This is a genomic window from Streptomyces sp. NBC_00986 (assembly GCF_045162565.1).
Lineage (GTDB): Bacteria > Actinomycetota > Actinomycetes > Streptomycetales > Streptomycetaceae > Streptomyces.
The window spans coordinates 974253-1434279 of the sequence record NZ_CP108733.1 but is presented as its reverse complement, the minus strand read 5'-3'; the positions used below and the strand labels follow the sequence as shown (position 1 = coordinate 1434279).

Sequence of the window (460027 nt, the reverse complement as noted above, 5' to 3'; positions counted from 1 at the left end):
GACGTGATCAGCAACACGGTCCGATATGTCCGGTTCACTCGTGATTACTCACATCGCCTTCACCTTGGGCGACGTATGCTTCACACCATGTCCACCAGTGTTGAATCAGCCACCGAGCGATCGGCAGCCGAGGTCAACGAGGAGATCAGGGCCTTGTGGCACCGATCGGGCGGGACACTGAGCGTCGAGCAGCGCGAGGAGTACCGACGGCTTGTGATGGAGTGGGCCGCCGCGGCTCCGCAGCCGGCTGAGGCGGCCTGAGCGCCGCCGCTGTCGACCGACGCAGGTGTCGTTGTCGGTATTCGGTATCCCGCCGCCCGACCTTCCTCGTGACCCCGGTCCAGCCGGCCGAGCCCCTGTCGACCCGACCGACCCCGTTGCTCCTGTCGAACTTCCTTGAGTGATCAGCCCCACATCGCCGAGTAGTGCCGCTGGAACGCCTTGCGGTCCTGCTCGGCGCGGATCCAGCGCGTCGCGACCAGCGCGATCAGACTGCCCGCGATGACCAGCAGGCCCGGGCCCACGTTCTTCGGGTCCGTGAGCCGGGACGCCAGGGTCGTCGACCCCGCCGCCGTGGTGTTCGTCGCCGGCGCGGAGGTTCCCGGCGTGACCGAGCCTGCTGCGGCGCTTCCGGCTGCCGAGGCGGACGGCGCGGGCGAGGCGGCCGTCTTCGGCGCCACGAGCAACTTCACGTTCAGCGCGGCCAGCGCCTTGGTCAGCGGCTGGAAGAACGTCGTACCGCCCGCGGTGCAGTCACCGCTGCCGCCCGAGGTGACGCCCAGCGCGATGCCGTTGGCGAACAACGGGCCGCCGCTGTCGCCCGGTTCGGCACACACCGTGGTCTGGATGAGACCGGTGACCGTGCCCTCCGGGTAGTTCACCGTCGCGTTGAGCGCGGTCACCTCGCCGTCGTGCAGCCCGCTGGTGCTGCCGCTGCGGAACACCTTCTCGCCCACGGCCGCGTCGGCCAGACCCGTGATGGTCACCCCGCTGCCGTTACCGATCGCGACGACGTCCGCGCCGTCGCCCGCCGAACCGCTCGCGTACTGCACCAACGAGAAGTCGCTGCCGGGGAAGTTGTCGGAGACCGTCTTGCCCAACTGCTGGTCGCCCTGGTTGTTGGCGAACCAGATGGACCCGACCGGCCCGCAGTGCCCGGCCGTGAGGATGAAGTCGTTCGTCCCGTCGGTCACGTTGAAGCCCGCCGAACAGCGCCCGCCGGTCGACAGGATGGGCTGCGCACCATTGATCCGGGTCGTGAACTTGCCCTGCGTGCGCTGCATCTGGACCGAGGCGCCGATGCCTTTGGCGACCTTCGTCATCGCCGTCCAGGCGGTGGCGGAGACGCTGCTGTCGGCCTCCACCAGCACCCTGTTGTTCCGGTAGTCCATCGCCCACGCGGTGCCCGGCACCTTGGGGGCCGAACTCAGCGTCGTGGCGGCCGAGTTCAACACGTTCATGCTGTACGGCACGACCTTCGCCTCGGCGCCCGCCTTCGTCACCTCGGCCGCCGTCTTCGCATCGGTCACCGCGACGACCGTACGGCCGCCGGAATCGACCCAACTGCCCGCCGTACGGGACGAACCGAGCTTCGCCACCAAGGCGGAACCCTTGTCCGCGGGTGTCTGCGGCGCGCTGAGCGTGGCGGCGGACGTGCCGGAAGAGTCGCTGGCCATGGCCGCCTGAGTGACCATGGCGCCTCCCAGCAGGAGTCCGCCGACGGCTGCCAACCGTGTAACTCGCCGGATGACCCGTCGTCGTGCGTGCCTCATGCTTGGCTCCCGAACCCCGAACGTGCGGTGCGACACCGCGGGACTCTCCGGTCGTTGAGTGCCCTTCCTCCATACGTGGCCCGGCGCTCGTGTGTTCACCGGACGGAAGATCGGCTTCAGCGCGTACCTCCAACGAGCGGTCCATACGGCCGAGTTGGCTCGGCGGTACCCAGGTGGAGCCCGGTGCCCTCGCTCGGACCTCGTCGTGCTGTCATGGACACCCGCCCCGGCTGCCATGATGACCCCATGCGCGTGCTGATGCCCGTCCCCGACCGGGACTTCGATGTCACCGAGGTCGCCGTGCCGTGGCGGTTGCTCACCGATGCCGGGCACGAGGTCGTCTTCGCCACCGAGCGGGCCGGGACGTTGCCCGCCGCGGATCCTCGGTTGCTGACCGGCGTTCTCTTCGGGCAGCTCGGTGCCGAGGACGAACCCAAGCGCTTCTATCAACAGCTCACCGCCGCAGCGGAGTTCAGCGACACGCTCGCGTGGGCGGACCTGGACGTGACCGGCTTCGACGGACTGTTGCTGCCCGGCGGACACGCGCCCGGTATGCGTCAGTACCTGGGGTCCCCTGAACTGAGCGCCAAGGTAGGGGAGTTCTGGAAGCTCGGCCGTCCGGCCGGTGCGATCTGTCACGGGGTTCTCGTGCTGGCCCGTACCCAGGACCCGGACACCGGTCGCAGTGTCATCGCCGGACGCCGTACGACCTGTCTGCCCAAGTACATGGAACGTACTGCCTACTTGAGCACCGCCTGGCGTCTCGGGCGTTACTACCGGACCTACCCCGCCTACGTGGAGGACGAGGTGCGGGGCGCGCTCGACGACCCGCGTACGCAGTTCGAGCGCGGTCCCAAGGAGCTCACCCGGCGTGGCACCGCGAGCGACGACACGCACGCGTTCGTCGTGCGGGACGGGACCTATCTGTCGGCTCGCTGGCCCGGCGACGCCTACCTTTTCGCCCGCCGGTATCTCGATCTCCTGCGGGCACCGGCGGGTGCTTAGACTGCCGACCATGGACGAGACCCCGCTGGACCGGCTCGGCGCAGGCCAGTACCTGCTGATCACCAGTTACCGCAAGAACGGCTCCCCGGTCGCCACCCCGGTGTGGGTGGTGCGTGACGGCGAGACACTCGGGGTGTGGACGGTCGCCGACTCCTGGAAGGTGAAGCGCATCCGGGCCCGCGCCGATGTCCTCGTCGGCCCCTGTGACCTGCGCGGCAACCCGACCGGCAACCAGGTCCCCGGCACCGCCGAGATCTGCGACGCCGAGACCACCGCCCGCTACCGCAAGCTCATCACCCGCAAGTACGGACTCACCGGGCGCATCACGCTCCTCGGCAGCCGGCTGCGCCGCGGGCTCGACGGCACCATCGGCATCCGAGTGACGCTCACCCCCTGAGGACGAACCCCTTGCACACCGAATCCAGGGAGCGCCCGTGGACCCCGCGCTGAACCCGGACGACCTGCCGCTGCGGCAGGAGCGCGTCGTCTTCGCCCGGATGCGCGGTACCCAGGACCGGGTCGCCGACGCGATCACCGCCTTCGCCGGCACCATGCTCTTCGTCTACATCCACGCGCTGTGGTTCGCCGTCTGGATCGCCCTCAACGAAGGACTCCTCGGGCAGGGCGGGATCTTCGACCCGTACCCGTACGGGCTGCTCACGATGATCGTCAGCCTGGAGGCCATCTTCCTGTCGACCTTCGTCATGGTGAGCCAGAACCGCCAGGCGGCCCGCGAGGACGTCCGAGCCGACCTCGACTTCGAGACCAACCTCCGCTCCGAGGTGTGGTCAGCCCACATCGGCGCCGCGCTCGGCCTCGACCCCCGCGAGGTCGAACAACGCGTCCAGGAACTCCTCACCGAGAACCGCGCCAAGATGAACAGCGGGACGCAGAAGCAGAGTTGAGCATCCTGACGTCGCATCCTGCACGAGGAAGGGGCCGCAGCCTTCGCGCTGCGGCCCCTTCCCTTCGTACGGCGTTCCGTTACGACGCGTCGAGCACCGTGCCGGTCAACTCCGGTCCGCCGCTCTGCGGGTCGCCGTTCTCGTCCACGGCCACGAACCGTACGGACTCGGGCTGTTCCGTCACCTGGTCCGTGATCGTCGGCACGCTGATCTCTCCGCTGAGCCGGCCCGCCGGGACGGTGGTCCAGAGGAACAGGCCCAGCACCTTGGACAGCGGGCGCTCCGGCGTGGCCTCCTCACCGGAGTTCTCACTGAGCCACTGCGGGTCGACGTCCAGGGTGGACAACTCCGCGCCGGAGGCGATCGGTTGGACGAGGAACGCGGGGTTCAGCTCCACGTCGGCCGGTGCGGAGAGCGTCACCTTCCACTTGAGGGGCTGCCCCTCAGTGACCCGGTCCGCGATCGGCGTGACCTTGAACGTGGGCATCGGGTCGTCGTTCTCGGTGGTCACTCCACCCCGGTGGGCGCCGACGACCGCGCCGTGCACCGCCTTCACGAAGATGTCGTGCTGGACGCCGTAGTCGAAGCGGGTGTTGCCCTCCACCTTCACCGGTACGTCGATGGTGTTGCCGCCGGGCCGTACCGTCACCAGACGTGAAGTGTCCTGGTTCGTGGCCGGGTTGTTGATGTAGACGCGGACCTGGCCGCTGCCGTGGCCGGACACCTGGACGGGCACGCGGTACGTCTTGACGCCCGAGTCCCCCTCCTTGACGGTGAGTCGGCCGATGTCGACGCGGGGGAGCGGAGCCGTGGTGACCGCCGGAGTTCCGGGGCGCCAGGCCCAGGCGTCCATCAGCCACGCCTGGCCGGAGCGCGAACGCGGGGTCAGGTCGAGGGACTTGATGTGGCGCAGGTCGAGCCCGGCGTGCGAGGCCGCGGCCAGCGGTACGCGGATCTCGCGGGCCCAGTAGGAGGCGGTGCGCTGGGTGCCGGGCAGGCCGTCGACGCGGACCCGGCCGAGCGTCGCCCGGTGGCCCGAGGTGTCGGTCACGGACACGTCGAGCTGGGTGCCGGTGGTGTTGGGCGGCACGATCACGCGCAGCGCGAGGCCCTTGGCACCGCCGAGGGAGACGGGCTTGCTCGGGCGTACCGTCACCGGCGAACCGGCGGCGGACCAGCGCAGGGCGACGGCGCGGCGGCCGACCTCCTTCGTGGCCTCCCACTGCGCGAAGTGCGGCGAGATGCCCTTGGAGTCGTCGCTCAGGCAGGCGACGGCCGGGTCGGGGTCCACGGCGGAGCACAACTTGCCGCCGGAGACGGTGACTTGACCGTCGGGGAGGAACCCGGCGCCGCGGTTCGCGCCCACCGCGTGGGTGAGGACCCGGGCGGGGTCGGCCGAGGGGGCGCGGCGGCCCGAGCCGTCGAGCAGCTCACGCGCGCGGTCGTCCCCGGCGATGAACAGCCGTGCGGCCGTGGCGATGTAGGTGGAGCCGGCCTTGTGCTGCTGGTCGGCGGTCAGCCGGGTCGCGGCACCCGGCGAGCACACCGCGTCCCGCTGGTCGGGGTCGTCGTAGAAGTCGTCCTCGGCGGGCGCCTGGGCCTGGCCCGGCGTCCACTCGGTGTTGAAGAAGTTGTGGTCGGCGCCCTCGACGTAGACCGCGCTGTGCAGGGCGGCACCCCGGCTGACTCCGCGGGTGCCGTCGACGTAGACCTCGCCCTGGAGGTCGAAGACGTCGCCGTCGCAGCCGGGCAGGATCGTCACCGACGGGACGTCGGCCACCGGGTTCTGGCCGAAGATGGTCGGGCCGATGAGGACGGTGCCGCGGATCTTCCAGCGGACCGGGCCGCGGTAGCCGTCCTGGGCGGCCGGCGGCGGGTAGAGGCTGTCCATCGCCGCGCGGTTGACGCCCTCGCCACCGCGCGAGTGGCCGATCAGCAGGACGCGGGAGAGGTCGGCCTGGGGGGCGTTGCGGACGACCGCCGGCGCCGTCTCCGGGTGGGCGGACCAGTCGGCCCAGTGGGCCAGGTGCTGCCGGATCAGCGAGGAGCGGGCCTGCGCGCCGGCGTCCTCGGCATCGGCGTCCTGGGCGTTGATGCCGTTCGCGGAGATCGACACCGTGACATAGCCCTGGGAGGCGAGGAGTTGCTGGTCGCGCAGGTAACCCCGGTAGCTCGGGACCGACTTCAGGCCGGTGGGGCAGGGCCAGTCGCCGGTGATGTCCTCGGTGCCGGGCTTGTAGCAGGTGTAGTGACGGCCGTGCAGGAACAGCGCGAGGGGCCGCTTGCCGGTGGCGCCCTTCGGCGCGACCACGACGGCCTGCATCTCGATCGGCTGCGGATACCCGGGCAGACGCACCGAGTTGAGCGTGTACTCGCCGGTCGTCGTACGGTACGTGCCCGGCTTGCCGGGATCGATCGCGCCGGCCGGGAGCGGTGCCGCGGGCCGCGCGGCGGCCTCCGAACGGCTCCTGCCGGAGCCGCTGTTGTCACCGGCGGCATCCAACCGCCGTCCTGCGGCCAGTACTTGAAGGTCCGTCAGCTGCTCGGGAGCGACGGCACCGAGGCCGAGCCGGAAGGTCCGTCCGTCCTTCGCCGGGCTCGGCACACCGAGGAGCCGGCCCCCGGCATGGAACTCGACGCGGGCGTCCGCCATGGGCACCCGCTTGCCGGAGCGCCAGACCAGCTGCTGCGCGGAACCCTTCCCCGTGATCCGCCAACCCGGCGGAAGCTTGCCGTCGTTGGCCGCAGCCCTCGCCGTCAACGGTCCGGCGTCCGACGGTGGCGCCGCCTGCGCCGACCCGGACATCCCTCCCGCCACCGCGAGCACCGTCGCGGCCGTGACCCATATTCGCCGGGCACGGAACAATGTGTTCTCCTCCTCGAACCCCAGGCTCAGGCACCCCGTGCGTCACGGGAGCCTCTCGCGCCCCGGAGGACGAGAAGCAGAGCCTGTGGGTTGCCTGTGGAGGAGGATTCGGCCGATCTTCGTCGGCCGGGCCTGAACTCGGCTTCGCGCTACGGCCGTTCGGACGCGGTCCGTGGACCGACGCCGATCGGGGTGAGGGTCAGTGCCAGGCGCGGTACGGCTCGTCGAGGAGCTGGAAGACGGGCTCGCCGCGCACCGGGTCCTTGGCCGTGGACAGCCGGACGCGATCGCCGCTGTGGATGCCGATCGGCGGGCCTATGACCCGGCCGCGCACCACGAAGCCCTCGGCCATCTCGATCAGCGACACATTCCGGGCGGCGGGGGTGTTGCGGTGCACCGTCGTGGAGTGGCGGACCGTGCCGGTGCCCTCGCTGCGCTCCGTGCGCAGGTCGCCGCCCTGGCAGACCGGGCACAACAGCCGGTGGTACATGGCGGTGCCGCACCAGGTGCAGCGCTGGAAGAGGATGGTGTCGCCGTCCGCGGTGGGCGGATCGAGGAGGCCCGCCGGGGAGCCGACTGCCGGACGGGTCGCGAATCCTGAGTGGTGGTACACGCTGTCAACTCCCTGCGCTCGGCCGGAATCCCGCGTGCGCGGCCGAGCCGGGCACGCATGTGCGCGGCTTGCCGTGCCACCGTGCACGGCCACAGCGTATGGCACTCAGTGCCAAGCGTAAAGACACTGCGTACCCTTGGCTTTTCCGGTTCAGTCGCGACCGAACGCGGACTCTATCTCCTGGACGACGCGCCACATCGGTGCCCCGCGCCGGGAGACGACCACCACGACGTCCTCGGGTTGCTGCTCCTGGAGTGCGCCGGCGGCCCGTACCGGAGGGTGTCCGAAGGCGGACTGGACATACCCCAGGGCGTGGTCCACCTCGGCACCCGCGTCGCGCTGCCCGTCCGAACGCAGCCAGGAGCGAAGGGCGTTGTTGTGTGCCGCGACCACGGCGGCCGCGATCACGTCCGCCCGCAGGGTGCCGTCGCGCCGACCGGCGAAGCGCCCGCGCAGATAGTCGGCGAGGGCACGCTCGTAGCGCCACACCACCGACAGTTCGTACGCGCGCAGCCCGGGCACCTTCTTGGTGAGGCGGTAACGCTGGACGGAGAAGGTCGGGTTCTCGTTGTACATGCGCAGCACGAGCCGGGCCGCGTCGCAGACCCGCCGTACGGGTTCGTGCTCGTCGCCGCCGGCGGAGAGGAAGGCCGTCATGTCGGCCAGACAGCGCTCGTGGTCGGGGAAGACCACGTCCTCCTTGGACGGGAAGTAGCGGAAGAACGACCGCCGCCCGACCCCGGCCAGCGCCACGATGTCGTCGATGGTGGTCTGTTCGTAGCCCCGCTCCAGGAACAGCTGGAACGCGGCCGCCACCAGGGCGTCCCGCATGGGCGGCTTGGAGCTCATGGACGGGAACGTAGCACCAGGCCGACGCGGATGGCACTCAGTGCGCCTCGGATGGGGACTGAGTGCCCTCGAAGATCCGGAGCCACCGATGCGATCAAAACGATCGAAACGATCCGCGGCATAGAGTGACCGCGACCAGTTTCACCTTCAGGGGGACCCATGCGACCGCACGTCGACCAACGCCATGAGCGGGTGCTCGAACTCGTCCGCGAGCGCGGCAGCCTGCGGGTCGCCGAGCTCGCGGCCGAACTCGGCGTATCCGCCGTCACCTTGAGGCGTGACGTGGAGGCGCTGGCAGGACAGGGCCGGGTGCACCGGCTGCACGGCGCGGTGGTGTGGCCGGGCGGCGCGAGCACCGTCGGGGTACGGGCGGCGCGACAGGAGCCCGCCGCGTCCACCCGGTCCACCGCGTCCGCCGAGGGCGTCGTGATCGGAATGATCGTGCCGACCACCGCCTCGATCTTCGCCGACATAGTGCGCGGCGCCCGCGAGGCCGTGGGAGCACAGGGCGGCCGACTCGTCCTCGGAGTCTCCGGACACGTCGACACGGAGGACGCCGTCCAGGCCGGGCACCTCCTCGCGGGCGGCGCGCAAGGGTTGCTCGTCGCGCCCAGTTGGTCGGGCGGTGTCCCCGTCGGCGGCCAGGAACAATGGCTCCTGGACCGGGGCGTGCCCACCGTCCTGGTCGAACGCTCCGCCCCGCCCGGCAACCCCGCCGCCGCCCTGGACCGGGTGCGCACCGACCGCGCCCACGGAGCCGCCGTCGCCGTCGGCCACTTCGCCGCCCTCGGCCACCGCAGGATCACCGCCGTACTCCAGGAAGGCCCGCACGCCGAGCGGATCCTCGCAGGCTACGAGTCGGCCGTACGCTCCCTCGGCCTCGACGACGCCCGGGGCGCCCCCTCCGTCCGCGAACACGGCGACTACGACTCGAGCGTGGACCACCTGGCCGACGCCGTCCGCGAGCGCGGAGTCACCGCCGCCCTCGTGCACAGCGACGAGGACGCGATCGTGCTCGTGCCCCGGCTCCAGGCCCGCGGCATCCGCGTCCCGGACGACCTGGCGCTCATCGCCTACGACGACGAGGTCGCCCCGCTCGCCGACGTACCGCTCACCGCCGTGGCCCCGCCGAGACGAGGGGTGGGGGAGTCGGCTGCGAAGCTCCTCCTGGAGCGGCTCGCCGAGCGGGGGAGCGGACGCCGGCCGGCCCCGCGTCAACACGTCGAGCTCCTGCCCGAATTGAAGATCCGCTCGTCCTGCGGAGCCGAAACGCTCGCCCACTGACCGTGGGCCGACCGTTTCGATCATTCCGCGCGAACGCTCTCGGTGAACGCGCTCGACCAAGGAGAACCTGCATGCCCTCCCTACCTCCCGCCCGCCCTCGCATCCTGTACGTCACGGACCTGGCCTACCCCGCGCGCGGACGTCGCTACTGCGACGAGGACATCGACCTGACCTCCCGGCTGCGCGAGGACTTCGACCTGGCGCTGTGCCATCCGCTGGACGCCGCCGCGCTGATGGCCGGCTTCGACGCGGTCGTGGTCCGCAACAGCGGGCCCGTCCTCGGATACCAGGCCGAGTACGACGCGTTCCGCGAGCACGCGCTCCGCACCGGTGCCCGTGTCTACAACCAGCTCTCCGGCCGGGCGGACATGGCGGGCAAGCAGTATCTCCTCGACCTGAGCGCCGCCGGGTTCCCCGTCATCCCGACCGTCGACCGCGTCGAGGACCTGGACCTGCTGCCTCGCACCGACCGCTATGTGGTCAAGCCCAAACTCGGCGCCGACTCCATAGGCCTGGAGATCGTCCCGGCCGACCGGCTGCCCGCGCTGGCCGACGGGAGCGTCCTGGTCCAGCCGTGCGTCGACTTCTCGTACGAGGTGTCCTTCTACTTCGTCGACCACGACTTCCAGTACGCCCTCTACGCCCCGGACACCGAGAAGCGCTGGCAGCTGGAACCGTACGAACCCGCCCCCGGGGACCTGGAGTTCGCGCAGCGGTTCATCGACTGGAACGGCGTCGACCACGGCATCCAGCGCGTCGACGCCTGCCGCGCCCCGGACGGCGAGCTGCTCCTGGTCGAACTGGAGGACCTCAACCCCTACCTCTCCCTGGAGGCGCTCGACGACACGCGGCGCGACGCCTTCGTCGTCGCGCTGAAGGCCTCCCTGCACCGGTTCGTGCGAGCGTGAGGCCGAGCTGAACTCCGGCGGCCGTGCGCGCGTATCTCTCCAGGGGGATGGCGGACATCCGTGCGCGCGGAACGGAAGGAGAGCAGTGTGTCTACACCGTCCGAACCGGGATCGTCGCCCGGCGGCCCGGTCCTGGAACCCGCCCGAGTCCTGCGCCGCCGCCGCTCCGACAACCTCGCGGCGCTGATGCGGGAGCCCCGCCGGGACTCCTCCGTCTTCGAGTCCGTGCCGGTGCCCAGGCCGATCTTCGGCTCCGAGGCCGAGACACAGGAACTGCCGCCCGTACCCGGCGAGTTGCACCCGCTGCCGACCACCACGGGTCCCTTCGGACCCGGACTGCGCCGGGCCGCGATCGTGGTCGGCGTGAGCGCCGCGGCCCTGGTCGGCTTCGCCTGCGCCCTCCTGCTGCCGGGCAGGGGAGAGGCCAGTACGGCCCAGCCGATCAGCACCCCCACTCCGGTGGCGTCCGCCACGGCGACCACCGCCGCGACTGCCGACCCTGACGGCGCCGGCACCCTCCGCGAGGGCGACAGCGGCCCCGAGGTCAAGGAGCTGGAGCAGCGTCTCCTGCGCATCCCCAACGTCTACGAGAACGGCTCGACCAGCGGTCAGTACGACGCGACCCTCACGGCCGCGGTCGCCCGCTTCCAGCTCTGGTACGGCATCCGGGGCGACGAGAACGGTGTGTACGGCGACGACACCCGCAAGGACCTGGAGTCCCGCACGACACTCGACGACGGCCAGTAGGCGAACGGGGTTCCGAACGCGGGGCAGGACCTGCGGAAAGTTCGGCGCTGATGGGGCCGTGGAGCCTCATCATGGACAGCGCGGCGCCGCAGGTCGGCGGTGTCGTGCCCGTTCCGAACCGAAGGCCACGCCGATGAGCGGCTCCCGCGTTCCCGGTCTCATCCTGCCCGGAGTCCTGCTGCTGGCCCTCGTCGTGGGCGCGTTCTGGTACTGGCGGCACCGCGACGACGACTGACCCCGACCGGCGGCGCGGTCAGCGTCCCGTGCTGTGCCCGACCAGTGCCTCGGTCACGGCCCGCACGCTGCGCGCGATGTGCTGGAGCTGGAGGACCTCGGCGGCGTACAGCTTGATGGTGTGCTCGATGACCGACTCGGGCAGGCCGATGCCGGGCAGGTCGGCCCGCGCGGTCTGCAGGGCGGTCCGGGCAACCCGGATCTCGTGCTGGACCTGGATCTGCGCGTGGCGGGCGAGCAGGACGGGGTGGCGGATGAACGCGGGGTAGCTGGCGTAGCGGGCCGGCACCAGCTCGCGCAGCCACTTGGCCGCCGAGCGCTCCCAGTCGTAGCTGCCGGGTGTCTTGACCTGACAGGGCCAGTCCTGGCTGATGCGCGTGGTGGTCAGTTGCATGTCATCGCTTCCCGGTGTGCGGCGTCGCGGGGGTGGGTCGACGGTGTGAGGCGGCCCCGGCCCAGGGGATGACCGAGGCCGCCTTGGGCGCTCGCGGAGGCGACGCCCGACCGAACACGCCCGGCGCCGACGCGGGTAGGAGACGGCGGCTGGGCGTGCTCGTACGAGGGCCCCGGGAAGCGGGTGTCGCCGGCGCGGCGGGTCGAGCGGAGGTGCGCATGGGCGGACCGGGCTTTCTCGGGGCGGGTGCGATCCGTGAGCAGTATTTATATATGCCGTCTGCTTTGCAAGGCGTATGAAAACATTCATGCGCGAAATAGGCGCAATCGCCCCAGTGTGAATGCCTATGAGGGGGGAGCTGCGGGTCAGTCCCGCATGAAGAACTGGTGCTGCTCGGCGATCTGCTCGTAGTCCTCCAGGCGGGCCTGGGTCCGCTCCGGATCGGCGTCCGTCATGGCCTGGAGCAGGGCGGAGGCCATCACGCCGGGGGCCGCGTAGGAGTCGAAGACCAGGCGGGAGCCGGTGCCGGTGGCGAAGGTGACGTCGGCCTCGTCGGCCAGCGCGCCGAGCGCCAGATCGGTCACGAGGGCCACCTTGAGCCCGGCGCTGCGGGCCACCCGGAGCGTGGTGAGCGTCTCGTGCGCGTGCCGGGGCATGTCGAACGCGAGCAGCCAGGTGCCGCCCGCCTCGCGCGACTGGAGGATCGCGTCGTAGGCGACGCTGCCGCCCCGGGTCACCAGCCGTACGTCCGGGTGGATACGGCGCGCCGCGTACGCGAAGTACTCGGCGAGCGAGACGGAGATGCGCAGGCCGAGGACGGTCAGCGGGGTGGACGCCGACAGTTCGCGGCCGACCTCGATCAGCCGGTCGGGGTCGGCGAAGTCCCGGCGCAGGTTCTCCAGGTTGGCGATCTCGGCGTCGACCGCGGCCTGCAGTTCGTTGCTCCGGTTCTCCTCGGCCGCCGGGCCGCCCGCGAGGGTGCGCAGGGCGATCGCCTGCAGCCGCTCCCGTAGCGCCGGGTAACCGCTGAAGCCGACCGCCGCCGCGAACCGGGTCACCGAGGGCTGGCTGACGCCGACGCGCTCCGCGAGATCGGTGATGGAGAGGAACGCCGCCTCGGTGATGTGCTCGATCAGGTACTGGGCGATGCGCCGTTGGCCCGGTGACAGCCGTGGCCCGTCGAAGAGTTCCCTGAGTTGGGAGGTCGGTGCCGCGCCGACTTCCGGGTCGGTTTTTCCCGAGGTGATCACGGATGCCTGGGCGCGTGCCTGCTGCGGCGATGGCACCGGTGCGCCTCCTTTGTCTCCCACAGCCACTCAACATAGCTCACAGAGCGTTGTGACCAGAGAGTGATCAGCGCCGGTAGATCGTGATCGAATGACCGACTTGATCGATCGGGCGACTGCTGTCGATCAACTCGGCCAGTTCTCCCCGGGCTTTGTCGATCGCGGTGTCCGAGACGACCAGCAGCCCATGTACATCGCGCACCCCTACCTTGCGCGGATCGGACGACTCGATGCCGTAGTACGACGGCACACCACTGCCCTTGTAGACGAGCCAGACCCGCTCGCCCGCATACCGCTCGTGGAGCCGGTCGGCGAGGCGCCCGAGGTCCTGGCCCCAGTCCACGTTGGAGTCGTGCAGCCGCAGATAGGTCTTGGACGGACCGCCGAACGCCTCGTTGGAGTACGGCAGATAGTAGGGAAACGTCCGCAGCGAACTCACCGCGACGAACGCCACCAGGACCCCCGTGGCCAGCGGAGCCCACCGCCACCACGACCGCAGCGCCGGCACACAGGCCGCCGCGACCGCCAGGAACATCGGCACGAAGATCGCGTACCGAGTGCCGAAGTCCCGCGAACCGTCCATCGCCGTGGCAAGCAACACTGCGGTGGGTACGAGGAGATACGGCGCCGCGGGCCGCAGCCGCCGTACCGCCACGAGCGCGACGGCACCCGCCACCCACAGCGCGATCATGCCGAGCGGTGTCTTCACCATCAATGCCACCGGCAGGTAGTACCAGTGCGAGCCGGTGTAGAGGTGCCCGAACAGGAAGCCCTGCCACGGGTAGTCCTCCATGCCGAACTGGATGAGCATCCCGTCCCGGAACGCCCGCGGGAACGGCAGCAGCGGCACCAACTGCCCGCGCAGTCCGGCAATGACGGGCACCGGTTCCGTGGACGTGAACCGCAGCTGCGGATCGACGACGAGATACGACGCCCATACGACGGCGAGGGCCACCACCGCCAGCACGGCCGCGCCCGCCGCACCGAGCGCCAACACCCGCAGCCGGGCGGGGCGTTCGGCCGGGCGCCGGGCAGACCACACCGACGCGACGGCGAGGAGCATGAGGACGGGGACGGCGGGCAGGGCGCTCATCTTCGTCGCCACGGCGGCGCCGAGCGCGGCCCCAGCGAGAGGCAGATACAGCTTCGGTCGCCGCCTGGCCCGCCACAGCAGCCACACCGACGTCAGCAGGAAGCCGGCCTCGGGCACGTCGAGCGTGGCCAGCGAGCCGTGCGCGATGACATCGGGCGAGAACGCGTACAGCGCGAGCGCCACCAACCCCCGTGCCGGGCCCACGAGTTCACGCGCGAACGCGAACACGACCAGCCCGAACAGCAGGGTCAGCACGATCACCGGGAGCCGGGCCCAGAACATCAGCCGCCAGGGGTCGTTGCCCGACTCGTACAGCAGATGGCGGCCCAACGCCCCCTGGTTTCCCTGGTAGTTGGTGTCGAAGTGCGGGTCGGCGATCGCGATTCCGGCGGCGATCACCAGCTTCCCGAGGGGCGGATGCTCGGGGTTGTAGTCGAGGCTGTGCTCGCGCAGATAGACGGTGGCCGTGGCCACGTACACCGGCTCGTCGATGGTCGGTGTCTGCTGGACGGCGGTAGTGATCATCACGGCGGCCATCTGCGCGAGGAGCACCACCACGAGGAGGGGCAGGAGCCAGCGCTTACGGCGCCGTAGTCCGGCGTAGAGGCGTGTCGACCGCGAGCCGTCGGCGCGCGGTGGTGAGTCCCCGCCATCGCCGTCGTCGAGCGTGTCGGGGTCGAGGACCGAGTGCTGTTCGCGCGCCATCATCTTCCCTGCGGTGAGGCCGGCCGCGCGGTGGCGGGAGCGGGCCGGGGCCGGTTCATGGCCCTACTGTCGCATCGCTCCCGCCACCAGGGGCGTCACCGCTTCAGGAGTCGTACCGACAGACCTTCCGCCGTATACACGGGTACGGCCCGCAGCTTGTCCGAGTTCACCGTGATGCTGTCGAACTGGCCGCGCAGCGAGGACGCGCCCAGGACCCGCACCGTGGAGCCCGCGACCGGCGGGTGCTCCGCGTCGAACTGCAGCGACAGCGCGCTGCCCCTGCCGAGCGTCGCGCGCCGGGTGACCTCGACGGCGGGCTGGTGACCCGAGCGCAGCGTGACCTCCAGCGTGGCGGACTGCTGGGTGAAGTTGCCGTGGATCTGCACGGACTCGGAGACCCGCAGCGCACCGCCGAGCACGCTCACGTCGCCGTGGCCCAGCGCGTGCGCCGAACCGGCCACCAGCGCACCGGACTTGAGCACGGTCCCGCCGGTGTACGTGTTGTGCCCGGTCAGGGTGAGCGTGCCGGTGCCCTGCTTGGTCAGACCGCCGCAGCCGTCGATGTCGTTGCGCCAGGCGTCGGCCGCGCCGAAGCCACCGGCCGCCGTGTCGAGGAAGACGACGACGTCGGACTCGAAGGAGCCGTAACCGTCCGCCGCCGCGAAGAGGTTGAGGCGGCCCCACTGCTCGAACCCGTCGAGCAGGACGTACCCGGACGGCAGCGCGGTGGTGCGCAACACCTCGCGCCGCTGCGCCGCGTCGAGGTACGGCAGCCGGGTCTCCAGCAGGACCTCCGCGCCCTTGGGCACGGTCAGCGCCTTGTCACGGCCGCTGCGGGTGAGTACGTAGGTGAACTTGGGCTCTACGACACGGGCGTTGGCGGTCCGGTCCGCGTACGGGTCGGTCGCGGTGGTCGCCGAGTGGGCGTACGTGTAGAGGGTGTCCGCCGTCGTACCGGTCTTCGCCTCGAAGTAGGCGAGGGCCTGCGCGCGTGCGGCCGCCTTGAGTTCGGCGTTGGCCGGGTCGCCGAGCGTGGCGGCGGCCAGCGCGGTGGCCATGATGCGGCCGCCCATCACGTCGACCGTGGAGTGCATGCCGGCCATGATCCGGGTGTGGCTCAACTGGAAGGTCCGGGTGACCAGTTCCTGGAAGCGCTCCGGTACGGCGTACGCGTAGGCGAGGCCCGCCAGGTGGAAGGCGTTGGTGTGGCCGCTGGGGAAACCGCCGTCGTCCACCGGTGACGTGCTGCGCTGGCGCAGGAGTTGAGGCGCGACGATGACCTTCGAGTCATAGACCGGGAAGCCGAGCGCGTCGACCTTGCCGGTGTCGACGACCTCGCTCTTCTCGTTCATGCGCCACGGACGCGGGTACTGGTAGGCGTACTTGCCCGGGTTGCCCGACGCGTAGTTGCCGCGCAGGGTGTCGACCAGTTCGGCCACCTTGCCGAGCGCGGAGTCGTGCGAGCCGGCGCCGAGCGCGGCACCGGCGGGCGCATCGGCGGGGACGGCGTCGTTGATCGTGGTGGCGGGCGTGCCGTCAGGAGCGCTGGTGATCGAAGTGACCGCCAGGGCACCGGACTTGTACAGGTCGGCCAGCGGACCGAGGCCCGCGATCATCGCGTAGCTCTGGTGCTGGCGGTCGTAGAGGAACGCCTCCTTCGCCTGGGCCTCGGTGCGGTGCGTGGTGAGGTCGACGCAGTACCGCATGTTGGCGCGCAGGATCTCGGGGCGCAGCGGCGTGCCGGTGTTCCAGGCGGCGCCGGTCTTCCATATCTGGGCCATGCCGCCGAGGACGCGGACCACGGCGTTGGTCTCGGGCGTCAGGTTCGCGATGACGTTCGTCTTGTAGTCGTCGACGAACGCGAGCGGAGCCGTGGCGGCCTTGGCGTCCGCGGTGGCCAGCCAGCTGACCAGCGTGGGCGCGGCGACCACGGCGGCCGAGGCGCCGAGCGAGGTCTTGAGGAAACCACGTCTGTTCACGGCGGGTCGAACGGCGTTCGTGCGCTGCCCGGCGGGTGACGGCATGGGTGTGCCTCTCTTGAGTTCTACGGCCGCTGGGGCCGGCGAGGTCGTGCGACCAGGGAGGAGATCGTGCGATCGGCTGTGGTTCGGGGTGCACCGTACGACGTGGGAAAGCGCATACGTCAACTGGTGCGTACGTGCGAAGATTTGCGGCGGGCCGTGTCCCGTCGGAGAGGGTTCGGCGTCCACGACATGACCCCCGGGTGAACGGGGGCCGTGCGGTTCACAGGATCGATCGGGCCAGTGCCACGGCGCCCTCGACGGGCGGCACCTGGATCGGCCACGGCCGCGCCCCCGGCACCCGCTCGGCGAGCGCGGCGGTGAGGGCGTCGTACAGGCGGGGCTGGGCGAGGACGGTGCCGCCCGAGACCACCACGTCGTCGACGGGGACGCCGCGTTCGGCGAGCCGTACGACGAGTGCGGCGAGGGACCGGCCGGCCTCGACTATCACCTCGCGCGCGAGGAGCGAGCCCGCGTCGGCCGCGGTGAAGACGACGCGGGCGTGGCGGCCCCAGTCGGCGGAGACGTCGGAAGCGCTTTCCAACGCGGCGCCGAGACCGGGCACTTCGGCCACGCCGAACGCCTCGACGAGTCCCAGGGCGAGTTCGTCCGGGGCCTCGCCGCGGTCGTGCGCGGCCCAGGCGGCGCGGGCCGCCTCGCGGACGAGTCCGGCGGCGCCGCCCTCGTCGCCCAACACCGCGCCCCAGCCGCCCACTTGGAGCCGGCCGCCGTCGGCGAGCAGACCCACCGCGACGGAACCGGTGCCGGCGACCAGGCCGACGCCTTTGTCCAACCCGGCGGCGGGGACGAGCAGTTCGGCGTCTCCCACGACCAGTGCGGGCACCTTGAGACGTTCCTCCAGCGCGGCCCGGATCTCGGCGCACTGTCGGGGTGTCTCGCAGGCGTGCCCGCCCACGGCGACCGCGGACGGTCGCGCGGGTGCGGGCAGGGCGTCATGGACGAGCGCGGTCAGCCAGTCGGCGGCGGCCACGGTGTCGTGCGGCCGCCAGCCGCTGCTCGCGCGGATGTGGTCGGCGACGACATCCGGGCCCGCGCACGCGCGCAGATGTGTCTTGGTGCCACCCACGTCGATGCCGACCACGAGGGGCGTGAAGTCCTGCACGGAACCTCTTTCGTCGTTGCGCAGTGCTGCGACGGCTGGGCGAACCGTGTCCGGGGGAACGGCAGTTCAAGCACTAGGGAAGCCCCGGGACGGGCTTCTGACGGACCACGGCAGGCGAGTACCGTGACGTTCGTTAGGAAGTTAACTAACGAAGTACAGTGCGTCAAGAGTCATTGCGAACTCGGTCACAGGGACCGTTGTCCGGGCCCGCGTGACATCAGGACATCCCATCGCCGCACCCCACGGACACCCACCGGGAACGCGGCCTGTGAACTGGGGGAAGTGTGGAACACGTCGTGGCGCGGGCGGCCCGGCTGACCGAGAGCGCGAGCGCGGTGTTCGAGGTGCTGGCGAGAGCCGGCAGCGCGACCCGGCCGCAGCTCGCCGGCCTGGCCCGCCTCTCCAAGCCGACGGTGTCCTCCGCCGTCGTGGAACTGGAGAACGTCGGGCTCGCCGCCCACTCCGGCACCGCCTCCGGCGGCACGGGACGCAACGCCGCCGTCTACCGCCTCGGCCCGGCCGCCGGCGCCGTACTCGCCGTCGACCTCGGCCCGGCCCTCACCCGGGTGCGCGGCTGCGCCCTCGACGGCAGCCTGCTGGCCGAGGCGACCGGCTCCCGGGAGAATGCCGCCGACGCCGTGCGCGAGGCCCTCGGCGCGCTGCCCGCCGGCACCCCGCTGCGCACGGTCGTCGTCGCCGTCGGTGACGTGGCCGCGCGGGACCGGGCGGGCGTCGGGATGCGCCCCGCGACCGCCAAGGCGGGCCCGGTGTTCGACGCCATGACGGTCGCCCTGCCGCCGGGCATCCCGGTCCACCTGGAGAACAACGTCAACTGCGCCGCCCTCGCCGAACTGCACGAGGGCGCCGCCCGGGGCCGCATGACCTTCGGCTATCTGCGGATCGGCGTCGGTATCGGCCTCGGCATCGTCGTCGGCGGCCAGGTGCTGCGCGGTGCGAACGGCGCGGCCGGTGAGCTCGCCCGGCTGCCCTACCCCTGGGACGACGCCGTGGAGCCGCGCCGTGAGGCCCTGGAGGAGTACGTGGGCGCCCGCTCGCTGCTGCGCCGGGCGGCGGCCGCCTGGCCGGACACCGGTGAGCCGTGCCCCGGCAGCGCGGACCGGCTCTTCGCCCTCGCCCGGCAGGGACACGACACGGCGAGGGCCCTGGTCGGCCGGCACGCCGCCGACGTGGGCCGGCTGGCCGCCGCCGTGGCCGCCGTACTGGACCCGGGACTGATCGTCCTCGGGGGCAGCACGGGCACGGACCCGCAGCTCCTGCCCGGTGTGCGGACCGAGCTGGGGCGGCTGAGCTGGCCCACCGAGGTGGTCAGCAGCACGGTCGGTGATCTCGGCACCGTGGTGGGCGCGGCCCGGCTCGCGGTCGCCAGAGGAGTCCAAACCGTGACCGATGGTGCGGGGGCGAAGGATTGACGGCCTCCGACTTGGTCTGCCAATGTCCGGACAAGCGCTTTCTAAGTCGGTCGGGACGCCGACTTGGGGTGAGCCTCCCAGCCCGTACACGACGTACGGCAACCGCACGAGGGCGTGCCAGTGCGGTGACGGCCAGGACGGCCGGGGATCTCGCCCCGCGTGGACGACGCGGCCGGGCGAGGCCGTGCCCCCGGAAAGTGACCTTTCCTGCAAAATGCACCCGTGCCGCATCGGTCGGCGCCGTGCTCCGTCTCCTACGACGAAAAAAGGGATCGAAGATGACCACTGTGGGTGTGCGGCGCTCCAGCCGACTCGGCCGCGGCGGCATGCGCCGCCTGGTTCCCCTCGCTGCCGTCGCTGTGTCAGGTGCCCTGCTGCTCTCCGCCTGCGGGTCGGGGTCCGGCTCGGGCGGTAACGCGAAGTCGCTGACGTTCTGGATCTCCACGGTTCCGGGGCAGGACGCGGGCTGGAAGAAGCTGGTCGCGCAGTACAAGAAGGAAACCGGCGTCAACGTCAAGCTCGTCAACATCCCCTACGACGGGTACCCGACGAAGCTGCACAACGCCGCGCAGGCGAACTCGCTGCCCGACGTGGCGGACGTGCCCGCCCTGGACCCGATCTGGTCGAGCAAGCTGGTCGACCTCAAGTCCATCGCCAACAACAAGAGCTACAACATCAACTCCAACTTCCTGGCGAAGGACTCGTCCGGGAAGGTGCTGGCGATCCCCTCGGACGTCACCGCGTCCGGCCTGTTCATCAACAAGTCGCTGTTCGAGAAGGCCGGCGTCGCCGTTCCGGCCTCGCCCGCGAAGACCTGGACCTGGGACGAGTTCATCGCGGCGGCCAACAAGGTCCGCGAGAAGACCGGCGCCAAGTACTCCCTGACGTTCGACCAGTCGCCGTCCCGGCTCCGCGCCATGGTGTACGAGATGGGCGGGAAGTACGTCCACGCGGACTCCTCCGGCAAGTTCTCGGCGGACGCCGCGACCAAGAAGGCCGTGGAGTACTTCGTCGGACTGAACGACGACAAGGTCATGCCGAAGTCGGTGTGGACCAGCGGCGCCGACCCGTCGGCCATGTTCCAGAGCGGTGACGTCGTCGCCTACTGGTCCGGCGTGTGGCAGGTGCCCGCCTTCGCGGACAGCATCAAGAAGTTCGAGTGGGCGAGCGTCCCGACCCCCGCCCAGCCGGTGCAGGCCAGTGACGTCAACAGCGGCGGCATGATGGTCGGCTTCAACAACAACGGCGCCGCGGCCACCGCCGCGACGAAGTTCATGTCCTGGGTGTACGAGCCGAAGAACTACACCGAGCTGGTCGAGAGCTCCGGGTTCCTCCCGGTCGAGAGCGGTCTGAGCCCGAAGTACCCCTTCAAGTCCGCGGCGGCGCAGGCGGCGTTCAAGCTCTACAACGAGGAGATCCCGCTCTACGCGCCGATCTCGGGCTACTTCAACAGCGCGCAGACGAACTGGGTGCTGAAGGGCAAGAGCCTCACCACCGACCCGACCAAGACGGAGCTCGGCAAGGCGATCAACGGCCAGCAGTCGGCCGACAAGGCCCTGCAGAACATCGTGGACGGCTACAACACGGCGGTCGGCGGCTGATCGTGGGCCACAGGGCCGGGCGGCGGGGTCCAGACACCGCCGCCCGCCCTGGCCGCCCCCGTGATGCCGGGCTCACGGCGTGAGCCCACAGCGATCCATTCCACCAGCACGGAAGTCAGGAAGATGACAAAAAGCGCCGCGGACGTGTCCGTGAGGCCGCCCAGGAAACGACGAAGCACCTACACCCTCGCGCCGCTCGTCCTCATCGCGGCCAATGTCGTGCTCTTCGCGTTGTTCTTCGTGTGGCCGGCGGTGATCGGGCTCGTCTACTCGTTCACGAACTACACCGGTGTGGGGGCGTTCCAGTTCATCGGACTGGACAACTACCAGAACCTGTTCGGGGACTCGACCTTCTACGACGCGCTGTTCCGGACGCTGCTGTACGCCGTGCTCGTCGTGCCGCTGAACTTCGTGCTCTCGCTGTTCATCGCCAACCTCGTGGTGAGCAAGCAGGCCAAGGGCGCGTCGGTCGCGCGTGTCGTCTTCTTCATCCCGTGGCTCATCTCGCCCATCGTCGTGGGTGTCCTGTGGCGGTGGCTGTTCGGCGAGAACTTCGGACTGATCAACTACGTCATCGAGAAGCTCGGCGGGCACGCGATCGCGTGGCAGTCGAACGCGGACCTGTCGCTGGGCGTCGTGGTGATGGCGGGTGCCTGGTGGGGCACGGCCTTCTCGATGCTGCTGTTCATCGCGGCGATCAAGAACGTGCCGGTGTCGTACTACGAGGCGGCCTCGCTCGACGGAGCCGGCCCCTGGCGCCAGTTCAGGAGCATCACGCTCCCGAGCATCGCGCCCACCTCGTTCATCGTGATCCTGCTCAACACGATCAACGCGATGAAGGAATATCCGCTGTTCGTCTCCCTCAACAACGGCGGACCCGGAACGTCGAACAACCTGCTCGTCCAGTACATCTACGAAACCGGCTTCAACCGGGGCCAGATCGGCTACGCGAGCGCCGCGTCCTTCGTGCTCATGCTCATCCTGATGGCCGTCGCGATCATCCAACTGATCGTCAACCGGCGGGTGGAGAACCGATGACAACCACAGACACGCCGCGTCCCGCCGGCGCCGACTCCGGCCGGACCCTTTCCAAGAGGCAGCGACGCAACGGGCGCGACGGCGGGCTTCGGAGCGCGGTACCCGCGACGACACTGCTGTGGATCCTGGCCGCCCTCTACGGGCTGCCGGTCGCGTGGTTCGTCCTCAGCTCCTTCAAGCCGGCGGGAGACCTGTTCTCCCTCCCGCTGACGGTGCTTCCGCACAACCCCACCGTCTCGGGTTACAAGGCCGCGTGGGAGAGCGCCAACTTCTCCCAGTACTTCATCAACACGGCCCTCGTGTGCGTGATCACGACGATCCTCACGGTGGGGGTCAGCTGCTGCACCGGGTACGCGCTGGCCAAGTACAACAACAGGTGGCTGAAGTTCTTCTTCCTCTGCATCCTGGCCACCACGATGCTGCCGTCCGAGGTCATGCTCGCTCCCGAGTTCCTGGTCGTCCGCGACCTCGGCCTCTACAACTCCTTCGCCGGCATCATCCTCCCGGCCGTGCTCACCGCGACCGGCTGCTTCATGTTCCGCCAGTTCTTCCTGACGGTCCCCGACGAACTCGTCGAGGCCGCGCGCATCGACGGCGCCCGTGAACTGTCGATCTTCCTGCGGATCATGGTGCCGATCTCCCGGCCCATCATGCTGACCCTGGCGATCCTGTCCTTCCAGTGGCGCTGGAACGACTACATCTGGCCGCTGCTGATGCTGAACGACCCCAACAAGTTCACCGTGCAGATCGGCATCCAGAGCCTCGTCGGCGCGCAGAACATCAACTGGTCGGTGCTGCTGGGCGGTTCGGTCATCTCCATGATCCCGCTGATCCTCATCTTCCTGGTGTTCCAGCGGTACGTCATGAGCGCCGACATCAACGCCGGACTGAAGGACTGATCTTGCACACCCCGCTCGACCACGAGTTCGTCCGCGCGGCGGCCCGCGCCGCCGACCGGTCGGCCGCCCCGCTGGCGGCCGGCCCCGACGAGGAACCCGCCGGTGTGGCGCACCGTGGTCTGGCGCGCCGGGTCAAGACCCTGATCGCGGCCTACCGTTCCCCGGACTCGGCACTGCACGGCAACGGGCAGGCCGTCGCCGCCGCCATGACCCACCTCCGCGCCCTCCGGGCCACGCAGACCGCCACCGGCCTCTTCGCCGGCGGCGACAACGTGCAGTCACCGCCGGACTCCGCGTTCACCCTCAACGACGTGTGCGACGCGCACGTCCTCGCCGCGGGCGCGGGACCGGAACTGCGCGAGGTCACGGCCGCGCTCGCCGACATCGCCGGCGCCGCCACCGCCAGTCTCCTGACCGGAGGGGTGCACACCCCGAACCACCGCTGGGAACTGAGCGCGGCGCTGGCCCGGCTGCACCGCTCGTTCCCCGACGACCGGCTGCTCGCCCGCGTCGAGGAGTGGCTCGCCGAGGGCGTCGACATCGACGCGGAGGGCCTGTACTCGGAGCGCAGCGCCGTCTACGCGTCCATCGTGACCAACCCGTCGTTGCTGTTGCTGGCCGAGGTGCTCGGGCGTACCGACCTGCTGGACGCCGTCGAACGCAACCTCGCCACGACCCTGGACCTGATCAGACCGGACGGCACGGTGGAGACCGTCCACTCGCGCCGCCAGGACCAGAGGCTTTCGTTCGCGCTGTGGCCCTACCTGCCGCACTACCGGCTGCTCGCGATCCGCACCGGCCGGGGCGACTTCGCCCGCGCGGCCCGCCTGGCGGCCGCCGACGGCATCGTCGACCCCGACCTGCTCGCCCAGATCCTCCTCACCCCGGATCTGTGCCGCGCCCTGCCGGCCCCGGACGCGGAGAAGCTCCCGCGCGACCGGTACCTCCCCACCGCACGCCTCGCCGCACACGTCTCGGCCACCGCGCACACCGTGGTGTACGGCGGTTCCGACGTGCCCGAGCACCGGCGCATCCGCTCGGGCCTCGCCTGCAACCCCACCTTCCTGCGCCTGTTCGCCGGTGCCGCCGTCCTCGACGCGGTCCGCCTCTCGCGGGTGTTCTTCGACCTGGGCCCGTTCCGTGCCGCCGACATGGAACAGCTCGCCGACAACCGGTACCGGCTCACCCAAACCCTCACAACCGCCTACTACCAGCCGCTGCCGAAGGACCGGAGGCGCGACGACGGCGCCTACCGCCTGGTGGACGAGGGCCGCTTCTCCGCGGCGATGGCGTTCCCCGACCGCCCGCAGGACGAGGTCTCCCACACGACCCGGGTCGAGGTCGACCTGCGGGAGGACGGGGCCGACCTGCGGATCGACATCAGCGGCCCATCGGTGCCCTGGGCCCTCGAACTGACCTTCCGCCCAGGGGGAGTTGCCGAGGGCGCCGAACCGCTCGACGACGGCCGCTGGTGCCTGACGACCGGCCCGCTGACCTACCGCGTCGGCGACGACGAGATCCGCGTCGAGGCCACCGTCGAGGCGGGCGAACCCCTCGCCGGACCCGACCGGAGCGACGTACTACGGTACGACCCGGGACAGGACTACACCGTGGCCGGCGGCACCGACGCGACGGCCGGGAACCGCGTCTACCTCGGTGGAAACGGCCCCCAGACACTGCGCGTCGCACTGCGCGCCGTCCGCCCCGCACCCGCTCTCTGACTCCGACGACCCACGCCATGGCCACCTCAGGCATGAAGGGCTGATCCACCGCGATGCAACTCCCTCACCAGCGCGGCCCGTTGCACGACCTCCCCGACACCCCGGAGGCCTACGACGCGGTCCTCGCCGCCGTCGTCGAGCAGGCCCTGCGCCGCATCACACCGGAGGGCAACCTCGAACACCCCGACTGCTACGACGACATCGGGGACACCTCGCTCGGGATCACCTCCCTGCTGGCCTTCGCCTGGCAGCGCGGCAAGGACCCGCGACTGCCGGAGGCGGTACGCCGCAGCCTCGCCTTCCATCTCCGTGAGCGCGTCTACACGGCGGACAACCCCGGCTACCCGAACCTTCAGGTGCGCAACTCCGGCCTCCCGTACGCGCGTTACGTCCTGGAGGCGGGCGCCCACCCCATCGGCGACTGGCCGAGCACGGCGTGGGCGCTGCTCCAGGCGGTCAACATCCTCGACGCGACGGACGGCCTCGTCGACGACGAACAGCGCACCGCCCTGGTCGAGTTGGCGCACGGCTACTGGCGCTGGCTCACCGAGGCGACCTTCTTCAACCCGCAGGAGGCCGGCAACCAGGCCATCGGCTGTGTCGTCGGCGGCCTGATGCTGGCCCGCCATCTCCCGCCGGAAGAGGGGGAGTCGGTCCGCACTCGCGCACTCCGTGTGTACGGCGAGGAGATCTGCGCCCACCGCGTGAGTGACCGCGGTGCCCTCCTCCCGCCCGAACACGGCGGCGCGTACGACAACAACTACGGCCCGATCTCCCTCTCCTTCCTCGCGCAGGCCCACATCGTCAGCGGCGAGGACGTCTTCGCCGAGGACGGGGAGGCGCTGGCCCGCTACATCGACGCCCGCCTCACCAGCGGCGGATTCGACAACGGCGGCCCGCGCTACAGCGAACAGCACTCCGGCTTCGAATCGGTCCTCGGCCTGCGCTACTTCGGCAGCCGTATCGGCTCCGACATCGGCCGCTACCGGGGAGACACCCGCTGGGGCCGGCACGCGGTCAAGCCGGACGGGGGAGTGGACGGTCACTTCGCGTGGATGCTGGTCTGGCAGATCCAGGACACCACGCGCTGGCACCGCACACCCTCCACGACCGCCGCCCGGCATCAACTCCGGGCGGGAACCGTGTCGGTGGCCTTCGACAGCAAGCTGACCCCGTCACTCGTCGAGGCGGACGGCACCTACTACCTGCCCGCGGCCGTGAACCGGCAGCACGGCTTCGGCCCGGTGCTCGACGGCTTCCTGCTGTGCCGCCCGATGGGCGAGGTACGAGTCCGCGACCTTCAAGCCGACGGCCTGACGGCCAAGTTGGTCACAAAGCCGGTCGTCGGCCGCGACCACGTCCTGCGGCACATCCGCTCCCTGTACGTCACCGACGGCACGCGGCTCTGGATGACGGTGGCCCTCGAACGCCTCGACGGAGCACCGTACTTGCTGGCCGGGCTGCCGTACGCGGCGGACGACGGCGACCGGGTACGCAGGACGGCGGAGGGCGATGTCACCTCCGCGGGCACCCTGCGCCTCACCCACCCGACCGACCAGGGCGCCGACCACTTCGACGCCCGCTCCGAACTCACCCAGCAGGAGGCGGCGTTCGCCCTCGCCGCCGACCCGCGCGGCTACGGCAACCCCGACGAGGGCTGGCTTCACCTGGTCAGCTCGACAGCACTGGAGGCCGACCCGGCACCGGGCGCGCCGGAGAACCTGCACGTGTTCGCCGTGCGGTACGGGCCCGGGACAGGGGAGTTCACGCCCGCCTTCGAGACCGGCGAGGACGACCTGACCCTGACCGTCCGCACGGAGGCCTTCACTGTGGTGATCGGCGACCCGGCAGGCGATGCCGACGCCGAGCCGGAGCTCACCCTGCGAGCCTGAGGGTCCTCAACTGCCTGCCCGCGCCGCCGAGTTCTGCTCCGGCGCGGGCAGTGCGCCGACCGGCACGACCAGGTCCGCCCGGTCCCGGGTCGCCGCCACCAGGTCGGCGTTGCGCTGATCGGTGCCCGCCACCCAGGCCACCGCCGTCTCGTGGTCCTTGCCGAACTCCTCGTGCCGGGCGACGAGTCGGCGGACACGCTCGTCCTCGTCGGCCTCGCAGAACCACACCTCGTCCAGGCACGGCCGTACCCGCGCCCATGAACCCGCCTCCAGCAGAAGGTAGTTGCCCTCCGTCACCACCAGCCGGGCGGTGGGCAGCACCGGGATCGCGCCGGCGATCGGCTGCTCCAGCACCCGCTCGAAGCCGGGCGCGTACACCACCTCGTCGGTCTCCTCGTGGAGCCTCCGCAGCAGAGCCGCGTAACCGTCGGCGTCGAAGGTGTCGGGTGCGCCCTTGCGGGCGCGGCGGCCGAGGCGGTCCAGTTCGACGTCGGCGAGGTGGAAGCCGTCCATGGGGACGTGCGCGACCCACGGTTCCGCGCTGCTCCCGTTCAGCGTCCGCACCAGGTGCTCGGCGAGGGTCGTCTTGCCCGCGCCAGGGCTGCCGGTGATACCGAGGACGGCACGTCGGCCGGGGACGGCGAGTGCGGTGGCACGGGTGAGGAGGTCGTCGAAAGTCAGCGGCACACGGAGAGTGTGCCATCCGTCTCGGTTGACCGTCCGGGGCGATGATGTGCGGAAGATCGGGGAGTCGACCGAACAGAGAGACCATGGAGTGGGGGACAGGAACAGGAGCCGTCCATGACCGACGACGCGACACAGATCCGTGCCCTCATCACCGGCTGGGCCGAGGCCGTCCACCGCGGCGACCTCGAGCGCGTCATGGCGGACCACACCGAGGACCTCGTCATGTACGACGTCCCGCCGCCCCACGCCGGCATCCACGGCCTCGCCGCCTACCGCGCCACCTGGCCGCCGTTCTTCGACTGGCAGGCCCAGGGCGCCTGCTTCGACATCGACTCCCTCGACATCACGGCCGGCACGGACGTCGCCTACGCCCATGCCCTGCTCCGGTGCGGCACTCCCGAGGAGTTCGCCGAATTCCCCGCCCTGCGCCTGCGGCTCACCTTCGGCCTGCGCAAGGAGCGGGGCCGGTGGCTGGTCGCGCACGAGCACCACTCGTTCCCGCACGACTGACGTGGCAAGGGCGTTCAGGTCGCCTTGCTGATCACCTCGTCGGCGATCCAGCGCGCGACGTCGGCGGGGTAGGGCGCGGGGAGCCCGAGGACGATGTGGGGGAAGCCCGCGTCGAGCGCCTCGCGGATCGCGGCGCGGGTGGCTTCGGGACGGTCGTAGGAGAGGGAGAGATGGATGGAGCGGGTGATCGTGGCGGGGTCGCGGCCGATCTCGGCGCAGTAGCGGTCGAGGAGTGCGCTGCGGCTGACGGCGTCCTCGATGTCGCCGCCGGGGATGTTCCACAGGTCGGCGTGCTCGGCGACCACGCGCAGGGTCGCGGCCGCGCGTCCGCCGATGAGGATCGGCGGGTGGGGGCGCTGGACGGGCTTGGGGTTGCCGAACGCTCCGGTCAGGTGGTGGTGGGTGCCGTGGAAGTCGAAGGGTCTCTCCTCGGTCCACAACCGGCGGATCACCGTGCAGGCCTCGGCGAGGCTCGCCACGGCGTGCGCCGAGTCGTGGAAGGGGAGGCCGTGCGCCTCGTACTCCCGCCTGGCGAGGGGATGGTCGGGGCGTGAGCCGACGCCGATGCCGAAGTCCAGCCGTCCGCCGGAGACGATGTCGACGGTCGTGGCGATCTTGGCCAGCATCGCGGGAGGCCGGATGCGGTTGCTGGTGACCAGCACGCCGAGCCGCAGCCGCCGGGTCTGCGCGGCGAGGGCGGAGAGCAGCGTCCAGCCCTCGAAGGCCGGGCCGTCCGGGTCGCCGCCGATCGGCATGAGGTGGTCGAACAGCCAGGCGTGCTCGATCTCCGGGACGGTGTCGGCCTCCTGCCAGACGCGGAGCAGGTCGGCGTACTCGACCTGCATGGGGGCGGTCATGATTCCGAAGCTGGGGCGGGGGGTGTGGGGCATGGCGCCGTCCGTTCTTCTGAACCGCTCTTCTGCACCGCGTGGTGGCAGGCGTGGCTTGGTCGTCCGGCCTCTGCTCTGGCATCATGGGCAAGCGGAACCTTGTTCCGGAAACGATACGGAACAAGGTTCCGGTTTGGCAAGTCATGAAGGTGGAGGAGTTGCGCGGTGAGTGAGAACGGTGCGGACGAGGGGCGCGCGACCCGGCCCGCGAAGGCGGACGGCCAGTCCAAGCGGGCCGACGCCCGGCGCAACAAGGAGACCCTCCTCGACGCCGCCGCCAAGGTCTTCGTGGCGTCGGGTGTGGACGCTCCCGTGCGTGACATCGCGCGCGAGGCCGGCGTCGGACTCGGCACCATCTACCGGCACTTCCCGACGCGCGCGGATCTCGTCATCGCCGTCTACCGGCACCAGGTCGAGGCCTGCGCCGAAGCCGGTCCGGCGCTGCTGGCGAGCAGCGCCACGCCGTACGCCGCGCTGCGGGAGTGGATCAATCTCTTCGTCGACTTTCTGGTCACCAAGCACGGACTCGCCGCGGTGCTGCGGTCCGACACCGCCGGCTTCGAGGCATTGCACGGCTACTTCCTGGACCGCCTGCTGCCCGTGTGTGCCGAGCTGTTCGACGCGGCGGTCGCCGCCGGCGAGGTCCGGTCGGACCTGACGTCCTACGAGATCATGCGCGGCGTCGGCAACCTCTGCGTCGGCGCGGAGGGTGACGAGCGCTACGACGCGCTCCGGCTTGTCGATGTCTTCGTCGCGGGCATGCGTCTGTCCCGCTGACCGGGTTGCCGCCGCCTCGTTCATGCGCGGGTAGCCGGTGCGTCACTTGCTGCTCATCCGGTGCTGAGACGTTCCCTCTGTCGGAAAAGTTGGCTATACAACTTCGAGAGAGAGTGATGGCGATGTCACCGTCCGTAGAAGATCTGCCGCTCACCTGGCTGCGGGACAACTGTCCCTGCCCCCGGTGCCGCGACCCCCGCAACGGGCAGAAGCTGTTCCAGATCACCGAACTGCCCATCGGCCTCGCGCTCGACGCCGTACGGCGGACGGCCGACGGCGTCGAGGTCGACTGGGCGCCGGACGGGCACCGTTCCGCGTACTCCGCGCAGTGGCTGACCGCCAACCGGCCCGACGGAGGGGACGGTTCAGGGGACCGGCGTGGTGAGAACGGCAAGACCCTGTGGGCCGCCGCCGACCTGAACAGCCGTCTCCCCGAGGCGAATTGGGCGGAGTATCTGGGCGACCCGGCGGCCAGGGCGCGGGTGCTGGAGTCGGTTCTCGGGCTCGGCTTCGCGCTGTTGCGTGACGTGCCGTGCCGCGAGGGGCAGGTGCTGGAGGTCGCGGAGACCTTCGGGTACGTCCGTGAGACCAACTACGGGCGGCTCTTCGACGTACGGGTCGAACCGGACCCCAACAACCTCGCCTTCACCGGCGCCCGGATCACCCCGCACACCGACAACCCGTACCGCGACCCGGTGCCCACCCTCCAACTCCTGCACTGCCTGACCAACGCGGCGGTCGGCGGTGACTCCGGACTGGTCGACGGGTTCAAGGCCGCCGCGCTGCTCCGTGCCGAGGACCCGGAGGCGTTCGCCGTACTGACGCGCACTCCTGTGCCGTTCCGATTCGGCGATGCGCAGACCGTGTTGGCCGCCGACCGGCCGTTGATCGACGTGGACGGGCGGGGCCGGATCCGCGAGGTGCGCTTCAACAACCGTTCCATCGGCACCCTGTTGCTGCCCGCCGCCGAACTGGCGGCCTTCTACCGGGCCTACCGCACCTTCGCCGAGATCACCCTGCGCCCCGAACTCCAGCTGGAATTCCGGCTGTTGCCCGGCGACTGCCTGATCTTCGACAACGTCCGCCTGCTGCACGCGCGTACGGCCTTCGAGGAGAGCGGCGCCCGTCACCTCCAGGGCGCCTACGCCGACATCGACGCACTCGCCGGCACGTTGGCCGTCCTGCGTCGCGAACGGGCCGTAGCGGGTGCGGAGTTCGTGGACGAGCTGGCCGAACTCTTCGCGGGTGAGGGTGCGAGCGCCTACCTGGGGGAGGAGGTCACGATGGCGCAGCACATGCTCCAGGCGGCGGCGCGTGCCGAAGAGGCGGGCGCGCCCGACGCGTTGATCGCCGCCGCGCTGCTGCACGACCTCGGGCACTTCCACGGGCCGGTCAGCGGTGAGGAGTTGATGGAGGGCACCGACAACCGGCACAACCACACCGGGGCGGACCGGCTGGCCGAGTGGTTCGGTCCCGAGGTCACCGAGCCGATCCGGCTGCATGTGGCGGCGAAGCGGTATCTGTGCGCGGTCGAGCCGGGTTACTTCGGCCGGCTCTCCGAGGCTTCGGTGTACACGCTGGAGGTGCAGGGTGGTCCGATGTATCCGGCCGAGGTCGCCGTGTACGAGGCGAATCCCTACGCGGCCGACGGGGTCGCGGTGCGCCGCTGGGACGACGAGGGCAAGGACCCCGAGGCGCCGACCCCGGACTTCGCGCACTTCCGGCCGCTGCTCACGGCCTTGCTGCGGAAGGACTGAACAGGGCCTGCCTATAAGGACCGTAAGGACTACAAGGACTGGCTCAGGCGTCGTCGGCCGGGCGGCGGGCCAGCGAACCGGAGGCGGCCGAGCTGTGCACGGTGAAGGCCACGGTCTCCGGGAGGTACCGGTCCTCGGACCATTCGACCGGGGTTCCCGCCGGATCCGTACTGCACCGGCGTTCGCGCAGCAGCGGGTCGCCGGGCCGGCAGCCGAGCAGCCGGGCGTCCTCCTCGTCGGCCCGGCACAGGTCGATCGTGTGCTGGGCGTCCGCGATCAGCACGCCCGACTCCTCCAGGGCGACGGTGTGCGACACGGTGTCCGGCGGCAGCTCGGCGATCAACTCGCCCACGGCGGACGGGTATACGGTCCGCTCGATCATCACAGGCCGCCCCGAGAGGGTGCGCAGCCGCCGCACTTCGTAGATCTCCGCCCCTGCGGGCAGGCGCAGTCGGTCCCGCTCGGTCGCGTCGGCGGGGCGGGTCTCCACGGTGACGATCCGGGCGCCGGGCTCCTCGCCCGTGGAGCGGGCCCAGCGGGTGAAGCTGAGGAGTTCGCCGAAGCTCTGCGGGCGGGGCGTGCCGATCACGACGCGTCGGGTGCCGCGCCGGGAGGCGATCAGGCCCTCGGTGCGCAGGAGGGCCATCGCCTGGCGGACCGTGCCCCGGGAGACGCCGTACCGTTCGGCGAGTTCGCCCTCGGCAGGGAGCCGGCCGCCGGAGCCGTAGCGGCCCTCGCCGATCTCGCGGCCGAGGTCGGCCGCGACCTTGCGGTACATCGCCGGGGGTCTTCCCGTGCCGGCCGGGCCGTCCGTCACCGTGCGCGTCTCCCTGGGTACCGAGGCCGTCAGTCGTTGTCCGCGTTCTCGGCGTTCTTCTTGTTCTTGATCCGCTCGGCTTCCTTGCGGACCTCGGCCTGAGTGGCGCGCTCCTTCTCCAGCCACTCGGGGCCGTCCTTCTTGAGCGCCTCGATCTGCTCGGTGGTGAGGGGCTCGGTGACCCCGCCGCGGGCGAGACCGGCGATGGACACGCCGAGCCTGGCCGCGACGACCGGACGCGGGTGCGGGCCGTTGGCGCGCAGGTCGCGCAGCCACTCGGGCGGGTTGGCCTGCAGCTCGTTCAGCTCGGCGCGGGAGACCTCGGCCTTCTGGAACTCGGCGGGGGTGGCCTCTAGGTACACACCCAGCTTCTTCGCCGCCGTGGCGGGCTTCATGGTCTGGGTGGTCTGGTGCGACTTCATACCGTCAAGAGTATCGACCGCGTTCGAGACCTCCGACCACGGCGGGTAACCTTGCGGGGTGACAGGCTCGGAAGCATCCCCCACGTTCCGGCTCGCGTACGTCCCCGGGGTGACGCCCGCCAAGTGGGTGCGGATCTGGAACGAGCGCCTGCCCGACGTCCCCCTCGTCCTCGTACCGGTCCCGGCCGCCGAGGCAGCCGATGTGCTGCGACGCGGCGACGCCGACGCCGGACTCGTACGGCTGCCGGTCGACCGTGAGGTCTTCAGCGCGATCGCCCTCTACACCGAGGCGACCGTGGTCGTAGCCCCGAAGGACCACGTCGTGACGGCGGCCGAAGAGGTGTCCCTCGACGAACTCGCCGACGAGGTGGTCCTCCACCCCCTCGACGACGTCCTCGACTGGCAACAGCCGCCCGGGGAGCCCGCGTTCGAGCGTCCCGCGACCACCGAGGACGCCGTCGAACACGTGGCGTCGGGCATCGGCATCCTCTACGTCCCCCAGTCGCTGGCCCGGCTGCACCACCGCAAGGACCTCACCTACCGGACCGTCGTCGACGCCCCCCAGTCGGACGTCGCCCTGTCCTGGCCCGAGGACGCGACCACCGAGCTGGTCGAGGACTTCATCGGCATCGTGCGCGGCCGCACGGTCAACAGCACGCGGGGGCGCACTCCGACGCCCGCCCAGCCGAAGACCAAGGCGAAGGCGAAGCGTACGGAGGCGCCCGCGAGGCGTAAGCCGGCGACCGGCAAGTCCACCGGAAAGAACCCCCGAGGCTCCTCCGGCGGCACCAAGGGAACCAAGCGCGGCAAGCCCCGCGGTCGCTGACGGCCGGCGTGTTCTGCCGAGTCCCGCTCGAACACCCCGCCGCCTGCGCCTAGTTGAGCACCCCGGTCGGCAACGGGGTGCAGACGTCGAACCTCATCCCGCGCCCCCGGCCAGCAGCTCGCGCAGCGCCCTCTCCTCCTCGGGACTGAGACCGCTCACGAACTGCTGCAGCGCGCCGATCGGATCCGGCCCCCGGTCCAGCGCCTCGTGCATCGCCTCCGCGGTCAACTCTGCCGCGTTCTTCGCCGGCCGATAACAACCGCGCCGCCCCTCCGCGTCCCGTAGAACGAGCCCCTTGTCGTAGAGCCGCTTGAGGATCGTGTGCACGGTGTTGTAGGCGAGCGGGCCGTCGATCTGGGCCTGGATCTCGGCCGGGGTCAGCGGCCGGTCGGTCGCCCACAACGAGGCGAGGACCTCGCTCTCCAGCTCACCGGCGCTGCGCCGCTCCGCCCGGACCTGGGGGTCTCTGCCAGCCATGGCGCTCACCTTACAGCGTGTAGGGCGCGATGCGCCTACCCCTGGGCGCTCTGACCAGGCTCTTCTGCCTGGTCGGGGTCGATCGATGCGCCGGGGGGCTTCCTGCTTCTGCCTGAGGGAAGACGGTCCGGCGACCGCCGCAACCGAAATCGGGCGCCGGCCGCGCGGTGAGCGAGTGCGGGACGAAGTGACCGTCGTGGTCACCCCGCCCCGCACACTCGCCACCGGAGGGGCTCGGCGGTCAGCTGCCGACGAGCATCTGCCAGGTCTGCGGGCCGACTTGGCCGTCGACGCCGAGGCTGTGCGCGGACTGGAAGGCCCGGGCGGCGCTGTTGGTGCCGGAGCCGAAGTTGCCGTCGACGGTGAGGCCGTAGCCGAACTTGTTCAGTTCCACCTGGGCGGAGCGGACGGCGTCGCCGGTGGAACCCTGCTGGACCTGGACGATCAGCGCGGACCAGGTCTGTGGGCCTATCTCGCCGTCGACGCCGAGGCCGTGTGCGGACTGGAAGCTCTTGGTCGCGGCGAGGGTGTCCGCCCCGAACTGGCCGTCCGCGGTGATCGACGCACCGTGGTAGCGCAGCAGGTACTGCGCGGCCAGCACATTGTTCCCGCTGTCCCCGTCGATGACGTTCGGCCAGGGCGGCGCGACGGTGCCTCCGCCCGTGGCGCCGGTCCCGGTACCCACGAGCACCTGCCAGGTCTGTAGGCCGACCTGGCCGTCGACGCCGAGGCCGTGTGCGGACTGGAAGGCCCGGGCGGCGGTGTCGCTGCCGGAGCCGAAGTCGCCGTCGACGGTGAGGCCGTAGCCGAACCGGTTGAGCTCCACCTGGGCGGCCCGGACGGCGTCGCCGGTGGAGCCTTCCTGCACCTGGACGATCAGTGCCGACCAGGTCTGTGGGCCTATCTGGCCGTCGACGCCGAGGCCGTGTGCGGACTGGAAGCTCTTGGTCGCGGCGAGGGTGTCCGCCCCGAACTGGCCGTCCGCGGTGATCGACGCACCGTGGTAGCGCAGCAGGTACTGCGCCGCCTGCACGCTGGGCCCCGTCATGCCGTCGGTGATGTTCGGCCAGGACGGCAGGATGACACCGGTACCGCCGCCGCCCGTGCCGCCCCACTGTCCGACGTCGGCGGCCATCGCCTGGTCGAGGTCCGCGTCGTGCCCGGCGACCGAGATGCCGTTCTGGACCTGCCGCAACTGCGCGCGGCTGTCCCAGCTCCCGCCGGACCACGCGTACGTCTGCCAGCCCCAGGTTATTTTCCCGTTGTCGAAGAGCTCCTTGATCACGTGGTAGCCGCCGTACGCACCGGTCCGGGACCGGCCGATCACCGAGGCGACGCCGTCGAAGTAGGAGTTGAGCGCGGAATACATCGAGGACTGAAGGTCGAAGTCGACGCTGAAGTAGATCGGCCGCGTCGACGGCATCCCGCTGGCCAGCGCTTGCCGCTGTGCCTCGGTGGCATGCCCGGCCCCCTGGGAGTACGGGTCTGCGGGGACGCCGCTCTGCCAGTCCTGCAGCCCGTCGGACTCCCAGTTGGAGACGATGCCCAGATCCGCGGCGGTCAGGGCCTGGGCCTCGGACAGGGTGAGGACCTTCGGGTTCGGCAGCCAGCTGAGGTAACGGCACACGAAGCCGTAGCCCGCCGCGGCGACCGAACCGGCGGTGAGCGACGCGTCGGAGTAGTCGATCCCGTAGCCGGTCGCCGCGGTCGCCGAGGAAGCCGCGGACGCCGACTGAGCGAATCCGATGCCGGTCGCGGTGGCCACCGCGGCGCCGCCGGCGAGGGTCAGCAGTCTGCGTCGCGACACATGACGGCCGTGGTCAAACAGGTCCATGACACGTTCCAATCCTTGACGACTGATTGCGGTGAGCAACATGGGGGCCGCTGGGCGACGCGGCATTCGAGTCCTGCCGGAGCCAACTGCCGAGTGCTTGGGATGCCAGTCGGAAGCAGCGCTGCAGGTGATCTTTGGGCCCCGGTCCAGCCCGTGTCCACAGCGAATCGGGATCTGGTGGGATCGCGGGACGGTACCGGCACTGACCTGCTGGGATCCGCAGCGGTGTGACGGTTGAGCGGGACAGTTCCGGCGCGGCCGCCGAACAGGGCGGGCGCGTGGGTGCCGGCCCAGGTCTCGGCCGCGGGGGTGCTGATGCTGTGGAAGCAGCGGGAAGCCGCCCGGAGCTTTCCGGGGTCTTCGAAGGTGAGCGATGCGCTGATTCGGCCTGCTGGCGCGACGTCACACTCGGTGTCGCGTCGAGTGGCTTGGCCCTGGACGCAAGGTGCCAGTGGTCCTCCGAGGTGAGCGGCTGGCGGACGGGACACGCCGGGTCCACGTGCCCCGCAGGCCACCGCCGTGGTCGACCATTTCCATGTCGTCCAGCTCGCCGACACGGGCGTGCCAGCGACCCGGGGGGAAGGCGAGGCGGCGCCTGCTGCGCGGCCCGCCGGGTCGCCAGTGCGCGGTCAGGCGGTAACAGGTGGCAGCGGTGTGCGACGACTCCGACAGACATGCGGTCAGGGGCGTGCCGCCACGGTGGAGTCCGAGCAGCGGGGTGTCGACGAACGCGTCCAGCTCGCGGGTGCTGTGCACCGCGATGGTCTGCGTGGGCTGCGTGGGCTGCGCGGGCTCGGACTCGGACGGCGAGGCCGGCTCCGAGGGCCCGGACCTCCGAGCGTTCACAGCCGCGTCCAGCCGCGTGAGGAGCTGCACCGGATCGGCGCCCACCAACTTCGCCAGGGACCGCACCGCCGCGGGAGGTGGCAGCGCACGGCCGCTCAGACAGCGCTCCCAGGAGGAGGTGCTGTACCCGGTGGCCGAGGCCAGTTCCTTGACCGACAACCCGCTGAAGTCCTTGGCCTTGCACGGGTGCGCCACCAGTGCGGCCACCGCCGGGTCGATCCCCGCAGGCAAGGCACGCCACCGCGCCATCCCACCCCCTTCGAAGACTGCGCCCTCTTCCGGCGCGGAGCATAGCGGCCCGGATCGTCCCAACCCGACCCCCTCCGATCCCAACTGGCCGGTGTTTCCCAGGTGTTGGCCCAGCCGGACGCGGGCCGGGTTCCGGCCGACGACGCCACGACCTGCGGCACCGCTTCCTGAGCCAGTGCGTCCCGTGACCGTCCCGCCCTCGTCCCGTCTCGGCGGCCTGCTCGGGTACGTCGGTGAACGCCACCCGTTGGTCCTGGGCGCCGGACCAGCCGAAGCGGATCAACGCGAGACCTGCTTTGACGGGAGTTCCGCCGGCCCGGTAGATGGCGTCGAAGCGGTCCCGGATCTCGGGATTGAATTCCCAGGAGACATGAGAAAGCACGAGGTGGCTGCCCGGAGCCATGGGTTCCAGCAGTTCGCTTCCGGTTCTTCCAGTGAGGGAGGAAAGAGCGGACTACGACCGCCGCAATGAGCCCCGGCTGCTACACCTCGACCGACCTGCCCACCTGTATATCCACGCGATGCGCATCGTCACCGGTCACGTGGAGCCGTCAGTCGCTTGGCTGAATTACAGGCCGCAGTCCCGCCTGCCGCGCGGTAGTTTGTCCATGTTTTCCCTGGCTCCTGCCTTCAGAATCACAGGCTGTAGGGTGCTGGAAACCCTACAAACTGTAGGGGGAGGGGTGGGTAATGTCCGGCAGCGCGTACGCCACACTCGCCGGGACCCGACGGCTCGGACCGCCGACCGCGTCCCGGCGCTCGGAGTACCCGCACGCCGCGGTGGCAGGGGCCTTCACCCTGGCCCAACTCGTCTTCGTACGCCCCGGGTTGGGCCTCGGCTGGGACGAGACCGTCTACGTCAGCCAGATCAGCGCGCACGCCCCCGCCGCCTTCTTCAGCGCACCCCGCGCCCGCGGCATCTCTCTCCTGGTCGCCCCCATCACCTCCTGGTCCTCGTCCACCACCCTCCTCCGCGTCTACCTCGCCGCCCTCTCCGGCCTGGCCCTGTTCCTCGCCCTCCGCGCCTGGCGCGGCCTGTTCCCGATCCGCGTCCTCGCCCTGGCAGGCGCCCTGTTCGCCTCCCTCTGGGTGACCCTCTTCTACGGCCTCCAGGCCATGCCCAACTACTGGGTCGCCGTGGGCGCCCTCGCCGCCGCGGGCTGCTGCCTGCGCGCCCGGGCCGACCGCTCCGACCGGACCGCGCTGTGGGGCCTGGCGGCGAGCGCCTCCCTGATGGCGTGGATTCGCCCGACGGACGCGGTCTGGGCGACACTGCCGCTGCTGGCACTCCTCGTGGCCGTCCGTCACTGGCGCCCGCTCATCGTCCTCCTCGCCGGGCTCGCGTCCGGCGCCGCGGAGTGGGTGATCGAGGCGTACGTCAGTTACGGCGGCCTGACGGAGCGGCTGCACGAGGCGTCGGCCATCGAGGGCGGACTGGGCTGGAATGTGGCGGTCCTCGACCAGTTGCGCAGTCTGGGCGGACGCGCCCTGTGCCGCCCGTGCACGGGGGAGACGCCCAACCCGGCGGTCGACGTGTGGTGGCTCGTGCTGCCCGTGTTCGCCGTCGTCGGCCTCGTCGTGGCGATCCGCGCCCGGCGTACGTCGGCCACCCTCGTCCCTCTCGCCTGCGCCGCCACGGCCGCCTTCCCGTACCTGTTCATGATCGGGTACGCGGCTCCGCGCTTCCTCCTGCCCGCCTACGCGCTGGTGGCGATCCCGGTCGCCGACGCGCTGATCCACCTGGTCACCAGACCGACCGGAGCGTGGCGCCGGGTCGCGGTGACCCTGCTCGCGATCGGCCTCGCCGGTCACCTGGCAATCCAACTCGCCGTCCTGGAACGGACGGTGAACCGTACGAACACCCAGCACCGCGACTGGTCCCGCACCGCCGCCGAACTCCACCGCCTCGGAGTGCGCAAGCCCTGTCTGCTCACCGGCCAGGACGCCATCCCGATCGCCTTCTACACGGGCTGCGCCTCGGCCGCGACCGGGGGCCACAACGCCAACACGTCCCGGACGACCCTCGACCGTACGGCCCGCCGTATGCCCGTCGCCGACATCACGCCGACCGGCAGCCGCCCACCCGCGTACGCCCGCGACTGGCCCGCCCACCGTTACGGCGCGGTGGAGCTACGTGTCGCTCCGAGCGCGGAGAAGGGCGGAGACGGATGACGGCACCGCCCGCCCCCACCCGGACGACGACCACCACTACCCGCCGCCGACACGCTTACTGGCAGACCGCGTTGACCCTCGTTGTCCTGGTCGCCGTCGTCTGTATGGTGCGGCGGCACTGGCCCGTGCTCATGAGCGGGGCCGGGCGGCTTGCCGTCGCCGATCAGGGGTGGCTGCTGGTGGCCGCGACGGCCGCCCTCGGGACATGGGTGTCCTCGGCGCTCGCACAGCAGGGTGCCGTGCCCCAACGGCTGCCCGGCAGAAGGCTGGTGGCCTCGCAGCTCGCCGCGTCCGCCGCCAACCATGTGCTGCCCGCCGGGCTCGGCGCCGGTGCCGTCAATCTGCGGTTCCTGATGCGCTGTGGGCTTCCGGTCGGGCGTTCGGCGAGTGCTCTCGCCGTCAAGGCGACCGCCGGTGTGGTCGTCCGGATCGTGCTCATCGGGGTTCTCGCCGCGGTGTGTCCGGGGGTGCTGCGCGTCCCGGACATCTCCCTGGGCGTGGTGGGCGTCGTCCTCACGGTCGTCATGCTCGTTGCCGTGCTGCTCAACTGCCCACTGTGGCCCCGGTGTCGGCGCGCGCTCGGCACGGTGCTGACCGACATCCGGGCCGTGCACGTCCGGCCGCACCGGGCGGCCGCCCTGTGGGGCGGCTCGCTGGCCTTCGCCGCCCTGAACTGCCTGGTGCTGATCTGTGTCACCCAGGCCGTCGAACTGCCGCTGTCCCCGGCCCGGGTGGCGCTGCTGTACCTCGCCGCCAGCAGTGCCGCCGCGCTGCTGCCCACGCCGGGCGGCATCGGTTCCCTCGACGCCGCCCTGGTCTTCGCACTCACCGCTTCGGGGACCACGGCGTCGGCAGCCGCTTCCGTCGTTCTCGGCTACCGGCTGCTCACCGTGTGGCTGCCGCTGATCCCGGGCCTGTTGGTGCTCGGGGTGCTGGTCCGGCGCAAGGCGCTCTGACCTCAACGGCGTTTCCCGCGCGGCCGGTTCAGGTAGGAGTCCGATATCTGTCCGCGGGCGAGGGGGAGTTGGATGGCGGAGTACGAGACGAGCGGTCGACTGGCGGACGAGTTCTTCACTCCCGGGACCTCGTCCTTCACCGAGTTCCTGGCGACACACCGGCCCGCACTGCTGCCGACCCGCCGCCCGTTCCCGGAGGGTGTCCGCGCCGGCGCCGACCAATTCCCGCACGGCACCACGGTGTTGGCCCTCTCCTACCGCGACGGCGTGCTCATCGCCGGCGACCGCAGGGCCACCATGGGCAACGTCATCGCGCAGCGCGACCTGGAGAAGGTGCACCCCGCGGACGACTACACCGCGGTCGCCTTCGCCGGTACGGTCGGGCTCGCCGTCGACATGGTGAAGCTGTACCAGGTCGAGCTGACGCACTTCGAGAAGATCGAGGGCATCCCGATGACCCTCAACGCGAAGGCCACCCGCCTTGCCGGCCTGATCCGCCAGAACCTCGGCCAGGCCATGCAGGGCCTCGCCGTCGTACCGCTCCTCGTCGGCTACGACCCCTCAGCGCCCGAAGGAGCCAAGGGCCGCATCTTCACCTTCGACGTCGTCGGCGGCACCTACGAGAAGCCGGACTTCCACGCCGAGGGCTCCGGCTCCCCGTACGCCCGCGGTGCCATGAAGAAGCTGTTCCATCGGGGCATGACCCGGCGCGACGCGGCCCTGACCGCCCTGCAGGCCCTGTACGACGCGGCCGACGACGACTCGGCGACCGGCGGCCCCGACATCAACCGCCGTATTTTTCCCATCGTCTCGGTCATCACCGAGGACGGTTTCGAGCGGCTCCCGGAGTCGGAGACCGAGGCCCTGACCCGGGAGGTGGTCGAACACCGCCACAGCCACCCGGACGGTCCGACCGTCGCGCCCTGAGCGACACGGGTGGCTGTGGCATCGGTCAGAGGACGGGTGCGGGAGCCGGGTTGCCGTAGTACGCGTCGGGGCCGTGCTTGCGGGTGTAGTGGCGGGCCAGCAGGTACGGGGGCGGCGGGGCCGGGGGAGACAGGGCCAGGGTGTTGATGGCCATGTCCGCCACGGCCTCGCAGATGATCGCGTGCTCCAGGGACTTGCGGGCGGTCGCGCCCCAGGTGAAGGGGCCGTGGTTGGCGACGAGGGCGGCCGGGACCTCGGCCGCCCGCTGGTCGTCGGTCTCCAGCAGGTCCACGATCACGCGGCCGGTGTTGTACTCGTAGTCCTTCGCGCACTGGTCGGCCGTGAGGTCCGGGGTGCACGGGACGGGCCCGTTGAAGGTGTCGGCGTGGGTGGTGCCCAGCACCGGTATGTCACGGCGGGCCTGCGCGAAGGCCACCGCGTGGGTCGAGTGGGTGTGGGTGACGCCGCCGATGGACGGGAACGCCAGGTAGAGGCAGCGGTGGGTCTCGGTGTCGGTCGAGGGGCGGAGGCCGCCGTCGACCACCTTGCCGTCGGACAGACGGACGGTCACCAGGTCGTCGAGGACGAGATCCTCGTACGGAACCCCCGAGGGCTTGATGACGAACACCCCCGCCTCACGGTCGACACCGCTCACATTGCCCCAGGTCAGCGTCGCCAGACCGACCTGGGGGATGGTCAGATTGGCGTCCAGTACCTCTTGCCGCAGGCCGTCACGGACTCGCGCGGTCATCGGTGTTCTCCTTGCGCGTGGATCAGGATCATGGGGGTCAGAGGGCCTGGGCGAGCCGGTGATAGGCGGCGTTCCACCGGATCTCCTTGGTGAACTGCCCGGTGCTGGTGGTCTCGTCGATGGTCAGCAGCTCTACGCCGGCCATGGCGGCGTAGTCCGTCAGCGTCTCGGTGTCGACGGCCGAGCTGAGCACGGTGTGGTGCGGGGCACCGGCCAGCAGCCAGCTCTCGGCGGACTCCGCGAGCGAGGGGCGCGGCTTCCACACGGCCCGGGCCACCGGCAGCCGGCGCAGCGGCTCGCTCGGGGTGACCACGTCGACCGTGTTCGCGGTCAGTCGGAAACGGTCGCCGAGGTCGGACAGGCCGACGACCACGGCGGAGCCCGGGGCCGCGTTGAAGACGAGGCGGACCGGGTCCTCGCGGTCGCCGATGGACAGGGGGTGGATCTCGCAGCGCGGGCGCTCGGCCGCCACCGAGGGGCAGACCTCCAGCATGTGGGCGCCGAGGATGCGCGGGGTGCCCGGGCCCAGGTGGTAGGTGTAGTCCTCCATGAAGCTGGTACCGCCGGGCCGTCCCGCGCCCATGACCTTCATCGTGCGCAGCAGCGCCGAGGTCTTCCAGTCGCCCTCGCCACCGAAGCCGTAGCCGTCGGCCATCAGCCGCTGGACGGCGAGACCGGGCAACTGCCGTAGTCCGCCCAGGTCTTCGAAGTTGGTGGTGAACGCGGTGAAGCCGCCCTCGGTGAGGAAGGTACGCAGGCCGATCTCCTGGCGGGCCGCGTACAGGAGGGAATCGTGGCGGATGCCGCCGGGGCGCAGCGCGGGCACGACGTCGTACAACTCGACGTACTCGGCGGCGAGTTCGGCGGCCTCCTTGTCCTCGACCTCGTCCACGACGGCCACCAGGTCGTTGACCGCGTAGGTGTTCACCGAGTAGCCGAACCGCAGTTGGGCCTCGACCTTGTCGCCCTCGGTCACGGCGACATCGCGCATGTTGTCGCCGAAGCGGGCCAGGCGCAGGGTGCGTGAGGCGTGGCGGCCGACGGCGGCCCGCGCCCAGGCCGCCACGCGCCGCACGACCCTCGGGTCGGTCGCGTGACCGGCGACGATCTTGCGGTCGATGCCGAGCCGGGACTCGATGTGCCCGAACTCCCGGTCGCCGTGGGCGGCTTGGTTCAGGTTCATGAAGTCCATGTCGATGCTGGGCCAGGGCAGCGACAGGTTGTACTGGGTGTGCAGATGCAGCAACGGCCGGTCCAGGGCGCTGAGTCCCGCGATCCACATCTTGGCCGGGGAGAAGGTGTGCATCCACACGATCACGCCCACGCAGCTGTCGGAGGCGCTCGCCTCCTGGCACAGCCGGCGGATCGCGTCGGCGTCGGTGAGGACCGGCTTCCACACGATCCTGACCGGGATCTTCCCCGGGCCCCCGAGGATCTCGGAGATGCTCCGGGACTGCTCGGCGACCTGGTGCAGGATGTCGTCGCCGTACAGGCCCTGGCTGCCGGTGAGAAACCAGATCTCCTGGTCGGGGTAGGGCGTGGCGTTGGTGTCCATGAGGGTTCCTTTCAAAGGGAGCTGACCACCGGGCGGGGGATCGCCGCTCAGGCGGAGGCTTCGGCGCGGAGGCGGCGCAGACGGTGCATGACCTCGTTGGCGCCGCGGCCGAAGTAGTCGTGCAGGAGCCGGTATTCGGCGTACAGCCGGTCGTAGGCGGCGGCCCGCTCGGGGTCCGGCTGGTACACGGCCGGGCGGGCCTTGGCCATCGCGTGGGCGGCGGTCCGGATGTCCGGGTACGCGCCGGCCGCGACCGCCGCGTGCATCGCCGCGCCGAGCGCCGGTCCCTGAGCCGAGTCGATGACGCCGAGGGGGAGCCGGGTGACGTCGGCGTAGATCTGCATCAGCAGCGGGTTCTTCATCAGGCCGCCCGCGATGATGAGTTCGCGCACCGGTACGCCGGACGTCTCGAACGCCTCGATGATGGTGCGGGTGCCGAAGGCGGTGGCCTCCAGCAGGGCGCGGTAGATCTCCTCGGGGCGGGTGGAGAGGGTCAGCCCGACCAGGACCCCGCTCAGATCGTGGTCGACGAGCACGGAGCGGTTGCCGCTCTGCCAGTCCAGGGCGATCAACCCGTGCTCACCCACCCGCTGTTGGGCGGCGAGGGCGGTGAGGTGTTCGTGCGGGTCACGGCCGAGCGCGGCGGCCTCCTCGGCGTACGACGCCGGGAACCCGGTGCGCACGAACCAGCCGAAGATGTCGCCGACGCCGCTCTGTCCGGCCTCGTAGCCCCAGAGCCCCGGGAGGATGCCGCCTTCAACTACGCCGCACATGCCCGGCACTTCGGCCCACCGGTCGCTGCTCATCACATGGCAGGTGGAGGTGCCCATGATGGCGACCATCCGGCCCGGTTCGACGGCGGTGGCCGCAGGCGCGGTGACGTGCGCGTCGATGTTCCCGACGCACACGGCGATGCCTTCGGGCAGGCCCGTCCACGCGGCCGCCTCCGCCGTCAACCCACCGGCACGGTCGCCGAGTTGGCCGATCGGCTGGTCCAGCTTGTCGACGACGAAGTCGACGAAGCCGGGGTTGAGCGCGGCCAGATAGTCGGAGGAGGGGTAACTGCCGTCCTGGAGCTGGCCCTTGTACCCGGCGGTGCACGCGTTGCGGACGTAAGTGCCGCTGAGCCGCCACACGATCCAGTCGGCGGCCTCGATCCAGCGTTCCGTCAACTCGTAGAGTTCCGGGTCCTCTTCGAGCAGTTGCAGGGCCTTGGCGAACTCCCACTCCGAGGAGATCTTCCCGCCGTACCGCTGGAGCCAGGGCTCCTTGCGGGCGTCGGCGAGTGCGGTGATGCGGTCGGCCTGGGCCTGCGCGGCGTGATGGCGCCAGAGCTTGACGTAGGCGTGCGGGCGGCCGGTGAGGTAGGGGAGGTCGCACAGGGGCGTGCCGTCGGCGAGGACCGGGAGGACCGTGCACGCGGTGAAGTCCGTGCCGACGCCCACGACTTGCTCGGGTCGTACGCCGGAGCGGGCCAGTGCCTCGGGGACGGCGACGCGCAGGACGTCGATGTAGTCGGAGGGCACCTGGAGCGCCCAGTCGGGCGGCAGCGGGGTGCCGTCGGGGAGGGTCCGGTCGAGGACGGCGTGGGTGTACGGGTGCTCGGCGGCGGCGAGTTCGGCGCCGTCGGAGACACGGACCACCCCGGCCCGCCCGGACAGCGTCCCGTAGTCGACTCCGATGACGTAGGTGTCGGGATGGGTGTGTTCGCTGTTCTCGGCGTTCACCACCGGGCCGCCCTTCTGTTCGATATTCGGGTCATTGTTCGAGATGTCGGATGCGGTGCAGGATAAATCTCTGGGATGGAACCCCCGGCCGGGGCCCGGCACAAGTGCCCGGGCCCCGACCGGAGTTGTGGCTCAGCCGGAGACCGGCGCGACCGTGACGCGGTCGATGTTGGGTGCGTAGGCGCTCGCGTTGGCGAAGCTGATCGTGTTGGTGCCGGCCGTGAGGGTCAGCGGGACGGGCAGGTCCCAGTAGCTGGACCAGCTGTAGTTGTTGCGGAACATGACGGTCTGCGCGGTGCCGCCGTTGACGGAGATCTGGGCCGCCCGGGAGACGACGTTGGTGTTGTAGTTCCCGGAGCCGGAGACCTGGTCGTTGGCGTAGCGGACGTTCATGACGTACCGCCCGGCGCTGGCCGCGGTCACCTGGAAGGTGAGCGTGTTGGCCGAGCCGTTGCCGACATAGCCGACGTACTTGCCGCCCGAGGCCCAGCTGTCCGAGGTGGCGACGGCGGTTCCCGCGAGGGTCGCGCTCTCCGCCTCGTACGCGGAGACGCCCGTGGTGTCACCGCTCGCGGCCACCCGCAGATCGCGCAGGGTCAGCGTGGTGGAGCCCGAAGTGGCCGCCGTGATGCGGTTGTTGCCCGCCGACAGGTACAGCCGCGAACTCTTGTCGGTCAGCGTGCCGCTCGTGGAGGCCAGCGTGACGGCGGTCGCGCCGTCCAGGGTGAGCGTGCCGGACCCGTTGGAGGAGTAGTCGGTGTGGACGGTGTAGTAGCCGTCGGTCGGCGCGTAGACGTCGAAGGCGGCCGAGGTGCCCGAGGTCAGGGCCAGCGCACCGGCCCCCGTCGTACCGGACGCGGTGTAGTTGTACGTCGGCGAGCCGGTGATGTCGGCGTACGTGGCCGGGTAGGAGGTGTCCGCCGTGGAGGCCGCGGTGAGGTCGATCTTGTCGAGGGTGACCTCGTTGGTGCCCTTGGCCAGGGTGATCGTGTGCGTGCCCGCAGTCAGGGACACGGACGCGCTCGCCGTGGAGCGGTAGGTCCAGTTCAGGGTCGGCGTGTAGGTGACCGTCTGCGAGGAACCGCCGTCGACCGTGAGGGTCTGGGTCGCCGGGCCACCGGACTGGTTGCCGTAGAAGACGTTCAGGTTGTACGTGCCCGTCGTCGGGGCCGTGACGGTGAAGGCGACCTTGCTGTCCGACTGGTTGAGGCTGCCGACGTCCTTGGTGCCCGAAGTGGCGTACCCGTAGGCGTTGGTGATGCTGCCCTGGGTGTAGACGGTGCCGTCGGTGACGGTCGCGTTCTCGGCCTCGTACGACGTCGTCGACGGGGCGCTCGCGGCGGTGGGCGTGCCGGTGCCTGCCGGGTTGACGACGATGCGGTAGGCCGACATCGGGTCGAGGTTGGTCAGCGGCACGGTGATGCTGCCGTCGGAGGCGACCGTGTAGGTGCTACGGGCGAGCACTGTGGGCGCCGGGCCCGCACCCTCGTAGCCGCTCCAAGCGGTGCGCTCCACCGAGACGTTGACGGTGCTGCCGAACGACGACGGTATGTTCTTGACGACCGTGTTCGCCGAGCCGGACGTGCCGCCGCCGAGGAGCACCTGGGCCTGCTTGCGGCCGGTGTCCAGGGACGCGATGGCCTGGAGCGTGTCGATGACGTTGGACTGCGGCGGGGTCACCTTGGCGGTCTGGCCGGTCAGGCCCGCGTACCACCGCAGCAGCCACCAGTCGCCGTTGGGGATGTTGGTCTGGCTGACGTTGCCGTCCAGGTTCCCCGCGATGTCCCAGTACGCCTGGTCTGCGTAGACCTTGTTCCGCTCGAACATCGACATCCACTGGATCATCTGACCCGGCACGGAGAGGTCGCGGCGGTCGCCGTACTCGTTGATGTTGACCGGGCGTGGGCTGATGCCCGCGTTGGTCTCGATGGTGCGGTACGCGGCGAGGTTGCCCTCGAAGTTGGAGAGGGAGCTGGGGTCCAGCTCGTGCCAAGTGGTCATGTCCGGAAGGACGTTGTTGGTCTTGGCCCACGGGTAGAAGTCGCCCATGAAACGGGCGTCGTAGTGCGTCTCGTTCGGGCCGGCGATCCGGGCGTTCGGGATGATCGAGCGGATCTTGTTGTAGACCGTCGTCCAGTCGCTCTCGAAGCTGGCGAGCGCGCTGTTGTACGTCGACGTGGTCGAACTGCCAAGCCCGGTGTACCAGTTGCCGTCCGGTTCGTTGAACGGTACCCACACGAACGTGCTCGCGTCGGAGCGCGCCGCGACCTTGGTGACCATCGTGGTGACCTTGGTGAGGTAGTCGCTCAGCCCGAGGTTCTCGTACGGCCACGAGGCGTAGATGTCCTGCATGTAGATGAGGTTGTCGCCGCCGCCACCGCGGGCGAACTCCGGCTGCACGACCAGCGCGTCACCGTTCGGGTGCTGGGCGCCGTCTGGTGCCTTCTGCGCAATGGACGTCATGTGCAGGGGAGTTACCAGGTTGTCGCCGGGGACTCCGTCGTCGCTGAGGCCGTACAGGGCGCCGTTTGCTCCGTGCATGACCGCGCCGGTGGTGGTGCCGAGGTCGACGCTCAGCGTCGGGGTGGCCGCCTGCGCGGCGGGGACGGTCAGCGCCGTGCCCAGGAGGGCGGCGGTCACCACGGTCACGCCCATGAGGGCGCGAACCGAACGGGATCTACGGGGTGTTCGAGGCATGGCTGTCCTCCTCCTCCCGCGGCGTTGCGGGAGGCTGTCGGTACTTCAGGGGGTGACCGGGGCGGCTCAACTGGCCTGGCCCCGGGGCTGCTTGGCCTACTTGACGGCGCCGCTCGTGATGCCGGAGACGATGCGGCGCTGCGCTATGACGAAGACGAGGACCATGGGGAGGCTCATCATCACGACGTAGGCGAAGATCAGGTGCCAGTTGTTGAGGTACAGCTGGGCGTTGGCGACCTGGTAGAGGTTGAGCGGCAGGGTGGCCTTGTCGCCGCCGCCGAGGACGAAGAAGGCGTAGAAGATGTCGCTCCAGGCGTAGAGCATCACCATGATCGTCGCGGTGGCGATGACCGGGCGCAGGAGCGGCAGGATGATGCGGAAGAAGACGCGGACGGGGCCCGCGCCGTCCATGCGGGCGGCCTCCTCCAGCTCCTCGGGGAGGGCGCGGATGAATCCGGTCATGAAGAAGATCGAGGTGGACAGGTACATCCCGGCGTAGACACCGATCATGCCGGGACGGGTGCCGGCCAGGCCGAGTTGGCGCAGTTCCATGACGATGGTGATCACCGCGGGAGGGAGCAGGAGTCCGCTGATGCTCAGCGCGTACAGGGTGTTGACCAGGCGGCCCTTGCGGCGGGCGAACACCCAGGCGGCGCCCGCTCCGAGGAGCAGCACGAGGACGACGGACGGGGCGACGACCAGGAGGCTGTTGACGAAGCCCTGGACGATCTTGCCCTCGTCGAAGCTCTGCTTGTAGTTCGCGGCGGCCTGGACGTGGTGGGGCAGCGAGAGGTTGGGCTTGATCGCCTCGGCCTGCGGTTTGAACGAGGTGACCGCGACGAGCCAGAGCGGGATGCCGATGGTGACGCCGGCGACGATCAGGACGACGAGCGGCTGGACCCAGCGCAGCGGGCGCCGGTGCGCGGGGGCGAACGCGGTAACGGTGGTCACTGGTTGTTCTCCCTGCGGCGCAGGCCGACGATGACGGGCACGGCGAGGACGACGACGATGAGGAAGAGCACCAGGCTCATCGCGGACGCCTGCGCGTACAGGCCCTGGCCGAAGATGCGGAACATGTAGATGTTGAAGACCTCGGTCTCGCCGCCGGGACCGCCTCCGGTGGTCGCCTGCACGATGTCGAAGGTGTTCATGGAGCCGATCAGCGCGGTCGTCACATTGAACGTGACCGCGGGCGCGAGCAGCGGGAACCTGACCGACCAGAAGGTGCGCCACCAGCCGGCCCCGTCGATCCGGGCCGCCTCCAGCACATCACCGGGCATGCTCTTCAGGCCGGCCAGGTAGATCAGCATGGCCAGGCCCATCCATTTCCAGCCGTGGATGAGGGTCACCACGACCAGCGTCCAGGTGGTCGAGCCGAGCCAGGGGGTGTCGACATGGTGTCCGGCGAGCGAGGACAGCACGCTGTTGAGCGCGCCGTCCTGGGCGAGCAGGGCGCGGAAGATGTAGCCGACGGCGAGCGCGGAGATCAGGACCGGGAGGAAGAAGACCGCGCGGAAGAAGCGGTTGAAGCGGGTGTCGCGCTCCAGCAGCAGGGCGAGGGCGAGACCGAAGCCGTTCTGGAAGACGGCCACGAGGACCGCGTATTCGAGCGTGATGCGGATGTCACGGGCCATCGACCCGTCGTGCAGGATGGTGCTGAAGTTCGACAGTCCCACGAAGCCGATCTGCGAGTGGAACGCCGACCAGTCGGTGAACGGGTAGACGAAGTTCAGCAGGTTCGGCAGCAGGAAGAACACGCCGAACACGGCGAGCGCGGGCAGGGCGAACCACCACGGCTGGTTGGCCTTGCCGCGGAGCCGGTTGCGCCGGGACGGCAGGACCTGGGCTTCGTCCTGTTCCCGGCTCTTCGCGCGCGTGGCGTCGAGAGCGTCCATCGTGGCGGTGTCCACCACTTTCTTACCTCCGGTACGGGCCCCGGGCGCACCGCCGACGGGCGGCCCGGGGACGGGCTGGCGAAGAGGCGCCGGTCAGTGGGTCAGAAACCGGTGACGCCGCGCGCCTTGAGGACCTGCTTGAACTGGTCCTCGGCAGCCTGGGCGACCTGGAGCGGGGTCTTCTTGCCGTAGATCATGTCGGCGAGCGCGAGGTGCATGTCCGGGGCGGTGAGCGCCTTGACCTGGAAGACGCCCGATGCGCTGGACAGGGCCTTGGCCTGGGCGATCGCGGTCTGCGGCAGGCCGTCGGGGTTGGCCACCGAAGGCTCCACGGAGACCAGCTTGTTGGCCTTGATGTAGGCCGGGTAGTCCGGGCCGAGCCAGAAGGACATGAACTGCCGGGCCGCGTTCTGCCGCTTGGTGTCACCGGTGTTGAAGGCGACGACGCCGTTCGTCTGGTCCGGCGAGTACTCGGCCTTCGCGGAGCTGTTGGCGATGGGGAACCAGCCGAGCTTCTTGTCGATGTCCGCCGTGCTGGCGGTGGCCTGGATCTCGGACTGGAGCGCGGTGACGTTGACGGCCATCGCGGCGCTGCCGTCCATGATCGCCTTGCCCTGGTCGACGAACGTGGCCGTCTTGTAGTTCTTCTGCGCCAGACCGCCGTCGAGGACCTTCGTCTTGTACTTGGTGATCGCGTCGACGATGGTCTTGTTGGTCCAACTGTCCTTGTTCTTGTTGAGGTTGTCCCAGAAGGACTGCGGCAGATCCGTCATCTGGGCCTGTACCTGCCACTGGAGCGGCCACTTGTCGCCGCCGACCTCGAAGAACGGGGCGACACCCGAGACCTTCGACTTGATCTTCGCGGCGTCGGCGAGCAGCTCGTCGTAGCTGGTCGGCATGGTGGTGATGCCGGCCTTCGCGAAGACGTCCTTGTTGTAGTAGACGCCGAGCACGGCCGGGCTGGTGACGATGGCCGCGTAGCGGTGGCCGTCGACCTGGCCGAGGGTCTTCTCCGTGGTGCCGAGCTTGGAGACCCAGTCCTCGTTGTCGAGGGTCAGCAGGTTCTTCGCCGGCTGCACGAACGGCAGGGTGCTGCCCGTGGGCTGCCAGAACATCAGGTCCGGCTTGACGCCCGAGGCGAGCTTGGTCGGGACGTTCGACTCGTACGGGTCCGGTATGACCTCGGTGTTGATCTTGGCGCCGGTGGCCTTCTCGAACGCCTCGATGGCCTGCTTGGGCTCCGAGACGCTGTTCTGGGCCACCCACATGGTGAGGGTTACGCCCTTGAGGGAGGCGGTCGGGTTGACCGAACCCTCGGGCGCGGCGGTGGTGGCGCCACCGGTGCTGTCACTGCACGCGGTCGCGGTCAGCCCGAGGACACAGGCGGTGGCAAGGACGGAGACGGCTCTTCTCATGGCGGATCCTTGTTCGTACGCGGAAGGGAGGCGGGGGCGGTGCGGAGGTGTGGCGAGGCCTGTGGGGAGGGCGGCTGACGGGTACGGCGAGCGTGGGCAGGGGCGGATGTGTCGGTTAAGGCGAGCACGGCGGACGTGACGAGCAGGGCGATGACAGACGTCCGACTCAGGTGTCCCGTGGCCCCGAGCTCTCCCGGAGGATGAGGGTGGGTTCGGCCGGTACCGGCGCCGATTCCTGCTGATCTGTGTCGAGTTGGGCGCGCAGCAGCCCGAACGCGGCGCGGCCGAGACCGTGGAAGTCCATGCGGACTGTGGTGAGGGACGGGGTGACGAAAGCGGAGTGCGGTGCGTCGTCGAAGCCGATGACGCTGATGTCCTGCGGGACCCGTCGGCCCGCGTGGTGCAGGGCGCGCAGTACACCCAGGGCCAGGTCGTCGTTGCCGCACAGGATCGCGGTGACGTCCTTGTTCCGGGCGAGCTTCTTCCCGGCCTCGTAACCGGCCTGGGCGTCCCAGCCCTTGCCGGACGGCGGGGGCGGGGTGACGCCGGCCGCTTCCAGTGCCTGGCGCCAGCCCTCGGCGCGGGGGCCCGCCAGGCGCCGGGTTCCGGTCGAGGCGGGAATCGCTACGTAGTGGACGTTCGCGTGCCCGAGCGACAGCAGGTGCTCGGTGGCGGCACGGGCTGCCTCGCGGTCGTCGGCCCACACCGCCGGTCGGCCGGGTGTCCGGCCCGGCGGCGGCGCCTCCACCAGCGCCGCGCACGGCACATGTGCCGGTACGCGGTCCAGGGCGGCGGCACCGATCCGGTCGTAGCCGATGACCACCAGGCCGCCACCGGTGTCGGCGGCCGCGGCGATCGTACGGTCCAGGTCGTCCTCCGGGGTCACCACCCGCACACCGAGCGCGTATCCGGCGGCGCGGGACGCCTCCTCCAGGCCCTGCAGGGTGGCCGCATAGCCGTAGAGGACGGTGTTCGACGTGATGACCGTGACCGATCGGGTGACGCCGCTGGCGAGGGCGAACGCGGTGGCGTTGCGCCGGAAGCCGAGGGTCTGGATGGCGGCGTCGACGCGCTTGCGGGTCTCCTCCTTGACGTTCGGGTGGCCGTTGATGACCCGCGAAACGGTCTGGTAGGAGACGCCTGCGGCAGCCGCGACGTCGCGGATACTGGCGGCTTTCTGCGGCCCCTGAGGGGGGTCGCCGTGGCCGCCGGAGCTTGTGTGACCGGTCACATCCATGCGAGGATTGTGAGCGGTCACAACGTGGGCGTCAAGAGACCGTAACTGGGGATTTACCTTTCGAACACACCGGCCAGGGCGGGGAGATCGCGCCCACCGGCTGAGAAGCCCCAGTTCAGCGCCTGTACGAGAGCCGCAGGACCGAACTGTCCCAGAAGGGGAATTTGTGTTGACCAGTGTCGTCGAAACAGTCGAGAGGTCCCGTATCTGGTCGCACCCGGAGCTCGGGTTGCACGCCGTCGTGGACGCCAACGGGTCGGTGAGACTGGGAAGTTCCGGCCAGGACTGGGACCGCCTGGTCCCCCTCGTCGAGGTCACCGCGACCGGTCACGGGCGTCTGTGGTCGGGGGAGCGTTTCATCGAGACGGCCATCGGCGAGCGCCTGGCCTACCGCGACCACGAGACGCGGACACTGCGGGACGGCGGCCTGGAGCGTACGACGATCCGGCTCGCGGACCCGGTGACCGGGCTGGCCGCGGAGGTCGTCCTGGAGGCGAGCCCCGGCGCGACCTTCCTGCGCTCGCGGGTGAGGCTGGTCAACGAGGGCGTCGATCCCCTCCGGTTGGAGAGCGTGACGACCCTGACCCTCGGCGGGATCACCTCCTCCGTCGCGGAATCCTCTGTTGTCGAATCCTCCGTCGCCGAAGACGGCCTCGCCGGACTGACGTTGCACTGGGCGGACAACGACTGGCTCGCCGAATGCCGTTGGCACCGGGCCGAACTCCGCGACGAGGTCGTGCCGTTGAGCCGGTTCGCCCACGGGCGCGAAGGGCGCGGCTGCTTCGAGCGCTACTCACAAGGGAGTTGGTCCACCGGCCGACACCTCCCGGTCGCCGCCCTCACCAACCCGGAGGGCAACGCCTGGCTGTGGCAGATCGAGTCCAGCGCGGGCTGGCGCTTCGAGACCGGCGAACGCGAAGGCGCGGCCTACATTGCCCTGTTCGGCCCCGACGACGCCCACCACCAGTGGCACCAACTCCTCGCCCCCGGCGAGGACTTCCACACCGTCCCCGCCGTCCTCGTCCGCGCGGAGACCGGCGGCCTGGACGCCGCCTTCGGCACCCTCACGGACTACCGCCGGAGCATCCGCCGCGACCACCCCGACCACCACACCCTCCCGGTGATCTTCAACGACTACATGAACACCCTGAACGGCGACCCCACCACCGAACGGCTCCTGCCGCTCGTGGAGGCGGCGGCGGCCGCGGGCGCCGAGGTGTTCGTCATCGACGCGGGCTGGTACGACGACGACGCCCAGGGCTGGTGGGACTCCGTCGGCGCGTGGGAGCCCGCGCCCAACCGTTTCCCGGGCGGCATACAGGAAGTCCTCGACGCCATCACGAAGCGCGGGATGACCCCGGGCCTCTGGCTCGAGCCCGAAGTCGTGGGCGTACGCAGCCCGTTGGCCCGGACCCTGCCCCCCGAGGCGTTCTTCCGGCGCGGCGGCCTGCGCGTCACGGAACACGGCCGGCACCACCTCGACCTGCGCCACCCGGCCGCCCGCGCCCACCTCGACGAGGTCGTGGACCGGCTGGTGGGGGAGTGGGGCGTCGGCTATCTGAAGCTCGACTACAACATCAACATCGGCCCGGGCACGGAGAACGGCACCGAGAGCGCGGGCGCCGGACTGCTCGGGCACCACCGCGCCCACCTCGACTGGATGGCCGGGCTCCTCGACCGTCATCCCCGACTCGTCCTGGAGAACTGCGGATCGGGCGGTCTGCGCATGGACTACGCCCAACTGGCCGTCGCCCAGCTCCAGTCCACCAGCGACCAGCAGGACCCGCTGCGCTACCCGCCCATCACCGCGGCGGCGGCCACCGCCGCGACCCCCGAACAGGCCGCGGTGTGGGCGTACCCCCAGCCGGACCAGACCCTCGACGAGATCGCCTTCACCCTCACCGGTCCGCTGCTTAGCCGTATCCACCTCTCCGGCTTCCTCAACCTCATGAACGACGAGCAGTTCGACCTCGTCCGCTCCGCGGTTTCCACCTACAAGGAGGTCCGGGGGGAGATCGGCACGGCGCATCCGTTCTGGCCGCTGGGGCTTCCCGGGTGGGAGGACGGGTGGATCGCGCACGGGCTGCGGGGGGTTGACTCGACGTATGTGATGGTCTGGCGGCGGCAGTCGGACGACACCGGCCGCACGCTCACGGTTCCGCACCTGCGCGGTGCCTCGGCGCACGCGACCGTGCTGTACCCGGGGACCTCGGACGCGGGTGCCGAATGGGACGCGGCCGAGGGGCGGTTGACGGTGTCGCTGCCTCGGATCAACACCGCTGTGCTCGTTCGGCTGAGCGCCGGCTGAGTCCTGCGGCCGGTGGAGTCCTTCCGTCCGGTGGACCGGAGGGCTCCAGCGCCGCCGTTGCACGGCTGATCCACCGGTGATCGTCATGTTGCGGATTTCGTGCAGGTTCTGTCAGAAAAGTTGCTTCAAGTGGCAATGTCGGACTGCGGGCGCTTCGTCCGCGTCCCGCCCATACAGTTCTTGAAGTCCACTTTCGGAGGCGGGACCGATTGTGCAGGTATCCGTGACAAGGCAGAACATCGGCCGACCCGTCAGGGCGTCGAGTTTCGTCGGCCGGCGTCAGGAGACCGCCGAGGTCAAACGTCTGGTGGCCGCCCACCGGCTGGTGAGTCTGACCGGGACGGGCGGGGTCGGCAAGACCCGGCTGGTGCTGCACGCCGTGCCCCGGCTGGCGCGGGCGTTCGCCGACGGCGCGCACATCGTGCAGCTGGCCGGTGTGCGGGACGCCTCGCTGGTGCCGCTCGCCCTGATCGAGGCGCTCAACATCCGTGACGTGTCGGGCCGTTCGCCGGTGCGGGTCCTCGTCGACCATCTCCAGGACCGGGAGTCGCTGCTCGTCCTGGACAACTGCGAACACCTCGCGGACGCGTGCGCGCGGCTCGTCGAGACGCTGCTCGCCGAGACCGCGGCGGTGCGGGTGCTGGCCACCAGCAGACATCCGCTGGACGTGACCTCCCAACACGTCCTGGAAGTACAGCCGTTGGCGACTCCCACGCCGGGCGAGCCGCTGCCGCCGAAACCCGCGCTGGAGTACCCGGCACTGGCACTCTTCGCCGACCGGGCCGCCGCCGTCCTGCCCGGGTTCTCCCTCACCACGGCCAATCAGGACGCGGTGGCCGCCTTGTGCCGCCGGCTCGACGGGCTGCCGCTCGCGATCGAACTCGCGGCGGTACGGATGCGCGCCCTCGGCGTGCAGCAGTTGCTCGAACGCCTCGACCGCCGTTACCGGTTGCTGGGCGACGGCGTGGGCGGCGCGGACAGCGAGGACACCCTGCCCCGGCACCGCACCCTGCGCGCGGCCGTCGACTGGAGCCACGACCTGTGCACCCGCGAGGAACAGACGGTGTGGGCGCGCGCCTCCGTCTTCGCCGGGAGCTTCGACCTGGGCGCGGCCGAGGAGGTCTGCGCCGGGCCCGGTCTCGACCGCGACGAGCTGGTGGACGCCGTGGCCGGTCTGGTCGACAAGTCGCTGCTGGTCCGGGACGGCGACGCCGTCCACGCCCGGTACCGGATGCTGGAGTCGATCCGGCAGTACGGCCTCGACCGGCTCCGCGAGGACGGCGCCGGCGCGGAGTCGGCGGCCCGGCGCCGGGTGCGGGACTGGTGCCTGGACTTCGTCGAGGAGTGCGAGGAGCGCTGGTTCGGCCCCGACCAGCCGGAGTTGGTACGACGGCTGCACGCGGAGTCGGACCTCATCCGCTCGGCGTTCGAGTTCTGCCTGAACACCCCGGGGGAGCTGCGGGCCGGGCTGAAGCTGGCCGGACACCTGTGGTTCTTCTGGTTCGCGACCGGCGCCCTGGTCGAGGGCCGGTACTGGCTGGAGCGCCTGCTCGCGGCCGCCCCCGAGCCGACCGTCGCCCGGGCCCGCGCCCTCTGGGCCCTCGCCCTGATGCTGCTCAGCCAGGGCAACGCCGGCCGGGCCGCACCCCTCGTCGAGGAGGCCCGCGACCTCGCCCTGCGGCTGGACGACGAGGCCGAGGTGGCGCACACCTTCTTCGGCCGGGGCGGCGCCTGCCTGATCAGTGGCGACTACGAACGGGCGCGGGCCGTGTACGAGGAGGCGCTCGCCCTCCCGCCGCGCCAGGGCGAGTCGATGAGCCTCGTCGGCTTCAAGTACGTGGAACTGGCCCATGTCCTCGCGATCCAGGGCGAGTACGACCGCGCCATGGCCCTGTGCGAGGAGTTCCGGCAGATCTGCCTGACCCACGGCGAGCAGTGGATCCACTCCTACCTCCTGCGCATCCTCGCCTTCGCCGAGTGGGCCAAGGGCGACCAGGTCGCGGCCGGAGTCCACGCCCGGGAATGTCTACGGCTCAAGCGGGCGGTCGGCGACGTGTTCGGCACCGGCATGACGCTGGAACTGCTCGCCGCCGTCCACGCCCGCGACGGCGAGGGCCGCCCCGCCGCCGTCCTGCTGGGTGCCGCCAAACGGATCTGGCAGGACGCCCACGTCGCACTGGACCGCACCCCGTCCCACGGCCCGGTGCGCACCGAGGCCGAGGACGCGGCCCGCGCACTGCTCGGCGACGGATTCAAGAACGCCTACCGCGAAGGCCTCGACCTCACCTCGGACCACGCGGTCGCCTACGCGCTGGGCGAGCGGGAGTCCGCGCCCCGACCGCTGCTCGACAGCCCGCTCACCCGCCGCGAGACGGAGGTCGCCGAACTGATCGCCGAAGGGCTGACCAACCAGCAGATCGCCGACCGGCTGGTCGTCGCACTGCGCACGGCGGAGGGCCATGTGGAGCGCATCCTCAGCAAGTTGGGCTTCACCTCGCGCAGCCAGGTCGCCGTGTGGGCCGAGTCGCGCCGGGCCGGCCGCCCCTGATGCCGTACGCCCCTGATGCCGTACGGCCGTGACGACGCGCGGCCGTGACGACGTACTGCCGGGGACCACGTACTGCAGAGATCACGTACGGCCGCGAACCGAACGAGAAGGAAGGCAGACCGATGGAACACCGAGCACCCACGACAGCCACCACGCCCAACACACCCGTCCCACCCGTGAAGCACCACGCCGGCATCCACTCGTCCGACGAGGAGTTCCTGGCGGTGGTGGTGCCGTTCCTCAGGGACGGCATCGTCGCCGAGGACGAACCGGACCCGGTGGTCATCACCACCCCGCGCAAACTGGACCTGCTGCGGGACGCGCTCGGCCCGGACGCCCGCCAGGTCGACTTCCGCGACTCCGCCCGCTGGTACCGCGGCAGCCCCGCCAACAGCATGGCCACCGCCCTCGACTACTACGTCACGCACGCGAGCCCCGAGGGCCTGCTCCACATGACGGGCGAGCCGGTCTGGGACGGCCGGTCGCCGCGCCAGATCCCCGAGTGGAAGCGGTACGAGGCCCTCGCCACCGAGCTCTTCACCGGCGCCCCGCCCGACCTGATGTGCCTGTACGACACCCGTACCGCACCGCCGGACATCGTCGACGCGGCCCGGCACACCCACCCGACGGAACTCAACAGGCAAGGCGTTCAGCCCAGTTCGCTCTTCACGGAGCCCGCCGTCTACGCGATCCAGGGCCTCGGCCCGCTGCCCGCACCGCCGCGGGACGCGGTCGGCGTCGGCCTCGACGGGGACCTGGCCGCCGGTCACCGGTTCGCGGCGGACCAGGCGCGGGCGCGCGGCATGGCACCCGACGAGGCGGCCCGCTTCGGGCAGGCCGTGTCCGGCGCCACGCGCTACGCGGCCTCCCAGGGCTGCGACCGCGCACACCTGCGGCTGTGGTCGACCCGGCAGCGCATCATCTGCGAACTGCGCACTCCGCGCGGACGTATCACCGACCCGTTCCTCGGCTTCCGACCGCCGGGTGCCGAAGCGCGGCCGGAGGACGGGCTCTGGCAGACCCGTCAGGTCTGCGAGTTCGTGGACATGAGGTCCGGCGACGGGGCGAAGGAGGGGTGGACCATCCGCATGGAGACGGCCCTCGTATCGGCAGGTTGACGAACCGGCCCGCGGATTCGGGTAGTTCCCCCCGCGCCTCGAAGGGCACGGCGGACGCATGGTGGACAGGAGGCAGGGTCTGTTGGCGGACCCGGCCTCGCGCCGCACGAGCCGAACGCCCCAGGGGCCGAAGGGAAACGACCATGCCGAACGACCGTCCACGCGGCCTGCCGACCGTGGGCGACGGCTGCACCACGATCCTGGGCCCGGGAAAGTCCTCGGTCCGCCAGGCCAGGGAACTCGTCCGCAAGCGGCTCGCCGAGTACGGCCTCCAGAACCTGGTGGACATCGCCGAACTGCTGGTCAGCGAACTCGCGACCAACGCCGTCGTGCACGCGGGCGGCCGCTACCGGCTCACCCTGTCCCTGGGCGTCGGCATACTGCGCTGCGAGGTCGCGGACGAGCGGCGACACCTTCCCCGACCGCCGCACCGGCAGGTCGAGCGCGACGACGGCCTCGACGTCGACACCGACAGCGAGAACGGCCGCGGGCTGTTCCTGGTAGACGCGCTCGCCCACCGGTGGGGCAGCCGCCTCGTCGAGGAGGGCAAGGAGGTCTGGTTCGAGTTGCAGCTCGACGCATCGGACAGCACGGGTGACGACGCGGCGGAGACGGACGTGTATCTTCCGGCACCGACCGGGCCACGGGCTCAAGTGGCGCACGGCTGCGCCGAGTTGGATCACGAGCGGGCGGATCACCAGTACAGCCCCGACGGCGACCGTGCCGAGGATCTCGGACTGCTCGGACGGTACCGCCCACGGCGACCGGTGCCGGGCACGGTGTCTCGGGCGCCTCATGGTTCGGCACCGGCCGCCGTTTCCGCTTGAACAGGCCTACCGTTCTGAGCACGCCTACCGTTGGGCACGCCTACCGGTGAGCACGTCTAAGGGCGGGTCCGCTCACGCGATGGTCCCGTGCCGGGCCCGGCCGTATCCACCCCGTCGGCCACCAGCCGCGTCGGCAGCCACCAAGCCGCCGCGCACACGCACACCCCCAACCAGCCGACGGCGAACAGCCAGCCGCCGACGACATCCGTGAACCAGTGCACGCCCAGATACACCCGGGTCAGCCCGACCAGCGCGCCCCAGCAGCCGACGGCCAGGCAGAGCGGGGTTCTCCCGTGCGGGGCACGCACGAATATCGCGAGGATCACCAGGCCGGCGGTGAGCGCCGCCGTGGTCGTGTGGCCGGAGGGGAAGGACCAACCCGAGGCATGTGTGGCCCAGTTGCTCAGCGCCGGGCGGGGCCTCGAGACCAGTTCCATCACGCCGTAGCGCAGGCCCTGGCCGGTGGCGAGGCAGGCCGGCGCGAGGGTCGCGGCGAGGAGGCGCTGGCGGGTGGTGCGGCCGGTGAGGAGTCCGGCGAGGACGACGAGCGCGTACGGGATGACGCCGGTGCCGGTCGCGGTCAGACCGCGGGCGAACGCCAGCGCCACGTCCGGGCGGTGCGCGACGGACCAGGACACCGCGTCCTCGTCCCCGAACAGCGGGGCGCCCTCATGCCCGAGCACCACCATGCTCAGCACCCCGAACGCGGTCCAGGCGCCGAGGCCCGCGCTGCCCGCCAGTTCGGAGACGTCCTTGCGGTTCATGACATCAGCAGCGGTCGCAGCCGGGTGGCCGTGATCCGCCGGGTCAGGGACTCCGGCCGCCGCTTCAGCAGGACCATCGCGCCGAGCGCCAGGAGCGCGCCGACCGCCACGCCCGCCACGACGTCGTGCGGATAGTGGACCCCGACCCAGACCCGGGAACCCGCCATCGCGAGCGCGGCCACGGCGGCGACCGCACCGAGGCGGCGGGAGACGAAGAACAGGGCGACCGCTGCCGCCGCGGCGATCGTCGCGTGGTTGCTGGGGAAGGACCAGTCGCCCGGCGCCGGGCACACCTCCAGCGTGGCAACCCGCAGGGTCTGGCAGGGCCGGCTCTCCCGCACCGCCGACTTGAGCAGCGAGTCGATGCCGTACGCGGCGACCACGACCACCGGCACGGCCAGCGCCGTCACCGCCGCCTCGGCACCGACCCGGCGCGCCCGCCACCAGCCGACGACCATCAGCACGGCGAACACCACGAGCCCGTACGTCGACCACGCCGAGACCGCACCGTCCAGCCAACCGGGCGCGTGCTGGGCGGAGTCGACCACATCCGTGTAGGCCTCGCCGTCGATCGACGACCCCTGGAAGGCGACCAGGATCATCCGCGTACCTCCCCTGCCTTGGCGGCGCGGGTGGCCTTGCGGGAGCGGTGCACCTCGGCGGCGAGGGGCAGCAGCGACACGATGACGATCAGGGCGACCATGGGCAGCAGGTACCTGTCGACGTTCGGGATCGAGGAACCCAGCGCGTATCCGGCGAGCGTCAGCCCCAGGCTCCACACCAGGCCGCCGACCGTCTGCCACACGGTGAACGTCCGGACGGGCACCCCGAGCGCACCCGCCATGGGGTTCAGGACCGTCCGTACGACGGGCACGAAACGGGCCAGCACGACCGCCTTCGCGTAGCCGTACCGCTCCAGCAGCTCCTCGGCCCGCCGGGCGCCTTCGTGCAGGCGGGGCGAGCGGCTGCGGGCGAGCAGCGCGCCGCCCGCCTTCCGGCCGAGCAGATAGCCGCACTGCGCCCCGGCGAGCGCGCCGACCGCCGCCGCGACCAGCAGGGGCGGCAGCGACAACTTCACGGCTCTGTCAGCGCCGCCGGTGCACAGCAGACCTGCGGTGAACAGCAGGGAATCGCCGGGCAGGAAGAACCCGATCAGCAGCCCCGTCTCGGCGAACATCACCACGCCGACACCCAGCACACCGAAGGCGGCCAGCAGTGACCTGGCGTCCAGCACGTTCACCGCGAGCTGGGAGGCCAGGTCGAGGGGTGTGGTCATCGGCGCGCCCTTCCGCAGGTATGACTACAAACGTTCTGACTACAAATCTGTAGACGGTCTACTCAACTGTAGACGATCGCAGCGTCCGAGAAGTTCCGCACTTTTGCCCGGTCGTTGCCGATTCATGACTGACCGACTACACGCATGTAGTCATGATGGTCCGCGAAGTAAGGCATGCCTGCACTAACCCAGGAGGGGTCGCACCCAATGTGGGACGACGCGTTTCCGAGCTTTCTGATCGGGCTGCGGGAGGGGCTGGAGGCGGGACTCATCGTCTCGATCCTGGTCGCCACCCTTGTCCGCGCCGACGCCAAGTCCCGGCTGCCGCAGGTGTGGACGGGCGTCCTGGCCGCGATCGCCCTCGCGCTGAGCTTCGGCGCCGTCCTCACCTTCACTGCGGCGAACCTCTCCGCCACGGCCCAGGAAGCCTTCGGCGGTGTCCTCAGCGTGGTCGCCGTCGCGTTCGTCACCGCGATGGTGTTCTGGATGCGCCGCTCGGCCCGCACCTTCTCCGGCGAGATCAGGGAGAAGGCGACGGGCGCGCTCGGCATGGGCGCGGGCGTGCTGATGCTCACCTCCTTCCTCGCGGTGGGCCGCGAAGGCCTGGAGACGGCCCTGTTCCTGTGGACCACGGCCCGCGCGGCCGGCGAGTCCGCAGGACCCCTGACCGGCGCCGGCATCGGTCTCGTCCTCGCGGCAGCCCTGTGCTGGGGCCTGTACCGCCGCGTCCTCAGGATCAACCTCACGAAGTTCTTCACCGCCACCGGCGCCGTCCTCATCGTCATCGCGGCCGGCGTCCTCGGCTACGGACTGCGCGACCTCCAGGAGGGCGGCGTCCTCCCCGGCCTGACCACCTACGCCTTCGACCTCAGCGGCAGCGTCGACGCCGGCTCCTGGTACAGCACCCTCATCCAGGGCGTGTTCAACCTGATGCCGACGATGACCTGGCTCCAAGTGGTGGGCTACGTCGGCTACTTGGCGGTGGTGATGCCGCTGTTCGTGCGCGGCGTGAAGGAGAAATCGCCCGAACCCGCGCCTACGACCGCCGAGTTGAGCGAGCCCACCCCGTCGCCACGGCGCCGCCCCGTCTGGGTCGTCCCGGTCGCCGTGGTGGCCGTACCCGCGGTCGTCGCCGGTCTCGTCGTCACCTTCTCCCGTCCCAAGCCCGCGAGTTCGGAGACGGTGGCCGTCTCCGAGACGGAGTGCGGCAAGGGCTTCACCGCGCCGGACACCGGACGGCAGACCTTCCAGATGCACAACACCGGCGACAAGACCGCCGAGGTGTACCTGATCGACCCCGCCACCAACGCGGTCTACGGCGAGGTCGAAGGCCTCGCTCCCGGCACCACCCGGGACCTCGTCGCCACCGTCGCGGGCGGCTCGTACGCCTGGCGCTGCGTGCCCACCGGGGCGAAGGCCGTCACCTCCGCCACGGTCCATGTCAGCGGCGGGGGAGGTGCGGTGAAGGCGGTCGTCCCCGTCTCCGAGAACGACCTCGCCGCACCCCTCAAGGCCTACAAGGCGTACGTCGACCAGGGCCTGGCCACGCTCGTCACCCAGACCCGGCAGCTCAGCGCCGACATCGCGGGCAACCACCTCGCCAAGGCACGCACCGACTGGCTGACCGCGCACCGGACTTACTCCTCCCTCGGCGCGGCCTACGGCACCTTCGAGGACTTCGACCAGAAGATCAACGGCCGGGCCGACGGGCTGGCCGGGGGAGTCCAGGACAAGGACTTCGCAGGCTTCCACCGCATCGAGTACGGGCTCTGGCACGGGCAGTCCGCGGGCGAGTTGAAGGCGGCCGCGCAGCAACTCACCACCGCGGTCGTGGGGTTGAAGAAGGCGTTCCCCACTCAGGACTTCGACCCCGGTGACCTGCCGCTGCGGGCCCACGAAATCCTGGAGAACGCCCTGCAGTTCGAGCTGACCGGCGACACCGACGAGGGCAGCGGCACCAACCTCGCGACCGTCGACAGCAACCTCGCCGGCACGCGTGAGCTGCTCACCGTACTCAAGCCGCTGCTGACCAGGGAGTCGCCGAAGTTGCTCCCCGGCGTCGACGCCGACATCGCCCGGCTGCAGAAACTCCTCGACTCGGCGCACCGGGGCGGGAGGTGGACGCCGGTCGAGCAGTTGGACGGTACGGCGAAGGCTCAACTCGACGCCACCACCGGGCAGTTGCTGGAGGACCTGGCACCGGTGCCGGACCTGCTGGAGATCAGGAAGTCGGCCTGATGAGCACGGAGAACACACAGGGCGTCGATGGCATGCCCGGCGCGGAGGGCGCACACGGCAGCGACGACGCGCGCGGCGACGAGAGTCCGTCCGGCACGGACGGCATCGACGGCACGCACGGCACGCACGGCACGGAGAGTCCACCCGGCGCCGACGACGCGCTGGGCGCCGACAATCCGCACGGCACCGATGGCACCCGCGGCACCGAGAAGACGCAGGCCATCGGGAACACCCGCGGAGCAGGCAGCGCCCCCGGCGCCGACAGCACCTGCGGCTCCCGGAACACCCGAACCGCCCAAAGCACCCGCCCCACCCAGAGCACCCGCAGTGAAGGGACCCGCCCGATGCCGTCCGCCGAAACCCCTGGCTGCCCGGCCGGAGCCGGTCGTCGTTCCTTCGTCCGGACGGCGCTCGGTGCCGGGGCCGCCGGAGCGGTGCTGGCGGGCGGAGCCTTCGCGCTCGCCGAGACCGGCGGCACCGCGCAGGCACAGGCCGCGGACACGACCGACGCCGCCGAGATCCCCTTCCACGGCACTCACCAGGCCGGCATCCTCACCCCCGCCCCGGCCGCCGCGACCTTCGTCTCCCTCGACGTCATCGCCGACAACCGGGCCGAACTGACGGACCTGCTGCGGACGATCACCGAACGGGCCCGTTTCCTCACCTCCGGCGGCACCCCTGCCGACCTCGGCGTCGGCGCGCCGCCCGCCGACAACGGCATCCTCGGGCCGGACGTCCCCGCCGACGCCCTCACGGTCACCGTCGGCGTGGGCGCGTCCCTCTTCGACGACCGCTACGGACTCGCCAAGGCCAGGCCGCGCCGGCTGACCCCGATGAAGACGTTCCCGAACGACAACCTGCGCGCCGCCGAGTGCCACGGCGACCTGTCGCTCCAGGTGTGCGGCGCCCGCCAGGACACGGTGCTGCACGCGTTGCGCGACATCGCCCGGCACACCCGCGGCGGCATGCAGATCAAGTGGCGCATCGACGGCTTCCAGAACACCCCGCGCCCCACCGGCACCCAGCGCAACCTGCTCGGCTTCAAGGACGGCATAGCCAACCCGGACGTGAAGTCCACCCGTGAGACCGACCGGCTGATCTGGGTCGGCGACGGACAGGACGAACCGGCCTGGGCGAGCGGGGGCAGCTACCAGGTGATCCGGATCATCCGCATGCTCGTCGAGTTCTGGGACCGGGTCTCGTTGAGCGAACAGGAGCTGATGTTCGGCCGCCGCAAGGACACCGGAGCCCCGCTGGACGGTGCCAAGGAGACGGACATTCCGCACTACGCCAAGGACCCCAAGGGCACGGCGATCCCGCTCGACGCGCACATCCGCCTCGCCAACCCGCGCACCGCCGCCACCGACACCTCGCGCATCCTGCGCCGCGGCTACAACTACGACCGGGGCATCGACGCCGTGGGCAACCTCGACATGGGCCTCGTCTTCTGCTGCTACCAGCAGGACGTGCGGCGGCAGTTCGAGGCGACCCAGACGAGGCTGATCGACGAACCCCTCGTCGACTACATCTCTCCGACAGGCGGCGGATACTTCTACGCTCTGCCGGGTGTGAAGGACGCCAAGGACTGGCTCGGCAGGGGTTTGATGGCGACCTGACCTGGGATTTTCCCTCCCTTTGGGCAAGACCTGCCGTGGTCTTTGCCGACCGTTACTGCGAATAGGTTGCAGGTACGGGAGGATGGCACGAGGTTGCTCGCGGCAACCGCGCAGCCATGCTCGCACCCGTACCTGTACCCGGCAGAAAGGCCCTCCTCGATGACGGCCGCCCCCGAATCCACTTCGACCCTCCCTGCCACGGCCGCGGCTGCGCGGCCGTCGCTCTGGTACCGCGTCCGTACGTCGATGACGCGGCAGGAGTGGACCCGGGTCGGCGGGATGGCCGCGTTCGTGCTGGGGCTGCACGTGATCGGCTGGTTCACGCTCGTGTGGATCGTGGCGCCGGGGCACTACAGCGTCGGCGAGAAGTCCTTCGGCATCGGCATGGGCGTGACCGCGTACACGCTCGGCATGCGGCACGCGTTCGACGCGGACCACATCGCGGCGATCGACAACACGACCCGCAAGCTGATGAGCGAGGGCCAGCGCCCGCTGTCGGTGGGCTTCTGGTTCTCGCTCGGCCACTCCAGCATCGTCTTCGGCCTGACCCTCCTGCTCTCCCTCGGCGTGAAGGCCCTGGCCAACCCGGTCCGCGACGACAACTCCCAGCTCCACGACGTCACCGGCCTGATCGGTACGACCGTCTCGGGCACGTTCCTCTACGTCATCGCGGGCATCAACCTCGTCATCATGGCCGGCATCTGGAAGGTGTTCCGCCAGATGCGCTCCGGGCACTACGACGAGGCCGTGCTGGAGGAGCAGTTGAACAACCGCGGTTTCATGAACCGCATCCTCGGCCGCTTCATGAAGTCGATCACCAAGTCCTGGCAGATGTACCCGCTGGGCCTGCTGTTCGGCCTCGGCTTCGACACGGCGACGGAGATCGCGCTGCTGGTGCTCGCCGGTTCGGGCGCCGCGTCCGGCCTGCCCTGGTACGCGATCCTGTGCCTGCCGGTCCTGTTCGCCGCCGGAATGTCGCTGCTCGACACGATCGACGGCACGTTCATGAACTTCGCCTACGGCTGGGCCTTCTCCAAGCCGGTCCGCAAGGTCTACTACAACCTCACGATCACCGGCCTGTCCGTCGCCGTAGCCCTGATCATCGGTACGGTCGAACTCCTGGGCCTGTTCGCCGAGAAGCTAGACCTCCACGGTTTTTTCTGGGACTGGGTCGCGGGCCTCGACCTCAACGTCATCGGCTTCCTCATCGTCGGCCTGTTCTTCGCGACCTGGGTGGTGGCCCTGCTGGTGTGGAAGTTCGGCCGCATCGAGGAAAAGTGGACAGCGAGCCTTGCTCAACCGGCGCAACAGCCCGCGGAATAGCCGCTATTGGGCAGAGTGACGAACCAGACCACTCACGTCCGCACCCCCAACTCCTTCCGCCACTTCACGATCTGCTTCTCCGCGTCCCCGGTGTACGACCACGGAGTCGTCGTACACCGGCGCCCCATCATCCCCAGGACCGTCGTCGAGATGTCCTTCGTGCCCGCGTAACAGGCCGCGTGGGCAAGGTAGTTGAGGTCGCGGAGTTCGCCGGGCGGGAAGGGACCGTCCTCGCGGGCGGTGATCCAGCGCTGCCAGGTGCGGCGGACATCGCTGACGGCGCCGTCGTGGGTCCAGTGCTGGCCGAGGCCCACCGCGGCCTGGTGGCCCTTCGCGGCGTCGAGGGCGTAGCGGTACTCCTCGACGCGGGCGTACTGCACCAGGACCGGCAGGGTGCAGCCGGGCGGCGCCACGCCCGCCGCGTCGCGGGCGAAGTCGTACATGAGGCCGTGGCTGCCGTGCCAGCGGGAGGAGTAGTAGTGGAGGACCTGGAGATGGCCCTCGACGCTGTAGGGGTCGCGCCGGTGCAACTCGTCCCACCAGCGGGCGAGTTCCTGGCGTCTTACGCCTGATGGGTAGAGCCGGGCCACGGAGATCAGGGAGATCCACGGGGTGGGGTCGTCCGGGTATGCCTCGGAGGCCTGGAGGCAGGCCATGACGGCGGCGTCGATACGGTTCCGGTCGATCGGCACGCCCCGGCCCGCGGCGATGGCGATGTTGAACGCGCGGGCCGTCTCCGTCGCCGCGCGCAGCGTGAGCGCGTCGCCGCTGTGGGGCTCGGCGGCCAGCCACGACTCGACCGTCGAACTGCTCGCGCAGGCCTGCGCTAGCGTCCGGATCCGGTGGCCCCGGCCGAGCCAGTGCGCGCCGGTGTTCCGCAGCAGGTCCCGCAGGCCCTGCCAGCGGCCGATGACGATGTCCTGGCGGGCCGAACTGAGTGGAGCGTCCCCGCAGTCGGGGTCGAAGTCGGGGGTGTAGCGGTCTCGCGCCATCGGATGCACCCTCAGAAGTCGGTCGGGAGACCCTGATGGACCCGGGACTGTTCGGGCACGAAGTCGTCGGGGACGTAGTCCGTCTCGACGGTGTGCGCGGCGTCGAGACGCGCAGGCCGGTAGTAGTCGCTGCCCTGCTTCCAGTACCAGAGCATCGGGATCAGCCCTGCGGCCAGCCCGCCGATGCCGATGGCGATCGCCGCGTTGCTCAGGTCACCCAGCGACTCGACGAAGATCCAGAACATGAACAGGGCGCCGAACAGCGGCCACAGCCCGCCGAAGAGGAAGTTCGCCGCCGACTTGAAGAGCATCTTGCGGTAGGCGACGACCACCGCGAGGCCCGCCAGGCCGTAGTACACGGCGATCTGCAGACCGATCGCGGAGATCGCGTCGGAGAGGATCTCGCCCACCGAGCCGAGCGCGTTGGAGGCGATGAACATGACCAGCGCCACCCCGCCGACCACGGTGATGGCGACCCACGGGGTGTTCCAGGTGCGGTGCACCTTGCCCAGCGCGGCCGGCATCGTACGGTCGCGGCCCATCGCGAACAGCGACCGCGTGACCTGGATGAGAGTGGTCTCCAGGGTGGCTATGGTCGACAGCATCACCGACACGATGAGCAACTTGCCGCCCCAGCCCGGCCACAGCTCGTCGCCGAGCACGGCCAGCACGTTGGCGTCGTTGTTCTCGATCTGCCGCGAGGTCAGGATGATGTTCACCGCGATGGTGAACACCTCGAAGAGCAGGAAGACGATGCCGACGCCGATCAGGCCCGCGAGTCCGGTCGTACGACGGCTGTTGCGGGTCTCCTCGCTGAGGTTGCTGGTGACGTCCCAGCCCCAGTAGTAGAACGCGGCGATGAGCGCGCCCGACGCGAAGCCGGACACCCCGTCGAAGTGGCTGAAGCCCAGCCAGGACCAGTCGAAGGCGCGGGCGTTGTCGGAGTGGACCAGGGCGAACACCGCGAACAGCGCCAGGATGCTCAACTCGACACCGGACATGAGGAGTTGCGCCCGGACCGTGAGCCGGGCCCCGCCGAGCACCACGAGCAGCATGATCACGAACCACGCGGCGCCCACCACCGTCGACAACGCCGTGTTGTCCGCGAGGCCTTGGTCGAAGAGGGACAGTGTCATCGACCCGGCGGGCAGCGACCCGGCGACCATGAAGATGGTCGCGGAGACCACCAGGGCCCAGCCGCTGATGAAGCCGAGAAAGGGGTGCAGGGTGCGGCCCACCCAGGAGTAACTGGCCCCCGCGTTCACGTCGATCCGGCCGAGATAGCTGAACGCCAGCGCGATGCCCAGCATCGGTATCGCGCAGTAGAGGAGCGCCGCCGGACTGGCCAGCCCCACCGCGCCGACCAGGACCGCGGTGGTCGCGGCCAGCGAGTACGCCGGTGCGCTGCCCGCCACGGCCATCACCACGGTGTCGAACGTACCGAGGGCGTTGGCCTGCAGCCCTCTGCCCCTGTTGTTGCTCATGGATGCGCTGCTTTCCGTCTTGCACGACGTGGGGGGTTGCGCGAACCGGCCCCGGACCCGGAGATGGGGTGGCCTCGGGTCAGTGGCCGGTCGGAACAACAAATAGGGGGTGGTGGATACCCGTTGAACCGCTGCGTCGGCGGACGGTCACACCGTGTGTGGGTGTGATGATAGCCGTACCTCTTGACCTTTCAAGATTGACCAGCGAGTAATCTCCTGTGAACGGTCAGTCGCCGAGTCGGTCGATCTGCCGCAGTTTGTTCGTCGCGTCGAGGGCGGCGACCTTGTAAGACTCCGCGAGCGTCGGGTAGTTGAAGACCGCGTCGACGAGATAGTCGACCGTGCCGCCGCAGCCCATCACCGACTGGCCGATGTGAATGAGCTCCGTCGCGCCGGTGCCGAAGCAGTGCACGCCGAGCAGGGTGCGGTCCGTGGGGGAGACCAGCAGCTTGAGCATGCCGTGCGAGTCGCCGATGATCTGGCCGCGCGCGAGTTCGCGGTAGCGGGAGATCCCGACCTCGAACGGCACGCACTCCTCGGTGAGTTGGTCCTCGGTCTTTCCGATGAAACTGATCTCCGGGATGGTGTAGATGCCGATCGGCTGCCGGTCGTCGATCCGGTGCACCGGCTCACCGCAGGCGTGGTACGCCGCTGTACGGCCCTGTTCCATCGAGGTCGCCGCGAGGGCCGGGAAGCCGATGACGTCGCCGACGGCGTAGATGTGCGGCACCGCGGTGCGGAAGTTCTCGTCGACGTCGATCCGGCCGCGCCGGTCGGCGGACAACCCGGCCTTGTCCAGGTCGAGTTCGTCGGTGAGGCCCTGCCGTCCCGCGGAGTACATCACGGCGTCGGCCGGGATCTTCTTGCCGCTCTCCAGGACGGTCAGCGTGCCGTTGGTGTGCCGCTCGACGGCTGCGACGGTCTCGCCGAAGCGGAAGGTGACGGCGAGGTCCCGCAGGTGGTACTTGAGCGACTCGATGACCTCCAGGTCACAGAAGTCGAGCATCCCGGCGCGCTTCTCCACCACGGTGATCTTGCTGCCGAGCGCGGCGAACATCGAGGCGTATTCCATCCCGATGACGCCCGCGCCCACGATGACCATGGACCGCGGGACCTTGGGCAGGTCCAGCACGTTGTCCGAGTCCATGATGGTCCGGCCGTCGAACTCGACGGTGTCCGGCCGCGCGGGGCGGGTGCCGGTGGCGATGATGATGTTCTCGGCCGTCAACAGCCGTTCGTGGCCGGTGATTTCGGTCAGCGCGACGGTGTGCGGGTCGACGAAACGGCCCGTGCCGGCGAACAGGGAGACCTGGTTGCGGGACAACTGGTTGCGGATGACGTCCACTTCACGGCTGACCACGTGCTGCGTGCGCGCGGTGAGGTCGCCGACGGTGATGTCGTCCTTCAGGCGGTAGCTCTGCCCGTACAGATCGCGCTGGGTGAGGCCGGTGAGATACAGCACCGCCTCGCGCAGCGTCTTGGAGGGGATGGTCCCGGTGTGGATGGAGACCCCACCGACCATGTCGGGGCGGTCGACGACGGCGACCCGGCGGCCGAGCTTGGCCGCGGCGATGGCGGCCTTCTGGCCACCCGGTCCTGAACCGATGACAAGCATGTCGAAGTCGGGCACCTCCGGAGTCTGTCAGCCGGGGTGCCTTCTCCGAAAGGGTGAACGGGTAACCAGACACCCACGAAATGGCTGGAGGTGCGCCTAGGGAAGCAGTTTCTCCAGCGCTGCAGCCCCCTCCGCCTCGATCTTCCGCCGGGCCCACTCCAGATTCTCCGGCGTCACGTCCCGGCCGGCCGCCAGCACCACGTCCTCCGGCGCCACCTCGGTCCCGGTACGGGTGTGCAGCAGGTCGTCCGGGGTGGCCCGGTCCTCGGGCGGGACGGACGCGTCGGACTCTGACATCGACATGAGGCCTCCTCCTCGGGACCGGACCCTTCAGGACCGGACAGCTCACCGGCATCGTACGAGTGCCGTGGGTCCCACTCCCACGATTCCCCGCCCGGCCGCTCCCTGCATCCGGAAGAGTGGCCGATCGAGAACCTGAACCTAAGCTGGGAACCGGCCCGCGCGGGCCCGAACCAGGGAGGCTGCCGCGATGGTCGAGACCCCGCCCCACCAGGACACCCCCACCGGACCCGGATATCTGCCCATCGCCGAGCACGGACTGATCGGTGATCTGCGGAGCGTCGCGCTGGTGGGGACCAACGGCACGATCGACTGGTACTGCTGCCCGTCCTTCGACGCACCCAGCGTCTTCGCCGCGATCCTGGACGCGGAACGCGGCGGCTCCTTCGAGCTGGCCGCCTCCGTGCCCGCGCGCACCAAGCAGTTCTACTTCCCCGACACCAACGTCCTGATCACCCGGTTCTACACCGAGGAGGGCGTCGGCGAGGTCCAGGACTTCATGCCGGTGACCGGGGAGTCGGACGCGTCCGCCCGGCACCGGCTGATCCGGCGCGTGCTGTGCGTGCGCGGCTCGGTCCCGTTCCGGACCCGCGTCGCCCCGAGGTTTGACTACGGCGCCTCTCCGCACACGGCGCGGATGGTCGGCGACGTGGCGCTCTTCGAGTCCGCCGAGAGGTCCCTCGCCCTGACCGCGACCGTCCCCCTGGAGTGCGACGCCGTCGACGTGTGGGCCGACTTCAAGCTCGACGAGGGCGAGTCCGAGGTGTTCGCCCTCGACCAGGTCGACGGCGAGGTGACCTCCCGTCCCTGCGCCCGGCAGGAGGCCGAGGACGAGTTCGCCTCGACCGTCGCCTACTGGCGGCACTGGATCTCCCAGTCCCGCTACCGCGGCCGCTGGCGCGAGATGGTCCACCGCTCCGCCCTCACCCTCAAGCTGCTGACCTACGCCCCGACCGGCGCGATCGTCGCCGCCCCGACCACCAGCCTCCCCGAACAGCTCGGCGGCGAGCGCAACTGGGACTACCGCTACGTCTGGATCCGCGACGCCGCCTTCTGCGTCTACGCGCTCCTGCGCCTCGGCTTCACCGGCGAGGCGAAGGCGTTCATGCAGTTCGTGACCCGCTACATCAGCCCCGGCGACGGCAACCCCTCCGGCCCGCTGCAGATCATGTACGGCATCGACGGCCGCACCGAACTCACCGAACGCGAACTCCCGCACCTCGAAGGCCACCAGAAATCCGCCCCGGTCCGCGTCGGCAACGCGGCGTCCGACCAGCTCCAACTCGACATCTACGGCGCTCTGATCGACTCCATCTACCTCTACGACAAGTGGGCCGAGCCCATCTCCAGCTCCCAGTGGGACGACGTGTGCGCCCTCGTCGACTGGGTCTGCGACAACTGGGACCAGCCCGACGAGGGCGTCTGGGAGACCCGCGGCGGCCGCAAGAACTTCCTGTACTCGCGCCTGATGTGCTGGGTCGCGATCGAACGCGCGATCCGCCTCGCCAACCGCCGCGGCCTGCCCGCCGACCTCCCGCACTGGCTGAAGTGCCGCGACACCATCTACCGCCGCATCATGGACCGCGGCTGGTCGGTCAAACGCCAGGCCTTCGTCCAGTACGAGGGCAGCGACGTCCTCGACGCCGCACTCCTGATGATGCCGCTGGCGAAGTTCATCGCGCCCACCGACCCCAAGTGGCTCTCCACACTGGACGCGTTGACCGAGGAGCTGGTCTCCGACTCCCTCGTCTACCGCTACAACCCGCAGGCCAGCCCCGACGGCCTGCGCGGCGACGAGGGCACGTTCTCGATCTGCTCCTTCTGGTACGTCGAGGCCATGGTCCGCGCCGGCCGCGTCGACGAGGCCCGCCTCGCCTTCGAGAAGATGCTCACCTACGCCAACCATCTCGGTCTGTACGCCGAGGAGATCGGCCGCACCGGCGAGCAACAGGGCAACTTCCCCCAGGCGTTCACCCATCTCGCCCTGATCAGCGCCGCGTTCAACCTGGACAAGGCGCTCGGCTGAGCCGGCCGGGTACGTCCGGTCCGCGCAACAAGTGTCACCGAGGTGTCACAGCACACCGGGGCACCACAACTCCCGCCCTACGTCTCGTGTCGAACCCCCTGACCGCACCACATATGAATCACGGGGGAACACACCATGAAGAACGTGTCACGCAAGAAGGTCTCCGCCGCCGTGGCGTCCGCGACCTTCCTGCTCCTGGCCGGCGCCGGCATCGTCGCCGCACCGGCCAGCTACGCGGGCGTCCCCGGCGGCACCAGCGCCGTCGACCGCAACAGCGACTTCAACGGGGACGGCTACGACGACGTCCTGATCGGCGCCCCGGACGGTACCGTCGACGGCAAGCAGGGCGCCGGTTACGTCACCGTCCAGTACGGCGCCCCGAACGGCATCGCCACCAACACCACGGTCCCCAAGGGCCACACCGCCGTCATCAGCCAGTCCACACCCGGCGTCCCCGGCACCTCGGAGACCTACGACTCCTTCGGCCAGGCCATCGCCACCGGTGACGTCAACGGCGACGGCTACGACGACGCGCTGATCGGCGCCCCCGGCGAGGACGAGGGCAGCCTCGAGAACGCCGGCCGCGTCACCGTCCTCTACGGCTCCAAGGCCGGCCTGGGTGCCGAGGCGAACACCTCCTTCACCTCCACCAAGCCCGCCGCGGACGCCCGCTTCGGCCAGTCCGTGACGGCGGCCCGCTTCACCGGCGCCACCGACGCCGACGAGATGGCCGTCCTCGACGACAACGGCGCCCAGATCTTCGCCTACCACACCGACATCCTGCACCTGATGGGCACGCTCAACACGACCACCAAGCCGGGCGGCCACCGCATCCAGCCCGCCTACCTCACCACCGGCGACTACGACCGCAACGGCTTTGCCGACCTGGTCGTCTCGGGCTACAGCCCCGACGACGACTACCAGCAGGGCTGGTCGGCCCTCTACGCGGGCGGCGACACCGAGTTGACGTACCGTCAGGACCTGAACGGCGGCCTCGGCACCGCGTCCGGCGACATCAACCACGACGGCTACGACGACCTGGTGGTCGGCCAGCTCAGCAGCGCCGACGACAAGGCCGAGGGTGACGACGGCGGCAAGATCGCTGTCTACTACGGCAGTTCGGAGGGCACCGCCGGTCCCGCGGACTGGTGGTCGCAGAACTCCCCGGGCGTACCGGGCACTTCGGAGCACGGCGACGCCTGGGGCAACGACCTCTCCGTGGGCGACGTCAACGGCGACGGTTACGCGGACATCGCCGTCGGCGCGCCCGGCGAGGACATCGGCACGGTCCAGGACGCGGGCGCCGTATGGCTGTTGCGCGGTTCGGGCAACGGCGTGACCGCGACCGGCGCCCAGTCCTTCGACCAGAACACCGCCGGCATCCCCGGCACCGCCGAGGCCGACGACGCCTGGGGCACCCAGGTCCGGCTGGCGGACACGGACGCGGACGGCCGCTCCGAGCTGGTCGCCTCCGCGCCGGGCGAGAACTCCGGTGACGGCTATGTGTGGTTGCTCCCGGCCGGCCCCAACGGTCTGCTCGCCGAGGGTTCTTCGCTCTACAGCGCGGCGGACCTCGGCGGCGCGGCGAAGGGCGCGCACTTCGGGTCGGCGATCGACGAGTAAGTGGTATGACGGCGCCCGTACCGGCTCGGCAGCCGGTGCGGGCGCCGTCCGTCAACTGGGATGATCACAGCGCCTGTTCGGCCCAGATGACCTTGCCCGCCGGGGTGTACCGGGTGCCCCAGCGCTCCGAGAGCTGGGCCACCAGGAACAGGCCCCGGCCGCCCTCGTCCGTCATCGCCGCGTACCGCAGATGCGGTGATGTGGTGCTGCCGTCGTAGACCTCGCAGATGAGGGTGCGGTCGCGCAACAGGCGTACGCGGACGGGGTCGTTGCCGTAGCGGATCGCGTTGGTGACCAGTTCGCTGAGGATCAGTTCGGTGGTGAACGTCAGCTCGTCCAGGCCCCAGTGCGTGAGTTGGCGGGTGACCGAGGCGCGCATGTCGGACACGGCCGCCGGGTCGGACGGGACGCGCCACTCGGCGATGTGGTCGGCGCCCAGCGCGCGGGTGCGGGCGACGATCAGGGCGATGTCGTCGCTCGGGCGTACCGACAACTCCGAGTCGAGGACGGCCCGGCAGGTGTCCTCGGGGGAGTCGCCGGAGTCGGTGAGCGCGGTGCGCAGCATCTCCAGGCCTACGTCGATGTCCCGCTCCCGGTCCTCGACCAGGCCGTCCGTGTACAGGACCAGCCGGCTGCCCTCGGCCAGCTCCAACTCGGCCGTCTCGAAAGGGAGTCCACCCAGGCCGAGCGGAGGTCCTGCGGGGACGTCGGGGAACTCGACGGTGCCGTCCGGGCGGATGAGGGCGGGCGGCGGATGGCCGGCGCGGGCGACGGTGCAGCGCAGGGTCACCGGGTCGTAGATCGCGTACAGACAGGTCGCGCCGGTGACCGGGGCGACGCTGTCCTCGGTCGTCTCGTCCTGGTCGATCCGGCCCACCAACTCATCCAGCAGGCCCAGGAGTTCGTCCGGCGGGAGGTCCAGCGCGGAGAAGTTGTGGACCGCCGTGCGCAGCCGCCCCATGGTGGCCGCCGCGTGCAGACCGTGTCCCACGACATCGCCGACGACCAGGGCGACCCGGGCGCCGGACAACGGCAGGACGTCGAACCAGTCACCGCCGACCCCGGACTTCGCGGGGAGATAACGGTAGGCGACGTCGAGCGCGGTCTGTGCGGGCAGCCGGCGGGGCAGCAGACTGCGCTGGAGGGTCACCGCCATGCCGTGTTCGCGGGTGTAGCGCCGGGAGTTGTCGATGGACACGGCCGCGCGGGCGACCAGCTCCTCGGCGAGGGCCAGCTCCTCCGTGTCGAAGGGCTCCGGCTTGTCGGAGCGCCAGAAGTTGACCACACCGAGGATCAGGGCACCGGCCCGCAGCGGCACGGTGATCAGCGAGTGGATGCCGTACTCGACGACCTGCGCGGTGCGTTCGGGATCCTGGGTGAGCCAGCCGGGGGCGTCGCTCAGCCGGGGTTCGACGACGGCCTCGCCGGTGTCGAGGCTGCGTGCCTGCGGGGAGGACGCGATGAACTGGATCTGCTTGCCGACCGGGTAGAGCGGGGCGTCGTCCCGGACGCCGGTGTTGGCCGTGCGGCGCAGCTCGGTTCCGGGCTGCGGTTCCTCGCCGCTGAGTACGGCGTCGTAGAGGTCGACCGTGACGAAGTCCGCGAAGCGCGGGACGGCCAGTTCGGCGAGTTCCTCGGCGGTGCGGGTGACGTCCAGGCTGGTGCCGATGCCCACTCCGGCGTCGTAGAGCATGTTGAGGCGTTCGCGGGTGACCTCGGCGCGGCCGGAGAGAGCGCGGAGTTCCGTGGAGTCGCGGAGCGTGGTGACGCTGCCGGCCGGGCCGCCCTTGAGATCGGTGGGGCGCTGGTTGACGGCGAGCAGCCGGTCGCCGACCCGGTGCACCTCGTCCGTCGCGACCCGCGCGGAGGCCAGCAGCGCGGTCATGTCGGCGTCGAGTCCGAGGTCGAGGACCAGGCGCCCCTCGGCGTTCTCCGGCAGGTCGAGCAGCTGGCGCGCCTCGTCGTTCGCGAGCAGCAGGCGACCCTCGCCGCCGACGATGATCACGCCCTCCCGTACGGCGTGCAGCACCGCGTCGTGGTGCTCGTACATCCGGGTCATCTCGTGCGGGCCCAGGCCATGGGTCTGGTGCTGGAGGCGTCTGGTGACCAGGGCCGTACCGCCGAGGGCGAGGATGAGCGCCGCGCCCGCGGCGGTCAGCAGGAGCGGCAGCTGCTGGTCGGCGGCGCCGCCGACGTTCGCCTTCGTCACTCCGGCCGACACCAGACCGACGACCTTGCCGCCGGGGCCCCTGACCGGGACCACGGCCTGCACCAGCGGTCCGATGGTGCCGGTGAGCTCCTCGGTGACGACGTGCCCGGCGAGCGCGGGGGCGATGTCCCCGACGAACTTCTTGCCGATGCGGTCCGGCTTGGGGTGGGTGTACCGGATCCCCTCCGTGTTCATCACGACGATGAAGTCGACCTTGGACGTCTTCCGCGCGGCCTCGGCGCTCGGCTGCAGGATCGCCGTGGGGTCGGCGCTGCGCAGGGCCGCGACCGTGCCCGGCGCGTTGGCGAAGGTCTCGGCGACGGCCACCGACCGGTTGCGGGCCTCCTGCGTGCTGTCGTGCCGCACCTGGAGGACCTGCGCCACCACGGCCGCCACGACCAGCAGCAGCACGATCACCACCTGCAGCATGAACACCTGCCCGGCGACACTGCGGCCGCCCAGCCTCCCGCCCAGCGGGGCTCGCCGGTGTTCGGGCGCCCGACGGGCACGGTCGTACGGGCGCTGCGCGCGCAGACCGTCGGGGCGGTGGGTCGACCGGGCCCCGGGCCGACCCGTCAGGCGGACCATGTGCCCATGTCTACACTGCCCGACCTCAGGAGGCGAGGGGCGTCACCGGCGGTGACAGGCCGTGGCCGGCGGGGGGTCACGGGTGCCGTCCGGGTTTGGCGCGGCGGGCGGCGAGCAGCAGCGCGATGTCGTCGGGGCGGTCGGCCGCGTGCCGGGCCGCTGTGGTGAGCCGGTCGGCGACACCGGCCAGGGACCGACCGCCCGGCCGCGCGGCGGGCCCGGCCGCCTTCGCGAGGGCGACGCGCAGGGCGGCGATGCCGTCGTCGATGTCGACGCCGGGCCGCTCGACGAGGCCGTCCGTGTAGAGCGCCAGGATGGAGTCGGGCTCCAGGTGCAGCTCCGCCACCGGGTACTGGGCGTGCGGATCCACCCCGAGGACCACGCCGCCGGGTATGTCCCAGACGCGGGTGCGGCCGTCCGGGGTACGGATCAGCGGCGGCGGATGCCCGGCCCGCGCGACGCGGACCAGCCCGCTCGCCGGGTCGAGCCGGAGGTAGCAGCAGCTCGCGAACTGCCCGGGGTCGAGGTCGATGAGGAGGTGGTTGGTGCCGCTCATCACCTCGTCGGGCGGCCGGTCCCCGAGCGCGAACGCCCGTACCGCACTGCGGAGTTGACCCATGGTGGCGGCCGCCTGGACGCCGTGCCCCTGGACGTCGCCGATGACCAGGGCCAGACCGTCACCGGCCTCGACGACGTCGTACCAGTCGCCGCCCACCTCCATGCCCTGGGTGCCCGGCAGATAGCGTCCCGCGGTCTCCACCTGCGGATGGGCGGAGAGTCGGCGGGGGAGGAGGGCCTGCTGGAGGCCGCGGGCGAGGGCCGCCTCCGAGTCGTAGCGCTGGGCCTTCTCCATCGCGTGGGCGATCAGCCCGGCGAGGGCGGTGAGCACCGCGCGCTCCTCGCCGCTGAAGCTGCGGGACCGGTCGAAGCCCAGGATGGCCGAGCCCACCGGGCGGCCGGACGCGATCAGCGGCAGGAACGCGCGGGCGCCCTCCTCGGCGTCGAGGGGGATGCCCGGGTAGGCGTCCGCCAGCTGCTGCATGGAGTCGAAGAAGAGCGGGCGTCCGGTGGTGAGGGTCTCGACGCCGGGCAGCCGGGTGTCGAGACCGACGCCGTCGAACGGGGCGAGGAAGCCCTGCGGGAAGCCGGTCTCCCAGGCCAGGTACAGATGCCGTTCCTGCAGCAGATAGATCGCGAGGCGCCGGCCGCCGAACGCGGGCAGCAGTTCCTTCATGACCACCGCGGACACCTGGCGGGCGGTGACCGCCTCGGTCAGCGCTATGGCGAGCACGATCGGCCGGTACAGCGGAGCGAGCGAGGTGACGCCGTTCCCCGGCCCGCCGTCCCCGTCGGCGTGCACGGGCACCAGCGGCAGCGGCGGCCCCGCCACCCGGGTCGACGGAGCGACCGTGCAGGTCAGCTGGTCCTGGCCCGGATGGACGGCCATCGCCAGCCAGTCGCTCGCGTACGGCTCCTGCCCCTGCTCCCGCTCGTCCGGGCGCCGGACGTGGAAGTGCACCGGCCCCAGCGACAACAGGGCGCCGCGCAGCTGGTCCTCGCAGCCGATCTGGTTCAGCCAGGGCACGCCCTCCCACAGCGGGCGCCCCAGCAGCTCCTCGCGCGGGCGGCCCAGCAGCTGGGCGGCGCGCGGATTGGCGTAGGTGACCAGCCCCAGCCGGTCCAGGCAGAACACGCCGTCCGGCAGCAGATCGGCCACGCTGTCGGCGAGCGGTCCGGATCCCGGGTCGACGACGACACCGCTGACCGGATACCCGCCGTCCGGCGGGAGAGGCCCGGTGGCGGGCGTCCACAGGTCCAGCAGCCGGGCCGAACCGTCCGCCGCCCGCACGCGCAGGGGCAGCGGCGGGGGTTTCCCGGCGGCCGTGGCCCGCAACGCGGCCATGACCTGGTACGTGTCGCCGGGCGCCACGACGTCCGCGAGCGCCTGCGCGGTGCCGGGGAACTCCGCGGGCTCCAGCCCCAGCAGGGCGTGCAGGGAGCCGTCCCCGGTCACGGCCGCGGTCTTCGGATCCCACACGAACCGTGCCATGCGCCCTTCGGGGCGATGCGTGGCCGCCGTCCGCACGCACACGGGCTCGCCGTCCCAGGCGACGTACGGACCGTCCTCGTCCTTGTGCTCGTCCTCCAGCTCGCTGAGTGCCCGGCCCAGTTCCTCGGCCAGCCGGGTCATCCGGTCCAGGGCGGACAGCACCTCGGTGGTGTCCGGGGCGGAGGGCCGCAGCACGGTGAGTACGCCGTACGTCGTCGACCCGCCGATGACGGGGACGTACAGGGACCCGAACTGGAACGGCAGGCTCGCGGCGAACTGCGGATACCGGCGCATGGTCTCGGTGGCGTTCGGCAGGACCACGTGGACGCCGAGCCGGTACGCGTCGGCGACGGGGAACTTGCTGTCGACGTGCAGCCGTCCCCAGGGCCGGAACAGCGGCCCGGGCAGCCCCGCCAGCACGCCGAGACGCAGCAGTCCGGGCGTGCTCGACCGCAGGTAGACGCCCCCGGAGTGGCCGCCGGCCGCGTCGATCGCCTCCGTCGAGGCGTCGATGAGCAGCTCGGCGAGCCGTCCGGGCGTCCCCTTCTCGCGCTCGGCACTCCCAGTCATTGGGGCTCTACCTCGTCCCTGTGGCGCCGGGTGGGTGACACAGCAAGAATGCGCCAGGACGCGGCCGGGGTCACCTGGGCGGACGGGATGGGCTGGAGAGACACGGGTATCGCCGGTCCGTCGGGGTCTGATGAAGTGATCAAGAGTGGCTCAAGTGTGGGTGGGGTCGGGTGCGGGGTGCCGCCGGCGGTGACGTCGGCGGTTCGGCCGGTGTCGTCGGCTCATGACGAAGGCCCCTCGGCGTGGGTGCGGAGGGGCGTTTCGCGGGTCAGGCGACGGGGGTGGGCCGACCGGGGCGGCTGAGGCGGTCGCCGGGGATGCCGTTGCGGTGCGGGAGCGTGTTCTTCGTGTGCGGCGCGTTCCACTTTCTTGCGCGTGGTGCGTGCGATACGGCGAGGTCGACGGCCCCCGCGCGGTCGGGGCGCCCGTGGCCGGTCATCCGGAACCCGGCGGACCTCTCGGCCGTCGCCGGGACGCGGTCGTACGTCGTCCGGCCGGTGCGCTCGGGTTCGGCGAGCGTCCTTCCGGCGGACCGGGGTGTGGCCATGGGGCTGAGCCCTTTCGGATCGACGCGATAAATAGGCAGGCAGGAAAAGGGAGTTGAGATCCGACCCGCGTCAGCGATCGGTCCTCGACCCATGGCGTTCAGGATGGCGCAAACTACGCCTCGCGCGGGGCGAATTCGATCTGTTGCCCTCGCCGGAAATGACCGGCCTGCCTCCGATTCGCCGGCCGTACACCGCGGACCAGCGCCCACAGCTGCAACCCGGCCACCGCGGGACCACCGAACAACATGGTCGGCCCGGCCCCGACATTGACCCCGAGCACCTCTGTCGTCAGCACCCTCCACCCCACGCCATCCCACCCCCACCTCGATTGTTAGCCTCGGTCATGCCCAGTTACCCCCTGCCCCGTCATGGCTCGCGATGACTACGACCGCCGCCGACCGCTTCCCCCTCGGCGCCGAGACCACGCTCGCCGAACTCGCCCAGGACCCGCACCCCCGGCTGGCGCGGCTTCGGGAGAGTGAACCCGTGTCCTGGCTGCCGGAGTTGGGCGGCTGGCTGGTCACGCGGCGGGAGCTCGCGCTCAGCGTGATGAAGGACGCGGTCACCTTCACCGTGGACGACCCGCGCTTCTCCACCGCCCAGGTCGTCGGTCCGAGCATGCTGTCGCTCGACGGGGAGCGGCACGCCCGTCACCGTGAACCCTTCACCGCGCCCTTCCGTCCGCGCGCGGTACGGGACGGCTTCGCCTCGTTCATCGAGAGCGAGACCGACCGGTTCGTCACCGCGCTGCAACCGGCCGGCGCCGGTGAACTGCGGCGCGCCTTCGCGGGCCCGCTCGCGGTCGCCGTCGTGACCGAGGCGCTCGGGCTGACCGGCACCACCCCGGACACGGTTCTCGCCTGGTACGACGCGATCGTGCGGGCGGTTTCGGACATCACCGCCGGGCACGAAGCGGGAGCCGCCGGCACCAAGGCGTACGCGGAGCTGCGCGCCTCCGTCGAAGCCACCGTCGCCGACCGGGGTGGAGCCTCACTGCTCGGCTCCGCCGCCGGAGAGCTGACACTGCCCGAAGTGGCCTCCAACGCCGCCGTGTTGATGTTCGGCGGCATCGAGACCACCGAGGCGATGATCACCAACGCGCTGCTGCATCTGCTCCGACACCCCGACCAACTCGCCCTCGTCCAGGCCGACATGAGTCTGCTGGACGGCGCGATCGAAGAGTCGTTGCGCCTCGAACCCGGTGCCGCCGTCGTGGACCGTTACGCCACCCGCGACACCGTCCTCGGCCCGGCCACGATCCGCGAGGGTGACCTCGTCACCGTCTCCCTCACCGGTGCCAACCGCGACCCGGCCGTCTTCCCCGACCCCGACCGTTTCGACGTCCGCCGCGAGAACGCCCGCCTCCAACTCGCCTTCGCCCACGGCCCGCACTACTGTCTCGCCGCCCACCTCGCACGCCTGGAGACCCGCATCGCCCTCCGGTACCTCCTCGAACGCCTCCCCGCCCTGCGTCTCGACCCGGCCCACCCCACCGCCCCGTACGGCCTGGTCTTCCGCAAGCCACCGACGCTGCACGTGCTGTGGGACGCCACGACGTGATGCCGAGCTGGGGCCCCCGAGAGTGACGTTCCGTCAGGTTCCTTCACTCACGGCCCACTTGGCGCTCCATGACCTCCACCAACCGCCCCAGCGCACCCAGCACCTGCTCCCGGTCCTCGCCCAGCCCCGCCAACAGCTGGACCTCGGCGGAGAGTTGGCGCGGGAACAGGTCGTCCACCGCCTTCGCCCCGGCCGGCGTGATGGTCACCAGGGCGGCACGCCGGTCGGCCGGGTTCGGCGTGCGGGCGATGAAGCCGCGCTTCTCCAGCTTGCCCAGGGCCTTGCTGACGCCCGCGCGGGACAGCCCGAGCCACTCGGCGAGGCGGCGGGCGATCACCGGGTCGGTGGCGTGCCGTAGGGGGATCAGCATGTCGACCTCGGGGGCGGTGAGCTCGGCGCCCGCGTAGAGGGGCTCGACGGCCCGGTTCAGGAGCCCGGTGGCGTGCTTGAGCAGGCCGATCAGCTCCATGGGGGAGGTGTCGAGGCCGGGGTTGTGCTCGGTCCACTGGGCGCGGACATCGGCGGCGGAGGGTGACATGCGGCTCGTCTTCTCACTTCCTGGACCGGGACTCCGTAGGCCTTCGCAGACCCGGTCCGCAGGCTTTCACGGGTCTTCACGGGCTGACGAGGGCCTTCACCGATCCGTCATTGTTAACCGGTGAACCATCGGTTACCGTTACGGTCATGGTATCGCCGTCCCCCTCCAGTTCCGCCGCCGCGAGCGTTACCGCGCCGGCCGACTCCACCGACCCCTCGCGGCGCACAGCCGTCGCCCTGGTCGCCGTCCTCGCCGCGCTGACCGCGGTCGCCCCGCTCGCGACCGACATGTACGTCCCCGGATTCCCAGCGATGGGGGACACGCTCGGGGCGAGCAGTTCGGCCGTGCAGCTGACGATGACCGCGTTCCTGGCCGGACTCGTGGTCGGCCAGCTGCTGATCGGCCCGCTCAGCGACAGCCTCGGCCGCCGGGGACTGCTGCTGTCCGGAACGGCCGCGTTCACGGTCTTCTCCGTCGCCTGCGCCCTCGCGCCCGACATCGAGGTCCTCACCGGCGCCCGATTCCTCCAGGGCGTGTCGGGCGCGGCCGGCATGGTGCTGGCCCGCGCCGTCCTGACCGACCGCTTCCAAGGGGCCGAACTCCCGCGCTACTTCGCGGTCCTCTCCCAGATCATGGGCGTCGCGCCGGTCGCCGCACCGGTGCTCGGCGGCGCGATCCTCGCCGTGTCGACCTGGCGCGCGGTGTTCGTCGTACTGACCGTGATGGGCGGCCTGTTGCTGCTCGGCGTGGTCCGCAAGGTCCCGGAGACCCTGCCGCCCGAGCGGCGGCACGCCGGCGGGATCACCAACACCTTCCGCGCGATGGGGGAGTTGCTCGGCCGCCGTACGTTCATGGGCTACGTCCTTGTCCTCGCGTTCATCTCGGCGGCACTGTTCGCCTACATCAGCGGCTCCAGCTTCGTCTTCGAGAACCTGCACGGGGTATCGGCCACGACGTACTCCCTGATCTTCGCGAGCAACGCCGTGGCGATGCTCATCGCGGGTGCGACCTTCTCCCAACTCGCCGGACGGGTACGGCTGAACAACCTCCTGGTGGGCGCGGTCGCCGTCGCCGCGGTGGGCGCGCTGGGCCAGGTGCTGCTGGTGCTGACCGTGGGGGAGACCCTCGCCGGCACCTGGATCACCCTGTTCATCACGGCCGGTGGCATCGGCATGGTCTTCCCGTCCACCCTGAGCATCGGCCAGGCTCTCGGCCGTAACGCCCCGGGCGCGGCCTCCGCCCTTCTCGGCGGCCTGCAGTTCCTGTTCGGCGCGCTCGCGGCGCCGCTGGTGGGGGTGTTCGGTGAGGACAGTTCCCTGCCGATGGCGGTGATCATGCTGATCGCCGTGGCAGCGGCGGGAGTTGCACTGGTGGGACTGGCCAGGCCTTGGGAGGGACAGGGCGAACCGATGTCGGAGGCGTAGTAACTGACGACCCGTCTGGAGCCCGCGTGGTCTTCGGAGTTCCGTCATGCGCTCGGCGGGATGCGAAGGGCGGGCGATCGGTTGTGACCCGTGGGTTACGGATCTGTCCCAACGGGCCGTGGCCGCGCACGAGTTGGCGACGGCGTCGGGAACGGCCGTCCGGGCTTGCGGTTGAGGCGCTGTGGCGCGTTGTGCCTGGTGATGGCGGGCGTCGTAGGTGGAGGTGCGTGTAACAGGAATGTCCTATGCGGTGGTTGGCGGAACGGTCGACCTGGCCGAACCGCTCTTGATGATCAGAAACGCCCGCTGGTACCGACGACCCGTACCGAGCGGCCGGCACTGACACCACCGATCCTGAGGATGAAACGATGCGCGTTCACAAGCTCACCTTCGCCGCCCTTGCCGTCGCCGCCGGTCTCTCGCTCACGGCCTGCCAGAGCGACGACACCAGTACGGGAAAGAGTGACCCGTCGTCCGCGCCCACGGCATCGCCAGCATCCAACTCCTCGTCCTCGGGCGGCAGTTCGGACACCGGCGGCTCGGACCAGAGCGGCGCGAAGGCCACCACGGGGACCAGCTCCGGTGGGTCGACCTCCGGCGGCACGGGTACGGGTACGGCGGCCGGTACCGGCGCCGACGTGAACGCCAAGGCCGGCATGTGCCGTACCGACGAACTGGAGATCACGGCGACGGACAACACCATCGACGGCGACACCGACCGGACCGTCGTGGTCGAGTTCAAGAACGGCGGCGGCCGGGACTGCACGATCTCCGGGTATGCGGGCGTCGACCTGAAGACCAACGCGGGGACGGTGTCCGCGAAGCGCACCGGTCAGGAGACCACGTCGGCCGTCCTCAAGAACGGGAAGTCGACCTACTTCCCCGTCAACTACCCGTTCAACAAGTCGGGCGGCTCCGGCGTGCGCATCACCGGCCTGGTGGTGACCCCGCCGAACGAGACCAAGTCGGTCACCCTCGACTGGCCGGGCGCCGCCTCCCTGCCCGTCACGAACGGCTCCGGCTCCTCCGTGACGGTCGGCCCGGTCGGCAGCGCGGGCCAGGGCGGCTGACCTGCACACCCCACCCCACCCAACTCCAAGTCCGCATGCCGTCCGGCCCCTTCGGCAGCGCGTCCGTGATCCGTACGGTCCGGGGGTACTTGTACGGCGCGACCCGGGCCCGCACGAACTCGCGCAGTCGGGCCGCAGCGGAGCTTCTGACCGGCCCACTCCGCTATGAGTTCTTCGCAGCCCGGGCCCGATACGCCGCGACCGTCGTCCGGCTCGCGCACGCGTTGGAGCAGAACCGGCGGGTGCGGTTCCGTGACTGGTCCACGAAGTGGTTTCCGCACCCGGCCGCGGCGCACCGGCCCAGCGTCACCGCCGGGTCCCCGGCCGCGACCAGGGCGAGTTTGGCGGCGATCAGCTGGCCGAGCCAGCGCTTGGCCGGGGTGCCGTTGCGGCTGAAGTGGATGTGCCAGCCGTCGAGGCCGTCGTGGTCGGACAGGTGCATCTCCGGCGGATAGTCACGCAGCAGGTGGTGCACCGCGTCCGCTCGTACACCGTCATCACGGGCCCGGCCGCCAACGCCCTTCCCCTGGACGGCGATCTGGAGTGGGACACCCTCCGGCACGGCGTCACACTGGAGTTCACCGCCTCCTCCCACCCGGACGCCTGGACCGGCCCGAACACCCCGGCCACGGGCGGCTCGGCCGAAGCCTTCAGGACACTGAAGGAGTTGACGAACCGTCAAGTGACGGGCTCCGTCGGCCCGGTGGACCTGGCCGACTCCCGCGCCATCATCACCTACGACTCGGCCTGGACCGCGATCGAGGGCATCCGCGACGAAGCCGTCCACGGCCACGCGGTCCCCTCCACCGACGAGGTCCGCAACGCGTGGCTACGCCTGCACGGCGCCCACCGCGTCGAGGGCGCCAGCGGCTGGATCTGCCTCGACAACCAGGGCAACCCCTACGACAAGGCGGTCGCCGTGGTGCGCCTCGACCCCCTCACCCGCACCGACCGCTTCGTCACCCTCCCCTGGCCGACAGGCCATGCCCCGAACGGGAGTTGCACGGCGCCGCGCGCTCCGACGACCTGAGAGCCCGCAGGGGTGAGCGCACCCGACTCCCGACGATCTCGATCTCGTTGCGGATACCGTCCGCTAGGCCAACTCCGCCGAGTCCAGGGCAAGATCGGGCTCACGCCGGTCGATGCCGCACCACAGGAGTCACCCATGCCGAAGCTCGAAGTCAACGGCGCAGTACTCGTGTACGACGACGAGGGCCCCCGCGACGGAGACGGCGGCGTGCCGCTCGTGTTCATCCACGGGTGGACGGCCGACCGGCACCGCTGGGACGACCAGTTCGCGCACTTCGCGGTCGGGCGGCGAGTGATACGGCTCGACTTGCGCGGGCATGGGGAGAGCACCGGTGCCGGAGCACGGACGGTCGGCGAACTCGCCGCCGATGTCGTCGCGTTGCTCGATCATCTGGAGGTCGACCGGTTCGTGCCGGTCGGGCACTCCATGGGCGGGATGATCGCCCAGACCCTCGTCCTGGATCACCCCGAGCGGGTCGAGCGGATGGTGCTGGTCGACTCGATCAGCCGCATGACCTACAGCTGGGCGCGCGGACTGCTGCTGGCGGTGTCCACACTGCTGCCGTTCAAGCTGTTCGTCGCCGTCAACATCCAGCGCGCCTTCGCCCCCGGCTACCCCAAGGAGAAGATCCGCGAGTACATCGACGCCTCCGCCGCCACACCCCGCGAGGTCGTCATGACCTGCTACGGCGCCATGCGGGCCTTCGACGTGCTGGACCGCGTCGGCGAGATCAGCGCGCCCACGCTCATCGTCCACGGGTACCACGACATCCAGTTGCCGCTCTCCCAGATGCTGCGGATGGCCAACGCCTACCCGGACGCGGTCGTGCGGATCGTCGACGCCGGCCACGAACTGCCCGTGGAGAAGCCGACCCGACTCACCGCGCTGATCGGGCAGTTCGTGACCGTGCCGACAGCCTGACGGAAGACCTCAGGCCGGCCGCACCAGCCCCGCGTCGTACGCGAAGATCACCGCCTGGACGCGGTCCCGGGCGCCGACCTTGGCGAGGATGCGGCTGACGTGGGACTTGACGGTGGACTCGGCCAGGCACAGGCGCTCGGCGATCTCGGTGTTGCTCCAGCCGGCCGCCATCACGGTGAGGACCTCGCGCTCCCGGTCGGTGAGGGCGTCCAGGCGGCGGTCCTGTTCGGCGGTGCGGCCGGGCATGCGGTCGGCGAAGGCGTCGATGAGTTTGCGGGTCAGGCCGGGGGAGATGACGGCGTCCCCGGCGGCCACCGCGCGGATGCCGGCGACGAGTTCCTCGGGCAGCGCGTCCTTGAGGAGGAAGCCGCTGGCCCCGGCGCGGAGTGCTGCGTACGCGTACTCGTCGAGGTCGAAGGTGGTCAGCACCAGGACGCGGGAGCGGCCGCCCGACTGCACGATCCGGCGGGTGGCCTCGATGCCGTCCATGCCGGGCATGCGGACGTCCATCAGGACGACGTCGGGGCGGAGTTCGGCCGTCAGCCGGACCGCCTCGACGCCGTGGGTGGCCTCGCCGACGGTGCTCAGGTCGGGGTACTGCTCGATGAGCATGCTGAAGCCGAGGCGTTGCAGGGCCTGGTCGTCGACGATGAGGACGGTGGTCATGCCGAGTGCTTCTCCGTGAGGTCGGGGGCGGTGGGGATGGGGACCAGGAGGGCGCGGACGGTCCAGCCACCACGGGAGTTGGGGCCCGCGACGACCTGTCCGCCGTAGAGCGCGGCCCGTTCGCGCATGCCGACCAGGCCCTTGCCCTGTTCGTCGGTGGCGGACGCTTTGTGCGGGCCGGTGTCCTCGACGGTGACGATCACCGCGTCCGGGGCGGCCGTCACCGTGACCTCGACCGTCGTGTTCGGTGCCGTGTGCTTGAGCGTGTTGGTGAGAGCTTCCTGCACGATGCGGTAGACGGCGAGCTGAAGTCCCTGGGCGAGACCGGTGAGTTCGCCCTTGAGGTGGAGGGTGGCGGCGGGGCCCGCGGCCCTCACCCGTTCCATGAGGGCGCCCAGATCGGCCAGTCCGGGCTGGGGCGCGAGCGGGGTGTCGGCGGGCTCGTCGTCATGGATGACGGCGAGCAGCCTGCGCAGTTCGGCCAGGGCACCGCGCCCGCTCTCGGCGATGATCCGCAGGGTGTCCGCGCCCCGCTTCGGCTTGGTCTCGGCGAGCCCGGCGGCGCCGCCCGCGAGACCGACGATCACGGCGAGGGTGTGGCCGAGGATGTCGTGCATCTCCCGTGCCACGCGGGCGCGTTCGGTCGCCGCGGCCAACTGGGCGCGCTGGTCGCGCTCCTTCTCCAGCCGTACGGCGTGCTCCTGGAGGGCCTCGATGTAGGCGTTCACCAGTTTTCCGGCCAGCCCCAGCGCGGCCATCGACAGCACGGCGACCACGGCGAGGAATGCCAGTACCGAGGTGCTGGCATCGTCGTTCGCCAGCCTGGAGCCGCCGTTGAAGAAGATGAACGACACGGCGGTCTGCCCGAGGGTGTAGGCGACGCCGACGGCCAGCTGGCCGGGGGCCCCGAAGCGTCCCAGGTTGAGCAGTGCGACCAGCTGGGTGGCGCTCGAACCCGAGTCCACCCCCAGGGACAAGGACACCTCGGAGATGACCACCAGGAAGGCGAAGACCAGCACAGGCCGCTGCCGCCGCCACAGCAACGGCACGGTGTACCCCGCCGTGATCGCCAGCATCAGCACGAAGGCGGCGACGGAATCGTGGCCCGCGCGGACCAGGGCCGGAATACCGGCGAGGGCATAGCAGGCGGGCACCCCCCACCGCCTGACCCGCGGATGCGCCAGGTCGACCGCTCGCACCCGCCCCAGCCACGTGAGCAGCCGGACGACCGACCGGTACTCGGAGTCGCCCAGCCGGGTCCGTCCGATCAGGCTCTCAGGATGGACGGACCGGTCCTTGGGCGGTGCGGTCACGGAAGACACCCTCCATGGTGCAGGCGGGCCGCCCGCGGGTCCCGGGGGGAAGGGGACCGACGGGCGGGGACGGTGTGATCGACAGGGGCGGGGCCGTACGACCGGTCGGCGTCCTGGTGTGGATCGTACGGCCGCTCCCTCAGCTCTTGCCGGTGGCGCCGGACGACACGGCCGTCTGGTCCGCGCCGGCGGAGTGCTCCTCCGGGGTGTCGGCCAGCAGGTGGCGCAGCCGTTCGCCCTCGACGTCCACGTTGGGCAGCTTCCGGTCGAGCCAGCCGGGCAGCGCCCACGCGCGGCGGCCGAGCAGGGTCATGATCGCGGGCACGAGCGTCATCCGGACCACGAAGGCGTCGAAGAGGACGGCGGCGGCGAGGCCCAGGCCGATCGACTTGATCAGCGCCACGTCGTCCAGCAGGAACCCGGCGAACACGGAGATCATGATGACCGCGGCGGCCGTGACCACCCGGGCGCTGTGCCGGAAGCCCGCGATCACGGCCTCCGTGGGCTCGGCCCCGTGGACGTACTCCTCACGCATCCGGGTCACCAGGAACACCTCGTAGTCCATGGCGAGCCCGAACACCACGCCGATCATGAAGATCGGCAGGACGCTCACGATCGGCGAGGTCTGGTTGACGCCGAACAGGTCCGCCAGCCAGCCCCACTGGAACACCGCGACCACCACACCGAGCGTGGCGAGCACGCTGAGCAGGAAGCCGAGGGCCGCCTTGAGCGGGACCAGGATCGAGCGGAAGACGAGGAGCAGCAGGATCAGGGCCAGGCCGACGACCACACCCAGGTACGGGATCAGGGCGCCGCTGAGCTTGTTGGACGCGTCGATGTTCAGCGCGGTGGTGCCGGTGACCATCAGTTCGGCGCCGGTGTCGTCCTTCAGGGCGGTGCCCCGGTCGCGGATCTGGGAGACCAGGTCGACGGTGTCCGCACTGGTGGGCGAGCTCTTAGGCACGACGGAGATCAGCGCCACCTTGCCGCTCTGGTTGAACACCGCGGGGCGTACGGCGGCGACGTCGGACAGCTTGCCGAGCTGGGCCGCCGCGTCCTGCGCGGCGGTCTTGGCGGCGCTGCCGCTCTGGCCGTCGATGACCACGGTCAGCGGGCCGTTGTAGCCGTCGCCGAAGCCCTTGGTGATCGTGTCGTAGGCGATGCGCTCGCTGGTGCCCGGCGCGGATGTGCTGTCGTCGGGCAGGGCAAGGCGCATCGACAGGGCGGGAATGGCGAGGACGCCGAGTCCGACGACGGAGACGACCAGCATCTTCAGCGGGTTGCGGGTCACGAACCGGGCCCAGCGCACGCCCGCCGCCTCACCCTTGCCGCCCTCCTGGAGAGCGCGCATCCGGCGGCTGGTGAACCGGTTGCCCATGATCCGCATCCCGGCGAAGCCCAGCACCGCGGGCAGCAGGGTCAGCGCGATCAGTACGGCGACGACGACCGCGAATGCGGCGCCCAGGCCCATGGTGGTCAGCATGCTGATGCCGATGATGCTGAGGCCGGCCAGGGCGATGACGACCGTGAGACCGGCGAACACCACCGCGGAACCGGCGGTGCCCAGGGCGCGGCCCGCGGCCTCCTCCGGTTCGTGGCCGTCGCGGATCTCGCTGCGGTACCGGGAGACGATGAACAGGGCGTAGTCGATGGCCACCGCCAGGCCCAGCATCAGCGCCAGCGTCGTGGCGGCCGAGCTGAGGTTGAAGATCGAGCTGGCGACCGTGATGGCGGCGACCGCCGTCCCGACCCCGAAGATCGCCGTCAGCAGCGGCAGCCCGGCCGCGAGCAGCGACCCGAAGGTGATGACGAGCGCCACCGCCGCGATCAGCAGACCGATCAGCTCGGTGCTGCTGCTGCCCGCCTTCTCCTGTACGGCGTTGCCGCCCATGCTGACCGCGAGGCCGGCCTTCTCACCCCGGTCGGCCACGGAGTGCAGCGCGTCGCGCGCGGCGTCGGTGACGTCGGGCTGGCCGACCTTGTAGGTGACCTGGGCGTAGGTGATGGTGCCGGACTTGCTGATCAGGCCGCTCTGGTACGGGTCGGAGACGTTCGCGACCTGGGGCGCCTTCTTGAGGTCGGCGATCAGCGACTGGACCTCGGTCCTGTCGGCGCCGGATGCCAGTGTGTGCCCCTTGGGCGCTTCGAACACCACGCGGGCGGTGGCGCCGGAGGCCGATGCCTGCGGGAACTCCTTCTCCAGCAGGTCGATCGCCTTCTGCGACTGTGTGCCGGGGAGGCTGAAACTGTCGGATGTGCTCGTCGAGACGTTCATGGCACCGATGCCGACGACCGCCAGGACGGCGATCCACAGCATCAGGACGAGCCGTCGCCGCCTGAACGAGAACCGGCCCAGCCGGTAGAGGAAGGTGGCCATGGGGTACTCCCACCAGGTTCGATAGAAAGAGGAGGGCCTGCGCGACCCACGCCTTCACGCTAAGAGCGGCTTTCCTCGTATCCGCAGCACCGGGGAAGTGAAAGCGGCCGGGGTGACTAGTACCGGGGTACTAGACCCTCTCCACCCTCCAGTCGAGGTGGGCGACCCTCACGGTGACGGTGGGCACCGTGATCCGCCCCACATGATCCGGGACAAGAGCCGGTTATGGTGACCAGGCGAATCGAACGTGGACAGAACCGGCGGAGGACACCGTGTCGGACGAAGGGCGTCGCATCGCCGGGCGCTACCGGCTGACCGAGCAGATCGGCCGCGGCGGCATGGGCACCGTCTGGCGGGCCGACGACGAGGTGCTCGGCCGCCAGGTCGCGATCAAGCGGCTCCACGTAAGGCCGGAACTCTCCGCGGACGAACTCGCCACCCTCTTCGAGCGCACCCGCCGCGAGGCCCGCAGCGCCGCCCGCATCGCCCACCCGAACGTGATCGTCGTCCATGACGTCGTGGACGACGAGGGCCGCCCCTGCATCGTCATGGAGTACGTCCCGGGCCCCACGCTCGCCGAACTCCTCAAGGACGGCCGGACCCTCCCGTACCAGGAGGCGGCCCGCATCGGCATCGACATGGTCGCCGCCCTGCGCGCCGCCCACGCCGCCGGTGTGCTGCACCGCGACGTCAAGCCCGGCAACGTCCTCCTCGGCACCGGCGACCGGCTCGTCCTCACCGACTTCGGCATCGCCATGACGGACGGGACGTCGACGCTGACCAAGACCGGCGAGATGGTCGGCTCCATCCACTACATGGCACCGGAACGGATCCGCGGGCTCACCCCCGGAACCGCCTCCGACCTGTGGGCCCTGGGCGCCACGCTCTACCAGGCCGTCGAGGGACGCCCGCCGTTCCGCCGGGTCACCGCGATGGAGACCGCGTACGCCATCGCCACGGACCCGATGGAACCCATGAAGCAGGCCGGACCGCTGGAGCCGCTCATCGAGGCTCTGCTCATCAAGGAGCCCGACGAGCGGCCGACGGCGGAGCAGGCGGAACGGGCGCTGCAGACCGCGTGGTGGGGCGATTCGACGGCCCAACTGGCCCCGGCCACCGCCGACTTGCCCGTCGTGGCACCTGAGCCGAAACCTGCGGGAGATTCCGGCCGTGGGCGGCGCCGGAGCCGCAAGGGGCTCGTGATCGGGGCGACCTGCATTGCCGTGGCCACCGCTGTCGCGGCCACGGCGTTCGTGCTGCACACGACCTCCAAGTCCGCTCCCGGGCAAGCGACTTCGCGGCCCACGACGACGGACTCAGCCTCCGCCTCGCCCGTGCCGGAGGGCTATCACCTCGTCCGGGACCGTCAACTCGGCGTCTCCTTCCCGGTTCCGGACGGCTGGAAGGCCGGCAAGCGGACGGCGGAGGGCGTCACCTACACCGACGAGACGGGCCTGACCGGGCTCACCATCGGGATCGTGGACCCGGCGGGCCCCAACCCGAGCACGCACTTCGCGGACATCGAGGCCAACACCAAGGTCAACTACCCCTCGTACCGCAGGCTCCGTATGCAGCAGACCACCTTCCAGCAACAGCCCGCCGCCATCTGGGAGTTCACCTTCCAGGGCCGGGTCCGGGTGTTCCGCGCCATCGACCTCGGCTTCGGCCGGGAGGGCGGCCGCGAGTACGACATCTACCTCTCGGCCCCGGACGCGAAGTGGGACACCTACCGTCCCGTGTTCGACACGGCCAGGGACGGCTTCGTGACCAGCGCGTCGTAACTCGCCTGCTCACGCCGGGTGTTCGGCGCACAGGCAGCCGACCCCCTTCTCGATCCAGTCCCGCTCGGCCCACTCCGGATGCCGCTCGATCATGAGCGCCCGGACCTCCTCGACGATCGTCTCCTCGCTCATCGCCGAGTCACGCCGCACCCACGTCTCGTCCCGCAGCAGCCGCAGATAGTCACGGACGTCCGCGAGCAACTCCGGCCCGCCGACGGCCCCATGGCCCGGTACGACGACCCGCGCCCCCTCACCCGCCAGCCGCTCCATCACCGCGAGCCAGCGCGTGCCGGACACGTCGGTGTCGTACGGCGGGAACCACGGGAAGATGGCGAACTGCCCCGCCTCCACCAGGTCCCCGGTGAACAGCACGCCCGCGTCCGGCACCCGCACCACCTGGTCGCCCTTGCTGTGCGCCCGGCCGGTGGCCCGCAACTGCACGACCCGGCCGCCCAGTTCGAGGTCGTACGCCTCGTCGTAGACGAGGTCGGGCTCCGGCAGGACGACACCCTCGAGCTGCCGGGCGACCGGCTCGCCGAGACCCCGGAACATGTCGAGATAGCCCGCGCCCTTCACCTTCAGGTCCTCGGCCTGCGCGCGGTTCACCAGGAACGTCGCCTCGCCCGTGAACGCCTGCGCCCCGAAGGCGTGTTCAGGGTGGAAGTGGGTCGTCGTGAGGTACAACCTGCGGCCCCTGGCGTACTCGGTCGCGAACTCCAGCACCTTCTCGGCGTTCCGTGGCCCCAGACCCGTCTCCACGACGAGCACCGCGTCCCGGCCGCCGATGACACCGATGTTGGGCACCAACTGCACCCGCCCGTCGGGTACGACCACCAAGTCGCGGTCCAGTTCCCGGACTTCGGCGATGTGCACGACGGGGTCGTGCGACACACGGTCGGCCATGGTGACTCCTCAGCAGTACGACGGTCTCGTTCGCCCACCACTCCACCGCCGGACCCCCAAGGGTGTCCAAGACCGATCCTGAACGGCCGATACCGCGTCGGTATCATCGCCGGTCATGGAGCTACGCACGCTGCGCTACTTCGTGGCGGTCGCCGAGGAACTCCACTTCGGCCGGGCCGCCACGCGCCTTCGGATGACCCAGCCGCCGCTGAGCCGGGCGATCAAACAGCTGGAGGCCGACCTCGGCTGTGTCCTGCTGCTCCGCTCGCCGACGGGGGTGGCGCTGACCCCGGCCGGTGTCCTGCTCCACGAGGAGGCCTGCGCGCTGCTGGCGCGGGCCGACCGGATGCGGGAGCGCGTCACCGAGCTGGCCGGACCGGTCACCCTGACCGTGGGCACCCTCGCCGACAGCGCAGAGCAGTTCGGTACCAGACTCGCCGCGGCCTATCGCGAGCACCACCCCGCCGCCCGCATCCTCATCCGTGAGTCGGACCTGACCGATCCGACCGCGGGACTACGGGCCGGGCTCGTCGACGTGGCGCTGACCAGGACACCCTTCGACGACACCGGCATCACCACCCGGACCCTGCGCTCGGAGCGGGTCGGCGTGGTCCTCCGCACGGACGACCCCCTGGCCCACCGCGACGGCCTGCGCCTGGCAGACCTCGCCGAGCGCCGCTGGTTCCGCTTCCCGGACGGCACGGACCCGGTGTGGCACGCCTACTGGACGGGCGCGGCGGGCGACGGCCGGCGCCGTGACGGGCCCGTCGTACGGACGGCTCGGGAGTGCCTGCAGTCCGTGCTGTGGAACGGCACCGTGGGGCTCATGCCGCTCGGGCACGGCCTGCCGCAGGGGCTGACGGTGGTGCCGTTGACCGACATGCCGCCGACCAGTCTCGTCATCGCCTGGCGCGCCGACGACACCACTCCACTGACCCGGTCCTTCGTGCGGATCGCCGAGACCGTGCATCGCACCGCTGATCCGGCTCGCGTGGAATGAGGGCCGCATGTTCCCCGCAGGTCGAACCGTGTGAGAGGGGCGTGCACCGGTCTTGCCTCCGCGCCCCGCGTCCCGTTACGTTGCGGCAAAGTTACTGGCCAGGTACGCGATGCGGTCCGGCGCATCGGTGTTCGGCGAGCGGAACGGACATCGGGTGACAGGTCGCGGCAAGGGCCAACTGGAGGCGCAGTACGGCCTCTTGACGAGCATCGCCACGGAGGCGGGTGTCTCGCTCAGCACGGTGTCCAAGGTGGTGCACCGGCGCCGGGACGTCGGCGCGCGGACACGTGAGCGGGTCGAGGAACTCCTCGCCCGGCACGGCTTCGTACGCCCGTGGGAGCGCGATCCCGCGACACCCCGGCAGATCATCGCGGTGTTCCGTGACCTGTCCGGGCCGTACACGCTGGAGGTGGTCCGCGGCATCGTGGACGCGGCCGGGGCGCTCGGCATCGACGTGGTCACCGGGACGACGAGCAGGCGGTCGATCTCCGGGTGGCTGGAGCAGTGCGTGGCGCTCGGCGGGGCCGGGATCGTCATCGTGATCTCGATGCTGTCCGAGGAGGACCAGCGCCGCATCGTCGAACAGCGCCTCCCGGTGGTCCTGATCGACCCGCTCAGCGCGCCCTCCGAGGACATCCCCAGCATCGGCGTGACGAACTGGAGCGGCGCCCGCGACGCCGTACAGCACCTGCTGGGGCTCGGGCACACCCGGATCGGCATGGTCGCCGGCCGATCCCACTCCCTGGCCGGGGCCGCGCGTGTGCACGGCTACCGGGCCGCGCTGGAGGAGGCCGGGATCGCCTACGATCCGGCGATCGTCCGCTCGACCGACTTCGACTACGCCGAGGCCCTGGCCACCGCCGGTCAGATCCTGCGCGCCGACGACCCGCCCACGGCCGTCTTCGCGGCCAGCGACGCACAGGCGCTCGGCGTGCTGGAGGCGGCCCGTCAGCAGGGCCTCGCCGTACCGGACGACCTGGCGGTCATGTCCTTCGACGACACCCTCGTCGCGGCCATGGCCTGCCCACCGCTGAGCGCGGTACGCCAGCCCTTCGAGGAGCTGGGGCGCGAGGCGACCCGAGTGCTCCTCGAACTCGCCCAGGGGCGGCCGCCGGTGTCCCCGCGCATCGAGCTGGCCACGGAACTCGTCCTGCGGACTTCGACGTCCGGGCGCCGTTCCGTGAAGCACGTCAATACCGCGTAACTCGCAATCCTGCGAAACACTTTCGACACGTGCCGGTGACATCGCGGTGTCGCATCCGAATACTGGCTTCCTGCTCCGCACCCCCATTCCATCCCCCTGGGACCTCCGGAAATTCCGGTGCCCCTGGAACGTGGTGCGCGCCTTCCCCCGGTGAAAGGAACGCCGTTGACCAGATCTTGGGCGCGAAAAGCTTTCGCTGCGGCGACCGCCTTCGGCATGGGCGTGGCATTCGCCATCGCCTCTACGACGAGTGCGTCGGCCTATCAGCCGAGTCCCGCGAATCTGTATACGGCGACCAACACCGCCGCGTGCAGCAAGAGTCCGTGTGTTCTCTATCCGAAGTCGGCCCAACTGGCGGACGGCCGGATCGTGGCCACCTTCGAGAACGACCAGACCGCTCCGGTGGGCCAGACACTGCCCGTGTACAAGAGCGACGACGACGGCACGACGTGGGCGAAACTGTCCGACGTCAAAGCCCCCGCGTATCTCTCCAGCGACTCCAAGTACGCGAAATACACGAGCAATTGGACCAACCCGTATCTCTACGTCCTCCCGCAGAACGTCGGCAGCCTGAGCGCCGGCACGCTGCTTCTGGCGAGCATCGTCTCGGGCGACGACTACTACTACCAGGAGCAGAAGGCCGCCAACTCCAGCTGGACGCCCACCAGTGACGGCGACCGCAAGGACGTGGCACTCGCCCTGTACTCCAGCACGGACGACGGCGCGACCTGGACCATCCAGAACATCATCGCCGCCGGCGGCTGGCAGGGCGGCAGCGCCGGCAGCGTCGGCCGGGTCTCCACGGCCAACACCTACGCGCAGGTCGACCCCGTGTGGGAACCCCATCTCCTCGCCCACAACGGCACGTTGATCGCCTACTACTCCGACGAGGACGACTACACCGGCTACAACACCACCTCCGGTGCGCCGACCCTCGACCCGGACAACGCCACGGCGACGGACTCCGGCGGCCAGGTCCTCCTGCACCGCACCTGGGACGGATCCAGCTCAACTGCCTGGAGCTCCCCGGTCGTTGACGTCCCCGGCTCCACGGTGAGCATGGGCAACGGCAAGACGGAGATCGGCGGCGGCCGCCCCGGCATGACGACCATCGCCCCGACGACCGACGGCAAGTGGCTTCTCACGTACGAGTACTGGGGCGGCGGCACCAACGTCCGCTACCGGATATCCGACGACCCGACGAAGTTCTTCTCGGCCACCGACGCCGCGATCACCTCACTGCCCGTACCCTCCGGCGGAGCCACCCTGGCCACCGGCGGCAGCCCCGTCCTGCTCCCGATGCCCGACGGCCGGATCGTCTACAACGCTGCCGGCAGCGGTGACGTCTGGGTGAACGAGTCCGGGCTGTCCACCGGCACCTGGAAGGAGTACAAGACGTCGATCGCCGCCGGGTACAGCCGGATGCTCCAGTACGTCGACGGCACCGGACGCGTGCTCGTGCTCCAGGCATCGTGGAGCGGGACCAGCGTCGGCCCCGTGAAGTACGCCGAGGTCGACCTCGGCCGCTCCGACGGCGCCTACTACAGCCTCGTCAACCGGCTCACCGGCCAGGTGCTCAGCACCGCGTCCGGCAAGACCCAGGACGCGAACCTCACCGGGAACACCCCCGACCTCGTGCTGAGCGCGGCCAACTCCACTGACGGCACCCAGCGTTGGCACCTCACCGCCAAGGGCAGCAACGTCACGCTGCTCAACAAGGCCGGTGGCCGCTCGGTCGCCATCTGGACCGGCACCGCGACGGCCGGGCAGAAGCTGGCGCAGTGGGTCGACGACGGGGCCACCGACAAACAGTGGACCCAGGTCGCGTCGTCGACCAGCGGCTACTACAAGCTCCGCTCGGTCCTCAACACCGATCTCTACATGACCGGTTCGACGGCGGGCGGCTCCGTCACCGTCGCGGCGGCGACCACCGACGGCTCCCAGGACTGGCAACTGGTCCAGGACCCGCTCCCCACCGCCTCCACCTTCACCCTGAAGGGTACGTACTCCAGCCGCTGCCTCGACGTCCCGAACGGCGCGACGGGCGTCCAGGTCCAGATCTACGACTGCTCGGGCAACGCCAACCAGACCATCACGCAGACCGCCGCGGGCGAACTCCGTGTCAACGGCAACTGCCTGGCCGCGAACGGTGACGGAACCACCGCGGGCACCACGCTCATCCTCTGGGCCTGCAACGGAAAGTCCAGCCAGAAGTGGGCCTTCCGCGTGGACGGCACGATCGTCAACCGGGCCAACGGCCTGGTCATCGACGTGACCAACTGGGGCACGGCCAACGGCTCGAAGGTCGAGCTGTGGACCGGGCTGGGCAACGCGACCCAGCAATGGAGCCGCGCCTAGGCACACGACAGAAGCGGCGCCACCGTCGGACACGGTGGCGCCGCTTCGCGTACGTGCCACTGCTGCTTACTCCCGCTCGACGCTCACCGGCACCGTGTGCTGCCGCAGTACGGTCGCATCCCGCTCCTCACCGACGAGTTGGATGGTCTCCCGCACCGGTGTGTCCGGACTGGAGGAGCCCGCCTCCAAAAGGATCTCGCCGGGCACGACGATGCGCGTGCCGGCCGGGCCGGTGAACGCCAGCCGGTCGGTGTGGACGTGGAAGCGGACCGTCGCCTGCTCACCGGGTTCGAGGGCCACCTTGGCGAAGGCGAGCAGAGACCGCACCGGCCGGGTCACCTGGGCGACCGGGTCGATCGCGTACAGCTGCACCGTCTGGGTCCCCGCGACCGCGCCCGTGTTCCGCACCCGCGCGCCGACCGCTAACTCGCCGTCCACCGGCACGAGTTCGCGGTCCACGCCGAGCCCGTCGATCTCGAAGGTCGTGTACGACAGGCCGTGCCCGAAGAGGAACGCCGGTGTCGGATCGAGGTTGGACAGCCAGCTCTGCCGGTCGCCGAGCGGCGCGTCACGAAACCGGCGCCGTCGTGCTTGACGTTCCAGTCCCTCGCGATCCGGATCGCGTAGTCCTCGTTGAGGACCGGGTAGAAGATCGGCTGCTCGGGCAGCCGGGGCGGCCAGGCGCGCCAGCCGAGCGCCCGGACCAGGTCCAGCTCCTTGGGGCCGGTGGGGCGCCAGAGGGTGGTCGTCGGCTGCTGGGTCGTCATCGGAGTCGCTCTCTGCGCAGGGGATCAAGGGACCGGATCGGACGGTATCGGCGCTACGGGCGCTGTGGCCAGGGAGTTTCGTACCCTGCGACCAGCCCCCACCCCGACCCGATCGCACCGGACCACGGGTCGCTACCGTCCGATCGGTCGCGCGGGTGTTGGGATGGGGGGCGGCAGAAAGGGACGGTCTTGGACGGCGACGGGGTTGGCGGGGCAGAGGTGGGCTCGACGGATCGGTTCGTGCTCGCGGAGCGGGCCGTGTCCGCGATCGGGTCGACGCTCGACGAGCGCAGGACGGCGGCGGAGTGCGCGAGGTTCCTCGTCGACGGGCTGTGCGACGCCGCCGCCGTGGACCTGTTCGCGCAGGACGAGGAGCGCCCGGCACCGCACGCCATGCTGCACCCGATGGCGAAAGCGGGCCGCAGCGAACTGCTCGACAGCCTGCGGACCGCGCCGCGCGAGGACGTCATGGTCCGCGCCCTGGACGAGGGCCACCCGATCACCACGTCCTTCACCACGAACGACCACGGCGTACTGTCCGCCCTCTCCGTCCCGCTGACCGCCTGGGGCAAGGCCTACGGCGCCCTCCTCGCGGTCCGCGCCGGCCGGACCTTCGGCGACGACGAGGCCGCCGCCGTGCACTACGCCGCCCGGCTCACCGCGGCCCATCTGCACCACGCCGTCGAACACCACCGCCTGCGCACCACCGCCCTGAACCTGCAACAGGTCCTGCTCACCGAACCCAGCCGCCCCCACCCCAACGTCGAGATGGCCACCCGCTACCTGCCCGCGGGCAGCGGCACCCTCGTCGGCGGCGACTGGTTCGAGGCCGTACGACTGCACTACGGCCGCACCCTCCTCGTCATCGGCGACGTCATGGGGCACGGTCTGGACGCGGCGGTCGACATGAACGCGTACCGCTCGATGCTGCGCTACGTCGCCTCCACCGATCTGCCGCCCCACCGCATCCTGCGCCAGATGGACACCGCCATGTCCGAGGAGCACAACCGCCGCCCCGCGACCTGCCTGCTCGCCCTCCTCGACCCGGACCGCGGCACGGCCGCCTTCTCCAGCGCCGGCCATCTGTCACCCGCCGTCTTCCACCGCGACGGCGCCGGCGAACTGATCCCCGTCCCCGTCGGCCCACCCCTCGGCACGGGCCTCGCCGACTACGAGATGACCACGCTCGCCCTCACCCCCGAGGACACCCTGGTGATGTTCACCGACGGCCTGGTCGAGCGCCGCGGCGAGGACATCGACGTCTCCCTGGACCGGCTGGCCCGCCTGCGCCTCCACCCCGGCCAGGGCGTCTCCCGTCTCCTCGACGACATCGTGCTGCGCCTCCACGTCCAGGAGGCGGAGGACGACGTGGCCGCGATCGCCGCCCGACTCCGCCCGAGAAATCCGGCTTGACCGGTCGGCCCCGCTGCGGGCTACTGAGGCCCACTTCTGGGTGCTTCTCGCCGATCCACCCGATCTTTCCGTACGCGTGTCCGTCTTTCCGTACGGCTGTCCGGGCGCGAGCCGGGCGCGACGCTCGGTGAACTTCGCAATCGGGAAACGAATCGGCCACCGGAGCCCTCGCTCCCGCCGACTCATGTGATGGCCAGCCGTCCCCCAAGGTTTGGCAACACCCGAGCAACGCCCCGATGTTGCCGGTCACGGCTTGGCCAACCCCTTTCCGCACGTTGGCCGCAAATTCATCGCACGCCCCTGACACCCCATACCGAAATGGGCGGAGAGTGATCCGATGTCTGGTCCACGAGATCCCTCGAAGCTCTTCAAGAAGGGGCAATCATGGCCGAGTTGACACGTCGCAGACTCCTGGGTTCCGCCGCGGGCGCGGTGGGCGGCGCCGCGGCTCTCTCCCTCCTCCCGCCGAGCGTCCAGAAAGCCGTCGCCGCCGAGCCGCCGAAGAACGGCTCGCTGCGCGACATCGAACACGTCGTCATGCTGATGCAGGAGAACCGGTCGTTCGACCACTACTTCGGCACGCTGTCCGGCGTTCGCGGATTCGCCGATCCGCACGCACGCAAACTCGACACCGGGCGCAGCGTCTTCTACCAGCCGGACGCGGTGAACCCGAAGGGCTACCTCCTCCCGTTCCACCTCGACACCCACACCTCCAGCGCGCAGGCCATCCCGTCCACCAGCCACGCCTGGTCGGTCCAGCACCAGGCCTGGAACAACGGCAAGATGGACCAGTGGCTGCCGGCCCACCGCGCGGCCGACGGCGTCAACGGCCCCTACGTGATGGGCTATTACACGCGCGAGGACATCCCGTTCCAGTTCGCGCTCGCCGAGACCTTCACCATCTGCGACAACTACTTCTGCTCGGTGTTCGGGCCCACCTGGCCCAACCGGCTGATGTGGATGACCGGTTCGATCGACCCCGGCGGCACGCAGGGCGGCCCGATCATCAGCAACGTCGCGCCGACGCCCTACCGTTGGACGACGTACGCGGAGCGCCTCCAGAACGCCGGCGTCAGCTGGAAGGTGTACCAGGAGGAGGACGACTACGGCACCAACATGCTGGAGCAGTTCGCGTCCTTCAAGAACGCCCAGCCCGGCTCCGACCTGTACGAGCGGGGCGTACGCCCGCAGCCGCACGGCACGTTCGAGGACGACGCGCGCAACGACCGGCTGCCTACGGTGTCGTGGATCTGCCCCACGAGCTACCAGTCGGAGCATCCGGACTACCTTCCGGCCGCCGGTGCCGACTATGTCGCGTCGAAGATCGAGGCGATCGCGTCGAACCCGAAGGTGTGGCGCAAGACCGCGTTCATTCTCAACTACGACGAGAACGACGGCCTGTTCGACCACGTCGTGCCGCCGACCCCGCCCGCGGGCACGAAGGACGAGTTCATCCAGGGGCTGCCGATCGGTGGTGGCTTCCGCGTCCCCGCGATCATCATCTCGCCCTGGACCGTGGGTGGTTGGGTCGCCTCGGAGGCCTTCGACCACACCTCGGCGCTGCAGTTCCTGGAGCGCTTCACCGGCGTCGAGGAGCCGAACGTCACCGACTGGCGCCGTGACACCTTCGGCGACTTCACCTCCGCGTTCCGCTTCCGCGACGCCCGCCCGCGCACGCCCCGGCTGCCCGACGACACGGCGGAGCAGCTGGAGAAGGCGAAGGAGGAAGTGGCGACACTCCCGAAGCCCACGCTGCCGGGCGTGGACCAGAAGTTCCCGCACCAGGAGCGGGGCCGCCGCCCGCACGTCTGACCAGCCTTTCGTGGTGAGCGACCCTGACCGGTGTCATCCCCCCCCCGCCCGGCATCATCCGGCCAGGGCCGCCCGCGCCACCGACATCGCCTGCTCGGCATAGCCGCGCCCGAACAGCACCACATGCACCAGCAGCGGAAACAGCTGATGCAGCCCGATGCGATCGGCCCAGCCGAAAGCGAGCGGTATCAACTCCCCGTAGCCGTCGAGCACTTCGGGCAGGTGCGGACAGCCGAAGAGGCGCAGCATCGCCAGGTCGGTCTCCCGGTGTCCGCCGTGCGCGGCCGGATCGATGAGCCAGACGTGTCCGTCGGCGCCCCAGAGCACGTTCCCGTTCCACAGGTCACCGTGCAGCCGCGCGGGCGGCTCGGCGGGACCGGCGAGTCGGGGCAGCCGCTCGCATACCTGCTCGATCACGGTCGCCTCGGTGGGCCGGATGGTGCCCGTGTCCACCGCGCGCCGCAGATACGGCAACACCCGTTGCTCGGCATACCAGTTGGGCCAGTCGGCGCCGGGCACGTTGCGCATCGGGGCGAGCCCGATGTACGCGTCCGTGGGACCGCCGGGCGGCGGTGAACCGAAGGCCGGTGCGCCGGAGGCGTGCAGGGCGGCCAGGTCGCGGCCGAACCGGACGGCGGCTCGCGCACTCGGCGGGCCGGTGCGGACGAGATCGGTGACCAGCCAGTGCTCGTCCCGCCCGCGCACCGTCGGGACACGGACCGCCCCGGCGTCCGCCAGCCACCGCAGCCCCGCCGCCTCGGCCCGCACCGCCCCCGGCGCCTCGTCACCCTTGACCACCACCAACTGCCCGCCGTCGAGGGCGACTTCGGTGACAGCCCCGGACAACGGACGCTCACCGGTCACAGCGCACCCGGTCAGCCGGCCCGCGGCGGCACCCGCACTCTCGCCGTCGATCACGATGCCGGTGTGCGGGCGGGAGCCGGGCCGACGTGCGCGCACGGCGAGGCGCAGAGCCCGGACTCGTGCAGCACCCGGTCGACCGTCCCCTCCAGCGGGCTCGTCGCCGGGACCACCGTCTCGACACCACCGGGCAGCAGGTCCAACGGCTGGTACCACTCCCGGAGTTGCTCCTCGGTGACCTCGTCGGCGATGGGCTTCGTGGCGTGCCGGGCCAGGGTCTCCTCGAACGGCACGTCGAGGTAGTAGCAGTGCGTGCGGCCCGGATGGTCGGCGAGCAGACCGGTCAGCATCTCGCCGTAGTGGGGGACGTGGAGGATGCCTTCCAGCACGGTGTGGAAGCCGTTCGCCAGTGCGTGCCGGACGGTCAGGTCGATCAGGCCGATGTTCGCGCCGCCGGGGATGTCGCGCTCGCGCAGCACCTCGCGCCGGAGGACGTCCTGACGGACCAGGGCGATCCCGCGGCCGTACCGCTCACGCAGACCGGTGGCCACCGAACTCTTGCCGGAGGCGCTGTTGCCGCGCAGCGTGATCAGTCGGGTGGGGGAGGAGGGCGTTGTCACCGGGGCACCCTACCCACCCAGTGGCACTGAGTGACCGGGTGAACGCAAAGTGCCCCCTGAGTCACACCCGGTCTGCTTATATCGGTCTGCTTATATCGTGGGAAAATGGTGTGATAGCGGCGATTGGTGGCAGGGCCATGACGGACGCGAAGATCGACTACGCGGCGGTGTTCCAGGGACTGCCCGGCATGGTGGCCCTGCTGACACTCGACCTGGTGTACGCGGACGCCAACGAGGAGTTCCTCCGCATGTCCGGCCGCACCCGCGAGCAGGTCGTCGGACGCTTCCTCTTCGACGTCTTCCCCGACAACCCGAACGACCCGGCCGCCACCGGCATGCGCAACCTGGAGACCTCGCTGCGCCGCGTCATAGCCACCGGCGAACGCGACACCATGGCCCTCCAGCGCTACGACGTCGAGTCGACGCAGTGCCCCGGCCAGTGGGACCAGCGCTACTGGAGCCCGGTCAACGCCCCCGTGCTCGGCCCGGACGGCAAGGTCGTCCTCCTCGTCCACCGGGTTGAGGAGGTCACCGAACTGATCCGTGCCCGCGGCGGCTCAGGCAGCGGCCGCACCCGTGTCCTGGAGGCCGAGCTGTACACCCGCGCCCGCGAACTCCAGGAGGTCAACGAACGCCTGCGCGGCGCCCACGCCCGCGAACGCGAGGTCGCCCTGGCCCTGCAGGAGGCGATGCTGCCCACCCGCCGCCAGGGCGCCGGCCATCAGATCGCCGTGCGCTACCGCCCCGCCGTCGGCACCCTGAACGTCTGCGGCGACTGGTACGACGTCGTCGACCTGGTCGGCGGTAACCGCATCGGCGTCTCCGTCGGGGACATCGTCGGCCACGGCCTGGCCGCCGCCGGCGTCATGGGCCAGCTGCGCAGCGCCCTGAGCGCCACCTCCCGGGTCGCGGACGGCCCGGCCGAGGCGCTCGACGTCCTGGGCCGCTACGCCAACGTGGTCGACGGCGCCGAGTCCGCCACGGTGGTCACGACCTTCGTCGACTTCGACCGGCACACCATCACTTACAGCAGCGCCGGACACCCACCGCCCGCCCTGGTCCACCCCGACGGCAGCGTGGAACTCCTCGACCGGGCCACCGACCCGCCGCTCGACGCCCGCCCCGACCCGATACCCCGACCGCAGGCCACCACCACGTTCTCCCGCGGCTCCACCCTGGTCCTCTACACCGACGGCCTGATCGAACGCCGCCGCGAGGACATCGACAAGGGCCTGGCCCGCCTCGCCGACTCCATGGTCCACCACCGGAACGCCGACCCCGAATCTCTCGCGGACGCCGTACTCCTCGAACTCCTCCCGCACGGGGGCGCCACCGACGACACGGCCCTGATCGTCGTGCGGCTCTGACCCGTCACACCACGACGCAGGTCATGGCCGCCCACAACAGGGGCGAGTGCTCGATACGGCCGTCCGCGCGCCAGCGGTCGAGCTGCTCGCGCTGCCAGCCGCCGAGGCTCCGCACGGGGTCCTCGTCCTCGTGCGCCGTGTCCACGGCGACGATCGCCTCCGACAACGGCCGTACGGACTCCGGCAGTCGAGCCAGCCGGTGGAACGCGAAACTGGTCGGCAGGACCCAGCGGGTCGCGGTGACGAGCTCGGCGCCGTTGTACAGCATCGCCGTCGCCAGGCCGAACGACTCGGCGAACCGCAGATCGCCCCCGCTCTCGCAGCCGATGAGGGCGACACGGGGCGGCGCGGGCCAGATCAGCGCGCCCGGTTCCCCGTCCGCGCGCAGGGGGAGCGAGCCCAGCAGCAAGTCCTTGGCGGAGAGCGGCCGGTGGGTACGGAGCGGCTCGGCGAGGCCGGAGGCGCCCGCGTCGCAGCACAGGTGCAGGGCGCCGTCCTCGCTCTGCCCGCCCTCGACCGGCGCACCGCTCACATGCCCGACGTACATCAGCCTGCGGGCGCCCCTGCGGAGCACACCGCTCAGCCAGTCCCGGTCCAGGTCCGTGCGGCGGAAGGCTTCCACGGGGGTCGCGACGGACGGTACGACGGCGCCCGCGTCGAGGCGGGCCCGGACCAGGGACAACAACTCCGGGTCGGAGCCGGGCGGTCCCAGCACCGAGCCGAGCGGGGAGTCGGCGCGGAAGCCGGGGACACGGGGGTCCAGGACGAGAACGACCGGGCCGGTGCCGGTGTTCTGTGCTGGTGCGGGCGCCGGCTTCCGTGGCCGCAACGACGCCGGTGCGGTGGTCACGACATCCGCGAGGTCGATGAGCCGTACGTCGGTCCCGTCGTCGACGGCGAGCAGTTCCCAGGGGACCTGGGCGACCCGGGGCGAGGGCTGGATCCGTACGAGGGGACGGCCCGCCCGTTCCGCCACCTGGCGTATCTGCGCGGTCAGTTGCTCCGGCCACAGGGCCTCGGCCAGCGTTCGCGCGAGTCGGCGCTCGCTTCCCTGCTGGGCCAGCGCGCCCTCGTCGAACGCCCGCCGCATGCCCTCCGCTCCGTCACCCGCTCCCGGCAGTGCGTCGGTCAACTCCCTTACGGCCTGGTCAACTTCGTCACGTGGCCCCTGACCGGTACCGAACCCCCGTGCTCCGCCCGCCCACGTCCAGGTCATGAACAGGTCGCCTGCGTCGGCCAGTCGGATCTGGACCACCGGCCGGCTCGTCAGGTCGTCGGTGATCCAGAACGGCACCGCTTCCTCGTGCGCGATCCGCCGGTGATAGCGGAATTCGGCCGCCGCGATGTACTCCTGGAGCGCGACACGGCCCGGGCCCGACTGCGCCGCCATCCGCACCTTCGGCGGCGGCGCCACCCGCAGGCCGACCGAGGCGGCGGCCTCCGCCGCGACACCGCCGAGCGTCATCGCGCCCTCGGCGTGCTCGTGGTGCGCGTACGACTTCATGGCCGCACTCGGGAAGACCGACGCGGGGTCTTCGACCGGCTCGGCGGCGGGCGGTGTGCGGTCCAGGGCCAACGAGGCGCCCGCGCAACGGTGTTCGGCCAGTTCGAAGAGCAGACCCTGGTCCTGTCGGCGCATCACGAGACGGAACACCAACTGCATGGCCTCGTCCGCGAGTTCGAGCCACTGGCTGCGGGCATGGGCGGTCGCGAAGTCGTAGCGCGCCGCCTCCAGGGCCAGCGCGGCGGGCAGGGCGAAGGAGAGCGCGGTGTCGATGGACTCCCGCTCGTGACCGCCGTGATCGGTCCGGTGCAGGTTGTCCTCAAGCGTGCGGGCGAGCATGAGGTCGACCTGCGCGCACCGCTCGTACACCTCCCGCTCCTGGTACACGTCCCGGGCTTCCTGCGCCAGCCGCTTCATCTCCTCGATGTCGCCCCGGTCGTACGCGTGTTGGGCGCCGAGCAGCATGGTGTCCGCGGCGGCGATCGAGGCGCCGAGCCGCTCGAACCGGGACAGGCTCGCCGCCAGCAGCTCCTCCGCGCCGAGGGCGTCGCCACGCCGACCGGCGAGAAAGGCACGGGCCTGCTCGCAGACAGCCAGATCGCCGTACCACCGCTGCCCCTCGAAGAACGCGGACGCCTCCGCGAACAGCCGCTCCGCGAGGTGGAGTTCACCCTGGTGCATCGCCGCGTACGCCCGGTGCGCGAGCAGCGTCCGCTCCCCACCGATGTCGCCGATCACCCGGAAGCGGTCCTCCGCGCGGGCGAAGTAGTCCTCGGCAGGATCGAACCGCCCGGTCGAGGAGCAGATCAGTCCGAGGGCGACCAGGAGCCGCGGGACGGTCTCCACCGCGGTCGTCGGTGTGGTCGACAGCAGCGCCGACGCCTGGTCCTCGGCCGCGCCCCACTCACCCCTGTCCATGAGCAAGTGCACGCGGTTCAGGCCGAGTTCGGAGGTGCGCAGTCCGTCGGGGTCGTCGAACTCGGGCAGCCTGACCGCCGCTTCGTCGAGACAGGCCAGCGCCTCGTCCAGGCGCCCGGTCCTGCGCAGGAGATCGGCTCCGGCGATCAGCGTGCGCAGCAGCACCTCCAGCCACAGTTGACGGCCGCGCGGCCCCATCGGTGCCGAGGCGATGTCGTCGAGCAGGGCACGGGACCGCTTGTTGGTGTCCTCAGCCCCGGCCAGATCCGTCGCGGCGAGGTGGACACTCGTGAGGTCGGCCAGCAGATGCGCCCGCAGGAACCGCACGTCGGGGGAGTCCTCGATGGACTCGGCCAGGGTGAGCAACTCCTCGTAGACAGCGACCGCGGCGGCGAGATCGGCGGCCAGGTGAAGGCGCTCGGCCTGAGCGAAGCCGCTGTCGAACGGCTCACCGTAGAGTCGCGTCACCACGTGGTCCGTGGTGGTGTCCACCCCGTTGTTCACCGCGTTGTCTTCCTCGTCCGGCATCCGTCAGTAGTCCTCATCGGTGGTGGCGGCGGCGATCTCGGCGAGGAACGGCCCGGAAGTCCCGTCGTGCGCCGGTGAGTTGGGCGCGTCGGGCTGCGCCGCCGCCGCGAGGCGTCGCCGGATCAGCGCGCGGATCGAGTCGCGGTCGGCGGCGCCTTCGGGACCGGGCCCCGGGTCGAACCCGGGTAGCAGCACACCGAGTTGGATACGCGGCTGCGTCTCTCCGGCGGGGAGGTCCAGGTCCGCCCGGCCGGTCCACGCGTCGACCCGTCTGGAGAGGGGCACCCGGTTCCGGGGACCGTCGTTCACCCGGACCTCCGCCGCGAGGGGTACGGCGGTGACAGGGGCCGCGATGTGCGCGACGACCTCGACCTCGATCTGCCGTCGGGCGCCGAGTGCGCGGGCGGTCCAGGACACCGCGGTCTCGGAGGCGTCGACGAAGCCGGGCGGGTAGCGGCGCCAGTCGTTGGTCCCCGAGCCCCGCGCGATCAACCGGCCGCCCGTGACGAGCGGTTCGCCCGCGGCCAGGGCGTAGTCGTTGGGCTGCCCGAACAGCGTGACAGGATCGACCGGAGTGCCGTCCGGCCGACGGGGCTGAGTCAGGGACGACCGAAGGCGGCGCAGCGCCGCCCCGTCCAACCCGGCGCCGTCCGCCGCGTCGTCGACCGACCGCAGAACGCTCCCCAGGTGGCGTGCCGTGTCCGTCGACGGCGGTGTGGCGAGCCACCACTGGATCAACGGGTCGAGTGCGGCTCGGTGGTCACCGATCAACTCGGCGGCGCTGTCGTCGGGTTGATCGTCATCGTCGTCGAACAACTGCTGGCACTCGTGCGTCAGCGCGGCCAACTCCAGCCCGAGCATGTCCGGCTGGAGCGCGGGAATCCCGTCGAGGTGTGAGGCAGGCCACCACCGCGCCGCCCAGTGCCCGAAGCCGAGCCGGGCGGCACGGCCCGCGAGCGGAGTCAGGTCCGCGGGTACCCGCACATCGGCCAACTCGCCTGTCACGCAGGCGTGCACGGCACCGGCGCCGCGCTCGCCGTAGACCGCCCACAGCCATTGCTGCGCACGCGCCGCGTCATGTATTTCCGTCATGGGCAGTCCCGGGCTCCCGAGGACAGGCCAGGTCAGCACCGCTCCGGCGACATCGAGAACCGCACGGGTGAAGTCGGGAGCGCCGACAGGACCGGCGGTGCCTACTCGGATCGTGCCGTCGTCACCGCGCACGACATGGACGTCGACAGAGCCCCGCGCCATCACGCACTCCTCGACTCGGCCGCCTCGGCCACGACAGCGGGAGGCGCCGCCGCTGCCGTCAACGCCCGCAGCGCGGCCCGGACCCGGGCGCGGTGGTCCATCATCACCGAGCGGGCGACCCCGTCGAGCACCGCCCAGGCCGACGCGGCATCCGCGAGCGGCGCGTCGCGGACGTCCCGCCCGTGCAACCGCACCCAGAGCCGCCGCATATAGGCGGTCCAGGGCGTACGGAGATCCTGGGCGAGGGCTTCCAATACCCCGCTGTCCGGATCAGGGTGCGGCGAGACAGTCATCCGGCGGGCGCGAAGGACCGAAGCCTCCCTGCGCCAACGGCTGTTGACGGCCCGGTGCGCGGACGTTCGGCCCGGCCCGGGCTCCCGTATGCCCAACGGGTCGAGCCCGACCGCGAGTTGACCGCCGAGCAGGACGGCGACGCGCAGGGTCTCGTCGTACAGACCGAGCGGAGCGCAACTGCGGCCGACCTCCCGCCCGACGAGTTCCGGCACTGTGGGCAGTTCCTCGCGTCGAGCCGACGACTGGAGCACGACGAAGAGCCGCTCGAGGAGCGTGCGGTCCAGCGGTGCGGGCAGGGTGGCCGTCGAGGCGGCCCGGCCGACCCGCGGCCGTGGCGGCAACTCCCGTTCCGTCAGGCCGAGATGGGCCGGAAGTTCGTCGCGACCCCAGACCCCGCTCGCGTGCACCCACAGGGCCCGGCCGAGCAGCTCACCGAGTCCCGCCTCGACCATGGACATGTACGATGCTGAATCCCTCGGTCCCTCCGCCCCACCGCAGGCCTCCAGAACCTCACCCGCGAGCGCGACCGCGGCGGCCGTATCGGCGGTCGGAGTGAGCTGACGCCCCTCCCACGCGACGCCCAACTCCGTCTCCAGCCGGGCGTATTGAGCGGTATCCGTGAGATAGCGCTTCAGCGTGTCCACCGTACGACCGCCGTCCGCGTCCGCGACGTCCTCGACGACAGCCCTGGCCAACGGCCCCGCGTCGGCGCCCGGTTCGCCATGTTCGGCGGCCAGTTCGTAGCACCGCTGGAAGTACAGATCCTGGGGGTTGCCCGCCACGACGCCCAGCGCGCGCCGGGTCCGTTTGAGCAGGGTGAACCACTGGGCCGTAGCGACAAGGCGCCCACCGGACTCCCGTATCAGCGCGTCGAGGCGCGCGGCCGGTTCCGGTGCGAGGAAGTCCGCCGCGAGTTCGGGATGCAGGGCCGGCCTGACGATCAACGGCAGGACGATCAGCTTGACCGTGCGGGTCAGCGGGGCGCCGCCGGGGCCGCTCAGCGATTCCAGCCCCGGCCCGAGGGCGCGCCACGCGCCGTCGATGACCATGGCGCGCGGTCGGCGCGCGCCGGTCGGCTGGCTGGGAAGCGGCATGTCAGGAGGGTACGTCGTCCGAGATCGGGTGGACGAACCTGGGATCGGTAGGCGCCCCGAGCCACCTAGCGTCCACAGGGACAGCGGGAAACACGGGAATCCACCCGACCAGAAGGAGCAGCCGTCATGGGAATCTTCGGGCGCCGCAAGAGCCGCGAGGAGCGGGCCGCCGAGATCGCGGGCCAGGTGGCAAGCGGCAAGGGCTTCTACGGCCGAACCACCCGCGCGTTCCTCGGCAACGAGGACTACGCCAGGGTCCAGCAGTCGATCGGCGCGTACAACTCGGGCCTCGGAGTGCAGCAGTTGCTCGCCGCGGGAGCGCCGACCACGACCGCCGTCGTCGTGTCGATCGCCGACACCGGCCAACTGGTCAACCGCGACCCGGTGGTCGACCTGGTCGTGCAGCCGACCGGCAGTACCGACCGGATCACCCTCCGGACCATCGTCTCCAAGCTGCGGATACCCCGCGCCGAAGACCGGGTCCTGCTGGTGGCCGACCCCGCCCAGCCCGGGAGCTACCTCTACGCCGGGGACGGCGTGGCTCCGTGACGAGGACCCCGTGCCCCGTGCTCCAGGGGGTTCCGGCGACCGCGGAGATCACCGACCTGACCGACTTCGACGAGGAGGAGGGCCACATGCGCAGTCATACGCGTGTGTTCGTGGGCAATCTGCTGTTCATCGCGGTCTGTTGTTCGGCGGCCCCGTTCTTCCTCCTCGTCGGGTACTCCGCCTGGAGCGAATATCCCGGCTGGGGCTGGCCGGCGATGGTGTTCGCCTTCGGGCTGGCCGGCACGGTGATGATCCCCGTGCCGGCGTTCGTCAGCACGCGCCAGGAATTTCCCCGGATCACGCGCAGGGACCGGGTGAAGGGCGCGAGCGACCGGTACCGGTGGCCGGACGACACCTTCGTGATGTGGGCGCCTCGGTCCGAACAGTGTTCCGCGCAGGGGCAGTTGGTACGGGCGGACGTAATGGAGGCGTCACTGGCCCGGTACCACCCCGACGGCGAGTCGACCTTCACGACCCACTACGGCGACTACACGCCCGACGAGTTCACGCCGCTGATCAGGCTGAGGCTGCGGGTGCACGACGCCGAGGAGTTCGAGGTGACGGGGGAGTGGCGGGTGCCGTCCCTGTGCCTCTCGGCGATCACGGCGGGACGTCTGGTCGTCCTCGTCGACGGGCCGGCCGATCCGGGGGCTCGACGAACCGTCACCCCCAACTGGCCGCGCAGCGCCCTGCTCGCGGGCACGAGAACCTGCCGGGTGATCGACCTCGAAGGCCGAACGGCCGAGGTGACACGGCGAGTTGGCCGCCAGCTCCAGCAGATGCGGATCTCCCGGGAGGCCGGAGGCGTCGTCATGAGCGGCGACACGATCGACCTCCGGCGCCTGCACCCGGACACGGCCGCACGCTACGCCGCCCTGGCCGTCCGGGACCGCGCCGCCCCCGAGGAACAGGCGCCGGTGAGCGAACCGGGTGAGGAAGCCCGCCGCCTCGCCGACCAACTCCCCGGTGAGAAGGCCGCGTTCGGCTCGGTCGGCCGACGCTGGTCGCGCCGGGGCGGTGTTCTGGTGCGCGGCCGATTCCTGGAGATGCGCGCACGGACCACCTTCCAGGACCACGGCCCTGTCCTCGACACGGTCCTGCGCATCCAACCGGCCGACGGCACACCCCCGTTCGACGCCGCCCGGCGGCTGACGGTACCGATGGACTACCTGACGGTCCTGCACCGCACCAAGGACGTCGTCCTCACCGTCAGCCCGAACGGCGTCTCGTACGACGTCGACTGGGCCCGCACCAGCCTCCTCGCGGGCGTCACCGCGGCCAAGGTCATCACCCCGGACGGCCGTGAACTCCCGCTGGCGGAACGCCCCGACACGGTCTGGGTCCTGATGAACCTGCTGGCCTCCCACGGCCTCTCGAACCCCAGCCCCGTCCTCGATCTGCGCAGTCGGCGGATGAGAGCGGCGGCGGGCATCCTGATGGACGCGTGTGCATGATGTGCGCTGTGGACGGTGAGAACGGACAGCGACAGACCAGGACGGGCCGACCGCCCGCGACCTCGCGGGCCGCACTCGAGCGGGTGGGATTCGAGCTGTTCGCTCGGCAGGGATTCGACCGGACGACCGTCGACGACATCGCCACTGCGGCAGGCATCGGCCGCCGGACCTTCTTCCGCTACTTCGCCTCCAAGAACGACCTGGTGTGGGGCGACTTCGAGGCCGAACTGGTCAAACTGGACGGCTTGTTGGCGGCGGCCGACGCGGCCGTCCCGATGATGGACGCGCTGCGTGGCGCGGTCGTCGAGTTCAATCGCTTCGACCCGGCGGCGGTGCCCTGGCACCGGCAGCGCATGGCGCTCATCCTGCGGGTCCCGACGCTGCAGGCCGACTCGACCGTGCGCTACGCCTCATGGCGCACCCTGGTCACGGAGTTCGCCGCACGGCGCACGGGGGCGCTGTCCTCGGACCTGCTGCCCCGGTTGATCGGCCACACCGTCCTCGCCGCGTGCGTCGCCGCGTACGAACACTGGCTGGCGGACGAACAGGTGGTCCTGGGCGACCTGTTGGACCAGAGCCTGCGGCAACTCGCGGCCGGCTTCGACGGCCCGGCCATTCCCTGAACCGGGTCACGGCAGGTCACGTCGCATGGCGTCGGCGACGAGCTCACCGACGAGCACGGCGGTGGCCGCCGGGCCGCGCGACGGCGGAGTCGGCAGGATCGACGTGTCCGCGACGCGCAGCCCGACGACACCGTGCACGCGCCCGTAGTGGTCGACGGCCGCGCCCGGATCGCCGACGGGGCCCATGGGCACCGTGCCGCAGGTGTGGTGCGAGGTGCCGAGGTGCGCCTCGACCCAGCGGTCGAGCAGCCGGTCGTCCGCCAGCACCTCCGGCCCCGGCTCCACGAGCCCGCGGGACACCTCCTCGAACGCGTCGGTGGCGATCAACGCGGCCGTGGCACGGGCGACTTCACGCAGGCGCCGTCGGTCCTCGGCGGTCTCCAGATAGCCGTAGTCGATACGAGGGGGAATCGTCGCGTCGGCGGAACGCGTCCGCAGCCGTCCGCCGAGCCGGGGCGTCAGGACAGACGCCAGAAACGCGAACGGTGCGCCGGGCACGGTCACCGTTCCGCCGATCAGGCCCGCCATGGGGACGAGCGACTGGAGGATCTCCAGATCGCCGGGGTGCCCGCCGTCCGACGAGGACAGGTGGAGGCAGCCACCGAGCCAGGAGTCCGCGGGCGCGGGCATCGGCCGTCGGGGCTGCCACTCCAGCACCAGCTGCGGATGGTCGCCGAACCGGGCTCCTACGGCGGGGGAGTGCACGGCCACCGCGATGCCCAGGCGCTCCAACACGTCGCCCGGTCCGATGCCCGACAGGTGCAACAGCTGGGGGGAGCGGAACGCCCCGGCGCACAGCACGACTTCACCGCACTCCAGAGTCGTACGACGCCCGTCGCGCTCGACGACCACGCCGGTCGCCCGGCCGTGCTCGACGAGGACTCCGAGGACCGAACTCCCGCCCTCCACTGCGAGATTGGGCCGATCGAGGGCGTCCAGGAGGTAGCAGACGCCGGTGTTGGCGCGTGTCCCGTCCACTGAGTTGGACGGCACCGGCCCGAACCCGGGCGCGCCCTGGGCGTTCTTGTCAGGCTCCTCGGGATACCCCAACTCCCGCGCGGCCGACCGGAATGCCGCGGCGGCAGGGTGCCGCAGACCCGCCCGCCGGATCCGCACCGGACCATCGCCCCCGTGCACCGCGTCGGCGCCGTGGTCGAGATCGGACTCCAGCGAGCGCAGCAACGGAAGCACCCGCTCGTACGACCACGCTGCGCCTCCTACGGCCGACCAGCGCTCGAAGTCCTCGCGCCGAGCCCGCACGAAGTAGCCGCCGTTGACCGTGGTCGACCCGCCCAGAAAGCGCCCCCGCACGACCGTGTACGGACGACGCGGCGTGAGACGGACCGCGTACGACTGGACGGCGGGATGCCCGGGCCGCGCGCCCGGCACGATGCGCGCGTCCAGCAACTCACTTGTATAGGCAGCCTGTTGACGCGGCACGGGTCCCGCCTCCAGCACCAGCACGCTGCGGTCGGAGTCCTCGCTGAGCCGTGCGGCCAGCGGGGCGCCGCTGCCTCCCGCCCCGACGACGATGACGTCCGGGCGCCTCAACCGGACCCCGGAACGGGCGTAGACCGACCGGTCGAAAGAATCATGACGACCCCTCTTCACTTTCGGCACCGGGTGCCATTACTGTCGACCGCGCAGTCGCCCGGATGCCCAGCCGGATGCCCAGGGAGAGTCGCATGAACGAACTCAGGTCCGTACCGACCGTCCCGGCCAACGAGAACGCGGCCGAAGAGCCCGTCACGGAACAGCAGTTGATCGAGGCCGACGACCTCATCGAGGAGATCTCCATCGACGGCATGTGCGGCGTCTACTAGGCCGCCCGCATGACCGCGCAGACCCTCGACCTCGCTCTCGGCCTGCACCCTCAGGTCTCGGTGCGGCCCGAACCGTTCGGGGCGCTCCTCTACCACTTCGGGACCCGCAGACTGACGTTCCTCAAGGACCGCAGACTGCTCGCCGTCGTCGAGTCCCTCGCGGACGCTCCCACCGCCCGCGACGCCTGCCTGGCGGCCGGTGTCGAGGAGGTCGAACTACCGCGCTACGGAAAGGCGTTGGCCGCACTCGCCGAGTCGTCGATGCTCGTCGGAAGGACCCCATGACCGCCACCGCCGGCACTACACGGCTCGTCGACCTCTTCGAGTCCGGACTCGACGCGCCGATCTGCCTCACCTGGGAACTGACCTACGCCTGCAACCTCGCCTGCACCCACTGCCTCTCCAGCTCCGGCCGCCGCGACCCGCGCGAGCTGAGCACCGCCGAAGCCAAGGCGGTCATCGACGAGTTGGAGGCCATGCAGGTCTTCTATGTCAACATCGGCGGCGGCGAGCCCACCGTCCGCGCCGACTTCTGGGAACTCCTCGACTACGCCACCGCCCACCACGTCGGCGTGAAGTTCTCCACCAACGGCGTCCGCATCACCCCCGAAGCCGCCCGCCGACTCGCCGCCAACGACTACGTGGACGTCCAGATCTCCCTCGACGGCGCGACCGCCGACGTCAACGACGCGGTACGCGGCGCCGGTTCGTACGCGACGGCGCTACGGGCGATGGAGAACCTCGCCGCCGCCGGTATGCGCACCTTCAAGCTCTCCGTGGTCTGCACCCGCCACAACATCCCCCAACTCGACGCGTTCCAGGCACTCGCCGACCACTACGGCGCCCAACTCCGCCTGACCCGGCTGCGTCCCTCCGGCCGCGGAGCCGACGTCTGGGACGACCTCCACCCGACCGCGGCACAGCAACGCGAGCTGTACGACTGGCTGTTGGCCCACGGCGACAACGTACTGACCGGAGACTCCTTCTTCCACCTCTCCGCCTACGGTGAACCGCTCCCCGGCCTCAATCTGTGCGGTGCCGGACGCGTCGTCTGCCTGATCGACCCGGTAGGCGACGTCTACGCCTGCCCGTTCGCCATCCACGACGAGTTCCTCGCCGGCACCGTCCGCGCACCCGGTGGCTTCACCGAGGTGTGGCGCGGCTCGGAACTGTTCGCGCGACTGCGCACCCCGCAGCACGGCGGAGCCTGTGCCTCCTGCGCGTTCTACGACACCTGCAAGGGCGGCTGCATGGCCGCCAAGTTCTTCACCGGACTGCCCTTGGACGGCCCCGACCCCGAGTGCGTGCAGGGGTACGGCGAACAGCAACTCGCCCAGCGCGCCAAGGGCGGTGGGGACCTCCCCAAGCCGTCCGCCGACCACTCCCGGCGACGCCCCGTGGACCTCGTCCTGACCCGACGCAGCGACCTGGAACGGCCCCCGGTCGGTGAGTGCGCCGAGGACCCGCTGGCCGGACTGCGCCTCGACCGGCCGTAGCCGAACAGTACAAACGAAGGGACGCGGCACATGGGCAGGAACCCCTGGTTCGAGACGGTCGCCGAAGCTCAGCGCCGGGCGAGGAAACGCCTGCCGAGCACGGTGTACGGAGCGCTCGTCGCGGGCTCGGAACGTGGCCGTACGATCGACGACAACACGGCGGCATTCGCCCAACTGGGCTTTGCTCCCAGGGTCGTTGGCCATCAGGCGGAACGCGATCTGTCCACGACCGTGCTCGGAGTGCCCACCACCCTCCCCGTGCTCATCTCGCCGACCGGTGTGCAGGCCGTGGACCCCGAGGGCGAGGTCGCCGTGGCCCGGGCGGCGGCGAGCCGGGGCGTCGTCATGGGGTTGAGTTCCTTTGCCGGCAAGCCGGTTGAGGAAGTCGCCGCCGCTCAGCCGGACTTCTTCTACCAGCTGTACTGGAGCGGCACGCGCGCGACGATGACGCAGCGCATGGACCGGGCCAGGGCGGCCGGTGCCAAAGCCCTCATCGTCACCCTCGACTGGTCCTTCTCCCACGGGCGGGACTGGGGGAGCCCGGCCATCCCCGACAAGCTCGACCTGAAGACGATGCTGCGGTTCGCGCCCGATGTGCTGCCCCACCCCGGTTGGCTGCTCCGGTTCGCCAAGTCCCGTCGCCTGCCCGACCTTTCGGTCCCCAACCTGCGGCCCCCGGGTGGCGAGGCCCCCACCTTCTTCGGCGCCTACGGCGAGTGGATGCAGACCACACCCCCGACCTGGGAGGACGTGGCGTGGCTCCGCAAGGAGTGGGGCGGACCCTTCCTGCTCAAGGGAGTCACCCGCGTCGACGACGCCAAGCGCGCCGTCGACGCCGGAGTGACCGCCCTGTCCGTCTCCAACCACGGCGGCAACAACCTCGACACCACCCCCGCCACCATCCGGGTACTCCCCGCGATCGCGGACGCGGTCGGCGCGCAGATCGAAGTGCTCCTCGACGGCGGTGTGCGGCGGGGCGGCGACGTGGCCAAGGCCCTCGCGCTCGGTGCCCGCGCCGTCCTGATCGGGCGCGCGTATCTCTGGGGCCTGGCGGCGAACGGGCAGGCCGGCGTCGAGAATGTCCTGGACATCCTCCGCGGCGGCCTCGACTCGGCGGTGCTGGGCCTCGGGCACTCCTCCGTCCGCGAGTTGACGCCCGACGACCTGGTCGTACCCCCGGGCTTCTCCCTCGTCCTGGGCCGCGACGCCCCGGCCGCGTGAGCACGGTGCGAAACGACCCGGCGACCGAACTCGCCCACACCGCCTGGCCGTTCGTGCCGTCCGGCGCACTGGTCCTGCTGCCCATCGGGTCCACCGAACAGCACGGCCCGCATCTGCCGCTCGACACGGACAGTGTCATCGCCGACGCCGTCGCACGGCGAGCGGCAACTGCCTTCCCCGGGACGCTCGTTGCGCCGACGCTTCGCTACGGCGCCAGCGGCGAGCACGCGGGCTTCCCCGGAACCGTCTCGATCGGTCACGAAGCGCTGCGGATGGTACTGGTGGAGGCCGTGCGCTCGCTGACGCTGTGGGCCGGACGGATCGTCCTGGTCAACGGCCACGGCGGCAACACCGCCACCCTCGACACCGCCGTACGCCTGCTGCGCACCGAAGGCCACGACGTGGCCTGGACCGGCTGCGCCGTCCCCGGAGGCGACGCCCACGCCGGGCGTACCGAGACCTCGGTGATGCTCCATCTCGCCCCGGATCAGGTGTGGTTGGACGCGGCGGTCGCCGGTGACACCCGGCCGCTGGCCGCCCTGCTCCCGGACCTGATGGCCCATGGCGTCCGCGCCGTTTCCCCCTCCGGTGTCCTCGGCGACCCGACCGGCGCCTCGGCGGCGGAGGGGCACCGGGCGACGGACGCGATGGTGTCGGCTGTCGTCCGCCGGATCACCGCCTGGACCGCGGACGGCCGGGGCCGGCTCACTGAGCCCGAACACCCGCCCGCCGTACGGGAGTTGGACCCTCAGGTGGCCCGGCCATGACGCTGCCCGTCGGCTTCCTGGTCCGACTCGACCGGCACACACGGGTCGTGGACGGCGGCCGGGCTCTCGTCGGCGGCTTCCCGACCCGGCTGATCCGGCTGACCCCGCGGGCCCAACGGCTGCTCACGGGGCGGACGTTGCGGGTGCGCGACGCGGCGAGCTCGCTGCTCGCGGACCGACTGCTCGACCTCGGCATGGCCAACCCCGTCGTCGGCTCGCTGCCCCCGCCCGCCGATCCTCGATACACGGTGGTCGTGCCGGTCCGCGACCGCCCGCGTCAACTCGCCCGTCTGCTCAGCAGTGTCGGCCAGGACCGTCCCGTGATCGTGGTCGACGACGCGTCCCGGCACCCGAAGGCCGTCGCCGCCGTAGCCGCCGAACACGGAGCCGTGCTCGTCTCCCTGACCACGAACCTCGGACCGGCCGGCGCCCGCAACGCGGGACTCCGGCTCGTCACGACCCCCTTCGTGGTGTTCGCCGACTCCGACATCGTGCTCGCCCCCGACACCGTGCCCACCCTCCTCCGGCACTTCGCCGACCCGGCCGTCGCTCTGGCCGTACCTCGCATCACCGGGCTGTCCTCACCCGATCCGACCTGGATCGAACGGTACGAGAACGCCCGCTCCTCGCTCGACCTGGGCGCCCACCCGGCCGGAGTGCGGCCGGGGAGTCCTGTCTCGTGGGCCTCCACGGCATGTGTCGTAGCGCGCGTGGATGCCTTGGCCGACGGCTTCGACGAACGGATGCGGGTCGGCGAGGACGTCGACCTGTGCTGGCGGCTGATCGAACAGGGCCGACGGCTGCGCTACGAGCCGGCCGCCGAGGCGGCACACGAACACCGGGCACGGCTCGACGACTGGCTCCTGCGCAAGGCCGTCTACGGCACCGGTGCGCAGCCCCTCGCCGAACGCCACCCGCGGTTCATCGCCCCGGCCGTGTTCGCCCCCTGGAGCGCGGCACTCCTCACCGCGCTGCTCGCCCAGCGCAGGTGGTCGGTGCCCGTCGCGGGGGCTGTCCTGGCGGGCGTCACCCTGAGAATCGGCCGCCGGATCGAGGGTATCCAGCACCCCCACCGCCTGGCCGCGCGGCTCACGGTCAACGGAGCCCTGGCCGCTCTGGCCCAGACCTCGGCCCTGCTCAACCGGCACTGGTGGCCGCTCACGGCCGTGGGCTGCGTGGCGTCCCGCCGCGTGCGCAGGGCCGCGGCGGTGGCCGCGCTGGCCGACATCGCCCTCGAATACCGGCGCGACCGGGCCCCTCTCGACCCGGTCCGCTACGGCGTCGCGCGCCGCCTCGACGACCTCGCCTATGGGGCCGGCGTGTGGCTGTCCGCCCTCAAGGGCCGCTCCACCGCGGCGCTGCTGCCTCGGATCACCCGCTGATTCCTTGGTCCTGGCGTGGTTTTCGTGGCGCTCGGCCGGCACCTCCGGCGGGCGGGTCACGGAAGGGGTGCCCGAAAGTGGTCCTCTCGGGTGTCACCGGCCGCCCGGCCGCTCGCCTGCGGCGTCGGCGGGTGCCGCTACGGACACGACTCCCCGAACTTCACCGCGGAGAACTCCACCGGCTGCCCGCTCAGCTTCGTCCCGGCAGGCGGCTTCTGCGAGCACACCTGCCAGTTGGACTCCAGGAGGACGTAACGCCCTTTGCCGGAGGCGTCCTTGACCGTGATCGACGTGCTGGAGCGGAGCGCGTCGCGGGCCGTGTTCACCGACTTCCCCTTGAAGTCCGGCATCGTCGCGCCGGCCGCAGTGGGCGCGGACCGGTCCTTCGCCGGGCAGGTCTCGTCCGACTTCACGGCGCCGAAGTCGAGTTGGGTGTCCGTGGACGCGGTTGTGCCGGCCTTCACGTTCTGGGAGCAGACCTTCCAGTCCCGGTCGAGGATCTGGTGGCGGTCACGGCCGAGCGAGTCATGGGACTTGAGGCTGTAGAAGCCCTGCTTCTGGGCGGCGTCCTGCGCGGACTGAAGACCCATGCCGACGAAGTGGGGGACGGTCCTGGTCGTGCCTCCGGTCTTGGCGTTGCTGCCCGTGTCGGTGGCCGTGGCGGTCGAACTACCCCCTGCGCCGGTGGTGTTGTGACATGCGGTACCGAGGCCGCCGATGACGAGAATGCCCGCGGTGACTCCACCGACGAGCTTCCAGTCGCGCTTCTTCCTCGGAGGTGATCCGGCTGCCCATGACGGCCGACCTGGTGGCGTAAATACGGAGTTGGACACGGTACGCCCCTGATGTGTGGATGAAGGGACACTGTGTCAGACGCGGAGGCCAGGCCGCACGCTGCGTGACGAACCGTGACAGGTTTCCGGACGGCGTCCGGCAACGGCAGAGCGGGCGGATGGACGCCGTACTCGACGCATGCGTCCCGACGAGCCCGAACTGCCCGATGTCGATGAGGAGATACATCGCTTCGTCGCCCTTGCCCGCGAGGTCCACCGCGCCGCCGACGTCGTGATCCTCGAAGGACCGGCCTCCCTCGTGAAAGCCACCGAGCGAGTTGCCGATGTCTCAGTCTTCGGCAACTCCGGCTGATTCTCGGCTACTTGAGGTGCTGCCCCAGGAAGTCGACGATGTGGCCCATCGTCTCCTGGGTGGACCAGGGCAGGGAGGCCGTGGTGTCGCCGGTGAAGGACAGGTCGCCGTGGCCGGCGCCGGTGAGGACGTAGCGGATGCTGTCGATGCCCTTGGCGCGCAGTGCCGTGTGGAGGTTCAGGGTCTCGCTGGGTGAGACCAGGTTGTCGGCGCTGCCGTGGAAGATGACGAAGGGCGCGGTCCTGGGGCTGATGTGCGTGGCCGGGTCGGCGGCCGCGACCTCGCTGGTGCGGTCCGCGATCGACTTCTTGGTGCCGGGGCCGTAGACCCATTGGGCGGCGCTGTTGCCCGCCGCGTAGTTGGCCTTCTGGGCTGCCGTGTCGTAGTCGGCCGCGAGCTCGGAGAGGTCGGCCGGGCCGAACTCGTCGACCACGCCCTGCACTTCACTGCTCTGGTCGAGGTTGTCGCCGACGTCGAAGGACTTCTCCCCGTTGGTGGCGCCGGTCATCGCCGCCAGGTAGCCGCCCGCGGACTGCCCCCATACGGCGACCTGGTCGGCGTCGATGGAGTACGTGTCCGCGTTGGCGCGGAGGTACCGGATCGCGGACTTCACATCGGCGACGGCGTCCTTGTACGTGGCGCCGTCCTTGGTGGTGCGGTACTGGACGCTGGCCACGACGTAACCCTGGTCGGCCACGTAGGTGCGCTGATCCAGGTTGGCGGTGCGGTCCGCCATGACGAACCCGCCGCCGGTCAGGTAGATGACCAGGGGCTTCTTACCCGATGTGGATGTGGGCACCTGGATGTCCAGCTTCAGGTCGCTCTTCCTGCCGTCGGTGGTCGGTGAGGAGTACGTGATGTCGTGCGTGGTGGTGATCCCGGAGGTGGCGCACCGGATCTGCGCACCCTTGGGGTCGATCACCGTGCTGGTGCTGGTGTCCGACTTCCTGATGGTCTTGGCCACGGTGAAGCCTCCCGCGTTGCCCGACGGCATTCCGGTGGGCGTTCCGGCGCCGGCCCCGGCGGTGGCGTCGGCCGTCCCCGTGGGGCAGGTGGCCGTCTGCGCACTGGGGCTGGACGTACTGCCGGCCGAGTCGGCGCCGCCCGAGGAGCAGGCGACCAGGGCCAGTCCCGCGGTGATGGCGACCGTGACGGCGGCGCCGCCCCTCCGCCGGCCTGCCCGCGTCTTCCCTTGAGGTGCCGCCTTCTCTCCGTGCATGTCCATGTCCTCGTCTCCCGCTGACGCTAGGTGGTAAACGGAGATCTAATCTCCGGTTTGGTGCTGCCACCGTAACACCAAACGGAGATGTCTTCTCCGTTTAACTCTCCGGAGTGATCGCGGCGGGTCGAACCTGATCAAGGGGTGCCCAGCTCGCGCCGTTACGATGAACCGGACGATCCGACATCATCCGGAAGGCGTGACGACTGGCATGGCGGAGCTCGCTGAACCCGGCAGACCGCCGCTGCGGCGCGACGCCGAGCTGAACCGCCGCCGTCTGATGACCGCCGCCCGCGAGGTGTTCCGCGACCGGGGTCTGGCCGCGACCCTCGACGACGTCGCCCGCCACGCGGGGCTGGGTGTGGGGACGGCCTACCGGCACTTCTCCAACAAGGAGGAGCTGGTCGACGCGGTCTTCGAGGACATGATCGACCAGGTCGAGGTGTCCGCCCGGGAAGCCGCCGCCGATCCCGACCCGTGGCACGGGCTGGCGTCCAGCCTGGAGAAGGTGTGCGAACTCCAGGCGCACGACCGGGGGCTGCGCGAGGTCATGCTCGGCACCGGCAAGGCCGCCCAGCGGCACGCTCTCGTCGACCGGCGGATCAAGCCCCTGGTCGATCCGCTGATCGAGCGCGCAAAGGAGCAGGGGGCACTGCGCCCCGACGTGGAACACCTGGATCTCCCGATGATCCAGCTGATGGTGGCCGCGATCACCGACCAGACCGGAGAGCCCGGCCTGTGGCGCCGCTACCTGCGCCTGCTGCTGGACGGCATGCGCACCCAGCCGGCCGGGACCGAACTGCTGCCCCCCGCCCCCGAGTTCCGCGGCATCGGAGTGGCCGCGGATCCCGCGGGGGAGAAGCCGCCCCGTCCCTGAAGCCGGCCGACGAGAACGCGGCCCGGGACGCTAGACCGAGAGCGCGAACCCGCCCGTCACCCGCAAGGTCTCACCCGTGATGAACGAAGCCTTCGACGAGACCAGATACAGCAGCGCCTCGACGATGTCCTGTTCCTCGCCCTCCCGTTGGAGGATCTGCTCGCCCAGCACCCGCTTCGCCTCGGCCTCGGACAGTTCGGCCCGGACCGTGTCGGTGAAGATCAGGCCCGGGGCGATCGCGTTGACGCGGATGCCGTCGGCGGCGAACTCGCGCGCGAAGGACACGGTCAGCCCCCGTACGGCGAGTTTGGAGACGCCGTAGATGCTGCGGTTCGCGTAGGCCGCCGACGAGGAGATGTTGACGATGGCGGCACCGGCGCGGCCCTGCATGGCCTTCCGTGCCGCGAGGGAGCAGATGACGACGCCCATGACGTTCACGTCGAGGACGCGCCGCACGTTGGCGAGGCCGAGTTCGGTGAACGGCCGGTTGTAAGCGGCGTGCAGGCCCGCGTTGTTGACCAGGATGTCCAGTCCGCCGTGCCGTTCGGCGACCTCGCCGACGACCGCCTCGACCGCGGTCTCGTCGGCCACGTCACAGGTCACCCCCGTCACGCTGCGGCCCGCGGCGGTGAGTTCGGCCGCGGCGGCCTCCGCCGCGGCCCCGTCGATGTCCGCGAGCACGACGTGCGCACCCCGCGCCGACAGAGCCGCGCCGAACGCCTTGCCGAACCCGCGCCCGCCCCCGGTGATTAACGCGACCTTGCCGTGGTGCTCGTCCTGTTCCGGCATTACGGATGCTCCCGTCGTCGTCCTGGTTCCAACCGGCGCCCCGCACCGGTCACTTGGGGCCGAACCGCTGTCCCGCGTCGAGCCGCAGACACTGGCCGTTCAGCATCGGGTTGTCGACGATGGCGAGCGCGAGCTTGGCGTACTCCTCGGGGCGGCCCAGGCGTTTGGGGAACGCCGCGTCCCTGACCAGGGCAGCCCGTACCTCGTCCGGGATCTTCTCGACGGCGCCCGTGTCGAACAGGCTGGGCGCGATGGCCAGGACGCGGATGCCGAGCGAGCCGAGGTCGCGCGCCATGGTGAGACACATCCCGGCGACGGCGGCCTTCGCGGCTCCATAGGCGACCTGGCCGACCTGCCCCTCGAAGGCGGCGATCGACGACGTGTTGATGATGACACCGCGCTCGCCGTCCGGTTCCTCGGGCTCGTTGCGGCTCATGTGCGCGGCGGCGAGCCGGCTGATGTTGAAGGTCGCGACGGTGTTGAGGTCGAGGATCCGGCGGAAGGTGTCGAGGTCGTGCGGCCCGTTCCTGCCGAGCGTCCGCTTCGCCGTACCGCCGCCCGCGGTCGTGATCGAGACGTGCAGGCCGCCGAGCGATTCGACGGCGCCGGCCAGCGCGCTCTCCGTCGCCTCGAAGTCGGTGACGTCGACCGGCTGGAAACGCCCGCCCAGTGCCGCCGCGACCTCCGCACCGGCCGACGCCGGACGATCGAGTACGACGATCTCGGCGCCGCGCGCCGCGAACAACTCCGCGCAGGCCCGGCCCATTCCGGAGGCCCCGCCGAACACCACGGCCTTCTTGCCCTTGATCTCCATCGGTCGATTGCCTCTCGCTCGGTTCAGGCGGACACGGACGACCCCTGAAGGAGGGTGCAGAGCCGGTCGCGATGGACGGCCGTGTCCCCGTACAGCACCCGGTCGGCCCTGGCCCGGCGCAGGTGGAGATGCAGGTCGTGCTCCCAGGTGAAGCCGATGCCGCCGTGCAACTGCAGTGCCCGCGCGGCGACTTCACCGGTACCGGCCGTGGCGTAGGAGGCGGCGGCACAGGCCGCGCGGGCGGCGTCGTCGGTGCCGGCATCGGCGGCCATCGCCGCGTAGTACGTCGCGGCCCGCGTGCCGTGCACGAGCAGTGCCATGTCGGCGCAGGCGTGCTTGACGGCCTGGAAAGTTCCGATCGGCCGCCCGAACTGCACCCTGCTGCAGGTGTGTTCGACGGTCAGTTCCAGCATCCGCTCCATCACGCCGAGCGCGTCGGCGCACCGCAGGACGGACGCCTCGTCGAGCAGGGCCTGGATGTCGGCCGGCCCGCCTTCGAGACGGGCGTCGAGCGGCACGCGTACGGCGTCCAGGCGGACCTCGTGGAACGCGCGGGTCGAATCCAGGACGCGCTGACGCCGGACGGTGACACCGGGGGCCGCGCGGTCGACGAGGAAGGACGCCGGTTCGCCCTCGTGGCGCGCGGTGACCAGCAGCCAGCGGGCGCCACCGGCATCCTGCACCACGGTCTTCACGCCGTCCAGGACGGCCCCGTTCCCGTCCGTACGGGCGGTCGCGCGGATCCCGTCGAGGGTCCAGGCAGCGTGCGGTTCGGCGAAGGCCCAGGTGGCCCAGCCCTCTCCGGCGGCGAGCGCGGGCAGCACCTCGTCGCGCAGCCGCTCGGAACCGCCGTAGGCGATCGCCCGGCCGACGACCGCCGTCGGCAGGAACGGGCCCCGGCCGAGCGCGCGTCCGATCTCCTCGGCGACCAGGGCGAGTTCGACCAGTCCCTGGCCGGACCCGCCGTACTCCTCGGGCAGGGCGAGACCGGGCCAGCCGAGGCCGGAGGTCAGCCGCCAGAGCTCGGGGTCGACGTCCTCGGAGCTGTCCATCGACGCTCGGACGACGGCGATCGGGGCCCGGTCGGACAGCAGGTCGCGCGAGGCCCCGCGCAGCATGGCCTGCTCCTCGCTGAGCTCGAAGTTCACCAGCCACCACCCGTTCCGCGGCAGACAGACGGTAGATCGACGACAGATCCACGGCATGAAGAAGGTATCCTCTTTTAGGTGATCGGTCGAGATCCTAGGGAGCCTTTCGGTGGTTCTCCCGTGCTGACTGCCTAGTTGAGTATCATCAATTGCATGACTGATGCCGTTCTGCTCGCCGCCTGCCGCACCGCGATCGGTACCGCCCGGAGGGGAACGCTGCGTGACACCAGCGCCTTCGACCTCGCCACCGTCGTCGTGCGCGAGGCGGTGCGACGCTCGGGACTGCCCCTCGACCTGATCGACGATGTCGTCCTCGGTGAGACCCTGGCCGGTGGCGGGGACATCGCCCGCTACGCGGCACTCGAAGCCGGGCTGACCCATGTGCCGGGCCTCGCGCACAACCGGCACTGCGCCTCGGGACTGTCGAGCGTGGCGACCGCCGCCGCGGGCGTACGCGCCGGAATGGACCGCGCGGTCGTCGCGGGCGGAACACAGTCCTCGTCCACCGCACCGGTGGTCCGGCGCCGGATTCCGGGCACCGACGACTGGCAGGACCCCTGGATGTCGCCCTCGCACGTGCCGACCCGTGAGGCGCCCAACGACGACATGGCCACCCTCGTCGGGTGGAACACGGCCCGGCTGACCGGCATCTCCCGTCAGGAGATGGACAGTTGGGCGCTGCGCTCGCACCAGCGGGCCGTGCGGGCGATCGACGGGGGACGGTTCGCCGAGGAGATCGTCCCGGTCGAGATCACCGGCCGGGACGGGACGAAATCCGTGTTCGACACCGACGAGCACCCTCGGCGCGACACCAGCATCGAGAAGCTCGCGGCGCTGAAGGTGCTGCACCCCGAGATCGATGGCTACTCCATCACCGCGGGCAACTCCAGTGGGGTGAACGACGGTTCGGCCGCGGTCGTCGTCGCCTCCGCCGAGGTCGCCGCCGAGCACGGGCTCGTGCCGCTCGCCACCGTACGGTCGTGGGCGAGCGTCGGCGTCGACCCCGTCGAGACGGGACTGGCCCCGATCGCCGCCATCCGCAAGGCACTTGACCGCGCCGGGCTGCGGATCGAGGACGTCGACCTGTTCGAGGTCAACGAGGCGTTCGCCGCTGTGGCCGTCGCCACCACCCGGGAACTGGGCCTCGACCCGGAGCGGGTCAATCCCTTCGGCAGCGGATGCAGCCTCGGACATCCGATCGCCACCACCGGCGCGCGCATGGTCGTCACCCTCGCGCACGAGCTGCGGCGCCGCGGGGGAGGGACGGCGGTCGCGGCCATGTGCGCGGGTGGCGGGATGGGATCGGCGATGGTGCTCACCGCGTGACACGCGGGACGGGACTCAGCGCGCGGCCCAACTGACCGTCTTCGTCTGCAGATACTCGTCGAGCCCGAACTCGCCCCACTCGCGGCCGAGTCCACTCTGTTTGTAACCCCCGAAGGCGGCCCGGGGGTTCACCCCCGCGCTGCCGCCGTTGATCGTGACACCGCCGGTCCGCAGCCGGGTCGCCATGTCGTACGCGGCCACCGTGTCCGCGCTCCAGACGGCACCGCCCAGCCCGTACGGACTGTCGTTGGCGATGTGCACCGCCTCCTCGTCCGTGCGGAACGGGATGACGACGCCGACCGGCCCGAAGAACTCCGTCCGGGCGACAGTCATCGCGTTGTCCACGGCGGCGAGGAGCGTGGGTTCCAGGAAGTAGCCCTTGTCGAGACCGGCCGGGCGCCCGCCGCCGCGGACGATACGGGCGCCCTCCTCCTCGCCGACCTGGATCAGCTTCTCGACCTTGTCCCGCTGGGCCGCGCTGATCAACGGCCCCATCGTGGTGGCCGGGTCGGCGGGGTCGCCGACCCTGACATCGGCCAGGGCCGCGCTCAGCCGGTCGACCAGCTCGTCGTGGACCGACTCGTGCACCAGCGTGCGCGTCAGCAGCGAACAGCCCTGTCCCGCATGGGTGGTCATGCCCGCGAGCGCGGAGCGGACGGCACCGTCGAGATCGCCGTCGGCGCGGACGATGTTGGCGGACTTGCCGCCCAGTTCCAGGACGACCTTCTTCATGGAGGCGGCGGCCTGGGCGTACACCATGCGGCCCACCGTGTCCGACCCGGTGAAGCTGACGAGGTCCACCATCGGGTGGGTGGTCAGCTCCCGGCCGGCCTCGACATCGCCGGTCACGATGTTCAGCACGCCCGGCGGCAGCCCGGCCGCGTCGGCGAAGTCGCCGAGCAGCAGCGAGCCGAGCGGCGTCTGGGGCGCCGGTTTCAGTACGACGGTGCAGCCCGCGGCGAGCGCGGGGATCACCTTCATCATGCTGAGGAAGAACGGGAAGTTGTATGCCGGGATCAGCGCGCACACCCCGAACGCCTCGCGCCGCAGCACTCCTTGGGAGATGCCGATGCCCGGCGCGACCGTAGGATCCATCGGGCGTTCCCACGCGAAGGCCGGGATCACCCGCTCGGCCATGTCCCGCAGATGTGCCACCGGAACCCGGGTCTGCAGCGTCTCCGCCAGCGCCCGCACCGAACCCGCCTCGGCCATGTTGACGGCGACGAGTTCGGGCAGCCGCCGCTCCAGCTCCTCCGCCATGCGCAGCAGGACCGCGCCCCGCTCGGCGGGCCTCATCCGCGGCCACGGCCCCTCGTCGAAGGCCCGCCGCGCCGCTTCCACCGCCCGTCGCACATCCGCGAGCGAGGAGTCGGGAACCTCGGTGAGGGTCTCCTCCGTCGCCGGATTGCGTACGACGATCCGCGCGTCCGCGGTGCCGTCGGTGTGCCGCCCGTCGATGTAGAGCCGCGAAGAGAACGCGTACGTCGTCGTCATGTGCCGTCTCCTCATCAGTGTGTCCCGTGTTGAGTGTACTGAATTAAGGGGGTCGGGTCAGGAGTGCGCGTCTTTTATTGACTCGACCGGTCGGTACAGCTAACTTCGCAGATATCTGGGGGTCGGCCTTCTGGCTACGGACGACGGAGTTCGAAGAGAGGTACCGCCTGTGTTCAAGGAATTTGTCGTGTCCGGCGATTCGCACATCATCGAGCCGGTCGATCTGTTCAAGACCCGCTTGCCCAGGCAGTTGCGTGAGCGCGCGCTGTGGGAAGAGGAGTTCACCCTCGACGAGCCGATCGTGCCGGGCGGGCACACGGAGTTCAAGAAGCTCCACACCATCGGGTTCGACGGCTGGACCATCTCCAAGTACCGCCAGACCGGTGGGGAGACGCCGGACGGCGATCCCGACCACATCATCCGGGACATGGACTTCGACGGCGTCGACGCCTCGGTCATGTTCCCCAACCTCTCGCTGTTCGTCCTGTTCACGGACGACCACGAGCTGTCGATGGCGCACGCGCGCGTGTGGAACGACTACCTGGTCGAGCGCTACCTCCCCTACAAGGACCGGCTGCGTCCCACGGCCGCGATCCCGATCACGGACGTCCCCGCTGCCGTGGCGGAGATCGAGCGGGTCGCGGGGCTGGGCCTCGGTGCGATCCTGCTGCCGGAGATCCCGCCGCTGCCGTACTACGCGCGGGAGTACGACCCGATCTGGGCGGCCGCCCAGGCGCACGGCCTGCCGGTCTTCATCCATGTGGCGACCGGCGGGGTGAAGGTCAAGCAGGAGGTCTCCGGGACGGCGCAGACCGTCCGGGGTCTGATGACGTCCATGAACATGGGCAAGGGGAATCTGACGGACGACATGGTGGCGGGCCGGACCATGGGCTTCGCGGCGGGCGCCGGCGTGGCGGGTCCGCAGGGCATCATCGCCAGCCTGGTGGGCGGCGGGGTGTGCGAGCGTTTCCCCGACCTGCACTTCAATCTGATCGAGTACACGGCCGGCTGGCTGGTCTCCTTCATGGGTTACATGGACAAGGCCTGGAAGACGGGGACCGGCCAGGACCCCGACTGGTGGCTCGGTTTCTGGGACGACAACCGTCCGGCGACCGAACAGCCCTCCATGGGGCGGCTGTTCGCGATCAACGACAAGTGGCCCTACCCGCTCAAGCCCACGGAGTACGTCCGGCGGCAGATCCATGTGCAGTTCGCGGACGACCCCACGGCCGTCAAGGCCCGCCACATCACCGGTCTGTCGACGGTGATGTGGGGCAATGACTACCCGCACGCGGAGGGCACCTTCCGCAGCAGCGCGGAGTGCATCGCGGAGAACTTCGAGGGTGTGAACGACGAGGACCGTGCGGCCATCCTGGGCGGCACCCTCGCCGACGTCGTGCACTTCGACAAGAGCCGGAAACTCGCCCCGGTCACCGAGAACGCCTGACCGGCGAAACGGCGTTTCAGGGTACTGAAACGCGATGACAGCGGCGGGCGGCCCGAGGGTGTCGCCCGCCGCTTCTCTCACGGCGTGGGCAGTTCGCCGATCAGGGCGAGGGAGGCCCGGGCGTACGCGGCCCGGCGCCGCCGGCTCACCAGGAAACTCGGGGGCGCGAAATAGCCGACGTCACGGGGCAGCGAACCGGCGCGACGGGCGAGCATGTCCTTCGCGTCGGCCGTCGTCCCGCACACGGCGATCCCGGTCAGCATCTCGTCGGTGACGGCGGCGGCCATCGCGTCGGTGTCGCCGGCCCGGAACGCCTTGCGCAGCTGCGCCACCGGGCCCTCCCAACCGTGGTGGGCGACGAACGGGTCGTACGTCTTCACCGTCAGATAGAAGGCGATCATCCGCCGGGCGTCGGCCGCGGCGCGTTCGGGGGCGGTGTCGTCGACCGCCGTGATGACCCAGCCGTGCTCCAGTGGTGGCTCGGTCCGGCCCGCCGCCGGCGCGCCGTGCTCCACCGACGGGCGTACCACGTCGTTCCACCAGGAGTCGGTGAACAGCCCGTGCCCGATGACGCCGTCGGCGACCCGGCCCGCCGTGGCGGCCATGCGGGTGTTGAACGCGGCGAGCAGGACGGGGATGTCGAGCCGGCCGAGCACGGGGGCGCGGACGTCGGCGTCGATCGAGTGGAACTCGCCCGAGTAGTGGACCGTTTCGCCGTTCTCCGCGTGCAGCCAGGCGCGCACGGCGCCGACGGTCTCCGCGATCCGGGCCACGGGTCGGTCGGCGGGCACGTCGAGCCAGTCGCGGTTGATGCGGAACGCGGCGCTGCCCAGACCGAGGAAGAGCCGCCCCGGCGCCTGGGCGTGCAACTGGCGCAGCGCGGTGGCGTGCGCGTACGGGGTGCGGGCGAAGGCGTAGGCGATGGCGGGCCCCGCCAGGGCGTGCTCGGAGTTCGCGACGATCTCGGCGAGGGTGAGGTAGGCGTCGTGGTCGACGAACTCGCCGGCGCAGAAGGCGCCCGCACCGGCCTCCTCCGCCTCACGTGCCACTTCACGGCCCGGCCAGGGCATGCCAAAGCGCATCGGGCCCAGCCCTTCATGGAACATCGAAATAAAGGATACTGTTTTATGGAGCGTAGGGGAGCGTCAGCGCAGTGTCCACCGTCCGCGGGGTACCGAGGTGCGGTCCACCTCGGCCTTCCCGACGGGGTTGCCGATCTGGGTGTACGACAGCCCGGTGCGCAGCGCCTGGGTGCGGGTCGCGTCCAGGGACTCCCAGATCGCGCGGACCGTGCCCTGGATCGCGGCCGGCGGTTTGGCGGCGATCACGCGCGCGATCTCGTCCGCCCGGTCCCAGAGTTCCCCGCCCGGCAACACCTCGCTGACCAGGCCGATCTGGAGAGCCCGCGCGGCCGACAGGCGTTCGTCCAGGCCGAGCAGCGCGATGCGCAGAGCCTCACCGAGCGGGATGCGGCGGGCCAGCCCGATCGGTTCGAGGGCCGCGGTGAGTCCATAGCTGACGTGCGGATCGAAGAAGGTCGCATCCTCCGAACAGATCAGGATGTCGGCCTCGTTGAGCCAGTAGAACGCGCCGCCGGCGGCCATCCCGTGCACCGCGCAGACCAGGGGTTTCCACACCTGGTTCAGCTTCGGCGACAGGAACTCCCCGGGGTCGGTCTGCGACCACACGTTCGGATGCCGGTCGATGCCCTCCTTCACGTCCATGCCCGTGCTGAACGCGCGCTCGCCCGACCCGCGCAACACGACGACATGCACGTCGTCGTCGGCCTTCACCCTGTCCCAGATCGCGGAGAAGTCCTCCAGCATCGGCTGGTTGAAGCTGTTCATGGCCTGCGGCCGGTTCAGGGTGATGGTGGCGACGTGGTCGGCCACCTCGAACAGGACGGTCTTGAGTTCCATCCGCCGACTCCGTTCCTCATCTCGACGTGATCGAGGTAAGTAGTATACTTTTTTCTGGTCTTTGGGCGCCCGGAACGGAAACAAGATCCGCGGAGGAACCTGCGATGAGGCCACGAGTGGGACAGATGCTCGCCAGCACGGTGGACACCACGGCGGTGATCGTCGTCCGGTGTCCTGATGGCGAGTTGGACATCACCTGCGGCGGCGCCGCGATGATCGAGGGGACCGCACCAGGGGCCGTCACCGGCACCGCCGACCCCGACCTCATGGGCGGTTCCCTGCTCGGCAAGCGCTACGCCGACGAGGACCTGGGCCTCGAACTGCTCTGCACGAAACAGGGACAGGGCACGCTCGTGGTGAACGGCGTTCCCCTGCCGGTGAAGAGCGCCAAGCCGCTCCCGGCCTCGGACTGAGAAACGGGAAGCGGGAAGTACGCCGATGAACGTCTCGATGATCCTGGACATGGCCGCCGAGGGCTTCAGTGACCGGGTGGTGATCGGCCGCGCACAGGACGGGCTCACTCCCGTACGGCTGCGCGAACTGGCCGTCGGCGGCGCCTTGTTGGTCCGTGCGGCCGACGCCGACGCGATCGTGTACCTGGCCACGAACGGCCCCGCCTTCGCCGTCGCCCAGTTCGCCGCGGCCCGCGCCGGCGTTCCACTGGTCCCGGTCAACTATCGCCTGGGCGAAGAGCAGTTGGACGTCCTGCTCGCCAACCACCCGCACGCGCTGGCCATCGCCACCCCCGACCAGGACGCGGCCCTGCGTCGAGCCGGACTACCGGTCCGCAGCCCGGCCGAATGGCTCACCGAGGCCGCCGCGCACGCCGACGCCGACGGCGATGTCGAACCGGCACCGTCGCCCGACGCCCCCGCCGTACTGATCTACACCAGCGGAACCACCTCGGCCCCGAAGGGCGTGGTCCTGCGTCACCACAACCTCGTGTCGTACGTGCTCGGCACGGTGGAGTTCGCCGCGGCGGACCCGGCCGAGGCGGCGCTGATGAGTGTGCCGCCGTACCACATAGCCGGCGTCTCCCATGTGCTGACGAACCTCTACGCCGGCCGACGCACGCTCACCCTCGACCAGTTCACCCCGGAGGGCTGGCTCGCCCTCGTGCGGGAGCAGCGGATCACCCACGCGATGGTGGTGCCGACCATGCTCGCCCGGATCATGGACACGGCGGGGCTGGACCGTTCGGTGCCCTCGCTGCGCTCGCTCGCCTACGGTGGCGCCAGGATGCCGGTGCGGGTGATCGAGACGGCGCTGCGCACCTGGCCGGGGGTGGACTTCGTCAACGCCTATGGCCTGACCGAGACTTCGTCCACCGTCTCGGTGCTGGGCCCCGCCGAACACCGGGCGGCGGTCGCGAGCGACGACCCGCTGGTACGCGCCAGGCTCGGCTCGGCCGGATTGCCGGTGCCGGGCATCGAGATCGAAGTCCGCGACGTGACCGGGGAGTTGCTCGGCGCGGGGGAAACCGGGGAGATCTGGGTGCGCGGCGAGCAGGTCTCGGGGGAGTACGCCGGGCAGGGCTCCGCGGTCGACGAGCGGGGCTTCTTCCACACCCGTGACCGGGGCCGCCTCGACGCGGACGGCTACGTCCACATCGAGGGCAGAGCCGACGACACGATCATCCGCGGCGCGGAGAACATCGCGCCCGCCGAGATCGAGGACGTCCTGCTACGGCACCCGGACGTGCTCGACGCCGTCGTCGTCGGCGTCCCCGATGAGGAGTGGGGTCAGCGCATCGAGGCCGTCGTGGTCCCACGTGACGGCGCGAAGGCCGACGCCGGGGCGCTGCGCGCGGCCGTACGCGGCACCCTGCGCGGTTCGAGGACCCCGGACCGCATCACGTACTGGACCGAACTCCCGCGCACGGTGACCGGCAAGCTCATACGTCGCGACATCGTGGCGGCACTGACCGCACCCGAGAACGGGACGAAGGGGCAGCCATGAGCGTCGCCGCCACCAACAGCCCTGCATTGCTACGGGAGTTGACGGACCGTACGGCTGCCGTGGTCGGCGGCTGGATACCCGGAGCCACGGTGGACGGTGTCGAACCGCTCACCGGCGGCACGTCGAGCCTGACGTACGTCGCGGCCCTGGCGGGTGTCCCGGCGGGCTACGAGCGCGTCGTCCTCAAGGTGGCCCCGCCCGGCCTGGCCCCCGTCCGCAACCGGGACGTGCTGCGCCAGGCACGGCTCATGGCGGCGCTGGCCGGACAGCCGGGCGTACGGGTACCGAAGGTGCTGTTCTGCGACGCGGGGGCGCCCCCGGCGGTCCAGCCCTTCGTGGCGATGGAGCTCGTACCCGGCGAATGCGTGGAACCCGTGCTCGTGCCCCGCGGCACCCTCACCCCAGGCCAGGTACGCTCCCGCGCCCTGGACGCGGCCAGGATGCTCGCCGACCTGCACCGCGTGGACCCGCTCCGCACGGCCCTCGCGGCGGAACCGGTCATGACCCTCGACGCCGAGATCGACCGCTGGACCCGCGCCTTCAGCACCGTCCCCGACGACCTGAGCGCCGGTCATGAGGCAGTCGCGGACCGACTGCACGCCACCCTGCCCGCCGCGATGACACCGGTGTTCACCCACGGCGACTACCGGCTCGGCAACACCCTGTGCGCGGCGGGCTCCGTGACGTCGATCATCGACTGGGAGATCTGGTCGCTCGGCGATCCCCGGGTCGACATGACCTGGCTGACCTTCTTCACCGACGAGGCCCGCCACCCCGCCGCCCTGTCGGACGAGCCGACCGGCATGCCCGCCAAAGCCGAACTCGTCGCAGCCTACGAGGAGTTGCGCGGCGAACCGCTGCGGGATCTCTCGTGGTTCGAGGCGCTCACCAAGTACAAGGAGTCAGCAGCGACCGCCCTGTTGATCAAGCGGGGCAGGAAGTCGGGGCAGTTGAACGCCATGCACCGGCGGATGCTGCCCGCACTGCCCGAACTGCTGGACGAGGCACTGGAGTTGCTCGGCTAGTACAGCCCGCCGTCCACCCGGATCAGTGCCCCCGTCGTATAGCTGGACGCGTCGCTCGCCAGATACAGCGCGGTACTGACGATCTCCTCCGGCTGCCCGGGGCGCCCGATCGCGCTGCGCGTCGTCAGCCGCTTCTCCTCCGCCCAGGCCTTGGAGACGTCCGTCAGGAACGGTCCGGCCGAGATCGTGTTGACCCGTACGGCCGGGCCGTACTCCAGGGCGAAGACCGTGGTCAGGGCGTTGAGCGCGGCCTTGGCGCCGGCGTACGGGCCGAAGCGGGGCTGGGGCATCAGGGCGCCGGAGGAGGAGACGTTGATGATCGAGCCGCCGCCCGCCTCGGCCATCCGGCGGCCGATCAACGACGCGAGCCGGAACGGTCCCTTGAAGTTGACGCCGATCACCTTGTCGAAGAGTTCCTCGCTGGTGTCGGCGGAGGACGGGGCGAGGGGCGACATGCCGGCGTTGTTGACCAGGACGTCGACCTTGCCGAACTCCGCGTAGGCCGCGTCGGTGAGACGTGCCAGGTCGTCCCAGTGGCCGACGTGGGCGGCGACCGGCAGCGCGCGGCGGCCCAGGCCGCGGATCTCGGCCGCCACTGTCTCGCACGCGTCGAGCTTGCGGCTGGCGATCACGACGTCGGCGCCCGCGGTGGCGAAGGCGCGGACCATCGCGAGACCCAGGCCGCGGCTGCCGCCGGTGACGAGCGCGACCTTGCCGCAGAGGTCGAACAGGTCGGCCGGAGCAAGGGACTTGGTGTCGCGCCCGGCGCTCATGCGTCCGCCCGGCCGGAGAGACTCTCGTCGTCGAGGATGTGCGCGTACCGCTTGCGGGCGGCCTCCAGCCGGGGCGGGATGTGCTCGCTGGGGAACAGCCCCTCGGCCGGCCGGCGGTTCTTCAGCAACTGCTTCGCGATCGTGGTGCGGTGGACCTCGGTCGGGCCGTCGGCGAGGGCCAGGTTCGGTGCGGCCATCCACCATTTCGCGAGCGGGAGTTCGTTGGTGGTGCCGAGCGAGCCGTGCAGGTGCAGGGCGCGCTGGACGACGTCGTGCAGTACCTTCGCCGTCTGGACCTTGCACATCGCGATCTGGGTGCGGGCCGCGCCGTGCGGCTGGGTGTCGATGATCCAGGCCGTGTGCAGCACCAGCAGCCGGAACTGCTGCAACTCCACCCAGGAGTCCGCGATGAACTGCTGTACGGCCTGCTTCTCGGCGAGAAGAGTGCCCTGAGTCCGCCGCGACAGTGCGCGCTCGCACATCATGTCGAAGGCGCGGGTGCACTTGCCGACGGTCCGCATCGCGTGGTGCACCCGGCCCCCGCCCAGCCGGGCCTGGGCGACCTTGAAACCCTCGCCGGGGCCGCCGAGCATGGCGTCGAGCGGGACCCGCACCCGGTCGTAGCGGATGTAGGCGTGGATGCCCTCGTCGAGGGAGTCGCGCTCGTCCATCGTGCCGACGTTGCGCTTGATCTCGATGCCGGGTGTCTCGGCCGGGACGATGAACATCGACATGCGGGCGTGCGGCGCGGCCTCGGGGTCGGTGACGGCCATGACGATGAGGAAGGCCGCGTACCGGGCGTTGGAGGAGAACCACTTCTCGCCGTCGATCACCCACTCGTCGCCCTCGCGCCGGGCCCGGCACACGAACTCCTTCGGATCGGCTCCGGCCTGCGGTTCCGTCATCGAGAAGGTGGAGACGATGTCCCCGTCGAGCAGCGGCCGCAGGTAGCGCGCCTTCTGTTCCTCGGTGCCGAACATCGCCAGGATCTCGGCGTTGCCGGTGTCCGGGGCGGCGGTGCCGAAGACCGTCGGGGCCCAGTAGGAGCGGCCGAGGATCTCGTTGAGGTACGCGAGCTTCACCTGGCCGTAGCCCGCGCCGCCGAGTTCGGCGCCGAGGTGGCAGGCCCACAGGCCCTGCGCGCGTACCTGGTCCTGGAGCGGGCGCAGGATCGCGCGCGCCTTCTCGTTGCGCGTGTCGTACGGGTCGCCGCCGTGCGGGAAGAGCAGGTCGAGCGGTTCGACCTCCTCCCGGACGAAGGCCGCCGCCCAGTCCAGCTTGGCCTGGAATCCGGGTTCGATCGAGAAGTCCAGCATCGGCCCTCCGGAAGGTGCGGGTCGGTCGGTGACGGCAAAACAGTATACTTTTTAGCGAGGTTCGGTCCATACTCGGAGCGCGTGACGGCGGAATGAGTATGAGGAGTTGGTCGATGCGCAGGCCGATGGAGGGCGTACGCGTTCTCGAAGTAGCCCAGTTCACCTTCGTCCCGGCGGCGGGCGCCGTGCTCGCGGACTGGGGCGCCGATGTGATCAAGATCGAGCATGCCGAACGCGGCGACGCCCAACGCGGGTTGGTCCGGGTCCTCGGCTACGAGGCCGCCAGCAAGGGGTCGTCGTTCTTCCCCATAGTCGAGGGCCCCAACCGGGGCAAACGCAGCGTCGGCCTGGCCCTGGAGAAACCGTCAGCCCGCACGGTGTTCGAGGACCTGGTCCGCGCCAGCGACGTGTTCCTCACGAACTTCCTGCCCGAGGCACGCACGAGACTGCGCATCGACGTCGAGGACATCCGGGCCATCAACCCGGACATCATCTACGTCCGCGGCAGCGGCTTCGGCCCGCACGGCGACGAGGCCACCAAGGGCGGCTACGACAGCACCGCCTTCTGGGCACGCGGCGGCAGCGCCGCCGGTGTCACCCCGCCGGGTGCGGACCGGATGACCCGGATGCCCGCGGGAGCCTACGGCGACTCGATGGGCGGCATGACGATCGCCGGTGGCATCGCCGCCGCCCTCTACTCCCGCGCGACGACAGGTGAACCCTCGGTGGTGGACGTGTCGTTGCTCGGCGTCGGCGCCTGGGCGACCCAGTTCACGGTCAACCTGGCGCTCATGAACGGCGGTCCGCTGCCGGCGAACGTCCAGCCCCGGCACGGATCGCGCACCAACCCGCTCATCGGCGCCTACCTCACCTCGGACGGACGCTGGATCGAACTGTCGATGCTCCAACCCGGCCGCTACTGGGCCGAGTTCTGCAAGCTCGCCGGCCGCGAGGACCTGGGCACCGACGAACGCTTCGACAGCACCGAGAAGTTGATGGCGAACGCGGCGGAGGCCGCCGACATCGTCGCCGGTCTCATCGCGTCCCGCCCCTTCGCGGAGTGGGTCGAGATCCTCTCGCGCGGGGAGGGCCAGTGGGCGGCGGTGCAGAACGCCTGGGAGGTCGGCCAGGACCCCTCGCTGCGCGCCAACGGACTCATCGCCCCGGTCGTCGACGCCGACGGCGTGGACCGCGAACTCGTCGCCAGCCCCGTCCAGTTCGACGAGACCCCGGCCGACCTGACCAGGGCACCGCAGTTCGCGGAACACACCGACGAGGTACTGCGCTCGCTCGGCCTCTCCGACGAGGAGCTGATCGCGCTGAAGATCGACGGCGCGGCGACATGAGCACCGTACGAGACCCGAACACCGCCCGGGAGCCGGACGCCGTACGAGACCCGAACTCCGTACGAGAGGAGCCGTGATGAGCGCGACGCTCGAACCCGACGGGACCCACCAGGGCGTCCCCGCGTACCACTTCGACAACCGTCTCGGCGGCCCGGTCCTCAGCCATCAGGAACGCTGGGACGAGATCGCCCGCACCCATTCCGGATTCCGCAGCACCATCGCGCGTGGGTACTGGGTCGTCACCGAGGGCGAGTCCGTACAGAAGGCCCTGCAGGACTGGCGGACCTTCTCGAACACGTCCGTGACGGCGCTCGACCCCGACCCCAGGTTCCTGTGGATCCCGGAGATGCTGGACCCGCCCCAACACACCGCGTGGCGGCGGCTGTTGGGCAGCGCCTTCTCGCCCAAGACCGTGGCCGCCCGCGAACCGGAGATCCGGGAGGTCGCGTCCGGACTCGTCGACGGGCTCAAGGACAGTGGCTCCGCCGACGTCCTCGACATGTTCGCCCGCCGCTTCCCGACCCTGATCTTCATGCGCCTGATGGGTCTGCCCGAGGAGGATCTCCCGCAGTTTCTCGACTGGATCCACGACCTGCTGCACCTGTCCCACGGTGAAGACCCCGATGGCGAACGGCAGTTGAGGGCGATGAACGCCGTCTCGGAGTACTTCGAGGAACAGATCGCCGTCCGGCGCGAGGCCCCGCGTGACGACCTGCTGTCCCGCGCCATGACCTGGACGATCGACGACGAGCCGATCAGCGACCGGGACATGCACGCGTTCTGCATCCTGCTGTTCCAGGCCGGCTTCGACACCGTCCCGATCTCCATCGGCTGGGCCCTCTACCACTTCGCCACGCACCCGGAACAGCGCAGGTCGATCGTGGACGACCCCTCCCTGATCCCGACGGCGGTCGAGGAGATCCTCCGCGTCTACTCGTTCGTCGTGCCCGCCCGCAAGGCGACCCAGGACGTCGAGATCGGCGGCTGCCCGGTCAGGGCGGGGGAGATGGTGATGCTCCCGCTCGCGGTCAGCAACCGCGACCCCGAGCGCTTCGAGCACCCCCTCGAAGTGGACCTGCGGCGCAAGTCCACCAACCACATCGCGTTCGGCTCCGGCCCGCACCGCTGCCTGGGCTCGCACCTCGCCCGCCTCGAACTCAACGTGGCCGTCGAGGAATGGCACCGGCGCATCCCCGACTACCGGATCACACCCGGCCAGGACCTCGAACAGCACGGCAACATGTACGGCATCAAACAGCTCCGGCTGGAGTGGTGAGCGACGCCATGACCTCACCTCTCAACGCAACAGACCTGTACCACACGGGAATTGTCGTCCCGGACATCGAGGAGTGGAAGACCTGGTTCACCGGGATCGCGGGTCACCGCTGGACCGAGACCCAGTCCTTCGACCTCCTCGTACGCCTGGCCGACGGCGAGCGCGTGCTCCCGCTGCGCTTCGCGTACTCGCTGGACGCCCCGCACCTCGAACTCGTGCAGGAGATCCCGGGGACGCCGTGGATCCGCTCGGGGCATCTGACCACCCATCACCTCGGCTACTTCTGCGACGACCTGCCGACGACCTCCAAACGACTGGAGGAGGAAGGCTTTCCATTGGAGGCCTGTGCGATCGTCGACGGCTCCCCGTCGATCTTCGCCTACCACCTCGACCCGCGCGGCGTACGCATCGAGATCGTCGACCGCACCCGCATGCCCGACTTCGACGCCTACCTCCGCTCCAAGGCACCGACGTGGCACTGACGTTCACCGAGGAACAGGAAGAACTCCGAACGACACTGAGGCGCTTCCTCGCCGACAAGGCGCCCAGCGCGGCCGTGCGCCGTGCGATGGACTCCGACGAGGGGCACGACCCCCTGCTGTGGCGGCAGATGGCCGACCAACTCGGGCTGCACGGACTGGCGTTGCCGGAGGAGTACGGCGGATTCGGCGGCGGCCCGGTCGAGTTGGGGATCGTACTGGAGGAGACGGGACGGGTGCTGCTGCCGTCGCCGTACTTCGCGACCGTGGCACTCGCCGGACAGGCCCTCGCGGCCTCCAACGACGAGGCGGTGAAGGCGCGTTGGCTGCCCGCGATCGCCGACGGTTCGACGACCGCCACGCTGGCGCTCGCGGAGGCGAGCGGCTCGTGGCGGCTGGAGGACATCGAGACGTCCGTCGGGAACGGGACGGTGTCGGGCACGAAGATGTTCGTCGTCGACGGTCACACCGCCGATCTGATCCTCGTCGTGGCGCGTACCGACACCGGCACCGGACTGTTCGCCGTCGACGGTGACGCGCCCGGCGTGACCCGGACGCGGCTGGAGACCCTTGATCCGACCCGGCGGCTGGCCCGCGTCGACCTCGACGGCGCGCCCGCGCGGCGGGTCGGCCCGGACGGCGACGCCTCGCCGTATCTGCGCACCGTGCTCGACCTCGTGGCCGTAGCGCTCGCCGCGGAGCAGGTCGGCGGCGCACAGGCCTGTCTGGACGCGGCCGTGGCGTACGCGAAGGTCCGGGTGCAGTTCGGGCGGCCGATCGGATCGTTCCAGGCGATCAAGCACAAGTGCGCCGACCTGCTCGTCCAGATCGAGGGCGCCCGGTCGGCGGCCTACCACGCCACGGCCGTGGCCGCCGAGGGCTCGTCCGAACTGCCGGTGTCCGCCGCGCTCGCCGCGGCCTGCTGCGCGGACGCCTTCACCCACGCGGCCAAGGAGAACATCCAGATCCACGGCGGCATCGGCTACACGTGGGAGCACGACGCGCACCTGTATCTGAAGCGCGCCAAGTCGTCGGAGCAGTTGTTCGGAGGGCCGGCCACGCACCGGGCCCGGTTGGCCGACCTGGTCGGAATCTGAGACCGACGTCCTGTCGAAAGGCTGATCACGTGGGAATTCGCGACCGCCTGTCCCGCCTGCTGGCGGAAGCGCCCGCGGCTGCCGAGGCGATCGAGTACGACCGGAACTGGTGGACCTGGGGGCAGATCCAGCGGACCGCGCAGGGACTCCGCGAGGCGCTCGACGCGATGGGCCTGCACACCGGCGCCCGCGTCGGGGTCGTCCTGGAGAACCGGCCCGAACACGTCGCCGCGGTCGCCGCGGTCATCGCCTCCGGACGTTGCCTGGTCATGCTCAGCCCGCTCCAGCCCGCCGCGCGGCTCGCCGCCGACATCACCCGCTGCGGGCCACCGGTCGTGGTGTCCGGCGCCGAGGTACTCGCCCGCGAAGGCGTCCTCGACGCCGTGACCACGTACGGCGCCGCCCTCGAACTGGCCACCGACGGGACCCTACGGCCCGCGGGCGGCACGGCACCGGCCGAGGCACCGGCCCGCCCGGGCGTCGCCGTGGAGATGCTCACCTCCGGCACCACCGGCCCCCCGAAACGCGTCCACCTCCGCATCGGACAGCTCGACCAGGCCCTCGTCTCCGGCGGCCAGACCCCGAAGCCGAGCAGGCTCCTGTCGGAGTCGGCGTCACTCGTGGCCACACCGCTCGTGCACATCGGCGGCCTGTGGCGGGCGCTGGCCTGCCTCGCCACCGGACGCCGCATGCTCCTGATGCCGAGGTTCGCCGTCGAACCCTGGGTGAGCGCGGTCGAACGCCACGGACTGCGCGCGGCGAGCCTGGTACCGGCCGCGCTGCGCGCCGTACTCGACGCCCACGTACCGAAGGAACGCCTCGCCACCCTCCAGGTGGTCACCTCGGGCACGGCACCCTGCCCGCCCGAACTCGCCGACGCCTTCTACCGGTTGTACGGCATCCCGGTCCTGATGACCTACGGCGCGACGGAGTTCGCCGGAGCCGTCGCCGGCTGGACCCTGCCGTTGCACGACCGCTGGTGGCAGCGCAAGGCCGGCAGTGCCGGACGCGCCTTCGCCGGCGTCGAGTTGAGGGTCACCGGCGAGGACGGCGCCGAGCTGCCGACCGGCCGCACCGGACGGCTTGAGGTCCGCACCGAGCAGAGCACGCACGGCGGCCGGACCTGGGTGCGGACCAGCGACCTGGCCCGGATCGACGCCGACCGGTTCGTGTGGATCGAGGGCCGTGCCGACGACGCCATCATCCGCGGCGGTTTCAAAGTCCAGCCGGAGACGGTCAAACGCGTCCTGGAGACCCATCCGGCCGTACGCGAGGCGGCAGTTGCCGGACTGCCCGATCCACGGCTCGGTGAAGTACCGGTCGCGGCCGTCGAGTTGGAGCCGGGGCGGCCCGCACCCGACGCGGCCGAACTCGACGCCCTGTGCCGCACCCACCTCGCCCCGTACGAGGTGCCCGCCCACATCGTCGTTCTCGACGCACTGCCCCGCACCCCGTCGAGCAAGGTGAGCCGCGTCGAACTGCTCGACCTCGTACGGGCGCGGCTCGCCGAGCACACCACGGCCCGAGTACCTGAAGGAGGAACTGCGGTGTCCAGTAAGGAGGTTGATCGGTGAGTGATACCGAGGAGAAGACGGTCGAGCGGTTCGGCGTGCTGACGGACGAGGCGGTCGAACGCTCCCGGCAGCGCCTGGGCGTACCCCAGCCGCAGCACAACCCACCCCACAACTACGAAGTCACCTGGGACGGTTCACGCCACTTCGCCTACGGCTACGGCGACGCCAACCCGCTCTACTGCGACCCCGAGTACGCGGCGAAGACCCGCTGGGGCTCCCTCGTCGCACCGCCGACCTTCCTCTACACGATGGGGGAGGACGCGGCACCGACACCGGACCCGGAGACCAAGGCACTGCTCAGGGGGGACCCCTTCGCCGGTCTCGGTTCCTACCAGGCGGTGATGGAGTTCGAGTGGTGGCGACCCCTTCAACTGGGCGACCGCTGCCGGGTGTTGCAGACCCAGGTCGATGTACGGCTCAAGCGCAGCAGCTTCGGCGGACGCACCGCACACGTCGTCCGCGACTACCTCTACGCCAACGGGCGCGGCGAGATGCACGCCCTGCGGCGTGGCACCTGGATCAACGCCGAACGGCACACGTCGAAGAAGCGGGCCAAGGAGGCGCTCGAACAACCGCCGTACACACCCGGCCAACTCGCCGGGATCGACGCGGCGTACGCGGCCGAGACCAGGCGGGGTGCCGAAGCCCGTCACTGGGAGGACGTCGAGATCGGTGAGGTGCTGCAACCTCGCGTGAAGGGCCCGCTGACCACCACGGACGTCGTCGTCTGGCACCTGGGCTGGGGCATGCAGCTCACCCCGCCCGGGGCGTTCGGTATCGCGGCGGCCGTGCGACGCAAGGCTCCCGGGCTCTACCCGCCCAACCGGCTGGGCGTCCCGGACACCGTCCAGCGCCTGCACTGGGAACCCGAACGGGCCCGGGAACTGGGCCTGCCCAACCCCTACGACTACGGCGGCATGCGCGAGACCTGGCTCTGTCATCTGCTCACCGACTGGATCGGCGACGACGGCTGGCTGTGGAAACTCCGCTGCGAACACCGCAAGTTCAACTACCTCGGCGACACCACCTGGGTGCGCGGCACGGTGGTCGACAAACGACAGGTGGACGGGCGGTGCGAAGTGCACATCGAGGTGCGCTGCGAGAACCAGCGCGGTGAAGTCACCACGCCGGGTACGGCAGTTGTGCTCCTGCCGAGTCGGGAGCGCGCCGTCGAACTCCCCGTGCCGCCCGCCCAGGACCTGGACGGCATGGTCGCCCACGAACTGGGGCGGTTCGCGGTCGGCGGCAAGTGAACCTGAATCAACGGCAGTTGAAGAGAAAGACCCAGGAGGCAAGGTGTCGGACGAGGTGCTGGTGGAGCGCCGTGGCGCGGTCCAGGTCATCACGATCAACCGTCCCGCGGTGAGGAACGCGCTCGATGCGGGGGTGGCCGCCGGTGTCGCCGCCGCGGTGGACGAACTGGACGACACGGACGAGCTGCGGGCCGGCGTGCTCACGGGGGCGGGCGGCACGTTCTCGGCGGGGATGGACCTCAAGGCGTGGCTGCGCGGCGAGAGCCCCGCGATCGAGGGCCGCGGGCTGTGCGGGATCACCGTCACCCCGCCGCGCAAACCGCTGGTCGCCGCCGTCGAGGGCTGGGCGCTGGCCGGCGGCTTCGAGCTGCTGCTCGCCTGCGATCTCGTCGTCGCGGCCCGTACGGCGCGGGTCGGGGTACCGGAGGTGAAGCGGTCCCTGGTCGCCCGGGCGGGTGCGGCACTGCACCTGCCGCGCCGCATCCCCTACGCGATCGCGCTGGAGCTGCTGCTGACCGGCGAGCCCATCACCGCCGAACGGGCGGCCGAGGTCGGACTGGTCAACCGGCTCACCGACGAGGGCGGCGCGCTCGACGGCGCACTGGAACTCGCCGGGACCATCGCCGCGAACGCTCCCCTCGCCGTCGCCGCGACCAAGCGGATCGCACAGTCCGCCGCCGACTGGACGCTGGCGCAGGGGTGGACCCGGCAGGCCGAGATCGCGTCGCCGGTGTTCTCGTCCGAGGATGCGCGGGAAGGAGCCGCCGCCTTCGCCGAGAAGCGCCCGCCGGTCTGGAAGGGGCGCTGAGAGCGTCGTAGCAGGATGAGTGACCTCAATGTGGGCTGGCAGGGAGGGCGTTGATGACCACAGGACCACTGTCCGGCTGCCGCGTGGTCGAACTCGGTGGCATCGGACCGGGACCGTTCGCCGGGATGCTGCTCGCCGATCTCGGCGCGGAGGTCGTCCGGGTGGACCGGCCAGAGCGGGCCGACGAACCCGACGCGGGCGGCCCCGCGGACGTACTCAACCGCGGGAAGCGTTCGGTCGTACTCGACCTCAAGCACCCGGCCGGACCCGCCGCGCTCCTCGAACTCGCCGAGCGCGCCGACGTGTTGATCGAGGGCTTCCGGCCCGGCGTGACCGAACGGCTCGGCGTCGGACCGCACACGTGCCTGGCCCGCAACCCCCGCCTGGTCTACGGCCGGATGACCGGCTGGGGCCAGACCGGACCCCTCGCCGCAGCCGCCGGACACGACCTCACCTACATCGCTCTCACCGGCGCACTCGGCGCGATCGGAGACACCGGCGGACCCCCGCAGATACCGCTCAACCTCGTCGGCGACTTCGGGGGCGGCGGCTGCTACCTCGTCATCGGCGTGCTGGCCGCCCTGCACGCCGTAGGACGCACGGGAGTCGGCCAGGTCGTCGACGCGGCGATCGTCGACGGGACCACCCACCTCCTCGCGAGCACCTTCGGCAAACTCGGGCGCGGCGCGTGGACCGACGAGCGCGGCGTCAACCAACTCGACGGCGGCTGGCCGTTCTACGCCGTCTACGGCACGAAGGACGGCCGGCACATGGCGGTTGGCGCACTGGAGGCCAAGTTCTACCGGCGCCTGATCGACCTGCTGAAACTCGACATCGACCCAGCCCTCCAGCACGACCGCTCGACCTGGCCGGAGCTGCGCCGCCGCCTGGCCGAACGCTTCGCGGAACGCACCCGCGACGAATGGGCGGCCCTGTTCGAGGGCACCGACGCCTGCGTCGCACCCGTCCTCGGCCTCACCGAAGCCGCGGAACACCCCCAACTGGCCGCGCGCGGTGGCCTGTTCACCCGCGACGGCGTCGTCCAGCCCGCCGCGGCACCCCGCTTCTCGGCGACACCGTCGAGCCCCGGCCCGGCGGCACCACCTGTGGGCGCCGACACCCGAGCCGTGTTCCGGGACTGGGAGATCGCCGGCGTCGACGCACTCGTCGACAGCGGCGCCGCCGTGCAGTACCCCCACTGAGGCAGTCCAGTTCCCCACTGACCGAGAGGACCCTTCCATGCCAGAGGCCGTCATCGTCGACGCGGTCCGCACGCCCATCGGCAAGCGCAACGGCTCCCTCGCCGCCGTGCACGCGGCGGACCTGTCGGCGCACGTGCTCACCGCACTGGTGGAACGCACCGGCGTCGACCCCGGCACCGTGGACGACGTGATGTGGGGCTGCGTGACCCAGATCGGCGACCAGTCGAGCAACATCGCCCGGTTCGCCGCGCTGGCCGCGGGGTGGCCCGAGCAGGTGCCCGGCGTGACGATCAACCGGGCCTGCGGCTCCAGCCAACAGGCCGTCGACTCCGCCGCCCACGCCGTCATGGCCGGGCAGTACGACCTCGTGGTCGCCGGCGGCGTGGAGACCATGACCAGGGTCCCGCTCGGCTCGCACCGCACCACCGGCCAGCCGTACGGCCCCGCCGTCCTGGCCCGTTATGGCGGGTTCCAGTTCAGCCAGGGTGTCGGCGCCGAACTGATCTCCGAGCGGTGGGGTCTCAGCCGCACCCGGCTCGACGAGTTCGCGTCCGCGTCGCACGCCAAGGCCGCCGCGGCGATCGACTCGGGCGTCTTCGACGACCACATCGTGCCCGTCGAGGTCGACGGCACCAAGTTCACCGTCGACGAGGGCCTGCGGCGCGGCACCTCGGTCGAGACGCTCGCCAAACTCAAGCCGTCGTTCAAGGAGGACGGCGTGATCCACGCCGGGAACGCCTCCCAGATATCCGACGGTGCCGCCGCCCTGCTCATCACAACTCCCGAACGGGCAAGGGAGTTGGGCCTCAGGCCGATCGCCCGCTACCACTCGGGCGCGGTGAGCGGCGCGGACCCGATCATGATGCTGACCGGCCCGATCCCGGCGACCGAGAAAGTGCTGCGCAGGTCTGGCCTGACCATCGGCGACATCGGAGCGTACGAGGTCAACGAGGCTTTCGCACCAGTGCCGTTGGCGTGGCTCGCCGACACCGGAGCCGACCCCGAGCGGCTCAACCCGCTGGGCGGGGCGATCGCGGTCGGCCATCCGCTCGGCGGCTCCGGGGCGATCCTGATGACCCGGCTGCTCGCCCGGATGCGGCAACGGAACCTGCGCTACGGCCTCCAGACGATGTGCGAGGGCGGCGGCACGGCCAACGCCACGATCATCGAACTGCTTCCGTGACGAGTGCCGGCCGGAGGGATCACCAGGCCACCGGCAACTCGTAGATGCCGTAGGCCTGGGAGTCCTCCTTGAACTTCAACTCCGAGACGTCCACGGCGAGTCGGAGCGTCGGGATCCGGCGGAACAACGTGCTGAAGACGACGTGGAGTTCGATGCGGGCCAGCTGCTGTCCCACGCACTGGTGCGGGCCCCAGCCGAACGCGTGGTGGTGGGACGCGGCGCGGGTGAGGTCGAGCGTCTCCGGGTCGGGGAACGCCTGCGGGTCCCAGTTGGCGGCCGGCAGCGACGCGATGACGCCCTCGCCCGCGCGGATGGTCTCCCCGTCGATCTCGATGTCGTCCAGCACGGCCCGGCGGGCCAGCAGGTGCGGGATGGTGAGGTAGCGCAGCAGCTCCTCGACCGTGTTCGTCACGTACTTCGGATCGTTCGAGTGCTCGCGCAGGCCCGCGAGTTGGCCGGGGTTCTCCAGGAGCAGCGCGGTGCCCAGCGTGATCATGTTGGCGCTGGTGTCGTGCCCGGCGACGAGCAGGATGTGCCCCAGGGGCGCGGCCTCCTCCATGGACAGCTCGCCCGCCTTGATCCGCGCCCCGAGGTCGGAGAGGACGTCCTCGCCGGGGTCGTCCATCTTGGCCTCGATGAGTCCGGCGATGTAGCGGCGCACGGTCGCCGTGCTCTCCGCCGCCTTCTCCGGCGTCTTGAAGCGCGCGTTCGTCACGCCCGCGTGCTCCTGGAAGAAGTCGTGGTCCTCGTACGGCACTCCGAGGAGCGCGCAGATCATCAGCGACGGCAGCGGGAGGGACAGCGCCTCGTTCAGCTCGGCCGGGTTGGGACCCGCGAGCATCCTGTCGATGAGGTCGTCGGTGATGCGCTGGATCTCCGGGCGGATCTTCTCCATCCGGTGCCGGGTGAACGAACTCGTCAACATCCGCCGCCAGCGCGTGTGTTCGGCACCGTCGGTGTTGTTGATCGACGGCTGGATATGGGCCGCGTGCGCCTTCATCGCCTCGGTCGTGTGCGGATATCCGGGCGCCCCGATGTTCGCGCTCAGCCGAGGATCGGTCAGCAGCTGCCGCTGGGCCGCGTGGGTCGTGACGACCCACGGGGTCGTGCCGTCCCACGTCCTCGCCCGGACGAGGGCCTTGCCCGTGTCGTGCAGCTCGAGCAGACCCGGCGGCGGCGCGAACGGGCACTGGCCCGATCGGGGCGACGGGTACTCCGGCAGATCCTCGGCGACGTCGGTTCCGGCCACGCTCTCGGTCATGGTTCTGTCGTCCTCTCGTCGTCCCCGCACCTGACGGAACCATACGTCGACCGATCGGTACAATCAATCTCCGGTGACCGTGCGGAAATGAGTGATGCGCATATTGACCGGACGGTCTATTAGTGGGTCGGGTGGCCGGTCAGCGTGGTTCCCGCGGCATCCCGAGCCCTCGCTCGGCGACCTGTGTGCGCAGCACCTCGTTCGCCCCGCCCGCGATCGTGTACGCCCGTGAGTACAGGTGGGCGTCCTGCCACCAGCCGTCCGCCACGGCGTCCTCGTCGCCCTCGACGAGCAGCCCGTCCGTGCCCTGCAGACCCAGGCCGAAGTCGACCAGGTCGTGGTTCAGTTCGCTGAAGAAGATCTTGCCGAGGAGGGCGTCGGCGGGCTGTTCCGTCCCGTGCAGCATCCGTGACTGGGCGAGGCCGGTCAGCGCGGCGTTCACCTGCACCCGCGTGGCCAGTTCGCCGATCGCCTGCCGGGTCGCCGAGTCGTCGAGCGCGGGCCCGCCGTTGACCGTCGTGCGAGCGGCGAGACGCAGCAAGTCGTCCAGTACGGCGACCAGTTCGACCCCGCGGGCGCCCACGCCGGAACGCTCGTGGCCGAGGCTGCTCATCGCCACCCGCCAGCCGTCGTTCACCCGGCCGATCACGTTCGCGGCCGGGATGCGGACGCCGTCCAGGAACACCTCGTTGAAGTCGGTCGTCCCGGTGATCTCCCGCAACGGCCTGATGTCGACGCCCGGGCTGCGCAGGTCGAGGGCGAACGCCGTGATGCCCTTGTGCTTCGGGGCCTCGCGGTCGGTGCGCGCGAGCAGATAGCCCATGTCCGCGTGCTGGCCGTTGGTCGTCCACACCTTCTGGCCGTCCGCGACGAACACCGCGTCGTCACCCTCTCCCTCGAGGACCGCCCGCGTCCGGAGCGCCGCCAGGTCGCTGCCCGCCTCGGGCTCGCTGAACAGCTGGCACCACACGTCCTCGCAGGAGCGGATACGAGGCAGGAAACGCGCCCGCTGGTCGGCGGTGCCGAACTCCAGCAGTGCGGCAGAAGCAAGCGAGGCGGCGCCGATCGGCTGCCAGGTCCGGGCGCGGGCGATCTCCTCGGCGACGACGGACGGTTCCAGGGGATGCGCGTCGGGTCGGCCGCCGTACCCGGCCGGCCAGTCGATCCCGAGGAAGCCTGCCCCGTACAGCTTGGCGGTCCACTCCCGGATCGCCGGCATCAGTTCCGGCTCCGGTGCGCGCACCCCCGCATGGGTTTTGGTGCCCGGAGCGTGCTCCGCGACGAACGCGCGCACCTTCCTCCGGAACGCTTCGAGCTCGGGCGTGGACTCCAGGCGCATCGCTGTCGGCTCCCTGTTCTCGTGCCGTGCCGCGAAATGAGGTTACTCTAACCATGCTGTTCACCCGGTTGCTAGGCTCGTACAGCTGGAAAAGTGGCCTCATCTTGGTTCCAGGTACCCGAACCGCGCGTCTCCGGCGCAGGTGACGAATAGACTGGGGACCCGCAATATCCGCCCCAGAGGAGTTGGCCATGGCGACTGCCGTCGACCGCGAGCCCGCCGACGGCGAGACCGGTGTCCCGGTCGGCAAGCTGGCCGCGCAGACCGCCCGCCGTATCGAGGCGACCGTGATCCGCCAGGGCTGGCCGGTGGGCGAGTCGTTGGGCTCCGAGGTGGACCTGCGGGAGCGGCTCGGGGTGAGCCGGGCGGTGCTGCGCGAGGCGGTACGGCTCGTCGAGCACCACCAGGTGGCCCGGATGCGACGCGGCCCGAACGGTGGCCTGATCGTCTGCGCACCCGACGCCGGACCGGCCACCCGCGCCATGGTGATCTACCTCGAATACGTCGGCACGAGCGTCACGGACCTGCTGCAGGCCCGCCTCCTGCTGGAGCCGATCGCCGCAGGACTCGCCGCCGACCGCATCACCGAGGAGGGCATCGAGACGCTCCGGACCGCACTCGCCGCCGAACTCGACCACTGGGACGACCCCGGCGTCAACTCGCAGGACCCCCTCCACCCCGTGCTCGGCCGGCTGTCCGGGAACCCGGTGCTGCACCTGTTCGTCGATGTGCTCACCCGGCTCACCGCGCGCTACGCGCACACCTCCCGCCGTATCTCCAAGGCCGAGATGCACGCGGCGAAGGACACCTCGCACCGCGCGCACAAAGCCGTCGTCGACGCGGTGATCGCCGACGACGGGGCCCGCGCCCAGACCGAGTTGACTGCGCACCTGGAGTCGGTGGCCGGCTGGATCGAGAAGCACCGGGTGCGACGCGGGCAGCGGATCGCGGGCAACGTGGTCGAGCCCGAACTGGTCGAGGGCCCGCGGGCCAAGCTCGCCGAAGTGGTCGCCGCCCGGATCCACGACGACATCGCCGCGCGCGGCTGGCAGACCGGCATGGTGCTCGGCTCGGAGGCCGATCTGCTCGCCCGCTACTCGATCAGCCGGGCCGTACTGCGGGAAGCCGTACGGCTGTTGGAGTACCACTCGGTCGCCAGGATGCGCCGCGGTCCCGGCGGCGGGCTGATCGTCACCGAGCCCGAGCCGCAGGCCAGCATCGACACCATGGCGCTGTTCCTGGAGTACCAGGGCGTCACCGCCGACGACCTGCGGATCGTCCGCAACGCCATCGAGCTCGGCATCGTCGCCCGGGTCACCGCCCGGGTCGCCGAGGGCGACAAAGAGGTGACCGAACGGCTCGGCAAGGCCGTTCGCTGGAGCACGGAGGGCCCCGCCGACGACCCGCGCAAGGCCGACCTCTTCCACACCGAACTGGCCGCGCTCTCCGGCAACCCGGTGCTCGCGCTGTTCCTGTCGATCATCACCGAGCTGTTCCGCCGCCATGCCTCCGGCCACGACCGGCCGCTGCCCGGCGACAGGGCTGCGGACGAAGTCCAGCACGTCCACCAGCGGATCCTCGACGCCATCGTCGAGGGCGACGCCGGGGTGGCCCGGCACCGGATGCGCCGTCACTTGGACGCGCTGATCCCCTGGTGGCACTGAGTCCGGCACTGATTCCCTGACATTCGACCGGCAACGCCCCATGCGGCCCTCGGGCTCATGGGGCGTTCCGCTGCACCGGTCTGTCGTATCGGTCTGTGTCCGGCGAGGCTAATTAGGTATACTGAATTGGTCGAGCCGAAGGAGATCCGATGCGCCGGACCCTGTTCGAAGAGACCCACGAGGACTTTCGTCTGCTGGTCCGTGACTTCCTCGCCCGCGAGGTCGTCCCGTCGTACGAGGACTGGCGGCGCGCCGGGCTCGTCCCCCGCGACCTGTTCACCGCACTGGGCAAGCTCGGCATCATCGGCACGGCCGTCCCGGAGGAGTACGGCGGGGGCGGCCAGGACGACTACCGCTACAACGCGGTGATCCAGGAGGAGTGCGCCCGCGCCTGCGTCACGCTCGGCGGCCTCCGTACCCATCTGGACATCGTCGTCCCGTACTTCACGGGCCTGGCCAATGCGGAGCAACGGGCGCGCTGGCTCCCGGGGTTGGCCTCCGGCGAGCTGTACACCGCGATCGCGATGAGCGAGCCCGCCACCGGCTCCGACCTCGCCGGCATCGCCACCCGGGCGATCCGCGACGGCGACCACTTCGTACTCAACGGCGCCAAGACCTTCATCACCGGCGGCCACCACGCCGACCTCGTCATCGTGGTCGCCCGCACCGCCGTCGACCCCGACAATCGGCGGGCCGGACTGTCCCTGCTCGTGGTCGAGAAGGGCATGCCCGGCTTCACGGTCGGGCGCAGGCTGGAGAAGATCGGCCTGCCCGTCCAGGACACCGTGGAACTCTCCTTCGCCGACGTCCGCGTGCCCGCCGCCAACCTCCTCGGCGAGGAAGGCGCGGCCTTCACCCTCCTCGGCCGCAACCTCGCCCAGGAACGCCTCGCCATCGCGGTCGGCGCGGTCGCCCAGGCCCGTACCGCGATCGACCTGACCGTGGCCTACGTCCGCGACCGGACCGTGTTCGGGAGACCGCTGGCCCAGTTCCAGAACACGAAGTTCGAACTCGCCGCCCTGGATGCCGGGTTGACGGCTGCCCAAGCTCTCCTCGACGCTGCGGTCACCGCGCTCGTCGCGGGCGAACTGGACCCGGTGGACGCGGCCCGGACCAAGCTGGTGTGCACCGAGACACAGGGTCGCGTGGTCGACCGTTGTCTCCAACTGCACGGCGGCTACGGCTACATCCTCGAGTCCCCGATCGCCCGCCTGTACGCGGACGCCCGCGTGACCCGCATCTACGGCGGCACCAGCGAGGTCATGAAGCTCATCATCAGCAAGTCCCTCGGCCTCTAGACCGTGCAGACCATGAGGAGTTGGGTGTGAACATCGATGGTTCAGCGGCACTCGTCACCGGCGGTGCCTCCGGGCTCGGCCTGGCCACCGCGCGGCGCGTCATCGAACGTGGCGGACGCGTCGTCCTCGCCGACATCTCCGAGGAACAGGGCGTCAAGGCGGTCGCCGACCTCGGCGAGGCCGCACGCTTCGTCCGCACCGACGTCACCGACGCGACCGAGGTCACCGCCGCTCTCGATGCCGCACAGCAACTCGGCACCCTGCGCTGCGTCGTGCACTGCGCCGGACGCGGCGGCGACCGTACCCGGATCATCGACCGGGACCGCAATCCCGGCGAACTCGACACCTTCGCCGAGGTCGTACGCGTCAACCTGATCGGCAGCTACAACGTGCTGCGCCTCGCGGCCGCCCGTCTCGCCGGCAACGACGTCGTCGACGGCGACCGGGGTGCCGTAGTGCTCACCGCCTCGGTAGCCGCGTTCGACGGCCAGATCGGGCAGACCTCCTACACCGCCGCCAAGGCCGGGGTCCACGGCATCACCCTCGTCGCCGCCCGCGACCTGGCCAGCTGGCAGATCCGGGTGAACACCATCGCCCCCGGCATCATGGACACCCCGATGCTCGGCCGCCTCCGCGCCGACATCCGCGACGGCCTCGCCGCCTCCGTACCGCACCCCAAAAGACTCGGCGACCCGGACGACTTCGCGCGCCTCGCCGTCGAGCTGCTGGAGAACCCGTACCTCAACGGCCAGACCGTCCGCCTCGACGGCGCCATCCGAATGGCCCCGCGATGACGGTGGAGGACACCGACGAGACCGACGAGCAGTTCCGCGCCCGCCTCCGGGCCTTCCTGACGGAGCAGCACCCCGGGCGCCGCCCCAAGGACCCCGTCGAGCGGATCGCCTGGCAGAAGAAGTGGCTGGCCACGCTGTACGACTCCGGTTACGCGGGCCCGAGTTGGCCGCGTGCGTACGGCGGCATGGACCTGTCCTTCGCCCGCCAGGTCAGCTACCAGGAGGAGTACGCGCGTGCCCGCGTCCCCGGACCCCTGGGCACCGGACTGGGCATCGCCGCCCCCACCCTCATCAAGTACGGCACGCCCGAGCAGAAGGAGCACCATCTGCGCCCCATGCTGCGCGGCGACATGGTGTGGGCCCAGGGCTACTCCGAGCCGGAGGCGGGATCGGACCTCCCCGCGCTGCGCACGACGGCACGACGCGAAGGCGCGGAGTATGTCGTCAACGGGCAGAAGGTGTGGAACAGTTCGGCCGACATCGCCGACATCGTCTTCACCCTCGTCCGCACCGGACCGCCCGACTCCCGCCAGGACGGCATCAGTTACCTCCTGATCGACGCCCACGCCCCGGGCGTGACCGTACGGCCGTTGCGGGACCTGACCGGCGACGCCCACTTCTGCGAGATCTTCCTCGACGACGTCCGCGTGCCGGTCGCCAACCGGATCGGCGAGGAGAACGGCGGCTGGCCGCTGGTGCGGACGAGCCTCGGGCATGAGCGCGCGGCCGGGGCGATGAACCAAGCGGCCCTGTACCGGCGGGTGTTGGACGAGCTGATCGAACTCGCCCGTGAACGCGGGGCCACGGCCGACCCGATCGTCCGCGACCGGCTCGCGGACTTCGAGATCCGGGTGCGCGTCATGCGGCTCACCGGCATGCGCACCATCGCCGACATCATGGCCAAGGGCGAACCAGGGCCTGCCTCTTCGACGGCACGCCTGTTCATCGTGACGTTCGAGCAGGAGCTGCACGAGTTCGCGCTCGACCTGCTCGGACCGTACGGCATCCTCGACCGACGCGACCCGCATGCGGTCCAACGTGGGCGCTGGGTATGGGGGTTCCTGCGCACCCGCGCTTCGTCGATCGGCGCGGGCACCGCCGAGATCCAGCGCAACACGATCGCCGAGCAGGTGCTGGGACTGCCTCGGGACCCGGCGATGCCGACGACCATGGAAAGGGCGCGATGAGAGCCGCACGCTGCACGGAGTACGGGCCGCCCGGCGGTCTCTCGGTCGTCGAACTCGACGAACTCCGGCCCGGCCCGGGCGAGGTACTGGTCCGGGTGCACGCGGCCGCGGTCAACTTCCCGGACGTGCTGATCGTGGCGAACAACTACCAGGTGCCCGCGCCGCTGCCGTTCACCCCGGGTAGCGAATTCGCCGGTGTGGTGGCCGAGTTGGGGCCAGGTGTCGCCGGCCCGCCCGTCGGCTCACCGGTGGCCGGTGCGGTGCTCACCGGTGCGTTCGCCGAGCAGGTCGTGGTGCCCGTCGCGAGTCTGCGCCAGGTTCCCGAGGGGCTCGACATGGTGCACGCCGCCGCGTTCCACGTCACGTACGCCACGGCCTACCACTCCCTCGTCACGGTCGGACAGGGCAGCGCGGGGGAGTGGGTGGCGGTGCTCGGCGCGGCGGGCGGGGTCGGCTCGGCCGCGGTCGACATCGCGACCCGGCTCGGTCTGCGGGTGGTCGCCGCCGCGTCCAGTGAGGAGCGGCTGGCCGTCGCCCGCAAGCTCGGGGCCGAGGCCGGCGTCGACTACGTCCACGAGGATCTCAAGCTCCGCACAAGGGAGTTGACCGGCGGCGAGGGCGTCCACCTCGTGATCGACCCGGTCGGCGGGGACCACGCGGAGGCCGCCCTGCGGGCGTTGCGCCGGGGCGGCCGCTTCGTCACGGTCGGGTACGCCGACGGGAAGATCCCGCGCATCCCGCTGAACCTGGTGTTGCTCAAGGACCTGGTCGTCCGGGGCTTCGAGATCCGTACGGTCCGTCAGTACGCCCCGGACGCGGTGGCGGCCGCCGACCGCGCCCTCGCCGGCATGGTCCGGGACGGGATGCGCCCGCTCGTCTCCCGCGTCCATGATCTCGCCGACGTCGCGACCGCCCTGACCGACGTCGCCGAACGCAGGACCACCGGCAAGGTGGCCCTGGACATGACCGGCGGAACATGACCGGCGGGGAGTGAACGCCCCTCAGAACGTGGGGAGTTGGGGGCGCTTGCGGACGTAGCCGCCGGCGTCGACCCGCATCTGCATGCCGGTGACGTAGCGGGACTCGTCGGAGACGAGGAAGAGCACGGTGTCGGAGACGTCCTCGGGCTCGACGTAGGGGATGTCCATGCCGGTCGTCGCCGGGAACGAGAGCAGCGCGTCCTCGCGGGTCGGGTTGTCGAGGTCGGGCCGGAACGAGCGGTACATGATGTCGCTGTTGAGCATGTCCGTGTTGACGTTGGTGGGGTGCAGCGCGTTGACCCGGATCCGCCGGGACAGCAGCACCGTCGCCAAGTCGTGGACGAACGCGGCCACTTGGCGCTTGGCGAAGGAGTAGCCGAGACCGCCGGGGCCGTTGGACGGGTTGTCGACGGTCGCCGGGGTCAGCGCCGCGATGGAGCCGGTCGCCACGATCGAGGCGCCGTCGGGCAGATGGGGCAGGGCGGCCTCGACAGCGTGCACGACACCGTTGAAGTCGACGGTGACGGCGTCGATGAAGGCCTGGATTCCCTGCCGGGGACCCAGTGGGGCGATGCCGGCCTGGGCGACGACGGCGTCGAGTCGCCCCAACTCGGCCACCCCGTCGGCCACGGCCGCCTTCAGCGCCGCCGGATCGCGTACGTCCGCCTTGCGCGCCACGATGCGCCGGCCGAGCTTCTCGACCTGGCGCACGGTCTCGTCCAGGTCGTCCCGAGTGGCCAGCGGATACGCGTTGGTGGCGATGTCCTCGCACAGGTCGACGGCGATGATGTCGGCGCCCTCGGCGGCCAGCCGGAGCGCGTGGGCGCGGCCCTGTCCACGCGCGGCGCCGGTGATGAAGACGACCTTGTCCTGTACTCGGCCCATCATGGGACTCCTTCCGCCGGAGATAAAAGAGTAGCCTGAATTCTGCTGGATGAGGCTGCTCGTGATCCATGTTCGGGGTCAAGTGGGGCAGCCGGTAGCCGGTTTCCGTTCAGTGGGACGCGAACAGTGCACACAATTCGGCCGGTGCTAGAGAGTCCGTGAGATCGAGGGAGCACATCGATGCCATTGCAGCCATGGATGAAGTTGCTGTCGACCGACGACCACCTGATCGAGCCGCCGCGCCTGTGGGCCGACCGGCTGCCGGCGAAGTACCGGGACGCCGGACCGCGGATCGTGGAGCAGGCGCGCGGAGAGGGCCGGGCCCCGGCCGAGGTGTGGAACTACGAGGGCCGCATCTACCCGTACATCGGCCTGAACGCCGTCGCGGGCAAGACGCCCGAGGAGTTCGGCCTCGAACCGACCCGCTACGACGAGATGATCCCGGGCTGCTACGACCCGAAGGCCCGACTGCGCGACATGGATCTGGACGGCGTGTGGGGCGCGTTGTGCTTCCCGTCGTTCCCGCGCTTCGCCGGCACGATCTTTCTGGACGGCCAGGACCGCGAGCTCGCCCTGCTCTGCGTCCAGGCATGGAACGACTTCGTGCTCGACGAGTGGTGCGCCACCGCCCCCGGCCGGCTCATCCCGCTGGTCATCCTGCCGCTGTGGGACGTCGACGCCTGCGCGGCCGAGATCCGGCGTACGGCGGCCAAGGGCGCCAAGGCGATCTCGTTCCCGGAGAACCCGGTCCCGCTGGGCCTGCCGTCGTTCCACACCGACCACTGGGACCCGGTGTTCACGGCGGCCGTGGAGACCGACATGCCGCTGTGTCTGCACTTCGGCACCTCGGGTGCGGCCCCCAAGACGGCCCCGGAGGCGCCCTTCGCGGTGACGATCACCCTGTTCGCCACCAACTCGATGTACGCGGCTGCCGACCTGCTGTTCTCCCCGGTGCTCCACAAACACCCGCGGCTGAAGATCGGCCTGTCCGAGGGTGGGATCGGCTGGATTCCGTATCTGCTGGAGCGCGCCGACGGCACCTGGGAGCGGCACCGCTTCTACCAGAACGTCAACCAGACCGTGCGGCCCTCGGAGCTGTTCCACAAGCACTTCCACGGTTGCTTCATCGACGACCGGTTCGGCGTGGAAGTGCGCCACCACATCGGCGTCGACAAGATCACCTGGGAGTGCGACTACCCGCACTCCGACTCCTACTGGCCCAAGAGCCGTGCCTACGCGGCCGAGGTCCTCGCCGACGTACCGGACGACGAGGTGCACAAGATCGTGGAGTTGAACACCCGCCGCCTCTACAACCTCCCCGCATGAGCAGGCGGCCGGAGTCAGAGCGCTCCGACTGGACCGACCTCGACCTGTTGACCCGCGACGAGGCGTACGGCCGCCTCCAGGAGGAGATCGCGCTCACCGCCCGCCGGCTGGCCGAACTCGGCGCCGGCGACGAGGCCGAGCGCGAACTTCTCGCCACGCGGCTGCGCGCCCTGCGCGAGGCCGCCGAGGACCTGAATGTCCGCTGAGCGAAAGGGAGTTGGCGTGGGGCGAGTCGAAGGAAAGGTCGCGCTCGTAACTGGGGCGGCCCGTGGTCAGGGTCGTTCCCACGCCGTGCGGTTGGCGGAGGAGGGCGCCGATGTCGTCGTCACCGACGTGTGCCACGACATCAGCGATGAGCTGCCGTATCCACTGGCGTCGAAGGAACAGCTCGAAGAGACCACCGAGTTGGTGCGGGCGACCGGCCGCCGGTGCGTCGCCGTCCAGGCCGACGTCCGGTCGGTGACCGAGATGCGGGCCGCCGTCGACGCGGCGCGGGAGGAGTTCGGGCGGCTCGACACGGTCGTGGCCAACGCCGGCGTGATGAGCATCGGCGCCGCCTGGGAACTGTCCGAGGAGGCCTGGGACGTCGTCATGGACGTCAACCTCAAGGGCCCCTGGAACACGGTGCGCGCCGCGATCCCCTGGATGATCGAGGCGGGGCAGGGCGGTTCCGTCATCATCACCAGTTCGGCCGCCGGCATCCGCGGCCATGTGCCGTACGCCCACTACGTGGCCAGCAAGCACGGTGTCGTGGGCCTGATGAAGGCGCTCTCCAACGAACTCGCCCCGCACCGCGTCCGGGTGAACACCGTGCACCCCACCGCCGTCAGCGACACGGGCATCACCGTCGGTGTCCCGATCGAGGAACTCGCCGCGCGGGAACCGCTGTTCGCGCTGGCCGCGATGAACCCCCTTGCCCCGTACGTCGAACCACGGGACGTGTCCAACGCCGTGCTGTTCCTGGCCTCGGACGAGGCACGGTACGTCACGGGTCTCCAGTTCACCGTCGACGCAGGCTCGACGAACAAGCCGTAGAGCGGAGTTGTGCATGAAGATCACGATCGACTCGTCGCTGTGCTCCGGGCACGCGCGGTGTGCGGCGGCGGCGCCGGAGGTGTTCCGGCTCGACGACGACGGCTACGCGCTGCCCTTCGACGGCGAGGTGCCCCCGGAACTCGAACAGGCCGCCAGGGACGGGGAGTTGGCCTGCCCGGAGCGGGCCGTCACCGTCGAGCGCTGACACGGGACAGCCCCACGGCCGTGGACCGTGGGGCTGTTCTCGCACCTGCTCGGGTCAGCCGGCGGGCTGCGGCGGCGGGGTGAAGTGGTGGCCCCAGAACGCGCCGTCGGTGATCTCGTAGACGGGCACCGGCTCCGGCACCTGCAGACCGTTCCAGCCGAACTCGACGGCGTAGTTCTCCGGCGACCACACATAGAACGACACCATGTGGTCGTTGGTGTGCTTGCCGAGCGAGTGCATCATCGGGACCTCGAGCTTCGCGGCCCGGTCCAGGGCGCGGCCCACGTCGTCCAGCGTCTTCCCCTCGACCATGAAGTGCAGCAGCCGCCCGGGGCCCGGCGCCGGAGTGACGCCCAGGGTGTGGTGGCGGGGATTGCAGCCCATGAACCACGTCGTGCCGCCCGGTGAGCGCATCGTGTTGCGCTCGATGAAGCCGAGGGTGTTGACGTAGAAGTCGAAGGTGCCCCGCGCGTCCTCGGCGGAGACGATCGCGTGCCCGAAGCCCATGTCGCCGGTCAGGAAGCCCGAGACCAGCGGTGTGTGCACCGGGACGTGGTCGAGGATCGCGCCGTAGAACAGCTCGACCGGGTTGCCGCCCGGGTCGTTGAACTTGACGAAACCGGTGACCCTGCGTTCCGCGGCCTCGTCCTCGGTGCCGGCGGTCACCTTGATGCCGGTCTTCTCGACGTCGGCGACGAGCCGCGCCAACTCCCGCTCGTCGATGACCTCGAAGCCCAGGGCTGTCATCCCGCTCTGTGAACCGGGGGAGACCACGATGCGGGCCGGACGGTCGTCCATCCTGAAGTACAGAGACTCCGGGTCGCCGCCCTCAACCGGCATGAGGCCGAGGAAATCCGCCCCGAACACCTTCCATTTCCCGATGTCGTTGGACTCCAGCCGTACATACCCGAGTGAGCGCACACCCATCAGGCTCTCCCATCACCGTCGTCAACTCCTGGCAGCCCGACGCTAATCAGCGCGGCAGACCAGGGGTCGTGCACGTCCCACTGATCGGGAGGAGTCGGGCGCCCGGCCGGGGCGCGGTGGCACGGTGACTGTCGCCCGTCACCCCGCGACCGGAGGCCACGCACCGTCATGACACTCACCGCTGAGGACACGCTGCGCGAACTGCGCACCGCCGAGGGCACGTTGCGCTACCACGAGGCGGGCGACGGGCCGCCCCTGCTCCTGTTGCACGGCTCCGGTCCCGGCGTGACGGGCTGGCGCAACTACCGGGGAAACCTCCCGGTGTTCGCCGAGCACTTCCGCTGTCTCGCCCTGGAATTCCCCGGGTTCGGGGTGAGCGATCCCATCGACGAGAACCCCATGATGGCGGCCCCCAAGGCGGTCCTGCGCTTCCTCGACGGCCTCGGCCTCGATCGCGTCGACGTCATCGGGAACTCCATGGGCGGCTTCGTCGCCGCCGGACTCGCCGTCGCCCACAAGGACTTGTTCCGCAGGGTCGTCACCATCGGCGGCGTGGGCCGCAACATCCTCTCGCCCGGCCCCAGCGAAGGCCTCAACCTGCTCGTCGAGTTCGCCGAGAACCCGACCCGCGAGAACCTTGTCCAGTGGCTCCGGTCGATGGTCCACGACCCGGCCCTCCTCACCGAGGAACTCATCGAGGAACGCTGGCAGACCGCCACCGTCCCCGCGACGCTGGAGGCCTCCCGCCGGATCTACGGCCGGCAGGCCATGGCCGCCATGCAGGCCGCGCAGGCCCACTCCGACCAGCCCCTCTGGGCCGCCCTCCACAAGATCACCGCGCCGACCCTGCTGACGTGGGGCCGCGACGACCGGGTCACACCGCTGGAGAGCGCCCTGATCCCGATGCGTACGATTCCGAAAGCGGAACTGCATGTGCTGCCCGACTGCGGCCACTGGGCCATGATCGAGCAGAAGGCGGCCTGGGAGAGCGCGGTCCTGGCCTTCCTGACCCGCCCCGAGGCATCCTGAGCGTCGGCGGGAGCACCGGACGACATGGGGGACGACGTGGCGAGACCCGCTGAGGGACGGCAGCCCGCGGCCCCGATGTCGAGCAGCCAGCTCGCCCGCCGGGTCCGCATCCTCCGTGCCGCCTCCGAACTCGGCGCCCGTGAGGGGCTGGCCAGCGTACAGATGCACGACGTGGCCAAGGAGGCCGGCGTCGCCATCGCCACCCTGTACCGCTACTTCCCGTCGAAGCCGTACCTGTTCATGGCCGTCCTGGAGTGGCACATCGAGCAGTACCTCGGCGGGCACGAAAACAGCCACGAGGACGACCACAAGGGCGACCACGAGGACGGTCGGGAGAACCTCGCTCCCGCCGACGAGGGCACGGACGCCGCCGCCGAGGTCGCCGAGCTGCTCATCACCCTCAGCGTGAAGCTCCTGGACAGCCCCCTGCTCGCCTCGGCGGTGGCGCTGTCCTCGTTCACCGAGTACGCGACCGCCGTCCCGGCCCGCATCGACATCGTCGACAGCGCCCTGGGACAGGCCATCCTGCGCCTCCTCGGAGTCCGCGAGGCCTCGGAGACCGACCGCATCAGGGCCCGGCTGCTCATCTACGGCTGGTGGGGCCTGTTCGTGGCCATGCTCACCGAGGAGATCTCCACCGAGGAGGCGGAGACCAACATGCGGCTGGCCGCCCGGCTGCTCCTCACGCCGTAGTCGCCCCGGCTGCAAATGTGATGCATTTCTTACGTCCCCCCGGCAACCGGGGTTCCTCTCCCATTCCGTAGGTAGGTTGTTCACGTCGGCGGCGGCCCGTTCCTATTGCCGCCGATTCCAGCGGAATCAAGAAGAGGAAAATTGGCATGCGGAAAATCGGTCTGGCCGGCGTTGCTCTCGTTGCGATTTCCTTCACGCTCACGGCGTGCGGCGGGTCCGACAGCGGCGACTCCTCCACGAAGGCGAAGGCGGCCGCCTCGATGTCGGCCTCGCAGCCGATGAAGCAGGCGGCCGACAAGCAGGGGATGTTCGCGGGGCTCAACGGCAAGAAGGTGACCGGCGCCGCCAAGGTGAGCGGTTCGGGCGTCACGCTGTCCGGCTTCGCCTCCGACGAGGGCCCGGACCTGCACGTCTACCTCACGAACGGCACGGATGAGGCCGCCGTGTCGGCGGGCAAGCAGCTGGGGGCCGTCAAGTACGACGAGAAGTCCCAGATGTTCGCGCTCAACGGCGTCGACGCGTCCATGTACAGCACCGTGGTCATCCACTGCGACAAGGCGAAGGCGGTATTCGGCGCCGCGAAACTGTCATGAGGACCTCCCCGTCGCGCCTGACTCTGATCACGGCGGCCCTCGCCGGCGCGATCAGAGTCACCCTCGGTGTCCTGTGGCTCCATGAGGGGACGTTGAAATACCGGGCGCACTTCGGTGCGGCGGACATCCTGCTGGTGGCGAACAGCGCGAAGTCGAACAGCAGGGTCCCGGGATTCTTCAAGAGTTTCTCGGATTTCGCTCTCGCGGGATGGCCGCATTTCTTCGGTTTCGCGATGCCTCTTCTGGAGACATCGCTGGGTGTCGTCCTCGTTCTGGGAGTTTTCTCCCTGCCCGCGTCTCTGGCGTCCGCATTCACCTTGCTGACGTACTGGAGTGCGGATCAGCTCATCACGGAGTATCCGGTCATGGCCGCCCTCTCGACGGTCGTCGTGGCCTGGCCGCTTCTGGCCTCCCGCTTTTCCGTGACAACACTCGCGGAAAAGGCCGTGAGCCGAAAACGTCCGGACGTGGTGGTGTTCCGGGAGCCGTTCCGCCGCTGGCTCTGACGCGTCAGCCTGTCGCGCTCGCGATGTCCAGCACCGCCAGATACGAGAAGGCGACACTCGAACCGATCGGCGTCCCCGCACCCGGGTACACGCGTCCCGACATCGCGGCCGCCGTGTTCCCGGACGCGTACAGGCCGTCGATCGGGGTGCCGTCCGGGCGCAGCACGCGCGCGTGCTCGTCGATCCGCAGGCCGCCCTTGGTCCCGATGTCGGACGGGAGGATCGTCGCGACGTAGTACGGCGGTGTGTCGAGCGGCAGCAGCAGCGGGTTGGGCCAGTCCGGGGTGGGCGGTGCCGGGTGGTTCAGTTCGGGGAGGGCGGGGAAGCCCAGCACATGGTGGGCGATCCGGTCCCAGGGTGTCTCGCCGCGGTGGAACCTCTCGTCGACTCCGGTCTGCGCGTAGCCGTTGAACTCCTCGACGGTCGCGCGCAGCGCATCGAGCGGTACGTCGATCAGCTTCGCCAACTCCTCAAGGGAATCAGCCCTCTTGAGCGCCCCGGACGCGAACCACTCGGGGCGGACCGGCTGGTCGTAGGGGCCGCCGAAGCTGTCCCGGTCGAGCTGGCGCTGGTCGATGATCCAGTGGGCGGGGATGTGCGAGACGCCCGTGGTCGCGTGGAGGTGGACGATCTCGCGGCCGGCCTGGTCGTAGGGGCGGGTCTCGTTGACGAAGCGTTCGCCCGCCGCGTTGACCCAGATCCCGCCCCGGGTGCCGGTGTGGAAGAGCGGCAGGCCGTCCGGCCACACCAGTCCCGGCACGTACCAGGCCGCGTCGAGCAGATCGGTGTCGGCGCCGATCGCCATCCCGGCCCGGAGCGCGTCGCCCGTGTTGCCGGGAGCGCCGTGGGTCCACTCGGTCGCGTGCTCCGGAACCGGCTGGTACTTCGCGCGCAGCTCCTGATCGCGCTCGAAGCCGCCGGCGGCGAGGATCACCCCGCCCGTGGCGCGGAACGTGATCCGTTCGCCGTCACTCACCGCCTCCACGCCGACGACCCTGCCGTCCTCCACGACGAGGCTCTCGAACGCGGTGCCGAGGCGCAGCGAGCCGTGGCCCGTCTCCAGGAAGGCCGCGAGCGTACGGCCGATCAGCGCGCGGCCACCGCTCAGGACAGGGCCCTCGTCCCGGCCCCACCGCTCGGCGGGGAGGCAGGTGCGCACCAGTGAGGCATGCTCACCGAGTTCGGCGACGGTGACCTGCGGCGGGAAGATGGTGTGCCCTGTGAGGGAGGCGCCGGCGACCGCCGGATAGTAGTCCGGCACCGGCCCGTACTCGAACGACCGGAACCACGGGTTCTGTTCCAGCTCGTCGATCACCTGGGCACCGGCCCGCAGGTAGGCGTCCTGAAGCCGCTCCCGGGAGTCGTCGTCGACGACGGCGCGGAGATACGTCCTGGCGTCCTCGATGCTCTCGTCCAGACCGGCTCGCCTGATCGGCGCCGAGCCGGGGTACCAGAGACCGGCACCGGAGTAGGCGGTCGTGCCGCCCACCCGGTCGGTCTTCTCGACGACCAGCGTGCGCAGGCCGCGCGACGCCGCGGCGTAGGCACCGACCAGACCTCCGCCCGACCCGACGACGATCACGTCGTAGACATCCTCGTTGTTGGCCAAGACGACCTCCTCAGGTGCGCTGACGTTTCTCGACGGCCGAGTGCGGCTCGACGTCACGACCTCTCGCGATGTGCCGGCGACGGTATCGAGCCACTTCGACGGCTCCGGCTGGTCATCTCGCTGAGCGAGACCCGTTGTCCACCCCTGGATCAAGTCCCGGTGAGCGGAACGCGCGTGACCGTGACCGGGCACGGATGCCCAGGCTGGAGACCATCACGAGGTGAGGATGCGAATGACAGACGTTTGGGAACCGAGGGCCGTGGCGGACCGTGCGGCGGCCGTGTCCGAGGCGGTCGGACGGCTCACCCGCGCGGCCCGTGACCGTCAACCCTGCGCTCCCGTACGGGACTTGCTCGGCGCCACCGACATCAGCCTCGCCTACGCCGTCCAACAGCGCATCGTGGCCGACCGGATCGAGGCCGGAGCAACGGTCGTCGGCCGCAAGATCGGGCTGACCTCCGAGGCGGTACAGCGTCAAGTGGGCGTAGACCGGCCCGACTTCGGGGTGCTCCTCGCCGACATGGACGTCAGCGCACTGCCGGCCGTGCCGAGCGGACGGCTGCTGCAACCCAGGGTCGAGGCGGAGATCGCGTTCGTCCTCGCCGCCGACCTCGACGGCGACGATCTCGACATCGAGCGGGTCCGTTCCGCGGTCGCGTACGCCGTCGCCGCGCTGGAGATCGTGGACAGCCGGGTCGCCGAGTGGGACATCGCGATCACGGACACCGTCGCCGACAACGCGTCCAGCGGGTTGTTCGTACTCGGCGCCCAACAGGTCGAGTTGAAGGCGTTCGAACCCCGGGACGTGACGATGCGGCTCCACGCCGACGGGAAGCTCGCGTCGGAGGGGGACGGCACGGCCTGCCTCGGCGACCCGCTCGCCGCACTGCTGTGGCTGGCGCGCACCGCCCGGGAGTTCGGCGACCCTCTGCGGGCCGGTCAGGTCGTGCTCTCCGGCGCGCTCGGCCCGCTCGTCCCCACCCCGCCAGGAACCACCGTACGGGCCGAACTGACCGGCCTCGGCACGGTGTCCGCGACGTTCTCACCCAAGGACCGAGGATGACGAAGACCAAGGTGGCCGTCATCGGCTCCGGCAACATCGGAACCGACCTGATGATCAAGGTGCTACGGCTGTCCGAGACCCTGGAGATGGCCGCCATGGTGGGTATCGACCCGGACTCGGACGGCCTCGCCCGCGCCGCGCGCCTGAAGGTGCCCATCACGCACGAGGGCGTGGACGGGCTGATCCGGATGGACGGCTTCGACGACATCGGGATCGTCTTCGACGCCACGTCCGCGAAGGCGCACGTCGAGAACGCCAAGCGCCTTGCCCCGTACGGCAAACGGCTCATCGATCTCACGCCCGCCGCCATCGGCCCCTACGTCGTACCGCCGGTGAACCTCGACGAGCACCTCGCCAACGACGTCGACAACCTCAACCTGGTCACCTGCGGCGGCCAGGCCACCATCCCGATCGTGCACGCGGTCAGCCGGATCACACCCGTGCCCTACGCCGAGATCGTCGCGTCGATCGCCTCGAAGTCGGCCGGACCCGGCACCCGGGCCAACATCGACGAGTTCACCGAGACGACCTCCGCGGCGATCGAGAAGGTGGGCGGCGCGCGACGGGGCAAGGCGATCATCGTGCTCAACCCGGCCGAGCCGCCGCTGATCATGCGGGACACCGTGTACTGCCTGATCGGCGACGCGGACCACGAGGAGGTCCGGGCCTCGGTCGAGGGCATGGTGGACGCGGTCGCCGAGTACGTGCCCGGCTACCGGCTCAAGCAGCAGGTGCAGTTCACTCCGATCCCGGCCGGTGATCCGGTCCACACGCTCTTCAGCGGCGACGCCTCCGAGGTCACCACCAAGGTGTCCGTCTTCCTCGAAGTGGAGGGCGCCGCCCACTACTTGCCCGCCTACGCCGGCAACCTCGACATCATGACCTCGGCCGCCCTGCGGGTCGCCGAGCGCATCGCCCGGCGCTTCTCCACGGAGGTGACCCGGTGACCCCCAGGCTCTATGTGCAGGACGTCACCCTGCGGGACGGCATGCACGCCATCCGGCACCGGATCACGCCCGCGAACGTCGCCGCCATCAGCGCGGCCCTGGACCGGGCGGGCGTGGACGCCATCGAAGTCGCCCACGGCGACGGCCTGTCGGGCGGCAGCCTCAACTACGGCCCCGGCAGCAACACCGACTGGGAGTGGATCGAGGCGGCGGCCGGCGCCATCCACCGCGCGACGCTGACGTCCCTGCTGCTGCCCGGCATCGGCACCATCGCCGAACTCAAGCAGGCGTACTCCCTCGGCGTCCGCTCGGTCCGCGTCGCCACCCACTGCACCGAGGCCGACGTGGCGGCCCAGCACATCGCCACCGCCCGCGAACTCGGCATGGACGTCTCCGGCTTCCTGATGATGGCCCACATGACCGGCCCCGCCGAACTCGCCCGCCAGGCGCGGCTGATGGAGTCCTACGGCGCGCACTGCGTGTACGTCACCGACTCGGGCGGCCGGCTGACCATGGACGGCGTACGCGACCGCATCCGTGCCTACCGCGACGTGCTCGACCCGGACACCCAGATCGGCATCCACGCGCACGAGAACCTCTCCCTCTCGGTCGCCAACTCCGTCACGGCGGTGGAGGAAGGGGTGACGCGGGTGGACGCGTCCCTGGCCGGACAGGGCGCGGGCGCGGGCAACTGCCCGATCGAGCCGTTCGTCGCCGTCGCCAACCTCCTTGGCTGGGAACACGGTTGTGACCTGTTCGCCCTCCAGGACGCCGCCGACGACCTGGTCCGCCCGCTCCAGGACCGCCCGGTGCGCGTCGACCGGGAGACCCTGACCCTCGGCTACGCGGGCGCCTACTCCAGCTTCCTGCGGCACGCCGAGACGGCGGCCGGACAGTACGGCCTCGACGCGCGCACGATCCTTCAGGAGGTCGGCAGGCGGGGACTGGTCGGCGGGCAGGAGGACATGATCGTGGACATCGCGCTCGACCTGACACGCGGCTGCTGACCGCACGCCCACGCAGTGCCGCCTCCGGTCCGTGCACCGGGGGCGGCACTTTCGCGCATTGTTTAGACCGGACGTACCAATAAACTCGTGCACGCCTCTTGGCCGGTCTCCGACGCCGTTGATACGTTGACGGAGGCGCCGAACTAGAATTGATTTCAGTTTGAGCAGAGAGGCATTGACGATGACGTCTGCCCTTCGCCTGGACCCGCGATACGAGGCCGACCGGCATGCGCTGCCGCCGTCGATGATGGAGCGCGTGACGCTGATCATGGACCTCTTCGAGCGGCCCCAGACACACCTCACCCTCGAAGTGGTGTCCCGCCGGACCCACCTACCGCGCTCCACGACCCACCGGATCCTCGACCAACTGGTGCGCCTGGACTGGCTGCACCACACGGTCGCCGGGTACGCGCTGGGGCCGCGGGCGCTCGGTCTGGGCGGGCGGGAGATCGGGCACAGCACGCTGCGCGCGGCGGCAGCGCCCCAACTCCTCGACCTGGCGGTCCGGACGAAGATGGTCGTCCATCTCGCCGTGCTCGACGGCCCGGAGATCTACTACCTCGACAAGGTGGGTGGCCGTGCCGCGGTCGACATCCCCTCCCGGGTCGGCGGGCGCGCGGTCGCCCACTGCACCGGCCTCGGCAAGGCGATGCTGGCCTGGCTGAGTCCGGAGGAGATCGACGCCCGCTACCAGAAGGCGATGGAGTGCCGCACCTCGCACAGCATCGGCCGACTCGACCTCCTGCACCGGGAGTTGGGCACCGTACGCCGTCGTAGCGGACTCGCGATCGACCGGGGCGAGTGTTTCCCCGACCTCGGCTGCGTCGGCCTCGCCCTGCGCGGACCCGACGGCCCGGTCGGCGCGATCTCGGTCGTCGGCGACGGCCGCGCGCCACTGGAACTTGTCGCTCCGCTGGTCGTCAACGCCGTACGGGCCGTGTCCGAGGAGTTGTTCGGGGGCGGGGAGTCGTATCGGCGGGACGTGGCGGACGCGGTGACCTCGTAGACGGTCGGGTGGATCAGGCGGCCGCAGGGTGCACGGAGAGCAGGTCCGCGAGGTCGACGCGGGTCAGGAACTCGCGGCGGATGCGGTCGGCCACGACGGAGACCGCCTCGGAGCCGTCGTCGGACGGGTCGATGTGCACCCGGTACGGGCGCTGTCCGGACGGGAGCGCGACGATGCGGGCGATCTCGTCCGAGACCGACGAGGCGTCCGCGCCCTCGGGCTCCAACGCCGCGAGCTTCTCGGCGACTTGGCTCATCAGACCGGTGTATCGCGTCTCGTACTCCGCAGCCACCGCGTCGTCCGCGGGGTGCCCGGCGTGGGCGAAGTGGTTCGTGCCGCTGGTGAACGCACCGGGCACCACGATGGACGTCTCCACACCCCAACGGGCCAGCTCGGCCGCGTAGCTGACGGCGAGGGAGTCCATGGCGGCCTTGGCGGCGAAGTACGGCGCCAGATACGGCGGGGTGCCGCCCTTGACGCTCGAACTCGACACCCAGATCACCAGACCCCGGCCGGCCTTGCGCAGATGAGGCAGCGCGGCGCGGTTGACGCGCTGGGTGGAGAGGACGTTGACGTCGTACAGCTCGGCGAGCTGTACGGGCGTGAAGGCCTCGGCCGGTCCGGTGACCATGTGGCCGGCGTTGTGGATCAGGACGTCGATGCGGCCGTGTTCGGAGACGACCTGGTCGATCGCCGCGTCGACGGAGGACTGTGCGTTCACGTCGAGTTCCACGGAGCGCAGGTCGACGCCGTGTTCCTTGGCGTAGTCGGCGGCTGCCCGGACCTGGGGCGCGTTACGGGTGTCGGTCTGGCGCATGCCGGCGTAGACGGTGTTGCCCCGGCGCGCGAGAGTGCGGGCGGTGAGGGCGCCGAAGCCGCTGGAGGCGCCGGTGATCACGATGATGTTGTTCATGGGATTCACTCCTTGGGTGGGTGGAGGCTCAGGCCAGTCCGCCGTTGGCGTACAGCACCTGGCCGTTGATCCAGCGCGCCGGACCGGCCAGGAACGCCACCGACTCCGCGATGTCGTCCGGGGCGCCGAGGCGCTCCAGCGGGGCGGCCTTGGCGAGGTTCTGGACCGTCGCCTCGTCCTTGCCGTTGAGGAAGAGGGGTGTGGCGGTGGGGCCGGGGGCGACCGTGTTGACGGTGATGTCCTTGCCGCGCAGCTCGCGGGCCAGGACCAGGGTCATCGCCTCGACCGCGGCCTTGCTCGCCACATAGCCGCCGTACGTCGGGAACTTGGTGCGGGTGACGGTGGTGGAGAAGTTGATGATCGCGCCGCCGCTGCGCACCCGGCGGGCCGCCTGCTGGGAGACGACGAACGTGCCGCGGATGTTGGTGCGGTGCATGCGGTCGAGGTCGTCGAGATTCATGGTGGCGATGGGCGAAAGGACCATGATCCCGGCGGTGTTGACGACCACGTCGATGCCGCCGAACTCCGCCTCGACCGCGTCGAAGGCGGCGGCCATCTCCTGCTCGTCGGCCACGTCGCCGCCGACCGGGACGGCCCGGCCGCCGGCCGCGGTGATCGCGGCGACCGTCTCGTCGGCGCGGGACTTGTTGCCGGCGTAGTGCACGCCGACCGCGATGCCGTCCTTGGCGAGGCGCTCGGCGACCGCGCGGCCGATGCCGCCGGAGCCGCCGGTGACCAGGGCGACGCGGGTGGGGGTGTCGGTGTCAGTCATGGTGAGGGGCCTTCCGTGAGGTGGGGTGCTGCGGGGAGACGGGGATCTGCGTGAGCCACTGCCCGAGCAGGGCCGACTCCGCGGGGGTGAACGGTTCGGGGGTGAGATCGTCGAGGGACGAGAGCAGCGTGGTCGCGGCTGCGACGCGGGCGTCCGCGGCCGTGGTGTCCGCCGCGGGGTCGAGCAGGATCGCCTGGTGGATCGCGTCGCGGACCAGCCTCGACAGGCCGGAGTCCGGATACAGCGTGGGACGGGTGATCAGCGCCAGGGACACCCCGGTGTTGGCCGACATGACCATGCGTGCCGCGATCTCCGGTGCGACACGGAGACGGCCCTGCGCGGCGAGCCGCTCGAGGTCCCCGCGGAGGATGCGCATCGCTTCCTCCGCCGCCGCGGGTACGGAACGGAGCGCCGGGGCGAACATCAGCTTGTAGGCGTTGGGGTGCGCCAGTGCGAACGCGGTGTGGCTGTCCCAGCCGGCCCGGAGGTCCCGCAGTGGGTCGTCGGACTTCTCGGCGGCGCGCTTCGTCTCCAGGTACTGGTCCCAGACATGGTCGACCGTCGCCGCAAGCAGCCCGTCCTTGTCGCCGAACAGCCGGTACAGCACGGGCTGTTGGACTCCCGCCGCCTCGCACACCGCGCGCGTCGAGACGTCGCCGCTCGGCGACTGGGCGATCAGCTCCGCCGCCGCCTCGATTATCAGCGATCTCGTGTTCATGTAATCGACGATAACAGGAATTCGTATCGCTGACAACAGTTCTCTGTTAGCGGCGAAAACATGCCGACGGGAGCGGGGGAAACAAAGGGGCGCCTCCGCCGCATCGACACGCGATGCGGCGGAGACGCCCCTGGTCGCCGTGCAGGCTCAGGACTGCACGGCGAGCTGGAAGGCCTGCGCGGTGGAGCCGTCGCAGGTCCGTTGGGTGAGCTGGACACTGTTCGTCGCCGCCGTGGCGGCGGTCAGGCACTTGCCGCTGTGCCGGGCGACGAAGTGGTAGCGGCCGCTGGTCTCCTTCACGGGCTGCCACTGCTGGTTCGTGCCGCCGGAGTAGGCCCACAGCTGCAACGGCGCGTTGTCCGCCGTCGAGCGGTCGGTCACGTCGATGACCTGTGCGGGGTTGCCCCGCGCGGTGATCTCCATGTACCCGCTGTCCGTGGAGCGGAACTGGTACTGCTGCGCCGCCGTACCGTTGCAGGCGTACTGCTGGATCGCCGTCCCGTTGGCCGTTGCCGCCGAACGGGCGTCAATGCAGGTGCCGTTGCCGCCGTTCTGCACGGAGTACCAGGACGTCTCGGAGATCGGGGTGTCCGTCGGCGGCGTCGAAGTGTCGCCTCCGCCCAGCCACTTGAGCCCGTTCAGCAGGAACTGGTTCTGGGTCGCGCTCGCGAACGTCGACGACAGGCGGGTGTTGGTCGTGTAGTTCATCGCGTTGTGGCCGAAGTTCGCGTACAGCATCTTGTACTTCGTGTTGGTCCAGATGATCGGGTAGTACCCGCTGTACCAGGACTGGTTGGGATCCGTGCCGACCGGGAAGCTGCTCGGGTCGATCGACGCCAGGATCTTGATGTCCGGGTTCTGTCGCAGATCGTTGGACCAGCTGTACCACTCGCTGACCGACGAGGTGAACGTGGCCGGCAGGCTTGCGGTGGGCGGGATCGAATGGTCCTCCACCTTCAGGGTCACCGCCGTTGGACCCCAGGTGTTGGACACGAAGTTCCCCGAGCCGAGGAACGTGTTGTGGTACCAGGACCAGCTCGCCGCGTCCGTCGTGAAGGCGGAGACGTGGAAGCCCATGAAGCCGCCGCCACCCCTCATGTACGCCTCGAAACCGGTGCGTTGGGCGGACGTCTGCGGCAGGTCGTCGAGGAACAGGACGACTTGGTACGCGTTGACCCCGCCGTTGGCGAGCAGGTCCCAGTTGGTGCTGGACGTGTAGGTGTAGCCGTTCGCCGCGGCCTGCTGCGGGAACCAGACGTTCGCCTCCTTCTCGAAGTCGATGTGCGCCGCGTCGTACGTACCGCTGTAGAGGCCGAGAACCTTGAACGGCGTGGCCGCGGTGCTCGCGTGGGCTGCGGTCGGTGTCACCGCGAGGCCCATCAGCGTCGCGAGGAGGAGCAGGACCCGCAGGGCCGCGCGCGTGGAACCGGATCTGACGGTGTTCATCTTCTGATCGATCCTTTCCGTGCGGTCTACGGGTAGTTGGTCAAGTAGGCGACATTGGTACTGGAGTTGGACGGTCCGCCGGTGCTGTTGATGATGTGGCTGATCGTGCCGACTCCGCCCAGCGAGACGGTCACCATGTCGTGGAACTTGACCCCGGACACGCTCGGCACCTCGAAGGAATGGTCGGCGACCACGCTCGAATTGCTGCTGAAGTAGCAGTAGCTGCCAAGTCCCCATGCCTCGTGGCTGGTTACGTTGGCGGCGACCTTGTAGGCGGGGTAGCCCTTGCCGGAGCCGTTCATCCAGGAGGCCTGGTTCGGCGGGTCGTAGGGCATCTCGTTCTGGAAGAAGTACGTTCTGCCGCCGTTGCCGTTCCAGACGACCTGGGTCTTCTGGAAGTGCTCGACGAAGAGGCCGTACGCCGTCACGTTGGCGCCGTTGACGATCAGCCCGGTGTCAGCCGTGTTGGTGGTCCAGCCGACCGTGCCGCTGTTGCCGTGGTCGGCCCGCCAGATCCAGGTGTGGTCGATGATCGTGTTGGCGCTGTTGATGACAAGGGAGTTGGTGGCCTTGCCGACGGTCGCGCCGCCGATGCGGACGAAGACATCGGACAACTGCGTCGGGTCGGACGCGTGGGTCGCCGTCGAGCCGGACGGGCCGATCTGCACCAGGGTGGCCGAGTTGGTGGTGCCCGCGTCGATCAGCAGGCCCGCCAGCTCGATGCCGTCCACGTCGGCGGTGGAGATCGCGGTGATCCCGCCGTCCGGTACGAAGGTGGCCAGGCCCATGCCCAGCACGACCGTGTCGGGGCGGGTGATGTTGAGCGTCTGGTTGAGGTGGTAGACGCCCGGGGTGACCAGGAGGTTCTTGCCGGCCGCGAGCGCGGTGTTCATGTCGGCCGCGGTGGCACCGGGCTTGACGATGTAGAACTGGTCGATCGGCAGGGACTTGCCCGCCGGGGTCTTCCCGCTCCACGTCGTACCCACGGCGTTGGACTGCAGCCCGGGCACGAACACCTGGTAGGCGCCCGCGCTGTCGACGTACAGGAAGGGCTTCTCGCGGATCGTCGGGGAGCTGGCGACGTTGGTGTACGTCGGGAAGGACTGGGCGGGTGCGCCCTGGTCGCCGACGAAGACCATGTTCCAGTTGGAGCCGGACCAACTGCCCATCGTGGAGTTCCGGGTGAGGAACTGCTGCTGCGAGCCGGACTGGATCTGGCCGTCGACCTTGGTGTCGGAGATGAAGCCGCCGCTGGACCAACCACCGTCGTCCAGCGCGAGGTTGCCGCGCACGTGCATGCGCCGGTACGGGGCGGCCTGTGAGACGGCCCAACGGTCGGTGCCACCAGTGGGGTTGACCGACAGGTTCTCGGCGTCGCGCCAGAAGTTCTGGGTCGCGTTGCCCTGGAACCAGTCGGCCTCCGCGTGCACCGCGCCGTTGATGGTCACGTCGTCCGGCGAGAAGCCGAGACCGGCGACCTGCGTGTAGAAGCCGACGTTGGCGTTCGCGCTGTACGTGCCCGGCTTGAACAGCAGGGCCTGGCGGGCCGAGCCGAACTGGTTGGTCTGCTGCTGGTTGAAGACCGAGTCCAGCTTGGACTGGATGCTGGACGCCGACATCGACGGGTCGAACACCGTCACGTTGGGGCCGAAGTCGGGGGTCCCCGGCGGGTTCGTCGAGACGCTGCCGAGCGTGAAGGACTGTGCGGCCGTGCCGTTGCAGGTGTACTGCGCCAACTGCACGCTGTCCGCGGTGGATGCGCTCGGCACGTCCAGGCACTTGCCGCTGTTGCGGTTGACGAAGTGGTAGGCGCCGTCGGCCTCGGCGACCGGCAGCCACTGCTGGTTTGCGCCGCTGGAGTACGTCCACAGCTGGATGAGCGCGGAGTCGGCGGTCGAGACGCCGGTGACGTCCCAGGCCTCGGCCGCGTTCAGGTTGCTGTTCACCCGGTAGTAGCCGCTGTCGGTGGCGACCAACTGCCAGTTCTGCGCGGTGCTTCCGTTGCACGTGTACTGCTGGACGGCGGTGCCGTCGGCACTCGCGGCCGAGCGGGCGTCGACGCACTTGCCGCTGCCCTTGTTGACCACGGTCGTGTACCCGGTCGGGATCGCGGCGGCTGCCGTGTTCGCCGCGCTCGCCGAGGCCTGCGTGGCGAACTCGATTCCGGTCACGGTGGTCGCCACGAGCGCGACCGCCGTGAGCGCTCTCGGTATGGCGTGGCGGCCGGTCAGTCTCTTCCGTCTGAGCACGGATTCTCCTGTGGTGATGGGGGGTTGGGGAGAAAAGGTCGGAGGGGGCGGCGGTCAGCCGGTGTACTGGGCGAAGATGCTGGTGAACTGCCAGTTGCTCTGGCTCACGCCCGAGCACGTGTCGTCGTTCGGGTAGGCGCCCGAGCAGGGACGGTCACGGTTGGCCGACCAGAACGTCAGCCGCGCGAGGTGGTGCGTCTGCGCGTAGCCGAGGATGGTCTGGAAGTCGGCGGTGGTGACGGTCTCGTTGTTGTCGGTGATGCCGTTCATGGACGAGATGCCCATGTCCCGGTAGGCCGCGTCGTCGCTGTAGCCGTACGCGTTCTTCAGCGCGGTCTTGAGGCCCTCGGCGGCCCGCTGGGTGAGCGTGCCCATGTTCTGGCCCGCGCCGCCGAAGTCGAACGGCATGATCGTCCACGCGTCCACGGTCAGTCCGGAGGACGCGGCCCGGTTGATGAGGCTCGTGTCGGGACCGCTCTGGCCGGTGCCGATGGTGACGTACACCTTGATGCCGGGGTTGTTGGCCTTGACGGTCTTCAGCGCGTCCACGGTCCGCTGCTGCACCGTCCCGTTGCTGTACGCGTCGGCCTCGATGTCGATGTCGATGGCCTTGAGGGAGTAGGCGCTGATGACCTTCTGGTAGGCCGCCGCCAGCTCACTCGCGCTGGAGCAGGAGCTCTCCAGCTTGTTGCCGCTGTAGCCGCCGAAGGACGGGACGACATCGCCGCCGTTGGCCCGCACGGTGTTGATGGTCGACTGGTCGACCCCGCCGGTCAGCGCGCGGCCGCCGTCCCACTGCGGGTTGCAGTAGCCGTTGCTCAGGACGAACGCCAGCGTGAACCACTTCACGCCGGTCGCGTTCATGACAGTCGTGGGGCTGGGCGGGTTTCCCCAGCCGTTGTACAGGTACGGGGCCACGGCCATCGGTGCGGTCGTGGGCGGGGTCGTGCCGCCCGATGCGGGCGCGGTCCACTTCTGGTTGGCGGCGCCGGAGCAGGTCCAGATCTGGGTGCGGGTGCCGTTGGCCGTGGAACTGCCGGTGACGTCCAGGCACTTGTTCGCGGCCGGGTTCACGATGTCGCGCGCGGCGCTGACCGTCCACTGCTGGTTGGCGCTGCCGCCGCACGTCCACAGCTGGAGCTGGGCGCCGTTGGCCGTCGAATTGCCGGTGACGTCAAGGCACTTGCCGAGGGCTCTGATGGTTCCGTCGGAGCCGACCGTCCACTGCTGGGCGGCCGTTCCGTTGCAGTCGTAGATCTGTACGGCCGTGCCGTCGGCGGAACTCGCGCCGGCGACGTCGAGACACTTGCCGCCGAGGCCGGTGATGGTGCCGGTCGCGGCCGAGGCGGAGGGGGCTGCGAGGGTGCCGACGGCGGTGAGGCCGAGGGAGAGGGCGAGGGCGCAGCGCAGGGCGAGGCGTTGCATGACGAGGGGGCCTTTCGTCCTGGGTGGGGGGTGGACGCCGCCGGCTTGAAGGGCGGTGAGAGGTGAACACGAGTGTTCACATATGTGAGCGTGGAATGCATTCATGGGAGGTCTGTTGGCTGGTGAACCTAAAGGTCTGCACCAAAGCCGTCAAGAGGTGCGACCGGAGAAGTCCCGCCCGTCATGGCTGAGTTGAGAAGTTGTAGGCGAAGGAAAAGAAATCACCAGGACCATTGAGTGGCCGGTTCTCACAGGTCACACTGTGCGAGATTCGTGATGATCGTCGGGGCGGCGTGTCGGAGGAACCATGAGCACAGCGGGGACCGCAGAGGTCGCAGTCCGGCACATACTCAGTGACAAGGTCACGGGCGGACTCCTCACACCGAAGACACGCACGATCACCTGGACCTCCGCGCACTACACGGTCAAGCGGCCTCCGTCGGGCAAGCACACGGTGGAGCTGACCTGCACCGAGTGCTCGGCGTCCCTGCTGGCCGAGGTCCGCGACCAGGCCACCACCCGCACGCTCGCGGCCGTCATGCGTGTCATCGGGATCGTGTGCGCGGTCGTGTTCTTCGCCGCCCTCGCCTACGCGATCCACGAGGGCGGCAAGACCCTCCCCGAGGGTCAGTCGCTCCCCGTCCTCTTCCCGATCAGCGTCGTCGCCGTCGTCGTCACCTTCGTCGCCGGGCCCACGTTCTACCTGCACGGCCGCAACTTCAACGGCGTCAGCATGCTCGACGCCCCCAAGCCGCGCCGCGGGCACCAGATCAGGCCCGTGCGGGCGGCGCGGTCGCGCGTACGAACTCGCCGATGAGCCGGGCGAGTTCGGCGGGCCGGTCCAGTGGGAGCAGCGTGTAACCCTCGGCCACCTCCACCAGCCGTCCCCGCGGCAGGAGTTCGGCCAGCCGCCGCCCGTGCTCGGGCGGCATCACCCGGTCCTGACTCGCCCACACCACCAGTGCGGGACGGTCGAACTCCCGCAGCCGCAGGGCGGTTTGCTCCAGCAGACGGCGCCCGTTCGCCGCCGCCGCGCGCAGTACCCGTACGGCATCACGGCGGATCTCCGGCTGCCGCCGCACCGGCTCCGTCCACCGCGCGGTGACCGCGTCCCCGCGCTTCGTCAGCCACCCGAACGCGAACGGCAGACGGCGCAGCGCGCGCACCCGCATCTGTCGCATGAACTGCCCGAACAGCCACGGCGAAAGACGCCCCGCGAGTACGAGGGTCCGACCCGTCAGACCCGGCGGGAAGTTGTCGAACGCCTCGCAGGAGACGAGCACCACCCTCCCCACGCGCGCGGTCCCCTCCGCCATCAGCAACTGCACCAGCGCGCCGCCCGTGTCGTTCCCGACGAGCGTGACGTCCCGCAGCTCCAGCCGGTCGAGGAGCTCGGCGACGAGCCGGGCCACCCCGGGCAACGACAGATCGGCGTCCGTGCGCATCGGGTGGCGGTGCGCGCCGAGGGGGAGAGTCGGGGCCACGCACCGGTGAGCGGGGGTCAGTTGGGCGATCGGGGCGTCCCACAGCGAGGCGTCCATCAACAGCCCGTGCAGCAGCATCAGGACGGGACCGTCGCCGCCGGTGTCCTCGTACGCGACGGGCCCGGCCGAGAGTTCGATCAGGTGCTCTGTGGTCGTCCCGGCCGGTTCGGTCCTGGTCATGAGCGCCTCCCGTGAGTGTCTGCACTCAAGAGGGCGGGGGAGGGCCGAAGTGTGACACCGGTACCGGAGTTCGCGCGGAGTGGGACAATCGGCGGCGTGGATCGGGGGATCCTGGAGCGTGAGCCCGAACTGGCACGACTGGCATCGGCCGCACGTGAGGCGGCGGACGGGGCCGGCTCTGTGGCGCTCGTCCTCGGCGAGGCGGGCATCGGCAAGTCGAGCCTGGTGAAGGCCATGCCGGACCGGCTGCCGTACGGCACGCGCATCCTCCTGGGCCAGTGCGACGACCTCGTCACCCGCCGCCCCCTGGGCCCGTTCCGCGACCTCGTCGGAAGCGTCGGCACCGAACTCGCCCGGGCCGTCATGGAGGGCGGCGACCGCCACCGCGTCTACGAAGCCCTGCAAGGGGAGCTGGCCGGTGTACCGCATCCGGCGGTGCTCGTCGTGGAGGACGTCCACTGGGCCGACGAGGCATCGCTGGACGCCCTGCGCTTCCTGGTCCGGCGCATGCATCGGCTGCCCGCCGTACTCGTCCTCACCTACCGGGACGACGAGTTGAGCCGCGAGCACCCGCTGCGGCACCTCCTCGGCGAGGTCTCCCGCACGGACCGCGTGCACCGGCTGCCGCTGGCCCGCCTCTCCAAGTCGGCCGTCCGCACGCTCGGTTCGGCCAGCCGGCTCGACCCGGCCGAGGTCTACGAGGTGACCTCGGGCAACCCCTTCTTCGTCACCGAGGTCCTCGCCGCCGGCGGCACCGGGGGAGTGCCCCCGACCGTCGTCGACGCCGTGCTCGCCCGGCTGCGCGGACTCGACGGCCGGACCGTAGACGCGCTGGAGCAGCTGGCCGTCGTGCCCTCCGCGGTCGAACGGTCCCTCGTGGACACGCTGTTGATCGGCGGCGTCGCCGTGCTGGCCGTGGCCGAACAGCGCGGGCTCCTCGCCGTGACCCCCGAACGGGTGGCGTTCCGCCACGAGTTGATCCGCCGCGCCGTCGTCGACTCCCTGCCCGCGGCCCGGCGCATCGACCTCAACCGCGATGTGCTCACCGCCCTCATGCTCCGCCCGGGCTCCGACCCGGCCCGCGTCGTCCACCACGCCGCACAGGTCGGCGACCAGGACGCCATCGCCCGCTACGGCCCCCGCGCGGCCCGCGACGCCACCGAGGCGGGCGCCCACCGCGAGGCCGCCGCCCATCTCCGGCTCGTACTGCGGCAACGGCAGCGCTACACCCCCGCCGAACTCGCCGACCTGCTCGAACGCTACGCGGTGGAGTGCTACACCATCGCCGACTCCGTCGAGGCCGTCGCCGCCCAGCGCGAGGCCGTGGCCCTGCGCCGCTCCCTCGGCGACACGCTCACCCTCGGCGCCGATCTGCGCTGGCTGTCCCGCATCCACTGGTGGGCGGGCCACGCGACGGAAGCCGAGGACGCGGCGAAGGAAGCCATCGCCGTGCTCGAACACGCCGGTGACGACCGGCTGTTGGCCCTCGCGCTCAGCAACACCGCCCAGCTGCGGATGCTGTCCGACCGGTACGCCGAGGCCATCGCACACGGCGAGCGCGCCATCGCCCTGGCCCGCCGCGCGGACGACCCCGCGATCCTCGCCCACGCCCTCAACAACGTGGGCACCGCCCGCTGGCGCAGCGGCGACCCGGACGGGCGACGGCAGGTCGAGGAGAGCCTCGCGGTGGCGCTGGCCGCGGGCGAGGTCGAACACGCCTGCCGGTCCTACGCCAACATCATCTGGTCCCTCCTCGACAACCTCCGCTATGCCGAGGCCGACCGCTATCTGCCCCCGGCGATGGAACTCGCCGACCGCGCCGAGCACTTGGGGTTCCTCAACTACCTCCACGTCGAGCAGGCCATGCGCCGGCTCGCCGCCGGTGACTGGGGCGACGCCGAGCGGCAGGCCGAGTACGGGATGCACGACTTCGTACCGGCCCGCTGTCCCGCGCTGACCGTCCTGGCCCGCGTGCGCATCCGGTGCGGCAGGCCGGGCGCGGACGAACTCCTCACCCAGGCCCGGGAGATCGCCGTACGGACCGGGGAGTTGCAGCGCACGGGCCCGGTGGCGGCGGCACGGGCGGAGGCGGCCTGGCTGCGGGGCGACCACGCGGCGGTGATCGCGGCGGCGGGGCCGGTCCACGAGCAGGCGGGGCGGCTGGACTACGGGCCGTACCGGGCCGAACTCGGCTACTGGCTCAGGAAGGTCGGGCACCCGGTGGCCGTCGACGAGAGCGACCACCCGTACGCGTTGCAGGCGGCCGGGGAGTGGAAGCGGGCGGCAGACCTGTGGCAACAGGCGGGCTGCCCCTACGAACACGCCGCCGCGCTCGCGGAGAGCCCCGCCCCGGCCGACAAGCTCATCGCCCTCGCCGAACTCGACGCGCTCGGCGCCGAACCCCTCGCCCGCCTCGTCCGCACCGAGCTGCGCGAGCTCGGCGTCCGCCGTGTCCCGCGCGGCCCGCACGCGGCGACCCGGGGCAACCCGGGCGGTCTCACCGGGCGCCAACTCCAGGTCGTACGGCTGCTCGTGGACGGCCTGACGAACCCGGAGATCGCCGACCGGCTCGTGGTGTCGGTCCGTACCGTCGACAACCACGTGCGGGCCGTACTGGAGAAGCTGGACGCACCCACGAGGCGGCAGGCCGCGGCCCGGGCCGCGGAACTCGGGCTGGTGCCGGACGGCGAAACGTAGGTACCCGCCGGCGCCGAGCTGGGTGATGCGCACGGATGACCGCACCGTTCCGGGCGGCATAGAACGAGCAGGTCATGCAGAGCACCACGAATCGGGGGACCGCATGTCCAGCACACCCGCACAAGCCGCTCGCCGTGAACTGACCGAGTTCGCCGGTGAGTTGATCGGGCCGGACGACGCCGGCTACCCGGAGGCCCGCGCCGTCTACAACGCGATGATCGACAAACGGCCTGCTCTCATCGCCCGTTGCGCCGACGCGGACGCCGTGGCCAGTGTGATCGGCTTCGCCCGCGCCCACGAACTGCCCCTCGCGGTACGGGGAGGCGGGCATCACGGGGCCGGACTCGGCACCGTCGACGGTGGAGTGGTCGCCGACCTCTCACCGCTGAAGAGCATCCAGGTGGACCCCGAGGCGCGCACGGTACGGGTCGGCGGCGGTTGTGTGTGGGGCGAGGTGGACCGGGCCACCAACGCGCACGGACTCGCCACGCCCAGCGGCATCATCTCCACCACCGGCGTCGGCGGTCTCGCCACCGGCGGCGGGCTCGGACACCTGACCCGTAAGTGCGGGCTGACCATCGACAACCTGCTGGCGGCCGATCTCGTCCTCGCCGACGGGAGTCGGGTGCGGGCGAGCGCCGAGGAGAACACCGACCTGTTCTGGGCGGTCCGGGGCGGTGGCGGCAACTTCGGGGTCGTCACCTCGTTCCTGTTCCGGCTGCACGAGGTGAGCACGGTCGTCGCCGGGCCCACCTTCTGGCCGGTCGAGATCAGCGCCGAAGTCCTCACCGCCTACCGGGACTTCCTGCCGAACGCGCCCCGCGAGCTGAACGCGTTCTTCCTGCACGGCAGCGTCCCGCCCGCCCCGCCGTTCCCCGAGGAGATACAGCTGCGCAAGACGGCCGGCGTCGTGTGGTGCTACACCGGCGGCGACACCGAGGCCGCCGCACGCGCGATGGCACCCCTGCTCGACGCGCTGCCCGCACCCCTCCTGCACGCGGCCGGACCGATGCAACACCCGGACATGCAGGGCATGTTCGACGGGCTCTACCCGCCCGGCGACCAGTGGTACTGGCGGGCCGACTTCGTCAACGACATCCCCGACGAGGCCGTGGAGCTGCATGCCAAGTTCGGCGCGGAGGTCCCGACCCCGCAGTCGACGATGCACCTCTACCCGATCGACGGCGCGGCCCACGACGTCGGCAACGACGAGACCCCGTGGGCGTATCGCGACGCACGCTGGGCGTCCGTGTTCGCCGGCGTCGACCGGGACCCCGCCAACGCCGGACTCGTCAAGACGTGGGCCGTCGACTACCAGGAGGCCCTGCACCCGTACTCGGCGGGCGGCGCCTACGTGAACATGATGATGGACGAGGGACAGGAACGTGTCCGGGCCAGTTACCGGGGCAACTACGACCGGCTGGCCCGCATCAAGGCCGACCGCGACCCGGACAACGTCTTCCGCCTCAATCAGAACATCCACCCGGCCCCGAAACCGCGCTACGAGACCCGCCCGTGACAGTGGTTCCGGGACCGGGCCCGCATCACGCGTTCGGGTCGAACGAGATGCCGGACGGCTCGGCGATGGACAGGGCGTAGTTGAAGTCGCTGTCCCTGATCTTGAGGGTGGCCGAGCCGAAGTCCGCGGCCAGGAGCTTGTCCTTCAGGCCCGCCGGGTAGCCGTTCCAGCCCACCAGACGCGGGTAGAACCAGTTGCCGGTGGCGTTCTCCGCGGGCTCGTCGTTCGTGTTGGCGAAGCGGAAGTCGTGCGAGCCGATGCCGTCCTTGTGGTAGACGATCTTGGGGTGTGTGCCGTCGAAGCGCACCCCCGAGGCCGCCGACACCTGGTACGCGGAGTGCTGCGACACCGACACGTACTGGACCGTGTTGTCCTTGATCCACACCACGACGTGCTCCCAGTCGTGGGTGTGCCCGATGGCCGCCGGACCCAGCGTGACCTGGTCCTTCTCGAAGTAACTGGCGTACATCACCGCACACCAGTCGTTGTTGCACTTCTCACGGGAGTACGTGTTGGAGTTGTTCAGCTGGGCGAGGTCGTGGCAGTGCCCGTTGACGTCACCGCCGAGCTTCAGCCCGGGGTTGATGGTGCCGTCGGTGCCGATGGCGGCCGTGGCGTAGCAGCCGTCGCCGTCGTAGTCGTAGGCCGGGGAGAAGGTCTGCTCCAGGCCGTCCGCGTTCTGCGGGAGCGCCGTCAGCACGGAGGCCTGGGCGGCCGTCGCCTGTCCGACCACGAGGGCCAGCGCACCGAGGACGGTGACGACGGCGGAGCGGCGAAGACGTCGGCTCCGGGGCTTCGCCGCTCTCGCGGAGTTGTCGGTGGGGGGTGTCAGTTCGGGCACGCCGACTCCAGTTCTGAGCTGTGGGGGCGCTACTGGATGCGCCAGGTCCAGACCTTCGCAGTCAGGTGTGTGCACGTCAACACCCTTGCGATGTACGGGTCTTGGCCCACCGCTGAATTTTCCCGCGCCGCGTACAGCGCCCCCACAGGCGGCTCTCAGTCGCGCCCGGCGTCACCCGTCCGAACGGTCGGGAACGTCCGGAAGGTCGTCCAGGAAGTCTGCGGACGGGACATAGAAAAGGCTTCCGGTGACGGCCGTCGAGAAGTCCAGGATGCGGTCGTGGGACGCGGAGTCGGTGCCCAGGAACATGTTGCGCAGCATCTGCTCGGTGACCGAGGGCGTGCGGGCGTACCCGATGAAGTAGGTGCCGAACTCGCCCTGGCCCGCGCTGCCGAACGGCATGTTGTCGCGCAGGATCTTCCGCTCGGTGCCGTCCGGGCCGGTGATGACGTTCAGCGCGATGTGCGAGTCGGCCGGCTTGACGTCGTCGTCCATCTCCATGTTGGTCAACTTGCTGCGCCCGATGGCCCGTTCCTGCTGCTCCACCGGCAGCGCGTTCCAGGCCGCCATGTCGTGGACGTACTTCTGCACGATCACATAGCTGCCGCCCGCGAACTCCGGGTCCTCGCCGCCGATCACCACCGCCTCGCGGGCCGCCCGACCGACCGGGTTCTCGGTGCCGTCGACGAAGCCCAGCAGATCGCGCACGTCGAAGTACTGGAACCCGGACACCTCGTCGGCCACGGCGACCGCGCTACCCAGCCGCCCCATGATCTCGGTCGCCAACTCGAAGCACAGGTCGGCGCGTACGGCCTTGATGTGGAACAGCAGGTCGCCGGGGGTGGAGACGGCGGTGTGCCGTTCGCCGACGAGTTCGCGGAACGGGTGCAGCTCGGCGGGGCGCGGGCCGACGAACAGCCGGTCCCACACCTCCGACCCGATGCCGGTCACACAGCTGAGCCGCCCGTCCGGCGCGCGGAACCCGATGGACCGGATCAACCCGCCGAGGTCTTCGAGGAGTTGGCGTGCCGTCTCCTCGCCGCCCGGCTCCACGGTGACGACGAGGAAGGTCGCGCTCGGGGTCAGTGACTCCAGCACCGCCTGAGTGGTCGGGACGCTCTCGCCGCCGGTGCTGCCGTCCGTGTGCTCGACCGAGCCGTCAACTGTCATGTACGTCATGCCTCCGCGCTGTCCTGGGAAGTGCCGGCCATGACGGCCGGCACTGTGCGACTCAGCCGAGTTTCCCAGTCCGCGCGTCCTGCCACAGGTCGACGCCGCCGTCGACCGCGTACGAGTCGATCTCGCCCAGCTCCTCGGCGCTGAAGTCGAGGTTGTCCAGCGCGGCCACGTTCTGTTCGAGCTGCTCCGTACGGGACGCGCCGATCACGAGCGAGGTGACCCGCTCGTCGCGCAGCGCCCAGGCGAGCGCCATCTGCGCAAGGGTCTGCCCGCGCCGCCCCGCGATGTCGTTCAGCGCGCGCAGCCGGCGCACCATGTCCTCCGTCAGCCAGCCAGCGTCGAACGACGTGCCCTGCGCGGCCCGCGACCCCTCCGGGATCCCGTCCAGGTACCGCCCGGTCAGCAGCCCCTGCGACAGCGCCGTGAAACCGATGACCCCGAAGCCCTCGTCCCGCGCGGCATCCAAGAGCCCGTCGTTCTCTATCCACCGGTTGAGCATGTTGTACGACGGCTGGTGGATGAGGAGCGGTGTGCCCAGCTCGCGGAGGATCGCGGCGGCCTCACGGGAGCGCTCGGCGTCGTAGGACGAGATGCCGACGTAGAGCGCCTTGCCCTGGCGGACGGCGGTGTCCAGCGCGCCCATGGTCTCCTCGAGCGGGGTGCCGGCGTCGAGGCGGTGGGAGTAGAAGATGTCCACGTAGTCGAGGCCCGTGCGCTTCAGCGACTGGTCGAGGGAGGCGAGGACGTACTTGCGGGAGCCGCCGCCCTGGCCGTACGGACCGGGCCACATGTCCCAGCCGGCCTTCGTGGAGACGACCAGCTCGTCCCGGTACGGCGCGAGGTCCTGCTTCAGCAGCCGGCCGAAGTTGGCCTCGGCGGCGCCGTAGGGCGGGCCGTAGTTGTTCGCCAGGTCGTGGTGGGTGATGCCGAGGTCGAAGGCGCGCAGTGCGATATCGCGCTGGGTCTCGAAGGGGCGGTCGTCACCGAAGTTGTGCCAGTAGCCCAGCGACAGCAGGGGCAGGTCGAGCCCCGAGCGGCCGGTGCGGCGGTAGCGCATGGTGCCGTTGTAGCGCTCAGGATCTGCGACGTGGGTCATCGGGGGGTCTCCGCGAGGTGCATGAGGGCGTGGTGTCGCCGGGGTGATCGACACGTCTACTGTGCCCCCGCGCGATTCCCGCGTCCAACCGTTCCTCGCCATGGGATTCAGCGATGCCGTCGTTGAATCCGGAGCACGGGACCAGGAGAGTGCGGCGCGTGTGAGGAACTTCGGAGTGTGACGGAGGGATCACTTCCGGATTGCATTCCGGAAGGTGATCTTGGGCAGTCATGCGGCGTTTGTGGTTGCCTCCCCATGAGGAGATCAGTTGAGCGCCCCGACCACCTCATCCGCCGACGCCCCCACGCCCACCCCCGCCCCGACCGCTCCCGGCGGCCGGCCGCTGATCGGACACGGTCACCGGCTGGCCCGTGACCCGCTGCCGTTCATCACCTCGCTGCGCGAGCACGGCAGCGTCGTCCGCATACGCATCGGCCCCACCCCCGCCTACGTGGTCACCGACCCCGCCCTGACCCGGCGGGTCCTGGTGACCGACGCCGTGGACTTCACCAAGGGCGGGAAGATCATCGACGCGCTGCGGGTCTTCTTCGGGGACGGGCTGGCCACCGTCGCCGACGGGGACACGCATCTGCGCAACCGGCGGCTGATGCAGCCGATGTTCAACAAGGCGCACATCGCCGAACGCGGCGACGCCATGATCGAGCGGGTACGGGCGCTCGTCGCCGCCTGGCCCGCGGGACAGCCCCGCGATGTGTACGCGGACATGAACGCGATCACCCTGGCCGCGTTCCTGGTGGCCCTCTTCGGCACGGATTTGCCGGGGCAACTGGCGGGCGAGTTCACCGCCCTCATGCCGGCCATCATGGAGGGAACGATTCGGCAGACCATCCTCCCGGCCTGGGTGACCCGCCTGCCACTGCCCATGAACCGCGCCCACGCCGAACGGGTCGCCCGGCTGCGCGCGCTGATCGACCAGGCCATCGACCATCACGGCACCGGTGACGCCGAGCCCGCCGGGGCGACCGGCTGTCCGCACGCGGGCGCCGCCCGGGACGAGGAGCGGTCCGGCCTCTTCGCCACCCTGCTGGCGGCGGAGGACTCGCTGGGTCGGCAGCAGCTCCAGGACGAGGCCATCACCCTGCTGACCGGAGCGATCGAGACCACCGGCACCACGCTGGCCTGGACCCTGTACGAGATCACCCGCAACCCCGACGTCGAGCGACGGCTGCGCGAGGAACTGGACTCGGTGTGCGGCGACCGGCCCCTGCGCCACGAGGACCTCGATCAACTCCCGTACTCCCGCCGGGTGTTGCAGGAGGCCATCCGAAAATACGGGCCCGCCTGGATGGTCACCAGAACCGCCGCCCGTGACGTCGACCTGGGCGGCCACCGCATCCCCCGGGGTGCTGACGTGATCTGGAGCCCCTACCTGCACCAGCACGACCCGGACCACTTCCCCGACCCCGACACCTTCGATCCGGACCGCTGGACACCCGAGCGCGCCCCGGCCGCCCGCGGCTCGTTCCTCGCCTTCGGTGACGGCCGCCGCAAGTGCATCGGCGAGAACTTCGCCTGGGCCGAACTCCAGATCATCCTCGCGACCGTCCTGCGGACCTGGCCGCACCTCGAACTCACCTCACGCTCGCCACGCGCCCAGGCCGTCGTCACCGTCAAGCCCGACACGATGACCATGGCGTTCCTGCCGCCGACCGCCCCGGCGTAGTCACGCCCGGGACCGGGGTGCCCGCGGCCTTCCGGGGCACGGGCACCCGCGTCGGCTTCGGGCCGTACGGCGCGGGCGGATCGCTCAGCGGACCGCAGGCGTTTGGCGGCCCCTCACCCGTCCTTAGGGTCGTCGCCATGAGCGTTCAGCGCGACAGCGACACGGACACGGACGAGGGCCCGCTGCGGATCGGCGTGCGCGTCCCGCCCTGTGACCGGGCGGACCGGGTGGCCAGGACCGTACGACGGGCCGAGGAGCTCGGCTTCGACCAAGTGTGGTTCCCCGACTCGCAGTTGCTGTGGCGGGACGTGTTCACCACACTCACCGCGGCCGCCTTCGCCACCGAGCGGATCGGCCTCGGCACCGCCGTCACCAACCTCGCCACCCGCCATCCGTCCGTCGTCGCGTCGGCCGCGCGGAGCGTCGCCGAACTCGCGCCGGGCAGGTTCACCCTCGGCCTCGGCGTGGGCAACAGCTCCGTCGCGCCCGTCGGCCTGCCGCAGACCGGCTCGGCCCAACTGCGCGAAGGGCTCGGCATGTTGAGGGCCCTGCTGGACGGGCGCGAGTGGGACTTCGAGGGCAAGGTCCGCTCCCGGCTGCGCGACCCCCAGCCGACCGTTCCGCTGCATCTGGCGGCGAGCGGACCGCGCAACCTGCGGCTGGCCGGAGAGATCGCCGACGGCGTGATCCTGCTCAGCGGTGTCTCGCCGCGCACCCTGGCCGCCGCCACCGCCCGGGTGCGGGAGGGCGCCGAGGCGGCCGGACGGAACGCCGGGACTCTCCCGGTGACCGTGTCCGCGTTCTGCGCGGTGACCGACGGCATCGAGGCCGAGGCCCGCCTGCTCAAGCCGATCTGCGCCTCGATCGCCCAGAACGGCGGCGCGTCCTTCCTCGCCCTCGCCGGCATCGACGTGGACGTCCCGGCCGCGGTGGAGGGCGTCTACCCGGACCTCGTGCACGCCGAGGACTGGGACGAGGCCGTGCGGATCTGCTCGGCCTGGATCAGCGACGAGGCGGCCGTCCGCTTCGCCGAGGAGTTCTGCCTGATCGGCACGCCCGCACAGATCACCCAACGCCTGCGCACCCTCCGCCAGTCGGGCGTGACCGACGTCTTCCTCCAGCACGTCGGCTCCTACGACCTGCCCACCGACCTGATCGAGACCGTCGGCTCGTCGGTCCTGCCGGCCCTCCGCTCCGGCGGCCTCCCGGGATGAGACCGTCAGCGGGTTCCCGCCGCGGGCAGCAGATCCTTGCGTACGACGCCGTCCTGGACGACACACACGATGTTGCGGGGATCGCCGAGCACGCCGATGTCCGCGAGCGGGTCCCCGTCGCACAGGATCAGGTCGGCGGTCTTGCCCGCGGTCAGGGTGCCCAACCGGTCGGACAGGCCCAGGAGTTCGGCGGAGACGCGGGTGCCGGCGACGATCGCGGCCATCGGGTCCATGCCGAGGTCCACGAGGTAGCGGAGCTCCAGCAGGTTCTGGCCGTGCGGGCAGACCGCCGCGTCGGTGCCGAGCGCGATGCGGGCGCCCTGGTCGATGGCACGGGCGATGTTCTCCTTGGTGATGCCCGACCAGCGGACCTTCTTCTGGTAGTGGTGCTCCGGCATCAGGTCCTTGTCGATGCCCGCGAACACCGTGGACAGCGTCGGCACCACGAACGTGCCCCGCTCGCCCGCCAGGTCCAGCGCCCGCTCGTCCAGGCCGTACCCGTGCTCGATGCTGGTGACACCGCCGCGGATGGCGTTGAGGATGCCCGCGGTGCCCTGTGCGTGGGCGGCGACCGGCCTGCCGCCGTGGCGTCGGCACTCGTCCACCACGGCCCGGATCTCCTCCTCCATCAGCCCCTCGTCCTCGGGCTGGTCGTAGGGGCTGGCCATGCCGCCGGACGCGCAGATCTTGACCACGTCGGCACCCGCGCGGATCACCTTGCGCACGGCGAGCCGGGACTCGTCCACGGTGTCGGCAAGTTCGGCCATCTCGCCGCCGCTGAGGTCGGTGCCGTCCAGGAGGCGGAAGTCGGCGTGCCCGCCGGTGTGGCTGATGATCCGTACGGCGGTGTGCAGACGGGGGCCTACGATCCGTCCGGTCTCCACGGCCGTACGGAACCCGGTGGACAGTCCACCCAGGTCACGGGCGGTGGTGATGCCCGCGTCCAGGGTCTGCCGCAGCCGGGTCGCGGTGTCGTAGGTCACCAGGACCGGATCGAGTTCGCCGCGCCGCCCGGGCGGCGAGCCCTGCGCGTACGCGAGGTGGGTGTGGCAGTCGAAGAACCCGGGGAGCACGGTCCGGCCCCCGGCGTCGATGATCCGGATCGCGCGGCTGTCCTCGGGCGCCGGCGGGACCGTAGCCGCTGGTCCGGCGTAGACGATCGTTCCCTCCGCGTCCGCCACGACGACGGCGTCGGTCACCGGGGCGGCCCCGGTACCGTCGACGAGGCGGGCGTTCTCGACGCGCAACATGGTCCGAAAGGTCTCTTGCGTCATGGCATCCGTCATGGTGGGGCCGAATCACTCCTCGGTATCAGGAACCTCGGTGTCGGGGAACCTCGCTATCAGGAACAGGCGAAAGGGAGTCTGCAATGGACGAGATAACCCCGCGCTACGGTGCAGCTTCCGATCCTGATTTCAGTCGGGCGCGCAGGAATACGCCGTCCCAGGAGGCGCAGGATTTCGCTGCCGCGGATCTCGACGAACTGGACCGCGGAGTCGTCCACGCGCTGCAGATCCACCCCCGGGCCCCCTGGACCCTGATCGGCGACGTCCTCGGCGTGAATCCGGTGACGGCCGCCCGGCGCTGGCAGCGGCTGGAGGAGGCCGGGCTCGCGTGGGTGACCGCCTACCCGAGGCTGTCGGACTCCCGGATCGTCGTGACGGGCATCGTCGAGGTAGACACCGAACCCGGCGTCGCCGAGGACGTGGCCCGCGCGCTGGCCGCCGAGCACGCCGTGGCCAACGTCAAGATCACGGCCGGTGGCCGCGACGTCGTGACCGCCGTACAGACCAGGGACCTCGACGAACTCGCCCACCTCACCACCCGCCTCTTCCAGCAGACACCCGGCGTCCGCGCCACCCGCACCCACGTCTCCACCGGCGTCCCCACCGAGGGCAGCCGCTGGCGCCTGCGCAGCCTCGACGCGGCACAGTGCGCGCGCATCGAGGCGAGCCACGCCTCCGACATCCCGCCCGACCCGGGCACCGGGACCACCACGCCCTGGGACTCCCTGGACGCGCAGATCCTCGAACTCCTCAGCTCCGACGGCCGGATGTCGATCCGTGCGCTGGCGACCGCCACCGGCGTCGGCGTCACCACGGTCCGCCGCAGACTCCAGTCGCTGCTGGCCTCCCGCGTGAGCCTGCGCTGCGACCTCGCCCGGCGGCTGTCCGGCTGGCCGCTGGCGGCGGTGTACTTCGCGTCCGTGCCCGCCCAGCACCTGGAGGAGACCAGCCGCGTCCTGTCGGGCATACGGGAGGTCCGCTCGTGCGCGATCACCGCGGGCCCGCACAACCTCGTCATCGACGTCTGGCTGCGCGCACTGGCCGACGTGCACACCTTCGAGGCGCACCTGTCACGCCGACTGCCACGCCTGGTGATCGACGACCGCTCGGTGGTCCTGCGCACGGTGAAGCACATGGGCCGGATCCTGGACCGCGACGGCCGCTGCGTCGGTGTCGTCCCCCTGCGCGAACCCGAGGGAAGCCACCTCCCCACCGACAGCCTCCTCGCCGTACCGGACGACAAGCGCCTCTGGCGATGACACCGGACACGCCGAACCACCCCTTTCCTGAAGGCAGTTGAGGAGCACCGATGCGGTCCACGTACATCCCCGGCGCCGACGGCCACCTGCGCTGGATCGACATCCCGGGCGACGGCCCCGCCCGGGTGTACCTCCACGGACTGGGCTGCGCGGGCTCGGCCGACTTCACGGGGATCGCAGCTCTCTGCGGCGGACGCGCGATCGTCGTCGACCTCCTCGGCCACGGCTTCAGCGACCGCCCGAAGGACTTCACCGGCACGCTGGAGGCCCACGCCGAGACAGTCGCGGCCGTCCTCGACGACGAGGGGGTCAGGGACGCCGTCCTCGTCGGACATTCGATGGGCGGCGCCATCGCGATCGTCCTCGCCGCGACCCGCCCCGACCTGGCCTCCCGGCTCGTCGTCGCCGAGCCCAACCTGCGCGCGGGCGGCGGACTTTACAGCGCGGCCATCGCAGCCCAGCCCGAGGAGGACTTCGTCGGCCACGGATACCGTACGGTCCTGTCGACACTGGACCCGGACTACGCGGCCCGCGTGCGCACGGCCGACCCCGCGATCCTCCACCGCAGCGCCGTCAGCCTGGTGCGCGGGACGACTCCGGGCACGGCGGACCTCTTCTACGGCCTTCCCCGGCCCCGGGTCATGCTGATCGGCACCCGCAGTCGCCCCTACGCGGACGAGCCCGCCGTACGGCAGGCCGGCATCCCGGTCGTCGAGGTCCCCGACGCGGGCCACCACATGATGCGCGACAACCCCGAGGGGTTCGTGGCGGCCTTGGCCGAGAGCGGTGCGGGCCGTTGCTAGAGGGGAGCGCGGAGGGACTCGTAGCGAGCGAGTCGGGTCGTGATGACGCTCGACGCCTGGGTGAGTGCGTTGAGCAGCCGGGTGATCCTGCTGCCCGCCGTGGGGGCGATGACCGACAGCGCGCCCAGATAGGCGCCGCCCGCGCCGCGCACGGGAACCGCGACGGCGAGGTAGCCGATGCGCCGCTCCTCGACCTCGACTGCGTAGCCCTGCTCCCGAACGCGCTTGAGTTCACCGGGCAGTTGGGCGGGACCGAGCGTGTGCGGGGTGCAGCGGACCATCTGGGGGAGGACGCTCGCGAGCGGGTACTGCTCGGGGAGGAGGGCCAGGGTGAGCTTGCCAGCTGCGGTGCTGTGCAGTTGCAGGCGCCGGCCGTCGGCGGTGGAGCGGGCGTGGTTGCGGTGCGTGCCGAGGTTCTCGACGCACAGCAGCTCGGAGTCGTGCGGGATGGCCAGGATCACGGCGTTGTCCAGGTTCTGCGCGAGGCCCTCGATGACCGGCCTGGCCGCCTCGCGCAGCGTGCGCTGCTGGGGCGAGCGCAGGCCCATGGCGTAAAGCCGTACGCCCAGGCGGTAGTTGCAGCCGTCCCGCTCCAGGAAGTCGGTGGCCACCAGCTCCTGGCACAGCCGGTGCACGGTGGCCTTCGCGATGCCGGTGCGGGACCTCAACTCGGCGAGGCCCAGCGAGAAGTCGTCGTCACCGAAGGCCGACAGGATCAGACTCACCTTGCCCAGAACCGAGTTGGGCCGCTCGCCGGACTCCCGGACCGCGCCGGCGGTGGTCATCCCGCCGCCACCCAGTCGAGGATGTACCGCGAGAACTCCTCGGGGAGTTGCTCCGGCACAGGGACGTGTCCGCCGGGAATGACCCGCGTCTCGCAGCCGATCGCCTCCGCGAACCGCTCCAGACCCGGCATGGAGAAGTGGTCCCCGGACGCGCAGACGGCGAGGGTGCGGGCGGTGACCAGGGGCAGCCGCTGGTCCATCATCGAGCCGCGTACCGCCACATGCCCTTCTTCCACCCGGTCGAGCACGGTCAGCGCGTCGATCATGAACCGGTTGAGGGCGGCCTCCTCGCCGGGCTCGTAGAACTCCCGCCTGCGGTTCCACAGTTCGAGCAGATGCGAGCCGTCGGGCTGGGGGACGACGTGGTCGACGGCCTTGCGGTGATCGGCCGAGCGGCGCTTCTCCTCGTCGATGAAGGGGGTCGCGGAAAGGAACAGACTCGCCACCCGCTTCTGGTGGCGTGCCGCGAGTTCCACCGCGATGACCCCGCCGGTGTGGTGGCCGACGAGATGGAAGCGCTCCAGGCCGAGTTCCTCGATCAACGCGTCGGCCGCGTCGGCCCACCGATCGATCGTGTGCGGCCCCTCGGGCTTCGCGGAGGCGCCGAAGCCCAGGGTGTCCATGGCGATGGCCCGGTGCGTGGCCCCGACGCGGGGGAGCACCTCCAGGAACTCGGTCCAGGAGCGCGGTGTCTGATGGAGCATCAGAACCGGTTCGCCCGTGCCGCATTCGACATAGTGCAGCTGGCCGAACGGGCTGGATACATAGCCGCGGTGCAGTGTGTCCGTCATGAGTGACCCCCTGGTTTGTGGCATGCGGTCAGATGGCCGGGTGTCTGTTCGGTGAGTGCGGGGCGTTCGCTGCGGCAGTGGTCGTCGGCCAGCCAGCAGCGGGAGGAGAAGGGACAGCCGGTCGGGATGTCGGTCGGCGAGGGCAACTCGCCCTTGAGGACGATCTGTTCGCCCGGCCCGGTGCCGTCGCCGGGTTCGAGGACGGACGAGAGCAGGGCCATCGAGTACGGGTGCTGCGGCGCCTCGAACAACTGCTGCGCCGGGGCCATCTCGACGATCGACCCGAGGTACATCACGGCGACCCGCCGGCTGAGGTGGCGGACCACACCGAGGTTGTGCGAGATGAACAAGTAGGCGATGCGGTCCCGCTGTTGGATCTCCTGGAGCAGATTGAGGATCTGCGCCTGGATGGAGACGTCCAGCGCCGACGTCGGCTCGTCGAGGACGATCACAGACGGCTGCGGGGCCAACGCCCGGGCGAGCGCGAGGCGTTGACGCTGACCGCCGGAGAACTCGTGCGGATAGCGGCCGGCCGCCGCCGCGTCGAGGCCGACCTCCTCCAGGACTTCCGCCAACCGGGCGCGCCGCTCGGTGCGCGCCACCCCTCGGGCGCGCAGCGGCTCCTCGATGCTCGCGCCCACCGGCAGGCGGGGGTTCAGCGAGCCGTTGGGATCCTGGAACACCATCTGCACCGCACGCCGGAACGCCTTGAGGTCGGCGCTCTTCGGCTTGTGCGTCATGTCCTTGCCCTCGAAGCGCACGGCGCCTCGCGTCGGACGGTACAACCTGGTGGCGATCCGGCCGAGCGTGCTCTTGCCGCACCCGGACTCGCCGACCAGGCCGACCGTCTCACCGGGGTTCAGGGCCAGCGAGATGTCGTCCACGGCCCGGACACCGGAACGGCCCGGGCGGCGTCCGAACTCGTGCCCTATACCGGCGAGTTCGAGCAGCGGCACCTCGGTGTCCGCCGCGGGTGGCGGAGCCGTCGGCTCGGCCACTGTCAGGTCCAGTCGCGGTTCACTCATCGTTTCCTCCGGCTGGGGTCGGGGCGTCCTCGGTGTCCCGCCAGCAGCGCGACACCCACCCTTCGCCGACGGGCCGCAACGGCTGGGGCTCGGCACAGGCGTCGGCGGCCAGCGGGCAGCGCGGCGCGAAGCGGCACCCGGGCAACCTGCGGGCGTCGTCCGTGAGTTGGCCGCGGATCGCGGTCAGCGGGGTGCCGTCGCCCTCCCGCATCCGGGGCACCGCCGCGAGCAGCGCCCGCGTGTACGGATGCCGGGGCGCGTTCAGCACCTGCTCGACCGTGCCGGACTCCACCGCCTGCCCGGCGTACATCACCTGCACCCGGCTGCACATCGCGGTGATGACCCCGAGGTCGTGCGAGATGAGCAGCATCCCCATGCCGTGCTCCTCCTGGAGCGAGCGCAGCAGCCGGAGGATCTCGGCCTGCACGGTGACGTCGAGGGCGGTCGTCGGTTCGTCGGCCAGCAGCAGGCGCGGGTTGCCCGCCATCGCGATGGCGATGACGACGCGCTGGCGCATGCCGCCGGACAGTTCGTGCGGGAACTGCCTGGCCCGGCGCTCGGGGGAGGGGATCTCCACCAGGCGCAGCAGGTCGACCGCCCGCTCCTGGGCTTCCTTCCGGCCGGCCTTGCCGTGGATCCGCAGTACCTCGGCGACCTGCGCGCCGACCCGCATGCACGGGTTGAGCGAGGTCATCGGCTCCTGGAAGACCATCGCCACCCGGTCGCCGCGCAGGCTCTCCAGTTCGGCGGGGCGGCTGCCCAGCAGATCTGTGCCGCAGGCCTCCAGCCGGTCGGCGCGGACATCGGCGCCGGAGCCCAGCAGCCCCATGGCGGCGAGGGCGACGCTGGACTTGCCGCAACCGCTCTCGCCGATCAGGCCCACCACTTCGCCCTGGTCGACGCGGAGATCCACACCGGAGACGACGTCCGAGCCGCCGAATCCGATGTGCAGCCCCGAGACGTCGAGGACCGGGCCCGTGCCGCCGGACTCGGTGGCGGCACGGGCGGGCGTCAAGGTGTCGGCTTTCACGCGGACAGCCAGGCGTTCTTGAGGTTGAGCCGGGTCGCCGTGGCGTCCGGCTGGTAGCCGTGCAGCTTGTCGCTCCACGCCTCGCCGCGCACCGCCTTGGCGTACGGCACCAGGAGGTAGGCCTCGTCGGCGATGTACTGGGCGAGCTGGTGGTAGAGCGTGACCCGTTTCGCGTTGTCCTGCTCGCTCTTCGCGGCAGCCATCAGGTCCCACAGGTGCTGGTCCTTGACCTTGGTCGCCGGACTGCCCTTGGCGAACCACAGGTCCAGGTACTGGCTGGGGTCGGCGTTGAGCACGCTGGTCATCATCACCATGTCGGTGTACTCGCCGGCCAGCACCTTCGGCACGACACTCGCGAACGGCACGAGCTTGAGGTCGAGCGTGATGCCCACCTTGGACAGCTGCGCCTTCATCAGCTCCATGGCGGAGATGTCGGGGCCGTAGGCCGGGTCGCTGGGGGCGAGCAGTTCGATGGTGACCTTGCTCTTCCCTGCCTCCTTGAGCAGGGCCTTGGCCTTGCTCTGGTTCTGCGTGTACATCGGGTCGGCGGCCGTGGGCGTGATGCCGTACGGGTCCTGCGGCGGGATGACGTATCCGAAGGTGGCGGAGCCGCTGCCCAGCGTCTTGATCAGGGTCTTGCGGTCGATGGCGAGGTTGAACGCCTCCCGGACCCGCTTGTCGGCGAGCGGTCCGCTCAGGGTGTTCATGTTGAGCCAGATGCTGGAGACGATCGGCCCGTTCGCCTCGGTGACACCGCTCGTGGTCTTGACGTCGCTCACCATGCGCAGGTCGCGGAAGGACAGCAACTGCACCGAGTTGGAGCGCAGCGACGCGACGCGCGAGGTCTCGTCGGGGATGAGCCGGTAGATCACCGTGTCGAGATACGGCTTCGGCTTGTCCCAGTAGCCCTTGTGGCCGGAGAGCTCGATGGAGATGCCCTTCGACCACTTCTTCAGGGCGAAGGGTCCGGTGCCGTTCTCCGTCTGCTTGAGCTGGTTCCCGGTGCGGGACGTCGTCCACTTCTTGCTCATGATGGCGCCGCTCCACGGGCGGGCCAGGAAGTTGTACAGCGACGGCTGTGGGGTGCTCAGCTTGATCTCGATCGTGCTCGCGTCCGGCGCGGTCACCGTCTTGATCTTGTACTGCTGGGTGTACGGCGACTTGATCGCCGGATCCATCAGCCGCTCCAGGCTGAAGATGACGTCGTCGGTGGTGAGCTTGGTGCCGTCGTGGAAGGTGACTCCGTCGCGGAGCGTGAACCGGTAGGTGGTGGCGTCCACCTGCTGGTAGCTCTTGGCGAGCCCGGGCTTGATCTGGCCCTTGCTGTCCAGGCTCAGCAGGCCCTCGTAGAACTGCGCGACGATCTGCTGGTCGAAGTAGGCCTGCGCCACCTGCGGGTCGAAGCCGACCGTGGGCTCCCCGTCGAGCCCGATGGTGAGGGTGCCGCCGCTGACCGGTTTCCCGGAGGTCTTGGTGGCCGTGGTGGCCGTACCGCCGCAGGCCGCCAGCATCAGGCCGGCCAGGGTACTGCCGCCGAGGGCCAGCGCGTTTCTGCGGGAGAGGGTGTGGTTCGTCATCAGGACCGCCTGTTTCTCAAGAACGTGAGGGTGAAGTGACGTGGTGCGGGCGCCTGTTTAGGGCGTGCGGCGCTTGCCGCGCGGGTTGAGCTGTTCCTGGAGGCCGTCGGAGATGAGGCCGAAGGCCGCGGTGGCGATGGCCAGGGTGATGCCGGGGACGATCACCAGCAGCGGGTCGTCCTTCATGTAGCGCTGGCCCTCGAAGATCATCCGGCCCCAACTGGGCGTCGGCGGCTGGATACCGAGGCCCAGATAGCTCAGGGACGCCTCCACCAGGACGCAGGTCGCCGCGGTGTTGGCGTACTGGACGAGCGCGGAGGACAGCACGTTCGGCAGCACATGGCGGCCGATGATCACCGGGGTCGGCACGCCCGCGATGCGCGCCGCCGACACGAAGTCCCGCTCGCGCACGGTGAGCGCCGGAGCCCGCACGATCCGCGCGAAGTACGGCACGAAGATCAGGCCCATGCCCCCGATGAGGACCCACATGCCCGGGCTGAAGACCGACACCAGCACAAGTGCCAGCAGCACGGAGGGAATCGACATCGCGGTGTCCATCGCCGCCATCAGCACCGCGTCCAGGCGCCGGGCGTTGTAGCCCGCGACGAGACCGATCGGGATGCCGATCAGCGCGGCGAGCGTGGTCGCCCCGAAGGCCACCATGAGGGACTGGCGGGCCGCCCCGAAGGTCCGGGTGAACAGGTCACGGCCGAGGTTGTCGGTGCCCAGCCAGTGACTCCCGGACGGACTCGTGAGCAGCGAGTCGCTCACGTCCTCCGTCGAGTAGCGGCCGAAGGCGCCGATGAGCAGGGACAATACGACGATCGCGCCGAGGATGCAGACACCCGTGGTCAAGGTCGCGTTCCAGCCGAGGCGCGGCCTCCGTCGTCGGCGCGCCGGGGCCACGGTGACGGCGGGCGCGGTGGATTCAACCGTCACGGCGGGCTCCAGTCGTCCGGATGCGGGGGTCGATGAGGGGGTAGACCAGGTCGGTCACCAGGTTGATCAGCACATAGGAGGCGCCCAGCGCGAGGATCGCGCCCTGGATCACCGTGAAGTCGTGCTGCGTGATGGAGTTGACGATCAGCGAGCCGAGACCGGGGAGGGCGAAGACCTGCTCGACGATGACCGTGCCGCCGACCAGCACCCCGAGCTGGAGACCGCCGGCGGTGACCACCGGCACCAGCGCGTTGCGCAGCGCGTGCCGCAGCATCAGCCGCCGTCGCCCCGCGCCCTTCGCCGCCGCCGTCCGCATGAAGTCCTGGCCCTCGACGTCGAGGACGGCGGCCCGCATGTAGCGGCAGAGCGTCGCGCCGAACGGGATGCCCAGGGCGATCGCCGGGAGCAGTAGCACCTGGAGGTTGAGGAGCGGGTCCTGCGAGAACGGCACGAACGAGAACAGCGGCCAGGCCGGTGCCAGCGTGCTCACCAGGAGGACCATCACCGTGCCGACCACGAACGGCGGGACGGCGAGCCCCATGAACGCCGCGCTGTTGACCAGCCGGTCCTTGGCGCGCCCCTGGTGCATCGCCGACCAGATGCCCGCCGGGATGCCCCACAGGACCGCGATCACCGCCGCGTAGACGGCGAGTTCGAGGCTCACCGGGAGACGGGCGGCGACCTGGGCGCCGACGCTCTGCCCGTCCAGCAGGGACGAGCCGAGATCGCCCCGGACGGCGTGCCCGATCCACGTGAGGTACTGCGACCACACGGGCTGGTCGAGGCCCAGTTGCTGGGTGATCTGGGCGCGCAGCTGGGGCGTCGAGTTCTCGCCCGCGATCAGGGCCGCCGGATCACCGGGGACCAGATGCGCCAGGGCGAACACGATGGCGCTGAGGCAGAGGACTACCGCGAGCGAGCGGACCACACGGATCGACAGATAACGCAGCACTGGATCTCTCCCCTTATATCGCGGCGGCCGGAGCCGAGGCCCGGGGCGTCGTACGGGTCGGTTCGGAGGGACGGAGTCGCGCGGCCAGCGCGCCGGGGACGGCATCGGCCGCGTTCGGGTCGATCGCCCGGCCCTCGCGGAACACCGCGCGCAGCCGCCGCCGGTCGGTGAGCACGCCCAGATCGGCGAGCGGGTCACCGTCCACCAGCAGGAGGTCGGCCCACCTGCCCGGGGCGACCGTCCCTGTCCTGGCTCCGAGACCGAGGGCCTCGGCGGCTGCGGAGGTCGCCGCGACCAGGACCTCCGCCGGCGTCATACCGATCTGCTCGTGCAGCAGCACCAGTTCCCGGGCGTGGTTCCCGAACCGCATCGTGTTGGAGGAGTCGCTGCCCGAGATGATCCGCACCCCGGCCCGATAGGCCCGCCGTACGGACATGAGCCTGCGTTCGCGGAGCAGCTCCGCCTTGTCCAACTGCTCGGTGACCAGGCCGCGTTGGCGCCCGTGCTGCGTCATGAACTCGCTGATCGACAGGGTCGGGCACAGGAACGTGCCCTGTTCCAGCATCAGTTCGACGAGATCCTCGTCGAGGTCGGAGCCGTGCTCCAGGGTGTCCACCCCGGCGACCAGCGCGGCCGTGATCCCGGCCCGGGTGTGCGCGTGGGCCGCGACCCGCAGGTCCAGGGCGTGGGCCTCGTCGACGATCGCGTCGATCTCGGCGTCCGTGTAGTTGCGCCACGAGGTCTTGTCGCCGACGGAGAGTGTGCCGCCGCTCGTGCAGATCTTGATCAGGTCCACGCCCATGCGGGCGTACTCCCGGACCCGCTTGCGGCACTCGTCCGCGCCGTCGGCCGGCGGCCACATGCGCTTCTCGTCCAGGGTCGCCGGGCAGAACATGTCGCCGTGTCCCGCGGTCATGCCCACGAGACCGGAGGCGACGACCCGCGCCCCGTCGAGGACGTGCTCGTCCATCACGTGCTTGACCGCCACCTCGGGCAGCGAACCGGCCGTGTCCCGGACCGTGGTGAAACCGGACCGCAGCGCCTCACGGGCGTTGGCCGCGGCATGCAGGGTCTGCTCCTCGGTCGACGTGAGCATGTTCCACAGCTGCACGTCCTGCGGCCGGTCGCCCGCGTTGGACCGCAGGTGCACATGGCAGTCGACGAGACCGGGCAGCAGGGTCGTGCCCCGCAGGTCGTACACCGTGTCCGAGGGGGTCGTCGCCACGGTGTCCGCGTCTCCCACCTCGGTGATCACGGTGCCGTCGATCACCACGGTCGCGTTCGTCCGTGCGGCACCTCCGGTGCCGTCGATCAACGTCATTCCGGCCAGGACTGTTCGCTCCGTCATAGGACCGTGTTCACTCCTCTCCGTGGGAACTGGTAAGGAGGAGTGTGGGCGGGCGATGGTATGCCCGTGTTGCGGTGCAGCTTTCGCTTGGAATTCCCTCGGGGCGCGCAGGATTGCGCCACCCCTGGAAACGCAGATTTGAGCCACTCGCCGGAGATCACAGCGAACTCACGAACGCCGTGTCGGCGCCCACCGGCCCCACGGCGGTCGCCCCGCCGGGAGTGCCGAGCGGTGCCGTACGGCCGGACAGGGGCTCCTCGAAGAAGCGGCGGTTGTCGGCGCGGAACTCAGGGTCGGCGAGGCGGTCGACGGTGATCGCCTGCTCGGGGCAGGCCGTCTCGCAGGCACCGCAGTCGATGCACTCCACGGGGTTGATGTAGAGCTTGCGCTCGCCCTCGTAGATGCAGTCGACCGGGCACTCCTCCATGCAGGACCGGTCCATGATGTCGACGCAGGCGGATCCGATGACGTAGGCCATGTCAGTTCTCCTTCTCGGTGGAATGGCCGGGGAACAGCGCGGCCTCGGGGTCGATGACGGTGGCCGCGTTGTTCACGGCGGTGGCGGCCTCACCGAAGCCGACGGAGATCAGCCGCACCTTGCCCGGGTAGTCGGTGATGTCCCCGGCGGCGAACACGCGGGGCAGATTGGTCGCCATGCGGGTGTCCACGGCGATCCGCCGCGCCTGGAGTTCGAGCCCCCAGGTCTGGAGCGGTCCGAGATCGGCGATGAAACCGAGCGCGGCGACGACGGTACGGGCGGGCAGCAGCCGGACGGACTTCTCCACCCGGTGCCGGACCGCGACCTTCTCCACGCCCGACTCGCCGTGCAGCGCGCTCACTTCGGAGTCGGTGATGATCTCGATGCCGAGCGCGCGCACCTTCTCCACGCTCGCCGCGTGCGCCCGGAACCGCGCACTGCGATGGACGAGGGTGACGGACCGGGCGATCGGGGCGAGCAGCGCCGCCCAGTCGAAGGCACTGTCCCCGCCGCCGACGACGACCACGTCGTGACCGGCGTGTTCGGCCGGGTCCGGCACGAAGTACACCTGCCCGCGCCCGAGATAGCCCTCGCCCGCCGGCAGCGCCCGGGGCGTGAACGTCCCCACCCCGCCCGTGATGACAACTGCCCCCGCCCGTACGGCGGTTCCCGTGTCGGTGCGGACGACGGGACGGCCGTCGAGGTCGTGCGCCAGGTCGACCGCCCGCTCCCCGAGGAGATACCGGACGCCGTACGGCGCGGCCTGCGCGACAAGGTTGTCGACGAGGTCGCGTCCTCGTACCGACGGGAACCCGGCGATGTCGAAGATGGGCTTCTCCGGGTACATCGCGCTGATCTGGCCGCCGCACTGCGGCAGTACGTCCAGGACGGTGACGCGCAGTCCGCGGAACCCGGCGTAGTAGGCGCCGTAGAGGCCGGACGGGCCGGCGCCGATGATCAGGATGTCGGTCTCGATCACCGGTGACTCGACCGGTTCATCTATAGGAACGCTCATGTTCAGGAGCGTAGGAACGGACCGCTCAGCGCCCAATGGAACCGGTCCGGCTGCCGGGACGGGGGGTCAGACGAGGACGAGTCGGACCGTTCCCGTCACGCACGGAGTGCCGTCGGCCTTGAGGACGGCGACCTCCAGGGACACACGGGCGCCCTCCACCGCCCGGACGGCCCCGGTCCAGGTGAGGGGCTCATCGGCCACGGCGGTCGTACGGTTGCGCCAACTCACCGTCTCCAGACGGGAGTCGGGCCCCGCCCACGCCAACGCGTACCGGGTGAGGGTCTCGCCGTGCAGCGTGGACTGTACGACGGCGCCCGGAAAGCCCTCAGAGGCCGCGAACTCGGCGTCGTAGTGGATGCGGTGGGAGTTCCACGACACGGCGCTGAAACGGAAGAGCTGGACCTTGCTGTGCGTGTACCGCTGCGGCGGGCAGACGTCACCGGCGACGGGCGGGTTCATGCGGCCCCAGGGGAGTCGATGGCTTCCATCACTACGATCGTCTCGTCCACGGCGGTCAGTTCGGTGCCGTCCGTCGAGGTGAAGCGGGTGGTGAGGCCGAGCAGGACGAAGGGGCCGGAGCGGCCCTGTTTGCGTACGGCGGAGGTGACCGCGCGGGAGGCGGTGACACGGCTGCCCGCGACCGGGGCCCTGAGCAGTCGTACGGTCTGCCCGCCGTGCATCTGGCGGACCGGTAGGCCCTCGGTGCAGGGCGACTCACGGGCGGCGAGCCCGTCGGGCCTCAACTCCCGTTCGGGAGGCCCGTCTTCCCAGCTCATGGTGGCGGCGAGAAAGAGGGCGGGGGCCTCGACCGGCTCGCCCGTCGCCTCCCGTTTCCGGGCCCGGTCGATGTAGTCGGCGTCGTTCAGCGCGGCGGCGTACCGGCAGAAGTCCTTGACGGTGACCGTGCCGCAGTCCTCGTCCTCCCATCGGCCGACGAGACTTCGGGCCCGGGTCAGCACCTCGTCCAGTGCGTTCACAGGGCCGACCGCAGCGACCTGCCGATGCCCAGACCCGCGGTGCGCAGCGCGCTGGCGTGCGCGGCGGCGTCCACGCGGTAGGTCGGGGCGGTGATGGAGAGGGCGCCGGCGAGGGTGTTCTGGCGGCCGAAGACGGGCACGGCCATGCTCATGTAGCCGAGTCTGACCTCCTCGGCCTCGGTCGCGATGCCCTCCTCCCGGATGCGCTCCACCTGGCCGCGCAGCCGCCCGGGAGAGGTGATCGTGTGCCGAGTGAACGGTTTCAGCCCGTTTCTGACCACCTCCCCGAACAGGGTGGCGGGGGAGAAGGCCAGGATCGCCTTGCCGGTGGCCGTGCAGTAGAGCGGGAGCCGCCCCGCCACCCGGGACTCCTCGCTCAGGCCCCGGTGCGGCAGGATCTTCTCCAGGTAGACCACATCGAGACCGTCGTGGATCGCGAAGTGGATCGTCTCCTGGGTCGCGAGGAGCAGATCCTCCATGTACGGCTGCGCCACCTCGCGCAGGATCCGCTGCCGGTGCACCCGCTGCCCGATCTCGAACAGCCGCAGCCCGAGCCGGTAGTCGCACCCGGCCCGCTCCAGCAGCCCCCAGACCACCAGCTCTTGGCAGAGCCGGTGCACGGTGGCCTTCGCGACCCCCGAACGGCGCACGAGGTCCGCGAGGGAGAGCGACTCGTCGTCGACGGTGAACGCCTCCAGGATGGGCCGCACCTTGCCGAGGACGGAGTTCATCGAGTCCGGAGACGCGGACGCGGAGGCAGCGGTGACGGGAGGCGGGGGAGTGCAGGCCGCGGCGCGGGCGATCGGGACGACGGTCATGGCGGGCACCTCACGATCAACGGTTACGGCGGGAATCCCACTGTCAGCGGGCGGACGACGACTCTGCGAGGAACGCGAGACTCAGCGGGTTGTACAGGGTGGCCTTCTCATGTTGCGGCCAATGTCCGCATTCTGTGAAGATCTCCAGCCGGGCTCCCGGGATCGCGGCGGCGATCGCCTCGGCCTCCGGTACGTCCCCGAGTGGGTTCTTGTTGCCCCACACCACCAGCGTCGGCGCCTTGATCCGCGCCATGCGGTCGGGGCGCAGCAGATTCCGCTCGCGGGCCTCGACCTCCTGGAGCGCCAGCAGGTTGTGCAGGTTCCGCTGGAAGTCGGGGTGGTGGTAGATCTCGTAGCGCACCTGGGTCAGCTCCTCGCCCAGGTCCTCGTCCCAGTCGGCCCACAGCAGGGCCAGCCGGTCGCGGGTGTACGAGATCTCCGGCTCCATGGCCGCGGCGCGCGTCGAGGTCTTGAGCCGCTCCATCACCGCCGGGTTGATCTTCGTGCCGCCCATGCAGAGGAGCTGGAGGGAGGAGACCCGGTCCGGGTACTCGCTCGCCGCCCAGGATCCGACCCAGCCGCCCAGCGACTCGCCGACCAGGTGGGCGCGTTCGGCACCCACCGCGTCGAGGTAGGCCATCAAGTGGTCTACGTACGCCGGGATTTCACCCGGCCGGTCGGGCTTGCCCGTGTAGCCGTGGCCGAGCATGTCGATGGCGTGGCAGCGGTAGCCGGCCTCGGCGTGCGCCGGGATGTTGCGGACGAACGCCTCCAGATGACCGGTCGTGCCGTGCAGGAACACGACGTGCTCGCCGTCCTCGGGACCGGCCTGGAGCGTGCGGGTGGTGACATCGCCGGTCTCGACGTACGCGTGCCGGTAGTCGATGCCCGAGAGTTCGGTCCAGATGCTCATGACTGCCTTACTGCCTTTCGGTGGGGGCCTGTTGGGGGTCGAGGACGGCTACGCCCATCCCGGTGAGCCACTCGGGCATCGGCTCGTACGCCAGCCGGCGGCCGGGCACGTGGTCGAGCACGGCCGACATCAGCAGCCAAGTGCGCAGCTCCTGCGCCCCGTTGCCGGCGACCTTCTCCAACTCCTCGGTGCTGTACGCCGTGATCCGCCGGATCTCGCCCTGCTCGACAAGAGAGAGGAACTCGTTGTCGAACTCCGGGTTGAGCGCGGCCTCGGCGGCGCGGATGATCTCGCGGCGCCGGACGTCGTAGTCCTGCCAGTTCTCCCGGCCGTTCAGCCAGGCGCCGACCATGAACTCCTCGTCGTCACCGTGCGGTTCACGCCAGTCCGGCCAGGGCAGCCGGTGCGAGAGGCCGCCCGAGCCGACCACCGCGACACGGCGGTCGCCGGGGAAGGCGAGGACGGCGTCCCGGATCGCGCGGCCCAACTCCTCGCAGCGGGCGAGGGTGGGCAGGGGCGGGGCGAAGACGTTGACGACGATCGGCACGATCTCCACGTCCAGGCCCTCGAAGAGGTACTGGACGGCATGCGACTGACCGTGGTCGATCTGGAGTCTGGCCGAGAACGCCGGGTCGAATCCGCCTTTCTCCACAAGGGAGTTGGCGATGTGCCGGGCCAGCGGCACGTCCACCGGCTGCGGGCCCTTCGGGGTGCCCGACTCGCCGCTCGCGACGCACTCGCCGACCCCGATCGTGAAGCTCGGGATCAGGTCCAGCCAGAAGCCCCGGAAGTGGTTCGAGCCGACCAGGATCACCGTGTCGGGGCGGGCCACGAGGAGTGCCTCCCGCGCCTCGGCGAGCGCGTCGCGGAACCGCTCGGCCCGGTCCTTGTGGAAGGTCTCCTCCCAGTGGGTGTTCATCAGCGTGCTGTGCGAGGCGCCCACGCCCAGGACGATCTCGGTCATGCTGCTGCCCCTTCGACCTCGGCGCGGGAGCGCGTGACGGTGTCGACCGCCGTGCGGATCAGATGGCGTGTGAGCTTCTCCATCGCCCGCACGGAGACGGTGTTCATGCCGCGCGCGAAGTCGATGTCGAACAGCGAGTCCGTGACCTTCGGCATGCCGACCCGCACGGTCGGGATGCCGCGCCCGCGCAGGATGTTGGCGTCGGTGGCCCCGCTGTTGCCCCGGATCACCTCGTGCTCGCGCCCCTCGAACGCGGCCCAACTCGCCGTCGCGCTACGGCAGATCCAGCTGTCCGGGTCGGTACGGGTACCGGGGATGGCCAGGACCATCTCGGCGTCGACATGGATGCCGGGGTTCTTCTCGCGGAGTGTGTCGATCGCTGCGAGGAACTCCCGCTTGGCCTGCATCGGGGTCGTCTCCGGGGCGATGCGCAGGTCCACCATGAGAGTGCAGGACGCCGGTGTCACCGCCGCCATCCGGGGCCAACCGCCTTGTATCGACGAGACGATGCCCTGCGGCGCGACCGTGCCGGAGGTGTGCCGGTCGGCGTACTCGACGAACCACTCCTCCAGGTGCCGGGCGACCTCACCGGCGCGGGCGACGGCGTTGTCGTAGGGGAGCCGGTGGCGGGAGCCGACGTAGGTGTGCGTGCCGTGGACCGTGACCTCGAACCAGACCAGGCCGACCTCGTCCCAGGAGACCGTCCAGCCGGGCTTGGCGATGAGGGCGTAGTCCGTCCACACGCCCTGCTCCAGGAGGAACGAACAGCCCGCGCCCTGGCCGGTGTTGAGGCGGGAGCTACCGGGGCGGGCGTTGGTGGGCATGCCGCCCGCGCCGAAGGCCGCGACCAGGTCGCCGGTGAGGGGGACGCCGGCCAGGGCGATCGCCTCGGCGGCCATCATCACGCACGCCGCGTGGCCCTTCGGGTTGGAGGCGCCGAGACCGACGACGAGGTCATCGTGGACGGTGGCCCGTGGACGCATGTCGTCCCGCAACTCCGGCCCGATCCGCGGGAGATCCTCGCTCTCCTCGCCCACGGTCAGGGTGTCGATGGGCGCGTACAGCATGAGGTCGGGGCCCGTGCCGTCGCCGGAGAGCCGGGCCCGGGCGTTGGCCTGCCGGTCGTCCAGCGGCTGGACCTGGGCACGGCAGCCGGCGGCCGTGAGGGTCGCGGCGATGTGCTCGGCGAGGGGGCGTTCGTCGCCGGTGGGGCTCGGGATGTCGACGAGCCCGGAGATCAGTTCGCGCAGCCGGTCGCCGGTGACCTGCCGCCAGGCGTCCTCGACCCAGCCACGCCGTTGTGCGTCCAGTCCCGCCAACTCGCCTGCGGGGCTCACTGGTTGATCCTGTGGACCTGGGTCATGGTGGTGCGCTCGATGCGCTTCTTGGCGAGCGGGAGCCCGAGGGCTATACCGGCTCCGATCAGCAGGGTGAGCAGGGTGCGGCCCATGGTCATGCCTTCTTCTTGTCGATGCCGGAGTCGGTGCTCGGGTCGGAGTCGGCGCCCGTGCCGGCGAGCTTCTTGCCGTACTCCTCCTCGCTGAGGTTCCGCCAGGCGGTCAGCGAGATGTCGGGGCGGTAGAGCTTCTCCGGGGGCGCGTCGGTGATGTCGACCATCCAGGCGTCCTGGCCGGAGAACTGGCCGTGGAACAACCACCTGATCGCACCGAGGTACTTGGCGTAGAAACGCAGGGTGTCCCAGCCCTCGGTGAAGTTGACCATCACGCCGACATAGCGGTGGTTGTCCTCGTCGACGGGGACGTAGAACTCGTAGTGGATGAAGTTCGGGTACGCGATGCGCAGCACGCCGGGCATCGACAGGGACGCGAAGCCGGGGAACTCCTGGGCCTCGATCGTCGGGTTCACCTTGTCGGGCTTGCCCGTGTTGCCGATGTTGAAGGTCTCCTTCGGCGGCTGGGCCTTCCACCAGCGTTTGTTGGTCCAGCGGCCGACGCCGGGGAAGTCCGCCTCCCAGTACACCTCGTCCTGGACCCGGAAGATCCAGCGGCCCTTGGACACGACCCGCGTGATGTTCCAGGTCGGCATCGGCTTGAACAGACGCCAAAGTGCCGTGCGGTGCAGGTACTTCGCGTGTCCCTCGTCGAAACCGTTCTCGCAGGCGAAGCGCCAGTTGCCGCTGCGCGGGTCGATCCGGCCGCCCATCACGAAGGCGTTCTCGACGAGCTCCTCGGGCAACTGCTCGTCGATGGGGTGCGGTTCCTCGTCGGCGAGGGGGATGTACACCCACACCATGCCGAGGCGTTCCTCGACCGGGTACGTCCGAACCGCGACCTTGCCGGTCAGTCGGCAGCCGGGCCCGTCGGTGATGACCGCGGCGAGCCTGCCGGTGGGCAGGTCGAAGGTCCAGCCGTGGTACGGGCAGCTGATCGTGCCGGGGAACTGCTGGTCGCCCTCGGAGAGGGGCACGCCGCGGTGCGGGCAGCGGTTGTGCAGCGCGTACGCTGTGCCGCCGTCCCGGATCAGCGTGATCTTCTCGCCGCAGATCGTGAACGGGAGTGGATCGCCGGTGATCTGGCTCGACCATGTGACCGGGTACCAGTAGCCGCGGAAGCCCGCGCCCGCCGCGTCGTAGTGCGGCCACGACTTCCAGTCCTGGCGGCCGGGCTCACCCGTTGGTCTGCGGCGGCTCCGGACCGGTGGCTGGGAGTCGGGAGAGTCGTCGACCGTCATCGTGCGCGTCCTCCTGCTGCCGGGATGCCTGTCCGGCGAGCATGCGACGGACCGCCGGATCCGCCCAAGGGACCCGTCCCGCTGAGCAGACCGTACCCAGGGGTGGCGGCGGAAGTGTGACACTTTCGGCACTTCTGTCACACTTCGGCGCGGACAGGGTCGGGGACCAGGGCTCACCTGCGCGTCCCGGTCAGCGGACCCTCGTCGATGCGCGGGCGACACCCGCCGTTCTACGGTGCGCCAAATCCCGTGCCGCCCCCCACCGACCAGCCGAAGCCGGCGGTCTCCCATCGACCTCTGAGGTACTCATGGAGACACGGTCCACGACACGCCATCCCCTCGCAGGCACCACCGCCCTCGTCGTCGCACTTCTCACGCTCACCGCGTGCGGCGCGGGCACCACCGACTCGGCCGCGGGCTCCGGCTCCGGCAAGAACGCGGCGGGCCCCACCATCCGCATCGGCGTCGGCATCGACGCCTCGTACGCGCCCTTCTTCCTCGCCGACGCGAAAGGCCTCTGGGCCAAGCACGGAGTGAACGTGCAGCTGGTCCAGTTCGGGCAGGGCAGCGAGGGCGTCAACAACCTCGTCGCCGGCCAGGTCCAGATGTCCGGCAACTCCGACACCACCACGATCAGCATGCTGCCCCAAGACCCGGACCTGCGTTCCCTGTTGGTCTACGAGCAGTCCGGCAAGTACCTCAAGGTCGTCCTCGGCCCGAAGGTCAAGTCCCCTTCACGGATACGCAAGATGGCCGTGGCGCCCGGGCTGTCCGAGCTCGCGGCGACCCGGTTCCTGGAGTCGAAGAACATCGACCCGAAGTCGGTCAAGTTCATCACCGCGGACCCGCCCGAGATCCCGGCCCTGATGCAGAAGGGCGACGTCGACGCGTACGTCCTGTGGGAGCCCTGGCCCACGAAGGGCGTCGCGCAGGGCGGCCACATCCTGGAGAACACCGGTGCCTACGGCCTGAGCTACTCCCAGTGGCTGCTCACCGGCGCGGCCTGGCTGAAGGCCAATCCCGACACCGCCACCAAGGTCGCCGAGACCCTGGAGGAAGCCGCCCGGCTGACCGAGAGCGACCCGAAGGCCGCGGCCGAGGCGACCGAGAAGGCCGTGAAGGTCCCGGCGGCCCAGACCCTCACCGCCATCAAGGAAATCGACTTCGGGACCCGCGACTTCACCGACACGGACCTCAAGTCGTACGCGGACACGGCCAAGTTCTTCGTCGACACCGGCAAGGTCAAGGCCCAGCCGGATGTCACGACGGCCGTCCAACGCGGCTGGTTCACCCAGCACTTGGAGGGAACGTCATGACGGAGGTCGTGGACCCCGCCCTGCCGAAAGTCCGTGGCGCGGCCCTGTGCGCGGACGGCGTCGGCATCCGCTTCGACTCCTTCCAGGCCGTTCAGAACATCTCCCTCGACATAGCCGCCGGTGAGTTCCTGTGTCTGCTCGGCCCGAGCGGCTGCGGCAAGTCCACGCTGCTGTCGGCCATGGCCGGCTTCGTGACCGTGGACGAGGGCAGTCTCAGCGTCGGCGGGGCCCGGATCACCGGCCCCGACCCGGAGTTGGGCATGGTCTTCCAGAGCAGTGAGGCACTGTTCGACTGGATGACGATCCGTCAGAACGTGGCGTTCGGCCCGCGCATGCGCGGCGCCTCACGCGCCGAACAGACGAAGCTGGCCGACGAATACCTCGGCCTGGTCGGCCTACGCCACTGCGCGGACCGCTTCCCGGGCCAGCTCAGCGGCGGCATGCGCCAACGGGTGCAGATCGCCCGGGTGTTGGCGAACGAACCGGGCGTCGTCCTCATGGACGAACCCTTCGGCGCGCTCGACGCGCAGACCCGGCAAGTCATGCAGGAGGAGACCGACCGCATCTGGCGCGCCTCGGGCTGCACGGTCGTCTTCGTCACCCACGACATCGACGAGGCGATCCTGCTCGCCGACCGCATCGCCGTCATGACCGCGGGCCCGGCGGCCTCGGTGAAGTCCGTCTACCCCGTGGACCTGCCCAGGCCGCGCGACGAGGACGACCCGGCCGCCGTCGAACTCCGCCGCCGACTCCGGGCGGACATCGGCGAAGAGGTCCGCAAGTCCCTGCGCGACCAAGGACTCGACGCCCCGTCGCCCGACACCGAGGAGGACGCCCGATGACCGTCGCGACGGCTGCCGCCACTGGCAGTACGGAGGCCAGGAAACGCCCGGCCCGGGCGACCGCGGGCCGCCTGCGCGCACTCGGCATGTACACCCTGTCCGTCCTCGTCGGCCTCGCCGTCTGGCAGCTGCTGGCGATGGCGTACGGCTCCTCACTGGTCGCCTCGCCGAGCGAAACCCTCAGTGCGGCACGGCAGTTGGCGTCGGACGGCACACTCACCAACTCGATCATCGCCTCCAGTCGCCGCATCCTGATCGGCTGGGGGCTCGGCGTCCTCGTCGGCGCACCGGTGGGACTGCTCGTCGGACAGGTCCCGGTGGTCCGCCAACTCCTGGAGCCCTACATCGAGTTCTTCCGCTTCATCCCGCCGGTCGCCTTCGTGACCCTCGCGGTGGTGTGGCTCGGCATCGGCGAATCGCCGAAGGTCGTCCTGATCTTCTACACGGCGGTCTTCATCGTCACGGTCAACACCAGCGCCGGTGTCATGGCGGTCAGCGAGTCCAAGCTGCGCGCGGCCCGGAACCTGGGCGCGAACCGCCGCCAGATCCTGCAGAACATCGTGCTGCCCTCGACCGTGCCGCACATCGTCACCGGCGCCCGCCTCGCCATGGGCAACAGCTTCCTGACCATCGTCTCCGCCGAGATCGTCGCCTCCCAGGTCGGACTCGGCTCGTTGATCTGGACCTCCCGCAACTACGGGCGGATCGACTGGGTCTTCGTCGGGATCATCACCCTGGGAATCCTCGGGTTCGTCTTCGACCGCGTCCTGCGGATCGTCGCGGCCCGCGTTCTGCGTCGATACGGAGTGAAGTTGTGACGACCGCCAAGTCCCGCGCCCTGGTCCTGGAGAGCTTCGGCTCGCTGCCCCGCCTGGTGGAGCGCCCGGTGCCGGAGCCCCGCCCGGGCCACACCCTCGTACGGATGCGGGCGGCTCAGGTCGGCCACCTCGATCTGAACGTCGTGGACGGCAAGTTCGGCATCCTCCCCGACCTGCCGGCCGTACCGGGCACCACGGGAAGCGGCATCGTCCTCGCCTCGGACATCCACCCCGAGGGCGCCCTGGTCCGCCTCGGCGGCAAGGCCATAGGCCTGCGCCGCGACGGCTGCTGGGCGGAGCACGCGGTGGTGCCGGACGCCGCAGTGGAAGCGGTCGCAGAGGGTACGGACCCTGCGCTGGCGTGCAGTTGGTTCTCACCGGTGGGCACGGCGTGGGCGGCGGTGCACGCGGTGGCGGACGTCCGGCCGGGGGAGCGGGTGCTCGTGACCGGCGCTGCGGGCGCGGTCGGGGCGATGACGGTGCAGGTCGCCGCACGGGCCGGAGCCGAGGTGGTCGGGGTCGTCGGACGCCCGGCCAAGCTCGCCCACGTGCCGGCTCCGGCGAAGTCCGTCCTGGCCTCCGACCTGTCCGCCGAGTCCGTGGGCGGCCCGGTCGACGTGGTCATCGACACGGTCGGCGGCCCGGTCCTGCGCGACGCGCTCCCGCTCGTCCGCCCCCGCGGCAGGGTCGCGCTCGTCGGCTACACCGCCGGACGCGAATTCACCGTCGACCTCGCGGACTTCCTGCTCGCCGACGTGTCCCTGCTGCCGGTGAACCTGATGACGCGGGGCAAGGAGGTCGCGGCGGACGCGGAGGGGCTGCTGGCGGAGCTGCGGTCGGGGGTGCTGACGCTGGAGATCGAGCGGCACGGCATCGAGGCGTTCGCCGAGGCGGCCGAGCGGCTGCGGAACGGGGAGGCGATCGGCAAGGTGGTGCTGGACCTGGGCTGAAGGGCCTCAACGTCCTTCGACGTGGTCGTAGTTGTGGCCTTCGGTGAACCAGAACGCGGCTTCGGGCGTCTCTCCTTTCGCCCCTGCCTCACAGCAATAGCCGAAGGTGCGGTTCACGCCGCCGACAGGAGAGTTCACCGTGATCGACAGTGACGACGCCCGGTCCGAGGACCGGCCCCACCCCGCCGCCCCCTGGTGGTGGGGACTCGGGCCGATCGGAGCCGTCGGTCTCGTCGTCCTCGGGATCGCCGCAGCGCTCTGGTCCTTCCTCCACCTGCCCGGCACCGCCGAGAACCAGGCAACTGACTACTACCGGGCGAGCAAGGTCGTCGCCATCGGCCTGGTCGTGGCGGGCACCGCCCTGCTCGGGCGCATCCGCACCCGCGCGTCCGACAAGGAAGCGACGGCGACGCGGGAGCACGAAGCCGCCTGACGGCGGTTCTCACCCCAGGACCACCACGGCCCGTCCCTGACAGCACACCACCTCACCGGAACCGCAGCGCTCGATCAGATCCAACGTGATCTCGCCGCCGACGGCGTCCACCGAGCGCACGGTTCCGGTCACCACCAGCCGATCCCCGACACAGGCCGGCGCCCGGTTCCGCCACCCCACCTCGCGCACCTGCCCACCCGCACCCGCGAACTCCGCCGCCGCGCGGTGGAACAGGCAGCCGTGCAGCTGAGCCATGACGACCGGCCCCGCCAGCCCCTCCGACCGGGCGAACTCGGTGTCGTAGTGGATGAGATGGGCATTGCGCGTGACCGCGCCGAACCGCAACAGCCTGATCGCGTCGGGTGCCAGCTCGACGGACAACACGGTCTGCCCCACGACCACTTGGCGCTCACGGTGACCCGTCATCGGACGATGAACCTCTCCGTGACCTCGACCAGGGTCCCGCGTTCGGCCCCGTACTCCTTCTCCATGGTGAGGAGAAGGAAGCCGTCGCCAACTCCCTTGCGTTCCACGGCAGTCAGCGCGCGCCGCAGCTCGATCAGATCACCCGCCCGCACCGCATCCAGCCACCGCACGTCCTGTCCGCCCGCCATCAGCCGGACGTCGAGCCCGTCGGTGCCGGGGACCTCGTCGCGGTACATGCCGTCCGGCCGGAACTCCGCCGCGTCGGCGCCGGGCGCCCCGCGCAGCAGGCTCACCACGTACATGGGGTGGACGCTGAAGTCGGCGTGAGCGGGATCGACGAGACGCGGTGCGCGTTCCCCGGCCGCCCGCGCGAACTCCGCCGCGTCCTCGGCCCGTACGACACCCAACGACCGCCGTTCCCACCGCCCCATCGACGCCCGGGCCCGCTCCTCGACCAGTTCCAACGCGGCGTTCCTGACCATGAGCTGTCTCCCCTCTGTGCCCGCACGGTAGGGACGCCCCACCCCCGACCGCCACGGAACCGGCCCGCTCAGCGGACCGTTCCGCTTGGGCGGAGATCGCCGCCGTCCCACCATCGGGACATGGACCTCATGGACATCCAGGCGCCCCCGGAGGGCACCTACGCGGAAGCGGACGGCGTCAAGTACCACTACGTCGACCTGGGGGAGGGCAGCGCCACGGTCTTCCTGCACGGCGGCGGCCCCGGCTGCACCGGCTGGTCGGACTTCGGCCAGGTGGCACGGCTGTTCGCGGCGGACCGCCGGTGCCTGCTCGTCGACATCCTCCAGTACGGCAAGTCCGCCAAGCCCGTCATCGAGGGCCCCATGTGGGACTACCACGCGGCCAGGACCGTCGCCCTCCTCGACGAACTCGGCATCGACCGCGCCGACTTCGTCTGCAACTCCTGGGGCGGCACCATCGCCCTCAACCTCGCCGCCAAGTACCCCGAGCGCGTACGGTCGTTGGTCATCACCGGCAGCATGCCCGTCTTCTACGGCCCGCTCGCGCCCCTGCCGGAAGGCGGCCGCCGCGGCCGTAACGCCCGCGACGTCTACTACGGCGGTACCGGCCCCTCCTGGCAGAAGATGCGCGAACTCATCGCCCGCCTGGAGTGGTTCGACCCGGACGCCATCCCCGACGGCACCGTGACCCTGCGCTACGAGCAGAGCCTCGACCCCGAGGAGACCGCGCTCGCCGGCGCCTCCGACAACCCGCGCGGCGACTGGCAGGACCTCACCGCCGAACTCGGCCGGATCGCCGCGCCGACGCTGTTCCTGTGGGGCATGCAGGACGCGTTCCTGACCCCGGACTACCCGCTGATGCTGGCCCGCATGATCCCCAAGGGCAACCTGCACGTGATGAGCGAGGCCTCCCACCATCCGCAGGAGGAACGGCCGTACGACTACCACAGCGTCGTCACCGGCTTCCTGAACCAGCAGCACAACTGACTCTCCGGGGAGGAGACATGAGCGGGTCCGCCGTGAGGGTCGTCGAACTGTCCAGTCCCTTCACCCGGTTCGCCGGCCGTCTGCTGGTCGGGCTCGGGTACGAGGTCGTGCTCGTCGAACCGCCGGAAGGCGACGCGACCCGACGCGAACTCGGCGGCGACGCGTTCGTCCACTGGCACGCGGGGAAGCGGTCGGTCGTGCCCGCCTCGCCCGAAGAGCTGCGCGGTCTCCTCGCCACCGCCGACGTGCTGCTCGACGGGAGTCCGGGCGGCGCCGAGGAGATCGTGGCGGGCCTCGACGACCTCGTGCACGTCCGCGTCACCCCCTTCGGCCTGCTCGGCCCCCGCACCGACTGGCAGGGCACCGACCTCGTCGTGGCCGCGCTGGGCGGGATGCTCGCCCAGGTCGGCGACCCCGACGGCCCGCCGCTACGGCTGCCGGAGCAGCAGGCCGAACACCTCGCCGGCGTCAACGCGGCCATCGCCGCCCTGCTGGGCCTCCGCGCCCGGCGCACCGGCCCGGGACAACTCGTCGACGTCTCCGCGCAGGCGTGCGTGGCGGCCGCGCTGGAGGCCGGAACCCTCGCCTATCTGCACGAGGACCGGGTTCCGCCGCGCCCCGGCAGCGTCCATCCCCTCGTCCCGCACGGCCTGTTCAGGTCCGCCGACGGCTACCTGGGCGGTGGGCTCGGCGGCAGCCCGCGCATGTGGGACGCGCTGCTCGACTGGTTGCGCGAGGAGAACGCGGCGGCCGACCTCACGGAACCGCGCTGGCAGGACCCGGTCGAGCGCAAGAAGCACCAGGAGCATGTGTTCAAGGTCGTCCAGGACTTCGTGGGCACCTGGCCGAAGGCCGAGTTCGCGGAACGGGCCCAGGCGAGGAAACTGCCCTGGGCCGCCGTCGACCTGCCCCACGAACTCCCCGACAACCCACAGCTCGCGGCCCGCGACTTCTTCACCCGGGTACGGACACCGGAGGGCGAGCGGACCGACCTGGGTTTCCCCTTCGCGTTCCCGGAAGGCCACCGGGTACGGGAGTTGGAGGTCCCCGCGCTGGGCGCTGACCAAGTCCTCCTCGATGCCGAAGAGGCCGAACCCCGCCCCACGCGCGCGACCTCGGCCGAGCGGGCCCCCGCGCAACCCGCGTATCCCGCCCTGCACGGCATCCGCGTTCTGGACCTGACCTGGGTCCTCGCCGGCCCGTACTGCACCAAGGTCCTGGCCGACCACGGCGCCGAAGTCATCAAGGTCGAGTCCGCACGCCGCCCCGACCCCACCCGCTTCGCCCCCTTCATGCACCTCTCCCGCGGCCCTCACACGGACCCGAACACCAACGGCTACTTCAACGAGGTCAACCGCAACAAACGCAGCATCGCGCTCGACACCCGGACCGACGAAGGCGTCGCGGTCCTCCGTGAACTCATCGCCCGGTCCGACGTCCTCGTGGAGAACTTCAGCTCCACGGTCATGAAGAAACTCGGCCTGGGCTACGAGGAGTTGACCCGGATCAACCCGGACCTCGTGTACGTCAGCATGTCGGGCATGGGGCACACCGGCCCGCGCAACGGCTGGGTGTCGTACGCCGACACGGTCTCGGCGAGCGCGGGACTGACCGGACTGACCGGCTGGGGCCCGGACGACGTGGTCGGCGTGATCTACGGGCACGGCGACATCGTCGCGGGCCTCCAGGCCGCCCTCGCCACGGTCGCCGCGCTGGAGCACCGCGCCGTCACCGGACGCGGGCAGCACATCGACCTGTCCCAACTGGAAGCGACAGCAGCCCACATGGGCACCAGCCTCCTCGGCGGACCAGCAGTGACACCGAGCGGCAACACCCACCCGAGCTGGAGCCCGCAGGGCGTCTACCGCTGCCTCGGCACCGACCGCTGGCTGGCCGTCAGCGTGCGCGACGACACCGAGTGGGCGGCGCTGTGCGAGGTGATCGGCCGCCCCGAACTCGCCACGGATGAACGGACGTCGACGGCGCAAGCACGACGCCGCTCGGCAGCGCTTGTGGACGCCGCGCTGGGGGAGTGGACCCGCACGTTCCCTGCCGATGTTGCCGCCGAGGCCCTCCAAGCGCGCGGCATCCCGGCCGGAGCCGTACAGGACGGCCGTGAACTCGTCGAGCACGACCCGCAGTTGAGGGCCCGCGGCTTCTACGTACGCAAGGAACACCCCGTCGCCGGCGCCTTCCTCCACGAGGGCGTCCCGATCCGCCTGACCCGCACACCCGGCGGGATCCGCGCGGCCGCGCCCGTACTCGGCGCCGACACCGATGCCGTACTGAGCGAAGCAGCGGGGTTCTCGACGGAGTGCGTCCAGCGACTCCGGGAGGCCGGAGTCCTGCGGTGACCGACACCATCCCCGGCCTCCTCGACGCGGCGGCCGGGGAGTTCGGCGAACGGCCCTTCCTGCGGGTGGGGGACGTGACACGGACGTACGCGGAGACCCGAACGGCCGCCGCCACGATGGCCGGAGCGCTCGCCGAGCAGGGGTGTCGGCCGGGCGACCGCATCGCCGTCATGGCCGACAACCGGATCGAGGTCGTCGACCTCATCCTCGGCTGCGCCTGGCTGGGAGCGGTGCTGATCCCGCTCAACACCGGTCTGCGGGGCGGGGGACTTCGGCAGGTGCTGCGGGCGGCGGAACCACAATTCCTGCTGGTGGAGCAGGAGTTGGCGGAACGGGTCGTAGCGGCTGGGTTTCAGGGGGAGTTGTGGGTCGTCGGCGGGGACGGCGTACCTGCGCCGGGCCTGGCCCCCGCCCTGCCGTCGGCCCAAGTGCGCCCGGACGACACCGCCTTCGTCCTGTTCACCTCGGGGACCACGGGCGCGGCGCGGGGTGTGCGCTGTCCGCACGCCCAGACCGTCTGGTGGGGCCGCAACGTCTCCGATTCACTTCAACTCACCGCCGACGACGTGCTGTACACGTGCCTGCCGCTCTTCCACACCAACGCGTTGAACACCCTGGCGCACGCCATGGCCGTGGGCGCGAGCTGTGTGATCGGTGAGCGGTTCTCCGCGACGCGCTACTGGGAGCGGGTGGCGGAGGCCGGGGCGACCACCGTCTATCTGCTGGGCGCGATGGTGCCGATGCTGCTGGCCCAGCCGCCGAGTGCCGTCGACCGTGCGCATCGGGCCTGGCGCGCGCTTTCCCCTGCCACGCCCGGCTCCGCGTGGGAGCCGTTCCGCGAGCGGTTCGGGGTCACGTTGGTCGACGGGTTCGGGTCGACGGAGACGAACCTCGTCATCGGGGCTGCGCCCGAGGATCAGCGGCCCGGTTATCTCGGTACCGTGCGCGACGGGTTCGCCGCGCACGTGGTCGACGACCTGCTCGATCCCGTGGCGGACGGCGTCGCCGGTGAGCTGGTGGTCCGTAGCGCACACAAATTCGGCTTCTGTACCGGGTACTTGGGGGAGTCGGTGCCCGGTCCCACCGCATGGCGGCGTACCGGTGACCGGGTGATCCGTGAGTCCGACGGGTGGTTCCGGTTCGTCGACCGGATCAAGGACGTGATCCGGCGGCGTGGGGAGAACATCTCCTCGCACGAGGTGGAGGCAGCTGTTCGCTCGCACCCGGCGGTCGCGGACGCGGCGGCCTTCCCCGTGCCCTCGGAGCTGGCCGAGGACGAGGTGATGGTCGCGGTCGTAACCGGGCCGGGTCAGGTGCTGGACCCGCTGGACCTCGTACGGCACTGTGCGGACGAGCTGCCGCCGTTCGCGGTGCCCCGGTACATCGACACCGTGCGTGAGCTTCCGCTCACCGAGACCGGCAAGGTGCGCAAGGCCGTTCTGCGCGAACGTGGGGTGACCGCCACCACCTGGGACCGCTCCACACCGCCCACCCCGGCAAGACATCAAACTTGAACCATTTGTTTTCTTGAATCACTCGTGTTTATGGCTGTAGGTTGAGCGCCATGACCGCATCCCAGCCACCGACCACCGCCGAGGAGCTGCGCGGTGCCGGCCTGCGGGTGACGGCAGCCCGCGTCGCGCTGCTCGAGACCGTCCGGCACGGCGACCACCTCGATGTCGAGGCGGTCGCGTCCGGGGTCCGTGACCGCGTAGGACACATATCGCTCCAGGCCGTGTACGACGCCCTCCACGCGCTGACCTCGGCCGGACTCATACGCCGTATCGAACCGGCAGGCAGTCCCGCCCGCTTCGAAGGACGCGTCGGCGACAACCACCACCACCTCATGTGCAGGTCGTGCGGTGTCGTCGCCGATGTCGACTGCGCGGTCGGCGAGGCACCCTGTCTGACCGCCGCCGACGACCAAGGCTTCTCGATCGACGAGGCCGAGGTCATCTACTGGGGTCTGTGCCCCGCCTGTACCGCAGTCCCCAGTTCCTGAGCCACGAGTTCCACCCCGTTTCGGAAGGATTCCCATGTCTGAGAACCACGACGCAATCGTCACGGACGCGAAGTCGGAGGATGCCGGGGGCTGCCCCGTCGCGCACGGACGCGCCCCGCACCCGACCCAGGGCGGTGGCAACCGTCAGTGGTGGCCGGAGCGGCTCAACCTGAAGATCCTCGCCAAGGACCCGGTCGTCGCGAACCCGCTCGGCGCGGACTTCGACTACGCCGAGGCGTTCGGTGCCCTCGACCTCGCGGCCGTCAAACAGGACATCGCCGAGGTGCTGACCACCTCGCAGGACTGGTGGCCGGCGGACTTCGGCAACTACGGCCCGCTGATGATCCGCATGGCCTGGCACAGCGCCGGCACCTACCGCATCAGCGACGGCCGCGGCGGTGGCGGCCGCGGCCAGCAGCGCTTCGCGCCGTTGAACAGCTGGCCGGACAACGGCAACCTCGACAAGGCCCGCCGTCTGCTGTGGCCGGTGAAGAAGAAGTACGGCCAGTCCATCTCCTGGGCCGACCTCCTGATCCTCACGGGCAACGTGGCGCTGGAGACGATGGGCTTCGAGACCTTCGGCTTCGCCGGCGGCCGTGCCGACGTCTGGGAGGCCGACGAGGACGTGTACTGGGGTCCCGAGACCACCTGGCTCGACGACCAGCGCTACACCGGCGACCGCGAGCTGGAGAACCCGCTCGGCGCCGTCCAGATGGGCCTCATCTACGTCAACCCCGAGGGCCCGAACGGCAACCCGGACCCGCTGGCCGCGGCCCGCGACATCCGTGAGACCTTCCGCCGGATGGCGATGAACGACGAGGAGACCGTCGCCCTCATCGCCGGTGGCCACACCTTCGGCAAGACCCACGGCGCCGGCCCGGCCGAGTCGGTCGGCGACGACCCCGAGGCCTCCCCGCTGGAGCAGCAGGGCCTGGGCTGGAAGTCCACCTACGGCACCGGCAAGGGCGGCGACGCGATCACCTCCGGCCTCGAGGTGACCTGGACCACCAAGCCCACCCAGTGGAGCAACGACTTCTTCGACATCCTCTTCGGCTACGAGTGGGAGCTGACCCAGAGCCCCGCCGGCGCCAACCAGTGGGTGGCCAAGGACGCCGAGGCGATCATCCCCGACGCCCACAGCGACGCCAAGAAGCTCCCCACGATGCTCACCACCGACCTCTCGCTGCGCTTCGACCCGATCTACGGCGAGATCTCGAAGCGCTTCCACGAGAACCCGGCGCAGTTCGCCGACGCCTTCTCCCGCGCGTGGTTCAAGCTGACCCACCGTGACCTGGGCCCGAAGTCCCTGTACCTCGGCCCGGAGGTCCCCGCGGAGACCCTGCTGTGGCAGGACCCGCTGCCGCAGGCCGAGGGCGAGACCATCGACGCCGCCGACGTCACGGCCCTCAAGGCGAAGATCCTCGCCTCGGACCTGACCGTCTCGCAGCTCGTGTCCACCGCCTGGGCGTCCGCCTCCACCTTCCGGGGCAGCGACAAGCGCGGCGGTGCCAACGGCGCCCGTATCCGCCTCGAGCCGCAGCGCGGCTGGGAGGCCAACGACCCCGACCAGCTCGCGTCTGTGCTGAGGGTCCTCGAAGGCATCCAGGCGGAGTTCAACTCCGGCGCCAAGAAGGTCTCCCTGGCCGACCTGATCGTCCTCGGCGGTGCCGCCGCGGTCGAGAAGGCCGCCAAGGACGGCGGCGTCGACGTGGAGGTCCCCTTCACGCCGGGCCGTGTCGACGCGACCGAGGAGCACACGGACGTCGAGTCGTTCGCCGCGCTCGAGCCGACCGTCGACGGTTTCCGCAACTACCTCGGCAAGGGCAACCGCCTTCCCGCCGAGTACCTGCTGCTCGACCGCGCGAACCTGCTCACGCTGAGCGCCCCCGAGCTGACCGTCCTCATCGGCGGCCTGCGCGTCCTGGGCGCCAACCAGGGCCAGTCCACGCACGGTGTCCTCACGGACAAGGTCGGCACGCTGACCAACGACTTCTTCGTGAACCTGCTCGACCTGGGCACCACGTGGACGTCTACCTCCTCGGACCAGCAGACCTTCGAGGCCCGTGACGCCTCCGGCGCGGTCAAGTGGACCGGCACTCGTGCCGACCTGGTCTTCGGCTCGAACTCCGAGCTCCGCGCGCTCGCCGAGGTCTACGCGAGCGACGACGCGAAGGCGAAGTTCGTGACGGACTTCGTCGACGCGTGGGTCAAGGTCTCCAACCTGGACCGCTTCGACCTGATCTGAGCAGTCCGCACCACCTGACGTCCGGGTCGGCCCTCGCGGGTCGGCCCGGACGTTTCTCATCCTCCGAACTCGCGTCACAGGCGTGCACGTTCGTCACATAAGCTCCTCCGCATGAACGAGGGGGAGCCCGGCAGACGGGTCGTGGACGGCCGCTTCGAGCTGGAGTCCCGGCTCGGCGGCGGTGGCATGGGAACGGTGTGGCGCGCCCAGGACCTGCTGCTGCACCGCTATGTCGCGGTCAAGGAGGTCCGGCCGCCGGACATCGACCTCGCCGAGTACGACCCCGCCGCTGCGGAGATGCTGCGCCAGCGGGTCCTGCGCGAGGCACGCGCCCTGGCCAGGGTCGAGCACCCGAACGTGGTGACGATCCATCACATCGTCGACGAGGGCGTGGGCACCTACCCGTGGCTCGTCATGGAACTCGTCCAAGGCGGCTCACTCGCCGACAGGTTGGCCCGCGGACCCATGTCCCCCGCCGAGGCCGCCCAACTCGGCCGCGGAGTGCTCGACGCCCTCGACGCGGCGCACGCGGCGGGCGTCCAGCACCGCGACGTGAAACCCGCCAACGTCCTGCTGCGCACCGACGGCCGCCCCGTCCTCACCGACTTCGGCATCGCCGCGATCCGCGACGCCACCGCCCTCACCGCCACCGGTTCGATCATCGGCACCCCCGACTACATGGCCCCGGAACGGGTCTCCGGCCAGAGCGGCGGCCCCGCCGCCGACCTGTGGTCGCTCGCGATGATGCTCTACGTCGCCGTCGAGGGCCACCACCCGCTCCAGCGCGGTACGACCCTGGCCACGCTGGCGGCCGTACTCCAGGAGGACGTGCCGCCACCGGTACGGGCCGGATCGCTGACGCCGGTGCTGTCCTGCGTCCTGGTCCGCGATCCCGAGGCGCGGCCGGACGCCTGGACCGTCGGCCGGATGCTCGACGCCGCCGCGGCACAGCCCGAGGACCGGCGCCCCGAGACCACCTCGTACCGGCTCGCACCGCCGATGCCTCCGTCACTGCCGCCCACCGACGGCATGTCGGCGACGGGAAGTCGGCGACGCCCGGCGGCGAAACGGTCCCGAGGCGTCGCGGTCGCCTCCAGCGTCGTAGGCGTACTGCTGGTGGGGACGCTCGCCTGGAAGGTGCTGCCGGGCGGGAACGAGAAGAACGACACGAATACGTCGTCCCTGGGGGCCGCCGGCCAGACGCAGCAGCAGAGCACGCCCACCGTGTCGGCGACTCAGAGCAGCGCAGCCGTGAAGACGCAGGACATGCTCACGCCGGCCGGTATTCGCACAGCGATCAAGGCCTTCAAGGAGAAGACGGGCAGTGATCGTTTCGCCGACTTCTCCGTCTACCCGGGGTATGTCATCGCGGACGTGATGGTGAAAGGCAGCCAGACCAAGTACCAGAGCTACACCTACCGCTCCGGCACCGGGTTCGACCCGGACGGCAACAGGGCCCTGCTGACGGAAGGCGACCAGCCGGTGAACCTGGACGACTTCAACTGGGACGCGGTTCCAGCGTTGTTGAAGACCGCGAAGAAGGAGCTGAAGGTCGCGAAGCCGACGAGCCAGTACCTGTTGCTGCGAGTGCCGAACACCTACGACGGCACGTTGGAGGGCATGGCGATCTATCTGAGCGACGACTACGGCGCCGGTGGCTTTGTGGAGGCCAACACCAAGGGCACCGTGACCAGGGTGGTGCGGTGACGGGTAGGTTCGGCCCGTGCCCACCTTGCTGATCGTGCATCACACCCCGTCGCCCAACTGCCAGGCGATGTTCGAGGCCGTCGTCTCCGGAGCGAAGACACCGGAGATCGAGGACGTGCGGGTCGTACGGCGGGCCGCCCTGGCCGCGACCGTGTCGGACGTGTTGGAAGCCGACGGATATCTCCTGGGGACGCCCGCGAACCTCGGTTACATGTCCGGGGCGCTCAAGCATTTCTTCGACCAGATCTACTACCCGTGCCTGGACGAGACCCGGGGCCGGCCCTTCGGCTACTACGTGCACGGCGGGAACGACGTGACCGGAGCCGTGCGCGGCATCGAGGCGATCACTACCGGGCTGGGCTGGCGGCGCGTCGCCGACCCGGTGACGCTGACCGGCGAGCCGGACAGGGGCGGCGTCGAGGCGTGCTGGGAGCTGGGGGCGACGATCGCGGCCGGTCTGGAGGCCTGAGCGGGCGGCCACCACCCGTTCGGCGGCCGAAGAGTGTCGTGACCCCCTGGAGCACCCCCAGCGTGGAGGGACATGCCCCTCCGAGTGACAGGAGTTCTTCATGAGGAAGCGTCTGACGGCCGCGGTGGGTCTGGCGGGTGCGGCGTTGCTGCTGTGTGCCGGCACGGCGAGCGCGGACCCCGACCCCGTCGGTACCGCCAGCGACAGCCCGGGCGTGCTCTCCGGAAACGTCGTGCAGGTGCCGATCGATCTCGACCTCAACCTGTGCGGCAACTCCATCGACGTCATCGGTCTGCTGAACCCCGCACTGGGCAACCACTGCGAGACCACCGACTGACGAGCTGTACCGTGAACGAGCCGTGGGCCCCGTGCCCGCGGCTCGTCCCGCGTGTCAGGAGTCGGGTCAGGGGACCTCGGGCAGCCGGTGCAGGGGAGTGCCGTGGGCCCAACGCCGCAGGCGTGAGCCGTCGATGAGCTGGACTCCGCCCTGCCGGCGCGCCCACTGCACGTCACGTCGGCTGAAGGTGCCCCGGTGGACGACGAGACGCAGGTGCGGTCCGGAGCCGACCGCGCGTGCCGGTCGCGTCGGTGTCTCCTCGCCGGGCAGCGGCTCGGCGACCGGCCGGAAGGCCACCTCCAGACGGCGGCCGAGCCGGTCGCGCGCACGGACACGAGGCTGGCCCTGCGCGTCGGGCCGGGCGAGCGCCCGCCAGCCGTCCCGGCGCAGCATCCGGGAGACGGCCAGGGCGAGCCCCTCCACATCCAGGTCGGCGATCTCCTCGGGCGTGTAGTAGCCAAGGCGGCGACGGGCCAGCGGCCGGTTGTGCCGGACCACGGCCGCCGTGATCACGGCGAGCAGGGCCAGACCACCGACGAGCGCGCCGGTGCCGAGGACGCGGTACGCCTCGGCGAGCCCGGCCACGATCCCGCACACGACGAGGGCGACCACGACGAGCGCGGGCAGCACCTCGCGCAGTCCGGGGCCGTAGCGTCCCTGGGCGCGCAGGGCACGGATCGCCTCGCGCCTTCGCGAGCGCCACGACGCGCGCTTCTCGTGCCTCCGCAGCCTCTGCGGCAACAGAGCCAACTCCCCCCACCCCCAAGCGCGTTGACGCCTGGGGTAGGGATACCCGCAGGACGTGGTCCGCGTGCGCGGGGACGGGAACCGGCCACCAAACCGGCCGAACTGTTTCGGCGGACGTCGTGACACTTCGGGCAGCGAACTCATCCCTCCAGACCTCTGGCCCCAGGTACCTACCGCCCGGTATACAAGGCCAGTTGAACGAGAGACGACCGCAGCGGGCCCGCCCCGTCGCACCGTCTCGTACCTGGGGAGGAACCTCATGAAGCGTGAGACGCGTCCGGACACGACGGCGCATCATCGTGGCAGGGCCGTGGCGGTCGCCGCGGCGGTCAGCGGCTGCGCCCTCGTCGTCGCGTCCGCAGCACCGGCGGCCGCGCACAACTCGGGCCACGGCCACGGTCGTTCGACTCAGTACGTGGCGCTCGGCGACTCCTACACGTCGGGCCCGTACATACCGACCCAGGTGGACGCCAACTGCGCCCGCTCCGACCACAATTACCCCTCGCTCGTGGCGGCGGACCGCAGAGGGACCGTGCTCAAGGACGTGAGCTGCAGCGGCGCGACGACCGCGGAGATGTGGAAGGCGCAGGGCACGAACGGACCCCAACTCGACGCCGTGCAGCGGAACACGGACCTGGTGACCTTGCAGATCGGCGGCAACGACATCGGGTTCAGCACCATCATCGGCACCTGCGCCAAGCTCAGCGCCACGGACCTGACCGGCAACCCGTGCCAGCGCTACTACACCTCCTCCGGCGTCGACCAGTTGGCGCTGGCCGTCCTCAACACCGCGCCGAAGGTCACCAAGGTCCTCCGTGCGGTGCACAAGCAGGCACCCCACGCGCGCGTGGTCGTCGTCGGCTACCCGGACCTCCTGCCCGACGACGGCAGCGGCTGCTACCCCTCCGTGCCGTTCGCCGCCAAGGACTTCCCCTATCTGCGGGACACCGGCAAGCGCCTCAACCTGATGCTCCGTGTGGTGGCCGCCCTCAACGGCGCGGAGTACGTGGACACTTACGGCCCGACCGTCGGCCACGACATGTGCAAGGCGCCCGCCGACCGCTGGATAGAGCCGCTGCAGCCCGCCTCCCCGGCGGCTCCGGCGCACCCCAACGCGAAGGGCGAGGCGGCCATGGCGGGCGCGGTGCTGAAGCAGCTGGACCGGCGCCACCGGTACTGACGGACAGCGGCGGCCGGGGTTTTCCACAGGCGGAGGGGGTGTACTCGCTAAACGCGCCCCTGACGAGGAAAGATGGGGCCGTACGCGAAGTCGGTCGATACGGAGGAGCGGGCCACCATGCCACACGAGCGAGCGGGCGAACAGGCCCGCGCAGAGGATCTCGTCGACGTAGCCCGTCTGGTCACCGCGTACTACGCGCTGCACCCGGACCCCGCCGAGCCGGGGCAGCGCGTCGCGTTCGGCACCTCCGGGCACCGGGGCTCGTCCCTGGCGACCGCGTTCAACGAGGACCACATCGCGGCCACCAGCCAGGCCATCTGCGAGTACCGCGCGGACCAGGGCACCGACGGCCCCCTCTTCATCGGGGCCGACACCCACGCGCTGTCCGAGCCCGCGAAGGTCACCGCCCTGGAGGTGTTCGCCGCCAACGAGGTCACGGTCCTGATCGACAGCGCGGACGGCTACACGCCCACCCCGGCGGTGTCCCACGCGATCCTCGCCCACAACCGCGGCCGCACCTCGGGCCTGGCGGACGGCGTGGTGGTCACCCCGTCCCACAACCCGCCCGGCGACGGCGGCTTCAAGTACAACCCGCCGAACGGCGGCCCGGCCGGCTCCGAGGCCACCTCCTGGATCCAGGACCGCGCCAACGACATCATCGCCGGCGGCCTGAAGGACGTACGCCGCATCCCGTACACCCGCGCGCTCGCCGCGCCTGGCACGGGCCGCTACGACTTCCTCGGTGCGTACGTCGCCGACCTGCCGAGCGTCCTCGACCTGGACGCGATCCGTACGGCCGGGGTGCGGATCGGCGCCGACCCGCTGGGCGGGGCGTCCGTCGCCTACTGGGGGCGCATCGCCGAGGTGCACCGGCTCGACCTGACCGTGGTCAATCCGCTCACGGACCCGACCTGGCGGTTCATGACGCTGGACTGGGACGGCAAGATCCGCATGGACTGCTCGTCGCCGTACGCGATGGCCTCGCTGATCGCCCAGCGCGACCGGTTCGACATCGCCACCGGCAACGACGCCGACTCCGACAGGCACGGGATCGTCACCCCGGACGCTGGCCTGATGAACCCCAACCACTACCTGGCCGCCGCCATCGCCTACCTCTACGCACACCGCGAGCAGTGGCCCACCGACGCGGGCGTCGGCAAGACGCTGGTGTCCTCCTCGATGATCGACCGCGTCGCCGCCGACCTCGGGCGCCGGCTCGTCGAGGTGCCCGTCGGCTTCAAGTGGTTCGTGGACGGACTGGTCGACGGCTCGCTCGGCTTCGGCGGCGAGGAGTCGGCCGGTGCCTCCTTCCTGCGCCGGGACGGCTCCGTGTGGACCACCGACAAGGACGGCATCATCCTGGCGCTGCTCGCCAGCGAGATCACGGCGGTCACCGGGAAGACGCCGTCCGAGCACTACAAGGGACTCACGGACCGGTTCGGCTCGCCCGCCTACGCCCGGATCGACGCCCCGGCGTCCCGCGAGGAGAAGGCGCTCCTCGCCAAGCTCTCGCCCGCGCAGGTCACCGCCGACACCCTGGCCGGCGAGCCCGTCACCGGCGTCCTCACCGAGGCACCGGGCAACGGCGCGGCCCTCGGCGGCATCAAGGTGACGACCGCCAACGCCTGGTTCGCGGCACGGCCCTCCGGCACCGAGGATGTCTACAAGATCTACGCCGAGTCCTTCCTCGGCCCCGACCACCTCGGCCAGGTGCAGGAGGAGGCGAAGGCCGTGGTCGGGGCGGCGCTGGGCGGCTGACCCGGAGGCCGTGGTACCGGCTGCCGTAGGAATGAATGGTGTGGCAGGCGGTGTTGGGGCGTCACGTGAGCCATGACGCACGACGGAAGTGAACCCCGTATGTCCTTCGAAACGACCGACTACACGGGGCAGACGACGTGTGGCGACGAGGCCCGCACCCCGCTGCGCGACTTTCTGCGGACCGAGACCGGCAGCGCCGCCGTGCTGGTGGCGGCGGCGCTCGTCGCGCTCGTCTGGGCCAACGTCACGCCGTCGGCGTACGAGACGTTCTGGGAGACCCACCTCTCCGTGCGGCTCGGCTCGCACGGGGTCTCCCTCGATCTGCGCGAGTGGGTCAACAGCGGGCTGATGACCCTGTTCTTCCTCGTCGTCGGCCTGGAGGCGCGCCGCGAGTTCGACATGGGCGAGCTGCGCGAACGCAGGAGGCTGGCGCTGCCGATGGTCGCGGGCGCCAGCGGCATGCTTGTACCGATCGCGATCTATCTGGCGATCAACAGCGGGCACGGGACGGCGAACGGCTGGGGCGCGGTGATGTCCACCGACACGGCGTTCGCGCTGGGCATGCTCGCCGTCGTGGGCCGCCACATGCCGCCCGGGCTGCGCGTGTTCCTCCTCACGATCACCGTCGTCGACGACTTCCTGGCGCTCGTGGTGATCGCCGTCTTCTACAGCGACCACATCGCCGTACCGGCGCTCCTGGTCGCCGTGGGCATGTTCGCCGTCGTGATACTGCTCCGGCGGTTCCGGGTGCGCCGGGGCCCGCTGTACGCGCTGCTCGGGCTGGTCGCCTGGGTCGCGCTGCTCAAGTCGGGCGTGGACCCCGTCGTGATCGGACTCGCCATGGGGCTGATCACCTACGCCTATCCGGCGGGGCGCGACGACCTGGAGCGCGCCACCGGCCTGTTCCGGCTGTTCCGCGAGCAGCCCACACCCGAGCTGGAGCGCGACGTACGGGCCGGGATCGCGGCGTCGATCTCCCCGAACGACCGCCTCCAGCGCATCTACCACCCGTGGGCCAGCTACGCGGTGGTCCCGCTGTTCGCGCTGGCCAACGCCGGTCTCCAGATCAGCGGGGAGCAGCTTGCCAGGGCCTTCACCTCACCCGTCGCGCTGGGCATCCTCATCGGGTACGTCGTCGGCAAGCCGCTCGGCATCGTCTCCTCGACGGCGCTGACCAGCGCCCTGTCCCGGGGCCGCATCCGGCCGCCGGTCGGCTGGGGCGCGGTGACCGCGGGCGGCACGCTGGCCGGAGTCGGCTTCACCGTGTCCCTGCTGATCGCGACCCTCGCCTTCGACGGGACCACCCTGGAGGACGCGAAGACGGGCATCCTCAGCGCCGTCATCTGCTCCTTCCTGGTCGGCCGGCTGGTCACGGGGGTGATCGGACTGCTGCCGCCGCAGATCCGGCCCAGGGTGCTGTTCGGCCGGGCCGAGACCATCGTCGACCTGTCGGTCCCCGTCGACCCCGACCGCGACCACCTGCGCGGACCGCGGCACGCCCCGGTGACCGTCGTGGAGTACGGCGACTACGAATGCCCCTTCTGCGGGCAGGCCGAGCCGGTCGTCCGCGAACTGCTCGGTTCCTTCGGGGACGAGGTGCGGTACGTGTGGCGGCATCTCCCGCTCACCGACGTCCACGAGCACGCCCAGCTGGCCGCCGAGGCCGCGGAGGCCGCCGCACTGCAGGGCGGCTACTGGGAGATGCACGACCTGCTCCTCAGCCACCAGGGCGCCCTGCGCTTCAAGGACCTGCGCGCCTACGCCGAACAGATCGGCCTGGACATCGCCCGTTTCGAACGCGACATGCGGGCCCACGAGGGGGCGGGCCATGTCGCCGAGGACGTCGAGTCGGCCGACCTCAGCGGGGTCGCGGGCACCCCGACCTTCTTCGTGAACGGCCGTAGGCACCATGGCGCGTACGACATCGAGGGGCTCTCACAGGCCGTACGGGCGGCTCGTGAGCGGGCGGCGGTGGTGGCGGCGTAGGCCGTCCCGCCCGTGGGCGCCCGGCGTCATTCCGGCCGTGCGGCGCCGCCATACTGATCACGTGGACGGACAGGATGCGGGGCGGCGGGCGCACATCGAACGTTTCGTCGGCCCGCTGCGGACGAACATGCCCGGGGCCGGAGACTTCAGTTTCGAGGGGATCCGGCAGCTGGGGAACCCGGTGCCGATCCTGGTGCAGAACGACGGCGAGCGGCAGTTGCAGCTGTGGCTGGAGCCGTTCGGCCAGGACTACTGGCTGGAGCCCGGGGAGGCGGTGTACGTCACGTCGTACGGGACGTGGAGCGGCCACCCGTTCGACGTGAGTCACCAGCCCGACTGCCTCACGGTCTGGGCCGAGTCCTGGTTCGCGACGGTCTCCGACATCGACGGCAACGAGTTCCCGCCGGGCCGCCGGGACACCGCCTAGGCCGGCGGACAGGGCCGGGAATGGACCGTGGGGTGCCGGTGTTGAGACGCATGTAGCTGACATGCTCGGGACAATCTCCCGGGATGTGGGCGGAAGGAGGTCCTCATGGCACGCACCACGAACCGTCCCGTCGTCACCCTGAAGTCGACGGCCGGAACCGGCGTCACCTACGTGACGCGCAAGAGCCGTCGCAACGACCCCGACCGGCTGGTCCTGCGCAAGTACGACCCGGTGGCGGGGGAGCACGTCGACTTCCGCGAGGAGCGTTGAGCCGAGCTCGGCGGCAGTCTCACGAAGCGAGCCGAGCGGCGGTCCCACGAAGCACGCCGAGCGGCAGTCCCACGAACACAGCAGAGCGGCCGTCCCGCGACGGACGGCCTGAGGAAGGAAGCACCATGAGGTCTGGCATCCACCCCGTGTCCCGGCCGGTCGTCTTCCGCGACCGTGCGGCGGACACCGCGTTCCTGACCACCTCGACCGCGCAGTCGGCGCGCACGATCGAGTGGGCGGACGGGAACACCTACCCGCTGATCGACGTCGAGATCTCGTCGGCCAGCCACCCGTTCTACACCGGCAACACGCGCGTCGTGGACACCGCGGGCCGTGTGGAGCGCTTCGAGCGCCGCTATGGGAGGCAGTCATGAAGGTCCGCAATTCCTTGCGCTCGCTGAAGGCCAAGCCCGGCGCGCAGGTGGTACGGCGTCGTGGCGTGACGTTCGTGATCAACAAGAAGGACCCGCGCTTCAAGGCCCGCCAGGGCTGATCCGGCGCGTACGACCGGTCGGCCCGGCCCCGCTTCGGCGGTGGCCGGGCCGTTGTCGTACCGCCCCCCCCGCACATCCTGTTTGTACGCGTTTCCGAGGGAAGAAAATCCGTTCTTTATGCTTATAGCGGTATCAACCCCCTTGGAGTGGTCAATGTCCCGCAAGCACCCCATGGACGATGGCGACGAACTGCTGGCCAGACTCGGGACGCTGACCGCCCAGGCGCGCGAGCGGGCGGAGCTCCAGCGCTCCCTGCTCGAACTGGCCGTCGCCCTGCAGCGCGGCATGCTGCCCGGCGACATGCCCATCACTCCCCGGTTCCACCTCGCGGTCAAGTACTCGCCCGCCAACCACGGCCTCAACGTGGGCGGCGACTGGTACGACGCCTTCACGATGCCCGACGGGCGCATCGGCCTGTCCATCGGTGACGTCCAGGGCCACAACATCGAGGCGGCCGCGTTCATGGGCCAGGTGAGGGTCGGCCTGCGGGCGCTGGCCTCCGTGACCAGCGAGCCCGGCGAACTCCTCTCCCTGACGAACGACCTGCTGCTGTCCCTCGGCACCGAGCTCTTCGCGACCTGCACGTTCATGCGCCTTGACCCGATCACCGGAGTACTGGAGAGCGCGCGGGCCGGACACATACCCTCCGTCTGGGCCACCGCCGACGGCCGCTCCGGCATCACCGACGACGAGGGCGGACCGCCCCTCGGCATCGTCGCCGGACAGCGGTATCCGGTCACCGAGCACCGGCTCACCACCGGCGGAGTCTTCGTCCTGGTCACCGACGGCGTCGTGGAGGGCCCCTCGATGAGCGTCGACGAAGGCCTCGACCAGGTGATGCGCCTCGCCGGTGTCGCCGCCGTGGCGGGCATGGAGGCGGGCTCACTCGCGGCCGCCGTGATCAAGGGAGCGGAGCGCGTGGGGCACGAGGACGACGCGGCGGTACTGGTCGTGGGCCATGACGCGCCCGACGTCGGGGCGTAGACCTGGTCCGGCGGGGTACGTCCCGGCCGCCGCTCCGCCGCTCCGCCGCTCCGCCGCTCCGCCGCTCCGCCGCTCCGCCGCTCCGCCGCTCCGCCGCTCCGCCGCTCCGCCGCTCCGCCGCTCCGCCGCTCCGCCGGGATGTCGGGATGTCGGGATGTCGGGACCCCTTGATGGTCTTGCGGCCGCCCGCGCCGTGCCGCGCTCACACATTCCGGTCACGTGGTGATTCCCTCGCGTGTGGGCCCGGCGCCGTTCCGCTCGCCTCGCCGACACGGCCCGGTCAGTGTCTGATGGCTGCTGTGGTGGGTTTCGAGGATCTGCGGCGACCGGCCGGGTACGCCCTCCTGACGCTGGCCGTCGCCGGCGGCTACTTCGCGGCGGGGCGGCTCGGCCTGCTGCGGGAGCTGGTCGTCGAGGGGGCCGTGTTCACGCCCATCTGGCCGCCCACCGGCGTCGCGGTCGCCTGCCTGCTGATCTTCGGGCCGCGGGTGCTGCCCGGCATCGCCCTCGGCGTGCTCCTCGTGATCATGTCGATCACCTCGCTCCAGCCGACCGCGCTCGTCGTCCTGGCGGGCAACACCGTGGCGCCCGCCGTTGCCTATCTCATGCTGCGGTGGGTGGGTTTCCGAACCGACATGGGCCGGCTGCGCGACGGCCTCGCGCTGGTGTTCCTCGGTGCCCTGTCCGCGATGCTGATCAGCGCGACCTGCGGGGCCGGAATGCTGGTCGTCACCGACAAGCTGGCCGCGCACTCCTTCTGGCCGGTCTGGCTCGGCTGGTGGGTGGGCGACGCGATGGGTGTGCTGATCGTCACCCCGCTCCTGCTCATGCTGCGTACCGTGCGCCTGCCCCTGGACCTGCACCGCTGGAAGGAGGCCCTGCTGCTCGCGGCCACCATCGGCGTGATCGTCCCCCTCGTCACCCACAACCGCATCAGCCTGCTGTTCCTGATCTATCCGCTGCTGATCTGGGCGGCCCTGCGCTTCCGCTTCGCGGGCAGCATGCTGTGCGCCCTCTTCGCCTCCGTCATGGCCACCATCGCGGCGACCCAGGAGACGGGGCCGTTCGCCGAGCTGAACCACGTCGAGGTCATGGTGAAACTCCAGGCCTTCAACGGCACGATGGCCCTCACCGCCCTGCTGCTGTCCTCGGTCATCACCGAGCAGCGCAACACCCGACTCTCGGTGGAGAAGGCCTGCCAGGAACTGGCCGAGGTCCTCGAACACCTCACCGCGGGCGACCCCCGCCAGGGCGGCCGACAGTGACCGTACCGCCCAGTCAGAGAAGGCCCGCGTCGCCCCGCCTGCGCAGCACCAGCAGCGCGGTGTCGTCCCGGGGCGTGCCCGCCGTGTGGCGCCGCAGATCGCCGTAGACAGTGGCCGGAACATCCTTCGGGAGGACATCGCCCCAGGTAGCCGCCCGCTCCTCCAGGGGATAGAACGCGCCGGACGGATCGCGCGCCTCGGTCACCCCGTCCGTGCAGAGCAGAAGCGTGCCGTCCGACGGGAAGGCGAACCACTCGACGGTACGAGGATCGGGGGCCAGCGCGTCGAGGCCCAGCGGCACACAGGGCTCCTGCCGGAGCACCGGCTCGGCCCGCTCCTTGTGCAGCAGCAGCGGCGCCACATGACCGCAGTTGATCGCCTGGACCTCCTGCTCGCCGTCGATGCCCAGGACGATCGCCGTCACGAACCGCTCCCGCTCGCCGGTCTGCGCCGCGAAGGAGTTGTGCCGTAGCACCGCCTCCTCCAGGGCGTCGACCACGGCGGTGAGCGTGGGCTCGGCCACGGCCGCCTCGCGGAAGGCGCTGAGCACGGCGAACGCGGCGCTGATCGCCTGGAGGCCCTTGCCCTGCACGTCGGCGATGAAGACGCGGCTGCCGTACGGCGAGGAGACCACCTCGTAGACGTCGCCGCCGACCCGGCTGTCCTCCTCCACGGGCTGGTAGAGGCCGTGGACCAGGAGCTGGTCGGTCATCAGGGGGAACGGGCGCAGGATCTGGCGTTGCAGCGCGGCCGCCGCCGACCGCAGGCGGGCGATCTCGCCCTCCCAGCGGATCCGCTGCGCCGCCCGGGCCACGCTGAGGCCGTTGAACACCAGGGTGAAGGCGATGACGGCCGCGTCGGCGCCCGCCGTGCCCAGCGGGGTGTCGACGAGGGAGCCGACGATGACGAGCGTCACCCACACGGAGGCGACGGTCGTCTGCCGCACGGTGCCGCGCCCCGCGAGCAGCGCGGGCAGCACCACCAGGAAGGGGGCGGGCCGGGTGTCCCGGCCCAGCACGATTCCGGTCAGCGCCACCACCAGCGTGACGACGACGAGCCAGAACACGACCACGGCCCAGCTGAGCGGAGGCGTGGAGCGCTGTCCGGCGTCTACCACGGTGGAACCGGCCGGATCTCTCGAGGTGCGCACCGGCCCTCCGCTTCCTTCAGTCGTCGAACAACCGTCGGGAAAGCATCCCACTCTTCAATATCAGCCCCACCCGTACCGTCCGCGAGCTGCGACAACAGCTCAGGCCGACCCGGGACGCACAGAAAGCGCACAGGGGGCTAGATTCCGATCCGTATGTTTGGCCGATGGTGGGGGAGTTGGGGACCGTTGTTCATCTGGCGCACACTGCGGGGTGAATGGCAGGGCATCGTCGTCGATCCGGTACGACAGCTGCTGCGGCGCGGACTGATGGGGGTGTCCCTGGCGTTCGTCGCCGCCTTCGGCGTCATCTTCTTCCACGCGCTCGCACAGCACCCGACCGGCGCCGAGATCGTGCGGGACATCGGCGGCGTCCAGGGCGACCTGCCGCTGTGGCTCGCCCTGGTGCGCACCCCGATATCGCTGTACGTCCCCGCCCTCGACCTGCCTGTCTGGGCCGGCATCACCCAGCTGTTCCTCGCCTTCGCGCTGGCCGAGCTGGCCCTCGGCCGGGCCCGCACGCTCGTCGTCGCCTACGTGACCACCCTGGCCGGCACCCTCACGGTGCGCGTGATGCTTCTGCTCGGGCCCGGCTGCGGGGGCATCGGGCTGCGGCCCGAGATCGGGCACGTCCTCGACACCGGGCCGTCCGCGGCGGTCGTAGGACTGTTCACGTATCTCGCCGTCGTCCGGCGCGCGCCTGTCGTGTTCTTCCTCACCGGCGGATCGATGGTGTGGGAGTCGATCGTGAAACCCAATCTGGCGGGCCGCGAGCACCTGGTCGCGGTGGCCACCGCCGTCGTCCTGGGCGTGGTCCACGAGGTGCGCCACCGGCGGCCGACGGTCACGGCGCTGCTTCCGCAGTTCAAGGCGGAGCAGCCGGTCAGGGCCGAGACACGCTGCCCATCTCCGCGCTGAACCCCGCCGGTTCGCTGTCGAACCCGCGCACCATCGCACGGAACTCCCAGGCTCCGGAGGCGTCCTTGGTGAACTCGGCGACCGTCGCCGCGGTGGACCCGGCCACCCCCGCGAAGTCGTCCGACAGCAGCTCCTTGTACCCCTCCACGACCAGCGTCCTGGCGTGCGACAGATCGCCGAAGGTCCTGGTCCCGCCGTTCTGGTGGATCGCCACGCCTACGACCACCCGGCCGAACGACGAGGCGAGACGGTCGAGTTCGAGGACCATCACCTCCATGTAGCCGTACCCCTGGCCGCTCTCGCTGTGCCGGCTCATGTTGATCGTGCCGTCCGGCGAGCGGCTCTCGGAGTTGACGACGTACACCGGGCGTCCGTGCGGGGCCTCGGCGGAGTAGGTCGCCGCGACGATGTCCAGATGGCGCGGCTGCTGCCCCCAGGGACTCGGATCCCACCGGAGCCGTACTTCGACCTTCCCCGCAACTGTGCTGACACTGCTCACTGAATGCCGCTCCCGTATCAGGCCATCACGGGACGATCCCCCGCATGGTCAAGTATGGCTCTTCGACGGCCTGTTGATGCCGCCCGGACGGACCCGGCAAACCCGGGGTCAGGCGCTCCGGATCGCGTCCACCAGCCCGGCGACGAGACGCGCCCGCTCGGCCATCGACGCGACGAGCAGATACTCGTGGTCCGCGTGCGCCCCGCCGCCGACCGCGCCCAGTCCGTCGAGCGTCGGCACCCCCAGTGCGGCCGTGAAGTTCCCGTCGCTCCCGCCGCCGACCGCCCGGCCTTCGAGCCCGGGCAGCAACTCCTGCGCCACAGCGAACAGTTCGGCCGCGGCCGACTCGGGCATGGGCGGCCGACCGATACTTCCCTCTACGGTGATCACGGCCCTGTCGATATGCGGAGCGAGGGCGGCGAACGCGGCCTCGATCCGTTCCTTCTCCTCGGCCGACTCGACCCGTACATCCACGACGACGGTCGCCTGCGCGGGGACGACGTTGTCCAGCGTTCCGGCGGACGCGACGGTCGGCGTGACCGTCGTACCGACCTCCGGCCGCGCCAACGCCGCGATGTCGAGCACCTGGTGGGCCGCCTCGACCAGCGCGTTGACCCCGGCCGCGGGCTCGAGCCCCGCGTGCGAGGCCCGGCCCGCGACGGACACCTCGAACGTGCCGCATCCTTTACGGCCGGTCTTCACGCCCCCGCCGTCGGCGGCCCCTTCGACCACCAGCACGGCACCGCAGGCGAGGGCACGTTCCTCGATGAGCGCCCGGGAGGAGCGGGAACCGACCTCTTCGTCGGCGGTCACCAGGATCTCGACGCCGGAACGGTCCTCCAGCGCGGCCAGCCCGTGGACCGCCTGCACCAGACCGCCGAGCATGTCGAAGACCCCGGGTCCGGTCGCCCGCCCGTCCTCGACCAGGAAGGGGCGCCGCGCGAGAGTGCCGAGCGGGAACACGGTGTCGTGGTGACCGAGGACCAGCACGCGAGGCGTCCCACCACCGGCCCAGTGGACGTGCGGCCCGCCCTCACTCCCGACGAGCGCGGCCCGCCCGCCGAGCCGCCCCTCGATGACGGCGGCGACGGTCTCGGCCGACTTCCGCAGGGCGTCCAGGTCACGGGAGGGGGACTCGACCTCGACGAGGGTCCGGAGGTCGTCGAGCATCGCGTCGACGCTCACGGCGATGGTGTTGTGCGTGGTCACGGAGGAAGGCTACGCGGGGAGTGCGGGGGAGGGCGCGACCGGTCGGCGGTCCTGACCGGTACCTTCCTGCCGCCGAGCGCACCCCGCCCCGAACGGCGAAGGGCCGGCCCGACGCCCAACGCGTCGAACCGGCCCAACGGCCCTGCGGATAAAGTGAGTTGATCAGTCCGTGCCGGACTCCATCGCCGCGCGGTCGAGCAGCGCGTCGTCCTCGGAGACCTCGCCGCGGGAGGCGATCGCCTCGGCGCCGCCCTCGGGCATGCTGCCGATGAGGCCGGTCGCGGCGGCCTGGGCGGCGCCGATCGCGGTGTTGCCGGTGCCGATGAGGCCGAGGCCGGCGTACTGCTCCAGCTTGGCGCGGGAGTCGGCGATGTCGAGGTTGCGCATGGTGAGCTGGCCGATGCGGTCGACCGGGCCGAAGGCCGAGTCCTCGGTGCGCTCCATGGACAGCTTGTCCGGGTGGTAGCTGAACGCCGGGCCCGAGGTGTCGAGCAGCGAGTAGTCCTCGCCGCGCCGCAGCCGCAGGGTGACCTCGCCGGTGATCGCCGAGCCGACCCAGCGCTGCAGGGACTCCCGGACCATCAGGGCCTGCGGGTCCAGCCAGCGGCCCTCGTACATCAGCCGGCCCAGGCGCCGGCCCTCGTTGTGGTACTGGGCGACGGTGTCCTCGTTGTGGATCGCGTTCACGAGGCGCTCGTAGGCCGCGTGGAGCAGGGCCATGCCCGGCGCCTCGTAGATGCCGCGGCTCTTCGCCTCGATGATCCGGTTCTCGATCTGGTCGGACATGCCCAGGCCGTGCCGGCCGCCGATCGCGTTGGCCTCCATGACGAGGTCTACGGGGGAGGAGAACTCCTTGCCGTTGATCGTCACCGGGCGGCCCTGGTCGAAGCCGATCGTCACGTCCTCGGTGACGATCTCGACCGACGGGTCCCAGAAGCGCACGCCCATGATCGGCTCGACCGTCTCCACACCCGTGTCCAGGTGCTCCAGCGTCTTGGCCTCGTGGGTGGCGCCCCAGATGTTGGCGTCGGTGGAGTACGCCTTCTCCGTGCTGTCGCGGTACGGCAGCTCGTGCGCGAGCAGCCACTCCGACATCTCCTTGCGGCCGCCCAGTTCGGTCACGAAGTCCGCGTCCAGCCAGGGCTTGTAGATCCGCAGGTGCGGGTTGGCCAGCAGGCCGTAGCGGTAGAACCGCTCGATGTCGTTGCCCTTGAAGGTGGAGCCGTCGCCCCAGATCTGGACGTCGTCCTCGAGCATCGCCCGGACCAGCAGCGTGCCGGTGACGGCACGGCCCAGCGGGGTGGTGTTGAAATAGGCCCGCCCGCCGGAGCGGATGTGGAACGCCCCGCAGGTCAGCGCGGCCAGGCCCTCCTCGACCAGCGCCGCACGGCAGTCGACCAGACGCGCGATCTCGGCGCCGTAGGCCTGCGCGCGACCGGGCACCGAGGCGATGTCGGGCTCGTCGTACTGGCCGATGTCGGCGGTGTAGGTGCAGGGGACGGCACCCTTGTCGCGCATCCAGGCGACCGCGACGGAGGTGTCGAGTCCGCCGGAGAAGGCGATGCCGACGCGCTCGCCGGTGGGGAGGGAGGTGAGGACCTTAGACATGGGAAGATTATGCACCCTCGCGCATGGTCATGCAAAGTCCCCTTTCTGATCCCCCTTTTTGATACGGCTCGATCCCTCTTTTGATACGCCGCTGCCGGGCACCCGTGACGCAGGAGGGCACCCGGCAGCGGCGGCGGTGGGACTGTGCTCAACACCCCGCCTTGTAGAAGTACTTGCTGATCGCGGGCTCGTTCATGTTCGCCTTGGTGATGGCGACCATGTTGGTGCCGATCGACTTCTGGACCGTCTTGCCCTCGAAGGCCGCGGCGAGCTGGTCGACGGCCTCCTTGCCGATCGCCGCCGGGTCCTGCGCGACCAGGACCTGCAGGGTGCCCGCCTTCAGCGAGGCGATCTCGTCCGGCTCGGCGTCGAACGCGGCGACCTTCACCGTGCCCTCCTTGCCCGCCTGCTTGAGACCGGTGGCTATGCCCTGGCCGGTGTTCGTGTTGCCCGCGAAGACACCGCCCAGGTCGGGGTGGGCCGCCAGCGTCGACTGGATCTGGGAGGCCGCGGTGGCCGGCAGGTCGTTGTCGTAGAGGGTGGGCAGCATCTTGATGCCCGGGTACTTCTTCATCTCCTCCGTGAAGCCCTTGATGCGGGCGTCGGTGGTGGAGACGCCGGGCTTGACGCTGATGACGATGGCCGAGCCCTTCTCGTTCATCAGCTTGGCGAGCGCGTCGGCCGCCACCCGGCCGCCCTTCTCGTTGTCGGACGAGATACGGGTGATGCCGATCGACGAGTCGGACACCGTGGTGTCCACCAGCGCGACCTTGGTCCCGGACGACTGGATCTGCTTGAGCGAGGGGGTGAGCGCGCTGGTGTCGACCGGCGAGATCAGCAGCCCGTCCGGCCTGGTCGCCGCCACCGAGTCGATGAGGGGGCGCTGGACCGACACGTCCCACTGGGCGGAGCCGTCGGCGCTGAATTCCATGCCCTTGGCCTTGGCCTCGGTCTGCGCCGCGCACGTCATGGTGATGTAGAAGGGGTCGCTCTTCACGCCGGTGATCAGCCGGACCTTCTTGCCGGAGGCCCCTCCCTTCGACCCCGAACTGCCGCTGTCGCTCGACGAACTGCAGGCGGCGGCGCCGGTCAGGACCAGCACGGTGCCCGCGGCGACCAGTACTTTGCGCGTGATGCGGATGCTCGACATAAGGGTGTCCTCCTGGGTCATACGAGGGTTGGGGCGAAGGCTGGGGCGGGGGTCGGGATCATGCGCGTTCCCGGGTCTTCCTGCGCATCTGGTCGATGTAGACGGCGGCGACCAGGACGACACCGACGGCGACGTCCTGCCAGTACTGCTGAACGCCGATGACGATCAGCCCGGTGGTCAGCACCGCGGGGATGAACACGCCGATCACGGTGCCCAGCACCGAACCCCGCCCGCCGAACAGGCTGGTGCCGCCCAGGACCACCGCGGTGATCACCTTCAGGTTGTCGGTGGAGTGCCCGGCGATCGACGTCGTGCCGTACGACGCCAGCCACATCACCGCGCCAAGACCGGCGAGGAGGCCCATCAGGCCGTAGACCTTGATCAGATGGCGGCCCACCGGGATGCCCGCGCGGCGGACGGCGGTCGGGTTGGAGCCGATCGCCAGGGTGTGGCTGCCGAACTTCGTGGCACCGAGCACCGCGCCGAACAGGGCGGTGACCACCGCGGCGAGGATCACCATCCAGGGGATGCCGAGCAACTTGCCGAATCCCAGGCTGTTCTGGAGGTGCGCCGCGGACGCGCCGGACGGGTCCTGGCCGCCGGTGGCGAGTTCGGCGATGCCGAGCGCCGCGCCCAGTCCGCCCAGGGTCACGATCAGCGGCGGCACCTTCCCGGTCGCCACCACCGCGCCCTGCAGAGCGCCCCAACCCGCCCCCACCGCAAGGGCGATGACGACACAGACCGCGACCGTGAACCAGCCGGCGGTGGGCCCGCCGTGGTGGATGTTGTACTCGCCGGCTGCCACCGCCGCCAGCACCAGCACCGAGCCGATCGACAGGTCGATGCCCGCGGTGATGATCACGAACGTCATGCCGACGCCGAGCACCAGATAGATGGCCGCGTTCACGGCGATCTGCGTGATGTCGTACGTGGTGAAGAACTTGCCCGGTGCCGCGATGGTGAAGAACGCGACCAGCGCGACGAGGATCACGAAGGTCCACAACTCGCTGATACCGGCGGCCCGTCGGAGCCACGGCGGTATCGCGAGGCGCCCGGCGCCGGCCGGGGGCGGCTCCTGTGCCGGGGCGGCCGGCTTGATGTCCTGGCTGTTGGCGCTCATCGCCCGTCCTCCGCTTCCGTCGCGCCGGCCGGGTCGTGGTTCCCGTTCTGCGCGGGCTCGTCCAGCGATCCGGTCATGGCGCCGACGAGTTTCTCGATCGTGGCGTCGGCCGCGCTGAACGACGCGACCCGACGGCCCAGCCGCAGTACTTCGACCCGGTCCGCCACCGACAGCACCTCGGGCATGTTGTGGCTGATGAGGACGACGCAGATGCCCCGGTCGGCGACCCTGCGGACGGTCTCCAGGACCCGGGCGCGCTGGACGACGCCCAGGGCGGCGGTCGGTTCGTCCATGAAGATGACCTTGTTGGCGAAGGCCACCGCGCGCGCCACGGCCACGGACTGCCGTTGCCCTCCTGACAACGTTGTCACAGGAGCCGTCACATCTTTCAGCTCCACGCCCAGTTCACCGAACGCCGCGATCGCCTCCCGGCGCATGGTGGGCCGGTCGAGCACGCCCAGCCGGCCGAGCAGGCCTCCGCGCACAAGTTCCCTGCCGAGATAGAGATTTGACGCCGCGTCAAGATCCGGCGCCAGGGAGAGATCCTGGTAGACGGTCTCGACTCCGTGCCGTTGCGCGTCCATCGGCCCGGTGAACCGGACCGGCGTCCCGTCCAGGCGCACCTCGCCCTCGTCCGGGGTGAGGACGCCGGAAAGCACGTTCACCAACGTCGACTTGCCGGCGCCGTTGTCACCGATCAGTGCGACGACCTCGCCGGCGTAGGCCGTGAAGTCGGCGCCCGAGAGCGCCTGGACATGGCCGAAACGCTTGACCACACCGTGTGCCGCTAGAAGGGGTTGTCTTGCAGAGGCCATGTTGTGCCTTCTGGTTGGTATCGTTAACAGCTCGTCGATTCTGGGAGGCCCGTGGGTGGGCGTCAAGGGTCGTGAACGAACGGGGAATTGGGCGGACACCGTCGGCCCGTCGGACAGCCTCTGGTCCGGTCGCGCAGGATGACCTCGGGAGGACGCGGCGTGACCAGTCGTCCCAGCCGTCCCAGGATGAAGGACGTGGCCGCGGAAGCGGGCGTGAGCGTGATGACGGTGTCCCGGGTGGTCAACGGAGAGTCGGGCGTGGCACCCCGCACCGCCGCCCGCGTGGCGGCCGCGGTCCGCAAGCTGGGCTATCAACGTGACGACGTGGCACGGCAGTTGCGCCGTACGGACCGGCTGAGCCAGACCATCGGACTGATGGTGGACAACGTTGCCGACCCCTTCATGGCCGCCGTCGCCTCGGCCACCGAGGACGTCGCCCACCGGCGCGGCAACATGGTCCTCATCGGCTCCAGCCGCGCCGACCTCCATCGTGAACGCGAAGTCATCGCGGCCTTCACCGCCCGCAGGGTCGACGGGCTGATCCTCACCCCGGTCGCGGGCGACCACCGTGTGCTGCGCTCGGCGCAGGCGCGGGGCACGAAGATCGTGTGCGTGGACCGGGTGGCACCCGGCCTCGATGTGGACACGGTGGTGGTGGACAACTTCGGCGCGGTACGGCAGGCCGTACGCCACCTCATCGCGCACGGCCACCGCCGCATCAGCTACCTCGGCGACAAGCCGGAGATCTGGACCTTCGGCGAACGGCACCGCGGCTATCTGGCGGCTCTGAGCGCTGCCGGGATCGACGCCGATCCGGCGCTCGTCCGGCACGGATTGCGGTCCGGCGCCGACGCCGCCCGGGCCGTGACCGCGATCCTCTCCGCACCGGAGCCGCCCACGGCCGTCCTCGCGGGCAACGAGGTCCTCGCGTTCGGCGTGCGGGCCGTGCTGCCCGCCGGCGTCGCGTTCATCGCCTTCGACGACTTCGCGCTGGCCGCGCAGCTGACGCCGCCGGTCACGGTCATCGCGCAGGACCCCGTCGCCCTGGCGACGAGCGCCGCGCAGCTGCTGTTCGCCCGTATCCACGGCGACACGTCACCGCCGCGCAGGGTCGTCATGCCGACGGAGCTGATCCCGCGCGGGTCGGGGGAGATTCCGGGCCCCGGTACGCCGTTCACGCAGCGGCGCTGAATCCCGTCCCCCGTCCCGCGTACGGCATGGGTCGTTACGCGCGAGGCCGCTCGAAGGTGAGGAGCAGGCCCTCGACCGCGCCGGGACCTATGCGGCCCTTGACGTCGGCGGCGGTGATGGCCTTCAGGCCCCAGCCGTCCTCGGCGTGCTTGTTGAGGACCTTCTCCAGCTTGTCGCTGTCCAGCGCGTCGCCGATCAGCGACTCCCGGAAGCTGACGACCTTGTACTCGAACGTGTAGGCGTTGCTCATGCTGCGATGTCCTCCTGTGCGTGCGCACGGTGTGCGGTGGGCGGGGTCAGCCAATCATGGGGGGAGGTTCCCGCGCAGGCCGGGGGTGGTTTCGTGGCAGGACTGTCAACTGGGCCTGACCAGTGGTGTGTTGTCCGGGCCGGGCGTCGGAGGTGGGCTCGCGGGTATGCCACGACGGCAGTCGCGGCCGTCGTGTCACCCGGGACGCGTCGTGGCGGAGACGTAGCGTGGCCGGTGACCGAGGCGTACGTGAACGGATCCCGTGGAGGCGCCATGTGCTGGAGTGCGAAGGCCGACCTCGTGGCGGGCGCGGCGGTCGCCGCCGTAGGAGTGGCCTGTGTGGTCCGGGCGCGCAGGCGGACCGATCTCCCGATGGCGGCACTGCCGTTGCTGCTCGGCGCCCACCAGATCGTGGAGTCGGCGGTGTGGGCAGCCGACGGGGGCTCGGGACCGGCCACCCTCGCCTGGGCCGTCATCGCCATGCCCCTGCTGGCGGTGTGGGTCCCGGTGGGCGTGTGGTGCGCCGCGTCACGGCGGGCCAGGCCCCGGATCGGCGTACTGGTCGCGGTCGGCGCGGTGACCGCGGCGGCCCTCGCCCACGCCCTCGCCGTACACCCCGTGACGGCCGAGATCCGGGGCCACACCCTCGGCTACGTCGTGGACCTTCCCTACGCCCAACTGGTCATCGCCGGCTACCTCGTGGCGACGATCGGCTCGCTGCTCCTGTCCGGTGAGCGCGGGCTGGTGGTGCTGGGGATCCTGGTCACGGCCGGCGCGATGGTCTGCTGGACGCTGTGGGAGCTGGAGTTCGTCTCGACGTGGTGCGCGGTCGCCGCGGTGTCCTCGCTTGTCCTGTTCTTCTGGGTGAACGGCCGCGACCGGGAGCCGGGGAGGCGGCCCTACGTCAGTGCGGGGCGCGGCAGGTCCACAGGCTGAGGTCGCTGCTCGTGGCGACGGCGAGGGTCTGGCCGGAGGGCGAGAAGCCCGCGGCGCGCAGCTCCGAGTAGTTGGCGTCGAAGATGTGCCACCAGGTCTCTCCGGCCTGCCCCTTGTGGATGCCGTGGCCCGTCGAGAGGACGACCCGGTCGTGCGGCCACTCGGGGCTGACGACGTCCACGGTCCAGCCGCCGGGCGCCGCACCGCTGTGCAGACCACCGCCGAAGAGACCGGCAATGCGCACCGGGACGCCCGCGATCGGACCGAGGCCGGGGCAGACGAGGTCCGGGTGGCAGTCGGGCGTGCTCGTCCCGGGGTCGGGGTCCCGGTCGCGGGCGATCTTCTCACCGGTGAACGCGTCGAACAGGCCGTGACCGTCGGTCGAGACCACCATCACCAGATCGTGCCCGGTGTCGGGATGGGCGGCGAAACCGATGCCGAGCAGACCGCCGATGGGGGTGGTGTTGTCGAGCACGGGCCGCCAGGGTTCGGGCGCGGGCATGACGGGGGCGGCGAGGCAGCGGTCGCGCAACTGCTGCTGGTACGGGGTGAGCAAGGGGTGTCTCCTCGGTGCGGTCGGCCACGAGGATCTCTCAGGGAGGGGCGGGAGTCGAGCCGAATTCGGTCGGGGCCTTGCACGGGTGTCGCTGAGTAGTGCCCAAGTCCCGCCGCGCGCCAAGTCGTTGGTGTCGGCAGGCGATGTCGGGTTGGATGGCTCCATGGAGCGCATAGACGCAGAGCTGTTCACCGACGGCGGGAACGACGCCGTGGTCCGTCTCCCCGGCCGCCGGTTGCCCGGCGTGCTCATCCAGGGCGACTCGCTGCACATCCTCCGCGGTGATGTCGCCGAGGTCGTGGAGGCCTGCGAACGAGGCGACTTGGCCGAGGCGGGGGAGGCGGCGGGGCTGCTGCTGGCGGGGTTCGACGCGCTGCTGAGCCGGTACTCCGTGGCGTTGGAGAACCATCGGATTCAGCTGCCCTACTGACGGGAGCCCTCGCTCACACCTCCCGGTGCTCGATCCCCAACAGGCTTGCCGCAGAGCGGAAGTCGGCCGTGTGGTGGCCCAGCGCCAGCGACCAGTGGTGGCCTACGCCCGTCGCGCTCCACGCGTCGACCCACTCGCCGGGGTCGCGGCCGAAGTCGACGCGGCTGGTGGTGTTGCCGATCGCGAGGTGCGGGCCGGGGACGACGGTGCCCTCGGACGTGACGAAGGACAGGGTGCCGTCGGCGTCCTGGCCGAGGCCGAGCAGGGTGACGGGGCCGTGCTGGACGTCGAACTCCACGCTGACGCCCCAGCCGCGCTTGCCGTGGTAGACGCCCAGGCCGCGCAGGAGCGGGTCGCGGGCGCTGACCGTGAGGTGGGCGGGGCCGTCGTGGCCCATCTCGACCACGCCGGCCTCGAAGTCGAGGGCCTGGATCTCGGTGAAGGAGCCCCCGGCGCCGATGCTCTGGGTCGCCAACTGGGCGAGGCTGGTGCGGAGTTCGTACTCGCCGGCGGCCGGTACGCCCCGGGCGGTGAGGAGGGAGGCGCCCAGGATCATGCCGGCGCCGAGCCGTTCGTGCAGTTCGCCGTCGAGGCCTCGGTGGTAGTAGGCGAGGGTGTCGAGGCCGAAGTCCTCGACGAGCCGGTCGAGGGCGACGGACACGGTCGCTCCCCAGGCGAAGTCCTCGTCGACCACGCTGTCGTCCACGGCGAAGATCCGCCGGGCGAGGGCCGTACGTTCACGGGTCTCGGCCTCGCTCACCTTCTCCACCCGGTGCCGTAGATCGTCGAACTCCAGCACCTCGACGTGCGAGCCGAACGTCGCCGGGAGCAGCGTCAGGTCGGTCGACACGTCGAGCATGCCGGGATAGAGGTGCCCCATCAGTCCGTGCCGGGCGTGCCGGAGCGCGGCCCGCACATGGGCGGCCCGGATCCACTGCTCGATGCGCCGCCAGGCCGACTCCTGCCGCAGCCAGCCCGACACCGAGCGGAAGGGGATGCCGGCCCGCCGGAACACGTTGCCGACCTCGGGCAACGGGCACTGCCCGCAGTAGGCGAGCCAGGCGCCCGTGTCGAAGGAGGCGTGGTCCATCCGCTCGGACGGCTGGAGGTCGATGACCAGGACCGGGGTGTGCGAGCGCTGGGCGATCGGCAGCACCATCGACGAGGTCAGATACGTCGTCAGGAACAGCACGATCAAGTCGCAGTCCGCGCGCCGCAGTTGCTCCGCCGCGACCGCTCCCTCCTGAGCGTCGGAGATGAAGCCGACGTCGGTCACCTCCGCGTCCATCCGCTGGAAGCGCTCGGCGACGTACGCGGACGACTCCCTCAACTGCGGCAGCAGATCCGGGAATTGGGGCCAGTAGGCGCCGAGGCCGCCCGCCACGAGTCCGATCCGGGTGCGGCGGCGGGGCGCCGGGGGGAGCAACTCGCGCAGGGCGGCGGCGCGTTCCGCGGTCATGGTCGTGGGTTCGGTGGTCACGGTCGCGGGTTCGGTCGTTGCCATGAGCGGTGTTCCTTCGGGTGCGCGGTGTGTGCTTTTCCTTCCGGTGTCCGGTGCGCAATCAGGTCCGGGCCACGCCCAGACCCGGCGCCGGGGCGACGGCGGTGTCGGGGGAGCGCCGGATGAGGACATGGATGACGTACACACCCGCGACCCCCGACGCCGCCATGCAGAGGGTGATCAGCCACAGCAGGAGCGACGCGCTGTAGTCCATCAGCGCGGGCGTGACGAACGCGACGCCCGCGAAGACCCCGCGGGACAGGGCGTACGTGAGGCCCTGGGTGGTGCCGCGGGTGTCCGGCGGCAGCGTGAGCTGCGACCAGACCTTGTAACTGGCCTCCCCGGCAAAGGGGTTGGAGATCTGGTACAGCACGAAGAAGACGAGCATGCCGACGAGGGCGCCCGCGGTGAGGGAGGCGATACAGAAGGCCACGACCTGCACGACCGTGAAGACGTAGAACAGCCGGTCGCGCCAGGGGGTGTCGGCGATCCGTACGAAGACGAATGTCAGGACCAGCGCGATCGGCAGGAAGGCCAGGTTGATGCCGGTGGCCAGGCTCTGTGAGGCGCCGCTGACCGTGACCAGGAGGTAGGTGCCGAACTGGCCGAAGGTGTTGGCGCCGATGCCCCAGGTGACGTAGTAGACGAAGGTCGCGACCATCGGCAGCAGCGCGGCGCGGTTCCACACGTTCTTGAGCTCGATGCCGCGCGGGGCGGCCAGCGCGGCCGCCTCCTCCTGCTGTGCCGCCTCGGACGGCTCGGCCAGCTCCAGCCGGGCACGGAGCAGGAAGGTGACCAGCGCGGCGATCACCAGGTGGCCGGTGATGAACCGTGCCCCGGTCATGCCGGTGTCCGACAGGACGTAGCCGAGGAAGATGACGACGACGATGCCCAGCACCCACATGACCTGGGTGAACGACACGAGACGCGCCCGGCCGTCGGGGGGCGCGGCGTCCGAGACGACGGCCAGGGACGTCGGCAGGTCGGCGCCGGCGGCCAGTCCCGCGACGAGCACGCCGACAAAGAGGACGATGTCGTTCGGGGCGAGGGTGATGACGATCGCGCCCACCGCGTAGCAGAGGATGTCCAGGTTGTAGACGCGACGGCGCCCGAACATGTCGGCGAGGCGGCCGCCGACGAGGGAGCCGACGGCGATGCAGCCGGTGACGATCGCGCTGATCGCCCCGGCCATCCACACGCCCATGTCGTAGTGGTCGCGGTAGATCGCCAGGTTGACGGCGATGCTGACGATGAGCGCGGCGTCGAGGTAGGAGGCCATGCCCGAGAGGGCCGCGACCTTCCACAGGTGCCTCGGGATGGGCGGTTGTTCCGCGTGTTCCGGTACAGACGAGAATCGGATCATGATGCGGCTCCTCGCGGCTCTGGGCCGGGGTCGCAGTGAATATAGAGTTCAAAAAACGTTCCAACAACCCCTCTTGCAGGTATCCGAGGGAATCTGCGGCAAGACGAGCGGGCCTCCTTCCCGGGCTTCGGATCCGGTGCCAACATCGCAGGTGGCGGACAACTGAGCCGACGTAAAACGTTTTTTGATCCGTGAGGGTGACCGAGCCGCACCCGGAAGGACCAACACCGTGATCTCACCCGCGCTGCAGCAGCTCTTCGACGCCCCGCCCCGGGACTTCGGCCCCACCCCGCTGTGGTGGTGGTCCGGCGCCAAGGTCACCCGCGAACAACTCGCCTGGCAGCTGCGCCGGTTCGCGGACGGCGGCGTCCACAACCTCGTCGTCATCAACCTGGCCCCGGCAGGACCGGCCTTCGGCGCCCGCACCGACGACCCGCCGTGGTTCGGCGAGGAGTGGTGGGACCGCTTCGCCGACACCTGCCGGATCGCCCGGGACATCGGCACCCGGCTGTGGTTCTACGACCAGATCGGCTTCTCCGGCGCCAATGTCCAGGGCGCCGTCACCCGCCGCCACCCGGAGGCCACCGGCCTCGCCCTGCGCTCCCGCAGGGCCACCGTCACCGGCGGCACGATCGCCCTGCATGGGGCCGAAACCCTCGTGGCCGTCTACGACTTGGAGGGCCGCCGGCTGCCCGTGCCCCCGGAGGGCACGGACGTACGGCTCGTCGTCGCCGTCCCCACCGCCTTCGACTACCTGGACCCGCACGCCGTACGACTGCTGCTGGACGCCGTCCACCACGAGTACGACCGGCGCGTCCCCGAGTACCTGGGCAACGTCATCGCGGGCAGCTTCCAGGACGAGCTGCCCGGCACCAACTCCTGGAGCCACCGCTTCCCCGACGAGTTCCATGCGCGTCGCGGCTACGACCTCCTCGACCATCTCCCCGCCCTGTTCGGCCCGGTGACCGCCCGCGCGGCGAAGATCCGCGCCGACTACTACGCGGTCCGCGCCGAACTCACCGAAGAGGCCCTCTTCAAGCCCCTCGCCGCGTGGCACGACGAACGCGGGATGCTCGTCGGCGCCGACCAGAGCCACCCCGCGCGGGCGGGCTTCCCGGCCCAGTCGACGCAGATCTACACCGACTACTTCCGCACCCACCGCTGGTACGGCGCCGCGGGCAGCGACCACCACGGCGACTCCAAGGTCCACTCCTCCATGGCCCACCTCTACGGTCACGACCGTGTCTGGATCGAGGCGTTCCACTCCTCCGGCTGGGGCGGCACCCTGGCGGACACCTACGACTGGCTCCTGCCGTTCCTGCGCAGCGGCGCCAACCTGTACAACCCGCACGCCAGCTACTTCGGCACGGCAGGCGGCTGGTTCGAGTGGGCGCCGCCCTCCACCGACTGGCGCCAGCCCTACTGGCAGCAGCACCCGGCGTTCTCCCGCACCGTCGCCCGGATCTGCTCGATCATGTCCTGGGGCACCTACAGCGCCGATGTCGCGGTCCTGCACCCCACCGCGACCATGCAGTCCCTCATCCCGCTGGACGCCCCTGTCCAGCACTTCGGCGACGGCCGCCTCGGCGACGACCACGCCGACGTCGACGAGACCCAGCGCGACTACCTGGACCTGTGCGGCACGAACAACTGGCTTGCCCCGCACGTCGGTTCACTGGACCGCCACCGCATCGCCTTCGACATCATCGACGACGCCTCCGTGCAGCGCGCCACGACCGTGGAAGGAGCCCTGCACGTCACGGACTTGGCCTACCGCGCGGTGCTGCTTCCCTCGGCGAGCGTCCTGGAGGAGGAGACCGCCCGCCGACTGACCCAACTCCTCGACGCGGGCGGCCGGGTGGTGGTCGTGGGCCGTCCGCCCGCGACGGCGGCCGGTCAGGACGGTGACGACTCCGTCGTCGCGGCACTGCTGAAGCACCCGCGACTGGAGCGGGCGAGCGACGCCGGGACCGGAGCCGCGGCCGTGGCCGATATCGCCGGTCACGCGACCGGCGAGGTGCCACTGCCCGTCAGGAGAAAGGGAGTTGAAGCGGTCGCCCTCGTGACAGGCACCTTCCCCGACGCCCGCACACTGCCCGGAGACGCCAACCACGAGGCGGACCCCGCGTGCTACGCCCACCACTCGACCGTCACCGTGCACGCCACGGTCGCCGAGGCCGAGATCTGGAACCCGGCGACCGGCACGCGCAGCCCAGCGCAAGTCGCCGTCTCCGACGGCCGATCGACCATCGAGGTGCCACTTGAGGGCGCCCCTGCCGTCCTCGTCGTATGGCGCGAGGGCACCCCACAGACCCACCGGACCGCCGCGCCAACACCCGTGCCGGAACGGACGATTGACCTCTCGACCGGCTGGGAGGGACGCCTGGTCCCCACCATGGACAACACCTGGGGCGACCTTGCACTGCCCGCCGGCTCGTCCGTCGCCGAACCCCAGATCTGGACGATGAGTTGGACCGAGACGGACGGTTCCGACCCGAACTGGGCGCAGACACGGGCGACTTACGGCAACCGGGTCCGCGTCCTCCCTCCGGCGCCGTCCGCCGAGGCCCCCGATCCACTCGATGCACCCTCCGTCGAACAAGTCCTTTCCGGAGACCTGCCCCTCACCCCCGCCGACTGGAGCGTCTCGCTGTACTCGACGAGCCGCGGCATCCCGGACCCGGACGGCCTGCTCGGCAACAAGGGCCTCGTGACTGAGGAGTTCGTACGTGTCCCTGTGCCCGTGCCCGGTACGGTCGCCCGGGTCCGTTCGATCGTGGAGACGGAACACCGTGGCCCCGCCGAGCTGCACATCGGTGCCGCGGCCACCAAGCGGGTGTGGTGGAACGGCGAGCGCCTGGACACCGGCACCGGGTATCTCGCCACCGCCCGCGTGGAGATCGGCCGGACCCGCAACGTCCTCGAATACGAGTTGGGGGAGGCCCAGGACAGGCCGTTGCTGATCTCCGGCGCAGCGGGCACACCATTGGGAAGCTATTTCTGCCTGACCCGCCCGGAGGGGTTCGGGCCTCGCCCGCAGTTCATGTGCCTCCCCGAGGACGTACGACCGTCCGGCGGTGTGACCTATCGAGGGCGGTTGCACGGCCCTGGACAGGCGGTACTTGTCGTGGGTGCCGCGGTGGGCGTCACCGTGCTGCTCGACGGAGAGGTCGTCGCGCGCCAGGAGAAGGTGGAGTACTACGAGTCCGACTGGGGCGCGGTGCCGATGTTCTTCCGGCATCAACTCGCCCTCGGGGACGGCGAACACGTGCTGGAGGTGGCGGCCGACGCTGTTCATCCACGCGATGCGGTGTTCGTCGACTGCGTGGCCCGCACGGAGTCCGCCGTGAACTCCCTGGTGAGCGGCGCCGGTTGGGAGGCCGAGACGGGGGAGTGGCGCGGTCGTACCGTCGAACACGAGGGTCGGTGGGGGGAGGTGCAGCACTGCTACGCGGCCGTACGACCTCACCCGTTGCCGGACACCGAATGGCTCACCGGCGTACCGGTACTCGGCACCGCCGTACTGCCGCTGCGGTCAACGGACATCGTCCGCGAACGCGCCCAACGCTTCCGCTTCACCGTGCCACCGGGCACCGAATCGCTGGAACTGCCGCTGGAGTTGCCCGCGAGGGCGCGTGTCGGCGATGGCGCCGAGACGTGGCTGGACGGACAGTTCCTGACACTGGAGCAGCCGCTCCCGGTACCGACGGAGGTCGAGGTCGTCACCGCACCCACGGCCGTACTTCGGGGCGGCTCCGCCTGGCGGGGACCGGTGCGCGTCCGCACGGTACCGGCACAACTACTGCTGGGTGACTGGCAGTTGCTCGGGTTGGGCGGCTGGAGCGGTGGTGTGACGTACTCGCGGGAGGTGGAGGTACCGGCCGGGCCGGATCCGGTGCTGGATCTGGGGCGGGTGCGCGGCAGCGTGTCGGTCGTCGTCGACGGGGAGTGTGTCGGCGAGGGGTTCTGTCCTCCGTACCGCTTCCAACTCCCGGGTGCCGCAGGGCGATCGGTGCGGCTGGAGGTGACCGTCAACAACACCCTGGCCCCCTATCTCGCCGAAGCCACCCCCACCGCCTGGGCCTTCCCGTCCCAACTCCCGTCGGGGCTGCTGGGACCGGTGACGCTACGGATTCGGGGCTGACAGGGGTCGAGTGGAGTCCCGTAGGACGAGGTCGGGTGCGAACACCCTTGTCTCGTGGGCGTGTTCGGCGCGCGCCTCCACCTCGTCGAGCAGCATTCCCACGGCCGCTCTGCCGAGTTCCTCGACGGGTTGCCGGACGGTTGTCAGGGTCGTACCGACGAAGCTCGCGATGTCGAGGTCGCCGTAGCCGACGACCTGAACCTCCTCGGGTATTCGTACGCCCCGTTCGCCCAGTCCTCGGCACAGTCCGGCGGCGAGGAAGTCGTTGGTGCAGAAGACACCGTCGGGCAGGTCGTCGAGGGTGCGGGCGATCTCCAGGCCGTAGGCCACCGTCATCTCGTCGGCGACGACCTGGCGGACCCGTGCCTCGCGGCGGGTGCGGACGGCCTGGCGGGCGCCCTGGTAGCGCTCGGCGCACTGGACGATTCCGCGCTCGCCGTTCACGACGAGGATGTCGCGCGCACCGCAGTCCAGGAGGTGCTGCACGGCGACCCGGCCGCCGGCGATGTCGTCGACGGAGACGGAACAGCCGTCCTGGGCCGACAGCGCGCGGTCCGCGAGGACGAGCGGGATGCCGCGTTCGCGGAGGCGGGTGAGCCGGGTGGGATCGGCGCCGAGCGGGACGACGACTGCTCCTACGGCCCGCTGCTCGATCAGCATCGTGAAGTAGCCCTGCTCGCGCTCGGGGGCGTCGCCGCTGTCGCAGAGCACGAGGGAGTAGCCGTGGTCGTAGGCCGCGTCGGCGGCACCACGGGCGATGCGTGAGTAGAAGGAGTTCGCCACGTCGGGCAGGACCAGGCCGATCGAGGACGAGTGCCCGGTGCGTAGGCCCGCGGCTCCTGGGTGTGGCACGTAGTCGAGTGCGGCGACCGCGTCGCGGACCCGTTCGGCGGTGCGGGCGTTGACGCGCTCGGGCCGGTTCAGGACGTTCGACACCGTGGAGACCGAGACTCCCGCGGCGGCCGCGACATCCTGAATACGGGCGGGGCGAACCTGAATGGCGTCCACCCCCTCGCTGTGACAGCCGTGCGACCAGGCACGACGCGGTTCTCATGGGCGGCGCCAGTGTACCCCGATGGTTGTTGCAACGTTTTCTGCCGGGTGCCTTGGAGAGGGAGGTGCGATGGCCGAACCTGCCTGTGATCAACAGGGTTAACATGGGGTTATGGCTGAGGGTTCCGGGGTTGATGCTCCGATGGAGGGCGACCGCCCGCTGAGGCGCGACGCAGCCCTCAACCGGGAGAAGATCCTGCGTGCCGCGCGGGAGGTCTTCGGCCAGCACGGGCTGCGGGTCACGCTCGACGACGTGGCCCGGCACGCGGGGGTCGGGGTCGGGACCGTGTATCGGCGGTTCCCGGACAAAGAGACCCTTGTGCGGGCCCTGTTCGAGCAGGATCTCGGGATGCGGCAGGCGTCGGCGGAGCGGGCGCTCGCTCATCCCGATCCCTGGGAAGGGTTCGTGGACTTCCTGACGGAGATGGGCGCCGACCTCGCCGAGAACCGTGGTCTGCAGGAAGTGATCATGCTGGGGAGCCACAGTTCCGAGCCCATCGAGACGATGCGCGGCGGGATGCTCCCCTTCCTGGAGGCCCTGATCCAGCGGGCGCAGGAGAGCGGGGATCTGCGTGCGGAGATCGCTCCCTCCGACATCCCCGTCATCGTGCAAATGCTCAGTGCCGCCAGCCAGTTCACCCAGGGCAAGCGGCCCGATGTGTGGCGCCGCTACTTCGAGATCATCCTGAACGGCATCCGGCAGCGGCCCGACAACCTTCCGCTGACGACACCGAGTCTGAGCAACGAGACGGTGGAGCAGGTGATGGGTCTGGTCAGGCCCGTCTCGGCAAAGGAGTAGCAGGTCTGCCGTACGCGCAGACCTGCCACCCGTGTTTCGCGTTTCAGGAGGACGGTCCCCAGTCGGTGTCGCTGGGTGTGGCCGAACTCGGCGTCGTCAGAGGCAGGTTGACGAAGGACGCCGCCTGCGGGGAGTGCTCGACGGTGTAGACGCCGCCGGCCAGGTTCGCCAGTTCCTGCGGGGTCGGGGCGACGGGGAAGTGGAAGTCGGCCGGCGGTTGGCTGTTGATGCTGATCTGGATCCGGTAACCGGCCGGAATCCTGGTGAAGTTGGACAGCAGGGAGATGTCGTAGCGGGTGGTCTGGCCGGGTGTCACCGGGCGCTGTGACGCCTGAGTGAAGGGGTGACTGGGCTTGAGGAGGCTGCCGTTGTCGCCGTACCAGCTCTCCTGGGTGTCCAGCGCGCGTTGGCTGCCCAGGAGGATGCCGTCGGCCTGCTTGGTCACCGTGCCGTCCGGCGCGACGATGCTCAGCTTGGCCGAGAGTTCGGTCTCCGGTGTCGTCGACCTGGCGTAGAGGGTGACGTCGGTCGGGCCGTTGAGCAGGGCCGCCCTGGTGAGCGGGGCGGTGGTGTAGGTCAGGGTGTTGGCCGCGGTCGCCGCGCTCCGGGAGAGCGTGTCGCTGCCCTCGTCCGTCGGTTTGCCAGGGGTGAGGGAGCCGTTGCCGAGGTAGTAGGTACGGGCGTCGGAGGACAGGGGCCAGGTGGCGCTGTCGACCCAGGTGTTCGCGCCGTTCTCGAACAGGTGCAGGGGAGTTGAGGTATTGGCCATGCCGGTGGGCGCGTTCTTGAGCCAGGTGTCGAACCACTCCAGGCGGATGCCCTGCAGGGTCGCCTCGTTGACGTGCTCGCCGTGGGTCCAGGGGCCGACGATCGTCTGGTAACGGCTGGTGACGGGTTCGCCCGACGAGATCGGATCGGTCAACGGCCGGTGGAAGTAGGCGTTTTGGGCGGACACGTAGGCGCCGAGGTTGCCGCCGGGGAAGAGGTCGTTCCAGCCGGCCTCGGTCAGCGCCGGGATGTTGTTGCCCACGATCTTCGGTATGAGCTTCTTCTGGACGTTCAGGGACTGCCAGTAGGCGTCGTTGTACGAGCGTGAACCGCCCGCGGCCTGCTGGGCGATGGTCACCGACTGCGGGTCGGTGGCGGGGTCGTCCTCGGGGCCGCGCGGCTCGGCCTGGGCGATGCCGGCCACGAAGGGGGTGGGGATACCGCCGTTGCCCGTGAGGTCGTTGTAGAAGTCGGAGTCGGTGCAGAAGGGTGTGATGGCCTTCAGCGCGGAGCTCTTGCCCACGGCCGCGGCGGTGAACCACTGGTCGACTCCGAGGTACGAGCAACCGTCAAGCCCCACCTTGCCGTTGGACCCTGACAGCGAGTGCGCCGCCCAGTCGACGAGGTCGGCTCCGTCCTTGCCCTGCCGTTCCCCGAACCAGTCGACCTGACCGCCGGAGTCACCGGTGCCGCGGACGGCGGAGGCCACGTAGATGTAGCCCCGCTGCACGAAGTACGTGCCGCTGTCCGTGGGGTCGGAGCGCTGCGCGCCGTAGGGATTCTGGGTCAGGAGCACGGGGAACGGGCCCGACGCGCGGGCACCGGTGCTCGGGTCGGTCGGGTAGACGACCTCGACGGCGATCTTCACGCCGTCGTCCATGGTGACGGTGGTGTGGACGGGCGCGCTCGCCGCGTAACTCGCAGCGGGCGGTGCCCAGTTGGCCGCGTGCGCGGGGAGTGCGGTGGCCGTTGTCTGGCCTGCGGCCACGAGGAGGAGCACCGTGGTGGCGCTGCCCAATACGGAGACTCTGTGGGGCAGTTGGATCCGGTCGCTTGCCTTGGGCTTTTTCATGCGGCTCCTTGAAACGGGTGGGGGGTTCCGCGTCACGCCGCCTGCGCGGCGGCCTGCGGGGCGCGGTTCAGGGCGAAGAGCGGGAGCACGGCACGCCCGCGGATGTCGTTGGTCAGCTCCGCCAGGACCAGGTAGAAGGCGACGGTGGCCAGCACGATCTCGACGTAGCCGGCGGTCTTCAGCACCGAATCGCTCGGAACCCCCGCGCTCGAAGCGCCCAGGTAGGCGGTCACCAGCAGCACGATCGTCAGCGTCAGCAGGGAGAACGCGCTCACGATCACCGCGTTCGTGCCCAGACTCACGATGCCGAAGACCAGCGTGACGACCAGCCAGCCGATGAGGAACAGCCCCAGCGACTGCATCACCGCGTGCCCGCCCGCGGCCGCCGAGGCCTCCGCCGACGCCCCGCCGGCCTTCGCCGCGGCCGCCGCCGCTCCCGCGATGTGGGGTGCCGCCCAGAACTCGATGACGGTGTAGCCGAGCCAGAACGCCCCGTACGCCGTCAGGAACGCGGCCGCGAAGGTCGCGCCGGACGCCAACGCGAAGAATCCCGCGACGAGTTGGACGATGCCGCCGTAGAAGAACGTCCCCGCCAGCACGATCGTGCCGTCCGCCGCGTCGATGATGCCGGCGGTGTGCAGGCCCAGGATGAGCGAGCACCACGCGAATCCGGCCGCCCCCACGGCTGTCGCGTGACCGATGTGTGAGGTGGTGACTGTCGGGACCGGCGGGCTCTGGGCATCGTGAAGCGACACTTCGGTCATGGTGATCAACCCTTCTGGAATGTCGACAGCGGGGGCGCTCGGCCCGGGCCGTCAACCGAATGGTCGGTAGTTTGGGAACGGCCGGTTGAGGCTGTCAAGGGATCGAACCGAAGTGGAAAACGCCCCCTGAGGCGTCTCGACGGCGACTGTCGACGGGTCGAACGCGGCGCGGGGGCGGTTTCAGGGGTGCGTCTCCAGCGCGCGGATCGCGGGCATCGTCCCTGGTGGGGAGGGGTGGCCGTCGTTTCGCCCGGAGTGGTTGGGCGGGTGGCGAGTGATCGTCCGGGAGAGCCGTGTCGCAGGGCTTCCCGGGCCGAAGAAAGTGGAGATATATTCTCCGAAACGAGGGTGGGGGTGCCCTCAGCGGAGATCGTTCCGGGGGAGCTGCCCGCGCAGGCCGCCGAGAATGAGCCCGAGTCCGAACTCGAAGCGGTCGTCGAAGTTGAGGATCTCCTCGACGGGGGTGGAGAACAGTTGGGGGTAGGTCCGGCTCGCGCCGGGGAACGTGAGCCTGTCGCGGGCGTCGTCGGTCAGGCCCTGCTGCTACGAGAAGGCGCCTTCATCCCGCCGACTCCGTCGGTTCGGCAGGTCACCGGCCTGCTCACGCGGAATCTCGGCACCCTCACCGAGGATGACAAGCCTCTCCGCATGGCCGTGCTGTCCCGCTGCCCTGAACCTGCCACTGCCACGGACCTGGTCAGCTCCTTCGCCGAGATGCTCACCACGTTCTTCGGTATCGACTTGCCCGCCCGGATCAACCAAGCTGCCGCCGCGAACCTACCCGGCATCAGTCGCTTCGCCACCGGTCTGGACAGCGACTACGACGCCGTGACCGCCGGACTGACCACCCACTGGAACTCCGGCCCCGCCGAAGAGGCAGTCAACCGGATCAAGATGTTCAAGCGGCAGATGTTCGGCTGCGCCGGCTTCGGCCTGCTACGTAAGCGGGTCCTTCTCTCCTGAGGGCGCGGTCGGACCGCGTCCTCCACCAGTTCGAAGCCGTCCGGAAAATCCTCCAGAACCACTCGTCCCGACGGATCGGACTCCTCGCGGCCGCGGTGCGATCGGGCCGGTGAAATCGTCCTTCCGCTCACGCGACAGCTTGCCCACGACGTTGGCGACGCCCTACAGGTCCTTGGCGGTGTCGTCGGGATCCAGCACCTCGACCTGACGCTCAAGACCGTCCAGCCGACCGCACCCCTCTGATGTCCATGCGCGCGGCGGAAGTCAACCTTTCGCGGTACCGCGGAAGTTGCAGCGACCGCGCGACTACCGCGCTTGGTGGAGCGGGAGTTCCACCCACCGTGGGACGCAACAGTTACGCCTCTGCGCCTACCGTCATGACGCATCGGCACCGCCCGACCCAGTGGTGCCGCACGGCCTGCGTCCGCAAGAAGCCATCATCACCATGCGTGAGCGCGTCACCGGAACGACACTGCTGCCGATCAACACGGGGGACATGGCACTTCGCAGGCGGGTTCTCGCGGCTGCAGCACCGTTCGGGCAGCCGATTCGCAATGACATTCATGAATGAGAGATGGGTTCCATCTCGCTTTAGAGGCTTGAAACGGGGAGGCCGGAAGTGCATAAATCTTCAAAGCAATTCGCCATCATAGCTGCGCTGACTGCAGCGGCGACCGTCAGTATTTCTTCGCCGGCATCGGCCGCCGACTATGCCAGCTATGAAAACCGTCGTACCAATGTCTGTCTTGACAGCAACAGTGCCGGTAGTGCTTACACGCAGGGGTGCAACACCGGATACAACCAGGACTGGGATCTGCAGTTCATCAGCGGGACCTCGTACTACCTGAAGAACAGGGCGACGGGCCGGTGTCTCGACGCCAACTCCGCGAATTCGGTTTACACGCTTTCCTGTAACGGTGGTACAAACCAGCGGTGGCGGCGGGTTTACCCGAGTTCCAGCAGTTACGGTCAGTGGATCAATGTTCAGACTGGAAAATGCCTCACCGCCACCAACCTGTCCGGAACGCACGTCGTCTACACGTCCGTCTGCACGGACTCGGCCGAGAACCAGCAAATTCGCTGGATCAGGATTTAGTAAGTAGTAGCAAGACGCCGAGACTGTCCGCTTCGAGCTCGATGTCCGCGAGACCGAGGGGGCGAGCAACCCCGGCCGATATGACGGCACTTCCATCGCGTCAACCGCCGACCGGCCCCGACCGGCTTGACGTGATCAGCCCTGGCTCTCTCCCAACAGCCTGCGCAGCCAGTCGAGTTGGGCGGTGAGCGCCGATTGCGACAGCCGTGCCTGCGGGGCGAAGCCCGCGAAGCTGTGGAAGCCGCCGGGCCAGACGTGCAGTTCGGCTGTGCCGCCCGCCTGCCAGCTCCGGGCGGCATAGGCGACGACCTCGTCGCGGAAGGTCTCGGCGGATCCGACGTCCAGGAAGGCGGGCGGAAGGCCCGTGAGGTCCTCGGCGCGGGCGGGTGCGGCATAGGGGAACACGTCCGGGCCGCCGCGCGATGCACCCAGCCGCGCCGTCCAGCCGGTCTCGTTGGCCGTACGGTCCCAGATGCCGACGCCGGTCATCTGGTGGCCGGACGGGGTGTCGTTGCGGTCGTCCAGCATGGGGCACATCAGCAACTGGCCGATGACACGCGGGCCTTGACGGTCACGGCTGAGCAGGGCGAGTGCCGCGGCGAGTCCACCGCCCGCGCTGGTACCGGCGATCACGATCCGCTCGGCGTCCGCGCCGAGCTCCGCCGCGTGTTCCGCCGTCCAGACGAGCCCGGCGTAGACGTCCTCGACCGGCGCCGGATGCGGGTGCTCCGGGGCCAGCCGGTAGCCGACGGACACGACGACCGCGTCCAGCTACTTCGCCCAGCCCAACGGCACGGTCACATCGGACCTGTTGTCGCCGATAACCATGCCGCCGCCGTGCACGTAGTAGACGACCGGGCGAGGATGCGCCGGGGCCGGCCCGGTGGGGCGGCAGATGGGGAGGGGGATGGTCGGCGTGTCCTCGGGCCCGGGTACCGACCGGTGCTCGATGTCGAAGGCGCCGTCCATCGTCAAGTCGATCTCGGCGAGCGCGGCCACCGCAGGACCGTTGCGGAGGCCGTCGATCTCCTCGAGCGTCAGGCCGGGTGTGAGCACCTCTTTCAACGAGTCGAGGACGGCGCCGAGTTCGGGGTCGAACGGGGGCGGCGTCAGAGACATGGCTGCTCCGTACGGGCGGTCGTAGGTGTCGTGGACAAGGGGAGAGCACGGTGACCGCGGGACGGTCCCGGCTGCCGTCGCATCAGAGCGTCGCGACGACCTCGATCTCGACCAGGAAATCGTCCGCGTAAAGGGTGGTGACGCCGACGGCGGTGCTCGCGGGCGGAGTCGGGTGGCCCTTGCGGGCCGCGGCGACGATCGCGGTCAGCTCGGCGGCACGGTCGGTCGTGTGGCCCGGCAGGGAGGGAAGTTCGGGGGGATTGACGCAACTGACCTACATGGACAGCCCTTTCGAGGTGTGGGGCAGGGAGGAGCGGCGCGGGGTCAGGCCGCTGCGAGGTGCCGTGAGTAGTCGTCGAGCGTGAACGCGTTCGACCTGTTGATCTGGCTCCGGATCAGAAGTTCCTTGCCGGGGACGTGACTTGCCAGGCGGACGACGTTGTCGCGGAACGCGATGCCGTACCTGGTCGGGGGCGTCATCGTCTTCCCTGAGTCGGGAGCCGACCGCTGGATCTGCCCGATCCACGGGCGCAGTTTCCGCTCGTACCGGGTAAACGCACCCGTGATGCCCCTAGCGCTCCAGCCGTAGATCGTGATCGTGCATGAGTCGTTGCCGATCGCCGCTGTGCCAAGCCCGCCCCGAGTAGGCGGTTGCCCGCCGTGCCTGGCACGGCGGGCAACCAGGCGTCTGTGAGCCTCAAACGGAGAAGCCTGTGACCTTCTGCGGGGTCACCCGGACGATCAGCCGGAGCACCTCCTCCGGCTCGGCCGGCGGGTCCTCGCCCAGGTACTTCTGCGAGAGCCTGCGCGGCAGCGATTTCTCCGAGTCGTCGATCAGTTCGACAGTGCCGCGGATGTCTACGGACTGGTACGGGTTCGTGGTGTCGAAGACTGTGAGGCTGACCCGTGGATCCCGTGCGAGATTCCGCGCCTTCTGGCGCCCGGCCGTCGTGGAGAACAGCACCGTATCCCCCTCCCTGACGATCCAGACCACCGATGTCTGCGGCCCGCCGTCCCGGTTCAGCGTCGCGACGGTGGCGAAGTTCCTCCCGTCCAGCAGCTTGCGCATCTCCTCGTTGAACAGCTCTGACACAGCCTCGCCCCTCTGTCCAGCATTCCTGGGATCACTACGTGTGCAGAACAGATGCGAAGGCCGGCTCCTTCCCGCTGCCGTATCGAGGGGCCGGATTCCCAGCCGTTCCATCGTGATCTTTCTGGTGGGGGCCGCGGCGGGAACGCATACGGCCACCGTTGATCATCGGTGTGTGAAGACTGAAGATCAGGCGGTGGCCGCAGGTCGCAGCGTGGACCCTGCCTGCTGGCAGTCAGCATTCGAGGGCCTGATGGGCCGGATCGCGGGTCGGTTTGCGCGGGTCGAACCCCGGTGCCGGGTGCGGAAGTTGGTGCTCGGGCTGCTGTCGGACCTGCCGCGCAAGAACTGCTGGACCATCGCCGAGTGGGCCGGGGAGAGGACTCCGGACGGCATGCAGCACCTGCTCGGGCGGGCCAAGTGGGAGGCCGACCAGGTACGCGACGACGTGCGTGGCGACGTGGTGGAGCATCTGCACGACGACCAGGCGGTGCTGGTGGTCGACGAGACCGGGGACGTGAAGAAGGGCACCGGCACGGTCGGCGTCCAGCGCCAGTACACCGGCACCGCCGGCAGGATCGAAAATGCCCAGGTCGCCGTCTACCTGGTCTACGCGGGGCGGCGCGGGCACGCCGCGGTGGACCGGGAACTGTACGTTCCGCGCTCCTGGACCGCCGACCCCGACCGCTGCCGGACCGCCGGGCTCGGTGAGGAGACAGGGTTCGCGACCAAGCCTGAGTTGGCCGCCCACATGGTCGCCCGGTTCCTGGACGTCGGCCACCGGGCCGCCTGGGTTGCAGGGGACGAGGTCTACGGCGGCAACCCGAAGCTGCTGACCGCTCCGGAGGAACGCCGGACCGGCTATGTCCTCGCGGTGGCCTGCTCGCACGAAGTCACCACCGGCGCCGGGAAGTTCCGCGCGGACACCCTGGCCAAGAAGGTGCCCAAGCGGGCCTGGCAGAAGCTGTCCGCAGGGGCCGGAGCCAAAGGCCACCGCTTCTACGACTGGGCCGTCATCGACCTCGCCGACCCCGGCCCGGGACCCGTCAGCTGCTGATCCGCCGCAACCGCAGCACCGGCGAACTCGCCTACTACCGCTGCTACTCGCCCGTACCGGTGCCGCTGACACCCTGGCGTGCGTCGCTGGATCAAGGTGGAGGGTGGCGGAGTTCTTCCAGTCCGGCAAGGGCCTGGCCGCCCTGGACGAACACCAGGTCCGCCGCTAGCCGTCCTGGTCCCGCTGGGTCACCCTGGCCATGCTCGCCCACGCCTTCCTGGCCGTCGTCCGCGCGGACGAACACGACCGCCCCCCGCACCCGACGCCCTCATACCGCTCACCTGCAACGAGATCCAACGACTGTTCATCACGCTCATCGTCCAACCCGTCCACGACACCGTCCACCGGCTCGGCTGGTCCGACTGGCGACGCCGCCACCAGGCCCGATCCCAGGCCAGTCACTACCGGCGACAAACCGCTCACGCATGAAGATCACGATCTACGGCTGGAGTACTACGTGTGCCTGCCAGTTCACCGGCGAGGACGTACGCGCCGACCTTGGCGATCGTGGCGCCGTGGCCCGACAGGGGTGAGGCGCTGTAGGCGGCGTCTCCCGGCAGGCCGATGCGTCCGGCCGACCACTTGGGCAGCCTGACCTGACTGCACGTGTCGAAGTAGGAGTCGGGCGCCGTGTCGAGCTGCGAGAGGAGCGCGGCCGCCTCCCAACCCATGCCGGACGCGTGGGCCTTGACGATGCGCATCTGGGCGTCGGTGTCACGCCAGTCGTACGACGGTTGACCGGCGCGGAAGCTGAAGAATGCCATCGCCTTCGTGTTGCCGAGGATGGACCGCATCCCGATGGTTCTGCCGGGTTCGTTGTAGGCGACGGTCCAGTCCTGCAGCCCGATGTGGTCCCGGGCCGTCCAGAAGGAGATGTAAGTCCCCAGGTGGTGAAGGTGGTTGGACTCCGGGCCGAACAGTGTCTCGCGCAGTTCGGAGTGGAGGCCGTCCGCTCCGACGACGACGTCGAACGATTCGGCGGGTGCGGACGCGAACTCGACGTTCACCCTCGTACCGGCGTCGCGGGTCGAGGTGATGCGATCGCCGAACCGGTGGTCGACCCGGTCCCGCGACTGGTCGTGGAGCACCCTGGAGAGGGTGCCGCGCAAGATCTCGATCTCGGCGACCGGTCCGTCGCCGCCGAACTGATCGGCGCGGAGCGCCCCCTTCGTGCGTCCTTGGCCGTCGAGGAAGGAGAGGCCGAAGTTGCCCTCGCGCTCGGCCCGGACCTGGGTGTCGACCCCCATCCGGCGCAGCGCCTCTCTGGACACCCCGCGGAGATCGACCAGTTGGCCACCGGTGCGCAGCTCGGGCCACCGCTCCACGACCGTCACGTCCGCACCGTACTTGGCGAGCCAGAGCGCCGGCGCGGGCCCGGCGATGGTCGCGCCGGAGATCGGAACCTTGAGTCGTGCCATGGGCTGCCTCGGCTTCGCTGAAGGGTCCGACCCCTAGGTGTTAACGGCGTTATCGTCGACGGTAGCGTTAACGTTGTTACCGTGCCAACGGAGCAAGATCGGCCTTGGGGAAGGATCAGCCCTGGTCGGTCGAGGGAACGAAGAACGCGAGGACCAACGGCACCGCACCCAGGCCGAAGATCCACCAGAACGTGCCTGAGAACGCCGCGAGTTGGTCCGCCGCCGTGGTCGCGCCGTCGACCAGGCTCTGCAGGATCATCGCGACGACCGCGACGCCGAAGGGCGCGCCCACGCGTTGGACGACGCTGAACGCCGCGCTGCCTCGGGGAGTCTCGGCGTGGCTCAGGCCCGAGAGGGTGAGCGTCATCACCGGGAACGTGGTGGCGGCGAAGCCGAGCCCCTGGGCGAACTGCGCGGCCAGCAGCACCGCCGTACCGCCGTGTGCGTCCGCGAGGGCGAACGGCACGGTCCCGATCATGGTCAGCGCTGCTCCGGTGGCGATGACGAACCGGCTGTCGAACCGTGCCGCGAGGGGGCGCACGGCCACGACGAAGAACATCGTGCCGAGCCCCTGCGTGATGAGCAGCACGCCCGTGTGCAGGACCGTCTCGCCGCGGACCTGCTGGTAGAAGAGGGGGAGCAGGAACGACAGGGCGTACGTGGAGAAGCCGCCCGCGAACGTGATGACGCTGCCCAGGCCGAAGCCGCGTCGGGCGAACATGCGCACGTCGATGAGAGCGGGCTGCCGGGCGCGCAGCGAGTGGACGGTGAAGGCGGCGAGCAGCGCGGCGCCGATGAGGATCGGGAGCCAGGCGGTGACGGCGGCGAAGCCGTCCTTGCCGGATATCCCGCTGATGCCGTAGGCGACGGCGACGACGGCGGGTGTGAGCAGCAGGAAACCGGGGACGTCGAGTCGGTGGCCGCGCTCACCCGCGGTCGCGGGCAGCAGGATCCGGCCGAGCACGAGTGCGGCGAGGCAGACCGGCACGTTCACGAGGAACAGCCAGTGCCAGCTCAGCGACTGGACGATGGCGCCGCCGAGCACCGAGCCGAGGACCGGTCCGAGCAGGCCGGGCAGCGCGACGGCGGCCGTGGCCCGGTGGATGCGCTCCGGGCCGGCCGCCCGCGTGACGATGGAGAGCGTGATCGGCATGACCATGCCCCCGCCGATTCCCTGCAGCACCCGGAAGACGATGAGCGCGGGCAGCGAACCCGCGAGGCCGCACAGGAGCGAGCCGCCGAGAAAGGCGCCCACCGCGAACATCCAGGCGTTGCGCGCGCCGAACCGTTCGGACAGCCATCCGCTCACCGGGATCACCGACACGAAGGCCAGCAGATAGCCGGTCGCGACCCATTGCGTCCGGGCGACCGAGGCGTGGAACACCGCCTGCAGATGGTCGAGGGCGATGTTGACGATCGTCGTGTCCAGGAGGGTCGTGAACACGCCGAGGGCGAGGACCAGGCTGATGAGGTTCAGCCGGCGATCGGTCACCGGAGTCGTGGCCTGCGAGGCCGTCACTGTCGGAGTCATGGCGAGGACACTACACCGTGCAGTGTAGTTGCTACACCCGTCGGTGTAGGGTTTGCCCCGGAGCTGCGGAGCTGCGGAGCTGCGGAGGTGCGGATGAGCGCGGTGGGTACGGAGAAGACGGTGCGCGAGGGGTCCCTGGAGAAGCGGACGGCGATCCTCGTCGCCGCGCGCGAACTGTTCGTGCACCAGGGAGTGGACCGCGTGAGCATGGACGCCATCGCGGCCCGGGCCGCGGTCTCCAAGCGCACTGTGTACGACTACTTCGGCGACAAGCGGCGCCTCTTCCTGGCCATCCTCGCCGACGTGTCCCAGTCGATGCTGGACACGGTGGGCCGCGCGCTCGACGAGCACCTCCCGGAGGATGCGCGGATCGCGACGGTGCCCCAACTCGAAAGTTCGCTCACGGAGTTGGCGATCGACCTCGGCACGTCGATCGTGGGCTCGGCCGACTACGCCGCCGGCTTCGCCCTCGTCGCCCAGGAGCGCCTGCGGACTCCGACGACCCGGGACGACATCGCGACGGGGGAGGTGGAGGAGGTGTTCGCGGAACGGCTGGCCCACTTCGCCGACGCCGGGCTCCTGGACACGGACGACCCGCGGCTGGCAGCCGACCACTTCTTCGCCCTGACCGTCCTGCTAGCCTACGACCGTCAGCCGGTGCCCGCCAACCCCGACCCGGAACGGGTCCGTCAGACCATGATCGACGGGGCCCACGCATTCATGCGGGCATACGCCGTGCGGTAGGAATGCGTGCGGGCGTGATCAACAGGCGTTCCTGAGTCATCGGGAGAGTCCCGCCGCATCTCAATGCCCCGAGTGCGCCTGGTCGTTGGCGTCGTCGGCGCTCGACGTGTCCGCGTCCGACGCGGCCGTCCGCTCGGTGGGGCCCGGGACGTCGGGACCCTTGATGTGCACCGTGCGCAGCTGCTCCGCCGCCCAATGGGCCCACTCCTGCTCCAACACCCGCTGCCGGATGCCGTGTTCGAGGACGAGCCGGCCGCACACGGTGAGCATGTCCTTGTCCCACTCCTCCGTGTCCCGGAGGGCGACCAGGGCGTCGTGCTCCTTGGCCGAGGCCTCCGCGTGGTCGAGGAGCCGCTGGACCGCTTCCTCGCGCGGCAGGAGTCCGAGGAAGAAGGTCTGCAGGAGCATCGGGTTCCGCAGCGGCCTGCTCTCACGGTTCTCGGTCAGCCAGCGCACCGTCTCCACGTGCCCCTCGGGCGTGAGCGAGTACTGCTTGCGCCCCCGGGGGCCCTCCTCCGTGACCTTGATCAGACCTGTCGCGTCGAGCTTGGTCAGCTCGCCGTAGATCTGGCTCTGTTTGGCGGGCCAGACGTAGCCGAGCGAGGTGTCGAACATCTTCAGCAGGTCGTAGCCGCTGCCGGGGCGGAAGACGAGGAGGCCCAGGAGGGCGTTGCGGAGGCTCATGCGGACCAGCCTAACGCCTGTCACTCCAATATTGACAGGTCGAAAACTACCCATGCGGATTCTGTGCGTCCGGGAGGGGGGTCGCGTGGAGGCCGGGTGCGGTCGAAACGGTTTGCGCAGGTAGGGCCGGTGTGGGTCTGTGAAGGCGGTGACGCGGCGGGCTTTCGTTCAATATTCCATTCTTGACATGTTGATTGCGGAGCATCTAGCTTCCACCTGTCAAAGTTGGAACATCGAGTTGTGAGGAAGTTCAACGTGGGAATCATGGGCTATTTGCGCGGTTTCTACCCATGGATCGCGGCAGGCTTCGTCTCCGCCGTCGACTGGCGCTGGGGCGCGGTGGCCGGCGTCGTCGTCGGCGTCCTGCTGCTTCTCCAGGACCGGCGCAGGGGAGTGGCGATGGACGCGATGGTGCTGGAGATCAGCACCATCATCTACTTCGTCATCATCGGGGCGATCGCCTTCAGTTCGCCCGACTCGTCGATCCAGGACCACAGCGACGTCATCTCGTTCGTCTGGCTCGCCGGGACGGCCTGGGGCAGCATGGCGCTCCGCAGCCCGTTCACGCTCGGGATCGCCCGCCGACAGGCGCCCGAGGAGTACTGGGACACCCCGGGTTTCCTCGCCGTCAACAACCACATCACGGCCGCCTGGGGATCCGGGTTCACGTTCATCGCCGTCGTCCTGGCCATCAGCAACGCGACCGACGCCCCCGCCTGGGTCGGCATCACCGCCCACGTCGTCGGCCTGGTCGCCCCCGCCGTCTTCACCTCGGTCTACCCCAAGCGTGTCCAGGCGCGCCTCGAAGCCATGCAAGCAGCGTCAGCCTGACCAGCCGAATCCAAGGACTTCCCCATGAGTACGGACAAGACCCCACCGCCTCCGCACCTGGCCGGCAACTTCGCCCCGGTCCCCGACGAGATCACCGTCACCGAACTCGCGGTCACCGGAGCCATCCCGCCGGAGCTCACCGGCTGGTACCTGCGCAACGGCCCCAACCCGCACGAGGCGGCCTCGGCCCACTGGTTCACCGGCGACGGGATGGTGCACGGCGTCCGCCTCGACGGCGGCAAGGCCACCTCGTACCGCAACCGCTGGGTCCGCACCCCCACGCTCGAAACGGGCGCCCAGGTCTACGGCCGTGACGGCGGGATGAACCTCGCCGCGGGCGTCGCCAACACCCACGTCATACGGCACGCGGGCCACACCCTCGCCCTCGTCGAGACTTCCTTCCCGCAGGAGTTGAGCTGCGAGGCGGGCCGCGAACTCGACACGGTCGGCCCCTACGACTTCGGCGGCCGCCTGCGCACCCCGATGACCGCCCACCCCAAGACCTGCCCGGTCACAGGGGAGTTGCACTTCTACGGCTACGGCGGGCTCTCGGCGCCCTACCTCACCTATCACCGTGCCGACGCCAACGGCGAGTTGACGGTCAGCCGGCCGATCGACGTGCCGGCGCACACGATGATGCACGACTTCTACCTGACCCGGAACCATGTCGTCTTCATGGACCTGCCCGCCGTGTTCAGCATCGAGCGAGCCATGGATCCGGCCGGCGGCATGCCGTACGTCTGGTCCGACACCTACGGAGCCAGGCTCGGCGTCCTGCGCAGGGACGACCCGCACGGCGACATCCGCTGGTTCGACATCGACCCCTGCTATGTCTTCCACACCCTCAACTCCTATGAGGAGAACGAGGGTCGGAGCCTCGTCCTGCTCGGCATGAGGTACCCGTCCCTGCGGGACGGCGCCACCGTGGCGACGGCGGCACACCTGTGGCGGTGGACCATCGACCTCACCACCGGCGCGATCAGCGAGGAGCAACTGGACGACCACCCGGGGGAGTTCCCCCGCATCGACGACCGACTCGCGGGCCTGCCCGCCGACTTCGGCCACGCCACCGCGGCACCCGTCCCGGAACTCCCGCAGTACGACCCGAACGAGGCGCGCGCGGCGATCCACCGGTACGACCTCCGCAAGTCGAGCGTCGCCAGCCACTACTTCGCTCCCGGACGCCTCCCGGGCGAGGCGGCCTTCGCCCCCGCCGACGATCGACCCGGCGGCCCCGGCTGGCTGATGACGTACGTCTACGACGCCTCGACCGACCGCAGTGACCTGGTCATCCTCGACGCCGACAACCTCACCCAGGAGCCGGTGGCCACCATCCACCTGCCCCGACGGGTACCCGCCGGATTCCACGGCAGTTGGCTCGCGGACGCCTGACACACCGCACCCTGCCGACGTCATGAACGCTGAGCCGTCCTCCGGGCCCGAACGCTCGGGTTGTCCGGAGGACGGCTCTCGTCAGGGTGCCCCGAACAGCCGTGACCAGGTGCCGAAAGGGACGCATGATGGGGGACGTCGCGAGGGCGGCACGCACGGAGGACACGAAGCTGACGCGTGCGGCCCAGACGGGTGAAGTCGCCGCGCTGGGGCTGCTGTTGGAACGGCACCGGGCGGGGATGCGCGCGGTGGCGGTGAGCATCCTGGGGCCGGGCGCGGACGCCGACGACGTGATGCAGGACGCCGCGCTGACGGCGCTGCTGCGGATCGGGGACGTACGGGACCCGGAGGCGGTGGGCGCGTGGCTGCGGACGGTCGTGCGCAACGCCGGTCGGCAGGTACTGCGGGAGGCGGTCGTGGTCCGGCCGGTGGGCGAACTGCCCCTGCGGTCCACGCACATGGGCCCGGAGCAGTGGCTGGAGCGGAACACGCTGCGCGACTGGGTCTGGGAAGCACTGGAGGAACTCTCCCCGGTGTTGCGTATGCCGCTGGTGCTGCGGTACTTCGCCACCGGGGTCACCTCGTACGAACGGATCGCCGAGGTCTGCGGGGTGCCCGTCGGCACGGTACGGAGCAGGCTGAGTCAGGGCCGGACCAAGCTGGCGGCAGCTCTTGCCGCCACGGCGGACGCCCCGCACGGAGATGCCGGACAACGCGTCCGCGCCAGCCGGGTCGAGGCCCGCGAGCTGCTGGCCGCCGTAGGACGCAAGGGACTTGGAGCGAGCGCCGACCTCACTCCGGACCGGATCGGTGCCCTGCGCTGAACTCCCCGAAGTAGTGGCCCAGTTCGATGTCCGGGACCAGCGCCGGGTGGGCCGGCCGCCATCCCGTGCGCTGCCGGGTCAGGGCGCTCGACGCCGGGTTGTCGAGCGCGACCAGCGGGGCGAGGAAACCGACGAAGTGCCGGCTCGCCTCCTCGGGAGTGAGACTCACGGCGGGGACTCTCAACTGACGTCCGATGGCCCGTGCAATGTCCCCGAACGGCACTCCTTCCTCGGCGACCGCGTGGAAGGGCGTACCGGCCGGGGCGGATTCCAGGGCCAGTCGGTACAGGGTCGCCGCGTCACGGCGGTGCACCGCCGGCCAACGGTTCGATCCGTCGCCGACGAAGGCCGACACACCCGTCGTACGGGCGACGCCGATGAGCGTCGAGATGAACCCGCGCGCGTCCCCCGGTCCGTGCACGGTCGGGGCCAGCCGTACCGACGACGACCGCACTCCGCGCTCGCCCGCGGCGAGGACGGACGACTCGACCTGGAGCCGTAGGGCCGTGACGGGAGTGGGGACGGTGGGGGTCTCTTCGGTCAGCAGGTGGCCCGGTGTGCGGCCGATGACCCCCGAAGTGACCACGAAGGGCTTGCCCGTGCCCTCCAGCTCCGTGCAGATCGCCTCCACCGCGTTCAGTTCGGCCTTCGCACGGGCGGCCGGGTCGGTGGTTTCGGAGATGTGCTGGTTCGCGGCGTAGACGACACCGTCCGCCGCCGCTGCTCCGGCGCGCAGGCTGTCGGCGTCGTCGATGTCGCCGCGGTGCACGTCGACGCCGGACCGCGTCAACGTGTCGGCGGCCGGGTCCGAGCGGGCGAGGCCGAGGACCTGGTGCCCTGCGTCGAGGAGTTCGCGGACGACGGCCGAGCCGATGTAGCCGGTCGCGCCCGCAACGAAAACACGCACAGTGGAGATCCCCCAGATCGGTTCGGGTCGACCCGGCGGCCGTTGGCGACGGGCTCACGGACCACGCTAGGAAGGCCGCGCTCGGGTGTCCAAGTCCTGTGTCGCATAAGGCGATGCGCGGCAGGCATGACCTCAGGTGGGTGCGCTGCGGTGGACGCTTCGGAGAGAAACGGCAGCGGCGCCAGGACCCGTACCCCCGGGTCCTGGCGCCGCACTGTCCGCCGAGTCGCCTCCCGACCAGGCGGCAGGACCGGTCAGTTGATGGTGTAGCTGTCCCCGTAGACCTTCCAGTTCAGCGGTGTGTTGAGGTCGAGGTTGCCGTTGCGGAGGAAGACGCGCTGCTCGGTGTCGACGCGGGTGGTGTCGCTGTGGGCCTCTTCCTGCTTCATGGCCCACACACGCGCGTCGAGGAACGCGTTGAGGTACGTCGTCTCGTTGCCGCCCTGGGCCGGCGGCTTGGCCGAACGCAGGGCGCGGGCACGGATGTTGCGGAAGCTGGTGGGGTCGTCGCCGTCGCCGTGCATGACGATGGCGTCGTAGTACGTGAACTGGCCCAGCACCCGCAGCCCGTCGGTCTTGCCCTGGCTGACGGCGGGGTTGAAGTACACGCGGTCGCGCTCGTCGTTCTGCGCCTGTTGGAACACCGTGTCCTGGGCCGCCGTGCGCCAGTCCTTGGGAAAGTTCGGGTCGAGCCCGGAGTGCGAGTCGGTGCCGTTGACGTTGCGGAGCGCGGGGAGGTACTTGGCGAGGACGTTGCCGGGCTTGCGGGTGGCGTAGAGCTGTACGAGGTCGAGCATGTCGCCGGTGCCGGAGCAGAAGCCGATGATGCCGGCGGTGTAGCCGCGGCCGTCGCCTATGTCCTCGATGTACTTGTACTGGGCCTTCCAGTCGAGCGAGGAGTTCTCCGCGCTCGACACCAGCTTCATGGCGATCTCCTTCTTCGCCGGGTCGTCGAGGCCGATCGCCTTGGCGGCCGTGGGGGCTGCGGAGGCCTGCGGAGCGCGGAGCAGAGGTGCTGCGGCGAGCGATACGCCGATGAGCGCGAGGAGCGTCCGACGCGAGGGGCTCGCCGGCTCGGAGATCGCAGGGTCGCGGAACGGGTGGACCACGGGGACTCCAAAGGGTGGTGGGGGGTGGGGAGTTGGTCGTACCGCCGAACTGATAGGAAAGTTAACTATCAGAGGTTCGGCGCCGAAGGCACCCACCTGGAGCCAAGTTCGTAGCTATGAACGAGAGTCGCGTGGCTGTGCGAGGGTGATGCTTGACGGTTTGCCCACGCTTGTCGCGTCGGCCACCTCGGCGACACGTGAACTCCGGTCGGTGGACGGCCGGTTCACCGACCGGTGCGGCCGGCCGAGTATCGATCACCGGGGCGCCGGGAAGCGTGCCCCTGGCAGGGGCAGGCTGTGCGCGGGCGGCGGCTCCAGACTCGGAACCACTCCACCACTCGTAGCAACGACGAAGAGGGAACCACCATGCCCACGCTCTACACCACCGAGGCCCTGTCGACCGGCGACGGCCGCAACGGCGAAGTCCGTTCCGTCGACGGCGTGTTGGACGAACTCCTCGCCGTCCCGAAGGAGATGGGCGGCCCCGGCGGCGACAGGACCAACCCCGAGCAGCTCTTCGCCGCCGGGTACGCCGCCTGCTTCCACAACGGACTCCGCCTCATCGCGGGCGAGCAGGGCGTCCAGGTCGGCGCCTCCACCGTCCGGTCGAAGGTCAGCCTCCTCGCCCTGGACGCCGGCGGCTTCACCCTCGCCGTCTCGCTCACCGCGCATCTGCCCGGCCTGGAGCAGTCCACCGCCGAGCAGTTGGTCAAGGCCACGCACGAGGTGTGCCCGTACTCCAACGCCACCCGCGGCAACATCGAGGTGACTCTCAACACCACGGTGTAGTACGGGACTTCAGGCCCCGCGCTCCGAGAGGGTGCGGGGCCTTCGGGCTGTCCGCCGCACCCGGACGGGGCGGGCCCCGCGCCTCGTCCGGTGCTTCCGTATTTCGCGGATGTTGCGCGAAGTCTTGACGCGTCCCGCCCCGTTGCGTAGATATGACTGCGCAGTCATGACAGCGCAGTCATAGACCGGAGTCGGGCTAGGATGCGGCTGCCGGAGATCGGGAGACACCATGACACCAGTGACAGGACGTGGGGCGGGAGCCGCGCCGCGCAGTGTGGACGTGGCACGCCTCGCGGGCGTGTCGCAGAAGACGGTGTCCCGGGTCATGAACGACGAGCCGTACGTCTCCGAGGACGTACGCCGTCGTGTCCTCGCGGCGGCCGGGGAACTCGGCTACCGCTCCAACAACGCCGCCCGCGCGCTGGCCTCCGGACGCACCCGGTCCATCGGCGTCGTGACGCTCGGCACCGCGCTGTACGGTCCCGCCTCGCTGCTCATGGGCGTCGAACGGGCCGTACGGGACACCGGCTACGCGCTCCGTGTCGTCAACACGATGGAGGGCGAGGCGGCGGGTATCGCCGGTGCCGTGGACTCGCTCCTGGACCAGGGCGTGGACGGCATCGTCATCTCGGAGCCGATCGACGAGGAGGGCGGCGCGGAGTTGTCCGCGCGGGTCGATGTGCCGGTGCTTGTCCTCGGCGCACCGCCGCCGTTCGCCGCGCCGCATGTCGTGACGGGTGGGATCGTCTCCGGGCAGATGGCGCGGGCGGCCACCGAGCATCTGTTGGAACTGGGCCACACCACGGTCCACCATCTGGCGGGGCCCCAGCGCTGGTACTCGGCGCGGGACCGGCTCGACGGCTGGCGTGCGGCGCTCGCGGCGTACGGGCGGGCGGAACCTCCGGTCGTCGAGGGGGACTGGTCGGCCGCGTCCGGCTATGCGGCCGGGCGTGAGCTCGGCGCGGACTCCACCGTTACCGCGGTGTTCGCCGCCAATGACGACATGGCGATCGGGTTGATCCGGGCGCTGACGGAGGCGGGGCGGCGGGTTCCGCAGGACGTCAGTGTGGTCGGGTTCGACGACACGCCGGTCGCCGCGTATGTGACTCCGCCGTTGACGACTGTGCGGCAGCCGTTCGATGCGATGGCTCAGGGCGGTCTGAAGTTGCTGGTGCATGCCATTGAGAACCCCGGGTCGGATCCGTTGCCGATGATCGACCCGCCGGTTGAGCTTGTTGTTCGGGCGTCTACGGCGGCGCCGCGCTAGTTGCTCCGCTGGGTCCGCTGGGTTTTCGTCTGCGGGCCGGTGGGGGCTGGTCGCGCAGTTCCCCGCGCCCCTAAAAGCAAGGGGCGATTGCGGCACCGGATGTTCTTGGTCCCGCCCCTCATCCACACCGCTCCAAAAACACCTTCAGCACGCCGTCGGTCGGTGTGCCGGTCACCCATACCCTTTCTCGGGAGTTCATCATGTCCGGACCCTTCTTCAACTCGCCCTCGTCCCTCAGCCGTCGGGGCTTTCTCGTCGCCGCCGGCGCGCTGTCGCTGGCCGCCTGTGGCGGGGGTGGCGGCGGTACGGCCGGCTCGTCCAGTAAGCCGGTCGGTCAGGCCGACATCGACAAGGCGATGAAGACGCCGACCCAACTGACGTTCTGGACCTGGGTTCCGAACATCGACAAGGAGGTCGCGCTCTTCGAGAAGAAGTACCCGGCCGTCAAGGTCAAGATCGTCAACGCCGGTCAGGGGACTCCCCAGTACACCAAGCTGCGCACCGCGCTGAAGGCGAACAGTGGTGCCCCGGACATGGTGCAGATCGAGTTCCAGGCGATCCCGACGTTCACCATCACCGACAGCCTGCTCGACCTCCGTCCCTACGGCGCCTCCGCGCTCAAGTCGACGTTCGTGGACTGGACTTGGGGGCAGGTCAGCGGTAGCGGTGGGGAGATCTGGGCGATCCCGCAGGACACCGGTCCGATGGGCATGCTGTACCGCAAGGACATCTTCGACCAGCACGGCATCCAAGTCCCCACCACCTGGGACGAGTTCGCGGCCGCCGCCCGCAAGCTGCACAAGGCCGACCCGGACGTCTACCTCACCAACCTCGCCGCCAACCAAGTAGCCGCCTGGCACGGCCTGTTGTGGCAGGCGGGCGCCAAGCCGTATGTCACCTCCGGCAAGAGTGACATCACCGTCAGCGTCGACGACGCGGTCTCCAAGAAGCTCGGCGAGTACTGGGGCACCCTTGCCAAGGACGGTGTGATCGGCGTGGAGCCGGACTTCACCGACGCCTGGTACGCGGCCCTCAACAAGGGCAAGTACGCGACCTGGCTGACGGGTGCCTGGGGGCCGGCCTTCCTCTCCGGCTCGGCGAAGGCCACCTCCGGGAAGTGGCGCGCGGCCCCGCTGCCGCAGTGGGACGCGGCCAAGCCCAGCTCGGGAAACTGGGGCGGCTCCACGACCGCGGTCATCCGCTCCACCAAGAACCCCATCCAGGCAGCGGTGTTCGCCCAGTTCCTCAACAGCGACCCCACCAGCGCCAACATGTTCGCCACCGAGCAGTTCTTCTTCCCGGCGACCAAGACCCTGCTCTCGGAGCCGAGTTTCCTCGCCGACGCACCCGCCTTCTACGGCGGCCAGAAGGTCAACCAGGTCTTCGCGGACATCAGTGCCCAGGTCGACCCCGCCTTCCAGTGGCCGCCGTTCCTCGACCGGGTGGCCACGGACTGGACCGAGACCGTCGGCAAGTCCCTCGCCGACAAGACCGACACCGTCCGCGCGCTCGGCTCCTGGCAGTCGCGTATCACGACCTTCGCCAAGAGCCAGGGCTTCACGGTCAAGGGAGGCTGACGATGGCCACCACAGCCCCCTCCCGTACGAACTCCTCGCCCCGTCGACGCCAACTCGGCACAACGGGCGCCCTGTTCATCGCCCCGTTCATGGTGCTCTTCCTGCTGCTCTTCCTCGCCCCGCTCGGCTACGCCGCCTACCTGAGTCTCTTCCAGGAGAAGCTCATCGGTGGCTCGACCTTCGTCGGCCTCGACAACTACGTCACGGCCCTCAAGGACCCTCAACTCCTCAAAGGACTGGGTCGAGTTGCCCTGTTCTTCGTCATCCAGGTCCCCGTGATGCTGGTGCTCGCCCTGTGCTTCGCACTCGCGCTGGACAGCGGCCTGCTCCGCCTGGCCCGGGTGATCCGCCTCGGCATCTTCGTCCCGTACGCCGTCCCCAGCGTGATCGCCACCCTGATGTGGGGCTACCTCTACGGCCCCGACTTCGGCCCCTTCGCCCAGATCAGCCACGACCTCCACCTGCCGGCCCCGCACTTCCTCACCGACGGCTGGATGCTCGGCAGCCTCGCGAACATCGTCACCTGGGAGTTCGTCGGCTACAACATGATCATCCTGTACGCCGCGCTGCGCACCATCCCCGCCGAGTTGTACGAGGCGGCGGCCATGGACGGCGCCGGCGCCTGGCGGATCGCCTGGTCCATCAAACTCCCGGCGCTGCGCCCGGCGTTGACCCTCACCGTCCTGTTCTCGGTGATCGGCAGCTTCCAGCTCTTCAACGAACCGAAGCTGCTCATGAGCGTCGCCCCGGACGTCATCGACAGCTCCTACACCGCCAACCTCTACGCCTACTCCGTCGCCTTCATCAGCCAGCAGACCAACTACGCGGCCACGGTGTCCTTCATCCTCGGGCTGGTCATCGTGATCGTGTCGTACGCCTTCCTGCTCACCGCGAACCGCAGGAGGACCGCATGACCACCGTGACGTCCGCCGCCTCAACAGAAGCGCCAGTGAAGCGAGTTGACGCCGAGACCCGCGTGCCGCGCCGGTCGTCGACCCGTCGCCGCAGCACTCCGCTCACCATCGCGATGCTGGCCGTCCTCGCGTACTTCCTGCTGCCCCTCTTCTGGCTGCTGATCGCCTCGACCAAGAGCACCCAGGACCTGTTCAACAGCTTCGGCCTGTGGTTCTCGCACGCCCCGCAGCTGCTGTCGAACATCAAGGCCACCTTCACCCAGGACGACGGCGTGTTCGGGCGCTGGCTGCTCAACACGGTTCTCTACGCCGGGGCGAGCGCGCTCGGTGCCGCGTTGCTCGCGGCGGCGGCCGGCTACGGCTTCGCGAAGTACCGCTTCCGCGGTCACGGCGCCGCGTTCAATCTGGTCCTCGGCGCCATCATGATCCCGACCACCGCGCTGGCGATCCCCACCTACCTGCTCTTCGCCAAGGCGGGCCTGGTGAACACCCCTTGGGCGGTCATCCTGCCCTCCCTCATCAGCCCGTTCGGCCTCTATCTCATGCGGATCTACGCCGAGGACGCCGTCCCCGACAGCCTCATCGAGGCCGCCCGCATGGACGGCGCCGGAGAGTTCCGGATCTTCTGCACGATCGGGCTCCGGCTGCTCGCACCCGGCCTGGTGACGGTCATCCTGTTCACGCTCGTGGCCACCTGGAACAACTACTTCCTGCCGCTGATCATGCTCAACGACCCGAACCTGTACCCCATCACGGTCGGGCTCTCCTCCTGGGCCGCCCAGGCGCAGAACGGCGGCGCCGGAGCCAGCAGCGACATGCTCGCCCTCGTCGTGACCGGCTCCCTGATCTCGATCATCCCGCTCGTCCTGGCCTTCCTGCTGCTCCAGCGGTACTGGCAGAGCGGCCTGGCCACCGGCGGCGTCAAGCAGTAACCCCCACAGCAACACCCCCCCAACACCCCCTGCGTTCCGGAGGTTTGTCCATGGCGGATCTGCCCGCCCGCGTTCTGTTCGGTGCCGCCTACTACCACGAGTACCAGCCCGCCTACGGCCCCGACGTACGGCCCGACGAGCAGCTCAAGACCGACCTCGACCTCATGGCCGAAGCGCACTTCACCGTCATCCGGATCGGCGAGTCGGTCTGGTCGACCTGGGAACCCGAGAACGGCCGTTTCCAACTCGACTGGCTCCAACCGGTGTTGGACGGCGCCCACGAACGCGGCATCTCCGTCATCCTCGGCACCCCCACCTACGCCGTACCGCCGTGGCTGGCCCGCCAGTACCCGGAGATCACCGGCGAACGGCGCACCGGCGAGCGCATCGGCTGGGGCGCCCGGCAGGAAGTCGACTTCACCCACCCCGCGTTCCGCTTCCACGCCGAGCGGATCATCCGCAAGGTCGTCGCCCGGTACGCCGACCACCCGGCCGTCATCGGCTTCCAGGTCGACAATGAACCGGGCCTGGAGCTGTTCCACAACCACGGCGTCTTCCAGCGCTTCACCGACCACCTGCGCGAGAAGTACGGCGACGTCGAGACCCTCAACCGCGAGTGGGGCCTGGTCTATTGGTCCCACCGCCTGTCCACCTGGGCCGACCTGTGGACCCCCGACGGCAACGTACAGCCCCAATACGACGTCGCCTGGCGGGAGTTCCAGGCCCGCCAGTGCACCGAGTTCATCGGCTGGCAGGCCGACATCGTCCGTGAGTACGCCCACGCCGAGCACTTCGTCACGACCTGTATCTCCTACACCCGCCCGGCAGTTGAGGACGACGAGCTGACCGACCGTCTCGACATCGCCACCGGCAACCCGTACTACGACATGCAGGACGGCCTCCTGCTGCCCGACCCGACCCCGGACACCCACGAGCAGAAGTGGAAGACCACCGGCGTCTGGTCGCTCTACCAGACCGCCGACTGGATGTTCTCCTCTCGCCAGGAGCCGTTCCTGGTCACCGAGACCAACGCCAACTCCATCGGCATGGCCTGGGACAACCGCCCCGCCTACGACGGCCAGTGGCGCCAGGCCGCCTGGGCTCTCGTCGGCCGCGGGGCCCGCATGATCGAGTACTGGCAGTGGCAGACCCTGCGCTTCGGCGCCGAGACCTACTGGGGCGGAGTCCTCCCGCACAGCGGCCGACCGGGCCGTACCTACGTTGAACTCGCCCGATTGGGAGAGGAGTTCGAGGCCGTGGGACCGCTCGTCGCCGGTCTCGAACCGGACGCCGACATCACGATCGTCTACTCCACCCCCAGCAAGTGGCTGATGCAGAAGCACCCGCCCCTCGCGACCCCGGACGGCGAACCGGACCCCGCCGCCTACCACCGCATCCTCGACCCCTTCTACCGCGGCGCCTTCGACGCCGGGCGACAGGTCCGCGTCGTCCACGCCCGCCAACTCCACGACCCACGCGGCGAACGCGAAGGCATGGCCCCGGGGGAGGCCGCCCGCCGCCACCCCGTGCTTGTCGTCCCCGCCCTGTATCTCGCCGACGACACGACCCTCGACTGGTTCGCCGCCTACGCGCAGGCCGGCGGCCACCTGGTCCTCGGCCCCCGCACCGGCTATGCCGATCACGAGGCACGCGCCCGGCACGAACCGGCCCCCGCCCGTCTCACCGACGCGGCGGGAGTGTCGTACGACGAATTCAGCAACCTCGGGGAGGCCGTGCCCGTGCGGCCCGTGCCCGGCGGCCCGCTCGCGCTGCCGGAGACCGCGACGGCGACGCACTGGGCGGACGGCCTGACCGTCGCCGACGCCGAGGTGCTCGCGACGTACGAGCACCCGCACTTCGGGCGTTGGCCCGCCGTGACCACCCGCCGTCACGGGGAAGGGCGGGTCACCTACGTAGGCACCGTGCCCGGCCGTGATCTCGCCCGCGCGCTGGCCGAGTGGCTGGCGCCGGCCGCCCGGAACGGGTGGGGCGAACTGCCGGCGTCCGTCACGGCGACCACCGGTACCTCGCCCGACGGCCGGCGGGTGCACATCGTCCACAACTGGAGCTGGGAGCCCGCCCGTTCGTCGGTACCGGTCGATCTCGCCGACGCCCTGGACGGCGCGGCCCTCCCCGCGGGCGCGGTGCTGGAGCTCGGCCCGTGGGACGTACGCGTACTCGTTTCCCCGATCGACGCGAAGGAGTAGCTGTGCGAAGAAGCAGAGCGGTCAAGGCGCTGGGTACGTTCGTCGGGGCCGCGGCGATGCTGGCGCTGCCCATGGCCACCGGTGCGCAGGCGTACAACCCGACGGGCGGCATCCTCTATCAGCTCGGCAACGAACCGTGCTTGAAGGGGCGGGGCAACTGCGCCGTCTACCCGAAGTCGGCCCAACTGCCCGGCGGGCGGCTGGTCGCGTCGTTCGAGAAGTCCACCGTCGTGTCGGCCACGGGCAGTGCCGACGGGCAGACGCTCCCGGTCTACAAGAGCGACGACCACGGGACGAGCTGGCAGCCGCTGTCGGAGGTCAAGGCTCCCGCGTATCTCTCCAAGGATCCCAAGTACGCGAAGTACACGAGCAATTGGACCAACCCCTACCTCTACACGCTTCCGCAGAGCGTCGGAAAGCTGAAGCGGGGCACGCTCCTCCTGGCGAGTGTCGTGTCGGGCGACGACGCGTACTACAAGGAACACAAGGCGGCCGACCCCAACTGGACGCCCTCCAACGACGGTGACCGCAGCGACCTCGCCATCGCGCTCTACTCCAGCACCGACGGCGGCGCGTCCTGGAAGGTCGTCAACGTCATCGCGACCGGCGGCTGGCAGGGTGGCAGCGCGGGCGCGATCGGACAGAACGTCGCCACGGCCAACACACATCAGCAGGTCGACCCCGTCTGGGAGCCGTACTTGATGGTCTACAAGGGCCAACTCGTCTGCTACTACTCCGACGAGAACGACTACACCGCCTTCGACGTGACCACGGGTGCCCCGACACTCGACCCCGCCAACGACACCGCCACGGACTCGCACGGCCAGATCCTCGCCCACCGGACCTGGAACGGACGCAGCACCAAGTGGAGCGGACCCGTCGTCGACGTCGCGGGGCTGACCCAGTCCATGGGTGGCGGCAAGACCGAGATCGGTGGCGGGCGGCCGGGCATGACGAACGTCGTGCGGACCACGGACGGCAAGTGGCTGCTCACGTACGAGTACTGGGGCGGCGGAGCCAACACCCGGTATGTGCTTGCCGACAACCCGCTTGATTTCTACCGGAGTTCGGCAACCGGCGGTGCCGTCACCTCGCTGCCGGTCGACACCGGCTCCCGTCCGCTCGCGACGGGCGGCAGTCCGGTCGTGATCAGGCTGCCCGGGGGAGGCCTGGTCTACAACGCGGCCGGCAGTGGCAACGTCTGGGTCAACAAGAGCGGTCGTAGCGACGGGATTTGGAAGGAGTACCAGACGACTTCGCGGGCCGGTTACAGCCGCGACCTGCAGTACGTCGACGCCACCGGCCGTATCGCGATCCTCAACAATCAGGGCACCTCGACGATCGCCTACGCCGAGGTCGACCTCGGACGGTCGAAGGGCGCCTACTACCGGTTGGTGAACCGGAGGACCGGCCAGGTGATCGGCACCGGCGGGAAGTCCAACGACGCGAACATCGGCAACGGGAACGTCCCCGATGTCGTCCTGGAGGCCCGCGGCTCCGCCGCGGACCGGGACACCCAGTACTGGCATGTGGTGACCGAACCCAGCGGCGGAGTCTCGCTGTTGAACAAGTCGGGCGGCCGAGCGGCGGCGATCTGGACCGGCAACGCGACGGTCGGCCAGCGGATCGGACAGTGGGTCGACAACAGTGCCACCGGCAGCTGGAATCTGGTGAAGACCAGCGACGGGTTCTATCGCTTGCAGTCGGTCAAGAACACGAGCCTGTACCTGACCGGCGCGTCCGACGGGGCGCCGCTGACCCTGCAGAACACGGCGGCGGACGGTTCGCAGGAGTGGAAGCTCGTGCGGTAGAGCCGTGGACGGGCCGGTCGACATCCGGGGTGAACTGCCGGTCTGCCCACTACCGTTGGGGACATGAGGGTTCGTCACAAGGCGCGTGTCGTTCTGCTCGACCACGGTCATCTGGTGTTCCTGAAGCGAGGCTGGCCGGAAGGCGATCCGTACTGCACGACCGTCGGCGGGAGTGTCGAGCCCGAGGACGCGGACCTCGAAGCGGCCCTGCGCCGCGAGGCGTTGGAGGAGATCGGGGCCACGATCGGTCCCGCCACCGAGTTCCTGACCCTGACCGAACCGCGCGGGACGTGCACCGTCGTCCAGCACTACTTCCTCGCCGACCTGCTGGACATGGACCTGGACCGCCGGCACGGTCCCGAACTCGACGACCCCGACACGGGCGACTTCGAACCGGTCCGGGTCGCCCTGAGCCGCCAAGCCGTGGCGGCCCTCAACCTTCAGCCCGCCGAGCTGGCCGACCATGTGCTCGCGCATGTCGAGGCCTGGGGCGCCTGACAGCCGCACGGTGGTCACAACACCTTGAGCTGGGTGAGGAGTTGGAGGGTGTCGGTGTTGACCCAGTACTCCACGAACCTGCCGTCCCGCATCCGGAGTGTGTCGGTGCCGGTGAACGTGACCACGGTCCCGGGCTCGGCCTTGGCGCCGGGGAAGCCGCCGGCGTAGGCGCCGGTGGCCGTCCACCGTACAGATGCGTAACGACCGTCGATCAGGGGCGTGACCTGCTCGGTGAAGCGTAGGTCCGGGAACGCCGCGCGGGTCTGCTCGATCCATGCGACCAACCCGTCGGCACCCCGGATCGAGCTGCCGTCGCCGCCGTCGAGCAGGGCGGCGTGGACGCGGAAGGCGGGGGAGATGATGCCCGGCGCGCGGTCGTAGTCGCCGTTCCAGAGGCGGAGCCAGTCTTCGAGCATCGCCTTCGGCCGCTGCGTGCCCTCGTGGTGGCTCTGGACGGTCGTGATCGCCGTCGTCGAGGGGGACTTGGGTGACGCGTCCGAAGCGGTGGCGGTCATGACCGTGCAGACCAGGGCAGCGAGCGCCGCCGGGACGAGCAGCCGGGCGCGGGGGCGTCGGGTGGTGTGGGCGGGCGGGACGGTGGTCATGGCAGGTCCTTTCGAGAGGGGTGGAGAAGCGGGGAGGGCGGGGCGCGTCACGGGGTCAGGACGACCTTGCCGGCGACCGTGCCGGACTCGGCCAGGCGCAGGGCGTCCGCGACGCGGGCGAGCGGGAGTCGGGCCGCGATCTGGGCGTTGACCTCACCGCGCTGGAGGGCCGCGAAGACCTGGGTGAGGTCGGCGCTGAGCTGGGCGCGGAACTTGTTCTTGCTCAGGGCCCGGCCGGCCCAGACGTTGAAGAAGTAGGCGTGACGGCCGTTCGGCAGCGCGTTCCACGTCCAGACCCGGCCCAGGATCTTGAGCACGGGCAGCTGCTTGGAGCCCTCGTCGTCGCGGGTGGAGGCGCTGCCGTAGGAGACGAGCGTGCCGCCGGGGGCGAGGAGGTGCCAGGACCGGACGACGCTGGGGCCGCCGACGTGGTCGAAGACGGCGTCCACTCCGCGCGGGGAGAGCTCGCGGACGCGGGCGGCGAGGTCCGGGGTGCGGTAGTCGATGGGGTCCACGCCCTGCTCGCGGAGCGCGTCGTGGTGGCGCGGGGACGCCGTGCCGATCACGTGCACCCCTGCTGCGTGGGCGAGTTGGACCAGAACGGTGCCGACTCCGCCGTTCGCACCGTGCACCAGGATCGTCTGGCCGGCACGGACGCGGGCCTTGCGGTGCAGCATCTGCCAGGCGGTGATTCCGTTGACGACCACGGTCTCCGCCTCGGCCGCGCCGATCCCCTCGGGCACCGGCACCACGTCGGCCGCGTCGACCGCCACATGGCTGGCCCAGCCGCCGACCTTGACCAGGGCGGCCACCCGGGTGCCGGCCAGGCCGGGCTCGACGCCCGCGCCGGTGCTCTGGACGGTGCCGACCAGGTCGTAGCCGGGGACGAAGGGGAACGGGGGCTGGTCGTAGTACTTGCCGCGGCGCATCTGCTGCTCGGCGAAGGAGACCCCGGTCGCCTCCATCCGGATCACGACCTGGCCGGGGCCCGCGACGGGAACCGCTCCGTGCCGGACCTCCAGGCCCTCCGGCTCCACCATGCCCGGCAGGACGACCTCGACGAGTGCGTCGGTGGTGTTGTGCACGTGGTTCGTGTTGTCCGTGTTGTTCATGGTGACCTCCACTGCGATCCGCTGCGAGCTAGGTGCCTTCGTGTTCGTTATAAGTTGTAACTCATGCGAGAAGGGGTCGTCAATAGCTATCGTGATAGCTTCTAACTGAAGCGTGAGCATGTAGTCGAGTGGGAGCGGAAGGCGGCCGGTCATGGCGGAAACAGGCACGAAGACCCCGCGCGAGCGCTATCGCGACCAGGTGCGCGCCGAGGTCAAGGAACACGCGCGGGAGCAGATCGCCACGGCGGGCGCCTCCGCGCTCTCCCTCAACGCGATCGCCAAGCGGATGGGCATGAGCGGACCCGCCCTCTACCGCTACTTCGCCAGCCGCGACGACCTGATCACCGAACTCATCCGGGACGCCTACCGCAGCCTCGCCGACACCTTCCACGAGGCCGCCGAGTCAGGCGCCGACCTGCCCGGACTGGCCCACGCCCTGCGTGACTGGGCCCTCGCCGATCCGCAGCGCTACTTCCTCGTCTACGGCACACCCGTCCCCGGCTATCACGCGCCCGACGACATCACCGGCATCGCGTCCGAGATCATGGCGGTCCTGCTGGACGCGAGCGCGGCGCTCCCCGCGGACGGTCCCGCGACCCCGTTCGTGGTCGACCTGGGTGCCCATCGGCACTGGGCGGGGGACCACCCCGCCCCACCCGCGGCACTCCACCGCGCCCTGACCTTCTGGACCCGCCTGCACGGCGTCCTGTCCCTGGAACTCGCGGGACATTTCACGGGCATGGGGTTCGACCCGTCGATGTTCTTCGACTCGGAACTGGCCGGGCTGGCGGATCGGTAGGCGCGGTCCGACGGATCGCCGCGGGTCAGACGGTGAAGTGGTCGGGGTCGGCGGCCTTCCAGTCGGCGGCCCAGTCGGCCGGGGGTTCGACCAGGAGTTGACCGGGGGAGAGCCAGTCGTAGAGCACGTCGTAGGAGCGCACGGTCTGGGGGTCGACGCGCCGGTGCAGCATGTGGGGCCTGAGCTGTGCGGGGTCGGTGACTCCCATGGAGGCCATGATCTGCAGGGCGCTGGTGACGGTGGCCTCTTGGAGGCGTTGTACGCGTGTGGCCTTGTCGTCGACGTCGAGTGCGCGGGCCCGGCGCGGGTCCTGGGTGGTGACGCCGACGGGGCAGGTGTTGGTGTGGCAGCGCTGGGCCTGGATGCAGCCGACTGCGAACATCATGGCCCGGGCGGCGTTGCCGTAGTCGGCGCCCTGGATCAGCCGTTTGACGAGGTCCGTCCCGGTGGCGATCTTGCCGCTGGCGCCGATCCGGATCCGGTCCCGCAGGCCGGTGCCGACCAGGGCGTTGTGGACGGTGGTGAGGCCCTCGGTGAGCGGTGTGCCGACGTGGTCGGCGAATTCGAGCGGGGCGGCGCCGGTGCCGCCTTCCGCGCCGTCGACGATGATGAAGTCGGGCGCGGTGCCCTCCTCGATCATTGCCTTGCACACGGCGAGGAACTGCCGGCGCGAACCGGGGCACAGTTTGAAGCCGGCGGGCTTGCCACCGGACAGCTGCCGTATCCGCGCGATGAAGCGGACGAGTTCGCGGGGTGTGGAGAACACCTGGTGATACGGCGGTGAGATGACCGTCTCGCCCTCCGGTACGTCCCGCACCCGGGCGATCTCGGCGTTCACCTTGGCGCCGGGCAGGACACCGCCGATACCGGGTTTGGCGCCCTGCGACAGCTTCAGCGACACACACCTGACGCTCTCGGCCGACGCCTTCTCGGTGAACTCCCCCGGATCGAAGTCCCCGTCCCGGGTCCGGCAGCCGAAGTAGCCGGTACCGATCTCCCAGACCAGGTCGCCGCCCGGGCGCAGGTGGTACTCCGACAGTCCGCCCTCACCGGTGTCGTGCGCGAAACCGCCCGCCGCGGCCCCCTGGTTGAGCGCGAGTACGGCGTTGGCGGACAGCGAGCCGAAGCTCATCGCGGAGACGTTCAGCAGGGCCATGTCGTACGGCCGGGCACAGTCCGGGCCCCCGATCCGTATGCGCGGTGGGTGTTCGGGTACCGGGCGGGGAGCCATCGAGGGCACCAGGTACTCGTAGCCCGTCTGGTAGACGTCGCGTTCGGTGCCGAACGGTTCTTCGGCGGCGGTGCCTTTGGCCCGTTCGTAGACGATGCTGCGGATGTCCCGGTCGAAGGGGCGGCCGTCGAAGTTCCGCTCGACGAAGTACTGCTGCAACTCGGGGCGGATGCGTTCCAGCAGGAAACGGGCATGCCCGAGCACCGGATAGTTCCGCAGCACCGAGTGCCGCCGCTGGACCAGGTCCCACACACCGAGCGCGCCGACCGCGGCCAGCGGTATGGCGGCCGTCCACCACCAGGGGGACACGGCCAGGGCCACACCCATCGCCGCGAGGGCGGCACCCACGACCACGGCGATCAATCCGATTCTCAGCACGCCCCACGGGTAACCCGCTCGACCAGTCCCATGCGGACCGGCCGCGTCGACCTGGCGAAAGGCCTCGGTCGGGACGGTCGGCGACGTGCCGTGGAAACGAGGCCGGAAAACATCCGCATGCCATACGGAACAGAGGGCACCACGGTCTTCCGGAAAGAGGAATCGACATGGCTGTGATGATTCTTCTACTTCTCCTCGCGGTGATTTTTTGGAGGCGCCGGATTCGCGATCTATTGATGCGTAGTCGACATTTCAAATTGTGTGGGACCAAAAACGATGGGCACTCGACCCGCCGAGGGACGCCCACCGGAATGCCGGACGGGTTTCCTCGGTATTCACGCACTACAAGGGGAGGTTTTGTATGACGGACAACATGTGGGGTTACCCGGCAGAGTCGGGCCATCAGACGGGTACGGACCTGACCGGATTCAAGGTCGAGGCGAGCGACGGCTCGATCGGCAAGGTCGACAAGCACTCCGAGGACGTCGGAGCCGCGTACATCGTCGTCGACACCGGAGTGTGGATCTTCGGCAAGCAGGTTCTGCTCCCTGCCGGTGTCATCTCGACCATCGACGTCGCGGACCGGACGATCCACGTCGGCCGCACCAAGGAAGAGATCAAGAACTCCCCCGAGTTCGACAAGGACAAGCACATCGGTGACGCCGGCTACCACGAGCAGGTCGGCGGCTACTACGGAGACCACCGAGCCTGACGGTCACCACAACGCACAGGGGGCGGGTACCGGCGTTCTGCCGGTGCCCGTCCTTCGCCGTGCCCGGGCAGTCTCACGATGCTCTGGGCCTCTGCACGGTCCGGCCCGCAGGTCAGGGGTGTCGAGGCCGGATTTGTCGTCGGCGGTCGGGGTACCCGCGTCTGACACCCACCCTGCGAGAGGAAGCGAGAACGCCGTGAGCGAGTCCCGCCCGGAAGCCCAAGGAAACACAGGAGGGCCGAAACCGAAGCCGATACCGAGGGATCCGCCCGATCAGCAGGCCGGGGCCGACGAGCAGCGCGAGCCGGAGAGCCGTGATCCGGAGAATCCCGACCCGAAGATTCCCGACACAGACGAGGCCGGCACCGGGAAGACGGGCGCCGCGCATTCCGGCAGCCCACGTCCCGGGCACCCCGTACCCGACGAACCGACCGGCTGACGCTCCGCGCGCCTGGCCCAGTGAACGGCCCGTCTCATGACAGCAGGACGGATCCGCCCCGCCGACACGCGGCCGTGCCCCCTTGACCACACGCACGCGGTCGTCCGGGCCGTGCGCCGACACCGTAGAGGGGTGCGGCTGATCATCCGAGCCCCGTCCGACCCAAGGAGAGTGAGCCTGATGGCCACTGTGAATCTCACCGGAGCGTCCAAGGAAGACGCCGCCACCGTCTTCGGCGTCCTGCGGAACGCGTTCCCCACCGACGGGCCCTCCGACGACATGCCCCACGAACAGCCGGGTGACCCATCTGTGGTGTGGAGTGCGGAGTTCGAGCCGACGCAGGAATGGATCCCGACCGGTCCCATTCCCCTGGAGGGTTCGGTCTCCGCCACGCTGCAGGGTGGCTACGTCGCCGTGGACCAGCTGTTCGAAGCCCTGAGCACCGCGTTCGCCGTGGACCACTGGGGCGCGGCGTCGGGTGACCAGGAGAAGGAGGTCGATCTGCGGCTCAGCAGCAAGCGGTGACGAGGCGGGAAGCCGTCCCGGCACCACCCCGACCCACGAGGAGATGAGCGCCATGGTGAAGATCGGGTACACGATGATGACCGAGCAGGCCGGTCCGCGGGAGCTGGTGGCCCATGTGGTCGGCGCCGAGCGGGCCGGATTCGACTTCTCCGTCACGTCCGACCACTACTTCCCCTGGCTGGAGTCCCAGGGCCATGCCTCCTACGCGTGGAGCGTGCTCGGTGCCGCCGCGCAGGCCACGGAGCGCATTCCGCTGATGACGTACGTGACGTGTCCGACGACCCGCTATCACCCGGCGGTCGTCGCCCAGAAGGCCGCCACGCTCCAACTCCTGTCCCAGGGACGGTTCCGCCTCGGTCTCGGCTCCGGGGAGAACCTCAACGAGCATGTGGTGGGCGGCGGTTGGCCCGCCGCGCATGTCCGGCTGGCGCGGCTTGAGGAGGCTGTGGAGATCATCCGCGCGCTCCTCGCGGGGGAGAACGTCAACCACCACGGCGCCCACTTCGACGTGGAGAACGCCAAGGTGTGGGATCTGCCCGACACACCCCCGCCGATCGGTGTCGCCGTTTCCGGCGACAGCTCGTGCGAACTCGCGGGCCGTCTCGCCGACTTGCTGATCGCCACCGAACCCAGGCCGGAGTTGACCTCCGCGTTCGACGGCTACGGTGGCGCGGGCAAGCCCAAGGTCGGCCAGCTGCCCATCTGTTACGACACCGACCGAGACGCGGCGATCGCCCGCGCCCATGACCAGTTCCGCTGGTTCGCCGGCGGCTGGCCGGTCAACTCCGAACTGCCGGGCCCCGCGGCCTTCGCGGGCGCCACCCAGTTCGTACGGCCCGAGGACGTGGCCGAGTCGATTCCCTGCGGCGACGACGTGGAGGCGGTCGTCGAGGCCGTACGGCCTTACGTGGACGCGGGGTTCACCGAGGTCGCGCTCGTCCAGATCGGCGGCGAGCACCAGGAGCCGTACCTGGAATGGGCCGAACGGAAGCTGCTCCCCGCCCTCCGCTACGAACTGTGAGAGAGCGAGGACACCCGCGATGACCACGAAACGCGCCGCGATCTTCGACGTCGACGGAACACTCGTCGACACCAATCACCTGCACGTCGTGACCTGGTGGGAGGCGTTCAGACAGGGCGGTCACCGCGTCCCCATGCCGGAGATCCACCGGGCCGTGGGCCTCGGCGGCGACGACCTGATCGAGCACCTGCTGGGTAAGGACCGCGACCCCGAGGACGACGAGCGGTTCGTCGCGGCCCATCACGCCCTCTACGCCACCTACTTCGAGCGGCTCCCGGTGCTGGACGCGGCGGGCGACCTGCTGCGCGCGCTGGCCGGGCGGGGCTGGACGATCGTCCTGGCGACCTCGGCGAGCGGCCCGGAACTCTCCGCGCTGCGCCGCGCGATCGACGCGGACGACGTCATCCTCGGCGCGGCCAGCGCGGACGATGTCGCCGACGGCAAACCCGCCCCCGACCCCGTCCGGCAGGCCAGGGAACTCGCGGACGTTGTGAGCGAACGGGCCGTGTTCGTCGGCGACACCGTCTGGGACATGAAAGCCGCCGTACGGGACGGGGTAACACCCGTGGCGGTGCTGTCCGGCGGGATCCCACGCGCCGACCTGGAAACGGCCGGCGCCCACGCCGTGTACCGGGACCCCGCCGACCTTCTGGAACGGCTCGACACGAGCGTCTTCGCCGACCAGTGACGCCATGAACCTCCCTGCGGGGAGCAGGGGAGTGGTCCCGAGGATGACTTCGACGTCGTCCCGGCCACCCGGACAGACACAGGGAGCGCCATGACCGATCTCGACCCGTTCACCGATCTGCTCGACCCTCCGATGTACGTCGTGACCGCCGAGGCCGCCGGTGAGCGGGCCGGCTGCCTGGTCGGGTTCGGCTCGCAGTGTTCGATCCGGCCCGCCCGTTTCGTGGTCTGGCTGTCGAGGGCCAACCGGACGTTCCGGGTGGCCGAGCGTGCCGAGCGGCTCACGGTGCATCTGCTCCGCCGTGACCAGGACCGGTTGGCCCGGCTCTTCGGGGGCGAGACCGGCGACCGCACCGACAAGTTCGCCGACGTCCCGTGGCACCCGGGGCCGGGCGGGTCTCCCGTCCTCGACGAGGCCCCGGCCTGGTTCGTCGGACGCGTGGAGGACCGGATCGACGGCGGCGACCATGTCGGGTTCCTGCTCGCCCCGGAGGCGGTGGAGAACGCCGACGGCGGCCGCACCACAGTGCTGTCCCTGAACGACGCGCTCGACATCACCCCCGGCCATCCCGCGAACTGACCGTCAGAGCTGGGGTGTTGGTCACCGACGGCAGGCAGGTGAACCCCGGGCACAGCACCACGGCCTCGCTCAGCCGGGAGAGGCTCCGCCACCCGGAGGTCGACGGATCAGGTGCAGACAGACGACCGAGGCGATGACGGTCCGCCGTTCGGAGGCGTCCAGTCCGGAGTCGGTTTCGACGACGTACTGCTGCAACCCGAGCCACGCGTCGACGGTGCTCACCGTGACCCTGCCGAGAAGCTCCGGCGCCGGAAGCTGTTCCGGGTCCGTCTCCGTGAGCTGCCATTCGATGGACGCGTAATCCCGCCAGGTGAGGAGGAGCTGGCGTCCCCGCTCCGTTCGGAGGCTCAACTGCCGTCTCTTGACGAGTCCACGGGCAACGGCGGTGCCGATCTCCCGGTCCGCGACATCGGTGAAGCGGAACCGCACCGGTCCGAACTGTCCATATGACGTACGCCTTTTGATGCGGGCGATGAACTCTCCGGACGTCGCCGTGAGGAGGTAGTTGGTGTCGTCCGTGTGCGTGACCAGGGCGAGCCGAGCCCCTTCGACGGTGGACACGGTCAGCGCGGGGCCCGGGTAACCGCGCCACCGCGAACGCTTCGGCTGCCCCACCACGACAGCTTCCAGCTCGAACAGACCGGACTCCGGCATCGGTAATTCTTCCCCCGCCACGGCTTCCTCCTGGACCGAGTACGTCCACTGTGACGGAGGATCTGTGCGAACCGCATCCCTGCGGCACTCATTGGCTCCCTGTGATGGCGCGCGGCACCTCCATCCACTGCCCGCCCGTCCCACACCGGGCCGTGGACATGGGCCTGGTATATGGTGCCGCGATGCCGAGGATGGGCCAGGAGATGCGCGAGGCGGCGGTGCGTGCCGCCGGGGAGGCAGGGCTCGGTGAGCTGTAGGCCGTCTACGACCGTTCCCGGTTCGGCGCGTGGGTCCTCGCGGTGTCGGGCTGCTGTTTCGTGGCCCTCCTGATGCCCGTCGTCGTGATCGACACCGTCAACGACGGCGTGTCCGGCAAGACGTACGCGGGGGCCGTCATCTGTCTAGTGGTGATCGTCGGAATGTTGCTCGCCGCCCGCGTCGTGTGGCGGAACTGTGAGGGCGGCATCGTCCATTTCGAGGGCGGCATGGTCGACACATACGGCGCGGGCAGCGAAACGGTCTGTGCCTGGCGCGACGTCACCGAGGTCCGACGACTGTCCAGGAACCCGATCATTCCCACCACGTACGTCATCACCGCCGGGGGACGCCGACTCACGGTGGGCCGCGACAACTTCTCCCGCTGCCGCCCCCTCCTCAAGGACATCGCGAAGCTGGCGGCCCCGGCGCCGAGCGACTGAACGTCATGCGAGTCGTCTCCACTCGTATCCACGTCATCGTTCACCGCATCCGATCCGCCTCCCCGACTGGCCCGTCGCACACCGGAATTGAGGCCCTCAGGGGCGCCCGGAACGGGGCCGTACGCGGCTTCGGCGGACCCTCGGACGCGTTCCGGGTGTGGTGCGTGACGGCTGCGCCGCCCGCTTCGCGGCACGTCCTCACCCACCCGTCTGCGGCCTCGCCGAAACGCCTCTGACCTGGTGTTTTTTGTGGTTTCGCCTAGGCTGAGGTCATCTGCCGAACGCCATGGGAGGGGTCTTCGTGAATGCGGAAGGCATGGAGTACGACGCGTCTCACATCGAGGTGCTGGAGGGCTGGGAAGCTGTCCGGAAGCGGCCCGGGATGTACGTCGGCTCGACCGGCCAACGCGGCCTGTACCAGCTCGTGTTGGATGTCGTCGACCGGGCCGTGACCGAGGTCCTGGCGGGCCGCGCCGGCTCCGTCGACGTGACGCTCACGGCCGACGGCGGTGTGCGGGTCGCCGACGACGGGCCGGGAGGTGGTGGGCCCAACGGCCCGGACCTCGAAGCGCAGTTGACCAGCTTCCAGTTCGGTTCCGGCCCCATCGGTCGGCGCACTGCGGTCCTTGCCCCCCTCGGCATGGGGCCCTTCGTCGCCAACGCCCTGTCGAGTCGGCTGACGGCTGAGGTGCGGGGCGAGGGGACCCGATGGGTCAAGGAGTACGCGCGCGGTGTCGAGGTCGAACAGCCCGACACCGAGGGCCCGTTGACCGGAGACGGTGGCTCGGCGACCGGAAGGGGGACGACCATCTCCTTCTGGCCCGACACCGAGATCTTCGAGACGACATGGTGCGCGTTCCCTGTGCTGGCGGAGCGATTCCGTCAACTGGCCTTCCTCAACCGGGGCTTGGTCATCTCACTGACCGACGAACGCCCGGCGAACGGGGTTCGGAGGGTGCTGTTCCAATTCCCGGACGGGGTGCGGGACTTCGTGGCCGCCCTCGACGCGGAGGCGGGGGCGTGCTCCCATGCGGACGTCTTCGGCTTCGAGCGGGAGGACAAGAGAATGGCGGGGACGATGGAGGTGGCCCTGCTGTGGGGGTACTCCCGCGGCGCGCAGCTACGCGGCTTCGCCAACAGCCTGGCCACTCACGGGGGCGGTACGCATCTGGACGGCTTCCGCAAGGGAGTTGTGGACGCGGTCACCACGTTCGCACGGGAACGGGAGCTGCCAGGCGCGTCCGACCTCGATGCCTGCGCCGACGGTATCGTCGAGGGGCTCACCGCGGTCGTGTCGGTGAAGCTCGACCAACCCGAATACCTCGGCGCCACATGCACGTTGCTGGGCAACACCGAGGTGCGGCTCTGCGTCGCGGAGGCCGTCCGGGAGCACCTCGGCACCTGGTTCGAGGAGCGGCCGGAGCGGGCCGCGGACATCGTCGCCGGGATCGTACGAGACATCAGCCAGGACTGACACCCACGGACGGTCCGTCCGGAACAGCTCGGCTGCCGGTGCGGGAAACCAGTTCCCGCACCGGGTCAGCCCAGGGCCTCCAACAGGTCGACGACGTAGGCGTCCAGCCGCTCCTCCACAGCCCGCGTCGTCAGCTCAGTCCTCCCCGCCTCCCGCCACGGCCGAGCCACCCACTCCGCGCCGGACGCGAACGCCAGCGCGTCCAGCGACCGCCAGTACAACCGCTCGCCCGCGGCCACGGCCAGCACCCCGCCGGCCTCCTCGTACGCCTCGGCGAACCGCGGACCCCAGGCCGGGCCGTGGAGCAGCGCGACGTTCGTGGAGCAGTGCGCCACATCGAGGTCCGCCGGTCCCCAGGAGGTCTGCACCCAGTCGACGACGCCGCTGATACGGAGTCCTGCCGCGTCGTGGGGCGGCTCGTCGAACAGCACATTGCCGGGCTGGAAATCCCGGTGCAGGAACCGTCCCTCGTAGCGGGGCGCGGGCTTGCGGATGACGTCGGTCGCCGCGGCCCAGGCCACCGCGTCGGCGCCGTGCGGAGGGACGACGGCGTCGGCGGTCGTCCACGCCTCGTACTCCTGGGGCCGGCCGGCGGGGCGCAGCGCGTGGATCGCCACGAGTTGCCGGGCCAGCAGGGGGACACGCGCCTCCAGCCCCTCGTCGGCGACGACCGTCCGGCCCGACAGATGACTCATGAGGAGCGAGGGGTATTCGCAGTGCGCGGCGCCCGGATCCACCGCTACCGGTGCGGGAGCCGGCACGTCGGTGTCCGCGAGCAGGGCGAGGGCGTCGGCCTCGCGGTTCAGCAGGTCCTCGGCGTGCGCCACGAAGTACGGGTCGACGAAGGTCCGCAGCACCAGGTCACGGCAGCCTCCGCCCCGCGTGCCGATGGTCAGCCGCCGCATCTCGGCGGTGATGCCACCGTGCAACTCCTCGATTCCGACGATCCGTTCGCCGACCTCGAGATGCCGGCGCACCCAGGCCAGGGTCAACGGCCGTACGGCCCCCGCCTCTTCGTGGTGCATCGTCGCGCCACCCCTTCATCCTGTTGTGCTGTTCCTAGGGCAGCGGCACCGACCGCAGGATGTGATGGACCATCGTTTCGATGACGACGTAGTCCGGGTCGCCTCCCGGCTTGAGGAGTGCCGGGTACGCGCTGTCCACGGTCTCCGGGTAGGCCGGTGACACGCGTGGTGCGGCGGATCCCTTCGCGTGCGGTCCGGCATGCAGGTCGATGCTGATCATGTGTCCCCGGGCGGTGGGGTCGTTGCCGGGGGTGAAGGTCAGGAACCGTCCGCCGACCAGGTCGGCTTCCTTCGTGGTCGTGTGGTAACTCCACAGTTTCCTCGGGTGGTTGAGGTCGTAGGCGTTCCAGTCACCAACGCCGGAATCCTCCGGACTGACCTCGAAGAGCATCAGCACGCCGTCGGCCGAGATCAGAGCGCGTTCGGGCTTCTGGCCGCTGTCCTCGGCGGTGGCGAGCGGACGGAGGTCGCCCGGGTCGAGTCGCTGGAGGGGCGGAAAGGCGTCCTCGGTCGTGTACGCGCTGCCCGAGCAGACGAGGTAGTCGCCGCCGGCGATGAGGTGCGGGCACTTGGTGCCCGAGGTGGTGGTCGCGAGGGCATCGCCGGTACGGCCGTCGCGCGCCGTGACCTTCGAGGAGTCGGTCGTGTACACGCGCCCGCCGAACGCGGCCGGGCTCTCGGAGCGGTAGGCGTCCACCGTCCTGTGCCACAGCGTCGTACCGTCGGACTCCCGGTAGGCACCGAGCGCGACGCGCGGCTCGCGGTCGAAACTGCTCCACGCGTCGAGCGCGTAGACGACTCCGTCCGCCGCCACGAACTGGGTGTACACGCGGTCGACGGGCAGCCCGTGGGACCAGGCCGCCTTGCCGGTGCGCAGGTTCGCGGCGCGCAGGGTGCGGCCGCCGCTGGTCACCGCGCGTTCGTCGGCCTTGTCCACGACGAGTCCGAGGTTCTTGCCGGAGGTGGTCGTGGGCACCGTCCAGCTGACCGCGCCGTCGGTCCGGGACCGTCCGACGAAACCGTCCGCGCCGGTGGAGCACACGACCTGATGGGCCGTGGCACCGCAGACCTGTACCCCCTCCGAGCCGGAGAGGTCCTTGGTCCAGGCACGCCACGAGCCCTGAACGCTGTCGGCCGTCTGTGCCGCGGCGGAGGTCGCCGCGGAGGGGGACGGGGACGCGGTCGTCGTCGTATGCCCTGTCTCGGTGGACCGCGCGCCCCCGGAGCCCGCACAGCCGACCGCCGCCACGCCGAACAGGACCGCACCTATTAGCCCGTGCGTCATCCGAACCTGTCGCATCAGCCACCCCCGGCGAGTAGGGCGCCCATGTTTCCAGACGCCGAGTGTCACGCACCACGTCAACGCACACCCTGTCGTCGAATGCGACATGCGGCGGAGTGATGACCCGACCGGCTGGTCCTCGGACCCGGACGGTGTGGCGGCACGGCGGGTGGGGCCGGGTTGGGGACACTCGCGGTCCGGCGCCGCGAGGGCGTCGGGTTCCCTGTCTGGCTGGAGAAACGTGGTGCGACTTCCCCTGTTTCGGGCCGTGCTGGCGGCCTCGGTGCTCGTGGCGTCCGGAGCGGCCGCCGCGCCGGTGCGGGCCGACGGGACGTCCCGGCCCCGGGCCGTCGACGATCTCGCGCGGTACGTCAACCCGTTCGTCGGCACCGCCCCCGGCGGCCCCGACTTCGGCCACGGCGGCGGCGCGGGCAACACCTTCCCGGGCGCCTCGGCACCGCTCGGCGGGATGCAGTGGAGCCCCGACACGGTGACGTACCAGCACGGCGGCTACTCCTACGGCGACAACCGCATCCGCGGCTTCAGCCTCGCGCACATCTCCGGAGCGGGCTGCGCCGCCTACGGCAACGTCCCCTTCATGCCCACGCAGGAGACCGCACCGCCGGCGTACGCCACGTTCTCGCACGCCAACGAGCAGGCGGCGCCCGGCAGTTACCACGTCACCTTCGACAACGGCATCGGCACCGACCTCACCACCACCCAGCGCTCGGGCATCGCCCGCTTCACCTACCCGGCGAGCGACACCCGCCCCGCCGCCGTGAGCATCGACGCGGCCAAGGCGTTCACCGCGGCCACCGGATCGGTCGACATCGGCACCGACACGCTCTCCGGGTACAGCGACAGCGGCGCCTTCTGCAAGTCCAAGAACCGGTACCGGCTCTACTTCCACGCCAGCTTCGACCAGCCCTTCGCCCAGACCGCTCACCCTGACGGCAAACCGGGTTCGGCCATGGTCACCTTCGCCCCCGGCGTGCGCACGGTGACCGCCCGGGTCGGCGTCTCCTTCGTCGATGTCGAGGGCGCCCGCCGCAACGCACTCAACGAGCAGAAGGCGCAGTCGTACGACACGATTCGGCAGGCCGTGCGCGACGACTGGAACGGGTGGCTCAACCGTGTCACCGTCGGCGGCGGCACGGACGCCCAGCGCCGGGTCTTCTACACCGCCCTTTACCACGCCCTCCTGCACCCCAGCGTCTTCAGCGACACCGACGGGCGCTACACCGGCATGGACGGGCTCGTCCACCGCACCCAGGCCGGGCACGTGCAGTACGCGAACTTCTCCGGCTGGGACGTCTACCGCTGCCAGGTCCAGTTGCTGGCACTGCTCGCCCCGCGCGAGGCCTCCGACATCGCGCAGTCCGTCCTCAACCAGGGCCTCCAAGCTGGGTACTTCGACCGCTGGACCCTCGCGAACGGCGGCAGCGGCGTCATGGTCGGCGACCCGCTGCCCGCCATCGCGTCCGCGATCCACGCCTTCGGCGGAACCGACTTCGACGCAACCACCCTGCTGCGTACGGCCCTTGCGGACCGCCAGGACAACCGCCAGCGCCCCGGACACGCGCAGTACGACACCCTCGGCTACGTCCCCGCCGGCACCAAGGGCGTCTGGGGCTCCGTCTCCACCACCCTCGAGTACGCCGTCGCCGACTACGCCATCGCCCAACTTGCCCACCGTCTCGGCGACTTGACGTCGTACGACACCCTGCTGAGGGCCTCCGGGAACTGGCGCAACCTCTTCAACCCCGCCACCGGCTACATCCAGCCCCGTAACGCCGACGGCACCTGGCCGGCCTTCACCCCGGCGCAGAAGACGGAGTACGTGGAGGGCAACGCGGCCCAGTACACGTGGATGGTGCCGCAGGACCTGCCCGGCCTGTTCGCGGCGATGGGCGGCGACGCCGCCGTCACCGCCCGCCTCGACACCTTCTTCACCAGCCTCAACGCCGGTGCCGATCAGCCCTACGCCTACCTCGGCAACGAGCCCTCGTTCGGGACCCCTTCGGCCTACACCTACGTCGGCCACACCGACCGCGCCGGGGCCGTCACCCACCGCGCGCTGTCCACGCTGTTCACCGACGCCCCCGGCGGACTCGTCGGCAACGACGACCTCGGCGCCATGTCGTCCTGGGCGGTGTGGGCGAGCCTCGGCCTGTACCCGGAGGTCCCCGGCACCGCCCAACTCGTCCGCACAGAGCCCCTGTTCAGCACCGCCACCGTCCACCGGGGCAACGGCACCTCGCTCACCGTCGGCTCCGGGGCGCGCAGGCACTCACTTCGATAGCGGAGTCCGTACGGGACGGGCCGCCGGTCCGGGAGCGGCCGTGACCTCGGTCGGCTTCAACGCGCCGTGCGGCCCGTCGCACTCCACCACCACGCGGACCGGCGCGCCGCACTCGGTGTGCCGTACGTCGAGAACCGGCCCCTCGGGGTCGGCGGCGTACGTCTCGCCCCACTGCCGTAGCGCCATGAGGACCGGCCAGAGATCGCGGCCCTTGCTCGTCAGCCGGTACTCGTGCCGGGTCCGGCTGCCCGCCTGCTGGTAGGGCACGGTCGTCAGGATGCCGGCGGCCACCAGCTTGCGGAGCCGGTCCGCGAGCACCGCGTCCGAGAGCCCGATATGACGCCGGAAGTCGTCGAAGCGCCGGACCCTGATGAACGCGTCCCGCAGGATCAGCAGGGTCCATTTCTCGCCGACGAGATCGAGCGTGCTCTGGACCGGGCAGTTCTCCGTGCTCACGTCGAGCCATTCCATGCCGCCAGCGTAGCCACCTGGCTCTGTCATTGACAGCCAGCTGCCGCGAGATCTAGCTTCTTTTCAAGAAGCCAGCTGGGGAGGTAACGCCGTATGGGACGGTCACGGACGTACGAGTGGGAGGACCCGGGCGTCTCGGCAGCCGCCGTAGGACAGTCCACGGGTCTGGAATTCCTGCGGGAACTGATCGGCGGGCGGCTGCCCGCGCCGCCCATCGGGGCCACCCTGAACTTCACGCTCGACGAGGTGGAGCACGGGCGCGCGGTGTTCTCGCTGATACCGGGGGAGGAGCACTACAACCCGATCGGCAGCGTGCACGGCGGGGTCTACGCCACGCTGCTCGACTCCGCGGCCGGGTGCGCGGTGCAGTCCACGTTGCCGCAGGGCATGGGGTACACGTCGCTCGACCTGACCGTGAAGTTCCTGCGCCCGATCACCGCCGACACCGGGCGCGTCCGCGCCGTGGGAACTGTGCTGAACGGTGGGCGGCGTACCGCGCTCGCCCAGGCCGAACTGTTCGACGAGAAGGACCGGCTGCTCGCGCATGCCACGAGCAGCTGCCTGCTGTTTCCCGTCCCGGGTGCTTGACCCCGGAACGGCGGAAATCCGCCTGTCCCCCGCGCAGGCGGATCCGTACCGTCAACTCCCTTGATCCATACGGTCGCAGGCGCTGCCGGAATGTTGTGCAGTTTGCCGGGTGGCGTGACCGTGGTGGTATGGGGAGAAGTACGTACGTGCGTATGTGGACGTGACACACGCGGGATCGTGAGGACTATGACGGGCGGGCCGGCCGGGGCGTACGAACGCATGCTGGCGGTCGCGGTGGCGGCGCTGCACGAACGGGAACCCGAGCGGCTGTGGCCGTTGGTCGCGGCGGCCCTGCCGGGGCTGTGCGGGGGCGAGGCGCTGATCTACAAACTCGGCGAGTGGACGGACCGGACCGGGTCGATGGGGCTCTCGCCCGGCGCCGCGGAGCACTTCGGGCGGATCGACGACGAGACGATGGCAGTGCTGCGACGGGGTTATCCCTTCGCGGACCACTACGCCAGGGCCGGTGCCGTCCGGCGACCCGGGACCGCGCACCGGATGGCCGGGAAGGGGTGGGCGCGCAGCCGTACCGCGGGCACGATCAGCCGGTTGATGGACGCCGACCACGTCCTGGCGATACCTCTGCCCGGCACGTCCACTCCGGTCACCGGCTGCCTCGTCTACCGTGCCGGCGCGGATTTCACCGAGGACCATGTGCGGGCCGCCGAGGAGTTGCAGCCCCTGCTGGCCGGTGTGGAGCAGCAGCGGCAACTTCTTGAACGCTGGCGTGCGGCGGCTCCGCCCGAGACGGGAGAGGAGGTGTCGGCGGACTCTCGGCTCACACCCCGCCAGGTCACTGTTCTGCTGCTGCTCGCCGATGCGCTGACGGCGTCGGCGATTGCTCATCGCCTGGGTATCTCCGTGCGTACGGTGCACAAGCATGTGGAGGGGCTGTACCGGAAGCTGGGGACGCGGGATCGGGTGAGTACGGTGTTGCGGGCGCAGGAGATCGGGTTGCTGCCTCGGCGGGTGGGGCGTTGAGGACGTGGGGGCTTTGGGTCGCCGAGTGGGTGCGGGTCGGTGGGGGCTGGTCGCGCAGTTCCCCGCGCCCCTGACGGACCCGGCTGCGCCGGTCCTCGAGGGTGCGCGTGTGTGGCCGAGCCACATGGATGGGACGCCGAGACCCCGCCCACTGCCCCGAACCCGCTCGATGTCCGATGATCGTTGTGGACACCCGGGGCCCCGAGGCCCGCATACGGCACCGACAGGAGCTCACTTCCGTGGTCTACGACATCACCGCCCTGCGCGCGCTGTTTCCCGCTCTGAGCGGCGGACCCGCCCACTTCGACGGTCCCGGCGGTACGCAGACGCCGCGACCGGTCATCGAGGCCATCACTCAGGCGCTGGCGAACCCGCTCTCGAACCGCGGCCAGGTGACCGCGGGGGAGCGTAACGCCGATGCCATCGTCACCGGGGCGCGCGAGGCCATGGCCGACCTTCTGGGGGCGCAGGCCTCGGGGATCGTGTTCGGCCGTAGCGCCACCCAGCTCACCTACGACTTCTCCCGCACCCTCGCCGCGACCTGGTCACCTGGGGACGAGGTCGTCGTCACCCGGCTCGACCACGACGCCAACATCCGCCCGTGGATTCAGGCCGCCGAGCGTGCCGGGGCCACCATCCGGTGGGTGGACTTCGATCCCGCGACCGGCGAGCTGACCCTGGACCACCTCCGCGCCGCCCTGTCCGACCGCACCCGGCTGGTCGCCGTCACCGCCGCCTCCAACCTGATCGGCACCCGTCCCGCGATCACCGAGATATCTCGGCTGGCTCATGGGGTAGGGGCCCTGGTCTACGTCGACGGGGTTCACTACACCGCGCACGCCCTCGTCGACATCGGCGAACTCGGCCCGGACTTCTTCGTGTGCTCCCCGTACAAGTTCCTCGGCCCGCACCACGGCGTCCTCGCGGCCCGGCCCGAACTGCTGGAAACCCTGCGGCCGGAGAAGCTCCTGCCGTCCTCCGACGCGGTTCCGGAACGCTTCGAACTCGGCACCCTGCCCTACGAGTTGCTCGCGGGTACGCGTGCTGCGGTCGAGGTCCTCGCCGGGCTCGACACGGACGCCGGCGGCAGTCGTCGCGAGCGCCTGGCCGCGAGTCTCGCCGCGCTCCACCGGCACGAGGAAACCCTGCGTACGCGTATCGACCAGGGGCTCGCAGCCCTGGACGGAATCACCGTCCACTCGAAGGCGGCCGACCGCACACCCACCGTGCTCCTCACCCTGGACGAAGCCTTCGGCGCACAGGGCACACAGGACGCCTCCCGCTTCCTGGCGGAACGGGACGTCTACGCGCCCTCCGGTTCCTTCTACGCCATCGAGGCCTCCCGCCGACTCGGCCTCGGCGACTCCGGCGGCCTGCGGATCGGCCTCGCGCCCTACACCAGCGTCGAGGACGTCGAACGGCTCCTCGCCGGACTGGAACTGTTCCTGAAGCGGGCGCCTCACTGAGAATGGGGTTCCATGGCGGTGGCGGAGAGTGGGGCGTCTGAACTGCCCTGGTGTGCGGGCCAGTTGGCCCTCAGTCGGCTCCGGGCGCCGCGTCCCGCGCCGGGAAGTCCGCGCCGACGGTGATCTCGCGCCAGCTGTCGAAGGTGGTCCTGAGGTCCAGTCGTACGTGGTGGTCGGTGCTCACTCCGGCCCGGACCGCGATCTCCTCACGGAGCAGACCGGGCGTACGGCGCACCCCTGTGGGCATGCCGTGGCCCTGGTGCACCCACCTTTGCGGGGCGGGTCTCAGGGGCGGCGGGCGGCGATCACCGCTGAGGCGGACGGTGTGGTGAGTACTTCGGTCGCGTCGAGGGCCGGGTGCGTGAGGTAGAACAGGCGCAGTTCGTCGACCTCGTCGCCGTGACGTGGTGGCCAGTGGGGTGACGGGGTGAAGTCGTCCAGGACGAGGAGGCCACCGGGGGCGAGGAGACCGATCACCCGCTCGGGGTCCTCGCGCTTTCCACCGCCGTCGCAGAAGAAGACGTCGAAGGGGGCGTGCCGCTCCAGCAGGCGCCAGTCCCCGGTGAGGACGGTGACGCGGTCGTCGTCCGCGAAGGCACCGGCCGCCCGACGGGCCAGCCCCTCGTCACGCTCGACGGTGACCAGACGGGCATCGGTGCCGAGCCCGCTGTGCAGCCAGGCGGTACCCACGCCCGTGCCGGTGCCGCTCTCCGCGACGACCCCGTGCGGTTTCGAGGCGGCGGCCAGCTTCAGCAGCCTGCCCACCTCGGGGATACAGCTCCACGTGAAGCCCAGCTCGGAGGCGACACGCTCCGCGGCCAGCACACGGGACGGAACGGCCCGCTCTGCCATGAGTACGGACTCCCTTCGGTACGGACTCTCCTCAGCGCGCACGTGAAGCTATCCGTCGACAGCCGCCGGCCGTCAAGTACGGATGAGGGAAAAAGACGTGCCCAATGAAGGATTAATGATGGTTCTGACCTCTTCAACAATGCCCTGCGCCGCACCTACCGTTACGCCCATGTGAACAGCCCGGCGACCAACTGATCAGCGCGCTTGTGGTCGGCCATGACGGTTTCTGGAGGGAGAGGGCGATGGAGCCTGCGGCGGACCCGGCAGTGGTCGGCCTCGCCATGACCCCGCACCTCACCACCGCCTTCGGGACGGTGACGCGCGCCCGCGACCCGTTCGGCCTGCCACCAGCCGCTGCCCGCTCCTCCCGACGTGGTCCCCGCCCCTCGTCCCACCCCGACCGGAATCTCAGAAAGGCCACAGCATGACCACCTCCCCCCAAAACAGGATCGCCGGTGCCCCCATCTCCTGGGGCGTGTGCGAAGTCCCCGGCTGGGGCTACCAGTTGACGCCCGAGCGGGTACTGAACGAGATGCGCGAGGTCGGCCTCGCCGCCACCGAGTTCGGCCCCGAGGGTTTCCTGCCCGCCGAGCCCGGCGCCATGGCCCGCACCCTCGCCGACCACGACCTGCACGCGGTCGGCGGCTTCACCCCGCTGCTGCTGCACGTGCCCGGCCACGACCCGCTGCCCGAGGCCGAACAGCTCCTGGCGGGCTACGACGCCTCGAAGGCCGAGGTGCTGGTCCTGTCCGCCGTCACCGGTCAGGACGGCTACGACTCCCGCCCCGAACTCGACGCCGACGGCTGGAAGTTGCTGCTGTCGAACCTGGACCGGCTCGCCTCGCTGGCCGCCGAACGCGGTGTCCGCGCCGTCCTGCACCCGCACGTCGGCACGATGATCGAGAACGGCGACGAGGTCCGGCGCGTCCTGGAGCACTCGGCGATCTCCCTCTGCCTCGACACCGGCCATCTCCTCATCGGCGGCACCGACCCCGCCGAGCTCACCCGCCAGGCCCCCGAGCGCATCGCCCACACCCACATGAAGGACGTGGACGCCTCCCTCGCCGCCAAGGTCCAGGACGGTCAGCTCAGTTACACCGACGCCGTGCGCAAGGGCATGTACCGCCCGCTCGGCGCCGGGGACGTGGACGTCCAGGCCATCGTCACCCACCTCAGCGCCCGCGGCTACGACGGCTGGTACGTCCTCGAACAGGACACCATCCTCACCGAGGAGCCCAAGGCAAAGGGCCCGGTCGAGGACGTGTGGGCCAGCGCCGAGCACCTGCGCTCGGTGCTGCGCGGCGTCGCGTAACCGAATTCGGGCCTGATGTGCTTTTGATGTGTTCCGATGGATTGACCGATCTACGGGGCCCATCTCAGAATTCCGGAGCGATCGGGTTCCGTGCCTTTGTGAACTCTGGGAATCCGACCATGAGGGATCCAGGAAACAGAAATGACCGCTGACCAATTTCTGGCCACGTGCTGGACCACGGCGGGCGATACGGCTCCCGACGAGGCGGACCAGCGCAGCCCGCTGAATCTCCGGGACCGGGTGGAGGCGGCGCGCGACGCCGGATTCACCGCCTTCGGACTGCTGTACACGGACCTGGTGGAGGCCGAGCGCGAGTACGGGATCGCCGGGATCCGGTCCCTCTTCGAGGACAACGGGATCAGCCATGTCGAGTTGGAGCTGCTGACCGACTGGTGGGCCGACGGCCCCCGGCGGGCCGCGTCGGACACCGTCCGGGTCGGCATGCTGAGAGCCATCGAGGCGCTCGGTGCCCGCACCTTCAAGATCGGCCCCGACGTGGCGGACGAACCCTGGGAACTCGACGTCTGGGCCAAGGAGTTCGCCGTACTGGCCGCGCAGGCCGACGGGGTGGGCGCCCGGCTCGGGGTCGAACCGCTGCCCTGGTCCAACCTCAGGACCGTGCACGACGGCCTACGGCTCGTGGAGGCCGCCGGCCACCCGGCGGGGGGCCTCATCATCGACGTCTGGCACACCGAGCGCGCCCACACCCCGCCGGCCGAGCTGGCGGACGTGCCGGGTGCGCGGATCGTGGGCGTGGAGCTCAACGACGCACACAGCGAGGTCGTCGGCACGCTCTTCGAGGACACCGTCCACCGCCGACTCCTGTGCGGAGAGGGCTCGTTCGACCTGCCGGGCATCATCGCTGCACTCCGCATGGCCGGTTTCCGGGGCCCCTGGGGCGTGGAGATCCTCTCCGACGCGCACCGCGCGCTGCCGGTGCGGGAGGCCGCCGTGGCGGCATATCGGAGTGCCGCGGCACTCGTGAACTGAAAAAGGCCACAGGGGTGGCGGGAGCGAAACCACGGTCGTTCCCGCCGCCCCTGTTTTCATTTCCATTTCGGTGTACTGGGCATGCTTTAGCGGCCGTCGGGAAATTGTTCAGACATCTTGTCGTGATGGATAAATGATGTCATTACAAGCGTTGACCCCGGGGTGGCATGACGGTTCTATCTCGTCATAAGCAACAGCCGTGTTAACGGCATGTGATCCGCAGCCTTCGCTCGGCCAGCCGCTTCTCCGTTTCCCCCGCAGCACAGTGAGGTGCCGGAAAGATGGACCGTACATCCCACCCCCGCTCCCGCAGAATCGTCCCCGTCGTCGCGGCGGCCGCAGCCGCCGCACTGCTTGTGGCCGGCTGCTCCAGCAGTTCCGGAGGCAAGCAGTCCTCGGAGGACACCTCCGGTGTCTCGGCCGGCAAGGCCACCACTCCCCGTATGACGGTCGCGATGATCACGCACGCGGCGCCCGGTGACACCTTCTGGGACACGATCCGCAAGGGCGCCCAGGCCGCCGCCGCCAAGGACAACGTCAAGCTGGTCTACTCGTCCGATCCCAACGGCCCCAACCAGTCGAACCTGGTGCAGAACGCGATCGACCAGAAGGTCGACGGCATCGCGGTCACCCTCGCCAAGCCCGACGCCATGAGGTCCGTGATGGCCACCGCCGAGAAGGCCGGCATCCCCGTGGTCGGCTTCAACACCGGTGTGCAGGACTGGAAGAAGCAGGGTCTGCTCGAGTACTTCGGCCAGGACGAGAGCATCGCCGGTGAGGCATTCGGCCGCAAGCTCAACGCGGCCGGCGCCAAGCACACCATCTGCGTGATCATGGAACAGGGGCAGGTGGCCCTGGAGGCCCGCTGTGCCGGCGTGAAGAAGACCTTCACCGGCAAGACCGAGATCCTCAACGTCAACGGCACGGACATGCCGTCGGTGAAGTCGACGATCACGGCCAAGCTCCAGCAGGACAAGACCATCGACTATGTGACGACGCTCGGCGCCCCGTTCGCGATGACCGCCATCCAGTCCATCGCCGACGCGGGCAGCAAGGCCAAGCTCGCCACGTTCGACCTCAACAAGGACGCGGTCGGCGCCATCAAGGCCGGCAAGATCCAGTGGGCCATCGACCAACAGCCCTACCTCCAGGGCTACTTGGCCGTCGACTCGCTGTGGCTCTACAAGACGAACGGCAACTACAGCGGCGGCGGCCAGGCCCCCGTGCTGACCGGCCCGGCCTTCGTCGACAAGACGAACGTCGCCAAGGTCGCCGAGTTCGCCGCCAAGGGAACGCGGTGACGCCCATGACCCAGCTCACGGCACCGGCGACGGACTCCCCGTCGCCGGCTCCGCCGGTCCCGCAGACGGACGGGCGGACCTCTGAACGACCTTTGCCACTACGGTTGTTGGCGCGTCCCGAGGTGGGTGTCTTCCTCGGTGCGGCCGCGGTGTACGTGTTCTTCCTGATCGCGGCTCCGCCGGTGCGCGAGGGCGCCGCGATGGCGAACATCCTCTACAGCTCGTCGACGATCGGCATCATGGCGCTGCCCGTCGCCCTCCTCATGATCGGCGGGGAGTTCGACCTCTCCGCCGGTGTCGCGGTCATCACGTCGTCGCTGACCGCGAGCATGCTCAGCTACCAGCTCACCATGAACGTGTGGGTCGGTGTGATCGTCGCGCTCCTGGTCTCGCTGGGGATCGGTTTCCTCAACGGCTGGATGGTCGTCAAGACCGGCCTGCCGAGCTTCCTGATCACGCTGGGCAGCTTCCTGATCCTGCAGGGTGTCAACCTCGCCGTGACGAAGCTGGTCACCGGCAATGTGGCGACCGATGACATCAGCAACATGGACGGCTTCAGCCAGGCCAAGAAGATCTTTGCGACGTCCTTCAATATCGGTGGCGTCGACGTGAAGATCACGATCTTCTACTGGCTGGTGTTCGCGGCGGTCGCCTCCTGGGTGCTGCTGCGCACGAAGTACGGCAACTGGATCTTCGCGGTGGGCGGGAACAAGGACTCCGCGCGGGCTGTCGGTGTGCCGGTGGCGTTCACGAAGATCTCGCTGTTCATGCTGGTCGGTCTCGGTGCCTGGTTCGTCGGGATGCACCAGCTGTTCACGTTCAACACCGTGCAGTCGGGTGAGGGTGTGGGCCAGGAGCTGATCTACATCTCGGCGGCCGTGATCGGTGGCTGTCTGCTGACCGGTGGTGCCGGCTCGGCGATCGGCCCGGTCTTCGGGGCGTTCATGTTCGGCATGGTGCAGCAGGGCATTGTCTACGCCGGCTGGAACCCCGACTGGTTCAAGGCGTTCCTCGGCGTGATGCTGCTGGGCGCCGTCCTCATCAATCTGTGGGTCCAGCGCACCGCGACCCGGAGGTGACCTTCATGACGAGCAGTCAATCCATCGTCCAACTCCGTGGCACGGGCAAGTCCTACGGCAATGTCCGTGCCCTGCACGGCGTGGACCTCGCGGTCCGCCCGGGCCAGGTCACCTGCGTGCTGGGTGACAACGGCGCGGGCAAGTCGACGCTGATCAAAATCATCTCCGGGCTGCACCAGCACACCGAGGGCGAGTTCCTCGTCGACGGCGGGCCCGTCCACTTCACCACCCCGCGTCAGGCGCTGGACCGCGGTATCGCGACGGTCTACCAGGACCTGGCCGTCGTGCCGTTGATGCCGGTGTGGCGCAACTTCTTCCTCGGCTCCGAGATGACCAGCGGCCCGTGGCCGTTCCGCCGTCTCGACATCGAGCGGATGAAGAAGACCGCGGACGAGGAACTGCGCAACATGGGCATCGTCCTGGACAACCTGGACCAGCCCATCGGCACCCTCTCCGGCGGCCAGCGCCAGTGCGTCGCGATCGCCCGTGCCGTCTACTTCGGGGCCCGTGTCCTGATCCTGGACGAGCCGACCGCCGCCCTGGGCGTCAAGCAGTCCGGCGTGGTGCTCAAGTACGTGGCAGCGGCCCGTGAACGCGGTCTCGGCGTCATCTTCATCACCCACAACCCGCACCACGCCTACATGGTCGGCGACCACTTCAGCGTCCTGCGCCTGGGCACCATGGAACTCTCCGCCGAACGCAGCGAGATCACCCTCGAAGAGCTCACCAACCACATGGCCGGCGGCACCGAACTCGCCGTACTCAAGCACGAGTTGTCCCAAGTCCGCGGCGTCGACGTCGAAAAGCTCCCTGAGGAGGCCGCGCTCAAAGTCGGCTGACCCGCACAGCGGTTGGGGGCGGTACCGGACCGGTACCGCCCCCAACCGCTGTCTCTCCTCAGGCCTGAGGAAGCACCGTACTGGGCCGGGCCGGGAACCCTGCCGCCCGATAGCAGTCGTCGATGAGACGCATCGTGGTCAGCGCGTCATCGGCGTCCGGCACCAGCGGTTCACCGTGCCTCAAGTGGGCGGCGAAGGCCTCCAGTTGGTAGGTGTACGACGACCGGCGGCCCATCTCCTCCGTGCGCTCACCGGCCGCCGTACGCACGACGACACGGTCGTCCAGATGGGGCTGCACGAAGTTCATCACCGTGGCCTCGCCGCGTGAGCCCACGACGCGACAGCTCATCTGCCAGGTGTCGTGGGCCATGTGGCAGCGGGCGCTGCCCGTGGCGCCGCCCGGGAACTCCAGGTCCGCGTCCAGCCATGCGTCGATCCCCGGTGCGCCGGTCTTCTCGCCGCCGCGTGCGGTGACCAGCCGTGGTGCGCCGCCCGCCCAGGGGGCGAGCATGCGCTGGGCGTGGAGGCTGTAGCACCCGAGGTCCATGAGCGCGCCGCCCGCCAGGGGGAGCGACCACCGTACGTCGCTGTCCGGGGGCGCGGGCATCGCGACCATGGTGTCGACATGCCGGAGATCGCCCAACTCCCCGCTGTCCAGCAGCTCGTGGAGACGCAGGACGACCGGGTGGAAGAGGTAGTGGAAGCCCTCCATGAACACCGTGCCCGCCTTGGCCACGGCCTTGTGGACCTCGGCCGCCTCCGTCGCGTTGCTCGCGGACGGCTTCTCGGTGAGGACGTGCTTGCCGGCCCGGAGGGCGGCCAGGTTCCACGGCCCGTGCAGGCTGTTGGCCAACGGGTTGTATACGACCTCGATCTCCGGGTCGGTGACGAGGTCGGCGTAGGAATCGACCACCCGCTCCACGCCGTGCTCGGCGGCGAAGGCCTCGGCGCGGTCGCGGTCGCGGGCGGCCACCGCGACGAGGCGGTGACCGGTCGTCCGCGCCGGCCCCACGATCGACAGTTCGGCGATCCGTGCGGCGCCCAGGACGCCGATCCGCAGGGGTTCGTCCGTCGTCACTTGCGCACCTCTTCGAGTCGTACGGGACGGTGTTCGTGCAGGGACAGGGTGCAGGCCTCGGCGATCCAGCTCGCCTCGACGGCGTCGGCGACCGTGCAGGGGGAGGTGCGGGTGCCGGCGACGACCTCGGTGAACGCGGTGAGTTCGGCGCGGTAGGCGGCGGCGAACCGGTCCATGAAGAAGGTGTGCGGAGTGCCGGCCGGGAAGGTCGCGCCGGGCTCCACGGACCGTAGCGGCAGCTTGTCCTCCAGGCCGACCGCGACGCTGTCCTTCATGCCGTGCACTTCGAGGCGTACGTCGTGACCGCGGGCGTTGTGGCGGGAGTTGGAGATGACGGCGATGGTGCCGTCGTCGAGGGTGAGCAGGCTGGACGCGGTGTCGACGTCACCCGCGTCACGGATGTGGTCCGCGCCGCGGTTGCCGCCCGTCGCGTAGACCTCGACCATCTCGCGGCCGGTCACCCAGCGCACGATGTCGAAGTCGTGCACGGCGCAGTCGCGGAAGATGCCGCCGGAGACGGCCACATAGGCGGCCGGCGGCGGGGCGGGGTCGAGTGTGGTGGACCGTACGGTGTGCAGGTCGCCGAGTTCACCGCTCACCACGGCCCGGCGCGCGGCGACACAGCCCGCGTCGAAGCGCCGGTTGTAGCCGATGTGCACCTCGACACCGCTGCCCTCCACCGCGCGCAGCACCTCCAGGCTCTCCTCGACACCGCGGGCCACGGGCTTCTCGCAGAACACGGGGATGCCCGCGTTCACGGCGGCGCGGATCAGTTCGGGGTGTGCGTCGGTCGCGGCGGCGATCACCACACCGTCGACTCCCGCCGCGAGCAGGGCCTCGGGGGAGTCGGCGGGGACGGCCCCGAAGCGTTCGGTGGCGATGGCGACGGCGGTGGCCACCGGGTCGGTGACCACCAGGGAGTCCACGGCGTCGAGCCCGGCGAGGGTCTCGGTATGGAAGGCGCCGATGCGGCCCAGTCCCATGATGCCTATGCGCATGAGAGGAGTGCTCCTTCTGCCGGCGCGCGGCTCAGTCCTGGCCGCCGAAGACGTTCTGGTCCCAGTCGACGACCGAGCCGGTCACCACGCCGCTGCGGTCGGAGAGCAGGAACACCACGAACTCGGCGATCTCGTCGACCTGCCCGAGTTTGCCCATGGGCTGCGATCGGGCCGCCTGCTCGCGCCAGTCGTCGCCCGCGCCGTGGAAGGCGCGTTGGGTGGCGTCCTCGCCCTCGGTGTCGGTCCAGCCGATGTTCACGGTGTTGATCCGGATCCGGTCGAAGCGGTGGGCGTGCGCGGCGTTGCGGGTCAGGCCCGCGAGGCCCGCCTTGGCCGTGGAGTACGGGGCGAGGTAAGGGGGTCCGCCGTGGGCGCAGTTGGAGCCGATGTTGACGATCGTGCCCGGCGCCTTGCGGGCAGTCATGTCGGCGACCGCGGCCTGCATCGCGAAGAACGGTGCTTTGAGGTTGATCGCCATGTGCCGGTCGAACAGTTCCGGCGTGGTGTCCAGCAGCGAGCCACGTGACGTCAGCCCGGCCGCGTTGACGAGGCAGTCGACGCGCCCGTAGGCCTCGGCGGTCCGTACGACGCTGTCGCGTGCCTGCGCCGGATCGGAGAGGTCCGCCCGCACGAAGCGGGCGCCGGTGTCCGCGGTGAGCTTCTCGCCCAGCTCCGGGCGGCGGCCGGTGAAGACGACGGTCGCGCCCTCACCTACGGCCGCCCGTACGACACCGGCGCCGACGCCCTGGCTGCCTCCGTTGACGAGGACGACTCTGTCCTCAAGCAGTCCCATGAGTGTGATGTGTCCTTTTCGGTTTTGGTTCAGCTCTGGCGGCGCTTGGCGGCGGCCTGCAGTTCGTGGCGCAGCCGCTCCGCGTCCCACTCCTCGGTGACGGCCTGGCGGAGGGTGTCCGCCTGCGAGGGCGGGGCGAGACCCTCGACCGGCGGGTCGAGGTCGAGGTTGGTGGGGAAGGGGTAGCCCTCGGCGGTCGCGGCGATCACCCGGCGCAGCCAGTCCTCGGAGACGCCCTCGGCCTTGCGGCTCAGCAGTACCGGGAACAGGGCGTTCGACATCGCCTCGCGGTCCACCGTTTCCATCGACCGGCCGAAGGCGGAGGAGATCTGCAGCAGATTGGCCATGCGCTTGATGTCGGCCGAGCGGTTGTGGCCGGCGGCGTGGAAGAGCGCCGGGTTGAAGAACACCGCGTCGCCCTTCTCAAGCGGCAGTTGCACGTGGTGCGTCTCGAAGTACTCGACGAACTGCGGGAGCCGCCACGCGAGATAGCCGGGCTCGAACTTCTGCGAGTGCGGCAGATAGAGCGTCGGGCCGGACTCGACGGGCATGTCGACGTGGGCCACCGCGCCCTGCAGGGTCAGCACCGGCGAGAGCCGGTGGACGTGCGCCGGATAGGCCGCCGCCTGCTCCTGGGAGAGGAAACCGAGGTGGTAGTCACGGTGCACGCTCTGCGCCGCGCCGCCCGGGTTGACCACGTTCAGCTGCGAGGTGACCTGATAGGCGGGGCCGAGCCAGGCCTCCGAGATCAGCTCCAGGATGTCGTTGGCGTAGTAGTCGGCGAACGCCTCGGGCGCCCGTACGGCGATCTTGTCCAGGGCGTTCCACACGCGGTCGTTCGCGCCGGGCTTGGCGAAGTGGTCGCCGCGGGCCGCGCCGCTCGCGCGCTCCTCCTCGATCAGCGCGCGGAAGGCGTCGGACGCCCGGTCCACGACGGCCTCGTCCGGGAAGGCGCCCTTGAGGACCACGATTCCGGGCCCGTCGAGCAGCGCCCCCACCAGCTCGCTCTGCACGTCCCGGCGGCCCTCGGCGGTGGCCGCGAGAGCACGGAGCCGGGCGCTGTCGTAGAGCGGGACGTTCTGCTCGACGCGCTCGGCCGAGGGATGGTCGGCGATGTCGGTGCGCTGCTCCACGAGTGAGCGGAACGCGTCGAGATCGCAGTCCGCCTCGGTCAGCCAAGTCCGCGTCCTTGCGGTGATGGGAGACATCCGGGTCCCTTTCGCTGTCAGTGCGTTTCTGCCAGTCTTGATAAAACAAACCCATCATTCAATGCCTCTCGCCACATCAAAAGTGCATCATCGGTCTGGGGGATCACTCATGCGACACCGGTACCCGATCAGGGAAATCGCCCGTCAGGCCGGGCTGAGCACGGCCACTGTCGACCGTGTCCTCAACCAGCGGGGCAATGTCACGGAGAGCACCATCAGGGAGGTGCAGGAAGCCATCAAGGACCTGGATCGTCAGCAGAGCCAGGTCCGGCTCGGCGGCCGCACCTTCATGATCGACATCGTGATGCAGACGCCGGAGCGGTTCTCCACCGCCGTACGGGACGCGCTCGAAGCCGAACTGCCCTCCCTGCACCCCGCCTTCGTGCGCTCACGCTTCCACTTCCGCGAGGTCTGCCCGCCCGCCGAACTGACCGCGACGCTGGACGGGATCGCGAGGCGCGGTTCGCAGGGGGTGATCCTCAAGGCCCCCGACGAGCCGGAGATCGCCGCCGCCGTCGGGCGGCTGATCGCGGCAGGTATCCCCGTCGTCACCTTGGTCACCGACCTGCCCCACAGCGCACGCCTGGCCTACGTCGGCATCGACAACCGCGCGGCCGGCGCCACCGCCGCCTACCTCCTCGGACAGTGGCTGGGCAGGCGGCCCGGCAATGTGCTCACCACCATCAGCCGGGGCTCCTTCCGGGGCGAGGAGGAACGCGAGATGGGCTTCCGCAGCGCGATGCGCCTCGCCGACCCCAGGCGGTCCCTCGTCGAGGTCACCGACAGCGACGGCCTGGACGCCACCCAGCACGAACTGGTCCTGGAGGCGCTGAAACGGGACGAGGAGATCATCGCCGTGTACTCGGCGGGCGGCGGCAACCTCGCCACCCTCGACGCCTTCGACGCGCTGGGCCGGGAGTGCGCGGTGTTCATCGCCCACGACCTGGACCACGACAACACCCGGCTGCTGCGCGAGCGCCGCCTGTCCGCGGTCCTCCACCACGACCTGCGCCAGGACATGCGCCGCGCCTGCCAGATCGTGATGCGCGCCCACAAGGCCCTCCCCGACGACGGCCCGACACTGCCCTCGGCGATCCAGGTGGTCACCCCGTTCAACATGCCGCCGGGGGCGCCGTCCGTGCCGGTCGTCGACTGAACTCGGCCCACGCCGAGGGGTGTTGGGGTCAGCGCTCGTAGACGCCGGTCAGCCTGCCCCGGCCCAGGACGCGTGCGGTGATCGCGGGCAGAAAGGCGCGGGGTCGTGCCCGGTCCACCGGTGTCGTGCCGGAGGCGCTGTCCACGGGGGCCGAGAGGGCGAACAGCTGGAAGACGTAGCGGTGCGGGCCGTGGCCCTTGACGGGCGCGGGACCGTGGTAGCCGCGTCCGATGGTCGAGCGGAGCACCCGCACACCGGGGCCGGGCTGTCGGTACGACAGCGCGCCGGGCTCCAGGTGTCCGGCCGCCGGGTCGATCAACGCGAGGCAGTGCACCGCCGGCTTGGCGATCGGCACGTCGATGTCCTCGACGACCAGGAGGAGTTGCGCGGTACCGGGCGGGAGCGGGGCCCAGGACAGCTGGGGTGACAGGTCGGCGCCGCCCACGGTCTTCGCGCACTGCTTCAGCGGCATCGTGCCGCCGTCGCCGAAGTCCTCGCTGGTGAGCGTCAGTTGCTCGGGGCCTTGGAGGTCGGGCAGGTTCCACGCCATGTGGGTGTCGCCTGCTCTGCGGTTCTTCAGGAGTCGGCCGAGCAGGGTCATCGCGTCGCCTCCACCATGTCGACGACCTCGGCGGCGGTCGCGGTCTCGCCGAGCTTGGGGAAGACGCGCTCGACACTGTGGCGATGGGCCTCGGGGTCGGGATCGCCCATCGCGTCGGTGGCCAGGACGACGTGGTAGCCGTGGTCGGAGGCCGAGCGCGCGGTCGACTCGACGCCCGAGCTGGTCGCGATGCCGGTGAGCACGACCTGCGTGACGCCCAAGTCCCGTAGGAGCGTGTCGAGTCCGGTGTCGTGGAACGCGCTGCGCCGCCGCTTGGTGATCAGATGGTCGGTCGGTTGTACGTCGAGTTCGTCGATGAGGTCGGCCCAACCGGCGGGCGGGGCCGTGGTGTTGGTGGATCGTCCGGTGTCGGTACGCCCCGGTGCGCGGCCGGTGACGTTGACCAGGATCACGGGGAGACCGTGGCGCCGGAACTCGGTGGCCAGGTGGGTCGACTGCTTGACGGCGGCCGTGACCGGGGCGTCGGTGAGGGCAGAGACGATGCCCTTCTGCAGGTCGATCACGACGAGCGCGGTGGTGGGGTCGATCGTTGTGAGTGGCATGGGGAGTTGGATCTCCTGCGGATGTCTTTGGTGCCGTGGATGCCTTGAATGTCACTTGTCCGGTCGTGCGAGGGCGTTGCCGGTGGCGGCCTTGCGCGGTCCCGGAGTCCTGGCCGTGGGGCCGGTGCCGGCGCCGCGCAGCAGGGAGGCGATCGCGGCGAGGAAGGCGAGGCCGGCGGCGAAGGCGAACACGACGACCAGACCCGAGTGGAACGGCCCGGATATCAGGGTCGGGAAGAACTCGCTTCCGGTGAGAGTGTGTTGCTGCGCCGCCGTCAGACGGGTGAGGACGCCGCTGGGCTGGAGCAGGTGCTGGATCGGGTTGACGCCCAACTGCGCGGCGAACAGGGAGGAGACCGGGGGCAGTCCGGCGACCTGGGTGGCCAAGTGGGCGGGCACGCCCTGCTGCTGCAGCCCGGTGGTGAGGCTGGCCGGGAGACTCCTGGCCAGCCCGGCGATCATCAGGGAGAAGAACACGCCGATGGAGACGGCGGTGCCGGAGTTCTGGAAGGTGGCGCGCATGCCGGAGGCGACTCCGCGCAGCCGGGCGGGCACACTGCCCATGATCGAGGAGGAGTTGGGGGAGGCGAACATCCCGCTGGCTATTCCGTTGAGCGCGATCAGCAGCGCGAAGATCCAGTAGCTGAAGTCGATCGGCAGCAGCATCAGACCCAGGAAACTCGCGCCGAACAGCGCCGCGCCGCCGGTGGCCAGACCCCGTGAACCGAGCCGGTCCGACAGATACCCGGACACCGGGCCCGCCGCGAGGAAGCCCGCGGTCAGCGGCAGCATGAAGATGCCGGCCCACAGCGGGGTGTCGCCGTAGTCGTAGCCGTGCAGCGGGAGCCAGATGCCCTGCAGCCAGATGATCAGGACGAACTGCATGCCGCCCCGGCCCATCGAGATGGCCAGGCCCGCCAAGTTGCCGAAGGTGAAGGCCCGTTGGCGGAAGAGGCTCAGCTGGATCATCGGCGCGGAGACGCGTTTCTCGATGACGACGAACGCCGCCAGGAGAAGCAGCCCGCCGGCTATCAGCACGTCGACCAGCGGGTTGGTCCAGCCCATGGTGTGGCCGCCGTAGGGCTGGAGGCCCGCGGTGATCGCGATCAGGGACGCGCTGAGGCCCACCGCGAAGGTGATGTTGCCCCACCAGTCGATGCGGCCGCCGTCGTGCTTGGCGGTCTCGCGCAGGGTGCGGTAGGCCCACACCGTGAAGAACACTCCGACGGGCACGTTGACCCAGAACACCGCCCGCCAGTCCCAGGCCGACAGCAGACCACCGGCGACCAGGCCGATGAACATGCCTCCCAGCGCGGCGACTTGGTTGATGCCCAGGGCGAAGCCGCGCTGTTCCTCGGGGAACGCGTCGGTCAGGATCGCGGCCGAGTTCGCGGTCAGCATCGAGCCGCCGACGGCCTGCAGCAGCCGCCAGCCGATCAGCCACATCGCGCCGTGGCCGCCGTCGAAGGGGTCGAAGGAGAGCAGGACCGAGGCGAAGGTGAAGACCGCGAACCCGGAGTTGTAGATCCGGACCCGGCCGTACATGTCGCCGAGCCGCCCCACCGTGACCACCAGGACGGCCTGGACCAGCCGGTACCCCATGATCATCCACAGCAGGTACGCGATGTTGCCCGGAGCGAGGGGGTCGAGGTGGATGCCCCGGAAGATCGCCGGCAGGGCGATCAGCACGATGGAACCGTCCAGCGCGGACATGAAGACCGCGGCGGTGGTGTTGGTCAACGCGGTCCACTTGTACCGGTCGTCGGCGGTCGGGCGGCGCGGGGCGCGCGTCGTGGGAGGGTCTGTCATCAGCCTGCTTCCTCGTGGCTCCGTCGCCGTCAGATGTTCTGGGCCAGGCGCTCCAACAGCGGTGCGGCCGCGGCGAGTTGCTCCAACTCCGCCGGGGTGAACGCACCGCTGGTCAGGGCCCGCGCGAGGAGTTCGGCCCGCGCATTGCGCTTGTTCCGCAGCGCCTGCCGGCCCGTGTCCGTCACCGTCAGCACCGCGCGCCGGCCGTCGTCGGGATCCGGACGACGTTCGACCAGGCCACGGGTCCGCAACGCGTTGAGCGTCGCTCCCATGGCCTGCGCGGTGATCTGCGCCTCCCGGGCCAGCGCCGAGGAGGTCGTGGGGCCCGCCCGGTCCAACTGGGCCAGGGCGGTCCTCTCGGGCATCGTGAGCCCTCCCTCGACCGGCTGCTGGCGGGCCCGTCGCACCAGCACGCCGATGCTCGCCAGCAGGGCCGAGGCGACCGCGTTCGGGTCCAGGTCGTCGTCCATATGCTAAGGCTAGTTTATAAAGCTGCCTTAGTAAATGACGGCCGTGCTTCCGGCCACGAGTCGAAGCCTTCCGAGCTACGGCAGTCGCGGAGGCAGTGCGCGCAGCGCGTTCCATGCCACCGCCGTGCACAGTGCGGCGAGGGGCAGTTCGAGGCAGACGGCCATCAGCAGCGCCGCGAGGACCGCTCCGGGGCCGGCGGTCAGTACGTCGAACCACGCGTCGACCGTCAGGAGGACAGCGGTGGCCGGGGCCACGGCGACCCGTCGCCGGTCGCAGCGGGCCAGTAACAGGCCCGTGCCGACAAGGCCTATCGCCTCCATCGTGTCCAGGCCGACCCACGCCACGGGGTAGGCGCCCGCCACTCGCGCCAACACGAAGATCCACGGAATCAGCGCCACTCCGGCGGCGGTGAGCACACGGGCGGACCAGTTCCAGCACGTTGTCGTCGTCATGAGGACAAGGCTTCTCGGGATGAACTCCCAGGTCAGTAACGCGGATTTCCGACCTGGGGGTGGTGCTGGGTACAGCCCGAAGCGGAAGCCAGCTGTATGTTCCGCAGGTCCGCCCGGGTTCTACGGTGTGCGTATGCCCCTTCTCACCGCGCTGCGCGGCGCGTTCGCACGCGTGGGCCGCGCGACGGTCTTCAACGTCGCAGGCGTACTGCTGCAGTTGCTTCCGCTCCTGCTGCTCGTGGAACCGTGGCTGATCTTCGCCACCGGCGCACTGACCGCCGTCCAGCGCCGCAGGTTCGCCTCGCTCGCGGGTGTCGACATACCGCTGCTCCCGGTCGCGCAGCGCAGGCCCACACTCCGTGGAGCGATGAACTGGCTCCGCTCCGGGGGGACTTGGCGACAGGTCGCCTATCACCTCCTCGTGGGGCCGTTGGTGTCGTGCGGGACGGTCGTCACCGTCGCGCTGTGGAGCTGGGGCGCGTTCGCGGGGACCGCCCTGGTGTGGATGTGGGGTATGCCCCTTGGGCAGCGGCTGAAGTTCCTGGAGACGTCCACGGAGGCCGTGTACATCAACGCGTCAGGTATTGCTGCCCTGTTGCTCGCCGGGTGGCTGACTCTCGTCCTCGTCCGCCTCGACACCCGCGCCGCCCTGGCCCTGCTGGGCCCCAGCCGGACCGAACAGCTCACACGCAGAGTCGAGGACCTCACCGAGAGCCGGGCCGGAGCGGTGGACGCCGCCGACGCCGAACGCCGGCGCATAGAACGGGACTTGCACGACGGGGCGCAGCAACGCCTGGTCTCCCTCGCCGTGAACCTCGGTATCGCCAGGGCGACACTCACCGACCTCCCCGACGAGGCCAGACAGGTCATCGACCAGGCCCACCGGGAGGCGAAGGAGGCGATCGACGAGCTGAACAACCTGGTGCGCGGCCTGCATCCGGCCGTCCTGGACGACCGGGGACTGGACGCCGCCCTGTCCGGCATCGCCGCGCGCGGCCCGCTGCCGGTGCGGCTGCGCGTCGACGTACCCCGGCGGCTCGCCCCGACCGTCGAGGCCGTCGCCTACTTCACCGTCTCCGAAGCCCTGGCCAACATCACCAAGCACGCCCCCGAGGCCTCCCGGGCGGACGTCACCGTCGGGATCCGCGACGGTAGGCTCCGGGTCACCGTCGCCGACGACGGCGCCGGTGGCGCCGACCCCGCCCAGGGCTCCGGCCTGGCCGGACTCGCCCGCCGGGCGGCCTCCGTGGACGGCGCCTTCTCGATCAGCAGCCCCGCCGGAGGCCCGACCGTCATCACCGTGGAGTTGCCGTGCGCCGTCTCGCCGTGATCGCCGAGGACTCGGTCCTGCTCAGGATCGGCCTGGTCAAGGTGGTGGAGATGGCCGGCTACGAGGTCGCCGCCGAAGCCGGTGACGCCGACGCCCTCCTCGCCGCCGTCGCCGAACACTGCCCCGCCATAGCCGTCGTGGACGTCCGCATGCCGCCCGCCCAGTCCGACGAGGGGGTGCGCGCGGCCCTGGTCATCCGCCGTGAGTGGCCGACGACAGCGGTCCTGCTGCTCTCCCAGTACGTCGAAGAGCGGTACGCCGCCGACCTGTTGACGACGAACACCGGCGGTGTCGGCTACCTTCTCAAGCAACGCGTCGCCGACGTCGAGGACTTCATCGACGCCCTCCGTCGCGTCGAGGCGGGCGGCACCGTCCTGGACCCCGAGGTCGTGGCCCAACTCCTCCTACGGCGCGCCAGCGACCCACTCGACCGACTGACTCCCCGCGAGCGTGAGGTACTGACCTTGATGGCCGAGGGACGCTCCAACTCCGGCATTGCCCGCCAACTCGTCGTCAGCGACAGCGCCGTGGCCAAGCACATCAACAGCATCTTCACGAAGCTGGATCTGCCGTCGGTCGACAGCGACCATCGCCGGGTGCTGGCGGTACTGCGGTTCCTGAGTGCCGGGTGAGCGTGTTCCACCGCGGGCGGTAATTGCCTTTCGCGCGAACCCCCCGAGAGCTAATGTCCCAACCGCCAGTGACCGCCGAGATGTTGGAGCCCAGAGATGCCCGGTCGTCCGGGCGCGCGTTGACGGCATAGGCCGAGATCGGCCCGTCATCGCGTGCCGCCCTTGATGTCGCTGCGGCACAGCGAGCCTTTCCCTCCCCGCTCGAACCGTGGGCGCGTCCTTCGCGCGCGCCGGGTCGCGGGTCTCGTTGTCGGCAACGCAAAGGGTTCCTGTGCCGTCCACTTCGAACAAGGACTTCCGCTGGCTCTGGCTGGGGCAGACCGTCTCCCAACTCGGCGAACAGACAAGCCTGGTGGTCCTCCCGCTCTTCGCCGTTCTGACGCTCGGCATCGATGCCGGAGAGCTGGGCGTCCTGCGCGCCGTGGGGGAGGCGCCGATCCTGCTCCTCTCGCTCTTCGTCGGCGCGTGGGTGGACAGATGGCGGACGCGCACGGTGATGGTGGTCGCTGACGTCGGGCGGACCGTGGTGCTGGGCGCAGCTGCCGCGGCCGGATTGCTCAAGTGGCTTGGTCTGCCCGCCCTGTTCGTCGTGGTCTTCGCCGCCGGTGTCCTCTCCGTGTTCTTCGACATGGCCTACCAAGCCTCTCTCGTACGGCTGGTGACACAGGATCAGCTGGTGCGGGGCAACAGCGCGTTGGAGGGCAGCCGCTCCGCGGCCCAGATCGCCGGCCCTGCCCTCGGTGGCGCGCTGGTGACCCTGCTGTCGGCGCCGGTCGCCATCGCCTCCAGCGCGTTGTTCTTCGCCCTGTCGTTCCTGTCGGCCCGACGGATCCGCCGTACCGAGTCCGTCCCGGAGCGCTCGGAACGTCCCCCTCGCGTATGGCGGCGGATCCAGGACGGACTACGTTTCGTCGTCGGCGATTCCCTGCTGCGGACCGTGTGCCTCGCCGCGGCCGCTTTCCAGTTCTTCTTCGCCGCGACGATGACCGTCTATCTGCTCTTCCTCCCGCGGGAACTGCACCTGTCGGGCACCGCCGTGGGCCTGGCGCTCGCGGCGACCGGTCCCGGCGCGCTCGTCGGCGCGCTGCTGGCCGCCCGGCTGCCGGGCCGGTTCGGATACGGCACGGTGATCGTGGGCGCGGCGGCACTCGGTGACGGCGCGTTCCTGTGTGTGCCCGCGTTGCACGGGTCGTCCGCGGCGACGCTCCCCGTACTTCTGGTGGCCAACTTCGTGTTCGGGATCAGCGCACAGCTGGTGAACGTCACGGTCATGGCCGTCCGGCAGGCCGTGACTCCGCACGGGATGCAGGGGCGTGCGGCCGCGACGATCACGTTCGCCGGCATGGGGCTGGCGCCGCTGGGCTCACTGGCCGGCGGGTTCCTCGCGCAGGAGTGGGGGCTGCGCACCAGCCTTCTCGTGACGGCCGGGGGCATGGTGCTGTCCCCGTTGGTGATGGCGCTGTCCCCGCTCGCGCGCCTGGGAAGGGATCTTCATGCCCTCGCACGTGATCGACCTGGTGCGGAGTAGGGAAGCGGTGGCGGGACCTTGGTTAATCTGCACGGGTGACTGTCGACCTGACCCTGCTGCCGCGTGTCGCCCATCGAAGACAGGAGGTCACCGCGCCCCGTCTCCGCGGTCTCCTCGCGTTGCTCGCGGGTGACCTGCGCACCGGCTGCAGCACCGAGCGGCTGGTGGAGGGTCTGTGGCCGGACGAGTTGCCGGAGCGGCCGGGGAAGGCGCTGCAAGTCCTCGTGTCCAGGGCGCGGGCACAGCTCGGCGCGGACCTCATCGTCAGCACACCGACCGGATACCGGCTCGCCCTCGCCGAGGACCAGGTCGACAGCTCCGCCCTGCTGCTGCACGCCGCCGCTTGCGCGGACCGGGCCAGGGCCGGGGACCACGCGGGTTCGCTGGCCGCGGCCGAGGCCGGGCTCGCGCTGTGGGAAGGCACTCCTGACCAGGGCATCGACACCGACGACCCCGTCGCCGCGCTGCGCGCCGAGCGCGCGCCCGTCCGCGACACGCTCGTCCGCGCACAGGCGCTCGCGCTCGCCCGCCTCGGCCGGCACGCGGAGGCCGCCGGACCACTGGCCGCGGCCGCCGCAGCGCATCCGCGGGACGAGGAGGTGCTCGGTGAGCTGCTGAGGGGCGAGGCCGCGACGGCCGGCCCCTCCGCCGCGCTGACCCGGTACGAGGCGTACCGCCGTGAGCTGCGCGACGAACTCGGCACCGACCCGGGCGCCGGACTCAGGGCCGTACAACAGGAGTTGCTGCGCGGCGAGGCGCCCGTGGCCAGGCACGGTGTGCCGCACGAGCCGAACCCGTTGCTCGGCCGGGACGAGGACATCGCGGCGGTGGAACGGCTGTTGCGCGTCTCGCGTGCCGTCACCGTCGTAGGACCCGGCGGCCTCGGCAAGACCCGGCTCGCGCACGCCGTCAGCCGGCGGGCCGAGCAGCGCGTGGTGTACTTCGTGCCGCTCGCCGGTGTCACCGAGGACGCGGACGTGGCCGCGGAGGTCGCCTCCGCGCTCGGCGCCGGTGCCCTGAACGGGCCCGCCTCGGCCGACCCGGTGTCCGGCATCCTCGGCGTGCTCGGCTCCGGGCCCGCGCTGCTGGTCCTCGACAACTGCGAGCAGATCATCCGGGGCGCGGCCGACCTCGTACAGGCACTGGTGTCCTCCTCCAAGGACCTGCGGGTGCTCGCCACCAGCCGCTCCCCGCTCGGCCTCACCTCGGAGGCGGTGTACGCGCTGCCGGAACTCGGTCTCGGTGTCTCGGTCGAGCTGTTCACGCAGCGGGCCCGGGCCGCCAGGAGCGGGGTGGAGCTGCCGCCGGACGCGGTGGCCGAGCTGTGCCGGCATCTCGACGGGCTGCCGCTCGCCGTGGAGTTGGCGGCTGCGCGGGTACGCGTCCTGTCGGTGCCGGACATCGCCCGCCGCCTCGGCGACCGGTTCGCGCTGCTGCGCGGCGGGGCGCGGGATGTGCCGGAGCGCCACCGCACCCTGCACGCGGTCGTGGAGTGGAGCTGGAATCTGCTCGCCGAGGACGCCAGGGCGGCGCTGCGCACGCTGTCCGTCTTCCCCGGCGGTTTCTCCGGCGAGGCGGCCGAACAGGTGCTGGGTGACGATGCGTTGCTCTTGCTGGAACAGTTGGCCGACCAGTCGCTGCTCACCGTCGCCGACACTCCGGTCGGCGTGCGGTTCCGCATGCTGGAGACCGTACGGGAGTTCAGCGCGGCCCGGCGTACCGAGGCGGGCGAGGACGAGGCGGCCGTGGACCAATTCCTCGTCTGGGCGCGGGAGTTCGGGGTCGAGCATCACGATGTGCTCTTCGGGTCGGACTCGCAGGCCGCGTGGGAGCGGATCAGGGCCGAGCAGGACAACCTCGTGGCGGCCCTGCGGTATGCGCTGGCCCGTGCGGACGGCCCCGCGACCGCTGCCGTGACCGCCGTCCTCGCCAGTCTGTGGTCGACCGGCACCGACTACCCCCGCCTCATCGCCCTCACCGAGGACACCGGACCGGCGCTGTCGCACTACCACCCGGCGCCCAGATACGTCGAAGTCGCCCGCACCGCCGCGGTGTTGGGCACGGTGACCGTGTTCATGGGCGCAGGCCCGCGCGCCGTACGCCAGCTGGTCACCCTCCGACGGCTGCCGCCGGCTCCGCCGACCTCGTTGATGCGCGCCACCGCGATCGTGCTGAGCGCGATCCCCGAGATACGGCGGCCCGACTACGACGTGCTGCGCAGACTGTGCGAAGGCGAAGGCGGCGAGGGGCCGTTGATCTCCGGTATCGCCGAGTGTGTGGCGTGCTACGTCTGGGAGTTCGAGCACGACATCGAGCGCGCGCTGGTCTCCGCTCGCCGAACGGTCGTAGGGCTGGCGCGAGTTGACAATCCGTCCGTGCAGCTCATGGTGCACTCGCGGTTGAGTGAGCTGTGTCTGCGGACCGGTCGGGGCGAGGAGGCGTACGAGCATCTCAAGGCGTCCCTCGTGGTGTTGCCGCGGCTCGGTGACGGGCACGACTACGTCGGTATCCGTTCGCTCCTCGTCCTCGCCTGTCTCCAGCGCGGTGACGCCGACGAGGCGGAGTACTGGCTACGGCAGGCGGAGAGCGACAACACCCCTCCGGAGGACGACTTCTACCGGCCCGATCTCGGAGGACGCGCCGAGATCGCGCTCGCCCGCGGGCTGACGGAGGTCGGACTCGGCCTGTGGCGCGGCGCCGTGGAGCGCATGCTCGCGGCCGGCGCGCTGCGTGACGAGGATGCCTGGCTCGATCCGTGGGCGTTCATGGTGCAGGCGGTGGCCGTGACGGCCCACGCACGTGCTGGACGGCTCGCGCTGGTCGAGGAGTTGGTCGACCGGCTGCGCCGACGGCTGCGGACGCTGCTCGCCGGACCGGTCGGCTCGCCCTCCCAACTCCCCTTGCTCGGGACGATGTTGCACGCCCTCGGCATGGTGGGGCTCGCGTCCGGCGAAGGAGACGAAGGCGCCGTACGGATGATCGCGTTGGCCGAACGGCTGGGCGTGCTACGGGAGTTCCAACCCACGATGTCGGCGGATCTCGCCCGGCAGGCGGCCGAGGACGCCGACGGGGCGGCGTACGCCGACGCGGTGTCGGAGTACGCCGCCCTGGGGCGGGACGAGTTGCGGGAGGCGGCCCGCGCTGTCATGGCGACTACTTCGGGTCGCGGTTGAACGCGGCCGTGGACCAGCGGTAGCCCAGCACGGTCAGGCCGACGCACCAGGCGAGCGCGATCCACCAGTTGTTGCCGATCTCGGTGCCGAGCAGCAGACCGCGCAGGGTCTCGATGGCCGGGGTGAACGGCTGGTACTCGGCGATGGGCTGGAACCAGCCCGGCATGGTGTCGGCCGGGATGAACGCACTGGAGATCAGCGGGAGGAGGATCAGCGGCTGAGCGCTGTTGGCGGCCGCCTCGGCGTTCGGGCTGGCCATGCCCATCCCGACCGCGATCCAGGTGAGTGCCAGGGAGAACAGCGCGAGCAGCCCGAAGGCCGCCAGCCACTCCAGCGCCGTGGCGTCCGTGGACCGGAAACCGATGGCCACGGCGACGGCACCGACGAGGACCACGCTGGCGACGCACTGGATCACACTGCCGACGACGTGCCCGACGAGCACCGACCCGCGGTGGATCGCCATGGTCCGGAAGCGGGCGATGATGCCCTCGTTCATGTCGGTGGCGACGGACACCGCGGTCCCGATCACGGTGCCGCCGATGGTCATCATCAGGATGCCCGGGACGAGGTACGCGACGTAGTCGGAGCGGTCCGCACCGCCGATGCCCGCGCTCAGCACATCGCCGAAGATGTAGACGAAGAGCAGCAACAGCATGATCGGCGTGAGCAGCAGGTTCAGGGTGAGGGACGGGTAGCGCCGTACGTGCAGCAGGTTGCGGCGCAGCATCGTGGACGAGTCGCGGACGGCGAGGGAGAGGGTGCTCATCGGACGTTCTCCTTGGGCTGGTTGGGCACGCTGGGCTGGTGGGCGACCTTGGCGCCGCCGGTCAGGGCGAAGAACACGTCGTCGAGGTCGGGGGTGTGCACGGTCAGCTCGTCCGCCTCGATGCCGGCGGCGTCCAACCAGTCGAGGATGGCGCGCAGTTCGCGCTGGCTGCCCCCGCTGGGGATCTGCAGTGACAGCGTCTCGTCGAACCGGGTGACCTCGCGCAGGGCCGTCGCGGCGGACTGGTAGGCGTTCGGGTCGGTGAAGCTCAGCCGTACGTGTCCGCCGGGGACGAGCCGCTTCAACTCCTCGGCGCTGCCCTCGGCGGCGAGCTTGCCGTCGTTCAACACCGCGATGTGGTCGGCGAGTTCATCGGCCTCGTCCAGGTACTGGGTGGTGAGGAAGACGGTCGTACCGCCCGAGACGAGTTCCCGGATGATGCCCCACATGTTGTGCCGGCTGCGGGGGTCGAGTCCGGTGGTCGGTTCGTCGAGGAAGATGATCCGGGGGCTACCGACCAGGGTCATGGCGAGGTCGAGTCGGCGCTTCATACCGCCGGAGTAGGTGGACGCGGGCTTCTTCGCGGCCTCGGTGAGGTCGAAGCGCTCAAGCAGCTCGGCGGCGAACCGGCGTCCGTCCTGCTTGGACAGGTGGTGCAGGTCCGCCATGAGGAGCATGTTCTCCTCGCCGGTGATCAGGCCGTCGACGGCGGAGAACTGCCCGGTGACGCCGATCGCGGCCCGTACGGCCTGCGGGTCGGTGGCCAGGTCGTGGCCGCCGACCCGCAGCTCGCCGGCGTCGGCGGTGACGAGCGTGGAGAGGATCTTGACTGCGGTGGTCTTGCCGGCGCCGTTCGGACCGAGCAGGGAGAAGACGGTACCGGCCGGGACGGCCAGGTCGATGCCGTCGAGCACCGTCTTGTCCCCGTAGGCCTTGCGCAGCCCGGTGGCTGAGATCGCGAGTTCGTGGGTCGTTGTCGTCATGCCGCAGAGCTTGCGGGCAGGCGCATTCAGCCCGGTTTCACAGTGGTTTCAGTGCCCTGGAACCCGCGGGTTCGCCGACAGGGAGCACGGGCGGAGCCGCGCCGATAAGCTGATGGTGCTCGGCACATCAGCGCGCACCCAGCCGGAACTCCAACCGCAGCACAGGAGGAATCATGGCCGGACAGTTCGAGGCGACAGCCGAGGTCAACCGCCCCGTCGAGGAAGTCTTCGCCTTCCTCGCCGAGGGCACGAACGACCCCAAGTTCAGCCCGAGGGTCCAGGAGATCACCAAGACTCCGGAGGGCCCGACGGCCGTGGGCACCGTCTTCACCAGCACGGTCAAGGACGCCGGTATGAAGACGGGCCGCACGTTCAGGATCACCGAGTTCGAGGCCCCCCGTCGCATCCGCTGGACGGAGACCTCCAAGAACACCGTGACGGCGGACGAAGGTGGCTACGACCTCGAAGCCACCGGTCCGGGCACGACCAAGGTGCGGATCTACAACGTCCTCGAAGGCCACGGCCTCGGCAAGCTCCTGGTGGGCTTCGCCCTGGGCGCGGCCCGCAAGGACGCGCCCGCTTTCGGGCAACGCATCAAGACGGCGGTGGAGGCGTCCTGACGGACCGACACCTGGGAAGCCCGGCGACTAACTCGCCGTCGACGGGCCGCTGTTGTATGCCTCCACCTCCAGGAGCGGACGACCTGAGGCCAGGGCCCGGGTCGGCCAGGACAGGGTGACGGACTGGGACTCGTCGGGCAGCAGCCACAGGTAGTTGTGGCTGTACAGCGTCGGCAGCACGCGATGGCCGGTCGCGCCGTCCTTCAGCGAGAGGCGGACCATCGTGGCCACGGCCGGGCCGTGATTGCGGACGGTGGCGGTCAGTTCGGTACGGGTCCCGGAACGGGACACGCGCCCGAGCGTCGCGGAGACCTTCGTCCGCGCCGCCTTGCCCAGAGCCCGCATGGCGGCCGGTGTGCGATAGCGCCAGTACGTGTTGCGCGACAGGACCCGGCCGTCGCCGCCGGTCAGGGTCAGGCGGAGGAGATGCAGGTCCGGCAGGTCATCGGCCCAGGCCGTGGTGAACGCCTTCGTGGTCGCGGCCGGTGCCACGTCCAGTCGGGCGCTCTTGGTCCCGCCGAGCCGGCGACCCGTCAGATCGATCAACTGCGCTGAGACCACGGCGTTCTTCAGGTGGCCGCGCGTGTGGTTGACCGCGATGACCTGCCCCTCTGGATCGGCCTGGACATGCAGGGGCTCGCAGGCCGAACGGGCGCCGTAGTACGTGCCGTTGACGTCGAAGTCGTAGTCGTACGTCTGCCAGACCGTGCTGTGCCACGCGGGGTGGGACATCCACAGCATCAGACCGCTGGCGTTGTCCCAGAGGTTCGCGTTCCAGGCCTCGAACATGGCGCGTGTGTTCTCGTAGTTGACGAACTGGGCCTTGCGGGCAAAGTCGTCCAGGCCGGTGGCCGTTCCCAGGCGCGCTTCCACGGCCGCCTTGTACGTCTGCGGTGCCTGGTTCCCGTGCTCGCTCCAGTCGTGGTAATACCAGGCGCCGCGAATCGGCCACTCCGGCTCGTCGCCCGTCAAGTTGCGCATGCTGGCGGCGGTGGAGACGACAGGCATGCCGATCTCGGTGTGGAAGCCGAAGTCCTTGCTGCCGTAGGTGGCCGGGTCGAAGTACTTCTCCGGTTCCACCCAGCCGTAGGGTCCGCCGCCGGTGATGATGCCGCCGGCCGAGTTGTTCTGGTAGAGGATGCCGGGGGCCTGTCCCTCCACGGCCTCGCGCATGCCCTGGTCGATGGCGGCGGGCGGGTTGCCCTCGTTGGCGCCGCACCAGATGACCACGCTGGGGTGGATGCGGTAGCGCAGGACGGTGTCCCGGGCGATCGAGTTGAAGGCGTCGTGGTCCGGCGGGTCCATGCCCCACGCGTTGGGGAAGTCGTTCCACACCAGGATCCCGTGCTCGTCGCAGGCGGCGAAGAACTCCTCCCGGTCGGACGTGCCCACCCAGTTGCGGATCATGGTGAAGTTCATGTCGCGGTGCATCCGCACGGCCGCGTCCATCCGCTCCGGCGGCATCCGGCGCAGCAGTTCGTCCCAGCCCCAGTTGCCGCCGCGGGCCAGGACCCGCACCCCGTTCACGCTGATCTTCAGCGGGTCGGGGGTGTTGGACACCGACTTCACATCGGTCCAGGTGTCCGCGTCGTCCGACACCTGGATCACATAGGTCTTCGGGTAGGCCGACTCCCACAGGATGGCGACCCGGTCGAAACGTTGTGAGGCTCCGAGGTCGACCTGGATCCACTGGTGGTCCTCGTATTCCGAGGACCAACGCGTGCTCGTATCACCGTCGGTGGCGTGTGCGGCCGGGTGGTCGGGGTCCTCGGTGGACGCGGTGGTCTTCTGGTGCAGGGCCAGGTCGGTTGCGGGGGCGGTGCTGTCGACGACGCTGAGGGACCACAGGGAGTTGCCCCAACTGGTGTTGCGCAGCCCGCAGTTGATACGGACGTAGCGCGCGGTCCGGGCGGCGAAGTCCTCCACCTGCAGGCTCGCGTTGCCGTTGTTGAACGGCAGCGGAACCGCGCTGTTGTCCACCGACGCGGCATCGGTCCAGGTGGCGTTGTCGGAGGAGACCTGCACCAAGTAGGTCTTGGCGTACGCCTGTTCCCAGACCAGGTCGACCCCGTCGAAGGACTGGACGGACCCCAGGTCGACCCGGATCCACTGGTCGTCCTCGTAGGCCGAGGACCAGCGCGTGCCGGGATCGCCGTCGGTCACGTTGGCGGCGGCGTGGTCGTCCCCGTCCGTGCTCGAAGCGTCGGCCTGTGCGTGCAGGGCCAGGTCGGTGGCGGTCCGCGCGCTGTCGCGTACGGCCAGGGTCCACAGGGAGTAGCCCCAACCGGACGCTCGGGTAAGGAACTTGATGCGTACATACCGGGCCTGTTGCCGGTCGAACGTCACGGACTGCGTATACGCGTCACCGGAGTTGGCGAACGGCAGCGGCACCTCGTACGCGTAGCCGAACTGCCGGATGCCGAACCGGGTGGTGCGCCGGTCGCTCTCGGAGCCGTCGAGCGTCGCGGTGATGGTGAGCTTGTGGAGAGCCGGGTCGCCCAGTCCGTTGGGCCACCACAACTCCGGCTTGCTCAGTCGCAGTTGACCGAAGGCGTCAGGTGCGAACGTGACGTCGACGCTCTCGCCCGCCGGCACGGTGACGGCCTTGCTGACCCGCACGCCGTCGAAGGCCGCCGAGACCGTCGTCCTGTGGTCGGTGGTGTCGGCGTTGCGGACCGGTACGACGATCGTCAGCTCGGCGACCGACACCTGGGGCAGGTTCGGCAGCACGGTGTCGACGCGCGGGTCGCCGATCACGACATGGCCGGTCGATCTCAGCCGGACGTGGTTCCAGATGCCGGCGGCCCGGTCGCGTACCGCCGGCATCCAGTCCCAGCCCGAAGAGGCCAGGTAGGTGGGGGAGTTGAGGTTCATCTGGTTGGCACCGGCGTCCACCCAGGACTCGCCGGCGGGGCTCTTGTCGCCGGGGCTGCCGGGTACCGGCATGGGCGTGATCTTCACGGCGAGCGCGTTCGCCCCGGCCGTCGCGAGGAACTCGGTCACGTCGTGGGCCGAGCGGGCGAACGGGTAGGTCAGGCCGCCCACTTGGCGACCGTTGAGCCAGATGTCGGCCGTGTGGTTGATGCCGTCGAACTCCAGCCAGGTCCGGCGACCGGCCCCGGCGCGCAGGCCGCGCGGCAGCTCGAACTCCCGCCTGTACCACCACGAATGACGTGACAGGGCCTCGGGGATGTGGAGGTTGTTCAGTCCGGCCACGGGGTCGGGCAGCTTGCCTTGATCCACGAGTGAGGCGAGTACCGTGCCGGGGACGGTTGCCGGCAGCCAACCACTTGTGTCGACGGACGCCGTAGACAACTTCGCGCCGTCGGCGCCCGCCCAGTCGTCGAGCGTCAGCCGCCACCCCGACTCCACCGGAAATGTGCCGTCCTCGGCCACCGCCAGCTCGGGTGCCGGCCCGGACTGGGTGCCCCAGTCCGTCCAGCCCGTGGCCGACGGGCGGTGGCCCGCGACACTCCCGTAGACCTCGAAGCCGTTCAGGCCAAGGGGGTTGGGGTTGGAACGCCGGGTCGAGGTCAGTCGTACCCAGCGGGCGGTGACCGGGCGTGGGGGCTGGATGTTCACCACTCCGCCCGTGCCCGCCGTCGTGCGGTACACGCTGGTCCAGGTCGTGTGGTCGGTCGACGTCTCGACGACGTACTCGACCGAGTAACTCGACTGGATCTCCTTGCCTGTTGTGCCATCGGCCGGGTTGCCCGTGGTGGGAGGCGTGAACACCGGGTCGCTCGCGTCGGCCTCGAAGGTGAGGCGGATCGACGTGACCTTGCATGCGGCCTGCAGGTCGATCGCGATCCACTGCGGGTCGCCCGCCGCCGCTCGCCATCCGCTGCCGCGCACACCCGGCGAGGCGAGCCGGTCCACCACGAACGAACCCGGGGTGGGCGCGTAGGCCGTCGAGGAGACGGACACGGGGCGGTGGAGCGCGAGTTCGCCGGGTGTGCCGGGGGAGGAGGGCACGGTCGTCGAGCCGCTGTCGGCGGCGGTGGCGGCCGACATGGGCAGCAGGGAACCCAGCCCGAACCCCGCCAGCAGGGTGGAACCCGTGGTGACGACGGAGCGGCGCGACAGGCGTGGCGAACCCGATTGATCTGTCATGAGCGTGATGTCCCATCAAACGTCGGCGGCACTGACAACGTTGCCAAAGGCTGTGACGCGAGGGAAGCTGTGTCAACCCCTGATGCGGCGTTCTAATAAATTAGGAATTAAGATTGACAGGGTTTCGCTCCCGCGCCACAGTCGTCGCCGTGACGCCGGAAGCCCCTGTCGCAGTGCGGCCCGGGTCACGTCCTCCTGCTTCCCAACCCTCGGGAGAGGCAAGTGACTTCACATCCGCAGGTCCGCACACCCGCGGCTTCGAGACGGACGCGCCGCGCCACCGTCGTCGCCATCGCGACCGTACTGGCGGCGACCGCCGCCCCGGTGGCCACGGCGCAGACCGGTGCCGACCAGGGCGCACCCGACTACTACGACAGCGGTCTCGCGCCGACGCCGTACATGGGCTGGAACACCTACTACGGTCTGGGCGCGCCCACGGAGCAGCAAGTGCGCTCCGTCGCCGACAAGCTGGTCAACAGCGGTCTGCGGGACGCCGGTTACGACATCGTGTGGCTCGACGGCGGCTGGCAGGCCGACAACCCACGCAATGCGAACGGGCAGTTGGTCGCCAATCCGGACCGATTCCCCTCCGGAATCCCCGCGTTGGTCTCCTACCTGCACAAGCGCGGTCTGAAGGCGGGCATCTACACCGACGCCGGCACCTACGACGGCGGCAAGAGCTGCGGGCTCGGCAGCAGGGGCCACTACGACGCGGACGCACGGCAGTTCGCCGGCTGGAAGATCGACGCGGTCAAGGTCGACTTCCTGTGCGGCATCGGCGCCAAGCTCGATCCGGGCCCGGCGTTCAAGGAGTTCAGCGACGCGGTCGCCAAGTCCGGCCGCAAGATGCTGCTGAACCTGTGCAACCCGCTCACCGACGACTGGGGCCTGCCGCACACACCCGAGCAGGACGCGCACAACACGTACGTCTACGCTCCGACGATCGCCGACTCCTGGCGCACCGGCACGGACATCGCCTGGGGCACCCCGAGCCCGGGGCAGTGGCCCAACATCCTGCGCAACATGGACGCCAACGCCTGGCACCCCGAGGCGCAGGGACCCGGGCACTACAACGACCCGGACTACCTCATCCCGATGCGTCAAATGACCGACGGCACGCTGGAGTTGACGCAGGAGGAGTCCACCACGCAGTACGTGATGTGGGCCGAGATGGGCTCGCCGCTCGTCCTGGGTTCCGACCCGCGCACGCTGACGGACTCGATGCTCGCGACCCTGCGCAACCCGGAGATCATCGCCGTCGACCAGGACCCCCTTGCCGTCCAGGGCGTACGCGTGGCCGGCGACTCCGTCGGCGACGTCTACAGCAAGGTTCTCACCGGTGACGGGCGACGCGCGGTCGTCCTGCTCAACCGGTCCGACCAACCCGCCCTGCGCACCGTGCAGTTCGCGGACGCCGGGCTCGGCGGCTCGGTCAAGGTCCGGGACCTGCGGGCTCGCGCCGACCGGGGCACGCACACCGGGTCGTACACCGTCGAGGTCCCGGCGCACGGCACCGCGCTCCTGAAGCTGACCGGGGCGGACGCTCTGCCCGGCACGAATCTGGGCCAGAAGACCACGGCGAGTCCGGCCGTCGTCCGGGACGGCAACTCGTTGACCACCTTCCTGCGCGGACCGCACGGCTCGCTCGTTCAGCAGACCGACGGCAGGACGCGCGACCTCGGCGGTCCCACGAAGGGCGAGATCCTCGGCCAGCCCGCCGCCTACGCCTCGGCCGGCGGCCGGATCGACGTCTTCGTACGCGGCGCCGACTCCCGGGTGTACCGGCGGGTCTACGTCGGCGGTCGCTGGGGCGCGTGGCAGAGCCTGGGCGGACGGGTGGCCGACGCGCCGTCGGTGGCGTTCACCGATCCCGCGCACTGGACGCTGTTCGCCACGGGCACGGACGGGCAGGTCGTGGAGCGCGGGCCGTCGACCGGCTGGACCTCGCTCGGCGCACCCGGTGGCAGGGCGGCGTACGGGCGGCCCTCCGCTGCCGTGGACGCTCAAGGGCGGGTGACGATCGCCGTGCGCAGCGCGGCCGACGACGTGTGGACGCGGTCCCGGGATGTGTCGGGGGAGTGGTCGCCGTGGGCGTCGGTCGGCGGGACCGTCAGCGGGAGCCCGACGCTGGTCGCCGTAGGGGATGCCGTGGTGCTCTACGCGCGGGCCGCCGACTACACGCTCTGGCAGCAGCGGTACGAGAGCGGTGCGTGGCAGGGCTGGACCAAGCAACTGGCGTTCCCCAGCGCGGCGTTCGACGGTGCGCTCGGGGCGGTGGCCGGGCCGGGTGGGGCGGTCGACGCGGTGTTCCGCGGAGTCGACGGCCATGTGCACCTGACCCAGTTCAACTAAATTAGTAATTATTCTTGACGTGGTGGGGACGCCACGTGAATCTGGAACCGCGTGCATCTGGATCCGCGCGGGATCCACAGGGAGCCATCCATGACGAACCATCAGCCAGACCGACGCCGATTCCTCGCGGGACTCGGTGCCGCGGGGACGGCTGCGCTGCTCAGCGGCTGTGTCACCTCGACCTCATCGAGCAAGAGTTCCTCGAAGGGTGCGGTGACCCTCCAGTCCAACCTCTCCGCCCCGCAGGCCAAAGCGGCGATGGAGGACCTCGTCGCCGCCTACGCCAAAAAGGGCTCCGACCGCGCGAGCCTCAACACGGTCGCCGCGGAGACCTTCCGCACCCAGCTGCCGACGTACCTCACCTCGGCCAACCCGCCGGACGTGTACACCTGGTACCCCGGCTCGGTGGCGGAGGCCTACGCCAAGAAGAACCTGCTGCTCGACCTCGATGACGCGTGGTCCTCGTCGCCCGACCTCAAGCGGTACTCCAAGGCGCTCAACTCGCTCTGCACGTCGACGAGTTCCGGCAAGAAGGTCTTCGTCCCCACCACCTACTACTGGTGGGGCATGTTCTACCGGAAGTCCAACTTCGCCAAGTGGGGCGTGAGCGAGCCGAAGAGCTGGGACGAGTTCCTCGACCTGTGCGACAAGCTCAAGAGCAAGGGCGTCACCCCCATCGGGCTGGGAGCCGGAGGCGGCACCGCCTGGGTGGCCTCGGCGTGGTTCGACTACCTCGACATCCGGATCAACGGCGCCGAGTACCACCGCCAACTCCTCGCGGGGAAGCACCGGTTCGACGACCCCGAGGTGCGCAAGGTCTTCGACCGCTGGCAGGAGGTGCTGCCGTACTTCGACCCGAACGGCGCCGCCGTCGCCTTCCAGGACGCGTCGACCTCCCTGCTCAACGGCCGCAGCGGCATGATGCTCATCGGCACCTTCTTCGCCGACGCGGCGCCCAAGAACGCCCTCGACGACGTCGACTTCTTCCGCTTCCCGGTCATCGACCCGAAGGTCCCGCTCGCCGAAGAGGCGCCCACCGACGGCTACTTCGCCAGCGCCCGGACCGGCCGGCACGACCAGGTGATCGACCTGATGAAGTACCTCGCGACCGCCGAGGCCCAGGAGATCTACATCAAGGGCTCCTCCGGGACCGTCCTGCCCTGCAACCCCGCCGCGAAGGACGCCGGCACCGCGCTGGTGAAGAAGGGCCGCGAGCACGTCGATTCGGCCGTCGAGATCACCCAGTTCTTCAACCGGGACTCCAGCGACGCCCTCCAGCCCACCACGGACAACGCGTTGACCAAGTTCCTGGCCAAGCCCAAGTCGATCGGGAGCATCCTCACCGACTGGCAGCGCGACGCCGAGAAGATCTGGAACGCCTGACATGGCCGTCCTGACCGCGCCCGACCGGAAGTCCCCGACCCGAACGCCCGCCACGGGCAAGCGGGTTCGGGGCCCCCGGCGCACATCCCCGCTGGTGCTCGCGTTCGTCCTCGTCCCGCTTCTCGTCGAGGCGGTGTGGGTGTTCTGGCCCGCCGTGCAGGGCTTCTACCTCGCCCTCACCGACTGGGACGGCGTCTCCCCACCGCGGTTCGTCGGCCTGGGCAACTTCCGGGAGATGGCCCACGACGACGTCTTCCGCAGCGCGGCCGGCCACACCGTCCTGTGGCTCGTCCTTTTCGGCGGTCTGTCCGCCCTGCTCGGCCTCGCCGCCGCACTCCTCCTCCAACAGGAACGGCGCGGCGTGGGCTTCTACCGCGCGGCCCTGTTCCTGCCGGTCGTCTTCTCCCTCGTCGCCACCGCCCTGGTCTGGCAGGCGATCTATCAGCCCGACGGTGTCCTCAACCAACTCCTGCAGTCCGTAGGCCTCGGCAGCCTCCGCCACGCCTGGCTCGCCGACCAGGACACCGCCCTCTACGCCGTGATCGTGCCCGCGCTCTGGCGCCAGATCGGCTACGTCATGGTCCTCTACCTGGCCGGCCTCAAGGGCATCGACCCTGCCCTGTTCGAGGCCGCCAAGGTCGACGGCGCCAGCGCCTGGCAGCGCCTCCGACACGTCACCCTGCCCCAACTCCGCAGTGTCAACGCGGTGGTTCTGTCGGTCATCGTCATCGACTCGCTGCGCTCCTTCGACGTCGTGTGGTCCCTGACCCGCGGCGGCCCCTACCACTCCTCCGAGCTGCTGAGCACCTACATGTACTCAACCGCCTTCCAGTCCCTGCGACTCGGCTACGGCTCCGCACTCGCCGTCGTCATCTTCGTACTGGCCTTCGGCGTCATCTGCTCCTACCTCGTCCGCGCGTTCCGGGAGGCCGACTGATGTCCGCCAACTCCACGGCCCTGCGTCGAAAGCGCGCCGCGACCGCCGGATTCCACCTGGGCGCGGGCGCGTTGGCGATCCTGTGGCTGCTGCCCATCGCCCTGGTCCTGGTGACCAGCCTGCGTTCCTTCGACGACATTGCCGCCCACGGCCTGGGCAGTTGGCCGCACTCCTTCACTCTCGGCAACTTCCGCCAGGCCTGGGTCGACGGCGGCCAACAGCGCGCCCTCGTCAACAGCCTGATCGTCACCATCCCCTGCGTCCTGATCACACTGGCCCTCGCCGCGATGGCCGCCTTCGCCCTCAGCCGCTACGAACTCCCCTTCCGTCGCTCCCTGTTGCTCCTCATGCTCGGCGGTAACCTCCTCCCGCCGCAGATCCTCCTCATCCCGGTGTCCAAGCTCAGCGAAGTGCTGGGCGTCTTCGACACCCTGCCCGCACTCATCGGCGTGCAGATCGGCTTCGGCGTCGGCTTCTACGTCTTCGTCCTGCACGGATTCATGCGGTCGATCCCGACGGAGATCCAGCAGGCGGCGGTCGTCGACGGCGCCGGCCCCTGGCAGATCTTCTGGCGCATCATCCTCCCGCTGACCCGCCCCGCCCTGGCCGCGCTCAGCGCCCTGTCCTTCACCTGGATCTTCAACGACCTGCTCTGGGCGATCACCGTGCTGCGCAGCGACACCAAGATGCCGATCACCGCCGCCCTCATCGGACTTCAGGGTCAGTACGTGTCGATGTGGAACGTCATCGCGGCCGGTTCCGTGATCGCCGCCGCGCCCACGGTCGCCGTGTTCCTGCGCTTCCAGCGGCACTTCGTGGCCGGTCTCAACCTCGGGGCGGTCAAGTGACGTACCAGCGCTGGACCTTGCGCACGGAGAACACCAGCTACACCGTGCGCCTGTCACCGGACGGCCCCTGGGCCGAGCTCGACGCATGGGGCCCGCTCGGCGTCGAGGACGGTCCCTCGGCCCTGGACTGGTCGAGGCGCACGCACTTCATCACACCCGCCGACGCGGCGCCGGCCGAGTATCTGCCGTACGGGCTACGGCCGTTCACCGGATCCGAGCTGGTGGCGTCCCGTCCGAACGGGGACGAACGGGGCGTGTGGTGGGAGTTCGCCGAGGCCGAAGAGGACGAGGGCGCGCTACGACTCGCCTTCCACGACGAGCAGTTGGGCCTCCGTACCGTCCTTCACTACGAGACCGTGCCGGGCACGGACGTGATCCTCCGCTGGACGGAGTTCACCGCCACCGACGAACTCCGGCTGGAGCGGCTCGACTCGGCCGCCGTGAACATCCCCGTCACCGGCGTCGCCCGCCTGACGTACCTCACGGGTCAGTGGTCGCAGGAGTTCCAGCGCACCCGACTCGACCTTCCCAGAGGCACGTTCAGCATCGGCAGCCTGCAAGGCGTACCGGGACACGCGTACGCGCCCTGGCTCGCGGTGCAGGACGGCGAGTCGCCGGCCGCGTACGGCATCGCCCTCGCCTGGCCCGGCAACTGGCACATCACGGCGGAGGCCGAACCCGGCGGTTCCGTGCGGGTGCGAGCGGGCCGCGTGCCGCACGAGGGCGCGGTGCTGCTGGGCTCCGGCGAGACCCTCGCCACCCCCCAACTCGCCTGCGCCTTCAGCCCGGAGGGCCTCGACGGACTCTCCCGCGTCTGGCACCGCTACGAACGGCACCTCACCGGCGAACGCCTGCACCGCCCCCGCAAGGTCCTCTACAACTCCTGGGAAGCCACGGGCTTCGATGCCGACGCGGCCGGGCAACTGGAGTTGGCGAAGACGGCCGCCGACATCGGGGCCGAGCTGTTCGTCGTGGACGACGGCTGGTTCACCGGGCGCGCCGACGACACCGGGGGACTCGGCGACTGGTGGCCGGATCCGGCCGCCTTCCCGCAGGGCTTCGACCAATTCATCGCGGACGTAAGGGCGTTGGGCCTGGACTTCGGCCTGTGGGTCGAACCCGAGGCCGTCAGCCCCGGGAGCCGTCTGTACGCCGAACACCCCGAGTGGGTCTACCGGATCGAGGGCCGCCCCGGCCGACTCGTCCGCAACGAGCTCCTCCTCGACCTCGGCCGGACCGACGTCCAGGACTTCGTGATCGGGACGCTCGACCGGCTGCTCGGCACGTACGACATCAGCTACCTGAAGTGGGACATGAACCGTCCGCCCACCGAGCGGGGCCGTCCCGGTGCCGGCCGCGTCGACCTCGACGGCGAGCATGTCGCCGGATACCTCCGCGTTCTCGACCACCTTCGTTCCGCCCACCCCGACGTCACCGTCGAGGGCTGTGCGGGCGGTGGCGGGCGGATCGAGCCTGCGACGATCGCGCGTACCGACGTGGTGTGGCCCAGCGACAACACCGCACCCTTGGACCGGCTTTCGATCCAGTACGGGTTCCTGCACGCGCATGCCCCGCACGTCATGAGCTCGTGGGTCACCGACGCACCTGGCGTCTTCGATCCGCGTCCGCGCAGTCTCGCCTTCCGTTTCGTCAACGCCATGTCCGGGGTGCTGGGCATCGGCGCCGACCTGCGCGCGTGGACGCCGGAGCAGCGGGCCGAGGCCGCCTGGTGGATCGGCCGGTACAAGGAGGTACGGGACGTGATCCACCATGGTGAGGCGCGGCTCATCGGGGCGCCGGAGGAGCCGAGTTGTGGGGTGCAGTACGACGCCGAGGGCTGTACGGTCGTCGCCGCGCTGAGCACCGGCCGTCTCGACGGCGCCCCGCTTCTACCGGGGCGGATGGACCGGCTCCGGTTGCGGGGACTCGAACCGTCCGCGCGTTACCGGGACACGGCGACCGGGACGTCGTACAGCGGAGCCCATCTGCTGCACTACGGGCTGCCGTTCGCGTGGAGTGCCGATCATGATGCGGACCTGGTCGTGCTGATGCGCGAGTGAGCCCCTTATGTTTCCAGCAGGCCTCTCCCGCAAGCCCATGCTCGTGAGAGACGCGAAGGATGCGAAAGACCCGAAGGAGTCGAACCTCGATGGACCAGCCCGTACGACGCCACGGCGCCCGTTTCACCGGACGCACGGCCGTGGTCACCGGAGCGGCCTCCGGCATCGGAGCCGCCACGGCCGTACGCCTCGCCGAGGAGGGAGCAGCCGTCGTGCTCGCCGATATCGCCGAGGAACAGGGCGAGTCGGTGGCCGAGCGGATCGGGAAGGACGGCGGGCGGGCGCGGTTCGTGGCCGCCGATGTCGCGGCCGAGGACGACTGGGCGCGGATCGTCGGCGCCGCGCACACCTTCGGGCCCGTCGACGTCCTCGTCAGCAACGCCTTCACCGTCGACGTCACGCCCGCCCACATGATGACCCTGCCGTCCTGGCAGCGGCAGCTCGACGTCAACCTGACCGGCAGCTTCCTCGGGTTCCGGGCGATGCTGCCCGACTTGGAGGAGCGGCGGGGCGCGGTGGTGCTGACCTCGTCCGTGCACGCCCACAAGGGCCTCCCCGGGCATCCCGCCTACGCCGCCGCCAAGGGCGCGTTGCTCTCCCTCTGCAGCCAACTCGCCGTCGAGTACGGGCCAGTCGTACGCGTCAACGCCGTCGTGCCGGGACCGATACTGACCGCCGCCTGGGACCGGGTGGCGCCCGAGGAACGGGAACGCAGCATCGCCGAGACGGCCGTACGCCGCTTCGGCACGCCTGAGGAAGTGGCCGCGGCCATCGCGTTCCTCAGCGCCGACGAAGCCTCCTACATCACCGGGACGAGTCTCGTGGTGGACGGCGGCTGGAGCGTCGTCAAGGCCTCCGCATGACCACGCTCCCCAACCAGCAGAAAGGCTGTACGACATGACGCCCTATGCCCGTCGAGGCGTCCACGGCCAGACCGTGGAACTCCTCGCCCGCCGCATCCTGGGCGGTGAGATCGCCGAAGGGGCCACGCTCGATCTCGTGGCGCTGCAGAGCGAGTTGGACGTGAGCCTGACCGCCTTGCGTGAGTCGCTCAAGGTGCTCGCGGCGAAGGGGATGGTCGACGCCCGGCAGCGGCGCGGCACCTTCGTACGCCCCCGTGCCGAGTGGAACCTGCTGGACGCCGACGTTCTGCGCTGGCAGTTCGAGGGCGCCTCCACTTCGGAGTCCGACCGGGCGCTGTTGCACAACCTCGCCGAGGTGCGCGCCATCATCGAACCCGCCGCCGTACGCCTGGCCGCCCAGCGCCGAACCGACGCGGACCTGGCCGCACTTGACGGCGCCCTCGACGCGATGGGGGAGCAGGGCAGCGACGCCGCCCACGCCGTCGAGGCCGACCTCGCCTTCCACCGCGCCCTGCTCGCCGCCACCCACAACGAACTCCTCGAACGCATGGAGATGGTGATCGAGTCCGGCCTCGCGCACCGCGACCGGATCGTGCACAGCGCCCCGCACAGCGAGGACCCCGTCCCGGCCCACCGAGCCGTCCTGGACGCCGTACGCGACCGGGACCCGCAGGCCGCCGAGGCCGCGATGCGCGCCCTGCTCGACCAGGCAGGCCGCGACCTGGACCGCCTGGACGACTCCGAAGAAGAGGGTTCCCACGTGGACTCCGCACAGGACTCCGAAGAAACGGAAGGCTCCCGGTCTCAGTGAAGATCACCCGTGTCGAGACCTTCCTCGTCCCGCCCCGCTGGCTGTTCTGCCGCGTCGAGACCGACGAGGGCGTGGTCGGCTGGGGCGAACCGGTCGTCGAAGGGCGCGCCGAGGTCGTCCGCGCCGCCGTCGACGTCCTGGCCGAACACCTCGTCGGCCAGGACCCGTTGCGCATCCAGGACCACTGGCAGGTCATGTCCAAGGGCGGCTTCTACCGGGGCGGCCCGATCCTCTCCAGCGCCGTCGCCGGCCTCGACCAGGCGTTGTGGGACATCGCCGGGAAGACCTACGGCGCCCCTGTGCACGCCCTGTTGGGCGGTCCCGTGCGCGACCGCGTCCGGGTCTACGCCTGGGTCGGCGGCGACGAGCCCGCCCAGCTTCGCGAGCAGATAGCCGCCCAGGTCGAGGCCGGTTTCACCGCCGTGAAGATGAACGCGGCCGGAGCCACCTCACCGATCCCCACTCCCGCCGAGACCGCCGCGATCGTCGCCCGCGTGGCCGCCGCCCGTGAGGCACTCGGCCCCGACCGCGATGTCGCCGTCGACTTCCACGGCCGCTTCACCGCCGCCGGAGCCCGCCGCGTCCTCGCCGAACTCGCCCCGCTGCACCCGCTGTTCGTCGAGGAACCCGTCCTGCCCGAGCACGGCCGTCAACTCGCCGACCTGGTCGCGTCGAGCCCGGTACCGCTCGCCACCGGTGAACGCCTCTACGGACGCGCCGAGTTCCTGCCCGTACTCACCGCGGGCATCGCCGTCGCCCAGCCCGATCTGTCCCACGCCGGCGGCATCTCGGAGGTCCACCGCATCGCCTCCCTCGCGGAGGCCTACGGCGCCCAACTCGCCCCGCACTGCCCGCTCGGCCCGATCGCCTTGGCGGCCAGCCTGCAAGTCGCCTTCGCCACCCCCAACTTCCTCATCCAGGAACAGAGTCGGGGCATCCACTACAACAAGGACGCCGACCTGCTCTCCTACCTCGTCGATCCGGCGCCGTTCAGGTTCGTCGACGGCCACGCGTTGCGCGGCGACGCCCCCGGCCTCGGCATCACGATCGACGAGGCCGCCGTACGCGCCGCCGACCGCACCGGTCATGCCTGGCGCAATCCCGTGTGGCGGCACCCCGACGGCTCCTTCGCGGAGTGGTGACCGTGCCGCTGGACATCGTCATCGACCGTGCCCACGGCGGGCGTTGGACCTCGCTGCGCACCACGGGAACGGGACGCGAATGGCTGTGGCGGCGTGCCGCGCCCGAGCGGGACAACGTTTCCCCCGGCGACACCTTCGTGGACGCGGGCGGGCTGGAGGAGTGCATACCGACTGTGCGCGGCGCTCCCGACCACGGGGACGCCTGGTCAAGACCCTGGAAGCGCGCGGGAGTTGCGGATGTCCTCGACTGCGACCGCTTCACCTTGGCGCGGACGGTGCGTGCCACCGCCGATGGGGCCGTGGCCGACTATGTCCTCTCGGCTGACGCGGGCTTCCGGTTCGTATGGGCCGCCCATGCTCTGCTGGACCTCTCCGACCGTGCGTTTCTGCGCATCCGCGACGGAGCGCGCACGCGGCTGTTCCCGGAGGCGGAGCCGCTGTTGGAGCGGGCGTGGCCGGACGGTGCCTCGTGGGTGGAAGGTGACTGGCCCGCACCGTGCGGACTGCGCCTGGACCGGTTCGGTCCGGACGACGGCACCGCCGTAGGAGCCGTCGTGGACGCTTCCCGCTGCTGCGTCCACGACCGGGCCGACCGCCTCTCGTTCGCCCTCGAAGCCGACGGACAGCCCGTGTCCATCGCGCTGTGGCGCAACCTGTGCGGCTTTCCCGCCCAACACCCCTACCGCAGCACGGGCGTTGAACCGATGCTCGGCCGCGTCTTCGACCTCGCCGAGGCGGGTCCCGATGACGCCGCTCGGGTACCCGCATCGGGCGAAGCGCGGTGGCGACTGACGCTGACCGCGAACTGCCGTTGTGCCTGAACCGGCCTGCACAGGAAGGGAATTCGTCACATGGATCTGCGAGCGGCCCTCGCCGCACACCGCCTCGTCGCGATCATCCGCGGCACCGATCCCGAGGCCGCTGTGCGCACCGTACTGACCCTCGCCGAGGAAGGCGTCGAACTGATCGAGGTCTCCCTCACCGGTACGGACGCCCTGTCCGTCATCGAGCGGGCGCGCAAGGAACTCGGCCCCGACCGGCCGCTCGGCGCCGGTACGGTCCTGAGCGCCGAAGACGCCCGCGCCGCCCATCGGGCCGGCGCGAACTTCGCCGTCACCCCCGCACTGGGAGACGGCATCCGCGAGGCGCACCGGCTCGAACTACCGGTGATCGCCGGGGTGTTGACCCCCACCGAGATCCTCACCGCACGCCCCCTCGGTGTCGCCGCGCTGAAGATCTTCCCGGCCGCGGAGGCCGGCGGTCCCGCCTATCTCAAGGCATTGCGCGGACCGTTCCCGCACGAGGCGTTCGTACCCGTGGGCGGTGTCGACGAGTTGGCCGCGCGGGAGTACCTGAACGCCGGAGCGACAGCCGTCGGCGTCGGCTCGCCCCTGGTCGGCGACGCGGCCGACGGCGGCAGCCTGACCGCGCTGCGCGCCCGAACTCGCGCGCTGCTGACCGTCGTAGAGGAAGCCTCGTCCGCGCGGGAGACGTCATGACGAACGGATGGCAGGCGGCCGGAGGCGGGGTCGTCTGTATCGGGGAGACCATGGCGGCCCTTGCCCCCGCCCCGTCCTCGTCGCTGGAGTACGCCGACGATCTGCGGGTGTCGGTGGCCGGGGCGGAGTCGAACGTGGCCATGTATCTGGCGGATCTCGGGGTTCCCGTCTCGTGGCTCTCGGCGGTGGGCGACGACCCGTTGGGGCGGCGCGTGCTCGCGGAGGTCGGGGCCGCGGGGGTCGATGTCAGCGGTGTGCGGTGTGATCCGGAGCGGCCCACGGGGCTGCTCGTGAAGGAGCCGAACGGTTCGCGGACCCGGGTCCACTACTACCGGGACAACTCGGCGGCCTCGGCGATGGGCCCCGACGTACTGGACGACGACAGGCTGCGATCGGCCGCCGTCCTCCATCTCACGGGCGTGACACCGGCGTTGTCCCCGTCCTGCCGAAACCTGGTGGCCACCGCGCTCACCGTCCCGGCCGCTGAACGCCCGTACGCCATCAGCTTCGACGTCAACCACCGCCCCGCGCTGTGGCCGCCCGGTACGGCCGCCGCCGTGCTGGCCGACCTGGCCGACCTGGCCGACATCACCTTCGTCGGGCTCGACGAGGCGCGGGAGTTGTGGGGCGCGGAGCTCCAACCGGCCGACGTGCGGGCGCTGTTGCCGCATCCGCGCCTGCTCGTCGTCAAGGACGGCGGCCATTCCGCCATCGCTTTCAGCGACGATGGCGTACGGACCGTGCCCGCGCTGGACACGGATGTGGTGGAACCCGTCGGTGCAGGTGACGCGTTCGCGGCCGGAGTTCTGACCGGTCTGCTGCGCGGGGACGGCATAGAGCGTGCGCTGCGGTTGGGACACATCACGGCGGCATCCGCCCTCAAAGTGACCGCCGATCACGGGCCCCTGCCGGACAGCACGCGAATCGAGTGGCTTCTTGAGCTTCCGGCGAGCGAGTGGGCGGCCGGGGCCGGGAGCAGTGTCTGTGGGTGACCAGGTGCATCGCGCGCGGTCAGGGATTGAGCGACGCGGTGACCCCGCCCGACCCAGGAGGAACGGGTACGGCGTCGGTGGCGTTGGGGGTCGGTGACACCGAGGGACGGTTCGCGGGCCTGACCGGTGTCTCCCGGACCTCGTGCAGCGCCACGAACAGGACGCCGATCACCGCGGCGGCCACGACGAGCAGTGCGACGGCGCTACGGCGCACGGGATGGAGGGCCGGGAGCCGGAACAGCCGGGGACGACTGGTCGGCGGGGCCGGGGGACGCAGCGCGTGCAGGTCGACGGAGTCGGCCCGGGCGCGCAGGGCGTTGCGCAGCCGTTCTTCGAGGGGGTCCGGAGGGAGGCCGGGACCGAGGTCCTGCTCGATCATTGGAACGCCTCCGGGGTCACACGTGTCGTCATCGGGACGCCTCCAACTCTCGGCGCAGGGCGGCCAGTGCGCGGCTCGCGGTGGACTTGACCGCGCCGCGGGACAGGCTCAGGGTGTCGGCGATCTGGGCCTCGCTGAGATGGGACCAGTACCGCAGGACCAGCACTTCACGTTGCCGCCGGGTCAGCCGGTGCAGGGCGGCGATCACTTCTCCGTGTTTCTCGCGCAGCAGCACGGGTTCCTCGGCGGACGGGGCGTGCCCTTCGCGCTCGGGAACGTGAGCCCGTACCGTACGGCGGCGGCGCAGGACCGAGCGCGAGGTGTTGACCACGCTGGTGCGCAGATACGCGTCGGGGTTGTCGAGGCCGGTCAGGCGCTCGCCGTGGCGGCGGTAGAGCGCGGCGAAGACGTCCTGCACGACGTCCTCCGCCGTGGGGAGATCGTCCACCAGGAGCAGCGCCAGGCGGACGAGGGGCAGCCGGCGGTGGGCGTACAGCTCGTCGATACCGGGTTCACCGAGGTCGGCGGCGACGGCCGGTGCGTCCGGCGCCACCGGGAGGTCCTCGCGCGGCTGCGACACCCCGCGCAGCAGGTGCCGTAGCGCCCGTCGCAGTGCGTCCGCCCAGGTGCGCGCCGGGAAACGTAAGGGCTGGTGTCCGCCCGTTGGCATGCCGTAGGCCGGGGTGGTTGCCGCGTTCATGGATCTCCAGGACTGCAAGGTCTTCGTACACGCGCCCGGATTCACCGGACGGGCGGTGGAGCCGCCGGGCTGGTACCCGGCGGCTCCGCCTCGGCGCGGGCCGCCGAATGGGCCCGTGGCCGATCAGCGGCGCTCAGCCGCGTCCGACTGTTCCGTCACCGCTTCGCGGGTGCGGGCTTGGCGTCCCTGGCGGAGTGGTCCGGGGCGGTGTCCTTCCCGTCGGGTGTCGCCTCGACCGGGTCGCCGACGTTCGGGCCCGGGTCCACGCACTCGCCGCCGGGCACCGCGTCGACCGGGTCCTCGCTCGTGGTCGTGTACGTCACCTGGTTGTCCTTGACGGTGTTGTCGGCCCCGTTCGGCACCGCCTCGACCGGCTCCGGGCACAGCTCGGTGTACGTCACCTGGGTGGGCACCGGCTTGGGCTCGGACGCTGAGTTGTCGGCGTGGGCGGTGAAGGAGCCGCCGATGGCGAGCGCGGCGGCGGCGCCGGTGACGCCAAGGGCGATCCGTACCCGGCCGGCGCGGAGGCTTCGGCGGACGGTCTGACCTGCGGACATGTGATTCCTCGAATCGTCGATGCTGACGGGACTGGCGGGCCGCCGCCACGGCTGGCTTCCCGTGGCGAAGGCCCTGGCTCGGAGGCGCCTCCACCCGGACAGACGTTCCGAGGGCATCGAGGTTGCAGGTCGGAGGAATCTTTTCCACGGGGCGTGCGGGACGGAGCTCAGGGGTCTGCCTGACGGCCCTTACATGTCCAGGACGATGTCCGTGCCGGGCCGCGCGCAGCAGATCAGGATCTCTCCGTCGGCCGGTGGCTCCAGCGGGTCGGGGGAGTAGGTGATCGTGCCGGACAGCAGGGGTGTGACGCAGGTGTGGCAGACGCCGGTGCGGCAGCTCCAGCGGGTGGGTACGTCGCAGGCGTCGGCGAGGTCGAGCACACTGCCTTTGTTGTCGGCGTCGAACGGGACGGCGATACCGCTGCGGGCGAAGGTCACCAGCGGGCCGGTGCCGGGTGTACCCGGGGGCTGGTGCGGTGCGCGGGCGGGGTGGTCGGTGAGGCCGGGGTTGATGGCGCCCAGCGTTCCGAACAACTCGGTGTGGATGCGTTCGGGGTCGATGCCGGCCTCGGTGAGGGCCCGCCGCATGTCGGTCATGAAGGGGGCGGGGCCGCAGATGTACGCGGTCGCGTCGGAGGGGATCGACAGCGCGATCAACTTGTCCTTCGTCAGGCGTCCCGGGGTGGCGTGGGCGCGCTGCAGTTCCTCGGGTGTGGCCGCGCTGTAGAAGACGTGCTCATACGCGTTCGGCAGCGAGGTGATCAGGTCGTGTGCCTCGGCGGCGAGGGGGTGTTCGCGGGGTCCGCGGGCGCCGTGGATCCACCAGACCTCACGCTTGCTGCCCTGCGCGGCGAGCTGGTGCAGCATCGACAGCACCGGCGTGAGACCGATACCGGCGGAGACGAGGAGCACCGGTCCGCTGTCCTCGGCGTACACGAACTCCCCACGGGGCGCGGCGACTTCGAGGACGGCGCCGGGTCGTAGCCGGGTGGTGAGGTAGCCGCTCGCGGTGCCGTGGGGCTCGTGTTTGACGCTGATCCGGTAACTGCCGGCGTCGGGCGCGGCGGACAGCGAGTAGCTGCGCACCGGGGCCGGGCCCGTCGTAGTGGGGATGCGCAGGGTCAGGTACTGGCCCGCGCGGGCGGCCGGGAGCGGGGAGTCGTCCTCGGCGGTCAGCCGGATCGAGGTGACCGTGGTGCTCTCGGGGACCACGTCCGTGACCCGCAGCGCGCGGAATCCGGCCCAGGCCGGGCGGGCGGCGGTCGTCAAGTCATCGGCGGCGGCGAGCAGTTCACGGAACGACCCCTGCCAGCCGGGGCTCAGCGCGGGCACGTCCAGGGCGATGCGCAGCTTGGCGGGGTCGCGGCCGGGGAGGTAGAGCAGTGCGTCCGTGTCGGCGACGCTCAGCTCACCGGGACCGGTCCTGGTCCGTACGATCCGGTCGCCGGCCTGAACGTGCCCCTCCCGCACGACCCGCATGTAGAACCCGGGCCGGTGATGGCTCACCAGCAGCGCGGCCAGCTCGGGTTCGCCGAAGCGCATGCCGACGCGGTAGCAGGTGACGCGCGGCTGGGTGACCTCGAACTCGGCCTCGCCGATGCGGTACCGGTCGCCGATGCAGACCTCGTCGTCGAGCAGGCCGTCCACGGTGAGGTTCTCGCCGAACTGGCCGTAGCCGAGGTCGTCGCGGCCGAAGTGCCGCTGCCAGTGCCGGTACGACTGGATCTGGTAGACGAGCACGGCCCGCTGCTCACCGCCGTGGCCCGCGGTGTCGCCCTGGCCGTCGCCGTCGATGTTCAGTCGGCGGACCATCGCCGGGCCGACCACCGGGTACTTCCATACGCCCGTATAGACAGTCTTGCCCTGCCAGGGAACGTCCTTCGGCATGCCGACATTCACCGACAGCAGGGTGGGCATCGGAGCGCTCCTTCCCACGGGGACGACCGGGTACGGTCGCGCCGGTCGAGGCCCCGAGACGGCAGTCGTCTCCTCCCATACTGAGGGTGCGGCCGCCGCCGTGCGAGACCGCACCCTCTACGTATCGGTCTAGTTCGGTGCTGTGATCCGGAGCCTGATCGTGCGGGACTCCGGGCGCAGCGCGAACTCGGGCCACACGTCCGGGCCGCAGGCCCGTGATCCGAGCCCGTGCTGGGCGGCGTCGACGAACAGTCGGCTCGTCGTCGATTCCGGCAGCTCGTAGGGGTGCCCGGCCTTGGCGATCTCCTGCGGGGTGTGCCGGCTGAGCGTGAAGCCGGGACGGCGACCGTGCGTGTCGGGGAGCGCCTCGATGTGCAGGACCGCGGTGTCTCCGCTGGTCAGGGCCAGTCGGCGCAGTTCGGAGCGGTGACCGGTCTCCTGGGGGCGCGCGTAGTCGACCGAGAGATCGCCGATGGAGGCGGCGAAGCGCCCGGTGCGGGCCGCGCGCACGCTGTCGGGGTAGGACTCCAGCGGGCCGAGGCCGAACCACTCGGCGCCGTCGACCGGAGCCGTGCCGTCGGGCAGGTCGAAGCGCACCCCGATCCGCGGCCACACCGTCTGCCAGCCGTGCGAGGGCTGGATCTCGACCCGCAGCTCGACTTCGCCGTCGCTCTCCCGCGACCAGACGGACTCCACCAGCACCGACAGGCCGGAGTCGGCGGCCGAGACCTTGTCGACCGTCCGCAGCGCGTCCGCGCTCTGCTGCACCGACACCCGGCGCGAGGTCAGCCGGTCGAGCCCGTCACGAAGCCACAACTCGGCGTTGGACACCCCGGAGACGCTCGCGTCACTCTCGTCGACCTCGCCCCACGCGCCCTTGTCGTTGTCGGTCGGCGCCCGGAACAGCTCCAACCGCGGTCCCGCTACGGCGCGTTCGCCCAGCCTGACGAGAGACCCGCCGACGAACTCGGCGCCGCCGAGCGTGAGTGTCCCGTCGCCGGGCCGCCAGTCGAACCGGCCTCGGCCGGCCGGGACGGGACGGCGAACCGATCGGTCCAGCTGGGCAGTTGCGACGACATGACCCTCGGGCGCCCAAGGGGTTGCCGTCGCCAGCACCGCGTCGATCGTCAGCCAGGTCTCGGTGTCCGGCGACACCGGAACCGCCGGCAACGACACCCGCCCCGAATCGCCTGCCGCGACGAACGGGACCTCCAACTCCCCTGATTCCACGGGGACTCCGTCGTGCTCGACCCGCCAGCGGAAGCGCAGGTCGGACGTGTCGGTCGTATGCCGGAGGTTGGTGATCGCGACCTTGTCGCCGTCGAAGGCGAAGTGCACCGGCGCCACGACAGCCTTGAACTCGTGGAGGCTCGGCGTCGGCATGTCGTCGCTCAACACCATGCCGTCCATCACGAAGTTCCCGTCGTGGATGACCTCGCCGAAGTCGCCGCCGTACGCGTAGTACGGCGTCCCGTCCGGGGTCGTGGTCAGGATGCCGTGGTCGCGCCACTCCCACACGAACCCGCCGTGCAGGCGCGGGTGTTGGCGCACCAGTGCCTCGTACTGGTCGAACGCGCCCGGTCCGTTGCCCATCGCGTGCGCGTACTCGCACAGCAGGAACGGCCTGGTGCGCTGCCGGGCGCCTTGCGCGGGCGTGCAGTTGAGCAGCGGGGCGCGGGAACCGTCGGTGCCGATCTGCTCGGTCTCCAGCACGGACGCGTACATGCGCGAGTAGACGTCGGTGTACTCGCCGGTGTAGTCGCCCTCGTAGTGCACGGGGCGTTCGGCGTCGCGGGCGTGGACCCAGGCCGACATGGCGGCGAGGTTGCTGCCGGTGCCCGCCTCGTTGCCGAGCGACCAGATCACGATGCTGGGGTGGTTCTTGTCCCGCTCCACCGTGCGCTCGATGCGGTCGAGGTACGCCTCGCGCCAGGCCGGGTCGTCACTGGGGTTGCCGACCCAGTCGACCTTGCCGAAGCCGTGCGTCTCCAGATCGCATTCCAGGATGACCCAGAACCCGAGCTCGTCGGCGAGATCGAGCAGCCGGGGGTGCGGCGGGTAGTGGCTGGTGCGGATCGCGTTCACGTTGAACCGCTTCATCAGCGCCAGGTCCTCGCGGGCGTGCGCCTCGTCGAAGACCCGGCCGCGCTCCGGGTGGGTCTCGTGCCGGTTCACCCCGTGGAACACGACCCGGCGCCCGTTGACCAGGAACTGGTCCCCGCGGATCTCGACCGTACGGAAACCCACCCGCAGCGAGACGGTCTCCGTGGCCGTCGACACCGTGGCGTCGTACAGGCGGGGCAACTCGGCCGACCAGGGCTCGACTTCGGCGATGTCCACGGGAGCCACGTCGTCCGGCGTCGCCCAGACCTGCTCGACGCCGAGTTCGGGAACGCGCAGGGTGACCGGGAACGCCGTGGCGTCCGCGACGACCTCAGCCTCGACGCGCCCGCGCCCGTCGTCGAAACCGGCCCGCAGCCAGACGTCCTCGATGCCGCCGGCCGGGCGGGCGGTCAGAGTCACATCGCGGAAGACGCCCGGCAGCCACCACTGGTCCTGGTCCTCGACATAACTGGCCGCCGACCACTGGTGCACGCGTACGGCGACGACGTTCTCACCAGGGCGTACGGCGTCGGTCACATCGAATTCGTGGGCGAGCCGGCTGCCGCTCGCGCCGCCGATCCCGACGCCGTTGACCCACACGCGGAACAGCGACTCGACACCGTCGAAGCGCAGGACGACCCGCTCGGCGTCGGACCAGTCGGCGGGGACGTCGAAGGTGCGGCGGTAGTCGCCGGTCGGGTTCTCGTCCGGGACGTGCGGCGGATCGATCGGGAACGGGAACTGGATGTTCGTGTAGATCGGGCGGCCGTAGGCGCCGTCGCCCTCAAGCACCCAGTGGGCGGGCACGGGGATGTTGTCCCAGGCGTTGTCGTCGAAGCCGTCGGCCGTGAAGTCCTCCGCCGCCGACGCCGTGGGGGACAGGCGGAAACGCCAGGACCCGTTCAGGGAAAGGGACTTCGCGTCGGAGTGCAGCCACGAGCGCGCCGGGCGCAGGGCGCCATGTCCGGGTGCGAGGTCGGAAACCTGGGGGGAGAACTCGGGAAGCAAGAGGTCACAACGCTTTCGTGAGGGCGGAACGGGTGCATTGCATTCGATCATGGCGGCCTACCGGAGCACGACGGTGCGGATCTCCCAGGGGCCGAGGGCGAGTTCGAGCCCGTCCTGGACCTGGGTGCGGGAGATCGTCCGGCCCAGCAGATCGATGGTGACGGCCTCGGCGAACGCCCCCGTCACGCGGACCGTCGACCCGGTGTCGCTCATCGCGGTCAGCCGAACCTCGGTGCCGGGCCCGTGCTCGGCGTCGGTGACACGGCGGACGGCCGAGACGAGGACGTCCTTGCCGCCTACGCGCAACCCGGCTGTGTCGGGCGGCAGTTGATGCCCGGCGGGGGCGGTTCCGCGAGTGACCAGTACGTCGTTGCGGAACTCCTCGGCGAGAGCCACGGCGTTTGCACCGCGCCAGCCGGTCGTGGAGGGTACGACGGCGAACCGGTTCTCGATCCGCATCCCGAGGTCCTGCGCACCGGGTACGGGGATCTCGCTCGCCGCTGGTTCGTCGCGCAAGGGGTGGATGTTGACACTGATCGAGCCGATCGCGCGCAGCAGCGTGACGGCCAGTTCGGAGCCGTCGCCGACGAGTTCGTACTCGCTGGAGTGGTCGAGCAGGACGGTGGCGGCACCGGCCGACACGAACGAACCGGCCGGGAAGGTCGGCAGCGGGAACTCGCCCCAGCCTCCCTCGGCCGTCAACCCGCGCTCGGTGACGGCGAATTGACCGGCCGACGCGGAGGCGGTCACCGGCTGGGGCAGCGGTACGTGGAAGCGCAGCCGGTGGTCGGCGGACTGGTTGAGGAAGGACGTGGAGACCCGCACGAACGACTCGCCCGCACGCACCTCCACAAGCGTCTCCACCGGCGTCGGCACGGTCTGCTCACCGCGCACATCGCGGTCGGTGGAGAGCGCGGCCGGCCACGCGTAGATGCGGGTGACCCGCAGTCGCGCACGCAACGGGCCGTTCTCGACGACCTCGACGGCGATCTCCGTCGGCTCCGACACGAGGACGTCGTGCGCCGGGGGAGCGTAGTTGTAGCTGTCCCCCCGGTCACCCCCGTCGACGAGCCGTCCGACTCCGTACAGCACGGTGCCGTCAGGCCCGGTCAGATCCAGGGTGCCGTCGGCGGCGACCGCGACCTCGACCAGGCCGTTGGAGAGCGTGCGGTCGGTCGCCGTGGCGGGCGCGTGCGACGGTACGGCGGGGGTGGCGGCCTCGGTCGGCTCGACCCGGAAGGACGCCAGCCCGGAGGCGGGAACGTTCACAGGCACGAGCGCGGTGGCCCGGGCCTCCTCCAGGGTCAACACCCGCCACTCACCCGGATGTTGGGCGGCTGCCTCGGCGACCTCGCGGCGCAGGATCAGCAGGTCGAAGGGGCCGCTGGTCGGCACCTCCGCGAGATGGAACACCAGGGCACCGGGGGTGAGTTCGTAGTGGTCGATCTGGCGGCCGAAGAGTTCGCGGCGGTGGATACGGTGCAGGACGCGCTCGACCTGCGAGGCGTCCATGCGCTCGTCGCTGAGGACGGTCGGGGCCTCGGAGATCAGCTGCACGGGGGCCGTCGTACCGGCGGCGGCGGTCGCGACGAGCGCGGTTCCCTCCGGCGGGGCCATGACGTCCACCTCGACCAGTACCGAGCGGTCGAACGGCAGCGGGTTGGCGACCAAGTAGCCGTCGCTCGGGACCAGTTCGGAGGGCTCGGTGAGCGCCGCGTCCCGTACGGCACGCGCTGTCTGTGCGGCTTCGGCGAGGCGGGCGGCGACCTGGTCGCAGGTCTCGTCGGTGCCGGAGCCGACGACCGAGTCGTGCGCTGTCGACTCGATGATCTTGTGCCAGGCGAGATCGAGGAACGGCGAGTCGTCGCGCCGGGACCACAGGGCGTTCATGCGCTCGGCGTGGTCGATCATGCGCTCGGCAATGGCCATGCGCTGCTTGAGCCCGAGCCGCACCGAGAGCACGCCCGGGAGGATGTTGCCTCGAACATGGCTGCGCAACTCGCCGGTGACGACGGCGGACACCTCGTCCCGGATGTGCTTTCGGAGGTACTCGTCCAGGGTGGCGATGGTGATCGCGCGGCCCTCGGCGGCGGCCTGCCGCAGCCAGGAGGCGAGTTGGGGATCGGGCGCGTTGTGGTCGGTGCCGGCCATCGCCAACACCGGGTCGCCGCACCAGCGTTCGGCCGTCATCTCCGCGTAGTCGCCGAGCGCGCGGCCGATCCGGTCGGGTACCAGCAGGACGTCGAGGCCGTTGTCGTAGCCGTCGAAGAGGAACTCGGTACGGACCTGGGAGCCGTCCGGCGCACGCCAGTTGAAGGCGTGGCCGTCGACGGACCCGGGCACTCCGCGCCAGAGCGCCGCGTGTTCAATGCCGGCGCGCGCCAGGATCTGCGGCATCTGCGCGACGTGGCCGAACATGTCCGGCAGATAGCCGATCGGCATCGCGCCGCCCAGCTCGGCCGCCGCCGCCCAACCCATCTGGAGATTGCGCACGATGGTCTCGCCGGAGCAGAGGAACTCGTCGAGCAGGATCAGCCACGGACCGACCGCGAGCCGCCCCTCGGCGACCAGGGCCGCGACCCGCTCGCGGTTCTCCGGCCGCATTTCCAAGTAGTCCTCGATCGCGGCCATTTGGCCGTCGACGGTGAACCGGAAGTCCGGGTCCGTCTCCGCCGTCTCCAGCACGGTGTCGAGAGCGGCGACGAGCCGGTGCCGGAACACCTGGAAGGGCTCGTACCACTCCCGGTCCCAGTGGAAGTGGGGCACGAACACAGCGGGATTGGGCATCGCGAGAGGCACCTTCTGTGCGGGGACGGTCACTTGAGGGAACCGGCGGCGAGTCCGGTGCGCCAGAACCGCTGGAGCAGGATGAACACGATGATCACGGGCACGATCGACACCAACGAGCCGGTGATCACGGACTCCTGGAGCAACGGGGCGCGGGCGGTCTGGCCGTTCCACTCGTACAGGCCGAGCGTGATCGGGAAGAGGGACTCCTTCTGCAGCATCACCATCGGCAGGAAGAAGTTGTTCCAGATCGCGACGAACTGGAACAGGAAGATCGTCACCAGCGACGGCGTCATCAGCTTGAACGCCACCGAGAAGAACGTGCGGAACTCACCTGCGCCGTCCAGCCGCGCCGACTCCAACAGCTCCTGCGGGACAGCGGCGTTGGCGAAGATCCGCGCGAGATAGACGCCGAACGGGCTGACGATGCTGGGCAGGAACACCGCGAAGTACGTGTTGACGATGCCCGTCGCCGAGAACAGCAGGAACAGCGGGAGCGCCAGCGCGGTGGTCGGGACGAGGACGCCGCCGAGGATGACCGAGAACAGGAACTCCCGCCCCCGGAAACGGAACTTGGCGAGCGCGTACCCGCACAGCGCGGAGATCAGCGTTCCCACGAGCGCGCCGAACACCGCGTAGATCACGGTGTTGACGATCCACTTGCCGAAGATGCCGTCGCTGCGGCTGAACAGGACCCGCAGGTTCTCGAACAGGTTGAAGTGCGAGAAGGCCAGGCCGTTGGTGGCGGCGAGGTCGCCCTGTGGCTTGGTGGCGGCGACGATCAGGAAGTAGATCGGCAGCAGGAAGTAGATCGCCAGGAGGAGCATCAGGGCCATCGCGGCCGTACGGCTGACCTGGCTCTCACGGTTCACGGAACGCCTGCCCGCGGAACTGTTGGTGGTGGATCGGTTGTTCACAGGCCGGCCCTCTTCGACGTCAGTCGCATGAACCCGAAGCTCAGGACGAAGGTGATGACGGCGATGACCACGGAGATCGCCGCGGCCTGCTGGTAGTTGTTCCCGGAGGCCACCGCGTAGGCGAGCATGTTCGGCGTGAACGTGCTGGAGATGTTCGAGGAGATCTGCCGCAGCACGGCCGGCTCGGCGTAGAGCTGGAGCGTGCCGATGATCGAGAACACCGTGGTGAGGACGATCGACGGGGCGATGATCGGGACCTTGATCCGCCAGGCGATGGCCCAGTTGCTGGCGCCGTCGAGCTTTGCGGCCTCGTACAGCTCCTGCGGGATCGACTGCAGCGCCGAGAACATGATGAGCATGTTGTAGCCGGTCCACAGCCACGTGGAGATGTTCGCCGCCGACCACAGCACGGCACCCGGGCCCAGGAAGTCGGGCTTGAGCCCCATGTCGTTCAACAGGTCGACGACGGGGCTGAGTTGGGGCGAGTAGAGGTACGACCACATGATCGCGGCGATCACACCGGGCACGGCGTACGGCATGAACGCGGTGATGCGGAAGACCGATTTGAGCTTCAGCAGGGGAGTGTCGAGAAGCAGCGCGATGACCAGCGCGACGAACAGCATCACCGGCACCTGCACGATGCCGAACAGGCCGATGCGGCCGACGCTGGACCAGAACTCGCTGTTCTGGAGCACCTTTTCGTACTGGTCGAAGCCGCCGAACGTCGTGTACGAGGTGCCGTACTGGCCGCCGGTGCGGCGCACGACGCGGACGCTCTGCCACAGCGCGTAGCCGACCGGGACCAGGTAGAAGAGCACGAACGGGAGGAAGAACGGGATCACGAACGCGAAGATGGTGCCCGCCCGGGGGCCGCCGCCGTTGAGACGGCGACGGCCCCCGGGTGACTGCACCACGCGCGTCGCGCGCGTTGCGATGTCGGTCATTGCGCGGTCACTTGCCCGCCGCGGCCGGGATCGCCTGGTCCTTCATGGACTTCAGCGCGGCTGCCTGCGCCGTCGTCAGCGCGTCGTAGAGCGTGCCGTCACCGGCCGCCGCCTTGGCCATCGCGTCCTGCAGCGCGAGGTTCACCGTCTTCTGGGTGGGACCCCAGGCGAAGCTGGTGTTGATCTTCTTGGACGAGTCGGCGAAGACGTCGAAGATCTTCTCGTTGTCGTAGTACGGAACTCCCTTGGACAGCGCGGGCAGTTGGAGCCCCGCGTTCGCCGCCGGGTAGAGGCCGCCCAGCTGGTTCTCCAGCGCGAGGGCCTCCGGGTCGGTGTTCAGCCAGGTGTTGAACTTGACCGACTCGTAGAGGTGCTTGCTGCCCTTCATGAACGCGACGGTCGAGCCGCCCCAGTCACCGGACGCGCCGTTCGAACCCCACGTCGGCATCGGGACGATCGTCCACTTGCCGGACTGCTTGGGGAGGTTGTCGCGGAACATGCTGTAGCCCCAGGCGGCGCCGACGTAACTGGCGATCTGGTCCTGCTGGTACGCGGCGTACATCTGCGTCGAACCGTTGGCGAGGTCGGTGCGCACGAGCTTGCCGGCGATCAGCTTCTGCCAGTAGTCGGCGACCTGCTTGCTCTGCTCCGACGCGACGGTGACCTGCCACTTGTTGTCGGAGTAGCTGTACATCTGCGAGTTGTTCTGCCAGAGGAGCCCGTTGAACCACTCGGCGTTGTTCGGGTCGAAGAACGTGATGTCGAGCTTGGAGTCCGCCTTGTGCAGCTCGGCCGCGGCGGCCGCGTACTCGTCCCACGTCTTCGGGATCGCGATGCCGTACTTCTTGAAGATGTCACTGCGGACGTAGAGGGCCATCGGGCCGGTGTCCTGCGGCAGGGCGAAGACGCCGGTGTTGCCGAAGCTGGTCTGCGACCAGGTCCACGGCACGAACTTCGACTTGGCCGCGGTGGCCGCCGAGCAGGCCGAGGCGTCCACGAACGCGCTCTGGGTGCGCAGGTTGGGCAACTCGTCGTAGCCGACCTGGGCCAGGTCCGGCGCCTTGCCCGCCTTGAGGGCGTTGCTGAGGATGCCGTACTGGTCGTTGGAGATGTTCTTCGTCGAGACCTGGATGTTCGGGTTCTTCTTGTTCCACAGGGCGACGACCTTGTCCATGCCCGGAACGGTGTTCCAGTACTGGAGGGTGACCTTGCCCTTGGAGGGCGCGCAGGAGGCCGCGGATGTCTTCGTCGACGGCGAGGACGACGAGCATCCGGCGAGTACGGCGACACTGGCGGCCACGGCTACGGCGCCGAGGCGGATGCGCGTGATTGTGCTGCTCATGGTTTCCGTTCCAGACAACGACTAGCGGCGGTGCTAGGCGGCTCGATGCTGATCCCGAGGGCGGGATGCCTTCTGGGTGGAAGGGACGTGGGCACACCATTTCTCCGAGGTCTAAGAGCGTCCCGTGAGCGCTCCCGTGAGCGCTCACGGGACTGCCTGCAAATAGACCTCGACATGCATTTTGGAATGTTCGGAAGTCTGCGCTCCGGTGCGGGGGAGTGTCAAGACATTCGAGTCGGACGGGTATCGGTCGGGTTAAGCGGAGCCGCTCAACCGCAGCTCGGCGCGCACGACGAGGTCGTCGGCCGCGAGTGCGTCGAGTCCCGCCAGCAGCCGCGCGACCTGCTCGATGGCGAGGGCGCCGAGCCGGCGGGTGTCGAGGGCGACGCTGGTGAGCGGGGGCTCGACGAGCGCCCCGAGCTGCAGACCGTCGAAGCCGATCACCGCCAGCTCCTGCGGGATGCTTCTGCCGAGCCGGCGGGCCTCGCGCAGGGCGCCGATCGCGATGATGTCGTTGAACGTGAACACGGCGGTGACGTCGGGATGGTCGGTGAGCAGTTCCCTGAGCGCCGATCCGCCGCCGTCGGCCGTCTGGTCCGCGGGGACCATCAGGCCGGCCTCGATTCCGTGGGCCGCCGCGGCGGTCGTGAACCACTCGTACCGGATGCTCGGTTCGGCCCGGGTGTGATGGTCCAGCATGCCGATCCGGGTGTGTCCCTGGGCGACCAGGTGGGCGACCGCAGCGTGCACACCCTCCGCGCCGTCGATCTGGATCGCGCTGAACCGTGTGCGCTGCTCCCGGCCGATCAGCACCACCGGCATACCGCGCGTGAACTTCTCCAACTCGCTCTCGGGACAGCTGAAGTAGCCGATGACCGCGTCCACTTGGGAGCTGATCACCTGGAGCGTGCCGAGCTCCTCCTCCGCCCGGTCCCCGGTGTCGTACACGACGACCTGCCAGCCACGGGTCCTGGCCGCCTCCAGCGCGGCGGCCGCGACCTCGGTGAAGAACGGGTTGAGCAGATCGGGGATCACCAGCCCGATGGTCATCGTGTCCTGCCGGACCAGACCCCGGGCGAACCGGCTCGGCCGGTAACCGAGCGCGCGGGCCGCGTCGAGCACCCGCTGTTTGGTGACGCTGTCGATCTCGTCCTTGTCGTTCAGCGCCCGTGACACCGTCTGCCGGGACACCCCGGCCGACTTGGCGACGTCATTGATCGTGATTTTCCGGGGTTCCGTCCCCGTTGCCGACGGCACCACCATCGCCCACCTCCCGCTTCTCGCGAACGCCGGTGCGCGCGCAGAGCCCGAGTATGCATGTACGAGGGCGGCCGTACGAAGCCACGACCGGAAGCCGGGGGACGATCGCGCGGGTGTCGCGCTACCGGGACGGCATCACGACCGGAGCCTGAGCGAGCGCCGGAACACTGGTGGGATCGTCGAGCAGGGCGTCACGGCAGGCCTGGAACGCGCCGCGCAGCGTGGCCTCGCCGCCGAGGACGCCGAAGGTGATCAGCGGCTGCATGTCGGGCGCCAGGGCACGGCGTCCGGCGAGTCGCGCCTCCAGACCGGGCATGAGCCAGGAGGCCCAGGTGGCGAGGTATCCGCCGAGGATGATCTCGCCCGCGTCGGTGACACCGGACACGCCGAGGACGGCAGCGCCCAGCGCGTGCCCGGCGGCGCCGAGCGCGGCGACCGCGTCCGGATCGCCCGCGCGCAGCCGTCGGTCCAGCTCGGCCAGCGCGGCTTCACCGCCCTCCGACTCGGCTACTGCGTCCAACCCGGCCGCGTGGATGAGGGGTTCGGGGCCGATGTACGTGGCCAGGCAACCCCGGGTGCCACAACGGCAGTCGGGACCGTCGAGGGAGATCGGCAGATGCCCGATCTCACCCGCCATGCCGTGACTCCCGCTGTGCACACGGCCGTTGACGAGCAGCCCGCCGCCCACACCGGTGTCGGCCTTGATGTAGGCGACCGTGTCGGGGTGCTCGACGCAGTCGGCCGCGAGGGCGTGGTACTCGGCCAGCGCCGCCATGTTCGCGTCGTTCACCACGTCAACAGGGCAGTCCAGCAAGGGGAGTTCGGCGGCGACGAGGGCGCGCAGATCGGTGCTGTGCCAGCCGAAGTCGATGGCGGCGGCGACCAGTTGGGAGGGCCCGACTACCGGTCCGGCCATCGCCACGGCGAGTTGGGCGAGATGAGCGTGCGGCGCCGCGTCCCGAACCGCTGCCTCGGCCGACCGCACCACGCAGCCGATGACCGCGGCCAGGGCGCGCGGATCGCCGTACGGCGCGTGGTGGGGCGCCGACTCGCGGTGCAGAACGCGGCCTTGGAAGTCCGCCGCCATCACGTGCACGGACTCCAGACTCACCTGCGCGGCGAGGACGACCACGCGCTCGGGCACCAGTCGCAGCAGACGCCGGGGGCGGCCTCGCCCGGCGGCCGGCACCGACCCCGCCTCGGCGACCAGCCCGCGGTCGATCAGCTCCGTGACCAGCGCGGTGACGGTGGCGTGCACCAGTCCGGTGCCGGCGGCCACCTCGGTACGGGCGCACGGACCGTGGGCGTCGAGGTACCGCAGTACGAGGGCCAGATTGCGGCGTCGTACGTCGGCGGAGTCGGCGGGGGCGTTCACGCAGACGATTGTGCCCCCGCGAGAAGGGACCGGGTCAAGGTGGCCAAGATATTATTTTTCGAGCCTTGAAATAAATAAATCCACGTGGCCATACTCCCGGCACCGGCAACGGTGCCGGTCCGTCCCCGTGGAGGCGTCCTTGTCCGCTTCGACCTCTTCCGCCCCCGCCACCGCCCGAACGGACGACACCCTGGGCAGCTCCCAGGTGAACGTCCTGATGTGGTCGATGGGCGCGGGATTCGCCGCTCTCTACACCGCTTACGCCGGTCTCGTCGTGGTTCTGCTCCCCGCTCAGATCCAGAACCTCGACGCCGCCGCGAAGGAATCGAACCTCGCCCTGGTGACGATGACCTCCTCCATCGTCACGCTCTTCGCCCAGCCGATCATCGGCGCCATCTCCGACCGCACGCGCGGCCGCCTGGGCCGCCGCACCCCGTGGATGCTGTTCGGCGCCGTCGGTTCGACCCTCTCCCTGCTGGCCATCTCGCACGCCACCACCCTGCTCTGGCTCACGCTGATGTGGGTCGCCGTCCAGGTGCTGCTGAACGTCGTCCAGGCCCCGCTCACCGCCGTCATGGCCGACCGCGTCGCCCCGCGCCGGTTCGGCATCGTCTCCGCCTTCGTCGGCCTCGGCTCCAACCTCGGCGCCACGCTCGGCGTGATCGTCGCCGCCCGCTACGCCGGTCAACTCGGCCTGGGATACGGCGTGATCGCCGCGATCGTCCTGGTGGTCGTGCTCGCGTTCGTCCTGCTCAACCGGGACCGGACCCGCCCCGAGCCGCCGGAGCCCTTCTCCTGGCGGGAGTTCCTCACCGGCTTCTGGGTGTCGCCGCGCCAACACCCCGACTTCGCCTGGGCGTTCGTGGCCCGCATGACGTTCATCCTCGGCTACTGGGGCGTCGCCACCTACCAGCGCTACGCCCTCCAGGACTACGTCGGCCTCGACGCCGACGCCGTGGACAGCGCCCAGCAGCTGATGTCCGTGCTCGCCCTCGTCGGCACCCTCGCCGGTGCGATCCCGGCGGCGAAGATCTCCGACCGCACCGGCCGCCGCAAGATCTTCGTGGTCGGCGCGTCGGTCCTGCTCGCCCTGTCCATGGCCATCCCGCTGGTCAGCCCCACACTCCCCGCGATGTACGCCTATGCGCTGGTCAGCGGCATGGGATTCGGTACGTACATGTCGCTGGACATGGCCTTGATGACCGAGGTCCTGCCCAAGGGCGCGGCGGCCGGCAAGGACCTGGGCATCCTCAACATCGCCACCAACGTGCCGCAGGCCCTGGGACCGATCATCGCCTCCGTGCTCATCACCTCGTTCGCCGCGGGCTCCGACAAACTCCCCGGCTACCGCGTCCTGTTCGCCTTCGCCATGGCCGTCGTACTGATCAGCGCGCTGGCCATCCGCCCGATCAAGGGCGTCAAATAACGGACGAAGTATCGCCCCCCATACTCCGACCCCCCCACCTCCACAAGGAAGTTGCCCTGTGCCCCAGTCCGTACTCGCTGCCACGTCCCTGGGCCCCGTCCTCGGGACGTGGCAGCACACCACCGCCCGCTTCCTCGGCATCCCCTACGCCGAGGCTCCCGTCGGCGACCTCCGCTTCGCCGCCCCCGTCCCGGCCAAGCCGTGGACCGCACCCCTCGACGCCACCCGGTACGGGCCCACCGCGCAACGCCGCCCCTTCATCCTCGACGGCCCCACCACCATTCCCGAGCCGTCGATTCCGGGCGACGGGGTACTGAACCTCAACGTCTTCACCCCGGACCCGACCCCGGGCGCCGGCCTGCCGGTCCTCGTCTGGATCCACGGCGGGGGCTATGTCGCCGGGTCCGCCGCCAGTCCCTGGTACGACGGTTCCGCCTTCGCCCGCGACGGCATCGTCCTCGTGTCCATCGGCTACCGGCTCGGCATCGAGGGCTTCCTCCACCTCGACGACGCCCCCGACAACCGCGCCGTGCTCGACTGGATCGCCGCGCTGACCTGGGTACGCGACAACATCGACGCGTTCGGCGGCGACCCCGGAAAGGTCACCATCGCCGGTCAGTCGGCGGGCGGCGGCGCGGCCCAGACCCTGATGGCGACGCCCTCCGCACACGGCCTGTTCCGCGCCGTGATCTCCCAGTCCGGCGCGGTCAAGTCGCCCCAACATCGGCGCGACGCCCTGGCCGATTCGGCGCGCCTGACCGAACGCACCGGCGTCCCCGCCCTCGCCTCCGCCCTCCGCGACCTCACCGACGACGAACTCCTCGCCCTCCAGGACGCCTTGGCCACACCCGAGGCAGGCCTGACGCTGGCGCCTTTCGCGGACGGGGAGTTGATCCCGGTCCCGGTGCCGGACGCTTTCGCGAACGGCAGCGCGGCGCCTGTCCCGCTCCTGCTCGGTTTCACGCAGCGCGAGTTCTACCCCCCGCCGGGGACCACGCCAACACCCGCACCCGTGGGGACCGTTGACGCCGTACTGGCCGGTCACGGCCTGGGGCCCGACGCCGTGACCATGTACACAGCCCTCCAGGACAGGGCGGACCCGGTACTACGCATGGGCCAGGCCTTGACCGACGCCATCTTCCGCGGCCCGTCCCTCGCTCTCGCCGAGTCCCACGCCCACCACGAACTCCCCACCTGGCTCTACCACTTCACCTGGGGCAGCGCCGCCCACTGCATCGAGATCCCCTTCGCCTTCGACCTCCTGGACGCGGAGCGCGTCACGGCCGCGACGGGCCCGCATCCGCCTCAGTCCCTGGCGGACGCGATGCATGGTGCCTGGGTCGCGTTCGTCCGCGATCTGGACCCGGGCCCTCAATGGCCTCGCTACACCAACAAGCGTCGTACGACGATGACTTGGGACGCGGTCCCCGAGGCCCTTGATGACCCGCTGAGCGCCGAGCGTCGTATCTGGACCACGTGATGAATCGGCTGGACGTCCTGTGGCGGCGTGTCCTTCTGCCGACCTGACCAGCGGGACGCCGGCGCGGGCACCCTGAGAACTGGGTGGCGGAACGGCCGCCCGGTCGTGACACGATCGGCCTCCTGCCAGGTGAACGGAGGCCGAGGACACGACCGGGGAAGAGGCAAAGGCGCGGCTCGGGCGACTCGCCAGGGCTCGCGCCTTCGGCCGCCACGTGGGATCCGACCAGCTCATTCAGGCGGGCCTGGACGCACTCCTCGCGGATGTGGACAGCCCGTCCCTCCCCCTCCTGGCCGGTCTCGCGCGGAAAGACGAACCCGAAGCACCCGAGCTCTTCGACCAAGTCCTCGACGAACTGGGGCTCTCCTTCGCACCACCGGCAGACCCTACGGCCGCGCAATGGGCCCACGCCTACTGGCTGGCCGAGGAGATCACCCAAGGCAGCCTCGATCCCGCCACCGGCGCCGATCTGATCTGGACCGAGGTCGCCGAGGCACTCGACTACCCGGCCGCACTCCAGCCGATCGTCCACTGCGCGATCTCGCTCGCCGACCAGGACGACAACCGGACCGCCCCCTTCGAGGCTCTCCGACTCGACGCACTCCAGGCCGCGAGGGACCTGCTGGGCCACCGCCCCCCACCGTGAGCGGCTAGCTCGTGTTTATGCTGCGCCGAGGAAAGGCGACGGGAGGCGTGTATGCACAAGCCCGGCATTCAGGTGCTGGTCAGGGCGACGGCGGCGGTGTCGGTGATGATCGCCGCGGCGGCATGCGGCGGTCACCAGGGCTCGGCGACGACGGCCCCTTCCGTGAGCGCCTCCCCGGATTCCTCCGTGTACACCGCCGAGTTGGAGAAGAGCGACCTCCCCTGGAGCGGCAGCCCCAGCCCGTACAACGCCGTGGCGAAACTCGACGACGGCCGCCGCGTAGCCCTGCACTACCTGCGCGGCAAGGGCCTCGTCGAGCAGCACTACAGCCCCCGGGCGAAAGCCTGGACCGCACCGAAGATCATCTACCGCACCAAGACCGACGCATGCCAGGGCATTCACCTGAACACCAAGAACGGAACCGTCGCCGTGATCGCCGACTTCGGTTCCTACTGCTACGACGGTGAACCGCCGACCGAGTCCATCGCCGCCGTCGGCACCGGCGGCCTGACCGAGTGGAGCGTCAACGTCACCAAGGACTTTGACGGTTGGGAGCGGGCCACCGTCTCCAGCGACGGGCAGCAGGTTGTCTTCGGGAGGGACACCAGGCTCCGTTGGAGCCGGGCCGACGGGTTCGAACGTCAGTAACTCGAACCCCGTCAGCACGGCGACGCCACTTCTGTCCCCAACTACGCCCCCAGAGAAAGGGCTTGCCGCTGCCACCGCGAGGCTGCCACGATCGCTGCCTTCCTCACCCCGAGCAACGGGTGGCGGCCATCTAGGAGGTCCGGTGTCCAAGCGGTGGCTGTTCCTGTCGGCGGCCGCGGTACTCATCGTCGTCTCCCTGGCGTTGGTGCTGCTGCCCGGCGACAAGAACGGCGAGGAGGTGAAGACCGCAGCGGGAAGCGCCGCGACCGAGCCCGCCGCGACCAGCTCCAGTCCGGTCAACTCGCCGTCCGCGAGCGGCACTTCAACCCCTTCCACGCGGGCGACCGTCGCACCGAAGAAGCCGTCGGCGACCCCGTCCGTCCGCGCCACCACCAAGCCGACCGCCACATCGGCCACGAAAACCCGCCAACAGGCCTCCGGCACCGCCGCGTTGGCCGGACGGATCCGCCCCGGCGTCACCTACACAGGAGTCGCCACCTTCTATGACGCGGACGGCGGCGGCGCCTGTATGTACGACCCGAGCGGCGACGTCATGACCGGCGCGATGAACACCACGGACTACGAGTCGTCCAAGGCGTGCGGGGCGTACGTGCTGGTGCACGCGGCCAACGGCGCGACCGTCACGGTCCGCATCACCAACGAATGCCCGGGGGACTGTGCCCCCGGCCAGATCGACCTCAGCGCACAGGCCTTCGCGAAACTCGCCGCCCCTTCGGCCGGCCGGATCCCGATCACCTGGAACCTGGCGAGCCCCAGCACCTCCGACACGATCTCGATCCGCTACAAGACCGGATCCACCCGCTACTGGTGCGGCATCCAGGCGATCGGCCACCGAAATCCCTTGGCCCGCCTCGAAGTTGGCACGAGCAGCGGCTGGCGTCAGTTGCAGCGCACCGACTACAACTACTTCCTGTCGGAGGACGGCAGCGGCTGCGGCGGCGCGCTCAGGCTCACGGACATCTACGGCGAACAACTCACCGTCCCCGCACTGGCGGTGCGAGCGAACGTCACGCAGTCCACGCGACTCCAGTTCGCCAAGCACTAGTCGGTCACCAGTCGTTCGGGTGAGGCGCGGGCCCGCGGCCCGTCGCGTGCCGGCGGAACGGCCACTGGTGGACGGAGCGCAGCGGGAGGTCGTCCGGCGGGGCGGGCAGGGACGGCGGCGCGCCGTTGAAGTGGGCGATGACGACGACCCTGTCCTGGCCGCCCAGGTAGATGCCCGCGTCGAGGGAGGCGGGGTCGGCGAGGACGCCGGGCAGTACGGTCCGTTCGACGTTCTCGAAGTTCTTCCGGCACCACACCGGGGAGACCCCCAGCGACTACCGTGCGCGGGCCCTGGGCCGAGGCCAGGTGCAGTTGTGAGAGTGCCGGTCACCGCTGCCTCGCAGGAGAGACCCCGGTCGGAGTCGCACCGCCCTCTCAAAGGGCGGGCGCGGGAGTGCTGTCGCTCTCGCGGGCCATCGCCCGCCGCAACCTCGCCTCGTCCGAACTCCCGGGCGCCGCGGTCAAGATGACGATCTTCAGGTCGGAGTCGCCGTCCGTCAGGACATCGCAGTCCACGTCCACGGGCCCGACCTCGGGATGCTCGACCGTCTTGCGGTCCTCGCGGTGTGCGCCCACCGTGCCGCTCGCCCACAACCGCGCGAACGTCCCGTTGCCCGCGGTGAGTTGACGGATCAGCTCCGCCAGCCGGACGTCGTGCGGGAAGCGGCCGGTGGCGCGGCGCAGGTCGGACACGATCGCGAGGTCCGAGGCAGCACCGTTCCGCACCAGCACCGGCCACGAGGCGATGCGTGCGCCACGAATGCCGTCGCCGGAACCGATCGGAAACCGCTCACGCGCGAAGTTGCGTTCCTCGGGTGGCTTGTCGGAGGGGTCGCCGAGCAGCGTCGCCCACCCCGGGTTCCACCAGATCAGCTGCCAGTCGGCGGCGAACACGGCGACGGCGACATCTCCGAGCCGGTTCAGCACCCGGTGCACGCCGGACGGCAGGTGATCGGGGATCGGCTCGTCGTTCGGCGGGACCAACCCGGCCATGCGGTAGAGGTGTTCCCGTTCTACGGCGGTCAGTTGGAGGGCACGCGCGAGCGAGGCGACGACCTGAGCCGAAGGCGCCGTGGACCGCCCCTGTTCCAGGCGCACGACGTAGTCCACCGACACCCCGGCGCGCTCGGCGAGTTCCTCACGGCGCAGACCGGCCGCCCGCCGGGACCGACCGGACGGCAGCCCCACGGCCGACGGGGACAACCGCTCCCGCCAGGCGCGGATCGTCGCCCCCAGCCCTGCTCCTGATCCCGGTCCCAGCCCCTCGTTCGTCGCCATGTCCTCCATTCTCCTCCGACTCCCGATCCTGGTAACGCCGGTCCTACGGTCGAGGCGTCCCTGGCAGCGCACCCGCGCCCTGGGCACGATCGACGCATGACCACCACGTTCATCACCGGAGCCAACAAGGGCCTCGGCCACGAGACCGCCCGCCGCCTCCTCGCCCTCGGCCACACCGTGATCGTCGGAGCCCGCGACGAAGGGCGGGGTGCGGAGGCCGGCGCCGAACTGGGCGCTCGGTTCGTCCGCATCGACGTCACCGACGACGCCTCCGTCACCGCGGCGGCTGCCGACGTCGCCGCACACGAAGGCGTCCTCGACGTTCTGATCAACAACGCCGGTGTACACGGCCCGCACGGCGACCCCGCCGAACTGACCGGTGCGGACGCGTTCGGCGTCTTCGACGTCAACGTCTTCGGGGCGGTGCGGACGATCACCGCGTTCCTCCCGCTGCTGCGCCGCTCACCCGACCCGGTCATCATCAACGTCAGCAGTGGCATGGGCTCGCTCGCCATCACCCACGACCCGTCACGGATCGAGTCCTCCGTCGTCGCGCCGCTCTACACCGCGTCCAAGGCGGCCCTCACCATGCTGACCACCCAATACGCCAAGGCGCTCAAGGGAGTTCGCGTCAACGCCGCCGATCCCGGCTACACGGCGACCGACCTCAACGGCCACAGCGGCCCCCAGACCGTCACCGAGGGAACCGACGCGATCGTCCACCTTGCGACGGAAGAACCCGGCGCGGGCTCGGGCCGTTTCATCGACCGCGACGGCCCGCTCGCCCTGTCCTGAACCCTGATCACCTTGTCCTGAACCCCACTCCTGCAACACGGCCGACACAGCTTGGTTTCCGTAGGTGCTACCGGCGGTAACAACTGTGGTGTCGCGGCACGTTCCACGTGTCGGACACATCTCCCGCACCTCCCGTACCTGACCCGGAAGGCACCCCATGGAGAATTCGGCCCCCACAACGATCAGCAGACGAAGAGCCCTGACGGTGGCCGGCGGTGTCGCCGCCGGCGCCGCCCTCGCGGCGCACGCGGTACCGGCGTTCGCGGCCGACACCTCGTCCGCCGACGCCATCGTCGTCGGACACGGCCTCGCCGGGCTCGTCGCCACCGCCGAACTGGTCGCCGCAGGAAAGAAAGTGCTGCTCCTGGACCAGGAACCCGAGTCCAACCTTGGCGGCCAGGCGTTCTGGTCCTTCGGCGGACTGTTCCTGATCGACTCCGACGAGCAGCGGCTCATGGGCATCAAGGACTCCCAGGAGCTGGCCTGGCAGGACTGGTTGGGCACGGCCGGCTTCGACCGCGGCATCGACGACCCGGCCGGCCAGGACTACTGGGCCCGCAAGTGGGCCGAGGCGTATGTGGACTTCGCGGCCAACGAGAAGCGGTCCTGGCTCTACGGCCTCGGCATCCGCTGGTTCCCGATCGTCGGCTGGGCCGAGCGCGGCGGCGGCCTCGCCGACGGACATGGCAACTCGGTGCCCCGCTTCCACGTCACGTGGGGTACCGGACCGGCGGTGGTCGAGCCGTTCGAGAAGCAGGTGCGGGCCGGGGTCGCCAGCGGCAAGGTGACCTTCAAGTTCCGGTACCGCGTCGACGAGATCGTCCGCACCAACGGCGCCGTGACCGGCGTGCGCGGCGCGATCCTCGAACCCAGCACCGCCCAACGTGGCAAGGCCACCTCCCGCACCGTGGTGGGCGACTTCGAACTCAAGGCCCCTGTGGTGATCGTGACGTCGGGCGGTATAGGCGCCAACCACGATCTCGTACGCCAGAACTGGCCTGCCCGATTGGGCAATCCGCCCAAGACCATGATCACCGGTGTGCCCGCGTACGTGGACGGCCGGATGCTCGGCATCACCGCGTCGGCGGGCGGCCGAATCGTCAACCCGGACCGGATGTGGCACTACACGGAGGGCCTCAGGAACTACGACCCGATCTGGCCCAACCACGGCATCCGCATCCTCCCTGGCCCGTCCTCGATGTGGTTTGACGCCACCGGCAAGCGGTTCTCCGCCCCCGACATGCCGGGCTACGACACGCTCCACACCCTGGGCTCGATCACCGCCAGCGGCTACGACTACTCGTGGTTCGTCACCACGAGCAAGATCATCGCGAAGGAGTTCGCGCTCTCCGGCTCGGAGCAGAACCCGGACCTCACCAACAAGGACATCCTGATGCTTCTCTCGCGCATCTGGCAGACGCCGGAGCCGATCGAGAAGTTCAGGAAGAACGGCGTCGACTTCATCACCGCCACCACGCTCTCCGAACTGGTCCTCGGAATGAACAAGTTGACCGGCGACGGCCTGATCAAACTGGCCGACCTCCAGCGGCAGATCGAGGCCCGTGACCGGGAGATCGACAACCCGTACTCGAAGGACGCCCAGGTGATGGGCATCCGCAACGCCCTCTCCTACACCGGGGATTCGCTCAGCCGCACGGCCGCGATCCACAAGATCCTCGACCCGAGCGCCGGACCCCTGATCGCCGTGCGCCTCAACATCCTCACCCGCAAGACCCTCGGCGGCCTCCAGACCGACCTCTCGGGCCGTGTCCTGGACGCCTCCGGCACCCCGATTCCCGGTCTGTACGCGGCCGGTGAGGTCTCCGGCTTCGGCGGCGGGGGAGTCCACGGCTACCGCTCGATGGAGGGCACCTTCCTCGGCGGCTGCCTGTTCTCCGGCCGCCAGGCGGGCCGCGCGGCGGCTGCCGCGATCTGAGTGTTACGGCCGCTCGCAGTCCCCTCGGCAACCCGGTCGACTCGGACCGGGTTGCCGAGGGGAGCGGGACTATCCCAGGACGAGCGGCAACTTGTCGTGCAGCGAGCCCAGTTGAGCTCTCTCCTCGTCGGTCGGAGCGCGCCGTCCGGTGCCGACGAGCAGAGCGGCCGTATCGGAGAACGACGACGGGAACGCGGACCGGGCGATCCTCTCCAGCAACTGCCGCGCCCCGGCGAGCACTTCGGCCGACGGTCCCGCCGCGTCCGGGAGATGGGCGACCAGGTCGAGGTGGTGCAGGGCCCACTCCAGGACGTACGCGGAGAGGTAGTCGCCCGCGGTGAGCACCTCGTCCTGGGTGCTCACCCGGAGGCCGCGATCGGCGAGCCGGGCGGCGCGGCCCGCGGCCGAACCGACGTCGTCCAGATGGAACTTGAGCAGCCAGGGCTCCTTGTACGCGGCGGCCAGCCGCACGATCAGAGCGTCGAGCGGGTCGTCGCCGGTAGGCGGTGTCGAGGAGACGGTCCAGTAGGTCACCGCGTTGCGGGTCGGTTCCGTGTCGGCGGGAGTCACGAGGGTGATCAGGACGTCCTGGGCGTCGATCACCAGATGACAGACCAGGTCCCGCACCAGCCACCCGGCACAGCCCGACGGCCGCGCGAAGTCCTCGTCCGGGAGGTCCGCCACCGCCGAGAGCAGCGCCGTCAAGGAACGTGAGAAGAGATCCACGTCGGCAAGCTAGTGCGAGGCCAACGCGGGCTGCAAACAACGGTGTTCTCACGTGGACCGTGTCACGGGATCCGGCGGTGGATGTCCGCCAGCAGGTTCCGCATGGCCATGCGGAAGAGCTCGGCCTGGTGCTCACCGAGGAAGGACGTGTGCCCGAACACCTCCAGGGCGACGAGGCCGTGCAGGTGTCCCCACGCGTTCATCAAGAGGGCGGTCGCGGGGGCGGGCAGATGCCCGTGGCCGTAGTGCGGCAGCTGTTCCAGGTAGGCGCGGAGTGCGGGGGAGAGCACGGGTAGGTCGACCGAGGCGAGTTGCTCCGCGCTGAATCCGTCGAACAACTCGCGCTCGAAGATCTCGCTCATCCGGCGCGTCGCCTGGGTGGTCGGGCCGTCGGCGGGTGCCGCGTAGCCCCGGAGCGGTGTTCCGTAGAGGAGTTGGAAGCTCTCGGGATGGGCGATCGCCCAGCGGCGGTAGCCCTCGGCCGCGATCACCAGGCGGGGCAGATCCGGATCGTCCGACGGGGCGTCTACGGCCGCCTGCACGGCGTCGGCCAGATCCTCGTACCCCTTGGTGACGAGCGCCGTGACGAGGGCGTCCCGGCTCGGGAAGTAGTGGTAGAGCGCCTGCACGGTCATGCCGAGACTGCGGGCGACCGCCCGCAACGACAGGGCGGCGGGCCCGTGTTCGGTGAGGTGGCGCTCGGCCGCGTCCACGATCTCCTGGGTGGCGGCGGCCCTTCGCCGTTCGCGCAGCGAGGGCGGTGCGGTGGTGTGTTCGTCGACGGCCATGCGGCGACCGTACGACGCCAACTCCTCTCGTGCGCGCCGATGTTGCGAAGTGTGAGGAAAATCTAACACTGCCAAATCTTCTTGCTCCTCACTAACGTCGTGCACGGCGACGAAGAGTGCCCCGTTGATCAACTCCGGCTGTTTCGCGCCCTTTTCACCGTATGGGCATTAAACGTATGGATTTCTAAGGAGAACAGGCGTGTTTGAACGCATAGCCGAACTGGTCATCCGGCGCTCCCGGTTGGTGCTCGTCGTCGCGGTCGTGGCTGTGGCTCTCATGGGCGTCCTGGGCGCCGGCGCCTTCGCCGAGCTGCAGGGCGGCGGCTACGACGACCCGGCCTCCCAGTCCTCCCGGGCCGCGCAGGCCATCGACCGGAAGTTCGGCGGGGAGACGAACCTGGTCCTGCTGGTCGGCGCCTCCGAGGGGCGTGTCGACGCTCCGGCCGCCGAGCGGAGCGGCAGAGCCCTGGTGGCCGAACTCAAGAAGGACCAGCACCTTGAGAACGTCATCTCGTACTGGGACACGGGCAGTTCGGACCTCCGCTCCAAGGACGGCCGTGATGCCATGGTGCTCGCCCATGTGAAGGGCGACGACACCGAGCGGGACGAGAACACGAAGAGCGCCATCGACACCTACACCGGGACGTATGAGAAGACACTCACCGTCCGGGCGGGCGGAGGCGCCGCCGTGACCAGCGGGATGGGCACCCAGTCGGGCGAGGATCTCGTCCTCGCCGAGTCCATCGCCGTGCCGCTCACCCTCGTACTGCTCCTGCTGGTCTTCGGCAGCATGGTCGCGGCCCTGCTGCCGCTGGCGATCGGCGCCATCGCCATCGCGGGCACGTTCGCCGAGCTGTACGTCCTCGGCAGCGTCACCGACGTCTCCGTCTTCGCGATCAACCTGACCACCGCGCTGGGCCTCGGCCTCGGCATCGACTACGCCCTGCTGATGGTCAGCCGGTTCCGCGAGCAGCTCGCGTCAGGGGCGAGCGTGGACGACGCCGTCCGGCGCACGGTGAGCACGGCGGGCCGTACGGTCGCGTTCTCCGCCGCGACCGTGGCGGCCGCGCTCGCCGCACTCCTGGTGTTCCCGCAGTACTTCCTGCGCTCGTTCGGCTACGCCGGTGTCGGGGTCGTCGTCATCGCGGCGGTCAGCACCCTGTTCGTCATGCCGGCGCTGTTCGTCGTCCTGGGCCACCGGGTCAACGGCGGGCGGCTGCCCTGGGCGAACCGCCCGCGTTCCGCCACCCGGGCGCCCCTGTGGGGACGGCTGGCCGCCACCGTGATGCGGCGGCCCGCGCTCACCGCGCTGCCCGTCCTCGCGGTCCTGCTGGTCGCGGCGAGCCCGCTCCTCGGCATCACCTTCGGCACCCCGGACGAACGCGTCCTGCCCGAGAACGCCACGAGCCGCCAGGTCTCCTCGGTCCTGCGCGAGAAGTTCAACGGCAACGACGACTCCGCCCTCCACATCGTCATCGACAACCCCCTGAGCAAGGCCCCGCTGGAGTCGTACGCGACCGAACTGTCCGGGCTCGAGAGCGTCGTCCGCGTCGAGACCAGCACGGGAACCTACGCCGAGGGACACCCCGCGGCGACCGGCCCCGGCAACACCGCCCTCGGCCGCCCCGACGCACAGCAGCTCAACGTCGTGAGCACCTTGACACCGAGGTCCGACGCGGCGCAGAGCCTGGTCCGGGACGTGCGGGCGGTCACGCCGCCCGCCGGAACACACCCTCTGGTAGGCGGAGTCGACGCCGTACTGGTCGACTCCAAGCACTCCGTCGGCAGCCGGCTTCCGCTCGCCGTGGCCCTGGTCGCCCTCACCACCTTTCTCCTGCTCTTCCTCTTCACCGGCAGCGTCGTCCAGCCGCTGCGCGCACTGCTCCTCAACATGGTCAGCCTGGGCGCGACCCTCGGCGTCATGACCTGGATCTTCCAGGACGGCCACCTCTCCTCCGTGCTCGGCTTCACGGCACAGCCCATGGACGTCGCCATGACCGTGCTGATGTTCTGCATCGCCTTCGGCCTCTCGATGGACTACGAGGTCTTCGTCACCAGCCGGATCAAGGAACTCCACGACCTGGGCGAGGACAACGAGTCCGCCGTGACCAACGGCCTCGGCCACACGGGACGCATCGTCACCGCGGCCGCCTGCCTCCTCGCGGTGAGCTTCTTCGCCTTCGGGACGGCCAAGCTCAGCTTCATGCAACTCTTCGGCCTGGGCAGCGGGTTGGCCATCCTCATCGACGCCGTCGCCGTACGCGGCATCCTCGTCCCCGCCGCGATGCGCGTACTCGGCCGCTCGGCCTGGTACGCGCCCGGCTTCCTGCGCGGGTTCCACGACCGGTTCGGTCTGAGCGAGGGCGGTTCCGCGCCCGCGCCGGAGCTCATCACCGAGCCGTCGTACGGGAAGGACTCGACGCAGGTCTGATCACGCGAGACCACCGGTAGCCAACGAGATGCATTAGCTCTAATATGATTAGAGCTAATGCATCTCGTTGGAAGGACCCCTCCCGTGGACCTGCGGCAGCTCTTCGACGACCTCGTGCGCTTCGAGACCGACCTGTGGAACGGGATCGATGCCCGGCTTCGACAGGAGTGCGACGTGACCCTGGGCGGTCTGAACGTGATGCTCGTCGTCGAGCGCGAGGGTTCCTGCCGGGTGAACGACATAGCCGCGGCCCTCTCGATCACGGTCGGCGGTGCGAGTCAGGCCGTCGACCGGCTGGAGAAGCTCGGCCACTGCACCCGGCGCCCCCACCCCGCCGACCGCCGCTCCTCGATCGTCGAACTGACGGCGGCCGGAGGGGAGTTGGTGGCGGAGGCGGGTCCCGTGTTCGACCGTGAACTCGCGACACGGCTGGCCGGCCCGCTCCCCGACACGGCGCTCGGTCACCTGGCCGATGCGCTCGCCGTACTCCGCGCCTCCACTCCACCCAGCCCAACACCCCTGACAAAGGAGACCTGATGAGCACCACCCAAGCGCGAGCAGTGCGCTTCGACGAGTACGGCGACCGTGACGTCCTCCACGTCACCGAGGTACCGGTGCCCCGACCCGCCGCAGGGGAAGTCCTCGTGGAGGTCAGGGCAGCCGGCATCAACCCCGGTGAGGCGGCCATCCGCTCAGGCGCGATGCACGAGCGCTTCCCCGCGACCTTCCCCTCCGGTCAGGGCAGCGACCTCGCCGGTGTCGTCACCGAACTCGGTGAGGGCGTAACCGACTTCGGTGTCGGCGATGAAGTCCTCGGCTTCTCCTGGCAGCGCTCCAGCCAGGCCACGCACGTCGTCGTGCCGGTGTCGCAGCTCATCCGCAAGCCGGAGGCCCTGAGTTGGGAGGTGGCCGGATCCCTCTATGTCGTCGGCTGCACCGCGTGGGCCGCCGTCGAAGCGGTGGCCCCCAAGCCCGGCGAGACCGTCGCCGTCTCGGCCGCGGCCGGCGGTGTGGGTACCGTCGTCGTCCAACTCCTCGCCGTACGCGGCGCGCACGTCCTCGGCATCGCCTCGCCCGCCAACGCCGACTGGCTCACCGCCCACGGCGCGACCCCGGTGCCGTACGGCGACCGGCTCGCCGACGCGCTCACCGCGGCGGCGCCCGATGGGATCGACGCGTTCATCGACCTCTTCGGCCCCGAGTACGTCCAACTCGCTGTAGAACTAGGCATTTCCAGGGACCGGATCGAGACGATCATCTCCTTCCAGAAGGCCCAGGAACTCGGCACCAAGAGCGCGGGCAGCGCCGACGCCTCCACCCGCGAGGTCCTCACCGAGATGGCCGACCTCGTCGCCTCCGGCCGTATCGAGATCCCGATCGCCGCGACCTACCCGCTCGACGGCGTCCGCGACGCGTTCGCCGAACTCGAGAAGCGTCACACGCGCGGAAAGATCGTGCTCATTCCCTGAGGCGACCTGACGTCGCCTGGTGCCGCGGAGTACTGCGGAAACATCCCGGTCGAACTCGTCGTGGAAGAAGGACCGGCTGGATCCACAGCACCCGTCAACCGCCGATTGACCGGGCCCTTTAGGGTCCGAGGGGCGTGGGGCCCTGCACGGACCAGCCGTGCAGGGCCCCGGCCCGCGGCGGCATCATGCCGTTGAGACGGTGCGGGCCGCCGCGCTGTACAACACCGTCGACATCGAGGGCTCAGCGGCGCAGCCCCAGCGCGTCGCGCCCCGCGTACCGCGCCTGGTCGCCCAAGTCCTCCTCGATACGGGTGAGTTGGTTGTACTTGGCGGTGCGGTCGGAGCGGGACAGTGAACCGGTCTTGATCTGGCCGCAGCCGGTGGCGACGGCGAGATCGGCGATGGTGGTGTCCTCGGTCTCGCCGGAGCGGTGGGACATGACGACGGTGTAGCCCGCGCGGTGGGCCGTCGAGACGGTGGCCAGGGTCTCCGTGAGGGTGCCGATCTGATTGACCTTCACCAGGATCGAGTTGGCGATCCCGTCCCGGATCCCGGCGCTCAACAGCGTCTCGTTGGTGCAGAAGACGTCGTCGCCGGTCAGCTGGCAGCGCCCGCCGAGCCTGGCGGTGAGCGCCTGCCAGCCGTCGTGGTCGTCCTCGGCCATCGGGTCCTCGATCGACGCGATCGGGTAGCGGTCGACCAACTCGGCCAGGTAGTCGGCGTGTTGGGCGGGAGTGCGGCGGACGCCCTCGCCCCTGTAGTCGTAGACGCCGTCGTGGAAGAACTCGGACGTGGCCGGGTCCATGACGAGGGTGATGTCGGTGCCGGGCTTGTACCCGGTCTTCTCGATGGCGTGGACGACGAAGTCGAGGGCCTCGTCGGCGGTGCGCAGATCGGGGGCGAAGCCGCCCTCGTCGCCGACGTTCACGCTGTGGCCGGCGGCGATCAGGTCGCGGCGCAGGCTGTGGAAGACCTCGGAGCCCATCCGCACGGCCTCGGCGAAGGTGGCCGCGCCGATCGGCGCGATCATGAACTCCTGGAAGTCGAGCGGATTGTCGGCGTGCGCGCCGCCGTTGACGATGTTCATCATCGGCACCGGCAGCAGGCGGGCGTCGACACCGCCGATGTAGCGGTACAGCGGCAGCCGGTGGGCGGCCGCGGCCGCCTTGGCGGTGGCCAGGGAGACGCCGAGCAGGGCGTTGGCGCCGAGCCGCGACTTGCTGTCCGTACCGTCCAGTTCGATCATGGTCCGGTCCACGGCGGCCTGGTTCTCGGCGTCGAGTCCGATCACGGCGTCCGCGATGCTCTCGTTGACGGCGTCGACGGCGCGCCGAACTCCCTTGCCGTGGAAGCGGGTCGGGTCGCCGTCGCGGAGTTCGACCGCCTCCCGGGCGCCGGTGGAGGCGCCCGAGGGTACGGCGGCCCGGCCGAGCGAGCCGTCCTTGAGTTCCACATCCACCTCGACGGTCGGATTGCCCCGGCTGTCGATGATCTCCCGTGCGACGACCCGGCTGATGGCGGTCACGGTGCAACTCCTCACGCAGGGCCCGCGTCTCTGGCATCGGCGGGCGGTAAGTTCCACTGAGAAACAAAGTGAGTCCTGAAAGAGAACCTACTATGGGCGGATGAGGATGCACAACGCCGACGAGACCTGCGGCATCGCCCGGGCCGCCGTGGTTCTGGGGGACTGGTGGAACGTTCTGATCCTGCGGGAGATCGCCCGCGGCCATGTCCGCTTCGACGCGCTGGCCGCCGAGATCGGCCTGTCCCGCAACGTCCTCACCGAGCGGCTCGGCCGGCTCGTCGCGGGCGGGGTGCTGCACCGGAGCCTCTATCAGCGGCGCCCGGTGCGCTACGAGTACGTGCTCACCGATGCCGGCGTCGCACTGCTCCCGCTCCTCGTCGCCATGCAGGACTGGGGCGACCGATGGGTGCTCGGCGACGGAAGCCTCACCGCCACGGCCGACGCCGACAGCGCCGAGCACGTCCGCGTGCACGCCCTGGCCGGCACCCGCGTGCCCGAAGACCTCCAACTCCCGGGCACGCAGGGCATCGACCTGCCCGTGATCTCGCCGGACGCCGCCGCGACCGTGCTGTTCACCTACCCCGGCACGGGGGTCGACTGGGACGAGGAGATCCCCGGAGTGGCCGGCTGCACCCTGGAGAACCGCCTCTTCCGCGACGCCTGGCCCGACTTCCGCCGGGCGGGCGTGGACGTGCGCGGCATCAGCACCCAACTTCCGCACGAGCAGGCGAAGTTCGCCCGAGCCGAGAAGATCCCGTACCCGCTCCTCTCCGACGCCCACCACCAACTGGGCGCGGCCCTACGACTCCCTGCCTTCCGAGGCGCCGGCCGCCTCCGCCACAAACGCCTGATCCTGATCGTCGACGCCGAACGGACCGTACGGCACGTGCTGTTCCCGGTTGACGACATCCCCTACGCCGTCACGCGGAGCCTGCGGCTGGCTGAGGACTGCGCACGTGCGGTTTGACGCGGTGTGTGCGTGAGGGGTGGCTGTCGGGGCTGTCGTCACGGGATGGGTCACTCGGGGTGCGCTACGCGAACCCGCCGTTGCTCATGAGGAGTTGGCCGTTGATCCACTGGCCCTCCGGTGAGCAGAGGAAGTCGACGAGGTGGGCGGTGTCCTGCGGGGTGCCGAGACGGCTGAGTGGCGTCTGCCGGAGTACGTGCGCTCGACCCTCGTCGGTCATCCAACCGGTGTCCACCGGACCGGGATTGATGACGTTTGCGGTGATGCCGAGGTGGGCGAGTTCGTGCGCGGCGGCCAGGGTGATGCGGTCCAGGGCGCCCTTGCTGGCGCCGTAGGGGAGGTTGTTCACGGTGTGGTCGCTGGTGAGCGCGATGATCCGGCCGCTGCCCGGGGCCGCGGCGAACCGTCGGCCGTACTCGCGGATCAGCAGCCAGGTCGCGCGGGCGTTGACGGCGAAGTGCCGGTCGAAGCTCTCGACGGTGGTGTCGAGCAGGCCGGAGTCGACGGACTCGCAGTGACACATCACCAGGGCCGTGACACCGCCCAGTTCGCGTTCGACCTCGTCGAAGACACGGGCCGGGGCGTCCGGATCGGCGAGGTCCGCCTCAACTTCCCTGGTGACGGCGCCGTGTTGGGTGAGGGTGTCGGTGATGGCGGAGGTCGCGCCGGCCTCCGCGCCCCAGGCCATGCGTTCGTCGTAGGGAGCCCAGTAGGTGAAGGCGATGTCCCAACCGGAGGCCGCGAGTTGACGTGCGATACCCGCGCCGATGCCGATGGTTCGCCCTACTCCCGTGATCAGGGCGAGCGGGCGGGGAGATGGGTGGGCGGGTTCCGTCGTCATGGTCGGAGATCGTTCATGACCGGGGTTGGATCGGCAACGGCTTTGTTTCTCCTGCAACTTGGGGGTGTCCAGGTCCTGATGAAGGAGCAATGCTCAGGACCTGTGGATCGGCTCGGGGAGGACGCAGCTTCCCGGTGATTGATCGATAGGTCACCGAGCAAGACCGGTCAAGGAGATCACCGATGACGAGGCCGAGCTGCCGGCCTTCTACGACTTCCCCGCCGGGCACTGGATCCATCTGCGGACGACCAACCCCATCGAGTCCACGTTCACCACCGTCCGCCTGCGCACCAAGGTCACTCGCGGGGCTGGCTCCCGCGCCGCCGCCCTGGCGATCGTCTTCAAGCTCGTCGAGTCCGCCCCGCCACTGTCGCGGCATAGGGTCTGGTGCACCATGACCGACCACCACACCTACGGCACCAGCACCCACACGGCCGGCGAGCTGGTCCGGCTCGTCAGTGACCGCCTCGGGCTGGTCTTCACCGAGCGTGACAGCAATTACCGGGGTGTCTACCACCTCGCCGGCAGCCCCAGCGGACGGGTCGAGATCCAGCCCAACCCGATCCCCGGCGACGACGGCGAAGACGACCTCTACGCTCTGGAATACCCCGAGGCCCAGGTGCTGTTGCTCACCACCACCCCGACCGCGGACTCGGCCCTTCAAGCGCGCCTGGGCTCCATCGAAGGGCTCATCCACCTGAACCACGAGACCGTATGGACGGCTACCGAGCAGCCGCCAGGCTGACGACTCCGGATGCTCTCCGTGGATGCCTTTGTCACGGCAGGGCGCCCAGATCGATCCGCTGTGGTGGGTCTTCAACGCAGAGATGTCGTCCATCCTTACCTGGCGGGCGACGTCGCCAACTACCCACTGGCCGACGCGATCCGCACCAGCCGGGCACTCGCCACCTCGGCCCACCTCCTGCGCCGCTGTCACGACGCGACCATCGACCTGGCCCAACACCCTGGCAGTGATTGGCAGTTCGACGCGCTGGCGCCGGTCGCAATGATCTGTCACGGCGACTTCGCCCCGTACAACTGCGTCTCACGGCTGCATCCGTGAGGAGCGGCAGTCGGTGATGGATATGGCCGCACCCCGGTTGCAGTCCCTCGCGGAGTGCCTGCGAGAAGGGGCCGCCGCCGGTGACGAGAACTTCCAGCGGCAGATCGAGGAAGGTCATCTCGCCCTGCACGTACGGGACATCGACTACATCCGCGATCACGCCGAGGTCTGGTCACGGCTCGTCGTCGGACAAGGCCGCTTCACAGCGTGAACGACCGCACAGGTCCCGGTGCTGGACAGCCCTAGTGGTGGTGCTCGTGGTGCTCGTGCCCGTGTTCCTGCTCGCCCTCGTCCGGTGAGCCGCCCATCATCCGCAGCATGGCCGGACCGCCGCTGCGCAGGAACCGTACGACCAGACTCGCGGCCAGGAGCAGGAAGACGATGTTGAGCCAGGTCGTGTAGTTCCAGGTGATCCCATCGTCGGGGATCTTGGCGTCGGCCTGATCCGGGATGAGCCCCAGGCCGCCGAAGGCGAACTCGACGATGTACCCGGCGACGGCCATCGCCGTGAAGAACGTGACGAGCAGGAAGCCGGCCATCCGGGCGCCGTAGTACTTCCGGTAGATGTTCAGGATCGGCAGGATCAGCAGGTCGGCGTAGATGAAGGCGATCACCCCGCCGAAGCTGATGCCGCCCTTCCACAGCACCACCGCGAGCGGCACGTTGCCGATCGAGCAGACGAAGGTCGCGATGGCCACCAGCGGGCCGACGAGCGGTCCGACCAGCTTCGCGGCGAGAGGATGGTCCGCGAGGAAGAACGTGTGCCAGAAACTGTCCGGCACCCAGGCGGCGATCGCGCCCGCGATCAGCAGTCCGGCCACCAGGTCGCGAAGGATCGCGGCCCACTCCATCACGAAGATGTGCGCGACGGACGTGAACCCGTCCCGCGAGAACAGGCGACGGACGAAACTGCCTTCGCCCCCGATCGACATGTCCATCGCCGCATGCCCCTCCATGGAACCGGCCAGCCCGCGATCCGCCTGCTCCTGGGCCCGGTCCAGCAGACGCTGCCGAAGGAAGAGACGGAACAGCACGGCGAGGACGACGATCATGATCGGTCCGCCGACGAACTCCGCGGCGGTGAACTGCCAGCCCATCAACAGGGCCAGGATCACGCCGAGTTCGACGACCAGGTTGGTGGAGGCGATCTCGAAGGCCATGGCCGCGGTGAAGTTCGCGCCCTTGCGGAACAGGGAACGGGCGAGCGCGACGGCCGCATACGAACAGGACGACGAGGCCGCGCCGAGCCCGGCGGCCAGGGCGAGCGTGCGCGGCCGGTCGTCACCGAGCAGTCGTACGACCGTCGACCGACGCACCACCGCCTGTACGACGGCGGAGAGCGTGAACCCGAGGATGAGCGCCCAGGTGACCTCCCAGGTCATAGACCCGGCAATCGACAACGCGTGCCCGATCGCTCCCATGAACCTGCCCCTCTCCGGTGTGTGTCTGGCAGGACTATACCCCCAGGGGGTATTAAGTGCGCGCGACAGGGCCTGTCCCGTGCTGCCACTCCACCCGCAACGGATCCCGCTTGCTGAACCTCCCGAGGTGGGTGCTGACGAGATCCTGAAGCCGCTCCAGGTTCTCCCGGTTGTCGGCCTCGACGCGCACCCGCAGTGTGCCGGGGAGGGCATGCAGCGTGCACTGCCCCCACGGCAGGCGGAGCGTCCCGTCGCTGTCCGTCCACTCGACCTGGATCTGGTCGGGCGGAACCTCCGGGAGTGTGTGGGCGCGTGGGCGATGGGTCAGGTGGCGGCCCTTGTTGGCGAAGTGCTTGCAGAGTTGTACGAGGTAGCGGCTGGGGCGATCGGTGGGGATGCGTGCTTCGGCAGTGAGCATGGGATCGGTTCCTCGGTTCGGTCGGGGTGCGGGGTGGGGACTCCGGCAGCTTTATCGAGACACTGTGTCGCTGTCAATGCATAGTGTCTCAATGGCGGCAAGACGTATGCTGGGGCTGTGCCGAAGATCTGGAACGAGACCATCGAGGAGCACCGTCGCGCCGTACGCGACACGGTGTTGGAGACCACGGCGGTGCTGGTCACCGAGCGTGGGCTGCGCTCGGTGACGATGTCGAAGATCGCCGAGGAGAGCGGGATCGGCCGGGCCACGTTGTACAAGTACTTCCCGGACGTCGAGTCGATCATGACGGCCTGGCACGAGCAGCGGATCGCCGGGCACCTCAAGGAACTCGCCGAACTCCGGGACGGTTCCGGCAGCGCGGGTGAGCGGCTGAGGGCGGTCCTGGAGGCCTACGCCTTCATCCAGCAACGGCGCCACGGTCACGGCCCCGAACTCGGCGCGCTGCTGCACCAGGGCGAACACGTCATCGGGGCCGAGCAGCACCTCCACCGCTTCCTCCGCGAACTCCTGGCCGAGGGCGCCCGGGCCGGCGACATCCGCGACGACGTCTCCCCGGACGAACTCGCGACCTACTGCCTCCATGCCCTCGCCGCGGCCGGCGTCCTGCCCTCCAAAGCGGCGGTACGACGACTCGTCACGGTCACCTTCGCTGGGCTGCGCCCGACGCCCGAATGACGGAACTCCCGGGTTTCGACGTGCTGTTGACGAGGCTGGCGAGACACCGGCAGCTGGACCTCGCCGACCTGTCGACGTCGGCGGGTGTGCCGGAACCCGAACTCCGGGCGGTGTTCGACGGAACGGTGCCGAGCCCGCCGCTGCTCGAGAGGCTCGCGCCCGCGTTGCACATGCACGCCGCGGACCTGTGCGCGATCGCCGGGGTTGCGGTACCGGACGCGTTGGCCCCTCTGGACCCGAGAGTGGGTGTCGTGGTTCCCGGCCTCGTGCGGGACGCCATGGGTCTGCCACCTGGGCACAGATGCCGGTTGCGTCAACTCGTTCGGTCACTGCCACAGGAGGACCGCGCACTGCCGGTACCGGCAGTGCGGACGTACGCACAGTTCGATCGGGGTCCCGGTGGTGTGCTCCTGCGCATGATCGGCAACCGGAATCTGAGTCTGACCGGGACGGCCCAGACGTTTCTGCGTCTGACGGGCCGGTACTGGGCCGCGTCCACGTATGCCGGAGTGGGCAACGGCCGCAAGGAACTCACTCCCGACCTGCTCGTGGACTTCGCGACCGTACTGGGTGTCCCCGCCGACACCCTGTCCGTCGTCACCGGTGTCGGTCTCCCCGGCAGCACCCCGCCCCCAAATCCTGCGGCGGCCGACGCGGCTGAACTGCTGTGGGACGTCCGCCGCCTGACGGATGATCAGGCACGGCAGGTCGGCGACACGGCGCGGGCCATGCTGCTCGATTGAGGGCGAGGATCGGCGACGTCCCGTTCAACCGATCGGTTGAACGGGGCTTCAACCTCACGAACGTCCCTCGCTCCGTACGGACGACGCGAGCGGCCCCCGGGCGGCAGAAGAATCACGGATGACCATGGCGCGCCGGGCTCCGGCCCGCGCGGCCCATGGCCTCACGCCCCCCTCAGAGAGGCCCCCAGAGTGTCCAGTTTTCTCAGCAGACGACGTGTACTCGCCGGTGGAGCCGGTGCCGCCCTCGGGATGAGTGTGCTCGGTGCCGCGGCCACGCCCGCCTCGGCCGTCCCGTCCGGGCGGTCCTCGCGGAGTGGTTCCGGAGCCGAGGAGAGCCGAACGCTCGACGAGCTGTACCGCGCCGCCCTGGCGGACGGCGGCAAGCTGGTGGTCTATGCGGGGGGTGACACACCGACCCAGCAGGACGCCACCAAGGCGGCCTTCAAGAAGCGTTTCCCCGCCATGGATCTGACGCTGATCGTCGACTACAGCAAGTACCACGACGTGCGCGTGGACAACCAGTTCGCGACCGACACCCTGGTGCCCGATGTCGTACAGCTCCAGACGCTGCAGGACTTCACGCGCTGGAAGGAGCAGGGCCGGCTGCTGCCCTACAGGCCGGCCGGGTTCTCGAAGGTCTACGACAAGTTCAAGGACCCGCAGGGCGCCTGGGTCGCCATCGGCGCGGTCGCCTTCAGCTTCCTGTACGACGTCGCCGCGGTCGGTGCGGATGCCCCTAAGACCCCGCTCGACCTGATCGACCCCAAGTGGAAGGGGAAGATCGCCTCGTCCTACCCGCACGACGACGACGCGTCCCTTTACCTCTACTCCCTGTACGCGCAGCGGTACGGCTGGGACTGGGTGGCCGCGCTCGCCGGGCAGGACGTGCGGTTCGCCCGGGGCAGCAACTCCCCGGGAGACGCGGTCCGCGGCGGGCAGAAGGCGATCGGCGTCGCCACGTCGGGCACGCTGGTCTCCACGTCTCCCGTGAAGTGGGTCGTTCCCGACAGCGACCCCTTCATGGCCTGGGGCCAGCGCGCCGCCATCCTGAAGCAGGCCAAGAACATGACGGCCGCCAAGCTGTACCTCAACTGGCAGTTGTCCGACGCCCAGCAGCGGGCGTCCTTCAACGGCTGGTCGGTGCGGACCGACACCACGCTCCCGGCGGGACTGAAGCCGATCTGGGAGTACCCCAACGCGAACATCGACGGCTTCCCGCGCTTCATGGCCGACCGCGCGGGAGTCGAGCGCTGGAAGCAGACCTTCGCCCTCTACTTCGGCGAGGTCAAGGGTGATCCCTCGCCGGGCTGGCTGGGGCTGCACCCGGGGGCGTGACGGGTCCCACTGTTCACACCGGTCATACAGGTGGTCGATAGACTCGGGGGCCCTGTCCGGATCATGTGGCCCAAGGGGATCCGCCGTGTCCGCTCGCACTCCGCTGACCGCTCGCGGCAGTCGGCACACCCTGGAGCACGTCTCCCATCTGTCGCTGTTCCTCGTCGTCGGGGCGGGCTTCGTCCGGCTCGCCCTGATCGACGTCCCGTTGTGCTGGTACATCGTGAGCCTCAGCGGAGCGCTGGCCCTGGTGTATGCCGGTGGGCTGACGTGGTGGGACCGGTTCGGGCCGTTCGGCAGGCGTGCCTGGATTCCCGTACTGATCCTGCTGTGGACCGTGCTGACCTTCCTCACCCAGGCGCCGCTCACCACCGCCTACGTGTGGTGCGCCGTTCCGCTCGCCTGTGCCGCACTACGTGTGCTCGACCGGCGGGCAGCCGTGGTGACGGTGGCCGTGATCACCCTCGTACTCGTCGGGTCGCTCGTCCGGTCCGTCGGGCGGTTCGACCCGGAGGTCGTTCTGGTCCCCTTGGCGGCGGTGTGGGCGACCGTCGCTCTCTACCGGACCCAGCAGCGGGACGCGGCCGTACGACAGCGGCTCGTCGAGGAACTGCGGGACACCCGGGACACGTTGGCCAAGCAACAGCGTCAGGCCGGTGTGCTGGCCGAGCGGACCCGTATCGCCCGCGACCTGCACGACACCCTGGCCCAGGAACTCGCCGGCAGCGTGATGATGCTGCAAGTCGCCGAGCGCGACTGGGACGAGCGGCCGGACGTGGCACGCACCCGGGTCCGCGCCGTGGCCGACGGACTCGGCGCGAATCTGGCGGAGACCCGGCGGATCATCCGCGATCTCACTCCCGCCGCCGTCGCCGAGGCGGGCCTGGAGGACGCGCTGCGGCTGCTGTGCGCCCGGTCGCGGACGGAGGGCGCCGGGGCCCGGGTCCAGTTCCGTGCGGTGGGCGGGCATCAGCCGGTCCTCGACGAGCACACGGCCACGACCCTCTTCCGGGTTGCGCAGAGCACGCTGGCGAACGTACGCGAACACGCCCGCGCGGCAAGCGTGTTGGTCACCTATCGGCGGCATCGGGACCGGGTGGAACTCGAAGTGAGCGACGACGGGCGGGGCTTCGACCCCGCCGCGGCCTTCGCGGCCGGTGCCCGCGCCGACCGCGGATTCGGGCTGCCCGCGGCCCGGGCGCGACTGCGCGAATGCGGCGGGGACCTCGACGTGAGCAGCATGCCGGGGCGGGGGACCAGGGTCCGCGCCACGGTCTCCGCCGCGCCCCGTATCCAGCCCGTCGCACCTCTCACCGCGGCGACCAGCGCATGACCGCCGCACCGCTCCGCCTCCTCGTCGCGGACGACCACGCCGTCGTACGGGCCGGACTGCGCGCCCTGCTCGACGGCGAACCGGACCTCGACGTGATCGGTGAGGCGGGGAGTGGCGAGGAGGCCGTGCGCCTGGCGGCCCAGTTGACGCCCGACGTCGCGCTGATGGATCTGCGGTTCGCCGGTGCGGGGAGTGGGATCGACGGCGTCGAGGCCGTACGGAGGCTCGCCCAGCGGGCTCCGGGTGTGGCTGTCGTCATGCTGACCAGTTATGCAGGACGGGCCGATGTCGTACGGGCGTTGGAGGCGGGCGCCCGTGGCTATGTGCTCAAGGCGGGGGCGCCGGAGGAACTCTTCCAGGCGGTGCGTACGGCCGCCGGAGGTTCGGTCGGGCTGGCCTCGGAGGTCGTCGGCGAACTCGTCGGCCAAGTGGTCGACCCCGCACAGGAGTTGACGCAGCGCGAGGTCGAGGTCGTGCGGCTGATGGCGGAGGGGCGCAGCAACCGGGCCATCGCCGAGGCGTTGTTCCTCAGCGAGGCCACGGTCAAGACCCATCTCGTGCGGATCTACCGCAAGTTCAAGGTCGACAACCGGGCGGCGGCCGTGTCGGAGGCCGTCCGCCGGGGGCTGCTCGAACTCACCTGACGGGCTGGCTCACTACGGCGACCTCCCTGGGGGAGAGGACGGGGAAGCCGTCGTCGCCCGTGCTGCCGACCAGGAGTTCGCCGGTCAGGCCCGTCAACGGCACTGTCCCGTCGGTCCGGTTGACCAGGAACAGATAGCGGCTGTCGGCGTTCCGGCGCACGGTCAGCTCGACAACTCCCTTTGCCGCGTCCGGGAGTTCACTGTCGACACCGGCCGGCGCGAGCAGCTCGGGGAGCAGACCGGCGAGGCCCTCGCGGCCCAGGCGGGTGGAGACGTACGCGGCCGAACCCCCGCCCACCGTACGGCGGGTGACCGCGGGGCGACCGGCGTACGTACCGCTGCGGTAGTGGGCCAGTACCTCCACCTCGGGGTCGGCCACCGTGATCCGGTCGGTCCACAGGGAGCCGGTGGCCGTGCCGTCGAGGTCCAGCTCGACCGTGTCGCCGTCGAGCAGCGGGCCGAACTCCTCGATGCGGATGCCCAACAGGTCGCGCAGGGCGCCCGGGTAGCCGCCGAGCCAGATGTGGTCGTTCTCGTCGACGACACCGGAGAAGTACGTGGAGACCAGGTGGCCGCCCTGCTCGACGTAGCGCGTGAGTTCCTTGGAGAGGGCTGCGGGGATCATGTGCAGCACCGGCGTGATGACCACGTCGTAGCGGTCGAGGGCGGTCTGTGCCGTGACGATGTCGGCGCGTACGCCGAGGTCGAGGAGGGCGGAGTACCAGTCGAGCGCTTCCTGGCGGTAGTCGAGGCGGTCGGTGGGGTGCGAGTCCTGCTCGCTCGCCCACCAGGACTCCCAGTCGAAGACGATGCCGACCCGGGCCGTCTCACGGTCGGAACCAGCGAGGGGGGCCAACGTCCGCAGCGTGCGGCCGAGTTCGGCCACCGCGCGGAAGACCTCGCTGTCGGCCCCGGCGTGCGGGACCATCGCGGAGTGGTACTTCTCGGCGCCGGCCGCGGACTGGCGCCACTGGAAGTAGCAGACGGCGTCGGCGCCGTGCGCGACGTGCAGCAACGCGTCGCGGGCCAGGTCGCCGGGGCGCTTGGCCACGTTGACGGGCTGCCAGTTGACGGCGCTGGTGGAGTGCTCCATGAGGAACCACGGGCGGCCGGCGGAGATGCCGCTGACGAGGTTCGCGGAGAAGGACAGCTCGTCGCGGTCCTGCGGACCGGGCGTGACGTAGTGGTCGTTGGAGACGAAGTCGATCTCGCTCGCCCAGTCGGCGTAGTTCATGCCCTTGGTGTTGCCCATCACCATGAAGTTGGTGGTGACCGGCACGTTCGGGGTGATCTCGCGCAACAGGTCGCGTTCCGTGCGGAGATGGTCCTTGAGCGCGTCGGAGGAGAAGCGCTTGAAGTCGAGTTGCTGGGTCGGGTTCGGGAAGGAGGCGGCCAGCCGGGGCGGGAGTATCTGCTCCCAGTCGCTGTACCGCTGGGACCAGAAGGCCGTGCCCCAGGCCTGGTTGAGCGTGTCGATCGTGGTGTAGCGGGCGCGCAGCCAGGCGCGGAAGGCGCGGGCCGCGTCGTCGGAGTAGTCGTAGACGTTGTGGCAGCCGAGCTCGTTGGAGACGTGCCAGGCGACCAGCGCGGGGTGGTCGGCGTAGCGCTCGGCCAACTTCCGTACCAGGCGCAGCGCGTGCTCGCGGAAGACGGGCGAGGTGGGACGCCAGTGCTGGCGGCCTCCGGGCCACAGGGTCTCGCCGGCGGCGGTCACCGGGAGGATCTCCGGGTGCTCCGTGCTCAGCCACGGCGGCGGGGAGGCGGTGGCGGTGGCCAGGTCGACGCCGATGCCGCCCGCGTGCAGCAGGTCCATGATCTCGTCGAGCCAGCCGAAGTCCCATTCGTCCCGGGCCGGTTGGATGCGGGCCCAGGAGAAGATCCCCACGGAGACGATGTTGACGCCGGCCTCGCGCATCAGCCGGATGTCCTCGTCCCACACCTCCCGCGGCCACTGCTCCGGGTTGTAGTCGGCGCCGTAGGCGAGGCGGGGGGTGGCGTCACCGTCCGGCCCGTGCCGCAACTGGGACAGGAGGGTGGAGATCATGGTGGTCCTTCCGGTTACTGCACAGGCGGTACGAGATGCGTGCTGCGTGGTGGGTTCCGGGCGGCCGCCGCCGAGCGGACTGCTGCTCGGCGGCGGCTCCGGAGAAGGTGCCGGTTACTTCGTGGACCGGTTACTTCGAGCGGGTCACTTGTTGACCGTGAAACCCTGCTCGTTGCCGTACTTGACGGAGGCGTCCTGCCAGCTCTTCAGACCCTGTGCCAGCGTGGTGCCCGAGATGTAGGCCTTGCCGACGGTGTCGTTGAAGATCGAGTTGGCGTACTGCTGGAAGGGCAGGTACGACCAGTCGGAAGCGACCTCGGACGCGGACTGGGCGAAGATCTTGTTGGCCTGCTGCCCGCCGAAGTACGGGAACGCCTTGTTCTGGAACGCCGCGGACTGCTGCTCGGCCTTGGTGGCCGGGAAGGCGCCCTCGTTCACGCGGGTCTGGATGCCGGCGCCGGCGTTGGCGTACTGGACGAACGCGTAGGCGAGTTCCTTGTTCTTGCCCAGGGTGGGCAGGGTGAGGGAGCTGCCGCCGTTCTCCGCGCTGGCCTTGCCGCCCGCGGTCCACTGCGGCATCGGGGCCGCGCGCCAGTCGCCGGAGGCACCGGCGACACCGCTGACGAAGTTGGCGGGCATCCAGGCGCCGGTGGTCAGGGTGGCGATGGTGCCGTCACCGAGGCCCTTGTACCAGTCGTCGGTCCAGCCGTTGATCGGCGCGAGGAGCTTCTGGTCGATCAGCTTCTGCCAGGTCTCCGTGTACTTCTTGGCGCCCGCGTCCTCGAAGTTGACGGTCACCTTGGTGCCGTCGACCTTGTAGGGGCGCGAACCGGCCTGCCACAGCATGCTGGTGGTGAAGCCCGCGTCACCGGCGTCGTTGGCGATGTACGCCTTCGGGTCGGCCTTGTGCAGCTTGGCGGCCGCGACGACGTACTCGTCCCACGTGGTGGGGACGGCGATCTTGTACTTGTCGAAGACCTTCTTGTTGTAGAACATCGCCATCGGGCCCGAGTCCATCGGCAGGCCGTAGACCTTGGAGCCGTCGCTCACGGCGTTCCACGGACCGGCCGTGTACTTGGAGGCCAGCTTGTCGGCGCCGTAGGGCGTCAGGTCGGTCAGGCCCTTGGTGAGGGAGTACTGGCTGAGCGCGAAGTACTCGACCTGGGCGACGTCGGGGACGCCCTTGCCGGCCGCGATCGCGTTCGACAGCGCGGTGTAGTACTTGTCACCGGACTTGTCGCTGACCAGGTTGATCTTGACCTTGGGGTACTTCTTCTCGAAGTCGGCGGCGACCGTCTTCAGCGTGGGCTCCCAGGCCCAGACGTTGACCGTGCCGCCCTTCTTCAGGGCCGCCTGGATGTCCGACGCGGAGACTGCCTTGCTGCTGGAGCCGCTGTCGTCCGAACTGCCGCACGCGGTCGCCCCCAGGGAGAGGACGGAGAGGACGGCGAGGCCGCGCAGCAGGCGGCTGGTGGTTCTGCGCATGGAGGTGCTTCCACTTCTTCGTGGGTGGGACTACTTGAGGGTTGGGTTATTCCTTGACGCTTCCGGCGGCGAGACCCGACTGCCAGTACTTCTGCAGCAGCAGGAACGCGGCGATCAGCGGCACGATGGTGAGCAGCGAACCCGTGATCACCAAGTTGAAGATGACGTCGCCGCCGATCGTCTGGGCCTGGGAGCTCCAGGCGCTCAGGCCCAGGGTCAGCGGGTACCAGTTCGGATCCCTGAGCATGATCAACGGCAGGAAGTAGTTGTTCCACGTCGCGACCGTGGTGAACAGCAGCACCGTCACGACACCGGGCGCGAGCAGCGGCAGGGAGACCTGGAAGAAGGTGCGGATCTCGCCCGCTCCGTCGATCCGGGCGGCTTCGAGGAGTTCGACCGGGATGGCCTCGGTGGCGAAGACCCACATCAGGTACAGGCCGAACGGCGAGACCAGCGAGGGGATGATCACCGCCCACGGGGTGTCCGTGAGCCCCACCTTGCTGAACATCAGGAAGGTCGGCACCGCGAGGGCCGTACCGGGAACCGCTACGGCGCCGATGACCACGGCGAAGACGGCGCGCTTGCCGGGGAAGTTGAACTTCGCCAGCGCGTAGCCGCCGAGGATCGACAGGAAGGTGGCACCGCCGGCGCCGAGGACGACGTACAGCAGGGTGTTCAGCAGCCAGCGGCCGAAGATGCCGTCGTGGTAGGTGAACGTGTCGTGGATGTTGGACCAGAGGGCGAAGTTGTGGGCGAACCACAGGCCGTTGGAGTCGGAGAGTCCCTGCTGCGTCTTGGTCGCGTTGATGACCAGCCACAGCAGCGGCACCACGGTGTAGACCAGGACCAGACCGGTGAGCACGGTCAGCAGCACACTGCGCTTGGGGCGCCCGGGGGAGTGCTTCTTGCGCGGGGTGCGCAGCCGGGGCGCGCCCTTGTGGCCGCCGCCGGAGGGCGCGGACGCGGAGGGAGAGGCGGTGGTGACGGGGGTGCTCATGGCTCAGGCTCCCTTGCGCATGCCGCGGAGCTGCACGACGTAGGCGATGATCATGGTGATCAGCCCCATGATGATGGCGACCGCCGCGGAGTAGTTGTGCTGCTGTCCGTTGAAGGACAGTGAGTACGTGTAGAAGTTCGGCGTGTAGTCCGTCGTGATCGCGTTGCGTGCCAGCGGTCGCAGGATGCTCGGCTCGTTGAAGAGCTGGAAGCTGCCGATGATCGAGAAGATCGTCGCGATGACCAGGGCACCGCGGATCGCGGGGAGCTTGATGGCCGTGATGACCCGGAACTGCCCGGCGCCGTCGATCTCCGCCGCCTCGTACAGCGAGGTCGGGATGACCCGCAGCGCGGAGTAGAAGATCAGCATGTTGTAGCCGACGAACTCCCAGGTGACGATGTTGCCGATCGACGCCAGCACCAGGTGCGCGGAGAGCGGGTCGGGCAGCGTGACGTCGAACGCGCTGTTGATGTCACCGACCAGACCGAACTGGGTGCCGTACATGAAGCCCCACATCAGGGTGGCGACCACGGCGGGCACGGCGTACGGCAGGAAGATCGAGATCCGGAAGAAGTCCCGGCCGAAGAGCCTGCCGCTGTCCAGGGCGAGCGCCACGAACAGGGCGATGCCGAGCATGATCGGCACCTGGATCACCAGGAACAGCGAGACCCGCTCCAGAGAGGACCAGAACTGGTCGTCCTGGAAGGCCTGCGTGTAGTTGTCCAGGCCGACGAAGTGGTTGCCGCCGATGAGCTGGTCGCGGAAGAGACTCAGGTAGATCGAGTACGCGATCGGAGCCAGGAAGACGAAGGCGAAGACCACCGCGAAGGGTCCGATGAAACCCCACCCTGTCCAGGAACGTCGGTCCCGTTTCGCCGACGGCCTGGTCGGAGGCCGAGTCGCGGCCGCAGGGGGTTGAAGCGTCGTCATGTAGTTCCTCGCTCGTCCATCTCGGAACCGGCGTCACACGCCGTCGCGATGTTGCGTAAACAGCACGGTCCGGAACGGCCCCGGGCTGTTATGTTTACGTAAACATCTGATGGCGGCATGTCTACACTGCCCCAATGTCGGTGGTCAAGGGTCGTTTGGGGAAACACGGCCGAGGCGATCGGATCGATATGTGAGGGATACAGGTGGACACAGTGGACGGTGCCTCGGGCGGTACGGAGAAGCCACGCAGACGCAGCGGGAAACGGTCGTCGCGACGTGCCCCGAGCGCGTCCATGGCGGATGTCGCGCGCGTCGCCGGCGTGTCGTCACAGACGGTTTCCCGCGTGTCCAACGGTTTCGAGGGCGTCAACGAGGAGACGCGGCAACAGGTCCTCGCCGCCATGAAGGAGCTGGGCTACCGGCCCAACAGCGCGGCCCGCGCGCTGAAACGCGGGGAGTTCCGCACCATCGGCGTGATCACCTTCAACCTCTCCACCACCGGCAACATGCGCACCCTGGAGGCGATCGCCACCTCCGCCGCGCACGAGGGCTACGCCGTCACGCTGCTGCCGGTCGCCGTTCCGACCCAGGACGAGGTGCGCGGCGCCTTCTCCCGCCTCGGCGAACTCGCCGTCGACGCCGTCATCGCCATCATGGAGGTCCACCTCCTGGACGCGGCGACCATCTCCCTGCCGCCGCACGTCCAGGTCGTGGTCGCCGACTCCGACGCGGGCGACCGCTACAGCGTGGTCGACACCGACCAGAACGGTGGAGCGCGGGCCGCCGTACGCCATCTCCTCGACCTCGGCCATCGCACAGTCTGGCACCTGGCGGGCCCCGAGGAGTCCTTCGCGGCCCAGCGCCGAGCCGACGCCTGGAGCGCCGAACTCACCGACGCGGGACGGCTCGTGCCCCCCGTCGTACGCGGCGACTGGTCCGCGGAATCCGGCTACCGCGTGGGTCTGGAACTCGCCCAACAGGCCGACTGTACGGCCGTGTTCGCGGCCAACGACCAGATGGCGCTGGGCCTGCTGCGCGCCCTGCACGAGCGCGGCCGGCGCATCCCCGAGGACGTCAGTGTCATCGGCTTCGACGACATCCCGGAGGCCGGTTCCTTCCTGCCGCCCCTGACCACCGTCCACCAGGACTTCGCCGAGGTCGGCCGCCTGTGCGTCGAGGGTGTCCTACGGCGGATGCGGGAGCACGGCGACGAACACGGCACCACGCTGGTGCCCACGAAACTCGTCATACGTGACAGCACGGCAGCGCCCGTCGAGTAGCGGTGCACAGACCTCCGGCCCCCCTGCCTGAGCAGGAGGGCCGGGGTGTCATGCGCGGACGGCTCAGGCCGTCGTCTCCGGGCGGCCGGGCCGGGACCAGTGCGTGTGGAACATGCCGGTGCGGTCCGTACGGCCGTAGGTGTGCGCGCCGAAGAAGTCGCGCTGGCCCTGGAGCAGGGCCGCCGGCAGCCGGTCGGCGCGCAACGTGTCGTAGTGCGACAGCGCGGCGGAGAACGCCGGGACGGGGATGCCGCGGCGGGCCGCCGAGGCGACCACCTCGCGCCAGGGGACCTGCGCGTCGCCGATCTCCTGCGCGAAACGCTCCTCGCCCAGCAGGCTGACCAGCCCAGGGTCGGCCGTGTACGCGGCACGGATGCGGTCGAGGAAGGAGGCGCGGATGATGCAGCCGCCGCGCCAGATCCCGGCGACGGCGGCCAGGTCGATCGACCAGTCGAACTCGGCCGCCGCGTCCTGGATCATCTTCCAGCCCTGGTCGTAGGCGATGACCTTCGAGGCGTACAGTGCCTGCTCGACCTGGGCGGTGAACCGGTCTGCCTCGGTGCGGCTCAGCGGGGGAGTGGTGCCGCCGGGCAGGCCGCGGTAGGCGGCGCGCAGGTCGCCCTGGCTGGACGAGGCGCGCGCGAAGGTGGCCTGCGCGATCGCGGTGACCGGCGAACCCAGCTCCAGCGCGGTCTGTACGGTCCAGCGGCCGGTGCCCTTCTGGCCGGCCGCGTCGGTGACGATGTCGACGAACGCCTTGCCGGTCTCCGCGTCGGTGTGCGCGAGGACCTCGGCGGTGATCTCGATCAGATAGGAACCCAGCCGTCCCTCGTTCCAGCGCTGGAAGATCTCCGCGATCTCGGCCGGGGCGTAGCCGCCGACCTGGCGCAGCAGGTCGTACGCCTCGGCGATGAGCTGCATGTCGGCGTACTCGATGCCGTTGTGCACCATCTTGACGAAGTGCCCGGCGCCGTCGGTCCCGATGTGCGTCGAACAGGGCTCGCCGTCGACCTTCGCGCTGACGGACTCGAACATCGGACCCAGCACGGCGTACGACTCCGCCGAACCGCCGGGCATGATCGAGGGCCCGTTCAGCGCGCCCTCCTCGCCGCCGGAGACACCGGCGCCGACGAAGTGGAGGCCCTTGTCGCGCAGGGCGGCCTCGCGGCGGCGGGTGTCGGCGAAGTGGGCGTTGCCGCCGTCGATGATCATGTCGCCGGGCTCCATGAGCGCGGCGAACTCGTCGATCACGGCGTCGGTGGCCGGACCGGCCTGCACCATGATCATCAGGCGGCGGGGCTTCTCGAGCGCGGCCACGAACTCCTGGGCCGTCTCGGCCGGGACGAAGGCGCCCTCGTCGCCGTACTCCTTCATCAACTCATGGGTGCGGTGCGGGGACCGGTTGTGGACCGCGACCGTGTAGCCGTTGCGGGCGAAGTTCCGCGCGAGGTTGCGGCCCATCACGCCGAGGCCGGTGACGCCGATCTGGGCGGTTCCGTCGGCGGCGGGGTCGTGCGGTGCGGATGCGTTCATGGGGTGCCTGTTCTCCGAGTCGGTGACGTGGCGGGTCGGCGCTGGGCGCCCATGCCCGCAGGTACGTCTGTGATCACGAAAAGACTCGAAGTACGGGACCCCGATTCGTAATTCGTTCCGGCGCCGCGTCCTCGGAACGTGGTCTCAGCAGCCCGAACCGGTCGGAGTCAGCTCCACGCGCGCGTGCTCGTCCGCGATGCGCGCCTCGTCGTAGGCGGCGCGCGTGACCTGGTACCAGACGTCGTCCTTGCCGGTGTCGCCGCCGACGTCGTCGAGGCTCACGCACCACCGTTCCTGGCGGACGATCCGGGTGTACGTCTCGGTGCCGCTGCGCACCTTCGAGCACTTCCGGTACTGCTCCGTGGTGTACCAGGTGCGGGTCTTCTTCTTGGAACCCGATCCCGAACTGGACGTGTGCCGGACCTTCTTGGAGGCGGACGCGCACTGGGTGACGGTGTGCGGCCGCGTGCCCTTCGCCGTCTGCCTGGCGAGGTGACGGACCGAGTCACGAAGCCCGGTCACGGTGTCGGGGGAGGGCTGGGCCTTCGGCGCGGTGGTGCTCGAACTGCTCTGGCCCTCGCCGGACGCGGATCGCGTGGTGTTGTCGCTTCCGCTCCCGCCGCCGCATGCGCTGAGCGCTCCGATCAGAAGTGCTGTCAGTCCGCCCGCAATCAATCGCTTGGTGAACATGCCCCCGCCGCCCGTGAATTGGAAACGGTCAGCGTAACTGATCATTGGGTGGCGTCAGGGGGAGGCGAGCGAGAACTGCCGCTGCTGCGAGGCTCCTACGGTGACCGGAGCCGTCAACATGCCCTGAAGGCGCTGGAGTTGCCGCGACTCGACCGTCGCGGTCCGGTCCCGACCGCCGGCGAAGACGTACAGCCGCAGCAGCAGGAACCGGGCAAGGCCCGCAAGCCCGGACGCGCCGAGGTAGACGATCTGCTCGGTCAGCATCCCCGGCGACGACTGCACCAGGTGCAGGGCGAACATCGCGGCGCAGGTCACCCCGTAGGCCGCCGCGGCCGAGCCCGCCGACTGCCAGTGCCGGAGCCATCCGGCGTGCCGGCCCGAGCCGAAGGTGAAACGGGCGTGGAGCTCCGTGCACAGGAGAGTGGAGACGACGGTGATCAGCGCGTTCGCCAGGGCCCAGGGCAGCCGCTCGGCCAGCAGGGCCACGGCGCCGCTGGAGAGGAGCCCGACACCGCCGCCCAGCGCCACGAACCGGGCGAAGGAGGCGAGCGGACCTGGAGCGGCCGGGGTCCGGGGCGCGTCGTCCATGGCGGTCTCCATCCGCTCCGTACGCTGCGCCTCTGCGATGCGGCCGCGTAAGTTTGCTTGACTTACTCAACTATAGCGGATTGATTGAGTTACGCAAGTACATTTTCACGGAGGGGAGCCCGATCCACAGGCGAACTACGTACAATGCGGCCTGATCATGGGTGAGTTACTGGTGAGATGCGCGACGTTCAACGTGCTGCACGGTCGGCAGATCCAGCCGGACGGCCGGCCGAACCCCGTTGCCCCCGGCGACCTCTCGGCACCCCTCGCCGAAGCCGTCGCCTCCCTGGACGCCGACGTGGTGGCACTCCAGGAGATCGACTGTCTCCAGGAACGCTCGGGCGGTGTCGATCAGGCGGCCGTAGCCGCCGACGCGATGGGCGCACGCGACTGGCGATACGCGACCGCGCTGCACTGCCGCTCCGTGCCGGGCCGGGGCTGGGTCCCCGACCCGACCGTGCCCGGGATGCGCGTCTACGGCCCGGGGGCTCAGCGGCCCGAAGTCCCTTCGCACGGGCTCGCATTGCTGTCCCGGCTCCCGGTCCACGAGTGGCGGGCCCTACGGCTCCCGGCGGCGCCCTTCGGCATGCCGCTGCGGGTGGCCGGGCGGGCCGTTCCGGTGCTGGCCCGGGATCAGCCCCGGGCCGCCCTTGCCGCCGTACTGGAAGGACCGCACGGCCCGTTCACCGTCGTGGCCGTCCATCTCTCGTTCGTGCCGGGATGGAACATCGGGCAACTGCGCACCGTGCGTCGCTGGATCGCCGATCTGCCCCAACCCCGGGTGTTGATGGGCGACTTCAACCTCTTCGGCGCGCTGCCCCGGATCACCCTCGACGGGATGGGGAGGCGGCGCTGGCAGCGCTCTGCCCGGCAGGCGACCTTTCCTTCGCACCGGCCGCTCGTGCAGCTCGATCACGTCATGGCGACGGGGCTCGGCGCGGACGCCGTAGGGGAGGTGTGCGTGCCGAGGACGGCGATCTCGGATCACCGGCCGCTGGTGGTGGAGCTGGCGCTCTGAGTCAGTTCCAGAGGGGGTAGGTCACCGTGTGCTGGAACTTGTCCGGCCTCGCGCCGGGGTACGTCAGGGTGATCTCGGTGTACTGCCGCGCCTGCGGGTGCCGCTTCCACGTCTGCGCGTCGTCGAGCCGGACGGTGACCGGGAACGAGTGGAACTTGCCCACCGCGCAATAGGGGTTGCAGTCGTTCACCCAGTTGACGCCCGTGGCCGTCGCGGAGTTGCCGTTCCAGGACGTCCAACGCAGCGACGTGAGGCGGCTGTTGCCGTCGCCGCAGGCGAGCATGAAGTCGGTGGGACGCACCTCGGGGTGCCACAGGCAGTCGACCAGTACCGGGTCCTGGAGCTGTCGGTGGGCGGTCGCCGGGACCGTGGCCGGGGCCGCCGACGAGGTGGCGACGGCCGGCCCGAGCAGGGCCGCGGCACAGAGCGTGACGATTCCGACCATGGTGTGTTTGTACATGTCCGCTCCCGGCCGCCTGTTCGTCCTCGTCGCCCCGCACCAGCGGTGGGCCCGCCTGCCGGGGCACGGTCGTCGTGTCTCTGTCGACGCTACGACCGTGTCCCAGGATGCACCACTCGTACGGGTCCACGACGCGGTTGGCCGGGACTGTCGCGGGGTGTGCGGTCAGGGCCGGGAAATGCCCGGCCCCGATCGGATCAGGCGGGCCGTACGGCGCCCCGGATGGCGGCGGCACCGGCGTGGAAGATCGACTCCTCGCGTATCGGCGTGCCCGGGCTCGGCGCGTGGATCATCAGGCCGTTGCCGGTGTAGAGGCCGACGTGGTCGATGCTGTCGTAGAAGAAGATCAGGTCGCCGGGGCGGATGTCCGTGAGCGGGACGAGGGCGCCGGCGCCGGACTGTTCCTGGGCGGTGCGCGGGAGGAGGACGCCTGCGGCCTTCCAGGCGGCCTGGGTGAGGCTGGAGCAGTCGTACGCGTCCGGTCCAGCCGCGCCCCACAGGCACGGCCTGCCGATCTGTGCGCGGGCGAAGGCGAGCGCGGTGCTGGTCTTGCTGAGCGTGCCGGGGTCCTGCAGCGCGGCGGGTACGGCCGCCGGGCTGATGGTCGGGGCTGGGGGGAGAATGATCTCCGGGGCCATCGTCGGAGCCGTGGGCAGGGTGAACTCGGCAGCGATGGCCGGGGCCGCGGCGAAGGAGACCTCGGCGGCGGGCGGGGTCGGCTGCCACTCCTGTTGCGGCGGGCGCCAGTCCGGTTCCGGCGTGGGGTAGGAGGTCCGCTGCTCGGTCACCGCGGGCATCTGACCAGTGGACCAGGCCTGTTGTTCGGGGACGACGGGCATCTGGCCGGTCGACCAGGCCTGCTGCTCGGCCACGATCGGCATCTGACCGGTGGCCCACGGCTGTTGCTCGGCCACGATCGGCATCTGGCCCGTCGACCAAGCCTGTTGCTGCGGCACGACGGGCATCTGCCCCGTGGACCAGGCGCGTTGCTCGGCCACGGCGGGCATCTGACCGGTCGACCACATCTGCTGTTCGGGAACCATGGGCATCGACCCGGTCGCCCAAGTCGTGTCCGGGGTGGGCCAGTTGGTCTCCGCGGGCGGCGGCCAGGTGGCACCGGCCGGGGCGGACTCGGTGCGCGGCGCCGCGATGTACGGGAGCAGTTCGAGGTCCGCGGTGAGCGGGTCGAAGACCGGTGCCGGGGCGGCCGCGACGGCGAACTGCTGTGCCTCGACGACGGGCGTTGGCGGCACCTCGATGGCGGGCACGGGCGGCAGGTCGAGGACGGTCGCCTGCGGCATCTGGGCCATCTGCTGCATGTACGGCATCTGGGGTGCCTGCGGCGCGGCGATCTGAGGCATCTGGGGTGTGACGGGCGACAGCGCGGCGATCGGTCCTGCCGTCAACTCCGCGACAGGAACGGTGAGTTGAGGGGTAGCGGGCTCCGGTGTGCCGGTCCCCGCGGTCAGTTCGGCCACGGCACGGCTGGGCTGCGCCTCGAGTGCGCGGCCGCCGCCTTCGGGCTCGGGGCGTCGCTCGGACCGCTCGGGCCGGGGTGCCGCCGAGCGGGCGGGGGTCCTGCCGGGCGGCAGTTTCGCCGGTACGGTCGGGCCCAGTTGGGCGCGAGCGCGGTCGAACAACTGCCGAGTGACGGCATCTTGGGCGGGGTCGGAAGGACGCGACGCGCTGGGACGGGGTTCGACACGCTGGCGCGGTCCCCCGGACATCTTGCGCGTGGCGTTGTAGTTTCCGGTGGCCGTCTCGGCCCTGTCGTAAAGGGAGTTGATCCGCCGCTGCACTTCGTCACGGCTGGGTCGGTCGTCCACGGTGGGGCCACTGCCTCCGGTGCGCGTACGTCGTTCTGCCGGCATGGCAGACGTGCTCCTTCCGTATCGCGCCTACCGGGTTAGCTGTCGGGTTCGGGCGGCCGATCACGGAAGGATTGCCCTACGACCCTTGCCCGGGCGGGCAGTTGGGCCGATTCACCCCAAGTCGGTTGGGTCCCCGGTTCCGGCTGTCGCGAGCGACACACCGGATTCGGCGCAAACCGTGCGGCCCGGCGCTGATCGCCGGAGTAGGTCGTACGGTCTGAGCGTCAACTTAGCCAACGTGTGTGCCTCGTGTGAAGGTTGAAGCGCGATATGTCCGATACGTTTTTGTGACCTTTACCTCTCCCAAACGTGTCCTGGGCCCCTGAGCCCGCCGGGTCGGGTGATCCATATGAGGTCGCTATGAATTTTTGGGACGGTTGAACACACCGGCATCCGGCTCCGTATTGGAACGGGGGATTTCCATGCCGGGACGATCCGGGCCGACCGATACGTGTAGGAGCAACTTCCTTGGCACGCAACACGCGCAGACGCCCCACGGGCGCACGACGCGCGACGATGGCAGCAGTCGCCCTGATGCTGGGCGGCGGAGGACTGGTGGCGGCGAACGTCTACGCGTCGGCGTCCGAAGGCGGTTGGGGCGGTGACTCTGCCCAACAAGGGTCTCCCGATGCGGCATCGAGCGGCGCGACGATCGACTGCCCGGACGTAGGCACCCAGCTGACGACTGTCCCGGACGAGGCGAAGACCGAGGTCGACGCCCAACTCGCGCTTCTGGACCAGCAGATAACCGAGGCCTACCAGAAACTGAAGGACTCGACGGAGTCCATACGCCAGGACGCCTCCTTCGCCGACAACGCGATCATGAATCCGTTGAAGGAGAAGCGGGCCGCGACCATCGGCCGGATCGACGAAGCCATCGCGCGTGTCGGCGACCGCCCGGAGGGCCTCGACGCGCTCGCCGGCTGCACCCTGATCGCGCCCACGAACGACAACGGGGACCAGGGCAGCAACGGCAACGGCGACAACCAGAGCGCCAGTGCGAGCGCGAGCGCGAGTGCCGGCGGCCAGGGCGACCAGCCGGTCACCAACGGGCCCGTCGCCTCGGACTACGCGGACATCACCTCCGTACAGCCCAACGTGAACACCCCGCAGGACCAGGCCGACGCCTCCCGCGGCACGTTCGTCACCGCGTGTGGCGTGAACGAGAACGGCCTGTTCAACTCGGACAACGTGATCGTCGCCCCCGGTGTCACCAACGGCGCCCACCACTTCCACGACTACGTCGGCAACCAGTCCAACAACGCGTTCGCCAGCGACGACGACCTGGCGAAGGCGAACACGAGCTGTGAGAACCCGGGCGACAAGTCCACGTACTACTGGCCCGTGTTGCGCCTCCAGAACGGCAAGCAGGAGCGGGACGCGGACAAGCCCGGCGGTGGCACCGAGGGCAACTCGGGTCAGATCGTCACGGCCAAGGCGGCCACGCTGACCTTCGTGGGCAACCCGAAGAGCAAGGTCGTCGCGATGCCGCGCCTCCTGCGCATCATCACCGGCGACGCCAAGGCCTTCGTGAACGGCCCGGCCAACGCCAACGCCTCCTGGAGCTGCACCGGGTTCGAGGACCGGCAGCTCAAGGACAAGTACCCGCTGTGCCCGGCGGGCAGTGACGTGGTGCGCACCTTCAAGTTCCAGAGCTGCTGGGACGGCCGCAACATCGACAGCGCCAACCACCGCACCCACGTGGCCTTCGAGGCCGCCGACGGCTCCTGCCCGGCGGGCTTCGAGGCCATTCCGCAGCTGGTGCAGCGGATCGTCTACGACGTGGACGCGCCGAGCCTCCAGGACGGCGGCAAGACGACCCCGCTGTTCGCGGTGGACTCCTTCCCCGAGCAGCAGCACAAGCCGGTCACGGACCACGGCGACTTCATCAACGTCTTCGACGAGGGCCTGATGAAGGACATGGTCAACTGCATCAACGACGGCGAGAAGTGCGGCGCCGGGACGGACAACGACCCCGGGGGCTCCGGCTCCGGTGACGGCTCCGGTTCGGGTGGCGGCTCAGGGTCCGGTGGCGGTTCCGGCGAGCCGCAGGAGTCCCCGTCGGCCACCGACACCGCTACGGCGGCGCCCACGGCCACCGCGTCCGACGAGCCCGCCGGGAACGGCGGCAGCGAGGGCAATGGCGGCAACACCGGGAACGGTGACAACGGCGGGAACGGTGACAACGGCGGGAACGGCGACAACGGCGGCCAGGCCACCGCGGATCCTGCGACGAGTGCCCCGGACACCGAGACCAACGCCCCCGAGCCCACCGACACCCAGAGCACCGACCCCGGTGACCTGACGACCGCCGTCTCGGTCCCCAAGGCCGACACGAAGACCGAAGGGTCCAAGTCGACGGAGACGCAGGGGAGTTCGGACAACGGCTCCGGCGGCGAGGTCGGCAGCGCCGTGACGACACCGCCCGCCTCGTCCTCGGGCGGGGAGAGCTACGCCGCCGTAGGCCCCAACCAGCCGCAGGCGCAGGGCGGGTTGGCGGAGACCGGCGCGAATCTGTGGCCCGCGGTGGCCGGCGCGCTGCTGCTCGTCGCCGGATTCGTCGTGCTGTACCGAGGCAAGCGCAGTACACGCTGACACAGCGCACCCAGATGAACTGTGACAACGACGGCCCGGCCGCCCTCACTTGGGGGTGGCCGGGCCGTCACACGTTCGGCGTGCCGAGGCAGAAGGTCTCAGACAGCCGGGGCGGGATAGGTCGGGTACTCGACCCCGGAGACGTGCTGGACGACCCGGACGACCTGGCAGGAGTAGCCGAACTCGTTGTCGTACCAGAGGTAGAGGATCGCGTTGTCGCCGTCGACCTTGGTGGCGCCCGCGTCGATGATCGAGGCGTGGCGCGATCCCATGAAGTCGCTCGACACCGCGTCGGGGGCGGTGGTGAAGTCGATCTGCCGTTTGAGCGGTGAGGTCAGCGAGACATCCCGGAGGTAGTCGAGGACCTCGGCGCGGGTGGTCTCGCGGCCGAGCCGCAGGCTGAGGATCGCGATCGAGACGTCCGGCACCGGGACCCGGATCGAGCTGCCGGTGATCGGCGCCTTCAGGTCGGGCAGCGCCTTGGCGACGGCGGAGGCGGCACCGGTCTCGGTGATCACCATGTTCAGCGGCGCCGAACGGCCGCGCCGGTCGGCCTTGTGGTAATTGTCCAGCAGGTTCTGGTCGTTGGTGAACGAGTGGACGGTCTCCACATGGCCGCGCAGCACACCGTACTCGTCGGCCATCGCCTTCAGTGGCGGCACGATCGCGTTGGTCGTGCAGGACGCGCAGGACAGGATCTGCTCGTCCGGCTTGATCGTGTCGTGGTTGACGCCGTGCACGATGTTGGGGACGTCGCCCTTGCCGGGCGCGGTCAGCACGACCTTGTCGATGCCGGGCCGCAGATGCTGCGAAAGTCCTTCCCGGTCACGCCACTTGCCCGTGTTGTCGATGAGGATGGCGTCCTTGATGCCGTACGCCGTGTAGTCGACCTCCGACGGGTCGCCCGCGTAGATCACCTTGATCTCGTTGCCGTTGGCGATGATCGTGTTGCTCGCCTCGTCGACGGTGATCGTGCCCTGGAACTGGCCGTGGATCGAGTCGCGGCGCAGCAGCGAGGCCCGCTTCACGATGTCCTGCTCGCCACCCTGCCGTACGACGATGGCGCGCAGCCGCAGACCGTTGCCCGAGCCTGCCTTCTCGATGAGCAGGCGCGCGACCAGGCGGCCGATGCGGCCGAAGCCGTAGAGGACGACGTCGCGGCCCTCGCGGCGCTCGATCTTGTCGGCGCCCGTGGCGCCGGCGACGGCCTCGGCGGTGAACTCCTCGACGGAGAGCCCGCGTTCGTCGCTCCGGTGGGTCGCGGCGAGCATGCCGATGTCGATCTGCGAGGGGCCCAGGTCGAGCGCGGTGAGCGTCCGCAGGTAGGGGAGGGTCTCGACGACGGAGAGCTCCTCGCCGGCGATCTGGCGGGCGAACCGGTGGGTCTTGAGGATGCTGACCACCGACTTGTTGACCAGGGAGCGGCTGTGCAGCAGGACCGTGACGTCCCGCTCGCGGTGCAGCTTCCCGATCATCGGGATCATCGACTCCGCGATCTCCTCGCGGGTCTTCCAGTTGGTGAACGAGTCCTCGTTGACAGGCACAGATTTCTCTTTCGAGCTAGGCGGCGCTCATATGCTAACCCGCTGTTCATCTGCCCGTTCGGCAGGGGTGCCGCCCGGCCCGGGGAACGCCGAGAGGGGCCCTGCCGACGCGCGTCGGCAGGGCCCCTCTCGGCTGTACTGGTGTCGCTTCTACACGGTCTCCGACACGTCCTGGGTCGCGCCGCTGCCCAGCAGCGCGGACGCGTTCTCCAGCGGAGTGAGGACGTGCACGGGCACGACCTCGGGCAGGCCGTGGCAGGTGAAGCCGAGCCGGGTCATGGCCCGGATGACCTCGCCGCTGTTGAAGTCGCGGGGGTCCTGCCGGGTGATGACCTGCCCCACCTGCTTGACGGGGTAGCGGCGCCGCCCGATGGTCACGGACTCACCCGTGATCAGCTCGGGCTTGATGCCCTTCATCGTCTCCAGGACACCCATCTTGGTGAGGTCGAAGGGATACCGGGCGATGACACAGCGCATGTTGCCTCACAGAGAGAAGGAGGATCGGGGGCCGAACGGGCGCCCGAAGGCGCCGAGTTGGTCCTCAGGCCGCAGGGCCGAAGGACGACCGTCGCTGCCCCCGGCTGCTGCTTCCGCTGCCGCCGCTGCGGCGCGCGGCGCCACCGGCGGACGACCGGCCGCCCTCGCCGGCCGGACGGCCACGACGGCCCCGGGACGACGAGGAGGACGGGCGACGGGTGCGCTCGCGCTCCACGACCGGGGCCTGGATGACGACCGGGACGCCGGACGGGGCCTGAGCGCCCGTGATCCGGGTCAGCTCCTCCTCGCCTGAGCGCACCGCGGTGACCTCCGGGGTGACGCCGGCCGCGGTCATCAGCCGGGTGAAGTCACGGCGCTGGTCGGGGGTGACCAGCGTGACGACACTGCCGGACTCGCCTGCACGGGCCGTACGGCCGCCGCGGTGCAGGTAGTCCTTGGGGTCGGTGGGCGGGTCGACGTTGACGACCAGGTCGAGGTTGTCGACGTGGATGCCGCGCGCCGCGACGTTGGTCGCCACCAACGCCGTCACATGCCCGTCCTTGAACTGGGCGAGCGTGCGGGTGCGCTGCGGCTGGGACTTGCCGCCGTGCAGACCGGCCGCGCGGACACCGTTGTTCAGCAGGTGCTTCACCAGCCGGTCCACCGCGTGCTTGGTGTCCAGGAACATGATGACCCGGCCCTCGCGCGCCGCGATCTCGGTGGTCGCCCGCTGCTTGTCCGTGCCGTGGACGTGCAGGACGTGGTGCTCCATCGTCGTGACCGCGCCCGCGGAGGGGTCGACGGAGTGGACGACGGGGTCGGTCAGGTAGCGGCGGACCAGGAGGTCCACGTTGCGGTCCAGGGTGGCCGAGAACAGCATCCGCTGGCCGCCCGGCTGCACCTGGTCGAGCAGTGCGGTGACCTGCGGCATGAAGCCCATGTCGGCCATCTGGTCGGCCTCGTCGAGGACGGTGATGGTGACACCGTCGAGCCGGCAGTCGCCGCGCTCGATGAGGTCCTTGAGGCGTCCCGGCGTAGCGACCACGACCTCCGCGCCACCGCGCAGCGCCCCGGCCTGACGGCCGATGGACATACCGCCGACGACGGTGGTCATCCGCACGCTGACGGCGCGGGCGTACGGGGTGAGCGCGTCGGTGACCTGCTGGGCCAGCTCGCGGGTCGGGACGAGGACGAGCGCGAGCGGCTGACGCGGCTCGGCGCGGCGGCCGGCCGTACGGGCCAGCATCGCCAGGCCGAAGGCCAGGGTCTTGCCGGAGCCGGTGCGGCCGCGGCCGAGCACGTCACGTCCGGCGAGGGAGTTGGGGAGCGTCGTGGCCTGGATCGGGAACGGGACGGTGACGCCCTCGTGGCCGAGCGCGGCCAACAGCTTTGCGGGCATGTCGAGTTCGGCGAACGACTCCACGGCGGGAAGGCCGGGGGTGACCGTCTTCGGCAGCGCGAACTCGCCCTGCAGGGCGACCGGTCGGCCACCGCCGCCCTTGGAGCGGCGCGGCGCGCTGGAGCGGTTGCCGGACGGGGCTGCCGAGCGGTAGCCGCCGCTCTTTCCGGATTCCGGATTTCCATTGCGCTTTCGCGAGAAACGGTCATTCGTACGTGCGCGGTTCAAAATGTGGAACCTTCCTTGATATGGCACGTATCAAGGAATTCCCGCGGTGAATGAACGGCGCAGAGAATCGCAAGAACGAGCCGGTGGCTTCGGCGGAATATCGCCGACAGCTTGGAAAATGCAGCGAGCTGGGGCCCGCACCCCAAGGTGCGGGCCCCAGCTGCGAAGTAAACGTCGTCGTTACGCAGGAACGATGTTCTCGGCCGTCGGGCCCTTCTGGCCCTGCGCGATGTCGAAGGTCACCTTCTGACCCTCCTGCAGCTCGCGGAAGCCCTGGGCGGCGATGTTCGAGTAGTGGGCGAAGACGTCAGCGCCGCCACCGTCCTGCTCGATGAAGCCGAAACCCTTTTCCGCGTTGAACCACTTCACGGTGCCACTAGCCATTTTGTTCTCCTTCGGGGCGGTCACCGGAGCCCGCAGTGTGCGGACTCCGTGTCGCCGTGATGATCACCCCGCCGGAAAAAACCGGACACACAAAAAAATGCTCCACCGTCCCTGGGGCCGGTGCGGGCATCTGAAGGGTTTGGCAACCACAACTGCAACTGAGATCAATAGTAGCACGGCGCGATCGGCCGTGTGCGGACGTTAATTTCATTTCTCATGTCGCCGACGTAGATATTGGGTTTCGTGCCGGACTACGCCAGCGCGTCGATCCAGTCGCGCACGACCTTGGCCGTCGTCGCGGCGTCCTCCTCCATGACGCTGAGATGCGTGCCGGCGGTGTCCACGGTGTCCCGCACACCCGGCCAGGACGAACGCCACTCCCGCGGCATGTCCGCCAGCGGCTCGGACGCGCGCACCAACAGGGTGGGCACCTCTGTGTGCTCGGGCTGCCACCCCCGGAACATGCGGGTGTACGCACCCAGCGCCAGCAGTGTCAGATCGTCCACCATGGTGTCGAACCTCTCGCCGACCGTCAGTGGGATCCGGGCGGGCAGGGACAGCAGCCACGGCTCGGCCTCCCGGTCCGGGGTGACGTGGTACGAGTCGATCAGCACGAGACCGGCCGGGGGAACCCCGGCGTCCGTCAGCCGGGTGGCGAGCGCGTGGGCGGCCGTACCGCCCATGGAATGACCGACCAACACGTAACGCCGGTCGCCGAGTTGATGCCGTACGGCCGTGACGTGCGCCTCCGTGAGCGACTCCAGGTCCCGGGCCACCGCGTCTCCGTCGTCGATCCCGGAGTGCCGCACCTCGAAGACGTCCCGCTCGCCCTCGAAACAGGGGGCGAGCCCCGCGTACCAGGGGCGCCCCAGGTTGCCGGCGAAGCCGGGAACACAGACGAGGGCGGGACCCCGGGTACCGGCGGCCAGCCGCAACGGCGGCAGCGCGTGCCGGGCTGCCTCCTCGGGGCCGAAGACGGGCGCGCCGATGGACGCGGTCACCAGAAGATGCATGGCCGATACGACGTCACCGGTCTCGCAGACCTTCCTGTACAGGGCGGGCAGCGACCGCCCGGCACCGCGCCCACGCCCACCGGCCCGGACCGGCGACGGAACGGTCGCGGCGGAGACCTCGTCGGACAGCCTGGCGCGCAGCTCGCCGTACAGATGCTCGGCGAGCTGTTCCGTGTCCGGCCAGTCGTAGGCCACGGTGACCGCGAGGGGCGTCCCGGTGAGCAGACTCAACCGGTTGCAGAGCATGACCCGCATCAAGGAGTCGAGGCCGAGCTCCGAGAAGTCCCGGTCGACCGCGTCGGCGTCCGTGTGCCCGAGCACACCGGCCACCTCGGTCCGGATCAGCGCCCGCAGCTCGGGCAGCCGCTCGGGCACGGGCAGCGCCGCGAGCCGGTCCCGCCAGGACCCGGCGGCACCATCCGCCGGGATGGCGGAAGAGGCTGACCGCCGGTTCGTACGCAACAGCCCGCGCAGGGGCGGCGGGACGACGGTCCCGGCCGGGACGGCATTCGGCGAACGGTCCAACGGCAGTGGCGCGAGGACCGGTTCACCGCTGCCGAGCGCGGCGTCGAAGAGCGCGAACGCCTGCTCGGGGGAGACCGCACGCACCGGCCCGCCGTGAACCCGGCCGCTGCGGGCCGCCATGCCCTCCTCGTCCGCCCACGCACCCCAGACCAACGACAGTGCGGGCAGGCCGAGTTCAGCGCGATGGCGGGCCAGCGCGTCCAGGAAGGAGTTCGCCGCCGCGTAGTTGGCCTGACCGGGATTGCCCAGCAGCCCGGCCGCCGACGAGAACAGCACGAACCGTGCCAGCGGCAGCCCCTTCGTCAACTCGTGCAACTGCCAGGCCGCATCGACCTTCGGCCGCATCACCACCGACAGCCGCTCAGGTGTCATCGACGCCAGCACACCGTCGTCCAGGACCCCGGCCGCGTGCACTACGGCGGTCAGGTCGGGCCCGAACGTCTCGACCACGGCGGCGAGTTGGTCCCGCTCGGTGATGTCGCAGGCCACGAGGTCCACCTGCGCGCCCGCCCGCTGAAGGTCGTCCCGCAACTCCCGTGCGCCAGGGGCCTGTTCACCACGCCGGCTGAGGAGTACGAGCCTCCGCACTCCGTGCTGGTCGACAAGGTGCCGGGCCAGCATCGCCCCCAAGGACCCGGTGCCACCGGTGATGAGAACAGGGCCCCCGCCGAGCGAGCCGTCGGTCGCCGGACCGGGTGCGGCCGCCAGTCGGGGGACACTCAACATGCCGTCCCGGACGGCAATTTGGGGTTCGCCGGTGGCGAGGGCTGCGGGCACCTGTCGTAGCGACTCGGGGCTGCCGTCGACGTCCACGAGGGTGAGACGGTCGGGGTACTCGGACTGTGCGGTCCGCAGCAGGCCCCAGACCGTGGCGGCGGACAGGTCGGGGGGCGTGTCGGCGGCACCGCTTGTGACCACGGCCAGTCGCCCGGAACCGGCGAGATGTGTTTGCAGCAACTCCAGTGCCCGTGCGGTCAGTTCCTGCGCGGCGGCGGCCGGGTCGGTGCTCGCGTCGCCGGGAGCTGACAAGGAGGCCACGGTCAACTCCGGCGTCTCCTCGGACCAGGACGACTCGTCGTCGGCGGAGGCGAGGAACGCGGCCAGGTCCAGGTCGTCCGTCTCCGACATCGCTACGGCGGGTACCTCGCCGGCGATCGGAACGCCCGTCCAGCGCAGCCGGTACAGCTCTCCGGCCGGGGTAGGAGCCAGCTCCGGTGCCGGTCGGGTCGTCATCGACTCCAGCCGGGCCACGGGTGCGCCGGCGGGGGTGGCGAGGTCGAGGGTGATCGAGTCCGGACCGGTCGTCGTCATTCGGACGCGCAGGGCCGTGGCACCCGTGGCGTGCAGGGTCAACCCCCGCCAGGCGAAGGGAAGTCGGGGTGCGCCGGTCGGCGGTTCGGCGAGCAGTCCCGGGTGCAGGGCGGCGTCCAGGAGGGCCGGGTGGAGCATGTGGTGCCGGGCGTCCGCGACCGGCAACGGGCCTACCTCGGCGAACAGTTCATCGTCCCGCCGCCACAACGCCGTGACGCCCTGGAACGCCGGACCGTACGCCAGCCCGGCCTCGGCCACCCGCTCGTAGGCGCCGGAGAGATCCACCCGCGTGGCTCCGGCCGGCGGCCAGGCGGTGAGCGAGACCGCGTCGGCCAGGACACCCGGGCCGAGCCGCCCCGTCGCGTGCTGGGTCCAAGTGCCCAGTGCACCGGACTCCTCGGGCCGCGCGTACACGTCCGCGCTGCGGCGCCCGGAGTCGTCCGGTTCGCCCAGGACCACTTGGAGCTGGACGCCCTCTTCGTCGTCCTCGGGGAGGAACAGCGGGTTGAGCAGGGCGAGTTCCTCGAGTACGGCGAGACCGCACAGGTCGCCCGCGTGCAGCACGAGGTCGGCGAACGCGGCGCCGGGCACGAGGGTGTGTCTGCCCACGACGTGATCGCGCAGCCATGGCTGGGCCGCCCCGGACAACCGGCCCGTGCACAGCAGGCGTTCGGTGCCCGGCACCGTGACCGCCTGGGTGAGCAGCGGGTGCCCGGTACCGGCGGTCGCGTCCGTACCGGTGTCGGGCAGCCAGTAGCGCTGCCGCTGGAAGGGATAGGTCGGCAGGCCGTCGACCCGTCGGGCGCCGCTGTCCGCGTACACCCGGCGCCAGTCCAACCGCACGCCGTGGACGTGGAGTTGGCCGAGCGCGTCGAACAGCGTCCGCGGCTCGGCGCCGTCCCGACGGGCCGCCGGGGTGCAGAGGAGTTCCTTGCCGGTCCCGGCAAGGCTCGCCGCCGCCTGGGCCGTGAGCTGGGAGTCCGGCCCGATCTCGGTGAACGCGGTCACTCGCCCCTCGTGCGCCAGCCAGTGCACGGCGTCCCCGAACCGCACGGCCTCACGGGCATGCCGTACCCAGTACGCGGCCGACCGCAGCTCGTCCCCGGTGGCCGGAAGCCCGGTCAGGCCTGACACCACCGGGACGGTCGGGGCCATGTACGTCAACTCGCTTGCGACACGGTCGAATTCGGCGAGCATCGGCTCCATGAGCGGGGAATGGAAGGCGTGGCTGACTCGCAGTCGGACGGTACGACGGCCGCGTACGGCGAACCGCTCCGCGAGCGCGAGGACCGGCTCCTCCGCGCCGGAGACAACGACCGCGCGGGGGCCGTTCACGGCCGCGATCGCGACCCCGGCGGTCAGCTCGGACGTCACCTCCGCCTCGGTGGCGTCGAGCGCCACCATGGCACCGCCCTCCGGCAGCTCCCGCATCAACCTCCCGCGTGCCGCGACCAGTTCGACGGCGTCCGCCTCGGACAGCACGCCCGCGCAGTGGGCCGCAGCCAGCTCGCCGACCGAGTGTCCGGCGAGGAACTCCGGCCGTACGCCCCAGGATTCGAGCAGCCGGAAGACGGACACCTCGAAGGTGAACAGGGCCGCCTGGGCGAAGTCCGTACGGTTCAGCAATGACCCCGAGCCGGCGTCGGTGTCCCAGAGGACTGAGCGGAGCGGACGCTCCAGGTGGGCGTCGAAGCGCGCGCACAAGGCGTCGAAGGCGGTCGCGAACTCCGGGAAGGTTGCATACAACTCCGCCCCCATACCCGTCCGTTGGGCTCCCTGGCCGGTGAAGAGCAGGGCCAGACGGGCGGAGGGGTGGGTGGTGTGTGGCGGGGCGGATGCCGTCAGGTTGTCGAGAGCGGTCAGTGTCGCCGTTCGGTCGTCCGTGGGGGCAGTGGCTCGGTGGGGGAGTGTGGCTCGGGTGGTGGCGTAGGTGAACGCCACGTCCGGCAAGGGGAGTTCAGGGTGCTCGCGCAGGAAGGTGGCAGTGCGTGCGGCCTGTTCGCGCAGGGCTGCCGGGCTCGCGGCGGAGAGCAGCAGCGGGGGTGTCACGGGGCGGCGAAGGGGCGGTTCGTCGGCTACCGCAGCCTCGGGCGCCTCCAGGATCACATGCGCGTTGGTCCCGCCGATGCCGAACGCCGACACCGCCGCGCGGCGCGGGCGACCGGGCTCGGGGCGCCACTCCTCGTCCTGGGAGAGGAGTCGTACGGTGCCGGACGACCAGTCCACGTGGGGCGACGGTTCGTCGGCGTGCAGGGTGCGGGGGAGTCGGTCGTGGTGCATCGCCAGCACGGTCTTGATGACGCCGCCGACACCGGCCGCGGCCTGGGTGTGGCCGAGGTTGGACTTCAACGAGCCCAGCCACAGCGGGCGTTGGGCGGTGCGGTCCTGGCCGTAGGTCGCGAGGAGCGCGTGTGCCTCGATCGGGTCGCCGAGTGCGGTGCCCGTGCCGTGGGCCTCCACGGTGTCGATGTCGGCCGGGGTCAGTCCCGCGTCGGCCAGCGCCGAGCGGATCACCCGTTGCTGGGCAGGGCCGTTGGGTGCGGTGAGGCCGTTGGACGCGCCGTCGGAGTTGACGGCCGAACCGCGCAGCACGGCGAGTACGGGATGGCCGTTGCGTTGTGCGTCGGAGAGCCGTTCCAGCAGGACCAGGCCGACGCCCTCGCCCCAGGCGGTGCCGTCGGCCGCCGCCGAGAAGGGTTTGCAGCGGCCGTCCGGAGCCAGCCCGCGCAGCCTGCTGAACGCGATGAACGGGCCGGGCGACGCCATCACCGTGACGCCGCCGGCGACCGCGAGTGAGCACTCCCCGTCGCGCAGGGACCGGACCGCCGAATGCATCGCGACCAGCGACGACGAGCACGCGGTGTCCACCGTCACGGCGGGACCGCGCAGTCCCAGGGTGTAGGCGATACGGCCGGAGGCCACGCTGCCCGCCGAACCGAGGGCGAGGTGCGCCTCCAACTCGTGCCCGCCGCGGTGCAGTAGACGGCTCGCGTAGGTGGCGTGCATGACGCCGACGAAGACGCCGGTGTCGCTGTCGCGCAGACCGGCGGGGTCCAGGCCCGCCCGCTCCAGCAGCTCCCAGCCGGTTTCCAGGAGCAGTCGCTGCTGGGGGTCGGTGGCGAGGGCCTCACGGGGCGACATGTTGAAGAAGGCCGCGTCGAAGTCGGCCGCGCGGTCCACGAATCCGCCCCGTCGCGTGACGGACTTGCCGAGCTGGTCGGGGTCCGGGTCATACAGGTCGGCCACGTTCCAGCCTCGGTCGGCGGGGAAGTCGGAGGTAGCGTCGGTGCCTTCGGCGACCAACTGCCACAGATCCTCGGGGGATTCGACTCGGCCCGGGTAGCGGCAGGCCATGGCCACGATGGCGATCGGTTCACCGGGTCCGGGGTCATAGCCGTCTCCCGTGGTACGCGCGGGGCTGTCGCCGTGCAGCGCGTCGCGCACCAGGGTCGCCACGGCGGTGGGTGTGGGGTGGTCGAACACCAGCGTCGCGGGCAGCGCGAGGCCGGTCGCCGTGCCCAGCCGGTCGCGCAGCAGGACGGCGCCGAGCGAGGTCAACCCCTGTTCGCCGAACGGCACTTCGGGGTCCAGCTCCCGCACGGGCACGTCGAGAGTCCGTGCCGTCACTTCGAGAACCAGGTTGAGTACGGCGTCGGACGCGGCCGCGAGCCGCTCGCGCAGCGCGGCCGACGCGGTCGTACGTTCCGCCGCGAGGCGCTCCGGCAGCTGCTCGGCGAGCACGGCCCGGGCGACCTTGCCGGAGGCGGTACGGGGGAGGCTCGCGGTCGGGTAGATCTCGTCCGGCACCTTGAACCCGGACAGCCGCTCCCGGCAGGCCGCGAGGGCCAGCGCCGTGTCGACCCCGTCGGGGCCGGGCACGACGAACGCCACTGGCACCTCGCCCAGCACGTCGTGCCGCCGGCCGACCACAGCGGCGTCGGCGATGTCGGGGCGGGCCAGCAACACCCGCTCCACTTCGGAGGGGTTGATGTTCACGCCGCCCCGGATGATCAACTCCTTGACGCGGCCGGTGACATGGAGGTGCCCGTTCGGGTCGCGCCGACCGAGGTCCCCGGTGCGGTACCAGCCGTCGGTGAACGCCTCGGCGGTCGCGTCCGGACGGTTGTGGTAGCCGGCCATCAGCCCGGGACCGCGTACCCAGATCTCGCCCTCGTCCCCTTCGCCGATCTCGGCGCCGGTGGACGGATCGGTGATCCTGACGTCCAGCACCAGCAGCGGGAAGCCCCGCGAAGGGTCGTCACGGGGGCCGTCGAGCCGCTCGATCGCGATCTTCCCGCAGGTCTCCGTGGAGCCGTAGCCGTCCAACAGGGGTGCGGTCAGGGCGAGTTCGACCTCGGCTCGCAACTCGGGGGAGCAGGGTGCCCCTCCGCTGACACACACCCGCAGCGACGCCGGCACCGGACGTGCGGTCTCCCGTAGCGACTCCAGCAGAAGGCGGTAGGTGGCGGGTACTCCGCCCAGAATCGTGAACGGCTCGGCGGTGAGCGCCTCGGAGAGGTTCGCTCCCGGCGCGAGGACGCGCGCGGTCGCACCGACCGAGAGGACGCCCAACAGGCATACGGAGTGGCCGAGGGCGTGGAACATCGGCAACGGCCAGAGCAGTCGGTCCTGTTGCTCCAGTCCGAACGCCGGCATGTAGGCCGCCGTCACCGACCACAGTGCCGAACGCTGTGTGGAGACAACGCCCTTGCTCTGCCCGGTGGTGCCGGAGGTGTAGTGGATCCAGGCCGGGTCGTCGAGGCCGAGGTCGTCACGGGGTGCCGTACCCGGCTCCTTACCGGCAAGGCTCTCGAAGGCGATCGCGCCCTCGGTCCGGTCGTCCTGTCCGACGACGATCACCCCTTGCACGGAAGCGAGTTGAGCGAACGGTGCCTCGCTCACCACCGCCACGGCGCCGCAGTCGTCGAGGAAGTACGCCAACTCCTCCGCCGAAGCAGCGGGGTTGAGGAGCACACCGATCGCTCCGGCGCGCAGCACCCCGAGCCAGGTCTCCACCAGCTCCACCCGGTTGCCCAGATGGATCGCGACCCGGTCCCCACGCCGTACCCCGAGCCGCATCAGATGCCCCGACACCCGGCCGGTGCGCTGCTCCAACTCCCCGTAGGTGACGGCACGTCGGTCGTCCCGGTATGCGGTCTTCCCGCCGATCCGAGTCGCGTGCTCCCGCAGGATGTCCGGCAGTGTACGCACCGACTCGCCCCCGTAAATTCCCATTCCCACCCTTTCGTTCCCCCACCGCGAGCGGTCACCGTACGACAGTCGCCGTCAGACGGCTGCATAGGGCACGCTCTACGGCATGGTGATGTGCGAGTACTTCTCGGCCGCGAGTGACGAGGCTGCCGTCGGTGTCCTCGGCGGACCGGGCGGTCCCGACGCGTCGGTGTTCGACGTGCTGTCCCTGAAGGACATCGACCCGGTGGTCGTGCTGGCGCGGCTCGAAGGCATCCTCACCGACTGCACCTACGACGAAGCGCGCGCCCGCCCCCGCTCCGGGCAGTTGCTCTCGGACCCCGAGGCCGAAGGAGCCTTCGTCGTCAGCGTCTCCGACACGCTCCGGGACGCCCTGGCCACGGCGTCCGATAAGCGACTGGACCTGGCGGCAGGGCCGTTCGCGGCTGTCGAAGAACTGGGATTCACGCCCACCAAGACGTCGGAACTGCTCCATCGGTTGTCCGGCCTGGCCCGGAGAGCAGCAGCGGAGAACCGGCGGCTGTACTGCTGGTGGGCCCTGTAAGAACCACAACTCGTCAGTCAGGAGCGTCCTTTGACCCCACCCGGCGACCCGTCGATCCCCGAGCCGCTCGGGCCGTCGTCTCTGGTCTGGCGGTACTTCAGCGACTGGCGGGGCATGCTGATCGGCCTCTGGGCCGGGTCGATGCAGAACATGCATCCCGCCCTCGGCGCCGGAGTGGAGGAACACTCACAGTTCTTCGAGGAGCGCTGGGAACGGCTGCTCCGCTCGCTCTACCCGATCGCCGGAGTGATCTACGACGGCCCGGACGCGGCCCGTACCGCCCGCGAGGTCCGCGACTATCACGTCGGAATCAAGGGAGTTGACAGCCAGGGGCGGCGCTACCACGCCCTCGACCCGGACACCTTCTTCTGGGCGCACGCGACCTTCGTCATGGTCCCGGTGCTGGTGTGCCGGTACTTCGGCCGGCCACTGACGGAGGAACAGAAGGAGCGGTTCTACGCCGAGAGCCTTCAGTGGTACCGGCTCTACGGGGTCAGCGACCGGCCCGCTCCCGCCAACTGGGCAGGATTCACCGCGTACTTCGAGCGGATGTGCGCCGACACCCTGGAGGACAACCGGGCGGCACGCGCCGTGCTCGACATCCGCCGCATAAGCAAGCCACCTTTCCTGAAGTGGCTGCCGGACGTGGTGTGGCGGGTGATCCGGGGTCCGCTGACCCGGCCCTTCGTCTGGCTCACCGTCGGGATGTATCCGCCCGCGGTGCGCGCCAAGTTGGGCTACCGCTGGTCGCGCCGGAGCGCGGTCGGGCTGTGGCTGGTGGGCCGTGCGGTCGCGCTCGGCTGGCACCTCGTGCCGTTCGAGCGGCGCTACCACCCGCGGGCCAGGGCCGGTTGGCGGCGGGCGCGCGGTCTCGCCGTAGGACCGGTCGAGACGCCGCGGCGGAATCTGCCGCCGGTGGAGCGCCGGGGTGACGGCAAGCACTACGCGCCCGATGTGTAGCCGTCGACGAGTGGTTGTCCTCGCGGCGGGGCTCAGCCCAGGACGTCGGGTTCGTCCTCCACCACGAGTTCGGCCAGGAGGTTGAAGTTGTGGCGGGCCATGTTGGCGTTGCTGAACTGCCGGTGGGCCAGGGTGACTTCCTCCTCGGTCATGACGCGGGGCTTGCCCGCGGCGTCGGCGAGGAGCTGCATCTGGCAGGCGCGGTCCATGGTGATGAACCACCACGCGGCCTCTTCCACGGACCGGCCGACCGTCAGCAGACCGTGGTGGCGGAGGACGGCGGCCCGTCGCTCGCCGAGCCGGGCGGCGATCCGCTCGCCCTCGGTCCGCTCCAGCACCAGGCCCTTGTACTCGTCGAACAGCACATGGTCGTCGTAGAAGGCGCAGGACTCCTGCACGATCGGGTCCAGGAGCTTGTCGAGTGACGCGAAGGCCCGGCCGTGGATGGTGTGGGCGTGCGCCACTGCCACGACGTCCGGGCGTGCCTGGTGGATGGAGGAGTGGATCCAGAAGGCCGCCTTGTTGGTCCGGCGTTCGCCCTCGATGACACGGCCCTCCTCGTCGATGAGGAGCAGGTCGCTGACGCGGATCTTGGAGAAGTGCACCGCGTACGGGTTGACCCAGAACCTGTCCGGGAACTCCGGGTCGCGCGCTGTGATGTGCCCGGCGATGCCCTCGTCGAAGCCGTAGCGGGCGAAGATCCGGAACGCCGCCGCCAACTGCCGCTTGCGGTGGGCACGTTCGGCCTCGATGGTCTCGCGGCTCTCGGCCAGCCGAGGAATGTCCAGCTCCTCGGTGTTCTCGAAGTCGATGTCGTTGCTGCCGGTGGTGATGGACATCGGTACGTCCTTTCCGGTGCGCGGCGAATTTCTTTCAGGCTGCAACCATCTTCCGTTCCGTGTCAACCTCGCAGGCAAGAAATATTGCCTCCTGGGTACTGGTGGCCCAGCTTTTTCAGTCACCTCTGCGCCAGGCGCCCAGCACCATCAGCGTCTTCGTGCCGATCACGGCACCCGTGCGCCGGAGCCGGTCGATGACGTCCCTCAGGTGCTGCACGTTGGTCACCCGGACGCGGACCAGGGCGTCGGGGTCGCCCGCGACGGTGAAGACCTCCAGGGCCTCCGGGACGCTGGTGGCGGCCATCGTGATCGCCTCGACCTTGACGTCCCCTGCGAAGCGCAGCTCGACGAACGCCTCGAAACCGGAGCCCAGCTTGCCGTGGTCGAGGGTGACCGTGTAGCCCGCGATGACGCCGACCCGCTCCAGCCGGTCGACCCGGCGTTTGACCGCCGACGGCGAGAGGCTGACCCGTTCCGCGATCTCCGTCATGGTCCGGCGGCCGTCTTCGACCAGCAGCTCGAGAATCGCGCGATCGACGCTGTCGATGAGTGCCGTGTCGGTCATGTGGGCCTCCTCCTCTTCTTCGTGGCGCCTGTTTTGTGCGGGCGAGCCTGTTCTCGCTCGATTTTTTTGCACCACATGCAAGATACCCGCAACTTAATTGCCACCGCCCGTGTCCCGCCGGTCCACTGACAACGCCTGCAACTGGTCGGCGACCGCCGTTCGAGGGCGTGAGGAAGGGACCCAGCGGTGAAGGTTGAGCGCGAACTACCGTCCGGCGAAGCCCGGGAGTTGTTGGAGCTGACGGTCGACATCGCGGACAAGGAACTCGCCCCGCGCGCAGCGGAGTTCGAGGAGGAGGGCCGCTTTCCTCGTGAGGTTTTCGGCGTCCTGGGCGAGGCGGGGCTGCTGACTCTTCCCTTCGCCGAGGACGTCGGGGGAGGGGGCCAGCCCTACGCCGTCTACCTGCAAGTACTCGAAGAGCTGGCCGCACGCTGGGCCGCTGTCGCCGTCGGTGTCAGCGTCCACACGCTGTCGTGCCACCCCGTCTCGGTCTTCGGTTCCGCGGCACAGCGGGAGGCGCTGCTGCCGTGGCAACTGAGCGGTGCGGCGCTCGGCGCGTACTGCCTGTCGGAGGAGCACGCGGGTTCCGACCCCAGTGCCATCCGGGCCGGCGCGACACGTGACGGCGAGGCGTGGGTGACCCGGGGTACCAAAGCCTGGGTCACCCATGGTGGCGAAGCCGACTTCTACACCGCGTTTCTGCGGACGTCCGCCGACCCGCGCAACGGCATCTCCTGCTTCCACGTGGACGCCCGGTCGCCCGGCCTGAGCGCGGGTGCCCCGGAGCGCAAAATGGGGCTGCGGAGTTCGACCACCGCGGTGATGCACTTCGACGACGTGCACATCCCGGGCGACCGACTGATCGGCGAGCCCGGTCAGGGCCTGAGGATCGCGCTGTCCGCACTCGACGCCGGGCGGCTCGGCATCGCGGCCGTCGCGGTCGGGATCGCGCAGGCAGCGCTCAACCACGCGGTCGACTACGCCCGCGAGCGCCGGACGTTCGGCCGTCGCATCATCGAGCACCAGGGCGTCGGGTTCCTGCTCGCCGACATGGCCGCGCGCACCGAAGCGGCGCGCGCCACCTACCTGGTCGCCGCCCGACGCAAGGACTCCGGCCAGGAGTTCAGCCGCCAGGCCAGCATGGCCAAACTCATCGCGACGGACACGGCCATGGCCGTGACGACCGACGCCGTGCAGGTCCTCGGCGGTGCCGGATACGTCCGCGAGCACCCTGTGGAGCGCTATATGCGCGAGGCGAAGATCACGCAGATCTTCGAGGGCACCAACCAGATCCAGCGCATGGTCATCAGCCGCCATCTCGCCGACTCCTGAACCGACTTACAGCTTCTACGACTTGCACGTTCCGACGACTTGAAGGAAGGCGGGCACCGTGACATCTCGCGATGCTGTTGCCGTCATGGCGGGAGGCGGCTCGGGGCTGGGGCGGGCGACCGCACACCGGCTGCACCGACAGGGCCGTACCGTCGTGCTGTTGGATCTCCCGAACAGCCAAGGGGAGGCCGCGGCCGCCGCGTTGGGGGAACGCGCCCACTTCGTCGCGGCCGATGTGACCGATCCGGGCCAGGTCCGGCAGGCCTTCGCGTACGCCGCGGAGCACGGGCCGGTGCGCGCGGCGGTCAACTGCGCCGGAATCGCGACGCCCGGCCGCATCCTGGGCAAGCGGGGAGTGCTGCCCGCCGAGGACTTCCGGCGCGTGGTCGAGATCAATCTGCTCGGCACCTTCCACGTGCTCTCCGCCGCTGCCGCCGTCATGGCCAAGAACGTCCCGGACAACGGGGATCGAGGCGTGATCGTCTGCACCGCGTCCATCGCCGCCTACGACGGGCAGATCGGTCAGGCCGCGTACGCCGCGAGCAAGGGCGGGGTGGTCTCGCTGACCCTGTCCGCGGCCCGGGACCTCGCCGACTCGGCGATCCGCGTCGTCACGGTCGCGCCGGGGCTGTTCGACACCCCGCTGCTCTCGGGCCTGCCGGAGAAGGCACGGACCCAACTGGGCGCCGCCGTACCGCATCCGTCCCGTCTCGGCTCACCGGACGAATACGCCGCCCTGGTCACCCACATCCTCGACAACCCGATGCTCAACGGCGAGGTCATCCGCCTCGACGGCGCCCTGCGCATGGCCCCGCGCTGAAACCCCGCACCGACAAGGCCCGTTGACCCGCTCTCCCCGTCGAGAGCGTCGCCCGGAAAGAGAACCCGCATGGCACACGCCGTACAAGACCCGCCGTCCGAAACATCATTGGCCGATCCACCCGTCCAACTGCTCGATCCGGCAGGGAACTTGGGTACGGACCCCCGGCTGCCGCTCGACCCTGCGACCGTCGACCTCCCCGCCCTGTACCGCGACATGACACTCGTCCGCCGACTGGACACGGAGGCCATCGCCCTGCAACGGCAAGGGGAGTTGGGCCTGTGGCCGTCACTTCGTGGCCAGGAAGCGGCACAGGTCGGAGCCGCGTACGCGCTGAACGACCGGGACATGGTCTTCCCCACCTACCGCGAGCACGGCGTGGCCTGGTGCCGAGGCCTCGACCCGGTGTCGCTCCTCGGGCTCTTCCGGGGTACCACGCTGGGCGGTTGGGACCCCCACGAACATCACTTCAACCTGTACACGCTGGTCATCGGCGCGCAGACTCTGCACGCGGTGGGCTACGCGATGGGCCTGTACCGGGACGGCAGCACCGGCTCGGGCGACCCCGATCGCGACACGGCCGTGCTGGCCTTCCTCGGCGACGGCGCGCTGAGCGAGGGTGAGACGAACGAGGCGTTCATCTGGGCCGCCGCCCAGAACCTGCCGGTGGTCTTCTTCTGCCAGAACAACCAGTGGGCCATCTCCGCCCCCTACAGCGTGCAGAGCCGCATCCCCGCGGCCCAACGCGCTGCCGGATACGGCTTTCCCGGCATCCGCGTCGACGGCAACGACGTACTCGCCTGCCTCGCCGCGACGCGCCAGGCGCTGGACCGGGCGCGAACCGGCGGTGGCCCGACGCTGATCGAAGCGGTCACCTACCGCGTCAACGCCCATACGACGGCCGACGACGCGACGCGTTACCGAGCCGCCGAGGAGACCGAGGACTGGACGGCCCGGGACCCGCTGGAACGACTGCGCGTACATGTGCAGTCCGTGGGTGCCGTGAACGACGAGTACTTCACCGACCTCGAACAGCGTGAGCGAGACCTGGCCGAGCAACTGCGCGCAGGCTGCCGGGGGTTGGCAGACCCCGACGCGTCCTCGCCCTTCGAGCACACCTACGCGCAGATGCCCGCAGATCTGCGCCAACAGCTGCGCCAGCACCTGGAGTTCGTCTCCACCGGCCCGCAGGACGGAGAGCGGAAATGAGCATCTCCATGGTGAAAGCCCTCAACGACGGACTGCGCCAAGCCCTGACCGACGATCCCCAAGTCCTGCTCATGGGCGAGGACATCGGCCGGCTCGGCGGGGTGTTCCGCGTGACGGACGGACTGCGCAAGGAGTTCGGCGACCTGAGAGTGGTCGACACCCCGCTGGGCGAGGCAGGCATCGTCGGAGCGGCGATCGGACTCGCGATGCGCGGCTACCGGCCCGTCTGCGAGATCCAGTTCGACGGCTTCGTCTACCCGGCCGCGAACCAGATCATCACCCAACTCGCCAAGCTCCGGCACCGCTCGGCGGGCCGCATCTCCCTGCCCGTCGTGATCCGTATCCCCTACGGCGGTGGCATCGGCTCGATCGAGCACCACTCGGAGTCACCGGAGGCGTACTTCGCCCACACGGCCGGGCTGAAGGTGGTCACCTGCGCCACCCCGAACGACGCCTTCCACATGATCCAACAGGCCGTCGCCGAGGACGACCCCGTGGTGTTCCTCGAACCCAAGCGGCACTACTGGACCAAGGGAGAGGTCACCCCGGCCGCCGCCGTCCCGCTGGAGCAGGCCGTCATCCGCCGCGAGGGGACGGACGTGACCCTGATCGCCTACGGCCCGACCGTGCCGGTGGCCCTGGAGGCGGCCGAGGTCGCGGCGGAGGAGGGCCGCAGCGTGGAGGTCGTAGATCTGCGCAGTCTGTCTCCGTGGGACGTCACGACCGTCCGCGCGTCCGTGCACCGCACCGGGCGAGCCGTCGTCGCCCATGAGGCCGCCTTCTCCCACGGGTTCGGTGCGGAGGTCGCCGCGCGGCTGCAGGACGAGGAGTTCCACTTCCTCGAAGCGCCCGTCGTACGGGTGACGGGATACGACACCCCGTACCCGCCCAGCCGGCTGGAGTCCGACTGGCTGCCCGGTGTCGACCGGATTCTCAACGCCATTGACCGCAGCCTGAGTTACTAGGAGGGGCGCCGTCGTGACGAGCCCGCAGCAGTTCTTGCTCCCCGATGTCGGCGAGGGTCTGACGGAGGCGGAGATCCTCGCCTGGTCGGTCCGGCCCGGCGACGTCGTCGAGGTCAACCAGATCATCGTCGAGGTGGAGACGGCCAAGGCCGCCGTCGAACTTCCCTCGCCCTACGCCGGGGTGGTCAGCGCCCTCCACGCGGAGGTGGGGGACCTGCTTCCGGTCGGCAGGCCGCTCATCACGATCGACACCGACGCACCGGGAGAGGCGGCGGGCGGAGAACCGGACGGCGGGGCGGTGCCGCAGCAGCCGGATGCGGAACAGGCCGAACTGCTGGTCGGCTACGGTCCGCAGGGCGCCGGTGCCGGCCGTCGTAGAAGGCGTCCCGGACACCACGTGCAGCCGCAAGGTGCGGACCGCGTCGAGGTCAGCGCTCCGGACCCTGCCGGAGCTCGGCCGGCGGCCAAACCGCCGGTCCGTAAACTCGCCAAGGATCTCGGGGTCGACCTGACGACCGTCGCCCCCACCGGCCCGGGGAACACCATCACCCGCGAGGACGTCCGGCGCGCGGTCCCGGAGACGCAGCCCGCTCCGGTCCCCGAAACCGCTCGGGGCTCCGAAACCCGCATACCGATCAGGGGAGTTCGCAGGCATACGGCCGCCGCCATGGTCGCCTCGGCCTTCACCGCGCCGCACGTCACCGAGTTCATCACCGTCGACGTCACCGCCACCATGCGGCTTCGTGAGCTCGTCGCCGGACGCCGGGAGTTCCGCGAGCTGCGGGTCACTCCGCTGCTGTTCTTCGCCCGGGCCTTCCTGATCGCGCTGGCCAAGACCCCTGAGGCGAACAGCAGTTGGGACGAGGCCGCGCAGGAGATCGTCCTGAAGCACTACGTCAATCTCGGGGTGGCCGCGGCGACGGAGCGTGGTCTGGTCGTGCCGAACATCAAGGGCGCGGACCGGATGCCGTTGCTCGAACTGGCCCAGGGGCTGGCGGACCTCACGGCGACCGCCCGAGCCGGCCGCACCTCCCCTCAGGACATGACCGGCGGCACTGTCACGCTGACCAACGTGGGGGTGTTCGGCGCGGACACCGGTACGCCGATCCTCAACCCGGGGGAGGCGGCGATCCTCGCCGTCGGCGCCGTCCGCCGTATGCCCTGGGTCGTCCAGGACGACGACGGAGACGAACGCATCGAGCCGCGCTGGGGCACGCAGCTCGCTCTCTCCTTCGACCATCGGCTCATGGACGGCCGGCAGGGCTCCGAGCTGCTGGCCAATACCGCGCAGATCCTGCACGAACCGGGGCTCGCGATGCTGTGACGGTTGCTGTGCCGCTTCGCCATATCGGCCTAGGAGGCAACTTAATTTGCCCATGAGGTTGACGTGGGTGGGGCCGGACCGTGACTCTGTGGGGAGACCGAGGGGCTCTGGGATCTCAGGAGGAGCGGGCTATGGCTACGTTCGTACTCGTACACGGTTCATGGGGTGGCGGCTGGTGTTGGGACCGGTTGCGCCCTCTGCTGGAGAGCGCCGGGCACACGGTTCTCACGCCCACGCTGACCGGCCTCTCCGAGCGGAACGAGCTCTCCGCGCCGGACGTCGGCCTGGGTGTCCACGCGCGGGAGATCGCCGAACTCCTCGAATCCGAAGGGGTGGTGGACGCGGTCCTGGTCGGGCACAGCTACGGCGGAATGGTGATCACGGGCGCGGCCGCGCTCGCCCCGGATCGGGTCGGGCAGGTGGTGTACGCGGACGCGTTCGCCCCGGTGACCGGCGAGTCGGCGTTCACGATGCTGCCGTGGCTGGAGAAGGCGTTCGCCGAGTCGCCGGGGCCCGCCGAGTGGGAGGTGGCGGCACTCGATCCCGGGTTGCTCGGGGCGGACGACGAGGCGGCCGCGTGGCTGTCGAGCAGGATGACGCCGATGCCGCGCTTCACCCACGAGGAGCCGCTCGGTCCCGGCAGCGAGGACGCTCTGGCGAGCAAGGCGGTCTCCTACATCTACTGCGCCGATCAGGCCCTCTTCACCGATATCGCCGCCTCGGCGGAGAAACGGGGATTCCGGGTCGTGGCACTGCGCGACATCACTCATGTCGGCCTGCTGACGAGCCCGCACATTCTCGAGCGGGAACTCCTGAACCTCGTGTAGACCGTGTATGCGGAGGCTGTCCGATGTACCCGACAGGCCCGGTCTATTGCCTCAGAGGCATGTTAGTGTGCGGGAATGCCGATCGAGGACACTGATCTCTGGGTTGCCCAACGCCTCAAGGACATGCGGGGCGAGCGTGGCATCACCCTGACGACACTGGCCGAGCAGACCGGCATTTCCTCGGCGCATCTCTCGCGCCTGGAGAAGGGTGTGCGCAAGCCGTCCATCGGTGCCCTGCTGCAGATCGCCCGTGTTTACGGCGTATCCATCAGCGAGTTGGTCCAGGAGCCCGATCAGGACGACTTCCATCTGGTGCGTGCCGACGCGGCGATGACACGTGACGGGCAGGACGGCCGCTACACCGTGCTGAGCGGGCCGCGGGAAACCATGTCCGTCATCCGGGTCGAATTGGCGGCCGGCAAGAACACCAAGACCGCCCGGCACGTCGGCGAAGAATGGCTGCACGTGCTGGCAGGGGCGATCACTCTCGATGTCTCGGGAGTTTCGCTTCAGCTCGACACCGGGGATTCGGTGCACTTCGATTCGTCGAAGGAGCATCGTCTCACCAACAAGGACGATGCCGCCGCGACCGTCCTGATCGCATCAACAGCGGCAACTGTTCCGATGCGGCACCCCATTCCGGCGTCGTCACGTCGCAACTCGGCGGACTCGCGCTGAGCAGTGCGTGAACGCGCAGGGTGCACGTCGGTCATTCCGGGAAAATAGGGAAGGCTCACGATGTCGTCACCCATTGCGCTGAATCCTGCTGAACTCCCGCCCCTCACCGGCGTGATCTCCCACGGTCTCGCCATTCCTGAGCTCGGACTGATCTACACGTCCGGGCAGGTCGCGTGGGACGCCAAAGGCGAACTCGTCGGTCGAGGCGATCTGGCGGCACAATTCACCAAGGCCTACGAGAACATCGACGCGGTGCTCGCCGCCGCCGGTTCGAGCCGCGGCAAAATCATCAAGGAGACGATCCATCTCGTCGGGTACGACACCGACAACGCGGAACAGTTGATCGGGCTCATCGCCGGCTCTCGGGGAGCGGGGCAGACACCGCCCGCGAGTACGTGCGTGGGCGTGGAGACTCTCTTCGCCGAGGGCTATCTGGTCGAGATCGAGGTGGTCGCGACCTTGTGAGCGGTCGCGCCGGCCCGGGTAGCATCGATCGGTGACCAAGACGCCAGGCGCTGCCCCGATCAAGGTCGGCATCACACTCGACCGTGTGGTCGAGGCCGCATTCGTCGTCCTGCAACGGGACGGCATCGCCAAACTGTCCGCTCGGGCGATCGCAGCCGAACTGAACGTCCGGATGAACACGGTCATGTGGCACATCCGGACCAAGGACCGACTGCTCGGCCTGATGGCGGAATTCATCATGGGCGAGGTCGACCTGGAGAACCTGCACGGCGACTGGCGTGAGCAGGTGGCCGAACTGCTCTGGCGCTTGCGGCAGGCGATGCTCGGACACCGGGACGGCGCCCTGCTGGTCGCCGGTACCTTTCCCGTCGAACCGAGCACGTTGGCCTTTTCGGAACGGGTGGTGACGGTCCTCTTCGAAGGCTGCCCCACACGCAAGTCGGCCGCGTGGACGTCGTGGAGCCTTTTCTATTTCACGCTCGGGCTTGTCCAGGAAGAGCAGGCGACACCTGCCGCGTTCCACGATCGCCTCCGGGAAACGGTGGACGAGCAGCATTTCCCAGGCCTCCAGTCGGTGCTGGAGGACTACGTCTCGATCGACTACAGCGAGCGCTTCGACTTCGGGATCGAGCAGATCCTTCAGTCGGCCCCGACGACCGAACCGCGACCTCGCGCCGCGAGTTGACGGTGTGTCGGGGCGCCGTAGCGCTCGCTGCTCTCTGAGACCGATCGAGGGTGTTCCGTCGTGTCTCACGATCAGAACGCGTTCTTGGAGACCTCGTCCCAGTTCCGCCACTCGTCGAGCCGCGCCTCGTACTCCTTGGTGATCCTCTCCAGCGGGCCTTGACCGAAGAAGATCCGAAGGGGCGGCTGTTCCGCGTCCACCACGGTGAGAATCGCCGCCCGCGTCGCGCTCGGGTCGCCGCGCCGGGAGGAGATCCCCGACATGGCGGCACGGAAATCGTCGTAGGCCGGAAGGTGCTCGGTCTGCACCGCGGAGGGCCCCGCCCACTCAGTGGCGTAGCCGGCCGGCTCGACCAGGGTGACCTTGATGCCGAAGCCCTTCACCTCGGCGGCGAGGCTCGCGGTGAAGCCTTCCAGGGCGAACTTGGACGCGTGGTAGAGGCCGAGTCCAGGCAGTGAGGTGACGCCGGCGACGGACGACACCTGGATGATGTGGCCGGAGCCGCGGGCGCGGAGGTGGGGGAGTACCGCCTGGGTGACCCAGAGTGCGCCGAACACGTTGATCTCGATCTGGTCCCGGGCCTGCTGCTCGGTCACCTCCTCGACCATGCCGAAGAGACCGTAGCCCGCGTTGTTGATGACGACGTCAAGCTCGCCGAAGGTGTCGATCGCCCGCTGCACGGCCTCGAACGCGGCTGCCCGGTCGGCGACGTCGACGCGCAGCGGCAGCACCGCGTCGCCGTACTTCTCGACCAGGTCGTCGAAGGCGGCAGCGGAACGGCTGGTCGCGGCGACCCGGTCGCCCCGTTCGAGCGCCGCTTCCGCCCATTCCCGGCCGAATCCCTTCGAGGCTCCGGTGATGAACCACGTCTTCGCCATGATCTTCCTCCTGGAGTACATGCTCTTGTTCAGTGACCAACACGACAAGTGAACTTGGTCAGTGACCAAGATGTCAACTCCGAACGGATCCCTTGTGTGGTGACCAAGCGATGCGCTACGGTCTTGGTCGTTGACCAAGGTGATTTTGGGTGCGAAAGGATCATTCCGAGCAATGAACGCGACTGTGCGCCATCGGGATTTCTTCCACGGCGTGTTCACGTGGATATCCGGTCTGAGTGACGCCGAGAATGCCGGCACCCTCGACGACATTCACCGATTCTGGGCGGCTGACGCACGCATCATCACCGGCGGTCACGTAAGGGCGGCCGGTATCGAGGAGCTGCGGAAGCATTTCGGGATCTATCCGCAGCAATACGAAGAGGTGGAGATCCGTGAGCCGTACTACACGTACCTGGAGGCGGGGGACGAAGTCGTGATCGAGTACGACGTCCTGATCCGCGGGCGACGTGATGAAGGCGTCGCGGAGGATGGAGACACCGGGCGGCAGGAATTCCGTGTGATCGCGATCTTCTCCATCACCAACGGCAGGATCTCGGAAATGCGTCAGGTGTCCGGCGCCAGGGCGGGAGACGCCTGACCGTCGCCGCGGACCATGCCCAACGTGCCCTGATCCGTGCCCCGTTGCGGGGGGAGGCACGGATCAGGGCATCGGTTCGGAGCGGTGACTCAGGACTTCACGGGCTTGCCGCGGCCCCACGCCCACGCCAGGCGGTCGGCGCCGGACTGGTTCGTGGTGACGAGCCACGGGCGGGCCGCGTCGCCGATGAGCTTCTGGATCGAGTACGTGTCGTCGGTGCGCAGGCCGGGCCAGTAAACCGAGCCCATCCCGAGCTTGCGGAACGTGTCGGTGTCGGCCTGGATGAAGTTGACCGAATTGTCGGCGGGCGTCGGCACGTTGTAGTTCAGGCCCGTCGTCATCGGGGCGCCGAACTCGTCGGCCACGGTGCGGTTCGCGCAGTCGCCGAGGCGCTCCTTGAGGTCGCTCACCCACTGGTCGTAGGTCGCGTAGTCCTTCCAGAACCCGTAGTGGTGCAGCGAGAGATACGTGCCCTTGAGACGCGGGTCGGCGCAGACCGTGGTGACGTGGTCGTTGTAGCCGGCGCCGCTGACGAAGACGCGGTTGCGCGGCACCTTGGAGTAGGTGTCCAGCCACTTGGCGGCGAGGTCGGCCCACTCGGCGTCGGTGTAGCCGTGCGGCTCGTTCATCGGCTCGAAGTAGACCCGCTGGTTGTGCTGGTACGCCTTGACCACGGTCTTCCACATGGGCCAGTACGTGGCGGGGTCGTCGATGAAGCCGTCCTTGTTGGCGCCCGTCCCCTCCCAGTACGAGACGATGACCTTGAACCCCTGCGCCGTCGCCGCGTCGATCACCCCGCGGTACGACTTCCAGTAACTGCCGTTCACCGTGTACGGGTTGATGGGCAGCCGCACCGTGTTGGCGCCGAGGTTGGCGCGGAACGCCGCGATCACCCGGGTTGCCTTGGCGTACGTCTGGGCGTAGGTGTCCGTGAGCGACAGGCCGGACAGAACGACCGGGTCGTCGGCGTAATTGTCGCGCGGGTCGGCCCAGTTGACGCCCTTGAACTGGGATGTGTTCGTGCTCGGCGCGGCGGAGGCGGGGCTGCCGGCCAGCGTGGTGCCCATGGCCGCGGCGATCGCGACGGCCACGAAGGTGGCCCGCAGGCGGGTTCTGGCGGGGTTGGTGCGCATCGACTTGCCCTTTCAGGAATGGCGACTCCGCGCATGGCGAGGCCTGCGCGCGGCTGAGCGGCCGTCGGAACAGACACCGGGCGGGACGGATGACGTCGGCTCGTCGTCCCAAGTCCCGGTGGGGTCAGTGGCGTTGGGGGAGTGCGGGGCACGGTGGGCCCTGTTCGCCGGGAGCCTCCTGTCCCCCTTCCTCCACCGGCCGCGACGCCGTGTTTACGTAAACATGCTGCGATCGGAAGCCCGGCCGGATCGACCGAGCTGGTCCGTTGAGATGTTTACGCAAACATGGCGGCGCCGGAATCGTGGCATCCGGCACCGCCGTCGTCAAGGTTTCCCGCACGTAACGTCGTCGGCGTCCCGCGGCGGGCCTACGGCTTGATGCCCACCCCGGTCCACAGGCTGACCTTGGCGTCCGTGGGCGCCTCCGCCTCGGACCACTCCTCGGTCAGGGGGTCCGGGCGCCAGCGGTGCCCGACGGCGATGCCCGGGTCGAGCAGGTCGAGCCCGGTGAAGAAACGCGCGACCTCGTCCCGGGTGCGGACCTTCACCGGTGTCCCGCCCTCCTCGTAGATCGCGGTGACCTTCGCCCAGGGCTCGGGGTCGAAGTCCGCGGTGACGTGGCTGATGGCCAGGGCGCTGCCCGACGGCAGGACCGACAGCAGCCGCTCCACGAGCCCGTACGGGTCCTGCTCGTCGGTGACGAAATGCAGCAGCGCGTTCAGGGACAGCGCGATCGGCTGGTCGAAGTCGAGTATCTCGGCCACTTCGGGCGAGTTGAGGAGCGTGTCGGGGTCGTTCACGTCCGCCTGGACGTATGCGGTGCGCCCCTGCTGGGTGCTGCGCATCAGGCGCTCGGCGTACTTCAGGACCAACGGGTCGTTGTCGGCGTAGACCACCCGGGCCTCGGGCACCACGGACTGGGCGACCTGGTGCAGGTTCGGCTCGGTGGGGATGCCCGTGCCGATGTCGAGCCACTGGCGGATGCCGTGCTCCCGGGCGAGTACGCGGGTGGCCCGGTGCATGAACCCGCGGTTCTCCCGGCCGGCGACGAAGACGCCGGTGAAGATCTTCGAGACCGCTTCGGCCGCCTGCCTGTCGACCTCGAAGTGGTCCTTTCCCCCCAGGTAGTAGTCGTACATGCGGGCGGAGTGCGGCCTGCTGGTGTCGATCTCCCGCGCGGCGTGGGCGTTGGTCATGCTCTCCCTCTCAAGTGGTGTACGTCGGCGTCTCGGGCAGGTCGCAGCCGGGCCGGCTCCAATTCCCCACGCCCGTGGTCTGGTTCAGCCTGCCATCAGATGGTCGGCCAGGCCCCGCTTCACGCCGTCGACGAACGCGGCCATCTCCTGGGGCGTGTAGATCAGAGCGGGTCCGGCGGGATCGGTCGACTGGCGCAACGCGACGCGCCCGTCGGCCAGTTGCTTGGTCTCCACGCACTGACCTCCGTTGGGACCGCTCCAAGGGCATTCCCAGCCCTGCTCGCCGAGGTTCGACGCGGGCATCCCGTTGTAGACCTTGTCGTCCGTGGTGGTCATGAGTACTCCTTGCGCATGCGGTTCAAGAGCGCCTTGCTGTCCGCGGACGAGGTCAGCAGCGACATCCTGTTGTGCGCCTCCAAATGGGCCACGACATCGGACCGTTGGTCCAGATACATGGAGGCGGAGAGGATCTCGCTGTAGACGACGTCGGGCAGCTCCGGTTCCTGGAACCGGAAATAGGTGAAGGGTGCGCACGCCCCGACGTGGGCACCCGCCGAGAACGGGACGATGTCGACACTGACGTGGTCCAGTTCCGAGACCTCGAGGAGCCGGTCTATCTGGTCCCGCATGACCGCGGGACCGCCCACCACCCGGTGGAGCACGGCTTCTTCCAGTACCGCCCACAGCGTGGGCGAGTCCGGCCTCTCCAGCAGACTCTGGCGGCGCAGACGTAACTGCACCCGCCGTTCAAGATCTTCGTCGTTGTCGTTCGGGAAGCCGCCGCTCAGCACGCCTCGCGCGTAGTCGTACGTCTGCAGGAGTCCCGTCACGTAGTGCGGCTCATAGGTACGGAGGGTCCTGGCGCCGGTCTCCAGGCTCACATAGGCGGTGAACCAGCCCGGCAGCACATCACGGTAGGCGTGCCACCAGCCGGGCTCGTTGGCGCGGTCCGCGAGAGCGACGAACTCCTCGATCTCCTGGCGGTCGGCGCCGTAGGTCTCCAACAGCTTCTCGACGTAGAGCGGTTTGAGGCCGACCTCGGCCTTCTCCAGCCGGCGGATGGTCAGGGACGTGACCCGCAGGGCCTTGGCGGCGTTCTCCAGGGATACGCCCGCGTCCTGCCGCCGCTCCTGCAGCCGCCGGCCGAGGATCATGCGCAGAACCGTGGGTGCACCCGCGCCGGTGCTCGACCGACCTTCGCTCACGCCCGACCTCCTGAGGGACTGTCACCGGCATTAGTCTGACAGCGACTTGCTGATGCCGCCAGACAGAAACCGACGTTCTGAAATTATCAGGGAGTCGGTTGCAGCTTGAACTGAGCTATGGGCATAGTTACTTGTGTGAGCGACCAGGGCCTCTCGTTGGAACACCCCATCCACAACAGGCCTGTTGCTGATGCTGTGCGTCTCCCGCCTGCGCCCGCCCCCGATGGAAGGCGAACCACCGTGTCCCCCCACACGACTCCCTCCCCGCAGCTCTTAGACGTCGTCAGCCCGGACCTGGCGCACTGGCTGGAACTTCCCGCGCACCGCTCCGGCGTCCGGACCGCCCGGCACGCCATGGGCGCGCAACTCGCCAAGTGGCACCTTCCCGAGGGCGTACGCGACGACGCGGTCCTGCTCATCTCCGAGTTGGCCACCAACGGTGTGTGCCACACACCCAGCGCGAGACTTCTGTGCGGTGTCGGTCTCGTCACCGACCGTAGTCTGCGCGTCGAGGTCCACGACCACGACTACACGGGCAGTGATCTCTCCCGCCGCGAGCCGTGCGTCGACGACGAGAGCGGGCGCGGACTGTTCATCGTGCAGGCCATCGCGGACACTTGGGGGGTCGACCGGTCGGCGCTCACCGGCGGAAAAGCCGTGTGGGCCACACTGTCCACCGGCTACTGACGCCGGACACGCGGAGGGGGCGAGGACGCCCGCGGCCTGTTCAGGTGGTCGCGGGCGTCAACTCGGCCAGCAGCAGCGTCCGGTCGTCCGCCCCGGGTATCGCCGACGGGGCCCGCAGCAGCCGTTCGCACAGCGAGGGGAACGTCTCCGGTCCGCCGTCCGGCGTGGGTTCGGCGGCGGCCGTGTCGAGGGCCCGGGCCAGACCGGCGATCTCCTGGTCTATGTCGGCGTGCCGCGACTCGACCAGCCCGTCGCTGTACAACAGCAGGAGAGCCGGTTCGTCGATGGTCAGAACCGTGGCCTCGTAGTTGCCCGCGCCGAGCCCCAACGGCAGTCCCGCGCTGGCCAGCGTGACCGGTACGGCCGGTCCGTGCGGACCGCGCAGCAGCGGCGGCGGGTGGCCGGCGCCGACCAGGGTGCAGGAGTGCGCCCGGGCGTCCCACTCGGCGTAGATGCAGGTCGCGAAGGACGCGCCCGGGGTGTCGTAGGCCAACTCGTCGAGCCTGCGCATGAGTTCGGCCGGTTCCATGTCGAGCCGGGCCAGGGTGCGCACCGCCGTACGCAACTGGATCATCGCCACGGCGGACTCGGGGCCGTGTCCCATCGCGTCGCCGACCACCAGACCGACCCGGCCGCCGGGGCGGGGCAGCACGTCGAACCAGTCGCCGCCGATGATGTTGCCCTGGCCGGCCGGGAGATAGCCGTGCGCGATGCGACAGCCGTGGAACGCCTGGGCCGGGTCAGGCAGCAGGCTGTTGCGGATGGCCAGCGCGGTGCGGCGCTCGCGTTCGTAGCGGCGCGCGTTGTCCAGCGCGACGCTCGCCCGGGCCGCCAGCGACTCCACGGCCACGGCCTCGCCGGGCAGGAACGGATCCCGGTCCGGGCCGCGCGTGCACGCGATGAACCCGACGGTGGCGCCCCGCAGTTGGAGCGGGACGACGAGGAACGACGCCGTCCCCAGCAGGTCGTCTATGCGCTGCGCGTCGCCCCCCGCGGAGGCCAGCAGCCGCTCGGAGGTGTGCTTGTCCACCGCGTCGAGCAACTGCGTGTGACCACTGGCGAGGGCGCGCGCGTACGGCGTCTCGCGCGGGAAGACGACCACCTCGCCGACGGGCAGCATGCCGTCCCAGCTCTCGGGCGCCTCCGTGCCCACCCGCAGAGCCAGCCGACGGGCCTCGATCTGCGGCGGATCCACGGCGGGATACGCGTTCTCCTCCAGGACCCACCGCTCCAGCAGGTACACCGACGCCGCGTCGCAGAACCCGGGCGTCAGCGCGTGCACGACATGGCTGCCGGTCAGCCGAAGGTCGAGCTCCGAGCCGATCACGTCCGCGGCGGGGGCGAAGGCCTGCCTGCGGCGTGGGGGCCCGGCAGGGGGTGCGTCACCGTGGTGACTGCGCGGTTGGTTCCGCAGGGTCGTGCCTTTCCGGGTGGGGACCGGCCGCGTGGCGTGGGGGCAAGCGGTCTGCCGTGGGTTCCTCGGCAACTATATGATGACGCGTCAAGGAACCTGGGGCGAAAGGGAGTTGTGGTGACAGACAGCACGGGTCTGCCGCAGGGGATCGATCCTCGCAAGGCGAGTGTCGCCCGAATGTACGACGCGATGCTGGGCGGTGAACACAATTTCGCCATAGACCGCGAGGCGTTGGCGGCCTTCACAGCGATCGACCCCCAGGTGCGCACCCTGGCCCGCGCCAACCGCGACTTCCTCGGCCGGGCCGTGCGCTTCCTCGTCGACTCCGGTGTACGGCAGTTCATCGACCTCGGCTCGGGCATCCCCACCCAGGGCAACGTCCACGAGGTCGCCCAGGCCGCCAGCCCCGGAGCCCGCGTCGTCTACGTGGACAACGACCCGGTGGCCGTCGCCCACAGCACCTCCCTCCTCGCCGACAACCCGGACGCCGACATCGTCGACGGCGACATCCGCAGCCCGGCCGACGTCCTGTCCTCCCCGCAGGTACGGAAGTTGATCGACTTCGAGCAGCCCGTCGCCGTCCTGATGATCACGATCCTGCACTTCGTCACGCCCACGGAGGACCCGGCCGGCATCGTCGCCGCCTTCCGCGACGAACTGCCCGACGGCAGCTGGCTGGCCATGAGCCACGCCACCAACGAGGACCGCCCGGACACCGCCGCGGCCGTGGGCAAGTTGTACAGCTCCAAGGCCACTTCGCCCGTCACGGCCCGTTCCTACGACGAGATCCTCGGCCTGTTCGACGGCTTCGACCTCGTCACGCCCGGCCTGACCTACGTCCCCCTGTGGCGCCCGGACCCGGCGGACGAGATCCCCGAAAACCCCTCCGAGTACTGGGTGTACGCGGGCGTCGGCTCCAAGAGCGCGTAGACCGCGGGTACTTCGGTCGCGGAAAACGAGGTGCGCGCCCCGGATTTGGCCGGATGAGGGGGAGTGAGTCACGAAAACCGGGGCAGGGGGCTCTTGTCGGCAGTTCTTTCGGACGAATGGGGTGGGCGTTATGGGAGCCGTGACGGCAGCGGAGGCACCGGCCACGGCGGGGCTGCGGATGACGGCCGGGGAGGCTCTTCCGCTGATCGCGGAGCCGTCGAAGGTGAGCCCGAAGGACGCGCGTGAGCTGTCGCGCCAGTTCTTCGACCGGCTGACCTCGCTGGAGGAGGGCACCCACGAGTACCAGTACGTGCGCAACACCCTGATCGAGATGAACCTCTCCCTCGTGCGCTACGCGGCCGCGCGCTTCCGCAGCCGCAGCAACAACGAGATGGAGGACATCGTCCAGGTCGGCACGATCGGACTCATCAAGGCGATCGACCGGTTCGAGCTCTCCCGCCAGGTGGAGTTCACCTCGTTCGCCGTCCCCTACATCGTCGGCGAGATCAAGCGCTTCTTCCGCGACACCAGTTGGGCCGTCCACGTGCCGCGCCGGCTGCAGGAGGCCCGCGTCGAGCTGGCCAAGGCGACCGAGGAACTGCGGTCCCGCCTCGGCCGTACGCCGACCACGCGTGAGCTGTCCGAGCTGATGTGCCTGACCGAGGAAGAGGTCATCGAGGCCCGCAAGGCGTCCAACGGCTACACCTCCTCCTCGCTCGACGCCGCGCTCAGCTCCGACGCGGGCGCCGAGGGCGAGACCGTACTGGCCGACGTCATCGGCGAGGACGACCCCGGGCTCGAACTGGTCGACGACCTCAGCTCCTTGGCCCCCCTCATCGCCCAACTCGACGAGCGCGAGCGGAAGATCATCCACATGCGCTACGTCGAGGAGCGCACCCAGGCCGAGATCGGCGAGGAACTCGGCATCTCCCAGATGCACGTCTCCCGGCTCATCAGCCGGATGCTCCGCCGCCTCCGCGCGGGGCTGCTCGACCCCGCGGTCGCCTGACGGGCGATCCGGCCCAACAACCCGGGCTGTTGGGTGATTTCGCCCTCCCCGGATGTCCGTTCTGCGGCACTCTCGTACTGTGGCCGGGCGGGCACCTCAGGTGCCCGCCCGGCCGTCGCGGGGTTGCCGGAAGGGGGAGTTGTGGCGTGGCGGAGTGAGGAGTTCGGGGAGTCCCACGAGGGCATCGTGGGGGCGGTCCTCGCCGACGGCAGTGAGCCGAAGTCCGTGTATCTGGATGTGGGCAGCGGCAGTTCCATGTTCGAGACACGTGAGTGGTGGGCCTACAACGGCTCGATGGGCCGGCCCAAGGCAGCCGGCTGGCGGGCCTCCTGCGCGTGCGGCTGGCGTGGGGACGGTCACCCCATCGACTGGGACCAGGTCGAGGACCACGACCTCGACGACCTGGACACCTCCGGCGCGTACGACGAGTGGTGGGAACACATCCACGCGGTCGAACGCCGGACGGTCCCGTTGCCGGAGGAACTCTCCGAGCTGATCGAGCAGTTGGAGGAACGCCTCGACGCGCTCTCGGACGCGGCACCGGTCGCCGCGCTGAAGGCGGTGGCCATCCTGGAGCGCCTGGCCGCCAGGGTCGGTAAGGAGGCGGCGTACGGAGCGCAGGCCGACGATGTGCCGGTCGAGGCACTCGGGAAGGCGCTCGGACTGAGCGTGGACAACGCCCGGTCCCGGCTCGACCGCTACCTCCGCGCCTACTACTGACGGGCGGGTGCGGGGACCATGTCCTCGGCCCGGGACAGCACCGGAGACCGGTTGCCGCCTGGGGTGCCGCGCCGCCACGGGGCCGGGTGTGCGTGCCAGACTGGACGTACCGCTCGCCCCCGCTCCGTAGCCCCCGTACTTCACCGAGGTTGTCCGTGACCAAGCCCCCGGCCCGTGTCCCCCAGCGAAGCAACGCGCGCTCCAACCGGGAACGCATCCTGGCCACGGCCCGCCGGGAACTCGGCCGGAACCCCGACATCACCCTGGAGGAACTCGCCCGCGCCTCCGGCGTCGTACGGCGCACGCTGTTCGGGCACTTCCCCGGCCGGGAGGCACTGCTGGAGGCGCTGGCCGAGGAGGCGTCGGAGGCCCTGCGGGCGGCGCTGCCCGTCGAACCGGCGCCGTCCGGTGCGGGGGCGGAGTCGGCCGAGCGGTCGTACGCGCGCTTCGTGCTGTCGATGTGGACCGTGGGAGACCGTTACCGGCTCCTCCTGGCGCTGGCCCGGCGCGACCTGGGCGTGGAGCGTGTCACCGAGATCCTGTCACCGGCCCGCGGCGCGGCCACCGCCATCCTGGATCGCGGCCAGCGCGACGGCGTCTTCCACACCCAGCTTCCGGCCGTCGTGCTGAGCGCCGGACTCGAGGCCATGGCGATCGCCCTGCTCGAAGAGGTCAACTCCGGGGAGCTGGAGGACGACGGGACCCATGCGGCGGTGGCCTCGCTCATCGCGGCCGGTGTGCCGGAGAAGCAGGCGCGGGTCGTGGTGGACGAGGTCGCATCGGCGGACGAGGCCGTCGCGGACGACTGAGTCTCAGGCGTTCCCGTACGACGAGTCGCCCACCACCGAATCGCGCCGCGAGCCGTCGTCGGACCGGAAGGTGACCGACTCGCCCGACAAGCGGGCGGTCAGCCCGCTCTCCTTCGTGGTGACGGACCGCAGGTGCAGGCCCTGAGGGATGTTGCGGAGCTGGATCGGCCGCTCGAAGACCTTGCCGAGCGCGAGTCGCCCCACCTCGGGGAGGAGACCGCCCGTGACCTGGAAGTCCTTGAAGGCGATGCGGTTGCCGGACAGCACCGAGACGGTCGTCGCCACGGTGATGTCGGCGCCGGTGGGCAGGAGGACGCTCGCGCGAACCTGGTCGGCACGGGTGCCCCGCGAGATCTCCAGCCCCAGGGCATCGGACACGTCCGCGTAGGACAGCAGGGCGGTCGCCTCCGCAGAGCGGGCCAGTGCCTCCGTGTCGTCGTCGGACTTTCTCAACTCCGTTAGCTGGAGGGAGAGTTCACTCACCGGTAGTGGGCCGGCGTTGTCGCTCGCCGGTATGTCGTGCGCGGTGATGTCCACGTGCCGCAGGGTGCCGGAGGCCAGCTGCGTCAGCACGGGGAATCCCCGCACATGGACCTCCGGCGCCGAGGGCGTGTGCATGCCCTCCTGGAACGCCTCGGCCGTACGGGCCTCCACCCGGTCCGTCGCGAAGCGGTCACCGGCGACGGGCACGAGGATCAGCGCGAACAGCGCGCCGAGGGCCATGACGAGCGGTCGGCGGTTCCTCCGGGGCGGGCGTGCGGCACCGGGCTCGTACGCGGGGAACGTGGGGTCGGCGTAGTCGTAGGGGTGCATGGGTCTCCTTCAATGGGATTCAACGGGACGGTCGCAGGCGGTGAACCGTGGTGGCCGCGAGGTCGGGTCCGACGCCCATGGCGATCAGGGCCGAGGCGGCGGCGGCTGTGCCGTCGTCGGTCCAGAGGCCGGAGTTGACGCTGTCCAGCAGCGCCAGCACATGCGCCTCCAGGGCTTTGCTGAGCGGGCCCGGCGGGACAACGGTGTGGAAGACGCCCTGCCGCTGACCGTGGGCGAGGATGCCGGTGGCCGCGTCACGGGCCGGGCCGAGCAGCGCGCCGACCCGGTCGGGGCCGAGGTCGCGGTGGGCGAGGGCGATGAGCGTGCGGTAGCGGTCGCCGACCGGCCAGAGCGTGAGGACGAAGTGGGCCAGTGCGGTCACGGCGTCCGGCGTCGGCGCCCGGGCGACGGCACTCGCGCGCCGTACCGCCTCCCCGATGTCCGCCGCGAGGCCTTCGACGAGCGCGGCCCGACCGGCGAAGTGCTCGTAGATGGTGCGCCGGGCGACGTCGGCCGCCTCCGCGATGTCCCCGAGGCTGCTGTCGGGGTCGCGGCCCAGTTCGCGCCGGGCCGCTTCCAGGATGCGGGCGCGGGTGGCGCGCGCCTTGGCGGTGCTGCGGCCGGTCACGTGGGCACCTCCTGGCGGGGCTGGTTCGTCTCGGCATAGTTGCACATCGGTGAGCAATAAAATAGCCTGCACATCAGTGAGCAATTAATGCCGTCCAGGAGACTCCGATGACGCTCTTCGCCACCACGCCCGTCGACAAGATGACCGGGCCGTACGCACGGCGCTGGTCCGCCCTGATCGTGCTCTGTCTGAGCCTGCTGATCGTGGTCATGGCGAACACCTCGCTGATCGTGGCCGCCCCCGACATGACCACGGACCTGGGCCTGAGCAGCAGTGATCTGCAGTGGGTCATCGACGGCTACACCGTCCCGTACGCCGCGCTGATGCTCGTGCTGGGCTCGATCGGCGACAAGTACAGCCGTCGCGGCGCGCTCCTCACCGGCCTGGTGATCTTCGCCGCCGGATCGGTGATGGGCAGCCTGGTGCACGAGACCGGACTGGTCATCGCGGCCCGCGCGGTCATGGGTGTGGGCGCCGCGGTGGTCATGCCGGCCACGCTGTCCCTGCTGGTCGCGATCTTCCCGAAGCGTGAGCGGGCGCGGGCCATCACGGCCTGGACCGCGACCTCGGGCCTGGCCATCGCCGTCGGTCCGCTGGTCGCCGGTTGGCTGCTGGAGGACCACGCCTGGGGCTCCACGTTCCTGATCAACGTGCCCATCGCGCTTGTCGCGGTCGTCGGCGCACTCGTCCTCGTACCGCCGTCCAAGGCGGGCGCGATGGGCCGCATCGACTACGTGGGCGGGCTGCTCTCGATCGTCTCGGTCGGCAGCCTGGTCTACGCGATCATCGAGGGCCCGCACTTCGGCTGGGGCGCGGGTCCGGTCACCGCGGCCGTCGTCGCCGCGATCGGTCTACCCGCCTTCGTGGCCTGGGAGTTGCGCCACCCGCACCCCATGCTCGACGTCCGGAAGTTCGCACAGCGGTCCTTCAGCGGCTCGATGACGGCGGTGCTGTTCTTCTTCTTCGGCACGTTCGGCGCGATCTACTACGCCACGCAGTTCCTCCAATTCGTCCTCGGCTACGACGCGTTGGAGACGGGCGTACGACTGCTGCCGCTGGCCGGTGCCGTGTTCCTCGGCGCTGTGGTCACCGGGCGGCTGACTCCCAAGCTGGGCATGAAGCCGATGGTCGTGACCGGCATGGTGCTCGGCACCGTCGGTGTCCTCCTGCTCACCCAGGTCGACAAGGCCTCCACCTACGGCGACTTCCTGCCCACGATGATGCTGCTGGGCTTCGCGATCGGGCTGAGCGTCTCCCCGGCCACGGACACGATCATGGGCTCGTTCCCGGAGAACGAGCTCGGCGTCGGCGGCGGCGCCAACGACACCGCGCTGGAACTGGGCGGCTCCCTCGGTATCGCCATCCTCGGCTCGCTGCTGGGCACCACCTACAAGGACAAGCTGACCGACCTGGTCGGCGGCCACCTTCCCGCCGCCGCGCTGGACACCGCCAAGGACTCGGTCGGCGGCGGCCTGGCGGTCGCCCAGCAGATCGCGAAGACGCCCTCCGCCGGACCGCAGCAGGCACAGGCCCTGGTCGACGCCGTGCACGAGGCCTTCGCCCACGGTGTCGCCCGGACCAGCCTGGTCGGCGGGATCATCATGGCCGCCGGCACGCTGATCGTCCTCGCGGTCCTGCCGGGCCGCCGAGCCACCAACGCGCCCGAGTCGGAGGAGACGGCGACGGAGACCAGCCGCGAGCAGGAGCACGCCGACTCCGTCTGAACGCCTCGACGCTCACCGCCCGTTGGCAGGCCCGCCCGAAGACGAGGAAGCGAGAGAACATGTCCACCCCGTACCGCATCGACGTCCACCAGCACCTCCTCCCGCCCGCCTACCGGAAGTTGATGGACCGTCACGAGATGACGGCCGGCGGCTGGCCCACGCCGGCCTGGGACGCGGAGAGCGCGCTCGCGATGATGGACCGCCGGTCCATAGCCACCGGCATCCTCTCGATCAGCTCACCGGGCACCTACTTCGGCGACGACACGGAGTCCCGCGCGATCACCCGAACCGTCAACGAATACAGCGCGGAACTGGCCAAGGACCACCCCGACCGCTTCGGTTTCTTCGCCGGCCTGCCCCTGCCCGACGTGGACGGCGCGCTCGCCGAGACGGCATACGCACTGGACGAACTGCACGCGGACGGCGTGGTGTTGATGTCCAACGTCCACGGCCGCTACCTCGGCGACAAGGAATTCGAGCCGCTCTGGGCCGAGTTGGACGCCCGCGCCGCCGTGGTCTTCGTCCACCCCACCGCACCGCCGATACCCATGCTCGAAGGCATGCCCAGCCCCCTGCTGGACTTCCCCTTCGACACCACCCGCATCGCGGTGCACATGACGCTCAACGGCGTGATGAGCAGGCACGCCCGGATGAAGGTGATCCTCTCCCACGCTGGCGGCTTCCTGCCGTACGCCGCCTGGCGGTTCACCGCCGGCGCCCAGTTCAACCCCGGCACCACACCCCTCGGCATCCTCACCGACCTCCAGCGCTTCCACTTCGACACCGCGCTGTCCTCCACCCCGGCCGCCCTCCCCTCCCTGTTGGCCTTCGCCGCACCCGGACACATCCTCTACGGCAGCGACTTCCCCTTCGCCCCCGAGGAGAGCGGCGGTCTCCTCGACTCCCTCCTCGACGGCTACGACGGCTTCGAGCCCGGCCAGCTCGACGCGATCAACTCCGGGAGCGCGAGGGAACTCTTCAAGAACCGGTACGGCAGGGGCGACGAAGTGGCCGCCCGGTGAGCGGAGTTCGAGCCCGAGCCGAGGACGGCGTCTATGACGTGGCGGTGATCGGCTACGGGCCCACGGGAGTCACCGCCGCGAACCTCCTGGGCGAGCTGGGCCTGCGGGTCGTCGTGCTGGAGCGCGACGCCGAGATCTTCACCCGGGCCCGGGCCATCTCCACCGACGAGGAGGTCGTCCGCGTCTGGCAGCGCGTCGGCCTGGCGGAACGGCTCAAGCTCGACATGCTCCCCGAACGCCCCGTCGACTTCGTCGACGCCCGCGGCCGCGCCTTCCTCACCGCCCACCCGACCCCGCGCGGCCACGGCCACCCACCACAGATGTTCATCTACCAGCCAGTCCTGGAACGCGTCCTGCGCGACGGCGTCGACCGCTACCCGAACGTGGACATCCTGCTCCGCCACGAATGCCTGCGGGTCCAACAGGGGCCGGACAGCGTCGAGTTGACGGTACTCGCCACCGCCGACGACTCCGTACGACGCCTGCGCGCCTCCTACGTCATCGCCGCCGACGGCGGTTCCAGTGTCACCCGCGCGCAGCTCAACGTGGGCTACGAGGGACAGACGTACGAGGACCGGTGGGTCGTCATCGACACCGAGATGCTCAAGCCGTGGCCGGACCACGACCGGCTGCGCTTCCGCTGCGACCCGGCGCGGCCCGCCGTCGACTGCCCGACACCGCTGGGCCATCACCGCTGGGAGTTCCCGATCCTCCCGGGTGACGACGAACGCAGGCTGACCACCGACGACGCGGTGTACGACCTGGTGTCCCGCTACGGGATCGGCCGGGACAACGTCAAGGTCCTGCGCGCCACCGTCTACAGCCACCATGTGCGCTTCGCCGCCCGCTTCCGCGTGGGCCGCGTCTTCCTCGCCGGTGACGCGGCCCACGCGATGCCGCCCTGGATCGGCCAGGGCATGGCCGCAGGCGTACGCGACGCGGCCAACCTGTGCTGGAAACTGGCCGCCGTACTGCGCGGCGAACTGCCCGACACAGCCCTCGACTCCTACGAGGCCGAACGCAAGCCGCACGTCAAGGAGGTGACCCGGCGGGCGGTGTTCGTCGGCCGGATCATCACCGAACGGCGGCCCGCGGCAGCCCGGTTGCGCGACGCGGTACTGCGCCCGCTCAACCGGATACGAGGCTTCGGCAAGTGGCTGCAGGACTCCAACTGGATACCCGTCGCCCACTACGCCGACGGCCTCCAGGCCCACCCGCGCACCAAGGCCTCGGGGCATCAGCTCCCGCAGCCCTGGGTGACCGGACCGGACGGGGAGCGCGTACGCCTGGACGACGTGCTCGGCGGCCGCTGGCTGCTCCTGCACGCCGGACCGCCCGCGCCTCAACCCGCCTGGGTTCGCCTGGACGTTCCCTCGTTGACCGTCACGCCCGCCGGATCCCGTCCGGCCGAGGGCACCCTCGTCGACAGCGACGGCGTGCTGCTGCCCTGGCTGACCGAACACCGGGCGGCCACGCTCGCCCTGCGCCCGGACGCGTACGTCTACGCCGCCGCACGCTCCGGGGCCCAACTCCCGCCGCCCCCGGCCGGATTCACCCCGGCGCGGTGTACGACCGCCTCGACCGCGCAGTGAGGAATCCAGCATGACCAAGCGCATCGCACCGCCTCCCTCGATGCAGGAGTCGCTGCTCGACATCGCCGGCAAGAAGATCTTCGTTGCGGAGCTGGGGGAGGGGCCGTCTGTACTGCTGCTCCACGGTGGCGGACCCGGCGCCTCTGGTGTCTCCAACTACTCCCGCAACATCGAGGAGTTGGCCAAGGAGTACCGGGTCATCGTGCCCGACCTGCCCGGCTACGGTCGCAGCACCAAGGGCATCGACGGCGCCGACCCCTTCGGGTGCCTGGCCGACGGCATCCGTGGGCTGATCGACCAACTCGGTCTGGACAAGGCCCACTTGGTCGGCAACTCCTACGGCGGTGCCTGTGCGCTCCGGCTGGCCCTGGACACCCCGGAGCGGGTCGACCGCATGGTCCTGATGGGGCCCGGCGGTGTCGGCACCACCCGTGCCCTGCCCACCCCCGGGCTCAACAGCCTGCTCAACTACTACTCCGGGGACGGGCCTTCGCGGCTGAAGCTGGAGAACTTCATCCGCACCTACCTCGTCTTCAACGCGGCCGAGGTGCCGGACTCCGTCATCGACGCGCGCTACGCGGCCAGCATCGATCCCGAGGTGGTCGCCGCCCCGCCGTTGCGGCGGCCGTCCGGGCGGGACGCCCTGCGCACGCTGTGGAAGATGGACTTCACTCGGGATCGGCGGCTGTCGCGGCTGCCGGTGCCGACGCTGGTGCTGTGGGGTGCGGCGGACAAGGTCAACAGGCCTTCCGGGGGCGCCCTGTTGGCCGACAGGATGCCCAACTGCGACCTCTATCAGGTGGCCAACACCGGGCACTGGGTGCAGTGGGAGCGTGCCGAGCTGTTCAACCGGGTGTGCGCCGACTTCCTGGCCGGGCGGCGATGAACGGGCCCGGCACCGCCTCCGTCTTCGGCTCGGTCCACCTCGGCTACATCGTCATCGAGACCCAGCGCCTCGCCGACTGGCGCCGCTTCGGCACCGACGCGATCGGGATGCACCATGACGCCCTCGACACCGGGCTGATGCGGTTCCGTCTGGACGAGCAGGAGTGCCGGTTCCTGGTGCGGCGCGGGCCGGCCGAGGACGTCGTAGCGACCGGGTGGCATGTCGACGACCATGGCGCCTTCGAGCGGATCGAGGCCCGGGTGCGGGCCCACGGCGTCCCGGTCGTCGCGGGTAGCGCCGAGGAGGCGGCGGTGCGCGGAGTCGAGCGGCTCGTGCGTTTTCCCGGGCCCAAGGGCATCGTGCAGGAGATCTACACCACTCCGGTGCGGTCCGCCGAGCCGTTGCGCATGCTGGCCTCCGGGTTCGTGACCGGAGACTCAGGGATGGGCCATGTCGCGATCACGTCCACCAAGCCCACCCAGGTGCGGGGGTACTTCAACACGGTCTTCGACGCCCGGCTGACGGACTACATCGACGAGACCATCAGCGGCGTCAAGCTCAAGATCCGCTTCCTGCGGGTCAACGAGCGGCACCACTCCGTCGCGATCGCCGCCGTGCGCGGGCTGCCCATCGACCCCGTCCGCACCCGCGTCCAGCACCTCAACATCCAGGCGGCCGGACTCGACGACCTCGCGCGGAGCTATCAGCGCGTGTGCGAACTCGGCTTCGAGATGGCGTTGTCCGTCGGGCAGCACACCAACGACAGGGAGCTGTCGTACTACGCCCGTACCCCCTCGGGTTTCGAGTGGGAGGTCGGCTGGAATCCCGTCGTCGTGGACGAGGCGACGTGGGAGCCCGGCACCCATCAGGGCATCAGCATCTGGGGGCACACGCCGGTCGGTCGGACCATCGTGGATAAACTGGCACAGTTCCGCCTCGGCGCCCGCTCCCTCGTCCGTTCGGAGAGCGCCGTCCCCGCATTGAGCGGTGCCGGCATCGCCGACGGCTGAAGCTCACTTCACGAAATCGACGGTCCTGCCTGTGCACGCTCCGGACACCACCGCCACCGAACCGGCCGACGCGACCCCGCATCGCACCCGACGCTGGCTGCGCCCGGTGGTGATCACGGTCCTGCTCGCGCTGTTCACCACCGAACTGGTGCTGGGGTGGCCCTCGTTGGCCTCCGCCCTGTCGCAGCTGCGCGCACCCCGGCTGAACTGGTTCGCCGTCGCGCTCGTCGCCGAAGTGGCCGCCATGGGCTGCTACGCGCGCATGCAACGCCGGCTCCTGCGCTCGGCCGGGGTGATCGTACCGATCCAACGGCACGTCGCCCTCGCCTACGCGGCCCACTCGCTCAGCGTCACCCTGCCCGGCGGCCCGGCCTTCTCCACGCACTTCAACTACCAGCAGATGCGCCGCTTCGGGGCCACGCCGGCCATCGCGTCCTGGTGCATCGCGCTGTCCGGCCTGCTCTCGGCGGCGGCCCTGGCCGTCGTCACCGCGATCTCCGCGATCGCCTCCGACGGCAGCCTGCAGTGGCACAGCCTCGTCACCCTCGGCCTGGCCGTGCTCCTGCTCACCGTCGGCATCCGGCGCATCACCCGCCACCCCGAGAAGGTCGAACCGGCCACCCGCGCCGCGCTGGCCCGGGTCAACCGGTTGCGGCACCTGCCCGAGACGCAGGGCCTCGACCGCATCCGCGGCTTCGTCGAGCAGCTCCGCACCGCCCGGCTCGAACCCTGGCACGCGGTGGCCGCCGCCGTCTTCGCCGTACTCAACTGGCTGCTCGACGCGGGCTGTCTGTGGCTGTGCTTCCACGCCGTCAGCGACACACAGATCAGCAGCGCCCAGCTGCTGCTCGCCTTCTGCGCGGGCATGGCCGCCGGGACCCTCACGATCATCCCCGGCGGCCTCGGCCTCATCGACAGCGCGCTGATCCTCGGGCTGGTCACGGGCGGCGTCGCGACCAGCACCGCGATCGCCACGGTCGTGCTCTACCGGATCATCAGCTTCGGGTTCATCATCGGCGTCGGCTGGATAACGTGGCTGATCATCCGCCGCCACAACCGCCGGGAGCCCGCTGTCTAGCGGGCCGGTGCTCAGGCCCGCGCGCCGCCGTCGACCCGCAGGACCGTACCGGTCACGAAGGACGCGCGGTCGCTGAGCAGCCAGGCCGCCGCCTGGGCGATCTCGTCGGGGTCGGCCGCGCGGCGCAGCGGGGTGTGCGACGTGAGCCGGTCCTGGAGGCCGGGGGACTCCGCCTCCCAGGCCTGGATCATCTCGGTGAGGGTGTTGCCGGGGGCGATGGCGTTGACGCGGATGCCCTCCGGGCCGTAGGTGACGGCGGCCGACTCGGTGAGGCTGTTGACCGCGCGCTTCATCGCGCCGTAGGCGGGCAGTTCGGGGTTGCCCATCAGGCTGCCGACGGAGGAGTTGTTGACGATGGCGCCGGTTCCCGCGGTGGCCCGGATCGCGCCGACCTGGGCGACCATGGCGAGCCAGACGCCCTTGAGGTTCACCTCGTAGACGTGGTCGAAGTCGCTCTCCGGCAACTCGTCCATCGGGCCCGGGCGTTGGATCGTCGCGCCGTTGTTGAAGGCCACGTCGAGTCGGCCGTACAGGTCCACGGTCCGGTCGACAGCCGCGCGGACACTGGTCGCGTCGGCCAGGTCGCACACTACGTAATCCGCTGATCCGCCTGCCCCGCGGATCTCCTCGGTAACTGCCTTCAGCTGGGCCTCCGTTCGGGCCGCGAGCAGCACCTGAGCGCCTTCTCGGGCGAACAGCCGCGCCGCCGCCGCGCCGATGCCGCGCCCGGCGCCGGTGACGAAGGCGACCTTGCCGGACAGCAGGCCGAGGGAGGAAGGAGTGGGTGTGTTGGTCATGGCAGCGAGCCTGCGCCGGTCCGCGGGGCTGATCCAGGCACCGGCGGTACCTGGCTGAACCCGCCGACCTGCGTCCACACTGGAGGCGTGGATCGACGAGAACTTGCCGACTTCCTGCGCAGCAGGCGTGAGCGGATCACCCCCGCCGAGGTGGGACTGCCCGCGGGACCGCGCCGCCGTACCCCGGGGCTGCGCCGCGAGGAGGCGGCGCAGCTGGCGTTCATCTCGACCGAGTACTACACCCGGCTGGAGCAGGCGCGCGGCCCGCGTCCGTCGCGCGAGGTACTGGCCGGGCTGGCCCGCGCCCTGCGTCTGACGGACGCCGAGCGCGACCACCTCCACCACCTGGCGGGCGTACCGCCCAGCCCGCCGCCCGGGCCCTCGCGCGAGGTGCGGCAGAGCATCCTCGACCTGGTGCACCGGCTGCCGCAGGCCGCCGCGTTCGTGTTGTCCGCGACGTACGAGGTGATCGCGTGGAACGAACTCGCGGCCGCCCTCATGGAGGACTTCTCCGCGCTTCCCCGGCGCGACCGCAATCTGGTGCGCCGGGTCTTCCTCGGACCGCGTCCGGAGGGGCGGCGGCTGTACGGAGTGTCGGACACCGACGCGTTCGCCCGCCTCGCCGCCCATGATTTGCGAGCCACCGCCGCCCGCTACCCCGACGACCCGGAGCTGACCGAGCTGGTGGCCGAACTCCGCGCCGGGAGCGAGGAGTTCACCGAGTTGTGGGACTCCCACGACGTGGCCGCCGCGCCCACCTTCCGCAAGACCTTCCAGCACCCGGTGGTCGGCCCGGTCACCGTCAACTGCGACGTCCTCGACATCAGCGACCGCGACCAGCGGGTCGTGATCTACACGACCGTGCCCGGCTCACCGTCCGAGAGCGCCCTGCGGCTGCTGTCGGTCATCGGCACCCAGAACATGGACATCACCCCCTGACACCGGTCAGCCCTCGGCACACGCCACGAGGTCCAGCGCGATGTCGGTGATCATGTCCTCCTGGCCACCGACCATCGCCCGCTGCCCGGCCTCGACCAGGATGCTGCGCGTGTCGAGGCCATACCGCGCGGCCGCGGTCTCGGCGTGGCGCAGGAAGCTGGAGTACACGCCCGCGTAGCCCAGGCTGAGGGTCTCGCGGTCCACCCGTACCTCGCGGTCCTGCAACGGTCGTACGAGATCGTCGGCCGCGTCCATGAGGGGGAACAGTTCGCAGCCGTGCTTCCAGCCCATCAGGTCGGCGACCGCGACGAACGCCTCCAGCGGACAGTTGCCCGCACCCGCGCCCTGGCCCGCGAGGGAGGCGTCGACGCGGATCGCGCCGCCCTCCACCGCGACGACCGTGTTGGCCACGCCGAGCGCGAGGTTGTGGTGGGCGTGGATGCCCAACTCGGTCTCCGGGGCGAGGACTTCGCGGTACGCGCGGAAGCGGTCGCGGACCCCGTCCATCGTCAACCGGCCCCCGGAGTCGGTGACATAGACGCAGTGCGCGCCGTAGGACTCCATCAGCTTGGCCTGGCGGGCCAGTTCGGCGGGCTCGGCCATGTGGGACATCATCAGGAACCCGGCCACGTCCATGCCCAACTCCCGCGCGGCGGCGATGTGTTGGGCGGAGATGTCGGCCTCGGTGCAGTGCGTGGCGACCCGCACCGAGCGGATGCCCAGCGCGTGGGCCTGCTTGAGGTCGTGGACGGTTCCGATGCCGGGCAGCAACAGGGTTGTGGGGATGGCCTGTTGTACGGCGCCGGTGACGGCCTCGATCCACTCCCAGTCGGTGTGGGCGCCGACGCCGTAGTTGATGCTGGAGCCCGACAGTCCGTCGCCGTGCGCGATCTCGATCGCCGCCACTCCGGCCGCGTCCAGTGCGGCGGCGATCGTGCGGGCCTGGTCCACGGTGTAGCGGTGCCGTACGGCGTGCATGCCGTCCCGCAGCGTGACGTCCTGGACGTAGAGGGACGGGATCACTTGGCTGCCTCCTTGCCGATGCGTTCGGCCATGCGTTCCGCGGTGCGCAGCGCGGCCGAGGTCATGATGTCGAGGTTCCCGGCGTAGGCGGGGAGGTAGTGGGCGGCGCCCTCGACCTCCAGGAACACCGAGACCTTCAGCAGCTCGCCGGCGCCCGGTGCGAGGGTGCGCAGCGGGTCGTCGGCGGCCACCTTGTCGTACTGCACCTTCTGCTTGAGGCGGTAGCCCGGCACGTATGCCTGGACGCGGCCGACCATCTCCTCGACGGACGCGGTGACCGCCTCGGTCGCGCAGTCGGAGACCAGGCAGTGCACGGTGTCCCGCATGATCAGCGGGGGTTCGGCGGGGTTGAGGACGATGATCGCCTTGCCGCGTGCGGCGCCGCCGACCTTCTCGACGGCGGAGGACGTGGTCTCGGTGAACTCGTCGATGTTCGCGCGGGTGCCCGGGCCCGCCGAGCGCGAGGCGATGGACGCGACGATCTCGCCGTAGTGGACCGGCGAGACCGCGCCCACGGCGGCGACGATCGGGATCGTGGCCTGGCCGCCGCACGTGACCATGTTGACGTTCGGGGCGTCGAGGTGGGCGTCGCCGTTGACCGGCGGGACGACGTACGGGCCGAGGGCGGCCGGGGTGAGGTCGACGAGGGTGCGGCCCAGGGGCCGTAGCACCTCTTCGTGGTGGCGGTGGGCGCCGGCCGAGGTGGCGTCGAAGACGATGTCGACGTCGGCGAACTCGTCCAGGGCGACCAGGCCTTCGACACCCTCGTGGGTGGTGGCGACCTTGAGGCGGCGGGCGCGGGCCAGGCCGTCCGAGTCGGGGTCGATGCCGGCCAGGGCGGCGATCTCCAGGGTCTCCGACAGGCGCAGGACCTTGATCAGGAGGTCGGTGCCTATGTTGCCGGAACCGATGATGGCGACCTTCGTGCTCACTTCTCATCCCTTTCCGTGGCGAAGCGGACCCGTACGGAGCCCAGGTCCGAGATGTGCGCCTCGAAGGCATCTCCGGGGGCGGCCGGAGTCATCGGGCCCAGGGCGCCGGTGAGCACGAGGTCGCCCGCGCGCAGCGGGTCGCCCCGCTCGGCGAGCGCCGAGGCCAGCCAGACGGCGGCGGTGAGGGGGCTGCCGAGGCAGTCGGCGCCGGTGCCCTCGGAGACGGTCTCGCCGCCCCGGGTCATGGCCATCGTGACCGTGCGCAGGTCCACGGCGGTCAGCGGTACGGGCGTGGCGCCGAGGACGTACAGGCCGCAGGAGGCGTTGTCGGCGACGGTGTCGACGAGGGAGATCTCCCAGTTCCGCACCCGGCTGTCGACGATCTCCAGCGCGGGGAGCGCGAAGTCGACCGCACGGAGCACGTCGACGATCGTGCACTCGCGTTCCGGCAGATCCCGGCCGAGGACGAGCGCGACCTCGGCCTCCACCTTCGGCTGGAGCAGTCGGCCCAGGGGCACCTCGCCGCCGTCCGGCACCGCCATGTCCGCGAACAGCGCGCCGAAGTCCGGCTGGTCCACGCCGAGTTGGCGCTGGACGGCGGGAGAGGTCAGGCCGATCTTGCGGCCGACGATCCGGCGGCCGGCGTCCACACCGCGCCGGACGTTCAGCTGCTGCACGGCGTAGGCGGTCTCGAGATCGCCGCCGTCGAGGAACTCACGCACCGGCGGGCAGGCGACCCCGGTACGGGTGGCCTCCGCCAGCAGGTCGGCGGCCTTGACCACGGCCGGGGACACGGCGTCCGGACGGGCGCCGTCGGGCACGGTGGGCACGGGTTACCTCCGGGGGGAGCAGTACGGGTCTGGGCGAGAGGTACAGGGAGTACGCATCCCGGTATAGACAGCATCCCCGCGAAGGGACAATGTTTGTTCCGTGACACGGAACAACGCGAGCGGCAGCATGCTGGAGAAAGCCGCGCTCATCCTCGACTGCTTCAGTCCGAGCGGCGGACCGTACCGCCTGTCGGAACTTTCCGAGCACACGGGACTGCCCAAGCCCACGGTCCACCGGCTGGCCGCCGACCTCGTCCGGCTGGGCTGGCTGGAGCGCTCGGGCCCCCGCTATCTGCTCGGCGCGAAGCTGTTCGAGCTGGGCTCGCTGGTGCCCCACCGGCGCGATCTCCGCGAGACGGCCCTGCCCTTCCTCCAGGACCTCTTCGAGGCCACCCGCGAGACCATCCACCTCGGCGTCCGCGAGGGCATGGAGGTGGTCTACCTCGAACGCATCCACGGCCACGAGGCACTACGGCTCCCGTCCCGCATCGGCGGCAGCCTGCCCCTCACCTGCACGGCCGTCGGCAAGGCCCTACTCGCCTTCTCCGGCGCCGAGTTGACCGAGGAGGTGTTGTCCCGCCCGCTGCCGAGCCTCACCCCGCACTCGATCACCGACCCGGCCCGGCTGCGCATGACCCTGGAGAAGATCCAGGTCTCCGGCCTCTCCTACGAGGAACAGGAGGCCGCGCTGGAGGTGAGCTGCATCGCGGCCCCGGTGTTCGCCGGCGACACCGCGGTCGCGGCGCTCTCGGTCGCCGTACCGCGCACCCGTTTCCGGCCCGCCCAACTCGCCCCGGCCGTACGGACGGCGGCGCTGGGACTGTCCCGCGTACTGCGCGGCGGAGGGACCATGAGGACCCCACTGTCCTGGCGGTGAACCCGACCGTACACTGACAAGTCACGGTAACGGGGGCATTGTTGAGCGGGGGGAGAAGCATGTCCGGGGATCAGTACGGGTCTGTCCAGGGGTTCGTCGTGCCACCGATGCCGTCGTCTCCACCTCCCGCGCCACCCGACCGACTCAGATCCGTCGCGGTCGGCCTCCTCAACCTCAGTGGTCTCGGGCTCGGTTACGCGCTGATGCGCCGCTGGCTGCTCATGGCCGTGTGCTGGGTCGCGACCATCGTGCTGCTGTTGGTGGCCCTGCCCGCCGACCCGGACGGCGTCCCCGGCGTCGCCGTCACTCTGTACGTCGTGTTCCTCGTACTTGCCGCCGTGCACGGCGCGTTGGTGGGCCTGCGCACCCGCCTCGCCTGGCCCTCGCCCACCCCGGTCGCGGTCGTGCTGGGCCTGGTCCTGCTCGCCGTACCCGCCGGGGGAGTCGTCCTCTACGACAACGCCCGCGACGAGGCGACCCAGCAGATGCTCCTCGACCGGCTGGACACGGCCGACCAACTCGTCGCGGACTCAGGGAGGTTGCCGTTCTCGGCGGCCGAACCCCACTACCGGCAGGCGCTGGTCGCCTATGACGACCTCGCCACCGCCCACTCCGGTTCGCGGGCGGCCGAGCGGGTGCCCGACCGGCTGAAGACGTTCTACACGACGGTCGCCGGCGCCTACACGCAGAAGAACTACTGTGACGCGATACCCCAGTTGAAGTATCTGCGGACCGTCCCCGGGACCATCAGCAAGAAGGAACTGGGCACGCTGACCACCTGGCCGGACGACCGGCTGGCCACCTCCCTGTACGAGTGCGGCTCCACCGGACTTGCCGCCCAACGCGCGGACTGGTCGACGAACTTCGGCGATCTGCTGGCCACGTTCCCGCAGTCGTCGCAGGCGGGTCAGGTCGAACCGGCCGTCAAGTCGGCCGTCACCAAAGCGGTGAAGGGTGTGACGGGTGGTCAACCGTGCACGGCCGTCAGTGGGTTGGAGAGTCTCTCCACCCAGATCGGGAGTCTTCAGGGCGGTGGGGCAGGTGTGGCCGACGCGCTGAGCGCGGACGCCCAGCAGGCGAGCAGCCACGCCGACTCCGGCGCCTACCAGTGCGGCGTCTTCCAGTACAAGGACGGCGACTTCGACTCGGCGCTCACCACGATGAACGACTTCGTGAAGAACAACACGCACGACAAGAACCGGGCCCGGGCCAAGAAGATCGCGATCGCCGCCGAGGTGGCGAAGACGGTCCCGGCCGCCGGCAAGAAGCTGCCGACGACCGCGTCCGGCGGCAGCATCTCCGTCACCGTCAAGAACGACAGCCCGGACGACATCACCGTCCTCTACACCGGACCTGTGACCGGCAGCTTCACCCTGAAGGGCTGCGGGAGTTGCACGTCGTACTCCCTCACCACCACCCTGCTGAGGGGGTTCAAGCCGTGCAGCTCCGGCAAGAACTACCCGCAGAAGACGATCAGTCTGCCGACCGGGACGACGTACTTCGTGCACCGTCCCGACAGTTCCACCGCGACGCCGGCCTCGGACACGGCCAAGCTCAGGTCGGGCTACATCTACACGGAGTGCGCGTACAGCACGGGGGCCTTCGGCACCGGCTGACCGTACGGGGCTGGTGAGTTGAGGGCGGCGGGCGCCCCGGCACTTCGGTGCCGGGGCGCCCGCCACTTGCTCAGAGCAGGGTCGGTGCGTGGAACGTGCCGAGGCCGGTGGTCAGGTCGCGGTCCAGCCAGTAGCGGCGTGGCTCGGCGAGCATCACGGCGACGCTGACGCCCAAGAGGCCGGGGATCCTGGCCAGTTCGTCGTCGACGAAGAGCGCCAGCGCGGCGCGGTCGGTGACCAGGCCGGTGGCGAGGACGGACATGTCGCTGGCGACGTGCGCGGCGAGCCGGGTCTGGGGCAACTGATCGATGCGGCGCATCACTTCGGGGGTCGCACCCGGCGCCACCCGCAGCCGGAGGATGAACGCGGTCTGGAAGCCCAGCCACTCCGACACGATCTCCAGACGTGGTTTGACCCAGCCCTCGTCCAGGACCCGGCGGACCACGCGGTGCGCGGTGGAGGTGGCCAGGTCGGCGGTCCGGGCGATGCTCGCGGCGGACGCGCGGCCGTCCTGGAGCAGCTGGGCCACGACACCGCGCTCGGCCTCGCTGAGCGGCTTCGCCGGGGGTGTCGCGGTCGCCGTGCCCTCGGGGCGGGAACCGGTGAGCTTCAGCAGGTCGGCGCGCTCGGTGTCGGTGAGGAACTGCGGGTCCCAGGTGATGCCCCGGCGCAGCGTGCTCAGCGCGGGCAGGGCGTTGACGCGCCGGACGCCGGGCACGGAGAACATCCGGTCGATGGCCTCGCTGGTCGCCGCCTCGGACGGGGCGTGCACGACGGCGTAGAGCGGGTAGTCGCCCGAGATCTGCGCCAGCAGCTGGAGGTGGGGCAGGTCACGGAGCCGGTGCAGGACCGCGAGAGGGGTCTCGCCGGTGATGTCCAGGAAGACGTGGACGGGCATCGCCGTGGAGTGGACGCCCCAGTCGGCCTGCCCGATCACGCGCACCATGCGTGCCTCGTGCAAGCGGTCGTAGCGGCGTTTGAGCGTGCTGGCGTCGGCGGCCAGGATCTCGCCGATGTCGTCCCAGGTGGCCCGGGGTGCCAGATGCAGCGCGCCGACGAGGCGCCGGTCGAGCTCGTCGAGGAGAGGACGGGTCATAGGGCCTCACTCTAAGGTGCTGTTTAATCCCACTGTTACTTCCAAGAGATAGAGAATCTCTCATCAGGATGCCATTGTTCGCAGGAACATCCCCCCATCGCGCCAAGAGGTACCGATGAGTGTCACCTCCGCTCAACCTCAACCCCCGTCCACCGAGCCCCAGTCGAGAGTCCTGCGCACCGCGTTCCGGGGCCTGACGGCGATCGAGAAGGTCGGCAACAGACTCCCCAACCCCTTCTGGCTGTTCTGGATCCTCGCGGGGATCGTCGCCGTCCTCAGCGCCGTCCTGTCCGCGACCGGCCTCAGTGCCCTGCACCCCGGCACGCACGAGACCATCAAGGTGCAGAACCTGCTCAGCAAGGACGGCCTCACCATGGCCGTCGAGGGCGCCGTCGACAACTACGCGGCCTTCCCGCCGCTGGCCACCATCCTCACCGTGATGTTCGGCATCGCCGTCGCCGAGAAGAGCGGACTCTTCTCCGCCCTGCTGCGCCGCATGGTCGCGCGCGTCCCGGGCAAGTACCTGACCTTCGCCCTGTCGATGACGGCGATGGTCAGCCATGTCGCCGGGGACGCCGCCTACGTCACGCTCATCCCGCTCGGCGCCCTGGTCTTCCGCGCGGCCGGCCGCAGCCCGGTCCTCGGCTGTGTCGTCGCCTACGTCTCGATCGCCGCCGGGTACGACGCCTCTCCGTCGCTCACCACCACCGACGTCCTGCTGTCCGGGATCTCCACGGCCGCCGCCCACACCATCGACGCGCACTACGTCGTCACCCCGGTCGCCAACTACTTCTTCGGCCTCGGCTCGTCCGTCCTGGTCGCGCTGGTGATCACCCTCGTCGTCGACAAGGTCCTCGCCCGCCGCTCCGACCTGGAACCCGACGAGCCGGTCGCCGCGCTGGGCGCCGAAGAGTTGGCCGAGATCGAGGTCACCGAGCAGCAGCGGCGTGCCCTGCGCACCACCGGCCTGGTCGCCGTCGGCTTCCTCGCGTTCCTCGCGGCGGCGATGATCCCCTCGTCCTCACCACTGCGCGGCGAGGGCGGCGGCATCGTCAACTCCCCGCTGATCGGCGGCATGGCGCTCGTCCTGGGCGTGTTCTTCGCGGTGCTCGGTACCGTCTACGGCCGGATGACCGGCACCTTCACCGCCGCCCGCGACAGCATCGGCGCGATGGTCGACGGCACCCGCTCGATGGCGCCGATCCTCGTCCTGTTCTTCGCGATCGCCCAGTTCCTCGCCTACTTCAAGTGGACGAACATCGGCGACATCCTCGCCGTCAAGGGCGCCGAGACACTGCGCGACCTGCATCTGCACGGCTGGACCGTGCTCGTCGGCATCGCCGTGCTGATCACCTTCATGAACCTCGTCATCACCAGCGGCTCCGCGCTCTGGGCACTGGCGGCACCGGTCCTCGTCCCCATGCTGATGCTCATCGGCATCGAGCCCGAGACCACCCAGGCCGTCTACCGCGTCGCCGACTCGGTCACCAACTGCGTCACCCCGATGAGCCCTTACTTCGTCATGGCCCTGGGCTTCATCCAGCAGTACCGCAAGTCCGCCGGCATCGGCACCCTGGCCTCCTTCACGATCCCGATCGCCGCCGTCGTGTGGGTGGTCTGGGTCGCGTTCTTCGTGGCCTGGTATCTGCTCGGCATCCCGCTCGGCATCAGCTGAACCCGCGCCCCCACCGTCGTACGAGAAGGCAGATCATGACTGCGTCACCCGCACCCGCCGCCCTCACCACCCGCGCCCAGGAGGTCTCCTCGCGGATCGTCGAGGACATCCTGACCCTCGTCCGCCACGAGACCGGCAGCTACGACCTCCCCGGCCTCGCGAGCGGCCTGGACCTGCTGCGTGAGCTGACCGTCCGGCGGCTCGGCCGGCCCGACCACGAGGAGCGTCACCCCGGGGGCGAGTGCGGTGACACCCTCACCCTGACGTACGGCGGCACCGGCGCCGGGCATGTCGTGCTCGTCGGGCACTACGACACCGTGTGGCCGACCGGGACCCTCGCCGGATGGGAGCAGCCGGAGGCAGCCGAGGACGGGCGGGAGAAGCTCAGCGGGCCCGGCATCTTCGACATGAAGACCGGTCTGGCGCAGGGGATTTGGGCGCTGAAGCTGGCCCGGGAGAGCGGTGCGCCGCTGCCCACCGTCACCTTTCTCTTCAACGGTGACGAGGAGATCGGCTCCCTGTCCTCGCGGCCGGTGATCGAGGCGGTCGCGCAGAAGGCCGACGTCACCCTGGTGCTGGAGCCGAGCGCCCACGGCGCGGTGAAGACCGCCCGCAAGGGCACCGGGATCTTCCACGTCACCGCCACCGGCGTCGCATCGCACGCCGGGCTCGCGCCGCAGGACGGGGCGAGTGCGATTACCGCGCTGTCCGAGTTCGTGGTCGCCGCGGCGAAGGTGGCCGCGCCGGACAAGGGGACCACGATCAACACCGGGCTGTTCAAGGGCGGTTCGGCCATCAACGTCGTCGCCGGGCAGGCCACCGCCGGGGTCGACATCCGGGTCAGCAGCGCGGCCGAACAGGACCGCGTGGACGAGGAGTTGGACGCCATCGAGGTCAGCGACCCGCGCGTCCGCATCGACATCGACCACGCCTGGAACCGGCCCCCGATGACCCTCAACGCGGCCTCCGCGCCACTGCTCGACCTCGCCCGCGAGGTGGCCCGTGAGCAGGGGCGCGACGCATTGCGCGACACCGCCGTCGGCGGTGCCAGTGACGCCAACTTCGTCGCCGCGCTCGGTCTGCCGGTGCTGTGCGGCATGGGAGCGGTCGGCGACGGGGCGCATGCGCAGGGCGAGTTCATCTACCCGGACACCGTGCCCGCGCAGACCGCCCTGGTCGCCGGGCTGCTGGGACGGCTGGCGGAACCCCTGCGGGGCTGAGCCGTGACGCCCCGCCCGCACCGGACACCTGCCGTCGGCCGGAGCATCCGCGGGCGTCCGGGGTGGGGCGCGTCATCCGATCCACCCCTCACCGGGGACAATCGGTGCCATGACGGACGGTACGGACGGTAGAGACGACTCCGAGAGCCGCTTGGCCAGGATCGAGCGGCTCCTGGAGGACAGCCGGCGCGACGTGGAGCCCGCGTGGCGCCGGGTGACACGCGGGGAGACGCGCTGGGCGGTGTCCGCCGTGATCCTGGTGGCGTTCGCCCTGCAGCTGATGCTGCCCCACCGGCTCGCCTTCCAGCCGTACTGGCTGCTACCGGCCCTCGAACTCGTCCTGATGGTCGGCCTGTTCGTCGCCAATCCCCGGCGGATCGAGCCCGGCACACGGTGGCTGCGCTGGCCGAGCCTGGTCCTGACGGGCGTGATCAGCCTGGCCAACAGCTGGTCGGCGGCCCGGCTGGTGGTGGGCCTGGTCAAGGGCACCGAGGGTCTGGACGCCGGGCCGCTGCTGCTGACCGGCGGCGCCATCTGGCTGACGAACGTCATCGTGTTCGCCCTCTGGTACTGGGAGTGGGACCGCGGCGGGCCGATGGCGCGGGTCATGGGGCACCACCGGTACGCAGACTTCCTCTTCGTCCAGATGCAGAGCCCGGAGACCGCGCCGCCGGACTGGGAACCGGTGTTCCTGGACTACCTGTACCTGGCCTTCACCAACTCCACCGCCTTCAGCCCGACCGACGTGATGCCGCTCTCCCGCTGGGCCAAGATGCTGATGATGGGCCAGTCCACGGTCTCCGTGTCGATCGTCGTCCTGGTGGTGGCGCGAGCGGTCAACATCCTCTGACAGCAGCGGACAGCGACGTCAAGTACGCCTACTCAAGGCCTACTTGACGTCGCGGTCCGTGTCCTACTGTTCCCGCCGGATCAGCAGGAGCCCTCGTCCTGCCAGGGGCCCCACTGGGAGGCACCGGGCACCTCGTTCTGGGTCCACCACTTGGCCACCCAGTTGTGGTTGCCGTACGACACCTCGTTGCCCTGCGTGTAGACGGCCGTGGAACTCCATGCTGTCTTGCACGTGCCGGGGGTGGGCGTCGGGGTCGGCGTGGGTGTCGAGGTCGGCGGGGTCACGCCCGCGAACTGCACCGAGTACTTGGCGAAGTCCCAGGCGTTCTGCGCCACGCTGGAGCAGGTCCCGGACGTCGTACCGCCGTTGTCGACCGGACTGCACTGCCGGTCGCGGTTCAGGGACCAGAACGTGAAGCGGTCCATGTTGTGGCTGGTGGCGTAGTTCAGGACGGTCTGGAAGTCCGCCTGCGTGAAGTACTCGCCGGTGTCGCTGCGCCCGTTCATGCCCGAGAAGCCCTCGTGGGCGTACGCGGTCGCCTGGTCCCAGCCGAACGTGGACTGGAGGATGGAGTTGAAGTTGGTGAGCGCGCTGGTCTGGGAGGCCGCTCCGTTGAAGCCGCCGTCGAACGGCATGATGGAGAAGTTGTTCGGCGTGAAGCCCTGCGACTTCGCTTCCAGCAGCATCTGCTTGCCGAACCAGCCCGTTCCGTCCGCCGTACCGGCCGTGGTGACGGAGACGTACAGGCCCGGGTTGTTCGTCTGGAGGATCTTGGCCGCGCCGATCTCGTTGTGGATGGCCGCGGTGTTCTCGTACTCCGGCTCCTCCAGGTCGAAGTCGATCGCGTGCAGGCCGTACTTGGTGATCACCTGCTGGTACGCCGCCGCCGTCGAGGCCGGGTCGGCGCAGGCCTGGCCGAGCTTGGTGCCGCCGTAGCCGCCGATGGAGACGGAGACGTCGCCGCCCTTGGCGCGGATCGTGTTGATCACCGACTGGACGGCGGTGTCCGAGGAGACCGGTGAAGTGCCGCCCCAGGTGGGGGAGCAGCCGCCGCCGTTGGGGGCGAGGACGAAGGCGAGCTGGAAGGCCTTGAGGCCGGTGGCGTCCATGATGGCGCCCGCGTCCGGCGGGTTGTTGTCCGTCGGCATCAGATAGGGGGCCGCGGCGTACCAGCGGTTGCTCAGCGCGGTGGCCGCGTTGGTGGCGCCCTGGGCGTTGGTCGCGACCAGCGCGGTCGTGCCCGCGGCGGCGGTCGTCACGGCGGCCGCCGCGACCAGACATGCACGAAGACGTGTCACGTTGTGCCTCCGGTGGGGATGGGGGAGGCGCCCAGCTTCTGGTGCTGTCGCGGCCACGTCAATGGATTGGACTGGACCAAAGCCCACTTTGGACTAGACCATACGATTTCTTTACCGTTAGCCCGGCGGAGCGCTCTGGGTGACACGTTTGCGACTAGTGTCCCGGCTCACATGGCGTTATAGGGGCGGCGCCGACACCATGGTGCACGTCATCGGCAGGCTGAAGGGATCGGGAATGTTCCGCAAGGTGCTGGTCGCCAACCGTGGAGAGATCGCGATCAGGGCGTTCCGCGCCGGCTATGAGCTGGGCGCGCGAACGGTCGCGGTCTTCCCGCACGAGGACCGCAATTCGCTGCACCGGCTCAAGGCCGACGAGGCCTATGAGATCGGTGAGCCCGGGCATCCGGTCCGCGCCTATCTCTCCGTCGAGGAGATCGTCCGCGCCGCTCAGCGCGCGGGAGCGGACGCGGTCTATCCGGGCTACGGGTTTCTCTCCGAGAACCCCGAACTCGCCCGCGCCTGCGAGGAGGCGGGCATCACCTTCGTCGGTCCCAGCGCCCACATCCTGGAGATGACCGGCAACAAGGCCACGGCGATCGCCGCCGCCCGCGCGGCCGGCGTACCGGTGCTCGGCTCCTCGGCGCCCTCCACCGACGTCGACGAACTGGTCCGCGCCGCCGAGGACATCGGCTTCCCCGTGTTCGTGAAGGCGGTCGCCGGCGGCGGCGGGCGCGGTATGCGCCGCGTCGAGGACCCCGCGACCCTGCGCGAGTCCATCGAGGCCGCCGCCCGCGAGGCCATGTCCGCGTTCGGCGACGCCACGGTGTTCCTGGAGAAGGCCGTCGTCGACCCCCGTCATATCGAGGTGCAGATCCTCGCCGACGGCGAGGGCAACGTCATCCACCTCTTCGAGCGCGACTGCTCGCTGCAACGCCGGCACCAGAAGGTCGTCGAGCTGGCCCCCGCGCCCAACCTCGACCCGGCCCTGCGCGACCGGATCTGCGCCGACGCGGTCCGCTTCGCCCGCGAGATCGGCTACCGCAACGCGGGCACCGTCGAGTTCCTCCTCGACCCGGCCGGCAACCACGTCTTCATCGAGATGAACCCGCGCATCCAGGTCGAGCACACGGTCACCGAGGAGGTCACCGACGTCGACCTCGTCCAGGCCCAGCTGCGCATCGCCTCCGGGGAGACCCTCGCCGACCTCGGCCTCTCCCAGGAGACGGTCACCCTGCACGGCGCCGCGCTCCAGTGCCGTATCACCACCGAGGACCCCGCCAACGGCTTCCGCCCGGACACCGGCCGGATCAGCGCCTACCGCTCGCCCGGCGGCTCCGGCATCCGACTCGACGGCGGAACCACCCACGCCGGTACGGAGATCAGCGCACACTTCGACTCCATGCTGGTCAAACTCACCTGCCGGGGACGGGACTTCACCACCGCCGTCAACCGCGCCCGGCGCGCCGTCGCCGAGTTCCGTATCCGTGGTGTGTCCACCAACATCCCGTTCCTGCAAGCGGTGCTGGACGACCCGGACTTCCAGGCCGGGCGCATCACCACCTCGTTCATCGAGCAGCGCCCGCAACTACTGACGGCCCGTCAATCGGCCGACCGCGGAACCAAGTTGCTCACCTACCTGGCCGACGTCACGGTCAACAAGCCGCACGGTGAACGCCCCGACCTGATCGACCCGACGACCAAGCTGCCGCCGGTCCCGAGCGCCGAACCCCCGGCCGGTTCGCGGCAGTTGCTCGCCGAACTCGGTCCCGAGGGCTTCGCCCGTCACCTGCGCGAGTCGCCCACGATCGGCGTCACCGACACCACCTTCCGCGACGCCCACCAGTCACTCCTCGCCACCCGCGTCCGCACCAAGGACCTCCTCGCGGTCGCCCCGGTCGTCGCCCACACCGTGCCCCAACTCCTCTCCCTGGAGTGCTGGGGCGGCGCCACCTACGACGTCGCGCTGCGCTTCCTCGCCGAGGACCCCTGGGACAGGCTGGCCGCCCTGCGCGAGGCCGTCCCCAACATCTGCCTCCAGATGCTGCTGCGCGGCCGCAACACCGTCGGCTACACGCCCTACCCGACCCAGGTGACCGACGCCTTCGTCCAGGAGGCCGCCGCCACCGGCATCGACATCTTCCGCATCTTCGACGCGCTGAACGACGTGGGCCAGATGCGCCCGGCCATCGACGCCGTACGCGCCACCGGAACGTCGATCGCCGAGGTCGCCCTCTGCTACACCTCGGACCTGTCCGACCCGGGCGAGCGCCTCTACACGCTCGATTACTACCTCCGCCTGGCCGAACAGATCGTAGAAGCGGGCGCACACGTCCTGGCCGTCAAGGACATGGCGGGCCTGCTGCGCGCCCCGGCCGCCGCGACCCTCGTATCGGCGCTGCGCCGCGAGTTCGGCCTGCCGGTCCACCTGCACACCCACGACACCGCGGGGGGCCAGCTCGCCACCTACCTCGCCGCGATCCAGGCCGGCGCGGACGCCGTCGACGGCGCGGTGGCCTCCATGGCGGGCACGACCTCGCAGCCGTCCCTCTCCGCGATCGTCGCCGCGACCGACTACTCCGACCGCCCCACCGGCCTCGACCTCCAGGCCATCGGCGACCTGGAACCGTACTGGGAGAGCGTCCGCAAGATCTACGCCCCCTTCGAGGCGGGCCTCGCCTCGCCCACCGGCCGCGTCTACCACCACGAGATCCCCGGCGGCCAGCTCTCCAACCTGCGCACCCAGGCGATCGCGCTCGGCCTTGGTGACCGCTTCGAGGACATCGAGGCGATGTACGCCGCCGCCGACCGCATCCTCGGCCACCTGGTGAAGGTCACCCCGTCCTCGAAGGTCGTCGGCGACCTCGCCCTGCACCTGGTCGGCGCCGGCGTGAGTCCCGCCGACTTCGAGGCGTCCCCCGACCGGTACGACATCCCGGACTCCGTGATCGGCTTCCTGCGAGGCGAGTTGGGCACCCCGCCCGGCGGCTGGCCCGAGCCGTTCCGCACCAAGGCACTCCAGGGCCGCGCCGCTCCCAAGCCCGTACAGGAACTGAGCCCCGAGGACCGCACGGCCCTCGACAAGGACCGCCGCGCCACCCTCAACCGCCTGCTGTTCCCCGGCCCGACCCGCGAGTTCGAGACCCACCGCCAGACCTACGGCGACACCAGCGTCCTCGACAGCAAGGACTTCTTCTACGGCATCCGGCCCGGCAAGGAGTACACGGTCGACCTGGAGCCCGGCGTCCGGCTCCTCATCGAGCTGGAGGCCGTCGGCGAGGCCGACGAACGCGGGCTGCGCACGGTGATGTCCGCGCTGAACGGGCAGCTCCGGCCGATCCAGGTCCGTGACACCGCCGCCGCCTCCGACGTCCCCGTCACCGAGAAGGCCGACCGCGCCAACTCCGGCCACGTGGCTGCCCCGTTCGCGGGCGTGGTCACCCTCTCGGTCGAGGAGGGCGACGAGGTGGAGGCCGGTGTCACCGTCGCCACGATCGAGGCGATGAAGATGGAGGCGTCGATCACCGCGCCCAAGTCCGGGCGGGTCACCCGCCTCGCCATCAACCGCATCCAGCAGGTGGAGGGCGGCGACCTGCTCGTCGAGCTGAGGTAGGCGGTACGGCGGCGGGCGGTTCGATCCGGTGACCGGAGTCGGGGCGGGTTGCTCGACCCGGTGACCGGATCGGTCCGGTCCCGGACCCGATGCGGCCTGTCGCCATCCCGCCCGCACGGCGCAGTCTGGGGACATGACCCGAGCACTGATCGTCATCGACGTCCAGGAATCCTTCCGCGCCCGCCCGCTGTGGGAGACCATCTCCGACCCGAAGATCGCCGAACAGGCGAACCGTCTGGTCCAGCTGGCGCGCCGGGCCGGTGACCTCGTGGTGTGGGTGCTGCACTCCGAGCCCGGCAGCGGTGACGTCTTCGACCCGGCCCTCGGCCACGTCCGGCTCATCGACGGACTGGAGCGCGCGGAGGGCGAACCGCTCCTCCACAAGACCTCGCACAACGCCTTCACCACCACCAACCTGCAACAACTCCTCACCGAACACGGCGTCCGCGAGCTCACCGTCTGCGGCATCCGCACCGAGCAGTGCGTCGAGACCACCACCCGCGTCGCGAGCGACTTCGGCTACCGGGTCACCTTCGTCACCGACGCGACGGCCACTAACCCCATCCCGCACCGCGACGCCCCCGCCGGTCAGACCGTCGCCGAACTCCTCGCCGACCCCCGCACCCTCCCCGCCGACGAGATCATCCGCCGCACGGAATACGCCCTCGCAGGCCGCTTCGCCACCATCGCGACGGTCGACGAACTGGAAGCCGCCGCGGCACATCAGGCATGATGACCGGATCGTGAGCCACGTCGTCTTCTTCCTGGTCCCCGGAGTCCACCTGCTGGACCTGGCAGGACCCGCGCAGGTCTTCTCCACGTCCGCCGACTTCGGGCACCCGTACACGCTCTCCTACGTCGCCGAGCAGCCCCAGGTCACCAGCGCCCAGGGGCTGCCCCTGACGGCCGCGCTCGACTGGCCCGAGCTCGGTCCCGAGGACCTGGTCGTGGTGCCGGGGTGGCGTGCCGTCACCCTGGCCGACGCACCCGCCATCGGCGCCACGACTCTGCGGGCGCTCCGGGACCACCACGCTCGCGGCGGAACGGTGGCCAGCGTCTGCGCCGGAGCCGACGCGCTCGGCCGGGCCGGACTCCTCGACGGCCGCCACTGCACCACCCACCACGACGTCCAGGACGAACTCGCCCTGCGTCACCCGAAGGCGACGGTCGTCCGCGACGTCCTGTTCACCACCGACAACCGGGTCATCACCTCGGCTGGCATCGCCAGCGGCATCGACCTCGCCCTGCACCTCGTCGCCACCAGGCACGGCCCCGCCGTAGCCGCCCAGATCGCCCGGGACATGGTCGTCTACGCCCGCCGCAACGGCCACGAACCGCAGACCAGCGCGATGCTCCGGCACCGCTCCCACCTCGACGACACGGTGCACCGCGCCCAGGACCTCATCGACACCCGCTTCGACAGCGCGCTTCCGCTGCCGGCCCTCGCTTCGGCGGTCGGCGTCAGCGAACGCACCCTGACCCGTCTCTTCAGCCGGGCCACCGGGCTCACCCCGCTGCGCTATCAGCAGACCCTGCGCCTCGAACGCGCCGAGCACCTCATCAGCCATGGCGCCACGATCGACGCGGCCGCGCGGTCGGTCGGGTTCGAGGATGCCCGGATGCTGCGACGACTGCGGGCCCGTACCGAGTAAATGAGGGGCGGCGGGAGAGGCGCGCTGTTAGGTTGCCGGGTCGGCAGACCGCCGTATCGAAGCCCGACCGGCTCGCCACAGGAGTGCCCCGTGATCCCACCCCGACTGGTTCCGCTGCTCGAGCAGTTCGACTTCGCGTGCGAACGCCTCTCCAGCCGGATGACAGGGCCCGTCATGGACAGCGGCGACGGGGCGGACACCAGGGTCGGGCCCATGACCGACGCGGAGTACTTGTGGGAGCCGGTGTCGGACTGCTGGTCGGTGCGACGGCGGGCGGACGGTCCGGGAGCGCGGGCAACTGCCCTGACGGGACAGGGTGATTGGGGACGCGATGCCGCCGCCTATCCGCATCCCTGGCCGCCACCCTTCACCACCATCGCGTGGCGGCTGAGCCATCTCGCCGAACTGCTGACTCTCCGGGCCGACCACACGGCCGGCAGCCGCACGTTGACCCGCGACGACCACTCCGTCAGCGGCGATGCCGTCGGCGCGGTCGATGCCTTCGACGCCGGTGCGGGTGCCTGGCGGAAGGCGCTGGTGAGTGCCGATGAGGCCGCGCTCGACACCGTGGGGTACTGCACCTATCCGCACGGCAGCGACGCGGAGGAGCCGTTCATCGACATCGTGTGGTGGGTCAACCAGGAAGTACTGCACCACGGAGCGGAGATCGCCATGCTGCGCGACCTGTACCGAGAGCGCGGCTGACCGTCACAGGACAGCCCCCATGCGCCAGGGGATGATCTCCTCCGTGCCGAAACCGAGTGCCTCGGACTTGCTCTCCGCACCGGAGGCCATGTCCACGAGGGCCTCGAACAGGGCGGTGCCGTACGTGAGTTGATCGGTGTGGTTCATGGCGGGCCCGGCGTCGAAGTCGATGTCGCCGCGCATCCGCTCGTACAGCCCGCTGGTGGTGCTGATCTTGAGACAGGGGACGGGACGGGAGCCGAACAGCGAGCCGCGGCCGGTTGTGAAGGCGAGCAGGTTGGCGCCGCCTGCGACCATGCCGGTGGCTGACACCGGGTCGTAGCCGGGGGTGTCCATGAAGGTGAGGCCCGGTGCGGTGACCGGCTCCGCGTATCCGACCACGTCGTTCAGCGGGGTGGTCCCGGACTTGAGCACGGCGCCGAGGGACTTCTCCCAGATGGTCGTGATGCCACCGGCGCGGTTTCCGCGGGACGGGTTGTTGTCGAGGGTCGCGCCGTTGGCTGCGGTGTACTCCTGCCACCAGGCGATGAGTTGGTCGATGCGGGCCGCCGCCTCCGGGGCCGACGCCCTGTCTCGTAGGAGGTGGTGGGCGCCGTAGATCTCCGGGGTCTCGCCGAGTACGACCTTGCCGCCGGCTGAGACGAGGAGGTCGGCCGCCACACCGAGCGTCGGGTTGGCGGTGAGTCCGGAGTAGGCGTCGCTGCCGCCGCACTGGAGGCCGAGGGTGAGTTCGGAGAGGGGGATCGGGACGCGGTGTGTCCGGGTGATGCGGGAGACCAGGTCCGCGATGCGGTCGAGCGCGGTGTTCAACGTGGCCGCGGTGCCGCCGAGTTGCTGGATGGCGAGGGTCTCTGCGTCCACTCCGCCGCCAAGGACGTTCTCCGGCTGGTTCACCTCGCAGCCGAGGCTGATCAGCAGGGCACCCGCGACATTGGCGTGGCCGAGGTAACCGCGCAGCGTGCGCCGCAGGATCGCGTCCCCGGGAGTGCCCTCCGCCATTCCGCAGCCGAGGTCGTGCGGGAGCGCGACGATGCCGTCGAGGCCCGGTGTTCCTTTGTGCAGGGCGTCGGCGCGCAGGGCGATCATCCGGGCCACCGTGGCGG

410 protein-coding genes, 3 pseudogenes and 1 riboswitch (1 of these 414 running past the window's edge) are annotated in these 460027 nt (G+C 70.2%); of the genes and pseudogenes, 224 read left to right on the top strand and 189 right to left on the bottom strand.

Annotated elements, in window-relative coordinates:
* Positions 1 to 75 precede the first annotated feature (75 nt).
* A complete protein-coding gene (locus OG504_RS06355) occupies positions 76 to 261 on the top strand; it encodes a hypothetical protein (RefSeq protein ID WP_327399287.1) in 186 nt (61 codons plus the stop codon).
* A 143-nt stretch (positions 262 to 404) separates the two neighbouring features.
* Here OG504_RS06355 and OG504_RS06350 read toward each other — a convergent pair whose 3' ends face one another.
* Positions 405 to 1772, bottom strand: coding sequence for a S1 family peptidase (locus tag OG504_RS06350; protein WP_405988832.1), 1368 nt, complete (start codon positions 1770 to 1772; stop codon positions 405 to 407).
* A gap of 246 nt (positions 1773 to 2018) precedes the next feature.
* Between OG504_RS06350 and OG504_RS06345 the strand changes: the two genes are divergently transcribed.
* The 3 genes from OG504_RS06345 to OG504_RS06335 are packed head-to-tail and all read left to right on the top strand — an operon-like array spanning position 2019 to position 3682.
* Positions 2019 to 2777, top strand: coding sequence for a type 1 glutamine amidotransferase domain-containing protein (locus OG504_RS06345; protein ID WP_405988831.1), 759 nt, complete (start codon positions 2019 to 2021; stop codon positions 2775 to 2777).
* A 10-nt stretch (positions 2778 to 2787) separates the two neighbouring features.
* Positions 2788 to 3174, top strand: a complete 387-nt coding sequence (locus OG504_RS06340; RefSeq protein ID WP_405988830.1) for a PPOX class F420-dependent oxidoreductase — start codon at positions 2788 to 2790, stop codon at positions 3172 to 3174.
* Positions 3175 to 3211: 37 nt separating this feature from the next.
* Positions 3212 to 3682, top strand: coding sequence for a DUF1003 domain-containing protein (locus OG504_RS06335; RefSeq protein WP_405988829.1), 471 nt, complete (start codon positions 3212 to 3214; stop codon positions 3680 to 3682).
* A 79-nt stretch (positions 3683 to 3761) separates the two neighbouring features.
* Here the strand turns inward: OG504_RS06335 and OG504_RS06330 are convergent, their stop codons facing one another.
* The 3 genes from OG504_RS06330 to OG504_RS06320 all read right to left on the bottom strand — a co-directional run bounded on the left by OG504_RS06330 (position 3762) and on the right by OG504_RS06320 (position 7992).
* The gene (locus OG504_RS06330) at positions 3762 to 6548 is read right to left on the bottom strand and encodes an alpha/beta hydrolase family protein (RefSeq protein ID WP_405988828.1); all 2787 of its coding nucleotides are present in this window, start codon (positions 6546 to 6548) and stop codon (positions 3762 to 3764) included.
* 199 nt (positions 6549 to 6747) lie between these two features.
* Positions 6748 to 7161, bottom strand: coding sequence for a Zn-ribbon domain-containing OB-fold protein (locus OG504_RS06325; RefSeq protein ID WP_405988827.1), 414 nt, complete (start codon positions 7159 to 7161; stop codon positions 6748 to 6750).
* A 150-nt stretch (positions 7162 to 7311) separates the two neighbouring features.
* A complete protein-coding gene (locus OG504_RS06320) occupies positions 7312 to 7992 on the bottom strand; it encodes a TetR family transcriptional regulator (protein ID WP_405996263.1) in 681 nt (226 codons plus the stop codon).
* Between the two features lie 177 nt (positions 7993 to 8169).
* On the opposite strand from OG504_RS06320, the gene OG504_RS06315 reads away from it, so the two are divergent.
* The 3 genes from OG504_RS06315 (at position 8170) to OG504_RS06305 (ending at position 10949) form a co-directional block, all read left to right on the top strand.
* A complete protein-coding gene (locus OG504_RS06315) occupies positions 8170 to 9294 on the top strand; it encodes a substrate-binding domain-containing protein (protein WP_405988826.1) in 1125 nt (374 codons plus the stop codon).
* A 71-nt stretch (positions 9295 to 9365) separates the two neighbouring features.
* The gene (locus tag OG504_RS06310; protein WP_405988825.1) at positions 9366 to 10202 is read left to right on the top strand and encodes a hypothetical protein; all 837 of its coding nucleotides are present in this window, start codon (positions 9366 to 9368) and stop codon (positions 10200 to 10202) included.
* An 87-nt stretch (positions 10203 to 10289) separates the two neighbouring features.
* The gene (locus OG504_RS06305; protein WP_405988824.1) at positions 10290 to 10949 is read left to right on the top strand and encodes a peptidoglycan-binding protein; all 660 of its coding nucleotides are present in this window, start codon (positions 10290 to 10292) and stop codon (positions 10947 to 10949) included.
* Between the two features lie 253 nt (positions 10950 to 11202).
* Here OG504_RS06305 and OG504_RS06300 read toward each other — a convergent pair whose 3' ends face one another.
* From OG504_RS06300 to OG504_RS06280, 5 genes are all read right to left on the bottom strand, one after another.
* Positions 11203 to 11577 carry a hypothetical protein gene (locus OG504_RS06300; RefSeq protein ID WP_019064417.1) on the bottom strand — a complete coding sequence of 125 codons (375 nt, stop codon included), beginning with the start codon at positions 11575 to 11577 and terminating at the stop codon, positions 11203 to 11205.
* Positions 11578 to 11942: 365 nt separating this feature from the next.
* On the bottom strand, positions 11943 to 12863 hold the full coding sequence (locus OG504_RS06295; protein WP_019064418.1) for a MurR/RpiR family transcriptional regulator: 921 nt from the start codon (positions 12861 to 12863) through the stop codon (positions 11943 to 11945).
* 67 nt (positions 12864 to 12930) lie between these two features.
* Positions 12931 to 14664 carry an ArnT family glycosyltransferase gene (locus tag OG504_RS06290; RefSeq protein ID WP_405988823.1) on the bottom strand — a complete coding sequence of 578 codons (1734 nt, stop codon included), beginning with the start codon at positions 14662 to 14664 and terminating at the stop codon, positions 12931 to 12933.
* Between the two features lie 92 nt (positions 14665 to 14756).
* Positions 14757 to 16685: a phosphatase PAP2 family protein gene (locus OG504_RS06285; RefSeq protein ID WP_405988822.1), complete on the bottom strand. Its 1929-nt coding sequence runs from the start codon at positions 16683 to 16685 to the stop codon at positions 14757 to 14759.
* A 220-nt stretch (positions 16686 to 16905) separates the two neighbouring features.
* Positions 16906 to 17805: an N-acetylglucosamine kinase gene (locus tag OG504_RS06280; RefSeq protein ID WP_405988821.1), complete on the bottom strand. Its 900-nt coding sequence runs from the start codon at positions 17803 to 17805 to the stop codon at positions 16906 to 16908.
* A gap of 284 nt (positions 17806 to 18089) precedes the next feature.
* Here OG504_RS06280 and OG504_RS06275 point away from each other — a divergent pair, with 284 nt between their 5' ends.
* The 6 genes from OG504_RS06275 to OG504_RS06250 all read left to right on the top strand — a co-directional run bounded on the left by OG504_RS06275 (position 18090) and on the right by OG504_RS06250 (position 26386).
* A complete protein-coding gene (locus OG504_RS06275) occupies positions 18090 to 19235 on the top strand; it encodes an ROK family protein (RefSeq protein ID WP_405988820.1) in 1146 nt (381 codons plus the stop codon).
* 278 nt (positions 19236 to 19513) lie between these two features.
* Positions 19514 to 20836, top strand: coding sequence for an ABC transporter substrate-binding protein (locus tag OG504_RS06270; protein ID WP_405988819.1), 1323 nt, complete (start codon positions 19514 to 19516; stop codon positions 20834 to 20836).
* A gap of 123 nt (positions 20837 to 20959) precedes the next feature.
* Entirely contained in the window at positions 20960 to 21874 is a 915-nt protein-coding gene (locus tag OG504_RS06265) for a carbohydrate ABC transporter permease (RefSeq protein ID WP_405988818.1), read from the top strand.
* Positions 21871 to 22773 carry a carbohydrate ABC transporter permease gene (locus tag OG504_RS06260; RefSeq protein WP_405988817.1) on the top strand — a complete coding sequence of 301 codons (903 nt, stop codon included), beginning with the start codon at positions 21871 to 21873 and terminating at the stop codon, positions 22771 to 22773. Before OG504_RS06265 ends, OG504_RS06260 begins: the two co-directional genes overlap by 4 nt.
* A 2-nt stretch (positions 22774 to 22775) precedes the next feature.
* Positions 22776 to 24494 carry a hypothetical protein gene (locus OG504_RS06255; RefSeq protein WP_405988816.1) on the top strand — a complete coding sequence of 573 codons (1719 nt, stop codon included), beginning with the start codon at positions 22776 to 22778 and terminating at the stop codon, positions 24492 to 24494.
* A 53-nt stretch (positions 24495 to 24547) separates the two neighbouring features.
* Positions 24548 to 26386 carry a hypothetical protein gene (locus tag OG504_RS06250; RefSeq protein ID WP_405988815.1) on the top strand — a complete coding sequence of 613 codons (1839 nt, stop codon included), beginning with the start codon at positions 24548 to 24550 and terminating at the stop codon, positions 26384 to 26386.
* Positions 26387 to 26392: 6 nt separating this feature from the next.
* Here OG504_RS06250 and OG504_RS06245 read toward each other — a convergent pair whose 3' ends face one another.
* Complete coding sequence (locus tag OG504_RS06245) at positions 26393 to 27073, bottom strand: nucleoside/nucleotide kinase family protein (RefSeq protein ID WP_405988814.1); 681 nt, start codon at positions 27071 to 27073, stop codon at positions 26393 to 26395.
* 114 nt (positions 27074 to 27187) lie between these two features.
* Between OG504_RS06245 and OG504_RS06240 the strand changes: the two genes are divergently transcribed.
* A complete protein-coding gene (locus OG504_RS06240) occupies positions 27188 to 27583 on the top strand; it encodes a YybH family protein (RefSeq protein ID WP_405988813.1) in 396 nt (131 codons plus the stop codon).
* Between the two features lie 14 nt (positions 27584 to 27597).
* Here the strand turns inward: OG504_RS06240 and OG504_RS06235 are convergent, their stop codons facing one another.
* Complete coding sequence (locus OG504_RS06235; RefSeq protein ID WP_405988812.1) at positions 27598 to 28473, bottom strand: LLM class flavin-dependent oxidoreductase; 876 nt, start codon at positions 28471 to 28473, stop codon at positions 27598 to 27600.
* Between the two features lie 165 nt (positions 28474 to 28638).
* Between OG504_RS06235 and OG504_RS06230 the strand changes: the two genes are divergently transcribed.
* Together OG504_RS06230 and OG504_RS06225 are read left to right on the top strand one after the other, a co-directional pair.
* Positions 28639 to 29250, top strand: a complete 612-nt coding sequence (locus tag OG504_RS06230) for a TetR/AcrR family transcriptional regulator (RefSeq protein ID WP_405988811.1) — start codon at positions 28639 to 28641, stop codon at positions 29248 to 29250.
* Positions 29251 to 29372: 122 nt separating this feature from the next.
* On the top strand, positions 29373 to 31007 hold the full coding sequence (locus OG504_RS06225; RefSeq protein WP_405988810.1) for a TauD/TfdA family dioxygenase: 1635 nt from the start codon (positions 29373 to 29375) through the stop codon (positions 31005 to 31007).
* Between the two features lie 43 nt (positions 31008 to 31050).
* On the opposite strand, the gene OG504_RS06220 is transcribed toward OG504_RS06225, so the two are convergent.
* Complete coding sequence (locus OG504_RS06220) at positions 31051 to 31824, bottom strand: GntR family transcriptional regulator (RefSeq protein WP_405988809.1); 774 nt, start codon at positions 31822 to 31824, stop codon at positions 31051 to 31053.
* Positions 31825 to 31853: 29 nt separating this feature from the next.
* Positions 31854 to 32246, bottom strand: coding sequence for a DUF5997 family protein (locus OG504_RS06215; protein WP_405988808.1), 393 nt, complete (start codon positions 32244 to 32246; stop codon positions 31854 to 31856).
* Positions 32247 to 32304: 58 nt separating this feature from the next.
* Here OG504_RS06215 and OG504_RS06210 point away from each other — a divergent pair, with 58 nt between their 5' ends.
* Entirely contained in the window at positions 32305 to 33072 is a 768-nt protein-coding gene (locus tag OG504_RS06210; RefSeq protein ID WP_405988807.1) for a LysR family transcriptional regulator substrate-binding protein, read from the top strand.
* A 93-nt stretch (positions 33073 to 33165) separates the two neighbouring features.
* Here OG504_RS06210 and OG504_RS06205 read toward each other — a convergent pair whose 3' ends face one another.
* From OG504_RS06205 to OG504_RS06195, 3 genes are all read right to left on the bottom strand, one after another.
* Positions 33166 to 33549, bottom strand: coding sequence for a BlaI/MecI/CopY family transcriptional regulator (locus OG504_RS06205; RefSeq protein ID WP_405988806.1), 384 nt, complete (start codon positions 33547 to 33549; stop codon positions 33166 to 33168).
* Positions 33550 to 33790: 241 nt separating this feature from the next.
* Entirely contained in the window at positions 33791 to 35383 is a 1593-nt protein-coding gene (locus OG504_RS06200; protein ID WP_405988805.1) for a peptidoglycan-binding protein, read from the bottom strand.
* Positions 35384 to 35785: 402 nt separating this feature from the next.
* On the bottom strand, positions 35786 to 36478 hold the full coding sequence (locus OG504_RS06195) for a helix-turn-helix domain-containing protein (RefSeq protein WP_405988804.1): 693 nt from the start codon (positions 36476 to 36478) through the stop codon (positions 35786 to 35788).
* Positions 36479 to 37168: 690 nt separating this feature from the next.
* Here OG504_RS06195 and OG504_RS06190 point away from each other — a divergent pair.
* From OG504_RS06190 to prcB, 3 genes are all read left to right on the top strand, one after another.
* A complete protein-coding gene (locus OG504_RS06190; protein ID WP_405988803.1) occupies positions 37169 to 38650 on the top strand; it encodes a hypothetical protein in 1482 nt (493 codons plus the stop codon).
* Positions 38647 to 39606 (top strand): YbhN family protein, encoded by a 960-nt coding sequence (locus OG504_RS06185; RefSeq protein WP_405988802.1) that lies wholly within the window; start codon positions 38647 to 38649, stop codon positions 39604 to 39606. The genes OG504_RS06190 and OG504_RS06185 overlap by 4 nt, the downstream gene beginning before the upstream one ends.
* A 72-nt stretch (positions 39607 to 39678) precedes the next feature.
* On the top strand, positions 39679 to 40533 hold the full coding sequence (prcB, locus tag OG504_RS06180; RefSeq protein WP_405988801.1) for a proteasome subunit beta: 855 nt from the start codon (positions 39679 to 39681) through the stop codon (positions 40531 to 40533).
* Positions 40534 to 40558: 25 nt separating this feature from the next.
* Here prcB and araD read toward each other — a convergent pair whose 3' ends face one another.
* From araD to OG504_RS06140, 8 genes are all read right to left on the bottom strand, one after another.
* The gene (gene araD, locus OG504_RS06175) at positions 40559 to 41284 is read right to left on the bottom strand and encodes an L-ribulose-5-phosphate 4-epimerase AraD (protein ID WP_405988800.1); all 726 of its coding nucleotides are present in this window, start codon (positions 41282 to 41284) and stop codon (positions 40559 to 40561) included.
* A 37-nt stretch (positions 41285 to 41321) separates the two neighbouring features.
* Positions 41322 to 42839 (bottom strand): L-arabinose isomerase, encoded by a 1518-nt coding sequence (gene araA / locus OG504_RS06170; protein ID WP_405988799.1) that lies wholly within the window; start codon positions 42837 to 42839, stop codon positions 41322 to 41324.
* Positions 42840 to 42886: 47 nt separating this feature from the next.
* On the bottom strand, positions 42887 to 44569 hold the full coding sequence (gene araB, locus OG504_RS06165) for a ribulokinase (protein WP_405988798.1): 1683 nt from the start codon (positions 44567 to 44569) through the stop codon (positions 42887 to 42889).
* A 129-nt stretch (positions 44570 to 44698) separates the two neighbouring features.
* Positions 44699 to 47263, bottom strand: a complete 2565-nt coding sequence (locus OG504_RS06160) for a CBM35 domain-containing protein (RefSeq protein WP_405988797.1) — start codon at positions 47261 to 47263, stop codon at positions 44699 to 44701.
* Between the two features lie 96 nt (positions 47264 to 47359).
* Complete coding sequence (locus OG504_RS06155) at positions 47360 to 48214, bottom strand: carbohydrate ABC transporter permease (RefSeq protein ID WP_043662415.1); 855 nt, start codon at positions 48212 to 48214, stop codon at positions 47360 to 47362.
* On the bottom strand, positions 48211 to 49176 hold the full coding sequence (locus tag OG504_RS06150; protein ID WP_405988796.1) for a carbohydrate ABC transporter permease: 966 nt from the start codon (positions 49174 to 49176) through the stop codon (positions 48211 to 48213). The genes OG504_RS06155 and OG504_RS06150 overlap by 4 nt, the downstream gene beginning before the upstream one ends.
* An 83-nt stretch (positions 49177 to 49259) precedes the next feature.
* A complete protein-coding gene (locus tag OG504_RS06145) occupies positions 49260 to 50573 on the bottom strand; it encodes an ABC transporter substrate-binding protein (protein WP_405988795.1) in 1314 nt (437 codons plus the stop codon).
* Positions 50574 to 50739: 166 nt separating this feature from the next.
* Entirely contained in the window at positions 50740 to 51810 is a 1071-nt protein-coding gene (locus tag OG504_RS06140; protein WP_405988794.1) for a LacI family DNA-binding transcriptional regulator, read from the bottom strand.
* Positions 51811 to 51979: 169 nt separating this feature from the next.
* On the opposite strand from OG504_RS06140, the gene OG504_RS06135 reads away from it, so the two are divergent.
* From OG504_RS06135 to OG504_RS06120, 4 genes are all read left to right on the top strand, one after another.
* Positions 51980 to 54118, top strand: coding sequence for an alpha-galactosidase (locus OG504_RS06135; protein WP_405988793.1), 2139 nt, complete (start codon positions 51980 to 51982; stop codon positions 54116 to 54118).
* A gap of 223 nt (positions 54119 to 54341) precedes the next feature.
* Complete coding sequence (locus tag OG504_RS06130) at positions 54342 to 56666, top strand: ATP-binding protein (RefSeq protein WP_405988792.1); 2325 nt, start codon at positions 54342 to 54344, stop codon at positions 56664 to 56666.
* A 122-nt stretch (positions 56667 to 56788) separates the two neighbouring features.
* A complete protein-coding gene (locus OG504_RS06125) occupies positions 56789 to 57784 on the top strand; it encodes an anti-sigma factor RsbA family regulatory protein (protein WP_405988791.1) in 996 nt (331 codons plus the stop codon).
* A 143-nt stretch (positions 57785 to 57927) separates the two neighbouring features.
* The gene (locus OG504_RS06120) at positions 57928 to 58611 is read left to right on the top strand and encodes an ATP-binding protein (protein ID WP_405988790.1); all 684 of its coding nucleotides are present in this window, start codon (positions 57928 to 57930) and stop codon (positions 58609 to 58611) included.
* Positions 58612 to 58667: 56 nt separating this feature from the next.
* On the opposite strand, the gene OG504_RS06115 is transcribed toward OG504_RS06120, so the two are convergent.
* Genes OG504_RS06115 through OG504_RS06105 form a run of 3 tightly spaced genes read right to left on the bottom strand, consistent with a single transcriptional unit; the run spans position 58668 to position 60651 of the window.
* The gene (locus OG504_RS06115; RefSeq protein WP_405988789.1) at positions 58668 to 59375 is read right to left on the bottom strand and encodes a phosphatase PAP2 family protein; all 708 of its coding nucleotides are present in this window, start codon (positions 59373 to 59375) and stop codon (positions 58668 to 58670) included.
* The gene (locus OG504_RS06110) at positions 59372 to 59977 is read right to left on the bottom strand and encodes a phosphatase PAP2 family protein (protein WP_405988788.1); all 606 of its coding nucleotides are present in this window, start codon (positions 59975 to 59977) and stop codon (positions 59372 to 59374) included. The genes OG504_RS06115 and OG504_RS06110 overlap by 4 nt, the downstream gene beginning before the upstream one ends.
* A complete protein-coding gene (locus OG504_RS06105; RefSeq protein ID WP_405988787.1) occupies positions 59974 to 60651 on the bottom strand; it encodes a DedA family protein in 678 nt (225 codons plus the stop codon). Before OG504_RS06105 ends, OG504_RS06110 begins: the two co-directional genes overlap by 4 nt.
* A 207-nt stretch (positions 60652 to 60858) precedes the next feature.
* On the opposite strand from OG504_RS06105, the gene efeU reads away from it, so the two are divergent.
* From efeU to OG504_RS06090, 3 genes are all read left to right on the top strand, one after another.
* Positions 60859 to 62889, top strand: coding sequence for an iron uptake transporter permease EfeU (gene efeU, locus OG504_RS06100; RefSeq protein ID WP_405988786.1), 2031 nt, complete (start codon positions 60859 to 60861; stop codon positions 62887 to 62889).
* 344 nt (positions 62890 to 63233) lie between these two features.
* Positions 63234 to 64505: an iron uptake transporter deferrochelatase/peroxidase subunit gene (gene efeB / locus OG504_RS06095; RefSeq protein ID WP_405996262.1), complete on the top strand. Its 1272-nt coding sequence runs from the start codon at positions 63234 to 63236 to the stop codon at positions 64503 to 64505.
* Positions 64506 to 64664: 159 nt separating this feature from the next.
* Positions 64665 to 65828 (top strand): HoxN/HupN/NixA family nickel/cobalt transporter, encoded by a 1164-nt coding sequence (locus tag OG504_RS06090; protein ID WP_405988785.1) that lies wholly within the window; start codon positions 64665 to 64667, stop codon positions 65826 to 65828.
* A 32-nt stretch (positions 65829 to 65860) separates the two neighbouring features.
* On the opposite strand, the gene OG504_RS06085 is transcribed toward OG504_RS06090, so the two are convergent.
* The 4 genes from OG504_RS06085 to OG504_RS06070 form a co-directional block, all read right to left on the bottom strand.
* Positions 65861 to 66820, bottom strand: a complete 960-nt coding sequence (locus tag OG504_RS06085) for a hypothetical protein (protein ID WP_405988784.1) — start codon at positions 66818 to 66820, stop codon at positions 65861 to 65863.
* A gap of 11 nt (positions 66821 to 66831) precedes the next feature.
* A complete protein-coding gene (locus tag OG504_RS06080) occupies positions 66832 to 68304 on the bottom strand; it encodes an APC family permease (RefSeq protein ID WP_405988783.1) in 1473 nt (490 codons plus the stop codon).
* Positions 68305 to 68530: 226 nt separating this feature from the next.
* On the bottom strand, positions 68531 to 69934 hold the full coding sequence (sthA, locus tag OG504_RS06075; protein WP_033280372.1) for a Si-specific NAD(P)(+) transhydrogenase: 1404 nt from the start codon (positions 69932 to 69934) through the stop codon (positions 68531 to 68533).
* An 81-nt stretch (positions 69935 to 70015) separates the two neighbouring features.
* Positions 70016 to 70222: a hypothetical protein gene (locus tag OG504_RS06070; RefSeq protein ID WP_405988782.1), complete on the bottom strand. Its 207-nt coding sequence runs from the start codon at positions 70220 to 70222 to the stop codon at positions 70016 to 70018.
* Between the two features lie 187 nt (positions 70223 to 70409).
* Here OG504_RS06070 and OG504_RS06065 point away from each other — a divergent pair, with 187 nt between their 5' ends.
* A complete protein-coding gene (locus tag OG504_RS06065) occupies positions 70410 to 72245 on the top strand; it encodes a glycoside hydrolase family 15 protein (protein ID WP_405988781.1) in 1836 nt (611 codons plus the stop codon).
* A gap of 135 nt (positions 72246 to 72380) precedes the next feature.
* On the top strand, positions 72381 to 73868 hold the full coding sequence (locus OG504_RS06060) for an esterase (RefSeq protein WP_405988780.1): 1488 nt from the start codon (positions 72381 to 72383) through the stop codon (positions 73866 to 73868).
* Positions 73869 to 73932: 64 nt separating this feature from the next.
* On the opposite strand, the gene OG504_RS06055 is transcribed toward OG504_RS06060, so the two are convergent.
* The 3 genes from OG504_RS06055 to OG504_RS06045 all read right to left on the bottom strand — a co-directional run bounded on the left by OG504_RS06055 (position 73933) and on the right by OG504_RS06045 (position 79832).
* Positions 73933 to 76665 (bottom strand): SpoIIE family protein phosphatase, encoded by a 2733-nt coding sequence (locus OG504_RS06055; protein WP_405988779.1) that lies wholly within the window; start codon positions 76663 to 76665, stop codon positions 73933 to 73935.
* 76 nt (positions 76666 to 76741) lie between these two features.
* A complete protein-coding gene (locus OG504_RS06050; RefSeq protein ID WP_405988778.1) occupies positions 76742 to 79285 on the bottom strand; it encodes a SpoIIE family protein phosphatase in 2544 nt (847 codons plus the stop codon).
* A gap of 268 nt (positions 79286 to 79553) precedes the next feature.
* Positions 79554 to 79832, bottom strand: coding sequence for a hypothetical protein (locus tag OG504_RS06045; RefSeq protein ID WP_405988777.1), 279 nt, complete (start codon positions 79830 to 79832; stop codon positions 79554 to 79556).
* A 379-nt stretch (positions 79833 to 80211) separates the two neighbouring features.
* Between OG504_RS06045 and OG504_RS06040 the strand changes: the two genes are divergently transcribed.
* Positions 80212 to 81393: a cytochrome P450 gene (locus OG504_RS06040; RefSeq protein ID WP_405988776.1), complete on the top strand. Its 1182-nt coding sequence runs from the start codon at positions 80212 to 80214 to the stop codon at positions 81391 to 81393.
* A gap of 43 nt (positions 81394 to 81436) precedes the next feature.
* On the opposite strand, the gene OG504_RS06035 is transcribed toward OG504_RS06040, so the two are convergent.
* Positions 81437 to 81931, bottom strand: coding sequence for a MarR family winged helix-turn-helix transcriptional regulator (locus tag OG504_RS06035; RefSeq protein WP_405988775.1), 495 nt, complete (start codon positions 81929 to 81931; stop codon positions 81437 to 81439).
* 146 nt (positions 81932 to 82077) lie between these two features.
* On the opposite strand from OG504_RS06035, the gene OG504_RS06030 reads away from it, so the two are divergent.
* Complete coding sequence (locus OG504_RS06030; RefSeq protein ID WP_405988774.1) at positions 82078 to 83355, top strand: multidrug effflux MFS transporter; 1278 nt, start codon at positions 82078 to 82080, stop codon at positions 83353 to 83355.
* Positions 83356 to 83723: 368 nt separating this feature from the next.
* Positions 83724 to 84425, top strand: a complete 702-nt coding sequence (locus OG504_RS06025; protein ID WP_405988773.1) for a DUF4232 domain-containing protein — start codon at positions 83724 to 83726, stop codon at positions 84423 to 84425.
* Between the two features lie 163 nt (positions 84426 to 84588).
* Here OG504_RS06025 and OG504_RS06020 read toward each other — a convergent pair whose 3' ends face one another.
* Entirely contained in the window at positions 84589 to 84900 is a 312-nt protein-coding gene (locus OG504_RS06020) for a CGNR zinc finger domain-containing protein (RefSeq protein WP_405988772.1), read from the bottom strand.
* Here OG504_RS06020 and OG504_RS06015 point away from each other — a divergent pair.
* Both OG504_RS06015 and OG504_RS06010 read left to right on the top strand, forming a co-directional pair.
* Complete coding sequence (locus OG504_RS06015) at positions 84895 to 85455, top strand: hypothetical protein (RefSeq protein ID WP_405988771.1); 561 nt, start codon at positions 84895 to 84897, stop codon at positions 85453 to 85455. The two genes, OG504_RS06020 and OG504_RS06015, sit on opposite strands and share 6 nt — an antisense overlap.
* A gap of 135 nt (positions 85456 to 85590) precedes the next feature.
* Positions 85591 to 86376 (top strand): alpha/beta fold hydrolase, encoded by a 786-nt coding sequence (locus OG504_RS06010; protein WP_405988770.1) that lies wholly within the window; start codon positions 85591 to 85593, stop codon positions 86374 to 86376.
* A gap of 9 nt (positions 86377 to 86385) precedes the next feature.
* Here OG504_RS06010 and OG504_RS06005 read toward each other — a convergent pair whose 3' ends face one another.
* The 3 genes from OG504_RS06005 to OG504_RS05995 form a co-directional block, all read right to left on the bottom strand.
* On the bottom strand, positions 86386 to 87042 hold the full coding sequence (locus OG504_RS06005; RefSeq protein WP_405988769.1) for a response regulator: 657 nt from the start codon (positions 87040 to 87042) through the stop codon (positions 86386 to 86388).
* On the bottom strand, positions 87039 to 88355 hold the full coding sequence (locus OG504_RS06000) for a sensor histidine kinase (RefSeq protein ID WP_405988768.1): 1317 nt from the start codon (positions 88353 to 88355) through the stop codon (positions 87039 to 87041). Before OG504_RS06000 ends, OG504_RS06005 begins: the two co-directional genes overlap by 4 nt.
* 139 nt (positions 88356 to 88494) lie before the next feature.
* Positions 88495 to 90732, bottom strand: coding sequence for an MMPL family transporter (locus OG504_RS05995; protein WP_405988767.1), 2238 nt, complete (start codon positions 90730 to 90732; stop codon positions 88495 to 88497).
* Positions 90733 to 91004: 272 nt separating this feature from the next.
* On the opposite strand from OG504_RS05995, the gene OG504_RS05990 reads away from it, so the two are divergent.
* Positions 91005 to 92513: a protein kinase domain-containing protein gene (locus OG504_RS05990; RefSeq protein WP_405988766.1), complete on the top strand. Its 1509-nt coding sequence runs from the start codon at positions 91005 to 91007 to the stop codon at positions 92511 to 92513.
* 9 nt (positions 92514 to 92522) lie between these two features.
* Here OG504_RS05990 and OG504_RS05985 read toward each other — a convergent pair whose 3' ends face one another.
* Positions 92523 to 93416, bottom strand: coding sequence for an MBL fold metallo-hydrolase (locus OG504_RS05985; protein WP_405988765.1), 894 nt, complete (start codon positions 93414 to 93416; stop codon positions 92523 to 92525).
* A 115-nt stretch (positions 93417 to 93531) separates the two neighbouring features.
* Here OG504_RS05985 and OG504_RS05980 point away from each other — a divergent pair, with 115 nt between their 5' ends.
* The 3 genes from OG504_RS05980 to OG504_RS05970 all read left to right on the top strand — a co-directional run bounded on the left by OG504_RS05980 (position 93532) and on the right by OG504_RS05970 (position 97978).
* Complete coding sequence (locus OG504_RS05980; RefSeq protein WP_405988764.1) at positions 93532 to 94416, top strand: LysR substrate-binding domain-containing protein; 885 nt, start codon at positions 93532 to 93534, stop codon at positions 94414 to 94416.
* Between the two features lie 109 nt (positions 94417 to 94525).
* Positions 94526 to 95620 carry a substrate-binding domain-containing protein gene (locus OG504_RS05975; protein ID WP_405988763.1) on the top strand — a complete coding sequence of 365 codons (1095 nt, stop codon included), beginning with the start codon at positions 94526 to 94528 and terminating at the stop codon, positions 95618 to 95620.
* Between the two features lie 216 nt (positions 95621 to 95836).
* On the top strand, positions 95837 to 97978 hold the full coding sequence (locus tag OG504_RS05970; RefSeq protein WP_405988762.1) for an RICIN domain-containing protein: 2142 nt from the start codon (positions 95837 to 95839) through the stop codon (positions 97976 to 97978).
* 66 nt (positions 97979 to 98044) lie between these two features.
* Here OG504_RS05970 and OG504_RS05965 read toward each other — a convergent pair whose 3' ends face one another.
* Together OG504_RS05965 and OG504_RS05960 are read right to left on the bottom strand one after the other, a co-directional pair.
* Complete coding sequence (locus OG504_RS05965; protein ID WP_405988761.1) at positions 98045 to 98437, bottom strand: fibronectin type III-like domain-contianing protein; 393 nt, start codon at positions 98435 to 98437, stop codon at positions 98045 to 98047.
* Positions 98401 to 98745, bottom strand: a complete 345-nt coding sequence (locus OG504_RS05960) for a hypothetical protein (protein ID WP_405988760.1) — start codon at positions 98743 to 98745, stop codon at positions 98401 to 98403. Before OG504_RS05960 ends, OG504_RS05965 begins: the two co-directional genes overlap by 37 nt.
* Before the next feature lie 219 nt (positions 98746 to 98964).
* On the opposite strand from OG504_RS05960, the gene OG504_RS05955 reads away from it, so the two are divergent.
* Both OG504_RS05955 and OG504_RS05950 read left to right on the top strand, forming a co-directional pair.
* Complete coding sequence (locus OG504_RS05955; protein ID WP_405988759.1) at positions 98965 to 100158, top strand: PP2C family protein-serine/threonine phosphatase; 1194 nt, start codon at positions 98965 to 98967, stop codon at positions 100156 to 100158.
* 384 nt (positions 100159 to 100542) lie between these two features.
* Complete coding sequence (locus OG504_RS05950) at positions 100543 to 101970, top strand: alkaline phosphatase family protein (protein ID WP_405988758.1); 1428 nt, start codon at positions 100543 to 100545, stop codon at positions 101968 to 101970.
* 54 nt (positions 101971 to 102024) lie between these two features.
* Here OG504_RS05950 and OG504_RS05945 read toward each other — a convergent pair whose 3' ends face one another.
* Complete coding sequence (locus OG504_RS05945) at positions 102025 to 102888, bottom strand: fructosamine kinase family protein (protein WP_405988757.1); 864 nt, start codon at positions 102886 to 102888, stop codon at positions 102025 to 102027.
* Positions 102885 to 103451, bottom strand: coding sequence for an AAA family ATPase (locus tag OG504_RS05940; RefSeq protein ID WP_405988756.1), 567 nt, complete (start codon positions 103449 to 103451; stop codon positions 102885 to 102887). Before OG504_RS05940 ends, OG504_RS05945 begins: the two co-directional genes overlap by 4 nt.
* A 137-nt stretch (positions 103452 to 103588) precedes the next feature.
* Between OG504_RS05940 and OG504_RS05935 the strand changes: the two genes are divergently transcribed.
* Positions 103589 to 104818: a PP2C family protein-serine/threonine phosphatase gene (locus OG504_RS05935; RefSeq protein ID WP_405988755.1), complete on the top strand. Its 1230-nt coding sequence runs from the start codon at positions 103589 to 103591 to the stop codon at positions 104816 to 104818.
* A gap of 4 nt (positions 104819 to 104822) precedes the next feature.
* Here the strand turns inward: OG504_RS05935 and OG504_RS05930 are convergent, their stop codons facing one another.
* Genes OG504_RS05930 through OG504_RS05920 form a run of 3 tightly spaced genes read right to left on the bottom strand, consistent with a single transcriptional unit; the run spans position 104823 to position 110410 of the window.
* Entirely contained in the window at positions 104823 to 107768 is a 2946-nt protein-coding gene (locus OG504_RS05930) for a hypothetical protein (protein ID WP_405988754.1), read from the bottom strand.
* Between the two features lie 3 nt (positions 107769 to 107771).
* Positions 107772 to 109022 (bottom strand): hypothetical protein, encoded by a 1251-nt coding sequence (locus tag OG504_RS05925; RefSeq protein ID WP_405988753.1) that lies wholly within the window; start codon positions 109020 to 109022, stop codon positions 107772 to 107774.
* On the bottom strand, positions 109022 to 110410 hold the full coding sequence (locus OG504_RS05920; RefSeq protein ID WP_405988752.1) for a hypothetical protein: 1389 nt from the start codon (positions 110408 to 110410) through the stop codon (positions 109022 to 109024). Before OG504_RS05920 ends, OG504_RS05925 begins: the two co-directional genes overlap by 1 nt.
* 126 nt (positions 110411 to 110536) lie before the next feature.
* Here OG504_RS05920 and OG504_RS05915 point away from each other — a divergent pair, with 126 nt between their 5' ends.
* Genes OG504_RS05915 through mftR form a run of 3 tightly spaced genes read left to right on the top strand, consistent with a single transcriptional unit; the run spans position 110537 to position 113036 of the window.
* Positions 110537 to 110959 carry a hypothetical protein gene (locus OG504_RS05915; RefSeq protein WP_405988751.1) on the top strand — a complete coding sequence of 141 codons (423 nt, stop codon included), beginning with the start codon at positions 110537 to 110539 and terminating at the stop codon, positions 110957 to 110959.
* On the top strand, positions 110956 to 112413 hold the full coding sequence (locus tag OG504_RS05910) for a hypothetical protein (protein WP_405988750.1): 1458 nt from the start codon (positions 110956 to 110958) through the stop codon (positions 112411 to 112413). The genes OG504_RS05915 and OG504_RS05910 overlap by 4 nt, the downstream gene beginning before the upstream one ends.
* Before the next feature lie 8 nt (positions 112414 to 112421).
* A complete protein-coding gene (mftR, locus tag OG504_RS05905; protein WP_405988749.1) occupies positions 112422 to 113036 on the top strand; it encodes a mycofactocin system transcriptional regulator in 615 nt (204 codons plus the stop codon).
* Between the two features lie 6 nt (positions 113037 to 113042).
* Here mftR and mftG read toward each other — a convergent pair whose 3' ends face one another.
* Positions 113043 to 114587: a mycofactocin system GMC family oxidoreductase MftG gene (gene mftG, locus OG504_RS05900; RefSeq protein ID WP_405988748.1), complete on the bottom strand. Its 1545-nt coding sequence runs from the start codon at positions 114585 to 114587 to the stop codon at positions 113043 to 113045.
* A gap of 134 nt (positions 114588 to 114721) precedes the next feature.
* Between mftG and mftA the strand changes: the two genes are divergently transcribed.
* From mftA to mftF, 6 genes are read left to right on the top strand one after another with little or no spacing between them, the layout of a single operon-like run.
* Positions 114722 to 114859, top strand: a complete 138-nt coding sequence (mftA, locus tag OG504_RS05895) for a mycofactocin precursor MftA (protein ID WP_329551244.1) — start codon at positions 114722 to 114724, stop codon at positions 114857 to 114859.
* Positions 114860 to 114868: 9 nt separating this feature from the next.
* Positions 114869 to 115144: a mycofactocin biosynthesis chaperone MftB gene (gene mftB / locus OG504_RS05890; RefSeq protein ID WP_405988747.1), complete on the top strand. Its 276-nt coding sequence runs from the start codon at positions 114869 to 114871 to the stop codon at positions 115142 to 115144.
* Entirely contained in the window at positions 115141 to 116355 is a 1215-nt protein-coding gene (mftC, locus tag OG504_RS05885) for a mycofactocin radical SAM maturase (RefSeq protein ID WP_405988746.1), read from the top strand. Before mftB ends, mftC begins: the two co-directional genes overlap by 4 nt.
* A gap of 30 nt (positions 116356 to 116385) precedes the next feature.
* Positions 116386 to 117576, top strand: coding sequence for a pre-mycofactocin synthase MftD (gene mftD / locus OG504_RS05880; protein WP_405988745.1), 1191 nt, complete (start codon positions 116386 to 116388; stop codon positions 117574 to 117576).
* Complete coding sequence (gene mftE, locus OG504_RS05875; RefSeq protein WP_405988744.1) at positions 117573 to 118343, top strand: mycofactocin biosynthesis peptidyl-dipeptidase MftE; 771 nt, start codon at positions 117573 to 117575, stop codon at positions 118341 to 118343. The genes mftD and mftE overlap by 4 nt, the downstream gene beginning before the upstream one ends.
* Positions 118340 to 119725: a mycofactocin biosynthesis glycosyltransferase MftF gene (gene mftF / locus OG504_RS05870; protein WP_405988743.1), complete on the top strand. Its 1386-nt coding sequence runs from the start codon at positions 118340 to 118342 to the stop codon at positions 119723 to 119725. The genes mftE and mftF overlap by 4 nt, the downstream gene beginning before the upstream one ends.
* 137 nt (positions 119726 to 119862) lie before the next feature.
* On the opposite strand, the gene OG504_RS05865 is transcribed toward mftF, so the two are convergent.
* Positions 119863 to 120558 (bottom strand): PASTA domain-containing protein, encoded by a 696-nt coding sequence (locus OG504_RS05865; RefSeq protein ID WP_405988742.1) that lies wholly within the window; start codon positions 120556 to 120558, stop codon positions 119863 to 119865.
* Positions 120559 to 120697: 139 nt separating this feature from the next.
* Between OG504_RS05865 and OG504_RS05860 the strand changes: the two genes are divergently transcribed.
* The gene (locus OG504_RS05860; RefSeq protein ID WP_405988741.1) at positions 120698 to 120871 is read left to right on the top strand and encodes a hypothetical protein; all 174 of its coding nucleotides are present in this window, start codon (positions 120698 to 120700) and stop codon (positions 120869 to 120871) included.
* Between the two features lie 7 nt (positions 120872 to 120878).
* Here the strand turns inward: OG504_RS05860 and OG504_RS05855 are convergent, their stop codons facing one another.
* Positions 120879 to 122096: a prolyl oligopeptidase family serine peptidase gene (locus OG504_RS05855; protein WP_405988740.1), complete on the bottom strand. Its 1218-nt coding sequence runs from the start codon at positions 122094 to 122096 to the stop codon at positions 120879 to 120881.
* A 205-nt stretch (positions 122097 to 122301) separates the two neighbouring features.
* Between OG504_RS05855 and OG504_RS05850 the strand changes: the two genes are divergently transcribed.
* Complete coding sequence (locus OG504_RS05850) at positions 122302 to 122967, top strand: TetR/AcrR family transcriptional regulator (RefSeq protein ID WP_405988739.1); 666 nt, start codon at positions 122302 to 122304, stop codon at positions 122965 to 122967.
* 30 nt (positions 122968 to 122997) lie between these two features.
* Here the strand turns inward: OG504_RS05850 and OG504_RS05845 are convergent, their stop codons facing one another.
* From OG504_RS05845 to OG504_RS05835, 3 genes are read right to left on the bottom strand one after another with little or no spacing between them, the layout of a single operon-like run.
* The gene (locus OG504_RS05845; protein WP_405988738.1) at positions 122998 to 123756 is read right to left on the bottom strand and encodes an SDR family NAD(P)-dependent oxidoreductase; all 759 of its coding nucleotides are present in this window, start codon (positions 123754 to 123756) and stop codon (positions 122998 to 123000) included.
* Between the two features lie 49 nt (positions 123757 to 123805).
* Positions 123806 to 124570, bottom strand: a complete 765-nt coding sequence (locus OG504_RS05840; protein WP_405988737.1) for an SDR family oxidoreductase — start codon at positions 124568 to 124570, stop codon at positions 123806 to 123808.
* Between the two features lie 23 nt (positions 124571 to 124593).
* Positions 124594 to 125718, bottom strand: a complete 1125-nt coding sequence (locus tag OG504_RS05835) for an acyl-CoA dehydrogenase family protein (RefSeq protein WP_405988736.1) — start codon at positions 125716 to 125718, stop codon at positions 124594 to 124596.
* Between the two features lie 153 nt (positions 125719 to 125871).
* On the opposite strand from OG504_RS05835, the gene OG504_RS05830 reads away from it, so the two are divergent.
* Complete coding sequence (locus OG504_RS05830) at positions 125872 to 127044, top strand: thiolase family protein (protein ID WP_405988735.1); 1173 nt, start codon at positions 125872 to 125874, stop codon at positions 127042 to 127044.
* Positions 127045 to 127059: 15 nt separating this feature from the next.
* On the opposite strand, the gene OG504_RS05825 is transcribed toward OG504_RS05830, so the two are convergent.
* The gene (locus OG504_RS05825) at positions 127060 to 128538 is read right to left on the bottom strand and encodes an aldehyde dehydrogenase family protein (RefSeq protein WP_405988734.1); all 1479 of its coding nucleotides are present in this window, start codon (positions 128536 to 128538) and stop codon (positions 127060 to 127062) included.
* Positions 128539 to 128725: 187 nt separating this feature from the next.
* On the opposite strand from OG504_RS05825, the gene OG504_RS05820 reads away from it, so the two are divergent.
* Positions 128726 to 129985, top strand: a complete 1260-nt coding sequence (locus tag OG504_RS05820; RefSeq protein WP_405988733.1) for an amidohydrolase family protein — start codon at positions 128726 to 128728, stop codon at positions 129983 to 129985.
* Positions 129986 to 130062: 77 nt separating this feature from the next.
* On the opposite strand, the gene OG504_RS05815 is transcribed toward OG504_RS05820, so the two are convergent.
* Together OG504_RS05815 and OG504_RS05810 are read right to left on the bottom strand one after the other, a co-directional pair.
* Complete coding sequence (locus tag OG504_RS05815; protein WP_405988732.1) at positions 130063 to 131091, bottom strand: LLM class flavin-dependent oxidoreductase; 1029 nt, start codon at positions 131089 to 131091, stop codon at positions 130063 to 130065.
* A 39-nt stretch (positions 131092 to 131130) separates the two neighbouring features.
* Positions 131131 to 131904, bottom strand: a complete 774-nt coding sequence (locus OG504_RS05810; RefSeq protein ID WP_405988731.1) for an enoyl-CoA hydratase/isomerase family protein — start codon at positions 131902 to 131904, stop codon at positions 131131 to 131133.
* Positions 131905 to 132008: 104 nt separating this feature from the next.
* Here OG504_RS05810 and OG504_RS05805 point away from each other — a divergent pair, with 104 nt between their 5' ends.
* From OG504_RS05805 to OG504_RS05795, 3 genes are read left to right on the top strand one after another with little or no spacing between them, the layout of a single operon-like run.
* Complete coding sequence (locus OG504_RS05805; RefSeq protein ID WP_405988730.1) at positions 132009 to 132317, top strand: hypothetical protein; 309 nt, start codon at positions 132009 to 132011, stop codon at positions 132315 to 132317.
* Between the two features lie 25 nt (positions 132318 to 132342).
* Complete coding sequence (locus OG504_RS05800; RefSeq protein ID WP_405988729.1) at positions 132343 to 133863, top strand: ANL family adenylate-forming protein; 1521 nt, start codon at positions 132343 to 132345, stop codon at positions 133861 to 133863.
* Positions 133860 to 134888 carry a phosphotransferase family protein gene (locus tag OG504_RS05795; RefSeq protein WP_405988728.1) on the top strand — a complete coding sequence of 343 codons (1029 nt, stop codon included), beginning with the start codon at positions 133860 to 133862 and terminating at the stop codon, positions 134886 to 134888. The genes OG504_RS05800 and OG504_RS05795 overlap by 4 nt, the downstream gene beginning before the upstream one ends.
* On the opposite strand, the gene OG504_RS05790 is transcribed toward OG504_RS05795, so the two are convergent.
* Positions 134885 to 135661, bottom strand: a complete 777-nt coding sequence (locus OG504_RS05790) for an SDR family NAD(P)-dependent oxidoreductase (RefSeq protein ID WP_405988727.1) — start codon at positions 135659 to 135661, stop codon at positions 134885 to 134887. The genes OG504_RS05795 and OG504_RS05790 overlap by 4 nt on opposite strands.
* Positions 135658 to 136977: an acyl-CoA dehydrogenase family protein gene (locus tag OG504_RS05785; protein WP_405988726.1), complete on the bottom strand. Its 1320-nt coding sequence runs from the start codon at positions 136975 to 136977 to the stop codon at positions 135658 to 135660. The genes OG504_RS05790 and OG504_RS05785 overlap by 4 nt, the downstream gene beginning before the upstream one ends.
* A gap of 113 nt (positions 136978 to 137090) precedes the next feature.
* On the opposite strand from OG504_RS05785, the gene OG504_RS05780 reads away from it, so the two are divergent.
* The 9 genes from OG504_RS05780 to OG504_RS05740 all read left to right on the top strand — a co-directional run bounded on the left by OG504_RS05780 (position 137091) and on the right by OG504_RS05740 (position 147195).
* Entirely contained in the window at positions 137091 to 138323 is a 1233-nt protein-coding gene (locus OG504_RS05780) for a CaiB/BaiF CoA transferase family protein (RefSeq protein ID WP_405988725.1), read from the top strand.
* A 76-nt stretch (positions 138324 to 138399) separates the two neighbouring features.
* Positions 138400 to 139599, top strand: coding sequence for a cytochrome P450 (locus tag OG504_RS05775; RefSeq protein WP_405988724.1), 1200 nt, complete (start codon positions 138400 to 138402; stop codon positions 139597 to 139599).
* 8 nt (positions 139600 to 139607) lie between these two features.
* Positions 139608 to 140081 (top strand): VOC family protein, encoded by a 474-nt coding sequence (locus OG504_RS05770; RefSeq protein ID WP_405988723.1) that lies wholly within the window; start codon positions 139608 to 139610, stop codon positions 140079 to 140081.
* Positions 140072 to 141175, top strand: a complete 1104-nt coding sequence (locus OG504_RS05765; RefSeq protein ID WP_405988722.1) for an acyl-CoA dehydrogenase family protein — start codon at positions 140072 to 140074, stop codon at positions 141173 to 141175. Before OG504_RS05770 ends, OG504_RS05765 begins: the two co-directional genes overlap by 10 nt.
* A 29-nt stretch (positions 141176 to 141204) precedes the next feature.
* A complete protein-coding gene (locus OG504_RS05760) occupies positions 141205 to 142749 on the top strand; it encodes a class I adenylate-forming enzyme family protein (protein ID WP_405988721.1) in 1545 nt (514 codons plus the stop codon).
* Positions 142746 to 144002 (top strand): MaoC family dehydratase N-terminal domain-containing protein, encoded by a 1257-nt coding sequence (locus OG504_RS05755; protein ID WP_405988720.1) that lies wholly within the window; start codon positions 142746 to 142748, stop codon positions 144000 to 144002. The genes OG504_RS05760 and OG504_RS05755 overlap by 4 nt, the downstream gene beginning before the upstream one ends.
* A gap of 43 nt (positions 144003 to 144045) precedes the next feature.
* Positions 144046 to 144810, top strand: a complete 765-nt coding sequence (locus OG504_RS05750; protein WP_405988719.1) for a crotonase/enoyl-CoA hydratase family protein — start codon at positions 144046 to 144048, stop codon at positions 144808 to 144810.
* A gap of 53 nt (positions 144811 to 144863) precedes the next feature.
* A complete protein-coding gene (locus tag OG504_RS05745) occupies positions 144864 to 146012 on the top strand; it encodes a CaiB/BaiF CoA transferase family protein (protein ID WP_405988718.1) in 1149 nt (382 codons plus the stop codon).
* Positions 146013 to 146049: 37 nt separating this feature from the next.
* Positions 146050 to 147195, top strand: coding sequence for a thiolase family protein (locus tag OG504_RS05740; RefSeq protein WP_405988717.1), 1146 nt, complete (start codon positions 146050 to 146052; stop codon positions 147193 to 147195).
* Between the two features lie 19 nt (positions 147196 to 147214).
* On the opposite strand, the gene OG504_RS05735 is transcribed toward OG504_RS05740, so the two are convergent.
* Together OG504_RS05735 and OG504_RS05730 are read right to left on the bottom strand one after the other, a co-directional pair.
* A complete protein-coding gene (locus tag OG504_RS05735; protein ID WP_405988716.1) occupies positions 147215 to 148456 on the bottom strand; it encodes a cytochrome P450 in 1242 nt (413 codons plus the stop codon).
* A gap of 139 nt (positions 148457 to 148595) precedes the next feature.
* Positions 148596 to 149795, bottom strand: a complete 1200-nt coding sequence (locus OG504_RS05730; RefSeq protein ID WP_405988715.1) for an acyl-CoA dehydrogenase family protein — start codon at positions 149793 to 149795, stop codon at positions 148596 to 148598.
* 191 nt (positions 149796 to 149986) lie between these two features.
* Here OG504_RS05730 and OG504_RS05725 point away from each other — a divergent pair, with 191 nt between their 5' ends.
* The 5 genes from OG504_RS05725 (at position 149987) to OG504_RS05705 (ending at position 155718) form a co-directional block, all read left to right on the top strand.
* Positions 149987 to 151459 (top strand): FadR/GntR family transcriptional regulator, encoded by a 1473-nt coding sequence (locus tag OG504_RS05725; RefSeq protein ID WP_405988714.1) that lies wholly within the window; start codon positions 149987 to 149989, stop codon positions 151457 to 151459.
* Between the two features lie 149 nt (positions 151460 to 151608).
* Positions 151609 to 152757 (top strand): acyl-CoA dehydrogenase family protein, encoded by a 1149-nt coding sequence (locus OG504_RS05720; RefSeq protein WP_405988713.1) that lies wholly within the window; start codon positions 151609 to 151611, stop codon positions 152755 to 152757.
* Positions 152758 to 152783: 26 nt separating this feature from the next.
* The gene (locus OG504_RS05715; RefSeq protein WP_405988712.1) at positions 152784 to 153551 is read left to right on the top strand and encodes an SDR family NAD(P)-dependent oxidoreductase; all 768 of its coding nucleotides are present in this window, start codon (positions 152784 to 152786) and stop codon (positions 153549 to 153551) included.
* On the top strand, positions 153548 to 154738 hold the full coding sequence (locus OG504_RS05710) for an acyl-CoA dehydrogenase family protein (protein WP_405988711.1): 1191 nt from the start codon (positions 153548 to 153550) through the stop codon (positions 154736 to 154738). The genes OG504_RS05715 and OG504_RS05710 overlap by 4 nt, the downstream gene beginning before the upstream one ends.
* Complete coding sequence (locus OG504_RS05705) at positions 154735 to 155718, top strand: NADPH:quinone oxidoreductase family protein (protein WP_405988710.1); 984 nt, start codon at positions 154735 to 154737, stop codon at positions 155716 to 155718. The genes OG504_RS05710 and OG504_RS05705 overlap by 4 nt, the downstream gene beginning before the upstream one ends.
* A 21-nt stretch (positions 155719 to 155739) precedes the next feature.
* Here the strand turns inward: OG504_RS05705 and OG504_RS05700 are convergent, their stop codons facing one another.
* A complete protein-coding gene (locus OG504_RS05700; RefSeq protein WP_405988709.1) occupies positions 155740 to 156606 on the bottom strand; it encodes a mycofactocin-coupled SDR family oxidoreductase in 867 nt (288 codons plus the stop codon).
* 177 nt (positions 156607 to 156783) lie between these two features.
* On the opposite strand from OG504_RS05700, the gene OG504_RS05695 reads away from it, so the two are divergent.
* From OG504_RS05695 to OG504_RS05680, 4 genes are read left to right on the top strand one after another with little or no spacing between them, the layout of a single operon-like run.
* Positions 156784 to 157929, top strand: coding sequence for an amidohydrolase family protein (locus OG504_RS05695; RefSeq protein ID WP_405988708.1), 1146 nt, complete (start codon positions 156784 to 156786; stop codon positions 157927 to 157929).
* Positions 157926 to 158135, top strand: a complete 210-nt coding sequence (locus tag OG504_RS05690; RefSeq protein WP_399191200.1) for a hypothetical protein — start codon at positions 157926 to 157928, stop codon at positions 158133 to 158135. Before OG504_RS05695 ends, OG504_RS05690 begins: the two co-directional genes overlap by 4 nt.
* Before the next feature lie 16 nt (positions 158136 to 158151).
* A complete protein-coding gene (locus OG504_RS05685; protein WP_405988707.1) occupies positions 158152 to 158964 on the top strand; it encodes a mycofactocin-coupled SDR family oxidoreductase in 813 nt (270 codons plus the stop codon).
* A gap of 13 nt (positions 158965 to 158977) precedes the next feature.
* The gene (locus OG504_RS05680; RefSeq protein WP_405988706.1) at positions 158978 to 159169 is read left to right on the top strand and encodes a ferredoxin; all 192 of its coding nucleotides are present in this window, start codon (positions 158978 to 158980) and stop codon (positions 159167 to 159169) included.
* A gap of 54 nt (positions 159170 to 159223) precedes the next feature.
* Here OG504_RS05680 and OG504_RS05675 read toward each other — a convergent pair whose 3' ends face one another.
* Entirely contained in the window at positions 159224 to 160096 is an 873-nt protein-coding gene (locus OG504_RS05675) for a VOC family protein (protein WP_405988705.1), read from the bottom strand.
* A gap of 168 nt (positions 160097 to 160264) precedes the next feature.
* Here OG504_RS05675 and OG504_RS05670 point away from each other — a divergent pair, with 168 nt between their 5' ends.
* The 4 genes from OG504_RS05670 (at position 160265) to OG504_RS05655 (ending at position 162917) form a co-directional block, all read left to right on the top strand.
* Complete coding sequence (locus OG504_RS05670) at positions 160265 to 161125, top strand: alpha/beta fold hydrolase (protein WP_405988704.1); 861 nt, start codon at positions 160265 to 160267, stop codon at positions 161123 to 161125.
* Between the two features lie 36 nt (positions 161126 to 161161).
* Positions 161162 to 161818 carry a TetR family transcriptional regulator gene (locus tag OG504_RS05665; protein ID WP_405988703.1) on the top strand — a complete coding sequence of 219 codons (657 nt, stop codon included), beginning with the start codon at positions 161162 to 161164 and terminating at the stop codon, positions 161816 to 161818.
* A 146-nt stretch (positions 161819 to 161964) separates the two neighbouring features.
* The gene (locus OG504_RS05660; protein WP_405988702.1) at positions 161965 to 162411 is read left to right on the top strand and encodes a DM13 domain-containing protein; all 447 of its coding nucleotides are present in this window, start codon (positions 161965 to 161967) and stop codon (positions 162409 to 162411) included.
* The gene (locus OG504_RS05655) at positions 162408 to 162917 is read left to right on the top strand and encodes a hypothetical protein (RefSeq protein WP_405988701.1); all 510 of its coding nucleotides are present in this window, start codon (positions 162408 to 162410) and stop codon (positions 162915 to 162917) included. The genes OG504_RS05660 and OG504_RS05655 overlap by 4 nt, the downstream gene beginning before the upstream one ends.
* Positions 162918 to 162921: 4 nt before the next feature.
* Here OG504_RS05655 and OG504_RS05650 read toward each other — a convergent pair whose 3' ends face one another.
* Positions 162922 to 164526, bottom strand: a complete 1605-nt coding sequence (locus OG504_RS05650) for an FAD-dependent oxidoreductase (protein WP_405988700.1) — start codon at positions 164524 to 164526, stop codon at positions 162922 to 162924.
* Positions 164527 to 164758: 232 nt separating this feature from the next.
* Between OG504_RS05650 and OG504_RS05645 the strand changes: the two genes are divergently transcribed.
* The 4 genes from OG504_RS05645 (at position 164759) to OG504_RS05630 (ending at position 168549) form a co-directional block, all read left to right on the top strand.
* A complete protein-coding gene (locus tag OG504_RS05645; RefSeq protein ID WP_405988699.1) occupies positions 164759 to 165589 on the top strand; it encodes a 2-keto-4-pentenoate hydratase in 831 nt (276 codons plus the stop codon).
* A complete protein-coding gene (locus OG504_RS05640) occupies positions 165586 to 166536 on the top strand; it encodes an acetaldehyde dehydrogenase (acetylating) (protein ID WP_405988698.1) in 951 nt (316 codons plus the stop codon). The genes OG504_RS05645 and OG504_RS05640 overlap by 4 nt, the downstream gene beginning before the upstream one ends.
* Positions 166533 to 167543 carry a 4-hydroxy-2-oxovalerate aldolase gene (gene dmpG, locus OG504_RS05635; protein ID WP_405988697.1) on the top strand — a complete coding sequence of 337 codons (1011 nt, stop codon included), beginning with the start codon at positions 166533 to 166535 and terminating at the stop codon, positions 167541 to 167543. The genes OG504_RS05640 and dmpG (OG504_RS05635) overlap by 4 nt, the downstream gene beginning before the upstream one ends.
* A gap of 244 nt (positions 167544 to 167787) precedes the next feature.
* Positions 167788 to 168549: an IclR family transcriptional regulator gene (locus OG504_RS05630; protein ID WP_405996261.1), complete on the top strand. Its 762-nt coding sequence runs from the start codon at positions 167788 to 167790 to the stop codon at positions 168547 to 168549.
* A gap of 13 nt (positions 168550 to 168562) precedes the next feature.
* On the opposite strand, the gene OG504_RS05625 is transcribed toward OG504_RS05630, so the two are convergent.
* From OG504_RS05625 to OG504_RS05600, 6 genes are all read right to left on the bottom strand, one after another.
* Positions 168563 to 169462 (bottom strand): SDR family oxidoreductase, encoded by a 900-nt coding sequence (locus OG504_RS05625; protein WP_405988696.1) that lies wholly within the window; start codon positions 169460 to 169462, stop codon positions 168563 to 168565.
* A gap of 28 nt (positions 169463 to 169490) precedes the next feature.
* Positions 169491 to 170234 (bottom strand): SDR family oxidoreductase, encoded by a 744-nt coding sequence (locus OG504_RS05620; RefSeq protein ID WP_405988695.1) that lies wholly within the window; start codon positions 170232 to 170234, stop codon positions 169491 to 169493.
* Complete coding sequence (locus tag OG504_RS05615) at positions 170227 to 170952, bottom strand: TetR/AcrR family transcriptional regulator (protein WP_405988694.1); 726 nt, start codon at positions 170950 to 170952, stop codon at positions 170227 to 170229. Before OG504_RS05615 ends, OG504_RS05620 begins: the two co-directional genes overlap by 8 nt.
* 147 nt (positions 170953 to 171099) lie before the next feature.
* A complete protein-coding gene (locus OG504_RS05610) occupies positions 171100 to 172398 on the bottom strand; it encodes a ThuA domain-containing protein (RefSeq protein WP_405988693.1) in 1299 nt (432 codons plus the stop codon).
* Positions 172399 to 172424: 26 nt separating this feature from the next.
* Entirely contained in the window at positions 172425 to 174647 is a 2223-nt protein-coding gene (locus OG504_RS05605) for an RICIN domain-containing protein (protein WP_405988692.1), read from the bottom strand.
* Positions 174648 to 174701: 54 nt separating this feature from the next.
* On the bottom strand, positions 174702 to 176072 hold the full coding sequence (locus OG504_RS05600) for a lectin (RefSeq protein ID WP_405988691.1): 1371 nt from the start codon (positions 176070 to 176072) through the stop codon (positions 174702 to 174704).
* Positions 176073 to 176379: 307 nt separating this feature from the next.
* Between OG504_RS05600 and OG504_RS05595 the strand changes: the two genes are divergently transcribed.
* Positions 176380 to 176889: a hypothetical protein gene (locus OG504_RS05595; RefSeq protein ID WP_405988690.1), complete on the top strand. Its 510-nt coding sequence runs from the start codon at positions 176380 to 176382 to the stop codon at positions 176887 to 176889.
* Here the strand turns inward: OG504_RS05595 and OG504_RS05590 are convergent.
* A complete protein-coding gene (locus OG504_RS05590) occupies positions 176843 to 177736 on the bottom strand; it encodes an alpha/beta fold hydrolase (RefSeq protein WP_405988689.1) in 894 nt (297 codons plus the stop codon). The genes OG504_RS05595 and OG504_RS05590 overlap by 47 nt on opposite strands.
* A 96-nt stretch (positions 177737 to 177832) precedes the next feature.
* Here OG504_RS05590 and OG504_RS05585 point away from each other — a divergent pair, with 96 nt between their 5' ends.
* Together OG504_RS05585 and OG504_RS05580 are read left to right on the top strand one after the other, a co-directional pair.
* Entirely contained in the window at positions 177833 to 180433 is a 2601-nt protein-coding gene (locus OG504_RS05585; RefSeq protein ID WP_405988688.1) for an AAA family ATPase, read from the top strand.
* 103 nt (positions 180434 to 180536) lie between these two features.
* A complete protein-coding gene (locus OG504_RS05580; RefSeq protein ID WP_405988687.1) occupies positions 180537 to 181952 on the top strand; it encodes an FAD-binding oxidoreductase in 1416 nt (471 codons plus the stop codon).
* Between the two features lie 25 nt (positions 181953 to 181977).
* On the opposite strand, the gene OG504_RS05575 is transcribed toward OG504_RS05580, so the two are convergent.
* From OG504_RS05575 to mgrA, 3 genes are all read right to left on the bottom strand, one after another.
* A complete protein-coding gene (locus tag OG504_RS05575) occupies positions 181978 to 182685 on the bottom strand; it encodes an NPP1 family protein (protein ID WP_318021918.1) in 708 nt (235 codons plus the stop codon).
* A 279-nt stretch (positions 182686 to 182964) separates the two neighbouring features.
* A complete protein-coding gene (locus OG504_RS05570; protein ID WP_405996260.1) occupies positions 182965 to 183963 on the bottom strand; it encodes a Dyp-type peroxidase in 999 nt (332 codons plus the stop codon).
* 61 nt (positions 183964 to 184024) lie between these two features.
* On the bottom strand, positions 184025 to 185068 hold the full coding sequence (gene mgrA, locus OG504_RS05565; protein WP_405988686.1) for an L-glyceraldehyde 3-phosphate reductase: 1044 nt from the start codon (positions 185066 to 185068) through the stop codon (positions 184025 to 184027).
* A 268-nt stretch (positions 185069 to 185336) separates the two neighbouring features.
* On the opposite strand from mgrA, the gene OG504_RS05560 reads away from it, so the two are divergent.
* Positions 185337 to 186752: a cytochrome P450 gene (locus OG504_RS05560; protein WP_405988685.1), complete on the top strand. Its 1416-nt coding sequence runs from the start codon at positions 185337 to 185339 to the stop codon at positions 186750 to 186752.
* Positions 186753 to 186889: 137 nt separating this feature from the next.
* Positions 186890 to 187966: an LLM class flavin-dependent oxidoreductase gene (locus OG504_RS05555; protein ID WP_405988684.1), complete on the top strand. Its 1077-nt coding sequence runs from the start codon at positions 186890 to 186892 to the stop codon at positions 187964 to 187966.
* A 5-nt stretch (positions 187967 to 187971) separates the two neighbouring features.
* Here OG504_RS05555 and OG504_RS05550 read toward each other — a convergent pair whose 3' ends face one another.
* Positions 187972 to 189252: an amidohydrolase family protein gene (locus OG504_RS05550; RefSeq protein WP_405988683.1), complete on the bottom strand. Its 1281-nt coding sequence runs from the start codon at positions 189250 to 189252 to the stop codon at positions 187972 to 187974.
* Positions 189253 to 189335: 83 nt separating this feature from the next.
* Between OG504_RS05550 and OG504_RS05545 the strand changes: the two genes are divergently transcribed.
* Together OG504_RS05545 and OG504_RS05540 are read left to right on the top strand one after the other, a co-directional pair.
* Positions 189336 to 190511 (top strand): Lrp/AsnC family transcriptional regulator, encoded by a 1176-nt coding sequence (locus OG504_RS05545; protein ID WP_405988682.1) that lies wholly within the window; start codon positions 189336 to 189338, stop codon positions 190509 to 190511.
* Between the two features lie 50 nt (positions 190512 to 190561).
* On the top strand, positions 190562 to 191314 hold the full coding sequence (locus tag OG504_RS05540) for an alpha/beta fold hydrolase (protein ID WP_405988681.1): 753 nt from the start codon (positions 190562 to 190564) through the stop codon (positions 191312 to 191314).
* Here OG504_RS05540 and OG504_RS05535 read toward each other — a convergent pair.
* The 18 genes from OG504_RS05535 to OG504_RS05450 form a co-directional block, all read right to left on the bottom strand.
* Positions 191311 to 192099: an IclR family transcriptional regulator gene (locus OG504_RS05535; protein ID WP_405988680.1), complete on the bottom strand. Its 789-nt coding sequence runs from the start codon at positions 192097 to 192099 to the stop codon at positions 191311 to 191313. The two genes, OG504_RS05540 and OG504_RS05535, sit on opposite strands and share 4 nt — an antisense overlap.
* Positions 192096 to 192890, bottom strand: coding sequence for an alpha/beta fold hydrolase (locus OG504_RS05530; RefSeq protein ID WP_405988679.1), 795 nt, complete (start codon positions 192888 to 192890; stop codon positions 192096 to 192098). The genes OG504_RS05535 and OG504_RS05530 overlap by 4 nt, the downstream gene beginning before the upstream one ends.
* Positions 192887 to 193915 (bottom strand): ABC transporter ATP-binding protein, encoded by a 1029-nt coding sequence (locus OG504_RS05525; protein WP_405988678.1) that lies wholly within the window; start codon positions 193913 to 193915, stop codon positions 192887 to 192889. Before OG504_RS05525 ends, OG504_RS05530 begins: the two co-directional genes overlap by 4 nt.
* Positions 193908 to 194945, bottom strand: coding sequence for an ABC transporter ATP-binding protein (locus OG504_RS05520; protein ID WP_405988677.1), 1038 nt, complete (start codon positions 194943 to 194945; stop codon positions 193908 to 193910). Before OG504_RS05520 ends, OG504_RS05525 begins: the two co-directional genes overlap by 8 nt.
* The gene (locus OG504_RS05515; RefSeq protein WP_405988676.1) at positions 194942 to 196522 is read right to left on the bottom strand and encodes an ABC transporter substrate-binding protein; all 1581 of its coding nucleotides are present in this window, start codon (positions 196520 to 196522) and stop codon (positions 194942 to 194944) included. Before OG504_RS05515 ends, OG504_RS05520 begins: the two co-directional genes overlap by 4 nt.
* Positions 196523 to 196579: 57 nt before the next feature.
* Positions 196580 to 197461 (bottom strand): ABC transporter permease, encoded by an 882-nt coding sequence (locus tag OG504_RS05510; protein WP_405988675.1) that lies wholly within the window; start codon positions 197459 to 197461, stop codon positions 196580 to 196582.
* Complete coding sequence (locus OG504_RS05505) at positions 197451 to 198413, bottom strand: ABC transporter permease (protein WP_405988674.1); 963 nt, start codon at positions 198411 to 198413, stop codon at positions 197451 to 197453. The genes OG504_RS05510 and OG504_RS05505 overlap by 11 nt, the downstream gene beginning before the upstream one ends.
* Positions 198414 to 198426: 13 nt before the next feature.
* Positions 198427 to 199761 (bottom strand): amidohydrolase family protein, encoded by a 1335-nt coding sequence (locus tag OG504_RS05500; RefSeq protein WP_405988673.1) that lies wholly within the window; start codon positions 199759 to 199761, stop codon positions 198427 to 198429.
* A 157-nt stretch (positions 199762 to 199918) separates the two neighbouring features.
* A complete protein-coding gene (gene fdxA / locus OG504_RS05495; protein WP_398843253.1) occupies positions 199919 to 200239 on the bottom strand; it encodes a ferredoxin in 321 nt (106 codons plus the stop codon).
* A 1-nt stretch (position 200240) separates the two neighbouring features.
* Complete coding sequence (locus OG504_RS05490) at positions 200241 to 201254, bottom strand: NAD(P)/FAD-dependent oxidoreductase (RefSeq protein ID WP_405988672.1); 1014 nt, start codon at positions 201252 to 201254, stop codon at positions 200241 to 200243.
* Positions 201255 to 201320: 66 nt separating this feature from the next.
* On the bottom strand, positions 201321 to 201713 hold the full coding sequence (locus OG504_RS05485) for an acyl dehydratase (protein WP_405988671.1): 393 nt from the start codon (positions 201711 to 201713) through the stop codon (positions 201321 to 201323).
* The gene (locus OG504_RS05480) at positions 201710 to 202231 is read right to left on the bottom strand and encodes a MaoC family dehydratase N-terminal domain-containing protein (RefSeq protein ID WP_405988670.1); all 522 of its coding nucleotides are present in this window, start codon (positions 202229 to 202231) and stop codon (positions 201710 to 201712) included. The genes OG504_RS05485 and OG504_RS05480 overlap by 4 nt, the downstream gene beginning before the upstream one ends.
* Positions 202228 to 203049: an IclR family transcriptional regulator gene (locus OG504_RS05475; RefSeq protein ID WP_405988669.1), complete on the bottom strand. Its 822-nt coding sequence runs from the start codon at positions 203047 to 203049 to the stop codon at positions 202228 to 202230. Before OG504_RS05475 ends, OG504_RS05480 begins: the two co-directional genes overlap by 4 nt.
* A gap of 43 nt (positions 203050 to 203092) precedes the next feature.
* The gene (locus OG504_RS05470; RefSeq protein WP_405988668.1) at positions 203093 to 203962 is read right to left on the bottom strand and encodes an alpha/beta fold hydrolase; all 870 of its coding nucleotides are present in this window, start codon (positions 203960 to 203962) and stop codon (positions 203093 to 203095) included.
* A gap of 7 nt (positions 203963 to 203969) precedes the next feature.
* A complete protein-coding gene (locus OG504_RS05465; RefSeq protein ID WP_405988667.1) occupies positions 203970 to 204926 on the bottom strand; it encodes a catechol 1,2-dioxygenase in 957 nt (318 codons plus the stop codon).
* Complete coding sequence (locus tag OG504_RS05460) at positions 204923 to 206263, bottom strand: M20 family metallopeptidase (RefSeq protein ID WP_405988666.1); 1341 nt, start codon at positions 206261 to 206263, stop codon at positions 204923 to 204925. Before OG504_RS05460 ends, OG504_RS05465 begins: the two co-directional genes overlap by 4 nt.
* Positions 206260 to 206382, bottom strand: coding sequence for a hypothetical protein (locus tag OG504_RS05455; protein ID WP_405988665.1), 123 nt, complete (start codon positions 206380 to 206382; stop codon positions 206260 to 206262). Before OG504_RS05455 ends, OG504_RS05460 begins: the two co-directional genes overlap by 4 nt.
* Positions 206379 to 207617 (bottom strand): Rieske 2Fe-2S domain-containing protein, encoded by a 1239-nt coding sequence (locus OG504_RS05450; protein WP_405988664.1) that lies wholly within the window; start codon positions 207615 to 207617, stop codon positions 206379 to 206381. The genes OG504_RS05455 and OG504_RS05450 overlap by 4 nt, the downstream gene beginning before the upstream one ends.
* A gap of 308 nt (positions 207618 to 207925) precedes the next feature.
* Between OG504_RS05450 and OG504_RS05445 the strand changes: the two genes are divergently transcribed.
* From OG504_RS05445 to OG504_RS05425, 5 genes are all read left to right on the top strand, one after another.
* Positions 207926 to 208933, top strand: a complete 1008-nt coding sequence (locus OG504_RS05445) for an ABC transporter substrate-binding protein (protein WP_405988663.1) — start codon at positions 207926 to 207928, stop codon at positions 208931 to 208933.
* A complete protein-coding gene (locus OG504_RS05440; RefSeq protein ID WP_405988662.1) occupies positions 208930 to 209775 on the top strand; it encodes an ABC transporter ATP-binding protein in 846 nt (281 codons plus the stop codon). Before OG504_RS05445 ends, OG504_RS05440 begins: the two co-directional genes overlap by 4 nt.
* Positions 209772 to 210593, top strand: coding sequence for an ABC transporter permease (locus OG504_RS05435; protein WP_405988661.1), 822 nt, complete (start codon positions 209772 to 209774; stop codon positions 210591 to 210593). Before OG504_RS05440 ends, OG504_RS05435 begins: the two co-directional genes overlap by 4 nt.
* Entirely contained in the window at positions 210590 to 211543 is a 954-nt protein-coding gene (locus tag OG504_RS05430; protein WP_405988660.1) for a zinc-binding alcohol dehydrogenase family protein, read from the top strand. Before OG504_RS05435 ends, OG504_RS05430 begins: the two co-directional genes overlap by 4 nt.
* A 139-nt stretch (positions 211544 to 211682) precedes the next feature.
* Positions 211683 to 211976, top strand: a complete 294-nt coding sequence (locus OG504_RS05425; protein WP_405988659.1) for a hypothetical protein — start codon at positions 211683 to 211685, stop codon at positions 211974 to 211976.
* A gap of 9 nt (positions 211977 to 211985) precedes the next feature.
* On the opposite strand, the gene OG504_RS05420 is transcribed toward OG504_RS05425, so the two are convergent.
* Both OG504_RS05420 and OG504_RS05415 read right to left on the bottom strand, forming a co-directional pair.
* Positions 211986 to 212402 carry an acyl dehydratase gene (locus OG504_RS05420; RefSeq protein WP_405988658.1) on the bottom strand — a complete coding sequence of 139 codons (417 nt, stop codon included), beginning with the start codon at positions 212400 to 212402 and terminating at the stop codon, positions 211986 to 211988.
* Positions 212399 to 212884 carry a MaoC family dehydratase N-terminal domain-containing protein gene (locus tag OG504_RS05415; protein WP_405988657.1) on the bottom strand — a complete coding sequence of 162 codons (486 nt, stop codon included), beginning with the start codon at positions 212882 to 212884 and terminating at the stop codon, positions 212399 to 212401. The genes OG504_RS05420 and OG504_RS05415 overlap by 4 nt, the downstream gene beginning before the upstream one ends.
* Before the next feature lie 120 nt (positions 212885 to 213004).
* Here OG504_RS05415 and OG504_RS05410 point away from each other — a divergent pair, with 120 nt between their 5' ends.
* The 8 genes from OG504_RS05410 (at position 213005) to OG504_RS05375 (ending at position 222985) form a co-directional block, all read left to right on the top strand.
* Positions 213005 to 213871 (top strand): alpha/beta fold hydrolase, encoded by an 867-nt coding sequence (locus OG504_RS05410; protein ID WP_405988656.1) that lies wholly within the window; start codon positions 213005 to 213007, stop codon positions 213869 to 213871.
* 17 nt (positions 213872 to 213888) lie between these two features.
* Complete coding sequence (locus OG504_RS05405; RefSeq protein ID WP_405988655.1) at positions 213889 to 216225, top strand: CoA transferase; 2337 nt, start codon at positions 213889 to 213891, stop codon at positions 216223 to 216225.
* On the top strand, positions 216222 to 217739 hold the full coding sequence (locus tag OG504_RS05400; protein WP_405988654.1) for an AMP-binding protein: 1518 nt from the start codon (positions 216222 to 216224) through the stop codon (positions 217737 to 217739). The genes OG504_RS05405 and OG504_RS05400 overlap by 4 nt, the downstream gene beginning before the upstream one ends.
* A gap of 50 nt (positions 217740 to 217789) precedes the next feature.
* Positions 217790 to 218227, top strand: coding sequence for a Fur family transcriptional regulator (locus OG504_RS05395; protein WP_033280496.1), 438 nt, complete (start codon positions 217790 to 217792; stop codon positions 218225 to 218227).
* Between the two features lie 34 nt (positions 218228 to 218261).
* Positions 218262 to 220472, top strand: coding sequence for a catalase/peroxidase HPI (gene katG, locus OG504_RS05390; RefSeq protein ID WP_405988653.1), 2211 nt, complete (start codon positions 218262 to 218264; stop codon positions 220470 to 220472).
* Between the two features lie 111 nt (positions 220473 to 220583).
* Positions 220584 to 222179 (top strand): serine/threonine-protein kinase, encoded by a 1596-nt coding sequence (locus OG504_RS05385; protein ID WP_405988652.1) that lies wholly within the window; start codon positions 220584 to 220586, stop codon positions 222177 to 222179.
* A 16-nt stretch (positions 222180 to 222195) separates the two neighbouring features.
* Complete coding sequence (locus OG504_RS05380) at positions 222196 to 222648, top strand: flavodoxin family protein (protein WP_405988651.1); 453 nt, start codon at positions 222196 to 222198, stop codon at positions 222646 to 222648.
* Positions 222649 to 222748: 100 nt separating this feature from the next.
* The gene (locus tag OG504_RS05375; RefSeq protein ID WP_318020890.1) at positions 222749 to 222985 is read left to right on the top strand and encodes a chaplin; all 237 of its coding nucleotides are present in this window, start codon (positions 222749 to 222751) and stop codon (positions 222983 to 222985) included.
* Positions 222986 to 223051: 66 nt separating this feature from the next.
* On the opposite strand, the gene OG504_RS05370 is transcribed toward OG504_RS05375, so the two are convergent.
* On the bottom strand, positions 223052 to 223726 hold the full coding sequence (locus OG504_RS05370) for a hypothetical protein (RefSeq protein WP_405988650.1): 675 nt from the start codon (positions 223724 to 223726) through the stop codon (positions 223052 to 223054).
* A 265-nt stretch (positions 223727 to 223991) separates the two neighbouring features.
* Here OG504_RS05370 and OG504_RS05365 point away from each other — a divergent pair, with 265 nt between their 5' ends.
* The 9 genes from OG504_RS05365 (at position 223992) to OG504_RS05325 (ending at position 232096) form a co-directional block, all read left to right on the top strand.
* Positions 223992 to 224912 carry an SGNH/GDSL hydrolase family protein gene (locus OG504_RS05365; RefSeq protein ID WP_390164233.1) on the top strand — a complete coding sequence of 307 codons (921 nt, stop codon included), beginning with the start codon at positions 223992 to 223994 and terminating at the stop codon, positions 224910 to 224912.
* 117 nt (positions 224913 to 225029) lie between these two features.
* Positions 225030 to 226670, top strand: a complete 1641-nt coding sequence (gene pgm, locus OG504_RS05360) for a phosphoglucomutase (alpha-D-glucose-1,6-bisphosphate-dependent) (RefSeq protein ID WP_405988649.1) — start codon at positions 225030 to 225032, stop codon at positions 226668 to 226670.
* 99 nt (positions 226671 to 226769) lie between these two features.
* Positions 226770 to 228656: a Na+/H+ antiporter NhaA gene (gene nhaA / locus OG504_RS05355; RefSeq protein WP_405988648.1), complete on the top strand. Its 1887-nt coding sequence runs from the start codon at positions 226770 to 226772 to the stop codon at positions 228654 to 228656.
* A gap of 61 nt (positions 228657 to 228717) precedes the next feature.
* Positions 228718 to 229083 (top strand): hypothetical protein, encoded by a 366-nt coding sequence (locus tag OG504_RS05350; protein ID WP_405988647.1) that lies wholly within the window; start codon positions 228718 to 228720, stop codon positions 229081 to 229083.
* Between the two features lie 105 nt (positions 229084 to 229188).
* Positions 229189 to 229353, top strand: a complete 165-nt coding sequence (gene rpmG / locus OG504_RS05345) for a 50S ribosomal protein L33 (protein ID WP_200690819.1) — start codon at positions 229189 to 229191, stop codon at positions 229351 to 229353.
* A gap of 125 nt (positions 229354 to 229478) precedes the next feature.
* On the top strand, positions 229479 to 229727 hold the full coding sequence (locus OG504_RS05340; protein WP_317883668.1) for a type B 50S ribosomal protein L31: 249 nt from the start codon (positions 229479 to 229481) through the stop codon (positions 229725 to 229727).
* A complete protein-coding gene (gene ykgO, locus OG504_RS05335; protein WP_014669332.1) occupies positions 229724 to 229846 on the top strand; it encodes a type B 50S ribosomal protein L36 in 123 nt (40 codons plus the stop codon). The genes OG504_RS05340 and ykgO overlap by 4 nt, the downstream gene beginning before the upstream one ends.
* Before the next feature lie 154 nt (positions 229847 to 230000).
* Positions 230001 to 230831 (top strand): PP2C family protein-serine/threonine phosphatase, encoded by an 831-nt coding sequence (locus OG504_RS05330; RefSeq protein ID WP_405988646.1) that lies wholly within the window; start codon positions 230001 to 230003, stop codon positions 230829 to 230831.
* Between the two features lie 290 nt (positions 230832 to 231121).
* Entirely contained in the window at positions 231122 to 232096 is a 975-nt protein-coding gene (locus tag OG504_RS05325; protein WP_405988645.1) for an MASE1 domain-containing protein, read from the top strand.
* A 13-nt stretch (positions 232097 to 232109) separates the two neighbouring features.
* Here OG504_RS05325 and OG504_RS05320 read toward each other — a convergent pair whose 3' ends face one another.
* Positions 232110 to 233246, bottom strand: coding sequence for a PP2C family protein-serine/threonine phosphatase (locus OG504_RS05320; RefSeq protein WP_405988644.1), 1137 nt, complete (start codon positions 233244 to 233246; stop codon positions 232110 to 232112).
* A gap of 153 nt (positions 233247 to 233399) precedes the next feature.
* Here OG504_RS05320 and OG504_RS05315 point away from each other — a divergent pair, with 153 nt between their 5' ends.
* Positions 233400 to 234161: a hypothetical protein gene (locus OG504_RS05315; protein WP_405988643.1), complete on the top strand. Its 762-nt coding sequence runs from the start codon at positions 233400 to 233402 to the stop codon at positions 234159 to 234161.
* On the opposite strand, the gene OG504_RS05310 is transcribed toward OG504_RS05315, so the two are convergent.
* The 6 genes from OG504_RS05310 to OG504_RS05285 all read right to left on the bottom strand — a co-directional run bounded on the left by OG504_RS05310 (position 234127) and on the right by OG504_RS05285 (position 240562).
* On the bottom strand, positions 234127 to 234660 hold the full coding sequence (locus OG504_RS05310; protein WP_405988642.1) for a TerD family protein: 534 nt from the start codon (positions 234658 to 234660) through the stop codon (positions 234127 to 234129). The two genes, OG504_RS05315 and OG504_RS05310, sit on opposite strands and share 35 nt — an antisense overlap.
* A 108-nt stretch (positions 234661 to 234768) precedes the next feature.
* Positions 234769 to 235830 (bottom strand): M20 family metallopeptidase, encoded by a 1062-nt coding sequence (locus OG504_RS05305; protein ID WP_405996259.1) that lies wholly within the window; start codon positions 235828 to 235830, stop codon positions 234769 to 234771.
* A gap of 201 nt (positions 235831 to 236031) precedes the next feature.
* Positions 236032 to 237477, bottom strand: a complete 1446-nt coding sequence (gene argG / locus OG504_RS05300; protein ID WP_033280510.1) for an argininosuccinate synthase — start codon at positions 237475 to 237477, stop codon at positions 236032 to 236034.
* A 148-nt stretch (positions 237478 to 237625) separates the two neighbouring features.
* Positions 237626 to 238627, bottom strand: coding sequence for an ABC transporter substrate-binding protein (locus tag OG504_RS05295; RefSeq protein WP_405988641.1), 1002 nt, complete (start codon positions 238625 to 238627; stop codon positions 237626 to 237628).
* 58 nt (positions 238628 to 238685) lie between these two features.
* The gene (locus OG504_RS05290) at positions 238686 to 239747 is read right to left on the bottom strand and encodes an ABC transporter permease (protein WP_405988640.1); all 1062 of its coding nucleotides are present in this window, start codon (positions 239745 to 239747) and stop codon (positions 238686 to 238688) included.
* Positions 239744 to 240562, bottom strand: a complete 819-nt coding sequence (locus tag OG504_RS05285) for an ATP-binding cassette domain-containing protein (protein WP_405988639.1) — start codon at positions 240560 to 240562, stop codon at positions 239744 to 239746. The genes OG504_RS05290 and OG504_RS05285 overlap by 4 nt, the downstream gene beginning before the upstream one ends.
* A gap of 159 nt (positions 240563 to 240721) precedes the next feature.
* Here OG504_RS05285 and OG504_RS05280 point away from each other — a divergent pair, with 159 nt between their 5' ends.
* Positions 240722 to 241753 (top strand): LacI family DNA-binding transcriptional regulator, encoded by a 1032-nt coding sequence (locus tag OG504_RS05280; RefSeq protein WP_405988638.1) that lies wholly within the window; start codon positions 240722 to 240724, stop codon positions 241751 to 241753.
* A gap of 34 nt (positions 241754 to 241787) precedes the next feature.
* Here OG504_RS05280 and OG504_RS05275 read toward each other — a convergent pair whose 3' ends face one another.
* A complete protein-coding gene (locus OG504_RS05275) occupies positions 241788 to 242003 on the bottom strand; it encodes a DUF4177 domain-containing protein (protein ID WP_019056094.1) in 216 nt (71 codons plus the stop codon).
* Between the two features lie 273 nt (positions 242004 to 242276).
* On the opposite strand from OG504_RS05275, the gene OG504_RS05270 reads away from it, so the two are divergent.
* Positions 242277 to 242939, top strand: a complete 663-nt coding sequence (locus OG504_RS05270; protein WP_405988637.1) for a DUF6629 family protein — start codon at positions 242277 to 242279, stop codon at positions 242937 to 242939.
* Here the strand turns inward: OG504_RS05270 and OG504_RS05265 are convergent.
* A complete protein-coding gene (locus OG504_RS05265) occupies positions 242908 to 243495 on the bottom strand; it encodes a hypothetical protein (RefSeq protein ID WP_405988636.1) in 588 nt (195 codons plus the stop codon). The genes OG504_RS05270 and OG504_RS05265 overlap by 32 nt on opposite strands.
* 163 nt (positions 243496 to 243658) lie before the next feature.
* Here OG504_RS05265 and OG504_RS05260 point away from each other — a divergent pair, with 163 nt between their 5' ends.
* Entirely contained in the window at positions 243659 to 243925 is a 267-nt protein-coding gene (locus OG504_RS05260; RefSeq protein ID WP_033280515.1) for a DUF6959 family protein, read from the top strand.
* Between the two features lie 13 nt (positions 243926 to 243938).
* Here the strand turns inward: OG504_RS05260 and OG504_RS05255 are convergent, their stop codons facing one another.
* Together OG504_RS05255 and OG504_RS05250 are read right to left on the bottom strand one after the other, a co-directional pair.
* Positions 243939 to 245429, bottom strand: a complete 1491-nt coding sequence (locus OG504_RS05255; RefSeq protein WP_405988635.1) for an arabinose isomerase — start codon at positions 245427 to 245429, stop codon at positions 243939 to 243941.
* Positions 245430 to 245487: 58 nt separating this feature from the next.
* Positions 245488 to 246789, bottom strand: a complete 1302-nt coding sequence (locus OG504_RS05250) for an MFS transporter (protein ID WP_405988634.1) — start codon at positions 246787 to 246789, stop codon at positions 245488 to 245490.
* Positions 246790 to 247018: 229 nt separating this feature from the next.
* Here OG504_RS05250 and OG504_RS05245 point away from each other — a divergent pair, with 229 nt between their 5' ends.
* The gene (locus OG504_RS05245) at positions 247019 to 250933 is read left to right on the top strand and encodes a glycosyl hydrolase (RefSeq protein ID WP_405988633.1); all 3915 of its coding nucleotides are present in this window, start codon (positions 247019 to 247021) and stop codon (positions 250931 to 250933) included.
* Here OG504_RS05245 and OG504_RS05240 read toward each other — a convergent pair.
* A complete protein-coding gene (locus tag OG504_RS05240; RefSeq protein WP_405988632.1) occupies positions 250916 to 251941 on the bottom strand; it encodes a LacI family DNA-binding transcriptional regulator in 1026 nt (341 codons plus the stop codon). The genes OG504_RS05245 and OG504_RS05240 overlap by 18 nt on opposite strands.
* A 157-nt stretch (positions 251942 to 252098) precedes the next feature.
* On the opposite strand from OG504_RS05240, the gene OG504_RS05235 reads away from it, so the two are divergent.
* Positions 252099 to 252785, top strand: coding sequence for a TetR/AcrR family transcriptional regulator (locus OG504_RS05235; protein WP_405988631.1), 687 nt, complete (start codon positions 252099 to 252101; stop codon positions 252783 to 252785).
* Between the two features lie 43 nt (positions 252786 to 252828).
* Here the strand turns inward: OG504_RS05235 and OG504_RS05230 are convergent, their stop codons facing one another.
* The 3 genes from OG504_RS05230 to OG504_RS05220 all read right to left on the bottom strand — a co-directional run bounded on the left by OG504_RS05230 (position 252829) and on the right by OG504_RS05220 (position 255863).
* Positions 252829 to 254625: a CocE/NonD family hydrolase gene (locus OG504_RS05230; RefSeq protein WP_405988630.1), complete on the bottom strand. Its 1797-nt coding sequence runs from the start codon at positions 254623 to 254625 to the stop codon at positions 252829 to 252831.
* 32 nt (positions 254626 to 254657) lie between these two features.
* Positions 254658 to 255389, bottom strand: a complete 732-nt coding sequence (locus OG504_RS05225) for a GPR1/FUN34/YaaH family transporter (protein ID WP_405988629.1) — start codon at positions 255387 to 255389, stop codon at positions 254658 to 254660.
* A gap of 360 nt (positions 255390 to 255749) precedes the next feature.
* On the bottom strand, positions 255750 to 255863 hold the full coding sequence (locus OG504_RS05220) for a TetR/AcrR family transcriptional regulator C-terminal domain-containing protein (RefSeq protein ID WP_405996258.1): 114 nt from the start codon (positions 255861 to 255863) through the stop codon (positions 255750 to 255752).
* 1108 nt (positions 255864 to 256971) lie between these two features.
* Between OG504_RS05220 and OG504_RS05215 the strand changes: the two genes are divergently transcribed.
* Positions 256972 to 257448: an RICIN domain-containing protein gene (locus OG504_RS05215; RefSeq protein WP_405988628.1), complete on the top strand. Its 477-nt coding sequence runs from the start codon at positions 256972 to 256974 to the stop codon at positions 257446 to 257448.
* 135 nt (positions 257449 to 257583) lie between these two features.
* Here the strand turns inward: OG504_RS05215 and OG504_RS05210 are convergent.
* The 3 genes and pseudogenes from OG504_RS05210 to OG504_RS05200 all read right to left on the bottom strand — a co-directional run bounded on the left by OG504_RS05210 (position 257584) and on the right by OG504_RS05200 (position 259660).
* Positions 257584 to 258567: pseudogene (locus OG504_RS05210) on the bottom strand (alpha/beta hydrolase).
* 324 nt (positions 258568 to 258891) lie between these two features.
* The gene (locus tag OG504_RS05205; protein ID WP_405988627.1) at positions 258892 to 259047 is read right to left on the bottom strand and encodes a hypothetical protein; all 156 of its coding nucleotides are present in this window, start codon (positions 259045 to 259047) and stop codon (positions 258892 to 258894) included.
* A gap of 217 nt (positions 259048 to 259264) precedes the next feature.
* On the bottom strand, positions 259265 to 259660 hold the full coding sequence (locus tag OG504_RS05200) for a PPOX class F420-dependent oxidoreductase (protein WP_405988626.1): 396 nt from the start codon (positions 259658 to 259660) through the stop codon (positions 259265 to 259267).
* Positions 259661 to 259910: 250 nt separating this feature from the next.
* Between OG504_RS05200 and OG504_RS05195 the strand changes: the two are divergent.
* A pseudogene (locus tag OG504_RS05195) lies at positions 259911 to 261143 on the top strand (IS701 family transposase).
* Here the strand turns inward: OG504_RS05195 and OG504_RS05190 are convergent.
* On the bottom strand, positions 261134 to 262132 hold the full coding sequence (locus OG504_RS05190) for an FAD-dependent monooxygenase (RefSeq protein WP_405988625.1): 999 nt from the start codon (positions 262130 to 262132) through the stop codon (positions 261134 to 261136). The pseudogene OG504_RS05195 and the gene OG504_RS05190 sit on opposite strands and share 10 nt — an antisense overlap.
* Positions 262133 to 262247: 115 nt before the next feature.
* Positions 262248 to 263663: an MDR family MFS transporter gene (locus tag OG504_RS05185; RefSeq protein ID WP_405988624.1), complete on the bottom strand. Its 1416-nt coding sequence runs from the start codon at positions 263661 to 263663 to the stop codon at positions 262248 to 262250.
* Between the two features lie 93 nt (positions 263664 to 263756).
* Between OG504_RS05185 and OG504_RS05180 the strand changes: the two genes are divergently transcribed.
* Positions 263757 to 264407 (top strand): TetR/AcrR family transcriptional regulator, encoded by a 651-nt coding sequence (locus OG504_RS05180; protein WP_405988623.1) that lies wholly within the window; start codon positions 263757 to 263759, stop codon positions 264405 to 264407.
* A gap of 60 nt (positions 264408 to 264467) precedes the next feature.
* On the opposite strand, the gene OG504_RS05175 is transcribed toward OG504_RS05180, so the two are convergent.
* Complete coding sequence (locus OG504_RS05175) at positions 264468 to 265091, bottom strand: PadR family transcriptional regulator (RefSeq protein ID WP_405988622.1); 624 nt, start codon at positions 265089 to 265091, stop codon at positions 264468 to 264470.
* A gap of 264 nt (positions 265092 to 265355) precedes the next feature.
* Here OG504_RS05175 and OG504_RS05170 point away from each other — a divergent pair, with 264 nt between their 5' ends.
* The 3 genes from OG504_RS05170 (at position 265356) to OG504_RS05160 (ending at position 268138) form a co-directional block, all read left to right on the top strand.
* Complete coding sequence (locus OG504_RS05170; RefSeq protein ID WP_405996257.1) at positions 265356 to 265922, top strand: hypothetical protein; 567 nt, start codon at positions 265356 to 265358, stop codon at positions 265920 to 265922.
* Between the two features lie 24 nt (positions 265923 to 265946).
* Positions 265947 to 267314: a carotenoid oxygenase family protein gene (locus OG504_RS05165; RefSeq protein ID WP_405988621.1), complete on the top strand. Its 1368-nt coding sequence runs from the start codon at positions 265947 to 265949 to the stop codon at positions 267312 to 267314.
* 125 nt (positions 267315 to 267439) lie between these two features.
* Entirely contained in the window at positions 267440 to 268138 is a 699-nt protein-coding gene (locus OG504_RS05160) for an RNA polymerase sigma factor (RefSeq protein ID WP_405988620.1), read from the top strand.
* On the opposite strand, the gene OG504_RS05155 is transcribed toward OG504_RS05160, so the two are convergent.
* A complete protein-coding gene (locus tag OG504_RS05155; RefSeq protein WP_405988619.1) occupies positions 268107 to 269045 on the bottom strand; it encodes an SDR family oxidoreductase in 939 nt (312 codons plus the stop codon). The genes OG504_RS05160 and OG504_RS05155 overlap by 32 nt on opposite strands.
* Positions 269046 to 269299: 254 nt before the next feature.
* Complete coding sequence (locus OG504_RS05150; protein ID WP_405988618.1) at positions 269300 to 270154, bottom strand: chitosanase; 855 nt, start codon at positions 270152 to 270154, stop codon at positions 269300 to 269302.
* A gap of 366 nt (positions 270155 to 270520) precedes the next feature.
* Between OG504_RS05150 and OG504_RS05145 the strand changes: the two genes are divergently transcribed.
* From OG504_RS05145 to OG504_RS05110, 8 genes are all read left to right on the top strand, one after another.
* A complete protein-coding gene (locus OG504_RS05145) occupies positions 270521 to 270943 on the top strand; it encodes an organic hydroperoxide resistance protein (RefSeq protein ID WP_405988617.1) in 423 nt (140 codons plus the stop codon).
* Between the two features lie 229 nt (positions 270944 to 271172).
* The gene (locus tag OG504_RS05140) at positions 271173 to 272210 is read left to right on the top strand and encodes a LacI family DNA-binding transcriptional regulator (RefSeq protein WP_405988616.1); all 1038 of its coding nucleotides are present in this window, start codon (positions 271173 to 271175) and stop codon (positions 272208 to 272210) included.
* Positions 272211 to 272410: 200 nt separating this feature from the next.
* Positions 272411 to 273787 carry an ABC transporter substrate-binding protein gene (locus OG504_RS05135; RefSeq protein WP_405988615.1) on the top strand — a complete coding sequence of 459 codons (1377 nt, stop codon included), beginning with the start codon at positions 272411 to 272413 and terminating at the stop codon, positions 273785 to 273787.
* A 2-nt stretch (positions 273788 to 273789) separates the two neighbouring features.
* Positions 273790 to 274701 carry a carbohydrate ABC transporter permease gene (locus OG504_RS05130; protein WP_405988614.1) on the top strand — a complete coding sequence of 304 codons (912 nt, stop codon included), beginning with the start codon at positions 273790 to 273792 and terminating at the stop codon, positions 274699 to 274701.
* The gene (locus OG504_RS05125) at positions 274698 to 275633 is read left to right on the top strand and encodes a carbohydrate ABC transporter permease (protein WP_405988613.1); all 936 of its coding nucleotides are present in this window, start codon (positions 274698 to 274700) and stop codon (positions 275631 to 275633) included. The genes OG504_RS05130 and OG504_RS05125 overlap by 4 nt, the downstream gene beginning before the upstream one ends.
* A 50-nt stretch (positions 275634 to 275683) precedes the next feature.
* Complete coding sequence (locus tag OG504_RS05120; protein ID WP_405988612.1) at positions 275684 to 277840, top strand: beta-galactosidase; 2157 nt, start codon at positions 275684 to 275686, stop codon at positions 277838 to 277840.
* A 56-nt stretch (positions 277841 to 277896) separates the two neighbouring features.
* Positions 277897 to 279651, top strand: a complete 1755-nt coding sequence (locus tag OG504_RS05115; RefSeq protein WP_405996256.1) for an RICIN domain-containing protein — start codon at positions 277897 to 277899, stop codon at positions 279649 to 279651.
* Between the two features lie 63 nt (positions 279652 to 279714).
* Positions 279715 to 280149 carry an NUDIX domain-containing protein gene (locus OG504_RS05110; protein ID WP_405988611.1) on the top strand — a complete coding sequence of 145 codons (435 nt, stop codon included), beginning with the start codon at positions 279715 to 279717 and terminating at the stop codon, positions 280147 to 280149.
* 14 nt (positions 280150 to 280163) lie between these two features.
* Here the strand turns inward: OG504_RS05110 and OG504_RS05105 are convergent, their stop codons facing one another.
* Positions 280164 to 280754 carry an ester cyclase gene (locus tag OG504_RS05105; RefSeq protein ID WP_405988610.1) on the bottom strand — a complete coding sequence of 197 codons (591 nt, stop codon included), beginning with the start codon at positions 280752 to 280754 and terminating at the stop codon, positions 280164 to 280166.
* Positions 280755 to 280801: 47 nt separating this feature from the next.
* Positions 280802 to 281866, bottom strand: a complete 1065-nt coding sequence (locus tag OG504_RS05100; RefSeq protein WP_405988609.1) for a medium chain dehydrogenase/reductase family protein — start codon at positions 281864 to 281866, stop codon at positions 280802 to 280804.
* 151 nt (positions 281867 to 282017) lie between these two features.
* On the opposite strand from OG504_RS05100, the gene OG504_RS05095 reads away from it, so the two are divergent.
* Entirely contained in the window at positions 282018 to 282665 is a 648-nt protein-coding gene (locus tag OG504_RS05095; RefSeq protein ID WP_405988608.1) for a TetR/AcrR family transcriptional regulator, read from the top strand.
* 25 nt (positions 282666 to 282690) lie between these two features.
* Here the strand turns inward: OG504_RS05095 and OG504_RS05090 are convergent, their stop codons facing one another.
* On the bottom strand, positions 282691 to 284223 hold the full coding sequence (locus OG504_RS05090) for an FMN-binding glutamate synthase family protein (RefSeq protein ID WP_405996255.1): 1533 nt from the start codon (positions 284221 to 284223) through the stop codon (positions 282691 to 282693).
* A gap of 412 nt (positions 284224 to 284635) precedes the next feature.
* On the opposite strand from OG504_RS05090, the gene OG504_RS05085 reads away from it, so the two are divergent.
* The 5 genes from OG504_RS05085 to OG504_RS05065 all read left to right on the top strand — a co-directional run bounded on the left by OG504_RS05085 (position 284636) and on the right by OG504_RS05065 (position 288238).
* Positions 284636 to 284986: a PRC-barrel domain containing protein gene (locus tag OG504_RS05085; RefSeq protein WP_405988607.1), complete on the top strand. Its 351-nt coding sequence runs from the start codon at positions 284636 to 284638 to the stop codon at positions 284984 to 284986.
* Between the two features lie 619 nt (positions 284987 to 285605).
* Positions 285606 to 285950, top strand: a complete 345-nt coding sequence (locus OG504_RS05080; protein ID WP_405988606.1) for a hypothetical protein — start codon at positions 285606 to 285608, stop codon at positions 285948 to 285950.
* A 52-nt stretch (positions 285951 to 286002) separates the two neighbouring features.
* A complete protein-coding gene (locus OG504_RS05075) occupies positions 286003 to 286971 on the top strand; it encodes an LLM class F420-dependent oxidoreductase (RefSeq protein WP_405988605.1) in 969 nt (322 codons plus the stop codon).
* Between the two features lie 19 nt (positions 286972 to 286990).
* A complete protein-coding gene (locus OG504_RS05070; RefSeq protein WP_405988604.1) occupies positions 286991 to 287659 on the top strand; it encodes an HAD family hydrolase in 669 nt (222 codons plus the stop codon).
* A gap of 90 nt (positions 287660 to 287749) precedes the next feature.
* Entirely contained in the window at positions 287750 to 288238 is a 489-nt protein-coding gene (locus OG504_RS05065) for a flavin reductase family protein (RefSeq protein ID WP_405988603.1), read from the top strand.
* A gap of 69 nt (positions 288239 to 288307) precedes the next feature.
* Here the strand turns inward: OG504_RS05065 and OG504_RS05060 are convergent, their stop codons facing one another.
* A complete protein-coding gene (locus OG504_RS05060) occupies positions 288308 to 288892 on the bottom strand; it encodes a hypothetical protein (RefSeq protein WP_405988602.1) in 585 nt (194 codons plus the stop codon).
* A 104-nt stretch (positions 288893 to 288996) separates the two neighbouring features.
* Between OG504_RS05060 and OG504_RS05055 the strand changes: the two genes are divergently transcribed.
* The 3 genes from OG504_RS05055 (at position 288997) to OG504_RS05045 (ending at position 291064) form a co-directional block, all read left to right on the top strand.
* Entirely contained in the window at positions 288997 to 289149 is a 153-nt protein-coding gene (locus OG504_RS05055; protein WP_405988601.1) for a hypothetical protein, read from the top strand.
* A gap of 72 nt (positions 289150 to 289221) precedes the next feature.
* The gene (locus OG504_RS05050; protein WP_405988600.1) at positions 289222 to 289590 is read left to right on the top strand and encodes a hypothetical protein; all 369 of its coding nucleotides are present in this window, start codon (positions 289222 to 289224) and stop codon (positions 289588 to 289590) included.
* A 301-nt stretch (positions 289591 to 289891) separates the two neighbouring features.
* Entirely contained in the window at positions 289892 to 291064 is a 1173-nt protein-coding gene (locus OG504_RS05045; protein ID WP_405988599.1) for a DNA gyrase subunit B, read from the top strand.
* Between the two features lie 65 nt (positions 291065 to 291129).
* On the opposite strand, the gene OG504_RS05040 is transcribed toward OG504_RS05045, so the two are convergent.
* Both OG504_RS05040 and OG504_RS05035 read right to left on the bottom strand, forming a co-directional pair.
* The gene (locus OG504_RS05040) at positions 291130 to 292089 is read right to left on the bottom strand and encodes a phosphotransferase family protein (RefSeq protein ID WP_405988598.1); all 960 of its coding nucleotides are present in this window, start codon (positions 292087 to 292089) and stop codon (positions 291130 to 291132) included.
* A gap of 34 nt (positions 292090 to 292123) precedes the next feature.
* Positions 292124 to 293389 carry a PQQ-binding-like beta-propeller repeat protein gene (locus tag OG504_RS05035; RefSeq protein WP_405988597.1) on the bottom strand — a complete coding sequence of 422 codons (1266 nt, stop codon included), beginning with the start codon at positions 293387 to 293389 and terminating at the stop codon, positions 292124 to 292126.
* Positions 293390 to 293615: 226 nt separating this feature from the next.
* Here OG504_RS05035 and OG504_RS05030 point away from each other — a divergent pair, with 226 nt between their 5' ends.
* Positions 293616 to 295673 (top strand): GH92 family glycosyl hydrolase, encoded by a 2058-nt coding sequence (locus tag OG504_RS05030; protein WP_405988596.1) that lies wholly within the window; start codon positions 293616 to 293618, stop codon positions 295671 to 295673.
* Here OG504_RS05030 and OG504_RS05025 read toward each other — a convergent pair.
* Positions 295662 to 296144: a winged helix-turn-helix transcriptional regulator gene (locus tag OG504_RS05025; RefSeq protein ID WP_405988595.1), complete on the bottom strand. Its 483-nt coding sequence runs from the start codon at positions 296142 to 296144 to the stop codon at positions 295662 to 295664. The genes OG504_RS05030 and OG504_RS05025 overlap by 12 nt on opposite strands.
* Positions 296145 to 296237: 93 nt before the next feature.
* On the opposite strand from OG504_RS05025, the gene OG504_RS05020 reads away from it, so the two are divergent.
* From OG504_RS05020 to OG504_RS05010, 3 genes are all read left to right on the top strand, one after another.
* Complete coding sequence (locus tag OG504_RS05020) at positions 296238 to 296732, top strand: PaaI family thioesterase (RefSeq protein ID WP_033280541.1); 495 nt, start codon at positions 296238 to 296240, stop codon at positions 296730 to 296732.
* 186 nt (positions 296733 to 296918) lie between these two features.
* Complete coding sequence (locus OG504_RS05015) at positions 296919 to 297713, top strand: response regulator transcription factor (RefSeq protein ID WP_405988594.1); 795 nt, start codon at positions 296919 to 296921, stop codon at positions 297711 to 297713.
* Positions 297714 to 297952: 239 nt separating this feature from the next.
* Positions 297953 to 299179, top strand: coding sequence for a cysteine desulfurase-like protein (locus OG504_RS05010; RefSeq protein ID WP_405988593.1), 1227 nt, complete (start codon positions 297953 to 297955; stop codon positions 299177 to 299179).
* 70 nt (positions 299180 to 299249) lie between these two features.
* On the opposite strand, the gene OG504_RS05005 is transcribed toward OG504_RS05010, so the two are convergent.
* Together OG504_RS05005 and OG504_RS05000 are read right to left on the bottom strand one after the other, a co-directional pair.
* The gene (locus OG504_RS05005; RefSeq protein ID WP_405988592.1) at positions 299250 to 299426 is read right to left on the bottom strand and encodes a hypothetical protein; all 177 of its coding nucleotides are present in this window, start codon (positions 299424 to 299426) and stop codon (positions 299250 to 299252) included.
* 38 nt (positions 299427 to 299464) lie between these two features.
* Positions 299465 to 300031 carry an O-methyltransferase gene (locus OG504_RS05000; RefSeq protein ID WP_405988591.1) on the bottom strand — a complete coding sequence of 189 codons (567 nt, stop codon included), beginning with the start codon at positions 300029 to 300031 and terminating at the stop codon, positions 299465 to 299467.
* 242 nt (positions 300032 to 300273) lie between these two features.
* Between OG504_RS05000 and OG504_RS04995 the strand changes: the two genes are divergently transcribed.
* The 6 genes from OG504_RS04995 to OG504_RS04970 all read left to right on the top strand — a co-directional run bounded on the left by OG504_RS04995 (position 300274) and on the right by OG504_RS04970 (position 305552).
* Complete coding sequence (locus OG504_RS04995) at positions 300274 to 300459, top strand: hypothetical protein (RefSeq protein ID WP_405988590.1); 186 nt, start codon at positions 300274 to 300276, stop codon at positions 300457 to 300459.
* On the top strand, positions 300456 to 301343 hold the full coding sequence (locus tag OG504_RS04990) for a sugar phosphate isomerase/epimerase (protein ID WP_019056133.1): 888 nt from the start codon (positions 300456 to 300458) through the stop codon (positions 301341 to 301343). The genes OG504_RS04995 and OG504_RS04990 overlap by 4 nt, the downstream gene beginning before the upstream one ends.
* Positions 301344 to 301484: 141 nt before the next feature.
* Positions 301485 to 302333 (top strand): sugar phosphate isomerase/epimerase family protein, encoded by an 849-nt coding sequence (locus OG504_RS04985; RefSeq protein WP_405988589.1) that lies wholly within the window; start codon positions 301485 to 301487, stop codon positions 302331 to 302333.
* A gap of 281 nt (positions 302334 to 302614) precedes the next feature.
* Positions 302615 to 303634: a sugar ABC transporter substrate-binding protein gene (locus tag OG504_RS04980; RefSeq protein WP_033280547.1), complete on the top strand. Its 1020-nt coding sequence runs from the start codon at positions 302615 to 302617 to the stop codon at positions 303632 to 303634.
* A 5-nt stretch (positions 303635 to 303639) separates the two neighbouring features.
* Complete coding sequence (locus tag OG504_RS04975) at positions 303640 to 304713, top strand: ABC transporter permease (protein WP_405988588.1); 1074 nt, start codon at positions 303640 to 303642, stop codon at positions 304711 to 304713.
* 5 nt (positions 304714 to 304718) lie between these two features.
* Complete coding sequence (locus OG504_RS04970; protein ID WP_405988587.1) at positions 304719 to 305552, top strand: ATP-binding cassette domain-containing protein; 834 nt, start codon at positions 304719 to 304721, stop codon at positions 305550 to 305552.
* A gap of 58 nt (positions 305553 to 305610) precedes the next feature.
* Here OG504_RS04970 and OG504_RS04965 read toward each other — a convergent pair whose 3' ends face one another.
* The 4 genes from OG504_RS04965 to OG504_RS04950 are packed head-to-tail and all read right to left on the bottom strand — an operon-like array spanning position 305611 to position 309629.
* Positions 305611 to 306630, bottom strand: a complete 1020-nt coding sequence (locus tag OG504_RS04965; protein ID WP_405988586.1) for a Gfo/Idh/MocA family protein — start codon at positions 306628 to 306630, stop codon at positions 305611 to 305613.
* On the bottom strand, positions 306627 to 307628 hold the full coding sequence (locus tag OG504_RS04960) for a Gfo/Idh/MocA family oxidoreductase (protein WP_405988585.1): 1002 nt from the start codon (positions 307626 to 307628) through the stop codon (positions 306627 to 306629). Before OG504_RS04960 ends, OG504_RS04965 begins: the two co-directional genes overlap by 4 nt.
* A gap of 31 nt (positions 307629 to 307659) precedes the next feature.
* On the bottom strand, positions 307660 to 308421 hold the full coding sequence (locus OG504_RS04955; RefSeq protein WP_405988584.1) for an SDR family oxidoreductase: 762 nt from the start codon (positions 308419 to 308421) through the stop codon (positions 307660 to 307662).
* A gap of 29 nt (positions 308422 to 308450) precedes the next feature.
* Positions 308451 to 309629, bottom strand: coding sequence for a phytanoyl-CoA dioxygenase family protein (locus tag OG504_RS04950; protein WP_405988583.1), 1179 nt, complete (start codon positions 309627 to 309629; stop codon positions 308451 to 308453).
* Between the two features lie 109 nt (positions 309630 to 309738).
* Between OG504_RS04950 and OG504_RS04945 the strand changes: the two genes are divergently transcribed.
* Complete coding sequence (locus OG504_RS04945) at positions 309739 to 310785, top strand: LacI family DNA-binding transcriptional regulator (RefSeq protein ID WP_405988582.1); 1047 nt, start codon at positions 309739 to 309741, stop codon at positions 310783 to 310785.
* 28 nt (positions 310786 to 310813) lie between these two features.
* Here the strand turns inward: OG504_RS04945 and OG504_RS04940 are convergent, their stop codons facing one another.
* From OG504_RS04940 to OG504_RS04920, 5 genes are all read right to left on the bottom strand, one after another.
* Complete coding sequence (locus OG504_RS04940; protein WP_405988581.1) at positions 310814 to 311386, bottom strand: YbhB/YbcL family Raf kinase inhibitor-like protein; 573 nt, start codon at positions 311384 to 311386, stop codon at positions 310814 to 310816.
* Complete coding sequence (locus OG504_RS04935; protein ID WP_405988580.1) at positions 311383 to 311949, bottom strand: cysteine hydrolase family protein; 567 nt, start codon at positions 311947 to 311949, stop codon at positions 311383 to 311385. The genes OG504_RS04940 and OG504_RS04935 overlap by 4 nt, the downstream gene beginning before the upstream one ends.
* 51 nt (positions 311950 to 312000) lie before the next feature.
* On the bottom strand, positions 312001 to 313758 hold the full coding sequence (locus tag OG504_RS04930; RefSeq protein ID WP_405988579.1) for an MFS transporter: 1758 nt from the start codon (positions 313756 to 313758) through the stop codon (positions 312001 to 312003).
* A gap of 29 nt (positions 313759 to 313787) precedes the next feature.
* Complete coding sequence (locus tag OG504_RS04925; RefSeq protein ID WP_405988578.1) at positions 313788 to 314228, bottom strand: MarR family winged helix-turn-helix transcriptional regulator; 441 nt, start codon at positions 314226 to 314228, stop codon at positions 313788 to 313790.
* A 75-nt stretch (positions 314229 to 314303) separates the two neighbouring features.
* Entirely contained in the window at positions 314304 to 314681 is a 378-nt protein-coding gene (locus OG504_RS04920) for a hypothetical protein (RefSeq protein WP_405988577.1), read from the bottom strand.
* Positions 314682 to 314814: 133 nt separating this feature from the next.
* Between OG504_RS04920 and OG504_RS04915 the strand changes: the two genes are divergently transcribed.
* The 4 genes from OG504_RS04915 to OG504_RS04900 all read left to right on the top strand — a co-directional run bounded on the left by OG504_RS04915 (position 314815) and on the right by OG504_RS04900 (position 321344).
* Positions 314815 to 316011, top strand: a complete 1197-nt coding sequence (locus OG504_RS04915) for a histidine kinase (RefSeq protein ID WP_405988576.1) — start codon at positions 314815 to 314817, stop codon at positions 316009 to 316011.
* A 50-nt stretch (positions 316012 to 316061) separates the two neighbouring features.
* Positions 316062 to 316643 carry a LuxR C-terminal-related transcriptional regulator gene (locus tag OG504_RS04910; protein ID WP_405996254.1) on the top strand — a complete coding sequence of 194 codons (582 nt, stop codon included), beginning with the start codon at positions 316062 to 316064 and terminating at the stop codon, positions 316641 to 316643.
* 271 nt (positions 316644 to 316914) lie between these two features.
* Positions 316915 to 318171 carry an MFS transporter gene (locus OG504_RS04905; protein WP_405988575.1) on the top strand — a complete coding sequence of 419 codons (1257 nt, stop codon included), beginning with the start codon at positions 316915 to 316917 and terminating at the stop codon, positions 318169 to 318171.
* Positions 318172 to 318206: 35 nt separating this feature from the next.
* The gene (locus OG504_RS04900) at positions 318207 to 321344 is read left to right on the top strand and encodes an ATP-binding protein (protein WP_405988574.1); all 3138 of its coding nucleotides are present in this window, start codon (positions 318207 to 318209) and stop codon (positions 321342 to 321344) included.
* Here the strand turns inward: OG504_RS04900 and OG504_RS04895 are convergent.
* Positions 321325 to 322110, bottom strand: coding sequence for an ABC transporter permease (locus tag OG504_RS04895; RefSeq protein WP_405988573.1), 786 nt, complete (start codon positions 322108 to 322110; stop codon positions 321325 to 321327). The genes OG504_RS04900 and OG504_RS04895 overlap by 20 nt on opposite strands.
* Positions 322107 to 323093, bottom strand: a complete 987-nt coding sequence (locus tag OG504_RS04890) for an ATP-binding cassette domain-containing protein (RefSeq protein WP_405988572.1) — start codon at positions 323091 to 323093, stop codon at positions 322107 to 322109. The genes OG504_RS04895 and OG504_RS04890 overlap by 4 nt, the downstream gene beginning before the upstream one ends.
* A 173-nt stretch (positions 323094 to 323266) precedes the next feature.
* On the opposite strand from OG504_RS04890, the gene OG504_RS04885 reads away from it, so the two are divergent.
* Positions 323267 to 323713 (top strand): SRPBCC family protein, encoded by a 447-nt coding sequence (locus OG504_RS04885; protein ID WP_405988571.1) that lies wholly within the window; start codon positions 323267 to 323269, stop codon positions 323711 to 323713.
* A 27-nt stretch (positions 323714 to 323740) separates the two neighbouring features.
* Here the strand turns inward: OG504_RS04885 and OG504_RS04880 are convergent, their stop codons facing one another.
* A complete protein-coding gene (locus OG504_RS04880; RefSeq protein ID WP_405988570.1) occupies positions 323741 to 327826 on the bottom strand; it encodes a discoidin domain-containing protein in 4086 nt (1361 codons plus the stop codon).
* Positions 327827 to 328048: 222 nt separating this feature from the next.
* Here OG504_RS04880 and OG504_RS04875 point away from each other — a divergent pair, with 222 nt between their 5' ends.
* The 11 genes from OG504_RS04875 (at position 328049) to OG504_RS04825 (ending at position 340713) form a co-directional block, all read left to right on the top strand.
* A complete protein-coding gene (locus OG504_RS04875; protein WP_405988569.1) occupies positions 328049 to 330178 on the top strand; it encodes a glycoside hydrolase family 27 protein in 2130 nt (709 codons plus the stop codon).
* A 90-nt stretch (positions 330179 to 330268) separates the two neighbouring features.
* Complete coding sequence (locus OG504_RS04870) at positions 330269 to 331561, top strand: ABC transporter substrate-binding protein (RefSeq protein ID WP_405988568.1); 1293 nt, start codon at positions 330269 to 330271, stop codon at positions 331559 to 331561.
* Between the two features lies 1 nt (position 331562).
* Positions 331563 to 332498 (top strand): carbohydrate ABC transporter permease, encoded by a 936-nt coding sequence (locus tag OG504_RS04865; RefSeq protein ID WP_405988567.1) that lies wholly within the window; start codon positions 331563 to 331565, stop codon positions 332496 to 332498.
* On the top strand, positions 332498 to 333346 hold the full coding sequence (locus OG504_RS04860) for a carbohydrate ABC transporter permease (protein WP_405988566.1): 849 nt from the start codon (positions 332498 to 332500) through the stop codon (positions 333344 to 333346). The genes OG504_RS04865 and OG504_RS04860 overlap by 1 nt, the downstream gene beginning before the upstream one ends.
* Entirely contained in the window at positions 333343 to 335406 is a 2064-nt protein-coding gene (locus tag OG504_RS04855) for an alpha-galactosidase (protein ID WP_405988565.1), read from the top strand. The genes OG504_RS04860 and OG504_RS04855 overlap by 4 nt, the downstream gene beginning before the upstream one ends.
* A gap of 89 nt (positions 335407 to 335495) precedes the next feature.
* Entirely contained in the window at positions 335496 to 336269 is a 774-nt protein-coding gene (locus OG504_RS04850; protein WP_405988564.1) for an SDR family NAD(P)-dependent oxidoreductase, read from the top strand.
* A gap of 34 nt (positions 336270 to 336303) precedes the next feature.
* Entirely contained in the window at positions 336304 to 337080 is a 777-nt protein-coding gene (locus tag OG504_RS04845) for a FadR/GntR family transcriptional regulator (protein WP_405988563.1), read from the top strand.
* Positions 337077 to 338222, top strand: coding sequence for a galactonate dehydratase (gene dgoD / locus OG504_RS04840; protein WP_405988562.1), 1146 nt, complete (start codon positions 337077 to 337079; stop codon positions 338220 to 338222). The genes OG504_RS04845 and dgoD overlap by 4 nt, the downstream gene beginning before the upstream one ends.
* Positions 338219 to 339043 carry a hypothetical protein gene (locus OG504_RS04835; protein ID WP_405988561.1) on the top strand — a complete coding sequence of 275 codons (825 nt, stop codon included), beginning with the start codon at positions 338219 to 338221 and terminating at the stop codon, positions 339041 to 339043. Before dgoD ends, OG504_RS04835 begins: the two co-directional genes overlap by 4 nt.
* Positions 339044 to 339073: 30 nt before the next feature.
* Positions 339074 to 339721, top strand: coding sequence for a bifunctional 4-hydroxy-2-oxoglutarate aldolase/2-dehydro-3-deoxy-phosphogluconate aldolase (locus OG504_RS04830; RefSeq protein ID WP_405988560.1), 648 nt, complete (start codon positions 339074 to 339076; stop codon positions 339719 to 339721).
* Complete coding sequence (locus tag OG504_RS04825; protein ID WP_405988559.1) at positions 339718 to 340713, top strand: sugar kinase; 996 nt, start codon at positions 339718 to 339720, stop codon at positions 340711 to 340713. Before OG504_RS04830 ends, OG504_RS04825 begins: the two co-directional genes overlap by 4 nt.
* Before the next feature lie 19 nt (positions 340714 to 340732).
* Here OG504_RS04825 and OG504_RS04820 read toward each other — a convergent pair whose 3' ends face one another.
* The 11 genes from OG504_RS04820 to OG504_RS04770 form a co-directional block, all read right to left on the bottom strand.
* Positions 340733 to 341092 carry a hypothetical protein gene (locus OG504_RS04820; protein WP_405988558.1) on the bottom strand — a complete coding sequence of 120 codons (360 nt, stop codon included), beginning with the start codon at positions 341090 to 341092 and terminating at the stop codon, positions 340733 to 340735.
* Between the two features lie 28 nt (positions 341093 to 341120).
* On the bottom strand, positions 341121 to 341792 hold the full coding sequence (locus tag OG504_RS04815; RefSeq protein WP_405988557.1) for a SigE family RNA polymerase sigma factor: 672 nt from the start codon (positions 341790 to 341792) through the stop codon (positions 341121 to 341123).
* A 155-nt stretch (positions 341793 to 341947) separates the two neighbouring features.
* Positions 341948 to 342349, bottom strand: coding sequence for a hypothetical protein (locus OG504_RS04810; protein ID WP_405988556.1), 402 nt, complete (start codon positions 342347 to 342349; stop codon positions 341948 to 341950).
* A 189-nt stretch (positions 342350 to 342538) separates the two neighbouring features.
* Positions 342539 to 344266: an MOSC domain-containing protein gene (locus tag OG504_RS04805; protein WP_405988555.1), complete on the bottom strand. Its 1728-nt coding sequence runs from the start codon at positions 344264 to 344266 to the stop codon at positions 342539 to 342541.
* Between the two features lie 129 nt (positions 344267 to 344395).
* Positions 344396 to 347377 carry a glycoside hydrolase family 2 TIM barrel-domain containing protein gene (locus OG504_RS04800; protein WP_405988554.1) on the bottom strand — a complete coding sequence of 994 codons (2982 nt, stop codon included), beginning with the start codon at positions 347375 to 347377 and terminating at the stop codon, positions 344396 to 344398.
* 57 nt (positions 347378 to 347434) lie between these two features.
* Positions 347435 to 350164: an alpha-mannosidase gene (locus OG504_RS04795; RefSeq protein WP_405988553.1), complete on the bottom strand. Its 2730-nt coding sequence runs from the start codon at positions 350162 to 350164 to the stop codon at positions 347435 to 347437.
* A gap of 29 nt (positions 350165 to 350193) precedes the next feature.
* Positions 350194 to 351000: a carbohydrate ABC transporter permease gene (locus tag OG504_RS04790; protein WP_405996253.1), complete on the bottom strand. Its 807-nt coding sequence runs from the start codon at positions 350998 to 351000 to the stop codon at positions 350194 to 350196.
* A gap of 77 nt (positions 351001 to 351077) precedes the next feature.
* Positions 351078 to 352025 (bottom strand): carbohydrate ABC transporter permease, encoded by a 948-nt coding sequence (locus tag OG504_RS04785; RefSeq protein WP_405988552.1) that lies wholly within the window; start codon positions 352023 to 352025, stop codon positions 351078 to 351080.
* Between the two features lie 7 nt (positions 352026 to 352032).
* Positions 352033 to 353367 (bottom strand): ABC transporter substrate-binding protein, encoded by a 1335-nt coding sequence (locus OG504_RS04780; RefSeq protein WP_405988551.1) that lies wholly within the window; start codon positions 353365 to 353367, stop codon positions 352033 to 352035.
* Positions 353368 to 353622: 255 nt separating this feature from the next.
* A complete protein-coding gene (locus OG504_RS04775; RefSeq protein ID WP_405988550.1) occupies positions 353623 to 354630 on the bottom strand; it encodes a LacI family DNA-binding transcriptional regulator in 1008 nt (335 codons plus the stop codon).
* A 118-nt stretch (positions 354631 to 354748) separates the two neighbouring features.
* Complete coding sequence (locus OG504_RS04770) at positions 354749 to 356002, bottom strand: ROK family protein (RefSeq protein ID WP_405988549.1); 1254 nt, start codon at positions 356000 to 356002, stop codon at positions 354749 to 354751.
* A 139-nt stretch (positions 356003 to 356141) separates the two neighbouring features.
* On the opposite strand from OG504_RS04770, the gene OG504_RS04765 reads away from it, so the two are divergent.
* From OG504_RS04765 to OG504_RS04745, 5 genes are all read left to right on the top strand, one after another.
* On the top strand, positions 356142 to 357428 hold the full coding sequence (locus OG504_RS04765; protein WP_405988548.1) for an MFS transporter: 1287 nt from the start codon (positions 356142 to 356144) through the stop codon (positions 357426 to 357428).
* A gap of 58 nt (positions 357429 to 357486) precedes the next feature.
* Entirely contained in the window at positions 357487 to 358908 is a 1422-nt protein-coding gene (locus OG504_RS04760; protein ID WP_405988547.1) for a carboxylesterase/lipase family protein, read from the top strand.
* A gap of 214 nt (positions 358909 to 359122) precedes the next feature.
* Positions 359123 to 359554, top strand: a complete 432-nt coding sequence (locus OG504_RS04755) for a hypothetical protein (protein WP_405988546.1) — start codon at positions 359123 to 359125, stop codon at positions 359552 to 359554.
* Between the two features lie 51 nt (positions 359555 to 359605).
* On the top strand, positions 359606 to 360202 hold the full coding sequence (locus OG504_RS04750; RefSeq protein WP_405988545.1) for a hypothetical protein: 597 nt from the start codon (positions 359606 to 359608) through the stop codon (positions 360200 to 360202).
* Between the two features lie 142 nt (positions 360203 to 360344).
* Positions 360345 to 361268: an expansin EXLX1 family cellulose-binding protein gene (locus tag OG504_RS04745; protein ID WP_405988544.1), complete on the top strand. Its 924-nt coding sequence runs from the start codon at positions 360345 to 360347 to the stop codon at positions 361266 to 361268.
* A 4-nt stretch (positions 361269 to 361272) separates the two neighbouring features.
* On the opposite strand, the gene OG504_RS04740 is transcribed toward OG504_RS04745, so the two are convergent.
* Positions 361273 to 361524 carry a hypothetical protein gene (locus OG504_RS04740; protein WP_405988543.1) on the bottom strand — a complete coding sequence of 84 codons (252 nt, stop codon included), beginning with the start codon at positions 361522 to 361524 and terminating at the stop codon, positions 361273 to 361275.
* Between the two features lie 118 nt (positions 361525 to 361642).
* A complete protein-coding gene (locus OG504_RS04735; RefSeq protein ID WP_405988542.1) occupies positions 361643 to 362554 on the bottom strand; it encodes a helix-turn-helix transcriptional regulator in 912 nt (303 codons plus the stop codon).
* Between the two features lie 87 nt (positions 362555 to 362641).
* Here OG504_RS04735 and OG504_RS04730 point away from each other — a divergent pair, with 87 nt between their 5' ends.
* Both OG504_RS04730 and OG504_RS04725 read left to right on the top strand, forming a co-directional pair.
* Complete coding sequence (locus OG504_RS04730; RefSeq protein ID WP_405988541.1) at positions 362642 to 363340, top strand: SDR family NAD(P)-dependent oxidoreductase; 699 nt, start codon at positions 362642 to 362644, stop codon at positions 363338 to 363340.
* A gap of 157 nt (positions 363341 to 363497) precedes the next feature.
* Positions 363498 to 365276, top strand: a complete 1779-nt coding sequence (locus OG504_RS04725) for an FAD-binding dehydrogenase (protein WP_405988540.1) — start codon at positions 363498 to 363500, stop codon at positions 365274 to 365276.
* 69 nt (positions 365277 to 365345) lie between these two features.
* Here the strand turns inward: OG504_RS04725 and OG504_RS04720 are convergent, their stop codons facing one another.
* On the bottom strand, positions 365346 to 366002 hold the full coding sequence (locus tag OG504_RS04720; protein ID WP_405988539.1) for a maleylpyruvate isomerase N-terminal domain-containing protein: 657 nt from the start codon (positions 366000 to 366002) through the stop codon (positions 365346 to 365348).
* Positions 366003 to 366064: 62 nt separating this feature from the next.
* A complete protein-coding gene (locus OG504_RS04715) occupies positions 366065 to 366790 on the bottom strand; it encodes a TetR/AcrR family transcriptional regulator (protein ID WP_405988538.1) in 726 nt (241 codons plus the stop codon).
* A 199-nt stretch (positions 366791 to 366989) separates the two neighbouring features.
* Here OG504_RS04715 and OG504_RS04710 point away from each other — a divergent pair, with 199 nt between their 5' ends.
* The 3 genes from OG504_RS04710 (at position 366990) to OG504_RS04700 (ending at position 370690) form a co-directional block, all read left to right on the top strand.
* Positions 366990 to 369221, top strand: coding sequence for an MMPL family transporter (locus OG504_RS04710; protein ID WP_405988537.1), 2232 nt, complete (start codon positions 366990 to 366992; stop codon positions 369219 to 369221).
* A gap of 84 nt (positions 369222 to 369305) precedes the next feature.
* Complete coding sequence (locus OG504_RS04705; RefSeq protein WP_405988536.1) at positions 369306 to 369758, top strand: MarR family winged helix-turn-helix transcriptional regulator; 453 nt, start codon at positions 369306 to 369308, stop codon at positions 369756 to 369758.
* A complete protein-coding gene (locus tag OG504_RS04700) occupies positions 369758 to 370690 on the top strand; it encodes an NADP-dependent oxidoreductase (RefSeq protein ID WP_405988535.1) in 933 nt (310 codons plus the stop codon). The genes OG504_RS04705 and OG504_RS04700 overlap by 1 nt, the downstream gene beginning before the upstream one ends.
* Before the next feature lie 241 nt (positions 370691 to 370931).
* On the opposite strand, the gene eno is transcribed toward OG504_RS04700, so the two are convergent.
* Positions 370932 to 372215 carry a phosphopyruvate hydratase gene (gene eno, locus OG504_RS04695; RefSeq protein WP_405988534.1) on the bottom strand — a complete coding sequence of 428 codons (1284 nt, stop codon included), beginning with the start codon at positions 372213 to 372215 and terminating at the stop codon, positions 370932 to 370934.
* 100 nt (positions 372216 to 372315) lie between these two features.
* On the opposite strand from eno, the gene OG504_RS04690 reads away from it, so the two are divergent.
* On the top strand, positions 372316 to 373182 hold the full coding sequence (locus OG504_RS04690) for a winged helix-turn-helix transcriptional regulator (RefSeq protein WP_405988533.1): 867 nt from the start codon (positions 372316 to 372318) through the stop codon (positions 373180 to 373182).
* 64 nt (positions 373183 to 373246) lie between these two features.
* On the opposite strand, the gene OG504_RS04685 is transcribed toward OG504_RS04690, so the two are convergent.
* Entirely contained in the window at positions 373247 to 374023 is a 777-nt protein-coding gene (locus tag OG504_RS04685; RefSeq protein WP_405988532.1) for an SDR family oxidoreductase, read from the bottom strand.
* Positions 374024 to 374207: 184 nt separating this feature from the next.
* Here OG504_RS04685 and OG504_RS04680 point away from each other — a divergent pair.
* The 4 genes and pseudogenes from OG504_RS04680 to OG504_RS04665 all read left to right on the top strand — a co-directional run.
* Positions 374208 to 374384: pseudogene (locus OG504_RS04680) on the top strand (transposase); the annotation flags it as partial.
* Between the two features lie 33 nt (positions 374385 to 374417).
* On the top strand, positions 374418 to 374768 hold the full coding sequence (locus tag OG504_RS04675) for a hypothetical protein (protein ID WP_405988531.1): 351 nt from the start codon (positions 374418 to 374420) through the stop codon (positions 374766 to 374768).
* Positions 374769 to 374828: 60 nt separating this feature from the next.
* Positions 374829 to 375086: a hypothetical protein gene (locus OG504_RS04670; protein WP_405988530.1), complete on the top strand. Its 258-nt coding sequence runs from the start codon at positions 374829 to 374831 to the stop codon at positions 375084 to 375086.
* 16 nt (positions 375087 to 375102) lie between these two features.
* Positions 375103 to 375297 (top strand): hypothetical protein, encoded by a 195-nt coding sequence (locus tag OG504_RS04665; RefSeq protein WP_405988529.1) that lies wholly within the window; start codon positions 375103 to 375105, stop codon positions 375295 to 375297.
* A gap of 31 nt (positions 375298 to 375328) precedes the next feature.
* Here the strand turns inward: OG504_RS04665 and OG504_RS04660 are convergent, their stop codons facing one another.
* Entirely contained in the window at positions 375329 to 376507 is a 1179-nt protein-coding gene (locus OG504_RS04660; protein WP_405988528.1) for a permease, read from the bottom strand.
* Between the two features lie 52 nt (positions 376508 to 376559).
* On the bottom strand, positions 376560 to 376925 hold the full coding sequence (locus OG504_RS04655; RefSeq protein ID WP_405988527.1) for a DUF2218 domain-containing protein: 366 nt from the start codon (positions 376923 to 376925) through the stop codon (positions 376560 to 376562).
* Between the two features lie 117 nt (positions 376926 to 377042).
* Between OG504_RS04655 and OG504_RS04650 the strand changes: the two genes are divergently transcribed.
* The 5 genes from OG504_RS04650 (at position 377043) to OG504_RS04630 (ending at position 381676) form a co-directional block, all read left to right on the top strand.
* The gene (locus OG504_RS04650) at positions 377043 to 377621 is read left to right on the top strand and encodes a TetR/AcrR family transcriptional regulator (protein ID WP_405988526.1); all 579 of its coding nucleotides are present in this window, start codon (positions 377043 to 377045) and stop codon (positions 377619 to 377621) included.
* A complete protein-coding gene (locus OG504_RS04645; protein ID WP_405988525.1) occupies positions 377618 to 378364 on the top strand; it encodes a hypothetical protein in 747 nt (248 codons plus the stop codon). Before OG504_RS04650 ends, OG504_RS04645 begins: the two co-directional genes overlap by 4 nt.
* 249 nt (positions 378365 to 378613) lie before the next feature.
* Complete coding sequence (locus OG504_RS04640) at positions 378614 to 379699, top strand: ABC transporter substrate-binding protein (RefSeq protein ID WP_405988524.1); 1086 nt, start codon at positions 378614 to 378616, stop codon at positions 379697 to 379699.
* Positions 379700 to 379784: 85 nt separating this feature from the next.
* On the top strand, positions 379785 to 381032 hold the full coding sequence (locus OG504_RS04635) for a sensor histidine kinase (RefSeq protein WP_405988523.1): 1248 nt from the start codon (positions 379785 to 379787) through the stop codon (positions 381030 to 381032).
* Complete coding sequence (locus OG504_RS04630; protein ID WP_405988522.1) at positions 381029 to 381676, top strand: response regulator; 648 nt, start codon at positions 381029 to 381031, stop codon at positions 381674 to 381676. The genes OG504_RS04635 and OG504_RS04630 overlap by 4 nt, the downstream gene beginning before the upstream one ends.
* On the opposite strand, the gene OG504_RS04625 is transcribed toward OG504_RS04630, so the two are convergent.
* From OG504_RS04625 to OG504_RS04610, 4 genes are all read right to left on the bottom strand, one after another.
* Positions 381669 to 383720 (bottom strand): beta-galactosidase, encoded by a 2052-nt coding sequence (locus tag OG504_RS04625; RefSeq protein ID WP_405988521.1) that lies wholly within the window; start codon positions 383718 to 383720, stop codon positions 381669 to 381671. The genes OG504_RS04630 and OG504_RS04625 overlap by 8 nt on opposite strands.
* A gap of 144 nt (positions 383721 to 383864) precedes the next feature.
* Positions 383865 to 385205: an ABC transporter substrate-binding protein gene (locus OG504_RS04620; protein ID WP_405988520.1), complete on the bottom strand. Its 1341-nt coding sequence runs from the start codon at positions 385203 to 385205 to the stop codon at positions 383865 to 383867.
* Between the two features lie 46 nt (positions 385206 to 385251).
* Complete coding sequence (locus tag OG504_RS04615; protein ID WP_405988519.1) at positions 385252 to 386202, bottom strand: carbohydrate ABC transporter permease; 951 nt, start codon at positions 386200 to 386202, stop codon at positions 385252 to 385254.
* 3 nt (positions 386203 to 386205) lie between these two features.
* Positions 386206 to 387132: a sugar ABC transporter permease gene (locus tag OG504_RS04610; RefSeq protein WP_318021014.1), complete on the bottom strand. Its 927-nt coding sequence runs from the start codon at positions 387130 to 387132 to the stop codon at positions 386206 to 386208.
* A gap of 293 nt (positions 387133 to 387425) precedes the next feature.
* Between OG504_RS04610 and OG504_RS04605 the strand changes: the two genes are divergently transcribed.
* Positions 387426 to 388412 carry a LacI family DNA-binding transcriptional regulator gene (locus OG504_RS04605; protein ID WP_405988518.1) on the top strand — a complete coding sequence of 329 codons (987 nt, stop codon included), beginning with the start codon at positions 387426 to 387428 and terminating at the stop codon, positions 388410 to 388412.
* A 63-nt stretch (positions 388413 to 388475) separates the two neighbouring features.
* On the opposite strand, the gene gndA is transcribed toward OG504_RS04605, so the two are convergent.
* The 3 genes from gndA to OG504_RS04590 all read right to left on the bottom strand — a co-directional run bounded on the left by gndA (position 388476) and on the right by OG504_RS04590 (position 391223).
* A complete protein-coding gene (gndA, locus tag OG504_RS04600; protein WP_405988517.1) occupies positions 388476 to 389945 on the bottom strand; it encodes an NADP-dependent phosphogluconate dehydrogenase in 1470 nt (489 codons plus the stop codon).
* 144 nt (positions 389946 to 390089) lie between these two features.
* Complete coding sequence (locus OG504_RS04595; RefSeq protein WP_405988516.1) at positions 390090 to 390635, bottom strand: hypothetical protein; 546 nt, start codon at positions 390633 to 390635, stop codon at positions 390090 to 390092.
* 54 nt (positions 390636 to 390689) lie between these two features.
* The gene (locus OG504_RS04590) at positions 390690 to 391223 is read right to left on the bottom strand and encodes a GtrA family protein (protein ID WP_405988515.1); all 534 of its coding nucleotides are present in this window, start codon (positions 391221 to 391223) and stop codon (positions 390690 to 390692) included.
* Between the two features lie 157 nt (positions 391224 to 391380).
* On the opposite strand from OG504_RS04590, the gene OG504_RS04585 reads away from it, so the two are divergent.
* Positions 391381 to 392241 carry an endonuclease/exonuclease/phosphatase family protein gene (locus OG504_RS04585; RefSeq protein ID WP_405988514.1) on the top strand — a complete coding sequence of 287 codons (861 nt, stop codon included), beginning with the start codon at positions 391381 to 391383 and terminating at the stop codon, positions 392239 to 392241.
* A 1-nt stretch (position 392242) separates the two neighbouring features.
* Here the strand turns inward: OG504_RS04585 and OG504_RS04580 are convergent, their stop codons facing one another.
* Positions 392243 to 392701 carry a hypothetical protein gene (locus tag OG504_RS04580; RefSeq protein WP_405988513.1) on the bottom strand — a complete coding sequence of 153 codons (459 nt, stop codon included), beginning with the start codon at positions 392699 to 392701 and terminating at the stop codon, positions 392243 to 392245.
* 197 nt (positions 392702 to 392898) lie between these two features.
* Positions 392899 to 394572 (bottom strand): NlpC/P60 family protein, encoded by a 1674-nt coding sequence (locus OG504_RS04575; protein WP_405988512.1) that lies wholly within the window; start codon positions 394570 to 394572, stop codon positions 392899 to 392901.
* 8 nt (positions 394573 to 394580) lie between these two features.
* A riboswitch (cyclic di-AMP (ydaO/yuaA leader) is annotated at positions 394581 to 394754 on the bottom strand.
* Positions 394755 to 395088: 334 nt separating this feature from the next.
* On the opposite strand from OG504_RS04575, the gene OG504_RS04570 reads away from it, so the two are divergent.
* Positions 395089 to 397167 carry a DUF1996 domain-containing protein gene (locus OG504_RS04570; RefSeq protein WP_405996252.1) on the top strand — a complete coding sequence of 693 codons (2079 nt, stop codon included), beginning with the start codon at positions 395089 to 395091 and terminating at the stop codon, positions 397165 to 397167.
* A 98-nt stretch (positions 397168 to 397265) separates the two neighbouring features.
* Here the strand turns inward: OG504_RS04570 and OG504_RS04565 are convergent, their stop codons facing one another.
* The 5 genes from OG504_RS04565 to OG504_RS04545 form a co-directional block, all read right to left on the bottom strand.
* Positions 397266 to 398711, bottom strand: coding sequence for a glyceraldehyde-3-phosphate dehydrogenase (locus OG504_RS04565; protein WP_405988511.1), 1446 nt, complete (start codon positions 398709 to 398711; stop codon positions 397266 to 397268).
* A gap of 150 nt (positions 398712 to 398861) precedes the next feature.
* Entirely contained in the window at positions 398862 to 399188 is a 327-nt protein-coding gene (locus OG504_RS04560) for an SCO5918 family protein (RefSeq protein ID WP_200682598.1), read from the bottom strand.
* 64 nt (positions 399189 to 399252) lie between these two features.
* Positions 399253 to 400815, bottom strand: coding sequence for a DEAD/DEAH box helicase (locus OG504_RS04555; protein WP_405988510.1), 1563 nt, complete (start codon positions 400813 to 400815; stop codon positions 399253 to 399255).
* Positions 400816 to 400995: 180 nt separating this feature from the next.
* Positions 400996 to 401199 (bottom strand): cold-shock protein, encoded by a 204-nt coding sequence (locus OG504_RS04550; protein WP_019056860.1) that lies wholly within the window; start codon positions 401197 to 401199, stop codon positions 400996 to 400998.
* Between the two features lie 251 nt (positions 401200 to 401450).
* Positions 401451 to 409259 carry an SDR family NAD(P)-dependent oxidoreductase gene (locus OG504_RS04545; protein ID WP_405988509.1) on the bottom strand — a complete coding sequence of 2603 codons (7809 nt, stop codon included), beginning with the start codon at positions 409257 to 409259 and terminating at the stop codon, positions 401451 to 401453.
* 106 nt (positions 409260 to 409365) lie between these two features.
* Between OG504_RS04545 and OG504_RS04540 the strand changes: the two genes are divergently transcribed.
* Positions 409366 to 409803, top strand: a complete 438-nt coding sequence (locus tag OG504_RS04540; RefSeq protein ID WP_405988508.1) for a hypothetical protein — start codon at positions 409366 to 409368, stop codon at positions 409801 to 409803.
* A 30-nt stretch (positions 409804 to 409833) separates the two neighbouring features.
* Positions 409834 to 410763, top strand: a complete 930-nt coding sequence (locus OG504_RS04535) for an oxygenase MpaB family protein (RefSeq protein ID WP_405988507.1) — start codon at positions 409834 to 409836, stop codon at positions 410761 to 410763.
* A gap of 32 nt (positions 410764 to 410795) precedes the next feature.
* On the opposite strand, the gene OG504_RS04530 is transcribed toward OG504_RS04535, so the two are convergent.
* Positions 410796 to 411602 carry a class II aldolase/adducin family protein gene (locus tag OG504_RS04530; RefSeq protein ID WP_405988506.1) on the bottom strand — a complete coding sequence of 269 codons (807 nt, stop codon included), beginning with the start codon at positions 411600 to 411602 and terminating at the stop codon, positions 410796 to 410798.
* A gap of 115 nt (positions 411603 to 411717) precedes the next feature.
* On the bottom strand, positions 411718 to 412167 hold the full coding sequence (locus OG504_RS04525; RefSeq protein ID WP_327398979.1) for an Lrp/AsnC family transcriptional regulator: 450 nt from the start codon (positions 412165 to 412167) through the stop codon (positions 411718 to 411720).
* Between the two features lie 186 nt (positions 412168 to 412353).
* Between OG504_RS04525 and OG504_RS04520 the strand changes: the two genes are divergently transcribed.
* The 9 genes from OG504_RS04520 to OG504_RS04480 all read left to right on the top strand — a co-directional run bounded on the left by OG504_RS04520 (position 412354) and on the right by OG504_RS04480 (position 420472).
* Positions 412354 to 413499, top strand: a complete 1146-nt coding sequence (locus OG504_RS04520; protein WP_405988505.1) for an acyl-CoA dehydrogenase family protein — start codon at positions 412354 to 412356, stop codon at positions 413497 to 413499.
* Positions 413500 to 413557: 58 nt separating this feature from the next.
* On the top strand, positions 413558 to 414319 hold the full coding sequence (locus OG504_RS04515) for an SDR family NAD(P)-dependent oxidoreductase (protein ID WP_405988504.1): 762 nt from the start codon (positions 413558 to 413560) through the stop codon (positions 414317 to 414319).
* Between the two features lie 69 nt (positions 414320 to 414388).
* The gene (locus OG504_RS04510; protein ID WP_405988503.1) at positions 414389 to 415528 is read left to right on the top strand and encodes a thiamine pyrophosphate-dependent dehydrogenase E1 component subunit alpha; all 1140 of its coding nucleotides are present in this window, start codon (positions 414389 to 414391) and stop codon (positions 415526 to 415528) included.
* Positions 415525 to 416493 carry an alpha-ketoacid dehydrogenase subunit beta gene (locus OG504_RS04505; protein WP_405988502.1) on the top strand — a complete coding sequence of 323 codons (969 nt, stop codon included), beginning with the start codon at positions 415525 to 415527 and terminating at the stop codon, positions 416491 to 416493. The genes OG504_RS04510 and OG504_RS04505 overlap by 4 nt, the downstream gene beginning before the upstream one ends.
* 13 nt (positions 416494 to 416506) lie before the next feature.
* Positions 416507 to 417817 carry a dihydrolipoamide acetyltransferase family protein gene (locus tag OG504_RS04500; protein ID WP_405988501.1) on the top strand — a complete coding sequence of 437 codons (1311 nt, stop codon included), beginning with the start codon at positions 416507 to 416509 and terminating at the stop codon, positions 417815 to 417817.
* A 131-nt stretch (positions 417818 to 417948) separates the two neighbouring features.
* Positions 417949 to 418644 carry an alpha/beta fold hydrolase gene (locus tag OG504_RS04495; RefSeq protein WP_405988500.1) on the top strand — a complete coding sequence of 232 codons (696 nt, stop codon included), beginning with the start codon at positions 417949 to 417951 and terminating at the stop codon, positions 418642 to 418644.
* A gap of 75 nt (positions 418645 to 418719) precedes the next feature.
* Positions 418720 to 419322: a helix-turn-helix domain-containing protein gene (locus tag OG504_RS04490; protein ID WP_405988499.1), complete on the top strand. Its 603-nt coding sequence runs from the start codon at positions 418720 to 418722 to the stop codon at positions 419320 to 419322.
* Positions 419323 to 419382: 60 nt separating this feature from the next.
* The gene (locus OG504_RS04485) at positions 419383 to 419787 is read left to right on the top strand and encodes a RidA family protein (protein WP_405988498.1); all 405 of its coding nucleotides are present in this window, start codon (positions 419383 to 419385) and stop codon (positions 419785 to 419787) included.
* A gap of 31 nt (positions 419788 to 419818) precedes the next feature.
* Entirely contained in the window at positions 419819 to 420472 is a 654-nt protein-coding gene (locus OG504_RS04480) for a TetR/AcrR family transcriptional regulator (protein ID WP_405988497.1), read from the top strand.
* A 71-nt stretch (positions 420473 to 420543) separates the two neighbouring features.
* Here the strand turns inward: OG504_RS04480 and OG504_RS04475 are convergent, their stop codons facing one another.
* Positions 420544 to 421350, bottom strand: a complete 807-nt coding sequence (locus OG504_RS04475) for an SDR family NAD(P)-dependent oxidoreductase (protein ID WP_405988496.1) — start codon at positions 421348 to 421350, stop codon at positions 420544 to 420546.
* Between the two features lie 172 nt (positions 421351 to 421522).
* Here OG504_RS04475 and OG504_RS04470 point away from each other — a divergent pair, with 172 nt between their 5' ends.
* The gene (locus OG504_RS04470; RefSeq protein WP_405988495.1) at positions 421523 to 421948 is read left to right on the top strand and encodes a nuclear transport factor 2 family protein; all 426 of its coding nucleotides are present in this window, start codon (positions 421523 to 421525) and stop codon (positions 421946 to 421948) included.
* An 89-nt stretch (positions 421949 to 422037) separates the two neighbouring features.
* Here OG504_RS04470 and OG504_RS04465 read toward each other — a convergent pair whose 3' ends face one another.
* From OG504_RS04465 to OG504_RS04450, 4 genes are all read right to left on the bottom strand, one after another.
* On the bottom strand, positions 422038 to 423081 hold the full coding sequence (locus OG504_RS04465; RefSeq protein WP_405988494.1) for a glycoside hydrolase family 5 protein: 1044 nt from the start codon (positions 423079 to 423081) through the stop codon (positions 422038 to 422040).
* A 368-nt stretch (positions 423082 to 423449) separates the two neighbouring features.
* A complete protein-coding gene (locus OG504_RS04460; protein ID WP_405988493.1) occupies positions 423450 to 424277 on the bottom strand; it encodes an SAM-dependent methyltransferase in 828 nt (275 codons plus the stop codon).
* A gap of 84 nt (positions 424278 to 424361) precedes the next feature.
* Positions 424362 to 424613, bottom strand: a complete 252-nt coding sequence (locus OG504_RS04455; RefSeq protein WP_033279707.1) for a DUF397 domain-containing protein — start codon at positions 424611 to 424613, stop codon at positions 424362 to 424364.
* Positions 424610 to 425482 (bottom strand): helix-turn-helix domain-containing protein, encoded by an 873-nt coding sequence (locus OG504_RS04450; protein ID WP_405988492.1) that lies wholly within the window; start codon positions 425480 to 425482, stop codon positions 424610 to 424612. Before OG504_RS04450 ends, OG504_RS04455 begins: the two co-directional genes overlap by 4 nt.
* Before the next feature lie 240 nt (positions 425483 to 425722).
* Here OG504_RS04450 and OG504_RS04445 point away from each other — a divergent pair, with 240 nt between their 5' ends.
* Positions 425723 to 426169: an ATP-binding protein gene (locus tag OG504_RS04445; protein ID WP_405988491.1), complete on the top strand. Its 447-nt coding sequence runs from the start codon at positions 425723 to 425725 to the stop codon at positions 426167 to 426169.
* 40 nt (positions 426170 to 426209) lie between these two features.
* Here OG504_RS04445 and OG504_RS04440 read toward each other — a convergent pair whose 3' ends face one another.
* The gene (locus OG504_RS04440; protein ID WP_405988490.1) at positions 426210 to 427496 is read right to left on the bottom strand and encodes a PP2C family protein-serine/threonine phosphatase; all 1287 of its coding nucleotides are present in this window, start codon (positions 427494 to 427496) and stop codon (positions 426210 to 426212) included.
* 204 nt (positions 427497 to 427700) lie between these two features.
* Between OG504_RS04440 and OG504_RS04435 the strand changes: the two genes are divergently transcribed.
* From OG504_RS04435 to OG504_RS04420, 4 genes are all read left to right on the top strand, one after another.
* Positions 427701 to 428513 carry an SAM-dependent methyltransferase gene (locus OG504_RS04435; protein WP_405988489.1) on the top strand — a complete coding sequence of 271 codons (813 nt, stop codon included), beginning with the start codon at positions 427701 to 427703 and terminating at the stop codon, positions 428511 to 428513.
* Positions 428514 to 428691: 178 nt separating this feature from the next.
* Positions 428692 to 429522 (top strand): SigB/SigF/SigG family RNA polymerase sigma factor, encoded by an 831-nt coding sequence (locus OG504_RS04430; RefSeq protein WP_405996251.1) that lies wholly within the window; start codon positions 428692 to 428694, stop codon positions 429520 to 429522.
* Positions 429523 to 429663: 141 nt separating this feature from the next.
* Complete coding sequence (locus OG504_RS04425) at positions 429664 to 430242, top strand: hypothetical protein (protein WP_405988488.1); 579 nt, start codon at positions 429664 to 429666, stop codon at positions 430240 to 430242.
* A 155-nt stretch (positions 430243 to 430397) separates the two neighbouring features.
* Complete coding sequence (locus tag OG504_RS04420; RefSeq protein ID WP_405988487.1) at positions 430398 to 431051, top strand: TetR family transcriptional regulator; 654 nt, start codon at positions 430398 to 430400, stop codon at positions 431049 to 431051.
* Between the two features lie 3 nt (positions 431052 to 431054).
* Here the strand turns inward: OG504_RS04420 and OG504_RS04415 are convergent, their stop codons facing one another.
* Complete coding sequence (locus tag OG504_RS04415; protein ID WP_405988486.1) at positions 431055 to 431864, bottom strand: DUF2993 domain-containing protein; 810 nt, start codon at positions 431862 to 431864, stop codon at positions 431055 to 431057.
* Positions 431865 to 431883: 19 nt separating this feature from the next.
* Complete coding sequence (locus OG504_RS04410; RefSeq protein ID WP_405988485.1) at positions 431884 to 432492, bottom strand: TetR/AcrR family transcriptional regulator; 609 nt, start codon at positions 432490 to 432492, stop codon at positions 431884 to 431886.
* A gap of 107 nt (positions 432493 to 432599) precedes the next feature.
* Here OG504_RS04410 and OG504_RS04405 point away from each other — a divergent pair, with 107 nt between their 5' ends.
* Genes OG504_RS04405 through OG504_RS04380 form a run of 6 tightly spaced genes read left to right on the top strand, consistent with a single transcriptional unit; the run spans position 432600 to position 439804 of the window.
* Positions 432600 to 434216 (top strand): MFS transporter, encoded by a 1617-nt coding sequence (locus OG504_RS04405; protein WP_405988484.1) that lies wholly within the window; start codon positions 432600 to 432602, stop codon positions 434214 to 434216.
* A 59-nt stretch (positions 434217 to 434275) separates the two neighbouring features.
* Positions 434276 to 435238 (top strand): amidohydrolase family protein, encoded by a 963-nt coding sequence (locus OG504_RS04400; RefSeq protein ID WP_405988483.1) that lies wholly within the window; start codon positions 434276 to 434278, stop codon positions 435236 to 435238.
* The gene (locus OG504_RS04395) at positions 435235 to 436830 is read left to right on the top strand and encodes a bifunctional 3-(3-hydroxy-phenyl)propionate/3-hydroxycinnamic acid hydroxylase (protein WP_405988482.1); all 1596 of its coding nucleotides are present in this window, start codon (positions 435235 to 435237) and stop codon (positions 436828 to 436830) included. The genes OG504_RS04400 and OG504_RS04395 overlap by 4 nt, the downstream gene beginning before the upstream one ends.
* Positions 436831 to 436840: 10 nt before the next feature.
* Complete coding sequence (locus tag OG504_RS04390; RefSeq protein WP_405988481.1) at positions 436841 to 437716, top strand: alpha/beta fold hydrolase; 876 nt, start codon at positions 436841 to 436843, stop codon at positions 437714 to 437716.
* Positions 437713 to 438726: a VOC family protein gene (locus OG504_RS04385; RefSeq protein ID WP_405996250.1), complete on the top strand. Its 1014-nt coding sequence runs from the start codon at positions 437713 to 437715 to the stop codon at positions 438724 to 438726. The genes OG504_RS04390 and OG504_RS04385 overlap by 4 nt, the downstream gene beginning before the upstream one ends.
* Positions 438727 to 438757: 31 nt before the next feature.
* Positions 438758 to 439804: a YbhN family protein gene (locus OG504_RS04380; protein WP_405988480.1), complete on the top strand. Its 1047-nt coding sequence runs from the start codon at positions 438758 to 438760 to the stop codon at positions 439802 to 439804.
* An 11-nt stretch (positions 439805 to 439815) separates the two neighbouring features.
* Here OG504_RS04380 and OG504_RS04375 read toward each other — a convergent pair whose 3' ends face one another.
* Positions 439816 to 440601, bottom strand: a complete 786-nt coding sequence (locus tag OG504_RS04375; RefSeq protein WP_405988479.1) for an SDR family NAD(P)-dependent oxidoreductase — start codon at positions 440599 to 440601, stop codon at positions 439816 to 439818.
* An 87-nt stretch (positions 440602 to 440688) separates the two neighbouring features.
* On the opposite strand from OG504_RS04375, the gene OG504_RS04370 reads away from it, so the two are divergent.
* Entirely contained in the window at positions 440689 to 441540 is an 852-nt protein-coding gene (locus tag OG504_RS04370) for a helix-turn-helix transcriptional regulator (protein WP_405988478.1), read from the top strand.
* Between the two features lie 6 nt (positions 441541 to 441546).
* On the opposite strand, the gene dmpG (OG504_RS04365) is transcribed toward OG504_RS04370, so the two are convergent.
* From dmpG (OG504_RS04365) to mhpD, 3 genes are read right to left on the bottom strand one after another with little or no spacing between them, the layout of a single operon-like run.
* A complete protein-coding gene (gene dmpG / locus OG504_RS04365; protein WP_405996249.1) occupies positions 441547 to 442560 on the bottom strand; it encodes a 4-hydroxy-2-oxovalerate aldolase in 1014 nt (337 codons plus the stop codon).
* Positions 442560 to 443495, bottom strand: a complete 936-nt coding sequence (locus OG504_RS04360) for an acetaldehyde dehydrogenase (acetylating) (protein WP_405988477.1) — start codon at positions 443493 to 443495, stop codon at positions 442560 to 442562. Before OG504_RS04360 ends, dmpG (OG504_RS04365) begins: the two co-directional genes overlap by 1 nt.
* Positions 443492 to 444325: a 2-keto-4-pentenoate hydratase gene (gene mhpD, locus OG504_RS04355; RefSeq protein WP_405988476.1), complete on the bottom strand. Its 834-nt coding sequence runs from the start codon at positions 444323 to 444325 to the stop codon at positions 443492 to 443494. Before mhpD ends, OG504_RS04360 begins: the two co-directional genes overlap by 4 nt.
* 127 nt (positions 444326 to 444452) lie before the next feature.
* On the opposite strand from mhpD, the gene OG504_RS04350 reads away from it, so the two are divergent.
* Positions 444453 to 445202: an IclR family transcriptional regulator gene (locus OG504_RS04350; protein ID WP_405996248.1), complete on the top strand. Its 750-nt coding sequence runs from the start codon at positions 444453 to 444455 to the stop codon at positions 445200 to 445202.
* Between the two features lie 59 nt (positions 445203 to 445261).
* Complete coding sequence (locus OG504_RS04345) at positions 445262 to 446818, top strand: hypothetical protein (RefSeq protein ID WP_405988475.1); 1557 nt, start codon at positions 445262 to 445264, stop codon at positions 446816 to 446818.
* 70 nt (positions 446819 to 446888) lie between these two features.
* On the opposite strand, the gene OG504_RS04340 is transcribed toward OG504_RS04345, so the two are convergent.
* Positions 446889 to 447914 (bottom strand): Lrp/AsnC family transcriptional regulator, encoded by a 1026-nt coding sequence (locus tag OG504_RS04340; protein WP_405988474.1) that lies wholly within the window; start codon positions 447912 to 447914, stop codon positions 446889 to 446891.
* Between the two features lie 115 nt (positions 447915 to 448029).
* Between OG504_RS04340 and OG504_RS04335 the strand changes: the two genes are divergently transcribed.
* The 3 genes from OG504_RS04335 to OG504_RS04325 all read left to right on the top strand — a co-directional run bounded on the left by OG504_RS04335 (position 448030) and on the right by OG504_RS04325 (position 451659).
* Positions 448030 to 449589, top strand: coding sequence for an AbgT family transporter (locus OG504_RS04335; RefSeq protein WP_405988473.1), 1560 nt, complete (start codon positions 448030 to 448032; stop codon positions 449587 to 449589).
* 35 nt (positions 449590 to 449624) lie between these two features.
* The gene (locus tag OG504_RS04330; protein ID WP_405988472.1) at positions 449625 to 450809 is read left to right on the top strand and encodes a M20 family metallopeptidase; all 1185 of its coding nucleotides are present in this window, start codon (positions 449625 to 449627) and stop codon (positions 450807 to 450809) included.
* 109 nt (positions 450810 to 450918) lie between these two features.
* On the top strand, positions 450919 to 451659 hold the full coding sequence (locus OG504_RS04325; protein ID WP_405988471.1) for a hypothetical protein: 741 nt from the start codon (positions 450919 to 450921) through the stop codon (positions 451657 to 451659).
* Between the two features lie 80 nt (positions 451660 to 451739).
* Here the strand turns inward: OG504_RS04325 and OG504_RS04320 are convergent, their stop codons facing one another.
* Positions 451740 to 452957, bottom strand: a complete 1218-nt coding sequence (locus OG504_RS04320) for a chitinase (protein ID WP_405988470.1) — start codon at positions 452955 to 452957, stop codon at positions 451740 to 451742.
* Positions 452958 to 453192: 235 nt separating this feature from the next.
* Here OG504_RS04320 and OG504_RS04315 point away from each other — a divergent pair, with 235 nt between their 5' ends.
* The 4 genes from OG504_RS04315 (at position 453193) to OG504_RS04300 (ending at position 458924) form a co-directional block, all read left to right on the top strand.
* Positions 453193 to 456567, top strand: a complete 3375-nt coding sequence (locus OG504_RS04315; protein WP_405988469.1) for a pyruvate carboxylase — start codon at positions 453193 to 453195, stop codon at positions 456565 to 456567.
* Positions 456568 to 456700: 133 nt separating this feature from the next.
* Positions 456701 to 457300, top strand: a complete 600-nt coding sequence (locus tag OG504_RS04310; protein ID WP_405988468.1) for a cysteine hydrolase family protein — start codon at positions 456701 to 456703, stop codon at positions 457298 to 457300.
* A gap of 10 nt (positions 457301 to 457310) precedes the next feature.
* Positions 457311 to 458219 carry a GlxA family transcriptional regulator gene (locus OG504_RS04305; RefSeq protein ID WP_405988467.1) on the top strand — a complete coding sequence of 303 codons (909 nt, stop codon included), beginning with the start codon at positions 457311 to 457313 and terminating at the stop codon, positions 458217 to 458219.
* 90 nt (positions 458220 to 458309) lie between these two features.
* Complete coding sequence (locus OG504_RS04300) at positions 458310 to 458924, top strand: DinB family protein (protein ID WP_405945610.1); 615 nt, start codon at positions 458310 to 458312, stop codon at positions 458922 to 458924.
* Positions 458925 to 458927: 3 nt separating this feature from the next.
* Here OG504_RS04300 and OG504_RS04295 read toward each other — a convergent pair whose 3' ends face one another.
* Positions 458928 to 460027 carry the 3' portion of a UxaA family hydrolase gene (locus OG504_RS04295; RefSeq protein WP_405988466.1) on the bottom strand. It continues 382 nt past the right edge of the window, so only the last 1100 of its 1482 coding nucleotides appear in the window; its start codon lies off the right edge, out of view — the gene reads right to left on this strand; it ends in the stop codon at positions 458928 to 458930.

Excerpts from the sequence above, each read along its gene's own strand:
- OG504_RS06355 (WP_327399287.1), top strand. The coding sequence starts at position 76 with ATGCTTCACACCATGTCCACCAGTGTTGAATCAGCCACCGAGCGATCG.
- OG504_RS06350 (WP_405988832.1), bottom strand. The coding sequence starts at position 1,772 with ATGAGGCACGCACGACGACGGGTCATCCGGCGAGTTACACGGTTGGCA.
- OG504_RS06345 (WP_405988831.1), top strand. The coding sequence starts at position 2,019 with ATGCGCGTGCTGATGCCCGTCCCCGACCGGGACTTCGATGTCACCGAG.
- OG504_RS06340 (WP_405988830.1), top strand. The coding sequence starts at position 2,788 with ATGGACGAGACCCCGCTGGACCGGCTCGGCGCAGGCCAGTACCTGCTG.
- OG504_RS06320 (WP_405996263.1), bottom strand. The coding sequence starts at position 7,992 with ATGCGGGACGCCCTGGTGGCGGCCGCGTTCCAGCTGTTCCTGGAGCGG.
- OG504_RS06315 (WP_405988826.1), top strand. The coding sequence starts at position 8,170 with ATGCGACCGCACGTCGACCAACGCCATGAGCGGGTGCTCGAACTCGTC.
- OG504_RS06310 (WP_405988825.1), top strand. The coding sequence starts at position 9,366 with ATGCCCTCCCTACCTCCCGCCCGCCCTCGCATCCTGTACGTCACGGAC.
- OG504_RS06300 (WP_019064417.1), bottom strand. The coding sequence starts at position 11,577 with ATGCAACTGACCACCACGCGCATCAGCCAGGACTGGCCCTGTCAGGTC.
- OG504_RS06290 (WP_405988823.1), bottom strand. The coding sequence starts at position 14,664 with ATGATGGCGCGCGAACAGCACTCGGTCCTCGACCCCGACACGCTCGAC.
- OG504_RS06285 (WP_405988822.1), bottom strand. The coding sequence starts at position 16,685 with ATGCCGTCACCCGCCGGGCAGCGCACGAACGCCGTTCGACCCGCCGTG.
- OG504_RS06270 (WP_405988819.1), top strand. The coding sequence starts at position 19,514 with ATGACCACTGTGGGTGTGCGGCGCTCCAGCCGACTCGGCCGCGGCGGC.
- OG504_RS06265 (WP_405988818.1), top strand. The coding sequence starts at position 20,960 with ATGACAAAAAGCGCCGCGGACGTGTCCGTGAGGCCGCCCAGGAAACGA.
- OG504_RS06260 (WP_405988817.1), top strand. The coding sequence starts at position 21,871 with ATGACAACCACAGACACGCCGCGTCCCGCCGGCGCCGACTCCGGCCGG.
- OG504_RS06250 (WP_405988815.1), top strand. The coding sequence starts at position 24,548 with ATGCAACTCCCTCACCAGCGCGGCCCGTTGCACGACCTCCCCGACACC.
- OG504_RS06240 (WP_405988813.1), top strand. The coding sequence starts at position 27,188 with ATGACCGACGACGCGACACAGATCCGTGCCCTCATCACCGGCTGGGCC.
- OG504_RS06235 (WP_405988812.1), bottom strand. The coding sequence starts at position 28,473 with ATGCCCCACACCCCCCGCCCCAGCTTCGGAATCATGACCGCCCCCATG.
- OG504_RS06225 (WP_405988810.1), top strand. The coding sequence starts at position 29,373 with ATGTCACCGTCCGTAGAAGATCTGCCGCTCACCTGGCTGCGGGACAAC.
- OG504_RS06215 (WP_405988808.1), bottom strand. The coding sequence starts at position 32,246 with ATGAAGTCGCACCAGACCACCCAGACCATGAAGCCCGCCACGGCGGCG.
- OG504_RS06205 (WP_405988806.1), bottom strand. The coding sequence starts at position 33,549 with ATGGCTGGCAGAGACCCCCAGGTCCGGGCGGAGCGGCGCAGCGCCGGT.
- OG504_RS06200 (WP_405988805.1), bottom strand. The coding sequence starts at position 35,383 with ATGGACCTGTTTGACCACGGCCGTCATGTGTCGCGACGCAGACTGCTG.
- OG504_RS06195 (WP_405988804.1), bottom strand. The coding sequence starts at position 36,478 with ATGGCGCGGTGGCGTGCCTTGCCTGCGGGGATCGACCCGGCGGTGGCC.
- OG504_RS06190 (WP_405988803.1), top strand. The coding sequence starts at position 37,169 with ATGTCCGGCAGCGCGTACGCCACACTCGCCGGGACCCGACGGCTCGGA.
- OG504_RS06185 (WP_405988802.1), top strand. The coding sequence starts at position 38,647 with ATGACGGCACCGCCCGCCCCCACCCGGACGACGACCACCACTACCCGC.
- prcB (WP_405988801.1), top strand. The coding sequence starts at position 39,679 with ATGGCGGAGTACGAGACGAGCGGTCGACTGGCGGACGAGTTCTTCACT.
- araD (WP_405988800.1), bottom strand. The coding sequence starts at position 41,284 with ATGACCGCGCGAGTCCGTGACGGCCTGCGGCAAGAGGTACTGGACGCC.
- araA (WP_405988799.1), bottom strand. The coding sequence starts at position 42,839 with ATGGACACCAACGCCACGCCCTACCCCGACCAGGAGATCTGGTTTCTC.
- OG504_RS06160 (WP_405988797.1), bottom strand. The coding sequence starts at position 47,263 with ATGCCTCGAACACCCCGTAGATCCCGTTCGGTTCGCGCCCTCATGGGC.
- OG504_RS06145 (WP_405988795.1), bottom strand. The coding sequence starts at position 50,573 with ATGAGAAGAGCCGTCTCCGTCCTTGCCACCGCCTGTGTCCTCGGGCTG.
- OG504_RS06140 (WP_405988794.1), bottom strand. The coding sequence starts at position 51,810 with ATGGATGTGACCGGTCACACAAGCTCCGGCGGCCACGGCGACCCCCCT.
- OG504_RS06125 (WP_405988791.1), top strand. The coding sequence starts at position 56,789 with ATGGAACACCGAGCACCCACGACAGCCACCACGCCCAACACACCCGTC.
- OG504_RS06120 (WP_405988790.1), top strand. The coding sequence starts at position 57,928 with ATGCCGAACGACCGTCCACGCGGCCTGCCGACCGTGGGCGACGGCTGC.
- OG504_RS06115 (WP_405988789.1), bottom strand. The coding sequence starts at position 59,375 with ATGAACCGCAAGGACGTCTCCGAACTGGCGGGCAGCGCGGGCCTCGGC.
- OG504_RS06110 (WP_405988788.1), bottom strand. The coding sequence starts at position 59,977 with ATGATCCTGGTCGCCTTCCAGGGGTCGTCGATCGACGGCGAGGCCTAC.
- OG504_RS06105 (WP_405988787.1), bottom strand. The coding sequence starts at position 60,651 with ATGACCACACCCCTCGACCTGGCCTCCCAGCTCGCGGTGAACGTGCTG.
- efeU (WP_405988786.1), top strand. The coding sequence starts at position 60,859 with ATGTGGGACGACGCGTTTCCGAGCTTTCTGATCGGGCTGCGGGAGGGG.
- efeB (WP_405996262.1), top strand. The coding sequence starts at position 63,234 with ATGCCGTCCGCCGAAACCCCTGGCTGCCCGGCCGGAGCCGGTCGTCGT.
- OG504_RS06090 (WP_405988785.1), top strand. The coding sequence starts at position 64,665 with ATGACGGCCGCCCCCGAATCCACTTCGACCCTCCCTGCCACGGCCGCG.
- OG504_RS06085 (WP_405988784.1), bottom strand. The coding sequence starts at position 66,820 with ATGGCGCGAGACCGCTACACCCCCGACTTCGACCCCGACTGCGGGGAC.
- OG504_RS06080 (WP_405988783.1), bottom strand. The coding sequence starts at position 68,304 with ATGAGCAACAACAGGGGCAGAGGGCTGCAGGCCAACGCCCTCGGTACG.
- OG504_RS06070 (WP_405988782.1), bottom strand. The coding sequence starts at position 70,222 with ATGTCGATGTCAGAGTCCGACGCGTCCGTCCCGCCCGAGGACCGGGCC.
- OG504_RS06065 (WP_405988781.1), top strand. The coding sequence starts at position 70,410 with ATGGTCGAGACCCCGCCCCACCAGGACACCCCCACCGGACCCGGATAT.
- OG504_RS06060 (WP_405988780.1), top strand. The coding sequence starts at position 72,381 with ATGAAGAACGTGTCACGCAAGAAGGTCTCCGCCGCCGTGGCGTCCGCG.
- OG504_RS06055 (WP_405988779.1), bottom strand. The coding sequence starts at position 76,665 with ATGGTCCGCCTGACGGGTCGGCCCGGGGCCCGGTCGACCCACCGCCCC.
- OG504_RS06050 (WP_405988778.1), bottom strand. The coding sequence starts at position 79,285 with ATGACTGGGAGTGCCGAGCGCGAGAAGGGGACGCCCGGACGGCTCGCC.
- OG504_RS06045 (WP_405988777.1), bottom strand. The coding sequence starts at position 79,832 with ATGGCCACACCCCGGTCCGCCGGAAGGACGCTCGCCGAACCCGAGCGC.
- OG504_RS06040 (WP_405988776.1), top strand. The coding sequence starts at position 80,212 with ATGACTACGACCGCCGCCGACCGCTTCCCCCTCGGCGCCGAGACCACG.
- OG504_RS06035 (WP_405988775.1), bottom strand. The coding sequence starts at position 81,931 with ATGTCACCCTCCGCCGCCGATGTCCGCGCCCAGTGGACCGAGCACAAC.
- OG504_RS06030 (WP_405988774.1), top strand. The coding sequence starts at position 82,078 with ATGGTATCGCCGTCCCCCTCCAGTTCCGCCGCCGCGAGCGTTACCGCG.
- OG504_RS06025 (WP_405988773.1), top strand. The coding sequence starts at position 83,724 with ATGCGCGTTCACAAGCTCACCTTCGCCGCCCTTGCCGTCGCCGCCGGT.
- OG504_RS06010 (WP_405988770.1), top strand. The coding sequence starts at position 85,591 with ATGCCGAAGCTCGAAGTCAACGGCGCAGTACTCGTGTACGACGACGAG.
- OG504_RS06005 (WP_405988769.1), bottom strand. The coding sequence starts at position 87,042 with ATGACCACCGTCCTCATCGTCGACGACCAGGCCCTGCAACGCCTCGGC.
- OG504_RS05995 (WP_405988767.1), bottom strand. The coding sequence starts at position 90,732 with ATGGCCACCTTCCTCTACCGGCTGGGCCGGTTCTCGTTCAGGCGGCGA.
- OG504_RS05985 (WP_405988765.1), bottom strand. The coding sequence starts at position 93,416 with ATGGCCGACCGTGTGTCGCACGACCCCGTCGTGCACATCGCCGAAGTC.
- OG504_RS05980 (WP_405988764.1), top strand. The coding sequence starts at position 93,532 with ATGGAGCTACGCACGCTGCGCTACTTCGTGGCGGTCGCCGAGGAACTC.
- OG504_RS05975 (WP_405988763.1), top strand. The coding sequence starts at position 94,526 with ATGCGGTCCGGCGCATCGGTGTTCGGCGAGCGGAACGGACATCGGGTG.
- OG504_RS05970 (WP_405988762.1), top strand. The coding sequence starts at position 95,837 with ATGGGCGTGGCATTCGCCATCGCCTCTACGACGAGTGCGTCGGCCTAT.
- OG504_RS05960 (WP_405988760.1), bottom strand. The coding sequence starts at position 98,745 with ATGACGACCCAGCAGCCGACGACCACCCTCTGGCGCCCCACCGGCCCC.
- OG504_RS05950 (WP_405988758.1), top strand. The coding sequence starts at position 100,543 with ATGGCCGAGTTGACACGTCGCAGACTCCTGGGTTCCGCCGCGGGCGCG.
- OG504_RS05935 (WP_405988755.1), top strand. The coding sequence starts at position 103,589 with ATGACGGACGCGAAGATCGACTACGCGGCGGTGTTCCAGGGACTGCCC.
- OG504_RS05930 (WP_405988754.1), bottom strand. The coding sequence starts at position 107,768 with ATGCCGGACGAGGAAGACAACGCGGTGAACAACGGGGTGGACACCACC.
- OG504_RS05925 (WP_405988753.1), bottom strand. The coding sequence starts at position 109,022 with ATGGCGCGGGGCTCTGTCGACGTCCATGTCGTGCGCGGTGACGACGGC.
- OG504_RS05920 (WP_405988752.1), bottom strand. The coding sequence starts at position 110,410 with ATGCCGCTTCCCAGCCAGCCGACCGGCGCGCGCCGACCGCGCGCCATG.
- OG504_RS05915 (WP_405988751.1), top strand. The coding sequence starts at position 110,537 with ATGGGAATCTTCGGGCGCCGCAAGAGCCGCGAGGAGCGGGCCGCCGAG.
- mftA (WP_329551244.1), top strand. The coding sequence starts at position 114,722 with ATGAACGAACTCAGGTCCGTACCGACCGTCCCGGCCAACGAGAACGCG.
- mftB (WP_405988747.1), top strand. The coding sequence starts at position 114,869 with ATGACCGCGCAGACCCTCGACCTCGCTCTCGGCCTGCACCCTCAGGTC.
- mftC (WP_405988746.1), top strand. The coding sequence starts at position 115,141 with ATGACCGCCACCGCCGGCACTACACGGCTCGTCGACCTCTTCGAGTCC.
- mftD (WP_405988745.1), top strand. The coding sequence starts at position 116,386 with ATGGGCAGGAACCCCTGGTTCGAGACGGTCGCCGAAGCTCAGCGCCGG.
- mftF (WP_405988743.1), top strand. The coding sequence starts at position 118,340 with ATGACGCTGCCCGTCGGCTTCCTGGTCCGACTCGACCGGCACACACGG.
- OG504_RS05860 (WP_405988741.1), top strand. The coding sequence starts at position 120,698 with ATGCGTCCCGACGAGCCCGAACTGCCCGATGTCGATGAGGAGATACAT.
- OG504_RS05855 (WP_405988740.1), bottom strand. The coding sequence starts at position 122,096 with ATGGACATGCACGGAGAGAAGGCGGCACCTCAAGGGAAGACGCGGGCA.
- OG504_RS05850 (WP_405988739.1), top strand. The coding sequence starts at position 122,302 with ATGGCGGAGCTCGCTGAACCCGGCAGACCGCCGCTGCGGCGCGACGCC.
- OG504_RS05845 (WP_405988738.1), bottom strand. The coding sequence starts at position 123,756 with ATGCCGGAACAGGACGAGCACCACGGCAAGGTCGCGTTAATCACCGGG.
- OG504_RS05840 (WP_405988737.1), bottom strand. The coding sequence starts at position 124,570 with ATGGAGATCAAGGGCAAGAAGGCCGTGGTGTTCGGCGGGGCCTCCGGA.
- OG504_RS05830 (WP_405988735.1), top strand. The coding sequence starts at position 125,872 with ATGACTGATGCCGTTCTGCTCGCCGCCTGCCGCACCGCGATCGGTACC.
- OG504_RS05825 (WP_405988734.1), bottom strand. The coding sequence starts at position 128,538 with ATGACGACGACGTACGCGTTCTCTTCGCGGCTCTACATCGACGGGCGG.
- OG504_RS05815 (WP_405988732.1), bottom strand. The coding sequence starts at position 131,091 with ATGTTCCATGAAGGGCTGGGCCCGATGCGCTTTGGCATGCCCTGGCCG.
- OG504_RS05810 (WP_405988731.1), bottom strand. The coding sequence starts at position 131,904 with ATGGAACTCAAGACCGTCCTGTTCGAGGTGGCCGACCACGTCGCCACC.
- OG504_RS05805 (WP_405988730.1), top strand. The coding sequence starts at position 132,009 with ATGAGGCCACGAGTGGGACAGATGCTCGCCAGCACGGTGGACACCACG.
- OG504_RS05800 (WP_405988729.1), top strand. The coding sequence starts at position 132,343 with ATGAACGTCTCGATGATCCTGGACATGGCCGCCGAGGGCTTCAGTGAC.
- OG504_RS05795 (WP_405988728.1), top strand. The coding sequence starts at position 133,860 with ATGAGCGTCGCCGCCACCAACAGCCCTGCATTGCTACGGGAGTTGACG.
- OG504_RS05790 (WP_405988727.1), bottom strand. The coding sequence starts at position 135,661 with ATGAGCGCCGGGCGCGACACCAAGTCCCTTGCTCCGGCCGACCTGTTC.
- OG504_RS05785 (WP_405988726.1), bottom strand. The coding sequence starts at position 136,977 with ATGCTGGACTTCTCGATCGAACCCGGATTCCAGGCCAAGCTGGACTGG.
- OG504_RS05780 (WP_405988725.1), top strand. The coding sequence starts at position 137,091 with ATGCGCAGGCCGATGGAGGGCGTACGCGTTCTCGAAGTAGCCCAGTTC.
- OG504_RS05775 (WP_405988724.1), top strand. The coding sequence starts at position 138,400 with ATGAGCGCGACGCTCGAACCCGACGGGACCCACCAGGGCGTCCCCGCG.
- OG504_RS05770 (WP_405988723.1), top strand. The coding sequence starts at position 139,608 with ATGACCTCACCTCTCAACGCAACAGACCTGTACCACACGGGAATTGTC.
- OG504_RS05745 (WP_405988718.1), top strand. The coding sequence starts at position 144,864 with ATGACCACAGGACCACTGTCCGGCTGCCGCGTGGTCGAACTCGGTGGC.
- OG504_RS05740 (WP_405988717.1), top strand. The coding sequence starts at position 146,050 with ATGCCAGAGGCCGTCATCGTCGACGCGGTCCGCACGCCCATCGGCAAG.
- OG504_RS05735 (WP_405988716.1), bottom strand. The coding sequence starts at position 148,456 with ATGACCGAGAGCGTGGCCGGAACCGACGTCGCCGAGGATCTGCCGGAG.
- OG504_RS05730 (WP_405988715.1), bottom strand. The coding sequence starts at position 149,795 with ATGCGCCTGGAGTCCACGCCCGAGCTCGAAGCGTTCCGGAGGAAGGTG.
- OG504_RS05725 (WP_405988714.1), top strand. The coding sequence starts at position 149,987 with ATGGCGACTGCCGTCGACCGCGAGCCCGCCGACGGCGAGACCGGTGTC.
- OG504_RS05720 (WP_405988713.1), top strand. The coding sequence starts at position 151,609 with ATGCGCCGGACCCTGTTCGAAGAGACCCACGAGGACTTTCGTCTGCTG.
- OG504_RS05710 (WP_405988711.1), top strand. The coding sequence starts at position 153,548 with ATGACGGTGGAGGACACCGACGAGACCGACGAGCAGTTCCGCGCCCGC.
- OG504_RS05705 (WP_405988710.1), top strand. The coding sequence starts at position 154,735 with ATGAGAGCCGCACGCTGCACGGAGTACGGGCCGCCCGGCGGTCTCTCG.
- OG504_RS05700 (WP_405988709.1), bottom strand. The coding sequence starts at position 156,606 with ATGATGGGCCGAGTACAGGACAAGGTCGTCTTCATCACCGGCGCCGCG.
- OG504_RS05695 (WP_405988708.1), top strand. The coding sequence starts at position 156,784 with ATGCCATTGCAGCCATGGATGAAGTTGCTGTCGACCGACGACCACCTG.
- OG504_RS05690 (WP_399191200.1), top strand. The coding sequence starts at position 157,926 with ATGAGCAGGCGGCCGGAGTCAGAGCGCTCCGACTGGACCGACCTCGAC.
- OG504_RS05680 (WP_405988706.1), top strand. The coding sequence starts at position 158,978 with ATGAAGATCACGATCGACTCGTCGCTGTGCTCCGGGCACGCGCGGTGT.
- OG504_RS05675 (WP_405988705.1), bottom strand. The coding sequence starts at position 160,096 with ATGGGTGTGCGCTCACTCGGGTATGTACGGCTGGAGTCCAACGACATC.
- OG504_RS05670 (WP_405988704.1), top strand. The coding sequence starts at position 160,265 with ATGACACTCACCGCTGAGGACACGCTGCGCGAACTGCGCACCGCCGAG.
- OG504_RS05660 (WP_405988702.1), top strand. The coding sequence starts at position 161,965 with ATGCGGAAAATCGGTCTGGCCGGCGTTGCTCTCGTTGCGATTTCCTTC.
- OG504_RS05655 (WP_405988701.1), top strand. The coding sequence starts at position 162,408 with ATGAGGACCTCCCCGTCGCGCCTGACTCTGATCACGGCGGCCCTCGCC.
- OG504_RS05645 (WP_405988699.1), top strand. The coding sequence starts at position 164,759 with ATGACAGACGTTTGGGAACCGAGGGCCGTGGCGGACCGTGCGGCGGCC.
- OG504_RS05640 (WP_405988698.1), top strand. The coding sequence starts at position 165,586 with ATGACGAAGACCAAGGTGGCCGTCATCGGCTCCGGCAACATCGGAACC.
- OG504_RS05630 (WP_405996261.1), top strand. The coding sequence starts at position 167,788 with ATGATGGAGCGCGTGACGCTGATCATGGACCTCTTCGAGCGGCCCCAG.
- OG504_RS05625 (WP_405988696.1), bottom strand. The coding sequence starts at position 169,462 with ATGAACAACATCATCGTGATCACCGGCGCCTCCAGCGGCTTCGGCGCC.
- OG504_RS05620 (WP_405988695.1), bottom strand. The coding sequence starts at position 170,234 with ATGACTGACACCGACACCCCCACCCGCGTCGCCCTGGTCACCGGCGGC.
- OG504_RS05615 (WP_405988694.1), bottom strand. The coding sequence starts at position 170,952 with ATGAACACGAGATCGCTGATAATCGAGGCGGCGGCGGAGCTGATCGCC.
- OG504_RS05610 (WP_405988693.1), bottom strand. The coding sequence starts at position 172,398 with ATGAACACCGTCAGATCCGGTTCCACGCGCGCGGCCCTGCGGGTCCTG.
- OG504_RS05600 (WP_405988691.1), bottom strand. The coding sequence starts at position 176,072 with ATGCAACGCCTCGCCCTGCGCTGCGCCCTCGCCCTCTCCCTCGGCCTC.
- OG504_RS05595 (WP_405988690.1), top strand. The coding sequence starts at position 176,380 with ATGAGCACAGCGGGGACCGCAGAGGTCGCAGTCCGGCACATACTCAGT.
- OG504_RS05590 (WP_405988689.1), bottom strand. The coding sequence starts at position 177,736 with ATGACCAGGACCGAACCGGCCGGGACGACCACAGAGCACCTGATCGAA.
- OG504_RS05580 (WP_405988687.1), top strand. The coding sequence starts at position 180,537 with ATGTCCAGCACACCCGCACAAGCCGCTCGCCGTGAACTGACCGAGTTC.
- OG504_RS05570 (WP_405996260.1), bottom strand. The coding sequence starts at position 183,963 with ATGACAGTTGACGGCTCGGTCGAGCACACGGACGGCAGCACCGGCGGC.
- mgrA (WP_405988686.1), bottom strand. The coding sequence starts at position 185,068 with ATGACCCACGTCGCAGATCCTGAGCGCTACAACGGCACCATGCGCTAC.
- OG504_RS05555 (WP_405988684.1), top strand. The coding sequence starts at position 186,890 with ATGAGCGTTCAGCGCGACAGCGACACGGACACGGACGAGGGCCCGCTG.
- OG504_RS05550 (WP_405988683.1), bottom strand. The coding sequence starts at position 189,252 with ATGACGGATGCCATGACGCAAGAGACCTTTCGGACCATGTTGCGCGTC.
- OG504_RS05545 (WP_405988682.1), top strand. The coding sequence starts at position 189,336 with ATGGACGAGATAACCCCGCGCTACGGTGCAGCTTCCGATCCTGATTTC.
- OG504_RS05540 (WP_405988681.1), top strand. The coding sequence starts at position 190,562 with ATGCGGTCCACGTACATCCCCGGCGCCGACGGCCACCTGCGCTGGATC.
- OG504_RS05535 (WP_405988680.1), bottom strand. The coding sequence starts at position 192,099 with ATGACCACCGCCGGCGCGGTCCGGGAGTCCGGCGAGCGGCCCAACTCG.
- OG504_RS05530 (WP_405988679.1), bottom strand. The coding sequence starts at position 192,890 with ATGACGGACACACTGCACCGCGGCTATGTATCCAGCCCGTTCGGCCAG.
- OG504_RS05525 (WP_405988678.1), bottom strand. The coding sequence starts at position 193,915 with ATGAGTGAACCGCGACTGGACCTGACAGTGGCCGAGCCGACGGCTCCG.
- OG504_RS05515 (WP_405988676.1), bottom strand. The coding sequence starts at position 196,522 with ATGACGAACCACACCCTCTCCCGCAGAAACGCGCTGGCCCTCGGCGGC.
- OG504_RS05500 (WP_405988673.1), bottom strand. The coding sequence starts at position 199,761 with ATGACGGAGCGAACAGTCCTGGCCGGAATGACGTTGATCGACGGCACC.
- fdxA (WP_398843253.1), bottom strand. The coding sequence starts at position 200,239 with ATGGCCTACGTCATCGGATCCGCCTGCGTCGACATCATGGACCGGTCC.
- OG504_RS05490 (WP_405988672.1), bottom strand. The coding sequence starts at position 201,254 with ATGAGCGTTCCTATAGATGAACCGGTCGAGTCACCGGTGATCGAGACC.
- OG504_RS05485 (WP_405988671.1), bottom strand. The coding sequence starts at position 201,713 with ATGAACCCGCCCGTCGCCGGTGACGTCTGCCCGCCGCAGCGGTACACG.
- OG504_RS05475 (WP_405988669.1), bottom strand. The coding sequence starts at position 203,049 with ATGACCGTCGTCCCGATCGCCCGCGCCGCGGCCTGCACTCCCCCGCCT.
- OG504_RS05470 (WP_405988668.1), bottom strand. The coding sequence starts at position 203,962 with ATGAGCATCTGGACCGAACTCTCGGGCATCGACTACCGGCACGCGTAC.
- OG504_RS05465 (WP_405988667.1), bottom strand. The coding sequence starts at position 204,926 with ATGACCGAGATCGTCCTGGGCGTGGGCGCCTCGCACAGCACGCTGATG.
- OG504_RS05455 (WP_405988665.1), bottom strand. The coding sequence starts at position 206,382 with ATGACCATGGGCCGCACCCTGCTCACCCTGCTGATCGGAGCCGGTATA.
- OG504_RS05450 (WP_405988664.1), bottom strand. The coding sequence starts at position 207,617 with ATGACGGTCGACGACTCTCCCGACTCCCAGCCACCGGTCCGGAGCCGC.
- OG504_RS05445 (WP_405988663.1), top strand. The coding sequence starts at position 207,926 with ATGGAGACACGGTCCACGACACGCCATCCCCTCGCAGGCACCACCGCC.
- OG504_RS05440 (WP_405988662.1), top strand. The coding sequence starts at position 208,930 with ATGACGGAGGTCGTGGACCCCGCCCTGCCGAAAGTCCGTGGCGCGGCC.
- OG504_RS05435 (WP_405988661.1), top strand. The coding sequence starts at position 209,772 with ATGACCGTCGCGACGGCTGCCGCCACTGGCAGTACGGAGGCCAGGAAA.
- OG504_RS05420 (WP_405988658.1), bottom strand. The coding sequence starts at position 212,402 with ATGACGGGTCACCGTGAGCGCCAAGTGGTCGTGGGGCAGACCGTGTTG.
- OG504_RS05415 (WP_405988657.1), bottom strand. The coding sequence starts at position 212,884 with ATGGTCAGGAACGCCGCGTTGGAACTGGTCGAGGAGCGGGCCCGGGCG.
- OG504_RS05410 (WP_405988656.1), top strand. The coding sequence starts at position 213,005 with ATGGACCTCATGGACATCCAGGCGCCCCCGGAGGGCACCTACGCGGAA.
- OG504_RS05405 (WP_405988655.1), top strand. The coding sequence starts at position 213,889 with ATGAGCGGGTCCGCCGTGAGGGTCGTCGAACTGTCCAGTCCCTTCACC.
- OG504_RS05395 (WP_033280496.1), top strand. The coding sequence starts at position 217,790 with ATGACCGCATCCCAGCCACCGACCACCGCCGAGGAGCTGCGCGGTGCC.
- katG (WP_405988653.1), top strand. The coding sequence starts at position 218,262 with ATGTCTGAGAACCACGACGCAATCGTCACGGACGCGAAGTCGGAGGAT.
- OG504_RS05385 (WP_405988652.1), top strand. The coding sequence starts at position 220,584 with ATGAACGAGGGGGAGCCCGGCAGACGGGTCGTGGACGGCCGCTTCGAG.
- OG504_RS05375 (WP_318020890.1), top strand. The coding sequence starts at position 222,749 with ATGAGGAAGCGTCTGACGGCCGCGGTGGGTCTGGCGGGTGCGGCGTTG.
- OG504_RS05365 (WP_390164233.1), top strand. The coding sequence starts at position 223,992 with ATGAAGCGTGAGACGCGTCCGGACACGACGGCGCATCATCGTGGCAGG.
- pgm (WP_405988649.1), top strand. The coding sequence starts at position 225,030 with ATGCCACACGAGCGAGCGGGCGAACAGGCCCGCGCAGAGGATCTCGTC.
- nhaA (WP_405988648.1), top strand. The coding sequence starts at position 226,770 with ATGTCCTTCGAAACGACCGACTACACGGGGCAGACGACGTGTGGCGAC.
- rpmG (WP_200690819.1), top strand. The coding sequence starts at position 229,189 with ATGGCACGCACCACGAACCGTCCCGTCGTCACCCTGAAGTCGACGGCC.
- OG504_RS05340 (WP_317883668.1), top strand. The coding sequence starts at position 229,479 with ATGAGGTCTGGCATCCACCCCGTGTCCCGGCCGGTCGTCTTCCGCGAC.
- ykgO (WP_014669332.1), top strand. The coding sequence starts at position 229,724 with ATGAAGGTCCGCAATTCCTTGCGCTCGCTGAAGGCCAAGCCCGGCGCG.
- OG504_RS05330 (WP_405988646.1), top strand. The coding sequence starts at position 230,001 with ATGTCCCGCAAGCACCCCATGGACGATGGCGACGAACTGCTGGCCAGA.
- OG504_RS05325 (WP_405988645.1), top strand. The coding sequence starts at position 231,122 with ATGGCTGCTGTGGTGGGTTTCGAGGATCTGCGGCGACCGGCCGGGTAC.
- OG504_RS05315 (WP_405988643.1), top strand. The coding sequence starts at position 233,400 with ATGTTTGGCCGATGGTGGGGGAGTTGGGGACCGTTGTTCATCTGGCGC.
- OG504_RS05305 (WP_405996259.1), bottom strand. The coding sequence starts at position 235,830 with ATGCTCGACGACCTCCGGACCCTCGTCGAGGTCGAGTCCCCCTCCCGT.
- argG (WP_033280510.1), bottom strand. The coding sequence starts at position 237,477 with ATGTCTAAGGTCCTCACCTCCCTCCCCACCGGCGAGCGCGTCGGCATC.
- OG504_RS05295 (WP_405988641.1), bottom strand. The coding sequence starts at position 238,627 with ATGTCGAGCATCCGCATCACGCGCAAAGTACTGGTCGCCGCGGGCACC.
- OG504_RS05290 (WP_405988640.1), bottom strand. The coding sequence starts at position 239,747 with ATGAGCGCCAACAGCCAGGACATCAAGCCGGCCGCCCCGGCACAGGAG.
- OG504_RS05285 (WP_405988639.1), bottom strand. The coding sequence starts at position 240,562 with ATGGCCTCTGCAAGACAACCCCTTCTAGCGGCACACGGTGTGGTCAAG.
- OG504_RS05275 (WP_019056094.1), bottom strand. The coding sequence starts at position 242,003 with ATGAGCAACGCCTACACGTTCGAGTACAAGGTCGTCAGCTTCCGGGAG.
- OG504_RS05270 (WP_405988637.1), top strand. The coding sequence starts at position 242,277 with ATGTGCTGGAGTGCGAAGGCCGACCTCGTGGCGGGCGCGGCGGTCGCC.
- OG504_RS05260 (WP_033280515.1), top strand. The coding sequence starts at position 243,659 with ATGGAGCGCATAGACGCAGAGCTGTTCACCGACGGCGGGAACGACGCC.
- OG504_RS05255 (WP_405988635.1), bottom strand. The coding sequence starts at position 245,429 with ATGGCAACGACCGAACCCGCGACCGTGACCACCGAACCCACGACCATG.
- OG504_RS05250 (WP_405988634.1), bottom strand. The coding sequence starts at position 246,789 with ATGATCCGATTCTCGTCTGTACCGGAACACGCGGAACAACCGCCCATC.
- OG504_RS05235 (WP_405988631.1), top strand. The coding sequence starts at position 252,099 with ATGGCTGAGGGTTCCGGGGTTGATGCTCCGATGGAGGGCGACCGCCCG.
- OG504_RS05230 (WP_405988630.1), bottom strand. The coding sequence starts at position 254,625 with ATGAAAAAGCCCAAGGCAAGCGACCGGATCCAACTGCCCCACAGAGTC.
- OG504_RS05225 (WP_405988629.1), bottom strand. The coding sequence starts at position 255,389 with ATGACCGAAGTGTCGCTTCACGATGCCCAGAGCCCGCCGGTCCCGACA.
- OG504_RS05205 (WP_405988627.1), bottom strand. The coding sequence starts at position 259,047 with ATGACGCCCCCGACCAGGTACGGCATCGCGTTCCGCGACAACGTCGTC.
- OG504_RS05190 (WP_405988625.1), bottom strand. The coding sequence starts at position 262,132 with ATGGCACGACTCAAGGTTCCGATCTCCGGCGCGACCATCGCCGGGCCC.
- OG504_RS05185 (WP_405988624.1), bottom strand. The coding sequence starts at position 263,663 with ATGACTCCGACAGTGACGGCCTCGCAGGCCACGACTCCGGTGACCGAT.
- OG504_RS05180 (WP_405988623.1), top strand. The coding sequence starts at position 263,757 with ATGAGCGCGGTGGGTACGGAGAAGACGGTGCGCGAGGGGTCCCTGGAG.
- OG504_RS05175 (WP_405988622.1), bottom strand. The coding sequence starts at position 265,091 with ATGAGCCTCCGCAACGCCCTCCTGGGCCTCCTCGTCTTCCGCCCCGGC.
- OG504_RS05170 (WP_405996257.1), top strand. The coding sequence starts at position 265,356 with ATGGGCTATTTGCGCGGTTTCTACCCATGGATCGCGGCAGGCTTCGTC.
- OG504_RS05165 (WP_405988621.1), top strand. The coding sequence starts at position 265,947 with ATGAGTACGGACAAGACCCCACCGCCTCCGCACCTGGCCGGCAACTTC.
- OG504_RS05160 (WP_405988620.1), top strand. The coding sequence starts at position 267,440 with ATGATGGGGGACGTCGCGAGGGCGGCACGCACGGAGGACACGAAGCTG.
- OG504_RS05145 (WP_405988617.1), top strand. The coding sequence starts at position 270,521 with ATGCCCACGCTCTACACCACCGAGGCCCTGTCGACCGGCGACGGCCGC.
- OG504_RS05140 (WP_405988616.1), top strand. The coding sequence starts at position 271,173 with ATGACACCAGTGACAGGACGTGGGGCGGGAGCCGCGCCGCGCAGTGTG.
- OG504_RS05135 (WP_405988615.1), top strand. The coding sequence starts at position 272,411 with ATGTCCGGACCCTTCTTCAACTCGCCCTCGTCCCTCAGCCGTCGGGGC.
- OG504_RS05130 (WP_405988614.1), top strand. The coding sequence starts at position 273,790 with ATGGCCACCACAGCCCCCTCCCGTACGAACTCCTCGCCCCGTCGACGC.
- OG504_RS05125 (WP_405988613.1), top strand. The coding sequence starts at position 274,698 with ATGACCACCGTGACGTCCGCCGCCTCAACAGAAGCGCCAGTGAAGCGA.
- OG504_RS05120 (WP_405988612.1), top strand. The coding sequence starts at position 275,684 with ATGGCGGATCTGCCCGCCCGCGTTCTGTTCGGTGCCGCCTACTACCAC.
- OG504_RS05115 (WP_405996256.1), top strand. The coding sequence starts at position 277,897 with ATGCTGGCGCTGCCCATGGCCACCGGTGCGCAGGCGTACAACCCGACG.
- OG504_RS05110 (WP_405988611.1), top strand. The coding sequence starts at position 279,715 with ATGAGGGTTCGTCACAAGGCGCGTGTCGTTCTGCTCGACCACGGTCAT.
- OG504_RS05105 (WP_405988610.1), bottom strand. The coding sequence starts at position 280,754 with ATGACCACCGTCCCGCCCGCCCACACCACCCGACGCCCCCGCGCCCGG.
- OG504_RS05100 (WP_405988609.1), bottom strand. The coding sequence starts at position 281,866 with ATGAACAACACGGACAACACGAACCACGTGCACAACACCACCGACGCA.
- OG504_RS05095 (WP_405988608.1), top strand. The coding sequence starts at position 282,018 with ATGGCGGAAACAGGCACGAAGACCCCGCGCGAGCGCTATCGCGACCAG.
- OG504_RS05090 (WP_405996255.1), bottom strand. The coding sequence starts at position 284,223 with ATGGGTGTGGCCCTGGCCGTGTCCCCCTGGTGGTGGACGGCCGCCATA.
- OG504_RS05085 (WP_405988607.1), top strand. The coding sequence starts at position 284,636 with ATGACGGACAACATGTGGGGTTACCCGGCAGAGTCGGGCCATCAGACG.
- OG504_RS05080 (WP_405988606.1), top strand. The coding sequence starts at position 285,606 with ATGGCCACTGTGAATCTCACCGGAGCGTCCAAGGAAGACGCCGCCACC.
- OG504_RS05075 (WP_405988605.1), top strand. The coding sequence starts at position 286,003 with ATGGTGAAGATCGGGTACACGATGATGACCGAGCAGGCCGGTCCGCGG.
- OG504_RS05070 (WP_405988604.1), top strand. The coding sequence starts at position 286,991 with ATGACCACGAAACGCGCCGCGATCTTCGACGTCGACGGAACACTCGTC.
- OG504_RS05065 (WP_405988603.1), top strand. The coding sequence starts at position 287,750 with ATGACCGATCTCGACCCGTTCACCGATCTGCTCGACCCTCCGATGTAC.
- OG504_RS05060 (WP_405988602.1), bottom strand. The coding sequence starts at position 288,892 with ATGCCGGAGTCCGGTCTGTTCGAGCTGGAAGCTGTCGTGGTGGGGCAG.
- OG504_RS05055 (WP_405988601.1), top strand. The coding sequence starts at position 288,997 with ATGGCGCGCGGCACCTCCATCCACTGCCCGCCCGTCCCACACCGGGCC.
- OG504_RS05050 (WP_405988600.1), top strand. The coding sequence starts at position 289,222 with ATGCCCGTCGTCGTGATCGACACCGTCAACGACGGCGTGTCCGGCAAG.
- OG504_RS05040 (WP_405988598.1), bottom strand. The coding sequence starts at position 292,089 with ATGCACCACGAAGAGGCGGGGGCCGTACGGCCGTTGACCCTGGCCTGG.
- OG504_RS05035 (WP_405988597.1), bottom strand. The coding sequence starts at position 293,389 with ATGCGACAGGTTCGGATGACGCACGGGCTAATAGGTGCGGTCCTGTTC.
- OG504_RS05025 (WP_405988595.1), bottom strand. The coding sequence starts at position 296,144 with ATGGAATGGCTCGACGTGAGCACGGAGAACTGCCCGGTCCAGAGCACG.
- OG504_RS05020 (WP_033280541.1), top strand. The coding sequence starts at position 296,238 with ATGGGACGGTCACGGACGTACGAGTGGGAGGACCCGGGCGTCTCGGCA.
- OG504_RS05015 (WP_405988594.1), top strand. The coding sequence starts at position 296,919 with ATGACGGGCGGGCCGGCCGGGGCGTACGAACGCATGCTGGCGGTCGCG.
- OG504_RS05005 (WP_405988592.1), bottom strand. The coding sequence starts at position 299,426 with ATGCCCACAGGGGTGCGCCGTACGCCCGGTCTGCTCCGTGAGGAGATC.
- OG504_RS05000 (WP_405988591.1), bottom strand. The coding sequence starts at position 300,031 with ATGGCAGAGCGGGCCGTTCCGTCCCGTGTGCTGGCCGCGGAGCGTGTC.
- OG504_RS04995 (WP_405988590.1), top strand. The coding sequence starts at position 300,274 with ATGGAGCCTGCGGCGGACCCGGCAGTGGTCGGCCTCGCCATGACCCCG.
- OG504_RS04990 (WP_019056133.1), top strand. The coding sequence starts at position 300,456 with ATGACCACCTCCCCCCAAAACAGGATCGCCGGTGCCCCCATCTCCTGG.
- OG504_RS04985 (WP_405988589.1), top strand. The coding sequence starts at position 301,485 with ATGACCGCTGACCAATTTCTGGCCACGTGCTGGACCACGGCGGGCGAT.
- OG504_RS04980 (WP_033280547.1), top strand. The coding sequence starts at position 302,615 with ATGGACCGTACATCCCACCCCCGCTCCCGCAGAATCGTCCCCGTCGTC.
- OG504_RS04975 (WP_405988588.1), top strand. The coding sequence starts at position 303,640 with ATGACCCAGCTCACGGCACCGGCGACGGACTCCCCGTCGCCGGCTCCG.
- OG504_RS04970 (WP_405988587.1), top strand. The coding sequence starts at position 304,719 with ATGACGAGCAGTCAATCCATCGTCCAACTCCGTGGCACGGGCAAGTCC.
- OG504_RS04960 (WP_405988585.1), bottom strand. The coding sequence starts at position 307,628 with ATGCGCATAGGCATCATGGGACTGGGCCGCATCGGCGCCTTCCATACC.
- OG504_RS04955 (WP_405988584.1), bottom strand. The coding sequence starts at position 308,421 with ATGGGACTGCTTGAGGACAGAGTCGTCCTCGTCAACGGAGGCAGCCAG.
- OG504_RS04950 (WP_405988583.1), bottom strand. The coding sequence starts at position 309,629 with ATGTCTCCCATCACCGCAAGGACGCGGACTTGGCTGACCGAGGCGGAC.
- OG504_RS04945 (WP_405988582.1), top strand. The coding sequence starts at position 309,739 with ATGCGACACCGGTACCCGATCAGGGAAATCGCCCGTCAGGCCGGGCTG.
- OG504_RS04940 (WP_405988581.1), bottom strand. The coding sequence starts at position 311,386 with ATGACCCTGCTCGGCCGACTCCTGAAGAACCGCAGAGCAGGCGACACC.
- OG504_RS04935 (WP_405988580.1), bottom strand. The coding sequence starts at position 311,949 with ATGCCACTCACAACGATCGACCCCACCACCGCGCTCGTCGTGATCGAC.
- OG504_RS04930 (WP_405988579.1), bottom strand. The coding sequence starts at position 313,758 with ATGACAGACCCTCCCACGACGCGCGCCCCGCGCCGCCCGACCGCCGAC.
- OG504_RS04925 (WP_405988578.1), bottom strand. The coding sequence starts at position 314,228 with ATGGACGACGACCTGGACCCGAACGCGGTCGCCTCGGCCCTGCTGGCG.
- OG504_RS04920 (WP_405988577.1), bottom strand. The coding sequence starts at position 314,681 with ATGACGACGACAACGTGCTGGAACTGGTCCGCCCGTGTGCTCACCGCC.
- OG504_RS04915 (WP_405988576.1), top strand. The coding sequence starts at position 314,815 with ATGCCCCTTCTCACCGCGCTGCGCGGCGCGTTCGCACGCGTGGGCCGC.
- OG504_RS04910 (WP_405996254.1), top strand. The coding sequence starts at position 316,062 with ATGGCCGGCTACGAGGTCGCCGCCGAAGCCGGTGACGCCGACGCCCTC.
- OG504_RS04895 (WP_405988573.1), bottom strand. The coding sequence starts at position 322,110 with ATGAGCACCCTCTCCCTCGCCGTCCGCGACTCGTCCACGATGCTGCGC.
- OG504_RS04890 (WP_405988572.1), bottom strand. The coding sequence starts at position 323,093 with ATGACGACAACGACCCACGAACTCGCGATCTCAGCCACCGGGCTGCGC.
- OG504_RS04885 (WP_405988571.1), top strand. The coding sequence starts at position 323,267 with ATGGCCGGACAGTTCGAGGCGACAGCCGAGGTCAACCGCCCCGTCGAG.
- OG504_RS04880 (WP_405988570.1), bottom strand. The coding sequence starts at position 327,826 with ATGACAGATCAATCGGGTTCGCCACGCCTGTCGCGCCGCTCCGTCGTC.
- OG504_RS04870 (WP_405988568.1), top strand. The coding sequence starts at position 330,269 with ATGACGAACCATCAGCCAGACCGACGCCGATTCCTCGCGGGACTCGGT.
- OG504_RS04865 (WP_405988567.1), top strand. The coding sequence starts at position 331,563 with ATGGCCGTCCTGACCGCGCCCGACCGGAAGTCCCCGACCCGAACGCCC.
- OG504_RS04860 (WP_405988566.1), top strand. The coding sequence starts at position 332,498 with ATGTCCGCCAACTCCACGGCCCTGCGTCGAAAGCGCGCCGCGACCGCC.
- OG504_RS04850 (WP_405988564.1), top strand. The coding sequence starts at position 335,496 with ATGGACCAGCCCGTACGACGCCACGGCGCCCGTTTCACCGGACGCACG.
- OG504_RS04845 (WP_405988563.1), top strand. The coding sequence starts at position 336,304 with ATGACGCCCTATGCCCGTCGAGGCGTCCACGGCCAGACCGTGGAACTC.
- OG504_RS04830 (WP_405988560.1), top strand. The coding sequence starts at position 339,074 with ATGGATCTGCGAGCGGCCCTCGCCGCACACCGCCTCGTCGCGATCATC.
- OG504_RS04825 (WP_405988559.1), top strand. The coding sequence starts at position 339,718 with ATGACGAACGGATGGCAGGCGGCCGGAGGCGGGGTCGTCTGTATCGGG.
- OG504_RS04820 (WP_405988558.1), bottom strand. The coding sequence starts at position 341,092 with ATGATCGAGCAGGACCTCGGTCCCGGCCTCCCTCCGGACCCCCTCGAA.
- OG504_RS04815 (WP_405988557.1), bottom strand. The coding sequence starts at position 341,792 with ATGAACGCGGCAACCACCCCGGCCTACGGCATGCCAACGGGCGGACAC.
- OG504_RS04810 (WP_405988556.1), bottom strand. The coding sequence starts at position 342,349 with ATGTCCGCAGGTCAGACCGTCCGCCGAAGCCTCCGCGCCGGCCGGGTA.
- OG504_RS04805 (WP_405988555.1), bottom strand. The coding sequence starts at position 344,266 with ATGCCCACCCTGCTGTCGGTGAATGTCGGCATGCCGAAGGACGTTCCC.
- OG504_RS04795 (WP_405988553.1), bottom strand. The coding sequence starts at position 350,164 with ATGCCCAATCCCGCTGTGTTCGTGCCCCACTTCCACTGGGACCGGGAG.
- OG504_RS04790 (WP_405996253.1), bottom strand. The coding sequence starts at position 351,000 with ATGGCCCTGATGCTCCTCCTGGCGATCTACTTCCTGCTGCCGATCTAC.
- OG504_RS04785 (WP_405988552.1), bottom strand. The coding sequence starts at position 352,025 with ATGACCGACATCGCAACGCGCGCGACGCGCGTGGTGCAGTCACCCGGG.
- OG504_RS04780 (WP_405988551.1), bottom strand. The coding sequence starts at position 353,367 with ATGAGCAGCACAATCACGCGCATCCGCCTCGGCGCCGTAGCCGTGGCC.
- OG504_RS04775 (WP_405988550.1), bottom strand. The coding sequence starts at position 354,630 with ATGGTGGTGCCGTCGGCAACGGGGACGGAACCCCGGAAAATCACGATC.
- OG504_RS04750 (WP_405988545.1), top strand. The coding sequence starts at position 359,606 with ATGCACAAGCCCGGCATTCAGGTGCTGGTCAGGGCGACGGCGGCGGTG.
- OG504_RS04735 (WP_405988542.1), bottom strand. The coding sequence starts at position 362,554 with ATGGAGGACATGGCGACGAACGAGGGGCTGGGACCGGGATCAGGAGCA.
- OG504_RS04730 (WP_405988541.1), top strand. The coding sequence starts at position 362,642 with ATGACCACCACGTTCATCACCGGAGCCAACAAGGGCCTCGGCCACGAG.
- OG504_RS04725 (WP_405988540.1), top strand. The coding sequence starts at position 363,498 with ATGGAGAATTCGGCCCCCACAACGATCAGCAGACGAAGAGCCCTGACG.
- OG504_RS04715 (WP_405988538.1), bottom strand. The coding sequence starts at position 366,790 with ATGGCCGTCGACGAACACACCACCGCACCGCCCTCGCTGCGCGAACGG.
- OG504_RS04700 (WP_405988535.1), top strand. The coding sequence starts at position 369,758 with ATGAGCACCACCCAAGCGCGAGCAGTGCGCTTCGACGAGTACGGCGAC.
- OG504_RS04690 (WP_405988533.1), top strand. The coding sequence starts at position 372,316 with ATGAGGATGCACAACGCCGACGAGACCTGCGGCATCGCCCGGGCCGCC.
- OG504_RS04685 (WP_405988532.1), bottom strand. The coding sequence starts at position 374,023 with ATGACGACGGAACCCGCCCACCCATCTCCCCGCCCGCTCGCCCTGATC.
- OG504_RS04675 (WP_405988531.1), top strand. The coding sequence starts at position 374,418 with ATGACCGACCACCACACCTACGGCACCAGCACCCACACGGCCGGCGAG.
- OG504_RS04665 (WP_405988529.1), top strand. The coding sequence starts at position 375,103 with ATGGATATGGCCGCACCCCGGTTGCAGTCCCTCGCGGAGTGCCTGCGA.
- OG504_RS04660 (WP_405988528.1), bottom strand. The coding sequence starts at position 376,507 with ATGGGAGCGATCGGGCACGCGTTGTCGATTGCCGGGTCTATGACCTGG.
- OG504_RS04655 (WP_405988527.1), bottom strand. The coding sequence starts at position 376,925 with ATGCTCACTGCCGAAGCACGCATCCCCACCGATCGCCCCAGCCGCTAC.
- OG504_RS04645 (WP_405988525.1), top strand. The coding sequence starts at position 377,618 with ATGACGGAACTCCCGGGTTTCGACGTGCTGTTGACGAGGCTGGCGAGA.
- OG504_RS04640 (WP_405988524.1), top strand. The coding sequence starts at position 378,614 with ATGAGTGTGCTCGGTGCCGCGGCCACGCCCGCCTCGGCCGTCCCGTCC.
- OG504_RS04630 (WP_405988522.1), top strand. The coding sequence starts at position 381,029 with ATGACCGCCGCACCGCTCCGCCTCCTCGTCGCGGACGACCACGCCGTC.
- OG504_RS04625 (WP_405988521.1), bottom strand. The coding sequence starts at position 383,720 with ATGATCTCCACCCTCCTGTCCCAGTTGCGGCACGGGCCGGACGGTGAC.
- OG504_RS04620 (WP_405988520.1), bottom strand. The coding sequence starts at position 385,205 with ATGCGCAGAACCACCAGCCGCCTGCTGCGCGGCCTCGCCGTCCTCTCC.
- OG504_RS04615 (WP_405988519.1), bottom strand. The coding sequence starts at position 386,202 with ATGAGCACCCCCGTCACCACCGCCTCTCCCTCCGCGTCCGCGCCCTCC.
- OG504_RS04610 (WP_318021014.1), bottom strand. The coding sequence starts at position 387,132 with ATGACGACGCTTCAACCCCCTGCGGCCGCGACTCGGCCTCCGACCAGG.
- OG504_RS04605 (WP_405988518.1), top strand. The coding sequence starts at position 387,426 with ATGGCGGATGTCGCGCGCGTCGCCGGCGTGTCGTCACAGACGGTTTCC.
- gndA (WP_405988517.1), bottom strand. The coding sequence starts at position 389,945 with ATGAACGCATCCGCACCGCACGACCCCGCCGCCGACGGAACCGCCCAG.
- OG504_RS04595 (WP_405988516.1), bottom strand. The coding sequence starts at position 390,635 with ATGTTCACCAAGCGATTGATTGCGGGCGGACTGACAGCACTTCTGATC.
- OG504_RS04590 (WP_405988515.1), bottom strand. The coding sequence starts at position 391,223 with ATGGACGACGCGCCCCGGACCCCGGCCGCTCCAGGTCCGCTCGCCTCC.
- OG504_RS04585 (WP_405988514.1), top strand. The coding sequence starts at position 391,381 with ATGGGTGAGTTACTGGTGAGATGCGCGACGTTCAACGTGCTGCACGGT.
- OG504_RS04580 (WP_405988513.1), bottom strand. The coding sequence starts at position 392,701 with ATGTACAAACACACCATGGTCGGAATCGTCACGCTCTGTGCCGCGGCC.
- OG504_RS04575 (WP_405988512.1), bottom strand. The coding sequence starts at position 394,572 with ATGCCGGCAGAACGACGTACGCGCACCGGAGGCAGTGGCCCCACCGTG.
- OG504_RS04570 (WP_405996252.1), top strand. The coding sequence starts at position 395,089 with ATGGCAGCAGTCGCCCTGATGCTGGGCGGCGGAGGACTGGTGGCGGCG.
- OG504_RS04560 (WP_200682598.1), bottom strand. The coding sequence starts at position 399,188 with ATGCGCTGTGTCATCGCCCGGTATCCCTTCGACCTCACCAAGATGGGT.
- OG504_RS04550 (WP_019056860.1), bottom strand. The coding sequence starts at position 401,199 with ATGGCTAGTGGCACCGTGAAGTGGTTCAACGCGGAAAAGGGTTTCGGC.
- OG504_RS04540 (WP_405988508.1), top strand. The coding sequence starts at position 409,366 with ATGGTGATGTGCGAGTACTTCTCGGCCGCGAGTGACGAGGCTGCCGTC.
- OG504_RS04530 (WP_405988506.1), bottom strand. The coding sequence starts at position 411,602 with ATGTCCATCACCACCGGCAGCAACGACATCGACTTCGAGAACACCGAG.
- OG504_RS04525 (WP_327398979.1), bottom strand. The coding sequence starts at position 412,167 with ATGACCGACACGGCACTCATCGACAGCGTCGATCGCGCGATTCTCGAG.
- OG504_RS04510 (WP_405988503.1), top strand. The coding sequence starts at position 414,389 with ATGGCACACGCCGTACAAGACCCGCCGTCCGAAACATCATTGGCCGAT.
- OG504_RS04505 (WP_405988502.1), top strand. The coding sequence starts at position 415,525 with ATGAGCATCTCCATGGTGAAAGCCCTCAACGACGGACTGCGCCAAGCC.
- OG504_RS04495 (WP_405988500.1), top strand. The coding sequence starts at position 417,949 with ATGGCTACGTTCGTACTCGTACACGGTTCATGGGGTGGCGGCTGGTGT.
- OG504_RS04490 (WP_405988499.1), top strand. The coding sequence starts at position 418,720 with ATGCCGATCGAGGACACTGATCTCTGGGTTGCCCAACGCCTCAAGGAC.
- OG504_RS04485 (WP_405988498.1), top strand. The coding sequence starts at position 419,383 with ATGTCGTCACCCATTGCGCTGAATCCTGCTGAACTCCCGCCCCTCACC.
- OG504_RS04475 (WP_405988496.1), bottom strand. The coding sequence starts at position 421,350 with ATGGCGAAGACGTGGTTCATCACCGGAGCCTCGAAGGGATTCGGCCGG.
- OG504_RS04470 (WP_405988495.1), top strand. The coding sequence starts at position 421,523 with ATGAACGCGACTGTGCGCCATCGGGATTTCTTCCACGGCGTGTTCACG.
- OG504_RS04465 (WP_405988494.1), bottom strand. The coding sequence starts at position 423,081 with ATGCGCACCAACCCCGCCAGAACCCGCCTGCGGGCCACCTTCGTGGCC.
- OG504_RS04460 (WP_405988493.1), bottom strand. The coding sequence starts at position 424,277 with ATGACCAACGCCCACGCCGCGCGGGAGATCGACACCAGCAGGCCGCAC.
- OG504_RS04455 (WP_033279707.1), bottom strand. The coding sequence starts at position 424,613 with ATGACCACCACGGACGACAAGGTCTACAACGGGATGCCCGCGTCGAAC.
- OG504_RS04430 (WP_405996251.1), top strand. The coding sequence starts at position 428,692 with ATGACGGCCGGGGAGGCTCTTCCGCTGATCGCGGAGCCGTCGAAGGTG.
- OG504_RS04415 (WP_405988486.1), bottom strand. The coding sequence starts at position 431,864 with ATGCACCCCTACGACTACGCCGACCCCACGTTCCCCGCGTACGAGCCC.
- OG504_RS04405 (WP_405988484.1), top strand. The coding sequence starts at position 432,600 with ATGACGCTCTTCGCCACCACGCCCGTCGACAAGATGACCGGGCCGTAC.
- OG504_RS04400 (WP_405988483.1), top strand. The coding sequence starts at position 434,276 with ATGTCCACCCCGTACCGCATCGACGTCCACCAGCACCTCCTCCCGCCC.
- OG504_RS04390 (WP_405988481.1), top strand. The coding sequence starts at position 436,841 with ATGACCAAGCGCATCGCACCGCCTCCCTCGATGCAGGAGTCGCTGCTC.
- OG504_RS04385 (WP_405996250.1), top strand. The coding sequence starts at position 437,713 with ATGAACGGGCCCGGCACCGCCTCCGTCTTCGGCTCGGTCCACCTCGGC.
- OG504_RS04375 (WP_405988479.1), bottom strand. The coding sequence starts at position 440,601 with ATGACCAACACACCCACTCCTTCCTCCCTCGGCCTGCTGTCCGGCAAG.
- OG504_RS04350 (WP_405996248.1), top strand. The coding sequence starts at position 444,453 with ATGCTGGAGAAAGCCGCGCTCATCCTCGACTGCTTCAGTCCGAGCGGC.
- OG504_RS04345 (WP_405988475.1), top strand. The coding sequence starts at position 445,262 with ATGTCCGGGGATCAGTACGGGTCTGTCCAGGGGTTCGTCGTGCCACCG.
- OG504_RS04340 (WP_405988474.1), bottom strand. The coding sequence starts at position 447,914 with ATGACCCGTCCTCTCCTCGACGAGCTCGACCGGCGCCTCGTCGGCGCG.
- OG504_RS04335 (WP_405988473.1), top strand. The coding sequence starts at position 448,030 with ATGAGTGTCACCTCCGCTCAACCTCAACCCCCGTCCACCGAGCCCCAG.
- OG504_RS04330 (WP_405988472.1), top strand. The coding sequence starts at position 449,625 with ATGACTGCGTCACCCGCACCCGCCGCCCTCACCACCCGCGCCCAGGAG.
- OG504_RS04325 (WP_405988471.1), top strand. The coding sequence starts at position 450,919 with ATGACGGACGGTACGGACGGTAGAGACGACTCCGAGAGCCGCTTGGCC.
- OG504_RS04315 (WP_405988469.1), top strand. The coding sequence starts at position 453,193 with ATGTTCCGCAAGGTGCTGGTCGCCAACCGTGGAGAGATCGCGATCAGG.
- OG504_RS04310 (WP_405988468.1), top strand. The coding sequence starts at position 456,701 with ATGACCCGAGCACTGATCGTCATCGACGTCCAGGAATCCTTCCGCGCC.